Below are 455,103 nucleotides of genomic sequence, written 5' to 3' on the forward strand. Positions count from 1 at the left end.
AGGGCCGGGGGTCTGCGGCGTCCGCCGTTTCGCCGTCCCCTGTTATATGCAGTACTGCAGTACGTCGGAAAGCAAACCGCTTTTGCTGGGAAAACACAAACCCTTGGGAGAGACCGACAGGGCTCTCCTCGTCCGGAAACGTGCGCGTTTCGGACATAGGGAACCTGGGCAGGGCGGAGCGCCAGAATCCTGGCGATCACAGATGCAGAAGCATCCGGCTGTTGCCCAAGGTGTTCGGTTTCACTCGTTCGAGACCGAGGAACTCCGCCACGCCTTCGTCATAGGAACGCAGTAGCTCCGCGTAGACATCGGTGTCAACGGGTGTCTCACCGATCTCGACGAAGCCGTGCTTGCCGAAGAAGTCCACTTCGAAGGTGAGACAGAAAACGCGACGGACACCGAGCCAGCGGGCCGTCTGCAACAACTTCTCCAGCAACTGATGGCCGACCCCGGCACCCTTCAGTCCGGGCTTCACGGCGAGAGTGCGCACTTCCGCGAGGTCTTCCCACATCACATGCAGGGCGCCGAAGCCGACCAGCTCGGCGTTGTCGTCGCGCTCGGCGACCCAGAACTCCTGGATGTCCTCGTAAAGCGTCACGGTCGCTTTGTCGAGCAGGATGCGGTCGTGGACGTAGGAGTCGAGGAGCCGACGGATGCCGGCGACATCGCTGGTACGGGCCCGCCGGACGGTGATGGCTTTTGCGGTGACTTCGGGGTTCTCGGCGGAGGGACTCTTCGCGGACATGAGCGGACGCTATCGCCCACCGCCCCGCGATGCCGAGTCGGGGTTCTCCGCGGGCGGACCCTGGACCATCCGTACGGCGTCCTGGAGTGCCAGTCGCTGTTCCTCGCTCATCATGCCGAAGAAGGCGACGAGAGCGGCGGCGGGGTTGTCACTCTGGGACCAGGCGTCGTTCATCAGTGCGGCGGCGTAGGCGGCCCGTGTGGAGACCGCCTCATATCGATAGGCCCGGCCTTCCGCCTCACGGCGCACCCAGCCCTTCTGATGGAGATTGTCCAAAACGGTCATCACCGTGGTGTAGGCGATGGACCGTTCCTGCTGAAGGTCTTCCAGGACTTCCCGAACGGTGACCGGGCGGTTCCACTTCCACACCCGCGTCATGACCGCGTCTTCGAGTTCTCCCAATGGGCGAGGCACAGCTCAGCACAATAGTGGGAGATCCGGCTATCGGCGTGACGGACGGACCTTTCAACACCAAACAGCAACAAAAAGGGCGTACGACTCGGAAAGCGCGGTGGCTCGGAGAGTCGTACGCCGACGAGGGCGCCGCGGATCGCTCAGGCGTCGCCCGCGGCCCCGGAGGCCTGCTTGGCCCCCTCCGCGCGCGCGAGCGCCGCGTCGACGGCCGCGTCCTCCTTGGCCTTGTTGGCCCCGCCCTGGGTCTTCACGATCACCCGGATCAGGCCGATGAAGAACGCGGCCATGACGACCGGGGGTACGAGCGCGGAGACGTAGTCCATGGGTCCAGAGTAGCCAGGCGCACGGGGACAACTCGGGCGGGGTGGGGTCCGTCGCGTCAGCCCGCGGCCAGGTGCTGTGGCGGGTTCGCCGGGGGCGGGGTCGGTTTGCGGCGGGGGAAGACCTCGCCCGGGGTGGGGATGGGCCGCCGGGAGGGCTGGGGGGCGGGGGCGGGCTTCTCCGCGGGTTTCGCCGGCGGCCGGGCCGGACGCTTCGCCGGCTCCTTGGCGTCCTGGTCCGCCGGGCCGCCCCGGGCGGTCTCGGAAGGCCCCCCGCAAACGCCTCCGGAAAGGCCCCCGGGCAGCGCCAGGAGGCGGGTGCGGGACGCGGGGACCACTGGGGCGACCCGGGCACGCCGGGCGGCCGTGGAGCCCGCCAGACGGGCCCGTACGTCCCGTTCCGCCAGCACCTGGCAGCGGCTCAGCAGTGCCGCCGCGACAGGGTTGCCGCGCAGCGCCCTCAGCGCGGCGAGATCGTCGGGCTCCGGCCGGTACCCGGCACCCAGCGCCTCCTCCAGCAGGGTGAGGTAACCGGCGGCGGTGCCGGGCAGCGCGGCGCGGTACCGGGCGAGGTCGGCCACCAGGAAGGCGCGCAGCCGGGCGCCTTCACGCACCGCCTCGTCGAGTGACTCGGCGAGGCGGTGGCAGTCCTTGATGTCCTCGGCCGAGGCGGGGGCGGGGTGAAGGGCGAGGGCGAGAGCGCGGCGGAGCACACGCAGCTCCTCCACGCCGAACGCCATGCCGCCGCGGGATCCGTATGGCGTGGGCATGCGGCGACAGTACGCGCTAATCAGACAAATTCGTCATAGGGGGCGGGTGTGGCGTGAGCAGGCCACCCGCCCGGACGCGCGGCCGAGTGCCGGGGCGGGGAGGCCGACGGCGACGTCACATCCGCGACACGTTCCGCTCGTACACCAGCCGCAACCCCACCAACGTCAACCATGGCTCGTGCTCGTCGATCACCGACGACTCCCCCAGCACCATCGGCGCCAGTCCACCCGTGGCGATCACCGTCACCTCGTCGGGATCGTCCGCGAGCTCCCGGGCCATCCGGCTCACGACCCCGTCGACCTGCCCGGCGAAGCCGTACACGATGCCGGACTGCATCGCCTCGACCGTGTTCTTGCCGATCACACTCCGAGGCCGGGCCACCTCGATCTTCCGCAGCTGCGCGCCCTTCACGCCGAGCGCCTCCACGGAGATCTCGATACCGGGTGCGATGACCCCGCCGACGTACTCCCCGCGCGCGGACACCGCGTCGAACGTCGTCGCCGTACCGAAGTCCACGACGATCGCCGGTCCGCCGAACAGCTCGACGGCGGCCACCGCGTTGATGATCCGGTCAGCCCCGACCTCCTTGGGGTTGTCGGTGAGGATCGGCACCCCCGTCTTCACCCCGGGCTCGACCAGCACGGCCGGCACGTCGCCGTAGTACCGCCGCGTCACCTCACGCAGCTCGTGCAGCACGGACGGGACGGTCGCGCAGATCGCGATGCCGTCGATCCCGTCACCCAGTTCGTCGCCGAGGAGCGGATGCATGCCCATCAGGCCCTGCAGCAGTACGGCCAGCTCGTCCGCCGTCCGGCGCGCGTCCGTGGAGATCCGCCAGTGCTCGACGATGTCCTCGCCGTCGAACAGCCCGAGGACGGTGTGCGTGTTGCCTACGTCGATGGTGAGGAGCATCGCGACTACTCCGCCTCGCGCAGATCGAGGCCGATGTCGAGGATCGGCGACGAGTGGGTGAGCGCCCCGACGGCGAGGTAGTCGACCCCGGTGTCGGCGTACGCGCGCGCGTTGGCCAGCGTCAGCCGCCCGGAGGCCTCCAGCGCGGCCCGCCCGTGCACGACCGCGACCGCCTCTTCGCACTCCCCGGGCGTGAAGTTGTCCAGCAGGATCAGATCGGCGCCCGCGTCCACGACCTCCCGCAGTTGGTGCAGGGTGTCGACCTCGACCTCGATCGGCACGTCCGGGAAGGCCTCCCGTACGGCCTTGAACGCCGACGCGACGCCACCGGCGGCGACCACGTGGTTGTCCTTCACCAGCGCCGCGTCGGACAGCGACATCCGGTGGTTGACACCGCCCCCGGACCGCACGGCGAACTTCTCCAAGGACCTGAGCCCCGGAGTCGTCTTCCGGGTGTCACGCACGCGTGCCTTGGTGCCCTCCAGTGCGTCCGCCCACGCGCGTGTGGCGGTCGCGATGCCCGAGAGCCGGCACAGCAGGTTGAGCGCGCTGCGCTCGGCGGTGAGGAGGTCACGCGTGCGGGTGGTGACCGACAGGAGCTTCTGCCCGGCCTCCACCCGGTCGCCGTCCTCCACGTGCCGTTCGACCTCGAACTCGTCCTCGCAGACCACCGAGACGACCGCCTCGGCGACCCGCAGGCCGGCCACGACGCCCGCCTCCCGCGCGACGAAGTCGGCGGTGGCGACGGCGTCCTCGGGGATGGTCGCGACGGTCGTCACGTCCACGCCGTGGTCGAGGTCCTCCTGGATGGCGACGTTGGCGATGTCCTCGACCTCCACGGGGTCGAGTCCGGCGTCGGCCAGAAGCTGCGCGAGAGCGGGGTCGAGCCCGCACTCCAGATATTCCTCGTCGGGACCGTCGGAGGCGGCGCCACAGGCGCAGCCGTCGCCGCAGCCGCCGGAGGAGGCGAGGGGAAGGTCGTCGGTGCTCACTACTGTCACTGCTCCTGAAGGGGCTGCCGGGTCGGGGGGAAGTCTGCGGTATCGGTGGTGTGTACGGCGAGGGTCCGGTCGGGATTGAGCCGTACGACGATGTGGCGGCGCCATGCCGTGTCGTCCCGGTCCGGCTCGTCCTCGCGCCAGTGGCAGCCGCGTGTCTCCTCGCGCTGCAGGGCGGCGGCGACCAGGACGCGGGCCACGCACAGGAGGTTGGTGGCCTCCCAGGTGTCGACGCCGGGCTCGGCCGTCTTGCCGTTCTCGGCGAGCGCTTCGCGGGCGTCGGAATGCAGCTGCTGCAGGAGGCCGGCGGCCTTGGACAGGGACTCGCCCGAGCGCAGCACTCCCGCGCCCTGGGTCATGATCCGCTGGATCGCGAACCGCGCCTCGGGCGCGAGCAAGGGGTGCGCGGGCCTCTCGGGCCGCTCGACGGGTGCGGGCACGCGCGCGTGGAGCCCGGCGCGGCTGGCCACGATGTCGACGGCGATGCGCTCGGCGTAGACCAGTCCCTCCAGAAGGGAGTTGGAGGCGAGCCGGTTCGCGCCGTGCACGCCGGTGCAGGCGACCTCGCCGCACGCGTACAGGCCCGGGACGGTCGTACGCCCCTGGGAGTCGGTGCGCACGCCGCCGGAGGCGTAGTGGGCGGCCGGCGCGATCGGGATGGGCTCGGCGACCGGGTCGATGCCGTGGGCGCGGCAGGCGGCGAGAATCGTCGGGAAGCGGTGCTCCCACATGTCGGCGCCGAAGTGCCGGGCGTCGAGGAACATGTGCTCGGCGTCCTGCTCCTGCATGCGCCGCGTGATGCCCTTGGCGACGATGTCGCGGGGCGCGAGTTCGGCGAGTTCGTGCTGGCCGACCATGAAGCGCACACCGTCCGCGTCGACCAGGTGGGCGCCCTCGCCGCGCACGGCCTCGGAGACGAGCGGCTGCTGGCCCTCGGCGTCCGGGCCGAGGAACAGCACGGTGGGGTGGAACTGCACGAATTCCAGGTCGCTGACCTCGGCGCCCGCGCGCAGGGCGAGCGCCACGCCGTCGCCCGTGGACACGGACGGGTTGGTCGTCGCGGAGAACACCTGGCCCATGCCGCCGGTCGCGAGGACGACCGCGGGGGCGTGCACGGCACCCACGCCGTCGTGCTGACCCTCGCCCATGACGTGCAGGGTGACGCCCGCGGTCCGGCCGTGCGCGTCCGTCAGCAGGTCGAGCACGAGCGCGTTCTCGATCGTGCGCAGTCCGCGCGCGCGTACCGCCTCGACGAGCGCCCGGGAGATCTCCGCGCCGGTTGCGTCGCCGCCCGCATGCGCGATCCGGCGGCGGTGGTGGCCGCCCTCCCGGGTGAGCGCCAGGTCGCCCTCTTCGGACTCGTCGAAGTGCGCGCCGGTCGCGATCAGGCGGCGTACGGCGTCGGGTCCCTCGGTGACGAGGATCCGTACGGCCTCCTCGTCGCACAGGCCCGCGCCCGCCACCAGCGTGTCGTCCAGGTGCTGTTCGGGGGTGTCGCCCTCGCCGAGGGCCGCGGCGATGCCGCCCTGCGCCCAGCGGGTGGAGCCGTCGTCGAGGCGGGCCTTGGTGACGACGACGGTCCTGAGGCCCTCGGCCTGGCAGCGCAGAGCCGCGGTCAGGCCGGCGACCCCGGAGCCGACGACCACGACGTCCGCGTCGATGGACCACCCGGGCTCGGGTGCGTGCAGTCGTATGCCTGTGCTGGTCACGAGGCGGCTCCGAGGGTCAGGGGGATGTTGTCGATCAGCCGGGTCGTCCCCACCCGGGCGGCGACGGCGAGGACGGCCTCGCCGGTGAAGTCGTCCTCGATCTCGCTGAAGTCGGACGGGTCGACGAGCGCGAGGTAGTCCAGGGCGAGCGGCGGATCCTGGCGCGCGGCGTCGTCCAGGATCAGGCGGGCCGCCGCGCGGACGGTCGAGGGCGCACCGGGAAGGGCTTTGGCGACGGCGTGCGCGTCGGCGGCCGCGCGGGACTCGCCGAGGGCGCTCAGTGCCTCGGCACGCGCCTGCGTGGCGGGCACTTCGCGGGCCCGCGCGCGCAGCGCCTCCTGTGCCGCGTGCCGGTCGCGGCCCGCGAACAGCGCGCGGGACAGGGCGAGCGCCGTGCGCCGCTCCTGCGGCTTGAGGTAGCGGTTGCGGCTGGACAGGGCCAGGCCGTCCTCCTCGCGCACGGTGGGCACGCCGACGATCTCGACGCCGAAGTTCAGGTCGCGCACCATCCGGCGGATCAGAGCGAGCTGCTGGGCGTCCTTCTGGCCGTAGAGGGCGATGTCGGGGCGGGTGAGGTGCAGCAGCTTGGCGACGACGGTGAGCATGCCGTCGAAGTGGCCGGGACGCGAGGCGCCCTCCAGGCGCTCTCCCATCGGGCCCGCGCTGATGCGCACCTGGGGCTCGCCGCCGGGGTAGACCTCGTCGACGGAGGGCGCGAAGACGGCGTCCGCGCCGGAGTCCTCGGCGATCTTGAGGTCGGCGTCCAGAGTGCGCGGGTAGCGGTCGAGGTCCTCGCCCGCGCCGAACTGGAGGGGGTTCACGAAAACGGTGACGACGACCTCGCCGTCGGGTCCGGCGATCTCGCGCGCAGTGCGGATGAGGGTGGCGTGGCCCTCGTGCAGGGCGCCCATGGTCATCACGACGGCGCGACGGCCCACGCGCGCGCGTGCGTGCAGTTCACCGGCGGTGCGCAGCAGGGTCGTGGTCATCGGGCGTCTCCCTCGGCGCCGTTGGTACCCGTGGCGAGTACCCCGAGGAGGTCCTCGGCGAGCTCCGGCTTCAGCAGTCCGTGGGCGAGCGCCCGGTCGGCGGTCGCGCGGGCCATCGCGAGATAGCCCGCGACGGTCTGCGGGGCGTGCCTGCGCAGCTCCATGACGTGCGCGGCGACCGTGCCGGCGTCCCCGCGCGCGACGGGTCCGGTGAGGGCCGCGTCGCCGGAGCGCAGGGCGTTGTCGAGGGCCGCGCCGAGCAGTGGGCCGAGCATCCGGTCCGGGGCCCCGACACCGGCCGAGCGCAGCAGCTCCATGGCCTGGGCGACCAGCGTGACCAGGTGGTTGGCGCCGAGGGCGAGGGCCGCGTGGTACAGCGGCCGCTTCTCCTCGTCGATCCACTCGGGCTCGCCGCCCATCTCGATGACGAGGGCCTCGGCGGCCAGCCGCAGCTCCTCGGGGGCGGTGACGCCGAAGGAGCAGCCGGCCAGGCGCTGGACGTCCACGGGGGTGCCGGTGAAGGTCATCGCCGGGTGCAGGGCCAGCGGCAGCGCGCCCGCGCGCAGGGCGGGGTCCAGGACCTTCGCGCCGTACCGCCCGGAGGTGTGCACGAGCAGCTGCCCCGGCCGCACGGCACCGGTCTCGGCGAGTCCCTCGACGAGACCGGGCAGGGTGTCGTCGGGGACGGTCAGCAGCACCAGGTCGGCGCGCTGCAGGACGTCCTCGGGGGTGACGACCGGGACGTCCGGGAGCATCAGCGCGGCCCGCCGCCGGGAGGCGTCGGAGACCCCGGAGACGGCCACCGGACGGTGCCCGGCGAGTTGGAGGGACGCGGCGAGCGTCGGCCCCACCCGGCCGGCGCCGACGACGCCGACGGTGAGCCGCGCGGGGCGGTCCTTGTTGTCTGGCTGTTGGGCTGTACTCACGCGACGGCGGCCTTCCCGTTCCAGTCCGCATCTGGGTACCGGACGATTTCTCGTCATGTTAACGCGATCGGTTCGAGGGGCGTCCGGTTGTCCACAGGCTGTGGGTTTCCGTGTGGGTCGTCGAGTGCGGAAATCCGGGTGCCCGCGCCGGGGGCGCACGAGATGATCCGGGCATGAGTGACACAGCGGAGCAGAGCGCGGGGCAGGCGGCGGACGAGGCAGGGCCGGAGCGGCTCACGGAGGCGGAGCGGCTTCTGCGCCGCCGCGCACGGCGCATCAGCGCGTATCAGAGAGCGAAGCGCACCCTGGCGCGCCCGGGGTTGCTCGCACCCCTCCGCGAACGCCTGTCGCTGCTCGACGGGGCGGACACGCTCTACGACCTGGACGAACCGTCCGACCTCTACGGGAACGGCATCGTCGAGGCCCTGGAGGAGAAGGTCGCAGGACTCCTCGGCAAGGAGGCCGCCGCCTTCTTCCCGACCGGCACGATGGCCCAGCAGGTCGCGCTGCGCTGCTGGGCGGGCCGCACCGGCAATCCCACCGTCGCCCTGCACGCCCTGGCCCATCCCGAGGTCCATGAGCGCGACGCCTTCCGGGAGGTCTCCGGTCTGCGCCCGGTCCATGTGACGAGCGAGCCGCGGCAGCCCACGGCCGACGAGATACGCGGCTTCGAGGAGCCCTTCGGGGCGCTGATGCTGGAACTGCCCCTCCGGGACGCCGGTTTCGTGCTGCCCACCTGGGAGGAGCTCACCGAGGTCGTGGAGGCGGCTCGCGAGCGCGACGCCGTAGTGCACTTCGACGGGGCACGCCTGTGGGAGACCACCGTCCACTTCGGTCGCCCCCTGGCCGAGATCGCGGACCTCGCGGACAGCGTGTACGTGTCGTTCTACAAGTCCCTCCAAGCCTTCGGCGGGGCCGCACTCGCCGGCCCGAAGACCCTGATCGACGAGGCGAAGACCTGGCGGCACCGGTACGGCGGCGCGGTCTTCCAGCAGTTCCCTACCGTCCTGTCGGCCCTGGCCGGACTGGAGCGGGAACTGCCCAGGCTGCCCGACTACGTCACCCACGCGCGCGTGGTGGCCGCCGCGCTGCGCGAGGGGCTCGCGGAGGCCGGAGTGCCGTGGGCGCGGGTCCATCCCGACGTGCCGCACACCTTCGACTTCCAGGTCTGGCTGCCGTACGGCGTCGACGAGCTCTCCGAGGCGGCGATCCGGCAGTCGGAGGAGACGGGGACGGCCCTGTTCATCCATCCCTGGGACGAGAAGGGCCCCGGCCTGTCCATGACCGAGGTCTACGTCCGTGGCGCGGCCCTGGAGTGGACGGCGGCGGACGTGAGGACGGCGGCCGCGGACTTCGTCGCCCGGCTGAGGGAGGTCAGCGGCCAGCGGGTCGGCGGCTGAGGCCGGGCCGCCGGTGCAGCCACCGGCGCAGCGCGTGCCGTATCCGCCCCCGGGCCGGCCGCCCCGCCAGGACCGCCAGGAACCGCCGGTGTTCGCGCAGTTCGTGCGCGACCCGCACGTCCTGGGTGCCGGGCGCCGGCGCGACGGGGCTGCCGAGGTGCCGGGCACGGTGGATGTCGAGGAGGTGCTGCTGGGTGACGCTCATGACCCCAGGCTGCGCCGCAAGCGACAGCCACGTCGCGTCGATTGACGGCCGCCGTCAATCGAGGAGGGCGCTGTCAGTGGCGGGATGCACCATGAGGTCATGAGCGTGCGCATCGACATCACGGGACTGCGGCCGGAGAGGATCGCCGTCGTGCCCTCGCCGCTGGCCGAGCTCGGCATGGCCCTGCACGCGCTGGCCGAGCCGGGGCACCATCCGGGGCTGCAGGCCTGGGTGACCGGCGTGACCGCCCGGCTCGACCCGCATCTGGCCGACCGGATGTGCGAGGCGGACTTCCTGTGGCGGACGACGTTCTCGGACCTGTTCATGCCCTTCGCCGGCATCGCGGGCCGGACCACGCTCCCCGGCGCCTGCATCGCCGAGGATCTGGACCTGCTCGACAAACTGACGGACGAGCAGTTCGTGGACGCGGCCCTGGAGTTCACCTGCGCGCTGACGTATTCCTCGCAGGGCCCGAGTGTGCTCTCCGACCGCGCCTTGCACCGGCGTGCCCTGGAGCTGGCCGCGTCGCGCGGACCGCAACAGGTGCGCTTCGCCGAGCGGCTGCTGGCCGACCCGCCGCGGATCCGGGCCTGGTTCCGGCAGTTCGTGGAGGACTGCGACGAGGCGTTCTTCGCGGACACCTGGGCGCGCCTGCGCCATCAGCTCGCGGCGGACGCCCGTCACAAGACGGACCTGCTGCGCCACAAGGGCCTCGCCGAGGCGCTCACCGCGGTGTCGGCGGCGGTCACGCTCGACGAGGCGGAGGGCCGCATCACGGTCGACAAGCTGGGCATCGGACACAGCACGACCGCGGAGGGCGGTCTGCTGCTGATCCCCACGAGCCTGGGCTGGCCGCACCTGAGCGTCCTGCACCGGTACGGCTGGCAGCCCGCCCTGCACTACCCCGTCGGCTCCCCCGAGCTCGCCTCTCCGCCCTCGGTCGAGCAGCTGACCCTGCGGCTGACCGCGCTCTCCCACCCCGTCCGGATGCGACTGTGCCGCCATCTGGCCCGCAGCGCCTACACCACGAGCGAGCTCGCCCAGGTGCACGGCATGACCGCCCCGGAGATATCGCGGCACCTGAGCGTCCTGAAGAAGGCGGGCCTGATCACCACCCGCCGCCGCGGCCGGTACGTCCTGCACCAGCTGGACGTCACCGTGGTGGCGCGGCTCGGCAGCGACTTCCTGGAAGGGATCTTGAGGTAGCGCCCGACCGGGCCGTGGCTCAGCCGTGCCCGCCCGCGCGCACCAGCCCCGTCTCGTAGGCGAGGACCACCACCTGCACCCGGTCCCTGAGGCCCAGCTTGGTCAGGATGCGGCCGACGTGGGTCTTCACCGTCGCCTCGGACAGCACCAGCCGGGCCGCGATCTCGCCGTTGGAGAGCCCCTGCGCGACCAGCACCATGACCTCGCGCTCGCGGCCGGTGAGCCGCTCCAGCTCCTTGTGCTGGGGCTCCTTGCCGGTGGCGGGCAGCATGGGCGCGAACCGGTCGAGCAGGCGCCGGGTCGTCGAGGGGGCGACCACGGCGTCGCCGCTGTGCACGGAGCGGATCGCGGTGAGCAGTTCGCCGGGCGGCACGTCCTTGAGCATGAAGCCGGAGGCTCCCGCCTTCAGCCCGGAGAAGGCGTACTCGTCCAGGTCGAAGGTGGTCAGGATCAGCACCTTCGGCGGTTCGGGCTCCGAGCAGATGCGGCGGGTGGCCTCCACACCGTCGAGCTTCGGCATGCGGACGTCCATCAGGACGACGTCCACCGCGGTCGAGCGCAGCACCTGGAGTGCCTCCACGCCGTCCCCCGCCTCCGCGACGACCTCCATGTCCGGCTGGGCTGCGAGCACCATCCGGAACCCGGTGCGCAGCAGCACCTGGTCATCGACGAGCATCACGCGGATCGTCATCGGGCCTCTTCCGTTTCCTCGGGGTCGTACGGCAGGTCGCCAGGGGGCGTGACAGGTGTCAACAGGGGGCGTGCGTCGGCGTCAATGCGCTGGTTTGAGCGGCAGCAGCGCACTGATGCGGAATCCTCCGCCGGGGCGGGGGCCCGCGTCCAGGGTGCCGCCGACCATGCCGACACGCTCGCGCATGCCGATCAGTCCGTGGCCCGCGCCGTCGGCGCCGCCCTCCTCGTACAGCTCGTGCGGAGCGCCCTTGCCGTCGTCCTCGACGAGCAGGCCGAGGCCGTCGTCGAAGTAGACCAGGCGCACGCTCGCGCCCGCGTTCGGGCCGCCGTGCTTGCGCGTGTTGGTGAGCGCCTCCTGCACGATGCGGTACGCCGTGAGCTCGACGCCGCTGGGCAGCGGGCGCGGGGTGCCCTCGATCTTGAAGTCGACGGGGAGGCCGGAGCCGCGGCACTGCTCGACGAGGTCCTCGATCTGCTCGACGTCGGGCTGCGGGACGTACTCACCGCCCTCCTGGTGCTCTCCGGTGCGCAGCACGCCCAGCAGGCGCCGCATCTCGGCGAGGGCCTGGCGGCCGGTGGAGGAGATGGTCTCCAGTGCCTTCTTGGCCTGGTCGGGCGCGGCGTCGAGGACATAGGCGGCGCCGTCGGCCTGGACGACCATGACGGACACGTTGTGGGCGACGACATCGTGCAGTTCGCGGGCGATCCGGGCGCGCTCGGCGGCGACGGCGACCTTCGCCTGCGCCTCGCGCTCCTTCTCCAGGCGCGCGTTGCGCTCCTCCAGCTGCGCGAAGTAGGCGCGCCGGGTCCGGATCGAGTCGCCGAGCACCCAGGCCAGGGCGAACGGCACGGCCTGGAAGATCATGATGGCGACATTGCCGAGCGCACCTGAGTGCTCGTTCGGCCAGCGCAGCTGCGCGACGGGAGCCGCGCACAGGCCGATCGTCAGCGCCAGCCGGGAGGCCCAGCGGGCACCCGTGGCGGCCACCGTGTAGACGATCACCAGGAAGGCGAAGTCGGCGCTCGTGGTCTCCACGTCCAGCACGAGCTGCGCTACGCCGAGCCCGATGGCCAGCAGCAGCATGCGCTCCGGCATCCGCCTGCGCAGCGCTACCACCAGGCACAACAGCAGGACGATCGGAACGATCGCCAAGGGGGACTCGGTCCCCTGGGACTCCCCACGGGCGATTTCGCTCGCGAGCGAGATCCCGAACAGGAAGACCGCCCAGAAGACGTCGACCCCTGTCGGGTGCCTGCGGAGGAAGTCATAGAGGCGCTGCACGTAACCCAGCGTAGGGAAGCGTGATGTGTGCATGGGTCAACCGGAGGACCGATCCGTACCGCCCGCGCGTACTCCCCAAGGTGGAGGCCCCCTTCCCCCGGGCGCCTAGCCTGACGGCGTGACCGATGACACGACGGCCGGGCCGACGGGCGACTGGAGCGGCTGGCGGGCCGCCGCCGAGGCCGCCCTCTACGGCCCTGAGGGCTTCTACCGCAGGCCGGAGGGCCCGGCCGGGCACTTCCGTACGTCCGTGCACGCCTCGCCGTTGTTCGCCGAGGCCGTGGCCCGGCTGCTGTGCCGCATCGACGAGGCACTCGGGCGGCCCGCACGGCTCGACTTCGTCGACATGGCCGCGGGCCGGGGTGAGTTGGCCACCGGCGTCCTCGCCGCCCTGCCCGCCGACCTGGCCGCCCGCACGCGCGCGTACGCCGTCGAGATCGCCGACCACCCCGAGGGCCTCGATCAGCGGATCGAGTGGCTGACCGGGCCCCCGAAGAACATCACCGGGCTGCTGTTCGCCAACGAATGGCTGGACAACGTACCCGTGGAGATCGCCGAGACGGACTCATCGGGCGTCCCACGCCAGGTGCTCGTGCGGCGGGACGGTCGCGAGCGTCTCGGGGAACCGGTCGCAGGGGCGGAGGCCGAGTGGCTGGACCGGTGGTGGCCGCTGCCGCCCGAGGAGGGGCTGCGGGCCGAGATCGGCCTGCCCCGGGACGAGGCGTGGGCGTCGGCGGTCGCCGCGGTGGAGCGGGGGCTCGCGGTCGCCGTCGACTACACGCACACGGCAACCTCACGCCCCCTGTTCGGGACCCTCACCGGATTCCGCGAAGGGCGCGAGACGGCACCCGTACCGGACGGGTCGTGCGACCTCACGGCCCATGTGGCGCTGGACGCGTGCGCGCTCCCCGGAGGGCGCGTGCTGACCCAACGCGACGCGCTGCGCGCCCTGGGCCTCGCGGGTGCACGCCCCCCGCTCACGCTCGCGTCCACGCGGCCCGCGGAATACGTCCGCGCCCTCACGCGTGCCGGAGAGGCCGCCGAACTCACCGCGGTGGGCGGCCTCGGAGACTTCGGCTGGCTGCTCCAGCCCGTGGGCCTGTCCGCAGGACTTCCGGACGCACCCCTCGACGGGCCGCCCGCCGACCTACTTGTCGATGTCCCCGACCACGAAGAACAGTGATCCCAGGATCGCCACCATGTCCGCGACCAGCGTGCCCGGCAACAGCTCGACGAGGGCCTGGATGTTGTTGTACGAGGCCGAGCGCAGCTTCAGCCGGTACGGGGTCTTCTCGCCCTTGCTGACGAGGTAGTAGCCGTTGATGCCGAGCGGGTTCTCGGTCCACGCGTACGTGTGCCCCTCGGGCGCCTTCAGGACCTTGGGGAGCCGCTGGTTGATCGGTCCGGGCGGCAGCTCGGCGAGCCGGTCCAGGCAGGCGTCGGCGAGGTCGAGGGCGTTGTGGGTCTGCTCCAGGAGGACCTCGAAGCGGGCGAGGCAGTCGCCCTCCTCGCGCGTGACCACCTTCAGCGTGTCCTGGAGCTCTCCGTAGCCGAGGTACGGCTCGTCGCGGCGCAGGTCGAAGTCGACGCCCGACGCACGCGCGATGGGCCCGCTGACGCCGTACGCGTGGACGGCCCGGGGCGCGAGGACGCCCACGTCCCGGGTGCGGCCCCGGAAGATCTCGTTGCCGAGGACCAGGTCGTCGAAGCGGTCCATGCGCGAGCGCACGGCGGAGACGGCGGCACGCGCGCGCGTGGACCAGCCGGCCGGCAGGTCCTCCTTGAGGCCGCCGACGCGGTTGAACATGTAGTGCATCCGGCCGCCGGAGACCTCCTCCATGACGTTCTGGAGGACCTCCCGCTCCCGGAACGCGTAGAAGACCGGGGTGATGCCGCCGAGCTCCAGCGGATACGAGCCCAGGAACATCAGGTGGTTCAGCACCCGGTTGAGCTCGGCGAGCAGCGTGCGCGTCCACACCGCGCGCGTGGGGACCTCCATGCCGAGCATCCGCTCCACGGCGAGGACCACGCCCAGCTCGTTGGAGAAGGCCGACAGCCAGTCGTGGCGGTTGGCGAGCATGATGATCTGGCGGTAGTCGCGCGCCTCGAAGAGCTTCTCCGCACCGCGGTGCATATAGCCGATCACCGGCTCCGCGCTCATGATGCGCTCGCCGTCCAGGACGAGCCTCAGGCGCAGCACACCATGGGTGGACGGGTGCTGCGGCCCGATGTTGAGCACCATGTCGGTGCTCTCCGCGGCGCCGCCGATGCCGACCGTGGTCTCCGTCGTAGGAGTCATGGACACAGTCTCCCCTACGTACGCTGGCCCCATGGAGACGGGGAGCGGGACGAACACTGAGGTCGCCGGCGACGAACCGGTGTGGACCGGGCTGCCGCCGGGGCTGCTGCGGATGCGACGGTTGTTGCTGGTGCTGTGGCTGGGACTGCTCGCCCTGGCCCTGGGGCTGCTGCTCGGGCTGCTGTGCGGGCCGGCGTGGGCGGCCTTCGCGCTGCTGCCGCTCGCCCTCATCGGCTGGGGCTGGGTGATGATCGGCCGCAACTGGCGCTCCTGGCGCTACGCCGAGCGCGCCGACGACCTGCTGATCAGCCGGGGCGTGCTGTGGCGCGAGGAGACCGTCGTGCCGTACGGCCGCATGCAGCTGGTCGAGGTCACCTCCGGGCCCGTGGAACGCCACTTCGGGCTGGCCAGCGTCCAGCTGCACACGGCGGCCGCGGCGACCGACGCGACCATCCCCGGCCTCGACCCGGCCGAGGCGGAGCGGCTGCGCGACCGGCTCACCGAACTCGGCGAGGCCCGATCGGCGGGCCTGTGACCACGCCGGGCGTCGACGACGCCGTACAGGACAAGCCGGAGAAGGAACCCGTCACCGAGCGGCGGTTGCATCCCATAACACCCCTCAGGCGGGCGTGGGCGCCGGTCGCCGTCGTCATCGGGTGGGCCGTGCACGACCCCGACCAGACGCAGCGCCAGCTGACCCGGCTGACGACCACCACGCTGCTGATCGCCCTCGCCGTCATCGTCCCGGCCGCCGCCCTGTACGGCTTTCTCACCTGGTGGTTCACCCACTTCGCGGTGACCGACACGGAACTGCGCATCCGGACCGGGCTGTTGTTCCGGCGTACCGCGCACATCCGGCTCGAGCGGATCCAGGCGATCGACGTCACCCAGCCCCTCCTCGCGCGCGTGGCGGGCGTCGCGAAGCTCAGGCTCGATGTCGTGGGCACCGACAAGAAGGACGAACTGGCCTTCCTCGGGGAGCGCGAGGCGCGGGCCCTGCGCGCGGAACTCCTCGCGCGCGCCGCCGGGTTCGCTCCCGAGACCGCGCACGAGGTGGGCGAGGCACCGGCCCGCGAGCTGCTGCACACGCCCCCGCGCGATCTCGCGCTCTCCCTCGTGCTGACGGGCGCCACCTGGGGCAGTCTGGTCGCCGCCCTCGTCGTACCGCCGCTGCTGTGGATGGCCACCCACAGCGTCTGGACGGTCCTCGCGACCGCCCTGCCGCTGCTCGGCGCGGCGGGCGCGAGCAGCGTGGGGCGGTTCGTCACCGAGTACGACTGGACGGTCGGCGAGTCCCCGGACGGGCTGCGCATCGACCACGGGCTCCTGGACCGCACCCACGAGACGGTGCCGCCGGGGCGGGTGCAGACCGTACGGATCGTGGAGCCGCTGCTGTGGCGGCGGCGCGGCTGGGTCCGGGTCGAGCTGGACGTGGCCGGTTCGTCCAACTCCGTGCTGGTGCCGGTCGCTCCCCGCGAGGTCGCCGAGGCGGTCGTCGCGCGCGTGCTGCCGGGCGTGACCGTGCCGCCGCTGTCGGCGCTGTCGCGGCCCCCGCGGCGGGCCGGGCGGTGCGTGCCCGTGTGGTGGCGCGGCTACGGACTCGCCGTCACCGACTCGGTGTTCGCGGCGCGGCAGGGGCTGCTGCGAAGGAGCCTGGCGCTCGTCCCGCACGCGAAGGTCCAGAGCGTACGACTCGCGCAGGGGCCCTGGAAGCGGCTGTGGCGGGTCGCCGACGTCCATGTGGACACGGGGGCGAACAAGACCGTCACGGCCCGCCTGAGGGACGCCCAGGAGGCCGCGGAGCTGCTCAAGTCGCAGGCCGAGAGGTCGCGGACGGGACGGAAAGGGGCACGGCCCGACCGCTGGATGGTCTGACCGCGCCCCTGGTGAGCCCCTGTGCGTCCGTCAGGAGACCGCGCTGCGCAGTCCCTGAAGGTCGATCTGTTCCGTCTCGTCGTGGGCGGTCAGGTCGATGACCTGGCCGACGCCACGCGACTCCTCGTCGGCCGGCTTGAACTCCGCCTCCGACTCGGCCTTGTGCAGGGCGAGGGCCTCCTGGCCGACGACGTCGGCGAGGTCCTCGTTCTGCACGGCCTCCAGGGCGTCCCGCGAGGTCCCGGCCTTCGTGCCGAAGAAGTCGAACCCGCCCTCGATCCGCGGGCGCCGCGTGGGAGCCGCGGGCACGACCGCGACCGCGGTCGGCGCGATGAAGTGCCCGGCGGGCTGCTGCTGCGGCTGAGCGGCTCTGCCCGTGGTGGTGGCGGCCGCGCGCTCATGCCCGTCGACCGCCTCGGGCTTCCCCCGCGCCTCGTCCTCCTGCGCGGCCTCCGCCTCGGTACCGACGGCGTCCGCCGCGCCGGGAACCGCGTTCACCGGCTGGACCTCGGAGCCGGCCTTGTCCTTGGCTGCACCTTTGGGATCGCTCTTCGGGGCACCCTTGGGCCCAGCCTTGGCCTCCGGCTCGTCCTCGGGTTCGGCCTTCGTCCTCGTGGCCCCGTCGCCGTCCTCGTCGAGCCGCTTCAGCGCCGCGTTCGCCCGCAGGAACAGCCGGGACCCCTCCGGGGAGAAGATCGCGGGCCGCTCCGACGTCTCCTCCGAGACCTCCGAAGCCTCGGCGATCTCGGTCTCCACCTCGACCGCGACCTCGGACCCGTCCTCGGCAGCCACCGCCACGGCCTCCGCGTCGGCCTGCGCCGCCGGCAGCTCGCGCGGCGGGGCGGCCTCTATCTCCAGCAGCCGGCGGCCCTCCAGGGCGCTCGCCCGCTCGGTCTCCGCCGTGGCGTACCGCCGCAGCAGTGCCGCGTGTTCGTTGCGCAGCCCCGCCAGCTCCGCGCGCTTCGCCCGCAGCCGCTGCTCCAGCTTGACGCGCAGCTCGCGCGACTCCTCGAGATCGGTCTCGAGTTCGGCGACCCGCTCCTCGTGCCGCCACTCGTCGCCGGCACGCGCGCGCGTGAGGTCCGCGACCTGCTTGCCCGCCTGCGCGTCCCAACGGCGCATGACGGCCGCCCCCACGACGGCGACCGCCGCGGCGACCGCGGCTATCACGCGCAGCACGGCCTCTTGCGAGAACACCCAGGGGCCGAAGGCACAGACGAGGGAGACGCCAGCGATCGCCGACGGAGGCAGCAGCCTGTGCAAGGGCGGGGAATGGCGGTGACGTCCACGTGGCATGGCCAGAAACTTACCGCGCGTAGGCGAATCATGGTGCCCCGCCCCGTAAAAACACAGCCACCCCGTTGCCTTCACACGACATCAGGAATCGGAGCGGTCGCCGAATTCGGCGTATTGATCACTCATCGATCACTCAGCCGCTCGCTGACCCACTGCAAGGTCGCCGGGATCTCCCGTCGCCAGGTGTTGAAGTTGTGGCCGCCGCTTTCCAGGATGATCGACGAGATCCGCGTCGTTTCCGTCGCCTTCACCCGCTCTATGAACTTCAGCGTGTCCTTGTAGTTCGTCTCGCCCACCTTGCTGCTGCTGACGAGCAGTGAGGTGTCGGGCGCGGGCAGGTGTTTGAGGCACCACCAGAGGTTCGCGCGGTCGCGCAGCCCCTTGTCGCCCTGGAAGAGATCGCCCGTGGTGGGGTCGACGGGAGCGTTGTAGTACGGGGAGAGGCCCGCCCCCGCGGCGTACGTCTTGGGGTGGTGCATGGCGAGCTTCAGCGCGCAGTAGCCGCCCGTGGAGTCGCCGATGATCCCCCAACTCCCCGGTTCCCTGCCCACCCGGTAGTGCGCCGTCACCGCTTCCGGCAGGTCCTTCGCGAAGAACGACTCGGTCTGCGGACCATCCGGAACGTCCGCGCACTCGGTGTCCCGCGGCGGTGCCACCGTCGGCCGCAGCATCACGAGGATCATCGGCCGCATACGGCCGTCCTTGGTCAGTTCCAGAGCGGTGCGCGGATAGTGGAGTTTGTCCACCAGCGCTCGCGCGGTGCCCGGATAACCGGTGAGCACGACGGCCGCGGGGAAGGTACGCGCGCGATAGCGCTCCTGGAAATACTCCGGCGGCAGATAGACGTACGCGGGGCTGGCGATGTGTGACGTGGGGCCGACGATGTCGACCTTCTGAACCTGCCCGACCGATGACGGCCGAAAGCCTCCCCTGCCGGGCACGTTCCCGATCTCGGTCACCTTCAGCGGCCCGCGCGAACGGTTGCCCGGGGTGTGGTCGACCACCACGCCCTGGTCGGTCTCCCGGCCGAACAGGTCGGCCCAGGAGGCGTAGAACCCGTAGGCGTGGTTGGCGGCGAGTCCCAGCGACACGAAGAGCGAGAGCTGCGTCGCGAACAGCAGCCCGATGCGGCCGCTGACGGGCCGCCAGCCACGCCGCGCCAGACGCGGCCAGAGCCACACCGTGCCGGCGAACAGCGCCACGGCGACCAGCACCGTCAGCACCAGCGTGTTGTTGCTCGTGAGACCCATTGCTTGCTTTCGCTTTCCTCGGCCTTTGAAACGGCTTTGAGGAGATGAGTGAACCTCTCCTCACGAGACACCGTCCTAGAGGGCGCAATGTCGCCGGATGCCCGAATCAGGGCTCCGGATCCAGAGTCACTCGCAGAACCATGGGATGCGATGTCTGTCAGGACAGATGAGGAAATGTCGGGCGGGGTTCCGATCCGATCAACACGGCTGCGGCGTGCACTGCACGGACCGCGCCCCGAGGCCGTCCCCGTCCTCGTCGCCAGAGCCTGCGCTCTCGTAGGCCTTCTGGACATCGCCGCCGGCGTCTTTCCGCGCTTCCGGCACAGTCGTATGCACACCATGGCCGAGGTACTGCCCGGCGCGCTCGGCCCGTTCGCGGCCGCGCTCTCGCTCAGCACCGGTGTGCTGTTGCTGCTGCTCGCCCACGGACTCAGGCGCCGCAAGCGCCGGGCCTGGCGGGCGGCCGTGGCACTGCTGCCGGCGGGCGCGCTGGCGCAGTTCACGTACCGTCACTCACTCGTCGGGGCGGCCATCTCGCTCGCCCTGCTCGCGCCGCTGCTGCGCCACCGCGACCAGTTCAGGGCGTTGCCCGACCCGCGCAGCCGCTGGCGCGCGCTCGCCAACTTCGTGCTCATGGGCGCCGGTTCCGTCGCGCTCGGGCTGATCATCGTCAGCGCCCACCCGAACCGCATGGTCGGAAACCCGAGCCTGGCCGATCGCATCACGCACGTCCTGTACGGCCTCTTCGGCTTCGAGGGCCCCGTCGACTACCAGGGCGACACCTCCTGGACCGTCGGCGCCTCCCTGGGCGCCCTGGGCCTGCTCACGGCGATCACCACGATCTATCTCGCCTTCCGCCCCGAGCACCCGGCCGCCCAGCTCACGGAAGAGGACGAGAGCCGCCTGCGAGCCCTGCTGGCCAAGCACGGCGGCCGTGACTCCCTCGGTCACTTCGCGCTGCGCCGCGACAAGGCCGTCGTCTTCTCCCCCAGCGGCAAGGCGGCCGTGACCTACCGCGTCGTCTCCGGCGTGATGCTCGCCAGCGGCGACCCGATCGGCGACGTCGAGGCCTGGCCGGGCGCGATCGAGCGCTTCATGGACGAGGCCCAGGCGCACTCCTGGACACCCGCCGTCATGGGCTGTTCGGAGACCGGCGGCGAGGTGTGGACCCGCGAGACCGGCCTGGACGCCCTCGAACTGGGCGACGAGGCGGTGGTGGACGTCGCGGATTTCTCGCTCGCCGGCCGCGCGATGCGCAATGTGCGCCAGATGGTCAAGCGCATCGAGCGGGCCGGTTACGAGACCCGGGTGCGGCGCGTCCGTGACCTCGGGGAGACCGAGCTGGAGCGGATCCGGCAGGCCGCCGAGGACTGGCGCGGCACCGACACCGAGCGTGGCTTCTCCATGGCCCTGGGTCGCATCGGCGATCTGGCCGACGGCGACTGCCTCATCGCCACCGCCCACAAGGCGGACGGCCGGCCCGGTCCCTACGGCGATCTGAAGGCGATCCTGCACTTCGTACCGTGGGGCACGGACGGCGTCTCCCTGGACCTGATGCGGCGGGACCGCTCGGCGGACCCCGGCATGAACGAACTGCTGATCGTGGCGGCCCTCCAGGCGGCCCCGAAACTCGACATCACGCGCGTGTCCCTCAACTTCGCGATGTTCCGCGCGGCGCTGGCACGCGGCGAGAAGATCGGCGCGGGTCCCGTGCTGCGCGCCTGGCGGGGTCTGCTGGTCTTCCTGTCCCGCTGGTTCCAGATCGAATCCCTGTACAAGTTCAACGCCAAGTTCCAGCCCCGCTGGGAACCCCGTTTCGTCGTCTACCGGGCTTCCGGCGACCTCCCGCGCATCGGCTTCGCCGCCATGCAGGCGGAGGGCTTCGTCAACCTGGCCCTGCCGTTGCCGCGCTTCCTGCGCCGCCGCTCGCACACCGCACGCGCGTGTGCCCACGCGGTCGCGGAGCGGGACGTCAGAGCGGCCTGAGCCACAGGCCGCGCGGTCCCGGCGCCCCACGCTGGGCCTAGGCTGAACGCATGAGCAAGCAGAGCGGACGCGGGCGCGTCGCCGGGCTTCCGGAATGGGACCGCTGCGCGGTCATGGGGGTCGTGAACGTCACCCCCGACTCCTTCTCCGACGGCGGCCGCTGGTTCGACACCACGGCCGCCGTCAAGCACGGCCTCGCCCTCGTCGAGGAGGGCGCCGACCTCGTCGACGTCGGCGGCGAGTCCACCCGCCCCGGAGCCACCCGGGTCGATGAGGACGAGGAGCTCCGGCGCGTCATCCCCGTCGTCCGCGGCCTCGCCTCCGAAGGCGTCACCGTCTCGGTCGACACCATGCGCGCCTCCGTCGCCGAACAGGCCCTCGCCGCCGGCGCGGCCCTCGTCAACGACGTCAGCGGCGGTCTCGCCGACCCCGCGATGATCCCGGTCGTCGCCGACGCGGGCGCCCCCTTCGTCGTCATGCACTGGCGCGGCTTCCTGGAGGGCGGCAACGTCAAGGGCGTCTACGCCGACGTCGTCGCCGAGGTCGTCGACGAGCTCCACACGCGTGTGGACGCCGTCCTCGCGGGCGGCATCCCTGCCGACCGTGTCGTCGTCGACCCGGGCCTCGGCTTCTCCAAGGACGCCGAGCACGACCTGGTCCTCCTCTCCCACCTCGACCGCCTCCTCTGCCTCGGCCACCCCGTCCTCGTCGCCGCCTCCCGCAAGCGGTTCCTCGGCCGTGTCCTCGCCGGTCCGGAAGGCGCCCCGCCGCCCGCGCGGGAGCGCGACGCCGCCACGGCCGCCGTCTCCGCCCTCGCGGCGCACGCCGGCGCGTGGGCGGTGCGCGTGCACGAGGTGCGCGCGACGGCGGACGCGGTACGGGTCGCCCGCGCCGTGGAAGGAGCCCGGTGAGCGCCCCCCACACCGACGTGGAACAGGTGGAAGCCGCCAACACCGCCTTCTACGAGGCGCTGGAGCACGGTGACTTCGAGGAGCTGTCCTCGTTCTGGCTCACCCCTGCCGACCTGGGTGTCGACGAGGAGTACCACGACCCGGCCGACGTCGGCGTGGTCTCCTGTGTGCACCCCGGCTGGCCCGTGCTGACCGGCCGCGGCGAGGTCCTCAGGTCGTACGCGCTGATCATGGCGAACACGGACTACATCCAGTTCTTCCTCACGGACGTGCACGTCTCCGTGACGGGCGACACCGCCCTGGTGACATGCACCGAGAACATCCTCAGCGGCGGCCCGGCACCCGAGGGCGGCGAGGAGCTCGGACCACTCGTCGGCCAGCTGGTGGTCGCCACGAACGTGTTCCGCCGCACCCCCGAGGGCTGGAAGATGTGGTCCCACCACGCCTCTCCGGTGCTGGCCGAGAACGACGAGGACGAGGACGGGGAAGCCCCTTCCTGAACCCGTCGGGACCAACAAGTGGTTGGAATCACGAACCCCTGGGTATGGGCGGCTACCAACCCGTGAGCCGCCGGGTTCCCCAGGGGAAACACACCGTGAAACCTCCGGGGCCCGGCATCGGCCCGCGCCCCTGTGGCCCGGCCCTGTCGGTGCTCGCAGGTAGATTCGTTCGAGGCCGGTGTACCGCCCGCACGCGGTACGGACCGGCCGTCACCGACGATTGCAGGAGTGATTCGCGTGGATCGTGTCGCGCTGCGCGGCCTGAAGGCCCGCGGGCACCACGGTGTGTTCCCCAAGGAGCGCGAGGAGGGCCAGACCTTCATCGTGGACATCGTCCTGGGACTGGACACCCGGCCGGCCGCCGCCGACGACGACCTGACGAAGACCGTGCACTACGGCATCGTGGCGGAGGAGGTCGTGGCCGTCGTCGAGGGCGAACCCGTCAACCTCATCGAAACGCTCGCCGAGCGCATCGCCCAGGCCTGTCTGAAGCACGAAGGGGTAGAGGAGGTCGAGGTCAGGGTCCACAAACCCGACGCACCGATCACCGTGCCCTTCGACGACGTGACCGTCACCATCACCCGGAGCCGAGTATGACCGCGTCCTTCGCCGCGGGTCACAGCGACCCGACCGTACAGCCGGTGCCCGCCTCCGTCGTGCAGCAGGTGGACGCCGCCGACACCACCCTCCACAACCCGAAGCGGGCCGTGCTCTCCCTCGGTTCCAACCTCGGCAACCGCCTGGAGACCCTCCAGGGGGCCATCGACGCCCTGGAGGACACGCCCGGGGTCCGCATCAAGGCCGTCTCCCCCGTCTACGAGACGCAGCCGTGGGGCGTGGCGGCCGACAGCCAGCCGTCGTACTTCAACGCGGTCGTCGTGCTGAAGACCACGCTCCCCCCGTCCTCCCTGCTGGAGCGGGCGCACGCGGTCGAGGAGGCCTTCAACCGGGTGCGGGACGAGCGCTGGGGCCCGCGCACCCTCGACGTCGACATCGTCGCGTACGCCGAGGTGGTCTCCGACGATCCGGTCCTCACCCTGCCTCACCCCCGCGCCCATGAGCGCGCGTTCGTGCTCGTCCCCTGGCACGACGTGGAACCCGAGGCCCAGTTGCCCGGCCGCGGCCCGGTCGCCGAACTCCTCGACACCGTCACGCGAAACGGCGTGGAACCCCGCAAGGACCTGGAACTCCAGCTGCCCGAATAGCCGTTAAGGTCAAGACGACCACAGTCCGTGGGACAGCCCAAGGACCTCGGGGGAGCTGAAGGGGCACCGTGAGAGAGCTGCGCATCAGGTTGCTGGCCGGCGTCTTCGCCGTGGCCGGGATCCTGTCCTGGGCGGGCGCCCGCCTGTGGAACTCGGTCGGGACCCTGCCCAGCGTCCCGCTGGCCGCCCCCATCGTTCTCGCCCTGATCGCCGTGGTCCTCATGGCCACGGCGCTCTCCATCCGCGCCCGTCTGAAGGCCCAGCGCGAGCGCGTCCCCGAGGCGAAGGGCGTCGACCCGCTGATGGCCGCCCGCGCGGTCGTCTTCGGACAGGCCAGCGCCCTGGTCGCCGCCCTCGTCTCCGGAATGTACGGCGGCACCGGCGTCTTCCTCCTGGAATCCCTCGACATCCCCGCCCGCCGGGACCAGGCCATCTACGCGGGCTTCTCGGTCCTGGCAGGGATCGCGGTGATAGCGGCGGCCATCTTCCTGGAGCGTGTGTGCAAGCTTCCGGAGGACGACGACCGGAACACGGGCGCCGCGTCGACGGCGTGAGGCCCGAAGTCGACTGAAGGTCCGAAACAGCCCGGCCGGTCAGCGCGCCATGATGAGGCTCATCGCCTCGTTGCGCGTCGCCGCGTCCCGCAGCTGACCGCGCACGGCCGACGTGAGCGTCTTCGCACCGGGCTTGCGGATGCCCCGCATCGACATGCACATGTGCTCGCACTCCACGACGACGATCACGCCACGCGGCTCCAGGATCTCCATCAGGGAATCCGCTATCTGCGTGGTGAGTCGTTCCTGCACCTGCGGCCGGCGCGCATAGACGTCCACGAGCCGGGCCAGCTTCGACAACCCCGTGATCTTGCCCGTGGTGGCCGGGATGTATCCGACATGGGCGACGCCCCGGAACGGCACCAGGTGATGCTCGCAGGTCGAGTACACCTCGATGTCCTTCACGAGCACCATCTCGTCGTGCCCCAGGTCGAACGTCGTGGTCAGCACGTCCTCGGGCTTCTGCCACAACCCCGCGAATATCTCCTTGTACGACCGGGCCACCCGCGCCGGAGTCTCCCGCAGGCCCTCTCGGTCCGGGTCCTCACCGACCGCGATCAGCAGCTCGCGGATGGCGTTCTCGGCGCGCTTCTCGTCGAAATCGCCGATGGAGCCCTCGCCGTCCAGCGTCACGGGGTCGGTCATCTGGTGCCTCGTTCCTAGAGTCCCTCACGGCCGAAAAACGCCGCGCCCCCCAGGCTAAAACCTGGGGGGCGCGGCATCCATTCCGGGTCCGGTGAGCTCACCGGGGCGGACGGGTGAGCGTCAGCTCTCGGGACGCTCCTCGGGAACCGCGTCCGTGACCGGCTCCGACGAGGTGGCCTTGGCGGTGGTGATCGCCGGGGCCGCGCCGTTGGCGCCGTTCGTCAGTGCGAGCTCCCTCGGGGAGAGCACCGGCGGACGGGTGGACGGCGTGCGGCGGGAGGAGCCGGTCCAGGCCGGCCGCGGGGGACGCTTGACGATGGGAGCGAAGACCTCGGCGATCTGCTCCTTGTTCAGCGTCTCCTTCTCCAGCAGCTGAAGCACCAGCGCGTCGAGGACGTCGCGGTTCTCGACCAGGATCTCCCAGGCCTCGTTGTGCGCCGTCTCGATGAGCTTCTTGACCTCTTCGTCGACCAGCGCGGCGACCTCTTCCGAGTAGTCACGCGGGTGCGACATCTCACGACCGAGGAACGGCTCGGTGTTGTCGCCACCGAACTTGATGGCTCCGAGACGCTCGGTCATGCCGTACTGCGTGACCATCGCGCGGGCCGTTGCGGTGGCCTTCTCGATGTCGTTCGCAGCACCGGTGGTCGGGTCGTGGAAGACGAGTTCCTCGGCCGCGCGGCCGCCCAGCATGTAGGCCAGCTGGTCCAGCATCTCGTTGCGCGTGGTCGAGTACTTGTCCTCGTCCGGCAGGACCATGGTGTAGCCCAGAGCACGGCCTCTCGAGAGGATCGTGATCTTGTGGACCGGGTCGGAGTTCGGGGAAGCCGCCGCGACCAGGGCGTGTCCGCCCTCGTGGTACGCGGTGATCTTCTTTTCCTTGTCCGACATGATCCGGGTCCGCTTCTGCGGGCCCGCCACGACACGGTCGATGGCCTCGTCCAGCGAGTGGTTGTCGATGAGCTTCTTGTCGCTGCGCGCCGTGAGGAGCGCCGCTTCGTTCAGCACGTTCGACAGGTCCGCGCCGGTGAAGCCCGGGGTGCGGCGGGCGACGGCCGAGAGGTCGACGTCCGGAGCGACCGGCTTGCCCTTCTGGTGGACCTTGAGGATCTCCAGACGGCCCTGCATGTCCGGGCGGTCGACCGCGATCTGGCGGTCGAAGCGGCCGGGGCGCAGGAGGGCCGGGTCGAGGATGTCGGGCCGGTTCGTCGCGGCGATGAGAATCACACCGCCCTTGACGTCGAAGCCGTCCATCTCGACGAGCAGCTGGTTCAGCGTCTGCTCGCGCTCGTCGTGACCGCCGCCGAGGCCGGCGCCGCGATGGCGGCCGACCGCGTCGATCTCGTCGACGAAGACGATCGCCGGGGCGTTCGCCTTGGCCTGCTCGAAGAGGTCACGCACTCGGGAGGCACCGACACCGACGAACATCTCGACGAAGTCGGAACCCGAGATCGAGTAGAAGGGGACACCGGCCTCGCCCGCGACGGCGCGCGCGAGCAGGGTCTTGCCGGTGCCGGGAGGGCCGTACAGCAGTACGCCCTTGGGGATCTTGGCCCCGACCGCCTGGAACTTCGCCGGTTCCTGGAGGAACTCCTTGATCTCCTGGAGCTCCTCGACCGCCTCGTCCGAGCCCGCGACGTCCGAGAACGTCGTCTTCGGGGTGTCCTTGGTGATGAGCTTCGCCTTGGACTTCCCGAAGTTCATGACCCGGGAGCCGCCGCCCTGCATCTGATTCATCAGGAACAGGAAGACGACCACGATGAGGACGAAGGGGAGCAGGGAGAGCAGGATCCCGACGAAGGCGTTCTGCTTCGTCGGCGAGACGGTGTACCCGTCGGGGATCTGCTTGTCCTGGTACTTGGTCTGCAGCGTGTTGGCGATGGTCACGCCCTGGTCGCCGATGTAGCTCGCCTGGATCTTCGAGCTGCCCTCGACCTTTTCGCCGTCCTTGAGCTGCACCTTGATGGTGTTCTCGTCGCCGGTGGTGAGCTTGGCTGATTCGACCTTGTTGTCATTGATCGCCTGGACGACCTGGCCGGTGTCCACCGTCTTGTAGCCGCCGGACGAGCCGACGACCTGCATCAACACGACCACGGCAAGGACGGCCAGCACGATCCACATGACCGGCCCACGGAAGTATCGCTTCACGTCCATCCATACGGAGCGGTGCCGCCCCGTCCCTCCTGCCATAGTGAGTTTGATAAGACAGTTCTTCTGACGGTACCCCAGCATTGTGGGCCGAAGCCGCACGGGAGGGCTTCACGAACCCGTCTGATGCTCCAACGGCGCGAAACCCGCTGGGGTTCCCGATCGTCTTACAGGGCTTGAGCCGTCTGGCTCAGCCGCCGTAGACGTGGGGCGCGAGCGTACCGACGAACGGGAGGTTGCGGTACTTCTCGGCGTAGTCGAGACCGTAGCCGACGACGAACTCGTTGGGGATGTCGAAGCCGACCCACTCGACGTCGATGGCGACCTTGGCGGCGTCCGGCTTGCGCAGCAGGGTGCACACCTTGAGCGACTCCGGCTCGCGGGAGCCCAGGTTGGACAGCAGCCAGGACAGCGTCAGGCCGGAGTCGATGATGTCCTCGACGATCAGGACGTGCTTGCCCTTGATGTCGGTGTCGAGGTCCTTGAGGATCCGCACCACGCCGGAGGACTGGGTGCCCGCGCCGTACGACGACACGGCCATCCAGTCCATGGTGACAGGGGTGGACAGCGCCCGCGCGAGGTCGGCCATGACCATCACCGCGCCCTTGAGGACGCCGACGATCAGCAGGTCCTTGCCCGCGTACTCCGCGTCGATCTTCGCGGCGAGCTCCACGAGCTTCGCGTCGATCTCTTCCTTGGTGATGAGTACCTCTTTGAGGTCGGCACCCATGTCTTTCGCGTCCACCGCATCACTTTCGGTCGTCCCACCAGCCGTCCGTCACCCCCCGAGGGGAGCAAAGGGTTCAGCCTTGCCGAATCACCAGTCTGCCACCCTGCCGCTGGGCGACGACCTTGCCCGGGAGATTGATGGCTCCCTGGCCGCGCCAGCCGGTGATCAGACGGTCGACTTCCTCGATGTGACGGGCGAAGAGGGAACCGGCCGGGGCGCCTGCCTCGATGGCCGCCTGGCGCAGGATGCGGCGGCGCACGGCGGGCGGCAGGGCGTAGAGCTTGGCGCACTCCAGGAGGCCCGCGGCGTCGCGTACGGAGGCTTCGGCCCGGCGGGCCCAGGCGTCGAGGGCGTCGGCGTCGTCGCGGGAGAGCTGGGCCGTACGGGCGAGGGCCTCGACGACTCCTTTGCCGAGCGCCTTCTCCAGGGCGGGCAGGCCTTCGTGGCGCAGCCGGGAGCGCGTGTAGGCGGGGTCGGTGTTGTGCGGGTCGTCCCAGACGGGCAGGGACTGGACCATGCAGGCCTTGCGGGCGATCTGCCGGTCGAGTTCGAGGAAGGGCCGGCGATAACGGCCGTCGGCCCCCGAGACCGCGGCCATGCCGGACAGGGAGCGGGTGCCGGAGCCGCGGGCGAGGCCGAGCAGGACGGTTTCGGCCTGGTCGTCGCGGGTGTGGCCGAGCAGGACGGCGGCGGCGCCGTGGCGTTCGGCCGCGGCGTCGAGGGCGGCGTAGCGGGCGTCGCGCGCGGCGGCCTCGGGACCGCCTTCGCGGCCGACGGTCACGGCGGTGGACTCGACGGGATCCAGGCCGAGTTCGCGCAGCCTGAGGGCGACTTCCTCGGCGCGCAGGTCGGAGCCGGGCTGGAGGCCGTGGTCGACGGTGACGCCGCCGGCGCGGATGCCGAGCTTGGGAGCCTCGAAGGCGAGGGCGGAGGCGAGGGCCATGGAGTCGGCACCGCCGGAGCAGGCCACGAGTACGAGCGGCGACGGCGGGCGCTCGTGGGGGCTCTGCTCGCCAGGAGCGGGACGGTCAGCGGAGGCGTGATGGTCGTTGATGATGTCGTGGAGGACGCGGCGGACCGCCAGGCGTATCGCCGCGACCGCAGGATGGGGACCCATGTCCGGTTCCCTTCATGAAGTTTTCGGGGGGTGAGCCCGAGGTTCGGTCACTCAGAGTGTGTAGATGGTGACAGAACTGGGGCGTTCCCCGAGCATTGCACGCCTACCCCTCGCTCACGGTCCCTCGGACGGGTGATTGAAGGGGCGTTCGCCTGCCGTCGGCCGGATTCCTCTCACGACGTCCGTACACGGTTCACGACTCGGCCTTGCGGTGCACCCGCGCGACCCAGTCCGCCGGTTTGGCGATCTCCGTCTTGGTGGGGAGCGTGTTGGGCGAGGTCCACACGCGGTTGAAGCCGTCCATGCCGACCTGGTCGACGACGGCCCGCACGAAGCGTTCGCCGTCGCGGTACTGCCGGAGTTTGGCGTCCAGGCCGAGCAGCTTGCGCAGGGCCATGTCCAGACGGGAGGCGCCCTTGGCCCGCCGCTGCTGGAACTTCTCGCGGATCTCGGCGACGCTCGGCACGACGGCCGGACCCACGCCGTCCATGACGAAGTCGGCGTGGCCTTCCAGGAGGGACATCACGGCGGTGAGGCGGCCGAGGATCTCCCGCTGGGCCGGCGTCTGCACGATCTCCACGAGGGAGCGTCCGCCGTCGTCCTCCTCGCCCTCGGGACGCCCGCCGGCCAGCGACTGGGCGGCCTCCCGGATGCGCTCCAGGACGGTCATGGGATCGACCTCGGTCTCCGCGAGGAACGACTGGATTTCGCCCTCCAGATGGTCACGCAGCCAGGGCACACCCGTGAACTGCGTGCGGTGCGTCTCCTCGTGCAGACACACCCAGAGGCGGAAGTCGTGGGGCTGGACGTCGAGTTCGCGCTCCACGTGGACGATGTTCGGGGCGACCAGGAGGAGTCGGCCGCCGCCGTTCTCCCCCGCCGGGAGTTCGCGGGTGGCCGGGGCGAAGGTCTCGTACTGACCGAGGACGCGGGAGGACAGGAACGACAGCAGCATCCCGAGCTCGACGCCCGTCACCTTGCCGCCGACGGCCCCGAGGACCGCGCCGCCGGGGGTGTTGCCGCGCCGTTCCTGCATCTTCTCCAGGAGCGGTTTGAGGATTTCCCTGAACCCGGCGACGTTCGCCCGGACCCAGCCGGGGCGGTCGACGACGAGTACGGGAGTGTCGTGGACGCCGTCCGTCCCCATCCGGGTGAAGCCGCGGACGTGTTCCTCCGAGGCCTTGGCGTGCCGGCGCAGTTCCGCTACGACGGCCCGGGCCTCGTCGCGGCTCACGTCGGGGCCCGGCCGCACGAGCCGGGTCGCGGTCGCCACCGCGAGATTCCAGTCGACCATCTCGGCACCACCGATGCTCGTCATGCGTCAACCGTACGTGAGCGTTCCCACTTGGGGCAGGCCGCGCGGGAGGGCAAGGCGGGTGCCGGGTCAGCCACAGCCGCAGGCCGCCAGCGCCGAAGCGGTGCGATCCAGCGCGCTCTGCGCCGCTCCCGGATCCGTCGTGTCCGAGGTCAGGAACGCGAAGGCCAGCAGTCGGCCGTCCTGGTCCACGACCGTCCCGGCCAGGGTGTTCACCCCGGTCAGGGTGCCCGTCTTCGCCCGTACGACACCTGCCGCGCCGTCCGTGTAACGGCTGGTCAGGGTGCCGGTGAAGCCGGCCACCGGGAGGCCGGTGAGGGCGGGTCTCAGGTCGGGGTGGTCCGGGTCGCCCGCCTTCACCAGCAGGGACGTCAGCAGGTCCGCGGTGAGCCGGTCGGCGCGGTCGAGTCCGCTGCCGTCGTGGAAGTCGGCGCCGGAGAGCGGGAGTCCGAGCTTCTTCAGCTGGGCACGGATCGCCTTGCCGCCGCCCGCGAAGTCGGCGCGCTGCCTGTCCGCCACGGCCGTCTGGCGGGCGAGGGCCTCGGCGATGTCGTTGTCGCTGTTGGTCAGCATGCGTTCGACCAGGGCGGACAGGGGCGGCGAGAGGACCTCGGCGAGGTTCTCGGCGCGGCCGGTCGCCTTGGAGGGTCCGGGTGAGGTCGTCCTGATGCCGTTGTCCGACAGGAACCGGGCGAACGTGCGGGTCGCGTCCGCCGCCGGGTCCGTCGTACGCGGCGCCGGTCCACTGGCCGTGTTGTCGGTGCGGGCCTCGTCCACCATCAGGGCGCTGACGGGGGCGAGGTTGTCGTTGACCCCGATCGGGTGGATCTCGGAGCCCGCGTAGAGGGTCTTGTCGTAGGACAGCGTGACCGTCGTGATGTCCCGCTTCTTCAGGGCCGTGGCGGTCTCCTCGGCCAGTTCGCGCAGGCTCGCCCAGCCCTCGGCGTCCGCGCGGGCGGTGAGCGTGGGGTCGCCGCCGCCGACGAGGACCAGCTCCTTGGTGTCGGCTTCCAGGGCCGCGCGCGTGATGAGGCGGTGGTCCGCGCCGAGGGCGGACAGGGCGGCGACGGCGGTGGCGATCTTCGTGGTGGAGGCGGGGGTCAGTGCCGTGCCGGCGCCCGCGCCGTAGAGCCGCTTGCCGGTGGCGACGTCCACGACGGCCGCCGTGTGGCGCGTGCCGAGCGCGGTGTTGCCGAGGAGCGGGCCGAGGACAGCGGCGAGCGCTTGGCCGGTCGGGGCGGACTTCACCGTGTTGGCCCCGCCGCCCAGTGCGGTGAGCACGGACGGGGCGCTCGGAGCGGGACGCGGCCCGGCGGCCGTCGTACCGGAATCATCTCCGTGATCTGTGCCACCCGTCCGCTCGAGGGCGACCGCCCGGTCCCGCTCGGCCGTACGCTGACCCGAGGAGTCCCACGGACCGGCGGCGGTCGCCACGGTGGCGGCCAGCGCCAGACCGGCGCCGGCGGCGCCCGCGGTGTACTGCCAGGTCTTGACGGCCTCCGGGCGAGGAATCCGTGCAAGCCGTGTGACCTGCGGTTTTACGGCGGCGACGGTCCGTGCGAGATACGGCTGCACGGCGCCCGTGACCCGGGTCAGTCCTGGACGTACGGCGCCCGCGGCGCGTGCCAGACGCGGTCGTACGGCGTTCGCGACCCGCGTCGCATGCGGTCTCGCGGCCCGCCAAGGCCTCAGTTCAGGCACGACCAACAGCCCCTTTCGCGATCACACACCAGCGTGAGGGACACTTAACCACCAGAACTATGTGTTGATCATGGAGGAGCCACCGGTGGAGTTCGACGTCACGATCGAGATCCCGAAGGGTTCGCGGAACAAGTACGAGGTGGACCACGAGACCGGTCGGATCCGCCTGGACCGTCGACTCTTCACCTCGACCGCCTACCCGACCGACTACGGCTTCGTCGAGAACACTCTCGGCGAGGACGGCGACCCGTTGGACGCGCTGGTCATTCTTGACGAGCCGACGTTCCCGGGCTGCCTCATCAAGTGCCGTGCGATCGGCATGTTCCGCATGACCGACGAGGCCGGCGGCGACGACAAGCTGCTGTGCGTCCCGGCGACGGACCCGCGCCAGGAGCACCTGCGCGACATCCACCACGTCTCCGAGTTCGACCGCCTGGAGATCCAGCACTTCTTCGAGGTCTACAAGGACCTGGAGCCCGGCAAGTCCGTCGAGGGCGCCGACTGGGTCGGCCGCGTCGACGCCGAGGCCGAGATCGAGCGGTCCTACAAGCGCTTCAAGGACCAGGGCGGCCACTGAGCCCTGTGCCTCTGACGGGCCGCACGCGCACGCGTGCGGCCTATCAGTGTGCCCGCGCATACTGAGGCCCCACGGAATGTGTCGTTCAGGGAGCGTTACGGAGTGACGGAGGCGGAGCACCGCAAGCCGCAGTCGGACGAGGCGAGGAGTTTCTACGACTCCGAGATCACGTCCGAGTTCGCCGTTCCCGACGGGCTCGCCATGCCCAGAACCGTCGGCGGCGAGCCGGAGACCACGTCCGAGTTCGCGCTCCCGAAGGGGCTGGACGTCCCGCAGCCGCCGGCCGCGGAGTCGGAGGGGTCGGCGTTCACCGCGCCCCGCACCTACAGCGCGAAGGACGCGCCGCCCGCGTTCACCCCGCCGACCGGCATACCGGTGGTCAGCCTCACCAAGGACGTGCCCTGGCAGGACCGGATGCGCACGATGCTGCGGATGCCGGTGGCCGAGCGGCCCGCGCCGGAGCCGGTGCACAAGTCCGAGGACGATGCCGGTCCGGCCGTCCCGCGCGTGCTCGACCTGACCCTGCGTATCGGCGAGTTGCTGCTCGCGGGCGGTGAGGGCGCGGAGGACGTGGAGGCGGCGATGTTCGCCGTCTGCCGGTCCTACGGCCTGGACCGCTGCGAGCCGAACGTCACCTTCACCCTGCTGTCGGTCACCTACCAGCCGTCGCTCGTGGACGATCCCGTGACGGCCTCCAGGACCGTACGGCGGCGCGGCACCGACTACACGCGCCTCGCGGCCGTGTTCCAGCTCGTGGACGACCTCAGCGACCCCGAGGCGGCCATCTCCCTGGAGGAGGCCTACCGGCGGCTCGCGGAGATCCGCCGCAACCGGCACCCCTATCCGACCTGGGTGCTCACCTTGGCGAGCGGGCTGCTCGCGGGGGCGGCCTCCGTGCTGGTCGGCGGTGACCTGCTCGTGTTCGTCGCGGCCATGCTGGGCGCGATGCTCGGCGACCGGCTGGCGTGGCTGTGCGCGGGGCGCGGGCTGCCGGAGTTCTACCAGTTCACGGTCGCCGCGATGCCGCCCGCCGCGATCGGCATCGCGCTGACGCTGGCCGACGTGGACGTGAAGGCGTCCGCGGTCATCACCGGTGGGCTGTTCGCGCTGCTGCCGGGGCGGGCGCTGGTGGCGGGCGTGCAGGACGGGCTGACCGGCTTCTACATCACCGCCTCGGCCCGGCTCCTGGAGGTCATGTACTTCTTCGTGGGCATCGTGGTCGGCGTGCTGGTGATGCTCTACGTCGGCGTGCAGCTGGGGGCGTATCTCAACCCCGACGAGGCGCTGTCGACGGATTCGCGGCCGCTGTGGCAGATCGCGGCGTCGATGCTGCTGTCGCTGACCTTCGCCGTGCTGCTGCAGCAGGAACGATCCACCGTGCTGGCCGTCACGTTGAACGGCGGCGTCGCCTGGTGTGTCTACGGCGCGATGCGCTACACGGGCGAGTTCTCACCGGTCGCCTCCACGGCCGTCGCGGCGGGGCTCGTCGGTCTGTTCGGGCAGTTGCTGTCCCGGTACCGGTTCGCGTCCGCGCTGCCGTACACGACCGCGGCGATCGGGCCGCTGCTGCCGGGGTCCGCCACGTACTTCGGGTTGCTGTCGATCGCTCAGAGCCAGGTCGACGAGGGGCTGGTGTCGCTGTCGAAGGCGGCGGCGCTTGCCATGGCCATCGCCATCGGGGTCAACCTGGGGTCCGAGATCTCCCGGCTGTTCCTGAGGGTCGGTTCCGCGGGGAAGCGGCGGGCCGCCAAGAGGACGCGGGGGTTCTGACCCGCGCCCCCGGCAGCTCTCAGTACCCCTGGTTGTAGGGGTCCTGCTGATTCTGCTGGTTCTGCCGGCCGTATTGCTGGTTGCCGTAGCTCTGCGGGTACTGCTGGGCGTACGGCTGCTGCGGCTGCTGTTGCTGCGGCTGCTGGCCGTAGTACTGGTCGTAGCCGTTCTGCTGCTGAGGGGGCTGCTGCGGGTCGTCCGACGGGATGCGGCGGAGCTGGGTCGTCGCGTCGTCCATGGGCTGGTACGGCTGCTGGGGCGGGGTCTGGGCCGCCGCCCGCTTCTTCTTTCCGCGCTCCCGGAGGTACTCGATGATGATCGGGACCACCGAGACCAGGACGATCAGGACGAGGATCGCCTCGACGTTCTTCTTAATGGCGTCGATCTGGCCGAGCCAGTAGCCGGCGAGGGTGACGCCCGTGCCCCAGGCCACGCCGCCGATCACGTTGTACGTCAGGAAGGTGCGGTACTTCATCCGGCCGGCGCCGGCCACGATGGGGGCGAAGGTGCGCACGATCGGGACGAAGCGGGCCAGGACGATGGCCTTGGGGCCGAACTTCTCCATGAACTCGTGGGCCTTCTCCAGGTTCTCCTGCTTGAAGAGCTTGGAGTTGGGGCGGCTGAAGAGCCTCGGCCCGAAGAACTTTCCGATCATGAAGCCGACCTGGTCGCCGAGGACGGCGGCCAGCACGATGAGCGCGCAGACCAGCCACAGGGGCTGGCTGATGAAGGTCCCCTCGGCCACGAACAGACCCGCCGTGAACAGCAGGGAGTCGCCCGGCAGGAACGCGAAGAGGCCCGACTCCGCGAAGACGATCAGCAGGATGCCTGGCAGGCTGAAGGTCTCGATCAGATAGTCGGGGCTGAGCCACTCGGGGCCGAGCGCGAGCGTGGTCACGGGATTGCGGCTCCTGCGTGTGGGGACGGGCTGGGACTGGCTGCCCAAAAGTATCAACGCAGCCGTGGTGGCCCAGGTTCCATGCGGCTCCCCAGGATGCACTGTGCTCGGTCTGGGACAAAGCTGTGAGCCATGGGTATTGACGAATTCGGCGGTGGCCAGGGGCCCCAGCCAGACGTGCTCGTGGTGACGACGAACGACGTACCCGGCCACCGGGTCCAGGAAGTCCTGGGCGAGGTCTTCGGGTTGACCGTGCGCTCCCGGCACCTCGGCAGCCAGATCGGTGCCGGGCTGAAGTCCATGGTCGGCGGTGAGCTCAAGGGGCTCACGAAGACGCTGGTGCAGACCCGCAACCAGGCCATGGAGCGGCTCGTCGCGCAGGCACGCGCGCGTGGGGCGAACGCCGTGCTGATGTTCCGCTTCGACGTGACGGAGGCGGCGGACGTCGGCACGGAGGTGTGCGCCTACGGCACGGCGGTGGTCCTGACCCGGGAGTAGCTCCCGGGTCAGGGGTGAGGCGTGGCCTAGGCGCTGTGCCGGGCCGCGTTCGCCCCGATCGCGTCCCTGAGGTGCTCGGCGAGACCGGGGCGCATGGAGTCGTAGAACGCCTTGAAGCGCTCGTCCGACACGTACATCTCGGCCAGGCCCCGATGCATCTCGTACGGGCAGTCGTAGAACCAGGCGCAGATGTGCTGCCGGTGTTCCTCCGCCATGTCCATGGCCGCCGGGGAGGTCGGTGCGTCACCGGCGGCCATCAGGGCGTCGTAGCGCTCGCCCCAGTCGGCGACCTCGGCCTGCATGCGTTTCCAGTCGTCCTTGGTGTAGCGGGCCGCGCGGCGCTGCGACTCGGCGTACGCCTCCGTGCCGCCCCAGCGCTGTTCCGCCTCCTGCGCGTACTGCTCCGGGTCCTTGTCCCCGAACACCTCGAACTTCTCCTCCGGCGAGAGATTGATCCCCATCGTGCGTGCCTCCATGGCGTGCTCCACGGCCGCCGCCATCTTCTGCAGCTTCTCGATCCGGACGGTCAGCAGCTCGTGCTGGCGGCGCAGATGCGCGCGCGGGTCCGCGGCCGGGTCGTCGAGCAGGGCGGCGACCTCGTCGAGCGGGAAGCCGAGCTCGCGGTAGAACAGGATCTGCTGCAGCCGGTCGAGGTCGCCGTCGCTGTAGCGCCGGTGGCCCGCGTGGCTGCGCTCGCTGGGCACGAGCAGGCCGATGTCGTCGTAGTGGTGCAGCGTGCGCACGGTGACGCCGGCGAAGCCCGCGACCTGTCCCACGGAGTAGCTCACTTCGTCCGCTCCCTTCTCGGTACGCGCTCCACCGTGGCTCCTCACGCCGCGTGAGGTGCAAGCACGGCATGGATATCTCCGGACGCGGCGACCGGCTTCCACCACTGAGGTCCCCGCATCCCCTATTCAGGACGTAGCAACTGCTGAGAAGCCCGCTTCTCAGCAGTTGCTGGACTTGCGACTAGAAACGCCGTAGAGTGTGGCTCACGTTGAAAGTGGTGTTGCGGTCAGGTCATCACGGCAACTGGTTCCCGGCGTGCCCTCGGGTCGCGACCCGGGGCCGGAAAAAGCTGTGCCCCGGGCTGTGTGCAAAGCAGTGACAGTACTCCGGGGCTCACGTCTCCGAAGGTAACACGGAATCTTTCATTCAGGGGGCGGCTGTGGTGACGGAGGAAGAGGCCAAGCGGATCGTCGACGCGATCTCGGCCGAGAGGTTCCAGCCTTTTCTCGACGAGTGCGGGGGTGACCCTCTGATCGCACTGCGCCTGTACTACTGGGACGGCGAGGCGTCCCGTGCGTTCCTGAGCGCGCTGCGCGACTTCGAGGTCTCGATGCGCAACTCGTTCCACTCCAGGCTGGCCGGCCGTTACGGCCGTGCCGACTGGTGGGACTCCCCCCGTGTTCGGCTGACCACCAAGGGTCTCCAGCAGGTAAGCGGCGCCAAGTTGGCCCTCCGGCAGGAACTGGGGCCGAATGTCGCCCCGGGTGACATGGTCGCCAAGCTCACGCTCGGTTTCTGGGTGGGTCTGACGGGCCGCGGCCAGAACTACGAGATGCAGTTCTGGAACCCCGCCCTGCGCCACGCCTTTCGGGGGTACCAGGGCAGGCGCGGCGCCCTCCAGCAGCAGTTGGACCATGTCCGGCGCTTCCGGAACCGCATCGGGCATCACGAGCGCATCTGCCACCGCCACCTGCGGAAGGACTACGAGACGTTGCTCCAGCTCATGGAGTACGTGTCACCCGAGAAGGCCCAGCTGCACCGGCAGTTCAGCCAGATCCCCGAGGTGCTCGACCGCAAGCCTCTCGTACTGACCGGCGCAGCGCCGGTCAGGCTGTGAGGCCGTGATGCCCCGCTCGAAGCCCACGTTCATGTCCTGGGAGAGGCCTACACCTTCTCAGGCGAAACCGACGGCACCGGCACCGCGGTCGTACGCCCCCGTCTCGCTCGGCGAGATCAAGGAACTCGCCGGAGTGGGACGCCCCACGGTCAGCAACTGGCGACGGCGGCACTCCCGGCAGGTCCTGCAGGGCGCCAACGACTCCCGCCGTCCCTTCCCCGACCCGATTCCGGGCGCGGGCAGCGAGAGCAAACCACTCTTCGACGCGGCGGAGATCGCGGACTGGCTCGATCTGCGCGCCGTTTCGGACGCCGAACCCGACGAGAACGGCCGACTGCCCACCTACGGCGACCGGTTCCGCCGCGCCCTACGCCTGCGCGGTCTGGTCGCGCTCAAGCACCGTCTGGGTTCGGCGGACACCGTCATCTCGCAGGCGCTGGCCGTCATCGCCATGTCCTCCGAGGGCAAGGGCTGGATCCCCGAGTACCTCCCGGAGGGGCTGCTCGCAGAGTACGAAGGGGCTGACCCCGATGTCGTACGGGCCGCCCACGAACTCATGGACGAGATCGGCGCGCCCGGCTGGGCCGCCGACGCACTGCTCGGCCTGGACGACGAGGGCCTGGAGATCGCCAGACGGCTCGAATCCGACCTCGTCATGGATGTCACACCGCGAGGAGTCGCCGCGCTGGTCGCCGCGCTGATCGGACCGAACGAGGGCGGTCCGGGCCAGCGTTCCACGATCAGCCTGTGCGCGGGACTCGGGGAACTGTTGCTCGCCATGGGCGGTGGTCCGTACGAGGACCTCCGGGGACACGGTGAGCTCGTGGCTGTCGAACCGGACCCGCTGCTGCGCAAGCTGCTGCGGTACCGGCTGATGAGTTACGAGGCGGGCACCGTCGACGTCTGCGCGTCCCCCTCCGACCTCGACACCCCACGCGACTGGGGCGGGGCTCCGGGCAAGCCGTACGCCTTCTCACACGCCGACATCGTCCTGGCCGACCCTCCCTACGTCTCCGGCGAGCGCGAACGGGACACCGAGGGCCCGCTGTGGTGGGCCGCGGAGGCCGTCCGCCGGCTCGAACCCGGAGGCCGCGCGTACGTCGTCGTACCCACGTGGACTCTGACCCGCACGAGCGGGACCGGTCCGACGTCCGTGCGGACGCCCACGATCGGCATGCGGCAGGCACTCCTCGAACGCGGCTGTGTGGAGGCGATCGTCCAACTTCCGCGCCGTATCAATCCGTTCCGTACGGGCGCCGAGTACGCGCTCCTCGTCCTGCGTCCACCGTCGGCCGGCCCCGGTTCGGTCCTCCTCGTCGATGCCGACCGGATCGCGCAGCGGACGGCTGGAGACGGTGACGCGTGGATCGGGCGGACGGTCGCCCTGACACGCCCCGGCGTGGTTCCTGAGCCCGGGGAGGAGGGACCCGAGGAAAAGAGCTCGAAAGAGGTCGCCTACGACCACCGGGACGCGCGGCGCGTCAGCGTGCGGCCCTCCGTACGAGGCAGCGAGCACCTGCTGGACAACCGCTCCGTTCTGCCCGCCCACCGACTGGCCGCGCCCGAACCGCGGGTCGACCACTTCGAGGAGACGCTCAGCGCGCGCCGGGCCGCCGCAGCGGCTATGCCTCACCTCCGGGAGTGGCTCGGCGACATGGGAATCGCCAAGCGCGATGTGCCGGTACGCCACCGGAAGCTCGACGAACACCTCCGGGCGGGGCAGCTGACACTGCTCAACGGACATCGCATCAAGGAGGCCGACATCAGGGACGCTGGTCTGCCGGTCGTCGGACGTGAGGAAATGCTCGGGGAACTGCCGGTCGGGACGCGGCGCATCGCCCCGGAGAATCTGGCGGCGTACCCGTCGGCGAAGATCACCGAGAAGGGCGATGTCGTCCTGCTCGCCGAGCACGGGGTGCGCTGCCAGGTCGACGCGGTCGGCGGGTGCGTGCTGCTGGCCCCGGTGCAGGGGCTGCGGATCGTGGCCTACCGCGATCACGTGCGGAACGTCGCCCTGAGTGAGCCGGTGCGTCCCGACGCCCTGTGGATGCGCCCCCACTCCCTGGCCCGGCTGCTCCAGGCACCGCGCAACCAGCATCGGGGCAGTGGGTCGCTCGTACGGCGTGTCAGCGTGCGGGACATGGATCTTCCGCAGCTCTCCGCCGACGAGATCGCCGAGCTGGAGGAGATCCTTACGGAGGCTGAGAGGTTGCGCGCCGATGTGCGCAGGCAGTTGGAGGCGCTGGACCGTCTCGCCGAGCGGGTTTCGGCGGGGGTCGCCGACGGTGACCTGGCGTTGCGGCGACGGTAAGGGGCGTCTGACGGAGGAGAGTTTCGCAACCGGCGCAAGTTCGGCGCCCATGAAGGTCAGTACAGGTCCGTGTTCGCAGTACGTGTCCCATCGCATGGAAAGAAGTGAGAGCCCCCGTGCCACCGCGCAAGAAGAAGGAAGCCCAGCCGGAGGACATGAAGTCCATCCTCTGGAAGTCCGCGGACAAGCTGCGCGGAAGCCTGGACGCCGCTGAGTACAAGCACTTCGTGCTCGGGCTCGTGTTCCTGAAGTACGTGTCGGCCGCGATGGAGGAGAAACGGGCCCAGCTTGAGGAAGGGCTGCGTCCCGGCGGCTGGCTGCTGACCGACCTCGGCTTCGAGGGCGAGCCCCCGGCGACGGCGGTCCCCCAGATCCTGGAGGACCGCGAGCTGTACACGGGCGCCGGAATCTTCTACGTGCCGCCGACCGCCCGTTGGGAGGTCGTCCTGGAGCGCGCCAAGGGCACGCTGGACGACCCGACCCTCGGCAAGGTCATCGACACGGCCATGGAGACGATCGAGAAGTTCAACACCTCGCTGAAGAAGGGCACGCTCCCCCAGCAGTACAACAGCGGCCGGGTCGACGAGACGACCCTCGCCGGGCTGGTGAAGCTCCTCGACCGGCTCACCTTCCAGGCCCAGGTGGGCGAGGACGGGCAACGCGTCGGCGCGCGGGACCTGATGGGTGAAGTGTACGAGTACTTCCTCGCGCAGTTCGCCCTCCAGGAGGGCCGCAAGGGCGGCGAGTACTTCACTCCGCCGAGCGTCGTCCGGCTGCTCGTCGAGATGCTGGAGCCGAAGGAGGGCGAACGGGTCCTCGACCCCGCGTGCGGCTCCGGCGGCATGTTCGTGCAGGCCGAGAAGTTCGTGGAGACCCACGGCGGCGACCGCATGAACGTCGCCGTCTACGGCCAGGAGCGCAACCTCACGACCTGGCGCCTGGCCCACATGAACCTCGCGATCCACGGCATCGAGGCCGACCTGGGCGAGGGCCCGGCCGACTCCTTCCGCGACGACCAGCATGGCGACCTGAAGGCGGACGTGGTCCTGGCCAACCCGCCGTTCAACATCTCCGATTGGGGCGGGGAGCTGCTGGGCCTCGACGACCGCTGGACGTACGGCACACCCCCGGTCGGCAACGCCAACTTCGCCTGGATCCAGCACATGGCGAGCAAGTTCGCACCGGGCGGCCGGGCGGGCATCGTCCTGGCGAACGGCTCGATGAGCAGCAAGTTGGGTGGGGAAGGCGACATCCGGCGCGCGATGGTCGAGGACGACCTGGTGGCCTGCATGGTGGCGCTGCCCGGGCAGTTGTTCCGGTCCACGCAGATTCCGGCGTGCCTGTGGTTCCTCGGGGAGGGTAAGGGGCGGCACTCGAAGTGGGTGCCGGAGCGTAAAGGGGAGGTCCTCTTCATCGACGCCCGGGAGCTGGGCGTCATGGCCTCGCGTACGGAGCGGGTACTGACGGAGGAGGAACTGGGGCGGATCGCGGGGGCGTTCCGGGCATGGCGGGGGGTTGAGGGCGAGGGCGTCGGACCGTACGAGGACGTGCCCGGGTTCTGCCGGAGCGTGCCGCTGGATGAGCTGCGGGAGCACGACTTCGTGCTGACGCCGGGGCGGTATGTGGGGGTTGCTGAGGCGGATGTGGATCCGGACGCGGAGCTGGCGGAGGAGCGGGTGGCCCGGCTGACGAAGGAGTTGTTCGGGCTGTTCGAGGAGTCGGGGCGGATGGAGGCTGTGGTGCGTGAGCAGTTGGGGAGGTTGTGATGGCCGGGGAATCGTGGAAAGTGATGCCGTTGAGTTCCGTGGTTCGTCTGAAGCGCGGGTATGACCTTCCAACAGACACGCGGCAAGCAGGCAGCTACCCCGTGGTGGGATCCGCCGGAATCAGCGGTTGGCACAACCAGGGCCCGGTTGAAGGACCGGGAGTCGTTGTCGGTCGAAGCGGGTCTTCAATGGGGAACGTCACGTACGTCGAGGGTCCCTTCTGGCCACTCAACACAGCGATGTTCGTCGAAGACTTCCTCTCAAATGATCCTCAGTACGTATACCATCTACTTTCCCACTTGGACTTCTCCGCGTTCAACTCTGGCAGCGCTCAGCAATCGTTGAATCGAAATTACATCGCGGGCATCCCTGTCACGATTCCGTCATTTCCAGAGCAACAGGCCATCTCTGAAGTACTCGGCGCACTGGACGACAAAATCGCGGTCAACGAGCGGATTGCCGAGACTGCGCTCCATCTCGCCGAGGCTCTGTACGCTTATAAGTCCTCCTACAACGAGGGCTGGCACAGCGTTCGGCTGGGCAAAACCGCACGTTGGTTGTCCGGGGGCACCCCCAAGACCAGCGAGCCAAGCTACTGGGACGGTGACATTCCTTGGATCTCGGCCGCTAGCCTCAAGTCGCCCTGGATCGATGACTCCGAGCGTAGAGTCACGCCGCTTGGCGCCGAAAACGGGACTCGACTCACTCCCGAGGGCAGCATCATCTTCGTCGTGCGAGGAATGAGCCTGACTTCAGAGTTCCGAGTCGGACTCACACAACGAGAAGTCGCCTTCGGCCAGGACTGCAAGGCGTTGATCCCTCACACGGGAATCGATGCGGCCACGCTCTTCTTGGCCATCAAGACCAGCACGCCAGAGATCCTCGGTTTCGTGGACCTGGCCGGCCATGGCACGGGCCGTCTAGCGACAGACCGCATCGCGGAACTCAGCGTGAGGCTTCCCGAAAACGGCGCCTCAGCCGATGACTTCCGTCGATCCGTTGTACCCCTCGTCGAGCGAGCCAGCGCGACCAAGCGGGAGAACCGCACCCTCACCGCCCTCCGCGACACCCTCCTCCCTCAACTGGTGACCGGAAAGCTCCGCATCAAAGACGCCGAACGTGTCGTGGAGGACGCCGTATGACCGCCGATGGGGAACAGTCGTTCGGAGGGCTCCTCCCCGAAGCCGCTGTCTCCCACGCCGAGGCGCTCACCTTCTCCGAGAAGGACTGGGAGCACATCGCGACGGAGCAGCTCGGGGAGTTCGGGTGGGTGCCTGTGGACGGGAAGGACCTGGGGCCCGCCCACGGGCAGCGCAAGTCCTTCGACGATCTCGTCCTCTACCCCCGTCTGCGTACCGCCATCGCCACCCGCTACCCCCACCTGCCCGAGACCGCCGTCACGGAGGCCATGGACGAGTTGCTCAAGCAGCCGCCCGGTTCCGACATTCGGCAGAACTGGGAGTTCTACCAGCGGCTCACCGTCAAGGCGGTCAAGGTCGGCTACCGGGACCCTCTCACCGACACCGAGAAGCACGAGACCGTCCGTGTCGTCGACTTCGCCAACCCGCACGGCAACGACTTGGTCGCCGCCTCCCAGGTGCGCATACGTAGTGGGGCCCGTGAGCGGGAGTTCGTGTTCGACGTCGTCCTGTATGTCAACGGACTCCCCCTCGCCGTCATTGAGTTGAAGAAGGCCAGCGGCCCGGACGACTCCCGCAAGGCCTACGACCAGATCCAGAACTACCGGCGTGAGCTGAAGTCCGACGGTGTCTTCCGGACGCTTCTCCTCGCTGTGGCCTCCGACGGGATAACCGCCCGGATCGGTACCCCGTTCACGCCCTGGCAGCACATGGCCCCCTGGCACGCGGATGAGGAAGGAACCCTCCTCCGCAAGCGCGAGTGGCAGGACGGGCGGGCCCTGGAACGGATGATCCAAGGACCTCTCGAACCCGGCCGGTTCCTGGACCTGGTCGGCTCCTACCTCTCTTACTCGGCCGAAGGCACCGGCGGTGACGTCGACACCGTCAAACTCGCCAAGGCTCATCAGTACTTCGCCGTGCAAAAGGCCGTCGCCGCGACCGGGTCGGCCGTCGCCACCGACGGGCGGGCGGGCGTCGTCTGGCACACGCAGGGCGCGGGCAAGAGCGAGGAGATGCTCTTCTACACCGGCAAGGTGGCCCGCACCCCCGAGCTGTCAAACCCCACGATCGTGCTGCTGACCGACCGTATCGACCTCGACAGCCAGCTCTTCAGCACCTTCGCCCGGAGCCACAGCCTGCACCGGATCATCGGCGGCCAGCCGGAAAAGGCGGCGGACGCCAAGCAGCTAAAGGAACTCCTCACCCGGAACCCGAACGGCGGCGGTCTCGTCTTCAGCACGCTCCAGAAGTTCCGTATCAGCAAGGCTGAGAGGGAGGCCGGCGCCCGCCACCCCGTCCTGTCCCCGCGTCGCGACATCATCGTCATCGTCGACGAGGCACACCGCAGCCACTACGACTTCGAGGACGGCTTCGCCCGCAACCTCCGGGACGCCCTCCCGAACGCCACCTTCCTCGCCTTCACCGGTACGCCCATCGACAACACCACCGGCAGCACCGAGGGCGTCTTCGGGCCGACCATCCACACCTACGACCTGACACAGGCTGTGGACGACGGGGCAACCGTGCCCGTCTACTACGAGGCGATCCTCCACAAGGTCAAGCTGAAGGGCCGGCTCCCCGACGACGTCGACCTCGACGATCTCGACGCCCAGGCCGAAGGACTGGTCGAGGGGCTGTCCGAGGCCGAACAGAAGCGCGCCCGACGCAAGTTCGCCGCGTTCGAGGACCTCATCGGCGCGCCCGAGCGGATAGAGGCGCTGGCCGCCACCGTCCTGGAGCACTGGGACGTACGCCGACGCGAGATGACCAAGCTCACCGGCACAACCGGCAAGGGCATGATCGTCTGCTCCTCCCGTGCCATCGCCGCCCGGCTCTTCGACGCCATCGCACGCCGCCGCCCGGAGTGGACCGGAGAGCGCGACAAGACGAGCGGCCTGTATCCCGACACCACCGGCAAGGTGCGGGTCGTCTTCACCGGCAACCCAGGCCACGATGATCCCGAGGTCGCCGACTACGTCCGCACCCCCGTCCAGCTCAAGAGGATTCAGCGGCGTGTCGTCGATCCGGACGACGAACTCGAACTCGTCATCGTCCAGTCCCTCTGGCTGACCGGTTTTGACGCCCCGCCCCTACACACCCTCTATCTCGACCGCCGAATGCGCGGCGCGGCCCTCATGCAGGCCATCGCCCGCGTCAACCGCACCTGGGGCGAGAAGCCCTCCGGCCTGGTCGTCGACTTTCTCGGCGTCGCCCAGGACATCACCGCGGCCCTCGCCGAGTACTCCGCCCCCGACCAGGAGAACCGGACCATCGGTGCTCCCGTCGAGGAGGCGTGCGCCTCCGTACGGCGCACGCATCAGAGGATCGGGGACGTGCTGCGCCCCTGCCCCTGGCGCGCGACCCTGGACGCCCACGGCTACAAGGAAGCCCTGTACGACGTCCTCGAATTCCTGAAGGAAGCCGAACCGGATCTGGAGCCCGGCAAGCCCACCCGGCAGCAGTTGTTCATGCACCACGCCCGTCTGCTGTCCCGGTCGTTCTCGCTGTGCGCCACCCATCCGGACGTGCAGGACCTCTTGCCGGACATCCGCTTCTACTCGTCCGTCCGCACCTCTCGCGAAAAGCTCACTACGGACGACCGGTACTACGACGGCCTCGCCACCGAAGCCGACGTGAACCGGCTGATCGAGCAGCTCAACGCCGAGGCCGTCGTCGCGGACGGTGTCGTCGACATCTACGACGCCAGCGGCCTCACCAAGCCCGACCTGTCCCACCTGGACGAGAACGTCCTCCGCACGATGAAGGCCGGCCGTCATCCCAACCTCGCCATCGAGGCCCTGCGCCGAGCCATCAAGCAGGAGATCCGGGACGCCCACCCGGGCAACGTCGTACGCCAGAAGGCCTTCACGGAGAAGATGCAGGAGGTCATGAACAAGTACCACAACGGCCTCATCGACTCCGCCGAGGTCATGGACATGCTTGTCGAGCTGGCCCGTACGATCTCCGCGGACCGAGACCGCGCCGAGGAACTCGGTCTGACCGAGGACGAGTTGGCCTTCTACGACGCTGTCGCCGCCAACCCCTCCGCCCTGGAGATGGGACAGGGCGTCCTCGCCGAGATCGCCCACAAGCTGTGCGATCTCGTCCGCAAGGACGTCACCGTCGACTGGCGCGTCAAGGGCCAGGCCCGCGACCGCATCCGCGGCAAGGTCAAGCTCCTGCTCCGCCTCTACGGCTACCCGCCGGACACAGCGCCGGACGCTATCGACCGCGTACTGAAGCAGACCGAGGTCAAGGCGGAGGAGTGGGCGTGACCGGCCCGGCGGTCAGGAGCCGAGGTCGCCACTCCTGACCGCCGCGACGAACGACGCCCACGCGGAGGCAGGGACGATCACCGCAGGGCCGTGGGGGTTCTTGGAGTCGTGTACGGGAACGGCCGAGCAGTAGTTGTCGAGGACTTCGAGGCAACTGCCGCCTTGATCGTTACTGTAGGAGGACTTACGCCAGCCCCTCAGCTCCGCCGCGTTCGGTATGACTCGGTCGGTCATGGCGTTCGCAGTCCCTAACTGTCGCCCTGAGCAGAGCCAGGGATTCCTTCAGAGGCAGAGCGTTGCCCAGCGCGAAATCGTAACGGTGCTGAATTTCCTGGACGATGGACGGGGAGTCATGGATCTTCCCCATCCACAGGCCCTCACCGTAGGCCACTGGCGGCTGATCCTCGAACCACAGCAACGTGAGCATGTTGCTCAACAGTGGGTGGACGCCCAACGCGAACGGCAAAACGTGCACTTGGATCCGGCCACTCTCGGCAAGACGTACAAGGTGGCCGAGCTGTTCCGCCATGACGCCCGGCCCTCCCATCCAGCGCCGCAACACCGCCTCGTCGAGCAGCGCCCACACTACGGGCGTCACCGGATCGTCGAGGATCTTCGACCGCTCCAGGCGTGTGACAACGAGCCTGTCACACTCCTTTTCACCCACCGGAGGGAAGGACGTGCCCAGAACCGCACGCGCGTACCTTTCCGTCTGGAGGATTCCCGGCACGAACGACAGGGCGAACTCCCGGATCATCACCGCTTGTTGTTCGAGCTGTCGGGCCGCCTCGAAGTAGTCGGCGACCGCCACGTCCTGTTGCGGCAGGAACCGGCTCAGCACGTTTCCCGTGTTCAGGGCCTTGTCCAGCCGCCTCGCGTCCTCCTCGGAGGGCACCCTGCGCCCCGCCTCGATGTGGGCGATGTGCGTGCGGGTCATGACCGCCACCTCGGCCAGTTGCTGTTGTGTCAGCCCGGCCGCCTCGCGCTGCTCCTTGAGCCAGTCGCCGTAGTTGTTGCTCAAAGGTTCGACTCCCGTGTGACAAATGCTCCGTCACGTCCTACCCCCTGGCGAGCCTAGCCCGGACGACTCCAGGCTGTGAGTGCATCGCTACACAAAGCGATACCCCCGCGACCGTGCGACCGGTCCGGGGGCGTGGCCATCAACGGCACTGACACACGGAGTTGATGACGTGATCGACCATATCGCCCGTTTCCTCGAACCTTTGCTGCGTCTCGTGGTTCCTGGTACAGGCCGACGCCGCCGAGGAGCCGTCGCCCCCGCGGAAGACAACTGCCGCACCGAGGAGCCGGCCCCGCGCCAGTTCGGCGCACCCCTTCTGCGCGGCGAGGACCATGCCCTCGTCCGCCCCTATCTCGTCGCGCACGAGCGCCGGGAGCAGGCACGGCGTCAGCGGGCCCGGCGGCGCGCGCTGTGGCTCGCCGTCCACGGCATCGACGTAGGGCCGCGTGTCATCCACGGAGTGGAGGTGACCGCGTGACGGGCCACGACCTCACACCGGCACGTCTGCTGCCCTGGGCGAGTCCCGAAGGCAAACCCTGCTACCTCCTGAGCGACGGGACCGGCCGTCTCTCCCGGGCCGCCGACACGATCGAGAGCGTGCAACTCGGCATGGCCGGTGACCTGCTCGACCACGCGGCAGACATGCTCGCGGACGAGAAGGTGACAGCCGGGCAACTGCGCTTCCTGCTGGCCCGGATGAGCGAGGCCCTCACCGCCGTGAGCCGCATCGCGGAGAGCAGAGGCGCCCGTCTTCCTGCCCCTGCCTACGAAGCCGTCACAGAAGGCACTGACGGTGGCGGCTGACCTCGCTCATACCTGCGGAAACCCCGCCCCTCCCCCATGTCGGTCGGCCGTGAGAGGCTGGCCACGCCCAGCGCGAAAGGGCGAGGGGAGGACAGATGTACGTATCCGGAATCGGCTTCTCGAACGTCAGGGGCTTTGCCGGTGAGCGTGCCGTCAAGGACGAACTCCCGCTGACCGCGCCCCGGGACGGCGGGGGCTGGAACGTGATCGCCGGGCGCAACGGCTCGGGAAAGTCCACGTTCCTGCGCGCTCTGGCACTGTCCCTGGCGGGACCCCAGGTCGCACGATCCCTCGTCCAGGACTTCAGCGGCTGGATCAGCACCGGTGAGCGGTCGGCGTGGACGCGGGTGTCCGTGCACCCCGACCGCTCGGTCGACCGGTTCACGGGGCGGGACGAACTGCCTGACGGCCCACTCACTCTCGGGCTCGGCTGGACGGCGCCCGAGGGTGTCCCAGACCGACCGCGCTTCGGGTCCCCGGCACAACCACAGATGAAGTCCTTTGGCATCGGGCGGGGAGAGGAGGAGCGGATCCCCGCCCGCGGTCCCTGGGGACACAGTCCTCAGGGCTGGCTCTGCGCCGCGTACGGGCCCTTCCGTCGGATGACGGGCGGGAGCGGTCAGGCCCAGCAGCTGATGCTCGCGTCCGGGCCGACGAGCCGTATGGCCTCCCTCTTCCACGAGGACGTCTCACTCGTCGAAGGGGTGGCCTGGCTCAAGGAGTTGCGGCTGCGCAGCCTCGAAGAGCAGCGGGACGCGGGGGAGCTGCTGGACACTGTTCTGGAGCTGCTGTCCGACGGACTGCTCCCGGACGGCTACCAGGCCCTGCGGGTGAACGCCGACGGGCTGTGGGTTGCCCCCGCCGGAGACGCAGAACGGGCCTATCCCCTGCGGGAGATGAGCGACGGCTTCCGTGTCGTCGGCGCCCTCGTCCTGGACATCGTGCGGCAGTTGCAGAGCGCCTACGGGACACTGAATGCGGGTCGGGACGACGAGGGGCGCCCCGTGGTCCGGATGCCCGGCGTGGTGATCATCGACGAGGTGGACGCGCACCTCCACGTGACGTGGCAGCGGCGGATCGGCGACTGGCTGCGCGCTCACTTCCCGCGGATCCAGTTCATCGTCACCAGCCACAGCCCGTACATCTGCCAGGCGGCCGATCCCGGCGGGCTGATCCGGCTGCCCGGCCCGGAGGAGCAGGGCGGGCCGGAGGTCGTGGACGACGCGCTGTACCGCAGGATCGTGTACGGCAGCGGCGAGGACGCCGTGCTGTCCGAGCTGTTCGGTCTGGAGACTCCGTACTCCAGCCGTGCGGAGGAAGAGCGCCGCAGGCTCGTACATCTGGAGAAGAAGGTCTTCTCCGGGTCGGCGAGTGAGCAGGAGGCGCTGGAGTACCGCGATCTGGCCGCACGGCTCAGCAGCAGCCGTTCAGCCCGGGTGCACGAGGTGGCGGCCCGGCTGGGGAGCGGCCAGTGATTCCGTTACACCGTCCGACCGCCGACGAGGAACTGCTGAGACTGTGCGCGGAGCGCTCGGAAAGCATCCGGAGGCTCGGGGCGACGAGCAAGGCAGCACAGGACCAGTGGAGGGCCGCGAAGGCGGCCAAGAACGGCATCCGCGCGCTTCTGCTGCGCATGGCACCGGGCGTGGAGCGGTGCATGTACTGCCTGGACAGTGTCGGCACGGACATCGACCACTTCGAGCCCAAGTCGCGCAGACCGCTGCGCACCTTCTGCTGGCACAACCATCTGCTCGCATGCTCGCGCTGCAACAGCAATTACAAGCGCACGGAGTACCCCTGCGACACCTTCGGGCAGTGCCTGCTGATCGACCCGAGCGTGGACGATCCCGCCGATCACCTCACCCTTCTGGCCGCCAGTGGCGAGTTCGAGGCTCGGACACGGAAAGGCGAGGAGACCCTGCGGGTCTTCGGCCTCAACCGTCCCGAACTGCTGATGGGCCGCCAAGACGCCTACATCAAGTGCCGGGACGTGATGACCGCCTGGCACAGGTACGTACGGGAGGGCGATCACGCGGAAGCGGAGTTGCGGGCCCGCGCCCTCCACCGCGAGCCCTTCGCCGATGTCCTGCGCGCCTTGGAGGAACTGGCTCGTCTGCCTCACGCGAGGTTGGTCCTCGGCGACGAGCTCAGCGAGGCCGCAGCGGCCTGGCTCGCCGCCTCCGTGCTCGCCGTCGCCGCGGAGGACACCCCGCGCGCTGTTCCGCGGTCACGATCCGAGACCCCGGCCCCCGCCTCGTCCTCGACGCCCCCCTAAGACGGCCCGGACTCACCTGCTCAACGCCCCGAACCGCCGTAGGGCCAGCGGGAAGAACACCGCAAGGAGGGCCAGCGACCAGAGGACGGCGGCCCCTGCATGACCCGGTTCGCCGCCGGGGCCGCCCACCAGGTCCCGTACCGCCGTCGCCGTCTGGGACATCGGGTTCCAGTCGACGACCGTGCCCAGCCAGCCGGGCATGGAGTCCGGGGTCGCGAAGGCGTTGGACAGGAAGCCGACCGGCCAGACCAGGATCTGCACGGCCTGCACCATCTCCGGCTTCCCGGCGACCATCGCCAGATGGATGCCGATCCAGAGCATCGCGAACCGGAAGAGCAGCAACAGGCCCACCGCGGCCAGGAGTCCGCCGACGCCTGCGTGGACCCGCCAGCCGATCGCGTGGCCGACGCCGATCATGGCGGCCAGGCTCAGCACGGACTGGAGCATGTCGGCGGCCGAACGGCCCACCAGGACGGCCCCGTCGGCCATCGGCATGGACCGGAAGCGGTCGATCACGCCCTTGTTGAGGTCCTGGGTGACGGCGATCATGGTCGCCTCCAGCCCGAACGCCATGGTCAGCGCGAGCATCCCGGGGATCAGGTAGTCGACGTACTCCCCCTCGACGCCCCGGCCGCCGCCGACGAGATAGCCGAACATCAGCAGCAGCATCACGGGGAAGACCAGCCCGACGAGGACCCGCACCGGCTGCCGCGCCCAGTGGGCGAGTTCACGCCGGGTCATGGTCCAGGAATCGGTCAGCGCGTACGTGCTCACACGGCCTCCTTCACTCGATGGCCGTCACCGGTGAGGTGCAGGAACACCTCGTCCAGCGTGGGCCGGCGCAGGACCACGTCCTCCGCCTCGACTCCGGCCGCCTCCAGAGCCCGTACGACACCGGAGAGCGCCGCCATCCGGTCGGTGACCGGGGCACTGAGCAGCCGGCGGTCGGGGTCGACCGAGACCCCGGACGCGTCGAGAGGCAACAGGGCGACGGCCGCGCCCAGTTGGCCCCCGTCCCGCAGGACCACGTCGATGCGGTCACCGCCGGTTCGGGCCTTCAGCTCGTCCGCCGTGCCGTCGGCGACGACCCGGCCCCGGTCGACGAGGGAGATGCGGTCGGCGAGCTGGTCGGCCTCCTCCAGGTACTGCGTGGTCAGCAGGACCGTCGTACCGCCGCCGACCAGGGAGCGGACCGCGGCCCAGACTTCGGCGCGGCCGCGGGGGTCGAGGCCGGTTGTGGGTTCGTCCAGGAACAGCACCTCCGGGTTACGGATGAGGGAAGCGGCCAGGTCGAGGCGGCGCCGCATGCCGCCGCTGTAGGCGCGGACCGGTTTGCGGCCGGTGTCGGCCAGGCCGAAGCGCTCCAGGAGTTCGTCGGCGCGCACGCGCGCGTGGCGGGCGCCCAGGTGGTGGAGGCGGCCGAACATCTCCAGGTTCTGGCGGCCGCCGAGCTCCTCGTCGAGGGCCGCGTGCTGGCCGAGCAGGCCGATACGCAGCCGTACGTCATAGGCCTCGCGCTCCACGTCGTGGCCCGCCACCTCGGCGCGGCCCTCGTCCGGTCGCAACAGGGTGGACAGGACGCGGACCAGGGTGGTCTTTCCCGCGCCGTTGGGGCCGAGCACACCATGGACGCTGCCGGGCGCGACCCTCAGGTCGAGCCCGTCCAGGGCGGCCTTGTCTCCGTACCGCTTCCGCAGGTCTTCCGCGACGATCACGTCGGTCATCGAGGCACCCTCCAGGATCAGTATGTAATCAAACTTGACTACTCATTCAAGGTAACGCCCACGAGCGCACTCGTCAAACTTGATTAGCCAGCGTCCCCAGGGTGCCGCTCCCCCGTCGCGTACGGGTTCTCCTCGCCCTCGGCGAGGACGCCGACGAACGGCTCTCCCTCTCCCGCGAAGGTGTACGCCCCGCCCTCGATACGGGCGATGAGCCCCTGGGTCCACTCGGCCTCGGCGTCGGCCGTATGGATCCAGAGGTTCATGATCTCGCCGATGTGGCCGAGCTGTTCCGGGCCCTCCTCGGGCACGTAGTGCTCGGTGACGGAGGAACGCCACGCCTCGATCCCGCGGATCCGCTCCTTCAGCAGCGCCACGGCCTCGGCGCGCGGCAGTTCGACGATGAAGCCGATCGCCGCCGACTTGACGTCCATCTTCTGGTCGTACGAGGTCAGCGCCTCGCGCACCAGCCGGAAGCACTCCTCGGTGCCGGCCTCGGTGATCTCGTACTCCGTGCGCGGCGGGCCGCCCGCGGTGGACGGCGCCGTCTCGTGCTCGATCAGCAGCCCTTGCTTGGCCATCTGCTTCAGGGCGTGGTAGATCGAACCGGGCTTGGCGTTGGACCACTCGTGCGCGCCCCAGTACTCCAGGTCGTTGCGCACCTGATAGCCGTGGGCCCGCCCGTGCTGGCGCACCGCGCCGAGCACGAGAAGACGGATCGCTGACATGCGGTCCAGGTTAGGACGTCACTTTCCGGCGAGCGCAACCAGCTCGAACGCCGTCTTGCCGTCGAGGGACTCGCGGATGATGTCGGCGTGCCCGGCATGGCGGGACGTCTCCCGGATCAGGTGCAGAAGCACCCAGCGCACGGAGACCCGGCCCTCCGGCGGGAACCAGGGCTGGTCCGGGAGCGGGAAGGTGTCGTCGAGGCTCGGCGCCGAGCGGGCGAACGCCTCCGTCTCGGCGGCGACCTTCTCCCAGTACGCCAGCTGCGACGCGACGGTCTCGTCGTCGACCAGGGCGAAACACTCGTGCCAGTTCGACGGGTCCCGGTGTACGGCCGGCTCCTCACCCTTGGCGCGGGCGATCCAGCCCTGCTCGGTCTCGGCGACGTGCTTGACCAGCCCGGCCAGGGAGAGCTCGCTGGCGCTGGGCCGGCTCATGGCCTGCTCGTCCGTCAGCCCGAGTACGGCCCGCCGGATGCCGCCGCGCTGCTCCTCCAGGAAGGACAGGAGCGCTCCGCGCTCGTCGCCGTACTCCTCCGCCGGAACGTGAGTGACCATGACCGCCGCCTTTCGTCGGGCTCGAGGGGCCTTCCCCCCGACACCCACGAAGCTACGGGCCCTTGAGGACAGATTCGGTCCTCAAGGGCCCGCGCGGCAGCGGTCGTACGCAAGAAATCAGAACGGGAAGCCGCTCCGGCCGTGCTGGACCGAGATCCACTTGGTGGTGGTGAAGGAATCCAGCATGGTGTCGCCGTTCAGGCGGCCGATGCCGGACTGCTTCTCACCACCGAAGGGGACGATCGGCTCGTCGTGGACGGTGCCGTCGTTGACGTGGAACATGCCGGTGTCGATCCGCTTGGCGAAGGCGACACCGCGCTCGACGTCCGCGGTGTGGACGGCGCCGCTGAGGCCGTAGGGGGTGTCGTTGACCAGACGGACGGCCTCCTCCTCGCCGTCGAAGGTGACGAGGAGCGCGACCGGGCCGAAGAGCTCCTGCTTGAGGAGGGGCGAGTTCGCGGGCAGGTCCGTCAGGACGGAGGGCTCGACCAGGTTGTCCGTGCGGGTGCCGCGCACCAGGGCCGTCGCGCCGTCGGCGAGCGCCTGCTCGATGGCACCCGAAATGGCGTCCGCCTGCGAGGAGTTGATGACCGGACCGATGACCGTCTCGGGGTCGCGCGGGTCGCCGGCCTTCAGCGTCCGCACCTTGGCGACGAACTTCTCGGTGAACTCCTCGGCGACCGACCGGTCCACCAGGACGCGGTTGGCGGCCATGCAGACCTGGCCCTGGTGGACGTAGCGGCTGAAGACGGCGGCGTCGACGGCGTAGTCGAGGTCGGCGTCATCGAGGACCACCAGCGCGCTGTTGCCGCCCAGTTCGAGGACCGAGCGCTTGAAGTGCGAGGCGCAGACGGTGGCCACGTGACGGCCGACCGTGTCGGAGCCGGTGAAGGAGATGACCTTCGGGATCGGGTGCTCGAGGAAGGCGTCGCCGATCTCGGCGATGTCGGTGATGACGACGTTGAGCAGACCGGCGGGCAGCCCCGCGTCCTCGAAGATCTTCGCGACCAGGGAGCCGCCGACGACCGGGGTGTTCTGGTGCGGCTTGAGGACGACGGCGTTGCCGAGCGCGAGCGCGGGGGCGACCGACTTGATCGACAGCAGGAAGGGGAAGTTGAAGGGGCTGACCACGCCCACGACGCCGACCGGGACGCGGTAGACGCGGTTCTCTTTGCCGTCCACCGGCGAGGGGATGATCCGGCCTTCGGGGCGCAGCGAGAGGTGGATCGCCTCGCGCAGGAACTCCTTGGCGAGGTGGAGTTCGAAGCCGGCCTTCAGGCGGGTGCCGCCGAGCTCCGCGATGATCGCCTCGGCGATCTCCCCCTCGCGCTCCTCGATCAGCCGGAGCGCCTTCTCGAACACCGCGCGGCGGGCGTAGGGGTTGGTCTCGGCCCACTTCTTCTGCGCGCGGGCGGCGGCCTGGTACGCCTCGTCGACCTCGTCGACCGTGGCTATCGTGATCGACGCCAGCTTCTCGTCGTCGTACGGGTTGAAGTCGATGATGTCCCAGGAACCCGTGCCCGGGCGCCACTCACCGTCGATGTACTGCTGGGCCAGGTCGGTGAAGTACGACGACATGTGATCCCCAAATCACTAGCAGACACACGATCAACGTCACGGTCTGATCACACGTCATCGTACGTGCGCGGCACGCCAGTTGGGCACGCTGAGCAATCTTCTGGGGAGAACCCTGGGAGTGTTGGCGGAGATCCTGCGCGCTCAGGAGAGTTGGAGGAGGCCGCGCAGCAGGTCCCGGCTCTCGTCCGGGCCCGGGCTGTCCTGCTGGAGTTCCTTCAGCGCCTTCTCGTACTGCGTGACGTCCTCGCGCTTGTCCAGGTAGAGCGCGCTGGTGAGCTGCTCCAGGTAGACGACGTCCGTCAGATCGGACTCCGTGAAGCTGAGGATCGTGAAGGCACCGCTCTCACCGGAGTGGCCGCCGAAGCCGAACGGCATGATCTGCAACCGTATGTTGGGGCGTTCGGAGATCTCGATGAGGTGCTGGAGCTGTCCGCGCATCACCTGGCGGTCGCCGTACGGCCGGCGCAGGGAGGCCTCGTCGAGCACCACATGGAACTCGGGACCGCCGTCGTCGGCGAGGTACTTCTGCCGCTCCAGGCGCAGCGCCACGCGCTTCTCGACGTCCGCCTCGCTCGCGCCCTTCATACCGCGCCGCACCACTGCACGTGCATACGCCTCGGTCTGCAACAGGCCGTGGATGAACTGGACTTCGTAGGCGCGGATGAGGGAGGCGGCGCCCTCCAGGCCCACATAGGTGGGGAACCAGCTCGGCAGCACGTCGGAGTAACTGTGCCACCAGCCCGCGACGTTGGCCTCGCGGGCGAGGGAGAGAAGCGAGTTCCGCTCCTGCTCGTCCGTGATGCCGTAGAGCGTCAGCAGGTCCTCCACGTCACGCGTCTTGAAGCTCACCCGGCCCAACTCCATCCGGCTGATCTTCGACTCGGATGCGCGGATCGAGTAGCCCGCCGCCTCGCGCGTGATGCCCCGCGCTTCCCGCAGTCGCCTGAGTTGCGAGCCGAGCAGCATCCGCCGCACCACCGATCCGGGCTCTCCCGCGCTCACGTTCGCCAGCCTCCCCAACGTCTTCAGGGGTCGAAGTCTGCCACTAAAACACTCCGAGCAGTACTCGTCCGATTACAGATATGGAAAGAAGCCAAAGATTCTGCACAGGGCCGAGACGCGTAGAGGGGAGGAAGAGGAAAGAAGTAGTGGAGAAGATGGCGGAAAAAATGGCCAACAAGCGGTACGGGTGGGTCCAATTCGGTCAGCTGCACGTGCATCTGCACCTTGCATCTGCATCGCTCATCCGAAACCATGGTCCCGCGCAACCGCTGCATCGCAACGACCGCGAGTTCCCGGGAGTGCCTCGCATGGGGATGAATGGATCGACCATGCTCGAGCCGTTACGGCAGGGCCTTCCGCCGCTGGATCCCGCGGCCGTGTCCGACGCCGCCTCCTGTTCGCTGCCCGCCCGCTACGAAGCGGTGGGCGACGCACGGAGGTTCACCCGCAGAACGCTCGACCAGTGGGAGCTGGGCGACCACTTCGACGACATCTGTCTCGTGGTCTCCGAGCTGGTCACCAACGCGCTGCGACACGCGGTGCCGGTGACCGGCGTGCACACGGGGGAGCACAAGCCGCCCGTACGGCTGCACTTGATGCGATGGACCGGGCGACTGGTGTGCGCGGTGCGCGATCCCAGCCAGGACAGCCCGGTCGCGCGTGATTCCGACGACTTCTCGGCGGAGTCCGGGCGCGGGCTGTTCCTCGTCGACTCCTTCAGCGACAGCTGGGGCTGGCATCCGATGAACGGGACGCTGGGCGGCAAGCTGGTCTGGGCACTGTTCCGGCTCCAGCCGCACGCCGGTCCGGCCGCGGCTTCCTCCGAGTGATACGTCACGGCCTTTTACGACGCCACGGTTCTACGCGCGTCACACGGTGCGCTGTCGCTGTTACCCCCGGTCACCTACAGGCGACCGGGGCTCAACCCGCTATCAGGTGGTCGAACTCGCCGTCCTTGATACCGAGGAGCATCGCCTCGATCTCGGCGCGCGTGTAGACGAGCGCGGGACCGTCCGGGAAACGGGAGTTGCGCACCGCGACTCCCCCGTCGGGCAGGCGCGCGAACTCCACGCAGGAACCCTGCGAGTTGCTGTGCCGACTCTTCTGCCAGGCCACCCCACGCAGAGCCGTGGCCGTCATGCCGTTGTACACGTCGAGGTCCACAGGTCGCTCCCCGGTGGTGCGGTGGCCTTGTGGCCAGTGATTCAGCGGTCAACTGGTCCGGATCATAGCTCTGTTCACGTGCAGATGCATGAGCAGATGCACGTGCACGAGGGGTGTTCCTGTGGTTACAGATGTGACGTGTGGGGCGCTAGATACGTTCCATCGTGTGCCCCAGAGCTCGCATCACATGCGTCCGCCAGCCCCCGTCCATGATCGTCCGGGCCATCAGCTGAGCGGGATCGTCGGGATCGAAACCCTCGTGCACTAGAAAGAGACGCGTACCGCGCCCTTCCTGTTCCACCTTCCACGTGACGGTCCAGTCCGCGGAGTTGGCCGGATCGGCGTCGGTCCACCGGAGGCTCAGCATCCGCTGCGGCTCGAACGCGAGAACCTCCACGTCGACGGTGCCGGAGAAGTTCGACTGGGGCCGCGGGACGGAGGTCATGGTGTACCGGTGTCCGACCTCGAGCCGGAACGCCTCCGCCCCCTGCATCTGCCACTGCACGAGCAGTTCGGGCTCGGTGAGGGCGCGCCAGACCTTGGCGGGCGGGTGCGGGAAGTACTGGTCGACGCGGATGACCGTGAGGTCCTCGCCGGGTGCGTTGCTCATGTCACGTCATCGTCGGGCATACGGTCCAGCAGCGCGCCCAGGTCCTTCAGCCGGCCGCGCCAGAACCGCTCGTACGGATGGAGCCAGTCCTGCACCTCGGCGAGCGGGGTCGCCTCCAGCCGGTAGATGCGCTGCCGGCCGGAGCGCTGCTCGGAGACGAGGCCCGCCTCCCGCAGCACCCTCAGATGCTCGGACAGGCTCGGGCGCCGCATGTCGAAGTGGTCGGCCAGGGCCTGGACGGGCTGCGGCCCCCCGTCACGCAGCAGCCGCAGCACCTCGCGGCGCACGGCGCTCGCGAGCGCGGCGAAGACGCGGTCGGCGTCGGCCTCGGTGGTCCCGGCCTCGACGGCCCCGGATGCGGTCATGCCGGCCTTCCTACTGGTGTGCCTCCGTCAGCAGCATCAGACCGTTGCCGTCGGGGTCCGTGAAGGAGGCCATGCGGCCCCACGGGAGTTCGTCGGGTCCCTGTACGGGGGTCCCGGCCTCCGTGAGCCGCGCACAGTCCGCGTCGACGTCGGTCGTGACCAACATGATCCCCCGGGCCGAGCCGGGCTCGAAGCCGCCCATGCCCGGACCGGAGAGCGTGAAGACGGTCTGCGCGCCCTCGGGGGCGACCTGGAGCCAGCGCCCCTGGGGCAGATCCCGGTCGGCGGTGACGGTCAGACCGAGGACGTCGGTGTAGAAGCGCAGCGCGCGGTCCTGGTCGGCGACAGGGAGGGTCACGAAAGAGGCGTGGGTGATGGTCATACCGAGGAGAATAGGTAGGTCTTTCCCTACGAGTCAACGGTAGGGAAAGACCTACCTATAGGTCCTCACCTGCTGGAGTAGGGCAGCAGTGCCATCTCACGGGCGTTCTTGATCGCACGGGCGAGCAGTCGCTGCTGCTGGGCCGACACGCGGGTGACGCGGCGGCTGCGGATCTTGCCCCGGTCGGAGACGAACTTCCGCAGCAGGTCGGTGTCCTTGTAGTCGATGTAGGTGATCTTGGCCGCGTCCAGCGGGTTGGGCCGGTTCTTGACGGGCTTGCGCTCGGGCTTGCGAGGCATCAGACCTCCAGGAGGGTGTCGAAGGCGGGCGGGAGTCGTTTCCAGGCGTCGCGCCCCGCGGCGTACTCGGCATCGGTCAGCAGACAGGACTCCAGGAGCCGTTCGAGTCCGTCGCGGTCGAGACCGGGCGAGGTGAAGACGAGGTGCTGGCAGCAGTCGCCGTGCTCGGGGTGCCAGTCCATCGCCGCTGCCGCCCGGCGCACCGGCGGGACCATGTCCCACGCCGCGTCCGGGAGCGAGGCCAGCCACGGACCGGCGCTCTCCACGCACAGGGCACCGCCGGCGGCGTCCCAGTGCAGCAGCACGTCCGGCTTGTCGGCGAGCCAGAACCGGCCCCGGCTGCGGGCCGCCGCGCAGGCGATGTCCTCCAGGGCCTCGTACAGCCGCTCCGGGTGGAAGGGCCGGCGACGGTGCCAGACGAGGGTGGCCACACCGTGCGCGTCGGCCTCGGCGGGCAGCAGGGCACAGGCGGGGTGCTGGGCCGCCGCGGCGGCCTCCACGTCGAATCCGGCGAGGGCGGCCCGGGCCAGCGGAGCGTGCGCGGAGTGCCGTACCGGATAGCGGGTGCCCGCCGGGTCCGTCCGCCGGCCGCTGCCGATCGGGACCTGGCGGGCCGTCGGATGGAGCTGGGCGAGCAGCTCACGGTCCTCCTCGTCGGCCTCCGGGGAGTCGAGGACGGCGAGGACGGGGGCGTACTCCAGCTGGCGGGCGAAGGTGTCGGCGACCGTGCGCCGGTCGGTGGCCGCGGCGGCGAGGCCGCGCTCGGCAAGGTCGTCGCCGTTGCCGAGGAAGGGCAGGACGAGTGCCGGGTCGACCGCGGTGATCACGCCGGTGACCGTGAGACCGTCTGCCGCGACCACCTCGGCCATCGCCTTGGGCTCGACGGAGTCCCACAGCTCGACGACCGCGAGGCGCAGCGTTCCGGCCGCGTCCAGGCGGCGCAGCTTCGGGACCAGGTCCTCCCGGAGCGCGCAGCACGCACAGTCGTTGACCAGGGGTGTCTCACCCGCGGACAGGATGCCGGAGGCGTCGCGGATCGTCCGTACGACGGTGCCGGCCGCGGCCGTCGCCAGGTCGTGGTGGAGGACGACGCTGCCCGGCACGTCGGCGAGCAGCTGCTCGACGGCCGCCTTGCGGGCGTCGGCGTGCAGCCCGCCGACGATCACGACGGAGAGCATCAGCCCCTCTTTCCGAACCGGCGCTCGAAGCGCTCCACGCGGCCGGCGGTGTCCAGGACGCGGGCCGTGCCGGTGTAGAAGGGGTGGCTGACGTTCGAGATCTCGATGTCGACGACCGGGTAGGTGGTGCCGTCCTCCCACTCGACCGTCTTCTCGCTCGTCATCGTCGAGCGGGTCAGGAAGGCGTAGTTCGCGGCACGGTCGCGGAAGACGACGGGGCCGTAGGCGGGGTGGATTCCCTGGCGCATGGGGATCAGCGCTCCTCTCGGAAGTCGACGTGACGGCCGACGACGGGGTCGTACTTCCGCAGGCTCATACGGTCCGGGTCGCTGCGGCGGTTCTTGCGGGTCACATAGGTGAAGCCGGTCCCGGCGGTGGACCGGAGCCTGATGACCGGGCGGAGTTCGGTGCGTGCCATGCTGGTATCTTACTGAAAATGAATTCCATTTACACATCCGCTCCGAGAGAGGTGCGTCACCCGTGTCCGCCCACTGCATGCTGACCGGGGCCCAGCCGGGCTTCGGCAACCGCATCTCCCACTCCCACCGGCGCACTTCGCGCCGCTTCGACCCCAACATCCAGTCCAAGCGCTACTGGCTGCCCATCGAGGGGCGGCATGTGCGGCTGCGGCTGAGCACGAAGGGCATCAGGACCGTCGACTCGATCGGCGTCGAGGCGGCCGTGGCGCGGATCCGCGCGCGCGGTGTGCGGATCTGAGGGGAGAACCGGCATGGCGAAGAAGAGCAAGATCGCGAAGAACGAGAAGCGCCAGGAGATCGTCGCGCGGTACGCCGAGCGGCGGGCCGAGCTGACGGAGATCATCCGCCGGCCCTCCGCCACGGACGCCGAACGGCTGGCCGCGCAGGAGGAGTTGCGACGGCAGCCGCGGGACGCGAGCGCCACGCGCGTGCGCAACCGCGACCAGGTCGACGGGCGGCCGCGCGGCTACTTCCGGGCCTTCGGGCTGTCCCGGGTGGGGCTGCGGGAGCAGGCGCACGCGGGACATCTGCCAGGTGTTCGCAAATCCTCCTGGTAGCTCTCACGGGTGGTGCTGGTAGCTTGCTGCGGTCCGTCCGGCCGACCGCTACAGCTTGGAGCCTCCAGTGACTACGGCGATCATCTCGCGCACCGCGTCGCGTCGGCGGGCCGGGCTCGCGGCCGCGGGGCTGGTGGGCGCGCTCGTCCTGACCGCGTGCAGCGGCGGGGGCTCGGACGACGAGCCGTCGCCGAACTCCAGTACGGCCGGCTCGTCGTCCGCGTCCGCCTCGGCCTCCGCTTCCGGGGGGACCGGCGGTACGTCCTCCTCGTCCGCGTCCGGCGAGGTGGCGGGTAACTGGCTGGCGACCACGGGCGGCAAGGCCGTGGCACTGCTGGTCAACGGCGACCGGGCCGGGCTCTTCGTCACCGGTGGCACGGTGTGCAGCGGCTCGGCGAGTACCGACGCGATCCGCCTGAAGTGCACGGACGGCAGCAAGGACCGGGCGGACGGGACGGTCGAGTCGGTCGGCAAGGACACCCTCAAGGTGAACTGGGAGGGCGGCATCGGCGCCGAGACCTACACCCGGGCCACGGGCGGCACGCTGCCGAGCGGGTTCCCGTCGGTGGGCTCGGGGTCGTAGCGGAAGGCGTCGGTGGGGGCGGGCAACCGTGGCGTCCCGTCATGCGTGATGATCCATGCACCGGATCGCTCACATCAGAGGACATCACATGCGCGCCGCCCCCCTCGCCGTCACCGCCCTCGCCGCGGCCCTGCTCCTGACCGGCTGCTCCAGTGACAGCTCCGGCTCCGGTGGTGACGACAGCGCCGCCGCGAGCCCGAGCAACGGCACCACGTGCCGGATCGGTGCCATGGACGTGGAGGTCGGACCCGCCAACGTGGCCCCCGCCGCCGGTGACACCGGCAACATCCCCGTCACGCTCACCAACCAGAGCGCCGAGTGCACGCTGGACGGCTTTCCGGGCATCGACCTGAACGCCACGGACTCGTCGGCGAGCGTGTCGCCCGGCGAAGGCACCAAGTCCACGAAGCTCACCCTTGCCAAGGGCACGGCCGCCACCTTCACCCTCACGTACACGCGCGGCGAGGCCGGCGCCAAGGCGAGCCTCGACGTCAAGACGCTGAACATCGCCCTGCCGGGATCCGGGACCGCGAAGAGCTACAAGTGGTCGTACGGCCCGGTCCAGGGCCAGAGCGACAACGCCGGTGACCCGAACGCCTCGGTCAGCGCCTTCTCCCCGGTCGGGGACTGAGCCGGGGCCGGTTTCCGACCTGCGCCCGGTCGGCCGCCCGGGCGCCCTCGGTCCAGCCCGCCTCGTCGCTGACACCGCGCAGGCGGGTCGTGGTGGTCTGCGGGAACATCCGGTCCATGCGGTCGGTGACGGCGACCTCGCGGGAGGCGAGGACCGGCAGCAGGTCGTCGGTCACCGGGGCCTCGGCGGCGGTGCGCAGGCGGTCGCCGACGCGGTGGGCGTAGGCCGCGAGGAAGGACTGCCGGAAGGTCTTGGTGCGCCCCCGGCCGCCCGCGCGCTGGGCCGCCTCCGCCTTCGCCATCGCGGACTGCGCCTGCACGAGCAGCGAGGTGTACAGGAGTTCGACCGCCGCCAGGCCGCCCTCGAAGCCGACGACCGTGGAGAAGGCGAACGGTTCGTTCCACACGGCCCGGCAGTGGTTGGCGGTGGCGACCGCGTCGAGCAGCACCGCCTTCGCCTGCTCGTACGGCGGCTCGACCCCGATCCGGCAGGCGCCGGGGGCGTCCTTCGCGGGCGCCCCGGCGTCGAGCAGCGCCTCGTCGACACTGTGCCGGGCCATCAGCTCCTGCGCCTTGGCGGTGAGGGCCTCCGCCTCCTCGGGGTAGCCGGTCGCCTCCGCCTTGGCGAGCAGGGCCCGGATACGGCCGAGCATGCGGGCGTCGCCCACGTGCTCCCGCCGGGGCTCCTCCAGCGGTTCCAGCGCGGGCAGGCGCAGCAGCAGGCGGTACAGCTCGAGTACGGCGGTGGCGTGCGTGAACCGGTCGGGGCCGGGGGTGTTCTCGCCGGGCTCCTCCAGCTGGGCCAGCTGAGCGGCCCAGCGGTGACCGCGCGGGCGGTCGTCCGGGGCCTGCGCCCTGATCAGGGCCGTGGCGAGGCGTACGTGCGGGTCGCCCAGTTCGCGTCGCACGATCCGTACGACATCGGCGGGCTGCCAGCCGCGCCGCCAGGCCTGCGCCACGAACTCGGTGCCGCGCCGGGCCAGTTCGGCATCCGCCTCGGAGTCGGCGGCGAGGACGGAGGCACCGGCGTCCAGGGCGGTGTCGTCGTCGGCGTAGAGGGCGGCCCGGAAGGCGCGGTCGACGGTGCCGCTCGGGCCGTCGCTCGCGCTGTTGCTCTTACTGCTGCTCACGGGGCGATCGTCTCACTCCCCGAAAATCGGTCGCCCACGCGCGCGTGCCGCTTCGAGCATGGCGGCATGGTGGACATGTCTTTCTACGCGGCCTTTCTCGTCGCCGCCTTCGCGCTCTGTGTCACTCCCGGTCCCGACATGATGTTCATCGTGGCGGTGGGCGGCCGGGGCGGTCCCGCCGCGGGGGTGATGGCGGCGCTCGGGGTGGCCTCGGCGATGTTCGTGCACACGGTCGCGGCGGCGCTCGGTCTTTCGGCACTGTTCCAGGCCCTGCCGACGCTGTACCACGTGCTGCGCTGGGCGGGCGCGGCCTATCTGCTGTACCTCGCGGTGAAGGCGTTCCGGGACCGTTCGGTGCCGGGTGAGGACGGGGCTCCGAGCGGTCCCGGGATGCGGCGGGCCTTCTGGCAGGGGGCCGTCACCAATCTGCTCAACCCCAAGGTGATCCTGTTCAACGTGGCGTTCCTGCCCCAGTTCGTGGCGCCGGAGATGGGCCACATTTGGGCTCAGTTCCTGGTGCTCGGGCTCACGATCACCGTGATGGGCGTCGTGGTGGACGGCCTGACCGGGCTGCTCTCCGGGAAGCTCTCGGCGCTGCTGCGGCGCAGTCGGCGGGTGGCGCGCGGGCTCAACATCTTCAGCGGGTCGGTGTTCACGGGGCTGGCGGTGCGGCTGGTGGTGTCCTCGCCGAAGTAGCGGCGGCGGCACGCGCGCGTACACCTCATGATGTCAACCAAGGGTTGACACTCCCGGTGCGTCAACCTACGGTTGACACATGACGACCAACCCCAACATCACGTCATCCGTACGGCTCGACGACCTCATCACGGCCATCAAGAAGGTCCACGTCGAGCCCCTCGACCAGCTCCAGGACGCGGTGATCGCCGCCGATCACCTCGGGGAGGTGGCCGACCATCTGATCGGCCATTTCGTGGACCAGGCCCGGCGTTCGGGGGCCTCCTGGACGGACATCGGACGGAGCATGGGAGTCACCCGGCAGGCGGCGCAGAAGCGGTTCGTGCCGAAGGAGTCGACGGACCTGGCGGCCGACCAGGGCTTCAGCCGGTACACCCCGCGAGCCCGCAACGTGGTGATGTCGGCCCACAACGCCGCCATCACCGCCCGCAACCCCGAGGGCCGCCCCGAGCACCTCGTCCTCGGACTACTGGCCGAACCGGAGGGCCTCGCCGCCAAGGCGCTCGTCGCACAGGGCGTCACCCTCGACGCCGTCCGCCAGGCCGCGACCGAGGCGCTCCCGCCGGCCGCCGACGAGGTCCCCGAGCTCATCCCCTACGGCTCCGACGCCAAGAAGGTCCTGGAACTCACCTTCCGCGAGGCCCTCCGGCTGGGCCACAACTACATCGGCACCGAACACATCCTGCTGGCCCTGCTGGAGTTCGAACACGGCACGGGGGTCCTGTCCGGCCTCGGCATCGGGAAAGGGCCGGTCGAGGCCGCCGTCGCCAAGGAGCTGGAGGGGTACCTGAGGCTGCCGGGCGAGCAGGGCTGAGGGGGCCCGGTTCGGTGAGCCCGGGGCGGCGAGGCGCCGCCGCTGATGTCCGGAAGGTCCGTTGTCAGACCCTGGTGTCACACTCGCAACCATGACCGACCGCTGGGCTCTCGCCCCGGCCGAGGACGGTGGTGTGGAGGTCGCCGCCCTCGGTCCCGACGGGCTGCCTGCCGGGCCGGTGCGGTGGGAGGCGGATCTGGGGGCGGCCGTGCGGGGGCGGCCGGAAGTGGCGCGGTGGGTGTGGCGGTCCACCGCCGAGGTCTACCCCCGTCTGCTCGCCGCGGGAGTACGGGTGGAGCGGTGCTACGACATCGAGGACGCCGAGACCCTCCTGCTCGGCCACGCGGGGCGATACGGCGAGCCCCACTCGGCCGCAGCCGCCCTGGCCCGGCTGCGCGGCGGCCCCGTACCACCCGACCCGCCCCAGCGCGCCGCCGAACCGGGCTCGCAGTCGCCCCTGTTCGAGCCGCAGAGCGTCCATGTGCCGCTGACCGACCTCGTCGAGGTCTACGCCGACCAGCAGAGGCGCCACGACACCACCGCGCACCCCGACCGGATGCGCCTGCTGACCGCGGCCGAGTCGGCGGGGATGCTGGTGGCCGCCGAGATGAACCGCGCCGGGCTGCCGTGGAGCGCCGAGACCCACCGCCGGGTGCTGCACGAACTGCTCGGTGAGCGGTATGCCGGCGGCGGCGAGCCCCGGCGTCTCGCCGAGCTGGCCGACCAGGTGTCCGAGGCCTTCGGGCGCCGGGTGCGACCCGATCTGCCCGCCGACGTCATCAAGGCGTTCGCACAGGCCGGCATCAAGGTGAAGTCGACCCGGCGCTGGGAGATCGAGTCCGTCGACCATCCGGCCGTGAAGCCGCTGGTCGAGTACAAGAAGCTGTACCGCATCTGGGTCGCCCACGGCTGGTCCTGGCTCCAGGACTGGGTACGGGACGGACGGTTCCGGCCCGAGTTCCTGGCCGGCGGGACCGTCACGGGCAGGTGGGTCACCAACGGCGGCGGTGCCCTTCAGATCCCCAAGGTCATTCGGCGCGCGGTGGTCGCCGACCCCGGCTGGCGGCTCGTCGTCGCCGACGCCGACCAGATGGAGCCGCGGGTGCTGGCGGCCATCTCCCGCGACCCCGGGCTCATGGAGGTGGCAGGACGCGAGACCGACCTCTACCAGGCCGTCTCCGACCGGGCCTTCTCCGGCGACCGCGGCCAGGCCAAGCTCGCCGTACTCGGCGCGGTCTACGGCCAGACCTCCGGCGACGGCCTCAAGAACCTCGCCGCACTCAGACGCCGCTTCCCGAAGGCGGTGGCGTACGTCGACGACGCGGCCCGCGCGGGCGAGGAGGGCCGGCTGGTGCGGACCTGGCTCGGGCGGACGTGCCCGCCTGCGGTCGGCGCAGGCGACGCGGAGGAGGCGGGCATCCCCCAGGACGACCCGGTCGAGCGACCCGTGGAAGACGGCTGGGGGCCCGGGTACGCCTCCACCAACACCCGCGCCCGCGGCCGGTTCGCCAGGAACTTCGTGGTGCAGGGCAGCGCCGCCGACTGGGCCCTGCTGCTGCTCGCGGCGCTGCGGCAGGCCTGTGCCCGGATGGCGGCCGAGCTGGTCTTCTTCCAGCATGACGAGGTGATCGTGCACTGTCCCGAGGAGGAGACCGAGGCGGTCGTGGCGGCGATCAGGGAGGCGTCGGACCTGGCCGGGCGGCTGACGTTCGGCGAGACACCCGTGCGGTTTCCGTTCACGACGGCGGTGGTGGAGTGCTATGCGGACGCGAAGTGATCACCGTAGGCAGGAGTCGTCGAGCAGCGCGATGAGCTCCTGGAGCACCGTCTTCTCGTCCGTCCCGTCCAGCGCGTCGAGAGCGGCCCGCCACTGCTCGTGGGCCTCCTCCGCTCTGCCCCGTTCACGCAGCAGGAGTCCGTGCTGGTGGCGGGCGAGGGCGCCGGTGTAGCGGTCGGCGCGGGCGTCCGCGCGGCGCAGCAGTTCCGCGCACTCGGCGGCGGCGCGTTCGCCGTGGCCGATCAGGCGCAGGGCACGGACCAGCCCGAGGCGGCTCTGCGACTCGCCGTGCCAGTCGCCGGGGCTGCCGAGGATGCGCAGGCTCTCCTCGAAGTGCGCCATCGCGGCGGCCGGTTCGCCGAGGGTGAGGTGGGCGTAGCCGATGTTGCAGTGTGCCGAGTGCCGGACGACCACGCTGCCGGTCTCCTCGCCGATGGCGAGCGAACGCCGGTGCTGCTCGATGGCGGCGCGCGGGTCGGTGTGCTCGTACAGGTTGCCCAGGTTGCTGTGGGCCACGGCCTCGCCGAAGGGGTCGTTCAACTGCCGTGAGTAGGCGAGGCTCTGCCGCAGTGCCTCGCCCGACTCGGCGTACCGGCCCAGGCCTTCGAGCAGGAGCCCCCGGTTGTTGAGGCAGCGGCGGGTCCAGGAGTCCTCACCGAGCCGCCGCCAGATCGCGAGGGCGTGGTCGTTGAGGGCCAGAGCCTCGCTGTGCCGGCCGGTCAGGAAGTGCAGTCCGGCGAGGTCGCCCAGGGCACACGCCTCGGCCGCCTCGTCACCGAGGCGCCGCGCCACCGTGAGCGCGGCCCGGCCGAGGACCTCCGTCTCGGCCACCCGGCCGCTGCGCTGGAGGAAGGGCGAGAGCAGGCGCAGCAGGGTCGAGACATGGGCGGCGGTGCGCTCGTCGGGGGTGTCCGTGTGCCGTTCGGCCAGGACGATGATGTTCTCCAGCTCCGACTCGCCCCAGGCGAAGGCACTCTCGGAGGACGGGAACGGCGGGATGGCCAGCACATGTGCCGCGTGCTCCGGCGGCTGCGCGGCGGTCGGACGGCGGCGGTCCTCCAGATCGAGGCCGGGTTCGACGATCGCGGTGAGGGCGCGTTCGGCGACGGCCGCGTACCAGCGCAGGGCGGTGCGGGCGATGTCGGGGGCGTGCCCGGTGCCCGCGAGTTCCCGCGCGAAGTCGCGGACCAGGCCGTGCGGGGCGTAGCGGCCGTACGCCGTCTCCTCCAGGAGGGCCACGTCGACGAGGCGGTCGAGCGCGTCCTCGGCACGGGTCTCGTCGGTGCCGTCGGCGCCGAGGAGGCGGGCGACGAGGGGGATGCCGTAGGTGGGGAGGTCGAGGGCGCCGATGCGGCACAGAGCGAGGGCGGCATCGCGGTCGGACCGGCGACCGGAGGCGGCGAGGGCGTCGTGGGCGACGGCCAGGGAGCGGCGGACGGAGAGGTCGTCGTACTCCAGGTGCCGCAACCGGTCCTCGGTGGCGGCCAGTTGGTCGGCGAGGACGTCGGGGGTGAGTGCCTGACGTGCGGCCAGGCGCGCGGCTACGACGCGGAGGGCCAGGGGGAGGCGGCCGGTGAGTTCTATGAGGGGGTGGGTGGCGTCAATGGCGGTGGCGGAAGTGCCGGCATCGACATCGGCATCGGGGGTGACGAGGGTGGTGCGATCGGCGCCGGGGCCGTCCCGGCTGTCCCGGCCCGACACCGCGCGCAGCAACTCCGCGCTCTCCTCGGCCGAGAGCGGGGTGAGCGGGAAGCGGTGGGCGTCGTCGAGGGCGGTCAGGGGCGAACGGCTGGTGACGATCACCGCGCAGCCGGCGCCGGCCGGCAGCAGCGGCCGTACCTGCGCGGCGCTCGCGGCGTCGTCCAGCACCATGAGCGTGCGGGTGGGCGCGAGCAGTGAGCGCAGCAACGCGGCTGCCGCGTCCGGGTGTTCGGGAATACTGCGCGGCTCGGCGCCGAGGTCGCGGAGCAGGGCGGTCAGGGCCTGGGCCGGGGTGAGGGGGGTCATTCCCGGGGTGGCGCCCTGGAGATTGACGTAGAGCTGGCCGTCAGGGAAACGTCCCCGCAGCCCATGGGCGACGTGCAGGGCGAGCGCACTCTTGCCGACGCCTGCCATGCCGCTGATGACACCGACTGCCGGTCCGCCGCCGAGGGTGAGGGCGCCGCGGAGGGCGTCGCGGGCGGTGGTGCGGCCGGTGAAGTGGCCTGGGGGTGGGGGCAGTTGGGCGGGGCGGGGCAGGGGGAGGGGGGTTTCGTCCTCGGGGGCGGGGGCGGGCGCCGACGGATCGACGGCAGGGTGCGACGGATGGGGGGCGGGGCGCGAGGGATGGGGGCCGGGGCGCGAGGGATGGGGGCCGGGCGGGGCATCTTCGCGCGTAGCGCCTGCGGGAAGCGCACCGGGAGGGCGCGACCGGCGCTCCTCGCGTAGCTCGCCGAAGTCAACGGCCCTTCCCGAACGGCCTGCTGCGCCCTCCCCTCCGGTCTGGTCGGCCCCGTCGTCCCGAACAGCACCCGCACCCCGGGTCCCGGCCTGGGCCCTCCCTCCGCCGTCTCCCCCGCGCAGCACCTCCACATGGGCCTCGCGGACCGCCGGGCCCGGCTCCACACCGAGTTCCTCGACCAGGCGGGTCCGCAGGTCGCGGTGGACGGCGAGGGCCTCGGCCTGGCGGCCGGTGCGGTGGAGGGCGAGCATCAGCTGGCGGTGGTAGGACTCGCGCAGCGGGTGCTCGGCGGCGAGCGCGGAGAGTTCGGGGACGAGGGCGCCCGGCCGGGTGTCGGCGAGGGCGAGCTCGGCGTCGTAGTGCCACTCCAGGAGCAGCAGTCGAGCCTCCTCCAGGCGCTGGACCAGGACGTATCCGACGAGTTCGGACGGGACCCCGCTGAGCGGCGCGCCCCGCCACAGCGCGAGCGCCGCCGCGCACGCCTGGACGGTCTCGGTCCAGTTCCCGTCGGCGTGCGCACCGCGGGCCCGGGCTGCGTGGCTCTCGAAGACCTGGACGTCGAGTTCGCCCGGCGCGACGCGCAGCAGATAACCGGGGGCCATCGCCTGCAGCCGCTCGGGGTCGTCGAGCAGCCGCCGCAGCCGGGAGACGTGGTTGTGCAGGGAGGCCTTCGCCGAGGCCGGCGGGGTGCTGCCCCACAGGGCGTCCCTGAGGGCCTCGGCGGAGACGACCCGGCCGGCTTCGAGGAGCAGCGCGGCCAACAGGATCCGCTGCTTGCGGCTGCCGACGACACGCACCCCGGCCCCACCCTGGCCGTCGTACAGAACCGGCGGCCCGAGCAGTCCGAACCGCAGCCCCGACTGCGATCCGCGCCCCATCACGCCGCCCACTTCTGGCGGATTTCCGCCCTCTCCACGGCGGTTTCCCGCCAGCCGTCCGACGCGGGCCGCTGCTGGAATCCGCTACCGCTCCCGGCCCTGCACACAGTCAGTTCCCCATCGCTGCCGTCGACTTCACGCCAACCGGCGAACACCAAAAGTTAGATGCGTTGGCCAATGTTAGCGATTTGTTGGCGCAACCTGATGTGATCACAACATCGGATCTGGCCCGAGGGCGCGCGCGTACGACGCGCAACTCGGGGGAGTGTCGCCGTCGCGGCCGGATCCGTGGGACGCGAGAGGGTTCCGGTCGGCGGAGGTGAACGACCGGGACCCTCGTCCTGTCCTCGGGACCATGAGCCCTCAGATCACGGGCGGGCGTCCCAGCCGGGTGAGGTGCCACACCGTTCGCCACCGCATGGGCCGCCGTTCGCCGGCCGGTTCCCGCAGGCCCTCGACGAACCCGCCGAACCAGGCGCGCAGTCCACTCACCGACCGGGTCCGCAGCAGGGTGAGCGCCGTCCACACGCCGAGGTGCACCGGGATGAGCGGCAGGGGCAGCCGGCGGCGCACCAGCCAGACGCGGTTGCGGGCGTTGACCCGGTAGTAGATGGCGTGCCGGGCCGGTGAGGTCTTCGGGTGCTGCAGCAGCAGTTCGGGCGCGTACAGGATGTGCCAGCCGTGGTCGGCGGCCCGCCAGGCCAGGTCGGTCTCCTCATGGGCGAAGAAGAACTCGGCGGGCCAGTCCCCGGTCTCGGCGAGCATGGCCATGCGGAAGGCGTGCCCGCCGCCCAGGAACCCGGTGACATGGCCGCCGCGCATCGGATCGGAGGCGCCGACGCGGGGCACGTGCCGCTGCTGGGTCTCGCCGCTCTCGTCGGCGATACGGAAGCCGACGATGCCGAGACGCTCGTCGGCCGCGAACAACTCCTGTACGCGGCGCAGCACATCGGCGTCCACGAGCAGGCCGTCGTCGTCGAGTTCCACTACGACGTCCACGTCGCCGAAGTCGCGCAGCCGGGCGAGCGCCACGTTCCGGCCGCCGGGACAGCCGAGGTTCTCCTCGACGTCGAGGGTGGTGACCTCGCCGGGCAGGGAGAGCCGCTCGGCGAACTCGGGCAACCGGCAGCCGTTGCCCACGATCACGACCCGGGCCGGGGCGATGTCCTGCTTGGCCACGGACCGCAGCAGGGCGTCGACCTCGTCGGGCCGGTTCCCCATGGTCACCACGGCGACGGCGATCCTCGGCGCGCCCATGTCCCCACCTCGTCCCCTCGTCCGACGGGCATCAACCGGCGCGATGCTAGCCGTTCACGGTAAGGACGTCTCAGGTATGGGGGCCTCACCCCCGCCGGTTCTCCCTCCGCCGCACGAACTTCAGCCCCGACCAGTCCTCCCCCAGCGCCGCGACCTTCACGTCGACGACACCGAGCGGAAGGAAGACCTCCCGCAGGGCGTTCTCGGTGATGTCACTGACGTGCCCGGCGGCTCTGCGCGGCCAGGCGACCCACAGTGCGGCATCGTCCGCGAGGCCGGCGACCAGTCCGTCCGCCTCGGCCGCGAGCCGCGCGTACTCGCGATGGAAGGTGAGGACGACATCCGCGCCGTGTGAACCGCCGGCGGCGACATCGCAGTCGTCGGGCAGCCCGGGGATGTCCCACCCGTCGGGCGCGCCGTCGAGCCGTACCCGGTGCCCCGCCTTGATGCCGAGCTTCTTGGCGAGCGGCGTGGCGGAGTAGCCGCCCGCCGGCCCGGTTCCTGACATACGGCTCCTCCGCACACTGGTCCAGCCCCGTCCACCCCATGGTGACGGCCGGGGCGGAGGATGTCCGTGCGGACACGGCGTCCCGAACCAGGCGTTCCCGAACCGGCTACCGGACCACCCGCGCGAGCAGCGTGGCGAGATCCGCGAAGAACTGGAGCCAGGGCCGTGCCTGCTCGGCCCGTCGCCCGAACCGTCTGTGCCAGCCGCCGGGCCGGACGTCCTCCCGGCGCTGGATCGACCTGTCCCGTACGCGTCGTAAGGACACGGCACGGCTCGTTCCGATGCGCTTGCGTCGCCTCATGCCGGGACGTTAGCCGGGTCCCGATCGGTGGCGCAGGGCAGCAGACCGCCAAAGCGGGCGGGCGGTTATTGGCGGTAACGCCTAAACAACGGCAGGCGTCATCCCTCTAGTTGGCCACGACCCCGCCTACCCGCTCCGGGGCAGGCCTTCGACGCGGTCCTCCACAAAGGCCGAGTACTGCGTGGACATCTTGTCGACGTAGGTGTCGAGGTTGAACTGACGCTCCACATGCCTGCGCCCCTGCTGTCCCAGCCGGTTGGAGAGCTCCGGGTCGAGGATCAGACTCCGCACCCGCTCACCCAGTTGATCGAGATCCCCCGGCGTCACGACGTACCCCGTCCCGCCGTGGATGACGGCCTCCGGCAGACCACCCGTCGCGGTGACGACGACGGGCCGTCCGGCGGACATCGCCTCCAGCGGTGCCAGCCCGAGCGGCTCGGGGTAGTCGGACGGGTACACGACCACGTGGGACTGTGCGTAGAGCCGTGGCATGAGCTCCTTGGGGGTAGGCACCAGATCCACATGGGAACGCAGGTTCAGATCGTCGATCAGTTTGTTGAGCCGCAGCAGGAACCCCTGTTGTTCCTCGTGCCAGTCCACGACCTCGTGCGGGCTGGTCAGCACGAGGCGGACGGACAGGCCGGTCTGCCGGAGCCGGCCCACCATGCGGACGGCCAGCTCCGCGCCCTTGTCCGGAATGAGACGAGCGGGCAGCAGCACGGTGCTGGAGCCGTTGTCGCGGGCCGGCGGCAGATCGCGGAAGCGGCTGGTGGCGATCCCCAGGTAGGTGCGCCGGGCGCGGATGCCCAGATGCGTACGGCAGGCGAACGCGAGATAGTCCGACACCACGTAGTGGCCGTCCCACGACCGGCAGAACCGAGCCGTCCAGGGATCCTCGGGCCAGATGCTGTGGTACGTGTGCAGCAAGGGCGTGCCGGTACGCTCCCGCAGCCGGCTCAGCGCCAGCGCAGGTACGGGCGAGAAGTGGTGCAGGTTGTGTCCGTGCACGATCTGTATGCCACGGCTGTCCACGGTCCGCGTGAGCCAGTCCAGCAGTTCCGCGGCCTGACGCTGTTCGAGCGGCGTCAACCGCTTACTCCCCCGATCCCGGGCGGTGCGGTGGTACTCCGCCAGCCGCAGCAGGGGGTGGGTGAGGATGTCGACCTGGTCGACCGGCTGTGGGCGGGGCTCGCCGGTGAGCAGGGTCACTCGGTAGCCCCTGCGCGCCAACAGGGCGGCGTAGTCGGCCAGATGTGACTCGACGCCTCCGACCGTAGGCGGAAAGGCCCAGTGCACGAGGGCTATGGAGCACCGCGTTTCTGTTGGCCCACCGCCTATCACGTATCTCCCTCTCGTCGGGGACCGTTCTGCGTCAGGTCGTGCGGAACCCGGATACGTCGATACGCCACTCCTCGTCGTCGACACCCAGCACCTCCGTGCCGCCGTGGATGTCCACGCGCACGTCGACCGAGCGTTCGCCGAGCCTCAATCCCCGAACAGAGTAGGGGGAATTCAGTGCCATGAGTGAGGGCGCGATCGGCCGTAGCGTCAGTCGCCGGCCGGGCACGTCGGCGTCCACCCGAAGCATGGCGGAACAGAGCAGTGCCGCGGACGCCGCCGCCCAGGCCTGAGGCCGGCAGGAGGGGGGATACGGCGCCGGCTGTCCGAACCGGGACGACGGGTAGGCCGCGTACAGCTCGGGCAAGCGGTAGTCGAAGTGTGCGGCCGCGTCGAGCATGCCGCCCAGCAGAGTCGCGGCCTCCTCGACGAAACCCGTGGTGGCGAGCCCGTGCACGGCGATGGCGGAGTCGTGCGCCCAGACCGATCCGCCGTGGTAACTGAACGGATTGAATCCGGCCAGCCGCGCGGAACGGGTGCGGATTCCCCAGGGAGTCCGCAGTTCGTCCGACATGAGCGCCTCAGCCACCCACCGGTGTTCCTTGTCGTCCTGGAGGATGCCGGAGTTCAGCAGGTGCCCCATGTTGGAGGCCGGGCCGGTGACGGGCTGCCCGCTCCCGTCGACGGCGATGGCCGGATAACGTCGGCCGTCCGGACCGTCGACCCAGAAGTACCGGTGGAAGGCCGTGCGCAGCCGCTCCGCCCGTTCCCGCCACCGTTCGGCCTCCTTCTCCTCGCCCGCGAGCACGGTGAGGAGTTCGGCGTATCCCATGGCGGCCTGGTAGGCGTATCCCTGTACCTCGCACAGGGCGATGGGCGGGTCTACGCGCCGTCCCTCCGCGTCACGGATCGCGTCGGGCGAGTCCTTCCACCCCTGGTGGAGCAGCCCGTCCGCCCGGCCTTTGCCGTAGCTGATCAGGTCGTTGCCGCCCATCGCCTGCTCGACCCAGCCCATGGCGGCCCGGGCGTACGGCAGCAACGAGCTGACGTCCTCCTCGGCAAGGCCCCATTTCCATGCCTCGTGCAGGAGCACGACGAACAGCGGCGTCGCGTCCACCGACGCGTAGTAGCGGGCGGGCAGCACCATGCCGTCTCCGTGGCGCGTCTCCGCGGGCCGCAACTCGTGCAGGATCCTGCCGGGAGCCTCGTCCGTGAACGAGTCGTGGCGCGTGCCCTGGCGCCTGGCCAGGGCCCAGAGCGTGCCGCGGGCCAGCCCGGCCCCGAACGGGAGCATCATGCGGGCCGCCCAGATGCTGTCACGGCCGAACAGGCCCAGGAACCAGGGGCAGCCGGCGGCCACGAACTGATCCTCGCGCTCTTCGGCGGAGCTGTTCCGGTCGGCGAGCCGCAACGCCTCCAGATCGGCCAGGGCCCGTTCCAGCAGCGCGGCCATGCGCGCGTGCCCGTCCACCTCGGCCCGCTGCCAGGGGGTGCCCTGCCGGGGCGGCACCGGATAGCCCGCCACGGTCGTGGTCTTGCCGTGCACCAGCAGGTGTACGGACCACTCCTCGTCCGGCCGCAGCAGCAGCTCCCAGCGGAACTCCACCTGCCCGGGCCGGCCCTCGACCGGCGTGATCCGCGGCAGCGGCCCGCCCGCGTCCGGCCGTACGGGCTCGATCCGCAGCACAACCTCGCTGTTGTCGTGCGGGCTGTGCCACCGCACCGTGGGGACGACACCCTCCACCTGCTCGCAGGGAACGTCGTCGACCGGCAGGCCCGCCTTGATCGTGGCGACGTCGGCGAGATCGGTGGCGGCCACCACCGAGACGGTGCACCGGGCCGCCCGGCCGCTGACGTTCTGGAGCAGAACGGCATCGCCCGACTCGCCCCGGTCCGGACGCCGTACGGCGCGCTCCCGCGCGACCAGCAGCCAGGGAGCCGACGTCGGGTCCTCCGAGGACCGGCACACCGCCCTGAACAGCGCTTCCCGGGAACCCTCCGGACGATGGGCGACGGGTTCCGGCTCCTGGCCGTCGACGAGCAGCCTGAGCGTGTGCAGCAGCCTTCGGTCCTGGTCGTAGAAGCCGTCGACCCCGGTTCCCCGCAGCTGTCCGTCCTCGGACGACATCGCGAACGACGGCGCGGACAGGCAGATCACCGTATCGTCCAGAAACGGCTGACGGCCCGTCTGAGGGGAGGCGGAGTCGTTCACTGAAGTACCTTTCCAAAGCGCCGCGAGGCCCACTGCGACCATGCCGGTCCGGCCCGTCGGGCAGTCGTCGCATCCTCGCAAGTGGCGAGGGCGGTCGTCGGAGAACACACCCGCGCAGCCGCTTGATGGGGAGCCACGATAACGGCTGGCCGCCGCCGCAGCCATCATGCGAGGTCGGGCGAGCCACCGGCGGATGAGTTGTGCAACGGGGGCGCCAAAAGCCGTTCTTCGCCCCATAATTGTTGCCTCACATGGGGGAACGGTGTCGGGCGGGGGGATCCCATGCGCCGTAACAGTCGGGGCAAGCGACGTCTGGACCAGGTGCTGGCCGTCACGGGCACGGCCGTGGCCGCGGGCGCCCTCGCCGGGGTCAAGTTCGTCGGCGGATGGGCGCAGTTCCTGGTGATCTGCCTGCTGGCCGCGGGCACCGGTCTCGGCGCCTACTCGGGGAACTCCTTACGGGCACGTGCCGCGGGTACTCCGCCGCAGGTGCTGATCAGCCATCCGCACGGCGACGAACCCTGGGCACACTGGCTGGCCTGGCGGCTCCGGCGGATCGGGTATCTCACCTCCACCCGGCCGTGGGCTCCGGCGGAGCAACTGGTGCCGCCTCCCCCGGAGGTCGCCCCTGATCATGAACTCATCATCGTGTCCCGGGCGTTGGACGACACGCCTCACCCGACCGAGCACACGCGGGTGGCCCGCGCTCGCGGCAAGTCCGTACTCGCCCTGGTGACCACGCACCACGATCCCCCGTTGACGCGATGGGCCGGTTGTGAGCTGCTGACGCTGGCCGGCCGTACCGCCGACGACGCGGCGGCCACCATCGACGCGCGGCTGCACCAGGCCGGCGCGGTCCCCCTGCCGGAGTACACGGCCTCCCACGTGGTCGGCGAGGTCGAACCGCGCTATCCGGCCCTCGGCCCCCTCGTCACCAACTTCGACCGACGGGCGGTGTCGCACTTCGCGGCGCGGCGCGAGGAACTCGCCCTGCTGCGCGCGGTCCTCGGCACGGTGGACGTCTCGGGCGGCGGGCGCACCTGCGCGATCCACGGCCTCAGCGGAATCGGCAAGACGCGGCTGGCCCTGGAGTACGCCCGCCGGTACGAGGATCTGTTCGACGTCATCTGGCGGGTCGAGGCCGCCCATGCCCCGACCGCCCGGGCGAGTCTCCTCGCCCTGGCGCACAAGCTCCAGGACCTGCGCGATCAGCAGACGGGTACGCGGGCACAGCACGAGGACCGCGATCCCGAACAGACGCTCCAGCACCTGCTGTCCAACGAGTTACCCAGGACCAGGGCGCTGTTGATCTACGACGGGGCGGAGGACGACTCCACCATCCGGCAGTTGCTGCCCGACACCGGAAACGGCGGCCAGGTTCTGATCACCTCCGTCAACCCCGTCTGGCAGCGCAGCGCTCCCCACCACCGCATCGCCCTGGAGGCGTTCACCGCGGAGGAGGCCGTGTCCTTTCTCCGCAACGAGAGCGGGGTCGACGACGAGGCCGGACTGGCGAAGATCGTCGACCGGCTGGGACGGCTGCCCCTGGCACTGGAACCCGCGGCGGCCTCCCTGCGCGACGAGCCCGACATAGACGCGTACCTCCAGGCCCTGGACCTGCCCTCGCAGATTGATCCGTCCGCCCGTGCGGAGACGAGCCCGAGCGGTGCCCCGGCCTGGATCCACTCCTTCAACCAGGCCGAGACGAAGGACGCGCTCGCGGGGCTGCTGCTGCGTCTGTGCGCCTTCCTCGCGCCGCAGGGCATACCCAGCTACTTCTTCGAAGCCGACGGACAGCGCACCGACCTCCTGCCGAGACCGCTCGCCGAGGGGGTGGCACAGCCATTGCGCGACCGCCGTATCAAGGACACGGCCAGGAACTCCTCGCTGCTCACGGGGGAGGGCAAGCTCGTGATGCACACCCAGGTGCAGGCCGTGATCCGCGAGGAGATGCCGCCGGAGGAGCAGATCTTCCACGCGGCCGCCGCGGTGTGCCTGGTCAACGGCTGGTTCCCGGAGGATCCGGAGCAGGAGAGCACCTGGCCCCAGTGCGTCGAACTGCTCCCGCACGCCCGGGTGGTGCTCGACCACTGCGGAAGGCTCGGGGTCGTCGACGAGAACACCTCGACCCTGCTGCAGAGCATGGGCGAGTACTTCCGTGTGCAGGGCGACCGCACCGAGGCGGAGCGGCTCCTGATGGACGCCCTGCGCCAGCGGGAGAATCTCTGGGGCCGCCAGAACTCGCTCGTCGCCAACACCCTGGTGTCCCTCAGCCGGCTCAAGGTGCTGAGTGCCGAGCTGCCCGAGGCGCGCAGTTTCGCCGAGGACGCGCTCAAGATACGGCTGCGTCTCGACGGTGACCGCGACCCACGCACGCTGGAGAGCCGCATGCAACTGGGGCGGGTCCTTCGCGAGCTCGGTGACTTCGACGGGGCGTCCGAGGCCGCGGCCCAGACCCTGCTGCGTCTGCGGAGACTCTCCGAGACCGACCCGGTGAAGATCGCCGACGGCCTGTGCGACCTCGGCCTCGTCCGCTGGCGGCAGGGGCGGCTCGGTGAAGCGCTGGACCTGCACCGGGAGGCGCTGCACCTGCTGGAGCGGGCGCCGGGAGACGGCGAGCCCGCGCGACGCAACCGTACGGCGTTCGTCCACCAGGCTCTGGGGCTGGCCCTGTTGGACTCCCATGACCTGGAGGGAGCCGAGGAGCATCTGCGGAGCGCGCTGGACGTCCTGGAGTGTGCCGGCTACGCGGTGGGCCATCCGGTCGTTCTCTCCTCGTCCGTTCATCTGGGCGAGACGCTCAGGCAGCGGGCGGCGAGGTACCGGGGGCGGGACGACCGGCGCTCCCCCGCGCGCGAGCGTTCCTCACCGGGGGAACGGGAAGCCGAGCGTCTCCTCGCCGAGGCGAAACGGATCTTCGACCAAGTGCTGTCCGCGCCCCACATGGACGGGGACCGGGACCACCCCGACCGGGCCTGCGCCCTGGTCCGCTACTCGCATCTCCTCCACGACCAGGGCAACAGCGAGGCGGCGTTGACGGAGGTCAAGAACGCCATCCGGATCTACACCGAGAAGTACGGCTCCCAGCACCCCTATGTGGCCGAGGCCCGCCACCGCCGGGCCCTGATCCGCAAGGGGAGCGGTGGCCAGCCGCTCCGCTGGCGCGAGGACCTGACCACGGCACGGGACATCTACCTGCGGGTGCATCCCACGGACCACCCGCTCATCCAGCAGATCGAGGAGGAGCTGCGGGACGCTCCCGCCCCGTCCCCGGGCGACATCGCGGACGACCGTCATCCCTGAGCGCCCGGGCGACGAGACGACTCTCGGAGGCCGGGCTCGGATGACACGCTCACCGCGAGGTCGTACGTCCCCGCGCCCGTGTCGAGTTCGTACCGCTCGAACTCCGGCGCGGGCCGGAGCGGCGGCTCACCCGCGGTGAGCCGAAGATGGCCCTGCCTCAGCCTCGCGATCCGCCTGGTCCTGCCGGGCGAGCCCCTGACCGCCCCGCCGATGCTCTGGGTGACCCCGACGACCCGCAGCGGCCGCCCGTCCTCGCGGGCGACGGCACCGGATCCGTGTCCAGCGCAGCGGCACGCCCAGGAAGGTCTCGTTGCCGGCCGAACGGCGTTCCGCACGCGAACCCGTCACCTCGCCGTCCCCACCCACATCAGTCGACCTGCCAGGCGGTCTGCAACGCCAGGCGCGCCACCGACGCTTCGACGGTGTGGACAGGTGGCTCCCAGCCGAACTCTCGTATCCGTTCGACGAATTCCGACGGCAGCATCACGCCATGGCGTCCCACGTCATGCTGAAGGTCGCGGCGCCAGACCCAGGAGCCGTCGGTGAACAGTGACGAGCAGCCCACGAGATGCTCGCCACAGCCCAGCAGGCACTGCTCGGTCTCGGTGAATTCGGCGACCATCGGGGAGCCGGTGAGATACGCGACGGCGAAAGCCGCGATCTCCTGCCATGCCCCGGAGTCCCTCATTTGGACAACGGCCCACACGCTGAAACCCCAGGTCATGGACTCGACCTGGGGTTCAAAGAGAGCCGCCTTCGGGATTCGAACCCGAGACCTACGCATTACGAGTGCGTTGCTCTGGCCATCTGAGCTAAGGCGGCGCGCCGTCCGCACCATGGTGCGATCAGCAACGTCGGTAAGTCTACACAGTTTCCAGGAGTGCTCCGCACCAGCCCTCGGGCCACCCCGGGCCGTCCCGCGACCAGGGCTAGGAGCAGCGTTTTCCGTCCACGGGAGGGGTCCCGCGGACCAGATACGCGTCGATCGCGGAGTCGATGCAGGTGCTGCCGCGGCCGTAGGCGGTGTGACCGTCGCCGTCGTAGGTGAGCAGGCGGGCCGACGAGAGCTGGGCGGCCAGGGATCGGGCCCAGCGGTAGGGGGTGGCCGGGTCGCGGGTGGTGCCGACCACAACGATCGGGGCGGCGCCCTGCGCCTTGATGCGGTGCGGCTCACCCGTAGGGCCGACCGGCCAGTACGCGCAGTTGAGGGAGGCCCAGGCGAGGCCCTCGCCGAAGACGGGGGACGCCTTCTCGAAGGTCGGGACGGCCTTCTCCACCTCCTCCGGACTGTTGTAGGCGGGCGGGAGGTCGAGGCAGTTCACGGCCGCGTTGGCGGACATCAGGTTGCTGTAGCGGCCGTCGGCGTCCCGCGCGTAGTAGCTGTCGGCGAGGACCAGCAGCCCGGCGCCGTCGTTCTCCTTCATCGCCGAGCCGAGCGCCTCCCGCAGCTGGGCCCAGGAGCTCTCGTCGTACATCGCCGCGATCACGCCGGTCGTGGCGAGGGCCTCGCCGAGGCTGCGGCGGTCCGCGTCACCGGTGGGGACCGGGTGCGCGTCCAGCTTGGCGAAGAAGGTCCTGAGCTTCCGGCCGGCCTGCGCGGTCGTCGTGGTCTTCGTGCCGAGCGGGCAGTCCGACTGCTGCACACAGTCCTTCGCGAACGACTGGAACGCCGTCTCGAAACCCACCGTCTGGTCGAGGTTCAGCCGGCTCGCGGGCAGCGAGGGGTCCATCGCGCCGTCCAGCACCAGCCGCCCGGAGCGGCCGGGGAACAGTCCCGTGTAGGTCGCCCCGAGGAACGTCCCGTACGACGCCCCCACGTAGTTCAGCTTCGCGTCGCCGAGTGCCGCCCGCACGATGTCCATGTCCCGGGCCGTCTCGACCGTCGACACATGCCGCAGCAGCTTCGCCGAGTGCGCGCCGCACCCTTCCGCGAACTTCTTGTAGGCGTCGACGAGTTCGGTGGTCTCGCGCGCGTCGTCGGGGGTGATGTCCGTCTGGGCATACGTGTCCATGTCCCGCCCGTCGAGACACTCGACGGGCTCGCTGCGGGCGACGCCGCGCGGATCCACCGCGACCATGTCGTAGCGGGCCCGCACCTCGGCCGGGTAGCCGATCCCGGCGTACGCCTGGAGGTAGCCGACCGCCGAGGCGCCCGGCCCGCCCGGGTTCACGAACAGCGACCCGAGGCGCTTGCCCGGCCCGGTGGCCTTCTTGCGGGCGACGGCGAGCCGGACGTCCCCGTCGGCCGTCCTGTCGTAGTCGAGCGGCACCTTCAGCGTGGCGCACTCGAAACCGGGGTCCCCGCAGCCGTGCCAGCGCGCCTTCTGTCCGTAGTACGGCGTGAGGGCGGCCGGTGTCGACCTCGGCAGCGCGGCCAGCGCCACGTCGGCGGCCGAGGTGGCCGCATTCGTCGACGCACCCGCGGAGCAGGCGGAGGTGAGCAGCGCGGCAGCCAGAAGAGTGCCGCCGGTGCGGAAGGAGCGGGAGCTGCGCCTGGTGTACATCAGGCGAGAGTAACTCTGTGCAGTTTACTGATTGCAATCCGTGTAAACAAAGCCTCGTACGAGTGACGTGGTCAACCCGCTCTGAGCGCCATCGTCATCGCCTCCACCGCGAGCAGCGGGGCCACATTGCGGTCGAGAGCCTCCCGGCAGGCGCCGATCGCCTCGATCCGGCGGAGCGTGGCCTCCGGGGAGCTGCCGCGGGCGAGCCGCTCCAGGGCGTCCTCGGCGTCCGCGTTGGCGATCGCCACCCGTGAGCCGAGCTGGAGGGCGAGCACATCGCGGTAGAAGGCGGTGAGGTCGGTCAGAGCCAGGTCGAGGCTGTCGCGCTGGGTACGGGTGCGGCGGCGCTTCTGTCTGTCCTCCAGGTCCTTCATCACGCCCGCCGTGCCGCGGGGCATCCGGCCGCCCTGGGAGGCGCCCATCGCCGCCTTCAGCTCCTCGGTCTCCTTGCCGTCCACCTCCTCCGCGAGCTGCTTGGCGTCGTCGGCCGCCGCGTCGACGAGTTCCTGAGCCGCCCTGAGGCAGCCGCCGACGTCCTCGACGCGCAGGGGCAGCTTCAGTACAGCGGCGCGGCGCTCACGGGCGGCCGGGTCGGTGGCGAGTCGGCGGGCCCGGTCGACATGGCCCTGGGTGGCACGCGCTGCGGCCATCGCGGCGGCAGGCTCGACGCCCTCCCGGCGCACGAGCATGTCGGCGACGGCTTCCACGGACGGGGTGCTCAGGTTCAGGTGGCGGCAGCGGGAACGGATCGTCGGCAGGACGTCCTCGATGGACGGCGCGCACAGCAGCCAGACGGTTCGGGGGGCGGGCTCCTCCACGGCCTTGAGGACCGCGTTGGCCGACTTCTCGTTCAGCCGCTCGGCGTCCTCGACCAGGATGATCTGCCAGCGGCCGGTGGCCGGCGAGGTGAACGACTTCCTGACGGTGTCCCGCATGTCGTCGGCGAGGATCTGGCTGCCGACGGCGGCCACGGAGGTGACGTCGGCGTGGGTGCCGATGAGTGCCGTATGACACCCGTCGCAGAACCCGCAGCCGGGGATTCCCCCGAGAGCCCGGTCCGGACTGACGCACTGCAGCGCGGCCGCGAAGGCCCTCGCCGCCTGGTTCCGGCCCGCTCCGGGCGGTCCCGTGAACAGCCAGGCATGCGTCATCTTCGACGCCTCGGGCGGCGGGGTGCCGGTGCTGGTGGCGGTGACCTGGGCGTCGGCGTCCCGAGCGGCGGCCGCGAGCTGCTCGCTCACCCTCTCCTGGCCTACCAGGTCGTCCCATACGGTCATGGGTCACGCCGCCCTTTCGTCATGTTTCGCACTACGGGATCCATTGTGGGGGCGACCACTGACAACGGGGCCGACAGTCGGTTGTCGGCCCCGTTGTCCGGTGCGGGCCGGCCACAACGCACCGTGACCGCAGAACGACCGCTACCGCCCCCGACGTCGGCCGCGCTCGTCTCCGTACTCGTCGTCATGCGGTCCGAGCAACTCATCGGCGAGCGTGGGCAGGTCGTCCAACGGCGTCTCCTCGGCCCAGTCCGACCGCGCCCTCCGCCTAGGCGTCCCCGTCTCGTCGACCTGCGGCAGCTCCCGCGTCCGCTCCTCGTCGCGGAAGTACCCCGGCGGCACCCGATCCGAGGGCCCGTCCCCCGGCACAGGAGGCAGCACGGCCGTCTCGTCGGCGGAACCCTGAGGCACCGGCGGCAGCACCGCGGTCTCATCGGCGGCCCCCGGCGGGACGGGAGGCAGCACCGCGGTCTCGTCCGCCGCACCCGGAGGCACCGGCGGCTGCGGCAGCTCGGCCGTCACGTCGGCGTCGGAGGCGGACCCACCGGACGTCCCGTCTGCGGACGCGTCCTCGTCGTCCTTCTCCATGGACACCCGGGGCAGCACAGCCGTCTCGTCCACCGGCCCGCCCGACGCGTTCGTCGGCGTCACCACAGGCGTGGGCACGGTCGCGGCGTCCATCCCCGCCGCGGGAGCGGCAGCCTTCTTGGGCCCCGCCTCCGCCGCCGCGGCCGCGGACTCGGCGAGCCGCCGGGCCTCCTCCGCCCGCAGCAACGCCGCCTCGGCCTTGCGCTGCTTCTCCAGCCGCCGCTCCTCGGCCTCGGCACGCAGTCGCGCCTCCTCCTCGGCCCGCTTGCGATCGGCCTCTTCCTGGGCCTTGCGCCGTGCCTCCTCCTCGGCGCGCGCCTTCTCCTCGGCGAGGAGACGCACCCGCTCCTCCTCGGCCCGCCTGCGTGCTTCCTCGGCCCGCAACCGGGCCTCCTCCGCCTGCCGCTCGGCCTCGCGGCGCTGGGCCTCCTCCAGCTCGCGCCGCTTGCGCTCCTCCTCCTCGGCCTTCAGCCGGGCCAGCTGCTCCTGGCGCTCCCGCTCCAGGCGCTCCTCCTCGGCCTTGCGCGCGGCCTCTTCCTCGGCCTTGCGGCGCGCTTCCTCCTCGGCCTTGCGCCGGGCCTCCTCCTGCTCCCGGATCTCCTGCTCGGACAGCGGCAGCATCTGGTCGAGCCGATGGCGTACGACGGTGCTGACGGCCTCGGGTTCCTGTCCCGCGTCCACGACCAGGTACCGCCCGGGGTCGGCGGCGGCCAGCGTGAGGAATCCGGAGCGCACGCGCGCGTGGAACTCCGCCGGCTCCGACTCCAGCCGGTCCGGCGCCTCGGTGAACCGCTCGCGGGCGATCTCCGGGGACACGTCCAGCAGGACGGTCAGATGGGGCACCAGACCGTCCGTCGCCCAGCGGTTGATGCGGGCGATCTCCGTCGGGGACAGGTCGCGCCCGGCACCCTGGTAGGCCACGGAGGAGTCGATGTAGCGGTCGGAGATCACGACCGCACCGCGCTCCAGCGCGGGCCTGACCACGGTGTCCACGTGCTCCGCGCGGTCCGCCGCGTACAGCAGCGCCTCCGCCCGGTGCGAGAGCCCGGCGCTCGACACGTCCAGCAGGATCGACCGCAGCCGCTTGCCCACCGGGGTCGCCCCCGGCTCGCGCGTCACCACGACCTCGTGGCCCTTGGCCCGGATCCACTCGGCGAGCGCCTCGGCCTGGGTGGACTTCCCCGCCCCGTCGCCGCCCTCCAGCGCGATGAAGAAGCCATTGTCGGCGGGCACGGTCACCGGGTCGTCGCCGCCGAGCAGCGCGTCCCGCAGGTCGTGCCGCAGGGGGACGCCGGACCGGTCGTCGACCTTGGCCAGCACCAGCGCGGCGACCGGCAGCAGCAGCGCGCCGACCAGCATGAGGGTGAACGCGGCGCCGCCGTGCGCGAACACGAACTTGCCGTTCACCAGCCGGTGCGGACCGATCGCCGCGGCCACCACGGGGGCGACGAGCGCGCCGAGCGCCACGCCGACCCGCACGACCGCGTGCAGATGCTCGGTGGTCCGCACCCGCCGGTATTCCTCGGTCTCCTGGTCGAGCAGGGTGTGCCCGGTGTTGGCGGCCACGCCCGCGCCGACACCGGCCAACGCGTCGATCAGCAGCACGGTGGTGACGTCCGGGACGAGCCCGGCGGCCAGCAGGGCGATGCCGGTGAAGGCGATCGCCAGCGCGAGCAGCCGCCGCCGCGACAGGGTGACCAGCACCTTGGGTGCCGTACGGACACCGACCACGACACCGCCGGTCAGCGCGGCCACCATCAGGCCGTACATCACCGGGCCGCCGCCCAGGTCCTTGGCGTGCAGCACGGCGACGGCCACGGCGGCCGCGATCGCTCCGGCGACGGCCGCGCAGGCCGCCACCAGCAGTGGAATCGCGCCGGTACGGCCCTTGTCGACGCCGGTGCCCGTCTTGGGCCGACGCAGCCCCTCCAGCGGCGAACGCGCGCGCGGGGTGCGCGTGCCCGGCAGTTCCAGGAAGGTCAGCACGGACAGGGACGCGGCGAACAGACCGGCGGCGACGTACGACGCGAGGGCCGCCTGGTGCTGACCGAACCAGTCGAGACCGGAGCCCAGCAGGTTGTTGAGCAGACCGGCGACGACGAGCGCGGCACCGGCCAGCGGGATCGCCACGAAGGTCGTCCGCAGCGACAGACGGCGCAGTGCGTCCAGGTGGTCCGGCAGCGGTCGTACCGTCGCCCCCTCCGGGGGAGGTTCCGGCAGCAGGGCGGGCGCCGCGCTCTCGCGGCACACGGTCCAGAAGCGCTCGGCGACCCCGATCACGAAGGCGGTCACCAGGAGCATCGCGAGGGCGTTGTCCGGCGTCCAGTCGATCCACAGCGGCGCGACGATGAGCAGGGCGAGCCTGACTCCGTCCGCGCCGACCATGGTCCACCGGCGGTCGAGCGGGCCCTCGTGCGAAGTGAGCGAGGTCAGCGGGCCGAGCAGGACGGCGCCGAAGAGCAGCGTCGCCAGGATGCGCGTACCGAAGACGGTCGCCACTGCGAACGCCACGCCCCGGTAGCCACCGCCGAACGAGCCCTGGGCGATGGCCGCCTGAAGGACCAGCAGCACCAGCACCAGGAGTGCGAGGGTGTCGCCGATCCCGCCGACGAGCTGGGCGCTCCACAGGCGTTTGAGCTGGGGCCTGCGCAGCAGGGCGCGGACAGCGCGCTCGCGGGAGTCCGCGACCAGGGCGTCGTCGGGGGCCGGGTCAAGGGCCGTTGGCTGCTGGGCACGGGTCATGCATTCAGCCTATCGGGAGCCACCGACAGCCTGGGGAGCGCGTCCGCAGGTGCGCACGCCCCGACACCAAAGTGATGCCGGGGCGTTCGCATTGCGAAGCCTCAGTGGAGGAATCCGACCCGCAACAGGGCCGGACTCAGTCCTCGGACGCCGTCTTGGAAGCCGTCGCCTTCTTCGCGGTGGTCGTCTTCGCCGTCGTCTTCTTCGCGGCCGTGGTCGTCTTCTTCGCCGCGGTCTTCTTGGCGGCCGTCGCCTTCTTGGCCGGGGCCTTCTTGGCGGGCGCCTTCTTCGCCGTCTTCTTGGCGGGCGCCTTCGCCCGCTTCTCGGCGAGCAGTTCGAAACCGCGCTCCGGGGTGATCTCCTCGACGCTGTCGCCGGAGCGCAGGGTCGCGTTGGTCTCCCCGTCGGTCACGTACGGTCCGAAGCGTCCGTCCTTGACCACGACCGGCTTCTCGCTGACCGGGTCGGTGCCCAGCTCCTTCAGCGGCGGCTTGGCGGCGGCCCGGCCGCGCTGCTTGGGCTGGGCGTAGATCGCCAGCGCCTCTTCGAGGGTGATCGTGAAGAGCTGGTCCTCGGTCTGCAGCGAGCGCGAGTCCGTGCCCTTCTTCAGATACGGCCCATAGCGGCCGTTCTGCGCGGTGATCTCCTGGCCCTCGGCGTCGGCGCCCACGACACGCGGCAGCGACATCAGCTTGAGCGCGTCCGCGAGGGTCACCGTGTCCAGGGACATCGACTTGAACAGCGAGGCCGTACGCGGCTTCACGGCGTTCTTGCCGGTCTTCGGGGTGCCCTCGGGGAGCACCTCGGTGACGTACGGGCCGTAGCGGCCGTCGCGGGCGATGATCTGGTGACCCGTCACCGGGTCGGCGCCGAGTTCGAAGTCACCGCTCGGCTTGGCGAGCAGCTCCTCCGCGAGTTCCACGGACAGCTCGTCGGGCGCCAGGTCCTCGGGGACGTCCGCCCGCTGGTGGTTCTCGGAGTCCTTCTCGCCGCGCTCGATGTACGGGCCGTAGCGGCCGACCCTGAGCACGATGTCGTTGCCCACCGGGAAGGACGAGACCTCGCGCGCGTCGATCGCGCCCAGGTCGGTCACCAGCTCCTTGAGACCGCCGAGGTGGTCCCCGTCGCCGTTGCCGGCGTCGGCCGCGCCGCCCGCGGCTGCGCCCTCACCGAAGTAGAAGCGCCTCAGCCACGGCACGGACTGGGCCTGACCGGCCGCGATGCGGTCGAGGTCGTCCTCCATCCTGGCGGTGAAGTCGTAGTCGACGAGCCGGCCGAAGTGCTTCTCCAGGAGGTTGACCACGGCGAAGGACAGGAAGGACGGCACCAGTGCCGTGCCCTTCTTGAAGACATAGCCGCGGTCGAGGATCGTGCCGATGATCGACGCGTACGTCGACGGGCGGCCGATCTCGCGCTCCTCGAGTTCCTTGACCAGGCTGGCCTCGGTGTAGCGGGCCGGGGGCTTGGTGGCGTGCCCGTCGACCGTGATCTCCTCGGCGCTCAGGGCATCGCCCTCGGCGACCTGAGGCAGCCGGCGCTCGCGGTCGTCCAGCTCGGCGTTCGGGTCGTCGGCGCCTTCGACGTAGGCCTTGAGGAAGCCGTGGAAGGTGATCGTCTTGCCGGAGGCGCTGAACTCGACGTCCCGCCCGTCGGCGGCGGTGCCACCGATCTTCACGGTCACGCTGTTGCCGGTCGCGTCCTTCATCTGCGAGGCGACGGTGCGCTTCCAGATCAGCTCGTAGAGCTTGAACTGGTCGCCGGTCAGGCCGGTCTCGGCGGGCGTACGGAAACGATCACCCGAGGGGCGGATCGCCTCGTGCGCCTCCTGCGCGTTCTTGACCTTCCCGGCGTAGGTGCGCGGGGACGACGGCAGGTAGTCGGCGCCGTACAACTGCGTGACCTGGGCGCGGGCCGCGGTGATGGCGGTGTCGCTCAGGGTCGTGGAGTCCGTACGCATATAGGTGATGAAGCCGTTCTCGTACAGCTTCTGGGCCACCTGCATGGTCGCCTTCGCGCCGAAGCCGAGCTTGCGCGAGGCCTCCTGCTGGAGGGTCGTCGTACGGAACGGGGCGTACGGCGAGCGGCGGTACGGCTTGGACTCGACCGAGCGGACCGCGAACCGCGTCTGCTCCAGGGCCGCGGCCAGGGCGCGGGCGTTCGCCTCGTCGAGATGGAGGGTGTTCGCGCTCTTCAGTTGTCCGACGGAGTCGAAGTCGCGGCCCTGCGCGACCCGCCTGCCGTCGACGGTCTGGAGGCGGGCGACCAGCGACGACGGGTCCGAGGAGTCCCCCGCGCGGCCGGTCGCGAAGGTGCCCGTCAGGTCCCAGTACTCGGCGGAACGAAACGCGATGCGCTCGCGTTCCCGCTCCACGACGAGCCGGGTCGCGACCGACTGGACACGGCCGGCCGACAGGCGCGGCATGACCTTCTTCCACAGGACCGGCGAGACCTCGTAGCCGTAGAGGCGGTCGAGGATGCGGCGGGTCTCCTGGGCGTCGACCAGCTTCTGGTTCAGCTCGCGCGGGTTGGCGACGGCGGCCTGGATCGCGGCCTTGGTGATCTCGTGGAAGACCATCCGCTTGACCGGGACCTTGGGCTTGAGCACCTCCTGGAGGTGCCAGGCGATGGCCTCGCCCTCGCGGTCCTCATCGGTGGCGAGGAAGAGCTCGTCGGAGTCCTTCAGCAGATCCTTGAGCTTCTTGACCTGGGCCCGCTTGTCGGCGTTGACGACATAGATCGGCTCGAAGTCGTGCTCGACGTCCACGCCGAGGCGGCGGACCTCGCCGGTGTACTTCTCGGGCACCTCCGCGGCGCCGTTGGGGAGGTCGCGGATGTGCCCGACGCTCGCCTCGACGACGTATCCGGGGCCGAGATAGCCCTTGATCGTCTTCGCCTTGGCAGGCGACTCGACGATGACGAGTCGGCGGCCGCCCTTTGCGGTCTCGCTGGTCGGGGACAACTTCGCTCTTCTCTCCGGTCGACACTGGGGTCTCCCCAGGCCTTGGTTCCCGGGGTCGGGTCATGCTGACGCTGCGGAGTGTGACGGTACATCCCGCCCCCGTGTCAAACGGGAAAAGCCCGCAACGGCCACTCGAACGGTAACCCGACTACCGCCATTCCTGCCGCCTCGAGCGCCCACCGGCCTTTTCGAGCTCATCCGGAGCGTGATCTCCCCATTACCCCACGCCCCGCTCGCGCAGACGTTCCGGGAGCCGTCCTAGAGGCGGGTGAAGCACCATGCGGCGAGGGCCAGCGTGATGAGCGCGGCGAGGGTCGCGACGGTCGCGGATGCGACGGGACTCACACCGTGGGCGACGGGTTCGCGATGGCGTACCCGGGCCGCGGTCCACACCAGCAGCCCCCCTCCGAACAGGGCGAACACCATTCCCGCGAAGATCGCCGGTCCGCTCTCCATGGCTCCCTGTGCCCCATTTCTCCTGCCCGCGCGTGCACCTTCGATGGAGACTGGCACGCGCGGGCGGCGGACAGACGAACCCCGGGTGAACGCCGCACCGACACGACCGCGGACTCCCCCGGACCGGTCACCGGCCGACCGCAGGATCGCCACCCGGGCTCTCCCGGCCCGTCACGGATCCGGTCCGGTTCTCACCCGGATTTCGCGCCACTCCGAGGGGGCGCGACCGGATTCGGCGCGGAAACCGACCGGATTCAGACCGCGCCGGGCGGGGGTATCTTCCCGCTCGACTTCTTGTTGTCGGTCAGGCTGACCGTGCACACGATCTTGTTGAATCCCTTCTTCCAGTCGTCCTCGTCGGCCACCCAGCCGTACACGAGACGCTCCCGGTCAGGCGCCCAGGTCGACTCGAATGTGTTGCCGCACAACTTGGTCGCGTTGTCGGTGCCCTTCTTGTAGCTCATTTCGGCCGGGGCCTGAACAGTGCCGATCACCTGGTCGGTATGGGCTTTCGAGCAGTCGGTGAGCGGAGCCTTGTAGCCGTCGTCGAGCTGCTGGTAGACCCAGCAGTCGCCGACGCTCATCTGACCCACCCACAGGTCGGTGCCCGGGTCCCGGAAGCGGCCCACCTCACCGCCTATCGCGGCATGGCGGCCGAGTACGAGACATGCCGTACCGCTGCCCGCCGCACCGAATCCCTCCTCGGTCGGAACGACGGCGTACCCGGCCGCGTCCGGCAGCGCTCCCACGACGGGCCGGCTCAGATCGGCGCAGCGTTTCGCGCCCCGGGCCTTGGCGTCGGCGAAGTCGGCGGCCGTGTCGACGGCCACCACCTGGCCGTCCGGCCAGTCGTCCGCGCAGTCCACGACCCCCAGGTTCGGCGCCGACCTGAACGGCGTCCCCGACCAGACCGCCTGCACGCAGTCCCCGGTCTCCAGGGGCTCGTCGAGCCCGACCACCTCGCCGTACGGCAGTACGGGCCCGGTGGGCGACGCCCCCTGTGACGAACGCGCGCTCGGGTTCGGCGAGGACTTGGTCGCCGTGTCCTTCTTGCCATCGCCACCGGTCAGCGCCATGACTCCCCACGCACCGCCCGCGACCACGAGGAGCACACCGATGACGAGCGCGACGATCGCGAGGCGCTTCTTGGCGGCGGGGCGCGGCGGCGAGGGCGGGGGCAGGGCCGACGAGAACGGCGCCCGGCCTCCGGGTCCGCCAGGACCGACGGGTCCGCCGAAGGCGGTGGGTGCGCCGAAGGGGGCGGGGCTGCCGAAGGGGGCGAGGCTGCCGGGCGCACCCGAGCCGCCGTATCCGGCGGGCGTCTCGCTCCCGTACGGCGGCGAGGAACCACCGCCCGAGTACGGCGCCGAAGCCCCATCGCCGTAGGGGGCGCCGGGGCCAGCGCCGCCGTACGGTGAGCTCGGGCCGCCGTACGGTGACGAGGAGCCCTCGTTCGCATACGGCGAACCCATCCCCTGCGCATAGGGGTTGCCTGGTTCCAGCACCTGCCCTGGCGCGGGCGGCCACGCGTTGTACGGCGGTGCCGAGCCGGGTGTCGTCCCTGGGGTGGCCGGATCCCCGGGGCCGGGGCGCGCGTCGGCCGGACCCCCGTCTCCGGCCGCGCCCACCGGAGCGTGCGGCGTTTGCGGAGTCCCCGGTGTCTGTGGAGTCCCCGGCGCCGGCCCCCAGCCACCGACCGGCGGCCCGAATCCTCCCACCGAGGAGCCGTACCCCGGCCCCGCCGCACCCCCGGCGCCCCAGACCCCCTGCACGACCCGCTCCAGCCCCCGCTTCACCGTCTCCGGTGAGAACCTGCGCACGGGATCCTTGACCAGCAACCCCAGCAGCACCGGCGTGAGCTCACCGGCCCGGACGGGCGGGGTGGGATCCTCGCCCAGCAGGGCCGTCAGCGTGGCGAACTCGCCGTGGCGGTCGAAGGGGCCGCGGCCCTCGACAGCGGCATAAAGCGTGGCGCCCAGGGAGAACAGGTCGGCGGCCGGGGTGGGCGGTTCGCCCCGGGCGCGCTCCGGCGCGAGATAGCCGGGGGTGCCGAGGATGCCGGCGGTCGCGGTGAGGCGGGGCTCGCGGGACTCGGGCTGGAGGGCGATGCCGTAGTCGGTGAGCAGCACGCGCGCGTAGGGGTCGCCCGAAGTGTCCGGCGCCAGAAGGATGTTGGCCGGTTTCACATCCCTGTGGAGGATGCCGACGCGGTGCCCCGCGGTGAGGGCGTCGAGGACGGCGAGGCCGATGCGGGCCGCCTGCTCGGGCGACAGCGGCCCCGAACGCCGTACGACCGCCTGGAGGTCGACCGCGTCCGGCACGTGCTCCATGACGATCCACGGCAGCCCCTCGTGGACCACCACATCGTGCACCGTCGCCACATGGGGATGGCCGCGCAGCCGGGCCGCGTGCCGGGCCTCGCTGCGGGCCCGGGCCATGCGCTGGGCCGTTTCGCCCACGTCCATCGGCGTGTCCGGAAGCGCGATCTCCTTCATCGCGACGTCGCAGGCCAGCTCCTCGTCGTAGGCCAGCCAGACACGGCCCATGCCGCCCGCGCCGAGCGTCCGCAGCAGCCGGTACCGGCCGTTGATGGTCCTGCCTTCACCCTGATCCGGCGTCTCCCCCGCCATCACGCCTCCCCCCGAGACCCGAGCACCGGGTCCGAGACAGCGCGCCTCCCCCGAGAACGCGTCAGCTCTGTCTCTCGAAGGTAGCTTCGCACCTGCCACTGACAGGAGCCCTTTTCCGGGGCAATCCCGTCAGAGCGGACACAGGGGCCTCAGGAGGTCGAGTCCGCCTCAGCAGCGGCCGACCGGCGTCAGATCACGCGGGCTCCAGGAACCCCTGCTCCACCAGCAGCCGGATCTGCGCGGGCGTACGGTCGCGCAGCATGACCGGGTCCTCGCCCATGAGTTGGGCGATCGCGTCGAGAATGCGGCCCGCGCTCAGCGAGCCGTCACACACACCGGCGAAGCCCGCGCCGACGGTGTCCACCTTGGTGGCCCGGCGCATCCCGCGGTGCTGGCGCAGCACCACGTGCTCCGGGTCCTCCGCGCCGGGCAGCCCGACCTGCTCCTGAATGATCTCTGGGGCGAGCCTGAAGTGGGCCTCCAGCAGGGCCGCGTCGTCGTTGGCGCGCAGGTAGTCGAGGCGTTCGAAGTGCGCCCTGACGGTGTCCCCGAGGGGCTGCTCGACCGGGTGCGGCCACTCCTCCACGGTGACCGAGGGCACGGCGGAGCCCGTCCTGCGCAGGGCGATCCAGCCGAAGCCGACGGCCCTCACCTTGCGCGCCTCGAACTCGTCCAGCCAGGCGTCGTAGAGCGCCTGGTACTCGGCCGGGTCGCCCCGGTGGTCACCGGCGTCCCTGAGCCACAGCTCGGCGTACTGCGTGACGTCCTGCACCTCGCGCTGCACGACCCAGGCGTCGCACCCGCGCGGCACCCACGACCTGAGCCTGTCCTGCCAGTCCTCCCCCTCGACGTGCTGCCAGTTGGCGAGGAACTGCGCGAAACCGCCCTCGTTCAGCAACTCCCCCGCCCCCTGAACGACCGAGCGGCACAGCTCGTCCCCGCCCATCCCGCCGTCGCGATACGTCAGCCGCGCACCCGGGGAGATCACGAAGGGCGGGTTCGACACGATCAGGTCGTACGTCTCACCCTGCTTGAGCGGCTCGAACAGCGAGCCCTCCCGCAGATCGGCCGCCGGGGCTCCGGACAGCGCCAGCGTGAGCGCGGTGATGTGCAGCGCGCGCGGGTTGAGATCGGTCGCCGTCACGCGCGTGGCGTGCTGTACGGCGTGCAGGGCCTGGATCCCGGAGCCGGTACCGAGGTCGAGGGCGGAGGCGACGGGGGTGCGGACGGTGAGGCCGGCCAGGGTCGTGGAGGCACCGCCGACCCCGAGCACGACACCCTCGTCACGGCTGCCGATGCCGCCCGCGCCGCCGACCGCACAGCCGAGGTCCGAGACGATGAACCAGTCCTCGCCGCCGGGTCCGCCGTACGGCCGTACGTCCACCGTCGCGGCCACCTCATCGCTGCCGACACGGACCAGCCAGCCGCTCTCCAGACACGCGTCGACGGGCACCACGTCCGCCACGCGCGCGTGGGGCACTGGCTGCTGAAGGAGGAACAGGCGTACGAGCACCGCCAGCGGGGCGTCCCCGCGAGTCGCCCGGAGCGCGGGCACGGTCTCACTGCGCGCGAGCGCCGCGTACGCGGGCGCGCCGAGCAGCTCTAGCAGCCCGTCGGCGGTGAAGGAGGCCCCGATCAGGGCGTCCCGCAACTGGGCGGTGACGTCGGGACGGTCGGAGGCGGGGGCGGCGGGCAGCGTGGGCAGGCTGGAGGTACTCACGCCCCCATTGTGGCCCGAGCCCGCCACGCCGCACGCCTCACCGAGCCACTCGCCGCGCCGCTCAGCCACCGCGGCCGACGCGGATGGCGAGCCGTCGGTGAAGGGCGAAGGCGACGCGGGCACACGTGCGGTGCGGCCGCTCGGTCGTCGGCAGACCGGAGGGCGCTCAGCTGTCCGTCGCCGGCGCGGACGCCTCCGGCGACGTCGAGGCCTGCTTGCAGCCCGACTGCTCGGACAGTGCCTGCTTGGTGTCGCCCGACTCCAGGTCCTTCAGCGCGCCGAGCGCGGTCTGGCGCTGCGTCTCCACCTTCTTCATCTCGGCCGAGACATCCTTGAGACCGGTCGCGAACTTCGCCTGGTCCTTGGTGTTGAGCCCGTCCACCTGCGTCTTCATGTCGGCGTAGGCGGCCGACAGGGCCGTGAGCTGCTTGACGGCGGTCTGGAGCTTCTTCTCACCGTCCTCGGCACCGGGAGGCGCCCCGGCGTTACTGATGACCGTGGCGCGCGCCTTGTAACCGTCGGACAGGTCCTGGAAGGCCTGGGAGTCGGCCTTCTGGAGCTCCGCCGGGGTGCTCTCGGTGTCCTCGGCCGCCTTGGTGATCGCGTCGTAGGCCGCCGTGATCTTCTTGTTCTGGGCCGGCACCAGGTCACAGACCTTCTTGGCCCAGGCGTCGAGTTCCTTGTTGTCCTCGCTGCCAGAGCATCCCGTCAGCGCCAGTACCAGTACCGCACCGCCGGACAGTGCGGCCGCGAGCTTCTTGTTCACCGGATCGGTCCCTTCCGTGGCCTCTCAGCCCCCGGACCTTACACAGCACAGGCACCACACCCGCGCACCGGATACCACATATGCGTCTCTTTGTGGGTGTTTGCACCAGGAGAGAGAAGCCTCACGGCCGCGAAGCGCGCATGCACAGGGCGGGCGTGCGGCGCATGAACACGCGCCGCCCGCCCGCCCCTTGAGCTGGGCCTCGTGCCAGGACCTACGAAACCACCGCGGGATCCACCGACTTGGCCACCTTCTTCTCGTTGTCTTCGTCACCCACGGCGATGCCGCGCCGCTTGGAGACGTAGACCGCGCCGGCGATCACGAGGAACGCGAGGACGGCGATGAAGATCCGTACGCCGATGCTCTTGTCCTCGCCATAGCTGAACTTGATCACCGCCGGGGCGATCAGCAGCGCCACCAGGTTCATCACCTTCAGCAGCGGGTTGATCGCGGGCCCCGCGGTGTCCTTGAAGGGGTCGCCGACGGTGTCGCCGATCACCGTGGCGGCATGGGCCTCGCTGCCCTTGCCGCCGTGGTGACCGTCCTCGACGAGCTTCTTGGCGTTGTCCCAGGCACCGCCGGAGTTGGCCAGGAAGACCGCCATCAGGGTGCCCGCGCCGATCGCACCCGCGAGGAACGCGCCGAGCGCGCCGACGCCGAGGGTGAACCCGATGAAGATCGGCGCCAGCACGGCGAGCAGACCGGGTGTGGTGAGTTCGCGCAGGGCGTCCTTGGTGCAGATGTCGACGACCTTGCCGTATTCCGGCTCCTCGCTGTAGTCCATGATCCCGGGATGGTCGCGGAACTGCCGCCGCACCTCGTACACCACGGAACCCGCCGACCTCGACACCGCGTTGATCGCCAGCCCCGAGAAGAGGAAGACGACCGCCGCGCCGGCGATCAGGCCGACGAGGTTGTTGGGCTGCGAGATGTCCATCATCAGGCTCATCGGCGCACCGTCCCCGCTGAGCTTCTCGCCGACGTCCTGCGCGCCGGTCGTGATCGCGTCACGGTACGACCCGAAGAGCGCCGATGCCGCGAGGACCGCGGTGGCGATGGCGATGCCCTTGGTGATGGCCTTGGTGGTGTTGCCGACGGCGTCCAGGTTGGTGAGGACCTGCGCGCCCGCGCCCTCCACGTCGCCGGACATCTCGGCGATGCCCTGCGCGTTGTCGGAGACCGGCCCGAAGGTGTCCATGGCGACGATCACACCGACCGTGGTGAGCAGGCCGGTGCCGGCCAGCGCCACCGCGAACAGCGCCAGCATGATCGAGGTGCCGCCGAGCAGGAACGCCCCGTAGACGCCGAGGCCGATCAGCAGGGCGGTGTAGACGGCTGATTCGAGACCGATCGAGATGCCGGCGAGGACGACGGTGGCGGGCCCCGTGAGAGAGCTCTTGCCGATGTCCTGGACCGGGCGGCGGTTGGTCTCGGTGAAGTAGCCGGTCAGCTGCTGGATGACGGCGGCGAGCAGGATGCCGATCGCCACGGCGACGAGCGCGAGGATCCGCGGGTCGCCGTCCCTTCCGCTGATCGCCGCGTCGGTGACGCCGTCGAGGTCGGCGTACTTCCCCGGCAGGTAGACGAAGACGGCGATCGCCACCAGCACGAGCGAGATCACCGCGGAGATGAAGAACCCGCGGTTGATCGCGGACATGCCGCTGCGGTCGGAGCGACGCGGCGCGACCGCGAAGATGCCGATCATCGCGGTGATCACGCCGATCGCCGGGACGAGCAGCGGGAAGGCGAGTCCGGCGTCGCCGAAGGCCGCCTTGCCGAGGATCAGCGCGGCGACCAGGGTCACGGCGTACGACTCGAAGAGGTCGGCCGCCATGCCCGCGCAGTCGCCGACGTTGTCGCCCACGTTGTCGGCGATGGTCGCGGCGTTACGCGGGTCGTCCTCCGGGATGCCCTGCTCGACCTTGCCGACCAGGTCGGCGCCGACGTCGGCGGCCTTGGTGAAGATGCCTCCGCCGACCCTCATGAACATCGCGATGAGCGCCGCGCCGAGACCGAAACCCTCCAGGACCTTCGGCGCGTCGGCCGCGTAGACCAGCACCACACAGGAGGCGCCCAGCAGACCGAGCCCCACCGTGAACATGCCGACGACGCCGCCCGTACGGAAAGCGATCTTCATGGCTTTGTGGGAGACGGCGGTGAGATCCTTTTCCGGTTCGCCTTCCGCCGGAGTGGCTTCTCGCGCCGCCGCCGCCACCCGCACATTGCTGCGCACGGCGAGCCACATGCCGATATAGCCGGTGGCCGCCGAGAACGTGGCGCCGATCAAGAAGAACACGGATCGGCCTGCGCGCTGATTCCAGTCGTCTGCGGGAAGCAGCATGAGCAGGAAGAACACGACGACGGCGAATACGCCGAGCGTGCGCAACTGGCGTGCCAGATAGGCGTTCGCGCCTTCCTGGATGGCCTTCGCGATCTTTTTCATGCTGTCGGTGCCCTCGCCGGCCGCGAGCACCTGGCGTACCAGGACCCCCGCCACCACGAGCGCCGCTAGGGCGACGACCGCGATGACCGCGATCAGCACCCGGTTGTCGTCGGTGAGCACCGCGGCCGCGAGGGTTGTTGTGGGCTGGTCCAACTGATCAGGGGTAGAAAGCCCCGCCATTCGTCCTCCTTGACGCTTGGGCTGAGCTCAAGATGTGGACGGATTGTAGGTACCCCGTCCTGATCAAAACAGGGCGCGGTAAACGGAATTCGCCTTTACAGAACCTGAAAGCAGTAATGCCCCGGGGGCATTCATGACCGATATCTAGATCGTGAACAAATTCACGATATGCATCGCACCAGACCACTGTAGGCACAGAAAGCTCACGCCGACATGCGGAAGGGCCCCACCGGTGTGGTGGGGCCCTTCCGCATGTCGAACAGAAATCTGATTCGAACGGGTGAAAATCAGGGGAGCACTGCGGCCGGCGGCGTAGTCGGCCAGGTCATACGGATCTGTCCGCCATGCTCCCCCGCGGTGACCTCGACATCGTCGACGAGGCCGCTGATGACCGCGAGGCCCATCTCGTCCTCCTCGGTCTCGACGTCGTGGTCCTCACCCAGGGCGCCCGGAGCCCGGTCGCCCGGGGCCGAACGCGGCGCCTCGTCGCCGACCTCGATGGAGAACTGCTTCTCCTCCTCGATCAGCAGCACCTTGACCGGCGCGGTGATGCCGCCGCTCTGGTGCAGTCCGACGGCACGAGTACAGGCCTCGCCGACAGCGAGTCTGACCTCGTCGAGGACGGCCTCGTCCACTCCGGACCTGCGCGCCACCGCTGCCGCCACCAGTCGGGCGGTCCTGACGTGCTCGGGCAGCGCGCTGAAACGGAGTTCAACGGTGGCCATGCGTCCCCCTCGGAACTACGGGCGTGCTGTCGGGGGACCGGGCCGCCGAAAGCCCGGACCCCTTCTTTTTGCTTCTGCCGACGTCCTGCTGCCGCCCCGGGCACGGGCCCGGGAACGAGTCAGTCGGTCGCCGCCACCGCTTCCTCGACCGAGGTGTGGATCGGGAACACCTTGGTGAGGCCGGTGATACGAAAGATCTTGAGAATGCGCTCCTGGTTGCAGACGAGGCGCAGCGAGCCCTCATGGGCACGCACCCGCTTCAGTCCGCCGACCAGTACGCCGAGCCCGGTGGAGTCGAGGAAGTCCACGCCCTCCATGTCGACGACAAGGTGGAAACTGCCGTCGTTCACCAGCTCGACCAGCTGCTCGCGCAGCTTGGGCGCGGTATATACGTCGATTTCGCCACCGACCCTGACGATCGTGCGATCGCCGATGGTTTCGGTCGACAGAGACAGGTCCACGGATCCTCCAGCACCTTGCTATCGAGCGGTCGCCCCTCGGGACACCTCGGCTTGAAGCCCCCGGACGGTTCGCCAGCCGCGATGGCATTCAATCACTTACCGGCAGGCGTGCACGACGCCTTGGTCCCATTGTCCGTCACGCCAGTGACACACTCGGTGCCGATGGCCAAGAATCTCCGATCCGATCGACCCTCGGCGGACGCCGGTCCCCGCCCCACGCCGAGCACGGTCCTGGACCGGCTCGCCGCCGGGCCGAGCCGGGCTGCGCGCATCACTCATACGGAGCACTTGCCCCCACGTGAGGGTCGCCATGCCGTCTGGCCCGACCGGATCCGCTCGGAGGTCATCGCAGCCGTCCAGGCCTGCGGCATCGAGCACCCCTGGGCCCACCAGGCACGCGCGGCCGAACACGCCCTGGACGGCGAGTCGGTCGTGGTCGCCACCGGCACCGCCTCCGGCAAGTCCCTGGCGTACCTCGTGCCGGTCCTCTCCACCCTCCTGGACGGCTCAGAGGCCCCGAACGGCCGAGGCGCCACCACGCTCTACCTGTCCCCGACAAAGGCTCTGGCGGCGGACCAGTGCCGCTCGGTGAAGGAACTTTCACAACCGCTGGGCAATTCCGTCCGCCCCGCGGTCTACGACGGCGACACGCCGTTCGAGGAACGCGAATGGATCCGCCAGTACGCCAACTACGTGCTGACCAATCCGGACATGCTGCACCGCGGGATACTCCCGTCCCACTCCCGCTGGTCCTCCTTCCTGAAGGCGCTCAAGTACGTCGTCATCGACGAGTGCCACACCTACCGCGGCGTGTTCGGCTCCCACGTCGCCCAGGTGCTGCGCCGTCTGCGCCGCCTCTGTGCCCGCTACGGCGCCTCCCCCGTCTTCCTGCTGGCCTCCGCGACCGCCGCCGAGCCGTCCGTGGCCGCCCGCCGCCTCACCGGCCTCCCCGTGGTCGAGGTCGCCGACGACGCCTCACCGCGCGGCGAACTGGTGTTTGCCCTCTGGGAGCCCCCGCTCACCGAGATGCAGGGCGAGAAGGGGGCCCCGGTCCGCCGTACGGCCACCGCCGAGACGGCCGATCTCCTCACCGATCTCGCCGTGCAGGGCGTGCGCTCGGTCGCCTTCGTCCGCTCCCGGCGCGGCGCCGAGCTGATCTCCGTGATCGCCCAGGAGCGGCTGGCGGAGGTCGACCGCTCCCTGGCCCGTCGTGTCGCGGCGTACCGCGGCGGCTACCTCCCGGAGGAACGCCGCGCCCTGGAGCAGGCCCTGCACTCAGGAGAGCTGTTGGGCCTGGCCGCCACGACCGCCCTGGAACTCGGCATCGACGTCTCGGGGCTGGACGCCGTACTGATCTCCGGCTACCCCGGCACCCGCGCGTCCCTGTGGCAGCAGGCGGGCCGGGCGGGTCGAGCCGGCCAGGGGGCATTGGCGATCCTGGTGGCCCGCGACGACCCCCTGGACACCTTTCTCGTCCATCACCCCGAGGCCCTCTTCGACCAGCCGGTGGAGTCCACGGTCCTGGACCCCGACAACCCGTACGTCCTCGCTCCGCACCTGTGCGCGGCCGCGGCGGAACTGCCGTTGACGGACGAGGACATGGAGTTGTTCGGGCCGGAGACCGAGAGCTTGTTGGGGCAGCTGGAGTCCGCGAAGCTCCTGCGCCGCCGTACCAAGGCCTGGCACTGGACCCGCCGGGAGCGGGCCGCCGACCTCACCGACATCCGCGGGGAGGGCGGCCGCCCCATCCAGATCGTCGAGTCGGGCACGGGCCGCCTCCTCGGCACGGTCGACGCGGGCTCCGCCCACACCGCCGTCCACGAGGGCGCGGTCCACCTCCATCAGGGCCGTACGTACCTGGTCCGGTCGCTGGACCTGGAGGACTCGGTGGCACTGGTCGAGGAGGCGAGCCCGTCGTATTCGACGGTCGCCCGCGACACGACGTCCATCGCCGTTCTGGAGACGGACGTCGAAGTTCCCTGGGGCGAGGGCAGGTTGTGCTACGGCTCCGTCGAGGTCACCAATCAGGTGGTCTCCTTCCTTCGCAGACGTCTGATCACAGGTGAAGTGCTCGGCGAGACGAAACTCGACCTGCCTCCCCGTACGCTCCGGACGCGCGCAGTGTGGTGGACGGTCACCGAGGACCAGCTCGACGAGGCCCGGATCAACCCGGAGATCCTCGGCGGCGCCCTGCACGCCGCCGAGCACGCCTCGATCGGCCTGCTGCCCCTCTTCGCGACCTGCGACCGCTGGGACATCGGCGGCGTGTCGATCCCTCTCCACCCCGACACGCTGCTCCCCACGGTCTTCGTCTACGACGGTCACCCGGGCGGCGCGGGCTTCGCGGAGCGCGCCTTCCACACCGCCCGCGCCTGGCTCACCGCCACCCGCCAGGCCATCGCCTCCTGCGAGTGCGACGCCGGCTGTCCGTCCTGCATCCAGTCCCCCAAGTGCGGCAACGGCAACGAACCGCTGCACAAGAGGGGGGCGGTACGGCTGCTCACGGTGCTGTTGCGGGGGGCGCCGGAGGAGGGGGCGGAGACGGAGCTTCCCGGACTGCCGAAGCAGAGCCCCTAGCCTGGCCGCACCGGCGTGCCGATGGAGCGAACGGCACCGGAGAGGCCTTACGGTGCCGCCAGAACGCCCGGACCCGGACCACACCGGAGCGCCCAGGGAGCAAACGGCGCCAGCGAGGCCTTGGGGTGCCGACGGAGGACCGGGCCCGGGCTGCACCGGGATGCCGACGGAGAACCCCGGACCCTGGCCTCACCTCGGCACCGACGGAGCCGACGGCGTCTCACCCCCCAGGGACCCCGGGACCGGGGCTCCAGGAGCCGCCGGACCGCCAGGACCCGGCGCCTCCTGGGATTCCGGCGGAAGCGGAGCCTGTGAGGTAACCGGCCCCGCAGGCCCCGCCCGTGCCCTGACCTCCGCCGTGAACGGCCCCCGCCCCGAGGCGGCCGTCACGTCCGAGATCTCGCCGACCATCGCGCACCGCACGAGCCGCGCGCCCTGGTCCCGCGCCACCCCCTCCGCCCGGGCGCAGGCCACCACGGACCCGTCGGCCCAGTGGTCCGCCGCCGCGAGCGCCGCGAGATCCGCGCTCCCGGCCGCCCGATGCCGTACGACGACGGCCTGCCCGAGGGCCAGTACGACTCCGAACACCACGCACAGCACCGCGATGGCACCGACACTCCAGACAGTGGCGGAGCCACGGTCCGAACGGGCGGCGGCGAGGTGGACGCCGGCGAAGCGGGCGACGGCGCGGCGCGCGCCAGTGAGGCCGGCTTCCGCGACCCGGACTTTCGCCGACCGCGCGGCGGGGGGCCGCGCAACCGCAACCCCGCGCTCCGCTGATCCGCTCGTCGTCGGACCGCCGCTCATCCTCCTTCCCCCACCGTCTCCTCCGCCCATGCCACGGCCTCCTCCCGCACCTCGAAGGGCAGGCCGTGCAACGCGGGCGGCTTCGCCACGACGACCACGCGGACCCGGTCACCCTCCCGGGCAACCGTCACCTTCGCGTCGCGCGGTGCCGTGTCCCGGGCCACCCGGACGACCGCCTCGGCGGGGTCCTGGCGGGCCGCCGCGCGGGCGCCGGTCCTGGCGGCATCCACGCACTGGATCTGCGCGGCCACCACGAGCAGCCCCCACACCAGCGCCATCGCGAACATCACCAGCACCGGCAGCACCATGGCCGACTCCGCCGTCACGAACCCCTGGTCTCCCGCCCGTTCACGCCTTCGCATCGAGCGCCCGTTTCACGATGGCCTGGAGCTCCGCGCTGACGGTCCCGCTCGTCACCACCTTGTAGAGCACCACCGCGAACGCCACCGCCGCGACGATCCCCATCGCGTACTCGGACGTCACCATCCCCCGGTCCTCGCGCATCGACCGCGCTCCGCTCATCGTCCCGCACACCAGGGCACGCACCCGCGCCCATACCGCCTTGTACATCTCAACCCCCGTAAGGATCAGTTCCGTTGAACAACCACCTGACTTGCTCGTCCGCCGGATCACCGGCCACCGACCGTCATCGCCCACCCCCTCCCAGCACTCCACCCGCGAGCCCGATCACGATCGGCAGCACGCCGACGGCGATGAACGCGGGCAGGAAACACAGCCCCACCGGCGCGGTGACCAGCACGGCCGCCCGCCGGGCCCGTGCCGTCGCGGTGCGCCCCCAATCGGCGCGGGCGTCCGCCGCGAGCGCGGCAGCCGGTCCGGCCGCGGGCAGCCCCGTCACATCGGCGCGTTCCAGCAGCCGCGCCAGCGTCCCGGCGCCCGGTGTCGAGGCGAGCTTCCGCCAGGCCTCGCCCGGTTCGCCGCCGAGCCGTACCTCCGCCGCCCCGCGCGCGAGTCCCTCACCCACGGGACCGCCCAGCGCCTCACCCACGGCCTGGGCCGCGATGACCGGACCGGCGCCCGCCGCGATGCAGGCGGCCAGCAGGTCCGCGGCGAGCGGCAGTTGCCGGGCCGCCTCGCGCGCGTCGGCCTCCTCGGCACCCGCGCCGGCCGTCTGCCGTAGCCGCCACCTCCACGAGCCCGCCGCGACGACCAGTCCGACCACGACACCGGCGACTCCGCCGACCAGCACCCACCCGGCACACCCGACGCCGACCACGGGCAGCCACCGCCGCACGAGATCCCGAGCCTCGAACCGCGGGCCCTCGGCCGTGGTCTGCGCAGCGGCCAGCAACTCTCCGAGCCGCCGCCGCACTCTGCGCTCATGCCGCGCCGCCGCGGCCCACCGGGTGAGCCAGGCGATCACCAGTGCCGCCCCCGCAACTGCCCCCAGCCTGTGGACAACTTCCGCGCTCATACCGCCTCGGCTCCCCGCACGATCCGCGTCGCCCACCACATCCCGACGCCCTCCAGCAGGCCGCCGACCAGCAGGCAGCCCAGCCCGGAGCCGGTGTGCAGAAGGACGTGCAGGGGATCGGCACCGAGGGCGGCACCGAGGCCCAGACCCAGTACCGGCAACGCGGCGAGCATCCACGCCGTGGATCGAGCTCCGGCCAACTGGGCGCGCAGATCGGCTCGTTGGTCCCGATCGGCCCGTAGCGCACCTTCGAGCCGATCGAGCCCGGCCGCGAGCCCCGCGCCCTGGTCCACGGCCACCCGCCAGCACGCGGCAAGCCCCAACAACCCCTCGGCCCCAGGTCGCCGAGCCGCCGCCGCGAGCGCCTCGGGAACATCCCCGCCGAACCGGGCCGCCGCCAACACAGCGGCCTGCGTCTCCCCGAGCCCACCGAACTCCGGCGCTCCAGGACCGAACCCACCCGGTCCGGCCCCACCGACCCCCGCGCGCTCGAAGTCCCGCACAGCCCGCACCAGCGCCTCCCCCGGCTGCCGCCCCGCCCGCACCTCCCCGGCGACCATCGCGCACAGCGCGATCACCTCGTCCGCCCGCCGCTCACGCACCCGGCGCTCCGCCCTGGCCAGCCGCACCCGCCGCAGCAACGGCACCCCGGCGGCCCCCGCCACGACCGGCAGCACCGAGGACCCCAGCACGGCGATCACCAGCCCTGCGACCGCCGCCCACCACTCGAACCCGAATCGCCCACGAAGCTGCCGCAGCTCCCCCACCAACCGCCGCCACAGCGGAGGCCCGGCCCCCACCACCCCGCCACCCGCCAGCAGCACCCGCGCCCGCCGCGCCCCGGAACGCCCGCCCCACAGCCACACGGCAACCCCCAGGCACCCCACGGCCACACCCGTCGACCCCACCGACATCTCCCCCATCCCGATCACCACGTCCTCCCGCCGTCCGAGCCATCTCGTCGTCGTCACCTCGCTCCGAGCGCGCCCCAGTCACCCGCCCTCCCCCGACGGCCCCCGCATCCCAGCCCCGAGCAGCCCTCGCAGCCGCTCCCACCCCCGCTCGTACGCGAACGCCTCCGCTCCCCAGCGCAACGCCGGCACGGTCCGCACCAGCCCCGAGGAGTCCCGCTCCAACACCCGCACCTCGGCGATCCGCCGCCGCCCGGCCCGGTCACGCACGAGATGCAGGACGACCGACAGCGCAGCCGCCAACTGGCTGTGCAGCGCGGCCCTGTCGAGCCCGGCCGCCGTGCCCAGCGCCTCGAGGCGGGCCGGTACGTCGGCCGCCGCGTTGGCATGCACGGTCCCGCAGCCGCCCTCATGGCCCGTGTTCAACGCAGCCAGCAGATGCACCACTTCCGGCCCGCGCACCTCACCCACGACCAGCCGGTCGGGCCGCATGCGCAGCGCCTGTCGCACCAGGTCCTCGAGCGTGACGAGTCCTGCGCCCTCCTGGTTGGCGGGTCTCGTCTCCAGCCGTACGACGTGCGGATGGTCCGGCCTGAGCTCCGCCGAATCCTCCGCGAGCACGATCCGCTCGCCCGGCCCCACGAGCCCCAGCAGCGCGCTCAGCAGCGTCGTCTTTCCGGTGCCGGTTCCGCCGCTGATGAGGAAGGACAGCCGTGCGTCGAGCAGCGCCCGCAGCACCCGGTCTCCGCCCGGCGGCACCGTGCCGGCCGCGACCAGCTCGTCCAGCGTGAAGGCACGCGGGCGTACGACCCGCAGCGACAGGCAGGCAGAGCCGACGGCGACCGGAGGAAGCACCGCGTGCAGCCGGGTTCCGTCCGGCAGCCGCGCGTCCACCCAGGGCCGCGCGTCGTCGAGGCGCCGCCCCGCCACCGCGGCGAGCCGCTGCGCGAGTCGTCGTACGGCGGCCGCGTCCGGGAAGGAGACCGCGGTCAGTTCGAGTCCGCCGCCCCGGTCCACCCAGACCCGGTCCGGCGCCGACACCAGGACATCCGTCACCGACGGGTCGGCGAGCAACGGCTCCAGGGGCCCGCTGCCCACCAGCTCGGACCGCAACCGCTCGGCCGCGCCCAGCACTTCGGCGTCCCCGAGCACCCGTCCCTGCTCGCGCAGCGCCTGCGCCACACGGGCGGGCGTCGGTTCGGCCCCGCTCTCGGCCAGCCACTGCCGTACGCCGTTCAGCAGCCCGGGAGCCATGTCCGCGCCGGCCGTGGAAGAAGCCGTACGACCACCCACCGGGGCGTCCCGCAGCCCGACGGCACCGACCGGCACCTCACCCGACCGCCGCCGCTCAACGGAACCCGCTACCGGGTCGTCCGACCGCCGCCGCTCAACGGATCCGGCTACAGGATCACCCGAACGCCACACCTCGGCAGAACCGTCCCCCGCGCCGTCCGCCCGCTCGAATCCCGAGAACACGCTCATGCCGCTCCCGCCTCCGCCAGCGCCCGCTCCCAGAACTCCTTGCAGAAGCGCGCGAGCGGCCCCCGTACGGCCGCCCCCGGAGGTGATTCGCTTCCCCGGGGCCGCTGGAGGGCCGACTCGACCGGCACCTCGCCCACCAGGGGCAGTCCCAGCAAGCGGGCCACCTCACGGTCGTCGAGGCCGGGTGGGTACGGTCCCCGTACCGCCACCCGCAGGTCGCGCAGGACCATGCCGACGGCGGAGGCCACGCGGCCGGCCGCGGCGACGGCGCGCAGTTCGGCGGGGACCACGAGGATCCCGAGGTCGAGCTGGGAAAGGACCTCGGCGACGCCGTCGTCGAGGCGGCGGGGCAGGTCGACGACGACCGTGCCGCCTCGGCGCCGGGCCGCGGCGAGCACCGCTCGCACGGCCTGGGGCGGGACGGCGATGCGGTCGCCGCGGTCCCAGCTCAGCACCCGCAGTGAGTGCAGCCGTGGCAGCGACTCCTCCAGGGCACCGCCGCCGACCCGCCCGCGCGAGGCGGCGAACGCGGGCCAGCGCAGCCCCTCGGTGCTCTCGCCGCCGAGGAGCACGTCGAGTCCGCCGCCGAGGGGATCGGCGTCCACGAGAAGGGTGCGCAGGCCCTCACGCGCGGAGGTGACGGCGAGGGCACACGCGAGGGTGGAGGCTCCGGCCCCGCCGCGACCGCCGATGACGCCGACGGTGAGGGCGGGCCGGCCGACGCCCTCGGTGACGTCGGCGATGCGGTCGACCAGCCACTGCTCGCCGTCGGGCAGCATCAGGACGTGGTCGGCGCCGATCTCGACGGCCCGCTTCCACACCCCGGAGTCGTCCTGGTCCCGGCCCACGAGGACCACTCCGCGTCGGCGGGCGGCTCCGCGCACGCGCCGTGCGGCGTCGTCACCGACCAGGACGAGCGGGGCGGCCTCCCAGCTTCCTCTGGGCTCCGGCACTCCGTGATGCACCTCCGCCTTCGCCCCGGCCGCCGCGCACAGTCGCAGCAGGTCGTCGAGCAGGTCCTCGTCCTCCGTGACGATCAACGGTCGGCCCGGTCGCCCTCCGGCGGCGGGCTGTCCCTCATGTGTGACGGCTGCGGTCACGGTCTCCATCCCCCTTCGCCGCGCCGCGCGAGGGCCTCCACGAGGGCCCGCGCGGCGCCTCTCTCACGCGGCCCCTTCGACCCCGCGATTCCCAAACATGTGAAGAACCGGCAACCGGCCTCCATATGAACAGCCGATACGAACCGGCCAAACACGCCCGACTAACCAGGACCGGCCATGAAGTCGGCTGGAGCGGGACGTGTGGGAATCACGGTGCAGCGATCCCGGAAATCGTGTGGATCTTGGTCGATAACTGTGGACAACTCGGCGGTTGTGAATATCGCCGTCACCCATACCGGTGAGTCCCGCAGCGCCTGTGCAAAACTTCCGCAGAGCAGCGTGACGACTACCCACAGTGACGGATCATGGGCGGACGGAAGAGGCGGCCGGAGCCGCCTGGAAGCAGTCGCGGGACCGCGAACGGAAGAGAAAAAACCCACCCGGACATGCGACGACCCCCACCGGGGGGGAGAGTGGGGGTCGTCTCCACGGCCGACTCGGGGGGGGAGGAGCCGGACCGGGTTAGCACGGTCGCGAACGATCCGTGACTTCCATGGTGTACCCGAGAGCCCTCTCAGGCAAACCCACGCGCCTCACCTTACGCCGAATGGGCTGCACCTATGCTCGGGGTCGTGGAAAACCACTCCTTGCCTCGCACAGCAGCCTTCTTTGACCTGGACAAGACGGTCATTGCGAAGTCGAGCACACTCACGTTCAGCAAGTCGTTCTACCAAGGCGGGCTGATCAACCGCAGGGCCGCCTTGCGGACCGCATATGCCCAGTTCGTCTTCCTCGTCGGTGGTATGGACCACGACCAGATGGAACGCACCCGCGAGTACCTCTCCGCGCTCGTGCGGGGCTGGAACGTCCAGCAGGTCAAGGAGATCGTGGCCGAGACGCTCCACGACCTGATCGACCCGATCATCTACGACGAGGCCGCCTCCCTGATCGAGGAGCACCACACCGCCGGCCGCGACGTCGTCATCGTCTCCACGTCCGGCGCCGAGGTCGTCGAGCCGATCGGCGAACTCCTGGGCGCCGACCGGGTGGTGGCGACCCGGATGGTCGTGGGCGAGGACGGCTGCTTCACCGGGGAGGTGGAGTACTACGCGTACGGCCCGACCAAGGCCGAGGCGATCAAGGAGCTGGCGGAGTCCGAGGGTTACGACCTGGAGCGCTGCTACGCCTACAGCGACTCGGCGACCGACCTGCCGATGCTCGAGGCCGTGGGCCATGCGCACGCCGTCAATCCGGACCGGACACTGCGCCGCGAGGCACTCGCGCGCGGGTGGCCGATTCTCGTTTTCCACCGGCCGGTGCGGCTCAAGCAACGGCTCCCCGGTTTCGCCGTACCGCATCGTCCGGCGCTCGTCGCGGTCGCCGCGATAGGAGCGGCGGCGGCGACGGCAGGCCTCGTCTGGTACGCGAATCGGCGAAGGGCGACAGTGGCCTGAGGTGATTCCACCTACTTGACCCCTGTTCGAGGGCAAAAGTAAAGAACGGCGAGCAGGGGTTCCGCTTACTCCGGTCCAGGAGTACAAAGGGGTTAACGGCCCGCGAGACCAAGGACATCCGAGAGGATCACCTTAGAAACGCATTTGGCCCCACGGACCGAGCATGGACACCGAGCACCCACGCGACGTCGACCCGTCGATTACGGGCCAGCCACACCAGGTGACGGGCAAAGTTCCCGACCTGATGGGCAATACATCGAGGACGCTTGGTAACCCGGTGAACATGCCAGCGGCGGTACGAGTCCTCGTACCGCCGCAACTCTGTTCCAGGGGGCCTTACGCCGCCCCGCGCTGGAGCGCCTCGCACACGGCCGTCGACTCGCGCGCACCCAGTTCGATCGCTCTGCCGCAGTGGGCGATCCAGGCGGCCATGCCCTCGGGGGTGCCGGAGACGTATCCGTCGAGCGCCGCCAGATAGGCCGCCCGGCCCAGTTCGGCGTGACCGACCTCCGCCGGGCAGACCGACTTCGGGTCGAGACCGCTGCCGACCAGGACGATCCGCGCGGCCGCGCGCGCGACCAGGCCGTTGTGGGACACGAAGGGCCTGAGGGCGAGGAGTTCTCCCTGCACGACGGCGGCCGAGACCAGAGCGGGGGCCGAGCTGCCCGCGATGATCAACTCGGACAGGCCCTCCAGTCGGCCCGAGACCTCGGCCGCGCCCGGCAGGGGCAGCTCGATGAGCGGCTCGTCGACGGTCTCGCCGGCCTGCCGGGGACGCCCGATCTCGTCCTCGTCGGTCGCCGCGGCGACCAGGTGCAGCCGGGCCAGCACCCGCAGGGGCGACTGCCGCCAGATGGACAGCAGTTGGCCGGCCTCGGCGGTCAGCCGCAGCGCCGCACCCAGGATCCGCGCCTCGCGGTCGACGCCGAAGTCGGAGCGTCGGCGCACCTCCTCGAGGGCCCAGTCCGCGCCGGACAGCGCGGCCGAGCCGCGGGCGCCGCGCAGGGCCGCCTCGGAGGTGATCTCATTGCTGCGGCGCCGCATGACACGGTGTCCGTAGACCCGGTCCACGGACTTGCGCACGGACTCCACGGACTCGGCCACACCGGGCAGCGAGCCCAGGGCCGCGAGCGGATCGGCGTTCGCGCCTGTCGTACTCATGAGTACGACCCTACGCAACCCAGCCGCGCGCCCCTCGATGGAGTGGTCTTCTTCACGCCCGCCTGCCACGTACAGCTATCGGCCGACTACTCTTCGTGAACATGAAAATTGCTTTCGTCGGGAAGGGCGGCAGCGGCAAGACCACCCTGTCCTCCCTGTTCATCCGCCATCTCGCGGCCACCGGAGCACCGGTGATCGCGGTCGACGCCGACATCAACCAGCACCTGGGGCCGGCGCTCGGCCTGGACGAGAGCCAGGCGGCCTCACTGCCCGCCCTGGGCGAGCGGCTGCCGCTGGTCAAGGAGTATCTGCGCGGCACGAACCCGCGGATCGCCTCGGTCGCGGAGATGATCAAGACCACGCCGCCCGGCGAGGGTTCGCGGCTGCTTCGGGTGCGCGAGGACAACCCGGTCTACGAGGCCTGCGCACGGGCGGTGGAACTCGACGGCGACATCGTCCGTTTGATGGTCACCGGCCCCTTCACGGACGCCGACCTGGGGGTCGCCTGCTACCACTCCAAGACGGGAGCGGTGGAGCTGTGCCTGAACCACCTCGTGGACGGGCAGGGCGAGTACGTCGTGGTGGACATGACGGCGGGCTCCGACTCCTTCGCCTCCGGCATGTTCACCCGCTTCGACATGACGTTCCTCGTCGCCGAGCCGACCCGGAAGGGGGTCTCCGTCTATCGCCAGTACAAGGAATACGCCCGCGACTTCGGCGTCGTCCTGAAGGTCGTCGGCAACAAGGTGCAGGGCCGGGACGATCTCGACTTCCTCCGCGCCGAAGTCGGGGACGACCTGCTGGTGACGGTCGGGCACTCCGACTGGGTGCGCGCCCTGGAGAAGGGCCGGCCGCCCCGGTTCGCACTTCTGGAGGACGTCAACCGCCGCGCCCTGCACCGGCTGCGGGCGGCGGTCGACGCGACGTACGAGCTGCGTGACGCGGAGCGCTACACCCGGCAGATGGTGCACTTCCATCTGAAGAACGCCCAGTCCTGGGGCAATGAGCGCACGGGGGCCGACCTGGCGGCGCAGATCGACCCCTCGTTCGTGCTCGGCGAGAGTGCGGTGGCGGCCACGACCGTCTGAAGCAGCGGCAACCGACCGACGGCTACTGCCGCTTGGCGGCCGGCGCCCCCGGCACACCCTTCGGCGCCGGGGCCGGCCGGCCCGACATGAAGGCCTGCCAGCCCTGCTTCGGTGCCTCGCCGACGCCCAGGGCGCCCAGCTTCTCCAGGGTCTTCGGGTCCTGGGCGTCCAGCCAGTCGGCCAGTTGCCGGAAGGAGACGCAGCGCACGTCGGGCTTGTTGCAGACCTGCTCGACGGTCTCCTTGACGGCGCGCATGTAGGTGCCGCCGTTCCAGGACTCGAAGTGGTTGCCGATGATCAGAGGCGCGCGGTTGCCGTCGTAGGCCCGGTGGAAGCCCTTGAGCAGGCCGTCGCGCATCTGGTCGCCCCAGAACTCGTACTTGTTCGGGTCGCCCTGGGTCGCGGTGCCGGACTGGTTGACCATGAAGTTGTAGTCCATCGTGAGCTGCTCGTAGGAGTGCCCGGGGAAGGGCACGAGCTGCATCGACAGGTCCCACAGACCTTGCTTCTTCTTCGGCCAGACCTGGTCGTTGACACCGCTGGTGTCATAGCGGAAGCCCAGTTCGCGGGCGGCCTGCATGAAGTTCTTCTGGCCCTCCAGACAAGGGGTGCGGGCGCCGACGAGCTCCTTGTCGTAGTCGAAGGGCAGCGGGGAGGCCTTCGTCATCCCGGTGTTGGTCTTCCAGGACTTGACGAACTTCTTCGCCTGGGCGATCTCGTCCTTCCACTCCGCGACCGACCACTGGCCGACCCCACCGCCGCTGCCGCAGAAGTGGCCGTTGAAGTGGGTGCCGATCTCGTTGCCCTCCAGCCACGCGAGGCGCAGCTGCTTGACGGTGTCGGCGATGCCCTGCTCGTCGTTGAAGCCGATGTCGGAGCGGCCCGGGGAGTGCTGCGGCGGCTTGTACTCGTCGCGCTTGTCCTCCGGCAGCATGTACACGCCGCTCAGGAAGTACGTCATCGTCGCGTGGTTCGCCTTGGCGACCTCACGGAAGTGGGAGAACAGCTTCTGGCTGTCCTCGCCGGCGCCGTCCCAGGAGAACACCACGAACTGCGGGGGTTTTTCGCCGGGCTTGAGGCGTTCGGCTCTGGGCAGGTGCGGCTGCGCTCCGGTGTACGCGGTGGAGCCGTCGCCGATCAGGCGGAACGCCCGCTTGGGTGGGGCCTGTCCGGGCTTCACCTTCTGCGGGCCGGCGGCTCCTCCCTCGATGTCGGTGCCAGTCGCGCAACCGGCGAGCGAGGCGGCGCAGACCGCGGCGACCACGGCTCCCGCGGCAATCCTGTGGGTGGCGGCCATGTTCCGCCCACCTTCTTCCTTCTCTCGGGGCCAACGACAGCGCCGCCAAGTTCGCATGGGCGCGAGAAGGAATTAGTACGACAAGCCGATGAAATTGCCACTTCACCCGTCCAGGTGAGTTGTTCACCCATTTGCCCGGAAAGTCTATGCCTGTCCTTTACTCTGCATTACGGTCCATTTACAAAGCGTTGAATCATCCCGCCGCTGCACGCCGTGACCCACGGCCGCGACCCGACCCCCGCCCTCGACGGGGGACCACCTGTTCCGCGACCGCGCTGCCCCGGAGGAGACGGGAAAATGTCAGCCTGTGTTCCCACCCGCGCCACCGACCCGAGCGACTCGAACCCCACGAGGCGCGTCCACCCACCTCACAGCCCCCCGCCGGCCCCGCCCCGCCGCTTCCGCATCGCGGGCGCCGACGTGTCGGCCTCGATCGCGGTCTTCCTGATCGCCCTGCCCCTGTCCCTCGGCATCGCCCTCGCCACCGGCGCGCCCCTCCAGGCGGGCCTCGTGGCCGCAGCCGTCGGAGGGATCGTCGCCGGCCGGCTCGGCGGATCCCCGCTCCAGGTCAGTGGCCCCGCCGCCGGACTCACCGTGGTCACCGCCGACCTGATCCACCGCTACGGCTGGCGTACCACCTGTGCCATCACCGTCCTTGCCGGAGTGGTCCAACTCGGCCTCGGCTGCCTGCGCGTGGCCCGCACCGCGCTCGCCGTCAGCCCAGCGATCGTGCACGGCATGCTCGCGGGCATCGGCGTGACCATCGCCGTCGCCCAGCTGCACATCGTCCTCGGCGGCACCCCGCAGAGCTCCGTCCTCGACAACCTCCGGGGCCTACCCGCGCAGTTGGCGCGGCTGCAGCCCGCAGCCGTGTCGGTGAGCGTGCTGACCCTGGCGCTGCTCTTCCTCTGGCCACGCATCCCCGGCCGGGCAGGACAACTGTTGTGCAGGATCCCGACCGCGCTCGTGGCCGTCGCCGGAGCCACGGCGGCCGCCTCGTTCGCCGGGCTGACCCTGCCCAGGGTCGATCTGCCGTCCTGGAGCAGCCACGCCCTGGCCGGGCTGCCCGAGGGGCCCCTGCTCGGCCTCGCCGCCGCCGTGCTCACCACCACGCTGGTGTGCAGTGTGCAGTCCCTGCTCGGCGCGGTCGCCGTCGACAAGCTGGTGGCCGGACGCCCCGACCTGATCTCCGGCGTCCCCGGATCCGGCCGCAGTGCCCGCGTCGGCCGCTCCGACCTGAACCGCGAACTGCTCGGGCAGGGCGCCGCCAACATCGTCTCCGGCACGCTCGGCGGACTGCCCGTCGCCGGTGTGGCGGTGCGGAGTTCGGCCAATGTCCAAGCCGGTGCCGTCAGCCGGAACTCCACCGTGCTGCACGGCGTTCTCGTAGTGATCGCCGCACTGCTGATGGTCCCGGTCCTGGAGTTCATCCCGCTCGCCTCGCTCGCCGCCCTGGTGATGGCCGTCGGCATCCAGATGGTGTCCCTGCACCACATCCGCACCGTGACCCGACACCGAGAGGTCCCGGTCTACGCCGTCACCACCCTCGGCGTGGTCCTGTTCGGCGTCCTGGAGGGTGTGACGCTGGGCGTCGCCGTCGCCGTCGGGGTCGCCCTGCACCGCCTCACCCGCACCCGGATCACGCACCACGAGAGGGAAGGAGTCCATCACGTACATGTGCGGGGGCAGTTGACGTTCCTCGCGGTACCCCGGCTGAGCCGGGCCCTGCATCTCATCCCCCACGGAGCGAACGCCGTCGTGGAGTTGGACGGGTCGTTCATGGACCATGCGGCCTACGAATCGCTGCAGGACTGGCAGAAGACACACACCGCACAGGGCGGTTCCGTCGAGCTGACCGGGCGCAGACCGGGCACCCGCATCGCCGAGCCGTCCGATTCCGCCCACTGCCGCTGCCGTCCCTGGACGCCCTGGCGCAACCACCAGTGCGAGCGCCCGTACACCGCGTCGTCCGCCGGACATCCCGGCGCGTCCGGCGAGCCCGGTGCGGCCCGGGGGCCGAGCGCGGGTCGCGGGTCCAGCGGGCACGAACTGGCCCGTGGCATCAGCGCGTTCCAGCGCAACACCGCACCGATCGTGCGGGGCGAGCTGGCCCGACTGGCGCGCGAGGGCCAGCAGCCGGACCAGCTCTTCCTCACCTGCGCCGACTCGCGGCTGGTCACCTCGATGATCACTTCCAGTGGTCCGGGCGACCTCTTCGTGGTGCGCAACGTGGGCAACCTCGTTCCGCTGCCCGGCGAGGAGAGCGGGGACGACTCGGTGGCGGCCGCGATCGAGTACGCGGTGGATGTGCTGAAGGTGCGCTCCATCACGGTGTGCGGGCACTCCGGTTGCGGGGCCATGCAGGCGCTGCTCAACTCCGAGCCGGGTGGGACGCGGACTCCGCTGCAGCGGTGGCTGCGGCACGGACTGCCCAGCCTGGAGCGGATGGCCGACGAGACTCGGGCGCGGGCGAGACTCGCCGGGCGGGCACCCGCCGACGCGGTCGAGCAGCTCTGTCTGACCAACGTGGTGCAGCAGTTGGAGCATCTGAGCGCCCATGAATCGGTCGCCCGGGCCCGGCGGGAGGGGGAGCTGGAGCTGCACGGGATGTACTTCCACGTGGGTGAGGCGCAGGCGTATCTGCTCACCGGGGCGGCCGGGGGCGGGCTGTTCGGCCATGTGGAGGCGGCGGCGGACCTGCCGGCGTGAGCCTCGGGGGTGTGCGGCCCGTCCTGGAGGGGCCGCACACCCGCGGAGAGGCACCACGAACGCCGGGACCGGTCCGGCGTCGGCTCCGCCGGGCGGGACACCGGGCTCGACACGCCTCGGTCGGGTAGACGCAGGCCCAGTGTGAGGTGCCGCGCGGCTCCTCACCAGGTGATTCCGGCCGCTCCCACAGGAACTCGCGTGCCCTGCGCTGCCGTACGCGCGCCGCCTGGCTGATCCCCAACACCATCACGGCCTCACCGACCGTCGGTTCGTCGACCACAACCCGTCCCAGAACGCCCCACTCCCCGGCGAGGCGCCATTCCAGCGCAGCCCCGGCTCGTCCCCCACACGGAACACGTCGTCAAGCTCCAGCAGCCACCACCCCGACACACCCCGGCCACAGGCAGCCTCACGGACGACCCGACGCCGCTCCCCCGCAACACCATCACGGCCTCACCCGCCGTCGGTTCGTCGACCACAACCCGTCCCAGAACGCCCCTCTCCCCGGCGGGCAGCCGCACCAATACGCGGGGAACGCAACGGCGCTCCCCGGCGGCGGCGTTGCGCGCGATGCCGTACATCCATGCGCGGTCGCTGCACCGGGGCGGTCGGTAGGCGTGGGGACGGGTCCAGGACCGCCAGGAAGATGTCGGCCGTCAGGTCGGCCATCGTGTGCGGTCCGCGACACGCCGGGAACGAATGGCGAGGGGGCCGCAGGCCGAGGCGGGAGTGTGAAAGGCGTTACAGACACTGAACTCCTCCTGGTCGGCGTCCGTGGGTACGGATGACCCCGGCCGCCGGACTCGACGTCCAACAGGTCTAAACCAATTCCAGGTCGACCCTTGTCATCACGCCCCCCGGGGTGATGAGCTGTGGCCTGGGACACAACGGACACCCTGGGAAAGGCAGATGCCGTGAGCAACGAAAGCCTGGCCAACCTGCTCAAGGAAGAGCGCAGGTTCGCACCCCCCGCCGACCTGGCCGCAAACGCCAACGTCACGGCGGAGGCGTATGAGCAGGCCAAGGCTGACCGACTCGGTTTCTGGGCCGAGCAGGCCCGCCGACTGAGCTGGGCCAAGGAGCCGACCGAGACCCTGGACTGGTCGAACCCGCCGTTCGCCAAGTGGTTCAAGGACGGCGAGCTCAATGTGGCGTACAACTGCGTCGACCGGCATGTCGAAGCGGGGAACGGCGACCGGGTCGCCATCCACTTCGAGGGCGAGCCCGGCGACAGCCGCGCGATCACCTACGCCGAGCTCAAGGACGAGGTCTCCAGGGCCGCGAACGCCCTGCTGGAGTTGGGAGTGCGGAAGGGCGACCGGGTCGCCGTCTACATGCCGATGATCCCCGAGACCGCCGTCGCGATGCTCGCGTGCGCCCGGATCGGCGCCGCGCACTCCGTGGTCTTCGGCGGCTTCTCGGCGGACGCGCTCGCCACCCGCATTCAGGACGCCGACGCCAAGGTGGTCATCACCACCGACGGCGGCTACCGGCGCGGCAAGCCGTCCGCCCTCAAGCCCGCCGTCGACGAGGCGGTCGGCAAGGTCGACAACGTGGAGCACGTGCTGGTCGTACGCCGTACCAGCCAGGAGGTCGCCTGGGACGACAGCCGTGACGTGTGGTGGCACGAGATCGTCGATCGGCAGCCGGCCGAGCACACCCCCGAGCCCTTCAACGCCGAGCAGCCGCTGTTCATCCTCTACACGTCCGGCACGACGGGTAAGCCCAAGGGCATCCTGCACACCTCCGGCGGCTACCTCACCCAGACCGCGTACACCCACCACGCCGTCTTCGACCTCAAGCCGGAGACCGACGTCTACTGGTGCACGGCCGACGTCGGCTGGGTCACCGGGCACTCGTACATCGTCTACGGCCCGCTCGCCAACGGCGCCACCCAGGTCATGTACGAGGGCACCCCGGACACCCCGCACCAGGGCCGCTTCTGGGAGATCGTGCAGAAGTACGGGGTGACGATCCTCTACACGGCGCCCACCGCCATTCGTACGTTCATGAAGTGGGGCGACGACATCCCCGCGAAGTTCGACCTGAGCAGCCTGCGGGTGCTGGGGTCCGTGGGTGAGCCGATCAACCCCGAGGCGTGGATCTGGTACCGGAAGAACATCGGTGGCGACAAGACGCCGATCGTCGACACCTGGTGGCAGACCGAGACCGGCGCGATGATGATCTCCCCGCTGCCGGGTGTGACCGCGGCCAAGCCCGGTTCCGCGCAGACGCCACTGCCCGGCATCTCCGCGACGGTCGTCGACGACGAGGCGAACGAGGTCCCGAACGGCGGGGGCGGCTATCTCGTCCTGACCGAGCCGTGGCCGTCGATGCTGCGCACCATCTGGGGCGACGACCAGCGCTTCCTCGACACGTACTGGTCGCGCTTCGAGGGCAAGTACTTCGCCGGTGACGGTGCGAAGAAGGATGACGACGGCGACATCTGGCTGCTCGGCCGCGTCGACGACGTCATGCTGGTCTCCGGCCACAACATCTCGACCACCGAGGTCGAGTCCGCGCTCGTCTCCCACCCGTCGGTCGCCGAGGCGGCCGTCGTCGGCGCCGCGGACGAGACGACCGGTCAGGCCATCGTCGCGTTCGTGATCCTGCGCGGCACGGCGAACGCCGAGGACGAGAACCTCATCGCCGACCTGCGCAACCACGTCGGCGCCACCCTCGGCCCGATCGCCAAGCCCAAGCGGGTCCTGCCGGTGGCCGAGCTGCCCAAGACCCGTTCCGGCAAGATCATGCGCCGCCTGCTGCGGGACGTGGCCGAGAACCGCCAGCTCGGTGACGTGACCACGCTGACCGACTCGACGGTCATGGACCTCATCCAGGCCAAGCTGCCGGCAGCGCCCAGCGAGGACTGAGCGACTCCTTCAACCGACTCCTTCAAAAATGGGGGCGCCCGGCGCGAGAACGCACCGGGCGCCCCTTTTAGCTAAACTAAACAAAACAGCGTGACCCTCATGGTGTGCCGGGAAGTCTGGTCGGCGAACAGCTAGCCCTGCCCACCGACCGGAGGTCTCCCCCATGTCCGCGCCCCCTCGCAAGGTCCTCGGACGCCTCTCCCTCCCCGAGCGGACCTTCGTCGCGGACGCACTGCGCACCGAGACGGTCGGCGGTGTGTTGCTGCTCGTCGCCGCGGTCGCCGCTCTCATCTGGGCGAACGTCCCCGCGCTGCACAGCAGTTACGAGAGCGTCAGCCACTACCATCTGGGCCCCGCGGCCCTCGGACTCGACCTGTCGGTCGAACACTGGGCCGCCGACGGCCTCCTCGCGATCTTCTTCTTCGTGGCCGGCATCGAGCTCAAGCGCGAACTGGTGGCCGGTGACCTGAAGGACCCCAAGGCGGCCGCGCTGCCCGTGGTCGCCGCGCTGTGCGGCATGGCCGTACCGGCGCTCGTCTACACGCTCACCAACCTCACCGGCGGCGGCTCCCTGGCCGGCTGGGCCGTGCCCACCGCCACCGACATCGCCTTCGCGCTCGCCGTGCTCGCCGTCATCGGCACCTGGCTGCCGAGCGCGCTGCGCGCCTTCCTGCTGACCCTCGCCGTCGTCGACGACCTCTTCGCGATCCTGATCATCGCGGTCTTCTTCACCGCCGACATCGACTTCGCCGCGCTCGGCGGGGCGGCGGTCGGCCTCGCGGTCTTCTGGTTCCTGCTGCGCAAGGGCGTGCGCGGGTGGTACGTCTACGTCCCGCTCGCGCTGGTGATCTGGGCGCTGATGTACAACAGCGGGGTCCATGCCACCATCGCGGGCGTCGCGATGGGCCTGATGCTGCGCTGCACCACCCGGGAGAACGAGGAGCACTCCCCGGGCGAGCACATCGAGCATCTCGTACGGCCGCTCTCGGCGGGCCTGGCCGTCCCCCTGTTCGCCCTCTTCAGCGCGGGTGTCTCCGTCTCCGGCGGCGCGCTCGGCGACGTCTTCACCCAGCCGGAGACGCTCGGCGTGGTGCTCGGGCTGGTCGTCGGCAAGGCGCTCGGCATCTTCGGCGGGACGTGGCTCACGGCTCGTTTCACCCGGGCCTCGCTCAGCGACGACCTCGCATGGGCCGACGTGTTCGCGGTGGCGACCCTGGCCGGCATCGGCTTCACCGTGTCGCTGCTCATCGGGGAGCTCGCCTTCGTCGGCGACGCCACACTGACCGACGAGGTCAAGACCTCCGTACTCCTCGGCTCGCTCATCGCGGCCACCCTCGCGACCGTGCTGCTGAAGCTGCGCAACGCCGAGTACCGCAGGCTGTACGAGGCCGAGGAGCGCGACGACGACCTGGACGGCATCCCGGACGTGTACGAGGAGGACGACCCGGCGTACCACCTGCGGATGGCGGCCATTTACGAGCGCAAGGCGGCCGAGCACCGCCGGATCGCCGAGCTCAAGAACGCCGAGCGGCTTGCCGAAGTGACGGGCGGGGCAGGCGAGGAGGACGACCGTCGGGCATGATCTGACGGGACGGTACAAAAGTCACGCCACACAAAAGAGTCCCAGTGAATAGGGAGACCGCGATGAGCGCACCCGACGGCAGCCCGGTCGGCGCCGAACGCAGCATCGGCCAGCTGTTCGCCTCGGCGACGACCGAGATGTCTGCGCTGGTGCACGACGAGATCGCGCTGGCGAAGGCGCAGCTCAAGCAGGACGTCAAACGGGGCGCGGCGAGCGGCGGCGCGTTCAGCGTGGCCGGCGCGGTCCTGCTGTTCTCCTTGCCGATGCTGAACTTCGCGCTGGCGTACGGCATCCGGACCTGGAGCGACTGGAACCTCGCGGTCTGCTTCCTGCTGTCCTTCGCGGCCAACGTCCTCGTCGCGCTCGTCCTCGCTCTGATCGGTGTCGTCTTCGCGAAGAAGGCGCAGAAGAGCAAGGGCCCGCAGAAGGTCGCCGCGTCGATGAAGGAGACGGCGGGCGTGCTCCAGAATGCCAAGCCCCATCCGCGGCCCGACGACACCAAGGTCCTGGAGGAGCGGGTCCGAAACACGAAGGCCATCGAGGCTGTGGCACGCTCGTCGTCATGACCGATCCCGCCACCCCTTCGGCGCAGCAGCCCGCCTCTCTCGTACGGCCCGACGGTCCCTGGACGCACCGGGACGTGGCCGCCAACGGCGCGCGCTTCCACATCGCCGAACTGGGCGACGGACCGCTCGTGATGTTCCTGCACGGCTTCCCGCAGTTCTGGTGGACCTGGCGCCACCAGCTGGAGGCGCTCGCCGACGCCGGCTTCCGGGCCGTGGCCATGGATCTGCGCGGCGTCGGCGGCAGCGACCGCACCCCGCGCGGCTACGACCCCGCCAACCTGGCCCTCGACGTCACCGGCGTGATCCGCTCGCTCGGCGAGCCGGACGCCGCCCTGGTCGGCCATGACCTGGGCGGCTATCTGGCGTGGACGGCGGCCGCGATGCGTCCCAAGCTCGTACGACGGCTCGCGGTCGCCTCGATGCCGCATCCCCGGCGCTGGCGCTCGGCGATGCTGTCGGACGTGAAGCAGACGCGCGCCGGCTCCTACATCTGGGGGTTCCAGCGGCCCTGGGTCCCGGAGCGGCAGCTGACCGCCGACGACGGCGCGCTGGTCGCCGAGCTGATCCGGGACTGGTCCGGTCCGCGCCAGCCGGACGACAAGGCGGTGGAGACGTACCGCAGGGCGATCTGCATCCCCTCGACAGCGCACTGTGCGATCGAGCCGTACCGCTGGATGGTGCGTTCGATGGCCCGTCCCGACGGGATCCAGTTCAACCGGCGCATGAAGCGGCCCGTCCGCGTGCCGACTCTTCACCTGCACGGCTCGCTCGACCCGGTGATGCGCACGCGCAGCGCCGCCGGATCCGGGGAGTACGTCGAAGCGCCGTACCGCTGGCGCCTGTTCGACGGGCTGGGGCACTTCCCGCACGAAGAGGACCCGGTCGCCTTCTCGACAGAACTGATCAACTGGCTGAAGGATCCCGAACCCGATCGGTGACCGTTTCGTCGCGTCCGGTACCCGGACCTGAACACCTGTCCTACGAACGGCCACTTGCCCGGCGCATAGGCCAATTGGGGGGCGTGGGGGCGGTTATGGACCTTGGGGCGGGGGCACACGTCCGGGTATGGGCTGGACGCACGACTACAGTGACGCAGCACGCAATCGACGCTCCGGCGGTGGCCTGAGCTCCCACCATCAGGGCGGTGCCCCGCAACTGCAGGGCGGCACGGACCTGAGGGTGGGCATCCCGCGCATCCTGCGCCGCCGGGCCCGCTGGGTCTCGGTACGCCTGCGTCATCCCCGAGGCTGACGCGCCCTCGTCCTGACACCCCTCACAGCGCGCAGCTGTCGCTGTCCACCTGCTGGTTCGCGGTGCGCCCCTTGGCGATGTCCTCCTGGATCTCGTCCGCGGTGAGCGCGTACCCGGTGTCGGCGTCGTCGAGCGACTTGGCGAAGACCACGCCGTACACCCTGCCCTCCGGGGTCAGCAGCGGGCCGCCGGAGTTGCCCTGGCGGACGGTCGCGTAGAGGGAGTAGACATCGCGGCTGACGGTGCCGCGGTGGTAGATGTCCGGTCCGTGGGCGTCGATGCGCCCGCGCACCCGCGCGGAGCGGACGTCGTACGCGCCGTTCTCCGGGAAGCCCGCGACGATCGCGCCGTCCCCGCTGGCGGCGTCCTCGGTCGTGAACTGCAGCGCGGGCGCGTCCAGATCGGGGACGTCCAGTACGGCGATGTCGCGCTTCCAGTCGTAGAGGACGACCGTGGCGTCGTACTTGCGCCCCTCGCCGCCTATCTGGACCGTGGGCTCGTCGACGCCGCCGACGACATGGGCGTTGGTCATGACGCGGCGGTCACCGAACACGAAGCCGGAGCCCTCCAGGACCTTGCCGCAGCTCTGCGCGGTGCCCATGACCTTGACGATGGAGCGCTGGGCGCGGGTGGCGACGGCGCTGTGGGCGAGCTTGGGGTCGGGCGGCTGGACCTCCTTGATCGGCTCGTTGGAGAACGGGCTGAAGACCTGCGGGAAGCCGTTCTGCGCGAGGACCGAGGTGAAGTCCTGGAACCAGGTGTCGGCGGCGCCCGGCAGCGCCTCCTGCACGCCCAGGAGCACCTTGGAGCTACGGACCTCCTTGCCGACCGTCGGCATGGTGGTCTGGGCGAGGGCGGAGCCGATGAGCCAGGCGACCAGGAGCATCGCGAGGACGTTGACGAGGGCGCCGCCGGTCGCGTCCAGGGCGCGGGCCGGGGACCACGTGATGTACCGGCGCAGCTTGTTGCCGAGGTGGGTGGTCAGAGCCTGGCCGACGGAGGCGCAGACGATGACGACGACCACGGCGACGACGGCGGCGACCGTGCCGACCTCCGCGTGGTCGGTCAGCGCGTCCCAGATGACCGGGAGGGTGTAGACGGCGACGAGACCGCCGCCCAGGAATCCGATCACCGACAGGATGCCGACGACGAAGCCCTGGCGATAGCCGACGATCGCGAACCACACGGCGGCGACCAGCAACAGGATGTCCAGCACGTTCACCGGTTCGAGCCTCGCCTCATCACTTCGCGTTCACCACAGGTCGGCCGGGGGTCCGGCCCGCCGCGAAGCGGCAATCCGATACAGCGCCCCCGAAAAGACACAACACGGGGTTCACCCTGTCATGCGCGCCAGTCGAGCGGGACCTGCTTCTCGCGGTCCCAGGGGCGCTCCCAGCCCGCGTAGTGCAGGAGTCGGTCGATGATTCCGGCGGTGAAGCCCCAGACAAGGGCCGATTCGACCAGGAATGCCGGACCTCGGTGGCCGCGGGGGTGGACGGTCGTCGCACGGTTGTCGGGGTCCGTGAGATCCGCCACGGGAACGGTGAAGACGCGGGCGGTTTCATTCGGATCGACGACCCCGACCGGGGTCGGTTCGCGCCACCAGCCCAGCACCGGGGTCACCACGAAGCCGCTGACCGGGATGTACAGCTTGGGCAGCACGCCGAACAGCTGGACGCCTGAGGGGTCGAGGCCGGTCTCCTCCTCGGCCTCGCGCAGGGCGGCCCGCAGCGGTCCGTCGCCATGGGGATCGCCGTCCTCCGGATCGAGCGCGCCGCCGGGGAACGACGGCTGCCCGGCGTGCGACCTGAGCGAGCTCGCCCGCTCCATGAGCAGCAGCTCGGGGCCGCGCTCGCCCTCGCCGAACAGGATCAGCACGGCCGACTGCCGGCCCGCGCCGTTCGCCGGCGGCAGGAAGCGGCTCAGCTGCCGCGGCTCGACCGTCTCCACGGCGTGCACCACCGGGTCCAGCCAGCTCGGCAGGCCGTCCTTGCTGAGCGTCACGCCCTTCGTATGGCTCGCCCGTGTCATCGCCACCCCCGTCGTCCTGCATCGCTCAACGCCCGACGGGCCCTAGATCGTTCCGGTCGCACCGCACGGTGGTGCCGGGGTTGCCCGACCGGCCGTACCCCACGGGCAGCTCCGGCCTCACGATTCGGCCCGCCGACCCGCGCCGGTCCTCCCGGCCGCGCCGTCCGCCTCCTCATTCGGTGGCCCCCAGCGGCGGTGCGGCCTTGCCGCCGGCGTCCAGATAGGCCTGCGGCGGATTCAGCCGCTGTCCCGGGAAGCCGCCCTTCTCGTACTTGAGGAGCTTCTTCGCCTTCTCCGGATCCGTCTCGCCCTCGCCGTAGGCCGGGCAGAGCGGGGTGATGGGGCAGGCGCCGCAGGCGGGCTTGCGGGCGTGGCAGATACGGCGGCCGTGCCAGATGACGTGATGCGACAGGTCCGTCCAGTCGCTCTTCGGGAAGAGCGCGGTGACGGCGGCCTCGATCTTGTCGGGGTCGGTCTCGTCGGTCCACTGCCAGCGCCTGACCAGTCGCATGAAGTGCGTGTCGACGGTGACACCGGGCCGCCCGAAGGCGTTGCCGAGGACGACGAAGGCGGTCTTGCGGCCCACACCGGGGAGCGTGACGAGGTCTTCGAGCCGCCCCGGGACCTCACCACCGAAGTTCTCCACGAGGGCCTTGGACAGCCCTATCACCGACTTGGTCTTGGCCCGGAAGAAGCCGGTCGGCCGGAGGATCTCCTCGACCTCCTCGGGGTTGGCCGCGGCCAGATCCTCGGGCGTCGGGTACGTGGCGAACAGCGCGGGGGTCGTCTGATTGACCCTCAGGTCGGTGGTCTGCGCGGACAGGACCGTCGCCACGATCAGCTGGAAGGGGTTCTCGAAGTCCAACTCGGGGTGGGCGTACGGAAACACCTCCGCGAGTTCGCGGTTGATGCGCCGGGCGCGGCGGACGAGGGCGGTCCGCGACTCGTTCCGCGGGGACTTCCCGGCGACCGTCTTCGTGGCCGAGGCCTTCTTCACCGGGGCCGCCGCCTTCTTGGGAGCGACGGTCGCCTTCTTCACGGCGGCGGTCTTCCTCACGGGAGCCGCTTTCTTCGCCGAAGCCCTCTTCTCCACCGGAGCCTTCCCTGCCGCTTTTGCCGTTTTCTTTCCGCCCACTGCGCCCTGTTCGCCCACAGCGGAATCTCGACGTACAACCACCCGCCCAGCCCCCTTGGCCTGTGCTCTCACCGGCGTTTTGGACACCCGGCCAGCCTAGGGCCCGGCACTGACATCCGCCCCGGACCCCGACGACCGGCCCCCAATTGGACCCCTGCCGCTTACCCCGGGACATGTGTGCGGCATCCTTGTGACAGATCACACTGTTTGGACCGTCCGGCAAAATGGGCACCGGGTTCCCCTGGTACCAAGGGGGAACAAGATCCCCTGAGCAGGTCGACAAGGAGAGAACTCGTGGACGACGTTCTGCGGCGCAACCCGCTCTTCGCGGCACTCGACGACGAGCAGTCCGCGGAACTGCGCGCCTCCATGAGTGAGGTGACCCTCGCGCGAGGCGACTCGCTGTTCCACGAGGGCGACCCGGGAGACCGGCTCTACGTCGTCACCGAGGGCAAGGTCAAGCTTCACCGCACCTCCCCCGACGGCCGCGAGAACATGCTCGCCGTGGTCGGCCCCGGCGAACTCATCGGCGAACTGTCCCTGTTCGACCCGGGCCCGCGCACGGCGACCGCCACCGCGCTGACCGAGGTCAAGCTGCTGGGCCTCGGCCACGGCGACCTCCAGCCCTGGCTGAACGCCCGCCCCGAGGTGGCCACCGCGCTGCTGCGCGCCGTCGCCCGCCGTCTGCGCCGCACCAACGACGCGATGTCCGACCTGGTCTTCTCGGACGTCCCCGGCCGCGTGGCCCGCGCCCTGCTCGACCTCTCCCGCCGCTTCGGCGTGCAGTCCGAGGAGGGCATCCACGTCGTCCACGACCTCACGCAGGAGGAACTCGCCCAACTGGTCGGCGCCTCCCGCGAGACGGTCAACAAGGCCCTCGCGGACTTCGCCCAGCGCGGCTGGCTGCGCCTGGAGGCCCGCGCGGTGATCCTCCTGGACGTCGAGAGGCTCGCCAAGCGCTCGCGCTGAGCTCGGATCGTCGTACGACGTCGAAGGGCCCTGCCGCACGGCAGGGCCCTTCGCGTGTCGACAGGGGCGGGCACCTGCAAGGACAGGGCGCCGGGGCCGGTCCGACGGCACGGGCGGTGGACATCGCAGGGGGAGGGCGACCTCGGCGACAAGTCGCCCTCCCTGTGGGCGACGGACGTCGCCGTCGTGGCTGCCGACGTACGGGGCGGCCAGGGCGGTACGCACCACGACGACGGCGCCGCCCACCCCGGGCACGTCGGCGTCACCGCCCTCGGCCTGGCCACGGGCACGGTCGCCGGCGGGTTCCTGTTCGTGCATCGCCGGGGCGCCCCTCTCGCCGTGTCGGACCGCCGACGGGCCGGGTCGTGGCTCACCGACGGCCGGGCGGTGTCGGATCCGGCCTGCCTGTCGCCGTGTCCGGCGACGTGATCGCCCCCCCTTGCCGCCTCCACGGCGTCTCACGCCGCCTGCGCGTCTTGCATCGGCATCCATCGGCGCTGGCCACGTTCGGCCCCACACGGTCCGTCCAGGGCCGTAAATGAGCTGTCCCCGGGCCCGCCCCCGGGCACAGTGATCGCATGGCCGCCGAAACCGTTCCTTCCCCCATCGCCCGCAAGGGGCTCGACGCCCAGGGCTACATCGAGCGCGAGGGCTCCCTCGTGCGGATCCCGCAGCCCTTTCGTCCCGCCGTCGCCGCAGCCCGCGCCCGGGTGCTGGACCTGTTCGGGCCGAGGCTGCACAGCGCGTACCTCTACGGCTCGATTCCGCGCGGCACCGCGCGTGTGGGCCGCAGCGACCTCGACCTCCTGCTCGCCCTGCGGGACGAACCGACCGACGCGGACCGGGCGGGCGTACAGGAGCTCGGGGCGGCACTCGACAAGGAGTTCCCGCAGATCGACGGCGTCGGAACGCTGCTGTACGGCCGGGATCTCCTGCTGAGCGACCTGGAGCGGCACGACATGGGCTGGTTCGTGGCCTGCCTGTGCACCCCACTGCTCGGCGACGACCTGGCGGAGTACCTCCCCCGCTACCGCCCCGACGCCCTCCTGGCCCGCGAGACGAACGGCGACCTCGCCCTCCTGCTCCCCCGCTGGCGCGAACGGATCGAGGCGGCCGACTCCGACGAGACCCGGACCCGCCTCGTCCGCTTCATGTCCCGCCACCTGGTCCGCACCGCGTTCACCCTGGTCATGCCCCGCTGGAACGGCTGGACGAGCGACCTGGGAGAGATGGCGGAGGTCTTCGGCGCGTACTACCCGGAGCGCGCCGAGCAGCTACGGACGGCAGCCGCCCTGGGACACTCCCCGACCGCGGACACGGCCGTACTGCGGACGTATGTCGACGATCTGGGCCCCTGGCTGGCGGACGAGTACACGCGCGTGCACGGCACGAAGACCCCTAGATGAGCCCGTGCTCCTCCTGGATGAGCCCGTGCTCCTCCAGATATTCCAGCTGGGCCCGCACCGACAGCTCGGCGGCGGGCCAGAGCGCCCGGTTCACATCCGCGTACACATGTTCTACGACGGCACCGGGCGTGCGGTATCCGTTCTCCACGGCCGTCTCGACCTGGGCGAGCCGATGGGCCCGGTGGGCGAGATAGAACTCGACGACACCCTGGGCGTCCTCCAGGACGGGCCCGTGGCCCGGCAGGACGGTGTGGACGCCGTCGTCGACCGTCAGGGACCTCAGCCGCCGCAGCGAGTCCAGATAGTCGCCCAGACGGCCGTCGGGATGGGCCACGACGGTCGTGCCGCGCCCCAGGACGGTGTCACCGGTCAGGACCGCCTGATCGGCCGGGAGATGGAAGCACAGCGAGTCGGCGGTGTGCCCGGGAGTGGACACGACCCTGAGCTCCAGCCCTCCGACGCGCACCACGTTCCCGGCGCCGAGCCCTTCGTCCCCCAGCCGCAGCGCCGGGTCGAGGGCCCGCACCTTGGTGCCGGTCAGCTCGGCGAAGCGGGCGGCACCTTCGGCGTGGTCGGGGTGGCCGTGGGTGAGCAGGGTGAGGGCGACGCGCCTGCCTGCGGCCGCGGCCGTGTCGACGACCGCGCGGAGATGGCCCTCGTCGAGCGGACCGGGGTCGACGACGACCGCCAGCTCCGAATCCGGCTCCGACAGGATCCAGGTGTTGGTCCCGTCCAGGGTCATCGCGGAGGCGTTGGGCGCGAGGACGTTGACGGCCCGCGGGGTGGCGGGGCCCGAGAGGACCCCGCCCCGCGGCTGGCCCGGGAGGGCTGCGGCGTCGGTCATGCGGAGGCTCCACCGGTCGGGATGTGTTTGGTGAACTCGTCGTGTCCCGGCCAGGAGAGCACGATCTCGCCGTCCACCAGCCGGGCCTGCGCGAGCACAGGGGTGAGGTCACGGTCGGGTGCGGCGGCGAGCGCGTCGGCGGCGGTGCCGTACCCGGTGAGCTGCCGCAGCGTGGCGATGGTGGGCGGCATCATGAGCAGCTCGCCCTTGTCGTAGCCGTCCGCCGCGTCCTGGGGCCGGATCCACACCGTGCGGTCGGCCTCCGTGGAGGCGTTGCGTGTGCGCTGTCCCTCGGGGAGGGCGGCGACGAAGAACCAGGTGTCGTAACGACGGGGTTCGAACTCGGGGGTGATCCAGCGGGTCCAGGCCCCGAGCAGATCCGACCGCAGGACCAGCCCCCGGCGCTCCAGGAACTCGGCGAAGGAGAGATCCCGGGCCACGAGAGCGGCACGGTCCGCCTCCCACTCGGCGCCCGTGGTGTCACCGACCACCGACTCGGGCGTCGGCCCGGCGAGCAGGACACCCGCCTCCTCGTACGTCTCCCGCACGGCCGCGCAGACGATCGCCTGGGCCGTCGTCTCGTCCACCCCGAGCCGAGCCGCCCACCACGCGCGCGTGGGGCCCGCCCAGTGGATGTGGTGCTCGTCGTCACGGGGGTCGACTCCGCCGCCGGGATAGGCGTAGGCGCCTCCCGCGAAGGCCATGGAGGCCCGCCTGCGCAACATGTGCACAACGGTTCCGCTCGGCCCGTCCTTCAGCAGCATCACCGTGGCGGCGCGTCTGGGTGCGGCCGGCTGAAGCGAGCCGTCCGCGAGCGCGCGGATGCGGTCCGGCCATTCCGCTGGGTACCACTGCCCGTTTGCCATGGGCGGAGGCTAACTCTTGGGGAGCGGATGTTCGAGGGCCGGGCGCCTGGCGGGGTGCCAGGTCAGGTGGTCGGACCAGCCGCACATGACCCACGAACGGAACCGCAGGCGCTACGCGCACCCCCACCGAACCCGCAGCGCCCCCGCAGGCACCCGCAGCACCCCCACAGGCACCCACAGGCACCCACAGGCACCCACATCAAGCAGAAACCAGCTCCACCTGCACCTCGACCTCGACCGGAGCGTCCAGCGGCAGCACAGCGACACCCACCGCACTGCGCGCGTGCACGCCCTTGTCGCCCAGCACCTCGCCCAGCAGCTCACTCGCGCCGTTGATCACACCCGGCTGACCCGTGAAGTCCGAGGCCGACGCCACGAACCCCACGACCTTCACCACGCGCGCGATCCGGTCAAGGTCACCCGCGACCGACTTCACCGCCGCCAGCGCGTTCAGCGCGCAGGTCCGGGCCAGCGCCTTCGCCTCCTCGGCCGTGACCTCCGCGCCCACCTTTCCGGTGACCGGAAGCTTGCCCTCGACCATGGGCAGCTGCCCCGAGGTGTACACGTACACACCGGACTGCACGGCCGGCTGATACGCGGCCAGCGGCGGCACGACCGACGGCAGCGTCAGCCCCAGTTCCGCGAGCCGCGCCTCGACCGCGCCGCTCACGCCGTCTTCTCCCGCTTCAGGTACGCCACCAGCTGCTCGGGGTTGTTCGGCCCGGGCACGACCTGCACGAGCTCCCACCCGTCCTCGCCCCAGGTGTCCAGAATCTGCTTCGTGGCGTGGACGAGCAGCGGCACGGTCGCGTATTCCCACTTCTTGGTCATGCGGCCGACTTTAGCCGCTGCTCACCGCCGGCTTTCAGCCGCTGCTCGCCCACAGCCCGTGCCGCGTTATCCACAGCCTCCTGCTTAGCTTCGCCGCGGACTGGTTACGCTCGAATACGTGAGCAGGCTCCAGGTCGTCAGCGGCAAGGGCGGGACCGGAAAGACCACGGTCGCCGCAACCCTCGCGCTGGCCCTCGCCACCGAGGGGAAGCGGACGCTTCTCGTCGAGGTAGAGGGCCGCCAGGGAATCGCGCAGCTCTTCGAAACCGAGGCGCTGCCCTACGAGGAGCGGAAGATCGCCGTCGCTCCGGGGGGCGGGGAGGTGTACGCACTGGCCATCGACCCCGAACTGGCCCTTCTGGACTACCTCCAGATGTTCTACAAACTCGGCGGGGCGGGGCGCGCCCTGAAGAAGCTCGGCGCCATCGACTTCGCGACCACCATCGCGCCCGGCCTCAGAGACGTGCTCCTGACGGGCAAGGCGTGCGAGGCGGTCCGCCGCAAGGACAAGTCCGGCCGCTTCGCCTACGACTACGTCGTGATGGACGCGCCCCCCACCGGCCGTATCACCCGCTTCCTGAACGTCAACGACGAGGTCGCGGGGCTCGCCAAGATCGGCCCGATACACAATCAGGCGCAGGCCGTGATGCGGGTGCTGAAGTCCAAGGAGACGGCCGTCCATCTGGTGACGCTCCTGGAGGAGATGCCGGTGCAGGAGACCGCGGACGGCATCGCCGAGTTGAGGGCCGCAAACCTCCCCGTGGGCCGGATCGTCGTGAACATGGTGCGCCCGGAGGTGTTGGACGGCACCGACCTGGAACTCGTACGGAGCGCACAGCGTTCAGCCGTGGCGAAGGCGCTGTCCTCGGCCGGACTCGGCGGCGCCCGTCGCGGGGGCAACGCCGAGAAGCTGGTCGATCCGCTGATCCAGCAGGCCGAGGAGTACGCCGAGCGGTACGACCTGGAGCACGAACAGCGCTCGGCCCTCGGCGAACTGGGGCTGCCGCTGCACGAACTGCCCTTGCTGACCGAGGGCATGGACCTGGCGGGTCTGTACGAACTGGCCACAGAGCTGCGGAAGCAGGGGATGTCATGAGCCCGGACGCCGACGCGCACGACCGGCACCGCCGTCTTTCTCCCGCCCCCGTGCTCGATCTCGATCCGCTGATCGACGATCCGGGCACCCGCATCGTGGTCTGCTGCGGCTCGGGAGGCGTCGGAAAGACCACGACCGCGGCGGCTCTCGGCCTGCGAGCCGCCGAGCGGGGCCGCAAGGTCGTCGTGCTCACCATCGACCCGGCCCGTCGGCTCGCCCAGTCGATGGGCATCGACTCGCTGGACAACGTCCCACGCCGGGTGAAGGGGCTCGACGACTCCGCGAGCGGCGAGTTGCACGCGATGATGCTCGACATGAAGCGCACCTTCGACGAGATCGTCGAGGCGCACGCGGACGCCGAGCGGGCGGCCACGATCCTGAACAACCCCTTCTACCAGTCGCTCTCGGCCGGCTTCGCGGGCACGCAGGAGTACATGGCGATGGAGAAGCTCGGGCAGTTGCGGGCCCGCGACGAGTGGGACCTGATCGTCGTCGACACACCCCCCTCCCGCTCCGCCCTCGACTTCCTGGACGCGCCCAAGCGGCTCGGTTCCTTCCTCGACGGAAGGCTCATCCGGCTGCTCACCGCCCCGGCCAAGCTCGGCGGACGGGCGGGGATGAAGTTCCTGAACGTCGGGATGTCGATGATGACCGGCACTCTCGGCAAACTTCTGGGCGGTCAACTCCTCAAGGACGTCCAGACGTTCGTGGCCGCGATGGACACGACCTTCGGCGGGTTCCGCACGCGCGCGGACGCGACGTACAAACTGCTCCAGGCCCCCGGGACGGCGTTCCTGGTGGTCGCGGCCCCGGAGCGGGACGCGCTGCGCGAGGCCGCGTACTTCGTGGAGCGGCTGGCCGCGGAGGACATGCCGCTCGCCGGTCTGGTGCTCAACCGGGTCCACGGCAGCGGCGCCGACCGGCTCTCGGCCCAGCGGGCGCTCGCCGCCGCGGAAAATCTCGAGGCCGCGGAAAATCTTGAAGAGCCCCGCATTGTCGATCAGGAGGGCGGGAAAGCTGGACTTCGTAACTCTCCCGACACGTACGGCAGTTCAGAATCTCCCGCTTCCGAGGCACCGGCTCCTGACGAAGGCTCCCCCGCCGACCCGAAGAACCCGAGCTCGGAGCGCACGGAGAAGGGGCGGTCCGCCGACCCCGCTGACCGGTCCGTCGACCAGCTCACCGCAGGCCTGCTGAGACTGCATGCCGACCGTATGCAACTGCTCTCCCGCGAGCAGCGCACGCGTGACCGCTTCACCGCGCTCCACCCCGAGGTGGCGGTGGCCGAAGTGGCCGCGCTGCCCGGCGATGTGCACGACCTCGCGGGGCTGCGGAACATCGGAAACCGGCTCGCGGCCGGACGGCCGGAGCTGCCCGAGGCTGCCGTGGACTGATCCGAGGACCGACCCGAGGGGTGTCCTCCTCAGCTCACCGCCGCGTAGGTCTCGTAGAGTTCGTCGTCCTCGAGGGGCAGGATGCCGACGCCCCTCTCGTACTCCGTGCGCGCGGTCTCCAGCAGCCTGCGCCACGAAGTGACGGTCGGCCGCCGGCGCAGCAGTGCGCGGCGCTCGCGCTCCGTCATGCCTCCCCACACGCCGAACTCGACGCGGTTGTCCAGCGCATCGGCGAGGCACTCCGTGCGCACCGGACATCCGGTGCACACTGCCTTCGCCCGGTTCTGCGCTGCTCCTTGAACGAACAGTTCATCCGGATCGGTAGTGCGGCAGGCCGCCTGCGCACTCCAGTCGACTACCCAGCCCATACCGGCGCCGTCCTCTCCCGAATCGAGGCTCCCCCACGGCGGCAGCGGCATATTCACCGCCGCCAGTTGAGGACGTTACGGAAGGGAGGCACAGCGCAACACCCCCTTCGGGCCCAATCTTGAATGGCCCGAACGGACTATGCGTAAGCGGCAGATCACCCGGGGGAGTGAGCCCGCGACATACATGACTATCCCGGCAAACCAGGACACTTGTCTTGCGTCACAACGGGCACCTGATGACACACGAGGCGGATTCGGACACGCCCCCACCAAAAAAGTTGGGGAACCTCCGGAACGATTCGGGGTCGCCGGACGTATTGATACGTGGCCCTACTGCTGTGACAGTTGAGAGCAGCTTAGGCCAAGGCCTGTGCGCGTGTCCGGCGAATGAGAAGGTAGGCGCTCCTGTCGCCATGCCCGCTCCGACGCGGTCGTGCCCGCTTCCGTCGCCATGCCGTGACACGGGCTCCCTCTGAACGCTCATGAGTACGGATTAGGCTGCCCTCTATGTCGAAGAAGCGCTCGGGCGGCGGTCTGTCGCCCACGCAGCAGGCCGCCAAGTTCCTCGGTGTCAGTGTTCTCGCGGGAGCGGTGATGGCCGGCATCGCGCTGCCCGCGGCCGGCGCGCTGGGGCTCGCGGCCAAGGGGTCGGTGGAGAGTTTCGACGAACTCCCGACGAACCTGAAGTCCCCGCCGCTGAGCCAGCGCACCACGATCCTCGACAGCCAGGGCGGCACCATCGCCACGGTGTACTCGCGCGACCGCACGGTGGTCGACCTCAAGAACATCTCGCCGTACATGCAGAAGGCGATCGTCGCGATCGAGGACTCGCGCTTCTACCAGCACGGCGCGGTCGACCTGAAGGGCGTCCTGCGCGCGCTCAACAAGAACGCCCAGAGCGGCGGCGTCTCCCAGGGCGCCTCCACGCTGACGCAGCAGCTCGTGAAGAACGTCGCGGTGGAGGAAGCCGGTGACGACCCGACGAAGGTCGCCCAGGCCACCCAGCAGACCATCGGCCGCAAGATCCGCGAGCTGAAGTACGCGATCCAGCTCGAAGAGGAACTCGGCAAGAAGAAGATCCTCGAGAACTACCTCAACATCACCTTCTTCGGCCAGCAGGCCTACGGCGTCGAGGCCGCCTCCCAGCGCTACTTCTCCACGCACGCCAAGGACCTCAACCTCGAGCAGTCGGCCCTGCTCGCGGGCATTGTCCAGTCCCCGAGCCGCTACGACCCCGTCAACGACGAGGCCGAGGCGACCAAGCGGCGCAACACCGTGCTCCAGCGCATGGCCGAGGTCGGTGACGTCCCCCAGGCGGAGGCGGACAAGGCCAAGGAGCAGCCGCTGGGCCTCAAGGTCAGCAAGCCCAAGAACGGCTGCATCACGGCGGTCAAGGGCGCGGGCTTCTTCTGCGACTACGTCCGTGAGGTCTTCCTGACCGATCCGGTCTTCGGCAAGACCAAGGAGGCCCGGGCCAAGGTCTGGAACCAGGGCGGTCTGACGATCAAGACCACGATGGACCCGCAGGCCCAGAAGTCGGCCCAGAACTCCATCAAGGAGCACGTCTACCAGAGCGACGACGTGGCCACCGCCGCGACCATCGTCCAGCCCGGCACCGGCAAGATCCTGGCGATGGGCCAGTCGCGGCCGTACGGCATCAACAACAAGAAGAACGAGACGACGCTCAACCTCTCGGTCAACGCGTCCATGGGCGGCGGGGCCGGATACCAGCCCGGTTCGACGTTCAAGCCGATCGTGGCCGCGGCCGCCATCGAGGGCGGTATGCCGGCGACGAAGATGTACCCCTCGCCGTACAAGATGGACTACCCGGCCCCGGTCCAGGAGTGCAACGGCAAGACCTGGAACGAGAAGGGCGTCCCGGTCACCAACGAGAACACCTCCGAGGTCGGCCCGTACGACATGAAGACCGCGACCGCCAAGTCGGTCAACACCTACTACGTGTCGTTGATCAGCGACATCGGTATCTGCCCGGTGACGGAGATGGCCGCGAAGATGGGCGTGGCGCGCGCCGACGGCGGCAAGATGCAGCAGGCCCCGTCGATCGCCCTGGGCACCCAGGAGATGTCGCCGCTGACCATGGCGAACGCGTACGCGACCTTCGCCTCGCGCGGCATGTACTGCACCCCGGTCGCCATCGAGTCGATCACCCAGCGGGTCGGCGAGCAGTCGAAGTCCCTCCAGGTGCCGAAGTCGACCTGCTCGCGGGCGATGTCGGAGAACACCGCGGACACGATCAACACGCTCCTCAAGGGCGTGGTCGAGGACGGCACGGGCTCGGAGGCGGGCCTCGGCGGCGGCCGTGCCAGCGCCGGCAAGACCGGTACGACCGACGAGCGCTACGCGGCCTGGTTCGTGGGCTACACGCCGAACATGGCCGGCGCGGTGTGGGTCGGCGACCCCGCGCACAAGCGCAAGATGCAGAACATCACCATCGGCGGCGTGTACAACGAAAAGGTGTTCGGTGGCAAGGTCCCCGGCCCGATCTGGCGCGACATGATGAGCGGCGCGCTGGAGGGCAAGGACGCCCCCAACTTCAACCTCGTCTACATCCCGGACCCGCCGAAGGAAAAGGGCGACGGCAACGACAACGGTGACAACCGCGGGAACGACAACGGCGGCAACGACAACGGTGGGAACGACGGCGGCGACGGCAACACCACCTTCCCGACGCCGACCTTCTCCATCCCGGAGAACTTCATCCAGGGCACGAGCAACGGGAACGGCAACGGGGGCGGGGGCGGGGGCGGGGGCGGGCGCGGCTGACGCCCGGAGGCGTACAGATTGAGGCGTACAGATTGATGAGAGCCCGGTCCCGCTGCATACGCGGGACCGGGCTCTCGTACGACTGCCAGGTGCTGGTCTCAGCCGACCAGGAACTCGCCTCAGCCGGCCAGGAGCTTCTTCACGACCGCGGCGACCCGGCCGCCCTCGGCCAGACCGGCCACCTTCGGGTTCACGATCTTCATGACGGCGCCCATGGCCCGGGGCCCCTCGGCGCCCGCCGCCCTGGCCTCCTCGACCGCCTGGGCGACGATGTCGTTCAGCTCGTCGTCGCTGAGCTGCTTGGGCAGGTACCCGGCGAGGACCTCGCCCTCCGCCTTCTCCCGCTCGGCGGACTCGGCGCGACCACCCTGGGCGAAGGCATCCGCGGCCTCACGACGCTTCTTCGCCTCCTTGGTGATCACCTTCAGGACCTCGTCGTCGGAGAGCTCGCGCTTCGTCTTGCCCGCGACCTCCTCCTTGGTGATCGCGGCGAGCGTCAGCCGGAGCGTCGAGGAGCGGAGCTCGTCGCGCTCCTTCACGGCGGCGGTGAGGTCTTCCTGCAGCTTCGACTTGAGCGTGGTCATGCGTGTGATTGTCGCAGGTGCGAGGTGGGGGGTGCCCGCGCATTTCCGGGACGACGGGCGTCCCGGGCTCTATGGGAAGGCGGGCGGCGGCTTTGTGTGGGGGGGGCGGGGGCTCTCCGGGATGGCGAGCACCCGGCCCCAAGGGAGGGCGGGCGTACGGTCAAGGATGCCTTCGTGATCTGACACGATGGAGACATGCGCGCGCGATACGGAGTTCCCTTGGGCATCGCGGCGGTTGGCGCCGCCGGTCTCGTCTACTCGGCTGGTTTCGAAGCCCGTTCCTTCCGCCTGCGACGAGTGACGGTCCCCGTCCTGCCGTCCGGCATGCGCCCCTTGCGGGTGCTCCAGGTCTCCGACATCCACATGGTGAGCGGCCAGCGCAAGAAGCAGCGCTGGCTGCGCTCGCTGGCGGGCCTGCGCCCGGACTTCGTGATCAACACGGGCGACAACCTGTCGGACCCGGAGGGCGTGCCCGAGGTCCTGGACGCGCTGGGCCCGCTGATGGAGTTCCCGGGCGCGTACGTCTTCGGCTCCAACGACTACTACGGCCCCAAATTCCGTAACCCCGCCCGCTACCTGTACGAGAAGGCCCAGGGCCGCCACGGCCTGAACGGCAACGCGCCCGCCGTGGGGGTCGTCCACAACCCGTGGGAGGACCTGCGCGACGGTTTCGAGGCGGCGGGCTGGCAGAACCTCACGAACACGCGCGGCATGCTGAAGGTCGAGGGCGTGTCGGTGGAGCTGACGGGACTGGACGACCCGCACATCAAGCGGGACCGCTACGCGGAGGTGGCCGGCGGCCCGTCGGGCGCGGCCGACTTCTCCATGGGCGTCGTACACGCCCCGTATCTCCGCGCCCTGGACGCCTTCACGGCCGACGCCTACCCGCTGATCCTCGCCGGCCACACGCACGGCGGCCAGCTCTGCCTCCCCTTCTACGGCGCCTTCGTCACCAACTGCGACCTGGACACGGACCGCGTGAAGGGCCTGTCCACGCACGAGGCGGAGGGCCGCAGGTCGTACCTGCACGTGTCGGCGGGATGCGGGACGAACCGCTATACGCCGGTGCGGTTCGCGTGCCCGCCCGAGGTGACGCTGCTGACGCTGGTGGGCCGCGAGTAGGAGCCGGGCGCCGTACGACTGAGGCCGTGCCGGGGAGATTAACCCGCACGGCCCGCCCGTATCGCCCCTTTTGCCGGTTCTGCCTAACGTGAGGGCATGACCGCGCCGATACCGAGGGACATCCCGGACCTCCCCGCTGTCCCGGGCATGCCCGCATTCCTGCGCTCCCCCGTCCCCGCCAGGGCGGTGGTGGCTCCCGTACGCCACCCCGTGGCCGCCGTCTACCGCGTACTGGTGGCCCTGACGGCCGCAGCGGCCGTGACCATCGAACTGCTCCTGAGCAGCCCGATCCGCACGCTGAGCCACTTCTCGATCCAGAGCACGATCCTGCTGGGGATGGTGCTCCTGCTGTCGGCCCGCAGGGCGTGGACCGCCCGCCACCCCCTGCCGTCATCCGTGACAGGCGCGGCCCTCCTCTACACCACGATCACGGCCCTGGTGTACCACCTGCTGCTGGCGAACGCCGCGAGCCCCTTCTCCCTCACGGGCGCGGCGGCGAACCCGACGGGCTGGCACGCGGTGTCCACCCACCTCCTGAACACGGTGATCCCCGTAGCGGCACTGGCGGACTGGCTCCTGCTGACGGCCCCCGGCCGCCTGCACCTGCGCCAGGCGGCGTCGTGGCTGCTGTACCCCCTGGCGTACCTGCTGTTCTCCTTCACCCGAGGCGAACTCATCCCTCCGGGCACGGGCGGCCGCTACCTCTACCCCTTCCTGGACGTGGACCTCCACGGCTACAAGAACGTCCTCGGCAACGCCCTCCTCCTCGGCCTCTCCTTCTACGCCCTCGCGATCCTCCTGATCGCCCTCGACCACGCCCGCCCGAACCCCATCCGCCACCGCGGCAAAACCGGATTTCGTCTCAAGCCACCGGTGGGCTAAAGTAAACGACGTCGCCGCGACGAGCAGCGACGATCGGGGTGTAGCGCAGCTTGGCAGCGCGCTTCGTTCGGGACGAAGAGGTCGTGGGTTCAAATCCCGCCACCCCGACGCTGGTCAGAGGCCCATTCGCTTGGTCGCGAATGGGCCTCTGACATACCCGGGGCCAAACGAATCCGGTCAGGCCACCGCATCGTTCCCTCCTTCCTCCTTTTCCTGATCTTCCTGATCTTCCTCCTCTTCCTGATCTTCGGCGAAGATGCCATCCATCGCTCCCGCGTCCTCCGTGATGACCGGCCGGAGCTGCTTGCGGTAGACCGCCTCTGGGGTTGCCTGACCGCTGTGACCCACCAAGAGCGCGATGCGCCTTCAGCGGGATGCCGTGGTCGAGGGTGAGGATCGCGTCGGTTTTCGCGGTGGCGAGGGTCACGTCACCGCATCGCCGAGGGACAGGTCGAGCGCGCCGTGGCGGACACGGACGGAGTGTGCGGCGCCCAGGTGGTCCTCCGTGATCTCCGGCATGACGACGGCCCCGGCCCATCCAGCGCCGGAGCTCGACGCCGACCGTGCCGAGGGCGGCCTCCCGCCCCAGCTCGCGCGTGGCGACGTAAGGCTGCCGACAGAAGGGGTGACATGACGGCAGCCTCACGCCGCTCGCGCGCCTTGCGCTGGAGATCTCCAACGAACCGGGGCGGTTCTTTCGCCGCAGGCCCGCTCGTCGACGACGAGGAGCCGGCCGTCCAGAACGCGCCGACACGGGCCAGCTCCGCATGTTTCCGCGCGCGGCACCTCTCGCCGGGGGCAGGATCCCGCCGAGAAACAGCGCACCCCGTGGTTCGGGGGCCTGTCACGCGGATTCTCCCGTGGGTTACCGGCGTGCTGAATTCCCGGTGAGCCGGGTTGGCAGCATGCTGTCAGTACGCGGTCGGACCCTTAGTACGGCCGCCGTCGTCGTGTTTGGCTGCTGAAAGCGCCACGGAAACCGACGATTTCGGGAGACGCGCAATGGAGAAGTACGGCGAGACCCTGTTCACTCTCGATCGGGACGAGGAAATTCGGCTGCGTCTGCTCGCCGAGGTCTTCGATCCGCTGTGCACCCGCACGATGGACGCGCTGGGCGTGGCCCGGGATGCCCGCTGTCTGGAGGTGGGTGCCGGTTCCGGGTCCGTCGCCCAGTGGCTGTGCGGCAAGGCGACGGACGGCGAGGTGGTCGCCACCGACCTCGATCTGACGCTGCTCGAACGGGTGCCGGAGCCGCGGCTGCGTCGGCTGGTGCACGACATCACCACCGACCCGTTCCCGGACGGCTCGTTCGACGTCATCCACGCCCGGCTGGTGCTCAGCCATCTTCCGCAGCGGGAGGACGTCATGGGCCGGATGCTGCGGTGGCTGCGGCCCGGCGGGTTCGTGCTGATCGAGTCGTTCTGCTGGTTCCCTGTCGAGAGTTCGCCGCACGACACATATCGCAAGGTGATGCAGCGCTGGAGCAACCTCATCTGCGGGACGCTCGGCACGGACAGTTGGTGGGCCCGGTCCCAGCCGGGCTCGTTCCTCGATTACGGCTATCGCGATGTGGGAGCGAACACGGTCACGCAGAACCTTCGGGGCGGAACGCCGCTCGCGGACTTCTGGCGGCTGACCGTGGACATGTCGAGGGAGCAGTTGATCGCGGGCGGATACGTGACGCCGTACGAACTCGACGAGTTCTACGGTCTGCTGCGCGACGACACCTTCTGGGATCTGGCGCCCGCGCTGGTCCAGGCATGGGGCCACAAGCAACCGGATGCGCTCGGGTGACCACCGGCACCGCCCGCAGTCCTTCGTCCGCACCGACACCCTCTGGGAGCGTCGTGTCCATGCCGTCCACGCGGCTCACCACCGCACGCCCGGGCACCGCCGTCGAACGGCGGCCACCACGCATCGGGCTGATCTCTTTCCTCAACTGCCGACCGCTCCTGTGGGGGCTGGAGCGCTCGGGGCTCCTCGCCGGGCTGGACCTCGTCTCGGACTCGCCGGAGTCGGTCGGCGCTGACCTGGTCGCCGGGCGGCTGGACCTCGGCCCGATCAGCCTCGCCGACTACCTGCGGCACACCGAGGACTTGCTGCTGCTCCCGGGGCTCGCCATCGCGGCCGACGGTCCCGTCATGTCCTGCAACATCGTCAGCCGTCGCCCGCTCGAGGAACTCGCCGCGCCGCGGGTCGGACTGGCGTCCACGAGTCGTACGACAGTGCTGTTGGCGCGTTTCCTGCTCGAGGAGCGGTTCGGGCTGGCGCCGCGCTACTTCACCGGGCCGCCCGACCCGTCGGCTCTGCTGCGCGGGGCAGCGGCGGCCGTCGTCATCGGTGACCCCGCGTTGCGGGTCCACTTCGAGGGTCTCCCGGACGGTGAGCCTTCGGTCGTGCACGACACCGCGGCGTTGTGGACCGAGTGGACCGGGCTGCCCATGGTCTTCGCCGTGTGGGCCGTCCGCCGGGAGTATGCCGAGCGGCAGCCGCAGAGGGTCGCCGCCGTGCACCGGGCCCTGCTGTCGGCCCGCGACCGGGGGCTGGCGGAGCTGGAGCAGGTGTCCGCCGAAGCCGCGGGCGCGTTCACCGCCGCCCAACTGCTGTCGTACTACCGGACGCTGCGCTTCGGCCTGGACCCGGACGGGCTGCGCGCGATAAGCCGCTTCGGTGACCTGGCCGCGCGGCGCGGGCTGGTCCCGGGGGACTGGGCAGTGCGGCGGTTCGAGGGGGAACGGTGAACCGCGTCTCAGGAGCGGCGGGGACGCGAGGCGGTGACGAGTGGGTGCTGCGGCGGATCCTTGACTCGGAGGTGCGGGCCGATCCGTATCCGCTGTACGAGGAGGTCCGGGCCGCGGAGCCCGTATGGGTACGGGGGCGGCCCGTGGTCGTGTTCGCGTCGTACGCGGCCTGCGGGGAGGTCCTGCGGGATCCGCGGGCGAGCAACGACCGCCGGCACTCCCTGCTCTTCCGGCAGACCGGGCCGGCCGACGGCAACAGGACGCCGAGTCCTCCGGCGGAGCTGCCGTCCTTCCTGTTCATGGACCCGCCCCGGCACACCGCGCTGCGCCGGCTCGCCGCTCCCGACTTCACGCCTCGGGCCGTACGGCGACTGACCCCGATGATCCGGGAGTTGATCGACGACCTGCTGGACGAGGCGGCGGCCAGCGGTCGGCTGGACGGCGTCGCGGACCTCGCGTCCCCGCTGCCCGTGACGGTGATCTGTCGGGTCCTGGGCATCGGCACCGGTGAACGCGACTGGTATCGCACCCGCTCCTCGCTGCTCGGCCAGGCGGTCGACCCCTATCTCGCGTTTCTCGGGGTGCCCGCGCCCGGCCTGGCCCGGCGACGGCAGGCCGAGGCCGAACTCACCGAGTTCTTCAGCAGGTTGGCGGCCGAGCGTCGGGCCCGGCCGCGCGACGACATGATGTCCCGGCTGCTGGCGGCGGAGACGGACGGTGAACGTCTCACCGACGAGGAGGTCGTCACCACCTGCCGGCTGCTGCTGAACGCAGGGCACGAGACGACGGTCAGCCTCATCGCGAACGGTCTGCTGACCCTGTTGGACCGGCCCGAGACCCTGGCCGCGTTGCGCGACGACCCCGGCACGGCGGCACCCGCCGTGGTCGAGGAGATGCTGCGGCTCCAGCCGCCTCTCCAGCTCGTGCATCGGCACGCCCGCGAGGACATGGAGGTGCGGGGCACACCCGTCCCCCGCGGCACGACCATGGTGCTGCTCCTGGCCGGGGCGAACCGGGACGGTGCCGTGTTCGGCGGCTGCCCGCACGCCTTCGACGCGGCGCGGGCCGAGGGGTCGCAGCATCTGTCCTTCGGACTGGGCCCGCACTACTGCCTCGGTGCGCCGCTGGGCCGGCTGGAGGCCGAACTGGCCGTCACCCGGTTCGCCCAGCGGGTCGTGGCGCCCCGGCTCGCCGCCGGGCCGCCGGGCTACCGGCCCCATGTCGTCCTGCGCGGCCCCGCCTCGCTGCCGCTGTCCACCGAGGGGATCCGCGACCGCCGTATGCCGTGGGAGGCCGCGGCACCGGACACGTGAGACACCCTGGAGCGGGGGCATGACCGCGCTGACGGTGGCGGCCGCCCGCACGATCGAGAGCGGACGTCCCGAGAGGGCGACTCGTTGATGGGCCGCAACTGCTCGCGTGACGGCGGATGCCGGAGGGCCTCCTCGCCGTGGACGCGCGGGGGACAGGGTGCTTCCTGCCCGCCCGCCGTCCACACGGTGTGAAACCGGCCTCAGTGCCAGGATGCGGAATCGGAGCTCAGCGGCGGCGCAGCGCCAACACCGCGTTGTGGCCACCGAAGCCGAAGGAGTTGCTCAGGGCCAGGTCGCCGTGTTCGGGCAGGGGGCGGGCGACGTTCCTGACCACATCGAGCGGGATCGCGTCGTCGAGGTCGTCGCAGCTGATGGTCGGCGGAATCACCGCGTGATGCAGGGTGAGGACCGTCGCCACCGCCTCCACTCCGCCCGCCGCTCCCTGCAGGTGCCCCAGGTTCCCCTTGAGTGCCGTGACCGGAACCGGTACGACGCCGTCCTCGATGCCGAAGACGGTGCGCAGCGCGGCCGCCTCCGCCAGGTCGCCCTCCACGGTCGCCGTGGCGTGCGCGTTGATGTGCGCCACGTCGGTGACTTCGGCGCCCGCGTTGGTGACCGCCCGCCGCACCGCGGCCGCGATTCCGCGGCCGGTCGGATCCGGCGCGGCCAGGTGGTACGCGTCGGCCGACAGACCCCAGCCCGCGGCCTCGCAGTAGATCCGGGCGCCCCGGGCCAGCGCGTGCTCCTCCGACTCCAGCACCAGCACGCCCGCCCCCTCACCGTTGACGAAGCCCTCCCGGTCCTTGGCGAACGGGCGGGACGCGGCCCCGGGTTCGTCGTTGCGGGCCGACAGGGCGCGCATCGCGCTGAACGCGGCCATGACCTCGGGCGTCACGGCGGCCTCCGCTCCGCCGGCGAGCGCGAGGTCCACATGGCCGTACCGGATGCGGTCGATGGCCTGCCCGATGGCCTCGGTGCCGGACGCACAGGCACTGACCACGGTGCGGGCCTCCCCGGTGACATGCAGGTCGAGCGAGACCTGTGAGGCCGCCTGGGAGGGGACCGTCATGGGCGCGGTGAGCGGTGGGACGCACCGCACGCCCTTGTCCCGCAGCCGCCTGTCCCCGTCGACGAGCACCGAGGCGCCGCCGATGATGGTGCCGAGGCTGACCCCGACCCGGTCGGGGTCCAGACCGCTGTCCTGGGTGCCGCTCGGGGCGAACCCGGCATCCTGCCAGGCTTCGCGGGCCGCCAGCAGGGCGAACTGGGCGGCCCGGTTCATGCGCCGCGCCTGCGGCTTGGGCAGGAGCTTCGCGGGGTCGTCGGGAACGGTGCCCCCGATGCGGATCGGATGGTCGGCGAAGGCAGGTGCGTCCAGCGGACGGATACCGCACCGGCCCGCGGTCAGCCCCTCCCAGAGGGTGTCGGTGCCGCGTCCCAGCGGGGTGATCGCGCCGAGACCGGTAACGACCACACGTCGGCCACTCGGTATTCGCGCGCAGGTGATGTTCCCCATGGCAAGAGACTTCCCTTCACTTGGTTGTCTTCTCTGTCGTGTTCTCGAGGACGGTTGAACGCCCGTGCAGGGGCGAGACTTCAAGCGCGCTCACGTCGCTCGGAGCCGATGACGCTCCGCCTGACGTTGGCTCCGACTTGAGCAACATGAACGGGGGCATACATGACGGAATCTGGCGTACCGGACATACCTGGACCCGTGAATTCCGAACCGACGGAATTCCAACTGGAATTCGCCGATCTTCCGGCGCTACTGCGCGCCTGGCGCGCGGAGGCCGGCGCGAAGCTCGGCCGCGCGAAGACCCTGCCGCAGAAGGAAGTCGCCTATCGCATGGGCGTCAGTGAGCGCTGGTACCGCGCTCTGGAGAGCGGGGCTCAGGTCCCGCTCACCCTGGACACCCTCACGCGTCTCGCCGATGCCCTCGCCCTCGGCCCGGACGAACGTACGGCTCTGTACTGGTACCGGTTGACCGAAGTCACGGACGAGGACCAGACGCAGCACGACGACGGCAGACTCGCCCGCTTGAAGGAGTTCGTCGATGCGCAAACGGTTTTCCCCGCCTACCTCATCGACCACGCGTGGAACGTGATGGCGTACAACACGCTCATGGCCGAGTGGTTTCCCTGGGTACGGGAGCCGAGAGCCAATCTCCTGCGCTGGGTGCTGGAGAATCCGCAATCACGTGAACAAATAGTGGATTGGAAGCAACAGGCTTCGCTGTACCTCGCCCAATTGAGGTTCGCACTGGTCCGGCGTCCGGACGATCCGACGCTCAAACAATCGCTGACCAGCGTATTACGCGATCCTGCGTGCCAGGAGCTGTGGGATACCGGACCACGCATCATCGCGTTTCGGCAGGGCGGCCGGTTCCGCCTCACACTCCCCCATGTTTCGCAGACCGAGTTGGTTGTCACCGCCCAAGTCCTCCTCCCCGCTTACCGCCCAGGGGCCCGCTTGGTGGCACTGATGCCGACGTAATGGCGAGCTCCCCGAGGTCACTCTACACAGAAAGCCTTTGCTGAGAAGCGGCAAGTTTTTACCGCTTGACAAGCCTTCAGCACGCCTGCAATCTCGGCCCGAGACCAGCACAAGCAGCCGGGCACGGCGGTCTTCGTCGGCGATGCCCTTAAGTACGGGGGAGGATACATTCGTGTTACATGCGGCCAAGACTTGCGCGAGATCCGAATATCGGTCACGCGACGGGAGTGGCGCCATGGAAAACCACGTGCTGCGCGGCACGGACACCGCCCGGACGACACTGCAGCCGCTGACCGACTCCGACGCGTTGGCGGATCTGCTGGGCACCCTGCGCGGCCACAGGGTGCGGGAGTTACGCCTCGCACTGCCCCGCCGGCCCTACGACCGCCATGTCAGGGAGCAGGCGGTGCGGCTGAGCGCCGAACTCGCGGGCCGCGGAGCGCAGGTGCGCGTCCTGCACCTCAGGGACGACAGCCGGGATCCCGCCTACGCCGACGACACCCGGCGGATCGCCGCGGCAGGTGCGCGGATGCGGGCGCTGCCGCACCTGCCGGTGTGGATGGCCGTCGCCGACCGGGACCTCGCGATCGTGCCGCCGGATCCCGGGCTGGGCGATTCCTCGGCGACGCTGCTGCGGGGGCGCGTGCTGGTGGGGGCGTACCAGGCACTCTTCGACCAGGTCTGGGCGCGCTCCGCCCCGCCACCCGGGGCGCCGGCCGGGGCGGAGCGGGACGTGCTGAACGAGCGGGAGCGGGAGGCGCTGGTGCTCCTCACCGCGGGGCTGACCGACGAGGGCATCTCCCGGCGGACCGGCCTTTCGGTACGTACGATCCGCCGGACCGTCGCGGGAGTGATGGCCAAGTTGGGCGCCCAGAGCCGCTTCCAGGCGGGAGCCGAGGCGGTCCGTCGGCAGTGGATCTGACACCGGCCGATCGGAGGCGGCCCGCCGGCACGGGACCGCTTCGGACCGGCGGGAAGCGCCTGCCGCCGAGGACAGGCTCGGGCCGAGCCGGAGGCATCCGCCGGCAGCGGACCGACCCGTCGGCAACGGACCGACTTGGACTGGACGGAGCAACCCGCCGCCCGACCGACTGCTGCCTCAGCGCCGTGACCGAGCCGCGGAGTCCCGCGCCTACAGTCCCGTCCGCGCCAAGTCCCCGTCCGCGTACCGTTCTCCGGTCGGCGGGGTCAGGGCGTCGAGTTGGGCGAGCTGGTCCGGGGTCAGGGTGACGGCGTCCGCGGCGGCGTTCTCCTCGACGCGGGTCACCCGCTTGGTACCGGGAATCGGGACGATGTCGTCTCCCTGCGCCAACAGCCAGGCCAGCGCCACCTGGGCGGGCGTGGCACCCGCCACCGCCGCGACGGCCTCCACCTCGTCGACCATCCGCAGGTTCCGCTCGAAGTTCCCCTCGGCGAACCGGGGTGTGGTCAGCCGGAAGTCACCCGGGTCGAGCTCCCTGGTGGAGCGGATCGCCCCGGTGAGGAACCCGCGGCCGAGCGGAGAGTAGGCGACCAGCCCGATGCCCAGTTCACGGAAGACCGGCAGAAGCGATTCGGCGGGCTCCCGGGACCACAGCGAGTACTCGGTCTGCACGGCGGACACCGGGTGGACCGCGTGCGCGCGCCTGATCGTGTCCACGCCGGCCTCGGAGAGCCCGATGTGCCGTACCTTCCCCTCCCGCACCAGCTCTGCCAGCGCGCCCACCGTGTCCTCGATCGGCGTGTTCGGGTCGACGCGGTGCTGGTAGCAGAGGTCGATGCGGTCCGTACCCAGCCGCCTGAGGGAACCCTCGACCGCCTTGCGCACATTGGCCGGTGAGCTGTCGATCACGTTGGGCCCCGCACCGTCGTGCGAGACGAGACCGAACTTCGTGGCGATGACGACCTCGTCACGCCGCCCGGCGACCGCCCGGCCGAGGAGCTCCTCATTCACGAACGGACCGTAGATCTCGGCGGTGTCGAGGAAGTCGACGCCGAGGTCGAGCGCCCGCCGCACGGTGCGTACCGCCTCCTCCTCGTCGCTGCCCGCTCCCGTGTAGTAGTCGGACATCGTCATGGCACCCAGGCCTATGCGTGACACGTCGAGCCCGCCGAGCGAAACGCGCTGCACTGCGACCACGCTCCCTTCCTGTTCCGTCAACTTCACTTACACCCAAGCACAGTCGGGCGTGCGCACCGAATCATTCTCAGGTTTCTGGCAGGTTACTGCCGATGAACAAGGTTTCCGAATTCGGGGAAGGGTGTGGCCGTCATGGCAGCAACAGGCCATGAGCCTTTCGGTCATCGGGTCCCCGTGTTTGACTCGTATCGGCCCGCCGGTGCGGTGCCGCGAAAACAGACGGAGACTGTAATGCCGAACATGATGCTCGGGCCCATGCAGGTCGACGGATCATTCGAGAAAGAGCAATTAACCCGGTGCATGGGTATTGAAATCGTCACCTGTGAACCGGGACTTGTGGTGGGCACCATGCCCGTTTCTGGAAACCGTCAGCCGGTGGGAATTCTGCACGGCGGCGCCAACGCGGTGCTCGCCGAGACCCTCGGTTCCGTCGCCGCCTTCCTGTACGCGGGCCCCGGCGGCAACGCGGTGGGCGTCGACCTGTCCTGCACCCACCACCGCTGGGTCTCCTCGGGGACCGTCACCGGAGTGTGCCGGCCCCTCAACGAGCGGCTGTCCGTGGCCTCGTACGAGATCGTCGTCACCGACGACTCGGGACACCGGACCTGCACGGCCCGGCTCACGTGCGCCATCCGGCGCGGTGGTGGCCGCGGGCGCCCCGGCACGCGTACGGCATCCGCCCGGCAGACCTCACCGGCAGACACCCGACGATCGGAGCACCGATGACCACGAGTTCAGCGCGGACCGTGCTGGCGTCCGTCGACGACCACCTGGGCCCCGCCGAGCAGCGCTTCTTCGGCCGCGGCTTCCGCCGGGTCGGCTACGACATCGGCGCCACCCACCTCGCCCGCACCGCGGCCGGCACCCTCCTGGTGCGTTCCTCGGTGGGCGTCCACTACTCGGCCGACTGGTCGAAGAAGGCGGCGGGCACCGATCTGCGCCCGCACTTCAGCACCGTCGACGGGATCGTCATCGCCGCCCAACTGGCCGAGGCATGCCTGAGCGATACCGGAGCGGACCTACGGGACGCCTGGCTGCGCAAGGTGCGGATAACGGCCGGCGCCAACCCGCAGGAGGATCTCGGCCGGCTTCCGGCCGAGGCGACGCTGCGCCGCACCGACCCGGTGCCCCAGGACTCCTCCAGGGCGGTGTCCGTGGTGGACTGCGCCGTCGGCACCATGCGCCTGCGCTGTGAAGTCGAGCACGCGCACGCCCCCGCGCCCGCCCGCCCCGTGCCCGAGGAGCGCACGCACCCCGGCCTGGACGCACTTCTCGGTCCCGCGGCGAACCGTTACTTCGGCGTCGGCTTCACCTCCCGGCGGCAGTACGTCCGTGACGTGGAGGTGGACCACCGGACCCTGAGCGCCGTCGCCACCCTGACCGTCGCCCAGGAGGACGGGGCACCCGTGCCCACCGCCGGGCTGGAGGGCGCGCACCAGCCGTCGGCGTCGGTGATCGACGCCTTCGTGACGGCCCTTCAGCTGGCCCAGATCATGCTGTACGACCTCGACGGCATGCGCCGCCAGGACAGCGACACCCTTTGGATGCGACAGACCACGCTCACCGCCTCCCGCCCGGACCGGCCCGCCGAAGGAATCCCGGTGAGCACCCGGCTGGACGATCCCGGTCTGCTGCGCATGGGCGGCGACACCTGGCGCACACTGGACGTCGTCGCCGAACTCGCCGGCCTCCATGTGCGGTCCGCGCTGGCGCACCGGCTCCCGGAAGGGACGGCGGTGGCATGAGCCGGGCAGCGGTACTCGCCGGCGTGGGCGGTTACGTGCCTCCGCGCGTGGTGACCAACGACGAACTCGCCCAGCGTCTCGACACCTCCGACAACTGGATCCGCACCCGGACCGGAATCGCGCGGCGTCATGTCGTCGACGCGGGCACGACCACCGGCGACCTGGCCGTCGAGGCCGGTCTGCGGGCGTTGAAGAACGCGGATGCGGACGGCGCCGACCTGGTGATCGTCGCCACCACCACACCCGACCGCCCCTGCCCGGCGACCGCCCCGGCCGTCGCCGCCCGCATGGGTCTGACCGACGTACCGGCGTACGACGTGGCAGCCGTGTGCTCCGGTTTCGTCTACGGTCTCCAGGCCGGCTCGGCCGCCGTGACCGCGGGATTCGCCGAGCGGGTCCTGGTCATCGGCGCCGAGTCCTTCAGCACGATCCTGGACCCCGCCGACCGCACCACCTCCGTCATCTTCGGCGACGGCGCGGGCGCGGTGCTGCTGCGGGCCGGCGAGCGCGGCGAGCCCGGTGCGGTGCTGGACGTGCACCTCGGCAGCGACGGCTCGATGGCCGACCTGATCACGGTGCGCGGTGGCGGCAGCGAGGAGCGGTCCCGGGGCGGGCAGCCGCGACCCGAGGACCGGTACTTCCGGATGGACGGGAAGTCCGTGTTCTTCGCGGCCGTGCGCCGCATGGCGGAGTCCTCGCGCACGGTGCTGGCCCGCACGGGCTGGGAGCTCGCCGACGTGGACCGGCTGGTGGGCCATCAGGCGAACACGCGCATCCTCCACGCCGTCGCCGACCAGCTCGGCCTGCCGCCCGAGCGGGCGGTGCTGAACATCGAGCGCGTCGGCAACACCTCCGCCGCCTCCATCCCGCTCGCCCTCGCCGACGCCATGACCGACGGCACGCTGACGGCGGGCGACCGAGTGCTGCTGACCGCCTTCGGCGGCGGCGCGACCTGGGGCTCGGCCACGCTGACCTGGCCGGATCTGCCGGTCGGCTGAACCAGCCCCTTCCACCATCAAAGCCCTTCTCTCCATGAACAGTTGAGGTGACCCATGACCGGTTCCGTGACCACGATGATCATCGACATTCTCACCGGCAAGTTCGAGATACCGGCGGAGGACGTGTCCCAGGGCACCGTCTTCGAGGACCTGGCGGTGGACTCCCTGGCCCTGCTGGAGATGTCGCTGATCCTGGAGAAGCGGCTCGGCGTCTCCATCGAGGAGGGCGTACTGACCGCTCAGCAGACCGTCGACGAGGCCGCCCGTGTGGTCGAGTCCCTCGGCGCTCCGGCGGTCGCCGGGCCGACCGCGGCCTGAGCGCACGGCACTGGCCACCGTCATGCGTCTCGTGCTGCTCCGCCACGGAGAGACAGACCGCAACACCGCGGACCGGTTCCAGGCACAGGCCGACATCCCGCTGAACGAGACGGGCGTACGGCAGGCGCAGCAGGTCGCCCGCTCGCTGCGTCCGGGCGCCTGGGCCGCGGTGTACTCTTCGCCGCTGTCCCGGGCCGCCCGGACCGCCGCGTACTGCGCGGGCCGGCTCGGTGTGCCCCACCTGCGCCTCGACGGACTGCGCGAGCGGCATCTGGGTGCCCTCGACGGCCAGGACCGCGCGGAGTTCGCCCGGCAGCACCCGCGCACCATGCGGCGGCTGCTCACCGACCCCGCCTACGCCCCAGCCGGCGGCGAGACCGGCCACGCGGCGCTCTCCCGCTTCGCCACGGCCCTGCGCACCATCGTGGAAGCCGACCAGGGGGTTTCACCCCGGCTGCCCGTCCTCGTCGTCACCCACGGCGGAGTGCTGAACCTGCTCACCCGGGCCCTGGCCTCCGCCGTGGAGGCGCCCAGGGTCCTGGTCGGCACCTGCGCCGCCGTCTGTCTCGACACCGGGCGCATGCCCGAGGGGCACCCGGCTGCCGCACTGCGCCGGTGGAACGTCGCGCCGCACGAGTGCGAGAGCGCCTCCGCCCCCGTGCACGCCCTTCCCTTCGTCGGCCTCGACGAACTCATCACCAAGGAAGAGACCCGTACATGAGCATCGAGATCACCGTCCTCTTCGACGTCGTACCGGACCGGATGGAGCAGGTCACCGCCGCTTTCCGGGAGTTGTGTGCCGCGACCCGGCAGGAGGAGGGAGCCCTGCGGTTCGACGCCTGCCTGTCCGAGGAGCACGAGAACGTGGTCGTGCTGGTCGAGGACTGGGCCGACCAGACGGCCATCGACCTGCACATGAAGCAGGAGTACGTCGCCGACTTCCTCACAAAGGTCGACGGCGCGTATCTCCGGGCGCCGTACGTCCACCGCCTGCGTCCCCTCGACGCCTGAGCGATGACACACGACACGCAGCGGCCGCGCGTCCTCGTCGTCGGCGCCGGTCCCGTCGGGATGGTCCTCGCCAGTGAACTGCTGGCGCACGGGGTCCGGGCCGACGTCATCTCCAAGCTCCGCAGGCAGAGCCCGCACTCCCGCGCCACGATCCTGTGGCCCCGCGTCCTGGAACTGCTCGACCGCGTGGGCGTGGGCCGGAAACTGGTCGACAGCGGTCACTACTTCGACCAGATGAACTACTACTCGAACAAGAAAATGATCGGCCTGATCCGGTTCGACCGACTGCGGGGCGTCGGCTATCCCTTCGCGATCACCATCCCGCAGTGGCGCACCGAGGCGATCCTCGAAGAGCACCTGACCGCCCTCGGCGGCACCATCGACTACGACACCACGTTCGTCGACGGCAGCCGGCACCCGGACGGCGTGGAGTGCACGCTCCGGCTGCCCGACGGCACGGCGCAGACCCGTACGTACGACTACGTCGTCGGCGCCGACGGCTACAACAGCGTCGTCCGCGAGGTGTTCGGTTTCCGGTTCACGGGCCGGACCCTGCGCACCCGGCTGGCCATCACGGACGCCGAGATCCTGGGCGAGACCACCAGCAGCGAGGCGGCGTACTACCTGACCCGCACCGGGAACATGGTCCTGGCTCCGCTGGGCGACGGGATCTTCCGGGTCGGCGCGAGCGTGCCCGACGACTACACGGGCGACACCCCCGACCGGGCCTTCTTCGAGAAACTGCTCGCCGAACGCGTCCCCGGGGCCCGCCGGCTCGGCGAGATGAAGTTCAGCGGTGTCTTCACCGCGCACGTCCGCTCGGCGACCACCTACAGCAGCGGCCGGGTCTTCCTCACCGGCGACGCGGCGCACGCGATGAGCCCGTCCGGAGCCCAGGGCCTGAACACCGGAATCCAGGACGCGGTCAACCTGGGCTGGAAACTGGCCGGCGTGGTGGGCGGCGCCTACCGCCCCGAACTGCTGGACAGTTACGACGTCGAGCGCAGGCCCGCCGTCGACCAGGTCTCCGCGCTCTCCACCCGCCTGGCCAGGATCGGGCTCTACCCCACCCGGCGGCAGACCGTCGCCCGGGACGCCGTCTACCGGCTGGGCACCCGCACCCAGGCACTGGAGAAGCTGCTCGCGCCCCGGCTCGCCCAGCTCGACACCCACTACGGTCCCCGCCCGAAGCGGCGTTCCTTGGTGCCGGGCGAGCGGCTGCCGCTCGGCTGGCGGGAGTCGAGCACCGCCCCCGTCCTCGCCGTGGACCGATACACCGTGCTGCTCTGGCCCGGTGTGCAGTACCGGTACGAGCGCTGGGCCGCGCTCGTCGAGGAGCTGGGCGCAGAGGTGCCCGCGGCGGCCGTCACCGATCTGGGCGGCCGCCCGCCCGGCCCCCTGCTGACCAAGCTGCCTCGCGAGGCGCACGCCCTGGTCGTACGGCCCGACGGTCACCTCGACGCCCTGGTGCCGCTCGACGACCGCGCCCACGCGACCGCCGTACAGGCCGTCGGACAGGCCCTGGCCCGGAATGTGCGGCCCGAGCCCGCGAAGGCGCCGGAACTCGCCGTACTGCCCTCCTGACGCCCCCTTCCTCTCCGACTCCTGTCCTTTCCGAAGCACCCCGTTTCCGCAACAGAAGGAGCCCTGCCATGACCACCACCGCCCGCGTCGCCCTCACCGACGTCGCCGACATGACGCCCGAACAGCTCGCCGTGTACGAGAAGTTCCAGTCCAACCTGACCCGCTCGCTGCTGCTGACCAAGAACTCTGCCGCCGCCCATCTCGCGCTCGGCGGCACCTTCACCGTCGGCCTGCTGAGCCTGCTGGACCGCGAGGTGGTCGTGCTGCGCGTGGCCAAGCTGCGCGACAGCGAGTTCGAGCGCCTGCTGCACTACCCGCTCGCGAAGAAGGCCGGCCTGGAGGACACCGAGATCAAGGCGATCGAGGACGCCCTGTACGACGAACTGCCGCCCGCCCGTGCCGCCCTGGTCCGCTATGTCACCGACTGCATGGTCGATCACAAGGCGAGCGACGAGGCGTTCTGGGCGCTGCGCGAGCATTACTCGCAGAACGAGATCGCCGAGATCACCCACCTCGCCGGTCACAGCGCCATGACCGCCATGTACCTGGCCAGCCTGGACATCCCGCTCGACGAGGGCATCGCCTCCTGGGGCCGGCTGACCGAGGTCCAGGACGAGGTCAAGAGCTGACCCGCGCCCACCGCCCGACCCGAGAGGAAGAACCTTGCAGTACGTGCGGCTGGGCTCGTCCGGCCTGAAGGTGTCCCGGCTGGCGCTGGGCTGCATGAGCTACGGCGAGCCCGGGCTCGGCACCCACCCCTGGTCGCTGCCGGAGGAGGAGAGCCTCCCGTTCCTCGCCCAGGCTCTCGACCTCGGCGTGACCTTCTTCGACACCGCGAACATCTATTCCCTCGGCACCAGCGAGGAGTTCCTGGGCCGCGCGGTGCGCAAGCTGACCCGGCGCGAGAACGTCGTCATCGCCACCAAGGTGTACGAGAAGCTCACCGACAACCCGCTGTCCGGGGGCCTGTCCAGGGCGGCGATCCTGCGCGAGGTCGACGCAAGCCTGCGTCGGCTGGACACCGACTACATCGACCTCTACATCGTCCACCGCTGGGACTACGAGACACCTGTCGAGGAGACGATGGAGGCACTGCATGACGTGGTGCGCGCGGGCAAGATCCGCTATATCGGTGCCTCGTCCATGCACACGTGGCAGTTCGTGAAGGCGCAGTACGTCGCCGACCTGCACGGGTGGACACGGTTCGTCAGCATGCAGAACCACTACAACCTGATCAACCGCGAGGAAGAGCGGGAGATGTTGCCGTACTGCCTCGCGGAGGGCATCGGCGTCACCCCGTGGAGCCCGCTGGCCCGCGGCAGGCTCGCCCGCGACTGGGACACGGAGTCGACGCGCACCGCGGGCGACCCGATCCAGGAGCGCTTCTACGGCCCGACCGAGCGGGCCGACCGAGCGGTCGCCCGGGTGGTCGCCGAGATCGCCGCAGCCCGGGGCATCCCCATGGCCCAGGTGGCCCTCGCCTGGCTGCTGCGGCAGCCGGCCGTCACCGCGCCCGTCGTCGGCGCGACCAGGAACCACCACCTCGAGGACGCGGTGGCGGCCCTGGACGTGGTGCTCGACGACGACGAAATGGCCCGGCTTGAGGCGCCCTATGTGCCGCACGCCGTCGTGGAATACGTCTGACCGACAGGCAGGTGGAGGAACAGTGGGAATAGCCGACTTCGCTCTGGCGATGCCGAGCGGGAAGAAGAGCGTCACCGAGGTCAGCCAGGAGTCCGGGTACAGCGCCGAGAAGCTCGGACAGATCCTGCCGTCGGGGAAGTTCTCGGTGCTCGCGGAGGGAGAGACCTCCTGGGGCCTGGGCCGCGACGCCGCGGCCCGGCTCCTGCTCAGGAACCCGGTACCGCTCGACGACATCGGACTCGTTCTCTACGCGGGCTCCAGCGAGTGGGGTACGCCCTTCTGGTCGCCCGCCGCCAAGATCGCGCTGGAGCTGGGGATCGGGCAGGCACACTGCTACGAGGTCTCCAACTTCTGCAACGCGGGCATGGTGGCCGTGAAGCTCGCGGACGACCAGGTGCGCGCGGGCACGCACAAGTACGCCCTGGTGATCATCGCGGACCGGCTGAGCGAGCTGGTCGAGTACGGCACCGGGTACATCGAGCTGTTCAACTTCGCCGACGGCGCGGCCGCGGTGCTGGTCTCGGCCGACGCCAAGTACGAGGTGCTCGGCTCGGCCCACCACACCGACCCGCAGTGGGTGGACTCGTACTACGGCGAGATCAAGGACGGCGAGATCAAGGTCGAGCGGGGCGAGAAGCTCGACGGGCTCGGCACCGCCTTCATCGACAACTTCACCACGCTGACCCACCGGGTTCTGGCCCAGGCCGGCCGGGAGGTGGCCGACGTGGCGTACTTCCTGGTCACTCACGGCAACCAGGACACCCACCGCACGTACCTGACGGAACTGGGCGTGGATCCCTCCCGCAGCGTCTTCCAGTACGAACTCGACGGACACCTGGGCGGCGCTGACCCGTTCCTCGCCCTGGAGGAGCTGGAGCGGGACGGCCGGATCTCCTCCGGCGACCTCGTGGTCGTGGCGACGGCCGGGTCGGGCTTCACGTGGGGAGTGACGGCGATCCGGCGGACGTAGCTCGCGTGCGGCCACGAGAACGCCCCCGGTCTTCGAGGACCGGGGGCGTTCATCGTGTCCGTGCCGCTCAGCGATGGTGCACGGAGTCCAGATCCACCGTGAGGAGCTGCAGTGCGGCCTCGTGCGGGGAGTCGGGTTCCGCGTGGTAGAACTTCAGGATGTTGCCGTCCTGAAGATCAGCGGACTGGTACATCAACTCCAGCTCACCGACGACCGGATGGTCGAAGAGCTTCGTCCCCTCGATGCAGTTGGACACCCGCTGACGGCACCAGAGTGCCGCGAACTCCTCGCTCTGGATGGTCAGTTCACCGATCAGTTCGGCCAGCCGAGGATCGTGACGGTGGTTCCCGGAGATGAACCGCAGATACGTCACGTTCGACTCGGACTCCGCCGCCCAGTCCGCGTACAGCGACTGGACGTTGTCGTCGAGGAAGTTCATCTTGATGATGTTGGGCCGCCGTTCGGCGTCGTCGGGGACGTCGACATCGAGGTGCGGGGCGAACAGCCGGTGGTACAGCGAGTTCCAGGCCAGGATGTCGCAGCGGTAGTTCAACACGGCCGCCGCCACGTTGCCGAGCGAGGCCATCAGCATCTTCGTGCTGGCGCTGAGCTGGTCGTCCTGGGGCGCCGACTGGTGCGGATCCTGCACCGGTGTACCGATCTTGAGCAGGTAGTCCCGCTCGTCGGCGCCCAGATCCAGGGCGCGGGCGATGGAGAGCAGAACCTGCGGGGATGCGTGCGCGGTCTGGGACTGCTCGAGACGCGTGTAGTACGTCTGACTCACCCCGGCGAGCGCGGCCACCTCCTCGCGGCGCAGCCCCGGGACCCGGCGTGAGCCGCTGGTCCGCAGGCCCATCTGCTCGGGCCGGACGCGCTCGCGCATCTGTCGCAGGTAGCTGCCCAGGTCCGTGTTCACTATCTGGTCCACCCTTCTCATTATGAAGTCCCGTACGGCAGGGGCAATGGCGCCTCGGCCCGCGGTGACCGGTGCCACAACGGCCGGGAGGGCGACGTCGCGCCGCCCTCCCGGCCGTACCGGCCCTTGGTGCTGGTGCTGCGTGCCGTCGGGGCCTACTTCTGTGCCACCTTGCGGCGCAGCACCAGCCACAGCAGGAGACCGACCGCGACCTGGGAGAAGCCGGCCACACCGATCGCCGTGTGGATGCCGGTGAGTTCCTCGGCCGCGGTCACGGTGCCCTGGCCGATGACGGCGGCGAAGACCGCGCTGATCAACGGAATGCCGATGGCGATACCGACCTGCTGGCTCTGGGTGGCCATACCGGTCGCCATGCCCTGGGCATCGGCGTCGACGGACGAGGTGGCGATGACCATGAAGCACAGGGCTGCCAGCATGGAGAAGAAGGCGTTCACGAACTGGGTGACGATCAGCGGGACCAGCCAGTACGAGTCCGAGGTCGCCCACAGCGCCGGCAGCATGAACGCGCCCTGGAGGAAGAGGGAGACCCCGAGCATCGTGCGCGGCGAGACCCGCTGGAGGATGCGCGGACCGACGGTGCCGGCGATGATCTGGCCCACACCGATGCCGAGCAGCACCAGACCGGCGACCAGGGACGACAGGCCGAGCACGTTCTGGACGTACAGGCCGGTGAAGAAGATCAGCGCGGTCTCGCCGCCGAAGATGAACAGGGCGGCGACGTTGCCGAAGGCGATGTCGGGCTTCTTCAGGATCTTCACCGGGACCAGGGCGTCGGCGGTACGGCTCTCCACCGCCCAGAAGGCGGCGAGCAGGGCGGCGGAGGCGACGAGGGTGACGCCCGCCACCAGGTCGAGACCGTCCTCGCCGACGCGGGTGACGCCGTAGATCCCGGCGAACAGGCCCAGGGTGATCAGCACCGCGCCGGGCAGATCGATCCGGCTGCGCTGTTCGGCGCGGCTCTCGTCGACGACGATCGGCACGACGACGATGGCCGCGATGGCCACGGGGATGTTGATGAAGAAGGCCCAGCGCCAGGAGAACACGTCCGTGAGGACACCGCCGAGGATCGCACCGACGCTGAAGCCGGAGCTCATCATCACGCTGTTGAGGCCGAGCGCGCGGGTGCGCAGGCCGGGCTCGGTGAAGGTGGTGGTGAGCAGGGCGAGCGCGGCGGGCGTGACGGCGGCGGTGGCCAGGCCCTGGAGGGTACGGGCGATCAGCAGCATCGCGGCCGAGTCCGCGACGCCGCCGATCAGCGAAGAGACTGCCAGGACGACCATCCCGGCGGTGAAGATGCGCCGCCGTCCCACGTAGTCACCGACACGTCCGAACACCAGCGTGCATCCGGCGGCGCACAGTGCGAACGTCGTGGTGATCCACTGCAGGCTCCCCGTGGAGAACCCGAGGGACGTGCCGACCTCCGGCAGCGCCACGTTCAACACGGAGAAGTCGGCGGCCATCATGAACTGCGACGCCAGCAGCACGACCAGAGCGGCGACCTGGCGTCCGTTCATGTGTACGGCGGTTGGCTGCGCGGCGGTAGCCGTCGCGGTGGTATCAGCGGTAGTCATGCTCCCAGACTCCGGTGCACGGCCCACACCAGCCAGATCCCCCTTGACAGCACTCCTGGGGAGACTGTCACTGGCAGTGTCACCCTCACCCGCGGCGCCGGAAGCCTGGCCAGGGGGCGTCCACGCCGGTGGGAGGTGCCGAGTTGGGTGCCGCGGCCTTCCGGTTAGACCCTGACCGAACGCCTCCGTCCCAGTCAGCTGCCACCCGGCCAAGCCACCGACGCCTCGGTGACGTCGGATCGCTACGCTCGGTTTCGTGAGTGAAGAGGCCCGCGTCATGGCGAATGCGTGAGTGGGGTGTCGCGCTCAACGCCGCTGGAGCCGAGGCGCCTGGCGGTACCGACGCGGAGTATTCACAGGCACTCTCCTGGCAGGACGTGGTCGCCGTCGCAGGGCGCCTCGCCCAGGTCATGATCGCGAACGATCTGAAAGAACTCTCCGCTCTGAACGCCCCCCCCATGAGGGAGACCATGGGCCGGAGCCGAGACCAAAGACAGCCCCACGGGCCCTCATTCCTGGGGCTCGTGGCGTTCCTCGCCCGTCCGAGGGGCCTTCGCGGGAATCGGGTGTGTCTGATGGGTGCCGGTGTCGATGAGGATCTGCGCGGCAGGGGAGACGTTGTCGGCTCGCACGGCTCTGGCCATGGCTGCATGGGCGGCATCGGGTGTCGTGTGCGGTGGGACCAGGAGGAGGGAGAAGTGGTCCTGGTCTCCCCGAGTGATCAGGACGGTGTTGTCACCGACCGGGAAGGAGTCGATATGGACCACCCGGTCGTCGATGACCAGGCGCGTGGGAAGACCGTCCCATGCCGTGGCGTCCAGGCCGACGCGCGTGATGGGGCCGAGGTGTCCGGTCAGCACGTGGATGAGGTCCGGCAGCTCCGCGCCGATGTCGCGGGAACGCGGCCACCACGCGCCGTCGAGATTGCCTTCCCGGGATGGCGTCGTCTCCAGCCGCAGAAGAACCGTCCCGGGTTTCGCGGCCCGGTGGATCGCGTCCGGCAGGTGCCCGGGCGCGCGCGAGTGGTCGGATTCGGTCATGGTGTGTCCGCCTGTCTGCGGGATTCGGTGTCGCCACCGAACGCGGGACCTCGTCCTCTCGGTCGTCCTCTCACGGTAAGTCGTGCGGCACGCACCGGCCAGGCTGCCGACGGCGCCGGGCTCCCGGTCGCTCGGTAAAAGGCCTGCTCACGAGCACGGCCCGGCTCCCGGGGCCGCCGAGCGGCTAGAGTGAAACGAACCGGGAGCACTCCGCATACCGGCCGACACGTCGGTGTCCTTCCCGGCGAGCGACAACACCGGTTCCAGGTCTCCTGGACGGATCATCCACGTCACCGCGAACCCGGCCCACAGCGCTGCAAGGGGTCCCCATGAAGTCACCGGAACTGCCGTCGGCCGGGCACGCAGACGTTCGTATCGTCGCCGCGGATCCTGAGGCGGCTCGTCAGGTCGCGGAGATTCTCCGCGGGTGTTTCGCCACCACCGAAGCGCGCAGCTACCCCGCGGGCGCTGACGGCGGAACACGTCTCCAGCTCACCGTGGACACCACGCGCATGGCGGAGCCGGTGCGCTCCTGGCTGCTGACGAGCCAGTCCTCCCGGGACGATCACCCACAGACGGACGACATGTGAGGAGATGCCCCTGACGCTGCACGAGCAGCGGCACTACCGTGAGGCGAACTCCGACAGTGAGGCCTGCCATGACCGTTTCACGGACCATCAGAGACCAGGCGCAGACGACGAGCGGGATCACGGAAGTCTCCGGAAGCCTGGAACAGGCTGTCCGGAGGACCAAGGACACCTTCAGGCGGAACGGAAGCGGCCCCCGATGATGTACGACCAGACACGCGCCCAGCAGCCCGCGGGCCAACCCCGGGGCCGCGCCGAAGGCCGCGCCGCGGGGCCGGAGCCACTGCTCCCGTCGGCCGAACGGGACACGATCGCCGTACGCCTCGGGCACGCCCTCAACACATTCGCCGACACCCCGCTCGAGGCGCTGGAAGAGGCCGAGAGTGCCTTCGACGAAGCCACCGCCCAGCTGGTGAACGCCCTCGCGGAACGGCGGCGCGTCCTGCGCGCCGGCTGGCACGAGCAGGACCCCGACACGCAGTCCGACGAACTCCGGCACGCGCTGAGGCAGTATCGGGAGATCACCCAGCGACTGCTCCACCTCTAGGCGGCCGCTGCTCCGCGTCGCGGCGGGGCGCGGAGTAGTGTGGAGGGTACCGAGGGCATGCCGCACACCGGCTTTCACGCCGGGTCGTTCTCGGCGAGAGATGAAACCCGGGCCGCCGCAGAGGCGGCCCGGAGACGGGTCCGCATCATGTCGGCGACCTTGCACTCCACCCTGCCGCACCCCGAGCCGGTCGCAGCCCCGGCCGCGCGTCTCGCCCTGAAGACCGACGGCGCATCGCGAGGGCTCCTGGACGGTGCCTGGTGGCCCCGCTCCCGGGATCTGCTGAGTGAACTACCCGCTCTGACCGACGCGTTGGATCCCTCTTGGGGGCGCATCACGCGTGTCGCCGTCAACCCGAAGTACTGGCCGGTCATCCCCCGCCGGGTTCCCGTGGACGGGCATGTCGTCCGGGTCGGCTGGTTCACCCCGGAAATCGACCCGCACAAGCTGCTGCTGCTCTCCTACGGCACCGGCCGCTGGGACCTGTTGATCATCCCGCCGGAGACCGGGGCGGAGTCGGCGGCCCGGCTGATGGCTGCCGCGTCGGACCACGACGGCCCGCCCCTGACGGCAAGCGCGCTCATCGCCGCGGACGAGGGCCGGCACGGCGTCGCCGCGACCGAGGAGCCACTGGCCCCGGACGAGGCATGGGAGTACGAAGGCGGCGCCCCCGCCGTGTTCCCGGCCGTCCCGCGACAGCCCGGTCGAAACGGTCAGGCCGGTCAGGCCGTTCAGCCCAGCCCCTTGATCGTCGGTCTGTGAGGCGGCCGCCATGAACGCCTTCCTGACGGTCACCGCCTTCATCGTCCTCATCGCGGCTGCGGCCTACGTGATCCACCGGCTCAACATCGAGCACGCGGACAGAATCGCCGTGCACCGGTACAGCAGCCCGCTGCCCCGCCGCAGCGGACGCGGCACGCCGCGGCCCCCGGTGGAACCTGGGTCCGGGTCGCCGAGCGCCGGCGAACGGCGGGACCACCGCGACGGGGGGCGTGGCCGCTTCCCGCCGCGTCGCCACCGCGGCCGTACTGCTCACGACAAGTGACCGGCTGCGCTAGCCGAACACCGACTTCGACGGAGACGTCCAGAACGTCACCGTCGGCCCGTAGGCGCCGTCCTCCTCGTCGCTCACCTCGACCGTGATCTCGCGGTCGGGATAGCGCGTGGAGAGGACACCCTGCCAGGACTCCCCCAGGGCCAGGGCGAGTTGCGGGAGTTCTTCGCCGAGGTGGTCGTCGTCCGTGAGGGGGGTGTTGCCGAACAGGGCCCAGAGTTCGATGTGGTTGGCCACCGCCTCGATGCGTTCCCGGTCGCCGTCCAGCGTCGTGAACCAGTTGTCGATGTTGTCCTGGCCGAAGCGGTCCTTGAGGAACACGCAGCCCCGGTACTCGACCGTCTCGGGGCAGAACAGCCAGGCCGCGGCCAGGACGAAGCGCAGGCCGCCCTCGAAGTCGAGGTAGTTGGCCGGGGTGAGTTCCTCGTCCTTCCAGTCCGCGCGCCACCGGGTGAAGAACACCGGCAGCTTCCGGTCGGACCACGACGGCCTGCTGCTGCTCACGGGATCTCCCAGGGGAACGCGGCGCGCACGTCGTTCGATGGGCGCACGAAGACCTCGCCGGTCTTCGGGTTGGTGTTACGCACGTACTCTACGACGTGCGGTGTGTCCACCCCGCCGTGCGGACGGCCCTCCAGGTCCACGCGCTTGACCGCGCGGCCCTCGGAGTCGTACGTCGTGTAGTTGGTGACTTTTCCGGTCTGCGGGTCGGTCTTGTAGAGGGTTCCGTCCTTGGGACCGTTCTCCACCGGCAGGTTGTTCCCGGCGCGACCGCCGGTGCCCTTGTACTGCTGGCCGTTCTTGATCAGGTCGGAGGCCGGCTGCTGGGTGGAACCACCGGTTCCCGATCCCTCGCTGTTCATCCGGAGGGGTTCGACCTTGGAGTCGTTCGTGGCGTGCTGCGCCAGGTCCACCGCGCCGGCGCCCGCCAGGCCGACGCCCGTGGCGATCCCGGCGGCGGAGACGACGTTGAGCGGTACGCCGGCGACCGCCCCGACGCCCGTGGCGTCCAGGGCCACGCCGAGCCCTTCACCGCCGGCGCTGACCCCGGCCAGGAGCATGCCGCCGAGCATCGCCGCGCTGTCGCCCGGATGCTGGACCATGGCGTTTCCGAAGGAGGCGAGGTCGTTGACGACGGTCTTGCCGCCGTCCAGCAGGTCCTCCCCCACATCGCCGAAGAAGTCGCCGACCTTGGACCAGAATCCCGGGCGCTCGGGGGCGGCCTCCGTGGCCTTCTTCACCAGCGCGGCCGCGGTGTGCCCGGCGCTGTCCACATTTCCGCGAGCTGTGTCGAGAGTCCCGCGGGCGGCGGCACGGTCGGCCTCGCCGGGATCGTCGAAGGGGATCTCGGTGGTGTCCCCCTTGCCGCGCGCCTCGTTGACCTGTTGGTCGTGGGCGTTCTTGGCGGTCGCGGTGGCCGACTGCCCGCGCGCGTACTGCGTGATGGCCTCGCCCGCACGCTGCTGGCCCGCGCGCAGGGCGGCGATGTAGTCGTAGAGGGCGTTCGCGGCGGCGTGGAAGTTGTTGCCGGCCTCGACCCATCGGGTCGGCTGACCGTGGAAACGGTCACGGAAGGCGTCGCCGGCGTCGCCGCTCCAGCCGTTCTCGGTGTCGATCTTCGCGAGTCCTTCGCCGGCCTCGATGAGGACGTCACCGTAGGCGAGCAGGGACTGTGCGGTCGGGGTCAGGGCGTCCGGTGCGCCGGGGACGAGCGCGCGGGGGTCCGAGGTCTCTCCGAGCCCGGCCGCCATCAGGACGCCCCCGGGTCGGTTCCGGAGGAGGATTTCAGAATGCCCTCGGCCGAGAGCTGGATGTGCTTCTCGGCCGCCTCGTAGCTCTGGACGCAGTGGTTCAGCCGGTCGGAGACCTCTGCGCCGTCGGTGGCCAGGTGGGAGACGCCGATGTTCCACCGGTCGCAGAAGTCGACGACCGCCGAGGCCAGCGCGTCGTGTCCGAAGGCCTCCCTGGGAGCGTCGATGTCGCTCACCTTCTTGGTGGCCATGGCGTCCAGGGTGGTGCTGATCCCGGATGCGGCCTTGCGGAGCGCGTCGAGGTCCACGGAGAACCCGTCCGTCATGCTCAACACCCTCTCCCTGCTCAGTGCTTGGAGGGTAGCAACGGGCACCGTGGCGCAAAGAGGGCACGGATCGGATGATTGCGCAAGCTTTAAACTGTCGGCGTGGACGCAACGGAGACAGTGGAGACGGCCGACGTGACCGGGTGGGAAGTCGCCGTTCTCGATGGCGGTCCGGCGGACGGCATGCGGGTCAAGGTTGCCGATCGGCCGCGGGTGGTGCAGGTGACGTATCCCTGCCGGGCCGACGGCGCGCCGCCCGGAGTGCGGGTGGAGGGGGTCTACGTCTACCGGCTCGACCACGGGGTGACGGACGAACCTCTGCGGTACGGGTTCGACATCGCCTGCCCCTGACCCGGTCAGTTCTCGGGTCGCGCAACTGCGGAGCGGCGCTCGTGGCGTGTCCGCGCCGCCAGAAGGCCTGCCCCGTACAGGGCGAGGACGGCGGCGAGGAGGCCGTAGTACACGCCGGGCAGTGCGCTCAGCCCCAGGGCCGCGCCCAGGGGGGACGCGGGCAGGATCAGGCCGATTCCGGCCAGTCCGGCGGCGGACCAGGTCACCGGGCCGGGCCGCCGACGGCGCCTGCCGAGTGCACCGATCGAACCGAGTGACAGCAGGACCATCACCACGGCCTGCGTCAGCAGGTTCTCCGTGAACCAGCCCGAGTGGAACAGCGCCTCGTCGTCGCCCGGGCCCCGCAGCGCGAACGCCAGGACACCGAAGGTCGCCAGGTCCGCCACCGCGTTCAGCGCGCCGAATCCGACGATGAACCGGAGCAGCGCCCGGGGGTCCAGGACGCTCGGCCGGAGCAGGGCGGACGGGGCGGGACGGTCGTGGGCGAAGGCCAGTTGGGCCGCGTCGAAGCAGAGGTTCTGGACGAGGACCTGGGCCGGGAGCATCGGCAGGAAGGGCAGGAGGAGGCCCGCGGAGAGCATCGCGATCACGTTGCCGAGGTTGGAGGAGAGCGTGATGCGCAGATACGTGGCGATGTTGCCGCCCGCGTGACGGCCGGCGGCGACCGCGTGGCCGATCGCGGTGAGGTCCTTCTCGGCGAGGACCAGGTCCGCGTCTTCCCTGCTCACCCCGGCCGCGTCGCGTGGGGCGATGCCGACGTCGGCAGTGCGCAGGGCGGGCAGGTCGTTGACGCCGTCGCCGAGGAAGCCGACCGTGTGGCCGCCGGCCTGGAGGGCTCGGGTGATCCGGGTCTTGTGCTCGGGGGTGCAGCGGGCGAAGACGGTCGTACGGCGGGCCAGTTCGGTCAGTTCGGGGTCGGTGAGGGTGTCGAGGCGGTCGGCGGTGAGGACACCGGCCACCGGGACCCCCAGATCACGGCAGGCCCGGACCGCGGTGCCCGGGTGGTCCCCGGTGAGGACCTTGACGGTGACGCCCCGTGCGGCGAGCCCGGCGAGGGCCTCGGCGGCGGTGGGGGCGAGGTCGTCCCGGAGGGTGACCAGGCCGCGGAAGGTGAGGCCGCGTTCATGGGGGCGGGCTCCGGCGGGGAGTGCGGTGGTGGCGACCGCGAGGACGCGCAGCCCGTCCGCGGCGTGCGTGTCGGCGAGGTCGCGCAGGCGGGAGCGCTCGTCGTCGGACAGGGCACAGCGTTGCAGTACGGCTTCCACGGCGCCCTTGGTGATCTGGGTGTGCGTGCCGAGCCGGCCGGGGGTGCGGACGATCACGGTGGCCACGCGGCGGGCCGGGTCGAAGGGGAGGGCCATGACGCCGTCGTACGACATGAGGGCGTCCTCGTCGGCGGCCGCGAGCAGGGCCTCGTCCAGGCCGTCGGGGGCCGGGAGGTCGGCGAGCTGGAGCGACCACCAGGCGGCGGCCACCGCCCGGCGCAGCACCTCGGGGTCGTCGTGGCCCTCGGCGTCCAGCGCGCGGTGGACGACCGGGTGGTCCTGGGTGAGGGTGCCGGTCTTGTCCACGCACAGGACGTCCATGGCGCCGATGTCGTGCAGGGCGGGGAGCCGTCGCACGATGACGCCGTGGGTACGGGCGAGGAGCGCGGCGCCACGGGCCAGGCAGGCGGTGACCAGGACCGGCAGCATCTCCGGGGTCAGACCGACCGCCACGGCGACGGCGAAGGGGAGCGTCTCCAGGCCGCGGCCGCGGAGGGCGGCGTTGGCCATGAGCACCAGGGGCGGGGTCAGCAGGGCGAAGCGGATCAGGATCCAGGAGACGCCCTGGACGGAGCGCTCGAAGGCGGTCGCCGGGGGTTTTCCGGTACGGCGGTGAGCGGCGGCGAAACGGGTGTCGCCGCCGGTCGCGGTGACCACGGCGGTGGCGCTGCCGGACGCGACGCTGCCGCCTTGGAAGCAGAGCCGGGGGTCCTGGAAGACGCCGTCGTCCTCCGGGTCCTCGATCGCGGACTTCTCCACCGGCGCGGACTCTCCGGTGAGGGCGGCCTGGTGGACCGTGAGCCCGGTCGACCGCAGCAGTCGTACGTCCGCGGGGATCAGGTCGCCGGGGCCGAGCCGCACGACGTCGCCGGGGACGAGTTCCTCGACCGGGATCTCGCGGGTGACCGGGATCTCGCGGGTGACCGGGATCTCGCGGGTGACCGGGGCCGTGCCGTCGTGCACCCGACGCTGGACCGTGACGGTGGTCGCCACCAGGCGGCGGAGTCCTGCCGTGGAGCGGGCGGCCCGGTGTTCGCCCGAGGCGCGCAGGACGCAGCTCACGCCGACCAGCAAGAGGATCACCGCGGCTGTGCCCCAGGCGAAGACGGCGGCCGACACCAGTCCCAGACAGAGCAGCACCGCGGTGAACGGGTCACGCACACTGCGGGCGAACAGGCGGGGCCAGGAGGGGTCCCGGGCGTCCGGAATCGTGTTCTCCCCGAACCGCGTCAACCGCTCCTCCGCCTGCGCCTCGGTCAGCCCTCGCGGGCCGGTGTCGAGCCGCCGGAAGACTTCGAGCAGGCCGGCTGCGGGAGCGGCGGGGCCGGAACGGGGGTTGGCCGGGCCGCCGCCGTCCCCGTCCGCGCCGACCAGGGAAGGGAGAGCGCGCAGGAGAACACCCGCCCGCCCAGTAGAACCAGCAGTCCCAGGCGACGACCGGCCACCGCCAGCAGGCGCCGGCCCAGCGTGACCAACAGAGCCGGACGGCGGCCCAGAGGCCGCCCCAGCACGCTCGGACAGCGCAGCGGAATCAACAGACCCAGACCTCGAGCTCCCCGGAACAACAGACGCGGACGCAGAAGAACCGTCGGCCTCGGATATCGGCCCATCCGGAGCGGCACCCCCGGCCACCGTCCCGTCCGACGCAGCAGGCGCGGCAGACGGTGCTCCGTCCCCTCCTCGCGCCTCCGGCTCCTCAGACACCGGCCTCGCGCAGTCGGTCCGAGGTTGCGGAGGAGGTTTCCCGGGCCGTGAGCTGGCCGACCATGACGCGGACCACGGTCACGATGTCGGGGTCGTCGACGTAGTAGACCTGCCGGCGGCCCTCACGGCGGGAGCGGACGAGCCCGGCGAGTTTCAGCTTGGCCAGGTGCTGGCTGACCGCGGGCAGCGCGCCGCCGACCCGGTCGGCGAGGTGGGTGACGTCGCTCTCGCCCTGGGACAGCGCCCACATGATGTGCAGCCGGGCGGCGGAGGCGAGGAGTCCGAAGGCGGCGGCCGCCTCGGCGAGCACCTCCGACGACGGGTCCTGGAAACCGCCGACGATCTTCGCCACAGCCCTCTCGTCCTCCCGGGTCGAACCGCATCGATCACACCGAACCGCCCGACCAAGTGTAGGGGCGGCGCAGTGATCGTCCCGCTTCGTCCGGTACCGGTCCCTCCCCTCGTGGGGACCGGTACCGGAGGAAGCGGGTGACCGTGGACGGAAATTGACCGAGAACGTGCGGCGCGCTGGGTGGAAAGCGGGGCGCCGGGCTGGTGGCCTGTCCTGGCGTCGCCCGCCGGCTGAGCCGCAGGTCATGATCCTGCCAGCCAAGGGGCCCGCGGAGGAGGTTCCGGTGCCAGGAGCGCTGCGTTACCGCAGGTCAGCCGTATAAAGTGACTTTTCCGGTCCGGATTCAACCGCGAGGGAAGTAAGGGGTGGAACCTTGAGTTCCGACTCAGGGGCACGCACGGCCTTCGCGGAACGTCTCGCCCTGTTGTACAGAGAGGCTGGAAATCCGCCCCTCAAGCGGGTGTCCGAAGGCGTCGGCCGACTCCAGCGTGTCGACGAGCGGGGCCGCCCCGTCCGGGTGTCCGCGCAGCGGATCAGCGACTGGCGGCGGGCCCGGAACGTGCCCGCTCAGTTCACCGCCCTCGCGGCCGTGCTGCACATCCTCATTCCCGAAGCACGGCGCATCAGTCCCACCCCCGTCTCGGCCGGACTGTACGACCTCGGCCAGTGGCAGCGGCTGTGGGAGCGCGCGCTGGCTCCGGACGAGGACGAGGGACCCCAGCCGGAGACCCCCGCCGGGGTCTGCCCGTACCGGGGCCTGGCCTCCTACCGGCAGGAGGACGCCCGCTGGTTCTTCGGCCGGGAGCGGAGCACGGAGGCACTCGTCAAGCTGCTGCGCTCGGCGGCCGAGACCGGCACGGGCGGTCTGGTGATGCTCGTGGGTGCCTCGGGTGCGGGCAAGTCCTCGCTGCTCAACGCCGGTCTGGTGACGGCCCTGGAGGAGGGCGCGCTCGACGGTGACGGCGAGGCCCGCGGCCGCCCGATCCTTCAGCTCGTGCCGGGTGCCGATCCGCTCGCGGAACTGACCCGTCGTATACCCGGGCTGGAAGCCGTCGCGGCCGGCACGGAAGCGCATGAACCGGACCATCCTCCTGAATTCGCGCCTGCCGTCCGGGAAGCGGTCGCCTCGTGGGCTCAGCACGAGGCCGCCCATGCCCGGCCGGTGGTGATCGTGGATCAGTTCGAGGAGGCGTTCACGCTCTGCTCGGACGAGACGGCCAGGCGTACGTTCGTCCAGGTGCTGCACGCCGCCTGCACGCCCGCCGGCCCGGACACGGCCGCGCCCGCCCTCGTTCTCCTCGGCATCCGCGCCGACTTCTACGAGCGCTGCCTCGACCACCCCGAGCTGGCCGACGCGCTCCAGCACCGGCACATGGTGCTCGGGCCGCTGACCAGCGGGGAGCTGCGCGAGGCCGTGACCGGTCCGGCCCGGGCCGTGGGCCTGGAGCTGGAACCGGGGCTCGCGGAGCTGATCATCCGCGAGGTGAGCGCCGACGGCCCGCGCGGTGGGGGCACCTCCCACGCGTTTCGGGCCGTGGGGGAGCACGGCGCGGGCGTGCTGCCGCTGCTGTCGCACGCCCTGCTCGCGACCTGGCAGCGCCGCAAGGCGGGCCGGCTGACGCTGGCCGGCTATCGCGCGGCCGGTGGTATCCAGGGCGCGGTCGCGGCGACCGCCGAGCGGGCCTGGTCGGCTCTGGACCCGGCGGCGCGTACGGCCGCCCGGCTGCTGCTGCTGCGCCTGGTACGTCTGGGCGAGGACACCCAGGCCACCCGCAGGCGCGGCACCCGGCGCCAGCTGACCGCGGAGTCGACGGACCCCGGCAAGACGGAGGAGTCCCTCGAAGCGCTGGTACGCGCCCGGCTGGTGACGCTGGACGCGGACACCGTGGAGATCACCCACGAAGCCCTGCTGACGGCCTGGCCGCGGCTGCGCGAGTGGATCGACGAGGACCGCAGCGACCATCTGCTGCGCCAGCGCATCGAGGAGGACGGCCGCTCCTGGGAGGGCTCGAACCGCGATGCGTCGCTGCTGTACCGGGGGTCGCGGCTCGAACAGGCGCGCACGTGGGCGAAGTCCGCCGGGGACACCTACCTGACCCGCAGTGCGGTGGCGTTCCTGGCCGCCTCGGTCCGGCTGCGCCGGCGGACGGTCCTGATCGCCCGGGGCGCGGTGTCGGCCCTGGTGGTCCTCGCGATGGTGGCCGTCGGTTCGGCGGTGGTCGCCTGGCAGCAGCGCAACGACGCCCTGTTCGAGCAGGTCGTCGCGGAGGCGGACCGCGTCCAGTCCACGGATCCGTCGCTGTCCGCCCGGATCGACCTGGTCGCCCACGGCCTCAGGCCCGACGACGAGGGCACCAACACCCGGCTGATCTCCATCGTCAACGCGCCGCTGGCCACCCCGCTCACCGGCCACACCGGCGCGGTCTACCTCACCTCGTTCAGCCCGGACGGAAAGCTCCTGGCCACCGCCGGCTACGACCGGACCGTATGCCTGTGGGACGTCGGCGACCGCACCCACCCCAAGGCGCTGGGCAAGCCCCTCGCCGGTGGCACGAGCTGGGTCAGCAGCGCGGTGTTCAGCCCCGACGGCAGAACGCTCGCCAGTGCCGGGGACGACGGGAAGATCCGTCTGTGGGACGTCAGCGACCCGCGCTCGCCGACATCGCTCGGCGCTCCCCTGACCGGGCACCGCGGCACGATCTACCTGATCGCCTTCAGCCCGGACGGGCGCACCCTGGCCTCCGCCAGTGAGGACAGGACCGTACGGCTGTGGAACACGCGTGACAGGAAGCAGCCTCCCGCCGAGCTCACCGGGGCCGGGGCCGCCGTACGGTCCGTGGCGTGGAGCCCCGACGGGCACATGCTGGCGGCCGGGGGCGACGACCAGACGATCCGGCTGTGGAACACCACCGATCCGCGCAGGTCACGGCCGTACGACCGAGCCCTGGCCGGGCACACGGGCCTGGTGCACTCGGTCGCCTTCAGCCCGGACGGGACCGTGCTCGCGAGTGGCAGCGCGGACGACAGCGTCCGGCTGTGGGACGTGCGCGACCCGCTCGATCCACAGCCCGTGGGCTCGCCGCTGACCGGCCACACCGGTCCCATCTGGTCCGTGGCCTTCAGCCCGGACGGGAGCAAGCTCGCCGCCGCCAGCGCGGACAGCACGGCGAGCCTGTGGAACGTCACCGATCCGGCGTACCCCTCGCAGATCGGCGAGCCCCTCGCCGGCAGCAGCGGTGAGATGTACGCGCTGGGCTTCAGCCCCGACGGCCGGACCCTCGCCACCGGCAGCGGCGACAGCAAGGTGCGCCTGTGGTCGATCCCGGCGGGAGACCTGGTGGGCAGCAGCGGGGCGTTCCGGCGGGACGGCGAGGTGCTCGCCACGGCCGGGCGGGACGGGCGGATCCGGCTGTGGAACGTGACGGACCCGGCCCGGCCGGTGGCCCTGGGCAAGCCGTTCACACCCGTGGCGCGCGACCCGGATTCCCAGGTGCTCTTCTCCCCCGACGGCCGCACCCTCGCGGTGCTCACCACCGGCCGGGTCCACCTGTGGAACGTCACCGACCCGGCGCACCCCGTCCCCTACGGTCCGGCGCTCGTCCTGCGCTCCCGGTTCATGGGTCCGGACGCACTGGCGTTCAGCCCGGACGGACGCACCCTGGCCACCGCTTACGACAGCCGCAGATTCCAGCTGTGGGACGTCACCGACCCGGCCCACCCGGTCTCCCACGGGCCGATCGCCGGCCACAAGGGGTACATCGACGGCCTTGCCTTCAGCCCGGACGGCCGGACCCTGGCCAGTGGCAGCGCGGACGGCACGATCCGGCTGTGGAAGGTGACGGACCCGGCCCGTCCGACCCTGCTCCGCAAGCCGCTCACCGGGCACACCGGGCCCGTCAACGTGCTCGCCTTCAGCCCGGACGGGCACACGCTGGCCAGCGGCGGCAACGACGACACGGTCCGGCTGTGGGACGTGACCGACCCCACGCACGCCGAGCAGACGGGCGAGGCGCTCACCGGGCACACCGAGGCGGTCGTGTCGCTGACGTACAGCCGTGACGGCTCGACGCTGGCCAGCGGCGGCAACGACAACACGGTCCGGCTCTGGGACGTGACCGACCCGTCCGCGGCCGGACCCATCGGGCAGTCGATGAGCCCCAGCGCCAAGACCGGCAGCTTCCTGTCCTTCAGCCCCGACAGCCGCATGCTCGGGGTCTCCAGCGGCGCGGACACCATCCGGCTGTGGGACCTGGACGTCGACGACGCGATCAGCCGCATCTGCGCCACGACCCGGAACGTCCTGACCCGCCAGGAGTGGGAGGAATACCTGCCGCGGCTCTCGTTCGATCCTCCCTGCGACTGAAGCGCATTACGTGATCCCGATCACAACTTCTCCCCCCGGCTGAGCAGTCCGCTCCCGCTGTTCCATTTGCCTTGTTAGTCTTGGCCACAGCCCGACCGCTGGTGCATCCCCCGTCGCCAGCGGTCGGGTCTTTTCCTGTCTGATCACGCTTTGGTCTGCCAGGGCCGTACGTGAAGGTCCCGGACGCCGTGAGCCGCGGCTGGTTCTCCGCCGAGCCCGACCCCCTCCACCGCACGTGAGGGGCCGGGTGACCGGGCCGTCGGGCTACCGGTCGAAGCCGAGCTCCAGCATCCGGATGGCGTTGCCCCGCAGCAGCTTGTAGGTCACCTCCTCGGACAGCCCGGCCACGTGCTCCCACGCGACCTTCTTGGTGTGCGGCCAGGTCGAGTCGACGTGCGGGTAGTCGGTCTCGAAGGTCGCGTTGTCCACGCCGACGGTCTCGATGGCCTCGATGCCGTGCTTGTCGCGGAAGAAGCAGCAGAAGATCTGCCGGTAGTAGTACGTCGACGGCGGCTCCGGGATCAGGTCCTTGACGCCGCCCCAGGCCCGGTGCTCCTCCCAGACGTCGTCGGCGCGTTCCAGGGCGTACGGGATCCAGCCCATCTGGCCCTCGCTGTACGCCAGTTTGAGCCGCGGGAACTTCACCAGGACTCCCGAGAAGAGGAAGTCCATCATCGAGGCCATGGCGTTGTTGAAGGAGAGGGAGGCCTGCACGGCCGGCGGGGCGTCGGGGGACGCGGCCGGCATCTGGGAACTGCTGCCGATGTGCATGTTGACGACCGTCCCGGTCTCCTCGCAGGCCGCGAAGAACGGGTCCCAGTAGCCGGAGTGGATCGACGGCAGCCCCAGGTGGGTCGGGATCTCGCTGAAGGTGACGGCCCGTACGCCCCGTGCGGCGTTGCGGCGGATCTCCGCGACCGCGAGTTGGATGTCCCACAGCGGGATGAGGCACAGCGGGATCAGCCGGCCCCCGCTGTCCCCGCACCACTCCTCGACCATCCAGTCGTTGTAGGCGCGCACACAGGCGAGCCCGACCTCCTTGTCCTTGGCCTCGGCGAAGGTCTGCCCGCAGAACCGCGGGAAGGTCGGGAAGCACAGGGACGCCTCGACATGGTTGATGTCCATGTCCTCCAGGCGGGCCTTGGGATCCCAGCAGCCCCGCCGCATCTGCTCGCGGGTGATCCCGTCGAGGGTCATCTCGTCCCGCGAGAAGCCGACGGCGGCGATGATCCGCTTGTACGGGAAGAGGTCGCCCTCGTACTCCCACCAGTCCGTGAGCTGGCCTTCCGGATCGGTGGAGAACCGGTACTTCCCGCCGACGTACGCGAGGTCCCCGATGCCGGCGGTGAGCGGCTTCGGCCCCCTGTCCCGGTACTTCGCCGGAAGCCACGTCTCGAAGAGGTGCGCGGGCTCGATCACGTGATCGTCCACGCTGATGACTTTGGGGATGTCCCGGGTTCCGCTCTCGGTGGTGACGGCCATTGCCTGCCCCCTAGCCGGTATCTGATGGGTCGTCAGATTGCAGGCTAGGGGGAGGTTCCCGCCGGGGCAAGGGCACGTGCGGGCGCCGCGCTGAACTGCCTGAACAGCGCCCTGGAGTACTGGACGGCTCCCGACGGGCGCCTCGACCTCGTCGCCCTGCTGGACGAGGCGTTCGCCTCGCTGGAGGGCTGAGCGTCAGTTGTTCCAGGTCTCGTCGTACGGGTCGTGCGGCGTCGGCACCGGCCTGGCCTGCGTGATCTCCAGGTAGGGGATCGGGCCGCCGTTCACCGTGTCCTTGGTGCGCTTGGCCGTGTAGGTGCCGGTGACCTGGAGCCAGCCGTCCGGCTTGAGGACCGGCGGGATCTGTCCGGTGAGGCCGATCTTGACCGGCTGGGCGTCCGCCGCACAGCAGTTGAGGGCCATGCGGACCAGATAGGGCGAGCCGGCGTGGTCCAGGGCGACGAACCCGGTGATGACGATCTGGCGTCCGTCGAGGCCCCGGCCGTGCTCGTAGACGGCGCGGCCCGCGTAGTCGGCGAGGTTGAGCCGCACAGGTCCGCTCTTCGGGAGCTTCGTGTAGCCGTACGACTGCTGCAGGGCCGTGCCCGTGCGCATCGCGCTGTAGGAGCCGAGGGCGGGCGGGGCGACGAGGATCAGGGCGAAGAGGGGGAGGACCAGCAGCCAGGAGACCCGGGGTTCCCGGTGGGCGTGTTCCTGCTCCTTGGCTTTGGCCCGCCACTCGTACCAGGCCGTCGTCAGCGCCGTAGCGATGAGGACGACACCGGCCGCGAGGACCAGCGGGCGCAGGCCCGCCTTGACGTAGCGGAGGTAGAGGTCGGTGAGGCCCGCGTGCAGGAGGGCCGCGCCGAGGACGAACAGGACCGCCGACTGTGCCTGCCGGTTCACAGCATCACCAGCCCGGTCAGGACGGAGACCACGATCGCCAGCGCGAGGGTGGCGGGGGCGAAGCGCAGGGCGAAGGCGCGGCCGAAGGTGCCCGTCTGCATGGCGAACAGCTTGAGGTCGATCATCGGGCCGACGACCAGGAAGGTCAGTCGCGCGGTGAGCGAGAACTGGGTGAGTGAGGCCGCCACGAACGCGTCCGCCTCCGAGCAGATCGACAGCACCACGGCGAGGGCCGCGAGGGCCAGCACGGCGATCACCGGGTTCTCCGCCGCCGTACGCAGCCACGTCTGCGGGACCACGGCCTTCAGCGTCGCCGCCGCCATCGCGCCGACGACCAGGAAGCCGCCCGCGTGCATCACGTCGTGCCGCACCGAGCCCCAGAAGGCGGCGCCCTTGCCCTGACCCTCGTATGCGTGACGGGCCGGCGTCTTCAGCAGGTCGGTGCGGCCGAGGCGCAGCCAGAGCCAGCCCATCACGCATGCCACCAGCAGGCTCGCGACGAGGCGGCCCACGACCATCTCCGGGTTGCGCGGGAAGGCGACGGCGGTGGCCGTCAGCACGATCGGGTTGATCGCCGGGGCGGAGAGCAGGAAGGCGAGCGCCGCGGCCGGGGTGACGCCCCTGCGCACCAGCGCTCCGGCCACCGGCACGGACGCGCACTCGCAGCCCGGCAGCACCACGCCCGCCACCCCGGCCACCGGCACCGCGAGGGTGGGGTTCTTCGGCAGGGCGCGGGCGAAGAAGGACGGCGGCACGAACACCGCGATCGCCGCCGACAGCAGCACCCCGAGCACCAGGAAGGGCAGCGCCTGGACGAGCACGGCGACGAACACCGTCATCCAGCTCTGCATGACCGGCGCGCCCAGCGCCTCCCGGATCGGGCCCTGGCACAGCACCACCAGGAGCATCAGCAGGGTCAGCGTGAGAGGGGAGTTGAGGCGCCGCGCTTGCGGGTCCGGTGCCGGGTGCCGGTCCTCGCCTGTGTCCCGCGTGCGCGGAGGTGCTTTGGTGACGGCCACGGCCGGGATCCCTCCGGTGGTGAGGTGCTGGTTTCCCCGCTGGTGCGTACGGCGGTGCAGGTCCGTTTGTTCAGTGTGCGCGGGGGTTTGGGGAACTCTTGGGGAAGGTCGACCACCGCAGGGAAGGTTGGCCACCACTCCACATGACATCACCCGGGACCCCGGCCGTGGCACCACCCGTCACGGTGAGGCACTCTTCTCCCTTGTGGGGAGCGTTCCGAACCAGAGTCCAGGGCTGCCGGGTGACGCGGCCGCGCACATGGTGGTGTGCGGGGACGACGGGCTCGCGCACCGGCTGGCGGCCGAGCTCAGAGGGGTCTACGGCGAGCAGGTCACGCTCGTCGTGCCGGCCTCCGAACGGTCCGTGCGGCCACCGGTGGTCGTACGGGCCCGAGCCGCGTCCGCGCTGCTCGACCGGGTGGTGACGGCGGCAGCCGGCCTGACCGGCAACGGGGGCGGCGGCAACAGCGGTACCGCCCCCGCCACCGAACCCCCGGGCGGCATACGGCTGATGGAGGCCGCCGAACCGAACGAGGCCGCGCTCGCCGAGGCGGGCGTGGAGCGGGCGCACGCGCTCGCGCTCGTGTACGACGACGACGAGACCAACATCCGTGCCGCCCTCACCGCCCGCCGCCTCAACCCCCGGCTGCGGCTGGTGCTGCGGCTCTACAACCGGCGCCTCGGCCAGCACATCGAGGAACTCCTCGACCAGGCCGCCGCGTTGGCCTCCGGCGAGGGGGCGGGCGACCTGGCCGACGGTTCCGGGTTCGACGCCTCCACGACCGTGCTCTCCGACGCCGACACGGCCGCGCCCGCGCTGGCCGCCACCGCCCTGACCGGCACCAGCAAGGTGCTCCAGACCGGCGGCCTGCTGCTGCGGGCGGTCGAACGGCCGCCGTCCGGGGCCGGGGCGAGCGCCGACCCGGGTCTTGCCACGCTCGCCCTGCTGTCACCGACCGACAGTGCCGGGCCCGGCGGTGACCAGGGGCCGACGCTGCTGCCGGACGCGGCGGCGGTACGGGACGGCGGCGGGCGTGCGACTGTCGTACTGGAACAGGTGTCGTACGCCGGGCCCTCCTTGCCCGACGGGCGGGGTGTGATGCCGTGGTTCGCCTCGCTGTTCTCGCGGCGGCTGCGGTGGTCGCTGGCGGGGATGGTGGGATGCGTGGTCGCGCTCGCCGTCGCGCTCTGGCTGGTGACCGGTATCCATCCCCTGCGCGCCTTCTATCTGACGCTGCTCGATCTGTTCGCGATCGACGACCCCGCGATCGGGGAGTCCGTCGGGCGGCAGATCCTCCAACTGCTGTCCGGGCTTGCCGGGTTGCTGCTCCTTCCGGTGCTCCTCGCGGCGGTCCTGGAAGCGCTCGGCACCTTCCGCACCGCGTCCTCCCTGCGCAAACCGCCCCGTGGTCTCGGCGGACATGTCGTGCTGCTCGGGCTCGGCAAGATCGGCACCCGGGTGCTGACGCGGCTGCGGGAGCTGAACATCCCCGTGGTCTGCGTCGAGTCCGACCCCGAGGCCCGCGGACTCGCCACCGCCCGACGGCTGCGGGTGCCGGTGGTGCTCGGTGACGTCACCCAGGAAGGGGTCCTGGAGGCCGCCAAGATCCACCGTGCCCATGCGCTGCTCGCGGTGACCAGCGCGGACACGACGAATCTCGAGGCGGTGCTGTACGCGCGGGCCGTGCGGCCCGATCTGCGGGTGGTGCTGCGGCTGTACGACGACGACTTCGCGACGGCGGTGTACCGGACCCTGCGGGCCGCCCACCCCCGGGCTTCCACCCGGAGCCGGAGTGTCTCCCATCTGGCGGCTCCCGCCTTCGCCGGGGCGATGATGGGGAGGCAGATCCTGGGGGCGTTCCCGGTCGAGCGGCGGGTGCTGCTGTTCGCGGCGGTGGATGTGGGCGGGCATCCCCAACTGGAGGGGCGGACGGTCGGCGAGGCGTTCCGGGCGGGGTCCTGGCGGGTGCTGGCGCGGGAGGAGTCCGGGGACTCTCCGGGACTGGCGTGGGACCTGCCGGACACGTATGTGCTGCAGGCGGCGGATCGGGTGGTGCTGGCGGCGACTCGGCGGGGGCTCGCGGAGTTGCTGGGGCGCAGGGGACGGGAGCGGGCGGGGGCATAGCCGTTCGTTGCGGGCTGCGGGGCGGTGGGGGGCTGGTCGCGCAGTTCCCCGCCCCCCTTGAGTGGGTACAGCTCGGCCGACTTCAAGTGCACCCACCCAGCGGCGCGGGGAACTGTGCGACCAGCCACAACGAACCCGCAGACGAAATTCCCGCCGTCGCTACCCCAAATACCTCGCCGCGAAGTCCAGTTCCAGCCTCACCTGCTTGATCCGCTCGTCCACCACCAGCGACCCGTGACCCGCGTCGTACCGGTACACCTCGTGCACCGCCCCCCTCGACTCCAGCCGCTTCACGTAGTTGTCGACCTGGCGGATCGGGCACCGCGGGTCGTTGACGCCCGCCGAGATGTACACCGGAGCCTTGACCTGGTCCACGTACGTCAAGGGGGACGACGCCTCGAAGCGCTCCGGCACCTCCTCCGGCGTACCGCCCAGCAATGTACGGTCCATCGCCTTCAGCGCTTCCATCTCGTCGTGGAACGCCGTGACATAGTCCGCGACCGGCACCGCCGCGATCCCCAGGGCCCATGCCTCCGGCTGGGTGCCCAGGCCGAGGAGCGTGAGGTAGCCGCCCCAGGAACCCCCGGTGAGGATCAGCCGCTCGGGGTCGGCGAGGCCGGAGCCGATCGCCCACTCCCTGACCGCCGCGATGTCCTCCAGCTCGATCAGACCGACCCGGTGCTTGAGCGCGTCGGTCCACGCACGTCCGTACCCCGTGGAGCCGCGGTAGTTGACCCGGACGACCGCGTACCCGTGGTCCACCCACGCCGCCGGGCCCGCCGCGAACGAGTCGCTGTCGTGCCAGGTCGGACCGCCGTGGATGTCGAAGACCGTCGGCAGCGGCCCCGTCGCGCCGGCGGGCTTCTGGACCAGGGCGTGGATCCGGCCGCCCGGGCCGTCCACCCACACGTCCTCCACCGGTACCGAACCGGGGGACTTCAGACCCGGCGGGTCCAGCACCACCTCACCCGTCGTCGAGCGCACCGCCGACGGCTCGGCGGCCGAGGACCACAGATACTCCACGCTGCCGTCGGGGCGGGCCGTCGCCCCGGAGACGGAACCGGGCGGGGTCGGGACCTTCTCGAGTTTGCCGCTCGCCAGGTCGTACCGGAAGAGCTCGCTGCGGGCCTCGAAGCTGTGCGCGATGAGCAGGCCGGTGCCGTCCGGATACCACTCGGCGCCGACGTCACCGGGCAGGTCCAGGTCGAGGTCGGTCTCCTCGCACGTGGCCACGTCCCACACCAGCGGCTCCCAACGGCCGCGCCGCTGATGGCCGATGAGCAGCCGGGTGTCGCCGTCGACCGGGGCGAAGCCCAGGACCTCCAGGCCCAGTTCCTCGGTGCCGCCCTTGGTGTCGTCGAGCTCGGCGACCGCCGTGCCGTCGGGGCGCAGCACGCGCAGCGCCGAGTGCATCGCGTCGCCGTGCTCGGTGTGTTCGACCGCGATCAGCGAGCCGTCGTGGGAGAGGTCGCCGACGCCCGCCGACTCGCGGTGCCGGTAGATCTCCACCGGGTCCTGGCCGGTGCGCACGAGGTGGATGGAGGTGCCCTCGTCGTCGGTCGAACAGCCCACGACGGCCGTACGGCCGTCCCGGCCCAGGGCCACGCCCGCCGGGTAGGAGGCCTCGAGACCGGGCGCGGCGAGCTCGTCCGCGCCGCCTTCGAAGGGCTGGCGGCGCCAGACGCCGAACTCGTCGCCGTCCTTGTCGTCGAACCACCAGATCCAGGCGCCGTCCGGGGAGAGCACGCCGTCCGTCGTGCCGTTCGGCCGGTCCGTCACCTGGCGCTGTCCGCCCGTCGCCCGGTCCCAGGCGTACAGCTCGTACGTCCCCGTGGCGTTGGAGACGAACAAGGACCGGTCGGGGGCGTCCTCCGCCCAGTCGGGCAGGGAGACCCGGGGCGCCCGGAAGCGCTTCTCCCAGTCCGGCATGTCGTTCTTCCGCTCGGCCGCGGCGGACCCGTTGCTCTCAGTCATGACCCCATACTGCCTGCCTTCACAGACAATGCGCAGACGAGGTCCCCAGCCTGTGGAAAACTTCTACCAGCCGCTTACCCGAACCCGTCCGACCAGGTCGAAAAGGCCGGCCGGGGGCCCGTTGTCAGTGGCCGGGTGCACACTCGTCCCCATGACCGATCTGCGCAAGACCGTCGAGAGTTTCTGGGCCTTCGCCGAGGCCCGCGACTGGACTGCGTTCGCGGACATCCTGGCCGAGGACGTCGTCTACACCCTGCCGCAGACCCGCGAGCGCATCAGCGGACGGGAGCGGTACGTCGAGTTCAACCGTGAGTACCCGGGCGACTGGCATCTGCGGGTCGAGCGGATCGTCGCCGAACCCGGCCAGGTCGTGACCTGGGTCCACTTCACGGTGGGTCTGGAGGAGATGTACGCCATCTCCTTCTTCACCGGGGACGAGAGCGGCCGTATATCCACCATCACGGACTTCTGGCCGGAGCCGTACGAGCCCCCGGCGGGCCGGGACCACCTGACGGAGAGGTACTGACCGTTCCTAAAGACTGAGCGAGAGTGGAGTCCTGTTGCCAGGCCTCATGCTCAGCCGAACGCCCCGAACGGTGTTGGGCGTTCTGGTTGCCCGCGTTCGCTCCGCATCCGGCGCCGACGGATCGTGTCCGTGGTCCGGGAACGGGAGGGCGGGGTCCCTCACGCCCAAGGACACACCGGTCGGCCTGGACGGTCCGATGCCCCACACGATCACTCCGGTCGTGTGGGGGCGGTGTCGTCCGTCGCCGGATCGGGTGCCCTTGGGCGCGCCTGCCGATCGCCACGGCGGCAGCGTCGTGGCGAGTGGTCTTCCTGTTGTCGTGGGTGAGTGCCTTCTGCCAGTGCTGGGCGCCCCAGCGGCTGGTGTAGGCCGGGTCCACGGCGATGATCGTGATGCCGGTCTGGTCGGCCCTCGAGGTCAGCCGGGCGCGGAGCTTGCCGGTGGGCATGCCGGAGATGAGCTGCCTGAACCGTTTGCGCCTGCCGTGTTTCTCGCGGGTCTTCTCTGTCGTGAAGTCCAGGTCTTCAACCGCGATGGCCTTCACGCCGCAGGTCCTGGCCCAGTGCAGCAGCCGGGTGAGGGCGTGGCGAACCTGGGCATCACGGTGATCGGCGGTGCCCGTGAGGTCATAGAAGAACCGGCGGGGGCTGCCGGTCGGGTTGCCGTGGACATCGAGGCGCCAGGCGGCGAGGTGGTCGGCGTTCATGTCGACGCCGATCACACCGTGCGCGAGGGCGGCGGCGATCGGTACGGCTTGGGAGATCCGGATCTGCCAGGCGGCGGTCACATACCAGTCACACCCCAGCAGTTCCCAACCCCGCGCCCCGCCGCCCCGGGGCGGCCCCGTACCGTGGGAGTGTGTACCGGTTTCTGCTGACACCCCGCTGGTTTGGCATCAACGTCTTCGTGCTGCTCGCCATCCCGTTCTGCATCTTCATGGGGTCGTGGCAGCTGAGCCGGTTCGAGGACCGGATGACGGCGAGCCGGGACGCCGAGCAGCAGGTCAGCATGGACGCGCGGGAGGCCGCGCGGCCGCTGGCCGAGCTGCTGCCGGTGGACAAGGCGACCTCCGGCAAGCAGGTCACCGCGACCGGGCGCTACGACAAGCAGCTGCTCGTCCCCGACCGGCAACTGGACGACCGCGAGGGCTATTACATCCTGACCCTGCTGCGCACGGACAACGGCAAGGCCCTGCCCGTGGTCCGGGGCTGGCTGCCGGGCACCCCCGATGCGGCCAAGGCCCCGGCCCCGCCGAAGGGCGAGGTCACCGTCACCGGTGCGCTCCAGGCGTCGGAGACCCCCGGGGACAACGGCGTCAGTGCCCAGGGCGGTCTTCCGGCCGGGCAGACCGCGGCGATCAGCGCGGCCTCACTGATCAACCTCGTGCCGTACGGCGTGTACGACGCGTGGGTCACCCTCAACACCGGTGACTCCGGGATGAACGCCGTACCGGCGACCGCGCCCGCCGACAGCGGGCTGGACCTCAAGGCCTTCCAGAACCTCGGCTACACCGGTGAGTGGTTCGTCTTCGCCGGCTTCGTGGTCTTCATGTGGTTCCGCCTGGTGCGCCGCGAGGTGGAGTTCATCCGGGACGCGGAACTGGGCATCCTCCCGGACGACGAGCAGCAGGAGCGGGACCAGGAGCAGCCGCAGGAGAAGGCGAGCGCCTGAACCCGGGCGTCCCCCGACGCCCGTTCACCCCAGTCGAAGCCCGTTCAGGCCGTCACGAGGACGTGAGCAGGCCGGTCCAGTACACGACTCCCGCGCACGCGTTGGACACCGTCGTCGACACCGACGGTCCGCCGCCCTCCGCCGTGTTCGTCACCAGGACGCTCCCGTCGGCCGTGCCGTCCTCCGTGAGGAGCTGGGTGGAGGTGCCGGTGTCGCCGCCGGTGGAGGAGCCTTCGCTGGTGGAGGTGTCCGGGGAGGTCGTGGGGTCGGGGCTGGGGTCGGTCGAGGGTTCCGTGGTGGGGCACGTCTCGGACGGCACCCAGGCGAACTTCACGTCGTAGGAGGAACCCGGCTGCAGCAGCAGCTGGGAGACCTCCTGGGACGGGTCGGGCAGCCCGGCCGACGCCGCGTCTCCGGAGACGTGCCGCGCTGCGCTGATCTTGTTCGCGTCGGCCGCGCCCTGAGCGGCGGGGGTCACGATGCCGGGACCGGTGACCGAGCAGGCGGCGGTGGAGCCGTTGGTGATGTGGAACGTGCCGTAGACCGTCCCGGAGGCGTCGGGCACCGCGGTGCTCGCCGTCGGTGTGCCGAGCTGTGCGGCCGTACAGACCGGGGCGCTCGCGGCAGCCGTGGTGGAGGGGTCGGTGCCGCTGCTCGCTCCGGTGCTCGCGCCCGCGGACTTGCCCTTGTCGGCGTCCTTGGACTCGCCCTTGCCCTTGTCCTCGGTCTTGCCCGCGGAACCGCCGGAGGTGGACTCGCCGCCCGCCTCCTGCTTGCCCTGGCCGGCGCCGCCCTGCATCTGGGAGGCGTGCCCGGCGTTGGAGGTGTTGGCACTGGTGCCGGTGGAGGAGACGTGCACGACGGCGGGGATCGCGGTGCCGATGAAGAGGGCAGCGGCCGCCATGCCGACGACGGCCTGTCGCTTGCGTGCCCGCCGGGCGGGTACCGCCTTGCGCAGATGGTCCAGGGTGCCGTCACTCGGCTCCATCTCCTGGACCGCCTGGTGCAGCAGCCGCCGCAGTGCCAGCTCGTCCGAGTCGAACTCCCCCGTGGAGATCGGATCGTCGGGGCCGTGATTCACAGTTCCGTTCCCAGCGTGCGATTGCTTGTGCTCTTGCTGCGCCGACCAGGTCGGCTCGTGCCGGCCGTCCTGCGTCGGCTCATGGCGCCGCTCCTCAGGATCCGTGCTCACACCGGCTCCTCCATCGCGATCCGAAGCGCGGCGATCCCGCGGGAGCCGTACGCCTTCACGGAGCCCAGGGAGATGCCGAGGGTGTCGGCGACCTGGGCCTCGGTCATGTCCGCGAAGTAGCGCAGGACCAGGACCTCGCGCTGGCGGCGCTGCAGGCCCTTCATCGCCTTGATGAGCGAGTCGCGCTCCAGCTGGTCGTACGCCCCCTCCTCGGCGCTCGCCATGTCGGGCATCGGCTTGGACAGCAACTTGAGTCCGAGGATGCGCCGGCGCAGGGCCGAGCGGGAGAGATTGACGACCGTCTGCCGCAGGTACGCGAGGGTCTTCTCCGGGTCGCGGACGCGTTTGCGTGCCGAGTGGACGCGGATGAAGGCCTCCTGGACGACGTCCTCGCAGGAGGCGGTGTCGTCGAGCAGGAGAGCGGCGAGACCCAGCAGCGAGCGGTAGTGCGCCCGGTAGGTCTCGGTGAGGTGGTCGACGGTGGTACCGGCTGCCGCCGCCTCCTCGGCGCCGTCACGCTGACTGGGTATGCGGGCGGGCCGCGCTGCGGGCATGGGCGCGATCACCGGCATGCCACCGGGCGCCCCGGGCCTGCGGGGCCGGAGGACAGCCGCGCCGCTCGGCGCGGCAGGGAAGTCGAGTACCTGAGCCACGACAGTTGGACACGCTCACCCCGGTGAGGGTTGTACGCAACCGTCCATCTTCTCTCAGGCAGCACAACTGACCGTGCGTCGAACGCGCTCATGCCCTACCCGCTCTTCCCCTGTGTCCTGAATGGCCGAGGCGTCCCCACGCCCCGTATGCATCCCCGCGCCCCTGAAAGGGCGTTCGCAAAGACGCTCCCCGCCCTTCGCACGGTTGCGAGGAGCGGGGAGGAAAATCTTCGGACGCCAAGGCGCCAGGATCAAGTGGTACGGACCATTAGTCCCACCACATGTCGCACACAGATCCTACAAAGCGTTCCGGCCATGGCCAGGACTTTTCCGGTAGGCACACCTGCGTACGACAGATCCGCCACCGGACGAAGGGTCACACCAGCTCGGCAGCCACGAGCTCCGCGATCTGCGCGGTGTTGAGCGCGGCGCCCTTGCGTAGATTGTCTCCGCACACGAAGAGCTCGAGGGCGGTGGGGTCGTCGAGCGCCCGCCGCACCCGCCCCACCCAGGTGGGATCGGTGCCGACGACATCGGCGGGGGTGGGGAACTCCCCGGCCGCCGGATCGTCGAAGAGGACGACCCCAGGGGCGGTCGCGAGGATCTCGCGCGCCTTGCGGACGGTGACCTGGCCCTCGAAGCGGGCGTGGACGGTGAGGGAGTGCACGGTGACCACCGGGACCCGCACACAGGTCACGGCGACCGGCAGCGCCGGCAGGCCCAGGATCTTGCGGGACTCGTCCCGCACCTTCATCTCCTCCGAGGACCAGCCGTCCTCGCGCAGCGAACCGGCCCACGGTACGACGTTGAGGGCGACCGGCTCCGGGAACGGCCCGGTGTGGTCGCCGACGGCCCGCCGTACGTCACCGGGGTGCGTCCCGAGCTCGGTGCCCGCGACCATGGACAGCTGCCGCCTCAGGGTCTCGACACCCGCCCGGCCCGCACCGCTCACCGCCTGGTACGAGGACACCACAAGCTCCCGCAGCCCGAACTCGGCGTGCAGTGCGCCCAGGGCCACGATCATGGAGAGGGTCGTGCAGTTGGGGTTGGCGATGATCCCGCGCGGCCGCATCCGGGCCGCGTGCGGATTGACCTCGGGGACGACGAGGGGCACGTCCGGGTCCATCCGGAAGGCGCCGGAGTTGTCCACGACGACGGCACCGCGGGCGGCGGCGACGGGCGCCCACTGCGCGGCCACCTCGTCCGGTACGTCGAACATCGCGACGTCGACCCCGTCGAAGGCCTCCTCCGACAGGGCCACCACCTCGACCTGCTCCCCGCGCACGGCCAGCTTGCGGCCGGCCGAGCGCGGGGAGGCGATCAGTCGGATCTCGCCCCAGATGTCCGCGTGCTGGGACAGGATCTGGAGCATGACCGTGCCGACGGCTCCGGTCGCGCCCACGACCGCGAGCGTCGGACGAAGGGTCATCGCCCGGTGCCTCCGTAGACCACGGCCTCGTCGCTGTCGGAGTCGAGCCCGAAGGCGCTGTGCACGGCACGGACCGCCTCGGGCACGTCGTCGGCGCGCGTGACGACCGAGATACGGATCTCGGAGGTCGAGATCAGCTCGATGTTCACGCCGGCGTCGGACAGGGCGGTGAAGAAGTCGGCCGTGACACCCGGGTTGGTCTTCATGCCCGCGCCCACGAGCGAGATCTTGCCGATCTGGTCGTCGTAGCGCAGCGAGTCGAAGCCGATGCCGGCCTTGTTCTTCTCCAGGGCGTCGATGGCCTTGCGGCCCTCGGCCTTGGGGAGCGTGAAGGAGATGTCCGTCAGCCCGGTGGAGGCGGCGGAGACGTTCTGCACGATCATGTCGATGTTGATCTCGGCGTCCGAGATCGTGCGGAAGATCACGGCGGCCTCGCCCGGCTTGTCGGGCACGCCGACGACCGTGACCTTGGCCTCGGAGGTGTCGTGCGCGACACCGGAGATGATGGCCTGCTCCACCTTCTTGTCCCCTTGCTCGATCGGCTCACTGCTGACCCACGTGCCCTGAAGTCCGCTGAAGGACGACCGCACATGGATCGGGATGTTGTAGCGACGGGCGTACTCCACACAGCGGTGGAGCAGCACCTTCGAGCCGGAGGCGGCGAGCTCCAGCATGTCCTCGAAGGAGATCCAGTCGATCTTCTTCGCCTTCTTCACCACCCGCGGGTCGGCGGTGAACACGCCGTCGACGTCGGTGTAGATCTCGCACACCTCGGCGTCGAGCGCGGCGGCGAGGGCGACGGCCGTGGTGTCGGAGCCACCGCGCCCGAGCGTGGTGATGTCCTTCTTGTCCTGGCTGACGCCCTGGAAGCCGGCGACGATGGCGATGTTGCCCTCGTCGAGGGCCGTGCGGATCCGGCCCGGCGTGACGTCGATGATCCGGGCTTTGTTGTGGACCGAGTCGGTGATGACGCCGGCCTGGCTGCCGGTGAAGGACTGGGCCTCGTGGCCCAGGTTTTTGATCGCCATGGCCAGCAACGCCATGGAGATCCGCTCTCCGGCGGTCAGCAGCATGTCGAACTCACGCCCGGCAGGCATGGGAGATACCTGCTCGGCGAGATCGATCAGCTCGTCCGTCGTGTCGCCCATCGCGGAAACGACGACGACCACCTGGTGGCCGTTCTTCTTCGCTTCGACGATTCGCTTGGCGACGCGCTTGATGCCTTCGGCATCGGCTACGGAGGAGCCTCCGTACTTCTGCACGACAAGGCCCACGTGCGCTCCTCGCTCAGTCCGTGTGTGTCGGCTCAGTTTAACGAGCGCCCGATTTTCACCTCTGCGGTATCGCATCGTGAGATATCGCGGAGTTCGGACGCCCAGGTCAGCGCATGCCCATCGAAGGACCTCGGGAAAAGTGCACCGCGTCACATGGCGATGTGGGGCTCATGTGGCAGCTGTGAATTAAGTTTCAAGCATTAGGGTGCGACTGTGCGCGTACTCCTGGTGGAAGACGATGAACCGGTCGCCCAGTCGCTGAGACGTGGCCTGATCCGGTACGGCTTCGAAGTGGAGTGGGTCTCCACCGGCGGTGCCGCGCTGAGCCACGAGGGCCCCTACGACGTCGTACTCCTCGATCTCGGTCTGCCCGACACCGACGGCCTCGACGTGTGCAGGGCACTGCGCGAGCGCGGTGACGTGCCGATCATCGTGATCAGCGCGCGCAGCGACGAGACGGACCGGGTGGTCGGCCTGGAGCTCGGCGCCGACGACTACGTGTCCAAGCCGTTCGGGGTCCGTGAGGTCATCGCGCGGATACGAGCGGTGATGCGGCGCGCCCAGCCCCGCGGCGAGGTCGCCGCGGCGGGCCCCGACACCTACGGCTCACGCCTCACCATCGACCGCAAGTCCGCCCGGGTCCGCCTCGACGGCGAGGAGGTGTCCCTGGCGCCCAAGGAGTACGGCCTGCTGTCCTTCCTCACCGAGGAGCCGGGTGCGCTGATGTCGCGCGAGCAGATCATGGAGGCGGTCTGGGACGCGAACTGGTTCGGGCCGACCAAGACGCTGGACGTGCATGTGGCGGCGCTGCGGCGCAAGCTCGCCGGGGCGGTCGTCATCGAGGCGGTCCGGGGCGTGGGCTTCCGGCTGGAGATCGCCGAGGACGACGGGGTGTCATGAACCGGCAGCTCATCCGGAGCTACATCCTGCTGGTCGCGGTGGCCATCTTCCTGTTCACCGTCCCGGTCGCCTTCACGCTCACCAAGCAGCTGCGGGACGACACCAGACAGTCGGTCCTGCGCGAGGCGAACACCATGGCGCTGCTGCTGAGCAACGGCACCAGTACGTCGTGCGAGGCCCTGACCGAGGTGGCCACGGCGTACGGCGACGTCCAGGCGACCCCCACCGCGCACTGCGACCCCAAGTTGCCGGTTCCCGCCGCGGACGCGGCGCTGAAGCGGGCCGTGGAGAAGAACGAGTCGACGACCGACTGGGGTTCCGACGTCGTCTGGGGAAGGCACCTGACGGTCACCGTCCCCGCGGAGGACGACGCGGCCGTACGGATCGTCTACTCGACCTCGGACATGACCAGGCGCCTGTGGCAGATCTGGGGCTTCCGGGCCGCTCTCGCCGTGCTGGTGCTGACCGCGGCCGCCGCGATCGGGGCGTACGCCGCCCGCCGTATCACCGCGCCCCTGCGCGAACTCAACGCGATGGCCAGCAAGTTCAGCGACGGCGACCTGACCGCGCGGTCCCCGGTCACGGGCCCGCCGGAGACGCAGACGCTCGCCCGCACCCTCAACCAGGGCGCGGAACGCCTGGACACCCTGGTGGCCTCGCAGCGGATCTTCGTGGCGGACGCGTCGCATCAACTGCGGACGCCCTTGACCGCGTTGCGGCTGTCGCTGGACAACATCGCGGACGGTGTGGACGACGAGTTCGTACGGGAGGACGTGGAGCAGGCGACGGCGGAAGTGGTCCGTATGAGCCGCCTGGTCAACGGCCTTCTCGTCCTCGCCCGTGCGGAGGCGAAGGTGACGGCCGCGGAGCCGTTGCCGCTCAGGGAGATCGTGGAGGAACGGCTGACGGTGTGGAGGCCGGCCGCCGACGAGCGCGGAGTCACCATCGCGCTCAGGGGGAGTGTTGTCGACGACCGGCCGTCTGTGCTGGCCAGCCCCGGTCATCTCGACCAGGTGCTGGACAACGTGCTCTCGAACGCCCTGGAGGTCTCGCCGGACGGCGGGCGGATCACCGTCGAGGTCGAGTCCCGGGCGGACACGGTGGTGCTGTCGGTGCTCGACGAGGGACCCGGCATGCCCGACGCCGACAAGTCCCGCGCCTTCGACCGCTTCTGGCGCGGTCAGGGCCTGACCGGACGCTCCGGCTCGGGGCTCGGCCTCGCCGTCGTCAAACAGCTGGTGACCGACGACGGCGGAACCGTGGCGCTGGCGGACGCGCCGGGGGGCGGGCTGACGGTGGAGATCAGCCTTCGGGCATCGCCGAGGAGTGGTGGTTGACGATCTTCCACTGGCCGCCCCGCTTCTCGTACTCGTACGTGTAGCGGGCCTCGACGACACGCTTGGCACCCGTGTCCGGGTCGGTGAGCGTGAACTCGTAGACGCCGGTGTCGATCGCGGAATCGCTGTCGAGGACGTTGATGACCGTCTGGACCTTCTTGCCGACCGGCTTCTTCTCCAGGAAGTGCTGGAAGTAGTCGACGATGCCGGCGCGGTCGGTGCGGACCTTGTTGGAGACGGTGGGCAGGAGGACCGCGTCCTTGGCGTACCGGTCGGCGACCGCGTCGGCGTCGCCGGTCCTCAGGGTCGCGTTCCAGCCGTTGAAGAGGCCCGCGATCTCCTTCTTGCTCGGCTTCCTGGGAGCGTCCGTCCCAGCGGTGGCGGCGACGGCACCGACGGTTCCCACAGCGACGATCGCGGTCGCGGTGACTATGGCTGCGCGCTTGGTCATGGAACGACGGGTCATCGCTGTCTCCAGTGCGGTGAGAGGCTGTGCCGTGAACTGACTCCAGACTCTCTTTGCGCTGGTTAGGGCCTGTGCAGCCGAGATACAGGGGAGGGACAGGGGATCCCCAATTCACGCACCGCGCCTGCTCGGTCGCTGTCCGCGCAGGAGGCCGACCCCGGCGCCGAGCGACACCACGCCCATGCCGACGGCGGTCATGATTCCCTGCGCTCCGTCCACGACGAACGGCGCGGCCGCGGCGACGACCAGGTTGAACAGGAAGAGGAACCAGAGGACGGGGGTGGAGGAGAGCAGGGTCTTCATGGCCGTTTTCCTTCGGTACGGGGGTGGTTGACCTGGCGAGATCAACGATCCCGTTTCGCGGTGGCCGTCACGAGGGAGTGCTCTCCCGAACCCGGGGTGGAGTGCGGTACACCATGCCTGTGACAGGTGACGTGCTGCTGACGGCGATCGTGCTGCTGGGTTCCTCCGTGCAGTGGCTCACCGGCATGGGCTTCGCGCTGGTCTGCGTACCGGCACTGGTCCTGCTCCTCGGCCCGGCGGAAGGCGTGATCCTCGCCAACTGCGCGGCCGGGGTGATCTGTCTGATCGGCTTGGCGGGTGGATGGCGCCTGGTACGCCCCCGCGCGATGCTCCCCTTCTGCCTGGCAGCGGCATGCACGGTCCCCGCGGGCACCTGGACGACCCGCCGACTCCCCGAATCCTGGCTCTTGTTGACCATGGGCGGACTGGTGACGGTGGCGGTTCTGCTCGTCATGCGGGGCGCGAGTGCGGCCGCTCTTCGCGGCACCCGAGGGGCGCTGTTCGCGGGCGCGGCGGGCGGTTTCATGAACTCGGCGGCGGGAGTCGGCGGCCCGCCGTTCTCGCTCTACGCCGTCAACGCGGGCTGGACGGTACGGGAGTTCGTCCCGAACGCCATGTTCTACGGCGTGATCGTGAACGCGTTCTCGGTGGCGTCGAACGGGGTGCCGAGGCTCAGCGGAGTGCAATGGGTTCTGGTGAGCGTGGCGATGGCCGCGGGCGGGCTGGTCGGCAGGGGGCTCGCGTCCCGGACACCGGAGGGACGGGCCCGCCTGCTGGTGCTGCTCCTGGCCCTGACAGGCGGCATCACGGCCATGGGAAAGGGACTGTGGGGCCTGTGAAGCCTCTCCTGGCCCCGCGAGCGGGCCTCCCGCAGCCGACGCCGATCACACCCGACCGCCGTGCAGCGCCACCAGCCCGTGGTCCGGTTCCGTGCTCGCGGTCTCCTCGTCCGCGGCGCAGATCGTGTACGTGCGGGCCAGGAAGCGTGTCAGGTCCGATGTGGCGAATCTGAGGACGGCCATGCCCTGCGAGGCGTGGAACTCGACGTACGTGTGGGACGGACCGGCCGGGCGGACACGGACGTTGCCGGGGCCCGCCGGGGCCCGCAGTCCCTCGCCCAGCAGCACTCTCGCGAAGGTCCACGTGGCGGCCTCGCCGTCGACCGTGACGTGCGCCGGGAAGTCGATGTGCGCGGCCGCCGGGTCGGCGGAGGTGTAGCGCAGGGTCGCGGGGATCGCGAGTTCCTGGTCCGTGGCCGTGATCAGGCGGGCGCCTGTGGGTTGCTGAAGGGTGACGGGCACGAGGGGCTCCAAGTGGGCGGGGGCACGGGCCGGGGGTGGCCGTTGTGCAGTGAGACCACCCCGGGTGCCCGCTCATTACGCCGTTTCAGAAGCCTTCTCGTATGACCCGCGTCACAGAGACGCTACTTCGGGGATCGCAGCCCCAGCGGACCCGCGATCTCCTCCACCATCACCTTGCCCGCCTCGAACTCCAGCGTCTCGTCGCCGATCGCCTGGTCGGTGTCGAGGCCGTCCAGTTCCTCCAGGGGCTGGTTCAGGCGGACATGGGCCACGACGGACTGGAGCGCGCGCAGCGTCGCCGACGCCGTGGAGCCCCAGTTGGAGAAGTACGAGAACTGCCACCACCACAGCGCCTCCGAGGTGCGGCCCGCGCGGTAGTGGGCCATGCCGTGGCGCAGGTCGGTGATGACGTCGGTCAGGTCGTCGGAGATCCGGGCCGGGACCGGGGCCTTGCGGGGCTCGTAGGGGTCGAAGACCTCGGAGTAGACGTCGATCGGCTCCAGCAACCGGGCCAGGTTCTCGCGGAGTTCGTCCACGTCGGCGTCCGGACCCGTGTCGGGCTCGTAGCGCTCGTCGGGGACGATGTCCTCGTGGGCGCCCAGGCGGCCGCCGGCCAGCATGAGCTGGGAGACCTCCAGGAGCAGGAAGGGGACGGCCGAGTCGGGTTCGTCGCCCTTGGCCACCTCCCTGACGGCCACCAGGAAGCTCTCGACCTGGTCGGCGATCTGGACCGCGAAGTCGTCGGGGTCCTGGGCAGTCTCGTGCAGTGTGGCGTCAGACATCTAGGAGTCGTCTCCCCTCGAAGGCGCGGCCGAGGGTCACCTCGTCCGCGTATTCCAGGTCGCCACCCACCGGGAGGCCGCTGGCCAGGCGGGTGACCTTGAGGCCCATGGGCTTGATCATGCGGGCGAGGTACGTCGCCGTGGCCTCGCCCTCCAGGTTCGGGTCGGTGGCCAGGATCAGCTCCGTGACCGTCCCGTCGGCCAACCGCGCGAGAAGTTCTCGTATCCGCAGGTCGTCCGGACCGACACCCTCGATCGGGCTGATCGCGCCGCCCAGGACGTGGTACTTGCCACGGAACTCACGGGTGCGCTCGATGGCGACCACGTCCTTCGGCTCCTCCACCACACAGATGACGGAGAGGTCGCGGCGGGTGTCGCGGCAGATGTTGCACAGCTCCTCCTGGGCCACATTGCCGCAGGTCGCGCAGAAGCGGACCTTGGCCTTGACCTCCATCAGGCACTGCGCGAGGCGCCGTACGTCCGTCGGCTCCGCCTGGAGGATGTGGAAGGCGATCCGCTGGGCGCTCTTGGGACCGACGCCGGGCAGCCGCCCCAGTTCGTCGATGAGGTCCTGAACCACGCCTTCGTACAACGGACTGCCGTCCTTCCTGGGGTTCCTTGCAGTACGTACGCTAGTTGGCCGATGCCCGCCAAAGAAAGACGGGCACGGTGAAAGACGGGCCTCTCGCCTAGAAAGGCAGCCCGGGGATACCGCTGCCGCCGCCGAGGCCCTGGGCGAGCGGGCCGAGCTTCTGCTGCTGGAGGGTCTGGGCGTTCTCGTTGGCCGCCTGGACCGCCGCCACGATCAGGTCGGCGAGGGTCTCGGTGTCCTCGGGGTCCACCGCCTTCGGGTCGATCTTCAGCGCGCGCAGTTCTCCGGCGCCGGTGACGGTGGCTTTCACCAGACCACCGCCCGCCTGGCCGTCGACCTCGGTCCTGCCGAGTTCCTCCTGCGCGTTCGCCAGGTCCTGCTGCATCTTCTGGGCCTGCTGGAGCAGCTGCTGCATGTTGGGCTGGCCACCACCGGGGATCACGATCAGCTCCTGTGCTTTTCGCCTTGGTCTTCCGTCTGTGACGAGCCTACGTGTTCCACGTGGCCGTCGCCCCAGCACTCTTTCGAGTGAGTTTGCGTAGAGGCCTATACCTGATCAAGGCCCTCTTCCGAGCGGAAAAGCCACCAAAGAACCCCCTTCGCCACCCATTGGGCGGTAGGAAGGGTCCGGCACATCAGCATCAGGCGTCACGCAGGGTGACCGATCAGTAGGGAGCGCCGGGTGGGTCAGCCGGAGATGCAGCCCGAGGGCCTGCCCCAGGAGGGGCGGGCCGATCTGGCCGGGCGGACGTTTCCGCTCGGGGACTGGGGCGAGCCCGCCGTGCGGCTGGACGAGCTGTACCGGTGGGTGGAGCACGGGGCGCTGGAGACGGCGGCCTGGTATCTCGCGGACCGGGTGTGGAAGCGACGGGGCGCGCGGACCCTGCGGGGCGGGGCCGCGGCGGGGGCGGTGACCGGGGCCGTGCTGCCGCTGCTGGATCTGACGGGGGTGGCGGGGGCCGGGGTCGCGGCCTGGGGTTATCTCGGACTGCTGTTCGCGGTGGCCTGCGTAGCCGTCGACCGGTACTTCGGGGTGACCTCCGGCTGGATAAGGGACGTGGCCACCGCCCAGGCCGTCCAGCGCCGTCTCCTGGCGTTGCAGTTCGACTGGGCCTCGGAGAGTGTGCGGGAGGTGCTCGGGCCGACGGAGGGCACGGCGGCTGAGGCGACCGAGCGCTGCCTGGGGGTTCTGCGCCGCTTCTCGGAGGACGTGACGGAGCTGATCCGGGTGGAGACCGCCGACTGGATCGTGGAGTTCCGGAACGGGTCGACTCCTATGGGGATCCAGGGGGCGGTGACGTCCGGGGGCCGGCAGGACCCGTGTGCCGCCCAGGGCCGGTTTCCCCTGCCCCCGGGTCCGCCCGCCCGCCCGAACATGCCCCGGCAGCGCCCTCCGGAGCCCAGGTGAGTCAGCCCGGCCGGGCTGTTCACGGAAGGGTGTTTCAGGGCGAGGCAGGCGTCGAGGGGGCGGTCGTCGGTGCCTCGCGGGGGCCGTCGCCCAGGACGGCGTAGACCGTGCCGCCGGCACCCACGGCGACCACCAGCGCGACGGCGACGAGGGCGGCCGTGACGGAACGACTGCGGTGCCCCGCTTCCTCCTCCGGCTCCGGCGCGTAGGGGGGCAGGTACGTGCGGGGCGCATGGCGTTCCCGCGAGTGGTGGTGTTCCGGTTCGGCCGAGGCGTGTTCCTCCGGCTCCTCCATCGCAGGCCCTCCCCCGAGACCGCACACCTGCCCGACAGAACCAGTGTCTACGTCCGTCCGTCCCCCGTCGAGATCTGTTCGAGCACCTTGGACAGCCGCTCCACCATCCCTACGGCCTCGGCGAGTTCGGACTCCCCGAAGGCCTCCGCGAGCCGGTCGGCGAAGGCCGCGTGGCCCGGCCCGATCCGCCGCACGGCGGCCAGCCCCTCCTCCGTCGGAGCGAGAAGCTTGGCGCGCCGGTGGGCGGGGTTGGGCCGGTACTCGGCCAGCCCCCGCTCCACCAGCAGATCGGCGATCCGCTGCACGCTCTGCCGGGTGATGCCCATCTCCCGGGCGATCCCGGCGACCGGCAGCGGCTGACCGAGCACCGCGCCGAGCACCTGCCACCAGGCGGCGGTGAGACCGGACGGCCCGGCCAACTCCTCGGCGACGGTGAGGAATTGACCGTTGAGCCGGAACACCCCGAGCGCGCTGCGGCTGAGCAGGTCCTGCCGCTCCCGGCTCACCCGGACGCCTGCGCCTTCTCCAGCACGGCGTACGCCTCGGCGTCGGAGTCGTGGAACAGCCGGTACCAGGCGTCCAGCACCTCGCCGTCGTAGACCCCGAGCAACCGGAAGATCTCCCGGGCGAACGCCACCGGCTCGGTGGGCCCGGCGGTGATCAGCCCGCGGTCGGTCACGGCGTCCGCGTCGACGTACCGCTCGCCGCCGCCGTACCCCGTGGCCGCCAGATAGAAGGACACGGCACTGGTGTGCTCCCGGTCGTCCAGCAGCCCCTCGCGCGCGAGCCCCACGGTGGCCCCGCAGATCGCGGCGACGGGAACCCCGGCGTCGAGGAACTCCCGCGCCTTGCGGGCGAAGGGGGCCAGGTCGTCGCCGGCGTCCCAGAGATCGGCGCCCGGCAGGATCAGCAGGGAGCTCTCGGACGGCCGTACGTCGTCCAGGGCGCACGCGGGCTGCACCCGCAGGCCCCCGATGGAGGTCACCGGCTCGCGCGAGGGTCCGGCGGTCCGGATCTCGTGCCCGGCGCGGGCGAGATAGGCCGTGGCGTGCCCCGTCTCCCAGTCGGCGTAGGCGTCGTACACGGCGAGATGCACGGGCTTGCGGCTCATGACTGCCTCCTCGGCTCCGGGGGCTTGCGTTCCGCCCAGATGACAACATGCTGTCACTTCGACAGCAAACTGTCAATAATCGGGCTGGACAACCTGTCGTGGAAAGCCGCCGTCCACAGACAGGACGCCCATACCGCTTCCGCATCGCGGACATTTACGCTCACTCGCATGACCCCTCAGCCACACCCCGAGGTCGGCGCCGCCGTGAAGGCCGCGGACCGCGCTCATGTGTTCCACTCCTGGTCCGCGCAGGAGCTCATCGACCCGCTCGCCGTCGCCGGTGCGGAGGGGTCGTACTTCTGGGACTACGACGGGAACCGCTATCTCGACTTCACCAGCGGGCTCGTCTACACCAACATCGGCTACCAGCATCCGAAGGTCGTCGCCGCGATACAGGAGCAGGCGGCCACGCTGACGACGTTCGCGCCCGCCTTCGCGATCGAGGCGCGGTCGGAGGCGGCCCGGCTGATCGCCGAGCGGACGCCCGGGGACCTGGACAAGATCTTCTTCACCAACGGCGGTGCCGACGCCGTCGAGCACGCCGTCCGGATGGCGCGGCTGCACACCGGGCGGGCCAAGGTCCTGTCCGCCTACCGGTCGTACCACGGCGGCACCCAGCAGGCCGTCAACCTCACCGGGGATCCGCGGCGCTGGGCCTCCGACAGCGCCTCCGCCGGGGTCGTGCACTTCTGGGCGCCCTTCCTCTACCGGTCCCGCTTCTACGCCGAGACGGAGGAGCAGGAGACCGCGCGGGCACTGGAGCACCTGGAGACGACCATCGCCTTCGAGGGTCCGGCCACCGTCGCCGCGATCATCCTGGAGACCATCCCCGGCACCGCGGGGATCATGGTCCCGCCGCCCGGCTACCTGGCCGGTGTCCGCGAGATCTGCGACACGTACGGGATCGTCTTCATCCTGGACGAGGTCATGGCCGGGTTCGGACGCACCGGTGAGTGGTTCGCCGCCGACCTGTTCGACGTCACCCCCGACCTGATGACCTTCGCCAAGGGCGTCAACAGCGGATACGTGCCGCTCGGCGGGGTCGCCATCTCCGGCGCCGTCGCGGAGACCTTCGGCAAGCGGCCCTACCCCGGCGGCCTCACCTACTCCGGGCACCCCCTCGCCTGCGCCGCCGCCGTCGCGACGATCAACGTCATGGCGGAGGAGGGCGTCGTCGACAACGCCAAGCACCTCGGTACGGCCGTCCTGGAGCCCGCGCTCCGGGAACTCGCCGAGCGGCACCCGAGCGTCGGCGAGGTGCGCGGTGTCGGCATGTTCTGGGCGCTGGAGCTCGTGAAGAACAAGGAGACCCGCGAGCCGCTCGTGCCCTACAACGCGGCGGGCGAGGCGAACGCCCCGATGGCCGCGTTCGGGGCCGCCGCGAAGAAGCAGGGCATCTGGCCCTTCGTGAACATGAACCGGACGCATGTGGTGCCGCCCTGCAACGTCAGCGAGGCGGAGCTGAAGGAGGGACTGGCCGCGCTGGACAGCGCGCTCTCCGTGGCGGACGAGTACACGGAGTAAGCACTCCCCGCCTTCGAACGCGTAAGGTGGCGTGCTCGTAGACATATGTACGAGCACGCCATCTGCACCTGCGCGAGGGAGGCGCCCGACGATGCCCGGCAGCAGCAGCAACGGTGCCGTCACCCGCAGTACGCTGCGGCAGCAGATCGCGGACGCGCTGCGGGACGAGGTACTGGCCGGGCGGCTCCAGCCGGGGCAGGAGTTCACGGTGAAGGAGATCGCCGAGCAGTACGGCGTCTCCGCCACCCCGGTGCGCGAGGCCCTCGTCGATCTGTCGGCGCAGGGGCTCCTGGAGGCCGACCAGCACCGCGGCTTCCATGTCCACGAGTACTCCCTCGACGACTTCCGCGGCATGATCGAGGCCCGCAGCCTGGTCACGGACGGCATGTTCCAGGCGCTCGACGCCGGCCACCGCATCTTCCAGGAGCTCGACGAGCCCCGCACCGCCGCGGCCGTGGCGGGCGTACGGCGGCGCGGCGAGGAGGCCCAGCGGGCCGCCGTCGCGGGCGACCTGACCGTACTGATCGGCTACGACCTGCGCTTCTGGCGCGAGCTGAGCGTCCTGTTCGGCAACCCCTATCTCGCCGACTTCCTGCACCGGCTGCGCGTCCAGACCTGGGTGTGCACGGTCCAGCACCTGCGCCGGCTCACCGATCTGCGCGGCAGCCTGTGGTCCGGGCACCCCGAGGTGGCCGACGCCCTGTACCAGCGGGACACCGCGACCGCCCGCAAGCTCCTCACCGCCTACAACGGCCACTATCTGACCCTCATCGAGGGCCTCACCGCCGACTGAGCGCTTCCGGCACGGGTAAGGGACCAGCACAACCTGCACGAGGGGCCCCGACCCGACCCTTCAGCGACTACCCTTCCCTGACCACCGTGTGAAGACATCCGCGCACCGCGAGTATCCGAGGAGCTGTCTTTTGGCCTGTGACCTGTGGCTGGTCCCGCTCGTCGACGTGTTGTGCCACACCCCGGACAACCCGTTCGCCGAGGAACTCGCGCAATACAACAAGGTGCTCGCCGAGGCCGGGTTGCCGCCGGTGCCGGTGTACCAGTACATGCCGGGCCTGTCCGGCGAGGTCGCCCCGGTGGCCGGGTTCGACTACGACGCCCTGCACTTCCTGCGCCGCGCCTATCTGCTCCAGGTCTGCGGGCTCCCGGTCACTCCGGTCGACGAACTCGGCGGTGACTACGAGCAGTTGCTGGAGATGTTCGAGGCGACGGCCCAGCAGTCCCATCTGGTCTGGCACTACGACCACGCGGGCGCGTACGTCCCCGTCGACTTCCCGCACCCGCTGGCGAGCGAGGAACTCCTCGCGGGCGGCGGCCCGTTGGGCTCCTCGCAGACCCTGCTGCGGGAGCTGGACTTCGTGGCCCCGGTGATCGGCATCGACCCGGCCAACCCCCCGGCACCCCCCGAGCCGCCGCGCGCCCCCACGGAGCTGGAGGAGCCGGCCGTCCCCGCGCCGTACGACCCCAGCCCCTTCGCCCGTGAACGTCATGTCTGGCTGGGGCTGCACGCGGCGGCGACCCGGAGTCTCGCCCAGGGCTCGATGATCATCTTCAGCTGAGGGTCAGCGCCCCAGCTGGGACAGCCCCTTCTGCACATCCTCGTAGTTCATCACCGGGGTGTACGTGACCTTGGCACCCAGGTTCTGGAAGAACGGCTCACTGATCACCGGCATCAGTGAGCTGTCCTGCATGTCGAAGACCATGTAGGCGGTGCGCTGACCGTTCTCGGCGGTGAAGTACGTCGCCTCGGGCTTGATCTGTTCCATCGACGCCTCGATCAGCTTCGACAGGGTTCCGTGGCTGATGGCCTCGTTCGCCTTCTCCGTGTCCATGGACACCTTGAGCAGTACGCGCATCGCACTCACCTTCTCCAGATCGACACGCAGAAATGCACAATCCAAGAATATGCCTGTATGCGGCATTTCTGCCTGGCTACTCCCACGGGAGCAGCCAGCGGCCCTCCCCCGGTGCGACGACGGCCGCCGCCTCCGCGCGCAGGCTGGGGTCGTCCACGAGTCATCCATGAGGGGAGACGGCGATGATCCTGGTGACCGGAGCGACGGGCCATGTGGGAAGCGAGTTGGTACGGCGGCTCGCAGCGGCCGGGGAGCCGGTGCGCGCGATGACCCGGCGGCCGGCGAAGGCCCGGTTCCCCGCCGGCGTCGAGGCGGTGTACGGCGACGCGGCGGACCCCAAGAGCCTTGCCGCGGCCTTCGCGGGGGTGGACGGGGCCTTCCTGATGTCGGCACAGGCGGTGGGTACGGCTCCTGAGCCCACCCATGACCTCGCGCTCGCCACGGCGGCCGAACGGGCGGGAGTACGGCGGGTCGTGAAGCTGTCCACGCTGGACGGCGGGACGGGCGACGACCCGATCGCCCGCTGGCAGCGCACGGCGGAGGCGGCGGTGACCGACCCGGCCCGCGGTTTCGCCTGGACCCTGCTGCGCCCGGGCCGTTTCATGTCCAACGCCCTTCAGTGGGCCGGGCAGCTGGGGACCGGTGGCGAGGTGGCGATCCCTTTCGCGGACCGCCCGGCGGCGAGCATCGACCCGGCGGACCTGGCGGAGATCGCGGCACAGGCCCTCAGCACCGGCGAACACGCAGGTGCCGTGCATGAGTTGAGCGGCCCGCAGTCCCTCACCCCTACGGAGGAGCTGGCCCTCCTCGGTGAGGTCCTGGGCCGCGATCTGCGCGTCCGCCCCGTCCCCACCGACGCCGCCCGCGCCGGCATGGCCGGCTACGGCTTCCCTCCCGAGGTCGTCGACGCCATCATGCGGCGCACCCTGGACGGCGACCGGGGCTCGGGGGTGCTGCCGACGGTCGAGAAGGTGCTGGGCCGCCCGGCGCGGACGTTCGCCCAGTGGGCGCGGGCGCACGCGGAGGAGTTCCCGAGGCCCTAGGTACATCCCGCGAGGAGGTTGAGTACCGCGACTCAGGCGGTGGTCGCGGGGGACGGGCATCGTGGGGATCACCGACGCACCGACCGATTACCTGGGGGTCCACATGAACGGCTCGCGCTACTTCCTCAACCCGCTCGCTCTCGGCTACCTGCTCGTCGTGGCCGCAGTCGTCGGCTGGGTCGGTGTGGACGCGCTGTTCGTCGAGCACGCCGACGCGAGCCTCGCCGGGGTCTGGGCGTTCCTGGTCACGGCACCGGCCTCACTGCTGTTCGTGATGCTGCCGGGCGCACTGGCGTGGGCCGGGATCGCCGTCGGGGCCGTGGTGAACGCGGCGGTGCTCGGGGCGGCGTACCAGAGCTTCACCAGCCGCCGCCTGCGCCCCACCGCCTGAACTACCCTTCCGTGACCGCCACTTGGGCCTTCCGCAGCTGCTCCTGCTCCGCCACGACGTCGATCTCCCGGATGAGGTCGCCGTCGAAGGCGAACCGGAGCAGCACGCGCAGCCGGCCCTCCTCCAGCATCGCCATCCCGACCTCGCCGTCGACGAGGACGAGGGCGGCGGACCGGGCCCGGCCCAGGGAGGCCATCGCGCCCTCGGCGACCGGGCGGGCACCCCGGACGAGAACGGGCTCGGGGGTCGGCACCACGGCCCGGTCGGCATGCAGCACCACGTCCGGGTGGAGCAGGGCGAGCAGGGCGTCGAAGTCGCCGCCGCGGGTGGCGGCGAGGTAGGCGTGCACGACCCGGTGCCGCCGTGAGGCGTCCGCGGTGGGCGCGGGGGCGCCCTTGACCCGGCGACGGGCCCGGCTGGCCAACTGCCGGGTGGTCGCCGGGGTCTTGTCGATCATCGGGGCGATCTCGTCGAACGGCACCTGGAACATGTCGTGCAGCACGAACGCGAGCCGTTCGGCGGGCGCGAGCGTGTCGAGGACGATCAGCAGGGCGAGGCCCACCGAGTCGGCGAGGAGCACCTCCTCCTCGGGGTCGACGGCACGCGCCGCCGCGGCCGGGATCCGGTCGGCCGCCAGTTCCTCCTCGCGGCGGGCCTCCCGCGCCCGCAGCAGGTTGAGGCAGACCCGGGCGACGACCGTGGTCAGCCACCCGCCCGGGTTCTCCACGCCGGAGGTGTCCGCGCGGTCGATACGCAGCCAGGCATCCTGGAGGGCGTCGTCGGCCTCGCCGAGCGAGCCCAGCATGCGGTGCGCGACGGCCCGCAGCCGGGGCCGGTGCTCCTCGAACTGCGCGGCCATCCAGTCCCGTTCGGGCATGACGCCGACCCCTCCCCCGGTTCCCCCTGAACACCCTGGACGCACCCTAGAGCACTGGGTCGACCGACCGGCCGCTGAACAGACCGGTGGGACAGGGGACTCCGGCCCGCCGGCCGGAGTCCCGTCAGAACACGGGCGTGCCGCCCTGCGTCAGCTTCCAGTTGGTGACCGCGAAGTCCTTCGGGTCCAGCGTGGCCTTCGAGGTCACGTAGTCGATCATCAGCTGGCGGATCTCGTTGGTGGAGCTGTAGGCGATGTCCGCGGCGGCGATGTGCGGGTAACCGGAGCCGCCGTTGGCGCGGTAGTTGTTGACGGCGACGACGAAGACCTGGTCGTCGGTGACCGGAGTCCCGTTGTAGGCCAGGTTCTTGATCCGCGAGCCCTCCGCCTGCGCGATGTCGATGTCGTACGAGACACCCGCGGCGGTGTCGTACATGTAGTCCCAGAAGCTGTTGGCGTTGGTCAGCGTCGAGGTGTCCACGGCCGTGCCCGCCGGCACCTGGTGGTAGTACTTCGCCGCGTACTCCAGGTAGTCCTTGAGCTGGGCGCCGGTGAGCTTCTTGCCGTAGAGGGTGTTGTCGTAGATGTAGAGCCCGGCGATGTCCTTGATGGTGACGCTACCCGCGGGGATGTCGGCGGTGCGGGAGAAGGGCGCGGCGACCGAGATCAGCGGGAGGGCCGCGTCGGAGGCCGACAGGCCCGCCTTGACGGTGTCCATCTGGACCTGGTGGATGAAGTCCATGATCGGGACGTCCTTCCAGCAGGAGTCCGCCGCGGAGAGGTCCTCGGTGCAGGTGCCGACGGGCGTGTTGACGTACTTCACGACCAGCTCGTGGTCGGCCTCCAGGAGCTTCTTGATCTCCGGGTCCTCGTCGACCGTGTGGGGGTTCAGGGTCTGGGCGGTCTTCTTGGTCACCTTCCACTGCCTGCGCACGAGCTCCAGCTCGAAGTCGAAGACGCTGAGCCGGTAGCCCCAGCAGTACGGCTCGGACAGCAGCACGTCCTCGCCGGTCTCCTCGTTCTTCACGGTGTACGACGGCACCTCGACGTGGGTGTGGCCGACGAGGATCGCGTCGATGCCGGGGACCTGCTGGGCGACGAGGTTCGAGGCGTTCTCGACGTACGGCAGCTCGTCGCCGTACGACGAGGAACCGTCGAGCCCCGAGTGGTCGGTCAGGAAGACGACGTCACAGCCGAGCGCGCGCAGCCGGGGCACGTACTTCTTCGCCTGCTCGACCAGGCCCGGGAAGACCATCTTCCCGCTGACGTTGTCCTTGTCCCACAGGGCGATTCCGGGGTTGGTGAGGCCGAGGATGCCGACCTTGATGTCGGGGGCGCCCGGCACACAGATCCGCTTCACGGTGTACGGCTGGAAGGCGGGCTTCAGCGTCTTCGCGTCCAGGGCGTTGGCGGCAAGGAGCGGGAAGCGGCACTGGCTCTCGAACTTCCTGAGCACCTCGATGCCGTAGTTGAACTCGTGGTTGCCGAGGGCGGCGGCGTCGTAGCGCATGTAATTCATGGCGACGGCCATCGGGTGCTTCGGCGCACCCTTGTCGGTGATGGGCTGCACGCGCGCGAAGTAGTACGCCAGGGAGGTGCCCTGGATGATGTCGCCGGCGTCGACGAGCAGGACGTGCTCCTCGCCCTTGGCGGCGCGCTGCTGCTTGATGAGGGTGGCGACCCGGGCGACACCGACGGAGTTGCCCTTGGTGTCGGAGTAGGCCTTGTCCAGGTAGTAGTCCCAGTCGAAGACGTGGCTGTGCAGGTCGGTGGTGCCGAGGACGGAGAAGGACCAGGTGCGGTTCTTCTTCGCCGGCTTCTGCTCGGCGGCCTGGGCGGCGGGAGCTCCCGCCGTCCCCGCGACGGCCACGGCCGCACCGGTGACGGCCGACTTCTTCACGAACGCTCGACGGTTCAGGGGACTGACGGGCATGGAAGGGCTCCTGGAAAGGGGGAGGGAGGAGAGACGGAACTACCCGCGTAGATAGTCCCGTCCCGCCGGTTGCCCACGGAACCAGGAGCAAGCCATGGGCCGGTCAAGGAAGTCCATGACCGGCCCAACAGCCTTCGAGCAAAAGGGATTTACAGGAACGAGTTGACCTCGATCGTCTCGTCCCGGCCCGGGCCCACGCCGATCGCGGAGATCGGGGCGCCGGACATCTCCTCCAGCGCCTTCACGTAGTCCTGGGCGTTCTTCGGCAGGTCGGAGAAGGACTTCGCCTTGGTGATGTCCTCGCTCCAGCCCGGGAGGTACTCGTAGACCGGCTTCGCGTGGTGGAAGTCGGTCTGGGAGTACGGGAGCTCCTCGACGCGGCGGCCGTCGATCTCGTACGCGACACAGACCGGGATCTGCTCCCAGCCGGTGAGGACGTCGAGCTTGGTGAGGAAGAAGTCGGTGAGGCCGTTGACGCGGGTCGCGTACCGGGCGATCACCGCGTCGAACCAACCGCAGCGACGGTCACGGCCGGTGGTGACACCCCGCTCACCGCCGATGCGGCGCAGCGCGTCGCCGTCCTCGTCGAACAGCTCGGTCGGGAACGGGCCCGAGCCGACCCGGGTCGTGTACGCCTTGAGGATGCCGATGACCCGGCTGATCTTCGTGGGGCCGACGCCCGCACCCGTGCAGGCACCGCCCGCGGTGGGGTTGCTGGAGGTGACGAAGGGGTACGTGCCGTGGTCGATGTCCAGGAGCGTGCCCTGGCCACCCTCGAACAGGACGACCTTGTCCTGCTCCAGGGCCTGGTTGAGCACCAGGACCGTGTCGGCGACGTAGGGCTTGAGCCGGTCCGCGTAGCCCAGCAGCTCCTCGACGACCTGCCCGACCTCTATGGCGCGGCGGTTGAAGACCTTGGTCAGGAGCTGGTTCTTGCCGTCGAGGGCCGCCTCGACCTTCTGGGTCAGGATCGACTCGTCGTACAGGTCCTGGATGCGGATGCCCACGCGATTGATCTTGTCGGCGTAGGTCGGTCCGATGCCGCGCCCCGTCGTGCCGATCTTGCGCTTTCCGAGGAAGCGTTCCGTCACCTTGTCGACGGTGACGTTGTAGGGCGTGATGATGTGGGCGTTGCCGCTGATCAGGAGCTTGGAGGTGTCGACGCCGCGGTCGTTCAGTCCGTTCAGCTCGGAGAACAGGACCGACGGATCGACGACGACACCGTTGCCGATGACCGGGGTGCACCCCGGAGACAGGATTCCGGAAGGGAGGAGGTGGAGGGCGTACTTCTGATCGCCCACGACTACCGTGTGGCCGGCGTTGTTGCCGCCCTGGTAGCGCACCACATAGTCCACCGAGCCACCGAGCAGGTCGGTTGCCTTTCCCTTGCCTTCGTCACCCCACTGAGCACCGAGCAGCACAAGTGCGGGCACGCGCGTACACCCCTTCCGGGCGGGGCATGTCCAAGGTCGGGGGCGTACGCGTACGGTTCCTCCGTCGCGTGCACCACGGCCGTCGTCGGCCGCTGCCCGTCGAACCCGGATGCCCCGGAATAGACGAAGCCCCTGGCGCAATAGCGCAAGGGGCTCTTGCACAAAGATGCTACCCGAGGAAGCGAGGCATGGCCGAGGTGGCGACTTCCGCGACTTTTGATCACCTGCTGGTGGTGATCGACCCGGTCGCCCGGCAGACGGACGGCGAGTCCGTACGGATCGTGAAAGACGTGCTCAGCGCGGGTGCGGCGACGAAGGTGTGTCTGCCGGACGGGCCCGAGGAGTTCGCCCGGGCGCTGGCGCGGCGCGGCTCGCGGCGGCCGGTGGTCGTCGGCGACGACCGTGCGCTGATGCGGGCGGTGGTGCTGCTGCACCGGCAGCGGGAGCTGGCCGAATGTGCGCTGTCGGTGGTGCCGGTGGGGTCGGTCCTGGGCGTCGCCCATGCCCTCGGGGTGCCGACGGGGGCAGTGGCGGCCGCACGGGCGGTCCTGGACGGGGCCGAGCGGCGGCTGGACATGCTGGTGGACGACAGCGACGGGGTGGTCCTCGGCGCGCTGCGGATACCCGCGCTGGTCGCCCGGGAGGAGCCCGTGGAGGGCGCGCGGCCCTGGCTGCGGACCTGTCAGTCGCTCGTACGGACCCTGGTGCCGGCCCGTCCCGCCCGGGAGACCGCGCCTGCCCTTCCGGGGCCCTCGCGGCTGCGGGTGGAGGTCGACGGGGTCACGCTGGTGGACCTGGACCAGCCCCTGGAGGCGGTCTCGGTGACCCCCGGCTCCGGCAACGGCCTGGCCTCCGTGGAGGTACGCCCGCTGTCGGTGGGCGCGGAGGCGTCCCCACTGCTGGCCACCGGCAGGACGGTGACCGTCACCGGGGCGGATTTCCGCTACCGGGCGGACGCGGGGGTGGCGGGACCGGTACGGAGACGGACATGGACGGTGCGGGAGGGGGCGTTGGGGCTGGTGTTGCCGGGGCGGTGAGGGGGAGCCAGGGGAAGCCACCATGTGCCCCCCGTCCTGGTCGGGGCTACCCCGGCAGTGCGTCCGTCTCGTCCTTCAGGGCCACCCCGGTCAGGCCCAGCTCCCTGGCCCTGGTCATCAGGCCCGCCAGCTTTTCCGCCGCCCCCGTGTACGACAGGCCCAGCGGTGGGCGGATGTTGGACAGGCAGTTGCGGTCGGCGTCCGTCGTCACTCCCGGGGTCGGCCGGTACGTCAGATACGCGCCCAGGGAGTCCGCCGCCGACATACCGGGCCGTTCACCGACCAGGACGACGACCATCGCGGCGCCCATCGCCTGCGCGACGTCGTCGCCGAGGGCCACGCGGGCCTGTTCGGCCAGGACGACGGGAGCGAGGCGCCAGTCCTCGAGGCGGGCCGCCGTCTCCCGCACCACCGCCGCCGCGTGCTCGTGCACCGCCCGGCTGGACAGCCCGTCGGCGACCACGAAGACCGCGTCCCACTCCCCCGCGGGCAGATGGGCCCGGTCCAGGGGGTCGAGGCGGCGGCCCAGGTCCGGTCGCTGGAGGTAGGTGAGCCGGTCCGGAGCCGAGCTGCGCACCCGTACCGTCGGCGTCCCGGCCAGCCCCGCCGCGATCACGTCGGGCTCGAACGGCGAGTGCACGGCGTCCCGGGCGGCCGCGTGCGCCGCCTGCAGTTCCAGGCGGTGCCGGGTGGGGAGCGCGGAGCCGGCGCGGCCGAGGCCGATGCGGGCCTGGGTGCGCTGCCGCAGCGACGACCACAACTCGCTCGTCTGTACGGCCACTTCACTCACGCCGCCAGCTCCTTCCCGATGGCAGTCAGCGGGTGGGCCGCTCCGGTCGTCTCGCGGATCCCGCCCTTCTCGTCCAGCAGCCCGATCGAGTCGAGCCAGCTCTCGAACTCCGGTGCCGGGCGCAGCCCCAGGACCTCCCGGAGGTACAACGCGTCGTGGTACGAGGCGGACTGGTAGTTGAGCATGATGTCGTCGCCGCCCGGGGTGCAGATCACGAAGGACGCGCCGGCCACGCCGAGCATCGTGAGCATCGTGGCGATGTCGTCGTCGTCCGCGTCGGCGTGGTTGGTGTAGCAGATGTCCAGCCCCATGGGCAGGCCGAGGAGTTTGCCGCAGAAGTGGTCCTCCAGGGCGGCGCGCAGGATCTGCCGGCCGTCGTAGAGGTACTCCGGGCCGATGAAGCCGACGACGGTGTTCACGAGCAGCGGGTCGTAGCGCCGCGCCACCGCGTACGCCCGGGCCTCCACCGTCTGCTGGTCCACCCCGTGGTGCGCGCCCGCCGACAGAGCGCTGCCCTGCCCGGTCTCGAAGTACATGACGTTGTGGCCGACCGTGCCCCGCTCCAGGGCCAGGGCGGCCTCGTACGCGTCGTCGAGCAGCCCCAGCGTCACCCCGAAGGACGCGTTCGCCGTCTGCGTCCCCGCGATCGACTGGAAGACCAGGTCCACCGGGGCGCCCCGGGACATCAGGTCCACGCTCGTCGTGACATGGCACAGCACACAGGACTGGGTGGGGATCGCGTACCTCTGGATCACCCCGTCGAGCAGTTCCAGCAGGTCCCGTACCGCCTTGGGGCTGTCGGTCGCCGGGTTGATGCCGATCACCGCGTCGCCGGAGCCCAGCAGCAGTCCGTCGAGGAGGGCCGCCGCCACGCCCGCCGGATCGTCGGTGGGATGGTTGGGCTGGAGCCGGGTCGCCAGCCGTCCCGGCAGCCCGATCGTCGAGCGGAACGCGGTGACCACGCGCACCTTGCGGGCCACCGCGACCAGGTCCGCGTTGCCCATCAGCTTGGAGACCGCGGCGACCATCTCGGGCGTGAGGCCGGGCGCGAGGGCGGCCAGCGCCCCCGCGTCGGCTCCGGGAGACAGCAGCCACTCCCGGAACTCGCCCACCGTCAGCCCCGCCACCGGCGCGAAGGCGGCCGTGTCGTGCGTGTCGAGGATCAGCCGTGTCACGTCGTCCGTCTCGTACGGGATCAGCGGCTCGGCCAGGAACTCCGCGAGCGGCACGTCCGCCAGCGCCCAGCGCGCGGCCACCCGCTCCTGTTCGGACGCGGCAGCGAGTCCCGCGAGCCGGTCGCCGGAACGTTCGGGACTCGCGGCGGCGAGCAGACGGGCGAGGGTGTCGAAGCGGTGGTGTCGACCGCCGAGAACGGACGTGTAGCTCATGCCGACGACGCTACGAGCCGCGTGTTGCCGCCAGATTTCTAAAGGTCTGGTTGACAAACATTTAACGCCCCGAGACCCTTGCTCGACTTATTCGGGCTACAGAGTTCCGGTTCGGCACGTAGTGGACGGACAAGGAGAGGGGCCACCCGATGGCAGTGGACGAGGGAGTCGCCCCGGCGGCCGGGACGGACGAGGAAGGCACGGTTCACCGGCTGAAGCCCAACGCCATCGGCCTGCTCGGCGTGGTCTTCATGGCCGTGGCGACCGCCGCGCCGATCACCGCGATGACGGGCAACGTGCCCTTCATGGTGTCGGCGGGCAACGGCATCGGCGCGCCCGCGAGCTATCTCGTCGCAATGGTCGTCCTGGCAATCTTTTCGGTCGGCTTCACCTCGATGGCGAAGCACATCACCTCGACCGGCGCCTTCTACGGCTTCATCTCCTACGGCCTGGGCCGCACGGCGGGCCTCGCCTCGGGACTGCTCGCCACCTTCGCGTACGTCGTCTTCGAACCGGCGCTCATCGGCATCTTCTCGACGTTCGCGACGGGGACGCTGAAGGACCAGACCGGGGTGCACATCCCCTGGTGGGCGTTCGCGGTCCTGATGCTCGCGGTCAACGCGATGGGCACCTGGTTCGGTGTCTCGGTCGCCGAGAAGCTCCTCGTCGTCCTCCTGGCCACCGAGGTGACGATCCTCGCCGCGATGGCGGTCTCGGTCGCCATCCACGGCGGCGGCCCGAACGGCTTCAGCCTCGACCCCGTCAACCCGGTCAACGCCTTCAAGGGCACGTCCGCCGGTCTCGGCCTCTTCTTCGCCTTCTGGTCGTGGGTCGGTTTCGAGTCGACGGCGATGTACGGCGAGGAGTCCCGCAACCCGAAGAAGATCATCCCCAAGGCGACGATGATCTCCGTCCTGGGCGTCGGCGTCTTCTACGTCTTCGTCTCCTGGATGGCCATCTCGGGCACCGGCGAGTCCAAGGCCGTCGAGGTCGCCACCGCCAACCCGCTGCAGCTCTTCTTCGGCCCGACCGAGCAGTACGTCGGCCACTGGGCGGTCGACGTCATGCAGTGGCTGATGATCACCGGCTCGCTGGCCTGCGGCATGGCCTTCCACAACTGCGCCGCACGCTACATGTACGCGCTGGGCCGCGAGGGCGTCCTGCCCTCGCTGAAGCACACGGTCGGCCGCACCCACCCCCGGCACGGCTCTCCGCACGTCGCGGGCCTGGTGCAGACGGTCGTGACCGCCGTACTCCTGCTGGCGTTCTGGGCGGCCGGCAAGGACCCGTACAGCGGCACGTACGTCCTGCTCGCCATCCTCGGCACCATGGCGATCCTGATCGTGCAGGCCGTGTGCTCCTTCGCGGTGCTGGCGTACTTCCGCACGCACCACCCGGAGAGCCGGCACTGGTTCCGGACCCTCACGGCCCCGCTGGTCGGCGGCATCGCCATGCTCGCCGTGGTCGTCCTGCTGGTCTCCAACATGGGCGCGGCGGCCGGCACGGAGTCCGGTTCGCTGGTGCTGAAGGCCACGCCGTGGCTGGTGGCGGCCGTCGCGGCGCTCGGCATCGGGTACGCGCAGTACCTGAAGCGGCGGTCGCCCGAGCGGTATCTGCTGCTGGGGCGGACGGTGCTGGAGGAGACCAAGGAACGCTAGGTGCCGAAGAGCTTGGCGCGGTGGGCCGTCCACCGCTCCATCATCTGGGCGACGTCCTTCTCGATGAACTCGAAGAACGCGAGGGTCTCGGCCAGCCTGTGTCCCGCCGGAGTCTCGGCGCCCAGGCTGGCCACCCCCTCGCGCAGGGCGTCCTCCCAGCGTTTGATGATCGCCTCGCGGTTGGTGAGCGCCTGGTACCACTGGTCGGAGTGGACCCGGTACCGCTCCCGCCGCGAGCCGGGCTCCCGCTCGCGCGACAGCATGTGCACCTGCGCCAGGTAGCGCACCGCCCCGGACACGGCCGCTGGGCTGACCTGGAGTCGCTGGCCCAGTTCGGCGGAGGTCAGGGCTCCGCTGTCGGACGCGAGCAGCGCCGAGAAGACCCGGGCCGGCATACGCGACAGCCCCGCCTCGACGAGCTGCGCCGCGAAGCGCTCCACGAACCGTGAGACCGCCTCCGGGTCCCGCTCCACCGCATCCGTCATGGTCACCACCCTAACGGGGCTTCATACGCTTCCTTAACTTCACAAAATTCTGAAGGAAGCGTACGTTCTGAAGCATGACGAAGGCAATCACGGTCTCCGGGCTCCACAAGTCGTTCGGGAAGACCCACGCCCTCGACGGCCTCGACCTGGACGTCGAGACCGGCGAGGTGCACGGCTTCCTCGGCCCCAACGGCTCCGGCAAGTCCACCACCATCCGCATCCTGCTCGGCCTGCTGCGCGCCGACTCCGGCGCCGCGCAGGTGCTCGGCCGCGACCCGTGGGCCGACGCGGTCGAGGTGCACCGCCGGATCGCCTACGTCCCGGGGGACGTGACGCTGTGGCGCAACCTCTCCGGCGGTGAGGTCATCGACCTCTACGGCCGTCTGCGCGGAGGTCTCGACGCCAAGAGGCGAGCCGACCTGATCGAACGCTTCGAGCTGGACCCCACCAAGAAGGGCCGCACCTACTCGAAAGGCAACCGCCAGAAGGTCGCCCTGGTCGCCGCGTTCGCCTCGGACGTGGACCTGCTGATACTGGACGAGCCGACCTCGGGCCTGGATCCGCTGATGGAGGAGGTCTTCCAGCGCTGTGTCGAGGAGGAGCGGGACCGCGGCCGCACGGTCCTGCTGTCGTCCCACATCCTCAGCGAGGTAGAGGAGTTGTGCGACCGGGTGAGCATCATCCGGCGCGGCCGCACGGTCGAGACGGGCTCCCTCGCCGACCTGCGCCACCTGACCCGCACCAGCGTCACGGCCGAACTCGCGGGCGCCCCCAACGGGTTGGCACAGCTGCCGGGCGTCCACGACCTCGACGTCCAGGGCCATCGGGTCCGGCTGCAGGTGGACACGGAGCAACTCGACGCGGTGCTGAGGCAGTTGAGCGAGTCCGGAGTGCGCTCGCTGACCTCGACGCCGCCGACGCTGGAGGAACTGTTCCTGCGGCACTACCAGGACGAGGAGGCCACGTCATGACCTCCCTGGTGGGCACGGGCGTCCTGCTCCGCTTCAACCTGCGCCGCGACCGGCTGATGATCCCGGCGTGGGTGGCGGTGAACACCCTGATGGTCCTGTCGATGCCGAACACCCTCAGGGGCCTGTACGGCACCGAGGCCGAGCGCGCCGACCTGCTGCACCAGGTGGCCACCAACTCCTCCTTCCGCGCGCTGATCGGCCCCGTCTTCGACGACTCCCTCGGCGCCCTCACCGCCTGGCGCGTCGGCGTCTACGCGGGGGCGCTCGCCGCCGTCACCGGTCTCCTGGTCGTCGTACGCCACACCCGTGACGAGGAGGAGTCCGGCCGGCAGGAGTTGATCGCCTCCGGTGTGGTGGGCCGCCGCGCCTCACTGACGGCCGCGCTGCTGGCGGCGGCGGTGGCGAGCGGTGTGCCGGCCCTGCTGGTGACGGCGGGTCTGGCGGGCCAGGGAGTGGTGGGCGCGCTGGCGTTCGGCCTGGGGCTCGCCGCCGTGGGCATGCTCTTCGCCACGACGGCGGCGATCGTCGCGCAACTGACGGAGAGCGCCCGGCTGGCGCGGGGCCTGACGGCGGCAGTACTGGGCCTGGCCTTCGTGCTCAGGGCGTCGGGGGACTCGGCGTCCACCGACGGGTCGTCCGTCCTGACCTGGCTGTCGCCGCTCGGGTGGCTGTCGCAGTTGCGCCCCTTCGCGGGTGAACGCTGGTGGGTGCTGCTGCTGTTCGCGGCGGCGATCGCGGCCCAGGGTGCGCTGGCCTACGTCCTCGCGGGACGCAGGGACGTGGGCATGAGCTTCGTGCCGACGCGCCCGGGACCTCCTGTCGGCCGCCTGGGCACGTCGGGCGGGCTGGCCTGGCGGCTGCAGCGGGGCGCCGTGCTCGGCTGGTCGGTCGGCTTCTTCCTGGCCGGGGTGGTCTACGGCGGTCTGACGGACGGCGTGGCCGACCTGGTGGGCGACAACGAGAAGGCCCGCGAGATCTTCGAGCGGATGGGCGGACAGTCCGGGATCACGGATGCCTTCCTCGCCTCGATGACCGGGATGCTGGGGCTGGTGGCCACGCTGTACGTCGTCGCGTCGGTGCTGCGGCTGCACGGCGAGGAGACGTCGATGCGGGCGGAACCGGTGCTGGCGAACGCGGTGGGCCGCCTGCGGTGGGCCTCGGGCCACCTGGTGATCGCCTTCGGAGGCTCCGCGCTCATCATGCTGCTCGCGGGTCTCGGCTTCGCCGTGGGCTACGGCAAGGAGGTCGGCCCCGTCCTGGGCGCGTGCCTGGTGCAGGTGGCCGCGGTGTGGGTGGTCGGCGGCCTGACGGTCCTGCTGTACGGCCTGGCCCCGCGCGTCGCTCCCCTGGCCTGGGGAGTCGCCGGGGCGGTGCTCCTGATCGGCTGGGTCGGCCCGGCGTTGGACGTCCCGCAGACCGTCCTGGACCTCTCCCCCTTCGGCCACCTGCCGAAGCTGCCGGGAGGAGAGATGGAGTGGGGGCCGGTGCTGGTGCTGCTCGTTGTTGCGGCGGTCCTGGTAACGGGGGGCTTGGCGGGGTTGCGGCGCCGGGACATGACGACCTGAACCACGGGCCGGGAACGCTCGTCCCTTCAGACATGAAACGGCATGGGGACGGATTGACCTGCGGGGGCTGTGCGCTGTCGGCGGCGGGGGCGACAGCGGCCCCGCTGCTGTGGCTGTCGATGCCCCGCACCCAGCGCCACCTGGGCGGCGGCTTCGAGAACGAGGGCATGGACCTCACGGTCCTGCTGACGGAGCTGCCCCTCGTGATCCTCGGGGGAGCGTTCCTGCCCCTACTCGCCCTCACTGTGTCGGCCCGGCTGCGGGAACGGCGACGGAATGCGCGCTGAGCGACTGGGGGTCAATCGACGTACTGCTTGAGTTTCTCGGTGTCGAGTTCGATGTCGAGGGGCTGGGGGAGCAGGAGCTGCACGCCGAAAGGCACAGTGCGGCTGTCGCGGTAGCCGACACCCGGATCCGGGTCGCTGTACAGCTTTACCGTGCAGGCGTTGCGGTCGATCAACAGGTAGAACGGGATACCCGCCGCCCCGTACGCGACGGGCTTCTCCTGGCGGTGACGCCGGTCGGTGTCGGAGTCGTACGACGTGACCTCGAGCACCAGGAGCACACCGCTCGGGTCGGCCCACTCACCGTGTCCGGCGAAGTGATCCTCGGGCACCAGCACCGCGTCGGGACGGGCCCGGCCCTCGCGGTACTTCTCGACCCTCAGACCCTGCCCCTGGTACAGGTCCAGATCGGGCCTCGCACGCATGCAGCGCTTGCCCAGCCACACGATGACGCTGTTGTGGTCACCATCGGCCACCTTCTTGACCCCGATCCGCCCGTTGATGAACTCCAACCTGACGGCGTCGTCGGTCTCCTTGGCCGCGAAAGCGGCAATCCTCTCGAACTCCTCCACCGACATCTGGGGCGTCTGCACTGTGCGCTCTGCCATAACGGTGATGGTGCACCCCCTCTCAGGCTGTGGCCAGTGTGGCGAGCCTCAGACGAAGGGCGTGCCTGATCACCCGGTGATCAGCCGATCGAGTGATCACATCACCTCGACGCTCAGCCCCTCCAACCCCCGGATCACGAAGTTCGGCTTCCTCTGCGGCTCCGCCGTCAGGGTCAGCGTCGGGGCCTTCTCCAGTACGGCCGTCATGGAGGCGGCCAGTTCGATACGGGCCAGGGGTGCGCCGATGCAGTAGTGGATACCGGCGCTGAAGGAGATGTGCGGGTTGTCGGTGCGGGTGAGGTCGAGGCGCTCGGGGGTCGGAAAAGTGGCCGGGTCGTGGTTGGCGGAGCCGAAGAGCAGGGCGATCTCGGCGCCGCGCGGGATGGTGGTCCCGTCGACCTCGATCTCGTCCAGGACCCAGCGTTCGAAGAGCTGGAGCGGGGTGTCGTAGCGCATGAGCTCCTCGACGGCCCGGGGGACGAGGGAGTGGTCCGCGCGCAGTTCGGCGAGCTGGTCAGGGTTGCGGAACAGCGCCCACCAGCCGTTGACCGTGGCGTTCACGGTGGCCTCGTGGCCCGCGTTGAGGAGCAGGACGCAGGTGGAGATCATCTCCTGCTCGGTGAGCCGGTCGCCCTCGTCGTGGGCGGCGATGAGCCCCGAGATCAGGTCGTCCCCTGGCTCCTTGCGGCGCTCGGCGATCAGGTCGCGGAGGTAGTCGGAGAACTCGACCGACGCCCGTACCGCCCGCGCCGCCACATCCTCCGGCGGGTTCAGCTCGTACATTCCGCAGATGTCCGCCGACCAGGGCCGCAGCGGAGCCCGGTCCGACTCGGGGATCCCCAGCATCTCGGCGATCACGGCGACGGGCAGCGGCTCGGCGACATCGGTGAGCAGATCACCGCCGCCCTCCGCGACGAGCCGGTCCACCAGCTCACCGGCCAGCTTGGTCACATACGGCCTCAGCTGCTCGACCGTGCGCGGGGTGAACGCCTTCGACACCAGGCGCCGGATCCGGGTGTGGTCCGGCGGCTCCAGGTCGAGCATCCCGTGGTCGTTGAGCGTGTGGAACGGCTCGTGCGCGGCGGGCGGCGCGGTTCGCCCGAAGTCCTCGTGCGTGAACCGGTGCTGATACGTCCGCCCGAGCCTGCGGTCCCTGAGCAGCGCGGAGACGTCCGCGTGGTGCGGGACGAGCCACTGGTTCGTGGGCTCGTAGTACTGCACACGGCCGTGGGCGCGGAGCTCGGCGTAGGCGGGGTAGGGGTCGGCGAGAAACGCCGGGTCCCAGGGATCGAAGGCTGCCATGCGGGGACGCTAGCCCGGGAGGCGGCCTTCTGACCAGGGGTGACGCTGTCCGCTCCGGTGGCGGGCCGACACCCTCCCGGGGACCGGCGGCGCGGGGAGCAGGGCCGGCCGCTGGGTAGGGTCCGGTTGTGAGTCGGGATACGGCGTGGCCGGGCGAGGTGTCCGAGGGCGAGACGAGGGGTGTCCCGTCGGCGCGGACGGCTCGGGCGCTCTGGGGCGGGTCGGCCGTCCTGGTACTCGGAGTGCTGGGCACGTCGCTGATCGCCGTCGGCGCCGGAACGGGCGGGCGCCTGGCCGTGGCTCTGGTTCTGGTGGTCGTGCAGGTCTGCGCCCTGCGGTGGGTGCTGCGCCACCCGGTGGCCGTGCTGGGCACGGGCGTGGTCACGGGTGTGGTGGTGTGGGCGCTGTTTCCCGCGGTGACGTTGACAGGGGCACTGCTGGCGGCGCAGGTCGCCCTGTGCGTGCTGTCGGCCGCACGGCCGAGGCGGGTGTCGGTGACGGCGCTGGCGGGGATGTGCGTTCTGGCTCCGCTCGCATTCGTCGTCGGCGGACCGGGCGTCGTGTCGGCGTTCCTGCCCGCCGTGCTCCTGGCGTGGACCGCGGGACAGTGGCGCAGGGCGCAGCGGGCCCGGGCCGCGGCGGAGACGCGGCGGGCGGTGGCGGAGGAACGCGCGCGGATCGCACGGGAGGTGCACGACGTGGTGGCCCACACGCTGTCGGTGATGGTGATTCAGGCGGGCGCCGCCGACGACGTCTTCACCGCTCGCCCCGAGCAGGCCCGTCAGTCCCTGCGGGCGATCGAGAGCGCCGGGCGGTCGGCACTGGACGAACTGCGGCTGCTGCTGCGGGCGTTCCGGCCCGAGGCCGGGGATCCGGACGCGGAGGAGCGGACCCCGCGGCCGGGTCTGGCCCGGCTGGACGAACTGGCCGAGGCCGTGCGCGCGGCGGGCGTGACGGTGTGCCTCCACCGGGAGGGCGTTCCGGACGGCCTGCCGGCGGCGGTCGACCTGGCCGCGTACCGGATCGTCCAGGAGTCCCTGACCAACACCTTGCGGCACGCCGGCGGCGCCGACGAGGTGCGCCTGACGGTGACGGCCGACGGGGAGCGGATCCGGATCACCGTGGCCGACAACGGCCGTATGCCGTCGGGTCGATCCGCCGGGGCGGGCGCGGGGCGCGGTCTGGTGGGCATGCGGGAACGGGTCCGGATGCTCGGCGGGAGCCTGCGCGCCGGGCCCGCGCCCGGGGGCGGGTTCGTGGTGGAGGCGGAGCTGCCGACGGAGTACGCGTCATGACCCTTCGCGTGGTGGTGGCCGACGACCAGGCCCTGGTGCGTACCGGCTTCCGGATGATCATCGACGCCCGGGACGACCTGGAGGTGGTCGGCGAGGCGTCCGACGGCCGGGAGGCCGTGCGGCTGACGCGGGAAGCCCGGCCGGACGTGGTGCTGATGGACGTACGGATGCCCGTCCTGGACGGCATCGAGGCGACCCGTCGGATCGTCGCCGACGGCAGTGCGGCCCGCGTGCTCGTGCTGACCACCTGGGACCTGGACGCGCACGTGGTGGCGGCCCTGCGTGCCGGGGCCAGCGGGTTCCTGCTGAAGGACATCCGGCCCGCCGAACTCGTGGACGCGATCCGCCTCACGGCCCGCGGGGACGCGCTGCTGGCCCCCTCGGTGACCCGCCGGGTCCTGGACCGGTTCCTGCGCACCGCGCCCGACCTGGAGCCGCCGCCGGGCCTGGAGAGTCTGTCCGGCCGGGAGCGGGAGGTGCTCACCCTGATCGGGCAGGCGCTGTCGAACGCCGAGATCGCCGCCCGGCTGGGCCTGTCGGAGGCCACCGTCAAGAACCACCTCACCGCGGTGCTGCGCAAGCTGGGCCTGCGGGACCGGGTGCAGGCGGTGGTCGCCGCGTACGATCACGGCCTCGTCCGGCCGCGAGGCACCTGATGTCCTCTTCGAAGTCCTCTTCGAAGTCCTCTTCGAGGTCGTCCTTAGGGAGGAGAGGCCGCGTCGCTCCTCCTGCGCTCCCAGAGCGGATCCGTTCCTGAGGCCGATCAGCGGCGGGACGCCCGGCCGTAGCGTCGACGGTATGACCGAGGCGCTCCACCACCGCATGTACCTGCTCGCCTACGACGAGGCGGCCATGGGTCCGTACGACCGCTCCCGGGCCGGGCTGCTCGTCCGGGCGGCCGTCCTGACCGAGCTCGCGCTGCGCGGGCGTCTGGTGGAGTCCGGTGATGGCGGCGTCACGGTGACCGGGACGGGATCGACGGGGGATCCCGTGCTGGACGGCGTGCTGCGCGAGGCCCGCGGGCAGGGCTGGAAGCGGCTGGTCCGGCGGCGTCGCCGGCGGACCCTGACAGCCGTAGAGGACCGGCTGGCCGCGCTGGGCCTCGTCAGCCTCCAGGCGTCCCGGACCGGCCGGGGCGGCCGGCGCGTGACCGTGTCGGACCCGGCCGCGCTCCGGGCGGTGCACGACCGCGTGTCGGCCGTGCTGCACGGCGACGCACCCGTCCAGGAGATCCCCGCCGCCGACACCGCCCTGTCGGCGCTGGCCACGGCCGGCAAGATCCGTTCGGTCCTCTCGCGGCGGGAGGCCCGAGCGCTGCGGGAGCGCGTCGACGCCTGCACGAGCCGCCTCGGCGTCCTCGCGCCCGGCCTGGAGAAGGCCGTTCGAGGTCTGAACACGACCATGATCGCAGCCCAGGGCGGGATGGGCGGCGGCTGACCGCGTCCGCGCGAACGGGGAGTCCCATGAGCATGCACCGTGTCCTGACCACCCTGGCCTGCACACTGGCCACCCTGACCGCCGTGCTCGCCACGGGCCGGCCCGCGCTGCCGACGCCGACGTCCACGCCGGCGTCGGCACAGCGGACGGACCGCGCGACGCCCGCTGTCGGCACGACGGTACGCACGCACGACGGCGTGCTGCGAGGCACCGCCCACGACGGCTACGACACCTTCGAGGGCATCCCCTACGCGGCACCCCCGGTCGGCCGGCTTCGCTGGGCACCACCCCGCCCCGCGCGGCCCTGGGCGGGGACACGGGACGCCACCCGGCCCGCGAGCGCCTGCCCGCAGCCGGCGGGCGAGGTACCCGGCGGCAGCACCGACGAGGACTGCCTGTACCTGAACGTCACCACGCCGGCCGGCACCGCCCCGCGGCACCCACGGCCGGTGATCGTCTGGCTGCACGGCGGCGGCTTCACCACCGGCGCGGGCAGCTCCTACGACGCACACCGCATGGCCACCCGTGGCGATGTCGTGGTCGTCACGGTCAACTACCGCCTCGGCGCCCTGGGTTTCCTCGCCCGGGCCGGCCTCCCGGGTTCCGGCACCTTCGGCCTGGCCGACCAGCAGGCGGCGCTTCGCTGGGTCAGGGCCGGCATCGGTGCCTTCGGCGGCGACCCGCGCCACGTGACGCTGGCCGGCGAGTCGGCCGGCGGCTACAGCGTCTGCGCCCAGCTCGCCTCGCCCGCCGCCGCGGGGCTCTTCGAACGCGCGATCATCCAGAGCGGTCCGTGCACCGGACGGCCCGACCGGCCGTTCGCCCCCTTCGCCGCCGCGCTGCCCGCGGCGCGTGAGACCGGCGCGCGGTTCGCGGCCGAGGTCGGCTGCTCCTCCGCCCGGGACACCATGGCCTGTCTGCGCGAGGTGAAGGTCTCCCGCCTGCTGGCCGCCCAGGAACTCGACCAACAGCCCGCCTACGCCACTCCGTTGCTGCCCCGCGACCCAGCGGCCGCCCTCGCCACCGGCCGCGTCCACCACGTGCCCGTACTCATCGGCAGCAACCACGACGAGGGCAACGGCTGGGCCGCCGGCATCGTGCAGGCCGGCAACCCGGTCACCCCCGAGACCTGGCCCGATGTCGTGGCCGCCTTCTTCCCCGACCCGGCCCGCGCAAGGGCGATCGTCCACGAGTACCCGGTGACGGGGCCGGACGGCGGCCCGGTGTTCGGCGCGGTCATCGGCGACGCCGACTTCGCCTGCCCCACCCTGCGCACCGGCGACCTGCTCAGCACCCGCGTACCCGTCTGGCGCTACGAGTTCGCGGACGAACACGCCCCGCCGCTCACCCCCGGCACCCCGCCGTTCCCCCTGGGAGCACCCCACGCCGCCGAACTCCCCTACCTGTACGACCTCGGCGGCCGCCCCCGCACGTTGACCCCGGCCCAGCGGCGCCTGGCCACCACCATGATCGACTACTGGACCCACTTCGCCCGCACCGGCACCCCCGACGCCCCCGCCGCCCCACCCTGGCAGCGTCGGAGCGTGCAGTCCCTGACCCCGGACCGCACCGGCCCGACCCGCACCACCGCCACCCGCCACCACTGCGCCTTCTGGAACGCCCTGCCCTGAACGGCGAGCGCGGCCGGCCGGTGAAGCCGGTGCGGAGCGCGGGGAGCCTGGTTGACCCTCGACCTTGTGCAGGGCCCAGAGTTCAGGGCGTGGAGAACGACATGCGCAGTATTGGCGAGATGGCTCGCGACAGCGGACTGGGCGTGAGCGCCCTGCGGTTCTACGACCGTGCCGGTGTGCTCGTGCCGGCCTGGGTGGATCCGGTGAGCGGTTATCGCTGGTACGCGCCCGGGCAACTCGAAGAGGCCCGGCTGCTGGCCCGCGTGCGCCGGGCCGGGATGCCGCTGGCGGACATCCGGCTGGTGCTGGCCAGTTGGTCCGGCACGGACACCGATCTGGTCCGGAAACTGCTCACGGCGCACCTGCGCCGCCTGGAACTGGGACTGTCCGACGCCCGCAGCGAGTTCTCCGCACTCCGAGCCCTACTCGATCAACGGGAGAACCTCATGACTTCGCTCCGTGTCGCCGCCGTCCGACTGACCATCGCGGCGCCCGAGCTGGCGGCCGCGCTGGACACCGTCCGTTTCGCGGCGAGCACCGACCCGGAACTGCCGATGCTCGGCGGGATCCTGTTCGACATCGAGGGCGAGAACCTCCATGTCGTGGCCACCGACCGGTACCGCCTGGCCGTCGCGAGGACTGCCGTCGACGGGCACGACGAGAGCCGGGTGCAGGTCATCGTCCCCACCCCGCTCGCCGACGCGATGCGCGCGCTGGCGCACGGCGAGGGATCCGTGCGGCTCTCCCTCGACGGGGACCGCGTGACACTGGAGGCCGGGGACAGGCAGGCTGCCGGCCAGTGCCTCGACCACGACTTCCCCGACTACCGTCGTCTCCTCCCCCAGGCCGGTGACCGCCGCGCCCTCGTCGAGGTCGCGGACTTCCGGGAGGCCCTGGAAACGGGTCCTGTCCGCCGCGACGAGACCGGAACGCATGACCTCAGCGTGCTCAGGGTGACGGATGACGGCACGGTGGTCCTCTGCGCCGACGGTGACGCCGACGACCCGGACCGCGTCGCAGTCAACCGTGAGTTCCTGCTGGACGCGCTGGCCGCCGGAGCCCGGGACCGGCTGGTCCTGGAGCTCACCGCCCCCACGGCGCCGATCGCGATCCGCCGCCCGGACGACGAGGGCAGCTTCTCGATCCTGATGCCGGTCCGCCTGGAGGACTGACGCCACGCCTCGTCGCCAAGAGGACCGCACACCCCCTATCCCGGCGTCACCAGCCGCGCCTCGTACGCGAACACCGCCGCCTGGGTACGGTCCCGCAGTCCCAGCTTCACCAGGATGCGGCTGACATGGGTCTTGATCGTCGACTCGGCCACCAACAGACGCTCGGCCATCTCCTGGTTGGACAGGCCGTGGGCGATGAGGATCAGTACCTCCGTCTCGCGGTCGGTGAGGTCGCCGTAGGCCGTGTGGGCCGAGGCCATGAGTCTCGGGGACTCGGAGAGTTTGGAGAACTCCGTGATCAGCCGCCTGGTGACCGAGGGGGCCAGAAGCGCCTCGCCAGAGGCCACCACCCTCACTCCCTCCGCGAGTTGACGGGCCGACGCGTCCTTGAGGAGGAAGCCCGAGGCTCCCGCGCGCAGGGCCTGGTACACGTACTCGTCGAGGTCGAAGGTCGTCAGGACCAGGACCTTCGCGGTGCCGTCGGCCGCGACGATCTCCCTGGTCGCCTCGATGCCGTTGAGCTCCGGCATCCGGATGTCCATCAGGACCACGTCGGGGGTGAGTTCACGGACCCGGTCCACCGCCTCGCGGCCGTTGACGGCCTCACCGACCACCTCGATGTCCGGCATCGCGTTCAGCAGCACCGAGAATCCCTCGCGGACCATCATCTGGTCGTCCGCGACCAGGACCCTGATCGTCATGCCTCACCCTCGTCCCTGAGCGGCACCGGCAGCGGCACCGGGAGGAACACCGCCACCTCGTACCCTCCCTCGTCCGTGGCACCCGCCGTCATCTCGCCGTTCAGCATGGAGACTCGCTCCCGCATGCCGGTGATGCCGTGGCCCGCTCCGGGCGAGGGATTCAGCAGTGACAGCTCGGGCCGCGGGCCGTTGACTATGCGCAGGCCCAGGCCGCCCAGAACGTATCCGATCTCGACCCGTGCGCTCGCCCCCGGGGCGTGCCGCAGGGTGTTGCTCAGTGCCTCCTGCACGATCCGGTACGCCGACAGCTCGACGCCCTGCGGGAGTTCGCGCACCGCCCCGGTGACCGCCTTGTCGACGCTCAGACCCGCTCCTCGCACATTGTCGAGGAGGCCGTCCAGGTCGGCGAGGGTGGGCTGCGGGGCGTCCGGTGCCTCGTAGTCCTCGGCGCGGACCACGCCCAGGACCCGGCGCAGTTCGGTGAGGGCCGCCACCGCGTTCTCCCGGATGGTGGCGAACGCCTTCTCCAGCTCCGGGGGCGGGTTCTCCACCCGGTAGGGCGCGGCCTCCGCCTGGATGGCGACGACCGACATGTGGTGGGCGACCACGTCGTGCAGCTCGCGGGCGATCGTCGTGCGCTCCTCCAGGAGCGTGCGGCGGGAGCGCTCGTGCGCGGTCACCGTCTGCTGGGCGGTCACCGTCTCCTGGGCGTCACGGCGTATGTGCCAGACGCTGACGGCGAGCAGGGACAGGGCGGAGACGAACAGCAGCTGCACCGTGTCGGAGCTGTTGTAGTGTCCGCCGCTGAAGGCTCCCTCCCACATCAGGCCGTAGACCCCGGTCAGCAGCCACATCCACGCCGCTGTGCGCGGCCTGGTGCGTATGGCCACCAGCGTGAGCACCACGAGGTGGCAGGCGAAGCTGCCCTCCAGCCAGGGCCACTCGTCCCAGGCGGTGAAAGCCACCGCGTAGGTGGCCGCGGTCGCGCCCATCGAGACCCAGAAGGCCAGGACCGGCCGCACCATGGTCAGCAGGACCGGAGCCAGGGCGAGCACGCCGACGAAGAGACTGGTGACCTCGCCGGTGTCACTGTTGGCCGAGCCGATGAGCATCGCGAGCAGGCCGGCCGCGGTGATCAGCACGTGCGGTGTCCAGGCCGCGTACTCCCGCGCTCGGCCGGGCAACCTGCGGGAGAGCCCCCTGTCGACGCGCATCGGGGGCAGCGGGCGATAGGCGAAGGCATCGCTGATCAAGTCGTGCCGCAGGCCACGCAGGGCGTCCACGGCGGCCCTGAACTCCGGGCTGCGGGGCTGGTACGCGTCGAACTCGCCGCTGTCGCCGTGCGGGGGTGTCATGTATGTCTCGGTCGTCTCGGTCACAGTCAAAAAGGTAGGCGCGGGCGGCGGTCACCGTCGTCACCAACGAGACGGGTCCTTCGGCATCCCTCTCAGGTACTACGGGTACCGGAGGGCCGCTGATCAGTAGCCCGACGGTCGCACCAGCCCCGACTCGTACGCGAACACCGCCGCCTGCGTACGGTCCCTGAGGCCCAGCTTCACCAGGATGCGGCCCACGTGGGTCTTCACCGTCTGCTCGGCCACGACCAGCCGCTCGGCGATCTCCGCGTTCGACAGGCCCTGCGCGATCAGGGCGAGGACCTCCGTCTCCCGCTCGGTCAGCTCGCCGACCCGGCTCTTGAGCGGGGAGCGGGGCCGGTTGTCGAGGCGGGAGAACTCGGCGAGCAGCCGCCGGGTGATGCCGGGCGCGAGCAGCGCGTCCCCGGCCGCCACCACCCGCACGGCCTCGGCAAGCTGCTCCGCGGAGGCGTCCTTCAGCAGGAACCCGGACGCGCCGGCCCGCAGCGCCTCGTAGACGTACTCGTCGAGGTCGAAGGTGGTCAGCACCAGGACCCTGATCTCCGGGCGCTCGCCCGTGATGCGGCGGGTGGCCTCGATGCCGCCCAGCTCGGGCATCCGGATGTCCATCAGGACGACGTCCGGGACGAGTTCGGCGACCTTGGCGACGGCGTCCAGCCCGTCGACGGCCTGCCCGATCACCTCGATGCCGGGCTGGGCGCCCAGCAGCACGCTGAAGCCCTGCCGGACCATCTGCTGGTCGTCGGCGATGAGTACGCGGATGCTGCCGCTCGTGCCGCTCGTCATGCGGTGTCGTCCTTCGGGTCGGTGAGCTGGTCGGGCGCGCCCGGGGGTGCCGTCGGAAGATACGCGGCCACCTCGTACCCGCCGTCGGGTCGGGGGCCGGCACGCAGGGTGCCGCCGAGCATCGCGGCCCGCTCCCGCATGCCGAGCAGGCCGTGCCCCGCGCCCGGGGAGGACGGCACGCTGCGGGTGGGCCGTGAGTTGACGATCCGCACGTCCACCCCGTGCACGTAGTGGACGAGGGCTACGGAGGCGGTCGCGCCGGGCGCGTGGCGCAGGACGTTGCTCAGCGCCTCCTGCACGATCCGGTACGCCGACAGGTCCACGCCGGGCGGCAGCGGCCGCCGGGCACCTCGCACGTCGACCTCGACGGCCGTTCCGGCCGCCCGGGTGTTCTCCACCAGCGCGTCGAGCCGGTCGAGGGTGGGTTGCGGGGCGTGCGGCGCGGTGCCGGTGGCGGGGTCGGCGGGCCGCTCCGGCGTCTCGGGGTGCTCGGCCCGCAGCACGCCCAGGACCCGGCGCAGCTCGGTCAGCGCCTCCAGCGCGTTCTGCCGGATGCCGTCGAGATTCTCCCGGAGCTCTACGGACGGGTTCTCGACGAGGTGCGGGGCGACCTGGGCCTGGATCGAGATGACGGACATGTGGTGGGCGACGACGTCGTGCAGTTCGCGCGCGATACGGCTGCGCTCCTCCAGGAGGGTGCGGCGGGCCCGCTCCTCCGCGGTGAGGGTGGTCTGCTCGACGAGCGCCTTGCTGGCCTCTCGGCGGCCGCGCAGGGCGGTACCCAGCACCACCACCACGGTGAACAGGATGACTGCGAGCACCCCGGTGGGCTGGAAGTCGGCAGCACCCAGCACACCCTCGATGAGATACGTGAGAAGCAGGGTCACCGCCAGCGCCTCGACGGCCACGCGCATAGGCACCCGCAGGGCGAGGAGCAACAGCACGGCCATGTGCCCGATGAGTCCTGCGGAGCTCCAGGGCCAGGTGAAGTCGTGCGCGCCGCCGGCCAGCAGCTGGCGGCGGACCTCAATGGCACCGACCACCATGGCCACGGTCGAGAGCCACCACGCCGGGACCGGCCGCCACAGCGCGAACACGACGGCGGCACCCTGTGCGAGACCGATCGCGAAGGCAAGGGAACTGCCCACCCCGCCGTTGTCCATGAGCTGCGCCACTGCGCCGACCGTGACTCCGACGGCAACCATGCACAGCACACCGTGCGGCAGCCACCGCAGCCACACCGACGGGGGCAGCGGCTCGACCCGCAGCGTGCACAGGTCCTCGCGCAGCACATGCAGCCAGCGCCGTACGCTGCCGACCACCAGCTGCCGGCTCCCCGTCTCCGTCACGCCGACCACCCTAGGCACGACGCGCCTCCTTCACTGCAACAGGCTCCGTACGGCGGTGGACACGGATCACCCGTGACGGACGGCCGCCGACCCTGCGCGGCCCCTGCTCGAAGGACCGGAAGGCCGACCAACACACCGCCAGGGCGAGGACGAAGACCGGGAGCCAGGCCAGCCGGGCCGCCACCCAGCCCAGTCCGTCGGGGACGGTGTGCAGGCCGGGCAGCCGGCCCGCGGCGAGGCCGGTGGCCGTGGTGGCCATCAGCGCCGTCTGATGCCACAGGAAGATCGTCATCGCGGAGAGGTTGACGAGCGCCACCGCCGCCCAGACCGGAGGACGTCGCATACCCCGGCGCAGCCGGTCGCGCAGCAGCAGGGCGAGGCCGCACTGGGCCAGTCCGAAGGTGACGGCGGCCAGCGTCGGCGGGTTCAGGTTGGAGAGGGAGGCGCCCGGCACCCCGACCATCGACGCCGGATACCCGGCCCACCTGACGAGCACCGCGGTCACCACCGCACCACCCCCGAGCAGGAACCATCCCGCGCGCCGTCCCTCCAGCTCGCCCCGCGTCCAGGCCGCGCCCAGGGTGTACGGCACCAGCCAGCCGGCCGCCAGGTTCACCCAGCCGAGCCAGTCCGGGCCGCCGAGCCCGAAGCGCACGATGTCCACGTGCAGGACGACGGCCAGCGGCCACAGCGGGTGGAGCCGCAGCAGCAGCGGGGTCGCCGCCGTCAGAGCGCTGAAGACCAGGAGGAACCACATCGGGGACAGGGCGAGCTTGACCAGCGTGCGGACCGTCTCGAACTCAGCTCCCGTCAGCAGCAGGGCCGTCGCCGCCACCGTCCACAGGGCGAGGACGACGGCCACCGGCTTGAAGAGCCGCGACAGACGGCTCGTCAGCCACTGTCCGTACGTCGTCCCGCGGGCGCGTGCCGAGGTGTAGCCGCGTGTCGCCACATGGCCGCCCACCAGGAAGAACACGGCCAGGGTCTGGAAGGCCCAGGAGATCGGGGCCAGCCAGGGCATGTGCTGCAACGGGCTCGCGGTGTGCAGGGCGCCGCCGTCGGCGACCAGGGCCGTCACCAGCCAGTGGCCGAGGACGACACCGAGGATCGCGAAGGCGCGCAGGGCGTCGACGGCACGGTCCCGCTCGGAGGGTGTCGCCGCGTCGATCCGGTCGGCCGCCCGGCGTATGCCGTCCGCGCCGTGGCGTATGCCGTCGCGTACGCCGCCCCGGGTGCGGTGGGTCTCAGGCACGGGTCACCTCCGTGGTGTCTCCGAGGACGATCCGGGCGAGGTTGGTCAGGGAGACCGAGCCCGGGCTGAAGTAGTCGCTGTGGCCGCCCTCGCCGGCCGCGAAGACGTGGGCGCCGAAGGCCGGGGAGACCGGGTCGGTGCCGAAGCCGACGGTGACGCCGAAGAGGTCGGTCCTCACATGGGGGACCTCGCCGACCCAGTCGTCCGTGCCCCTGGCAGCCCAGATCCGGGCGGGGGTGTGCAGGGCCGCGGCGGTGTCCGCGCCGGTGCCGGGGCTGCCGACCAGGGCCAGGTCGTCGATGTCCAGGTGACTCGCGGCCCTGGCGCAGACGACCGTGCCGTAGGAGTGGCAGACGAGGGAGACGGTGGTGGGGCGGCCGACGACGCCTTGGAGTCGGCGTATGAACGCGCTCAGGTGGGGGGCCGCTTCGTCGGCCCAGTCCGTGGTCAGGACCGTGGTGCTGATCGTGCCCGGGGTGCGGTAGCCGAGCCAGGCGACCACGGCGGTCCGGGTGCCGTGGGGGGCGCGGCCGGTGAGTTGCCGCTGCAGGGCCGCCGCCGTCGCCCGGAAGCGGCCGTAGGTGTCCAGGGAGGTGTCGGAGCCGGGCACCAGGACGGCCACGTGGTCGGCGCGGGCGAGGTCGCCGAAGACCTCTGTCGCCCTTCCCGGGCCCCGGCCGTCGAAGGTGAGCAGGTGGCGGGTGGGGGCGGCCAACTCCCTGTCCATCGCGGCGCGATGGTGGTCGCCGTGGGCTGCGGCCATGCGGGCGGCCTCGGTGGCGTTGGCGCTGTTGGCGGCGTAGATCTCGACGAGGTTGGTGGCGGTGGGCTTCGGGAGGGTGGCGGGGGGCGGGGACGGGATCTCGGGGCGGGCCGCTGCGGAGAGAGGGACCACCACCGCCGCGGTGATGAGGGTGGCGAGGAGGGCTCGGCGCCACCTGTGGAAGCGCCGGTCGTCCCCCCTGTGCCGCCGTGCGTCACCGCGTCCCTCGCGCCCACCCCTCCAGCTGCTCCCCACAGTCCTCGCCCCTCCCCGTCCGCCCGGCCATCGGGCTTGTCTGGAAGGGAAGTTACGGAGCGGAGGCTGTCGTCCGCGTCACGCCAGGGAGCTCTTTGAGGTCGTAGCTCTCAGGTATTACGGGTATCACCGGGAGGGGGTGGACACGCACCGGAAGGGGCCGAACAGGCGCCGGAAGGTGGCGGACAGGCGCCGGAAGGTGGCGGACAGGCGCCGGAAGGGGGCGGACAGGCGCCGGAAACCGACGTCACCACGCCAACTGCGCGATCTCCTCCGCCACCACCGCGCACGCGTCCGCCGCCGGGTCGATCAGGGGGAAGTGGCCGACGTCCTCCAGCAGTGTCAGACCCACCACCTCGCCCGCCTTGGCCGCCGCGTCCGCGTACGCCTCGGCGACCGCCTCCGGCACGACCGTGTCGGCGCGGCCCTGGACGAGCGTGGTCGCGATACCCGTGGGGAGCAGCAGGGCGGGGTCTGCGTACGGCAGGCGCACGGTGAACTCTTCTTCTCCGCCCAGGAGTTGACGGCTGGCCCCGCCGCACACGTCCAGCTTCTCGGCGACCGTGAAGTCGGCGATCGGGGCAAGGGCGACCACCCCGCGCAGGGGAGCCGGGCGGTCGATGCGCCACACGGCGTCGGCCGGCAGGAGGTGCCGGGCCGCGGCCCACAGCGCGAGGTGACCGCCCGCGGAGTGACCGGTGACCACCATCCGGCGCGGGTCGGCCTGCGGCAGGAACTCCCGTGCGAGCGCGGGGAGCGCGTCCATCGCGGCGGCCACGTCGTCGAAGGTCTCGGGCCAACGCCCGGCGACGGGGCCGACGTCACCGGCCCCGGCGGCAGCGCCCTGGCCCGGAACGGACACCCCACCCCGCCGGTACTCCACGTTGGCCACCGCGAACCCCCGCCGCGCCAGGAAGTCCGCGAACGGTGTCACATGGCGCCGGTCGTACGGCGCCCGCCACGCCCCGCCGTGCAGGAGGACGATCAGCGGCGCGAGGCCGGCCCCGGGAGACGGCGCCTCGCGCGGGGCGTAGAAGTCGATCACCTGGTCGGGATCGTCGCCGTAGGCCGCGGTGGCGTCGGGGTCGACCGCCGCGTGCGAGAAGGCCGACTCCTCCTCGGCCGCGGCACGGGCTTCTGCGGCGGCACGGGCTGCGGCGTCGTCCGGCATGCTCCAACCTCTCACAGGTGAAACGAATCTGACGGACCGTGAAAGCATCCTGGAGGAGAATCCGGCCGTTGGCCGGGACGCTATCAGGCCGATGACGTGCGCGGACACGCGTGCCGAACCGGGCACCGTCCGTCCCGGAGGGCGTACCGCGCGTATACGGCCGGGGAGGTAGCGGCGGCGAAGGCCGGGGAGTACGTCACCCCGGCCCGACGCCACCACGAGCGATCAGCGGACGAGCGTCTCCCCCAGCACCCGCGCCGCCCGCTCCACGTCCGCGAACCCGACGTACAACGGCGTGAACCCGAACCGCAGCACGTCCGGGTGCCGGAAGTCGCCCACCACACCCCGCTCGATGAGCCGCTTCATCACCTCGCCCGCGTCCTCGCAGCGCAGCGCGACCTGGCTGCCCCGCTCCCCGTGGGCCAGGGGCGTCACACACGCGACGCGGCCCTCACCGACGTACGACGCGACGCACTCCAGGAAGAAGTCCGTCAGGGCGAGGGACTTGGCGCGCACCGCATCGACCGAGACGCCGTCCCAGACCTCGAGGGCGGCCTCCAGGGCGAGCATGGAGAGGATGTCCGGTGTGCCCACGCGGCCCCGCAGCGCGCCCTCGGCAGGGGCGTAGGACGGGCTCATGCCGAAGGGATCGGCGTGCGAGGTCCAGCCCGGCAGCGGGGAGTCGAAGCGGTCCTGGAGCTCGCGGCGCACATAGAGGTACGCCGGTGACCCCGGGCCGCCGTTCAGGTACTTGTAGGTGCAGCCGACCGCGAGGTCGACGCCGTGCGCGTCGAGACCGACCGGCAGGGCGCCCGCGCTGTGGCACAGGTCCCAGACGGCGATCGCGCCCACCGCGTGCACGGCGGCCGTGAGCCCGGGCAGGTCGTGCAGGCGCCCGGTGCGGTAGTCGACGTGGTTGAGCAGGACGGCGGCCGTGCGGTCGCTCAGCACGCCCGGCACCTCCGCCGGGGTCACCGCCCGCAGGGTGCAGCCCGCCATCCGGGCCGCGGACTCGGCGATGTAGCCGTCCGTGGGGAAGGTGGTCGCGTCCACGATCACCTCGTCACGGCCGGACTCCGGGCCGCCCGCGAGCCGCACCGCCCCCACAAGTGCCTTGAAAACGTTGACACTTGTCGAGTCGCCGACCACGATCTGCCCGGCCGCCGCCCCGACCAGCGGGGCGATCCGGTCACCGATCCGCTCGGGCGCGGTCCACCAGCCGCTCTCGTCCCAGGACCGGATCCTGAGCGACCCCCACTGACGGCGTACGACGTCCTCGACGCGCCCCGGGACGGCGGCCGGGAGCGCGCCCAGTGAGTTCCCGTCGAGGTACACCACGTCATCGAGCACGAACCGGGAGCGCACGCACGCCAGTTCGTCACCCGCGTCCAGCTCCTGGGCCTTGAAGGTGAGGTCAGACATGGGACCGGGCCGTCCACAGCTCCGGGAACACGTTCTTCAGCGCGCGCTTCTCCAGCCAGGCCACCCCGGCGGAGCCGCCCGTGCCGGCCTTGGAGCCCATCGCGCGCCGGGTGGCGACGAGATGGTCGTTGCGCCAGCGCCACACCAGCTCGGCGACATCGGTCAGCGCCTCGCCCAGGCGGGCGAGTTCGTCGTTCTCGGGGCCGGAGTAGAGGGCCGTCCAGGCGGCCTCGACCTCCTCCGACGGCTCGTACCGGCGCGAGACGTCCCGGTCCAGGACGGCGGAAGGGATCGCGTGCCCGCGCCGCGCGAGCAGCCGCAGCACCTCGTCGTACAGGCTCGGCTCGTGCAGCGCCTTCTCCAGCTCGGCGTGCACACGCGGTGCGCCACGGTGCGGGACGAGCATGGACGCGGACTTGTCGCCGAGCAGGAACTCCATGCGGCGGTACATCGCCGACTGGAAGCCGGAGCCCTCGCCGAGCGCCGAGCGGTAGGAGTTGAACTGCGCGGGCGTCAGCTGGCCGAGCGGCTTCCAGGAGGCGGTCAGCGCCTCCAGCTCCCGTACGGAACGCTTCAGCGCGGCAACGGCCGTGGGCACGTCGTCGGAGCGCAGCGCACCCGCCGCGGTCTCCCACTCGTGCACGATGACGGTGAACCACAGCTCCATGACCTGGGTCGTGACCAGGAAGACCATCTCTCCGGGATCGTCGGAGAGGGTGTGCTGGAGGTGGGTGAGCACGTCCGCCTTGACGTAGTCCTCGTACGGCGTCGTGCCTTGGAAGTCGAGATGCGGGGTCTCCGGCTCCTGCGTTTCCTGAGCCTCATGGGACGACATCGCTGTCTCCTGTTGTGTACTCCGGGTAGCGGTCCGCCCTGCCGTTACCGACACGGGGCCCCGGTCCCCGCCGGGCATCCTCTTCCATGGTCCGTGGAAAAGGCAAGGCCCGCCTGGTCACACAGGCGGGCCCGGAAAGCGGTGACGGATCAGCCCAGCGTCTCGGCCGCCGTGAGCGAGGAGTCCTTCAGGAACTGCGCGCAGCGCTCGTACTCCGCCTGCTCGCCGATGGCTCCGGCGGCGCGGGCGAGGCCGTGCAGGGCGCGCAGGAAGCCGCGGTTCGGCTCGTGCTCCCACGGGACCGGCCCGTGGCCCTTCCAGCCGTTGCGGCGCAGCGAGTCCAGGCCGCGGTGGTAGCCCGTACGGGCATAGGCGTACGACTCCACGACGCTGCCCCGCTCGAACGCCTCGTCGGCCAGCTGGGCCCAGGCCAGCGAGGAGGTCGGGTACTTCGCGGCGACATCCGCGGGGGCGGTCCCCTGAGCGAGCAGTTCACGGGGCTCGGGGTCATCAGGGAGGTGGGTCGGGGGCGGGCCCCCGAGAAGGTTCTCGTGAATCGACATGAGTCCAGTCTCCCTCGCCGGGGGCAGGTTTTCGTCTGCGGGTCCGTGGGGGCCGGCCCGCGGGCGGCCTACGACAGTCGCCCCCGTGTCCTCTCCCCCTCCAGCGGCGGCGACAGCACGGCCCCGTACGTACGGCACTCAGGCCGACGACAGCCCGGCGGCAGCGACCGTACTGTCGCGAAGGCCACCACGGACCCCACCACCAGCACCCCCGCGCACACCGTCATCGCCCGCCCGAACGCACTGTCGAACGCCGTAGGCGACCGGTACGCCTCCTCCCCCATCCCGGTGACCAGCGGCAGCGCGGCCACCGCGATCAGGCCCGCCGCCCGCGCGGCCGCGTTGTTGATGCCGCTGGCCAGCCCGGCCCGCGAGGCGTCCACCGAGCCCAGCACGGTCGCCGTCAGCGGGGCGACCAGCGTGACCATGCCGGTGCCCAGGACCAGCAGCGCCGGCAGGATGTCGGCCAGGTACGAGGCGCCCGGGCCGACCCGCAGCATCAGCAGCATCCCGGCGGCGCACAGCAGCGGGCCGACGGTGAGCGGGATGCGCGGCCCGATGCGGTCGGCCAGGGCGCCCGAGCGGGCGGAGAACAGCAGCATCAGGACGGTCGTCGGCAGCAGCGCCGTACCGGCCTGGAGGGCCGAGTAGCCGACCACCACCTGGAGCTGGACGGCGCCCAGGAAGAAGAACCCGCCGAAGGCCGCGTACACGCACAGGGTCACCAGGTTGACCGCGGTGAACTGCCGGGACGCGAAGATCCCGAGCGGCATCATCGGGTCGGGACGGCGCTTCTCGACGGCGACGAAGGCCACCCCGGCCGCGACCCCGCCCACCGCCGCCAGTGCCACGGCCCAGGAACCGCCCCGCGCCTCGATCAGCGCGTACGTCACCAGCGCGAGCGCCAGCGCGCCCAGGACCGCTCCGAGCACGTCGAACCGGCCGTGGTCGGACCGTCCGTCCGCCGACTCCGGCACATGCCGTACGGCGATCGGCGCGCACACCAGGGCCAGCGGGACGTTGAGCAGGAACACCCAGCGCCAGCCCGGGCCGTCCACCAGCCAGCCGCCCACGAAGGGGCCGACGGCCGCCCCGACACCGCCGAACCCGGACCACAGCCCCACGGCCCGGCCCCGGTCGTCGGGATGGAAGGAGGCCTGGATCAACGCCAGCGACCCCGGTGTGAGCAGGGCGCCGCCCACCCCCTGGAGGGCCCGGGCGGCGACGAGGACGGGCGCGTTCGGAGCGAGGCCGCACAGCAGGGAGGCCGCCGCGAACCACACGACACCCACCACGAAGACCTTGCGGCGGCCGTACCGGTCCCCGAGGGAGCCGCCGAGCAGGATCAGCCCGGCCAGCGTCAACATGTACGCGTTGACCGTCCACTGGAGGGCGGCGAGGTCGGCGTCCAGGTCGCGGCCGATGGCCGGCAGGGCGACGTTGACGACGGTCGAGTCCAGCAGCGCCATGCTGGAGCCGAGGACGGTGGTGAGCAGGATCCACTTGCCTTGCGGCGAGGCCAGCCGGACGTCGGGCATGACCCCAGGTATACAGCGAGCCCGGCGCCGTAGCACCGGGCTCACCGTAGACAGCCGTGAAGAGCCTTACTTGATCTTCGTGCCCGCCGAGCGCAGGTTCTGCGTCGCCTCGACGACACGGGCGGCCATCGAAGCCTCGGCCAGCTTGCCCCAGGTGCGCGGGTCGTAGGTCTTCTTGGAGCCGACCTCGCCGTCGACCTTCAGGACGCCGTCGTAGTTGCGGAACATGTGGTCGGCGACCGGACGCGTGAAGGCGTACTGGGTGTCGGTGTCGATGTTCATCTTGACGACGCCGTTCTCCAGCGCGGTGCGGATCTCCTCCTCCGTGGAGCCGGAGCCGCCGTGGAAGACGAAGTCGAACGGCTGGGACCCGGCCGGCTTGCCGAACTTGGCGGCCACGCCGTCGTTCAGCTCCTTCAGCAGGTCGGGGCGGAGGACGACGTTGCCCGGCTTGTACACACCGTGGACGTTGCCGAAGGAGGCGGCCAGCAGGTAGCGCCCCTTCTCACCGAGCCCGAGCGCCTCGGCCGTACGGATCGCGTCGTCGACGGTCGTGTACAGGGAGTCGTTGATCTCGTGCGAGACGCCGTCCTCCTCGCCGCCGGTCGGGGTGATCTCGACCTCGAGGATGATCTTGGCGGCGCGGGCGCGCTCCAGGAGCTCCTGGGCGATGGAGAGGTTGTCGGCGAGGGTCTCCGCCGAGCCGTCCCACATGTGCGACTGGAACAGCGGGTTGCCGCCGGCCTTCACGCGCTCCTCGGACACGGCGATCAGCGGGCGTACGTACCCGTCGAGCTTGTCCTTGGGGCAGTGGTCGGTGTGCAGCGCGACGGTGACCGGGTACTTCTCGGCGACGATGTGCGCGAACTCGGCGAGGGCCACGGAACCCGTGACCATCTCCTTGCTGTACTGGCCGCCCAGGAACTCGGCACCACCGGTCGAGATCTGGATGATGCCGTCGCTCTCGGCCTCCGCGAAGCCGCGCAGCGCAGCGTGCAGGGTCTGGGTCGAGGTCACATTGATGGCCGGGTAGGCGAACCTGCCTGCCTTCGCCCGGTCGAGCATCTCGTTGTAGACCTCGGGGGTTGCGATGGGCATCTGTCCGCTCCTTGTATCTGCGGGTTGGCGTACTGCGTGCTTACGGCCCTGACCTAGACCTTGTGTGGGGGTTCGACGTCATCGTCGGCCCCATCTTTCCAGACTTGGCCGGAAGGTCCATCCCGCGGTCAGTCCAGGCCCAGCTCGTCCTTCGAGTACGCGAAGCGGTACGGCACTCCCGCACCCTGCTCGATCTTCTCTGCGGCGCCGGTGGCCCGGTCGACGATCGTGGCGACGGCGACGACCTCGGCGCCCGCCTCACGCACGGCCGCGACCGCTTCGAGCGGGGAGTTCCCGGTGGTGGAGGTGTCCTCGACGACCAGGACCCGGCGCCCCGCGATGTCCGGCCCCTCCACCCGCTTCTGCATGCCGTGCGCCTTCGCCGCCTTCCGTACGACGAAGGCGTCGAGCCTGCGCCCGCGCGCGGCGGCGGCGTGCAGCATGGCCGTGCCGACCGGGTCCGCGCCCATCGTCAGACCGCCGACCGCGTCGAACTCCAGGTCGGCGGTCAGGTCGAGCAGCACCTGCCCGACCAGGGGAGCGGCCTCGCCGTCGAGGGTCACCAGGCGAAGGTCGACGTAGTAGTCGGCCTCCAGGCCGGACGACAGGGTCACCTTGCCGTGCACCACGGCCTTGTCGAGGATCTGCTGCTTCAGGGCGGCGTGTGCGTCAGTCATGCCTGTCAGCTTAGAGGCGGCGCCAGCTCCAGGTCGTCGAGGCCTCCAGCGGCTCCAGGGGCGTGACCAGGCGCGGGAGCGTGTTGAGGCCGTTGGGCGGCCCTGTCTGCGGCTCCACGCAGACGGCGGCCTCCTGCTCGTCGTACACCACGACCCACTCCTCGCGGCTGGCGACCTTCAGCTCCAGCTGCCCGGGCCAGGTGAGCCTGACGTCGACGCCGCCGGGCATGCCGAAGCAGTCGTCCCAGGGGCTCGGCTTGGGCTCGACGCGGTTGCCGGTGGGCAGGTGGTCGTCGCCGCGCTCCTCCTGCCAGGCGGCGGTGAAGTCGAGCCGGACCGGCTCGCCGCCTTCGAGGGTGCGGTGGAACCAGGGGTGCCAGCCGATCTGGGCCGGGAAGGAGGAGTCGTACGTCTCCACGGACATCGTGAGCGTCAGGGCGTCCGGGGTGAGCGCCGCGATCTGGGTGATGCGGCCCGAGTAGGGCCAGGGCTTGACGAGGTCGTACGTGAGGACGGCCTCGTCGGCGGTCGTGCGGGCGATGCTCCAGGCGCCGTCGCGGGCCGTGCCGTGGATGGCGTGCGGTGGGGAGTTGAGCGGCATCTGGTGGACGTCGGCGCCGTCACGGAACCGTCCGTCCCGGATGCGGCCGCACCAGGGGATCATCGGGAAGCACCCGAAGCGCTCTCCCTGCCGCAGCAGTTCGACGCCTCCGACCCGAAGTCCCCCGACCCGTCCACCGTTTCCCGGCTGCAAGGTCACTTCCGCGTCGCCCGCGGTCAGTGTGATGTCTTCATGGCTCACGGGATGACACTACTCAACGGCGTTTTCTCAGTACTCGGGTCACCACGATCGCCGATGCCAGGACCACTGCCGCCGCCGGGGCCGCCCAGCGGAGGGTCGCTCCCGAGGCCACGGACTGGGGGGCCGGGACAGGGGCGTAGCGGCCCCTGGGCGGAGCGTGGTCGACCTCCTCGGCGCTGCGGCCGATCATCGTGCGACGGGCGTGGGCCGCTTCGGCCGGGGGGTTGGCGGGTTCCGTGAAGTCGTCGACGGGGGGCGCCGGGGGCTCCACGGGCTCGGGAGTCTCCACGGCCTCCGGTGTCTCCGGCCGCTGCTCCAGTTGCTCCGGCTGCTCCTCCGGCTGCTCCGGTGCCTCCTCCGTCTCGCCCAGGGCCTCCGCGAAACGGTTCAGCAGCCGTACGACCGCGGAATGCACCGCGTCCTGCGGGAGTTCCGTGACGCGGCCGTCCGCCGTGGCCGTGCCGTCGAAGGTCAGGGTCGTGCCACCCTCCGTGTCGCGCAGGCGGAGGGTGAGGGCGAGGGTGACCGAGCCGGTGCCGCGGGTCTCGGTGGCATCGCCCTCGACGGCGTAGGAGCCGTCGTCCCGGCGGGTGACGCGCACCGCGCCGCGGTAGGTGATGGAGTGGCTGCCGACCCGCACCTTCAGGCGCCCGGCGACGGGGTCCGCGCCGGCGTCCTGCTGGAGCCCGGGAACCGCCCGGGCGACCCTGACGGGATCCCCCAGGGCCTCCGTCAGCCGCTCGACCGTAACCGGAACGAACACCTCATGCTCCATGGTTGCCGAGCCTACCCAGGGGGGACGGTCATGCGCCCCCGTTGGTGGAAAGTGACCGCGCCCTTCGGTCTCAGTAGCGCGGATGCACCAATGTCGACGCCGGCAGCCCTACGATCCTGGTCGCCTCCGCCGCCCTCCGCGCAGCCCCCAGGGACTCCCGCGACAGGGTCGCCGGCCTCGGCCCCCGGGCCCCCGGGCCCAGTGCCGGGCGGGCTTCCGGTGAGGCGAGCACGAAGCCCCAGTCGCGCGGTGCGCGGGAGGCGCCGACCGTGCGGTCGGGGCCCGCGGCGAAGCCGGAGTCGCGGCCGCCGACGCGGTAGGGGGTGGTGTACAGACCCGCCGCACGCATCGTCGACTCCACCGTCCAGAAGTCCCGGGGACGGGAGGAGACCGGCCCCGCGTGCACGACGAGACGGCCCCCGGGGGCCAGGACACGGCGGACCAGGCCGTAGAACTCCTCCGAGTACAGCTTGGTGCTCGCGGTGATGCCGGGATCGGGCAGATCGGCGATCACCACGTCGTACGACGGCACGGGCGGCTCCGTCCGCAGCCGGCGGAACGCGTCCGCGGTGGTCACCCGCACGCGCGCGTCGCCGTACACATGGCCGTTGAGCCGGGACAGCGCCGGGTCGCGGCGGGCCAGGTCCACCACCGCGGGGTCGATCTCGACGATGTCGACCCGCCGTACGTCCGGGTACCTCAGCACCTCGCGGGCGGCGAGGCCGTCGCCGCCGCCGAGGACGAGCACGCGCGTGTGGGGGCCGTCCATCGCGGGGGTGACGAGGGCCTCGTGGTAGCGGCGCTCGTCACGACCGCCGACCCTCAGGCGACCGTCCAGGTAGAGGCCGAGGGGGCGGCCGTCGGTGCCGCCGGTGAGGACGACCTCCTGGACGCCGGTCCGGAGGGCGACGCGCACGTCCTCGCCGTAGACCGCCTCGCGCGCGGCCCGCTCGAAGTCGTCGACGAGGACGGCGGCGGTGGCGAGGACACCGAGCACGGCGAGGTTGGCGGCCAGCAGCAGCCAGCGGGCCCGGCGGGTCAGGTCGCGGCGGAACAGGCCGAGGACCAGGGCGCCGCCCGCGACCGCGTTGACCGCGCCGGTGAGCATCGCGCCGGTCAACTGGCCCAGCAGCGGCAGCAGGAGGAAGGGGAAGGCCAGGCCGCCGACCAGCGCGCCGACGTAGTCCGCCGCGAACAGGTCGGCCACCGCGCCGCCCGCGTCCTGGCGGCGGATGCGCTGGATCAGTTCCATCAGCAAGGGGACTTCGGCGCCGATGAGCAGACCGATGGCGAGGGAGAACGCGACCAGGAGCCAGCGCGGGCCGCTCGCCCACAGTCCGCCCCAGTCGCCGGTCCACGCGAAGACGGCGTACAGCGCCATCGCGCTGCATCCGCCGACCAGCGCGAGCAGCGCCTCGAGCGCGCCGAAGGCCGCCGCCGCGTGCCGGCGCAGCCGCTTGGCGACGAGCGAGCCGATGCCCATCGCGAAGACCATGACGGACAGCACCACGGAGGCCTGGGTGACCGAGTCGCCGATCAAGTACGAGGCGAGAGCGACCAGTTCGAGTTCGTACACCAGTCCGCAGGCCGCGCAGACGAAGACACAGGCGAGGACGAGGAAGCGGCCCGTGCCGGGGCGGACGGGCAGCCGCGCAGGCCCGGCCCAGGACGGCGGAGCGCCGGGCGGGGCGGGGGCGTGCGGCTCGATCACGTTGCGACGGTACGTCACTGATGTGGCACGCTTCGTCACCCACACGTGTGGAACTGAGGAGCAACCGGGAAACAGGTGTTTGCGTCGCTCAACCCGATGTCCCGACCGGGACCCGGACCCCGACCCGCGTCCGCGTGGCCACCAACTGCCCGTCCTGCGGATACGCGTGCCAGGTCCGCCAGTGCACCTGCCCGTCGTACCGCTGGGCCAGTAGCGCCGTGAACGCGTGCGGACTGCCCGGAAAAACCCCCGCGAGCCCGTTCGGATGGTCGGACACCAGAGCCAGCAACTCCTGTGCTCTTCCGGCGAACTGACCCGGCGACAGCACCTCGACGCGTGCGGCGAACTCGTACTCCCAGTCGCCCACCCGCTTGGCCACGCCCAGGGGCAGCGGCGTACTGCTGCCGGCGATGCACGCGACCGTCTCCGAACAGGTGCCCCGGTCCTCCTCAAGGAGCACTTGGTGGGACGCGCCGAGGAGTCTCAACTGAAGCTGCGCCTGGCCGATTTCGAGGTCGAGCGTGGCGAGGGCGGGCAACGGCTCGCGCCCCAGGGCCCAGGCGAGGTCGGCCGCGCGCGTGTCGGTGTACGAGGTGTTCAGGGTCGTGAGCATGGGTCGGCTCCGCTAGCACGCAAAGAAAGGGTGGTGTGGGGTTCCGGCACGCCCGGGCGACTGTGGGGGGATCGGCCCGGTCAGCCCAGTCGGGAGGTCAGGAGGTGTCCGCAGGACGTCCGAGGGGCTGCGTTGGTGATTGAGAGGGAATCATGAACAGTGGCGCCACCACAGCGTTTTTACCCAACTTCGTGGGGTTTCCATCCCTGCGTGGGCTCTCCAGCTCATCTGTTCAACTACGGCGTGCGCCACGGCGGCCGGAGCGTGCGCCGGAGCACCGGAGTGAAAAAGCGATAAGCGGGGGCGTGCGTCCCGACCCAGGTCCGGACCCACGCCCCCGCGCTCCCCCGCTCCCCCCGTTTACGGATGCGGTTCCCCCTGCCGGAGCTCAGCTGCCCCGTGTCAGCTGCCTCCCCCGCATCCGCCCCCGCCGCAGGACGACCCGCCACCACAGGACGACCCACCGCCGCAGGAGTGCCCGCCGCCGCAGGAGTGACCACCGGAGTGGCCGCCGGAGTGCCCACCGGAGTCACCGCTCGACGAACCGCAGGACGAGCCCGCGCCCGTCGCGCCGCCGGCCCACCAGCTGTCCCGGTGCGCCCGGGACCGCCCACCGCGGGACTGCCTGACCGGCTTGACCAGCTGGACGCTCTTCTTCCTGTTCGCGGCGGACACCAGGGCCCCGACGAACAGGACCGCGAACACCGCCAGGATGATGCCGATGACCATGGCTCACCCTCCTTCCGTTACCCCCCGAAGCGACCCCCCGTGGGCGCCTCGCCGGTTGCGTGAGCTGGAGATGCCCTTCTGCCTCACGGGCCAAAGCAGAGTTGAGGAACTCCAGAGCTTGGGCGCAGGATGACCGGCATGACCTCCAGTGCGCGCCCCCTGCTCAACCGCCGTCTCGCCGAGTTCGGGACGACGATCTTCGCCGAGATGTCCGCCCTGGCCCTGCGGACCGGATCGATCAATCTGGGTCAGGGCTTTCCCGACACGGACGGTCCCGAGGAGGTCAGGGAGGCGGCCGTACGGGCGCTGCGGGACGGGCGGGGCAACCAGTACCCCCCGGGCCCGGGCGTCCCGGAGCTGCGCACGGCGGTCTCCGCGCACCAGGAGCGCCGCTACGGCCTGGCCTACGACCCCGACACCGAGGTCCTGGTCACCGCCGGCGCCACGGAGGCCATCGCCGCCGCGCTGCTCGCCCTGGTCGAGCCCGGTGACGAGGTCGTCGCCCTGGAGCCGTACTACGACTCCTACGCGGCCTGCATCGCGATGGCGGGCGGGACCAGGGTCCCGGTCACCCTGCGGCCGCACTTCGACGGGGGCGCAGGTTTCCGTCTCGACCTCGACGAGCTGCGCGCCGCGGTGACCGACCGGACCCGGCTCCTGCTCATCAACACCCCGCACAACCCCACCGGCACCGTCCTCACCCGCGAGGAGCTGACGGCGATCGCCGAACTGGCCGTGGAGCGGGATCTGCTGGTCGTCACGGACGAGGTGTACGAGCACCTGGTCTTCGACGAGGCCGCACACCTGCCCCTCGCGACCTTCCCGGGGATGCGGGAGCGCACGGTCTCCATCGGTTCCGCCGGCAAGACCTTCTCCTTCACCGGCTGGAAGGTCGGCTGGGTGACCGCGCCGCCGGCCCTCGTGACCGCCGTACGGTCGGCGAAGCAGTTCCTGACGTACGTGGCGTCCGGACCCTTCCAGTACGCCGTCGCCGAGGCGCTCGCGCTGCCGGACAGCTACTTTGACGGATTCCGCGCGGACATGCTGCGCAAGCGGGATCTGCTCGCCACCGGGCTCACGGAGGCGGGCTTCGAGGTGTTCCGGCCGGCGGGCACGTACTTCATCACCACCGACATCCGCCCCCTCCGGGAGAGCGACGGTTTCGCCTTCTGCCGTTCGCTGCCGGAGCGCGCGGGCGTCGTCGCCATCCCGAACGCGGTCTTCTACGACCACCGCGAGGCCGGCGCCCCGTTCGTGCGGTTCGCGTTCTGCAAGCGCACCGAGGTGCTGACAGACGCGGCGGAACGGCTCCGCAAGGCATTCGCGGGCTGACCTCCACCCTGCGGGACTGGTCGACGCGCCCCCGCCGCCTGCCACACCTCGCCTGCCCGGCCCTTCCGCGCCGGAGGCCGTCATTTCGGCGCTTGCCGCACCGACGGGGGCAGACGTACAATTTTCTGTACGTGGAAGAAGGGCCGATTGTGAAGACCATGACGTATTCCGAGTCGCGCGCGCGGTACGCCGAGGTGCTCAACTCCGTCACCGACGACCGCGAAGAGGTCGTCATCACCCGGGCCGGACATGAGCCGGTCGTCATCGTCTCCCTTGAGGACTACGAGTCCCTGAAGGAGACGGCGTACCTGCTGCGCAGTCCGGCCAATGCCCGGCGTCTGCTCGCGTCCATCGACGAACTGGAAAACGGCGGCGGCACCGTGCGCGAGCTGGCGACCGACGAGTAAGGGTCGCGAGTTGAAGATCACCTTCTCTTCCCGCGCCTGGGAGGACTACCTGTGGTGGCAGCTTCAGGACCGGAAAATCCTCAAGCGCATCAACACGCTCATCGCGGACATCACCCGGAACGGCAACGAGGGCATCGGCAAACCGGAACCGCTCAAGCACGGATTCCAGGGCTACTGGTCGCGCCGCATCAACGACGAGCACCGACTGATCTACAAGGCAACCGAGGATGGCGTCCTGATCGCTCAGTGCCGCTATCACTACGAAAGCTGACGGGACTCGGGAGTCGGGCACAGCATCCTTCTCGCAAGTGACCCGCGCCGCACACCAACAGGTGTGCGAACACGGAGTGGCCTGGATCACGGCGGCGCCCGGTCTGGTCTCGGCGGTCCGCTCGGCGAAGCAGTTCCTGACGTACGTCTCCTCCGGCCCCTTCCAGTACGCGGTCGCCGAGGCGCTCGCCCTCCCGGACAGCTACTTCACCGCCTTCCGCGACGACATGCTCGCCAAGCGGGACCTGCTGGCGGGCGGCCTGGCGGAGGCCGGTTTCGAGGTCTTCAAGCCGGCCGGCACCTACTTCATCACCACCGACATCCGCCCCCTGGGCGAGAGCGACGGCTTCGCCTTCTGCCGCGCGCTGCCCGAGCGCGCGGGCGTCGTCGCCATCCCGAACGCGGTCTTCTACGACCACCGGGAGGCGGGCGCACCGTTCGTGCGGTTCGCGTTCTGCAAGCGCACGGAGGTCCTGGCGGACGCGGCGGAACGGCTCCGCAAGGCATTCGCGCATTGACGCCCTGTGGGCTCCAGCCGCGAAGTAGCAACGCGTGCGGGAGGACGCCACCGGGGCACCGGCCCGTCATGGCCAGGTGCGCTCAACACGGTCGTGCCGTACGGCGTAGGCCGCAGGGCCGCCCTTCTCGACGGCCCGATGGATCACGTCACGGCGTGTGACGAGACGCTCGACCATCTCGACGCTGCGGAGCTGCTGGTTGTCCAGGTAGAACAGCACGGCCTCACGCTCCAGGACGGGCTGGATCTCCAGGTCCCGGGTCTTGATCCGCCCGTCCTTCGACAGCGGGACCCAGGATCGGTCGAGACCGTAGGTGATCCACTCCTCGTCCGGAACATCTTGCCCGTCGTCGGGAAAGACCTCCCCGATGCGGTGAACCGTCCACCCGCAGGCTCTCAGTCCTTCCGCGACACGGCGACCGAGGTTCCGGTCGAGGAAGAACTCAGGCGGCAAGGTGCACCACGGCCCGGCAGAGCGCGTCCACCTGCTCGGGTGTCATGTCGTAGTCGTAAGCGATGTCCTCGACGGTCTCCCCGGCCTCCCACAAGTCGGTGATGGCCTGGACCGTGACGCGGTTGGCGGCTACCACGGGGAGACCGTGTCCGAACCTCGGATCGATCACGACGGGGACGGAGTCCGGATACTGCCTCAGCCGCAGACTGGAGGGGAAGTCCTCGCCCGGCTCCCAGGTGAGGTAGCGGAGATAGTCGGAGACCACTTCGTCGATGGGGACCTGGCCGTCGCGTGCTCTGCGGAGATCTCCCCAACCGTGCTCGATGAAGATGTCCACGCCGTCCGTGGCGATCCGCTTCGACACGAGGCCGTAGGGGGTGTCGAAGGCGTCCCGTACGGCCGCTGCCGCCTCCCTGATCTCACTCATGCGGAGTCCCAGGGAACGGAGAGAGCGAAGGACGTGCGCCTCGGCCACCGCGATGAACGGCACCGACGGCTGCCCCCTCCGTGCCGGCTCGACCTGGTGGACCAGTGGCGCTCCCGCGGCCCTGCCCTTCAGCCACGACGTGAGAGTCGACTGCGGAATCTCAAGGTAGGAGGCGGTCTCTGTGGGCGTCAGAAGCCCGTCCTTGAACCTGTCGACCATGCCCCACCTCCTCTTGGCGCCGGATTTCGCATCGTGCCACATCAAGCCTCCCACCTGGGGGTGGACCGCACACTCAGTCATTGGCTCAGCCGGCCGCACGGAGTTGGTCCCTGGCTCGGCAGTCCCCGCAACGGCCGGGCTCCGCCGAGCGGAATCCCCGGTCGCAGCCGTCGCAGTTCCGCATGGGCACGATCGCCGGACGTACGGAGGATTCCGCGCTTCTTGCCGGTGAGGGCAGAGAAAGCGGAGTCTCCTTGAGCCGGTAGGCGAGGATGCCGGCCGGGCGGGTCAGGAAGTGGTCGGGGAGCCGTGCGGTGAGGTGGTCCGTGATCTGCGTGGGCAGGAGTCCTGCCGCGAGCCACCGGGTGACGGCGGGGGCGAGGCGGGCGGCTTCCTGCGCGGACAGGATGAGGCGGGGGTCTACCCGGCGCAGGGCGGTGAGTACGGCGACGGCTCGGGGGTCGGCGTCGGCGAGCGGGATCGGTGTCTCCGCCTCGGCCTGAACGGGCTCCGCCACCGTTTCCTCCGCGGGCGCGAGCGCGGGTGCCACCGCAACGGCGGCTTGCTTGCGGGGCCGACGCGGCTTCGGCGGCTCGGGAGGTCCGTCCGGATCCGGATCCAGGTCCGGATCGCCGCCGGGGACGTCGTAAAAGTACGTCCGGGTACGGACCTGTCCGGCGGGCGTTCGCTCGCGGCGGCGCTCCAGGTATCCGGCTGCTTCAAGCTCCCTGAGCGCGCGGGAGATCAGGATTTCGCCCTCGTCGAAGTGCCGGCACAGGGCGGTGATGGTCACGGACGAGCCATCAGGCAGTGAGGAGATGTACGCCGCGACGCCGACCGTGACCGCACTGCCGCGTCGCTGGGCGAGGGCGTTGGAGATCACCGTGAAGTCGGCCGTCAGCCGGGTGCGGACGTGGATCACGCCGGAGGTCGGAGCTCCGGCGTCGGCGCGCAGGGGCGCGTTAGACTTCGGGTCAGCCATCGGGAAGGGTCTCTTCTTCCTGATCGGTCAGGCCCTCGTTCGGGATTGCCGTCCCGGCCGGGGGCCGTATCTGTTTGCGGTTGTCGCGGCGAACGTAGCCGTCCATATCCCGCGCCTGCAAGCCGATCACTCGGACGGGTGACGCGGGCCGTGCGGCTGGGGAGGGTGGGCGGGCGGGTAGTTCTTTCCCCCGGTTCTTTGGGGAGGTCAGTGGCCTGCCGGGCCCTCGCGGACAGGGGGCCGGTGGGCCGCGGGCGTGGACGATGACCGGAGCCCGGCGGACTCAGCGACGGTGGCGCCCGGCCTTCAACTCGCCTATAAAGGCGGCCCAGGCGGCGGCTTCGAAGCACAGCGCCGGACCGTGCGGGACCTTGCTGTCACGGACGGGGACGACGGCCTGCTGGATTCTGTCGGCCACCTCCACGCAGTCGCCCCCCGCCTGATTGCTGTAGCTGCTCCTGCGCCAGGCGGCGCCGTTCGGTTCGGGACGGGAGATTCGCGCCACGGTAGTTGCCCTCCATGGTGGACCGGATCATGTCGAACGACATGAGCGGGGGCAGCGCTGCCGCCCGCAGCCGATCGTAAATCACCTTGTAGCGACTGACGTTGGCTGGTTCTTCGATGAGTTGGCCGTAATCCGAGCCTTCTGTGTACGCCAGTTCCGAGCCATCTGGACGGGTCAAAATCGTCAGCGATCCACCCATGGCCTCGTGTCCGCCTTGGTCGAACGACAGCACCTGCACGGTGATGTGACGTTCCGCTGCCACATCGAGCAGTCGCACCAGCTGCTGCCGCATCACGCCATTGCCGCCGATGGGGCGCCTCAACACCGCCTCGTCCAGGATCACCAAAAGCTCCGGCCGGTCGGGCGAACTCAGTCGTTCCTGCCGTCCCATACGGGCTGCGACGCGCTCCTCCAACTGCGCTTCGCTGTCGAGCATCGCATCCAGAGCGAGAACCGCCCGCGCGTAGTCCTCCGTCTGCAACAGACCCGGCACCACATGCGCCGCGTACTGCCGAATGACCACGGCCCGCTCCGAGTGCTCCATGAACTTCCGCGACCAGTCCGGAAACGCCTCCCGGTACACGTACGGCCACAGCTCCACCAGCAGGTCATCCGCACTGAGCGCCACATCCAGCGCCCGCGCCAGCTCCCGTGTCGGTTTCGCCCCGGACGCCCGCTCGATCTGAGTGATCCGGGTGCTCACCACGTGGACCTTGTCACCGAGTTCGGCCTGGGTCAGTCCAGCCGCCACACGGAGCCTCCGCACCCGCGCGCCGAACAGCGCCGCCATCGACACGCTGGGGTCAATTCCGTTGGCCAAAGCGTCACTTCCGTTCCTTACGGACTGAAAAGTAAGGCTGCGTCACCTGTTGAGCGTAGGGCGGCCGGACGAACCTTGAGTGCGGAACGTGACGACTCGCGCACATCGTGCGACATCTCCGTGCTCGACGGACAAGGACGGAACACGCCGTGCCGACAGAAACGACCGTCCCGGCGGACGAACCGGGGCGTGGTACCGCGGCCTTCGCGGCGGAGGGGCCTGCCCTCACCGACGTACAGACCGAACCGCCGCCTCTTGTCGCGCAGTTCGCCTCCTCGCCTCGGGGTGCGCGACTGGCACGGCAACTCGCCGTGCGATGTCTGGAGGAGTGGGGGTATCCGTCGGCGTCGGACGCATCGTGCGCGGTCGCCCTCGTCGTCGCGGAACTCGCCGCGAACGCCGTGCGGCACGGCCGCGTACCCGGACGCGACTTCGGCCTCCGGCTCGCCCTTGATGCGGCGGCGGGCCTGGTTCGCGTCGAGGTCGCGGACGCGGCCTCCGCGAAACGGCCCCCAGCGGTCCCGCCTCCGTCGGCCCCTGATGGTGAGTCGGGTCGAGGGCTGTTCCTGGTGGACGCCCTGGCCGTGCGCTGGGGTTCGGCGCCACGTCACCCGCTGGGCAAGACGGTTTGGGCGGAAATTCCTGTCGCCGCTTGAACTGGCCCTCGATAGGCAAGGGCCTGGGAATCCCGTAGGGAGAGGCCACCTCACGAAGGCAGCCCCGGACTGTGTGTCCGGGGCTGCCTTCTCTGGTCTGGCTACTACGCAGGCGGCAGATTACCGATCTGGTCCTGCAGCCGCACGATGTCCCCTTCGGCCTTCGTCAGGCGGGTACGGATCTTCTCGACCACGTTGTCCGGGGCCTTCGCCAGGAACGCCTCATTACCGAGCTTGGCCTTCGCCTGGGCCTTCTCCTTCTCGGCCGCAGCGAGGTCCTTGGCCAGCCGCTTGCGCTCGGCCGCGACGTCGATCGTGCCGGACAGGTCGAGCGCGACCGTGGCGCCGGCAACCGGGAGGGTCGCCGTGGAGCTGAAGCCGTCACCCTCAGGCTGGAGCCGGAGCAGCTGGCGGATGGCGGCCTCATGGGCAGCGAGCTGCGTACCCGCCAGGTCCAGGCGGGCGGGGACCTTCTGACCGGGCTGCAGGCCCTGGTCCGAGCGGAAGCGGCGAACCTCGGTGATCACCTGCTGGAGACTCTCGATTTCCGCCTCGGCCGCGGTATCGCGGAAGCCGCTGTCCGCCGGCCAGTCGGCGATCACGACGGACTCTCGGCCGGTGAGCGTGGTCCACAGCGTCTCCGTCACGAACGGAACGATGGGATGCAGCAGGCGCAGCGTCACGTCCAGGACCTCGCCCAGGACGCGTGCCGAGACCTTGGCCGCCTCGCCGCCGGCCATGAACGTCGTCTTGGACAGCTCGACGTACCAGTCGAAGACCTCGTCCCACGCGAAGTGGTACAGGGCATCGGCGAGCTTCGCGAACTGGTAGTCGTCGTAGTACGCGTCCGCCTCGGCGACGACGGTGTTCAGCCGGGACAGGATCCAGCGGTCCGTGGCCGACAGCTGCTCGGCCGGGGGCAGCTCGCCCTCGATCGTGGCGCCGTTCATCATCGCGAACCGCGTCGCGTTCCAGATCTTGTTGGCGAAGTTCCGGGACGCCTGGACCCAGTCCTCGCCGATCGGCACGTCGGTACCGGGGTTGGCGCCCCGCGCGAGTGTGAATCGCAGAGCGTCGGAGCCGTACTTGTCCATCCAGTCCAGCGGATTGACCGTGTTGCCGAACGACTTCGACATCTTCTTGCCGTGCTCGTCACGGACCATGCCGTGGAACGCGATGGTGTGGAAGGGGATCTCGCCGTCCATCGCGTACAAGCCGAACATCATCATCCGCGCGACCCAGAAGAACATCAGGTCGTACCCGGTGACCATGGCCGAGTTCGGATAGAACTTGGCCAGGTCCGCGGTCTTCTCGGGCCAGCCGAGTGTCGAGAAGGGCCACAGGCCGGACGAGAACCAGGTGTCGAGGACGTCGGTGTCCTGCTCCCAGCCCTCGCCGGTCGGCGGCTGTTCGTCGGGGCCGACGCACACGGTTTCGCCGTTGGGGCCGTGCCAGACGGGGATGCGGTGGCCCCACCACAACTGCCGTGAGATGCACCAGTCGTTGAGGTTGTCGACCCAGTCGAAGTAGCGCTGCGACAGGTCGGCGGGGTGGATGTTCACCCGGCCGTCGCGGACCGCGTCTCCCGCGGCCTTGGCGAGCGTCTCGACCTTCACCCACCACTGCAGGGACAGCCGCGGTTCAAGGGTCGTCTTGCAGCGCGAGCAGTGGCCCACCGAGTGGACGTACGGCCGCTTCTCCGCGACGATCCGGCCGTCGGCGCGCAGCGCGGCGACGATCGCGGAACGCGCCTCGAAGCGGTCCAGCCCTTCGAAAGGCCCGTGGGCCGTGATGACACCGCGCTCGTCCATGACGGTCAGCGACTCCAGGCCGTGCCGCTGGCCGATGGCGAAGTCGTTGGGATCATGGGCGGGCGTGACCTTGACGGCACCGGTGCCGAACTCCGGGTCGACGTGCGTGTCGGCGACGACGGGGATCGTCCGGCCGGTCAGGGGCAGCTTGATGCGCTTGCCGACGAGGTGCTTGTAGCGCTCGTCGTCCGGGTGAACGGCCACCGCGGTGTCACCGAGCATGGTCTCCGCACGCGTGGTGGCGACGACGACCGTGTCGTCCCCCTCGCCGTACTTGATAGAGACGAGCTCGCCGTCGTCGTCCTGGTAGTCGACCTCGATGTCCGAGATCGCCGTCAGGCAGCGCGGGCACCAGTTGATGATGCGCTCGGCACGGTAGATCAGGCCGTCGTCGTACATCTTCTTGAAGACGGTCTGGACGGCACGGGACAGACCCTCGTCCATGGTGAAGCGGTCACGGCTCCACGCGACGCCGTTGCCCAGGCGCCGCATCTGACCGGCGATCTGCCCACCGGACTCGGCCTTCCACTGCCAGACCCGCTCCACGAACGCCTCGCGGCCCAGGTCGTGGCGGGACTTGCCCTCCTTGGCGAGCTCTCGCTCGACGACGTTCTGGGTGGCGATACCGGCGTGGTCCATGCCGGGCTGCCACAGCGTCTCGTAGCCCTGCATCCGCTTACGGCGAGTGAGGGCATCGATCAGCGTGTGCTCGAAGGCGTGGCCCAGGTGCAGGGAGCCGGTGACGTTGGGCGGCGGGATGACGATGGTGTACGCGGGCTTGTCGCTCTTCGCGTCAGCCTCGAAGTAACCGCGCTCTACCCAGCGCTCGTACAGCGTCCCCTCTACCTCGGCCGGCGTGTACTGGGTCGGCAGTTCGGGGGCGCTGTTAGGCCCGCTGTCGGGGCGCTGAGAGTTGTCGGTCACGACGGCCATTCTATGGGCCCGACGTGCCTGCACTTGCCTGGCCTTTCGCCTCAAGATCAGCAGGAGGCAAGGCATGCGAAAGGCCGCACGGATACGATTCAAGTGTGACCAAGAACGCTCCCGTGCGGCCTCTCTGAGTTTACCTCTTTCCGGGCTGCCGTTCTGCCGCACGGCGACGAATCATGGGTGGACCAGGTGCTGATGTGATCCACGCCAGCACCCTCGTGCCGTCCGCCGTCACACAAGCCCGCGCCGAAGAGCGCGCCGCCTGGCGGCGACCCTCGGGCTCTTCGACGCCGTCCGGCTCGCCGTGCTCGCGGCGACCGCCTGGGCCACCGGTCACGGCCGCTCACGCTGCTCGGGCGGTCCTGGGACTCCCGGTGGTACCTGGGGATCGCCGAGCACTGTTACGTCCGCACACTGCACGTCGTCACCGCGGCTGACCCGCTGAGCAGGGGCGCGGCAGGCCTGCTGGTGTCGTTGACCACGGCCGCGATCGCCGCCGCCGGGATCCACGCCGTGGACCTACGCCTGCACGGACGTGCCGTGGCCGCCGTCCCGCCCCTCCTCTGGGGTCTGCTGCCGCGTTCAGTCGTGCTGTCGCCGACGTACACCCAGCTGACCGCATTCGCCCCGTCGTCGTTGTACGCCGTGCCGACCGGATAGTGGGTGTGGACGGCCACGCGGTCGCGGCGGCTGCGCACGAGAGGGGGCGGCGGCTTCGAGAAAACCGAAAAGTTACCCACAGGCTGTGGACGGCCGCCGCACTCGCCTCGGCGTCGGCGCGACGGCGACAGCCCGGCCCCGGCACGCCGCCGTGATGGCCGCGTGCCCTGGCCGGGCTGTCGTTCGCCTGCGGCGCGTATCCGGTCGTGATCGCCGATACGCCCCGGTGGCGGGAGGACGCCTACTCGTCGTCCTCGGGCTTCTCCGCGTCGTTGACGTCCTCCTCGAGGCCGAGCTGTTCGACGAGCCACTTGTCGAACTCGATGGCGGCGCGCACCCAGCTGACGGTCGAGGAGACGAAGTGCTCCAGGCTGACGCCGGTGCCGATGAGCATCTGCGCCTCGCCGATCAGACGGACGGTGCCGTCGTCATGGGTGTGGCTGTAGACCTTGGGCCACAGGGTGCGCCGGTTCCAGTCGTCGATGGACTCCAGCAGCGTGGGCTTCTCGTCGATCTGGTGGGGCCGGTCGTAGAACGTCCGCACCGAGAAGACCTGCTGGTCATCCTCGCCGCGGAACATGAAATACGTACGGAACTGCTCCCACGGCGCCGCGAGGTCACCCTCGTCGTCGACGACATATTTCAGCTCCATCTGGTCGAGGAGCTGCTTCACAAGATCCTGATCCGGGACGACGGGGCCCGCCGGTCCTTGCTGCGGCTCGGGCTGGCCCCCGAAGTTCGGAATCGAGGACGGGTCGATGGTCACCGTGAATTTCCCTTCGTACGGATTCTGCCATCCTCCCCCATCCGGGGAGGGGGGTGGCAAGCCCGGACGGAGCCTGTCCTCCCAGGGCTGACATGATCCGGTCAGCCACAGAAAACAGAGGTCGAGGAAACGGGGAACACATGACACAGGCGGAGACCGAAACGGTGCCGGAACCGGTCCGGCCGGGCAGGACCAGATGGGGCATGTTCACGGCGATCCTGGCCGTGCCGACCCTGGTGGTGGCGGCCCTGATCGCGCTGCTGATCGCCTGGCTGTTCACGGACGACTCGGTCGACACGGGCGTCCGGAAGGTCTCGTGCGCCGAGGCGTTCGCCTACGGCGGGGCCAAGCCGCCGACCGGGGCGCGCGACCTCGCCTGTGTGCTGGAGGCCGCGCAGGACCCCCGGTACGAGGCCCGCTTCCTCCTGCGGCGCGCCGAGGTGAGCGCCTGGGTGGCGGCGAACTACCCGGACGGGCCGGGGCTGCGGAACGTGCAGTGCGACGGCGCCGACACCTACGCGTGCATGAACCGGGGCCCGGTCGCCGGACAGAGCGCTTCCGTACAGCTGGAGATCAGCTCCGACAGCCCGAACTGGTCCGTGGTGCAGTTCGTGGCGTTCACGCAGTGACGAGGGGGCGGCGGCGCCCCCTCGTCACCACGGCGCTCAGAGCGTCTTGCCGGTCGCCGGTCCCACGATCAGGCCGTCGCCGAAGGCGTCCACCCGGACCGTGTCGCCGTCCTTGACCTCGCCGGACAGGATCTCCTTGGCGAGGCGGTCGCCGATGGCGGTCTGGACGAGGCGGCGCAGCGGGCGGGCGCCGTAGGCCGGGTCCAGGCCCTCGACGGCGAGCCAGTCCAGGGCCGCGTCGGTGACCTCCAGAGTGAGCCGGCGCTCGGCGAGGCGCTTGGCGAGCCCGTCGATCTGGAGCCGCGCGATCCGGCCGAGCTCGTCCTTGGTGAGGGCCGAGAAGACGACCAGGTCGTCGAGCCGGTTGAGGAACTCCGGCTTGAAGGAGGCCCGGACCACCTCCAGGACCTGTTCCTTCTTCTCCGTCTCGCTGGTGATCGGGTCGACCAGGAACTGGCTGCCCAGGTTGGACGTCAGCACCAGGATCGCGTTGCGGAAGTCGACCGTACGGCCCTGACCGTCCGTCAGACGCCCGTCGTCCAGCACCTGGAGCAGGATGTCGAAGACCTCCGGGTGCGCCTTCTCCACCTCGTCGAGGAGCACCACGCTGTACGGCCGCCTGCGCACCGCCTCGGTCAGCTGGCCGCCCTCCTCGTAGCCGACGTACCCGGGGGGCGCGCCGACGAGCCGGGAGACGGTGTGCTTCTCGCCGTACTCGCTCATGTCGATGCGGACCATCGCCCGCTCGTCGTCGAAGAGGAAGTCGGCGAGGGCCTTGGCGAGTTCGGTCTTGCCGACACCGGTCGGGCCGAGGAAGAGGAAGGAGCCGGTCGGCCGGTCCGGGTCGGAGATCCCGGCCCGGGTGCGCCGTACGGCGTCGGACACGGCCCGCACGGCCTCGCTCTGGCCGATGAGCCGCTTGCCCAGCTCCTCCTCCATGCGCAGCAGTTTCTGCGTCTCGCCCTCCAGCAGGCGGCCCGCCGGGATGCCGGTCCAGGCGGCGACGGTGTCCGCGATGTCGTCGGCACCGACCTCCTCCTTGACCATGGTGTCCTTGGAGACCTCCTCCTCGGCCTCGGACGCGGCCTCCAAGTCCCGTTCCAGCGTGGGGATCTCGCCGTAGAGCAGCTTGCTGGCGGTGTCGAAGTCGCCGTCACGCTGGGCGCGTTCGGCCTGGCCGCGCAACTCGTCCAGCTTTTCCTTCAGTTCACCGACCCGGTTGAGGGACTGCTTCTCCTTCTCCCAGCGGGCGGTCAGGCCCCGCAGCTCCTCCTCCTTGTCGGCGAGGTCGCGGCGCAGCCGCTCCAGGCGTTCGCGGGAGGCCGGGTCGGTCTCCTTGACCAGGGCGAGCTCCTCCATCTTCAACCGGTCGACACCGCGCTGGAGTTCGTCGATCTCCAGAGGCGAGGAGTCGATCTCCATACGGAGGCGTGAGGCCGCCTCGTCGACGAGGTCGATGGCCTTGTCGGGCAGGAAACGGGAGGTGATGTACCGGTCGGAGAGGGCCGCGGCGGCCACCAGCGCGCTGTCGGCGATCTGGACCTTGTGGTGGGCCTCGTAACGCCCCTTGAGCCCGCGCAGGATGGCGATGGTGTCCTCGACCGTCGGCTCGGCCACCAGCACCTGCTGGAAGCGCCGCTCCAGGGCGGGGTCCTTCTCGATCCGCTCGCGGTACTCGTCGAGGGTCGTCGCACCCACCATCCGCAGCTCACCGCGGGCCAGCATGGGCTTGAGCATGTTGCCGGCGTCCATGGAGGAGTCCCCGCCGGCGCCGGCGCCCACGACCGTGTGCAGCTCGTCGATGAAGGTGATGATCTGCCCGTCGGAGTCCTTGATCTCCGCGAGGACGGTCTTCAGCCGCTCCTCGAACTCACCGCGGTACTTGGCGCCGGCCACCATGGCGCTCAGGTCGAGCGAGACGAGCCGCTTGTCCTTGAGCGACTCGGGCACGTCCCCCTTGACGATCCGCTGGGCGAGCCCCTCGACGACGGCGGTCTTGCCGACGCCGGGCTCACCGATGAGGACGGGATTGTTCTTCGTACGGCGGCTGAGCACCTGCACGACCCGGCGGATCTCCTGGTCGCGGCCGATGACGGGGTCGAGCTTGCCCTCCCGCGCGGCGGCGGTGAAGTCGGTCCCGAACTTCTCCAGGGCCTTGTACTGCCCCTCGGGGTCGGCGGTGGTCACCCTGCGCCCTCCTCTGGCCTTCTGGAAGGCGTCGACCAGCTTCTTCGGGGTGGCCCCCTGCTGGGTGAGCACGTCGGCGGCCGGTCCGCCCTTGGCGGCGATGCCGACGAGCAGGTGTTCGGTGGAGAGGTACTCGTCACCGAGGTCGTTGGCGCGGGCCTGCGCGTCGGCGATGACGGAGAGCAGGTCGCGGTTGGGCTGCGGCGGCGCGACGGTGGACCCGGCCACGCTGGGCAGCGAGCCGAGCACCTTCTCGGCTCCGGCCCGTACGGCGGCCTGGTCGGCGTCGACGGCGGCGAGCAGATCGACGATGTTCGCATTGTCCTGCCGCTGGCCTGGCCCCTGGAGCAGAGCGAGGAGCAGGTGGGCGGGGGTGAGGTCCGGGTGTCCCTCGGTCACGGCCCGGTTGCTGGCGGCGTTGATCGCGTCCCGGCTCCGGTTGGTCAGCTCGGCATCCACGTGTCCGTACTCCTCCTCGGTGTCAGCTCCTGTACCGACTCCTGTTACTGACTCAGTCAGCGTACATAAAGTTGAGTCTATTCCACTCAAGGCAGTCTGCGGGAGGAATGGGGGGACTAGCGTCCCGGCATGACCTCCTACACCCAGGATCCGGGTGCCCCGGACCCGTCGTTCCTCAGCTTCTGGCGCGAACGGCATCTGTGCACACTGACGACACCGCGCCCGGACGGGAGCCCGCACGTGGTGCCCGTCGGGGTGACATACGACCCCGAGGCCCGTCTGGCTCGGGTGATCGCGAGCCGGACGAGCGCGAAGGTACGGCACGTGCTGGCGGCCGGCGAGGGCGGGGCGGCGGTGGCGGTGTGCCAGGTGGCGGGGCCGAGGTGGGCGACGCTGGAGGGGCGGGCGCAGGTCCGCACGGAGCCGGAACGGGTCGCGGAGGCGGTGCGGCGCTACGCCGAGCGGTACGAGCGGACCCCGGCGCCGAACCCGCTGCGGGTGGTCATCGAGATTTCACTGACGGGCGCGATGGGCCGTTTTTGAGCCACGGGCCGATCACCCGATACCCGGAAATGTCCCCCAAAACTGCAGCGGCGTCACCGTGTTCAGGTCACGGTGACGCCGCTGCGGGGGGAAGCACCTGCGCGATCTGTTACGACGGGGGAATCGCGTCAGGCACTGCGGGGGGTGGCTGAGATGGTCCGCGGGGTGGGGGTTTCCGGTTCCACCAGCCGATGGTCTCGTTGGTCAAGATTCACAAAGATCATTCCGTACCGAATGGCACACCGAACGGGCTGCGGCGCCCCCCGAGGCCGCCGCAGACACCGGTACGCCCGCACGTCCTCGTCCTCGTCCCGGGTGACGACCACCGGTTCGCCGAAGACGGTCACCATCAACGAGTCACCGGGGTGGGGGATCGCGGTGACGAGGTCGATGAAGTGCCAGCCGGAGCGGTAGGCGGTGGCCATTTCCCTGCGGAAGGAGCGGTCGTCGGGTGGAGTAGTCATGTCAAGACCAGATGCTGTCGGCGGGGAAGAGCGGAGCACTCTCGTCGGCAGGCGCAGTCGACGCCACCGCCACTGATCCGGCATCCCCGGTTTGCGCGTCACCCTTCACAGCAGAGAGGCCACTCAGTGTTCCGAAGGCCACAACGGCGGAGAAGGCGGCGACAAGCACCGAGCGAAGCATTCTCTTCCTCATAGTCGGCTTCGTCCTCACTTGAAGGTCCCCTCTTCCCCCGTCGGATAAGACGATGGCTCATTCAGGCACGTCATGGCCACACAATCAGTGCATCATGTTCCTGCATGTTCAGGACCCTGGGGGGTGGAGATTTGACAGCAAATCGGACCAACGCGACACATCCCCATGCGATTACTGAACTATGTGCAGAGGGGGAGCGCTTGTATGCGCATGCCCTGCGCACCGGACGCATCGCGCGCGCGGAGGTGGAACCCGCGCCCTGCCTGATGGAATATGCCCTTCTGCACCCCGATCCCGACGACGTGAACTGGCTGCGCCCCGTGCCGCCCTCCGTCGCACTGGCCCAGCGTCTCAATCCGATCGAACGCGAGATCTCGGAACGCCGCCGGACGTCGATCGAGCTGGCCGAGGTGTTCGAACCGTTCATGGCCCTCAGCGCGCAGGGAGAGGCACCGACGCACGCGATCACGGTGCTGGAGGGCCTGGACCGGATAAACGCGGCTCTCGACCTGGCCACGGAGCAGTGCCGGAACGAGATGCTCACGATCCAGCCCAGCGCCAACCACCCCGAGCGCAGGGTCATCGAAGGCCTGGAACGCGACAGGACCCTCACCGAGCGAGGCGTCCGGATCCGGACCCTGTACCAGCACACGGCGCGCTACAGCCCCGCCCGGATCGCCTACATGGAACGGTTCGCCGACGGCAAGGTGGAGTACCGGACCATCGACGAGCTGGTGGAACGGCTCATCATCTGCGACGAGTCCGTTGCTTTCCTCCCCGTCCGTGACGACCGCCAGGTCGCCCTGGAACTTCGGCACCCGGGCCTCGTCGGCTACCTCATCAAGGTCTTCGAGTTCATGTGGAGTCGCGCGGTACCGCTGAGCGCCGGCGCTCCCTACGAGACCGCTTCCGACGGGATCACCGACATCCAGCACTCCATCGCCAAGCTCCTCGTCGAGGGCCACGTCGACGAAGCGATAGCCCGCCGGCTGGGCATGAACGTACGCACCTGCCGTGCCCACATCGCCAAGCTCGCGACCGCCCTCGGAAGTGGCAGCCGCGCCCAGCTCGGCTTCCTCATAGCGCAGTCGGGCATCCTGAAGCCCGACCAGCCGGCTTCCGGGGGAGACGACCGCCCGTGACCGGGTCTCACACGCACGGAACGGAGGAACTGTGCGAGGCGGGCCTGAACCTGTACACCCGCGCGCTGCGTGAAGGACGGGTACGGGCCGCGGAAGCGGACGGGGCGCCGTGTCTGGTCGACCTCGGTCTGCTGCAGCCGGACCTCGGGGACCTGCGGTGGCTGCGCCCCGTCACCCCGGCATTCGCCCTTCATCGCCTGCTGCGCGGCGTCGAGGACCGCATCGCGGACGAGCGGCGCCGTGAAGAGCGGCTGACGGCGATGTTCGAATCGCTGGTGGAGATCGACGGTCCGCACACCGCGGCCGCGGGCGCTCCGGTGATCAGCGTCCTCAGCGGTCTCGACCGCATCGGGCAGGCCATCGACCGGACGGTGGCGGACGCGTCGGGTGAGGTGCTCACCATCCAGCCGCACACCACTCACACCCACTCCCCTGCCGAGATCCATGCCGAGGCCCTGGTCCGCGATCAGGCCCTGCTCGACCGCGGCGGCCGTATCCGCGTCCTCTACCAGCACACGCTCCGCCACGCCCCCAGCATCCTGGCCCGCTACGAGCGCCTCCGTGGCGACGTGGAAGCCCGCACGCTGGACGAGGTCACCCAGCGCCTGATCGTCGTCGAGCGCGAGGTCGCGTTCATCCCCGCCAACAAGGAGCGCACCCTGGCCCTGGAGATCCGCCACCCGGCCATCGTCGGGTTCCTCGCCACCGCCTTCGACCGCCTGTGGCGCCTGGCCACGCCGATGTATCCCCGAGCCGTCCAGCAGCCCACCCTCAACGGCATCACCCCTCGCCAACGAGCCATCGCCGCCCTCCTCGTCGAGGGCCACACCGACGCCGTCATCGCCGACCGCCTCGGCATGAACATCCGCACCGCCCGCGTCCACATCGCCAAACTCGCCGCCACCCTCGGCAGCGAGAGCCGCGCCCAACTCGGCTACCTCATCGGGCAGTCCGGGATTCTCGGCCAGGAGGACACGGGCGAGTGAGCACGGCGGCGGTCCATCCGGAGCACGGCCCGGAAGACCCGTGCCCGGAAGGCATCGAGGTCTACGCCCGCGCCCTGCGCGAGGGGGGCATCGACGGTCAGGACGCCTCGTCCGTCCCCTGCCTCCTCGACACCGGGCTGCTGCGGCCCGACGATCGCGACCCCGCCCGGCTGGAAGCCGTACCGCCCGCCCTCGCCCTGCACCGCATGCTCCGCGCCACCACGGACCGCGTGGCGCGCGAGCGGCGGCGGGAGCAACGGCTCGCCGAGGCGTTCGCGCCGCTCCTGCGGATCGACGGGCCCGGTGCGGCGGTCGCGGAGAACCCGGCGATCAGAGTCGTCAGCGGTACCGGCCCCATCAACAAGGCCATCAGCAAGGCCATGGCCGGCACCGTGCGCGAACTCCTGTGTGTGCAGCCCAACGTCCACTACAGCGACAGCCGGGGCGCCGCCGCCCAGGTCGTGGCGATGGACCGGGACCAGGCGCTGCTCGACCGCGGCGCCCGTATCCGCACCCTGTACCAGCACACCCAGCGCCACATGCCGCTGGTCCTCGCCCGCTACGAGCAGCTCCGCGGCGACGTCGAGGCCCGCTCCCTGGACGAGGTCACCGACCGGCTCATCGTCGCCGACCGGACCGTCGCGTTCATCCCCGCGGGCAGGGACGGCAGGGTCGCGCTGGAGGTCCGGCACCCCGCGCTGGTGGAGTTCCTGGCCGCCACCTTCGACCGGCTGTGGTGGCAGGCCACGCCCATGTATCCGCAGACCGTCCACCGGCCGAGCCTCAACGGCATCACACCCCGTCAACGGGCCATCGCCGGACTGCTCGTCGAGGGTCACACCGACGCCGTCATTGCCGACCGCCTCGGCATGAACATCCGCACCGCCCGCGTCCACATCGCCAAACTCGCCGCCACCCTCGGCAGCGAGAGCCGCGCCCAACTCGGCTACCTCATCGGACGGTCCGGGATTCTTGACCGGGAAGCGTGATCGAGGGCACGGCCGTCGGGCCGTCCAGGCCCACCTGCGCTATCCGGACACCCAGTTGCGTACGACTGGCCGCCCCGAGCGTCTCCGACAGCCGCGCGATATGGGCCCGGCAGGTGCGCACGCTGATCCCCAGCCGTTCGGCGATCACCGCGTCCTGGTGGCCCTCGGCCAGCAGTGCGGCGATGGACTGCTCGCGATGGGAGATGCCCTCGATGCCGGTGTCCGGGAGCGGGGCCGTGAGGGGGATCGCCAGGCGCCACAGGCGCTCGAAGACCGTCAGCAGGTACTCCACCAGCGCCGGGTGCCGCAGCTCCAGGGCGAGGGTGCGGTCGGCGTTCGCGGGGATGAAGGCCACCGTGCGGTCGAAGAGGATCAGCCGGTCGATGACCTCGTCCAGCGTCCGCGCCTGGACCGAACCGCCCATCAACTCCAGGTAGTTCAGGAGCCCTTGGCCGTGCCGGGCCACATGGGTGTACAGGTCCCGCATCCGCACGCCCCGGCCGCGCAGCGCCAGCGCCCGGTGCAGGCCCTCCGTCAGCTCGTGCTCGGGGCGGATGCCGCCGGGCTGGACCGTGAGGACCTCCGTCGTGCACGCCTCGGTGGCCTCGTCCATCGCGGCCTGGATCCGTGAGAGGCCGTCGAGAACCCGGATCGCGGTCCCCTCACCGGCGCCCGGCACGACACTGGGCCCCAGACCCGCGTACCGCTCCACCGCCGCGACCGCCGCCCCCACCCGCTGCTGGCTCGTGCTGACCTCGTCGTAGACGCCACGCAGCAGCCGCGTCATGACCTCCTGCGGTGCCGTCGGCACCAGCCAGTCCATGTCGTCGGGGTCCGGGTGCAGCAGGGCCAGTTCCAGCAGACAGGGCACCGGCTCGGCGTCGGCGCGCGGCACGCGACCGCGCCGTACGGCCCGGGAGTACACCCGGTCGCCGGCCTCGCACAGCCGGTCGGCACCGTGTGGATGGTCGTCCGCCCTGAGCCCGGCCATTGCCCATCCCACCCCCGGTTCCTGCGTCTACCGCCCTCTTGTGCTGTTTCCTCATCGGGGCGCAGAAGCCCCCAGGCTCCGCAACTATGCGCGGCCCCGACCCGCTCCGCAACACGGCTCCTCGGCCCGACGCCGGAAAAAACAGCCGGTATACGCCGTTACCTCCGGGCCTCCGTCGGTCCGTCTGCAACAAGCTGCTCCCCCGCCCGGCCAGGACCGTCCCCGTGCGGAACAACCCGCTCCGCGCGTCAACTCCCGGAAATCACGCAGTGATCATCCCGTTACGTGCCGCACTTAACGTCAGGCCATGGCGGACATATTTGACGCATACGCGTTGGCCGACGCGTGGGACGAGATGTTCGAGCGGCCGGGTGAGGTCAGGACCGCCTACGAGCCGGTGCTGGCCGCACTCCAGCCGATCGAACCGAGTGAACTCAGGTTCCGCGCCGATCAGATGGCCCGGGCGTTCACCGACCGGGGCGTGACCTACGCCTTCGCGGGCGAGGAGCGGCCCTGGCCGCTGGACCTCGTGCCCAGGATCCTCGACGCCCTCGAATGGGATCTCGTGCAACGCGGGGTGAGCCAGAGAGTCAGAGCCCTGGAGGCCTATCTCGCCGACGCCTACGGACCGGCCCGTGCCTTCGAGGACGGTGTCGTGCCCTGGCGGCTGCTGCTGAACTCCCCGCACTTCCACCGCGCCGCACACGGGCTCGAGCCCACGGGCGGCGTACGCATCCATGTCGCCGGCATCGACCTGGTCCGGGACGAACAGGGGGACTTCCGGGTCCTGGAGGACAACGTCCGGGTTCCCAGCGGCGTGTCGTACGTCATCGAGAACCGGCGCGCCATGACCCGCGTCTTCCCGTCCCTCTTCGCCGAGCAGCATGTGCTTCCCGTCGACGGCTACGCGCAGAAGCTGCTCGCCGCGCTGCGCGCCGCCGCGCCCGACGGCGTCCAGGACCCCCGGGTCGTGGTCCTGACCCCCGGTCCCAGCAACGCCGCCTACTTCGAACACGCCCTGCTCGCCCGGCTGATGGGCGTGCAGCTGGTCGAGGGGCACGACCTGGTGTGCCGGAGCAACCGGGTGTGGATGCGCACGACCCGCGGAGAAGTGCCCGTCCACGTCGTATACCGGCGCCTGGACGACGACTTCCTCGATCCGCTCCACTTCCGCCCCGACTCGGTGATCGGCTGCCCGGGCATCCTCGGCGCGGCCACGGCGGGCCATGTCACCCTCGCCAACGCGGTCGGCAACGGCATCGCGGACGACAAGCTGCTCTACACCTACGTCCCGGACCTGATCCGTTACTACCTCTCAGAGGAACCGATTCTTCCCAATGTGGAGTCCTTCCGGCCCGACGAACCAGGCCAGCTCGAGGCCGTCCTCGACCAGATCGACCGGCTCGTCGTGAAGCCCGTCGACGGGGCCGGCGGCCAGGGCATCGTCATCGGGCCGAAGGCCGACCGCGAAACCCTGGAGAGGACCCGCGAGGCCGTCCGCAAGGACCCCCGCGGTTTCATCGCCCAGCGCCCCGTCGCCCTGTCCACCTCCCCCACCCTCGCGGGCGAGCGCATGGCGCCCCGCCACATCGACCTGCGGCCCTTCGCCGTCAACGACGGCAACGACATCTGGGTCCTGCCCGGCGGCCTGACCCGGGTCGCCCTCCAGGAGGGCAACCTGATCGTCAACTCCAGCCAGGGCGGCGGCTCCAAGGACACCTGGGTGCTCGCCGAGGGCCCCGCGGAGCCGCCCACGCCCGCGAACGGGACCGCCCTCCTGGACATCGCCCCACGTCAGCACGGTCCCGACGGCAACCCCACCGTCGTACAGGAAGGGGCCCAGCAGTGAACGACGTGATCCTCTCCCGGATAGCCGAGGCACTGACCTGGACCGGCCGTTACGTCGAGCGGGCGGACAACACCGGCCGCATTCTCGACGCCTACCTCCACCGGCTGCTGGAGGACCCGTGGCGCGACGAGGACGTGGCCTGCCGGTCGCTGTACGCGATCCTCGGCGTCGACGCGGGCGGCACCCGGGTCGACATGCAGCAGGTCCTCGACCAGCTCGCCTTCGACGCCCGCTCGACCTGCTCCATCGAGGGCGCCCTCGGCGCGGCCCGGCTGAACGCCCGCAGCGCCCGTGAGGCCGTCTCCTCGGAGATGTGGGAGTGCCTGAACTCCACCTGGCACGCGCTGGCCGACCAGCGGCTCGCGGCCCGCCGTACGGGCCCCTACGCCTATCTGGAACTCGTACGGCGGCGCGCGGCGCTGTTCTTCGGGCTCGCCGACTCCACCATGAGCCGCGACGACAGCTGGCGCTTCGTCGTGCTGGGCCGCAGCCTGGAGCGGGTGGACATGACCGTACGGCTGCTGTCGGTCCGGGTCCTGGACGCGGCCCACGCGCCCGACTGGCCGACCCTGCTGAGCGCCTCGGGCGCCGACGAGGCGTACGCGCGCGTGTACGGCGGTTTCGGCGACACCCCGCGCGTCGCCGAGTTCCTGCTCCTGGACCGCGACTTCCCGCGCTCCGCGCTGCACGCGCTGACGACGGCCGAGGAGTGTCTGACCGCGCTCGGCCGGCCCCGCCAGGACCCCGCGCGCCGCCCCATCGGCCGGATGCGCACCCGTCTCGAGTACCTCGACCTGCACGCCCTGGAGGAGCAACTCCCTTTGCTGCTCAGGGATCTGCAAACCGCCTGCATGGCCTCCGCGGAGGCGGTGGCGGAGCGGTTCTTCCCGTACCAGGGGCCCGTCGAGTGGGCCCAGGAAGGAGCGTGAGCATGACCGCCACCCCCGCGTCCCGCCGCCTCCGGATCAAGCACACCACGAAGGTCTCGTACGCCCAGCCCGTGGCCTCGTCCCACAACGAGGTCCGCATGACCCCGCTGACCCTGCCCGCCCAGACCACCCTGGACGCCCGGGTCACCGTCAACCCGACCACGCCCACCTGGTCGTACTGGGACTACTGGGGCACCCAGGTCACCGGCTTCGACCTGATGGACCCGCACGGCCATCTCACCATCACGGCCTCCAGCCTGGTCGAGACGTCCCGGCCGGAGCCGCTGCCGGCCCCGCCCACCTGGGACGAGGTGGCCGAACGCATCGCGGGGTCCCGCCTGTTGGAGTTCGCGAGCCCCACGGGCCGTACGACGGTCCCGCCCAAGCTGATCAAGAAGGCCCGGAAGGCGGCGGCCGGCCTCGACCCGCACGAGACGGCGGTCGCGGTGTCGGCGCTGGTCGCCGACCGGGTGTCGTACCTCCCCGGCGCGACCAGCGTGAACACCTCCCCCGCGGAGGCCTGGGAGCAGGGCGCCGGCGTCTGCCAGGACATCACCCATCTCACCGTCGCCCTGCTGCGGGGCGCCGGCCTCCCGGCCCGCTATGTCTCCGGCTACCTCCACCCGGAACGCGACGCCGAACTCCACCGGCCGGTCGCCGGGGAGAGCCACGCCTGGATCGAGTACTGGGCGGGCGACTGGTGCGGCTACGACCCCACCAACCGCGTCCGCGCCGACGAGTCCCACGTGGTGGTGGCACGGGGGCGCGACTACGACGACGTGACGCCCCACAAGGGCATCTACCGGGGCGTGCCCGGCGGATCGCCGGAGGTCACGGTGGAGTTCACGCGGGTGGCGTGAGCGGGCGGGCGGGCGGAGGGGGGTTCCCTCCGCCCCGGCACGGCTACTTCAGGCCCGCCGCCGCGCAGTCGCTCTTGAACTGCGCGGTGCAGATGTCCTTGATCGTGTAGATGCCGTCCTTGACGACCGTGCTCTTGATGTTGTCCTTCGTCAGGGCGACGACCTGGACGAGCTGGGCCGGGATGTTCTTGTTCGTGGGGCTGTCGACGCTGTCCGTGGCGAGGGCGTCGAACTGGATGCCCTTGCCCTGGACCTTCATGACGGCCATCTCTGCGGCGGCCTCGGCCTCACCCGGGTACGGCTTGTAGACGCTCATGTACTGCTCGCCCGAGACGATCCGCTGCACCGCGGCCAGCTCCGCGTCCTGGCCGGTGATCGGCGGGATCTTCGTCATGCCCGCGTCCTCCATCGCCTGGATGGCGGCGCCGGCCATGGCGTCGTTGGCGGAGTAGACGGCCTTGATGTTGCCCTTGCCGATCGCGCTGATCGCCTCGGCCATGTTCTTCTGGGCGGTTTCCGGCTTCCAGCCGTCGACGTCGTAGGTCTCGGCGATCGTCACCTTGCCGTTGAGCTCGGACATCGCGCCCGCCTTGAACTGTCCGGCGTTCGGGTCGGAGGGCGAGCCGTTGATCATGACGATCTTGTCGGACGTGTCGATGCCCGAGCCGAGCGCCTCGATGAGGGAGCGGCCCTGCACCTCGCCGACGAGTTCGTTGTCGAAGGAGACGTACGCGTCGATCGGGCCCTCGGCGAGACGGTCGTAGGCGATGACCGGAATGCCCGCGTCCTTGGCCTTCGTCACCATGCCCGCGATGGCGTGCGAGTCCACGGCGTCCAGCAGGATGACGTCGACCTTCTCGTCGATCATCTGCTGCATCTGGGTGGCCTGCTTCTTGGCGTCCGCCTCGCCGTTGGCGTAGAGGGTCTTGCCCTTTTTGTCCGTGAGTTCGGCGACCTTCCGCTGGATGATCGGGTAGTCGAACTCCTCGTAGCGGGTGTTCGTCTTCTCCGGCATCAGCACACCCACGGTGATGTCGTCACCCTTGGTCGGGCTCGCCTCGCTCCCGCTCGCGGCGCCGAGCGCCCCGCAGGCGGCCAGCGAGAGGGTCATCGTGGACGCGGCCACGGCTATGGCGATACGACGCATGGGGTTGCTCACTTCTGGTGCTTTCCGGACGCGGGCGCGGCATTGCGGCCCATGTGACTGAAAAGCCAACGCGGGGCCGCCCATCGACGTCAAGCGGAATCACTTAACGAGTGCGCAACGCCACTCTCCGCCAATGGTGTGAAGACTTGGCGCGAACACTAGTACAACCAACTTCACACCTGGCGAGTCGTGATCACAGCAGCCGCACAACTGCTGTTCCCCGTTCGACCAGAGGACCGAATGAAGTCAGCCAGACGGACGACCGCCTCCGCCGTCGTCCTCGCCACCGCCGGCACCCTCGTCACCCTGACGGCGGCCCCCGCCTCGGCGGCCGTGGCGTGCGCGTCGCCCGTGTTCAAGCGGCAGTTCTACGCGAACACGAGCCTGTCCGGCACCCCGAAGAAGACGGACTGCGACAGCGCGATCGACCAGAGCTGGAGCGGCGCCCCCGTCTCCGGCCTGCCGAAGGACAACTTCGGCGTCCGCTGGACCCTGACCCGCGACTTCGGCTCCGGCGGGCCCTTCGCGCTCGGCGCCACCGGCCTGGACGGCATCCGCGTGTACGTCGATGGCGTCCGCAGGATCGACCTCTGGAAGAACGTCTCCACCACGGTCAACAAGACCGCCGACGTGACGATCCCGTCCGGCACGCACACCCTGCGGATCGACTACGCCAACTGGACCGGCGCCGCCAAGGTCAAGGTCACCTACGCGCCCCGCACCTCCGCCGACGTCGACAAGGTCAAGCCGCTGGTCCCCACGGGCACGTCCGCCTCGTACGACAAGGCCACCGTCAAGGCCAAGGTCACCTGGGCGAAGAACAAGGAGATGGACCTCGCCGGCTACCGGCTCTACCGGCGCCTGAAGGGCACCCCCTTCGGCACCAAGCCGCTCACCACGACGACCGGCACCTCGTACACGGACACCCCGCCGCCCACCGGCGCCACGTATTACTACGAGGTCCGCGCCTACGACAAGGCCGGCAACGCCTCGGGCGGCACCGCCGACCAGCCCGTCACCACCGTGGACACGACTCCGCCCGCGGCGCCGTTCCTGGAGATGGACGCGTGCCCCGACGACCAGCCCTACGCGGCTCCCGAACTCGTCACCACTGCGGAGAACCGGGCCGACATCGCCTGGTACGAGCTCCAGCGGCTCGACCCGGCCACGACCACCTGGTCCACCGTGTACTCGGGCGCCAAGGGGGCGACCTGCGACACGGGGCAGCCCGCCGACGGCAGCAAGGTCACCTATCGGGGCCGGGCCCGGGACGCCGCCGGGAACTGGTCCGTGTACTCGGCGGCGACCCCGTTCACCACCTTCGACATGACCCCGCCGGCGACCGCCGCGGACTTCCGGGTCGAGTACCGGTCGGGCGTGCCGCACGTGGTGTGGTCGGCCGTCGACGGGGCCGCGAGGTACGAGGTACTCCAGTACGACCCGACGACCGGCGGCTGGCTCGACGCGCTGCCCGGTGCGGCCGGCACCACCACGGAGACCGACGTCGTACCGCGCCGGCTCCTCGCCGTCGCCGACTCCTACCGGTACGCGGTACGCGCCCAGGACACGAAGGGCAACGCCTCCTCGCCGACGGAGGTCACCCTCGCGATGGCCGACCGCCCGGAGGCGATCGCGCCGTACGAGACCACCGCGACCCGCTCCGGCGCGGGCGTGTACGTCTCCTGGGCCAGTGCCGACCCGTGGACCCATGACAGCGCCCCGCTGCTCACGTACCGAATCGAGCGGACCGACCCCGCGACCGGTGAGACCGTCGTCGTGGACAAGTGCGGGCCGGACGGCGCGGATCCGTCGGTGGACTGGTGGTGGGCGGGCGACGACGCTCCCTCCTACGCCGGGCGCCAGGTCCTGCGCGGCACCTGCCAGGACGTCTCCGGAGCCTCCGAGACGACGTACGAGTACCGGGTCGTCACCGTCGACCCGTACGGACACACCTCACAGCCCGGTCCGGCGGCCACCGAGACCACCCCGGACACCAAGCGTCCGGACCCGGTGCAGAACCTGACCGCCGAGCAGGTCCCGCTCGGTGTACGCCTGACCTGGACCCCGCCCGCCGACGACGACGTCTTCACGTACTACGTGTGGCAGGGCGTCACCGACCCGGAGTCCGGCGAGACGGTCTGGAAGCGGAACTGCTGGAGGGGGGAGTCCCTTGCCGAGACCGAGATCCTCTGCCCGACCGTCGCGGACGGCGCGACCCACGTCTACCGGGTGGCCGCCGTCGACGCCCTCTGGGACGAGGGGCCGGACTTCTTCCACACGGCCGACGTCTCCGTGACCCTGCCCGACACCCGGCCGCCCGGCTGGACCGGCACCGAGATCGTCGAGGACAGCTACCCGGACCTGTACCTCGGCTGCTCCGAGAGCTCCGGCCTCGGGGACTGCGCCCGGTTCACGGGCTACCGCGTGGAGCGCTGGGACCCGGCGACGAGCGCCTACGTCACGCTGACCGAGGGGGCGACGGGCGACGCCCACTCCTTCATGGACAAGACCGTCCACGAGGACCTGCTGGCCCTGTACTACTACCGCGTCGTCCTCCTGGACTCCGCGGGCGCCGAGACCGTGGCCCGGTCGGCGGCGTACGGCATGTGGGAGTACTGGTACTGAGCCCACGGTCGCGAACCCGCGCATGAGAAGGGGCCCGGAGAGATCTCCGGGCCCCTTCTCCGTGGCTGTGCCTAGTCCTTGGCCCGCTTGGGCCGCCACACCACCAGCGCGCTGGTCTGCTGGACCTCCTGGTAGGGCACCAGGTCACGGCGGTACGACGCGTGCACCGCCGCCTCGCGCTGCTGCATGGCCACCGCGGCCCCCTCGACGGCGGCCTGGAGTTCGGCCACCCTCGACTGGAGCGCGGCGACCTGGTTCTCCAGTTCGATGATGCGCTTGATACCGGCGAGGTTGATGCCCTCGTCCTGCGACAACTGCTGGACGGTGCGCAGCAGTTCGATGTCGCGGGCCGAGTAGCGCCGGCCCCGGCCCGGGGTGCGGTCCGGGGACACCAGGCCCAGACGGTCGTACTGGCGCAGTGTCTGCGGGTGCAGGCCGGAGAGCTGGGCCGCCACCGAGATGACGTAGACCGGGGTCTCCTCGGTCAGTTCATACGGGTTGCGTCGACGGCCGTCCATCTCGATCAAGCTCCCTTCGCGGCCTGGAACAGCTCCGCCCGTGGATCCTCACCCACGGTCGCCTCGCGATACGCCTCGAGCGCGTCACGAGCCTTCCCCGACAGCTCGGTCGGGACACTCACCTCGACGGTGACCAGCAGATCGCCCCGGGTGCCGTCCTTGCGGACCGCGCCCTTGCCCCGCGCCCGCATGGTGCGGCCGTTGGGCGTGCCCGGGGGCAGTTTCAGCGTGACGGCGGGGCCGCCCAGCGTCGGCACCCTGACCTCGCCGCCGAGCGCCGCCTCCGAGAAGGTCACCGGGACCGTCACCGTGAGGTTGTCGCCCTTGCGGCCGAAAACGGGGTGCGTGTCGACGTGCACGGTGACGTACAAGTCGCCCGCGGGGCCGCCGCGTTCACCGGGCGCCCCCTTTCCGCGCAGCCGGATCCGCTGGCTGTCCGACACCCCGGCCGGGATGCGGACCTGCATGGTGCGGGAGGACTTCGCCCGCCCGGAGCCCTTGCAGATCTCGCAGGGGTTCTCCGCGATCAGGCCGCGGCCCTTGCAGTCCGGGCAGGGGTCCGTGAGGGAGAACCCTCCGCCGGAGCCCCTCGCCACCTGGCCGGTGCCCACGCACGTCGGACACACGCGCGGGTTGCCGTTGGCGTCGCCGGTGCCCGAGCAGGCCTTGCAGGGGGCCTGCGAGGACATCCTGAGCGGGACCGTCGCGCCCTCGATCGCCTCGGTGAAGCTGAGGGTGACCTCGGTGTCGATGTCCTGGCCGCGCCTGGGCTGGACGCGCGTAGTTCCGGAGCTGCCCCGGTTGAACAGGCCCCCGAAGACGTCTCCGAGTCCGCCGCCGAAGCCGCCGGCTCCCTGGCCCCCGCCCTGGGCGCCGCCTCCGAAGAGGTCGCCCAGGTCGAAGTTGAAGGAGCCGCCCGCGCCGCCCGGCCCCGGGCGGAAGCCGCCGTTGCCGAACAGGGCGCGGGCCTCGTCGTACTCCTTGCGCTTCTTGGGGTCACCGAGGATGTCGTTCGCCTCGGAGATCTCCTTGAAGCGCTCCTCGGCCTTGGTGTTGCCCTTGTTGGCGTCCGGGTGGAACTCGCGGGCGAGCTTCCGGTACGCCTTCTTGATCTCGGCCTCGGTGGCGTCCTTGGGGACGCCGAGGACCTTGTAGTAGTCCTTCTCGATGAAGTCCTTGGTGCTCATCCTCGACGCGCCCCCTTTCCGGTGTCCCGATGGTTCTCTTCGACCTCAGCCCTCCTCAGGGCCGTTGTCCTTGTCGTCGCCGGCCTCGGAGCCGTCCTCGGCCTTGACCGTCTGCGCGCCCGGCTGCGGTTCGGCCACGGCCACCCGCGCGGGGCGGATGGTGCGCTCGCCGAAGCGATACCCAGGCTGCAGAATCGCCACGCACGTCGTCTCCGTGACGTCGGGCGCATACGAGTGCATCAGGGCCTCGTGGATCGTCGGGTCGAAGGGCTCGCCCTCCTTGCCGAACTGCTGCAGGCCCATCTTCGCCGCGACGGTCTCCAGGGACTCCGCGACGGACTTGAACCCGCCGAGAAGTTCACCGTGTTCCCGCGCGCGGCCGATGTCGTCGAGCACGGGAAGAAGCTCGGTCAGGAGGTTCGCGATGGCGATCTCCTTGACCGTGATCCGGTCCCGCTCCACACGGCGGCGGTAGTTCTGGAACTCGGCCTGGAGCCGCTGAAGGTCCGCGGTGCGCTCTTCGAGCGCCTTGCGCACCTGGTCCAACTGGGCCGTCAGGCCGGCGATCTGGGCACTTGCGTCCCCGGCCGGGGCCGCCCCTTCCTGGGGGGCGGCCTTCGGCTCGGCGTCGTCGGGGGTGGCGCCGGAGGGGACGTCGGGCTTCTCGTCGAAGCCCGGGGTCTCCTCCGTCACGCGGCACCGTCCTTGCGCTCGTCGTCCACGATCTCGGCGTCCACGACGTCGTCGTCCGCCTTGGCCTGCGAGGCCCCGGCGTCGTCGGCGTCACCCGCGCCCTGCGCGGCCTGGGCGTCGGCGTACATGGCCTGGCCGACCTTCTGGGAGACCGCGGCGACCTTCTCGGTGGCGGTGCGGATCTCCGCGGTGTCCTCGCCCTTGAGCGCGGCCTTCAGCTCCTCGACGGCGGCCTCGACCTCGGTCTTGACCTCGCCGGGGACCTTGTCCTCGTTGTCCTTGAGGAACTTCTCCGTCTGGTAGACGAGCTGCTCGCCCTGGTTGCGGGACTCGGCGGCCTCGCGGCGGCGGTGGTCCTCCTCCGCGTACTGCTCGGCCTCCTGGCGCATCCGGTCGACCTCGTCCTTCGGCAGCGAGGAGCCGCCGGTGACGGTCATCTTCTGCTCCTTGCCCGTGCCCAGGTCCTTCGCGGTCACGTGCATGATGCCGTTGGCGTCGATGTCGAAGGCGACCTCGATCTGCGGGACACCGCGCGGGGCCGGCGGCAGACCGGTCAGCTCGAACATCCCGAGCTTCTTGTTGTACGCCGCGATCTCGCGCTCGCCCTGGTAGACCTGGATCTGCACGGAGGGCTGGTTGTCCTCGGCGGTGGTGAAGATCTCGGACCGCTTGGTCGGGATCGTCGTGTTCCGCTCGATGAGCTTGGTCATGATGCCGCCCTTGGTCTCGATGCCGAGGGACAGCGGGGTCACGTCGAGGAGCAGGACGTCCTTGACCTCACCCTTGAGGACACCGGCCTGGAGGGCGGCGCCGATGGCGACGACCTCGTCCGGGTTGACGCCCTTGTTGGCGTCCTTGCCGCCGGTGAGCTCCTTGACGAGCTCGGCGACGGCGGGCATACGGGTGGAGCCACCGACGAGGACGACGTGGTCGATCTCGTTGATGGAGACGCCGGCGTCCTTCATGACGTTGAAGAACGGGGTCTTGCAGCGCTCCAGGAGGTCCGCGGTCAGCTGCTGGAACTGAGCCCGGGTGAGCTTCTCGTCCAGGTGCAGCGGGCCCTCGGCGGAGGCCGTGATGTAGGGCAGGTTGATCGAGGTCTCGGTGGAGCTGGACAGCTCGATCTTGGCCTTCTCGGCGGCCTCGCGGAGGCGCTGGAGGGCCATCTTGTCCTTGGCCAGGTCCACGCCGTGACCGGATTTGAACTGCTGCACCAGGTAGTCGACGACGCGCTGGTCCCAGTCGTCGCCACCGAGGTGGTTGTCACCGTTGGTGGCCTTCACCTCGACGACGCCGTCGCCGATCTCGAGAAGGGACACGTCGAAGGTGCCGCCACCGAGGTCGAAGACGAGGATCGTCTGGTCGTCCTTGTCGAGGCCGTACGCGAGCGCGGCCGCGGTGGGCTCGTTGACGATACGCAGGACGTTGAGACCCGCGATCTCGCCGGCCTCCTTGGTCGCCTGACGCTCGGAGTCGTTGAAGTACGCCGGGACGGTGATGACCGCGTCGGTCACCTTCTCGCCCAGGTAGGACTCGGCGTCCCGCTTCAGCTTCTGCAGGATGAAGGCGGACATCTGCTGCGGGTTGAAGGGCTTCCCGTCCAGCTCCGTCTTCCAGTCGGTGCCCATGTGACGCTTCACCGAACGGATGGTCCGGTCCACGTTGGTGACCGCCTGGCGCTTGGCCACCTCGCCGACCAGCACTTCGCCGTTCTTCGCGAAGGCGACGACGGACGGCGTGGTCCTGGCACCCTCGGCGTTGGTGATGACGGTGGGCTCGCCGCCTTCGAGAACGCTGACGACGGAGTTAGTCGTGCCCAGGTCGATGCCGACCGCACGTGCCATGGTTGATTCCTCCAGCTGACTTGAGTGGAACGGACTCAAGTGTGCACGACCGCCCCGCCTCGGTCAACAGACCTGAGTCGTGCGGGCTCAACTCTTATCCGTTCCTTACACGCAACTGGGTCGTGACCTGCGGCGATACCCGGCGCGGCACCGCGTTGGACTTCACGTTCGGCTTGACGCGAAGCAGGACGAGCACGACCACCAGGGCGACCCCGGCCACCCACAGGGCCCCGGTCGCGGCCATCCACCCGAGGTGCACGAGAGCCCCGACGAGTACCCCACCGAAGGCCGCGACACCCAGGACGACGGACGCCCCCTGCGGAGTGAGCCCCAGCCGCCGCAGCCGGTGGGCGAGATGGTCGGGGGCGGCACGCAGCAGCGGCCGCCCGGACAGCCCCCGGGCGAGAACGACGAGTACGACGTCGGCGGCCACCACCGCGTTCAGTGCGAACAACACCCCCGCACCGGAGCCGAGTTCCTGCCCCGCGCGGGTCACCACGGCCGCGGACGCCAGCACGAACCCGGTGAACAGGGCCCCGCACGCGCCGAACCCCACCCGCGCGGGATGCCAGTTGTGCATCAGGAACCCGGTCAGCGCGGCGGCCAGCACGCTCAGCAGGACGGCCACTCCGTCCATCACCTCGGCCGCCGCACAGGCCCCCGCCCCGAAGGCGGTGACGACCCCGACGGTCCCGGCGAGCCCGTCGGCGTGGTCCAGCGCCTTGAACCCGAGGGCGACGAAGACGATCCAGCCGGCCGCGAGGAGCCCGGCGGCCACCCCTGTCTCCTCGTACGGCACGACACACACCGCCGCCACCGCCGTACCGCCCATGAGGAACCGCGCCTTGACCCGCCGTACGTCGGCGACGAGCCCGAGGAGGGCGACGGCGGCCCCGGCGACGAGCAGCCGCTCGACCTCGGGCCCCAGGGGTGTGACCCCCTTCCAGTCCCCGACCGCCGCGACCAGGCAGGTGGCGGCGACCACCGCCACACCGCCGGACAGCGGCATGGGTCGCCGCCATCGCCGGTCGACGATCCCGAGACGCAGAGCGGGCACCCGCAGCACGGCGGCGAGCACGGCTGCGAGGAGCAGGGCGGAGGTGGCGGCGAGGATCCCATAGAGCACAAGCCCAAATTAGCGGCGTATGCACCAATTCATCACGAATAACACGATCGGGTTTTAAGGTAACCCTCAGCGATTCAGATCACCCCGTGCCCGGCTACAGTGCGGCAGAAGATGGGGGTAGTCTCAGACGGACTGCATAAGTTACCGCTTAGTAATCTCGCTCGTAGAACCCTCGCAGGCCCGAGGAGCCCCGAAATGCAACTCGCCGCGATCATCGTGTCGCTGGTCCTGACCGTGGTCGGCGTGGCCCTGCTCGCACGCGCCATCGGCCAGTTCGTCCGGTACTTCAAGCTGGGCCAGCCCGTGCCCGCCGGAAGCAGGACCGACAACCCCTACGCCCGCAGTGTGACGCTGGTGAAGGAGTTCCTCGGCCACACCCGGATGAACCGGTGGGGCATCGTCGGCTTCGCCCACTGGTTCGTGGCGATCGGCTTCCTGACGCTGCCGCCGACCCTCGCGCAGGCGTTCGGCCAGCTCTTCAAGGCCGACTGGGTGCTGCCGGTGATCGGCGAGTTCCTGCCGTTCGAGATGTACATCGAGTTCATCGGTGTCATGACCGTGCTCGGCATCGCCGCGCTCATCGTGATCCGCCTGCTGAGCCTGCCCTCCCGCCCCGGCCGCAAGTCCCGCTTCGCGGGCTCCAAGGCAGGTCAGGCGTACTTCGTCGAGTACGTCATCCTCACCATCGGCCTCGCCATCTACGTGCTGCGCGGCCTCGAGGGCGCGCTGCACCACGTGGAGGGCTACGAGGCCGGGTACTTCGCCTCGTATCCGCTGGTGCTGGCCTTCAAGGGCCTGAGCGTCTCCGCGCTGCAGAACCTCGTCTACCTCGTCGCGACGATCAAGATCGGCACGTCCTTCGTGTGGATGATCGTCGTCTCGCTCAACACCAACATGGGTGTGGCCTGGCACCGCTTCCTGGCCTTCCCGAACATCTGGTTCAAGCGCAACGCGACCGGCGAGACGGCCCTCGGCGGCCTCCAGCCGATGACGAGTGGCGGCAAGCCGATCGACTTCACCGACCCCGGTGACGACGACGTCTTCGGCGTCTCCCAGGTCGAGCAGTTCTCCTGGAAGGGCCTGCTGGACTTCTCCACCTGCACCGAGTGCGGCCGCTGCCAGTCGCAGTGCCCCGCGTGGAACACCGGCAAGCCGCTCTCCCCCAAGCTCCTGATCATGTCCCTGCGCGACCACGCGCACGCCAAGGCCCCGTACCTGCTGGCCGGCGGCGGCAAGTCCATGGAGGGCGAGGAGAAGGCCTCCGAGGAGCAGCTGGCCGGTGTGCCCGCGTCCGCTCTCGCGGAGGCCGAGCGCCCGCTGATCGGCACGGCCGAGGAGAACGGCGTCATCGACCCGGACGTCCTGTGGTCCTGCACCACCTGCGGCGCCTGTGTGGAGCAGTGCCCGGTCGACATCGAGCACGTCGACCACATCGTCGACATGCGCCGCTACCAGGTGATGATCGAGAGCGCGTTCCCGTCCGAGGCGGGCACCATGCTCAAGAACCTGGAGAAGAAGGGCAACCCCTGGGGCCTGGCGAAGAAGCAGCGCCTGGAGTGGCTCAAGGAGGTCGAGTTCGAGGTCCCGGTCGTCGGCCAGGACATCGAGGACCTCACCGAGGTCGAGTACCTGTACTGGGTCGGCTGCGCCGGTGCCCTGGAGGACCGCGCCAAGAAGACCACGAAGGCCTTCGCCGAGCTCCTGCACATCGCGGGCGTCAAGTTCGCGATCATGGGCGGCGACGAGAAGTGCACCGGTGACTCCGCCCGCCGCCTCGGCAACGAGCCCCTGTTCCAGGAGCTCGGCATGGAGAACGTCATGGCACTGAACATGGCGTTCGGCGAGGAGCTCGACGACGACGGCAAGGTGGTCCCGGAGTCCGCCAAGCCCAAGTCGGCCAAGAAGATCGTCGCGACCTGCCCGCACTGCCTCAACACGATCGGCAACGAGTACCCGCAGCTCGGCGGCGACTACGAGGTCATCCACCACACCCAGCTGCTCCAGCACCTGGTGGACGAGGGCAAGCTGGTCCCGGTCACGCCGGTCGAGGGCATCATCACCTACCACGACCCCTGCTACCTGGGCCGCCACAACAAGATCTACACACCGCCGCGCGAGATCATCGCCAACGTCCCGGGCCTGCGGAACGAGGAGATGCACCGCCACAAGGAGCGCGGCTTCTGCTGTGGCGCCGGTGGCGCGCGGATGTGGATGGAGGAGCGGATCGGCAAGCGCATCAACAACGAGCGTGTCGACGAAGCCCTGTCGCTGAACCCGGACATCGTCTCGACCGCTTGCCCGTTCTGCCTGGTCATGCTGACCGACTCGGTCAACGGCAAGAAGAACGACGGCAAGGCGAAGGAGTCGATCCAGGTCGTCGACGTCGCCCAGCTGCTGCTGGAGTCCGTCAAGACCCCGGGCGACCCGCAGGACTCGGCGGAGCCGGAGAGCGCTCCGGAGCCGGAGCCGGTGAAGTAGCGGTCACCACGGTGCTGTTCGGCGCCCTCGGGTCCCTCGGGCCCGGGGGCGCCGCGTCTTTCCCCGCTCCGCTCAGAAGTGGGTGGCGATCCCGAAGGTGCGACGCAGCAGGGCCATGTCGTGCCGGTCGCGCTCCGTCGGCTCGTACCCCTGGTGGAAGGAGACCTGCTGCTCGGCGGACAGACACGGGACGGCCGTCCCGGCGACGGTCCCGGTCACGAAGCAGGAGGCCGGGTACACGAAGGGCCGCTCCGGCTCCCCGGACGCCTGCACGGCGGAGCCGTCCTCGGCGAAGACCAGCGGATGCAGATCGATCTCCCGCCCGTCGGGGGCGGTGACCACGAACCGGACCGGCCGCCGGTCCAGGCTCTCCACGAACCCCGCGGCGGCCAGCGCCGCCACGACGGCATGCTCCTGCTCCTGCCGGTGCATCAGATCCAGGTCGCGGTGGGCCCTGGACTGCCTGCCGACCAGCGCGTCGATCCCCCAGCCGCCACCGACCCAGACCTCCGTGCCGGCCCGCCGCAACAGGTCCAGGACATACAACACGGCCTCCGCGTCCACCACTTGCCTTCCCACCCGCACCACCTCGCAGCACCGCACGATGGCGCACCCAGGGCTGTCGCCGTATGTCGAACAAGTGCATCATTGCCGGGGTCGTTGTCAATGATGCTGACGAGGTGAACGGTGCGCGTGCGGAGAGACGTGATGGGTACGACGCCCCCCGGCGGCACTTTGATCACCGCGCTCGCCGCCCTCGCCGCCGCCCTTCTCCTCGCCGCCTGCGGCCCCACCCAGCACACCGGCTCGGCGGACCGCACCCCCGTACGGATCGCCGACGCCCCGGCCCGGCTCCCGGTGCCGAAGGGGAAGGGCAGCAGGACCCCGGACGACTTCAACGGCGACGGCCACCGCGACCTCGTCCTGGGCGACCTGGTCAAGGCACAAGCCCACGCCGACGACGCCGGCATCGGCATCGTCTACGGCAGCGAGCGCGGACTGGTCCCGGGCGCACGGCAGTTGATCACCCCGAGCAGACAGGGCGCGGCCACCGACGGCCAACTCCCCGCCCTGTTCGACGCGGAGGCCACCTGCGACCTGGACAAGGACGGCTTCACGGACCTCGTCGTCTCCACCGACCCGCCCTACGACGGCCAGGGCCGGCCCCCGGTCCCGCTCCAGATCCTCTTCGGCTCCCCGACCGGCCTGGCGGGCAAGGCCGTTCACCTCACCGTCCCGCCCGCCGCCCGCGTCGGCAACGACTGGCCCGACCAGCCGGTCTGCGGCGACTTCGACGGTGACGGCGCGAAGGACCTGGTCCTGCACGCCACCGGCGGCCATCTCACCTACCTGCGCGGCCCGTTCACCCGCACGGGCAAGCCGAGCAGGGCGGGCGCCCCGATCAGGTCGCCCGGCGAGGTCCCCACGGGCCCGGCCGCCGACGTCGACCGCGACGGCTACGACGACCTGATCGTCCGTACGACACAGGGCACCGGCCCCTCCGCCGTGGTCCTCGGCGGTCCGGCGGGCCCGACCCGCACCGGAGCCGTGCTGCCGTCCGGCATCGACGTGGCCCTCGGCTCCTTCGGCCGCGGCAAGGCCCTCGACGCGGCGATCGGCGCCATGGGCGGAACGTCACTGCGCTACGACCTCCCGACCGCGGCGAACGGCTCCCTGGCCTCCCCCGGCTCGGTCCTGGACGCCGCCGACTTCGACGGCGACGGCCTGAGCGAACTGGTCTCCAGCGGCTCGCGCCTGCGCATCTTCCAGGGCCGTGCGACAGGGCTGTCCCCCCGGACGACGACCACCGTCGAACCTCCCGCCACCGGCACCAGCCGGGTCCTCGCGGTCGGCGACTTCGACGGCGACGGCCGGGCGGACCTGGCGGTACGGACGTACCGGAGCGAGACGAAGGACACCGTCGCCGTCTTCCCCGGCGCGAAGAAGGGGCTCGTGAGCGCGGAGCCGGCCGTCACCTTCTCCACGTCCGCGTTCCTCAGCCGCTGACCTCACCCGGGGGCGACACCGCGCCGGGTGCGGGATCCCCGTAGGGGACGGATGAGAACTCCCTTAAGGGATGTCACAGCTCGGCAGCAAAGCCGTCCCCGAAACGCCGGGCCGCGCACGCCGCTCCCCGGGACCAGGTACGTTCGAAGACGTGGCTGGATTCAGGATCGGACGCGGCCGGGACAACGGCGCTCCTCACGCGCGACCGCAACAACCTCCGTACGGGCAGCAGGCGCCCCAGGGACAGCCGTACGGCTATCCCCCCGCGCCGCAGCCCCACCCGGGTCAGTGGACCCAGGGCGGCGGGGGTTACGACGAGCCGGAGTACTTCGGCGACGGCGCCGGTGCCGGTGGTGCCCCGCGCCCGCAGGGCGGCCATGACCCGTACGCGGCCAACAACCCGGGCCACACCCAGGCGTTCTCGGTCGACGAGGACCCCTACAACCAGGGTGGCACCTACCGCGCGGGCTCGGCCCCGGCGGCCCCGGCGGGCCCCCGCCTGCACTGGAAGGAGCTCCTGAAGGGGATCCTGCTCTCCCCCAGGCAGACCTTCCTCCAGATGCGGGACTACACGATGTGGGGCCCGGCCCTCGTCGTGACCTTCCTCTACGGCCTGCTCGCGGTGTTCGGCTTCGAGGGCGCCCGAGAGGACGCGATCAACGCCACCCTGTCGAACGCGATCCCGATCGTCCTGACCACGGCCGTCGCCATGGTCCTGTTGGCCTTCGTCCTGGGCGTCGTCACCCACGCCCTGGCCCGCCAGCTGGGCGGCGACGGCGCGTGGCAGCCCACGGTCGGCCTCTCCATGCTGATCATGTCCCTGACCGACGCTCCCCGCCTGATCGTGGCCATGTTCTTCGGCGGCGACGCGTCCTTCGTCCAGCTCCTGGGCTGGGCGACCTGGGTGGCGGCCGGCGCCCTGCTCACCCTGATGGTGTCCAGGTCCCACGACCTGCCCTGGTCGAAGGCGCTCGGCGCCTCCGCGATCCAGCTGGTCGCGCTGCTGTCGATCGTGAAGCTGGGCACGCTCTAGGTTTGACCGCCTCCGCGACGACGAAGGGCTTCCGCTTCTCGCGGAAGCCCTTCGCTCTGCCCTACGACCACTCGGGCGTCGAGGATGGCCTGGCGAGGGATGTCCGGGGCGGCGGTCTCTGAAGATCGCCCGGACACGGCTTTCCTGCACCGTCAGCCGCCCTGGAGCGGGCCGCTCCCCGTCACGTCACCACCCCCGACACTCATGTCAGGGTGCCGCGCGGCGTCTGACACAAGCGGCTGACACAACGAGCGCGAACAGCAGCGATTACCGGCGGTGGCGCCGCGTGCCCTGTCGCGGTGGCAGAGTCAGCGTGATTTGCCGGACGAGTTGCTGGAAGCAGGCGAGGGAGGCCAGGGCCGGCAGGCATGCTCCGGCGATACCGGTGACGGTTCTGTCCGCCTGAGCCACGCACAGCATTATCGCGACGGAGGAGAACAGCAGAACGATGAACCACGAGTGCACAGCCCGGCGCTGATGCAGAGCAGTCCGGAGAATGGAGAGAGAGGCCACCATCCAGGGGCCATAGACGAGAAGAGGCCACGACGGAGCCATGACGCCTCCCGTCCCGGTGGTGATGTTCTGCAGAGGCCTGTAGGCCACCATGCCGCCGAAGACGCTGACCATCGCCACGATGACGGCAACGAGCGCGACGATGAAGAAACTGCCGGTCTGCAACCACTTGAGCCGGGTTTTGCGGACGTTGAGCTTCCGGTGCCCGGAAGAGGAGCGTCGGATGGGCGGCAGTTGAGCGGTGATCTGCGCCAGGTTCTCCAGCGGATCGGTGAAGGCGTCGCCGGATGCGGGCTCGCTGCGAGGTTGCGGGATCCTGGGCGTCTGCTCCGCCGGAACAGCCTCCTGCAGGAGATAGGCAAGTTCCTCGACCGGGTCCCAGCCTCCGGCGGGTGCGGTCAGGGGAACTCCTGAGTGGACGCTCTCGGCATGTCCGCCGTTCCAGCCAGTATCCGGCCCGTAGGAGTACGCGTCGGAGTAGTAGTCACGCTGCGCAAAGGCAGGATCGGCATAGTCATGATTCACGAAAATGCGACCCGTCAAGCTGTCCGCGACGGCCGGAGTTCTCCTGACCGTTCCATCGTGAATTGAGTTCCTCCTGGACTTCCTCCAGCAGGGCGAGGAACTCGCGAAGCAATGGCTCGGTCACCTGACGCTCGAACTGCACGTCATCCCCGGCCACCGCGCCCTGCACCTTCAGCGCCGCGTACTCCGCACCAGGCTGGAAAGTGTACTTCCCCACTGTCAGATCGCGGACCACAGAAATATTATCCGTCCTCGTGGTGCGCCGAGGCAGGCCTTGGGTCCTTGATGTCGTCATAGCTTGATAACGCGGCTCCCCTCCCCCAGGGCGCGCGGCAAAAGAGTGAGCTCGAAGGCAGAAAACCTGAGAAACGGGTTCTCAATCAATTATGCTACACATCTAACTCTGCAGCCTATTGGTCGATTAATTATTCTTCTCGACGCCATTCAGGAGTAAATAGGATTCGCCGCCGGTGTAACTGGATGAGTAGTCCTGGCTGCGAGCGGTGGTACCTGAGGACTCACCGGGTCAGAGCGCTTCCTTCGAGGGCGTGAGCGGCTCGCCCGACCTACGCACCACAGGCAAGACGCTCCACGGAAAGTTGATCCAGTCGTCCGTGCGCTTCCAGACGTACTCGCACTTCACCAAGGACTGGGACTTCTCGTAGATGACCGCCGAGCGGACCTCGGCGACGGCGTCGAGGCAGAAGTCGCGCACCAGTTTCAGCGTCTTGCCGGTGTCGGCGACGTCGTCGGTGATGAGGACCTTCTTGTCGGAGAAGTCGATGGTGTTGGGGACGGGGGCCAGCATGACCGGCATCTCCAGGGTGGTCCCCACGCCGGTGTAGAACTCGACGTTCACCAGGTGGATGTTCTTGCAGTCGAGGGCGTACGCGAGGCCGCCGGCGACGAAGACTCCGCCGCGGGCGATCGAGAGTACGACGTCGGGCTCGTAGCCGTCGTCGGCGATGGTCTGCGCGAGCTCACGGACGGCGGTGCCGAACGCCTCGTAGGTCAGGTTCTCCCGTATGGCGCTCATACCTGGGTCCGGTGGAAGTTGAGGAAGGAGCGGGAGGCGGTGGGGCCGCGCTGGCCCTGGTAGCGGGAGCCGTAGCGCTCACTGCCGTAGGGGAACTCGGCCGGCGAGGAGAGCCGGAACATGCACAGCTGGCCGATCTTCATGCCCGGCCAGAGCTTGATGGGGAGCGTGGCCAGATTGGAGAGTTCGAGGGTCACGTGTCCGCTGAAGCCGGGGTCGATGAAGCCGGCCGTGGAGTGGGTGACGAGTCCGAGCCGGCCGAGGGAGGACTTGCCCTCGAGCCGGGACGCGAGATCGTCGGGAAGCGTGATGACCTCGTAGGTGGAGGCGAGGACGAACTCGCCGGGGTGCAGGATGAACGGCTCGTCGCCCTCCGGCTCCACGAGCCGCGTCAGGTCCGCCTGCTCGACGGAGGGGTCGATGTGGGGGTAGCGGTGGTTCTCGAACACCCGGAAGAAGCGATCGAGGCGCACGTCGACGCTGGACGGCTGCACCATGGATTCGTCGTAGGGATCGATCCGTACCCGCCCGGCGTCGATCTCGGCCCGGATGTCCTTGTCTGAGAGAAGCACGCCCCGAGGATACGCAAGGCGCGCGGACCGACCACCATCGGACGGACCGCGCGCCTGGTACCGATCTTTCAGTGCTTCTCCAAGGTCACCGGAATGACGCTCCGAAGCCGCGCACAGCGAGGACAGCGGACGAGCCGTCCGGGACCGAGTCGCTCGGCCTGCTGCATCGGGAACGAAGCGGTGCTGAACACGTGCCCATCGGCACAACGGACGACGGTGCGCTCCATCAAGTCCAAGAGTCCCTTCCCCAAGAGCCGCGTCGGGCTACTGCTCACCTGACGACAAATGCCACATTACGGGATGAATGGAAAGGCCCTCCAGGCGGCACTCCGGTCCCGCCCGGACCCTCTTCCACCTCTCCACCGTACGCCCCAACTCCCGCTGCCCGCAGCCCTGTCCCACCCCACCGACGCACGCGGGCCCCACGGCTTCAGCACCGGGGGCCAGGGATGAGGTAAAGTGGCGATGCGTTCCGACACCGGTCCGTTCGGCGTCACGCGCGGGTGTAGTTTAGTGGTAGAACATCAGCTTCCCAAGCTGAGAGTGCGAGTTCGATTCTCGTCACCCGCTCCATGATGAAACCCCAGGTCAATGGCCTGGGGTTTGTTTGTTGTCCAGACCAATTTGAGGCGCCGGCGGAGGTGCGACAGACGGCCCACCGCCGCTTCACCGGCTGGTCCACCGCTCGGGTGTGGGCCACGCTGCACCGCATGGTTCTCGACCAACTCGGCGCCGACGGCGCGCTGGACTGGTCGCGCTGTGCGATCGACTCGGCCAGTGTCCGTGCGGTCAAAGGGGGCCCTTGACCAACCTGCACGACAGTCAGGGGCTGATCCCGCTGATGCAGGGCGCCCCGCCGATCCACGCCCGCCATGGGCCCCGGCGCCGCCGCCCGGCCAAGCTGCACAAGGACAAGGGCTACGCCTTCGACCATCTGCGCAACTGGCTGCGGCGACGGCAAATCGTGCCTCGCATTGCCCGCCGCGGTATCGAGCCCTCCGGGCGTCCGGGCCGATACCGCTGGTGGTAGAGCGCACGATGTCCTGGCACCTTCGTCGGCATCGCCAGCAGTCTCATCTGCCACCGCAGGGTTCGCGCCGGCGAGAGTCGTCGGCGTCAGGTGGTGGCAGCCCCGTAGCGCAGGACCCCGCCACGCGGCAGCAGGTATCCCCTACCGCGTTCCTTGGGCAACTCCTCCGCCGGCACTGAGGCGTCGGTACATCCGGAGACCATCCAGCCGACGACACCCAAGCTGAACGGCGCCTGAAAAGAACTGTGGGCCCTGGCCGCACTCCCGGCCCGGCAGGGGTCCCAGTGATCCACCGGTGTTTGACATCGCCATCGGACATCCATCATGCTTCCATTAATTCATTAATACAAGCATGGTGGGACCGAGGAAGGCGACGTGATCGAGTACCGGATCGACCGTGGCAACGGCGTACCGGCCTATGTGCAGATCGTCGAGCAGACCGAACGGGCGCTCCGGATGGGCCTGTTGAAGGTCGGTGACAAGCTGCCGACGGCCAAGGAGGTGGTGGCGGCGACCGCCATCAACCCCAACACCGTGCTGCGGGCCTACCGCGACATGGAGCAGGCCGGGCTGGTCGAACTGCGCCGCGGCCTCGGGACGTTCGTGACACGGTCGCTCGCCAGGCCCGGAGCGGAGGACGATTCGCCGCTGCGCGGGGAGGTCGCCGACTGGGTGGCACGTGCGCGGGCCGCAGGCCTGGAGCGAGCCGATGTCCTCGCTCTCGTCACAACCGTCCTGGACACCTACGACAACGAGCACGACAGCCTCACCCCGGGCGACCGGGAACGGAAGAAGGAGGACGCATGACCGGGCCTCAAGCGCCGGCCGCACTGCGCGCCACGGGACTCGGATTCCGGTACCGGGAGCGGGGCGGCTGGGCCCTGCGGGACTGCGAGTTCACCCTGCCCGGCGGTCGTGTGGCCGCCCTCGTCGGCCGCAACGGCGCCGGCAAGAGCACCTTGCTGCACCTGGCCGGCGGCCTCTTGCGGGCCGGCTCCGGGGAGCTGCGGGTGCTGGGCGCCGTACCCGGCACGGCCGAGGCCCGCGCCCGGGTCGCCCTGCTCACCCAGGACAAGCCGCTCTACCCCCGTTTCACCGTGGCGGACACCCTGCTGATGGGCGAGAAGCTGAACTCCTCGTGGGACCGGACGGCCGCCGAGCGGATCGTCCGCGAGGGCGACATCCCGCTCCACGCCCGCGTCGGCGACCTGTCCCCCGGGCGGCGCACTCGCGTCGCACTCGCCCTGGCACTGGGCAAACGGCCCGAACTCCTGCTTCTCGACGAGCCGTTGGCCGACCTCGACCCCGTGGCACGAGGCGAGATCATGGCGGAACTCATGGCCGCGGCCGCCGAGCACGGTATGAGCATCGTGCTGTCCTCGCACGTCCTGCCCGAACTGGAGGAGACCTGCGACTGGGTGCTGGTGCTGCGCGACGGCGGCGTCGAGCTGAGCGAGGAAGCCGAGTCACTGCGCGAGAGCCACGCGGTACTGACCGGACCCGCCGACCGAGCCGACGCCCTGACCGGACAGCACACCGTCATACAGCGCCGTACCGCGGGCAGACAGCTCACCGCCCTGATACGTCAGCGCGGGCCGCTGCGCGGCGACTGGCACGTCGAGCGGCCCAGGCTGGAGGACATCCTGATCGGCTACCTCCAACCCGGTGAGGCGGGGCACCCCACCCCGGGCGAGCGGACGGAGGCGGCGGCGTGAAGGGCTCTCTCTGGCTCGCCTGGCGCCAGCAGCGCGTGCCGGCCGGCATCGGCGCGGCCGCCCTGGTCGTCACCGCGGCGATCGCCGCGTACTACCGCTCTGGCATGCTGGACGCCCTGCACAGCGGGCTGTTCGACCACTGCGCCACCGGCCCGCTGTACTGCACCCGGTCCGACACCGGCCTGCCCCTGCTGCTGGACGTCGAACCGCTGAAGTACCTCGGCGCGCTGAACATCGCCCTCCCCGTCGCCATCGGCGTCTTCTGGGGCGCCCCGCTGCTGGGCCGCGACCGGGAACTGGGCACGCACCGCGTGGTCCTCGCCCAGGGCGTGAGCCGCAGCCAGTGGTTCGCCTCCCGGTTCGCCCTGGCCGCGGCAATCACGACCGCACTCTCCGGCCTGCTGGCGGGCGTGTTCGCATGGTGGTGGCGACCGGCAGCCGACCGTAGCTACGGCCTCTTCTGGTACGACATCACGGCCCTCAGCGGCTCTGGCCCCCGCGTCGTCGCGGCCGCCCTGTTCGGCCTGGCGGCCGGCACCCTGCTCGGCCTGCTGACCCGCAGAGTCCTCGAGGCGATGGGTCTCACCCTTCTGGTGACCGGGGTGACGACGCTGCTGCTGGAGTGGACGCACCGGACCCGCCTGCTGGTCCCGCCACACACCTACGTCAGCGCCGGCACCACCCCCAAACCGCCGATGGGCGAGAAATGGTCGACCGGCGACTACGGCCTCATCACCGCCTCCGGCCGCCATGACGACGTAATGAACTGTCCCTTCCCGTCAGGCTCCCAGCTCAAGGAGTGCATGACGGCGCACGGGTACGTCGCCCGCTTCTACGAGGCCAGCCCAACCGGTGACTACTGGACCTTCCAGTGGACCGACACCGCCGTCTTCGGCGGCCTCGCCGTCCTGCTCACGGTCGTCACCATGCTGCTCCTGCGTCGCCGCGTCTGACCGCGGCGACCGCATCGCGCCGTAGCCGCCTCGCCACTTCATCTCCTTCGCCTTCACCCCTCACCGGAATTCCGCCTTTCACAAGGATTTCCCCCTTTCTGCACGGAGGTCGCTTCGCCATGCCCGCCGACGCCAAGTCGCCGAAGAAACTGCGCAACAACCGCGCCGCCCTCGCCCACAAGACCGGCTACGCCCTGCGCCACCCCGGCCGCGTCGTCCCGTATCTCCGGCGGGCCGGCCGGGACGCGTGGCTGCGGCTCAAGCACCCCGACCACGTCGGCTACTACCGCGCCGTGATGGCCTCGGACACCCGCCGCAACCCGGAGTCCGCGGTCGGCAGTCAGACCCACGACCGCTGGCTGGCGCTCGGACAGATGCAATTCGACTACCTCGTCGAACACGGGCTCCGCCCCGAACACGACATGCTCGACATCGGCTGCGGCAACCTGCGCGGCGGCTGGCGCTTCATCAGCCATCTCGACACCGGCAACTACTACGGCATCGACATCTCGCCCGACATCCTGATCGCCGCCAAAGAGACCCTCGCCGAGCGCGATCTCCAGGACAAGTTGCCGCACCTCACCCTCACCGGCGACCTCACCCTGGACTTCCTGCCGGACGACCACTTCGACGTCATCCACGCGCACAGCGTCTTCTCCCACTCCCCACTGCACGTCATCGACGAATGTCTTGCGCACGTCGGCCGCGTGCTCACCGACACAGGGTTCTTCGACTTCACCTTCGACCGGACCGAGGGCACCGAACACCAGGTGCTGCGCGAGGACTTCTACTACCGCACCGAGACCCTCCTGGCCCTGGCACAGCGGCACGGTCTGCACGCGCGGTTCATGGAGGACTGGGAGAAGCGCCCGCACGGCCAGTCGAAGATTCGTGTCAGCCGCTCGCCCCTGCCGACCGCGTGAGACGGCCCCGCTTCCGACATGCCGTCCTCTGAACCTCGCAGCGGGCAGAAGCGCCTGGCCGCGATAGACGGACTCCGCCTGGTGGCAGCGGTGATGGTGGCCGCGTACCACTTCCTCGGGACCCCCACCCCGCGCTTCTGGGGAAAGACCGAGCTCCGGGACGTCGCCCCGTTCCTGCACGAGATCAGCCGCTACGGCTGGCTCGGCGTCGAGTTCTTCTTCCTCATCAGCGGATTCGTCATCTGCATGAGCTGCTGGGGGCGGACTCCCGCACAGTTCACGGTCTCCCGGATCTCACGGCTCTTCCCGGCCTACTGGTGCGCGGTGCTCCTGGTCGTCCTGCTCGTCCTGGTCTCGCGACTGGGCCATCGGCCCGCCGCCACGCGCGTCGACCCCCGTACCGTCCTGGGGAACCTGACGATGGCTCCGGGGCCGCTGGGGCTCGATCTGGTCGACGGAGTCAGCTGGACCCTCTGGGTGGAGGCGCGCTTCTACCTGCTGATGGCCGCGCTGCTCGTCTTCGGACTGTCCTACCGGCGCGTGGTGGCCTTCTGCGGAGCCTGGCTCCTGGCCGCCGTCATCGCCCTTGAACTCCACTCACCACTGCTCGACGAGTTCGTACTGCCCCGCTACACCGGCCTGTTCGTCGCCGGGATCGTGCTCTACGTCATGCACAGGTTCGAACAGAACCTCCTGCTCTGGCTGCTGCTCGGTTTCGCCTGGTGCTACCAACTCACCGTGCTCCACCTGCGGGTGGCCGACCACGCCGCCGTTCCCCCTGGCGAGCGCCCGCCCTCCTGGGCCGTCTGCGCGACCGTACTCACCCTCTGCCTCGGGCTGCTGGCCCTTGCCGGGATCGGCCCGCTCGCCGGGCTGCGACGGCGTTGGCTGGTCACCGCCGGGGCGCTCACCTACCCCTTCTACCTCGTCCACCAGAGCCTCGGAATTCCCCTGGCCAAGGGCTTGGTCCGCGCATTCCCGGGGCTGGGGCCACTGCCCTCGATGGCGGTGTCCGTCATCTGCATGCTGGGGCTGTCGCTGCTTGTCCACACCCTGGTGGAGCGTCCGCTCGGACGCCTTCTGAGGCATCGGCTGACGCTGGACGTGCACATGCGGGACCTCGCCGCGAAGCCGGCTCTCACCCGCGCGCGATAGCGCGAGGCGAACCCACTCGGAATCACCACGAACCCTGTCCAGGGATGGATCCAGCATGCCCTTCAGCACAAGAATCACCACGCGAATACGACGCTCTCGCATCCTCATGGCCGTCATCACGGCTGTAGCCGCCGTCCTGGCCGTCGCACTGACGCTGGCCCTGACGGTCACGACCTACGATCGCACCTCGCCGCGCGCCGCCCGCGCCAAGGCATCAGGATCCGTGGCCGGAAACGTCGACTGCCGCACAGCGAAGTGCGTCGCCCTCACCTTCGACGGCGGCCCCAGCCCGACGACCCCCGGGCTGCTGGACATCCTGAAACAGGAGGGTCTGCACGTCACTTTCTTCGTGCAGGGCAAAGGCCATATCGAGAAGTACCCCGAGATCCTGCGCCGGATGGCGGACGAAGGGCACGAGATCGGCAATCACACCTGGACCCACGAACGGTTGACGGATCTCGGCACCGAGGACGCCCGCCGGGAGTTGGCCCGGACGCAGGACGCCATCGAGAGGAACACCGGCAGCAAGCCCGTGCTGATGCGTCCGCCGGAGGGCCGCACCAACCGCAAAGTGGCCGGGATCTGCCGGGACTTGGGGCTGGCGCAGGTGCTGTGGAGCGTCACGGCCAAGGACTACGAGACGACCGACTCGGCCCTGATCACCAAGCGGGTGCTCGACCAGACCCACCGCGACGGCATCATCCTGCTGCACGACCTGCACAAGGGAACCGTGCCCGCCGTCCCGGGGATCCTCAAGGCGCTCGAAAAGCGCGGTTACACCATCGTCACGGTGTCCCAGCTGCTCGCCCCTGCCACGCCGCGGCCGGGGATGGTGTACCGGCCCTGAGGGAGTGCCGCGAGCGCGTCTCCGAGCGCCGCTTCCACCGGATCCATGCAGGCCCATTTCGCGTGGGGACCATGGGACGCGAGACGGCCGGCGGGACTGATCGCCACGGCGTGGTGATGGGCGGTCCAGACCGGTGGCCAAGTCGCTTGTGCCATGGGGGAGCGGGTGCCGCTGACCGCCGGTACCTGATCGCAGGGGTGCTGCCCGCTGTGTCTCGGACGGCCTCCCTGCTCGGAGTGCGATGAACTCCGCCACAGCGCACGCTGGCGACGCGCGGCGAGGAAGACGAAAATATGACTGACGGAGGTGACCGCTCATGTGCCGGTGGCTCGCTTACTCGGGAACACCCCTACTGCTCGACACCATCCTCTACCGACCGACCCACTCCCTGATCGATCAGAGCCTCCACTCCAGAATGGGAGTCGAGACGACGAACGGCGACGGTTTCGGCGTCGGGTGGTACTCGCAGGAAGCCATCGACACCCCTGCCCTGCTCAAGGACATCGGCCCCGCCTGGAACAACCGCAACCTGAGGGAGATCGCGGATCATGTCCGCTCTCCGTTGTTCTTCGCCCACATACGGGCGTCGACCGGTACGGCGGTGCAGCAGACGAATTGCCACCCGTTCCGGCACGGCCGCTGGATGTGGATGCACAACGGTGCCATCAACGATTTCCACCTCATGCGCCGCGACCTGTCCCTGCTCGTCGACCCCGGGCTGTACTCCGACATCGAGGGCACGACGGACTCCGAGATGATGTTCTATCTGGCGGTCACCTTCGGCCTGGACGAGGATCCGCCGGGCGCCGTGGCCCGGATGGTGGGAGTGGTGGAGCGCAGCGGCCGTGACCACGGTGTGGAGTTCCCGGTCCAGATGACCATCGCCGTGACCGACGGCGAACGCCTGTGGGCCTTCCGCTACTCGAGCCAGGGTGCTTCCCGGTCGTTGTTCTACAGCACCCGCGTGGACACGCTGAGAGAGCTGCACCCCGACCTGGCGTTTCTGCGGGAAGTGTCCGACGAGACCCGTCTCATCGTGTCCGAGCCCCTCGGTGATCTGCCGGGTGCCTGGAACGAGGTGCCGGAGAGCAGCTACGGCGTCGTCCATGCCGGAGCCGACGAGTTGCATCGCTTCACCCCGGTAGCGGCGTGACGCGTCAGCGGATCACGTGCTCTTCGCGGCTTTGCTTCTTCTGTTGGTGCTCGTACCGCTGCGCCCTGTCTTTGCCGGCACGCTCTTGCGCCCTGCCGTCGGCCACTTGAACTCGATCTCCAGCTCGATCTCCCCCTCACCGATCTCGACCTCCATCTCGCTGCGAAGGTCGTCGGGTATCCGCAGGCTCAGCGTTCCGGCGCCGAGTTCCAGTTCGGCGTCCCCACCTTCCCTCAGCGCGGATGCGAGTGCCGTGAGCTGGTCAGCCGCCTCGAGGCGGGACAGGGAGCGCTTCTGTTCGAACTTGAGGTCCTTCATGGGTGTCTCCGATCCGGATACGGCACGTTCGGCCGGTCGGGCCACCTCCAATCTCGCCCTCCTGGGTTCGCCGCGCATGTCGGGGTGGCCCGGTGCGACGCGCGTCATGGCGGAGAGGCTGGGATGCTGGTGGAGGAAGCGCCGCCCGTGACGTGACCCCGGCAGACAGGGGTAGTGAGCGACCGTGGCCGAGACCTACGAGAACGCCCGAGGAACGACCGTTCCGATCGTTCCGGCCGTACCGTACGCCGATCCCCAGGGAGACCCGTTCCTGCGCACCCGGTTCGCGCTCCCCGCGCGGCCCGCCACGTTCCTGCGGCGGCAGCGGCTCGTCCAGCACCTCCATCAGGCTCTCGTGACACCGTTGACCCTGGTCAACGGCCCGGCCGGGGCCGGGAAAACCCTGCTGACCGCCGACTGGGCCGCCGGACTGCGGCAGCCGGTCGCCTGGCTCGCGGTCGAAGCGGGGGACCGGCGTCCCGGGGTGTTCTGGGCGTACGTCCTTCAGGCACTGCGCGCCTGCGGTGCGTCGGCATCCGACGCGGTCGAGGCCCCCGCGGACGCGTCCCGGGTGGACCGCAAGCTGCTGGCGGCGCTCGCCGCCGAACTGAACGACAGCGACCGGCCCGTGGTCCTCGTGCTCGACGAGTACGACCGCGTGACCGATCCGGAGGTCACGGAGCAGCTGGAGTTCGTCCTGCACCACGCCGGGCGCGGACTGCACCTCGTCCTCGTCACCCGCACCGAACCACTGCTGCCGCTGCACCGTTACCGGGCGGCCGGCGAGCTGACGGAGATCCGCGCCGCCGAACTGGCGTTCACCCCCGAGGAGGCCGTCGCACTGCTGGAGCAGCACGGTCTGAGCCTTCCGTTTCCTGCCGCGCGCGCCCTGGTGGACCGCACCCGGGGCTGGGCCGCCGGTCTGCGCCTGTCCGCCCTGGCCGCCCGGGAGAGCGCCGACCCGGAGCTCTACCTGAAGGAGTTCGACGCGGACCGCAGTACGGTCGCGGACTTCCTGCTGGCCGAGGTCCTCAGGGGACAGCCGGAGGAGACCCAGGGCCTCCTGCTGCGGGTCAGCGTCCTGGAGCGGTTCTCCCCCGATCTGGCCAACGCGCTGACCCTGCGGACCGATGCCGAGACCATTCTCGCCGGGCTGCACAGCGACAACGCGTTCGTCGAGTATCTCGGGCACTCCTCGTACCAGCTCCACCCGCTGTTCCGGGAGATACTCCGGGCCCATCTGCGCGTACGTCTGCCCGGCCTGGAGCCGGAGCTCCACCGGCGGGCCGCGCGGTGGCTTCGTCGTTCCGGATTCCTGCCGGAGACACTCGCCCACGGCGCCGCCGCGGGCGACTGGGATTTCGCCGCCGGCGCCCTCGTCGACGACCTGGCGATCGGGCAGCTCTGCACCGGCCTGCGCTCGGACGACCTGACCCAGTTGTTCTCCCACATGGGTCCCGAGGCCCGAAGCCCCGCGGCGGACGTCGTACGCGCCACCCGTGAACTGTCCCGGCACGACCTCGATCATGGTCTGGCCCATCTGCGCCTCGCCGAGGAGCGTCTGACCGACGACGCGCCCGACCTGGCAGCCGCCCAGTTGAGCTGTGCACTGCTGGAGGCTCTGGCCGCCCGGCTGACCGGATGTCCCCCACGGGCCGAAAGGGCCGCCGTGGCGGCCGATGGCCTACGGCAGGAGGTCCCGGCACATCTCCTGGACAAGCATCCCGAACTCACCGCTCTCCTGCTGACCCATCTGGGCTCGGCCCGCCTGTGGGCCGGGCGTTTCGAGGACGCACGCGCCGTCCTGACCACGGCGGCCGCCGCTCCGGGCGGAGCCTCCACCGTGCTGCCCCGAGAGGACGCCCTGGAGCACCTGGCCCTGCTCGACTATCTGGACGGCTGGCTCGGCCGAGCGGAGCGCAAGGCCTTGGCGGCGGTGTCCGAGATGGAACGGGTCGGCCTTCCCCAGCCGTCCGGATCCGGCATCGGGCAGCTGGTCCTCGCCGCTGTGGCCGTCGACCGCCATGAGCTGGACCGGGCCCAGGCCCTCCTCGACGAGACGGCCCAGCTCCCGGCAGGAACGCATGACCCGGTTCCGTCGGCGGGGCGAGCCCTGGCCACAGCGCGCCTGCTGTTGGTCAGGGGCAAGACGCGCGACGCCGTGGACGCGGCTGCCCCGGACGTCTCCGCCGCCATGGCCTCACCCTGGGCGACGAGCCAGGAAGCCCTCGTCACCTCTGCCGCCCACCTGGCCGAAGGGCGGCCGGACGCGGCGGCCGAGGCGCTCCAGGACGTGTCCGCCGACCAGCCGACGTGTGCCGTGGAGGCCGCGGCGATCCAGCTCGCCACAGGCCGTACGGCGGCGGCCATCGACCTGCTCGACGGCATCCGGGCCGGGAGCCGCGCCGGGCCGGCGGTGACCGTGCGGGCAGCGCTGGTGAGGGCTCAGGCGGCGGAGGGGGCGGGAGACACCGCCATGGCTCGCAGGCTCGTGGCACACGCGCTCCTCGACGCCCGGCGGGAGCGGTTGCGGCGTCCGTTCCTCGATGCGGGAGCGTGGCTCGGGCCGCTCCTGGCCACGGCTCCGCTCCACGAGCTGGCGGCGGACTGGCTCACGCCCGGGCCGCCGCGACACGGTGCGCACCCCCGGCCGGAGGAACTGCCCGCGCCGCTCGTCGCGGTGGAGCTGAGCGGACGCGAGCATGACGTCCTGGAGCGGCTGGCCCGGATTATGTCGACGGAGGAGATCGCCACCGACCTCTACGTGTCGGTGAACACGGTGAAGACCCACCTCAAGAGCGTCTACCGGAAGCTGGCGGTGAACCGGCGAGGCGACGCGGTGCGCCGCGCGCGCGATCTCCGGCTGCTGTGAACGGGCGTCGGTGAGAGCGTCCGGCGCCGTGGAGGACGGCCGAAGGCGCCGTTGCCGGAGCGCGCCGAGCGCGGCGGACGCCGTGTCGGATCGGCGCCCTGAGTGCGAAGGGAGTCGCCGGTGTCCAGAACCAGGACCGGCCCGGCCACGGCCCGCGGGGAGCGTCGTGTCGAGCGCCGCGCCCACGCGGACTACACGGGCGGTGTCTACGGATCCATGCTCGCGGCCTCCGTGGTGATCGGCGCCGGCTCACTGGGCTCCTTCCCGCGCACCGAGATGGTGCTGCTGCTGTTGCTCACCGGCCTGGTGTTCTGGATCGCGCATGTGCATGCCCAGCTGTTCGGGGCACGGCTGGCGCAACAGGCTCTGGACCGCCGTGTCGTCCTGCACGTGTGCCGCGACGAGTGGCCGATCGTCAATGCCGCCGTCCCGCCGGCCGTCGCGGTGGCCGTCAGCCCGCTCCTGGGCCTCGACGTGCGAGGTGCCCTGTGGCTGGCTCTGTCCGTCGCCGTGGCCGGGCAGGTGGGCTGGTCCGTGGCCGCGGCACTCCGCGCCGGTGCTTCGCGGCGGCTGCTGGCCGTCACCGCATCGGTCAATCTGCTGCTGGGTCTGCTGATCGTCTCCTTCAAGATCGTTCTGACGCATTGAGAAGAGGACGGTCACCTGTACCGGGTGAGGCTGGAAGGGGCGCGGAGGCGCACGATCGCAGGGAAGGGCACCGTCCGCCTGTCCCAGGCAGTCCATGGGAGGACAGCTCGTGCGCTATGAGATCCGCGTCGAGGGCCATCTGTCGGAAACGCTGGCCAAAGCGTTTCCGGAGCTGGGCCACGTCGTGATGTCCGGCCAGACCGTCCTGTTCGGTCCCGTCGTGGACGAAGCGCACCTGTACGGGCTGCTGGCACGCTGCCAGTCACTGGGACTGCGTGTCCTGGAGATGAGGCAGCTGCCGGAGTGAGGGGACGGGGGGGTGTGCGGTGCCCCGGCAATCTCACTGGTCGTCCGCATCTGGCGACCTCGACGGCCCGCGGTGCTGCCGGCGCAGCCCCGTCTGGACAGCTCCCGCCAGCACCCGTGCGGCGACGCCCACGAGCAGCAGTCCACCGGCCATCTGCACCATCGTCAGCACTCGCCCGGCCTGGGAGCGCGCCGTGATGTCCCCGAAGCCGACGGTGCTGAACGTGGTCAGCGCGAAGTACAGGGCGTCCGTCCTCGTCAGCGGCTCGCTGAAGGAGCCCGGGGTGAAGTGTTCCAGCAGGTAGTAGCCGCAGGCGAAGAGCACCAGGAACAGCGGCAGTGTGGCGGCCAGGGCCTCGACGGCCCGCAGACGCGGGTGGGGCGAGCGCATGATGGCCCGCACCTCCCACCAGAACATCAGCAGCACCGCCGCCGAGCCGCACGCGAGGAGCGCCGAGAGGCCGGCCGTACCTCGCTCGTTCAGCGGCAGCAGGTAGTAGGCGGTGACGAGGCCGGCGGCGATGAGCACGGCGCGGACGAGGGCGATGATCGCCGCCCGGCGGCGGGTGCGGTCCGGTTCGGTCCGGACCGTGCTCGGGTCGCTCATCTCGTGTCCGTTCGTCGCGTCCGGCCGCGAGGCCGAGGGGACAGGCCGCCTGGAGATTCCACCTCACGGTCACGGCCGCGCCGGCGGATCACCCGTGGTGGGTGAGCCCGGCACCCGGCGACAGGCGTGAGCCTGGAGCGGTCCGGCACACCGTTCCCTCGGACACCGCCCCGTCGGCGGTCCGGGAGCGACGCGCTCGGTCGCACGAGGAGGAGCCATGACCATGTCGCGTGATCCGGCGCCGCCCACCGGGCCGGAACCCCCTGCCGGCGGGGCGGACCCCTTCGCGGCGAGTGATCCCGCGGACGTGCTGGCGCGACTGGGCCGCTCATGGACCTGGATCCTGTGCTCGGCGGTCGCGACGCTGGTGCCGGGCGTCCTGGTACTGGTCTGGCCGGAGGAAACCCTGCATGTCCTGGCCGTCCTCATCGGGCTGTACCTGCTGGTGACCGGGGCGTTCCGGTTCGTGGCCGTCTTCGGCCGGGAGGAGCACGGCGAACGGATCCCGGGGCTGCTCCTGGCCGTGCTGTACGTCCTGGCCGGGGTTCTGAGCCTGCGGAACCCGCTGCAGACCATCACCGCCCTCTCGCTGGTCGTCGGCGTCGTCTGGCTCGTTTCCGGCATCCTCACCCTCTATACGGCCCTCGCCGCCAGGGACCTGCCGCACCGCGGAGTCGTCCTGGGCGCCGCGGTGCTCGCCATCGTCGCGGGAATCGTGGTGCTCGCCCTGCCGACGGAGTCGGCCCGCGCCCTGACCCGGCTGCTCGGCCTGTGGCTCGTCCTGCTCGGCCTGGCCGAGGCGGCGGTCGCCCTCGCGTGGCGGGCCGCGCTGCGAAAGACGCACACCACGGGGCCGCACGCCCCCTCCGGGACGGTCTGACACCGCATCCGCCACTCCGGCGCGCGCCGCCGGGGACCGTGCGGCCACCTCCGCGACGGGTACGGGACAGCCGCCGGCCCCCGCCGTACGCGGGCCGAACCCCCGCAAGGTCACCCGCGTCGGGTGAGGCACCCGACCACGGTCGTGTCCACGCTGAGACTGCACGCAACGGCAGCCGGGCCGGCGCCCGGGACGGAGGAAAGACATGAGCACGCAGACGTACCTCGCGTACGACTATCCCCTGCTGAGCGTCTTCTGGAGCATGCTCTGGTTCTTCCTGTGGATCATGTGGTTCGTCCTGCTCTTCCGCGTCGTCGTCGACATCTTCCGTGACGACGACATGAGCGGCTGGGGGAAGGCCGGCTGGCTGGCGTTCACCATCCTGCTGCCCTTCCTGGGCGTCTTCGTCTACGTGATCGCACGCGGCAAGAACATGGGCCGCCGGGAGATGTCCCAGGCCCGAGCACAGCAGGAAGCCTTCGACGCCCGCATCAGGGAGGCCGCGGGCACCACGGAACGGCCCAGCAGCATCGACGAGCTCGCCAAGTTGTCCGACATCCGCGCCCGCGGCGACATCACGGACGAGGAGTTCCGCAGGGCCAAGGAACTGGTCCTGGCCGGCCACGGGCCGGCGGAGCCCTCCGGCTCCACCACCACCGGTCGCTGAGCGTACGTACACCACGAATCGAGGCACAAGATGACTGCGACACACACTCAGCAGGCACACACGGCGAAGCAGGAATGGGCAACGGGCCTGACCGCCTTCGGTGCCGTGATGCTCTTCCTCGTCGGTCTGCTCGGCATCTTCCGGGGCATCATGGCCATCGCCGAGGACGACATCTTCGTCACGACGCGCAACTACGCGTTCCAGTTCGACCTGACCGGCTGGGGCTGGGTCCACCTCGCGCTGGGCGCGGTGGCCGTGCTCGTCAGCATCGGGCTGCTCCGGACGTCGACGTGGGCGCGCGTCCTCGGCGTGGCCATCGCCGGGCTCGTCATCGTCGCCAACTTCCTCTCGCTGCCGTACTACCCGGTGTGGTCGGTCGTGATGATCGCGATCTCGGGCTTCATCATCTGGGCCCTGTGCGTGGTCCAGCGCGACAACCTCTTCACCGTGTCCGACGAGCGTCCGATGTCCGATGACCGTCAGTCGCACCGGATGTCTCCTCCGCCGCACGGACCCGCGTGAGCACAGCGGTCTCAGGGAGCCGCGGTGGTCCGGGACCCGGTGGCGGCCGGGGCGGAGCCGGTGTCCAGGAACTCACGGATCGCGAAGCCCACCAGCACGATGATCGTGGTCCACACCACGACCATCGTGGTCGGGTAGCTCCAGGTGAGCAGGACGACCGCGGCGACCACCAGGATCGCGACCCCGATCCAGCGCTTGAAGCGGTGCACGAACCGCCCGACCGCCCCCAGCCGAAGTCCTTCGGAGACCGCCACGTCGCGCAGGGCGCCGATGCTCCTGCGGCAGCCGTTGCGGACGAGGACGGCGATCCGGGACGGGCCGCTGAGGAAAGCGCCGACGGCGACGATGAGGGCGACGGCACCGAGCGCTCGTACACCGGCGCGCAGGAACTTGATCAGCGCGTCGTACACCGCTCCGGCGGCGGCCGGGGACGCGCCGGAGGGCAGATGGTCGAGGTAGACGTCGCGGAAGACGGTGAGGGTGATCCCGAGGACCAGCATGGCCACGAACACCGCCAACCCGGCCCCGATCAGCGCGTGCCGGCGGTTGAACGCGGTGTACACCCCCGCCGCGGCCACCAGCAGGGCGATGAGGGGCAGCCAGCTGCCCATGATCTCCAGGACCCTCATATAGGTCTTGATCTTGCCGATGTCCTTCGACTGGACCACCACGAAGTCCGTGTGGACGTCCGGGATCTTCGCGGCGACTCCGATACCGGCGGCGACCAACCGGTCCTTGACCTGGGCCACGATCGGTGCCACGTCGATGGCCACCTCGTCGTCCTTCAGCGAGACCGCGCCACCGCCCTCGCCCGTCAGGGCCTTGTCGACGGACGAGTGCACCCTGCGGTTGGCCTCCACCCAGACCTTCTCGAAGGCACTGCTGCTGACCACCCGCTCCACGGTGCCGCTGACCAGCTGCGTGAGACCGCTCGTGATCGGCCCGTCCAGGTTTCCGACCAGCTGGGCCGCCTTCGGCGGCACGCCCTTCTCCGACACGGCGTCCTGCAACTGTTTGACCAGCGCGTCCACGTCGATCTTGGCCAGCACCACGTCGGTGACCCGGTTGGTGACGGCCTTCTGCACATCCGGATTCGAGGCCAGCGGTCCCACCGTGGCGACGTAGCGGTCGGTGTCCCGCACGATGCTGTTGGCCCAGACCGCGATGACGGACAGCAGCGACAGCAGGGCCGCGAAGAGGATCAGCAGGACGGAGCCCGTGGACCGGAAGTAGTGATGCCGTGCCGCCTGCGGGTGGGCGCCACTCTCCAGGGCACCTACGCGGTGCCGCAGTTCATCCAGTTCGCTGCGTTCCCGATTCGAGAGCGGCTCGTCGCCTGTGTGCGCCATGGCACCAGAAGATCCGTGCGGTGCCGAACGCGCGACCCGTGTGCGCCCGACGGGTGAACCGCGCACGACGTGCGGCCGCCCCGGTGCGGTGATGCAATGGCAGGGGGGAGCGGACACGAGCCCAGAAGGTGACGCCGTGAGCGACACATTCGATGAAGTCGACACATCCGGAGCGATGGGACCGATCGACTATCTGGTCGTCGAGTTCCCCGGCAACCGCATGACCGGCGAGGGCTTCCCCCTCCTGGTCGATCTGGTGGACCGCGGCCTGATCCGGATCCTCGACCTGACGTTCATCAGGAAGGACGCCGACGGATCCGTGACCGGCCTGGAGATCGGCGATCTCACCGGCGACGGCGAACTCGACCTGGCCGTCTTCGAGGGAGCGTCCTCCGGCCTGCTGGGTCAGGACGACCTCGTGGAGGCGGCCGCCGCACTGGAACCCGGCAACTCCGCCGGCGTCCTGATCTACGAGAACCTCTGGGCCGCGCCCTTCGCCGCCGCCCTGCGACGCGGCGGTGCCGAGCTGGTCGCCTCCGGGAGGATCCCGGTGCCCGCCGTCCTGGCCGCGCTCGACGCGGCGGAAACCGCGCCCTGAAGAGCGGGGGCACGGGGAAACGAGAAGGGAGATCACCATGCCTGGACTCCTCCGAGGGGTTGCCCGTACGGCCGTTGTCGCCGGCACGGCGACCGCCGTGTCGAACCGCGTGTCCCGTCGGCAGCAGGGACGATGGGCGGCCCAGCAGGGACCCCAGGAGCCGGCACCACAGCCGGCACCGGCGCCTCCTGCCGAACCGGCCGCTCCGGCACCCCCCGACATGACCGACAAGATCGAACAGCTGAAGCAGCTGGGCGACCTCAAGAGCCAGGGCCTTCTCACGGAAGCGGAGTTCGAGGACCAGAAGCGCAAGCTCCTCGCTTCCTGACCCGCGACGCCGATCAACGCCGACCGCTCCTCGGCCAGGACCTTCTGCTCGCCGGCCAACGGCACGCTCTGCGCCGGCACCGACGGCGGCCGGACCTTCACCGCGCTCACCACGATGCGATCCGCCTCCGCTCTCGGCTTCGGCAAGGGCGCGCCGGGCGCCTCCTGCAAGGGCGCCACCTGGCTCCGCCTCAACGACGACGCCCGGTCGGACCCGACGCACGGGCGGGGCCGACCGGTTCTGCGTGGAGTGCGTCCGAGGCATCGCTCGGCCATTTCGGAGCCGAACACTCCGCAGTAGGATTGACCGCGGGTTGGTTCACTCTCACGTGCAACCACCCGGAAGGGCGACTCCGGCGTGTTTGCGCCGGAGTCGTTGTCACCGCCGTCGGCGATTTCGACGTAGGGCCCCCATCGGTGCCGGAGCCACAAGATCGGTGTGCTCGAAGCGGTCTACGTGGACACCACCGCCGACGAACCGGCCGTGGCCACCGTCCGCACCGGAGCTCTCGCCCGCCGGCGCCTGGTCTTCGTCCCCCTCGACGACACCACCGGACGCGGTGGTCGCCGCGCTGCTCGCCACGGTCGGCGAGGTGACGGTGGCGGCGGGGACCGTCCGGCGCAGGGTCACCTTGCCGGTGATGTCCGCCGCCGCTCGGCCGGTGACCGTGTCACGCGCGGTCAGCGTCCAGGTGTAGTTGCCCTCGGCGGCCGCGCTGCCCGTCGGGGTCGTGCCGTTCCACACCGGGGCGACCTTGCCCGTGGTGGAGGTGCCGGTCAGCGAACGCACGTGCGTGGTGCCGGACTTGAGGGTGAGCGTCCAGCTCACCGGACGGTCGTAGGCAATACCGGCTGTTGCGTGAGCTGTCCGCTCAGCGGACCACTAGCGGCGAGCGGGACGCTTGATGCCTGCGCGCCCTGCCTTCTCGGTTCGCTCGGGTCCGGCGTTGGCGCGGTCCTCGTCCCTCGCGGCCCAGTCCCTGGGCTGGAGGAAGAGCAGCTCACCGCTGCCCGGCACGATCATCGCGCCGCCGAAGGGCTCGTCGCCGGCGAACCAGACGCCGTCCGTGATGCCGACAGGCCACCGGCCACGCCCCAAGGCGTCCTTCGCACACAGCGTGAAGGGGGTGCCGTCCTGATCTCCGAAGCGCAGGTAGAGCGTGTGGGTCGACTCCATGCCGATCTTCTCGACCGGGGTGCGGAATGCGAGCGGGTAGGTCCGGAACACCTTCGAGCACTTCCGGGTCAGACTCAGGCGGCCCGCGAGAAGGAACAGCGTCCACAGCATGCCGAGCATTCCGACAATGGCCACCGGCAGCAAATAGTCGATGTGGAACACGAAGAGTTGGACCCACAGCAGCAGGAACACCGGGAAGAACTTGAGGAATTTCTTCAGTGCGACACCGTAGTGGTAGCGGACCGCGCCCCCGAAGTCCGTTCCGTCGGTCGCGTACGGCGCGGGCGGGGTGTCCGACTCCAGACCGTCTTTCCATCGTTCTGGCACTGTCATCCGAACGGGCTCCCTTCGTCTGCCCCTGAGCCGGAATCCGAGAACGGGACCTCGGCAGGGTCCGGCGCCGCCGGGTCGTCGAACGTCACCGTACGCGCGACGCCGAGCAGCACGCCGCGGTAGTCGTCGGCGAGCTCCACCGCCGGGGTGACCAGCTGCACGGTGATGATCGACGAGGTGCGGGCAACCGGGATCGCCACCGTGCCCTGCCAGACGGTCTCCTGCACGGGGTCGTCCTGCCCCTCGGGGGGAGCGGTCGGCGCGAGCGTGGTCCGTTCCGTCTCCAGCAGGTACCCGGTGCCCACGGGCAGCTCCACGGGCACGATGCCGTTGTCCGGACCGGTGCTCATCATCTGGAGGAGGACGGCGTCTGGATTGGCCCCCGAGGTGGGGACCGTGGAGACCGTGAGGACGGACAGGTTGGCCCCGCCGTGTTCGTCCGGGTGCATGCCGAGCGCGCACCCCATGACCTCCTGGCTCCGCAGCATCGTCACGACGCCGGCGTACAGCCGGAACACCTGGTCGGCGCGGTCCCGCAGGCTTTCGGGAAGTGCGCTGAGCTGCCGGGCCACCTCCTGGATGCCCTCGGGTGACGGATGGAGATCCAGCTGGAGGTACCCGTAGGGCAGCCCGTACCAGAACACCGGCTTCGGTTCGGTCTCCACTGTGTCAAGGAACCCCTTCACAGCCTGATCCCCGCCATCAGTTGTCCGACGTCCCTCGCGATGTCCGTCGCACCGTCGACCAGACCGGTCGAGGCGGCCACGCCCTTCGTGATCTCGGACGCATCATGTCCGGGGCCGTCCTTCGGGAGCACACCCAGGCTCTCCAGGGACGACGCCATGTTCGCCGCCACGTTGACACCGTTGACGGCGTAGTCGAGCGCTCCTGTCATGGGGTCGGTGGCCACATCAAGAGCCTTGTAGCTGAACGCGGGCACGATCTCCCTGCCGAACGCGCCCAGCTTCGAGCCCACCGACAGGGCCTCGCCGCCCTCTCGTGCGACCGCCGCCGCGAGACCCGCCTCGCTGCCGGCCTTGGCGAGGGCACCGACGCCGGGCACCATGCCGAGGCTGTCACCGGCCAGCGAGGCCCAGGCGAACACGCCTTCCTTCAAGCCGTACTCGCCCATCAGCGAGTCTCTGAAGTCCTCGCTCGCAAGGTTCTTGGCCATGGAGACCGCGCTCGCCGCGACCGCGATACCGGCGAAGACCGGCGCCAGCGGGGTGGGGAGCAGGGCCAGCAGTCCCGCGATGGCGCCGATGGTTCCGGCGTGCTCCACGAGGAATTCGCCGACCGCCTTGAGGCCCTCACCGATGGCGCTGAGGGCCTTGCTGAACCACCCCGGCTCCTTGGGGGCCAGCTTGTCGTCCGCCTCGTCGAGGCTGCGGGCGACGGCCTCGGCCGCGTCGGTGTGGGTGCCCTCCAGCTCCTTCGCCTTCGCGATGACGTCGTTGTAGGCGGTGTTGGCGTTGTTGAGGTGGGTGGTGGCCGCGTTCAGTTCGCGCTCGGCGGTCCGCAGCCGCTCCGTCGCGGCATCCGCCTCCGCCTGGCTGGGGTATTCCTTGCCCGCGAGCTTGAGGTCCGGGTTCCCCTTGGCCTGGTCGTAGCGGGTCCGGGCCTTGTCGACGTCACTCTTGTTCTCGCGCGCGGCATCGTCGTACTTCTTGGCCAGGTCGCGGTGGGAGGTCAGATCGCCTTCCCATGTGCCCAGCGCCGCAGCGGCTTTGCCGAGCGAGTTCCCGGCGTTCATCATGGCGGTCTTGAGGTCGCCGTCCAGCGTGTCCCGGAACGCGCTCGCCGCGTCTCCCTGCCAGCTGGAGCTCGCCCCGAGCAGATATTCGATCTGCCGGTGGCAGTTGTCGAGCGTGTCGGCCGCGGACTTCACCTTGCGGTAGAGAGAGGTGACCTGCTCGGGAATTCCGGGTACCGGGTTCCAACCGAGGCTCGGATACGGATTGTTGCCCACCGACTACTTCCCCCCGGTATTCGCGGCGTTGGTCTCCTCCATCTTTTTGAGGGCCTGCGAGAGGTTCTCCTCAAACTGCTTGTAGCTCAGCGCGGTCTTCTCCACGCCTTCGTCGACCGCTTTGATCATGTCCTTCAACTGGCCCGTTCCGTACTTCCATCTGTTCTGGAAGGTCTCACACGCCTCGTCCAGCCGTGGAGTTCCGATCTGCTCGGCTCCGACAGCGGAGAGCGCGGTGCGCGCTTCCTCCAGATCCGTAACGGACTGTTTCAACACCTGGCCAAAGGAGTTCAACTGGCCCAGGTCGACCTTGAATTCATCCGCCATGCGGCGACCCCCTTCTTCGACGGCGAGCCGGTCCCGTGCCGCCGGCGCGCGTCATCGGACTAAAGTACTGGCAAAGTCCGGGACGATGGCATCGAGTCGAACAAGGCACATCTGCTTCTTCAGGTCCTTACAACTCGTCCACGCAGGGGGAGCGACGCAGACGTGCGGTCGGCCGGATGTCCGGCCGACCGCACGTCGGGGATCCGCAGCCGTCAGGATGCGGGTGATGGTTGGGAACGGATCACACCGGTATCAGCTGCCATTGCTGGTTGGCGCCTCCGCCGGCCGTGTACTGCACGACCTTTGCGCCGTCGGTGGCGTCCCAGTTGTAGTCGTCCGCCACCAGCCCGCTGTCGTGGCTGACGATCGTGAAGTACCCGTCGCCGTTGGGGCGCAGGTACCACTGCTGGTTGGTGCCGCCGCCGGCCGTCCACTGCTGAAGCTGGAGCCCGACGGTCGAGGAGTAGCCGTCGACATCCAGTGCCTTGCCGCTACTGACGTACTTCAGTGTGTACGCGCCCCCGGGGGCGGTGTTGATGGTCCAGGCGCCGCCGTCCGATTTCTGGACGACCTTCGCGCCGTTCTGGGTCACGTCACCGGTGACGGAGAGTGCCTTGCCGCTGTTCCGGTTGACGAGGCGGTAATTCGTGCCCGCCACCGGTTGGTTGACGATCTCGAAGCGGTCGACGGTGGCCCAGTCGTGCGTCGCGGCGGCCCGTTGGGTGCCGGTGACGCGCACCTTGATCGTGTGCTTGCCGGAGGCGAGGCGGGGGCTGGTCCACACCGATACGTCGCCGGTGCGCGCCGTCGAGTACAGGTCGACCAGTGCCTCGTTCCCGCCGTCGACCGAGACGCCCACGATGCCGTGGCTGGGCGCGGTCACGGCGTGCAGCGTGACGCCGGTGCCGACGAAGTTCAGCGTCGCCGTGTCGCCCGTGGTGTCACTGTAGGAGTTCGTGCCGGCGTACGGGCCGCTCTCGTTGTTCGCGTGACTCCAACCGCCGCTGTAGTTCACCTCGGTGGCGGCGTCGTCCACATTGGTCGCCGCGTTGCCCAGGTTGAGGTACTCGACCGAGTCGGTGAACGTGGTGCTGCCCGACTTCGTGGTCGACAGCTCCAGGTAGACGCGGCTGCCGTTGGCCGGTGCGGTGAACGAGATCGGTCGGGTGACCCGGTCGCCGAGCGGGATGGTGAGGGGCTCGCTTCCGGACGCGATGACCGTACCGTCGGGCCGGTCGAGTCGCGCCGTCCAGTTCAGGCCGACGGAGGTACCGCTGAAGTCGTCGTTGAAGACGGTGATGTTCCGGGTGACGGTGCTGTTGAAGTCGTAGGTGTCCACCTTCTCCGGGAGCGGGAAGGTGCCGTCCGCGTCCGACTGGCCGGATGCCGACCAGTAGGGCAGGTCGATCGCGGCGACCGGGTTGAACGCGGCCTGGATCCGCTGGATCTGCGGGTTGCTCCACGGGGCGGACAGGTTGTCCTCGCCGTAGACGGGGTGACCGCCCTCCTCGGGGACGAAGTCGGTGCTCCTCACACCGGGCACGAAGCTCGCCCATCCGGACAGCAGGGTGTAGGGGCGCAGGTCACTGGCGTCCTTGGCGCGCTTGGCGATCGTCGCGGTGGCGAACCACTCGAAGCCCTGCTTGGTGTTGGACGCGTTCCAGACGTACTCGCCCTCACCGTCTGGCCGGCCGGCCAGGTCGGCACGCGCCTCGCCGTACTTGCCGATGCCATCGATGTAGTGGGAGTAGACGGCGAAGTTGCCGTTCAGCATGGTGGGCCACGGGTTGGTGTTCCAGGCGGTGTCGGCGCTGACCGGCCGGGTGCCGTCGTTGCCGTTCATCGCCGCGTACAGGTCCTTCTCGAAGGACTCGGAGTCGAAGCTGCTGATGTCCGACTCGTTGCTCTGGCTCCAGCGGATGATCGCGGGGTGGTTGCGGTCACGCAGGGTCAGCGCCTTGGCGTGGTCGACCATGTTGTCGTGTCCGGCGACGAAGTCCTGGCAGCTGCAGGTGCCGCGGATCGCGGTCTCGTCGATGACCATCAGGCCCATCTCGTCGGCCACGTCGAGCATGTACGGGCTGCCCGGCTCCTGGTGGATGCGGACCACGTTGTAGTTGAGCCGCTGATAGTTGTCGACCGCCTTCGGCCAGCCGCCGTTGCCCGAGGAGGGCGGGAGGAAGCCGGGCAGCGTGTCGTAGGCGTCGCCCTTGCCGCCGTTGTCGATCCGGTCGTAGTCCGCGCCCTGAAGGCTGTCACCGCGCAGGTTCACGCGTACGCCGTTGAGGTAGTAGTACTCGCCGTTCTGGGTGGTCTCGCGGAACCCGAACCGGTACGTGGCGTCGCTGGTGCGGCCGTCGTCGGTGGCCGCGTGCACCGACAGCTTGTGCAACTGGGCGCGGTACCCGGAGCGGTAGGGCACGTTCGGCCACCAGTACGAGGAGGAGCCGAGGTTCCACGCCACCGGGCCGACCGTCACCTTGGCGGTCGAGTGGGCGGCCACGGTGACCGTCTTGCTGGGCAGCGACGGGTAGGTGAAGGATCCGCCGCTGTCCGAGGCCAGCGAGCCGGTCAGCGTCACCGACCGCGAGCTGCCGGAGGTGTTGGTCACGGACACGTCGTAGGTGAGGGTCTTGTCGGTCACGGAGGTACGGACGAACGTGTCGCTGACGTACACCGCCGGGTACACGCGCAGGAACGCCGAGCGGTAGATGCCCTGCGGGATCGCCTCGGACCAGTTGGCGGCGTCGGGAACCAGGACCTGATTCCCGCTCGCGTTCTTCAGGGCGTAGCGGCCCTTGACGTTCACGCTGATCGTGTGGGTGGTGCCGGGGGCGGCGAAGGCGGATATGTCGAAGTTCGACTGCGTGAAGGAGGTGGTCTGGGTGGCGACCACCTGCCCGTCCACCGACAGCGTCGCCTGATGGTTCACCGCGCCGAACTCGATCCACACCGACTGCGGCTGCCCCGTGTCCGGCACCGTCACGGTGCGCGAGTACGTCGCCTCGTTCACGTCGGTGAAGCCCTGCTTGTACCAGCCGCCGCCGGGCACCGTGATCGACGTCGCCGCGCGGCCCTTCGGCGTGAAGCTCCACGTCCCGGCCAGGTCGACCGACCTGATCGCGGCGTTGCCCGCGGTGAACCCGTTGATGTCCGACACGGTCGTGGCGGACGCCGATTGCGGCACCGCCAGGATCGCGGCGAGCAGCGCCACGACGGTCACGAGCAGTGGTGCGAAACGTCGCCGGTGTGGCGGCGGTCTGTGCTGGGACATGATCACCTCTCGGTGTGCGGCTTCCAGAAATGTGAGCGCTAACATCCGCAGCCCGGGCAGCGGTCGGTCAGGCCCGTCGGCCTGTAAGAAACGGAGACATGGGGTGTATGTATAGGGCGCGTCGGAAGCGTTGTCCATGCTCAGGACAAAAAAGATCGCCTAGTACGGCGCTTACCTGTGGTTACACTGAAATCGCCGTGAACCTGCGGTGACCTGGCCGCTCCTCTCGCCCCTCTTTCATAGGATGTATCGCACGGCGATTCTGGGAGCCGTCGGCCCCGCGACGGCCAGCGCCGCCAGACAGCCGTCCGGCACCGGTAGATCGCACACCGACCAGGTGCCCGGGATCTGCCCGGACGGATCGCGGACGACGCGGGGATCGGCGTCAGTGTCGGTGTCGGCATCGGTGAGCACCGTCAGGCCCAGGCCCTGGGCGAGGCGCGCGCCGGCCGCCTTGACCACGGCCTCCTTGCGGGTCCACAGCCGCAGGAAACGTTCGGCGCGTTCCGTGGGCCCGGCTGCCGCGGCCACGAAACGGGCGTCGGACGCGGGGAAGAAACGCTCGGCGAACGGCTCGACCTCCAGGCCCGGCCGCAGCCGGTCCACATCGACCCCGACCTCCTGGTGCCGGGTCACCGCCACCAGAGCGAGCTCACCGGAGTGGGAGAGGCTGAACCGCAGATCGGTGCTGCCCGCGAGCCGTGGTTTGCCATGACGTCCCCGCCGCAGGCGCAGTTCCTCGGGAGGAACATCGAGACAGCCGGCCAGAATCAGCCGTAGTGCTCCATGGGCGATGACGAAACGCCTGCGGTCGTTCTCGAAACGACAGCGGTCGGCGCGCTCGGCCTCCCCCTCCGACAGGATCCGCGACAGCCTCGCCACCGTTGCCGGCGGGCCGTCCAGCGGCACCGTCCAGACATCCACCCCGGGGGCGTCGATGCCGTCAGTCACGGCGGAGATGTCCCTGGACCAGGCCGGTGAACAGGTTGAGCTTCTGGATGTTGCCGGTCCCCTCCATGAACTCCACACCACGGGCGTCCCGGGCGAGCTTGTCCAGCAGGGGATGGTCCAGGCGGGCGCCGGGACCGAAGCAGCCGAGCGCTTCGAGTGTCGCCTCCTCGGCTAGGCGCGAGGCGCGTGCCTTCGCCGCCGACGCCAGGGAGCCGGCGGCCGGATCGTTGTCGTCCACGGCGATCGCCGACCGCCAGATGAGCTGCCGGAGCTCCGTCAGGCGGAGGCCCAGCCGGTCGAGCCGGTGCCGTTCGGCCGTGTTCAGGGTGCGCCGATTGTCCAGGACGTACTCGTACGCGGCCCGCGCGATGCCCAGACCGAACGCGGCGACGCCGGGACGCAGGCGGTTCAGCCCCTGTACCGCGCTCCACATGCCCCGCTGGGTGGCCCGCAGATGCCTGCCGAGGACCTGGCCGGCGGGCACGCGTACGTCGTCGAGGGTGACGGCGGTGATGCGCAGGCCGCGCAGTCCGATGGTCTCCAGGGGCTCGGCGGTGAACCCGGCGGCCGAGGTCTCGGTGAGGACCGCGGTCACGCCGAGCGGCCCCGGACGGGTCCGGGCGAAGACGATGCCCAGGTCGGCGCGGGCCGCGTTGCCGATGTAGCGCTTGGCGCCCCGGAGCACGAAGTGGTCGTCGCCGTCCGGGGTCAGGGTGGTGTTCATCGCCCCCGCGTCCGAGCCGCGGTCCGGCTCGGTCAGCGCGAAGAAGGTCCAGGTGGGCTTCTCCATGATCCGGCTGTAGAACCACTTCTTCTGCTGCTCGTCGCCCATGGCGTCGACCAGCACACCCGACATCACCGGCCCGGGCGCCGCGAGCAGCATGCCGGCGTCGCCGACCGCCACCTCCTCGGCGAAGACGACCCGCTCCAGGGTCCCGGTGCCGTAGAAGGGACGCCCGTCGATGACCACCGGGTCGGGATTGAACTCGGGCGGCACCGTCATCCTCGTCAGGTACGACACGATGGCCACGTCCAGATGGCGGTGGATCGCGTCCGGGTCCTGGTCGAGTTCCAGGGCGAGGGGCTTGAGCTCCTGCGCCCACGCGCGGGCCTGGCGCCGGATCGCCAGCGTCCTGTCGTCCAGCTCGATCATGCCGCTCCCCCGTGCTCCCCCGCGCGGGCCGACCCGAAGTGGACGTCGGCGATCAGCTCGGACACCCGGGCGACCTGACCCGGGCCGTCCGCCAGGAAGCTCACGGCGCCGAGCAGCCGCAGCAGCATCCGGTCGGTCTCGGTGATCTGGGCGTTCAGGTCGGCCAGGACGCCGTCGTCGAGGTCGCCCGGCGTGGCGCCGGCCAGCATGGTCTCGATCTCCAACTGCTCGATCACCGCCTCCGCGACGCCGCCCTTGACCATCTGCTGGTGGAGCAGTTTCGCGTCGCCGACGGTACGGCCGCCGAGATGGGCGAGCACCGCGTCGAGCAGCCGCTCCGAGAGGCCGAAGCGCAGACAGGTCAGCCCCAGCGCCCATGCCGCCCGTTCCTGTCGAGGAGTCCTGGACACGCGTGGTTCTGCCCGGCTCCGCAACGCGACGACGGTGCCGCCCTCCACCGTCAAGGTCGTCACGACGTCCCCGGTGCCGGCACCGGCGACGCCCGCGGGCACCACCACGTGCCCACCCGGCCCGCGCGGCGGCCCGCCGTCGCCGACGGTCTCGCACAGCAGGGTCAACGCCCGGACGAGGCCGTCCTGGCGGGCGGTCCGCCGGTACCGGATCCACGCGTCGGCGGCGGCCGTACGGCCGGTCATGTCCCCTCCTCGAGATCCAGGGTGCTCGTGCACAGGTACCGCAGCGTGCTGTCGTATTCGGCGACGACCAGGCGGCGGGGCCCGGCTCCCTCGCACTCGGGGAGCACGTCGGCCAGGGCCGACCAGGGGCCGGTGCACGGGCGGCCCGGCGGCGCGGAACGCACGTCGAACGCCGCCCCGAACTGTTCGGCATCGAGGCCCTGGCCGGTGACGAGCGTGACGGGCCGGCCGGCACCGGCGCCGTCGGGCTCGTTCAGTACGGCCTCGAGCGTCGAGCGGACCGCGTCCGGCGCGACACCGGCGAGTTGCCGCGTCACCGGTTCGCCCGCTCGGCCCTCGGGGCCGAGGAGCAGCGCCACCGCGCAGTCCTGCAGGGGCACGTCCCGCGCCCCCGTGGTGTCGTACAGGAAGGTCCGCTGATCGAGGAGGACGACCAGGGCGCGCCGGAAGGCGTCGGCGGTGGCGTACTCCGAGACCAGGCGCAGGGCCGTGAACCCGGCGGCGGTCCCCTGGTCCGAGAGGGTGAAGGCCAGCGGGTCGCCGGGCAGTACGTCGGCCAGATGGCAGGACGGGGAGCGGCGCGGATCGGCGTCCGGGACGGTGTGGGCCACGAGCACCAGATCCAAGGGCTCCTGAAGGGGCGGCAGGTCCGCGATCAGGTCCTGGGTCATCTCGAGGAAGGTGTTGCGCTCGCCCCGCTCCAGGAGCTCCGGGCGGAACTCCACCGGGTACGGGCGCACGAGGTCGGCCTGCATCCGGGCCAGGCTCGGCTCCACCGGATCGGGCAGGAAGGGCCTGCCACCGGAGAAGGTCCGGACGACAGGCCGCGACAGGCGCAGCGGTGCGCGCCGGGCGGGAGCCGGTGCGTCGGCCGGGCCGGGAGACGTGGTGAGGTACATCGGCGGTCAGGCCCCGGCCTGCTCGCCGGCCTGTTCGGCGGCCTGCTCCTGGACGAACGTGGCCAGCGTCCCCACCGTCTTGAAGTGGTGCTGCTCGAGGATGTCGGTGTCGAACTCCATCTCGAGCTCCTCCTCTATCGTCATGAGCAGCTCCAGCACGGTCGTGGAGTCCAGGCCGAGTTCGTCGAACAACCGGCTGTCCTCGGCGATGGTGTCGGGATCGACCTTCATCGCCTTGGCGAGCGAGCCGGTGATCGTGGCGACGGCCCGGCCGTACAGGTCGGCGGTGTCGGCGTCCGGTGTGGTGTGCTGCATCGTTCACCTCTCGTGTGTCGTGTTGTCCTGGGGGTCAGTGGGGGACATCGGCCGCGTCGTGCGCGGTCGGGTCGTAGAGTCTCTGCCGCTGCAGGAGGTCGTCGGGACTGTCCCGTTCCCGGACCAGATGGCACCGCCCCTCGTGGACCAGCACCTCGGCCGGGTAGCCGTGGCTGAGGAACAGCCCGGGTGAGGCGGTCGGGCCGTAGGCCCCGGAACGGTGCACGCCGATCAGGTCGCCGGGCCGCACCGGCGGCAGCGGGACCTTCTTCCCGATCGTGTCGCCCGGGGTGCAGAGCGGCCCGGTGATGTTCCACTCCTCGGTCGGGAGTTCGTCGAGCCGGTTGAGCACCGCCATCGGGAAGTTGCGCTTGACGAACGAGCCGATGCCCACGGCCGCCATGTGGTGGTGGGTGCCGCCGTCGGCGACCGCGAACCGCTCCCCCATCGAGGTCTTGGTGTAGCGGACGCCCATGACGTAGGTGCCGGCCTCGGCGGTGAGGTAGCGGCCGAGCTCCATGATCAACCTGGTGCCGGGGTGCCGGGCCGTGAAGTCCTCGATGACGGGGTTGAGCCCGTCGGTCAGCACCTGGGCGTCCAGGTCGCTCTCGCCGTCGAAATAGGAGACGCCCAGGCCGCCGCCCACGTCGACCATCCGCAACTCGAGGTGCAGCGCGGCCGCCAGCCGCTCGGCCAGGTCGAGGATGCGGGTGGTGTTCTCGACGATGACGGCCTCATGGAGGATCCGGGTGCCCATGTACACCTGCACCCCCATCACGTCGACGTCGGGGAACCGTTTCACCAGGTCGGTCTGTCCGAACAACTCCTCCTCGTCGATGCCGAACTGGCGGGGCTTGCCGCCCATCGCCAGCCCGGAGCGCTTGACCGCGAAGCGCGGGTTGACGCGCAGTGCGACCTGCGCTCTCACGCCCCGCTCCCGGGCCAGCTCGTCCACCAGGGCCACCTCGGGAATCGACTCGCATACGACGGCGTGGATCCCGGTGTCCAGGCAGGCGGCCAGCTCCTGGCGGCTCTTGCCCGGGCCGAGGAAGATCACCTGCTGCGGTGGCACGCCGGCCCGGAGCGCGGTCGTCAGTTCCACCAGTGACGAGACCTCGGCCCGCGCGCCGAACGAGTGCAGCAGCGCGCAGATCGAGATGTTCGGGTTGGCCTTGAGCGAGTAGAAGATCTCCATGGCCGGGTGCAGCCGGTCGCGCAGCCCGTGGAACCGGTCCCGCAGCACGGTCCCGTCGTAGACGAACAACGGGGTGCCGTACCGCCGGGCCAGCTCGGACACCCGCACGCCCTGCACCTGGAACTCGACGGTCATCCTCGTTCCTCTCCCCGGAGCGGGTCCGGCGAAGTCCGCTCCGGTTCGCCGGCGCCCTGAAGGGGCGCGGGGCTGTGGTCACATGCGGCTCCGCCGCGGGGCGCGACCGGCCACGACGGCGCCGCGGACGGCTGACGGCCCCTCGCGGCACTCCCGGCGGAGCGCCTGGTGCTCTCCGCGAGAGCGGCCAGCCTGCGGCCGACCTCGTCGTCCAGTGCCGCCGTCCGGTCCGCCGAGTCGGCGACGACGACCCCGTGGAGACGCCCGGTGAAGTCCGTCTCAGGGGCCCGCTCGCCGGGCGGCGCGGCCGCGTTGACGGTGGCGTGGTTGTTGATCAGCAGCCCGGTGCCCCGGGCGGGGTCGAACAGCAGGTCCGCCAGGGCGCGGCGGAGCGACCCGAACGGCAGCGGCGCGCCGAGCCGCAGGGGGTATCCGCGCACCAGCGCCGTGCTCCCGGACCCGATGAAGGCCTCCTGGATCGAGGCCTGGTACGTGGACATGTTGTGGCGCGCGTTGATCTCGACGATCGGGTAGAGGCCGCCGTCGGGATCGACCATCGCGTCGACGCCGACGACCCCGAAGTAGCCGTCCTCGGCCAGCCGTCCGCCCAGCAGCCGGGAGACCTCCGTCAGCTCGGCCGTCTGCCGTTCGGTGAGCCGCGCCGGGATCCGGTGGCCCAGGTGCACGCCTCCCTCGGTCAGGGCCTCCTTGACGAAGTCGACGTGCACGCGGCCGTCCCGGCCCACGGTGAACTGGTAGTTGAGGTCGGCGCGCTTGGCCACCCACTCCTCCACCACCAGGCCGGCCCGGTCGTCCCCGGCCTTCCGCGCCCGGCCGCGGATCATGCGGTGCAGCCGGTCCAGGCGGCGTTCTTCCTCGACCACCTCGATGCCCTTGCCGGAGACACCGAAGGCGTCCTTGAACACGACCCGGCGGCCGTCGGCGAGCAGCGCGCGGGCGGCCTCGACCGCCGCGTCGAGCTCGGCCAGGCTCGCGCAGGTCCAGCCGCGGGTCTGCCGGATGCCCAGCTCGCCGGCCAGCCGCCGGCTGTAGATCTTGCTGTTGACCGCCTTGCAGATCGCCGCCGGCGGGGCGGCCAGCGCGATCCCGGCCCGTTCGGCCAGCCGCTCCTCCAGCTCGCTGACCCCGTGCGCGCAGACCACGCCGGCGCGCGCACCGATCCTGCCCAGCTCGCGCAGCACCGGCCGGTCCTCCAGCGCGTCCTGGGTGACGGTGCTGCCCGGGTCCTGGTGCTCCACCACGAGCAACCCCGGCAGGTCGAAGCCGAGTTCCTCCAGATGGCTCAGGTAGTCGGGGTCGGGTTCGCCCTTCAGTACGACGTGGTCGCCCTTGCCCGCGAGCAGGAGGGCGAACTCGTCCATCCGGTTGACGATGACGCTGCCGGAGCCGAACGTCAGCCTCGGCAGCCCGGGTTCGCCGCGGGCCCACTGGTCCTCGACCTCGAAGTTGCCGAGGAACACCAGCTCCGCGTCAGGGTTCCCGGTCAGGGCCGCCTTCAGGCGGCCGGTGAAATGCCCGGTCATCTCGCCCGTGCCCCTTTCAGTGCTCGAAGACCATGGCCGAGAAGGTCGAGCCGAGACCGACCGTGGCGAGCAGATAGCGGTCCCCCGGGCGCAGTCGGCCGAGGTCGAGGGCGGTCCGGTAGTTGATGAAGGGGTCCGCGCAGAAGCAGTGCCCGGTGACCGGCACGTTGTCCAGGAAGATGCGCTCCAGCGGGAGCCCGAGATGTCGGGCGAGCCGCGCCCATGACAGCCGGTTGACGTTGTGCGGGAAGACCACGGCGACGTCGTCCAGTCCCAGGCCCGCCTTCGCGACGGCCGCCAGCATGACCTCGGCCAGCGCCTCGGTGTAGATCTGCTGGTATTCGCCGGCCAGTTCGTCGTCGAGCGACAGGCACTCGTAGAAGCGGCCGTGGGTGCGGGCGGCGTAGCTCAGCATCCGGTCCCGGTCGTCGCGGATGCCGACGAGCACCGCGGCCGCGCCCTCGCTGTTGGCGGCCGTACCCGGCACCGTCTGTGCGGCCAGGGTGAAGGTCTTCTCGCCCGTGAGGACCAGGGCCAGGGCGTCCGGATCACCGTCGCTCGCCAGCAGCTTGCCGACCAGGTCCACCGCCAGCAGCCCCGAGGCGCAGGCGTGGTGGGTCACCGCGAACGCCGTGGCGTGCCCGAGCCCGAGCGCGTCACGCACCTCGTGCACGGGGTTGACCGGATGGGGGACAACCACCGGCATGGTCCGCGCCTGGACCACGTACCGCACCCGCTCCTCCCTGCCGCGCAGTCCGTCGAGCTTGCCCGCGGCGGCCAGCAGCAGATCGGTGAGCGTGCCACCGGGCTCGCGGCAGACCTCCGCCAGGCCGTAGAAGCGCCGGTACACCTTCATCTCCGCGGCGCTGAGGCCCAGTTCGTCGCTCAGCTCACCGATGGGTATGCGTGCCGACGGCAGGTGGGCCGCCACCTCCTCCAGCGACGTCATCGGCTCTCCCCCGACGGGGACGCCTGGGCGAGCGTCTCCTCCAGGTGCCCCGCCAGGGCGTCGATCGTCGGGTGGTCCCAGGCCACGGTCGGCTCCAGGGCCAGTCCGAGGTGGTCCTCGATGTCGCCGCAGAGGATCAGCGCGTAGACCGAGTCGAGACCGTACGTCGTCAGCGTGGCGGTGGTGTCGATGGCGGCGGCGTCGAGTTGTGCGTAGTGGGCGACCCGCGCGCGCAGCCAGCTCCGCAGTTCGGTGTCCGGCGGGGCCGGTTCGGGGGTGTTCATCGCCTTCTCCTTGTCATTGCAGGCGCCGGTTCGACAGGCCGAACCCGCGGCGGTCGCGGTGCCGGGCGAGGACCTCCGACGACAGCCGTTCGGTGATGTGCGGGGACCGCTGCCCGGGGTCGCGGCCCACCCGTTCGGCGATCCGGCCCAGCGCCGCGACGGCCCAGTGCGGATCGCCGAGGAACGCGTCGTGCCGCCCCCGGTTGTGGAGCCAGACGTTCACGCAGGCGGTCGCCGCGAGCACCGCGGCGTACCGCGCCGCCAGCCGCAGCGCCTCGGGCCGGGCGGCGACGCTGAGGTCGGCGGGGGTCAATGCGGCGCATTCGCGTCGTACGTCCGCCTGCTCGGCCGCGATGACGAGGACCAAGCGGCGCAGCTCCCCGTCCAGTTCGGGGAAGCCGAGGGCCGCCGACAGCGCGGCGCTGAGGCTGTCACGCCCGCCCGAGCCGACCGACAGCCGCTCGAAGGGCAGCGGCGGCAGGTCAGCGCCGAGGTGGAACACCCCGGCGGGCGGCTGGGTGTCGTCCCGCCACCCCTTGCGGGCCAGCCGCGGCAGCTGCGGCAGCACCGTGCTGAGACAGGCCACGCGCGCGGTGTGGCCGAAGCCCGCCGGCGCCAGGTCACGCAGGTGCTTCTGGAAGATCCCGTAGCCGCCGTCGCGGAGATAGAACTGAGCGCCCAGCACCCGCGACAGGGCGTCCATGGCCTCCATCAGGAGCGTGGCCACGAAGTACTTGGCGGCCGAGGCGTACAGGCTGGTCTCGCCGGGGAGCAGATGCACCGAGCGCGCGGTCACGGTGGCCAGGCAGTCGCAGATCAGCAGGTCGGTGAAGGCGTCGGCGAGGATCGAGCGGATGTACGGCATCTCGGCCAGCGACCGCCCGTACAGGACCCGCTCGTCCGCGAACCGGGCGGTGACCTCCAGACCGGTCTCCAGGATGCCCGCGGTCATCGCCGGCAGCGCGGTGCGGGTGACCTGGAAGGAGCGCAGCGCCGTCTCCACGCCGAGCCCGGGCGCCCCCAGCACCGCGTCCGCCGGGACCGGGCAGTCCCGGAACTCCAGCCCGCCGAGCGGGACCCCGCGCATCCCCGCGCTGTGGAAGCGCGGCAGGTGGCGCGGCACGCCCGCGGGCAGGTCCGCCGTCTCCACGAACAGCTGCGAGTGGCTGCGGCTGCCCGGAGCGGGCGACGTGCGCGCGAAGAGGACCATGGCCTCGGCGCGCCGGGCGTTGGCGATCACTTCCTTGCGCCCGTTGAGCCGTAACCGCCCGTCGTCGCCCGGCAGTGCCGAGAACTCGGCCCGCGCGAAGTCGTTGCCGTGTGCCAGCTCGTGGTAGCCGGAGACGGCCCGGCCACCCGCCAGCAGCACGTCGGCCATCCGGCGGCGCTGCCGTTCGTCGCCCGCGGTCCAGACGTTGACCGCGGGGATGAGGCTGCTCGCTCCATATCCGAGGCCCAGACAGGGGTCGTGCCGGAAGACCGCCCGCATCACCTCGATGAGGTGGTCGAGCCGGGTCAGGCGCCCGCCCAGTTCGGGCGGGACGAACTCGGCGTTCAACCCGTAGTCGTCCAGCAACCGTTCGCCCGCGGCGAGCATCTCGCCCGCTTCGTCGGCCGCGAGCACTGCGGCGTGGCCGGTCGGATTGCCCGGGTCCCAGGGGTCGCCGAACTGGCGTTCGAGGTCGGCGATGGCGCCGGCCGCGGGGGCGTCGCGCGACCCGGTTCCGTCGATCACGAGGTGACCACCGAGGTCGGAGGAGCGCTGGGGCGGCCGGCCGTACGTGCGTCGAAGAGCCGGTCGAACACCTCGCCGTCGGTCGGCCGTCCCGGCGGGCGCAGCGATCGCAGCACGTAGGTCAGGACGGCCTCCAGCCACAGCGGGTCCTCGCCGGGCGTGCGGTGGTGGAGCCACACCCTCAGGGCGGCCGCGCCCGCGAAGCAGTCCTCGTAGCGGCGCGCCAGCGCGAAGGCCTCCGGCGGTGCGTACTGGGAGGCGGGCGGGCTCAGCGCCAGCTCGTGGTGGAGCCGGTCGCAGCCGGCGGTGAGCTCCTCGGCGAGCTCGGCCACGCGCGCGGGCGCCTGACCCGCGGACGCCAGCGCGCGCAGTTCGCCGCTCGCGGTGTGCAGGCTCTGCGTGAGGCTGCACCCGCCGCGCGCCAGCAGGCTCAGCCGGTCGAGCCGGGCCGGGGGCGGCGGGGCCGACAGGTCGGCGGTACGGCGTACGGCCTCCTCGTCGGCGATGCCCTGCCGATGGCCGCGGACCAGCACCGGAAAGTGGTTGATCAGAAGGTGCTGGTTGACGAAGGTGCTCCCGTCGAAGATGCCGACCACCCGGTGGTCGCGTTCCAGCTTCTGGAACGCGCCGTGCTCGTGGACCTCGGTGAGGAACGCGCGAGCGCCCAGCAGTTCGCCGCAGGCGGCGATCAGCTCGTCGGCGCGGGTCGGGACGTACGACTTGGCCACCGCGGAGATGACGGTCATCTCCTGCGGCAGGGTGTGCACGCTGCGGGCCGCCACCACGCTCACGATCTCGGCGGCGTGGAGCGCGGCGTACGCCTCTCCGAGCACGCGGCGTACGTGCGGCAGGTCGATCAGCCGACGGCCGTAGAGCTCGCGCCCGGCGGCGAACTCCTCGGCCAGCCGCACCGCCTGGTCGGCGGCGCCCAGCGACAGGGCCGTGCAGGCGGTCCGGGTGAGCTGCAAGGCCTTGAGCACGATCTCCAGCCCTGCGCCCTGCTCGCCGATCAGCGCGTCGGCCGGGAACGGGCAGTCCTCCAGCGCGATCCCGCTGATGTCGGCGCCCCGGATGCCGTGCGTGGGCACCTTGGGCAGCGGGCGCCAGCGGTCCGCCGGGAGGCGCCGTTTGTCGGCCAGCAGCAGGCTGAAGCCGCGCGGGCCGCCCTCCGGCCGGGTGCGCACGAGAAGGCAGAGCAGCGTGCCCCGGGTGGCGTTGTTGATCAGCCACTTCTCGCCGTTCACGCGGAAGCCGCCGGGCTCCGGCGTGGCGGTCGTCTCACCGGCGAGCAGGTCACTGCCGTGGCCGCGCTCGGTCAGTCCCCATGACACCGGTGCCCCGGCGATGATGTCGGCGCCGAGCTCGCGCGCCTGCTCCGCGCGGCCCGCCAGCCACATGCAGGCACCGCCGAGAAACGTTTTGCCGTGCCCGATCGCGACCGTCAGATCGCGGCGCGCCACCGCCCGCAGCGCCGCGACGAGTTCGTCGTAGCGGGTCAGGGCCCCGCCGAACTCGGCCGGCACGTACAGCCGCGGCAGCCCCATCCGGTCGAGTTCCCGGCAGATGTCGGCGGGGAACGACTCATCGCGGTCCAGCGCGGCACTGCGGGCGTAGGAGAGGGGCGCCGCGGGGTCGGCGGGATCGCCGAGCGCCCGGTCGAAGCCGTCGAGGTCGACGCGGTCGGTGTCGATCAGCGGGTCGGTCACCTTCACGAGCCATCACCGCCCGCATCGAAACCGCCGAGGCGGACACAGCCCATGGCGATCAGCCGCTCGGTCACCGCCACGAGGCATCACCGCCCCCGCCGAACCCGCCAAGGCGAACACGACCCATGGCGATCAGCCCCTCAATGACCTTCACCAGACATCACCGCCCCCGCCAAAGCCACCAAGGCGAATACGACCCATGGCGATCAGCCCCTCAGTGACCTTCACCAGACATCACCGCCCCCGCCAAAGCCGCCAAGGCGAACACGACCCATGGCGATCAGCCCCTCAGTGACCTTCACCAGACATCACCGCCCCTGCCGAAGCCGCCGAGGCGGACACGGCCGGTAGTGAGCAGCAGGTCGGGCATCGTCACCAGGCGTCACCGCCCGCCGCCTCGCCCAGCCGGGCGCGGACGGCCGGTGACAGTTCCGCGTGGAGGATCGGAAGCTCGCCGCCGAGGAACCGTCGGCGCAGCAGCCGCCGCTGGATCTTGCCGCTGGTGGTGCGTGCGACGGTGCCGGGAGGCACGAGGACGACGTTGTGGGCGGGCACCCCGACGTCCCGGGTGAGGCGGTCGCGGACGCGCGCGGCGACGTGGGCCAGCTCGTCCGGCGCGATCCGGTCGGCCCGGCACTCGCGGACGACCACGACCTCCTCCTCGGGCACGGGGACGGAGAAGGCCGCCCCGACCCCGCGTTCCAGGGCCGGGTGGGCCTCCCGCGTCGCCGCCTCCAGGTCCTGCGGGTAGAGGTTGCGGCCGCGGATGATGATCAGCTCCTTGGTGCGGCCCGTGACGTACAGCTCGCCCTCGTGCAGGATCCCCAGATCCCCGGTGCGCAGGAAGCCGCTCTCCCCGTCGGGTGTGACGGCGTCGAAGACGCGCCGCGTCTCGGCGGGCCGCCCCCAGTAGCCCCGGGCGACGTTCGGGCCCCGCACCCAGATCTCGCCGACCCGGCCGTCCGGCAGCGTCCGGCCCGCGTCGGCGTCGACGATCCGGATGTCGAGGTGCTCGGCGGGACCGCTGCTGACGATGCGGTGCACGGGCGCGCCGGGGGCCGGGGCCAGCAGCTCACCGCGCTCGAACGCGGCGGCGTCCACCTCGGTGATCACGGCGCGGCGGGCAGGCCGGTCGCCGGAGACGACCAGGGTCGTCTCGGCCATGCCGTAGCCGGGGAGCATCGCCTCGGGGCGCAGCCCGGCGGCGGCGAACCGCCGGGTGAACGCCTCGACGGTGGCTGCCTGGACGGGCTCGGCGCCGTTCACCGCGCACCGCCAGCGCGAGAGGTCCAGCCGGGCCAGCTGCTCGTCGGTGATCCGCGTCAGACACAGGTCGTAGGCGAAATTCGGCGCGGGAGAGAAGTCGATGCCGTGCCGGTCGATCAGCGTCAGCCATGTGTGCGGGCGCTTGAGGAAGGCCGTCGGCGGCATCAGCACGCTGCGACCGCCCAGGACGAGCGGCGTGAGCAGCAGCCCGATCAGACCGAAGTCGTGGTAGAGCGGCAGCCAGCCGCCCACCGGGCGGTCGGCGCTCATGCCGGCGATCGCCGCGAGGATCCCGGCGTTGGCCAGCAGGTTGGCGTGGTCGACCACGACGCCCTTGGGGTCGCCGGTGGACCCTGACGTGTACTGGAGGAAGGCCGGCGCGTGCGGGTCGGCCGGAGGCGGCCGCCACCGGTTCGCCGCGGACAGCTCGTCCACGGCTTCGGCGCAGTCGGGTGCGAGCACGGTCACGCCCCCGAGGTCCTGCTCCCTGGTCCAGGACACGAGCGCTTCCAGATCCGTGCCGTCGGTCAGGGCACCGGTCGCTCCCGCGTCCCGGGCGATCGCGGCGAGCCGGTCGGCCTGCCGCCGCTGACGGCCGTCGGGCGGCGGCGCGGGCACCGGGACCATGCCCGCGTACATGCAGCCCAGGAGGGATCGTGCGAACCCCGGCCCGGAGGGATGCAGGACGAGCAGCCGGTCACCGGCGGAGAACCGATCCTGCAACAGCGCGGCGACCTGGCGGGCGGACCGGTCGAGTTCCCCGTACGTCACGGTCTCGTCGGCCTCGGCGCGGAGCGGATCCGCGCTGAAGATCAGGGCGGTCCGGTCACCGTGCTCCGCAGCCCTCGCACACATGAGTGCGACGAAGCTTCCGTGCTCGTGCTCCATCGCCCCACCCTAAACGGCACTCTGGCGCCGCCGGATGAGTAATTGGCAAGAGGTGTAGGTGAGTTGAGGCTCGCGCCACTCACCTGCGGGTCGTGGCGGTGGGCGTGGGCTCCGGGCCGTCGGCGCGCAGCGGGTCGGGACCGGGCCTCGGGGGGTCGGCGACCACGGCCCCCTTCTTGTGGTGACGGGGCACGACGTCCTGAGGGAACGTCAGCTGCTGGTTCATCCACTTCAGGGCGGGGGGCATCTCCTGAACCCAGGTCGGGAAGTTGTGACTGCCGTGCTCGGGCAGGATCGACGCGACACGCATGGGTGCCTTCACCGCCCTGATGAAGGCCTGCGTCTGCGGATAACCGCGCTCCCCGTGCTTGCTCTCGGCCACCAGGACGGAGACCTGGGGGACGGGCAGGTGCTTGAGCCGCCACATCAGATCGTGGCCGTTCATCCGCTCGGTGCGGTCCGGTCCGCTGCCGAAGAGACTGCCGGTCGTCGGATCGTCCTTGACCCGGTAGTCGGGCGACAGGGCGGCGGCCGTCGTGTACACGTGCGGATCGCGCATCGTCAGCTGGAGGGCGCAGCTGCCGCCGGAGGAGTAGCCCATGACACCCCAGGCACTGGCGTCGTGGCCCACCCGGTAGGCGGACTTCAGGGCGTCGGGGAGATCCCTGGCCAGGAAGGTCTCGGTCTGCGGGCCGCCCGGTACGTTCACGCACTCGGTGTCGCGCGGCGGGGCGATCGTCGGCCGGATCATCACCATGACGGTCGGCTGCATCCGACCGCTCTTCTGCAGTTCACCGGCGGTCTGCGACACCCGCAGATGCTGCGCGAGGTTGAAGACGCTGCCCGGGTAGCCGCTGAGCGCGACGATCACCGGGAAGCGCTGACGCTGGTACGCCTTCTGGAAGTACTGCGGCGGCAGGTAGACGAACGCCGGATCCACCACGCCCGTGCGGCGGCCGATGACCTTCACGGACTCCACTCGCCCGTTCACCGCGGCGGGGCCGGTGGGCAGTCCGCTGACCCGGCTCAGCTGCTCGTCGCCGGCGGGCTGCACCAGCGCCCCCTTCACGGCGACGCCGCTCACCGCGCCCGGGCCGCCGTCGTCCCCCGCCTGCGTCACTCCGACGGGGGCCGTCTCGACACGGCCGAAGAGCTCGCCCCACGATCCGAAGAACTGGTACGAGGAGTTCAGCCAGCACGCGAACGCCGCGATCATCACCACCTGCGTCGTCCCGATGGCCAGCAGGCGTCCGAGCACCTGCCACAGTCCCTGCCGGGAGAACCGTGGCCACGACCAGACCAGCAGTCCCACACACACGGCGGCGAGGGCCGCCATCACATACACGGTCGTCTCGCTGGTCAGACCCATCCGGTTGATCCCCGATTTCCCTACCTGTGCGGTTTCCTTCACACAGAAGGAGGGGTGGGGAACCCTCCGCGTTCCCCAATTAGTGCAAAAGGGGTGGTGAAACCGCTCACTCGGCGGCGTCCCTTCGCCATGCCGGGGACAGGAGTTGAACTGCCCGGAGCTGCCCACGCGGCGGTACGCCGGTGCGGGCCGGGCGTCCGAGAGGCACTCTGCCGAGTCGGCGAACCGAGCGGGTTGAGCGGGTGAAGCTTGGGCCCGCGTTCGCGCCACGGGGCATGGATAAGGCTCCCCGCCGTATCCGGACGAGTCGGCGGACACGACGCGCTGGAGGCGAGTGATGAACCAGAAACAGGTCCAGACCGGCCACACCACCCACCGGGTCCCGGTCCTCATCGTCGGCGGTTCCCTCGTCGGCCTGTCGACCTCGCTGTTCCTGGGCCGGTTGGGCGTACGGCACACCCTGGTGGAGCGGCACGCCGGCACCTCCATCCACCCCCGCGGACGGGGCAACAACGTCCGCACGATGGAGCTGTTCCGGACGGCCGGCGTGGAAGCGGGGATCCGGGACGCCGCCGCCACGCTGGCCGGCAACCACGGGATCCTGCAGACACCCACCCTGGTCGGCGACGCGGGCGAGTGGCTCTTCCGGGAGATCGACCCGGGTGGCGGGCTGGCCCGCTTCAGCCCCAGCTCATGGTGCCTGTGCAGCCAGAACGACCTGGAGCCGGTGCTCCTCGAACACGCCGGGCGGCTCGGCGGCGACCTGCGGTACGCCACCGAACTGCTGTCGTTCGAGACCGGGCCCTCCGGCGTCACCGCGGTGGTCAAGAGCCGGGAGACCGGCGAGCACACCACCTTCCTCGCGGACTACCTCGTCGCCGCCGACGGCCCCCGCAGCCCCGTCCGCGAGCAGCTCGGCATCGGCCAGAGCGGTCCCGGCGACCTGTTCAGCAACGTCAGCATCACCTTCCGCTCCCGTCGCCTCGCCGGGGTCGTGGGCGAACGCCGTTTCATCGTCTGCTATCTGACCGATCCGGCGGCCGACGGTGCGCTGCTTCCCGTGGACAACCGGGAGAACTGGGTCTTCCACGCTCCCTGGCACCCCGAACGGGGCGAAACGCTCGAGGAGTTCACCGACGAGCGGTGTGCCGAACACATCCGCCGCGCGGTCGGTGTCGCCGACCTCGACGTGGAGATCACCGGCAGGGCTCCCTGGCACGCCGCCCAACGGGTCGCCCGGAGCTACCGTTCGGGACGCGTCTTCCTGGCCGGCGACTCGGCCCACGAGATGTCCCCCACCGGGGCGTTCGGCTCCAACACCGGTATCCAGGACGCGCACAACCTCGCCTGGAAGCTCGCCGCGGTGCTCGGCGGCTGGGCCGGGGAGGCGCTGCTGGACACGTACGACGCCGAGCGCCGCCCGGTCGCGGAGGCGACCAGCGCCCGCGCCGCCGCACGGTCGGTCGAGCACAGCCATCCCGGTTTCGCCCCGTCGCCCGGCGCGGGCGGCGGCGGTGGCCCGCAGCGCGGCATCCTCAACGTGGCCCTCGGTTACCGCTATCCGCAGGGCGCCGTCATCGGCGCCGACCCCGCGACCGCGGTCGTCCCGGAACGCCTCGACCTGTCGGGCGAACCCGGCAGCAGGGCCCCCCACCTGGCGGTACGGCACCGGGGTGAACGGATCTCCACCCTGGACCTCTACGAGACGTCGTTCGTCCTGCTCAGTGCTGCCGATGACCCAAGTGGCTGGCACGAGGCCGCCGTCCGCCTCGCCGAAGAGACAGCCGTCCCGCTGACCTCGTACCGGGTGGGCGACGGCTCCGGTGCCGAACTGACACCCGAGGGCGACGCGGACTGGTCGGCCGCCCACGGCACGACGCCCGGAGGCGCCGTACTCGTCAGGCCCGACGGGTTCGTGGCCTGGCGATCGCCCGGGCCGGTCCCGGATGCCGAGTCGGCGCTGCGCCAGGTCCTGACGACGCTGCTGGGGGCGGTCTGACTCCCGCTCGATCCGGGCGCGTTCACCCGGGTGACCGCCCCGAGTGGTGGCGGACGCGGGGCTGACTGACGGTGGATCACGTCGGGGGAGGGCCACTTCAGCTGACGAAGCACCAGCTGCCCGGCCGCCGACGGAAGGAACGTCTTATGCGCTCTGCTCGCATCCTCCTGACCACCGCGGCGGCCTCGGCCGTCCTTGCTCTCGGCGCCCCCGGCGCTTACGCGGCCGGGGACGACTGGGATTCGTCGGACTCCTCCTACAGCAAGGAGAACAGGGACCCCAAGTACGACCCGGAGACCTACAAGGACAAGGAGCACGGCCAGGACTCCGGCAGCAAGCACGACGGCGGCGGCTGGAGCGGCAGCCACGAGAAGCCCAGCGGCGGAATGCACACCGGGGGCGGCGGGTTGGCCTCCCCGGCGATGACCGCGGGCGGGCTCGCCGTGCTGGCGGTCGCCGGAACCGGCCTGTACGCGACACGCCGTAGGAAGGTCGCCGGAAGCATGGCCTGAGCCATGCCCGACGCGATAGCCGCTGTGGCCGCCGCGCGCGTGCCGCGTGGCGGCCCGGCCGGCCCTCCCCGTGCCCCGTACGTCCGATCTGCTGCCGTCCCCTGGTGAGGTGGTGTCCGATGGCAGTCCCTCCCCCCACCCCCGCAGACAATCCCGGCCACGACGAGCCCGCCCCGACCGGCCAGGGATCCCACACCAAGATGATGCTGAGCGCCGTGGCGATCCTGGTGCTGGGCCTGGGCCTGTTCGGCGGTCACGACAAGTCGTCGCCGGACGCCTCCGCGCCGCCGCGGGCCGCACCCGTCTCCGCGTCGTCGGCTCCGCCGCCCCGGCAGGCGGCCGGGCAGCCGTCCGGTCGGCATCTGCCGCGATCGAGGCCGGTACGTCTGCTCATTCCGAAGATCTCGGTCGACGCCCCCTTCACGGACCTCGCCATCGGTCCCACGGGCCGTCTCGAGCCGCCTCCCGCCCACGACGTCAACCTCGTCGGCTGGCACGCCAAGGGCGCTTCCCCCGGGGAGACCGGCACGGCGATCATCGCCGGGCATGTGGACACGGCGACCTCGGCGGCCGTCTTCGTGGACCTCGGAGAACTCGAGAAGGGGGACGTCTTCCACGTCGACCGGGCCGACGGGCGCAGAGCGTCCTTCGTGGTCGACAGCGTGGAGACGTTCGACAAGGGCCACTTCCCCAGTCGGCGGGTGTACGAGGACACGGCCACGGCCCAGGTCAGGCTCATCACCTGTGCGGGTGACTACGACCATACGGCCAGGGACTACAAGGACAACCTCGTGGTCTTCGCCCACCTCCTCTGAGCCCGCCCCGCCCGGCCGCCGGGCCGGCCGGTCACCCCCACGGTGCATACGAGTCGCGCGCTTGCGGGGGCGGGCTGACGATCGAGGAACGCCGACGTCATCCCCCGCGACCGACGTTCGTCCGCCTCTGCCCCCGAAGGAGATGTACACAGGATGACCACCACGTCCGACCGTGTTTCGAAAGCGCCTGAGCAACAGGCTTCGCAGCGGGTCTCCCAGTCCGTGTTCGACGGCTCCAGGCTCCGTGTCGTCCTGTTGGTGGACGTCTACGACGGGGCCCAGCAGCAGTTCCTCGAGGCGTACGAGAGTCTGTGCAGCCAGGTCGCCTCGGTTCCCGGACATGTCAGCGACCAGCTGTGCCAGTCCATCGAGAACCCCTCCCAGTGGCTCATCACCAGTGAGTGGGAGAGCGCACCGCCCTTCCTCACCTGGGTGAACAGCGAGGAACACGTGCGGATGGTGGAGCCGCTGCACAGTTGCGTCCGGGACACCAGGTCGCTGCGCTTCCACATCGTCCGCGAGACCGGCGGGCCGGCCGTGCCGACCGGGCCCGGCAAACGCCGGCTCCAGGCGTCCCCCAGGATCGGTGACGGGCTGATCCGTCACGCGCTCACCTTCACGGTCAAGCCGGGCAGTGAGGACACCGTCGCCAAGATCCTCGCCGGCTACACCTCACCGGAGCCGCGGGTCGACGACGCCACCCGGCTGTGCCGCACCTCCCTCTTCATGCACGGCAACCGGGTGGTCCGGGCCATCGAGGTGCGGGGCGACCTGCTCGCCGCGCTGCGCCACGTCGCCCGGCAGCCCGAGGTGCGGGCCGTCGAGGAAGCCATCAACCCCTATCTGGAGCAGGACCGGGACCTGGACGACCCCGAGTCCGCCCGGCTCTTCTTCACCCGCGCGGCGCTGCCCGCCGTACACCATGTGACCGCCGGTCAGGAGAGCCCGGAGGCCGTCCGGCACGCGCTGTACTACCCGGCCCGCGAAGGGTGCGGTATGCGGCTGGCCGAGCTGCTCGCCCGGCAGGACGAGGCGGCGGCGGACGATCCGCGGGGACCGGTGCTGCGCAGCACGATCTTCCAGCGCGACGACGTCGTGATGCGGCTGGTCGACGTGCGCGGCGCCCTCGACAGCGACCCCGGACCCGTGCTCGGTCTCACCGACCACGGCCGGGCGGCCGAACTGACGGCCCTGCTCGACGGCGAGGCCCTCGGACTGGACGGCCGGGCGCTGAAGGACAGCGCCCCCGCCCACCTCCTCGCGGTCTCCCGCATGGACCTCGTCACCGACCGCCGCGCGCCCGGCGCCTGATTCACCGGCCACCGGGCCGTGACCGGCCACGCCCTCATGTCGAAGCAGCACATGTTCGGAGGAACGTCGTGATCAAACGTCATCCCGGAGTGGTGGATCTCAGCGAGGTCGAGCCCAACACCCGGCGCGGAGGCGATCTGCGCGCCATGCTCACCCCCACCACGGTCGGCTCCACCAGCGGTTTCATGGGCGTGGCCATCGTGCAGCCCGGCGACCGCATCGCCGAGCACTACCACCCGTACTCCGAGGAGTTCATCTACGTCGTCTGCGGACAGCTCGAAGTGGACCTCGACGGCGAGCCGCACCCGCTCCAACCCGAGCAGGGGCTCCTGATCCCGTCCCACATGCGGCACCGCTTCCGCAACGTCGGCAAGGTGGAGGCCCGCATGGTCTTCCACCTCGGCCCGCTGGCGCCGAGCCCGCCGCTCGGGCACGTCGACACCGAGGACGCCGACGGCGTGCCGATCCCGGCGGAGGCGGCCCACGCGGGTGCGGGCGGGCCCGCCGAACGAACCCGGATGCGCTCATGAGGAGGCGCGTGGCGGTCACCGGCATAGGAATCGTCGCCCCGGGCGGCATCGGTGTCCCGGCGTTCTGGGATCTGCTGACCAGCGGTCGTACGGCGACCCGCGGCATCACGTTCTTCGACCCGTCCGGGCTGCGTTCGCAGATCGCCGCCGAGTGCGACTTCGACCCGGCGGCCCACGGGCTGGACGCGGAGCAGATCGCTCGGAGCGACCGCTACCTCCAGTTCGCCCTGGTCGCCGGGGACGAGGCGATACGGGACTCCGGTCTCGACCTCGCCGGGGAGAACCCGTGGCGGGTCGGCGTCTCGCTGGGCACCGCGGTCGGCGGAACCACCCGGCTGGAGAACGACTACGTGCTGGTCAGCGACCGCGGGCAGCACTGGGACGTGGACCACCGCAAGGCCGGCCCGCACCTGCACCGGGCGTTCACGCCCAGCACCCTCGCCTCGGCGGTGGCGGAGCGGTTCGAGGCACGCGGGCCGGTGCAGACGGTCTCCACGGGCTGCACCTCGGGGCTCGACGCGGTCGGGTACGCCTTCCACACGATCGAGGAGGGCAGGGCCGACGTGTGCATCACGGGCGCCTCGGACTCCCCGATCTCGCCCATCACCATGGCCTGCTTCGACGCGATCAAGGCCACCTCCCCGAGCAACGACGACCCCGCCCACGCCTCACGGCCCTTCGACGCCCGCCGCAACGGGTTCGTCATGGGCGAGGGCGGCGCGGTGCTCGTCCTGGAGGAGCTGGAGCACGCCCGGGCCCGTGACGCGCACGTGTACTGCGAGATAGGCGGCTACGCCACCTTCGGCAACGCCTACCACATGACCGGTCTGACCCGTGAGGGCCTGGAAATGGCCCGGGCCATCGAGGACGCCCTCGGCCAGGCCCGGCTCGACGCCACGGCGATCGACTACGTCAACGCACACGGGTCGGGCACCCAGCAGAACGACCGGCACGAGACGGCCGCGGTCAAACGGGCTCTGGGCGCGCACGCCTATGACACACCCATGAGTTCCATCAAATCCATGGTGGGCCATTCCCTCGGCGCGATCGGGGCGATCGAGGTCGTCGCCTGCGCGCTGGCCCTGGCCCACCAGGTCGTCCCGCCCACCGCGAACTACGAGACCCCGGACCCCGAGTGCGACCTGGACTACGTCCCGCGCGTCGCCCGCGAGCGCAGACTGCGCAGCGTGCTCTCCGTGGGCAGTGGGTTCGGCGGCTTCCAGTCCGCGGTGATCATGACCCTGCCGAGGGAGAGGACCGAATGAGCGCACCGCATCCCCGGCGCGCGGCCGTCACCGGAATCGGCGTGGTCGCGCCCAACGGAAACAGCACCGAGGCCTTCTGGAAGGCCACCAGCGAGGGTGTCGTCGTCCTGGACCGGATCACCCGTGAGGGGTGCGAGCACCTGCCGCTGCGGGTGGCCGGCCAGATCCGGGACTTCGACCCGCCGGCGGCGGTCGAGGAGCGCTACCTCGTCCAGACCGACCGGTTCACGCACTTCGCGATGGCCGCGGCCGACCTGGCACTGGACGACGCCGGGCTCAGCCGGTCCGAAACCGACGCCGCGCCCTTCTCCGTGGGCGTGGTCACCGCCGCCGGATCCGGTGGCGGTGAGTTCGGGCAGCGCGAACTGCAGCAACTGTGGAGCAAGGGAAGCCGCTTCGTCGGGCCGTACCAGTCCATCGCCTGGTTCTACGCCGCGAGCACCGGCCAGATCTCCATCCGGCGCGGCCTCAAGGGCCCCTGCGGGGTGGTCGCCTCCGACGAGGCCGGCGGCCTGGACGCCCTGGCGCATGCGGCGCGGGCCGTGCGGCGCGGCACCGACGTGATGGTGGCCGGCGCGACCGAGGCGCCGCTGGCCCCCTACTCGATGGTCTGCCAGCTCGGCTACGAGGAGCTGAGCACCGTCGCCGAACCGGACCGTGCCTACCGCCCGTTCACCACCGCGGCCTGCGGATTCGTGCCCGCCGAGGGCGGTGCCATGGTCGTCGTGGAGGCCGAGACCTCGGCCCGGGAACGGGGCGTGCTGGTGCGGGCCACGCTGGCGGGACACGCGGCGACCTTCACCGGCGCGTCCCGCTGGGAGCAGTCCCGGGAGGGGCTGGCCCAGGCGATCCGGGGCGCCCTGGACGAGGCCGGGTGCGCTCCCGAGGAGATCGACGTGGTCTTCGCCGACGCCCTCGGTGTCCCGGAGGCCGACCGTGCCGAGGCGCTGGCGATCGCGGACGCACTGGGCCCGCACGGCACCCGCGTCCCCGTCACGGCGCCGAAGACCGCCGTCGGCCGGGCCTGCGGCGCGGCGCCCCTGCTGGACGTCGCCGCCGCGGTGCTCGCGATGGAGCACGGTCTGATCCCCCCCACCCCCAACGTCTTCGACGTCTGCCACGACCTCGACCTCGTCACCGCCCGCGCGCGAGCCACCGAGTTGCGCACGGCGCTGGTCCTCAGCCGAGGACTCATGGGGTCGAACGCGGCGCTGGTGCTACGGCGCGGTGCCGCCGATGCCTCCTAGCGAGGCGTCGCACACCCATCACCCAGCAAGGAGAGGAACCGCATGAGTGACCGAATCACCGTGGAAGAGCTGGCCGAGCTCATGAAGAAGGCCGCCGGGATCACCGTCGCCCCGGAGGAGCTCCAGCAGCGGCAGGAGTCCGGCTTCGACGCCTTCGGCCTCGACTCGCTCGGTCTGCTCGGCATCGTGGGCGAGCTGGAGAACCGGTACGGCACGCCGATGCCTGCCGACGCGGAGAAGAGCAAGAGCCCTCGGCAGTTCCTCGAACTCGTCAACAGCGCGCTTCTGGCAGGAGCCTGAGATGCCCGGACACACGCAGAACGACGTCACCATCGCGGCCCCGTTGGACCTGGTCTGGGACATGACCAACGACGTCGAGAGCTGGCCGCAGCTGTTCAGCGAGTACGCCTCCGCCGAGATCATCTCCCGGGAGGGGAACCGGACCACCTTCCGGCTGACCATGCACCCCGACCAGGACGGCAAGGTGTGGAGCTGGGTCTCGGAACGGGAGCCGGACCGCGACACGCTCACCGTGCGGGCTCGCCGTGTCGAGACCGGGCCCTTCGCCTACATGAACATCGTGTGGCAGTACGAGAAGGTGCCCGAGGGCACCCGGATGGTGTGGACGCAGGACTTCGCGATGCGGCCGGACGCACCGGTCGACGACGCCTGGATGACGGACAACATCAACCGGAACTCCAAGGTCCAGATGGCGCTGATCCGGGACCGCATCGAGCAGGCCGCCGGAGAGCGCCGGCCCGTGTCGATGATGTCCGACTGAGCGGGACGGAGGACATGACGATGCATCAGTCCCTGATCGTCGCCCGGATGGCCCCGGAGTCGGCCCTGGACATCGCCAAGGTGTTCGAGGAGTCGGACCGGGGAGAACTGCCGCACCTCGTCGGGGTCGCCCGGCGCAGTCTCTTCCAGTTCGACGACGTGTACCTGCACCTCATCGAGTCCGAGCGGGACCCCGGGCCGGCCATCGCGAAGGCGGCCGGGCACCCCGAGTTCCGGGACATCAGCGAACGGCTGTCGGCGTACGTCACCGCGTACGACCCGGCGACCTGGCGCTCGCCCAAGGACGCGATGGCGCGGTGCTTCTACCGCTGGGAGCGGGACGCCGGCTCCTGAACCGCCGCGGACCGACGCTCGCCGGGCACGCACTGTTCGCGTGCCCGGCGAGCGTCGGTCCGCGGGTTCCGCCGGGTCCGCCGGTTCCGTCCGGGGACGGGGTCAGGCGGGGATCGTGCAGTCGAACGCGTGCAGATAGGGGTTGACCGGGCGGACGTCGTCGATGACCAGGCCCGCCTCCGTCAGCCTGCCGGTCAGGCTCCCGGTGGTGTGCTTGGCCCCTCCGACGTTCAGGAGCAGCAGCAGGTCCATGGCGGTGCTGAACCGCATCGACGGCGAGTCGTCGACGAGGTTCTCGATGACCACGACCCGCGCTCCCGGCCCGCCCGCCGCGATGACGTTGCGCAGGACGCGGGTCGTGCTGTCGTCGTCCCACTCCAGGATGTTCTTGATGATGTAGACGTCGGCCCGGACCGGGACGGCCTCGCGGCAGTCGCCGGGCACCAGGCGTGTCCGGTCCGCGAGCGCCCCTCCCGCGCGCAGCCGTGGGTCGACGTTGTCGACCACGCGCGGCAGGTCGAGCAGGGTGCCGTGGAGCGCCGGATACTTCTCCAGCAGGCTCGCCACCACATGCCCCTGACCACCCCCGATGTCGGCGACCGACGTGCTCCCCGACAGGTCGAGGAACTGGGCCACGTCCCGCGCCGACTGCACGCTGGAGGTCGTCATGGCGCGGTTGAAGACGTCGGCCGATTCCGGGGCGTCCTCGTTGAGGTACTGGAAGAACTCCTTGCCGTACAGGTCCTCCACGACGTTGCGGCCGGTGCGCACCGCCTCGTCCAGCAGCGGCCACGCGTCCCAGGTCCACGGCTCGGTGCACCACAGTGCGATGGCGCGCAGGCTGTGCGGATCGTCCTCGCGCAGCAGCCGGGACATGTCGGTGTGCGCGAACGTCCCGTCCGGCTGCTCGGCGAAGAGGCCGTAGCAGGACAGGGCGCGCAGCAGCCGGCGCAGGGTCTTCGGCTCGGTCTTCACCGCGGCCGCGAGGTCCTCCACGGCCAGTGGGCTGTCGTCGAGGGCGTCGGCGACCCCCAGTCGGGCGGCCGCGCGGACGGCGGCCGCACAAGCCGCCCCGAACACGAGCTCCCTGAGCCGCATGGACGGCGGTGGGGCGGTCTGTGCGGTTGTCATGTGCCCTCTTCCTTCTTGGAGTTCATGAGCGGCCACGGCCGGTCAGCACAGTCCCGCGGGCCTGGACGCCCCGCAGGTGTTGCCTTCGAAGGTGTTGCCCTTGCCGGTGGTGTCCGTGTTGACGAGGTCCGCCGGGGCGTTGCCCTCGAGCACGTTGTCGGCGATCCGGTTCCGCTCGCTGGTGGTGCCCACGAAGCTCTTGAACAGGACGATGCCGCCCGACAGCGGGGAGGCACCGACGTTGCCGGTGATGCGGTTGCCCGTCACCAGCGTGTCCTCGGCACCGGTCAGCACGATGCCGGAGCCCTGGAGCGCGTCCAGCCGTGCCGTCTTCGGGCAGGACTTGTTGTTCTTCGCGATGGTGTTGTCGCGCACGGTCAGCGCGCCGGCCTTCGGCTTGTTCTCGTCGCCCACGACGAAGACGCCCGCGCAGTTGCCGGTGAGGTGGTTGCCCGCGACGGTGAGGTTCCTCAGGCGCCGGACGGTGATGCCGATCCGGTTGCCCTCCAGGCGGTTGTGTTCGACCACGGTTCCCCCGGTGTCCGCGGCGCCCGCCTCCTCTTTGATCGTGTTCGCGAGGAACAGGCCGGCGTCACCGTTGTCCCGGGCGGTGTTCCTCCGGAACTCACTGTGGACCGAACGCTCCTGGGCGATCCCCCACACCCCGTTCTTCACCGCGGTCACGTTCCGCACGGTCAGCCCGTCGGTCGCCATGGCGAACACGCCGCTCCCGGTGAAGCCGGTCACGGCGAGGGAGGCGATGGTGACGCCCTCGACGTCGTGGGCCTTCGTCCCGATCACGCAGATGCCGTTGCCGGCCTCGGCACACTTGCCTGCCTGCTTCGTGTCCGGCTCGATGACGGTGCTTCGGCCCATGCCGGTCAGGGTGATCCCGGGGGTGCTCACCAGGACGCTCTCGCGATAGGTGCCGGGGGCCAGGAGAACGGTGTCTCCCGGCTCGGCGGCGTCCACCGCCCGCTGGATCGACTGTCCGGGAAAGACCACGTGGGTCATCTGGTCGGCGGCGACGGGCGGGGCGGCCCCGAACACGGCCCCGATGATCGCCGCGGCGCATGCCAGGCGGGAGATATGAAATCTCATCATATCCGGTACGTTATGACCCGAAAGGTCGGGAACGGGCTGGATGAGCCATCCGACGGCGTGTCACGGCCGGCTCGTGAGCCCGGCCTCCGCGGTGGACTTCAGGTCCCGCAGCCAGGCCTCGAGGCCCGCGCCGAGGGCCGCGGTCGCGGTGGGGACGTCCGCTTCGACCTGAGCGCCGGTCCAGGTCTCCTCGGTGTGGACGTGCACTCCGCCCCTGACCTTCCTGAAGGTCCACAGGTGCACCCCCTCGTCGATGCGCAGCCCCTCCCCGATCGCGGGTCCGCTCCACAGGACGCAGTCGTGGTGCCGGAGTTCCCGGACCGTGGAGGTGATGGCGAGTGTGGTGGCGGGGGTCGTGGGGGTGGCGGGCGCGGGGGTCGTCCACCGGAACCGCGACCCCTTCTCGAGCCGGCCCGGGTCGAGACGCTCGGCCGTGATGACCGGGGGCTGCCAGGACGGCCAGCGTTCGACGTCCGTCTGGAGTTTCCATACGGTGCTCAGCGGGGCCTTGATCACGACGTCGGACCGGTAGCGGACGGTGGCGCCGGCGTCGACGCCGCGTCCGCCACACCGGGGAGGTCCGCCGTGGTGGGCCGCTTGCGCGACCGGGACGGTGCTCGCCAGGACGCCGAGGACGGCGAGCGAGACCGCGAGCGTGCGGGACCTTGTGGACATGGTGTTCCTCTCGTGGCGATGGCGGGTTCGGGTACGTGCCCGCTCGCTAGGGGTTGAGGACGACCTTTCCGGCGACGGTGCCGGACTCGGCCAGCCGCAGAGCGTCCGCGGCTTCGGCGAGCGGCAGCCGGGCCGCGATCTGGGCGGTGACCTCGCCGCGCTGGAGGGCGGCGAAGACCTGGGTGAGGTCGGCGCGGAGGCGGGACCGGAACCGGTTCCTGGCCAGGGCCCGGCCGGCCCACACGTTGAAGAAGTAGGCGCGGCGGCGGTTGGGCAGCGCGTTCCACAGCCACACCCGGCCGAGGAGTTTCAGTACGGGCCACTGCTTGGAGCCCTCGGCGTCACGGGTGGCGGCGCTGCCGTACGAGACGAGCGTGCCGCCGGGGGCGAGGAGCCGCCAGGAGTCCACGATGCCGCGGCCGCCGACGTGGTCGAAGACGGCGTGCACGCCGTCGCGCGGGGCGAGTTCGCGGATCCGTGCGGCGAGGTCGTGGGCGCGGTAGTCGACCGGGACGACTCCCCTTGCCCGCAGGGCGTCGTGGTGGCGCGGGGACGCCGTACCGATCACGTGGGCGCCCGCGGCCCGGGCGAGCTGGACCAGGACCGATCCGACGCCGCCGTTGGCGCCGTGCACGACGACGGTCTGTCCGGCGCGGACGCGGGCCTTGCGGTGCAGCATCTGCCAGGCGGTGATGCCGTTGACGACGAGGGTCTCCGCCTCCGCCGCATCGATCCCCTCGGGCACCGGCACCACGTCCGCCGCGTCGACGAGCACATGGCTGGCCCAGCCGCCGACCTTCACCAGCGCGGCGACCCGGGTGCCGGCCAGGTCCGACCGCACGCCCTCGCCGGTCGTCATGACGGTGCCGACGAGGTCGTAGCCGGGCACGAACGGGAACGGCGGCTGGTCGTAGTAGCGGCCGCGCCGCATCTGCTGCTCGGCGAAGGAGACGCCGGTCGCCTCCATCCGGATCACGACCTGGCCCGGCCCCGGTGCGGGAACGGCTCCGTGCCGGATCTGCAGTCCTTCGGGCTCGACCTTGCCCGGCAGGACGACCTCGACGAGTTCTTCGGTGTTCATGACGACCTCCACAGAGACGCTGGGTTACTCGGCTTCGCGTTCGTTAGAAGTTATAACTGCACAGGCTCGGGAGTGTCAATAACTTCAGTGATACCCTCTAACCATGGTGAATCCGGAAGCGAAGACCCCGCGCGAGCGCTACCGCGCCCAGGTGCGTACGGAGATCAAGGACCGTGCGTGGGAGCAGATCGCCACGGCGGGCGCGTCCGCGCTCTCCCTCAACGCGATCGCCAAACAGCTGGGCATGAGCGGGCCCGCGCTGTACCGGTACTACGCCGGCCGTGACGAGCTGATCACCGAGCTCGTCAGGGACGCGTACCGAAGCCTCGCCGACGCCTTCCGCGCGACCTCACGGTCCGGCGCCGACGTGTCCGCGCTGGCGCACGCCCTGCGGGCATGGGCCCTGGAGGACCCGCAGCGCTACTTCCTCATCTACGGCACGCCCGTCCCCGGCTATCACGCGCCCGACGACATCACCGCGATCGCGTCCGAGATCATGGCGACGCTCCTGGACGCCTGCGCAGGGCTGCCCTCGAACGGCCCGGCGACGCCGTTCGACGCCCACCTCGAGGACCACCGGGAATGGGCGGACGGCCACCCCGCCCCGGCCGTCGGCCTTCACCGGGCCCTGACCTTCTGGACCCGGCTGCACGGCACCCTGTCCCTGGAACTCGCCGGCCACTTCAACGGGATGGGATTCGACCCGGCACTGCTCTACGCCGCCGAGCTGGACGCCCTGACCGGCTCCGGCAAGATGTGACTTTCATCGTGGCGGGCACACCGGCCACTGACGCCGGTGACGGCGGCGCATCTCCCGTCGTCCGAGGTCACAGGGCTGTGGACACCGGCGCACGGCAGGAACGCTCGTGCACGCAGAGCAATATCTGTGCCCGTGGTGTGAGAAATAGACTCGGGGTCCGGCGAGTATTCCCCGGACCAGGGCCGGGGGGCAAAATTGGCGAACCCACAGGTCCGACCCCCCGTGCTACTGTCGATCTCAGTTGCAGGTGTGGTTGCCAGAAGGTTTTTTCCGACGGGTTAATCAGCACGGCGACACGGAGATTCACACAGGGTGAATTTCCGAAACCGCCTCCGAAGGAGAAATAACATGGCTACTGGCACCGTGAAGTGGTTCAACGCGGAAAAGGGCTTCGGCTTCATCGAGCAGGACGGCGGCGGCCCCGACGTCTTCGCCCACTACTCGAACATCGCCGCCCAGGGCTTCCGCGAGCTGCAGGAAGGCCAGAAGGTGTCGTTCGACATCGCTCAGGGCCAGAAGGGCCCGACGGCCGAGAACATCGTCACCGCCTGACACCGGCACCGCCGATACTTCGCAGCTGGGGCCCGCACCGTGCGGTGCGGGCCCCGGCTCGCGGCATTTTCAGGGCGCATCACACATCGCCTTCGGCTCGTTCTCGCGATTCTCTGCGCTGCTCATCTGCTGCGGGAATTCCTTGATACGCGCCGTATCGAGGAAGGTTTCGCATGAATCGCACACGTACAAATCCCACCCGTGGCCGCTCCGCCGGCCCGCGCCGTTCCAAGCCCCACGGGAATCGACAGGCAGTGTCGGGCGAGTTCGCGCCGCCCAGGACGATCACGCCCGCTCTGCCCCCTGTCGAGGCGTTCGCCGATCTCGCCATGCCCGCACGGCTGTTGGCCACGCTGGCCCAGGAAGGCGTGACCCAACCGTTCCCGATCCAGGCGGCGACCCTGCCGAACTCCCTGGCCGGCCGTGACGTCCTCGGCCGCGGCCGCACCGGCTCGGGCAAGACCCTCGCCTTCGGCCTCGCCGCACTGGCCCGTACCGCGGGACGCCGTGCCGAGCCGCGGCAGCCGCTCGCCCTCGTCCTCGTCCCCACCCGCGAGCTCGCCCAGCAGGTCACCGACGCGCTCGCGCCCTATGCCCGCTCCTTGAGCCTGCGGCTGGCCACCGTCGTCGGCGGGATGTCCATCGGCAGGCAGGCCGGCGCGCTGCGCGCCGGGGCCGAGATGGTCGTCGCGACACCCGGGCGCCTCAAGGACCTGATCGACCGGGGCGACTGCCGGCTGGACGAGGTGGCCATCACCGTCCTGGACGAGGCCGATCAGATGGCCGACATGGGCTTCATGCCGCAGGTCACCGCGCTGCTCGACCAGGTGCGTCCCGGGGGACAGCGCATGCTCTTCTCGGCCACCCTGGACCGCAACGTCGACCGGCTGGTGCGCAGCTACCTCAGCGACCCCGTCGTGCACTCCGTCGACCCCTCCGCCGGCGCGGTCACCACGATGGAGCACCACGTCCTGCATGTGCACGACGCGGACAAGCACCGGACGACCACCGAGATCGCGGCACGAGACGGCCGCGTGATCATGTTCCTCGACACCAAGCACGCGGTGGACCGGCTGACCAAGCACCTGCTCAGCAGCGGCGTCCGCGCCGCGGCCCTGCACGGCGGCAAGTCCCAGCCGCAGCGCACCCGCACGCTGACGCAGTTCAAGACCGGACACGTCAACGTGCTGGTGGCGACCAACGTCGCGGCGCGCGGCATCCACGTCGACAACCTCGACCTGGTCGTCAATGTGGATCCGCCCACGGACCACAAGGACTACCTGCACCGCGGCGGCCGTACGGCCCGCGCCGGCGAGTCCGGCAGCGTCGTCACCCTGGTCACCCCGAACCAGCGCCGCGAGATGAGCCGGCTGATGGCTTCGGCGGGGATCACCCCGCAGATCGCCCAGGTGCGTTCGGGCGAGGCGGAGCTGAGCCGCATCACCGGGGCCCAGGCCCCGTCCGGCATCCCGGTCGTCATCACGGCGCCGCAGCCCGAACGCCCCCGCGGCACGTCCTCCTCGTCCTCTTCCCGGGGCCGTCGGGGCCGCCGGGGCCAGTCCGGCCAGGGCCGTCCCGCGGGCGAGGCGGCACGCCGTGGCGGACCGCGACGGACCGGCTTCGGCTCCGCCGCCTAGGACGACATCCCTCTCAGCTCCCCGTGGGGCCCTGCCGACGTGCGTCGGCAGGGCCCCACTGTCGTATCGCCACGCAGTCCGGCTCGCGTGCCGGCTGCCTCAGGATCTCTGCGTCACTCGAACGCCAAAATCTCCTCTTGCCAGAGTAGACATTGGCCGTCGGCACGGTTACTGTTTTTCTCGTAGACACGGTCAAGCGAGACCCGCCAGACACGAACTGGCGGGGTTCGGAGCAAGGACGGAGGAGCAGACGCCATCAGGATCGCCCGGTCCGCATGCATTCGGTCCGGGTACCGCAAGACCCCGGATTGGATGGTGGTCCCCGGTCACGCAGCCGCGATCCCCGCACCCCTCCCGTCACCGGGCCGGGTAGCGGAAACCGAAGGTCGGCGCAGCATGAGGGCCGACAGATGGTGTTGAATTCCCTTCGGGGCCCTGGTGCCGTACGGCATCAGGGCCCCTCGACGCGTTGTACAACGAGGTGACATGGCAGCAGATATTCCCCTGGGCGACCGCCTGGACGACGACGACTACCCGGCGTACACCATGGGCCGGGCCGCCGAGATGCTCGGCACCACCCCGGGCTTCCTCCGAGCCATCGGCGAGGCCCGTCTGATCACTCCGCTGCGCTCGGAGGGCGGACATCGCCGGTACTCCCGCTACCAGCTGCGGATCGCCGCCCGCGCCCGCGAGCTGGTCGACAGGGGAACCCCGATCGACGCCGCGTGCCGCATCGTCATCCTCGAGGACCAGCTCGAGGAAGCTCAGCGCATCAACGCCGAGTACCGCCGCGCCGCGAACGCGGCGGCCGACAGCTCCGGGCCGGGTTCGGGCTGACCACGCGGACGCGGTACGGCCCACGGCGCACCGCGGTTCAGACCGCGGCGATCCCCTCCATCCCCGACTCACCGAAGGCGGGCAGGCCCGTGGCCGTCGTCACCTTGGTGAGGGCGCCGTCGGTCTCGACGCGGAAGCCGTCGACGGTGCCGGAAGTGGCGTTCTGGACGTAGACGAACCTCTCGTCCTTCGTGACGGCGAGGTCGATCACCCCCTGCGACTTGCTGGACGGCGGGGTGGCGAGGCCCACCTTGTCGGTCAGGGAGAGCTTGCCGTGTCCGTCCATGCGGTAGCCGGTGACGGTGGAGTTGCCGGTGTTGCCCCCGTAGAAGAAGTCGCCCGCCCGCTCCAGCCAGCACAGCACCTCCTGACCACTGGCCAGGGGCCGCTGCAGGACCTTCAGCCTGCCGTCCCGCCGCACCTGGTAGGTGGTGACCGTGGACTTCTCGGCCTCGGCGACCAGCATCCGCTTCCCGCTCCGGTCGAAGCTGATCGCGAACGGGACGCCGCCGGCCGACTTGTTGACCACCGGTGCGGCGACGGCCGGGAGTCCGTTCCGCTTCATCGGGAACACCTCCACGGTGTTGTTGCCCTTGGTCGTGACCACCAGGTTCCGCCCGTCGGGGGTGAACTCGACCTCGCCCGGAGAGGTGTCGAAGCGCGGTATGTCCTTGTTGTTCAAGCCCAGGGAGCGGTGGGAGCCGGGAAGCGGCTGAAGTCCGCCGCCGGTGATCCTGAAGCCCTGGACGCTGCCCGCGCCGCCCGCGTTCATGACGTACGCGATGCTGCCGTGCACCGCGATGCTCGACGGGAACCGCCCGCCGGAACTCACGACCTTCCGCTCCCCGAGCCGCTGTCCCTCGACGCGGAACGAGGTCACCGTGCCGCTGCCGGCGTTGACCGCCAGCAGCATGCCCGAGCGGTCGTCGTAGACGAGCGAGCCCTGGGAGGCGAGCGAGTCGGTGGGGGCGTCGACCTGGTCGCCGCCCTTGCCGCCGGTCGCGTAGTCCGCCGCGCGTGCGAGCTTGCCGTCGTCGCCCCGCTTGAACACGTGGATGGTGTTGCCGTCCAGCTCGTTGCCCTGGACGAAGACGGCGTGATCGGCCCCGGCGGCCTTCCCGGAGTACTGACTGGCCGAGGCCAGGGACACGGCCACGGTCGCCGCCCCGGCGAGGGCGAGGGCGCCACCGCCGATCACGATGCGCCGTGTCCTGGACTGCGCCCGGTGCCCCCTGCGCGTGCGGCGGTGCTCGATGTGGCCGTTGTCCCTGTCGCCGTGCCTGCCGGAGTCCATGCCCATGTCCGTTCCTCGGTGTCCGTGCGGTGTCGTCCGCGGCTGCGAACGACACCAGAGTGGCCAGCGGGAACGGTGTGCCGGTACGGAACGCGGTCCGCGTCAGACTCTCGTAAGAGATCGCGGGCGGCCGGGCGCCTGGTCACATGTCACCAGCTCACGGCGTCGTCCATCGACTGCTGCCAGTAGGTGACCTTGAGCGAGTCGTCGACGTAGACGCCCTTCGCCGGCATCGACGGGTGGGCGCCCGTGCCGACGCTCTCGTTGCCGGAGCGGCCCTGGAAGTAGACGGTCAGGGACTTCGCGGTGTAGCCGTTCGCGCCGCTGCCGTCGGTCGCGGACAGGTTCACGGAGGCGTAGCCGGACTCGCCGGGCCCCAGCGTGACGACCGCCTGCGGCTGCGAGTCCTCGATGACCGGGGGCACGGCCTGGGCCTCGCCGAAGCGGACGGCCGGGTAGCCGTACAGGTAGCAGCTCTTGCTGCCGGTGTTGGTCACCGTGAGCAGCATGTGGTTCACGGGACGGGTCAGCGGGGCCGCGACCGTCTTCGTGGTGGAGCCCTCACAGGTGACCGGCTTGCCGGAGGAGGCGGGCGCCTTCGGGGCGGGGGTGCGTGCGGCGGTCGTCGCGGCGCCGCCCGCGGACCCGGCGCCGGAGGAGCCCGTGGCGGCCGAGGGAGCCTTGCCGGACGAGGAGCCCAAAGAACCCGAGGGGGCCGGGGAGTTGGAGGCCGTGGTCGGAGAGGGCGCCGCGGACAAGGGGCTCGTGCTCGACCCGCTGCCCTCGTCCTGGGTGCCCGTCCCGTTGTTGCACGCGCTCAGTGAGAGCGTCGCGAGGACGGCGGTGGCGGCGGCAGCGACGAGACGGGTGCGGGAGGTGCGGAGGCTGGACATGGTGTGGTGCCCCTTCGGTGTTCGGGTGGCCGTGGTGATTGGATGACCGAAGCTTGTGAGGTGATCCGTCCCGACCGCCACGTTCAGCGGGCAGTTGGGGATGCTGGAACGCCGAAATGGGCGCTGACCAGGGGGAATTCAGTGACCCTGGAATGCGTGACTGGGACGCGGGGGGTTGAGGGGAACGGGTGTCGGAGGAAACGGGGACCGAACGGACCGAGGAGTTCGCGCAGTTGCTGCGGGAGCTCAAGGACCGTTCGGGGCTGAGTTACGGGACGCTCGCCAAGCGTCTGCACATGAGTACGTCGACGCTGCACCGCTACTGCAACGGCACCGCGGTGCCGGTCGAGTACGCCCCGGTGGAGCGCCTCGCGAGGGTCTGCCGGGCCACACCGCAGGAGTTGGTGGAGCTGCACCGGCGCTGGATCCTGGCGGACGCGGCACGTGGACGCAAAGCGGATCAGGGCGCGACGCGGGAGCCCGCCCAGGAAGCCGGTTCGGACGGTACGGCGGAACCCGGACAGGGCGAGGCCGGGGGCGAGAACGGTGAGCCGGTCGTCATCCATACGGCGGCCGCCGCCGCGCCGCCCCGTCGTCCCCCGTGGCTCCGTCGTCGCCGTACCGCGCTGATCGCCGCCGTCGCGGTGGTCGCCGCGCTGGGTGCCGTCACGTATGCCCTGCGCCCGACGACCGTCCGCGCCGGGGACACCACGACGCCGACGGTCACCGGCACCCTGGACGTCGGCGAGCCCGCGAAGCCCTCCACCACCCCGTCCCCGAGCGGAAGCGGACACAAGCCGTCCGCATCGGCCTCGGCCTCCCCCACCGGGACGGCCGCTTCGGGGGACTCCGGATCCGGCGCCTCGACGGGCGACGGCAAGCAGGGCGCGAACCGGCCCGCCACCGCCGTCCCCCTCGCCGTCGCCATCCGCCCCTACGTCTACGAGGACCCGTGCAGCCAGCACTTCCTCGTCGACAGCGACCCCGAGCAGGTCGGCCCGCCGGCGACCGAGGAGAACGCGCCGCGCTGGTCCGCCGCCTACGGGGCGGTCGCCTCCGGCGAGCAGCGGGTCGCGCTCACCGTCCAGGGCACCGGCGAGGACACCGTCGTGCTGAACTCCCTGCACGTCCGCGTCCTCACCAAGGGCGCGCCGCTCGCCTGGAACGACTACTCGATGGGTGTCGGCTGCGGCGGCGGTGTCGGCACCAAGTCGTTCGACGTCGACCTGGACGACGGCAGTCCCACCGTCACCGTCAAGAACGGCCAGCGCGACTTCCCGTACAAGGTCAGCGAGTCCGACCCGGAGGTCTTCTACGTCAGCGCCCACACCAAGGCGCACGACGTCCGCTGGGACCTCAGCCTGGACTGGTCCAGCGGCGACCGCAGCGGCACCGTCCATCTCGACAACGCCGGCAGGCCGTTCCGCACCAGCGCCGATGCGGGCCGCCCGGGCTACGACTATCCGCTGGGCAGCAGCGAGTGGATCGAGCGGGTGGGCGGCTGATCCGGGCGTACGCGGCGGTTCAGAGCAGTTCGGGCTGCGGCTGCGGCTGTCGCACCGGCGCGGTCGCCGGTTCCCACCGGGCGACGGTGCGGACATAGCCGTAGATCACCGAGGCCATCGCCAGCAGGACAAGGGGTCCGGCCAGCCAGGGGTATTCGGCCATGCGCACCGGCAGGAAGCGATACGACACCAGGAGCGCGACGAAGACCGTCGCGCCGTAGGCGGTCAGCCGGAGCCCGGACCGGTCCCAGCCGCGGTCGAACGAGCGCAGTCCCGCCTCGATGGTGAGGGTGAACACCACGCCGGCGACGAGGTCCACGCCGTAGTGGTAGCCGAAGCCCAGCGTGGCGCTGAGGGTGGCGATCAGCCAGAAGGTGCCCGCGTAGCGCAGGAGGCGTGGGCCCGTGCGGGAATGGATGAAGATCGCGGTGGCCCAGGCCGTGTGCAGGCTGGGCATGCAGTTGCGGGGGGTGATCTCGTCGAAGGGTATGGAGTGAGGGGCGGATATCGGCGGCGCTGTCCGCGGCCACAGGTTCGCCACCGCCCAGTGCCCGTCGCTCGGTATCTGCGGCGACCACAGTGCGATCGACGCCCAGTGGTCGGTGCCGGTGCCGTAGGCGAAGACCGGGCCGACCACCGGGAAGATCATGTAGATGGCCGGTCCGAGCAGGCCGATCAGCAGGAAGGTGCGCACCAGGTGGTGGCGTGGGAAGCGGCGCTCCGCCGCCACGTTGCGCAGTTGGTACAGCGCGACGACCACGGCGGCCACCGCGAGCTGGCCGTAGATGGTGTCGAGGAAGTTGAAGCCGATCGCTCCGGTGGCCGTGACGATCCGGCCCATGATCCACGACGGGTTGCCCAGGGCGTGGTCGGCCATCGCCAGATACGGGTCCAGCACCTGCGGCCGGCTCTTCGCGGTGATGAGGAGCCAGGTGTCACCGGTCTTGCGGCCGGCCACCAGCAGCAGGCCCAGCCCGACGCCCTTCAGCAGCAGGACGCGCTCCGGGCCGGTGCGGCGGGTGACGGCGACGACCGCGCAGCCCAGGAGCACCCACAGCGCACCGTTGCCGAAGGGGTGGCCGTGGGTCACCTTGACGTCGAAGATCCACCGGACCACCGCGAAGGCGAGGTCGATGCCGACCGCGGCACCGGTCACGATGAACCGTTGCCGCCAGGTGAGCACCACCATCATCAACGCCAGGCCGGCGTACAGCATCGGGCCTGATTTGGGCGGGCCCAACAGCTCTCGCGCCTGGGTGGTGAGCGGTCCCGGCACCCCGTAGTGACGCGCGGTGAGCTCCAGCGCGATGAAGAACCCGAGGGCCACGACAGCCGCCACGGCCCAGAGTCTCGCCCGCGCATCAATCCGCGGTGGCATATGTATCAATTTCGGCCAATTTCACTAGATGCTCGTCAGAAAACCGCCCGCCCGACTGAGGAAGAGGCAAGGATCGCGGTCCGGGTTCCTGTGTCCCCCCTGAGAAGCCCGGCTCACCGAAGATGCAGGGTATGGCATGACGCCAACAATCGAACAGCAGGCGGCAGCGGTCCGATCGGTCGCCCTGCTCGCGCGGGATCTGCGGACCGGCCGCAGTACGGGGCGACCGGCGGAGGGGTGGCGTCGGGACGAGTGGCGCCGAGCCCTCGCCAGGATGCGAGCCGGCCTCGAGGGCGGTGGAGTCGGTCTCCTGTCGGGGCTGCGCTCACCCGGGGCGCCGCATCAGGTGCCCGGCCTCCGGGTGGCGTTCTCGTCAGGAGATGGCACGGAGTCCGCCGTGGGCCGGACGGCGTAGGTCGTCGACGCTCTGGGCCGTCGCCTCGTCCGCGGGGAGGAGCACGACCAACTGCTGTGCGTCCGCGGCGAGTTCGAGCGTCTCGCGGACCAGCCGGAGTTCGCGTCCGGAGGGATGGTGGAGCCGGAGATCCCCGCGCTGCGGAACGACGTGCTGGTTCAGGCGCCGGGTGAGGTCGGGGCCGGCGAGGGGTGCGAGTTCCGCCGTGAACCATTCGTAGGTGTCCAGGGACGGGCCGAGCCACAGGTCGAAGGCCCGCTCGTCCGCGACGTCGTCCCAGTCGGGGAAGAACGACCGGGCACGGGGGTCGGTGAAGACGTACCGGGTGAGGTTCGGGGTGTCGGAGTCGAACAGTCCGGTCCCGTTCGTCACCGCCTCGAACGCGCTGGTGTGGGCGAGGACGTCGCCCATCCGGTTGGTCACCAGCGCGATACCCGGCTCCAGGAGGCGCAGCGTCCGCCGGACGGAGGGCCGTACCTGGCGCGGCGGCGGGGCGGGCCGGGTGTGGGCGACGCACTCACCGCCGCTGATCTTCGTGAGATAGCGCAGGTGGTTGCGCTCGGCGGGGCCGAGGCTGAGCGCGTCGGCCAGCGCGTTGACCACCGCGATCGAGGGGTTGCGGTCGCGGCCCTGCTCGATCCGGGTCAGGTATTCGACGCTGATGCCGGCCCGGGCGGCGAGGTCTACTCGCCGCAGCCCCGGTGACCGGCGGCGGCCGCGGTCGGGCAGGCCCAGATCCGCCGGCTGGGTGCTGTCCCGCTTGGCACGGATGAAATCCCCCAGAGGTGTCCCCATGGCCCGAGCATAGGACGGCCCCCGCCGCCCGCCGAGAGCTCAGGGTGGCCCTCCGGGGGCCAGCCTGAACCCGGTCTGGCTGCGGCCTCGGCGGGATCCGATCGTGGTGGGCATGGAAAACGACAAGCACAAGCTGGTGGTCATCGTCGGAAGCGTCCGGGAGGGACGGTTCGGACCGGTCGTGGCCTCATGGGTGGCCGAACAGGCCGCGGCGCACGGTGGTTTCGAGGTGGAGGTCGTCGATCTGGCCGGGATCGACGTTCCGTTGTCACTGCCCGCGGTGTCGCCGAAGTACGCCGGGGACGACTACCCGCGGCCGACCGGGATGGAGTCGCTGACGTCGGCTCTGGCGGACGCCGACGCGTTCATCGTGGTCACGCCGGAGTACAACCACAGTTACCCCGCGTCCCTGAAGGCCGCGATCGACTGGCACTTCACCCAGTGGACGGCCAAGCCCGTCGCCTTCGTCAGCTACGGCGGCGCGGCGGGCGGGCGGCACGCCGTGCTGCACCTGGAGAACGTCCTGACCGAACTGCACGCGGTGACCATCCGCGACGGTCTCGCCTTCCCCAACTACTTCACCGCCTGGCAGGACGGCCGCCCCCTCGACCCCGAGGCCGCGGGTTACGCCAAGACCCTCCTGGAGCAACTGTCCTGGTGGGCAGGCGCCCTGCGCACAGCACGCGAGACCACTCCCTACCCGGCCTGAGCAAGCCGTCGAGGACGCACGTCCGGCTCGACGACCCCGGCACGCCGACCAGCCGGAGGCCCCGGGGCGGCGGCCCGGGCAGCCGCCCCCCGCTCAGCGCGCAAGGCCACTCCCTACTCGACGCGAGCAGGCGGCAAGGGCGCACGTCCCGCTCGACGGCCCCGGACCGGCCCGCCACCGCATCCCCCCTCCCGGTGCGCCCCCGGCGGGCACGCACCGGCGGGCACGGAGGACGCGGAGGACGCGGAGGACACAGGGAGGCACCCGGGAGCACCCCCGCGAAAGATGCGTTGTGGATCACCCCACGTGTCGCGGCCGCTCCCCGGGATCTTCAGCGGACCGCAAAAGTCTGCCGCGGCCGCGTCACATTTGCGGGCACGCCGCCGTTAGGGTTGTGACCACCTGGGGACCGTTTCGGTGCCGAGCCCGCCGGGGCCCCTGGAAGCGCCCCCGAAACGAAGGTGCCATGCCCGCCGAGACCTCTCCCGTCGGCCATCTCGATGACGACGACTACCCCGCCTACACGATGGGGCGGGCCGCCGAGATCCTCGGCATCACGCCCGCCTTCCTCCGGGCCGTCGGCGAAGCGGAGCTGATCACGCCACTGCGCTCGGAGGGCGGTCACCGCCGGTACTCCAAGGGCCAGTTGCGTATCGCCGCCCGGGCCCGTGAACTCGTCGACCAGGGCACCCCCGTCGAGGCGGCCTGCCGCATCATCACCCTGGAGGACCGGCTCGCCGAGGCCCTCCGCCTGAACGAGGCGATGAGTCGGCGACCGGACAAATAACTGTCGCGGCCGTAACAGATTCACGTGCGGGGCGCGGCGAAGTTTTCAGCCCGGTCGCCACCAGAATTCGGGGCGACGTAGATCCGCCCACCTACCGTGTGTTACCGTGATAAAAGTTGCAGTTTTGGTTTCCGGAGAATTTCTATGAAGTTCCCCGGCGTCTTTCCGGTCTTCCGGAGGGGAGTCCATCGCGGCGACTCGGGGTCCGTACAGTGCGGGTCCCGGCACTGCCCCCTAGGGAGATTCAATATGGCATCTGGCACCGTGAAGTGGTTCAACGCGGAAAAGGGCTTCGGCTTCATCGAGCAGGACGGCGGCGGCGCCGACGTGTTCGCGCACTACTCGAACATCGCCACCTCCGGCTTCCGCGAGCTTCAGGAAGGCCAGAAGGTTACCTTCGACGTCACGCAGGGCCAGAAGGGCCCGCAGGCCGAGAACATCGTTCCCGCCTGACGCTGACGCGTATCTTCACGGCTGGGGCCCGCACTCTTGGGGTGCGGGCCCTGTCCCATTGTCCCGAAGAATCTGATTTTCTTCGTTTCTCCCCGGCTCTTTCTTGCGAATTCTCGTGCGGTTTCGCCGCGCCCCGGAGGAATTCCTCGACACGTGCCGCACGCATCGAGGAAGGTTCCCCTCCCATGAACCGCACCCGCCGCACCGGGAACAACGGGAACAACACGTCCCGTTTCCGCTCCTCCCGTGGAGCGAGCCACCAGCGCTCGCGCCCGGCCGCCGCACCCGGCGGTGAGTTCACCCTCCCCACCACCGTCACCGAGGCGCTGCCCGCGGTGGAGGCGTTCGCCGATCTCGACCTGCCCGAGCGTCTGCAGGCCGCGCTTCGCGCCGAGGGCGTGACCACTCCCTTCCCGATCCAGGCGGCGACCCTGCCGAACTCCCTGGCCGGCCGTGACGTCCTGGGCCGTGGCCGCACCGGCTCGGGCAAGACGCTCGCCTTCGGTCTGCCCCTGCTCGCCCGCCTGGACGGCCGGCGCGCCGAGCCCCGGCATCCGCTCGCCCTGGTCCTCGTACCGACCCGCGAACTGGCCCAGCAGGTCACCGACGCGCTCACGCCCTACGCGCGGGCGCTGCGCCTGCGCGCGGCGACCGTCGTCGGCGGCATGTCGATCGGCCGGCAGGCGTCCGCGCTGCGGGCCGGCGCCGAGGTCCTCGTGGCGACCCCCGGCCGGCTCAAGGACCTCATCGAGCGCGGCGACTGCAGCCTGAGCCAGGTGACGATGACCGTCCTGGACGAGGCCGACCAGATGACCGACATGGGGTTCATGCCTCAGGTCACCTACCTGCTCGACCAGGTCCGTCCCGACGGCCAGCGGATGCTGTTCTCGGCCACGCTCGACCGCAACATCGACCTGCTGGTGCGCCGCTATCTGCACGACCCGGTGGTCCACTCGGTCGACCCCTCCTCGGGCACCGTCACCACCATGGAGCACCATCTCCTGCACGTCCGCGACGACGACAAGCACGCCACCGCCACCGAGATCGCCGCCCGCGACGGCCGCGTGATCATGTTCCTGGACACCAAGCACGCGGCGGAGCGGCTGGCCAAGCACCTGCTGTCGGTGGGTGTGCGGGCCTCGGCGCTGCACGGCGGCAAGTCCCAGCCGCAGCGCACCCGGACCCTCGGCCAGTTCAAGGACGGCCAGGTGACGGTCCTGGTGGCCACCAACGTCGCGGCCCGCGGGATCCACGTCGACGACGTCGACCTCGTCGTCAACTTCGACCCGCCCGGCGACCACAAGGACTACCTGCACCGCGGCGGCCGTACGGCCCGTGCCGGCGAGTCCGGCACGGTCGTCACCCTGGTCCTGCCGCACCAGCGGCGCGCGGTGGACCGTCTGATGTCCGACGCCGGCGTCTCCGCGCAGACCACCCGGGTCCGCCCGGGCGAGGCCGAGCTGAACCGCATCACCGGTGCCCGCACTCCCTCCGGCGTGCCCGTCACCCTCCCCGTCCCGGCCGCCGCCGAGCAGCCCAAGCGGTCCGGGGCCGCCGGGCGGAGCCGGAGCGGGCGGCCCTCGCGGGGCAGCCGCCGCCGCTCCACCCCCACCAGCCGCTAGCCGTACGACCCACGGACGGGGTCCGGTGGCCGCGCCACCGGCGTCCCCGTCGAGAAGGAGACGAACAGGGCCGCACCCTGGCCGTTCTCACCGTCACGTCCCGACCGCTCCCCGTGGAGGCACCATGCGCATCGTCATCGCACGTTTTCCCTTCGACCTGACCATGAGCGAGGTCGAGAGGTCGATGGAGGGCGTCCAGCCCGAACCCGCCACCGGCACGTGTGTGACCGTCGGCCGCCACGTCTACCCGGTCAAGCAGGTCGGCCAGGTGATCACCCGTCAGGACCGCCGCGACTTCACCGCCAACGAGGTGAGCAGGGCCCTGACCCGGCTCGGCTTCACCTGCCACGAGGTCCAGCCGCCCCGCCCGGAGGCCTTCAACGACCCGTCGGCGTCCCTCCCCTGGGCCGACACCCCGCTGGGCTGACCCGCCGGTCACCACGGCCGTAGCCGCGGAGTCTGCCGGAGCAGGAGTACGACCCGGCCCCGGCGCACGATCAACGGGGCTCGCCGGCAGGCCTGGACCAGCGCACTCCTTGTGCCGAGATCACTCCGTTCCGTATCCCGGCCCCGCCACCCCGTGCAAGACTGCGGCACCGCACGGCAGAGCCGCCGTGCGCCTCCTGCCCTCGCGTGCCTTCTGTCATCGCTTGAGCCGGGAGCTGCGCGGCGGGACGCTGGGGGCATGGACAGCAGGGGCAGCACACCCGGAGGCACCGTGGACGGACGCGTACCCGAGGACCTGGCGGTCGTCGTCGACGCGGGCGGGACGGTCACGGTGTGGAGCGCCGGGGCGCGCCAACTGCTCGGATACGAGGCCGAAGAGGTCGTAGGACGTCCTGCGGCCGGACTGCTCGCGGCCGACCTGCCCGAGTCCGGGCGGCGCCATGTGGCCGTGGGCCGGCGCTGGGCCACCGAGGTGGCACTGCGGCACCGCGACGGCGGCCGTGTCGTCGTACGGCTGATGGGGACACCGCTCGCGGACGGCGACGGCGGGCGGCCGTGGCTGGTGACCCCCGCGGCCCCGGAGCATGTGGCCGGGCCCGTCGAAGCGGACGCGGAGACCCTGTGGGACCTCACGCTCGCGCAGCTGCCCGTGCCGGTGGCGGTGTACGACCGTGAGGCCCGGCTGGTGTCGGCCAACGAGGTCATGACCCAGGTGATGGGCCGCAGCGTGGCCGAGATGCGCGGTCTGACCCTGTGGGAGATGGAGCCGAACCCGCCCTTCGACGAGTACGACCGCCTCCAGCGGCAGGTCCTGCGCACCGGCGAGCCGGTCTTCCACGAGAACTTCGGACAGGCCCCCGGCGAGGTCCGCAACCACGCCTGGTCGATGTTCCTCTCTCCGCTGAAGGACGAGAGCGGGGCGGTGCGGGGCGTGTCCGCGGCCGTCTTCGACACCACGGAGCAGTACTGGGCCCGCCGTCGCCTCGCCATCCTCAACGACGCCAGCCTCCGCATCGGCAGCACCCTCGACGTGGCCCGGACCGCCGACGAGCTGGCCGAGGTGGCGGTGACGGGCTTCGCGGACTTCGTCACGGTGGACCTGCTGGAGTCGGTGGCACTCGGTGAGGAACCGGAACCGGTGCCGCCGAACCAGCCGGTCACCCTGCGCCGTACGGCCCAGCGGTCGGTCCTCGCCGGCTGCCCCGAGTCGGTGGTCCCGACCGGCGCGACGACGTTCTACCCGGTGGACACACCCCCGATGCGGGCCCTGATCGCCGGCCGCGGCACCCTGACGGCGGCCGGGGACCCCGGGATGCAGCAGTGGATCGAGTCCTCCCGGGGCCGCGCCGAGTCCGTGACCAGGTACATGATCCACTCGGTGATGATGGTGCCGCTGCGCGCCCGTGGGGTCACCCTGGGCCTGGTGCACTTCCTGCGGCACCGTACGGCGGAGTCCTTCAGCGAGGACGACCTGCTGCTCGCGGAGGAGATCGTCGCGAGGGCGGCGGTGAGCGTGGACAACGCCCGCCGCTACACCCACGAACGCCGCACCGCGCTCACCCTCCAGCGCAGCCTCCTCCCCGACCGCCCGCCGGACCTGGCGGCCATGCAGGTGGCGTACCGCTATCTCCCGGCGGGCTCCGGCGCGGACGTCGGCGGGGACTGGTTCGACGTCATCCCGCTGTCCGGCGCCCGGGTCGCCCTGGTCGTGGGCGACGTGGTGGGCCACGGCATCCACGCCTCGGCGACGATGGGCCGTCTGCGGACGGCCGTACGGACACTCGCGGACGTGGACCTCGCCCCCGACGAGCTCCTCACCCAGCTCGACGACCTGGTCGTCAGGCTCGACCGGGAGGAAGGGCCGCAGGCCGGCGGGCGGGCTGAGGCCCCGACGCCGGGCGAGGTGGGGGCCACCTGCCTGTACGCGGTCTACGATCCGGTTTCCCGACGCTGCACGATGGCCCGCGCCGGCCATCCGCCACCGGCCGTGGTCACCCCCGACGGCGAGGTCCGCTTCCTGGACCTCCCCACCGGCCCCCCGCTCGGCCTGGGCGGCCTGCCGTTCGAGTCCGTCGAGGTGGAGCTGGCGGAGGGCAGCCTGCTCGCCCTCTACACCGACGGCCTGGTCGAGGCGGCCGACCGTGACATCGAGGTCGGCCTGAACCTGCTGCGCGGGGCGCTCGCCGACAAGGCGGGCCCCCTGGAGGAGACCTGCGACCGGGTCCTGCGGACGGTCCTGCCGGCCCGTCCCGCCGACGACATCGTGCTGATGCTGGCCCGCACATCGGCCCTGGACACCGGGAAGGTCCGCACCTGGGAGCTCCCGCGCGACCCGGCGGCGGTGGCGCGGGCACGGAAGTCGGCGAGCGAGCAGGTGACGGCGTGGGGGCTGGACGACGCGGCCTTCGCGACGGAACTGATCGTCAGCGAGCTGGTCACCAACGCCGTCCGCTACGGCGACGACCCGGTCGTCCTCCGGCTGATCCGGGACTCGGCGCTGATCTGCGAGGTGTCCGACGGCAGCAGTACGGCTCCGCATCTGCGGCGGGCGCGGGTGTTCGACGAGGGTGGGCGGGGGCTGCTGCTGGTCGCGCAGATGGCGGAGCGGTGGGGGAGCCGTCAGACGGCCACGGGGAAGACGATCTGGGCGGAGCTGGGGTTACCGGTCGATTAGGTTCCCCGGGTTGCCCGATGTGCACGGGACGGCAAATGGAACGGTGAATTCACCCGCCTGTGCGACGATGCGCCCGTGAACGCACCCTCCAGCCCTTCCTCAGGCAGACCCCCCACGGCGTCGGCCCCCAAGTTCCCTGGTTTCGCGGCGGAGTTCAAGGACGCCGTGACGCTCAGGGCCTTCGGTCTGGTCCTCGGCGGCCTGCTGGTCCAACTGGCCTTCGTCGTCTCGTACGTAGGCGCCTTCCACTCCCCCACCCCCCAGCGGATCCCCGTGGCCGTGGTGGCCCCCGAACAGGCGTCCGCGAAGATCGTCGCCCAGCTGAACGCCCTGGACGGCGACCCGGTGAAGGCGACGGCGGCTTCCAGTACGGCTGTTGCCCGCGAGTGGGTCCTGACCCGCCGGACGGACGCGGCCTTCCTCTTCAACGCGACGGGCACCAACGACACCCTGCTCGTCGCGTCGGCGGGTGGCCCGTCGGTCTCCCAGACGGCGACCCAGATCGCCCAGAAGATCGAGGCGTCGGAGAAACGCCGGATCACCGTGACGGACATCCGCTCCCCCAACTCCGGTGACGGCCGCGGCATGACGTCCTTCTACCTGGTTCTGGGCTGGGTGATCGGCGGCTACCTCACCGCGACGATCATGGGCATGGCGTCCGGCTCCCGCCCGGCGAACCGCCACCGCACCCTGATCCGCCTGGCGGCCCTGATCCCGTACGCGGTCGTGTCGGGCGTGGCCGGAGCGGTGATCGTGGGCCCGGTGTTCGACGCCCTGGGCGGCCACTTCTGGGCCCTGAGCGCGATCGGAGCCCTCACGGTCATGGCCGCGGCGGCGACGGCGCTGGGGTTGCAGACCCTGCTGGGCCTGCTGGGCACGGGCCTGGTCATCCTGCTGTTCGTGGTCCTCGGCAACCCGAGCTCGGGCGGCGTCTACCCGGCCCCGCTGCTCCCCGCCTTCTGGAGCGCGATCGGCCAGGCACTGCCGCCGGGGGCGGGGACGACGCTGGTCCGCAACACGGTGTACTTCTCCGGGCATGCGACGAGTTCGGCGCTGTGGGTGCTGGGGGCGTACGCGGTGGGCGGAGCGGTGTTGGCGTGGGGTGCGTCCTGGTGGCGGGAAGGCCGAGCGACCGACTCGGCGACGGAGGCGTCGGTGGCTGTCTGACGGGGCGGCAGGACACCTGCCTACGCCGGGTTGAACACCTCACGAAGTCTGGCTACACCTCGTCCGTGGCGAACAGTTCGAGGTGTCCGCACTTGGGGCAGCGGAAGGCCGCTATCTGCCGTCGGGGGCGCCCCATCCGCTTGGCGCCCCCGAAGATCCCCCGCTCCAACGCGCCCTCGATCCAACGCGCGTACCCGCGCGAGTGCTCGCCGGCGTCCTCGATGAAACCGTCCGTCAGACCGACGGTGCCGCAGTGGGTGCACGTGTAGTTGTTCATCCCGCGAGTGTAGGAAACGGTGCCCTACGTCACCGCCAGTGCCGGGGCCGGCGCCGGCGCCCTCCCCACCCGCGCCCTCCGCAGGAACGGCCTCTCGATGGCGTAGTACGACAGCAGCGCCATCAGCAGCGTCAGCACCACCGTCGCCGCCAGCCGTCCCTCCTGCACGCCGAGAGAGGCCAGCAGCCGTACGACCGGGTAGTGCCAGAGATAGATGCCGTAACTCAGGTTGCGGCCCACCCAGGCCAGCGGGGTCAGCGCCAGCAGGCGGGACATACGGGCCTCGGGGCGCAGTTCGAGCGCCGTGACCAGGGTGGCGGACAGGGCCGCCACGGCGAGGAAGCCGACCGTGTACCACGCGGCCGTCCAGGCGCCGAGGTCCTCCGTCACCGGTACCTGCCAGGCGACCAGCCCCAGCAGGGCGAGCGCCGGCCACGCGAGGCGGCCGGACCAGGTGCGCAGGAGGGCCAGGCGGGGGTCGTCGGACCGCAGGCGTGCCAGGGCCACGGCGACCAGGGCGCCGGCCAGCAGCTGGTCGGCGCGGGTGTCGGTGCCGTTGTAGATGCGGTGGGCCGCTTCCGGGTTCCACAGGACGCACCGCCACAGCAGCGGCAGCACGCACAGGGCCGCCGTGCACAGGAGGACCGTACGGGCGCGAAACCGTCGTAGGACAAAGAGCAGGACGAGCGGCCACAGCAGGTAGAACTGCTCCTCCACGCCCAGCGACCAGGTGTGCGCGAGCGGGCTGGTGAGGTCGGAGTACGGCCCGGACTCCATGGCCCGTACGACGTTGGTGAGGAAGGCGGCCGACAGGCCCGCGGCCTGGAGCGAGCCGTCGAATCCCCACAGCGAGGTCGTCGACGCCAGCAGCGCGCAGACCGCGCACAGGGCCAGCAGCGCGGGGACGAGCCGCAGCCACCGGCGCCGGTAGAAGGACATGAGGGAGATGCGGCCGCGGCGGACGTACTCGGCGAGCAGCAGGCGGGTGATGACGAAGCCGCTGATGGTGAAGAAGACGTCCACGGCGACCGCGCCGCCCGGCAGCACATCGGGCTCCACGTGGTGGACGATGACCAGCGCGACGGCGAGGGTACGCAGTCCGTCCAGTCCGCTCACCCGGCCGGTGCGGGACACCGCGGACGGAAAACCCCGGCTCGCACGGGGTGCGACCGGGGCTGGGGGTCTGCGGACGCCGACCGCCGTATCCGCTCCTTCCTGCTCCGTTTCCGCCGCGGCCGTCGAGTCCGGTGCCTTCGCCATGAAAGAGATCTCTTCTCACCTGCCCGCTGAATCGAGTAATCCCGGTGCGCCTAACCGGAAATCGCGCTCGCATGCCTCTCTGGGCGTGGACTGTGAGGAAAGGTGACGTGTTCATGACAAGAGCGGTCGATCGCCGACAAGGCCCATGCCCCCTAGCCAGCGCGTACGGCGCGGGCCAGGGAGGCGGCCCGACCCAGAAGCGCTTCCAAACGAGCTAGGCCGCCTCGGGTCGCGGGAAGTCCTCGTCCTCGTCCTCCCCGAAGTCCGGGGCCTGGAACGGGTTCGTGGTGGGAGGCGGCAGAGCCACGGGGGTGCGCTGGGGCTGCCCTTCCGGAGCGGAGAACAGCGAGGTCAGATCGATGAGAGGGGGTCCTTTCTCCTACAGCTTGGTCATCTTGGAGTACGGACTCAGGATCCGCATCTGCGACGAGCCGAAATCCACGAGCACGGCGATTCCGTCCTCGACGCCGATCACCCGGCCGAGGCCGTACATGTCGTGGGTGACCTGGTCGCCGACGGCGAAGTGCTTGGGCGCGGGGGCGACCGGGGCTTTGAAGGGACTGGTGGGCAAATGACGCTTCGGTGCAGCAGGCTTTGTCATCCTCCTCAGTATGCGCCTACGGCGGCCCCGCCCGCTCCGTCTGTCCAGGTCCCGATTCGAACACGGACGGGCTACGGACCGTGTAGCGCGTCGCAACCCCCGCTCCGGCCGATCAAGAAATCGGTAAGAACCCCCTGCCCACCTACAACTTTCGCTCCGGCCGCGTCGTCCAACTCGCGCCCGGTACCGGAGCACCGCGCCGGGGTCCTTTTGTCCCATGTGGGGTATGTCATGAGTTTTGTTCGTGCCGGGGTCGTGGGGGCGCTGGTCGTCGCCGGGCTCGGGAGTGGGGTCGCGTTCGCCGACGACGCGGCGCAGAGCGACGGGCTGGAGATCCAGGCGCCGTACGAGCAGGCGGTCGTCGTCGCGCCCGGTGACGGCGGTGCGGCGCAGTACCGGTCGATGGCGCTCGGGCTTCAGCACTACAACAGCGCCTTCACCGTGACCGACGGGCGGCTGACCGTCGACGCCTCCGGGCTCGCCGGGGTCGCCGAGATCGCCTGGCCCGGCAACTGCGTGCCGGACGACGCCGGTACCGTCGCCGTGTGCGACACCGGTGACGTGCCGATCCGCTACAGCCCGCAGCTGCAGCTGAAGGTGCGGGCCGTGGCCGGCGCCGCCGTGGGCGCGCAGGGCGCGATCGAGTACTCCGCCACGGCCACCGGCGGCCCCGACGGCACCCTGACCGCCCCGGAGTACTCCGCTGAGACCTTCGTCACTGTCGGCTCCGGACCCGACCTCGGCGTCACCGCCCCGCAGGACGTCACCGGCGTCGCGCCCGGCACCGACCTCACCGTGCCGTTCTCCGTCACCAACACCGGCAACGAGACCGCCCACGGCTTCACAGTGAAGCTGTGGGCGACGTACGGACTCGACGTCAGCACCCGCTACCCGCAGTGCACCTCCACCGGCCCGGACGACGCCGACAACCAGTACCCGGCCATGACGTACGTGACCTGCTCCTTCGACACCGACGTCGCGCCCGGCGCCGGCGTGGAGCTGCCCGAGCCGCTGCGGCTCGCCGTCACCGACCACGCGCTGTACGAGCGGTTCGACTACGAGGTCGAGCCCGGCGGTGACGTCTCCGACCTCGACACCTCGGACAACGGCCGCGCCTGGCACATCGACGCCGACAACACCGCCGACTTCGCCGTGCACGGCACCGAGGTGAGCGGCGCGCAGGGCGACACCGTCGACGCCGGTTTCCGCTTCGTCAACCGGGGCCCGGCCTGGGTCGCCGACGTCGCCTCGGGAGACCCGGTCCCCGCGATCGACTACTACCTCCCGCCGGGCACCACCGCCACGTCCGTGCCCAGCACCTGCCGGACCGCCCGGTCCTCCGCCGACGACCCGGCCGTCCCCCACTACGTGTGCACCCTGCCGACCTGGACCAAGCCCGACCTGAAGGTCGGCTTCCCGTTCCGGCTGCGCGTCGACCAGGTCGTCCCCGACGCCACGGGCCGGGTCGTCGTCCGTCCCTACGACGGCAGCGCGTCCTTCGCCTTCGACCCGAGGACCAGGAACAACTCGGCGAAGGTGGTCGTCAACCCGTCCGCCTGACGGCGGTGAGGGGGCGGGTCCGCGGCCGCCCCCTCATCCCCGTACGTTCCCCATCTCCGCCATGAATCCCGTCGGGTTGCTGTCGAACCCCCGGATCAGCTCCTGGAGACGCCACGCGCCGGACGCGTCCCTGGTGAACTCCGCGATGGTCGCGGCCGTGGCGTCCGCGACGCCCGCGAAGTCGTCGGCCAGCAGCCGGCGGTAGTTCTCGACGACGAGCACCCCGGCGTGGGAGAGGTCGCCGAAGGTGCGGGGGCCGCCGGTCTGGTGGATGGCGACGCCGACCACCACCCGCCCGTAGGCGGACGACAGGCGCTCGAACTCCAGCTCCATCACCTCGACGAACCCGAGGCCGAGGCCGGTCTCGCTGTGCCGGGTCATGGTGATGGTGCCGTCCGGCGAGCGGCTCTCGGTGTGCACGACGTACTCCGGCCGCCCGTACGGGTCGTCCACCGCGTAGGTCGCGGCGACGATGTCGAGATGCCGGGCCGGTTCCCCGTAGGGGCTCGGGTCCCACTTGAGCCGCACCTGGACCTTGCCAAGACCCACACCGTCGGCATGCATCAAGCCGCTCCCCGTCAGAGTTCCCCCGGGACCCTCCCGCTTGCTGAAGTATGTGCTCCGAGCAGCCTCTTGATACCTCCTTGACGGTTATCTCCTGGTCAGATCTCCTCCAGGAGGCCGTCAGCCGGCCGCCGCCCCCGACCTGCGCCAGAGGTCGGTCGTCTCCTCGGCGGCGCCGGGCGCCACGAGCAGCAACGGCTGGTTGTGGGCGGGAAGTTCGGGCAGTGCCACCGCTCCCGCCTCCTGGGCGATCAGCAGCGCGGGGAGTCCGTCGACCGCGTGGAAGGAGCCGATCGCGGCCGCGGTCGCCCGGCCCGCAGCGACCTGCGCGAGGGAGAGGGCCGTGGAGCCCATCACGCGCACCGTGCAGTGCCGGTCGGCGAGTTCGGCGAGCAGGACGTCCATGCCGGGCCAATGGGCGTGCGCCGCCCACTCGGTGAGGAAGACATGACCGGTGAGGGTGGTGTGGGCGGCCGCGTGGACCCGGGTGCCGTTCAGATACGCCCCCCTGCCGCGGACCCCGGTGAACGTCTCGCCGCGCCACGGGTCCGCCACCACGCCGAGCAGCGGGGTCCCGTCGGCTGCGGCCAGGCCCAGCGAGAAGGAGCACCAGCCCAGTCCGTGGGCGTAGTTGGTGGTGCCGTCGACCGGGTCGATGACCCAGTGCGGGGCACCGGCGGCGCCCTCCGACGTGCCGTACTCCTCGCCGACGATCCCGTGGTCCGGGAAGGCCCGCCCGAGTACCTCTCGGGTGTGCCTCTCCACCGCCTCGTCGGTGGCGGTCACGATGTCCGCGGGGCCGTCCTTCTCCCGCACCTCGGCACCCGGGTCGCGCGGGCGCCGGATCGCCTGCGACGCCCATGCGGCGAGTTCCGTCGCGACCTCCAGGGCCCTGTCGAGATCCACGTCAGCCATGCCGGCCACCCTACGGGGACGGGGCCCGGCGACCGGCGACCTTCCGGTGAACCCCGGACGGCCACTGCCCCACCGTCCTGTCCCGCCGCGATGTCCCGCCCCTCACCCCGCCTCCTCCCCGCTCACCGACGGCTGCAACGGCAATGCGGTGCTCACCTCGAAGCCGCCCTCGGGCCGCGGCCCCGCCCGGAGTTCGCCGCCGATGGAGTGGGCGCGTTCGCGCATGCCCATGACGCCGAAGCCCTTCACGGGCTCGGGTGCGGCCGCGGTGGGCGGGCCCTCGTCGGTGACCGTGATGAGCAGGCGGGTGCCGGAGTAGACGAAGCGGACGTGCGCGGTCTGGGTGGCCGCGTGCTTGGTGACATTGGTGAGCGCCTCCTGGACGATCCGGAAGGCCGTCAGGTCCACGCCCGGCGACAGGGGCTGCGGCTCCCCCTCGGTGGCGACGGTGACGGTGATGCCCGCGGAGGCGCACGAGGAGACCAGTTCGGGCAGCCGGGCGAGGCCGGGGGCCGGTTCCGGCGGTGCGGAGCCCTCGTCGTCGGTCTGCCGCAGCAGGCCCAGCGTGGCCTTGAGCTCACGCAGCGCGGAGGAGGTCGTGCCGGTGAGGTCGTGGAGGATCTGCTGGGTCTGCGGCGGGTTGACCAGCGCGAGGTGCTCGGCGGTACCGGCCTGGGCGTTGGCGAGGGCCAGGTGGTGGGCGACGACGTCGTGCAACTCCCGGGCGATCCGCATGCGTTCCTCGGTGACCCGGAGCCGCGCCTCCTCCTCCCGGGTGCGTTCGGCGTGCTCGGCGCGGGCCTGCGTGGCCTCGAGATAGGCCCGCCGCAGCCGGGTCATGGTGCCGGCCGCCAGCGGCAGCAGCAGCCAGAAGAACGGGCCGATCGTGCGGAGCAGCAGCGACAGGTGGTCCATGGAGTCGGACACGGCCGCCGCGATCGTCAGCGCCGCCATGGTGGCGATGCCGTAGGAGCGGATGGTCTCCCGTTCGGTGCGGGTGGCCAGCCAGTACAGGGACGCCATGACCGGGGCGAGGAGGAGGGGGGTGAGCAGATAGCCCTGTGCGATCACGATGGCGGCGCAGACCGCGTTCACCACGACGGTGACGCGCGGGTGGCTGCGGTGCAGGAACAGGGCGAGGCAGGAGACCCCCAGGAGGAGGACGGCGGTCTTGTCGTCGCCCGGCGTCTCGGCGTTGGGCAGGGTGAGCGAGGCTCCGAGGGTCGCGGAGCCCATCAGTACCGCGATCAGCGCCAGGTCGACGAGGAACGGATGGCGGTCCGCGAACTCCTCCAGGCGGTCCGTGTAGCGCCGCTCCGGGCTGGTGGTCATCGGGTTCTCCGGTGGGTGGTCTCAGGGACCCATCGTGAGGGAACGGGGCCGCCCGTGCCGCACGACACGGGCGGCCCCTGGTGAGGGGTGGGAGTCAGACGCGTGCGGCCTCCTGGTCGGCGGGGGCGGGCTCGGGGTGGGCGGCGCCCCTGGTGAGCGCCTCGCCCTCCACGTCCACCCTGGGCAGGATCCGGTCCAGCCACGTCGGCAGCCACCAGGCCTTGTCGCCGAGCAGGGCGAGCACGGCCGGCACGATGGCCATCCGGACCACGAAGGCGTCGAGCAGGACGGCGGAGGCGAGGCCGAAGCCGATCATCTTGATCATGGAGTCGCTCTCGCCGACGAACCCGGCGAAGACCGCGATCATGATCAGCGCGGCGGCCACGACCACCCGGGCGCTGTGCCGGAATCCGGAGGTGACGGCCTGGTGGGACGTCTCTCCGTGGACGTACGCCTCACGCATCCGCGAGAGGAGGAACACCTCGTAGTCCATGGCGAGGCCGAAGACGATACCCACCAGGAAGATCGGCATCAGGCTCATGATCGGGCCCGTGGTCTCCACGCCCAGCAGTCCGGCGCCGTGCCCCTCCTGGAAGACCACGACGACCGCGCCGAGGGAGGCCAGGACGGAGAGCAGGAAGCCGAGAGCCGCCTTCAGCGGGACGAGCAGGGACCGGAAGACCACCAGCAGCAGCACGATCGCGAGGCCCACCACGACGATCAGATACGGCACCAGCGCGGACTGCACCTTCTCGGAGATGTCGATGTTCAGCGCGGTGGTGCCGGTGACCTCGTAGGTCGCGCCGGTCTCGGACTCGATGTCGGGGCGCTCGCCGCGGATGGCCGTGACGAGGTCCTTGGTCTTCTCGTCGGTCGGCGCGGTGGACGGCACGACCGAGAAGACGGCGGTGTCGCCGGCCTCGTTGAAGCGTGCCGGGGAGACGGACACGACCCCCTTCGTCGCGCCGATGTCCTTCGAGATCGCCGCCGCGGCCGCCTGCGCGTCGTCGTCGCCCCGCGCGTCCACCACGACGGTCAGCGGACCGTTGAAGCCCGGCCCGAAGCCCTCGGCGAGCGCGTCGTAGGCCCGGCGCTCGGTGGTGGAGGTCGGCTTGGCCTCGTCGCCGGGCATGCCCAGCTGGAGGGAGGTCATCGGGAGGGCGAGGGCGCCGAGGCCGACCACGCCGAGGATCAGCACGGGCAGCGGGCGGCGCAGGACGAACCGGGCCCAGCGGGTGCCACCGTTGTCCTTGGCCTCTTCCCCGGTACGGGCCCGCCCGCGGTCCCTGCGGCGCAGCACCGCGTTCGGCCAGAAGCCGAGGAACGCCGGGACCAGGGTCAGCGCGATCAGTACGGCGACGACGACCGCGCCCGCCGCGGCCAGGCCCATCTTGGTGAGCATCGGGATGCCGACCACCGCGAGCCCGGCGAGGGCGATGACGACGGTGAGACCCGCGAAGACGACCGCGGAACCGGCCGTACCGACCGCGAGGGCCGTCGCCTCCTGGGGTGCCCTGCCGTTGGCGCGTTCCTCCCGGTACCGGGAGACGACGAACAGGGCGTAGTCGATGCCGACGGCGAGCCCCAGCATCATCGCCAGGGTGCCGGTGGTGGTGGACAGGCCGAGGGCGTCGGAGAGGGCGAGGATCGCGGCCATGCTGACGCCGACGCCGATGAGCGCGGTCAGCAGCGGCAGTCCGGCGGCGGCCAGTGAGCCGAAGGTGACGAGGAGGACGACCGCGGCGATCGCGACACCGATCACCTCGGCCGTACCGCCCGCGCCACCGCCGTCGGCCATGGCGGAGCCGCCCGCGTCAACGGTCAGCCCGGTGTCCCGGGCCTCCTCGAGGGCGTGCTCCAGCTGTTCCTTGCTCGCGTCGGTGAGGTCGTCGGCGGCGACCTTGTAGGTGACGGTCGCGTACGCCGTCGTGCCGTCCTTGCTCACGGCCTTCGCCACGAACGGGTTCACGGCGCTCGCGACCTGGGAGCCGTCGGCCAGGTCGGCGACGGTGTCCTCGACGGCCTTCTTGTGGTCGGCGGCGGTGACCTTCTGACCGTTCGGCGCGACGAAGACGACCCGCGCGGTCGCGCCGTCGGCGGTGGCCCCCGGGAAGCGCTCTTCCATCAGGTCGAACGCCTTCTGGGACTCGATGCCGGGCATCGAGAACCCCTCGTCGGCGGCGCCGGGCGCCTTCACTGCTCCCAGCCCGACGGCCGCCAGGACGGCCGCCCAGACCAGGGCGACGTACCAGCGTCGCCGGAAGGCCAGGCGGCCCACGCGATAAAGGAAAGTAGCCACGGCGGGGGATCTCCACATCTGGTGCCGAACGGTCCACCCAGACTGGCCGGACGAGACCCGCCGAGTCGTCGTGCGCCTGCCGACAATCCCCGCTACTGAGAACGCAGTACGCGGCCGCCCCCGCGTCCACCTCCGGGACTACCGCCTTTTCCGTTCCCTCACGGCCCGGCGGGAACCGGAACGCGTGTTCCTCTGTGTGTTCTCTGTGAGACCACCAGTTCTTTGAGGCTTGACCAGCCCAAGGGGGAACAGAACCAGTGAAGTTCAGACGACTCAGACTCGCCGGAGCCGCGGCGAGCGCGCTCGCCGTGGCCTGCACCGGGCCGCAGGTGTGGGCCTCCGAACAGCACGAGACCGCCCCGGTACCGACCCTGACCTGGTCGGACTGCCAGGGCGGTTTCGAGTGCGCCGACGCCCGTGTGCCCCTGGACTACCGGGAACCGCAGGGCAGGACCATCACCCTGGCCGTCATACGCAAGAAGGCCGCCGACCCCTCGAAGCGCAAGGGCACGCTGTTCCTGCAGCCCGGCGGCCCCGGCAACTCCGGCGTGGACTTCGTGCGCGGCAACTACGACGACCTGCCGGCCGCACTGCGCGAGGACTTCGACGTCTTCGGGTACGACGTGCGCGGGGTGGGCCGCAGCTCCCAGGTGGTGTGCTGGGACGACGCGACGTACACGAAGGCCGTCACCGCCGCCAAGGGCGTCCCGGGCCCCGCCGCCTACAAGCCCGCCGTCCAGCAGGCCGCCGACTTCGACCAGGCCTGCCAGGACAACGCGGGCGACCTGCTGCCGTACGTCGGCACCCAGTACGTCGCCCGGGACATCGACCTCCTGCGGCAGGCGCTCGGCGAGGACCAACTCACGTACTACGGACGCTCGTTCGGCTCCTACATCGGTACGGTCTACGCCGCGATGTTCCCGGACCGGGTCCGCGCGCTCGCCCTCGACGGGGCCTACGACCCGGAGCACTACACCAACCGGCCCTACGCCTACGACCGGCCGCAATACCTCGCCCTGGACGGCGCGATGGGCCGCTTCCTGGACTGGTGCAAGGCCGACCAGGCGACCTGCGGTTTCGGCGACGGCGATCCGTGGGCCGCGTTCCAGAAGCTCAAGGCGGACCTGGACGCCAACCCGGTGCCCACCGCCAACGGGGGCCAGGCCAACGGCTACACCCTCGTCTACCGGCTGATGTTCAACATCAACGAGGGCAAGGTCATCTGGCCCTCCTTCGGCGAGGCCCTGCGCAAGGCGCAGCAGCGCGACAACACGTCGTTCCTGCTGCGGCCGCCGTCCCCGGCGAGCTACGACTTCCTCAACCCGAACGTCGTCGTCGAGTGCGTCGACAAGAAGTACCCGACCGACCGGGCCCTCCTGAGGAACCAGGTCACCACCAACGCCAAGCTGGCCCCGCTGCTGGGCCCGGCCATGGCCTACGGCCCGCCGACCTACGACCACCAGCACGCCACGGCCTGCGTGCAGTGGAAGGGCGAGCACGTCAGCCGCTACGGCGGTTCCTTCCGCGCGAAGGGCTCCGCACCGATCCTCGTCATCGGCAACACCGGTGACCCGGACACCCCGTACCAGGACGCGGTGGCCCTCTCCCGTGAGCTCGACAACGGCCGTCTGCTCACCTTCAGGGCCGAGGGGCACACCGCCTTCGGCCGCAGCGCCTGCGCGTCGGACGCGATCACCGGCTACCTGGTGGACCTGAAGGTCCCGGCCCGCGGCGCGAGTTGCGCGGACGAGACCCAACCGCCGTCGTCCACCCCGACGGTGGCTCCGCCCGGTACGACGCTCACGGAACTCCGCAACGGCGTGAGCGACCGGGTCGACCACATCGGCTCGCTGCGATAACAGCGTGAGGGCCCGGGCCTCGGGGGGAGGCCCCGGGCCCTCACCCGTCACGGCAAGCGGGTTAGTACAGCGCGATCCTCGGCTGCACGGTGCCCCGGGCGTCGGGGTCGACGACCGTGATCCGGTAGACCTGGGTGAGGGTCTCGCCGGCGTGGAGCGTGCGCTGAGCGGTCGTCAGGTCGGTGAAGAGCGTGCCGGTCTGGCTCGCGGTCTCCACCGGCCGCCAGCAGCCGTGCGCGGTGCGCTGCTCGACCAGGACGTCCGACGGGGTGAGGAAGGGGCCCGCGTCCGGCGACTCCACCAGGAGCTGGGGGGCGACGGTCCGGTCCGCCGAGGAGTCGTTGCGGTAGGTGACGGTGACCTCGTGCCGCTCGCCGTCGGCCCCGAGGGCCGTGGTGGGCAGGTCCACGAAGTCGACGGGTACGGCGGACTGCTGGGCCGGGGCGGCCGCGGCAGGCTTGGCCGGGGCGGCCGCGGCGGCGGGACCGGCGGCTGCCAGACCCGCGAGGGCCACGGCGACGGAAACGAATGCGATCTTGAGACGCCTGGTGCTCTTCGACACGTTCACTGTTCCTCGTGTTGCGTGGGGGGTTTCAGGAGTTACCCGTAGAGGAGACCTCAACGAGGAGTAATACGTTGCCTGGATCTCGTGGACATTCCGTGGATACCGCCCGGTAGCCCACCTCGAACTCCCGTTGCCGTCATGGCGGACTGATAACTTCCGCGTCACCGGCCTGGGGGAACGTCGTTGCCGGTACCTGACCTTCACAAATGAATCCAGGCGGAATTCCTTGCGCACCACTCGTGAATATCCAGGAGGAAGGCACCGCTGGGTGCCGAAAAGCCGACGCGGGAGAATACTCGCGGCTTCGGGCATGTCCGTACTGGCATTGGCCCTCGTCGCCCCTCTCGCCTCCGCGGCCCTGACCAGCCCCTCCGACCCGACCACCCCGACACCGGGGGACCGTGTCACCGACACCTCCCAACTGCCGTCCGGCTGGCAGAAGTCCGGCGACCGGATCGTCACCTACGACGGTGACGGCACCGGACTGCACGTCCTGGTCGCCGACGCGGCCGACGCCTACACGTGGCACACCGCGGCCACCCTGTCCGAGCCGGGCATCGACACCGACCAGTGGATCGGCCAGACCTGTGTGACCGGGTCCGGCGACCGTGCCGTCGTGGTCTACGCGCCCCGGCAGGCCGTCAACGACCAACAGGGCTTCCAGCAGGGAGCGTTCGCGGCCGTGGTCGATCTGGCCGACGGCACCGTGACCAAGCTGCCCGAGCTGGTCTCCCTCGCCTACTTCAACCCCGGCTGCGGCGACGGCGAACAGGCCGTCCTCACCCGCCCCGAGGGCGACGGCACGCAACTGCTCACCGTCGACGCCCGGAAGGGAGAGCTGGTCCGGCAGCAGACCGTCGCCGGTCAGCTCACCTCCGCCGTGCCCTTCGGGAACAAGATCGCGGCCGCCCGGGGCGACTCCGTGGTCTCGGTGGACGCCAAGGGTGCGACCAGCACCCTGGCCAGGACGGACGGCACGCCGTTCCGGCTGGTGCCGGACGCACACAGCGGGCTCGCCTACCAGGTCCCGGCCGGGAAGAAGGTGCAGGTCCGCCGGGTCACCTCGGCGGGCTCCGACAGGCTCCTCGGCTCCGGCGCGCTCGGCGCCCTCGCGGTGCACGGCAACGGCGGCCGGGTCTTCGTGACCGGCAAGGACGCCGAGGACGCCGTGTCGGCCCTGCCGAAGAGCTGGCAGACGCTGGACGTGCCGGCCTCCGCCGAGGTCTCCACCACCGGCGACCTCGCGCTGACCTCCGTCGGCAACGGCACCGAGGCGGCCGGCGGCAGGAAGGCCGCCGCGGACATCGCCCAGGCGGTCGGCATCGACGCGGTGCTGCCCGGCTCCGACACCAGCGTCGGCTTCCGTGTGAAGCCCAGGGTGCCGAAGGGGACTCAGGGCGACGAGCAGTCCCCGGCGCTGACGGACGGGATCCACACCAACAGCATCACCCCCGGCGACGACGACCCGTCGACCTCCACCACCGACCCCGACCGCGCCTGCGCCGTCACCCGCAACGACCCGAAGCTCCAGTCGCTCCAGCCCTCGACCGCGCAGGCCGAGTGGGCGACGGACCTCGCCGTGCAGGGCAAGCTCGACGTGCGGCGCCGCAGCGGCTGGAACGGCAGCGAACTCCCCTCGTACACCCCGCAGGGCCTGTTCCCGTCCACCGCGCTCAAGGGCGGCGGCCGGGTGCCCGCGCAGATCATGCTCGGGGTGCTCTCCCAGGAGTCCAACCTGCTCCAGGCCAGTTCCCGGGCGGCCGCGGGTGAGAGCAGCAACTTCATCCAGGGCGGCTACTACGGCAACGCCGGCAGCGTCCACACCGTCAACTGGGCTGCCGCCGACTGCGGTTACGGCATCTCCCAGGTGACCAGCGGCATGGCCACGGCGGACACCACCTACACCGCCGAGCAGCAGCAGGCGATCACCGTGGACTACGCGGCCAACATCGCCGCGGGGCTCCAGATCCTCCAGGACAAGTGGAACCAGCTGTACGACAAGGGTCTGCTCGTCAACGGCGGCGACCCGCAGTACCTGGAGAACTGGTGGCTCGCGCTGTGGGCCTACAACAGCGGCTTCAACCTGCCCAGTTCGACCGACGCCACCGCCCCCTGGGGCCTGGGCTGGTTCAACAACCCGGCCAACGGCCTCTACCCGGCCGACCGGAAGATGTTCCTGTCGTCCGGCTACGACGACGCCCGCAACCCCAACCTGTGGTCGTACCCGGAGCGGGTGCTCGGCTGGGCGGCCTACTCCCAGCAGAAGACCGACCCGGCGACCGGGGCGACCGTCAGGGCGTTCACCGTCGGCGACTGGCCCACCGGCAACGCGCCCGACGCCCAGCCGCCGCACGACACGTTCTGCAAGCCCACGCTCAACGACTGCGACATCACCAAGCCGCGCAAGGTCGAGGGGTCGACCCAGCCCGAGGGGCCCTGCCAGCGGGACGACTTCAAGTGCTGGTGGAACCAGCCGGTGAGCTGGACGGACTGCACGGCCACCTGCGGCACCGAGGTGCTGAAGTACCAGGCGACCGACCCCGAGCCGACGGTCGCGGCCCCGCACCCGGCGGCCTGCGCGTCCACGCTCCCGGCGAACGCGCTGATCGTGGACGACGTGCCGAACACGGTGAAGTTCCGGGTAGGTGGCGCCAACCCCTGTGCGGGCGAGAAGAACTGGACCAGCCGGGGGACGCTGAAGTTCACCTTCGGGTCGGCGCAGCAGAACGGCGCGACCGTCTATCCCTCGAAGATCGACTTCCATCAGCTGGGCGCGGGCTTCGGCGGGCACTTCTGGCTCACCCACACCCGGGTGCCGAGCTATACCGACTCGGTCGTCACCGGCACCTGGACGCCGGACCGGAAGATCGGCGGCTGGGCGGAGGTCATGGTGCACCTGCCCGACCACGAGGCCAACACCCCGTCGGCGACGTATCGCATCGACGTCGGTGACGGCACGGTCGTGGAGAAGACGATCTCCCAGGACACCGGCGGCAAGAACACCTGGGTCTCCCTGGGCTCCTACGAGTTCAAGGGCACCCCGAGCGTGTCACTGACCTCGGCCACGGCGGACGGCACCGGCGACGCCTCGATCGCCTGGGACGCGCTGGCATTCGTCCCGACGGACACGCCGTCCCCGTCCCCGTCCGCACAGAAGTAACCCCGCGGGAGCGGACTCCGCAGCGCCCGCCGTCGGTCGACCTGACCGGTGGCGGGCGCTGCGGCGTGTACGGCGGATCGGTCGGGGGCCGACGGGCGACACCGGCCACCTCACGAAGGGGCCGAGGCGGCACCGGCCGACGGCAGCTCCACGGCCACAGACCGACGGACGACACCGGTCAACGGTCGATCCGCGAACACGCGCTGCCGACGGCACCAGCCAGCCGACGAAGGGGCCGAGGCGGCACCGGACAGCGGCCAACCCGCGGACACGGGTCAGCCGACGACACCGGCCAACCCACGAACGAGCCGGGGCAGCACCAGCCGGTGGCCGACCCACGGACACACATCGACAGACGACACCGGCCGGCCGACGAACAGGCCATCCGACCTCACCGGTCAACGGCCGACTCACGAACCAAGGCCGGCCGACGGCACCGGTCAACCCACGAACGGGCCGAGGCGGCACCCGCCAGCGGCCGACCCGCGAGCACGCACCGGCCAGGTCACCCCACGTCACCGCTCGACCGATGAGGTCGCGGCCGTACCCGACCTGGCTGATCGCACGGCAGGCCCCCGCGGCTTCAGGGTGTCACCCCGTGGTGTGGGCCCCGGCCCGGGCGGCCTCGACGAAGGCGGTGATCAGGGTCGGGTCCTTGACGCCCCGGCTTGCCTCCACGCCGCTGGAGACGTCGACGCCCCAGGGGCGGGTGACGTCGACGGCCTCCCGGACGTTCTCCGGCGTGAGGCCCCCGGCCAGGAGCCACTTCTCCCCGGCCCCGGCCCCCTGCTTGCGCGACCAGTCCCAGGCGATGCCGGACCCCGGCACCGGGGCGTCGAGCAGCAGCATGTCCTCGCCCAGTTCCCCGCAGCGCGGCACCGAGTCGCCGAAGGCGGCCGCGCGGATCAGGGTCCAGCCGCCGGACGCGAGTTCGGCGTAGTAGTCGCGGTCCTCGGGTCCGTGCAGCTGGACGGCCCCGATGCCCGACTCCGCGGCCACGGACCGTACGTACTCGAGAGGTTCGCGGCGGAACACCCCCACCGTCACAACGCTCTCAGGGACCCTGGCGGCCAGCCGCGCCGCCGTCGCGGGGTCGATGCGGCGCGGGCTGTCGGAGAAGACGAACCCGATGGCGTCGGCGCCGGCCTCGACTGCCGTGTCGACGTCCTGCTCGGTCCTCAGGCCGCAGATCTTCACGAAGAGCGTCATGCCGCCACCGTATCCAATTCGCGTCCATGAACAACGATCACATACGTAACCGTTGACGCGACCATGGCAAGCGCTTACCTTCCGAACGGTACGTGCCCCCGTCGCCGCACACCAGGGAGACGAACGATGCACCTGAGACCAGTCATCACATCCGTCGGCCTCATCGCCGGCACGCTCGTCGCACTGTCCGGCACCACAGCCCAGGCCGCCACCACCCGCTACGAGGCCGAGACGGCGCCCGCCACCTGCACCGGAGCCGTCGAGACCGAGTACGCCGGCTACTCCGGCAGCGGATTCTGCAACGGCACCAACGCCACCGGCGCCTACGCCCAGTTCACCGTGTCCGCACCCGCATCGGGCACGGCGACCCTGAGCGTCCGCTTCGCCAACGGCACCACCACCGCCCGCCCCGCGGACATCATCGTGAACGGCTCGACGGTCTCGTCGGCGTCCTTCGAGTCCACCGGCACCTGGACCGGCTGGACCACGAAGACACTCTCCGTCCCGGTGAACGCGGGCAGCAACACCGTCCGGCTGAACCCGACCAGCGCGAACGGCCTGCCCAACGTCGACTACCTGGACGCCGAGACGTCCGGCACGACGACCCCGCCGTCGAGCAGCGCCCTGTACGTGTCACCGAGCGGCACCGACGGCGCGGCCGGCACGGTGACCGCCCCGACCACCCTCACCTCGGCGATCAGCCGCATCTCCGCCGGCGGCACGATCTACATGCGCGGCGGGACGTACGCCTACTCCTCGACGGTGACCATCCCGGCCGGCAGCAACGGCACCTCGTCCGCACGCACCACGCTCTCCGCCTACCCTGGCGAGACTCCGGTGCTCAACTTCTCCGCGCAGAGCGAGAGTTCGACCAACCGCGGGATCCAGCTCAACGCGAACTACTGGAAGATCTACGGCCTCGTCGTCGAACGCGCCGGGGACAACGGCATCTACGTCGGCGGCAGCAACAACGTCGTCGAGCGCACGGTGACCCGCTTCAACCGTGACACCGGGCTCCAGCTGGGCCGGATCGCCTCCTCCACCCCGGCGAGCCAGTGGCCCGCCAACAACCTGATCCTGAGCGCCGAGTCCCACGACAACGCCGACTCCGACGGCGAGGACGCCGACGGCTTCGCCGCGAAGCTCACCACCGGCACCGGGAACGTGTTCCGGTACGCCGTCTCGCACAACAACATCGACGACGGCTGGGACCTCTACACCAAGACCGACACCGGTGCGATCGGCCCGGTGACCATCGAGTACTCGCTGTCCTACGGCAACGGCACGCTCAGCGACGGCTCCCAGGCCGGCAACGGCGACCGCAACGGCTACAAACTGGGCGGCGACGACATCGCGGTCAACCACGTGGTGCAGCACAGCGTCGCCTACGGCAACGGCCATCACGGGTTCACCTACAACAGCAACCCCGGCTCGATGACCATCACGAGCAACGTCTCCGTCGCCAACACCGAGCGCAACTTCAACTTCGAGACCGGCACCTCGGTCTTCCGCGGCAACACCTCGTGCAACAGCGGCGGCAACGACCGGTACGCCGGTGACGCCGACGGCTCCAACCAGTTCTGGTCCGGCACCAACGGCTCCCGCTGCTCCACCTACGCGGGCGCCCTGGGCTGGTCCTTCGCCTCCAACGGCAGCCTGGTCGTGACCTTCGGCGGCAAGCAGGTCACGCTGTAGGACACCGAGGGGACCCCGGGATCCGTGCCCGGGGTCCCCTCGCCGTCACTGCTTGGGCGCCGCCTGCTGGACGACCTCGAAGGTCCACAGCGTCGAGCCGGAGGCGGCGGGCCTGGGGCGGCCCTGCTCGCCGCCGCCCCCGTGCGAGGCCTGCGCCATCCCGGACATCCACTTCTGGAAGTCCTCCTCGCCACGCCAGCGCGTGTAGACGAGGTAGGTGTCGGTGCCCTCGACGGGCCGCAGCAGCTCGAACCACTCGAATCCGTCGGAGTTCTCGACGGTCCCCGCGCGGGAGGCGAACCGCTTCTCCAGCGTCTCGCGCTGCTCCTCGGGGACCGTGAGTACGTTGATCTTGACGATGCTCATGGCGCCCATTGTGCGCCAAAGGGCATCGGAGGGACGTCAGCGTGCCGCGGCCCGGGCGGGCACCTCGCCCTTCCCGCCGACGACGGCCGTCTGCATCACGGCGGTGGTGCCGAACAGGGTCTCGGTCGTGATGCCCCGGTCCGGGTCGGTGACGTAGAAGCGGGAGCCGAGCAGGGCGAGGGTCTCCTTGTCGAAGATCCACTCGTCGCGGGTGGCGAAGCCGGTGTCGTCGAGGGTGATGGCGATCCCGTGCCGGCCGGCCGCGTCGACGGCGTCGGGGATCTCCCGCACACCGGGCAGTTTCGCGGCCGCCTTGTAGAAGGCCGCGGCGTTCGCGGGCGGCATGATGGTGCCGCCGATCAGATCGCCGATCAGGGAGAACACCGCCTGGTCCCGTGACTCGCCCTCGGCCGGCCTGGCCTCCTTGCGGAGCCTGGCGAGCAGGGCGTCGGGGTCGGTGGGCAGCGAGGCCAGCCAGCGGTAGGTGGGGTGGTCGACACCCGCCGGACGGGGATCGGGGGACTCGATGGGGAGCATCTGGTCCGGCATGATCGCGTCCTTGCCGCTGGCCTTGATCCACCCGGTGACCCGGAGCGGGCCGGGCTCCTGGGAGGTCCACCGCTCCTCGGTGTGCAGGGCGCCGAGCCGCACGGGGCCGCTGAAGTCGCCCATGTTCTCGCGCACCAGCGTCCTGACGTACACGAACTGGTAGTCCCGCACCCGGACCGTGTCGCTGGCCATGGCGGCCGTGGCGATCCGGTTGAGGGTGACGGAGGCGCCGGCCGTGGTCGCGGAGGGGGCGGGCCCGGTCGCCGGGCCACGGCCGTCCACGGAGAGGGTCACGAGCAGGGCGCCGGCCAGGGCCGCGGAGGCCAGCGGCACCAGTACGGCGGGCCGCAGGAACCGGCTCCGCCGAGGCGTGACCGCTGTGTCGTGATCGATCTGCTGCATCAGTACGTCCTTGAAGTGACGGTGGCGCTCCGGCGGGAGGTCCCACTCCGCCGGGGTCGACAACAGCTCCTCGGCCTCGCTCATCGGGTCTCCTCCCGCAGGAACAGGGCCGCGAGCGCGGCCTCACTCTCCATCTCTCCGTGGACCGCGGGCGGTTCCGTCCCGGTTCGCCCCTGTTCCTCCCCGCTCAGTCGCGCGAGCCGGGCCCGGGCGCGGGACAGCCGGGAGCGCACCGTGCCGACCGGGACGCCGAGCGCCTCGGCGGCCTGCCGGTAGTCGAGCCCGGCGGACACGCACAGCGCGAGCACCTCACGGTCCTGCCGTCCGAGCCGGCCCAACGCCCGGTGCACGACGGCCAGTCGGCGGGCGTCGTCGATCCTGCCCGCCGTCTCCTCGGCGAAGTCCTCGACCGGGCGCGGCTCGGGGCTGCGGGCCAGGAAGGCGAGCCTGCGCCGCAGACCCCGGTTGGCGTTGTACGCCTTGTGCGTGGCGATGCCGAGCAGCCAGGGCTTGAGCGAGCCGCCCTCCGGCTCCACCGTCTCCCTCGTCCGCCAGGCGGCGAGGAAGGTCTCGGACATCGCCTCCTCGGCCTCCGCCCAGTTCCCCGTCAGCCGCAGGGCGTGGTTGTGGACCGCCCGCGCGTACCGGTCGTACAACTCCCCGAACGCCGCCCGGTCCCCGGCCCGAATCCGCGCCCGGTCCGGTTCCGCCACTTCTGTTTCCCTCACACCCGTAACGCTCCGCACCGCGACCCGGAGTTCCTGTGCTCTGCGCCACACACCTGCCCTGCGACACACGCCGCCGGCATCGCCCCGCACAAGCCTCCCCGCGGAGCGCTTACGCTGCGTCCATGGAGCAGCGAGAGGTCATGCAGAACGTCGTCGGCATCCTCACCGAGGCACTGGAGATGCGACGGCAGGTCCGCGAACACCCCGACCGGCAGGCCTCGCTGACCGGCGCGATCTCCGCGCTTCTCGTGGAGACCCTCCCACGGATCCACCTGCCCGCGGACGCCAGTGGCCTCGCGGCGGCGGACGCCGTGGCCGAGGAGCTGGGGCCCGCCATCGCGAGCATCGCCAACTGCTTCGCGTTCGCCTTCGTGCAACTGGCCGAGGTCCACGACGCGGGCCGCACCGACACCTCCGCGGAGGTGCTGCGGCACATCTCCCTCCAGTTCGCGGGCGGCGCGCCGAAGTAGCCGCGAGCCCCGTCGACATTTCTGCGGCGCGACGACATCCGATCCGGCACGAGCGACGAACAGCATCAAGGGAAGCACCGGAACGGGCTCCCGGGGCGACGAGGGAGGCGCCGGGAGCCCGTTCGTGTGCGGTGGGTGCGCGTCACCGTGCGGGCAGGCCCAGCCGGCCCCGGGTCGCGGCCAGCAGGATCAGCGCCGCCGCCGTCGTGCTGAGGAGCAGCGCGTGGGCGAGGTCACCGTCGGACAGCGAGGGGAACATGTCCGACGAGGCGATCGAGAAGAAGTTGTTGACGCCGGTGTGCAGCAGCATGACCAGCGGCATGCTCTCGCCGGACTTGTTGAACACCCAGGTCATCACGCAGCTGAACGTGATCGTCATCGCGATGAACTCCACCGGCACGGTCCACGCCACATGCGGCCCGCCGCCCCACTCCGTGAGGAACAGCGGCAGGTGCCAGCAGCCCCACAGCGCGCCGACGAGGAGGGTCGCCTTCAGAGGGCCGTAGCGGCGCTGCATCCGCGGTATCGCGAACTCCCGCCAGCCGGGCTCCTCCGCGAGACCGGTGGTGATCATCTGGATGAGCAGTCCGGGGAGAAAGGCGGCGAGGACCATCGCGGGCGGCAGTGCGGGACCGCGGCCGGCCAGCGCGGCCGAGGCGAGGATCAGCGTGGCCGGCACCGCGAGCAGGACGACCAGGTACCAGCGCCAACCGACCTTGAACTTGGTCATCCTGGCCCGCCAGGTCCGCAGCCCCGCGCGTCCCTCCGTGATCCCGGTGACCAGCAGGGCCGAGGCGATCGGGCCGAGGTAGGCGCCGGGCAGGACGCCCGTGAGCTGGGTGGCGCCGCCGGAGCCGGGGAAGGCGAAGTGCCAGACGCCGAGGCCGTTCTCGGAGAGGACGTACGGCGTCCAGGCGGCCCAGCTCAGTGCGAAGGCCAGTGTGAAGAACCAGGTCAGGGGGTTGCGGCGGATGCTGCCGCGCAGGCCGCCGGCCGCCTGCGGAGCGGGTCGGTTTTCGGTGCCGGTGTCGGTGCTCACGGGGACTTGGACGCTCACCGCGGATCCCTTCGGAGGGGGCTGATGTGATGGCTCCAGCACACCAGCGCGGCGCCCTCGGATCATTGCCGCGCACGCCCCGACTCCCGGTACAGCAGGCTGTACTTCAGCGGGCCCGGCGCGCGTCCTCCAGGTAGCGCAGCACCGCCGCCACCCGCCGGTCCACGTGGTCCGTGGGCGCCAGGTCCAGCTTCGCGAAGATGCTCCGGATGTGCTTGTGCACGGCCCCGTCGGTCACGAACAGCTTCTCCGCGATGGCGCTGTTGCCCAGCCCCTCGGCCATCAGGGCGAGTACGTCCTTCTCGCGCGGGCTGAGCCGCTCCAGTCGCGCGTCCTGACGGGACCGCGTGAACAACTGCGCGACGACCTCGGGGTCGATGGCGGTGCCGCCGGACGCCACCCGGCGCAGCGCGTCGAGGAACTCCTCGACCCGGCCGACCCGTTCCTTGAGCAGATAGCCCAGCCCGCCGACCCCGCCGGTCAGCAGCTCGGTCGCGAAGCTCTGCTCGACGTAGGCGGACAGCACGAGGACGGCGAGTTCCGGCCTGCGCCGCCGGGCCTCGACGGCCGCGCGGATCCCCTCGTCGGTGTGCGTGGGCGGCATCCGTACGTCGAGGATGGCCACGTCGGGCTTGTGCGCGTCGATGGCGTCCAGCGCCCCCTCGGCGGTGTCGGCGGTGCCGACCACGTCCAGCCCCTCGGCACGCAGCAGGAGGGCGAGCCCCTCCCGCAGCAGAGGGTCGTCCTCGGCGATCACGATCCGCATGGCAGGTCCTTCTCCAGGGTCATCGGGCCACCCGACACATTCGCCGGGCGAACAACGTCCTCACAGGGCCGCGCCACACCGCGCACGGCGGTGCGCACAGTCACAAACAGCCGCTCGGAGCCCCTACCGGCAGCCCCGAACCCCGTCACACACCGCACGCCGGATCCACCTCCCCAGCCGACGGAGCCCCCAGGCGGGCCAGCCGAGCGAACAGCGTCCTCGCACCCGTCCCGCCACGCCCCGCCGCTCACACACCGCACGGCACACCCACCTCCCAGCCGACGGACCCCCAGGCGGGCCCGCCAAGCCCAGGGCGTCACCACACGCGACCGCGCCGCCGGTCACACACCGCACGGCAGATCCGCCTCCAGTACCGTCGGGCCGCCCGGTGGGCTCGTCAGGTGGAGGGTGCCGTCGTGGGCGGCGATGCGGTGGCGGATGCCGGTGAGGCCGGAGCCGGCGTGCTCGTCGGCGCCGCCCCGGCCGTCGTCCGTGATCCGCAGCAGGAGCCGTGAGCCGGGGGCGCGGACCGTGATCGTGGCCCGGGACGCCCCGCTGTGCTTGGCGATGTTGGTCAGTGCCTCGGCCACGACGAAGTAGGCGGTCGCCTCGACGGAGGCCGCACACCGCCGCGGCACCTCGACATCGACCGTGCAGGGCACCGCGCTCTCCGCCGCGAGCCCGGTGAGCGCCCCGGCCAGCCCCCGGTCCGCGAGCACCGGCGGCAGGATGCTGCGGGAGACGGTCCGCAGCTCGGCCAGCGCCTGTTCGGCCGCGGACTGGGCCCGTTCCAGGAGTTCGTCGGCCCCGGCCGGATCGCGGGCGACCATGCGGCGGGCGGCCCCGAGCAGCACGGTCACCGTGACGATCCGGTTCTGGGTGCCGTCGTGCAACGAGCGCTCGATGCGCCGCAGTTCGGTGGCGTGGGCGTCCAGCGCGGCGGCGCGGGTGGCGGTCAGCTCGGCGACGCGCAGGGAGAGATCCGCGTCCGGACCGGCCGACAGGAGCCGGCGCCCCGGGTTCGCCTGGAGCCGTGCCATGCCGGGCGTGAGCCCCAGCATGATGGCGATCCAGCCCACGCCGAGCAGGCACACGGCCAGGGCGTCCGGCCAGGAGTGCGCGACGCCGACCCCGATGGACGTGGCGGTCGCGTCCTTCGGGGTGAGCCGCCAGTACAGCGGAAACGCGGCGTCCCGTACGGCGAGCACCGGCAGGACGAAGCCCAGCAGCCCCAGCGGCAGGCCCAGGGCCAGATGCCGGACCAGCCACAGCAGTTCACGCCGGGTCGTGGGGTCGGCGAGGGCGGCCCACAGCCGCGTCGGCGGGGGCGCGGGGGCAATGACCTCGGGGCCCCACCGCGCGAGCCGGACGCGTTCCATGCCGGCCAGGGCGTGCAGCACGCGTACCCCGCCGGGCGCCAGCACCAGCCACAGCAGCACGAACGGCGCCAGGACGGCCGTACCGAGTCCGGAGACCAGCTGGCCGAGCGCGGCGGCCGCGGTCGTGGCGGTCCCCACGGCAAGGCGCTTGACGTCGGCGGTGGCCATCCGAACCCCCTCTGGCTGGAGGACAACGACCCTAGGCGGAAAAGGAGTTCGGATCACGGCCGGGAGCCGGAAAGTACAGCCTGCTGTACCCCGGACCGGGCGGACCGCTGGATCGGCCGGACCGGGCTCCGCCTCGTAGCGTCGTCACCACCGAGAACACCCGAGCCACTTGGAGTACCCCGTGAACCTTCTTCTCTGGCCCCTGCTCGTCCTCAGCGTGCTCGGCAACGCGGTGGCGTCCTTCACCCCCGCCGACACCGCGGTGCACCTGGCCTTCGGCACGGTCACCGCGCTGACGGCCACCGCCCTTGTCGTACGACGACTGCGCACCGGCCCCTGAGCAACGCCTACTTGAGGCCGATCGCCGCACAGTCCGCCGCGTACTCGGCGGTGCAGATCTGCTTCACGGTGTACACGCCGTCCTTGATCACCGTCTGCTGGATGTTGTCCCTGGTCAGCGCGACCACCGGCACCAGCAGGGACGGGATGTCCTTCTGGGTGGGGCTGTCGACCTTGTCGCGGATGAGCGCGTCGAACTGGAGGCCGCGGCCCTGGATCTTGTACACCGCGATCTGTGCCGCGTTGGTCGCCTCCAGCAGGAAGGACTTGTACACGGTCATGTACTGCTCACCCGACACGACCCGCTGCACCGCGGCGAGGCTCGCGTCCTGCCCGGTCACCGGCGGGATCTTCGTGGCCCCCGCCTCCTTGAGTTCGTCGATGACCGCGCCCGCCATGTCGTCGTTGGCCGAGTAGACGGCGGCGATGTTGTTCAGTCCGAACGAGGAGATCGCCGCCTTCATGTTGGCCTTGGCGACCGACGGCAGCCAGTCCTTGGTGTCGTACTGCTTGGCGATGACGACCTTGCCGTTGAGCTCGTCCAGCGCGCCCTTCTTGAACAGGGCGGTGTTGGGGTCGGCGAGGGAGCCGTTCATCATGACGATCTTGCTGGTCTCGGCCTTGTCACCGAGCGCCTCGACGACGGCCCGGCCCTGCACCTCGCCGACGAGCTCGTTGTCGTGCGAGACATACGCGTCGATGGGGCCCTGGGCGAGCCGGTCGTAGGCGATGACGGGTATGCCCGCGTCCTTCGCCTTCTGGACATCCGGCTCGATCGCCTTGGCGTCCACCGCGTCCACCAGGATCACGTCCACCTTGTCGGCGACCATCTGCTGGAACTGCCGGCTCTGCCGCTTCTCGCTCGCCCCGGCGTTGGCGTAACTGACCTTGCCCTTGCCGCGGGTGAGGGTCGCGACCTCCTTCTTGATGAGCGGGTAGTCGAACCGGTCGAAGCGGCTGGTGTCCCGGTCGGGGAGCAGCAGACCCAGCGTGATGTCGTTGCCCTTCTTGGGGCTCACCGCGGTGTCGCTGCTGCCCACCCCGCAGGAGGTGAGCAGAAGGGCCGACACACAGACGGCCATGACGGAGGGGATGGGGCGCATGGCGATCCTGTGGGTGGGGGGCTGTCACGTAGGCGCAACAGTAAGTGCCCTCTATCCCGATCAAACACCCTGACGATTTCCTTCAAGGGATCGCCACTCGACGTACGCAACTAATCTTCGATGTGCACAAGTTGTACGGCGGTCAGCGCGCGCACCATGAGGATCCCGGCGACGGCCGCGCCGACGACGGCGAGGTCGGCGACCAGCAGCGTGGTCACGCCGTGGTAGGCGCGGGCGATGAGGTCGTCGGTGTCGCCGTCGTACATCAGGCCGACGCCGGTGACCATGCCGACCAGCCACAGCGCCCACCACACGTTCACGACGACGGGCAGCTTCCGGTCCGGGGCGCTCTTGTGGTGGATGTCGGCGACGATGCCGCGCGGGATCCACAGGTTGGCGATCGGCACGATCCAGGCGGCGTAGACCCAGATGCCGGAGTAGCGCGGGCGCTCGCCGGACAGGGCCCGCGCGTTGTCCCGCATCCGCCCCAGCCAGCCGATGAACAGGGCCGCGCACACCAGCGTGAGGAGGCCTCCGGCCGTACTGACCAGGTGGTACGAGTCCTCCAGGGCGTTCAGCGGCCGGTGCCGGCCCTCGCCCTGGTTCGGCGGACCGGAGGCGGGTTCCCCCGCGACGGCGAGCCGGATGTCCCACACGGCCCGCAGCGCATAGGCGGCACCGGCGAGCCCGAGCCCGGCGACGGCGAGGCGGGCGGAGCCACGCGCCGAGTGCACGGCGGGCCGGACGGTGTTCTCACTCACGAAGTCCCCCTTCGGAACGATCGGTTCACCCCCTCATCGTCCCGAACCCGGTGATCGGTTCACGCGGACGTTCTCGGGTGGTCCGGCGGAGAAACGGGGTGCTTGGCGGGCCCGGGTGGGGAAACAGCGCGCCCCGGCGGGCCCTGGCGGCGCAAAGGCGGTGGAACGCGCAGCCCGGCGGGCCGGGTGGCACGGCAAGGAGCGGCAAGCCCCGCGGAAAGGCGGGAAGCGAGCCCGGTGGGTCCCGCGGAAGGGCAGGAAGCGAGCCCGGTCGGCCCCGCGGAGAAGCAGGATGCCCCGTCGGGCCGAAGGCGGGAAGCCGAGAAGAAAACCCGCGGGGCGAGGATCGTGGGAGCCATGGACGGACAGCGATACGACGTGTGGGCGTCCGGCGCCGCCTACGACCGTTACATGGGCCGCTGGAGCCGGGCGGTCGCGCGCGAGTTCACGGCCTGGCTCGGCCGTCCGGGCGGACTGCGGTGGCTGGACGTGGGATGCGGCACCGGGGTGCTGTCGGCGGTGGTCCGGGAACGCTGCCGGCCCGACCTGGTCGTGGGCTGCGACCGCTCCGAGGGCTTCGTCCGCGCGGGCCGGTCCGGGGTCGTGGCGGACGCCATGGCGCTGCCCGTCCGGGACGGCGCCTTCGACGTGGCGATCAGCGGTCTGACCCTGAACTTCCTGCCGGACCCCGTGGCGGCGGTCACCGCGATGGCCCGCGCGGTCCGGCCGGGCGGCGCTCTGGTGGCCGGGTACGTCTGGGACTACGCCGACGGGATGCGCCTGTTGCGCCTCTTCTGGGACACCGCCGCCGAACTCGACCCGGCCGCAGCCGAGTTGGACGAGGGCCTGCGGTTCCCCGGCTGTCGCCCCCAGCCGCTGCACGACCTGTGGACGACCGCGGGACTCGCCGAGGTGATCGTGCGTGCGATCGAAGTCCCCACCGTCTTCGCCGACTTCGCCGACCTGTGGGGCCCCTTCCTGGCCGGCCAGGGCCCCGCGCCGGGCTATGTCACCACCCTCCCCCCGGCCGCCCGGGACGACCTGCGCGAAGCCCTGCGCGCGGCCGCCCCCACCGCCCCCGACGGTTCGATCCCCCTCTCGGCACGCGCCTGGGCCGTACGCGGACGAACCCCGTGAACCACACCCCGAGCGAGGCCCATGCGACACCTCACGCCCCGGTTACGTTTCGCTCAACCTCTGGTTGCGAGGCGGTGAGCGGGCGACGATGGGCGCATGACTCTGGCCGAGCGCGCCCTGGAGCGCCTGGAGGCGTGGTCCGACCTCAGCACGGGCCTGCCCAGCTGCGGAGCCGGGCTGGCGCTGCGCTCCGGGCACAGCGAGATCGTGCACTTCCACCCGGGGCGGGACGTGGATCTGCACCTCACCGAACCGGCCATCCGCAGATTCCACGACGACCTCCAGGAATCGACGGCGGTCCGGCTACTGCCGGGCTCCCGCTGGGTCACCGTCCACCTCGACTGCGAGACCGACGTCGACCTGCTGATGAGCCTGGTCAGCATGGCCCTGAAGGCCCACCAGGCGGGGCCCCGGCCCGTCGGCCCGGCCGCATGCAACTTCCACCGGGTCACCGTGGTCCCCCGGGACTCCCCTTTCGTCCCGATTAGGCGATAATCGGAGTATGAGTACCGCGACGTTTGTCCTGGCGGCCTCGTCGAGCGAAGTACTCAACGTGATCGCCGCCTTTGCCGGTGGGCTGTTCATCGCCGGCGCGCTGGTGTGGGCCGTGGTGTTCGGCATGCGGGTCCAGGACCGGGAGCTTCCACGGCCGCTCGACAAGGAGCAGCCGCACCTTCCGGAGAATGGGCCGATCCGTGAGATGCGGGAGATGCGCGAGCCGGACGAGCTGCCGGTCACCGTGGACGAGCAGGAACGGCTGATGCCGTACCAGCTCCATCACTCGGGAAGCAGACGAGGAAAGGACCAGCACCGCAAACGCTGGCTGCCCGGATCCAGCGGCGGCTTCGGCAGCGGCGGCCTCGGCCACGTGTGACCGCGCCCCCCGTTCGGGATCAGGCCCGCTTCTCCGGCTTGTACGACTCGGGGTCGTCACCGGCGCGTTCGTCCTCAAGGGTGCCGCCTGGGCCCGGATGACCGGGCTCGCGAAGGACGGCGTCTGGACCCGCGTCGGCGACTACGTCTACAAGATCAACCTCACCGGCTGGGGTGTGATCCTCCTCTGTCTGGGCGCCAGCAGGGAGATGCCCTGGAAGATCGCCAGGACGCCGTTCATCAGCATCAGCACACCGGCGAAGACGACGCCGCCGGTGGCCCACGCCATCCCGGTGGGCGTCGGGCCGAGGCCCGGCGCGGGGGCCGGGCCGGGGGTGTGCCCGCGGACGGCTGTGTGGCGTGTGGTCACTGCGTCATGACCGTGTCCCGCCTTTCGGGGTCGATGTGCTTCGACCATCGGGCGCAGCGGGGGCGGCCACCACGGGAGTGGGCCGTTCGGGTGACGCCGGGCGTGCGGCCGCAGGGACGGGGCCCTTCACTGGAGGGACACCCGCTGGAGGCGAGATGACACGCTGGACGACTGCCGCGCTGCTGACGACTCTGGCCGTCGTGGGCCTGACCGCTTGCTCCGACGACGACAGCCCGTCATCGGTGGCGAGCAAGGTCGCGTCGGCCGCCTCCCGCGCCGGGGAGGCGGTGTCGTCGGCCACGGCGGAGGCGGGCAGGCGGTTCGACGACATCAGCAACGGCGTCGACGCCAGGGACGACGTACGGCTCGGCACCCCCGCCACCGCTTCGGACGGCCGTACGACGGTGGAGGTCACCGCCACCAACTCCGCGGACTCGGCGAAGTCCTTCACCGTCGAGGTCGACTTCACCGACCGGAGCGGCAAGCTGCTGGACGTGGTGGTGCTGACCGTGTCGGACGTCCCCGCGGGTGGTTCGGGGAAGGGAACCGCCCGCAGCACGCACGACCTGTCGGGGGAGGTGCGGGCGAAGGTGCCGAGAGCGGTCCGCCACTAGGGCCTGCCCCAGGGCGTGGTCACGCCATCCAGAAGAAGACGGCCGTCATCCGCTTCTCCTCCAGTGTGCTGCCGGAGTAACCGGTCGCGCTGTGCACGAGGTTGGCGTTGTAGAGGAGCAGCCGGTTGTACCGGTGCGGCACGCGCACGTCCTCCTCGAAGGCGTCCGGCGCGACGAACCGGGTGCCGAGGGCCTCGACGAGGTTGTTGTGCGGGGCCTGCACCACGTTGCCGCCGAGCCGGCCGCCGGGCATGGCCTGCCGGTAGAAGCTGGTGCCGCAGTCCTTGGGGACGCCGGGGTTGAGATACAGCACGGCGGCGTATCGGCACAGCGCACGCGAGTCGGTGTGCGGCCGGGGCTCGCTCTCGCCCTCCCCCACGACCTGCACGCAGTTGTGGTTGAGGGTGCCCCCGCCGGGCGCCCGCTGCACCCACAGCTCCTTGACTCCGGTCGCCCGCTTCACCAGCCGCTCGACCCTCCCGAGTTCGGCGGGTTCGAGCCCCGGCATGGTCCGCAGTCCCGGCCAGGTCTCCGAGGTGTACGGATATCCCTTCACCCAGTCGTCCTTGGCGAGACAGCGTTCCCGTACGGCGTCGACGTCCGGGAGCACGTCGTCGATCACCCAGTAGTCGCGGCCCTTGGTGGGCTTGCGGTAGGGGAGGACGGGAAGCGGCCGCTGCGACCGCTGTGGCATGGACATGCGGCGAATCTAGGTCCGGGGCCCGTCAGGTCTCTCCCGCGATTTGCCCCGGACTTCCCCGTGAACCGGTCAACGGACGGTCAACCGGCGTCCGGGGTCTGTCCTGACGGTGCGTCTGTGAGCCCGGTCATCCTGCGAAGAGGTGATGAACAACTACGCCCCGGCGTGCGTACTCCTGTGCGTCCGACCCGCTTCTCGGCGGGCAACCCCTACCGGGCAGGAGGCACGGTGCCACTCTCGCGCAACGCGATGGGAACGCTGTTCGTGGGCGGAGCCCTCACTCTCACTTTGGGCGCTCTCGCGTACCCGTCCATGCTGGGTGTCAGCCAGGCTGCGACCGCACAGGACAGAATCATCGCCCAGACGCAGTGGGGCCCGCTGACCGAGCAGGACCGCGACTTCGTCGTCAAGGTGCGGGCGGCGGGCCTGTGGGAGTACCCGCTGGGACAGGTTGCCCTGCAGAAGGGCACCACCCCGGAGGTGAAGGAAGCCGGAAAGCATCTGATCGACGGACACGCGGCCCTGGACGCCGCCTGCCGCAAGATCGCCCCGATGCTCAACGTCACCATCCCGAACGTGGCGAGCCCGCAGCAGGTCGGCTTCGTGAACACGATCGAGTCGAGCAGCGGCCAGCAGTTCGACACGAACTTCGCCAACATCCTGCGCGTGACGCACGGTTCGATCTTCAACGCGATCTCGAAGATCCGCTCCACCACCAAGAACTCGCTGGTGCGGTCGCTGGCCGACATGGCCAACGACACGGTGCTCGACCACATGACGGTCATGGAGAAGACCGGCTTCGTCAACTTCGACCAGGCCCTCTTCATGCAGACCACTCCGCCGAAGCTGCCCAGCAGCGACCTCACTCCGCCGGCCCCGCAGCCCGGCGCGCCGATGGTCGTGCTCACCCCGCCGCCGAATCCGACGTCGACGCCGCTCGCGGTTCCCGGCGAGAACGCGAACGGCGCCACCCCGGCCGCGGGCGCGGGCGCGACCCCGACACCGACCGTGGGTTAGACCTAGCCGAGCCAGGCGGTCGTGTCGGGCCCCAGCAGCCCGTCCTCCAGCGGGCTGCTGCTGAGCAGTACCGCCCCCGCCGGGAGCGGGACGGCCCGGTCCGACAGATTGGTGACGCATCGCCAGCCCTCGTGCCGGACGAAGTCCAGCACGCCGGCCGGGGAGGCGTCCGCCCAGGTGAGGTCCTCCCCCTGAAGGAGCTTGCGGCGCAGGCGCAGGGCGGTGCGGTACAGCTCCAGCGTGGAGCCCTCGACACCGTCCTGGGCCTCCACGGCGTACCCGGCGAACCACTCCGGCTGCGGCAGCCAGGCACCGCCGGCTCCGAAGCCGTACGACGGACCGCTCGTCGTCCACGGCAGCGGCACCCGGCATCCGTCGCGCCCCTTGCGGACCCGGCCCGTCTGCTCCCAGATCGGGTCCTGGAGCACCTCGAAGGGCAGGTCGGCGACCTCGGGCAGACCGAGTTCCTCGCCTTGGTAGACGTACGACGATCCCGGCAGCGCGAGCATGAGCAGCGTGGCCGCGCGAGCGCGTCGCAGGCCCCGGTGTCCGTCGACGGCGGGCGCGTGGCCGCCGGACAGCAGCCAGGCGTTCTCGTCGGTGCCGGGCGGGAGGACGAGGCGGGAGGCGTGCCGTACGACGTCGTGGTTGGAGAGCACCCAGGTGGCCGAGGCGTGGGCCGCGCGGGCGGTGGTGAGGGAGTCGGTGATGACCTGGCGCAGCTCGCCGGCGTCCCAGGCGGTCTGGAGGTACTCGAAGTTGAAGGCCTGGCCGAGTTCGTCCGCGCGGGCGTACAGCGCGCGGCGCGGGCCCGGGACCCAGGCCTCGGCGACGGCCATGCGGGGCGGGGTGTAGGAGTCGAGGATCGCGCGCCAGTCGCGGTAGATCTCGTGGACCTCGTCGCGGTCCCAGTAGGGATGGCCGCCCGGCGGCAGGTGCCCCAGGGCCTCCTCCGCGACGCCGGGCAGGTCACCGAGGTCGCGCAACGGCTCGGTCAGGTCCTTGGCCAGCGCGTGCGCCACGTCCACGCGGAAGCCGTCGACCCCGCGGTCGGACCAGAAGCGCAGGGTGGTGCGGAAGTCCTCGCGGACCTCGTCGTGCGACCAGTTGAGGTCGGGCTGTTCGGGGGCGAACAGATGCAGGTACCACTGCCCGTCCGGCACCCGCCGCCAGGCGCTGCCGCCGAAGACGGACTGCCAGTCGGTGGGCGGGAGTTCGCCGTGCGCGCCGCGCCCGTCCCGGAACACGTACCGCTCGCGCGCCGCGGATCCGGGGCCGGCGGCGAGGGCCTCCTGGAACCAGACGTGCTGGTGGGAGGTGTGGTTGGGGACGAGGTCGACGATCACCTTCAGCCCGAGCCGGTGTGCTTCGGTGACCATCGCGTCGAAGTCGTCGAGCGTCCCGAGGCGCGGGTCGACGTCCCGGTAGTCGGCGACGTCATAGCCTCCGTCGGCGAGCTCGGAGGGGTAGAAGGGGCTCAGCCACAGGGCGTCGGCGCCGAGGGCGGCCAGGTGCGTGAGGCGCTCGGTGACGCCCCTGATGTCCCCGAGGCCGTCACCGTCGGCGTCGGCGAAACTGCGCGGATAGACCTGGTAGACGACGGCCTGCCGCCACCAGTCGGGATCCTTGCCGGAGAGGTCGGGCGTGGTGGTGCGGGCGGTCACGCGGGCTCCTCTGCAATGCGTCCGTGCGGGAAATAAAGGGGATATCTGCCCGCTCGCCGGAAACGTGAACCCGAGGTTATGCGGAGCGGATCATTCCCTGTGTGTCGAAATTGTGATGGCTCATGAACTGACCTTGCATCACCGCAGGTTGACAGCGTTCCACAAGGAGATCCACCATGTGCGGACAGTGTGGCGCATGTGACCAATGGGCCCAGTGTTTTCTGAGACCACTTACTCTCATCCTGACGGGATACGTATGTCCATAGCGAGACGTGTCACCCTGCGGCGGCTGCTGGGGACGGGCGCCGCGACGCTCGCCTTCTCCGCTGCTCTCGCCTCCGTCGCCTCGGCATCCGACTGCCCCGGCGGCAAGGGCTGGGAGGACGGCGGAAGCTACAAGCCGGGTACGGGCGCCGGCTCGAAGACCGAGACCGACCGCTGCGAGTTCTCCCTCGACGGCAAGAACTTCTTCGCCTCGGTCAAGGTCGACGACCTGAACCTGAAGCCGACCGACGACGGCAAGGTCCACGTCAAGGTCCGCGCGGCGGGCGACGCGTCCACCTGCACGGCCTCTCTCGCGTCCTACCGCGCGCACGGCCCGACGTTCGCCACCTCCGGCGAGCAGGTCTTCCACGACTTCGACACCGTGACCGTCAAGGCCGGCGCCGTCGACTCCCTCGACATCTCGATCCCGGACGTCGGCTGCTACGCGCAGATCGACCTCTACCGGGGCAACACGAAGTTCGACGGCAAGCTGGACGCCAAGGACGGCCTTCCGCACGGCGACCTCCCCAAGGGCCCGGACCACCCGGTCATCAAGGACAAGCTGATCGCGGCCTGGAACGGCGGCACGAAGGACTGCACGACCACGCAGACGACGCCTCCGGCGACCCCGCCTGCCTCGGAGAGCACTCCGCCGGCCTCGGAGTCGACCCCGCCTGCCTCGGAGTCCACCCCGCCGGCCTCCGAGAGCACGCCTCCCGCCTCGGAGACCCCGTCGACGTCCACCCCGACCCCGTCGGCCTCGGAGTCCACGACGACTCCGGGTGCGCCCACCCCCAACGGTGGCGGCGGCGACAACCTCGCCGAGACGGGCGCCAGCAGCAACACCCCGCTGATCGCGGGCGGTGCGGCGGTGCTGCTCGCGGGTGGCGCGGGCATCGTGCTCGCCACGCGTCGCCGTAAGGCCTCGCGCGCCTGACCCCTTTCCCACTGACCGGGCCGTCCCACCGTTCGCGGTGTGGGCGGCCCTTTCGGTTGTCCGCCGCGCTCAGTGAAGGGTGGGCCGGTAGACGAGCTCCTGGGTGTGACCGTCGAGCGTCCGGCTCTCCAGCAGCTCCAGATCGAAGTCGGCGGCACCCTGGAAGACCGGGTCGAGCCCGGTCCGGCCGGTGATGACGGGGAAGAGCGTGACCTGCACGCGGTCGACCAGACCGGCGGCCATCAGCGCCCGGTTCATCGCCAGGCTGCCGTGTGAACGCAACGGCACGTCGGACTCCTTCTTGAGCCGCGCCACGACATCGACGGCGTCGCCGCTCACGACGGTCGCGTCCGGCCAGTCGAGGGGGCCTTCCAGCGTCGTCGACACCACGGTCGTCGGCAGGTTCCTCATCCGGGTGACCCAGGGGTCACGCACGTCGGAATCCTCGGTGCTCTCGGCCAGCATCTGCGCGAACGCCCGGTAGGTGGTGGCCCCGAAGACCATCCGCTGCTCCTCGCAGTAGAGGGCGAGCCGGTGGTCGAGCAACTCGGGCCCCTGCTTGCCCCAGTAGCCGGTCCAGTCGCCGCCGGCGGCGGCGTAGCCGTCGAGGCTGGAAAAGACGTCGAAGGTGTAGGTGGCGCTCATGTCGTTCTCCGGCTTCTCGATGGGCTTGCGTCGTCCTGGTGGACCCGGCACCTCTCCGGAACTCATCGCCGTGGCCGCCATGGCCCAATAAATCGAACACATGATTGAATTCGGGCATGCGATCGTTCCCCGACGACCTCGCCCGGGCACAGCGGGAGTGGAGTGCCATCTACCACGAGCTCGCCGAGCGCCCCGGCCACACCGAGCTGCGCCGACGCCTGCACCAGCTGTCGGCCCAGGTCTTCTTCCATCCCCACTGGCAGCGAGGGCGCCCGCGCCCCGCCGAGTGGCGGGAACTGCGCGACCTGGGACGGTCGGGCATCGGGAACGCGAGCGAACGGTTCGAGCGATGACGGACCGACGTGCGGGACCGTACGCCCCGGACGATCCTGAGGACATGTCCGGACCGATCCGCGTGATCGTGCACCCCCCGTCCCCCACCGGCGGCCGCCGCGTACGCGTCGACGGCGAGATCCTCGGCCTGGCACACAACCTGACCGACGTCGCGGAGTTCCTCCGGCGGGCGGGCCTGGAGATCGACGCGGCGGAGGTGGCGCAGTCGCCGTGGATCGAGTGGAAGGGGGGCGGGCCCGAGCACTGGGGCCCGGAAACGGGCGGCTGACGGCTCAGAGAAAGCTGAGAGGTTGCTGTGCCAGGCTGGCGCGCCCGAGCCACGTACCTCGTGGCGGATCCGCTGGAGGATTTCCGATGGGCCTGGTCAACGGCCTCCCCGCGCACGTCCTGTTGGTGCACTTCGTCGTCGTACTCGTCCCCCTGACCGCGCTCGCTCTGACGGCCGGCGCGATCCTGCCGAGGGTGGCGCAGCGCATGGGTGTCGTGCTGCCGCTGCTCGCCCTGATCACGCTCGTGAGCGTGCCGCTCACCACGGGGGCCGGGGAGTGGCTGGAGGAACACGTCGGCGACGACGCGCTGGTGCGCCGCCACGCGGAACTGGGCGACGGCCTGCTGCCCTGGGCGCTGGGCCTGTTCGTGCTCTCGGCCGTCATCTGGTGGGCGGCCCGCCGTACGGCCGCGGCCGGACCGGCCGCCTCGGGCGGTACGCGCTGGTCGACCCTGCCGGTGCGGGCCGCGGCCGTGGTGCTGTCGCTCGTGGTGTCCGCGGGAGCCGTCGTGGACGTCTACCGCATAGGCGACTCGGGGGCCAAGGCCGCGTGGCACGGCGGCTTCTCCAAGACGGCGACCGGCACCGACGGCGACAGCCGCTGAACGGCCCCGCACGGGACCGTCGGCGGGGCTGCTCGCTCCGCCGCGGGGGGCTGCGCGGCGCGAGGTGACGCGCGCACGCTCCTGACGCCGGCCTCCGCCCGGTCGCGCCCCGCACGGCGACCGGGTCCGTGTCACCTCGCCCGCCGACACGGCCGACTGCGGGCGCCGGGCACGTGGACGGCGCACGGGCGGCCTGGCCGTGGTCGGCGCGGGCGACCACGCGATGCCGCGCCGGCACCGCCTCCGGCGACGACGGCCACGGCCGTCGTCGCCCGCCTGCTCGACCCCGATGGCACCCCCCGACCCGTTGCCCGGGGACAGCTACGGCGCCGGGGACTTCCCCGTGCTCCGACCACGGGCCCCCGCGAGTTCCGCCGCGAACTGCGCTCCCGTGAGCAGGGCCAGGTTCGACAGCCACAGCCAGATCAGGAAGACGACGACGCCGGCGAGCGAGCCGTAGAGCCGGCTGTAGGCGCCGAGCGTCGAGGCGTACGCCGAGAAGCAGGCGGAGACCGTCAGCCACAGGGCCGCGGCGAGCGCCCCGCCCGGCAGGCTGTGGCCGCGCCGGCGCGCCGGTGCCGGGCCGGTGCGGAACACGACCACGACCAGGAGCGCCACCAGGCACAGCAGCACGGGCCAGCGCAGCAGGCTCCACGCCCAGGAGGCGGTGCCGTCCACGCCCAGGGTGCGGCCCGCGGCCTGCGCGAGCGGGCCGGTCAGCAGCAGGGTGAGCGAGCCGACCAGGAGCAGCCCGAGCAGCAGGAGCGCGGTGAGCGCGATGCGGGGAGCCGTGCGCCAGGGCGAACGCCGGTCCTCGACGCGGTGCATGCGGTGCAGGGAGCGGCGGAAGACGGCGAGGTAGCTGGACGCCGACCACAGGGCACTGGCCGCACCGGCCGCCGGCAGGGGCCAGGCCGTGCGGCCGTTGCCGAGCGCGTGGGTCAGGACGGAGTGCAGGTCGGTACCGGACTCGGCGGGGGCGTACGCGGTGACGTGCCGGACGAACTCCTCCGCCGTGTCCGGGCTGATCATGCCGAACGCCAGGACGGTGGCGAGCATCGCCGGCAGCACCGCGAGGATCGCGTAGTACGTCAGCGCCGCCGCGTCGTCCGAGAGATCGTCGTTCCACAGCGACACCGGGGTGCGGCGCAGCGCGGGCCACCAGGCGGCGGGCGGCCGGGGCCACCGGCGTCGGGGCCGGCGGGCGGCGCCGGAGCAGGGTTCAGCGGACATACGGCACGCGGTGCGACACGGCACTCGGGCGGACCCGGGCGCGCACTTCGCAGGGCACCGCCGCCTGTTCGGCCTCCTCGGTCACCGCGCGCGGGCCGGGCAGGACGGCATCCGGGGGTGTGTCCGGTTCCCGCCGGACGCGCAGGCCGCCCTCCGGCCGCTGTCCCGGCCGGGTCAGCACGCGGACCCGGTTGCGGGCGACGCCGGGAAGGACGGACAAACGCGCCGTCAGTGCCTCGGCCGGCGCCCGCGGACGGACCCTGCGCACCGCCCGTTCCGAAACGGTGGTGGTGCCCCGCTGAGCGGCGGCGGTCATCGGCGGCTCCGTTCGAAGACGTCCCGTACGTCCTGGACGCCACCGCCGCGCTCGACCCACCGGCCCAGCGCCCAGCCCAGGCCGCCGAGCGCGGCCACCAGCAGGAAGGCGCCGAAGCCGCCGAAGAACCCCGCGAACGCCAGGGCCATGCCCGCGACCATCCCCGTGAACGGTGTGCTCATTCCCCTCCGCCTCTCACCCGGATCCACTCCTGTCTGCTTCCGCGCCGGGCCGCGTTCACTCCACCCGGGTCCCGGTCTGCTGCGAGGTGTCCTCCTTGTCCTCCTTGTCCTCCTCGTCCTCCGGCAGCCGGACGTCGTTGACCGTGACGTTGGCCTCGACGACCTCCAGGCCGGTGATGCGCTCCACCGCGGCGATGACGTTCTCCCGGACGTCCTGTGCCACGTCCATGACGGGTGCCCCGTACTCGACGACGAGGTCGAGATCGATGGCGGTCTGCCGCTCGCCGACCTCGACCTTCACGCCCCGTCCCACGTTGGGACGGCCACCGGGCACCCGGTCGCGTACGGCGCCGACGGTGCGGGACAGGCCACCGCCCATGTCGTACACACCCGGGATCTCCCGGGCGGCGATGCCGGCCACCTTCAGGACGACGATGTCGGCGATGGAGGTGCGGCCACGGTTCGCGGCCGGCTGGTCGATCCCGGCCCTGCCGTCGGACACGGACGTGGTGGCCCGGGACGTCTCACCGTTACGAGGGGTGGACATGTCCTTGGCGACGGGTGCGGTCTGTGTGGTCATGTCGTGCTTCCCTTCTGCCGTGCTGCTCGGTTGCTCTCTCCTTCCTTGGACCCGCCCCGGCCGGCTCTGTGACGCGCTGGTCCGCGACCGCTTCGGCTGCGGATATCCGGTTCACCGCTTTTTCCACGCGCCCGCTGCGTCCATGGGACGCCCTGGTTGCGAAGTCCTCCGTAACGGGGAGGACGCAGCCGTGTCCAACCCTCGGAAGACCGGACGAGAGGAGCCGCCCAGTGGCGGGGGCCCGCACACAGAGCGCACCACCGGACACCCGGGCCGACACCGACGACGCCCTCCTGGCGGTCCGGGCCGCGGAGGGGGACGAGGCCGCCTTCGCCGTGCTCGTGCAGCGGCACGCCCCGGCGCTGCTCCGGCTCGCCACGAGTCTGCTCGGGACCGCGGCCGAGGCGGAGGACGCCGTACAGGACGCCTTCCTCAGCGCCTGGCGCAGGCTTCCCGAGTTCCAGGGGCGCGCCGCCTTCGGCACCTGGATGTACCGGATCGTCACCAACCGCTGCCTGAACGTCCTGCGGGCCCGCAGACCCGTGGCCCCGCTGGAGGCGGCGGGCGAGGTTCCCGCGGCCGAACACACCGTCTCCCCGGCCCGTATCACCGAGGGCCGCGACGCGGTGCGCGAACTGCGGGACGCGCTGGACCTGTTGTCGGCGGAACAGCGCGCCTGCTGGGTCCTGCGGGAACTGGACGGCCGGTCCTACGAGTTCGTCGCGGACGCGGTCGGCATCAGCCAGGAGGCCGTCCGCGCCCGTGTCTTCCGCGCACGCCGTTGTCTGACACAAGCACTGGGGGCCTGGCGATGACCGTCCACACCGACCCGCCGAACCGGGCGTCCGGCCACGGCGCCGACGACGAAGTCCTGCCGTGTGGACGGCTGTTGTCGAGAACCTGGGAGGACTGGGAGCAACGGCCCGACGACGCGCACCTGCGGTCCTGCCCGTACTGCCGGGACGCCGTGCGCGAACTCGACCGGCTGGAGTCCGCCGTGCGCGACCTGCGCACGGAGGGGGTGGGCGGCTCCTTGTACGACGCCGAGCCGCTGACCCGGCGGATCATGGACGTGGTCCGTATGGAACTGCGTCCCGGCCGTCCCCTGCCCCTCGGCGAGCCCGCCGAGGACCTGTGGATCATGGAGGCGGTCGCGGCCCGCACCCTGCGTGCGGCGGCCGAGACGGTCGCCGGCGTCCGGGCCGGATCCTGCCGTCTCCTCGATGCCGGTACGGACGACGCCGGTACGGACGGCGTCGTCGAAGGGGTCGGCGTCCGCCTCGACATCCACGCCCCGGACGGCGCCCCGCTGCCGGAACTCGCCGCACAGGTGCGGGAACGGGTGTGGGAGGCCGCCGACCGTGAGCTGGGTCTGGTCGTCGCGGTGGTGGACATCCGTGTCACCGACCTGGTCCCCGCGGGAACCGAGCACGGTCAGGAGGGCCGTACACGATGACCTTCGACACTGCGGACACCGCGGATCCCGCGCACGCGGCCCTCGTGGAGCAGGCCGCCGCGGCCGCGGCGGGCGTGAGCGGCGTGGCCTTCCTCCGGCCGGGCCTGGCCGACCGGCTGCGCTCCGTCCGGCACCGGGCCACGAACGGCAACAACAGCAACAGCGGAAGGCCCGCCGGGGTGCGGATGACCCGCCCGGACGCCGACAGCCCCTGGCACGTGGAGATCCATGTCGTCGCCCTCCGGGAGGCCAGGACGGTGGACGTGGCCCGCGCCGTGCGGGTCACCGTCGCACGCCGGCTGGGGGCCCTGTCGCCCCCGCAGCCCGCGCCGCGGATCACCGTGACGGTCACGGGCCTCGTCTGAGCACCCGGTGGCGGTTTCGACGGTGACGCCCCTGCCCGCCGCGCCGTCGACACCCCTGCCACTGCTGTGACCCAGGTCTCACCAGGCGGCCCTGCTGTCTCCGTACCTCCACCGGCTCAGGACACCTGCGCCAACAGCACCCGCACCGCCTCGTCCACCACCCGGTACCGCACCACGCGCCCCTCCTTCTCCCCCGCCACCACCCCGGCCGCCCGCAGCAGCCGTAGCGCCTGCGACACGGCGGGGTCGTTCATTCCCGTCGCGATCGCGAGGTCGGAGACCGCCAGCGGGCCGGTCCGGTGCAGGGCGAGCAGGAGGGAGAGGCGGTTCGGGTCGGCCAGGAGGGCGAAGCGGTCGGACCAGGTGCGGACGTGTCCCGGGTCGCCGATCGCGGCGATGGCGTCGCACACCCGGTGTCCGTCGATGGTGCGGCGGTCGGCTCGGTCGGCCGGGACGAGGTGCATGGGCCACATCCTCGCAGGCAGCCTTGTGTGATCTTCCATACCTGCGCAGGTGTGCAGCTATGCAGGAGACCCCGCCCCCGCCTACGGTGGGCGGGCCGTGGTGCTCGGGAAGCCGGTGACGACCCCTCAAAGGTCCATGCCGGTGCGGCCCTCGCCACTGTGATCGGGGAGTTTCCCTCCCACGTCCCTCGCGGGACAGCCACTGGCCGTCACCATCGGGCCGGGAAGGCGGGCAGGGAAACGCACGACCCGTAAGCCAGGAGACCGGCCACGGCAGCTCACGCGTTCATCCACGAGGTGCTGGAGTGACCACCGTATGACCGATCCTGCGCTGCCCGAGACCGCCGCCGCCTCCTTCCGCTGGCGACGCGAGGACACCGTCAAGACGGTCGGTCTGATGGCCGCGATAGCCGCTCTGCACGTCGTCGCCTTCGGCATCCTCTTTCTGCTGGTCGTCCCGGAGCACTACGAGGTGGGCGACAAGGCCTTCGGCATCGGACTCGGCATCACCGCCTACACCCTCGGTATGCGGCACGCCTTCGACGCCGACCACATCGCCGCGATCGACAACACCACGCGCAAGCTGATGGCGGACGGCAAGCGGCCGGTGTCCGGGGGGTTCTGGTTCGCGCTCGGGCACTCCAGTGTCGTGGTCGTGCTCGCCGCGCTGATCGCCGGCGGCACCCAGCTGGCCGGCAAGGTCATGAACGAGGGGTCACGCACCCACCAGGTGCTCGGATTTCTCGGTACGACGGTCTCCGGGTCGTTCCTCTATCTCATCGCCGCTCTCAACCTGGTCGCCCTGATGGGCATCCTGAAGGTCTTCCGGGCGATGCGGGAGGGGACGTACGACGAGAAGCAGCTGGAGCAGCATCTCGACTCGCGCGGCTTCATGAACCGGATTCTCGGGCGGCTCACCAAGTCCATCACCCGGCCGGGGCAGATGTATCCGCTGGGCTTCCTGTTCGGGCTCGGCTTCGACACGGCCACGGAAGTGACCCTGATGGTGATGGCCGGGTCGGGCGCGGCCGCGGGTCTTCCCTGGTACGCCATCCTCTGTCTGCCGCTGCTCTTCGCCGCCGGCATGAGCCTGTTCGACACCCTCGACGGCACGTTCATGAACTTCGCCTACCAGTGGGCCTTCTCCAACCCCGTCCGCAAGGTCTTCTACAACCTCGCCATCACCGGGCTGTCCATCGCGGTCGCCTTCTTCATCGGCACGATCGAGCTCGTCGGCGTCCTGCACGACAAGTTCGACCTCACCGACGCCCTCACCACCTGGATCGCCGACATCGATCTCGACAACGTCGGTTACGTCATCGTCGGCCTGTTCGTGGTGGTGTGGGCGGCGGCGATCGCCTACTGGCGGCTCGCGAAGGTGGAGCAGCGGTGGGGCGTCAGCAGTTCTTGAGGGACCCGGGTGGTCAGGCCCCCTCCACCGCCGTCAGCCACAGCTTCACGTACCGCTCCACGTCGACGCCCAACCCCACGTCCACGAGGGTCACTTCACGTTCGCCCTCGTGGATCTCGGACTCGCCGGGACGGCGGCGGCGGTCGACGACGGTCTGGCCGCGGGTCGGGCCCGGGGCCAGGCTCACCTCCACCGGCAGGAGTTCGGTGGTCAGGCCGTCCGGGTCGACGACCGCGCAGACCGCGCCCGCGTCGCCGAGGCCGCCGGTGGGGGTGGGATCGCCGGTAGCGGCCGGGTCGCGGTGGGCGAGGAGTTCCCCGGCCATGCGAAGGGACGGCTCCGAACTAGCCCGCAGCCGCTCGACGTCGGCGGCGGGGACGACGACCCGCTCGAACACGTCCAAGCCGTACATCGTGATCGGCACCCCAGCGGTGAGCAGCACGGCGGCCGCCTCGGGATCGTGCCAGACGTTGAACTCCGCGACGGGCGTGGCGTTCCCGGTCGCCACCGCGCCGCCCATGAACACGATCCGCTCGATGTTCCGCACCACGTCCGGGTGCGTACGAAGGAGCAGCGCGATGTTGGTGAGCGGCGCGGTCGGGATCAGCGTGACCGGGCGGGGCGAGGCGAGGATCTCCCGCCTGAGCAGGGTCACCGCGTCCACGTCCACCGCCACCCGGGTCGGCGCGGGCAGCCCCAGGTCACCCATGCCGTCGAGGCCGTGCACGTGCTGCGCGGTGCGCACGGGCTCGATCAGCGGCCGTGCGGCACCCCGGGCGACGGGGATGTCCCCGGCCCCGGCCTGCTCCAGGACGGTCAGCGTGTTGCGGACGACGCCGTCGACGTCGGTGTTCCCGGCGACACAGGTGACCGCGCGCAGGTCGATGCCCGGATGCCGTACGGCGAACAACAGGGCCAGGGCGTCGTCGACGCCGGTGTCGCAGTCGATGATCACCGGGATGGGCTGACCGGTCACGGCGGGGGTCCTTTCGTCACTGGCGTACGTCACTGGCGTACGGAACCGACCTTACGCAGCCGCCCAGAGTTCGGTCCCGCGATCACCGGCCCGGGCACCGATCCGCCCCAGCAGCTCGTCGACCGGCACGGCTCCTGGTCTACGGCCGTCCCGCAGTCGTACGGCCGCACAGCCGGCGCCGGCCTCCCGCTCCCCGATCACCGCCTGGTACGGCACGAGGCGCGCGGCGCGGACGCGGGCACCGAGGGTGCCGTGGCCGGGGCCCGAGAGTTCGGCCCGGATACCGCGCGCTTCGGCCCGCCGTACGACGTCATGAGCCCGTTCCTCCTGGGCGTCGCCCACCGGCAGAACCACCAGCTGTACGGGGGCGAGCCACACGGGGAAGGCGCCACCGTGCGCCTCGATGAGATGCGCGACCAGCCGCTCCACACTCCCGATGATGCTGCGGTGGACCATCACCGGGCGGTGTTTGCCGCCGTCGGGGCCGATGTAGTGGAGGTCGAAGCGTTCGGGCTGGTGGAAGTCGATCTGGACGGTGGAGAGGGTGGACTCCCGTCCGGCCGGGTCGGTGATCTGCACGTCGATCTTGGGGCCGTAGAAGGCGGCCTCGCCTTCGGCGGACTCGTACTCGACGCCGTCCAGGACCTCTTCGAGGAGGTCGGTGGCGCGGCGCCAGAGCGCGGGGTCCGCGACGTACTTGCCGGAGTCTCCCGGGAGGGACAGACGGAACCTGGACGCTCGGATGCCGAGGTCGTCGTAGGCGCGCCGGATGAGTTCGAGGGCGGCGCGGGCCTCCTCGACCGCCTGTTCCAGGGTGCAGAAGATGTGGGCGTCGTTGAGCTGGATGGAGCGGACGCGGGTGAGACCGCCGAGGACGCCCGACAGTTCGGAGCGGTACATGCCACCCAACTCGGCGATCCTGAGGGGCAGTTCACGGTAACTGTGGGACCGTGACCGATAGATGAGCGCGTGGTGCGGGCAGAGGCTGGGCCGCAGCACCACCTCCTCGCCGCCCAGCCGCATCGGCGGGAACATGTCGTCGCCGTAGTGCGACCAGTGCCCGGAGATCTCGTACAGCTCCCGCTTCCCGAGCACCGGCGAGTACACATGCCGGTACCCGGCGGCCCGCTCCGCCTCCCTGACGTACTCCTCCAGGACATGCCGTACGACGGCCCCGTCGGGCAGCCAGTACGGCAGCCCCGCGCCCATCAGCGGATCGGTGTCGAACAGCTCGAGCTCACGACCGAGTCGGCGGTGGTCGTGCATGGGGTTCATGGGGTTCATGGGGTTCTCCCTCGCGGTGGGGGGCGAGGAACCGACGGGAACGACAAAGCCCCGGGGCACTCGCCCCGGGGCTTCGGACTGCGTCAGCTGTCAGCGCACCGGGACCTGCTCCGGCGTCGTCGTGATCGACGGGATGGCGATGGCTTGAGCACGCTGCATGGGGTGAGGGTAGGGGAGGGGTGGGGGTGGGGCGAAGGGTTTTTTTGGTGCGGTGGGGTGGGGTGACCTGTGCGGAGCTGCCCGCGTCTGCTGCGGTTGTCCGGAGTGGGTCAGGTCAGTGCCCGGTACTCGGGGGACGGATCGGCCAGTTCGGGATGCTCGACGGGGTAACGCTCCCCGTGGATCCGACTCATCGCCCAGTGCCAGGCCTCGTCGTGGAAGACGAGCCCGCGGTGCGGGTGGCCGGCGGGTTCATAGGGGTAGCAGCGCAGTGCCGCCGCCCGGGACGCGGGCAGGGACATGCCGCCGTGGTGACGCATGACCCAGGCGTAGGCGCGGCGCTCGGCCTGGAGGAGGTCGAGGTATTCGGCTTCGGTCCAGGTCATGGGGGGGGGCTGGTCAGGCGTGGGCGTGGTGCAGGGAGCGTATGAAGGTGGTCCAGGTGTCGGGGACGACCTGGAGTATCGGTCCGTGGGGGGTCTTGGAGTCGCGGACGGCGATGGTGCCGGGGCGGTTGCGGGCGACTTCGACGCACTCGCCGTTGCCGCTGCTGTGGCTGGACTTGGCGAACTCGAAGGGCGGCACGGTCACAGCTCCTTGCGGATGCGTTCGATCAACTCGACGGAATCGTGAAGAGCGAGTCCGTTCCTTGCGATCCGCTCGAACTTGGTGTTGTGCCGTGCGGCGTCCGCCTCGCTCTCCAGCCACAGCGTAGACGAGGTCGTATCCATGTAGACCACGTCCATCGCGCCGGGTTCGGCGAAGGAGACGACGCTGAAGGCGCTGGTCATGCCGGGGTGCGAGCCCGCGAGGAACGGGACCACCTGAAGCTTGACGTTGGGGAGCCGGGACGCCTCGACCAAGTGCTCCAGTTGGGTCCGCATGACCTCGCGGCCGCCGACCAGTTGACGCAGCGCCCCCTCACCGACAACGGTCCACAGGCCGAGCGGGCTGCTGTCCGTCAGCCGCCCCTGCCGGGCGACCTTCGCCTCCACGAACCGCTCGATCTCACTTGGCTCGTCCCAGTCGGCGTTGCCGATCGCCAGCGCCCTGGCGTAGTCCGGCGTCTGCAGCAAGCCCGGTACGAAGGCCCCTTGCCAGGTGCGGATGCTGGTCGCGATGTCCTCCAGGGCGACGTACTCCACCAGGGAACGCAGCTCGGGGTACTGGTTCCACCACCCCTTGGCCTTGCGGCGCTCCCGGTCGGTCCTGGCGAGGCTCAACAACCGCTCCACGGCCTTCGGGTCGGTCACCCCGTACAGCTCGCAAAGGATCTTGATGTCGGGATCGCGGAACGGCACCCACCCGCGCTCCATCTTGGCCACCTTGGCGGCCGTCGCCGACAGTGCCTCAGCAGCCTGCGGCTGGGTCAGGCCGGCCCGGTCCCGCAGCCTCAGCAGTTCACCGCCCAACTTGCGCGCGAGGACGGTGGATACGCGGGTTCCGCGCGTGAACTGGCCTGTGGACACCTCGGGTCACCTCCTGATCGTGGCAAGTGTGCGGTTCACCGGAACCACAGCACAAGCGAAACTGGAGACATATTTCCCCGAGACCGCTTGCGCAAGCGGCGAGCACATCACTACCGTCAGTACTCGATCGCCCACACAGTGAAACCAGTTGGCGGAAGAGCACCGTGCTGCCCGCACGGCGGAGCCACCCCAACTCCCCCCACTCCCCGGAGGCTCCTGTGACCGACTCCTGCCCTCCCGGCCCGCCCAAGTCGTACGACCGCCACGACGAGGTCAGCTACACCCCGTACCCGCGCAGCATCCCCCTCGCCCGCAGACGCGTGGCCGGGCTCGCGGTCGACTGGGGCCATCCGGCCCTCGCCGGCGACGCAGCCCTGTTGGCGAGCGAGTTGTGCACGAACGCCCTGCTGCACGGCTGCCTACGAGACCGCCTCTTCCGCGTCGAAACGACCCTCACCGACACCGCCCTCCGCATCGCGGTGACCGACCCGAGGGGCGAACGCCTCCCCGGGGCCCGGCCACCCCAGCCTGACGACCAGTTCGGACGGGGGCTGCTCATCGTCCGCGTGCTGGCGGGTCGTTGGGCGGTGGAGAGGCTCACGGTCGGCAAGACGGTGTGGGCGGAACTGGATCTCCCCGAAGACGCGCGATGCGCAGCCACAGGGATCCGCAGGTGATCGCGTTGCCGGTGACGGACCACCGCGGCATGGGGCACCGCGGCCAGGAGGCGGAGAACGTCAGGGACGTGCTCAGCGCGATCGCGCACCGAGTCGTGGTCCACGACAAGCGCGCCGTCGGGCAGAGCATTACCGAATATCCGCCGAGGGGAACACCGCTGCTGACGCGGACGACCACGATGCGCTTGGCTCCCCTCCGTCGTAGCCGCCAGCGGCTCGATCAGTTGAAGGGACTGCTTCGCCGGGCTTAGCCCTGTGGGCGGTTGGGCACCTCACCCCCATGCGACCGCACTGGAAGCGCGCAGGACTAGCTATCGGTCTCGTTCTGCTGTTGTCCGGTTACGTCATCCTGCTATGGCAGGGTCCCTGGTGGTTGGACGGTCGACACCTGAGAACAGACAACTTGCAGCCAGCAGACGGCGTTGTAGTTACAGGCGTCCGCACAGCTTTGGTGGCCCTCGGGGCAGGAGCAGTCGCAGCAGCAGGTCTCTACTACACCGATCGCAGCTTGCGGCACACCCGAGATCGGGACCGCGAGCAAGCCGAGTTATCGCGAGAAGCGCAGGTGACTGACCGCTATGTGGAGGCCATCAAGCTCTTGGCTTCGGATCGGACTGTCGAGCGCCTGGGCGGCATTTACGCTCTAGAACGCATCATGCGTGACTCGCCCAAGGACCACCTGACGGTCGTCGAGGTTCTCGCCTCGTTCATCAGGGAGCACACACTGATGGCTACAGACGAAGAAGAGCCGCTCCAAACAGACCACCATCCGACCGAGCCCGTTCAGGCAGCATTGACCGTGCTGGGGCGTCGACCCATAGCGCACGAGCCTTTCCGCATCGACTTGCGTGGGACGGACCTAAGAGGCGCTGACCTTAAGCAGGCTCGATTGGACCGCGTTCGTCTGGGCAGCGCGAGACTGGACGGCTCGGATTTGACTGAAGCCCGACTAGAGGTTGTCCCGTATGGGGCGTGAGCTATCCGGTGAGGGCCAGGTTGTGGAGCCGGGCGATGCCGAGCATGGCCTGGTGAACGCCGTTGCCCTTGAGGCGGCAGTCCCGAAGGATCTTCCAGTTCTTCAGCCGGGACAGGGCGTGTTCGACTCGTGCCCGTGCCCGGCGGTGGACGGCGTTCTCTGCTTCCTGTTGCGGGCTGAGGTGTCTCTGGCCTCGTCGCCTGCGGTGCGGGATGAGAAGGCCAGTGCCCTGGTAGCCACCGTCGGCGATGGTCGGGGCACCGCGGCAGACCCGGTCCACACCGGACTCGGTGAACGCCCGGCAGTCGTTGCGACTGCCGGGCAGCGGCAAGCCGATCGCCACCACCAGGCGGCTGTTGGCGTCGATGACGACCTGCAGATTCGTCGAGTACCGATAGTTCTTGCTGGACGCGGCGACGCTGCGGTCCCGGGTAGGCACCAAGGTGCCGTCGACGATGTAGACAGTGTCCCTGCGCGGACGTCGGGCCGGCGCGATGGCCAACAGCGGTGCCAGGTGATCGAGGATACGGTCGGCCGCGGACTTCGAGACCCCGAACAACGGTGCCACCTGCCGCAACGTCAGGTTCGTGCGCCAGTACGTCGCCACCAGCAACACCCGGTCCTCCAGCGGCAACCGCCAGGGACGGCCCCGCTGAACGTCACCCCCGCGACGCCGCACCGACGCCACCAGCCTGGCGAACTGCACCTCGCTCAACCCGGAGAACGGCTCGATCCACTTCGGATCATCAGCTGAAATCACCCCACCCATACCCAGCCAACGCACCAACCACCCCACCGGTTACGGGACAACCTCTAGAAGACGCATGGTTGCAAGAGACCCGGCTGGAAGGTGTCTGGCTGGACCGTGCATACCTGAGCGCGGCGAATCTGCGCGCTGCCAACCTGCGGGGAGCAAGTCTCGTAGATGCCAATCTGGCGCAAGCCAAGCTGATAGGGACAGATCTCTCGACAGCGCACGGTTGTACAGCTGAGCAAATCCAAGCAGCTGCGGTACTGGAGGGTCTGGTGCAGCTTTGGGTGACAGGTTCGGTCACGCGGCCTGGAGAGCCGGTGTGGTCATGACGCTCTCGAATTCGACGGGGGTCAGCCGGCCGAGCGAGGCTTGTCTGCGGCGCCGGTGGTAGGTCCTCTCGATCCAGGTCACGATCGCAATCCGCAGTTCCTCGCGGGTGGCCCACGATCGACGGTCGAGGACGTTCTTCTGCAGCAGGCTGAAGAAGGACTCCATGGCCGCGTTGTCGCCTGCCGCCCCGACCCTCCCTATCGAACCGACGATCCGGTGACGATCGAGCGCCCGGACGAACTTCCGTGACCGGAACTGCGACCCGCGATCGCTGTGCAGAATGCACCCGTCGACGTGTCCACGCCGGGCGACAGCGTTGTTGAGGGCTGTGACGGCCAGGCGGGACTTCATCCGCGTGTCCATCGAGTAGCCGACGATCCTTTTGCTGAAGACATCCTTGATCGCACAGAGATACAACTTGCCTTCGCCGGTGGCGTGTTCGGTGATGTCGGCGAGCCACAGCCGGTTCGGGCCAACCGCGGTGAAGTCACGGCGGACCAGGTCGTCGTGCACCGGCGGGCCGGCCTTCTTGGCCTTGCCGCGCTTCTTGCCGAACACGCTCCACCAGCGGTTGTCCCGGCAGATTCGCCACGCGGTCCGGTCCGCCATCACGGCCCCGGCACCGCGCGCTTCGTCTGCCAGGAAGCGGTAGCCGAACTCCGGGTCGTCACGGTGCGCGTCGAACAGCGCGTTCGCGCGGTACGCCTCCTCCAGCATGGCATCGGTCACCGGCTGGTCCAGCCAGCGGTAGTAGGGCTGCCTGGCGAGCTTCAGCACCCGGCACGCAACCGTGACGGGCACCCCGTCCCCGGCCAGCTCCTTCACGAGCGGGTAGATCCTTTTCCCGGCAGATGCGCCTGTGACAGATAGGCCGCGGCCCGCCGCAGAACCTCGTTCTCCTGCTCCAGCAGCTTGATCCGCCGACGAGCTTCCCGAAGCTCTGCGCTCTCCTGGCCGGTCGTTCCGGGCTTGGTTCCGTCGTCGATGTCCGCGCGACGCATCCACTTCCACAACGTCATCGGATGGACTCCGAAGTCGGTGGCCACCTGCTCGACCGTCACACCCGGACCGCGGTTCCTCGCGACCCGCACAACGTCCTGGCGGAACTCCTCCGGATAAGGCTTGGGCACAGCGACATCCTTCCCACCCGCCCCACAGGGCAAGCCAGTTCAGATGTCACCCGATCGTGCGGCAGACCCCACCTCACCTCCGAGAGAAGCAACATGAGCGCGAGCCATCTCAGAAGCTGTTGTCTTTTCGGGCGTGATCGGTGCGTTTCCGCTGGTCGGGGATAGCAGTGGTGATTCCGTGGGAGTCGTGGCCTGTCGGGTCGTCGCTCCCCGGGAGGTCACGAATGCCGTCCGTCGTCGGACTGCTGGAACAGCACGAGGTCGCCGCTCGCCGTCGAGTCGACGGGCTGCGGGAGGAGGCCGACCGCATCCAGGCCGAACTGGCCGCGGCCGAGCAGGAATGGCAGGAGTGGGCGATTGCCCGCAGGCGGGTCGACACGGTGCTGGCTCCGGACGGCGGCAACACCGCCGGCACAGAGGTCACTGAGGAAGCGCGGGATGCGGACGCGCCGCCGGAACCCCGGGACGCGGCGAAGCCGAAGTCGCAGGTTCCGGTGTGGCGCCAGGGGCTGGCCTGGTCGGTGCTGTCGGTCGACTACCAGCGCATCCTCACGACGCTCGCAGACCGGGACCGGCTCCATCAAGGGCCGCTGACCTGCCAGGAGATGGCCCAAGCGTTCGGCATGGACGTGGTGCCGGCACGAGTGGAGGCACTGCGGTCGAAGGCGAAACGCCTGGTCGCGCGGGGCTGGCTGGCCGAGCGGCAGCCGGGCCGGTTCACCCTCGCGGCAGGCGTGACCGGGCCAGGCGGCGCGTCATGAGCAGGGTCATCGACCAGTAGACCATCGCCTCGGCGCTGGCCGTGCGCCGCTCGAAGTCGCGCACCAGACGGCGGCTTCGCATCAGGTGGGCGAAGAACCGCTCGACGATCCACCGCTTGGGCAGCACCACGAAGCCGCGCATGTCGTCGCTGCGTTTCACGATCGCCAGGACCAGCGCGAGCGTGGCCAGGCAGTGCTCGACCAGGCTGCCGGTGTAGCCGCCGTCGGCCCAGACCAGTTCCAGCCGGTGGTGCACGTCGGCGACCTGCCCAAGCAGGCCCTGGGCGGCGATGCGGTCACCGGTGTCCGCGGCGGTGACCATCACACCCAACAGCAGGCCGAGCGTGTCGACCACGACATGCCGCTTGCGCCCGTTGACCAGCTTGCCGCCGTCGAAGCCCCGGCTGTCCGCGCCGACCACCGCGTCCGCTTTGACGGACTGCGAGTCGATCACCGCGGCCGTCGGCTCCGCATCCCGCCCCAGTTCCTCGCGGGCCCTCGCGCGCAACCGGTCGTGGAACTCCTTGACCAGAGCGTTGTCCCGCCAGCGGCGGAAGAATGCGTAGACGCGGTCCCACGGAGGGAAGTCGGCGGGCATCGCCCGCCACTTGATCCCGTTGTCCACGAGATACCGGATCGCATCGAGCATCGCCCGGTGGCAGTACCCCTCCGGCCGGCCTCCCCGGCCGCGCATCCAGCCCGGCACCGGCAGCAGCGGGCAGACCGCGGCCCACTCTCCGTCCGTCATGTCGGTCGGGTAGCGAGGCTGCCGCTTCCCGTTGTCGGCGGCGTTTCCGAACCGGTGAGCCAGGCAGTCACACTCCCAGGTGACCGCGCTGGACTGCCCGGCCATCGGCACGCAAGACTGCTGCACCAGGGCCTCCTGCTGCTCGGTGATTCGACACCAACGAGCTGTTCAGGAGGCCCTGTTCGTATGCGCCCAGCGTCCCGCGACCACCCGATCGGGACTCCCGTTCGACGCGCATCCCTCAAGATCGAAAAGACAACAGTTTCTCAGGCATGCTCATGCCTAGGGACATAAGGAAACGTCAGATGTTCGTGCGAAGAAGCATGGCCACACGTCGCCGCTTGCTACCGGCGGCAGCAATGGCGGTTACGGTCGGGGCGACCGGGCTGGCCGGAGCAGCGCCTGCGGCGGCGGCCTTGGAGACCCAGGTCAACTGCACTGCCAACCCCGGTGCCCTGCAGCCGGCGATCGACGCTGCATCGCCGGGCGACACCCTTCGAGTGAGGGGGACCTGCACCGGCCCCTTCACCATCGACAAGGTCCTGACCCTGCGGGGGAACGGTCAGGCGGTGCTCGACGGCAACTCCGCCGGACTTCCCGCCGTGACGATCGGCGACCTGGGCGGGAGTCAAGCCCATGTCACCCTGGACCACCTGACCATCACCCACGGCAACGCCGGCGTCGGTGGCGGCATCCGCAACAATCCCTCCGCCACAGTGACACTGATCAACTCCACAGTGGAAGGCAACACCGCCCAATACGGCGGTGGGATCTACACCTACGGCACGGTGCACCTGATCCGCTCCACGGTGAGGAACAACACGGGCGGTGCCGGCGGCGGCATCATGAGCGACACCACCGTCGTGGTGACACTGGACAACTCCACTGTGGAGCGCAACAGCGCGGGCGGCGGCGGCGGCCTCTACATCCGAGCCGGCAGCACGGCGACGCTGACCCACTCCACAGTGAGGGACAACACCGCCCAGGTCGGCGGCGGCATCACCAGCGAAGGCACCGTCACACTGAACCTTGTCCATTCCACGGTGAGAGGCAACACCGCGTCGGACCGAGGCGGCGGCATCGACAACGGCGGCACGGCGACGCTGACTCACTCCACGGTCGAGCGCAACACCTCACAGGGCGGCCCCGGCAGCGGCGGCGGCATCAACCAACAAAGTCCCAGCGCCACGGTGACGCTGAGCCAGTCCCAGGTCCGTAACAACACCCCGGACAACTGCGCACCATCCGGCAGCGTCCCAGGCTGCGTCGGCTGAACGCGCCGGGTCGGCACCACGGTGCTGCCCGGGGGCGTACCCCGGTCAGCACCGTCGATCCGTAGGGAGGAACCACGGTTCAGCTTCACATCGCCCTACGAACGCCCGTGGCCCCGTATGAGCTGTAGGTCAAGAACGCCAGCCGGGCAGCAGAGCGGCGGCTGCTGTGAGTGCTTCACTGCGTGACAGCACCGACGCACAGTCGCAGACGAGTACGGACGTCTGCGGACCATCAGCACAGGTGGAAGGCACACCACCCCAAGGCCCAGCCACCACCCAAGTTGCTTCGGGACGAAGCAGTCGCTCGGTCGAGGCATGAGTGCTCGCGATGGGGACCCAGCTCGTCCAAAACCCACTCACACCGAGGCTTCTGGCGCTGGCATGCTGGCAAGTCCGAGTATCGGACCGCAGCCCCAGGGGGACAGCTTGATCGTGAACCGGCGTATCGGCAGCGAACAGCCTGATGAGTACGACGAGCTAGAACGGCACCTCACCCAGAAGCTCAACGTCCCGCTCGACTGGCCCGAAGATAGCGGCCTCACTGTCAGCCACGTTGCCAAAATCGCCGCTGCTGCAACCTGTGACACCGCGTACAGCCAAGCTGCCAACGGTCACTTGATCGACCTGTTCGCGGCGCTTCCGTTGCCGGGAACCACAGAAGGGAAGGACTTCTGGGAGCGCATCCGCGACACCGGAGGCAGCGCAGCCTGGAACATCCATCCTGCCAACATGGGCGGGCCCTTCTTCGACCGTATCCATGACGGCAACGAGAGCGGCATCGCCTCCCGCGTCCTGAGCTTCCTGGAGGAGCTGACGCCAGCTCAGCGCACGGCTGTGGCAGAAGCCATCGGCTCAGTCCTCGACAACGGCACCATTGGCGTCAGTGGTCGCTACGGGGGCGAGATGTGGCTACGGGACGCAGAGATGAGCGCATGGCGCGTCGCGCTGGCCAGTCGGCGGGAGCTCGAAACGGCACAGGACCGTGAGCGATTCTTCGAAGCATGGCGCCGCGCCTGACCGCCTGGCGCACCTCAAGTCTCGTACAGCAGAGAAGTACCGCAACCACAGCAACCAACCCCGTCTAACAGGATCCGCCCATGGCTCCTCAACGACCGGTCTGCCCCTCACTGACCGATCCACATAGAGCTACGGATCAGAAGGTTCCGGCATCAACGACGGCCGGACGGGGGGATACGCCGACAACCCTGTGATGTGTGCACTGCGCCGCGAGAACCGCGAAACATCGGATGCCCGAAATGTGCACCAGGCATAGCATGAAAGCGGGTCGGCACACTCTCACGTGCGACCGGCCCGGAAGGGCGACCCCGGTGTGTATACGCCGGGGTCGTTGAAGCACGGCGGACGCGGCCGGCCCAGCACGGCGTGATCGTTCCGCCGAAGTCCGGAGTGGCGCGGCCACGGCGTCGTGGACCCGACATGGCGCAGGATCGGCATTCTGGAAGCGGTCTGCGCGAACACCGCGACCGACCAGTCGCCAACGGCCACCATCGGCCCCCCTGTGATCAGGTCCGAGGGCCCGGACCCGGCCCGCTGACCGGTCGGCCTCCCCCTGTCTCCGTCGGCCCAAGCCTTTGTGGTGAACGGAATTCGGGGGCGACATGCTGCCCATGGCGCAATCGGCGCGTTGGACCGGTCGGCGATGCGAGCCTGTGCCGGTCGACGGCGTCGTCCCGCGCTGATCGCGTGCCTGCTGGTGGATCCGAGAGGGGCAGGGTGTGCGTTGCTACGGGCACCGCGTCGGGATACGTCGTCGGGGTGCCGGCGGCGCTGTTCCGGCCGCCACCGCCCCGCATCGGCTGTGGTGGGACGAGGCCGGGGCACCGGGCCTCCCGGCGAACACCGCGTGGACGCAGCCACCCCGCTGAGTTCCTCATGTCAGAGGACGAAGGGAAGCAGAAGCCATGACGGACCGTGGGCGAAGGCCGGACAGGGTCGGGGTGGACCGGTCCGAGGGGTTCGGCGAACGGCTGCTCGGGGTGCTGCTGGACCGCGCACACGAGATGCCGCCGGAGTTGATCGCCCCGCTCGTCGCGGAAGAGGTGGCCAGGGTCGGGGGGCGAGAGGTCTCCATCCTCCTGCAGGACTACGAACAGGTGCTGCTGGTGCCGCTGCCGGGCCGGCGGCTGAAGGTCGGCGGCCCCGAGCCGGTCGAGGACTCCCCCGCCGGCGAGGCGTTCCTGGGCCGCAGAACGGTGGAGGTGCCGAAGGACGGCAGTGTGCGGATGTACCTGCCGCTGCTGGACGGAAGCGACCAGATCGGGGTGATGGCCGTCACCCTGGACCACGTCGATGACGACGACCGGCGCCTGCTGCGCAGACTCGCCGGTCTGGTCGCGGACATGATCGTCACCAAGGACGCCTATACCGACCAGTTCTTCCAGGCCCGCCGCAGCGCCCCGATGAGCGTGGCCGCGGAGATCCAGTGGTCGTTGCTGCCCCCACTGTCGATGACGATTCCGCAGGTCGAGGTGGCCGGGATCCTGGAGCCCGCCTACGACGTGGCCGGCGACAGCTTCGACTACGCCCTCAACGGCGACGTCCTGCACGTGGCCATGATCGACGCGATGGGTCACGGGCTGGACGCGGCGACCATGGCGACGGTGGCCATCGGCGCCTATCGCCACACGCGGCGGGCCCACACCGATCTGTCCCAGGTGTACGCGTTCATGGACAGAGCCATCAACGAGCAGTTCGGCCCCGACCACTTCGTCACCGCGCAGATGATGATTCTGGACATCACCACCGGCCGACTGCAGTGGGTCAACGCAGGCCACCCGGCTCCACTTCTGATCCGGGACCGCGCCGTGGTGGACCGGCTGGAGAGCCCGACCACGTTGCCGGTCGGCTTCGGCGGTGAGGAGCCGGTGGTCAGCGAGCGGATGCTGCGACCCGGCGACCGGCTGCTGTGCTTCACCGACGGCCTCATCGAGGAGCACCACGCCAGCGGGGAACAGTTCGGAGAGGAACAGCTCGTCGAATGGACCAACCGGATCCTCCGCGACCGCACGGAGGTACGGGCGGTGGTGCGAGCGCTCTCCCACGCCCTCAAACACGAACGCGGCGGCACCACGACCGACGACGCGACCATCTTCCTCGTCGAGTGGCGAGGCGGCGACGCCGATCACCTCGCCACCCTCGACTGAGCGCGACGATGCACCGGCTCCCTCGCTGAGGCCTGCCGCCGACCTGGGGTTTCGCGCCCAAGGTCGCAGATACCTTGGGCGACAGCCCTCGCCCGGTCCAGCGGGCCGCCCCGCCAGCCCGGGAAGCGCTCCCTCGGGGCGCCGGGCCGATGGCGGAATCGGGGGCGGGACCGTCACGACGCACCGAACCGAAAGGGCGCGAACCCGATGTGATGGCGGTCAAGCGAACGGGCGCGCGGCGATCTCCTGCGTACGGAAAAGGCTGTGGCGGCGGATGCGACGCGCCCTGGCCTGGCCGTCAGGCCGCGGTGGGTAGGCGTGGCCGGGCAGGGCTTCATGGTCGCCGACCCGTTCGAGGTCCGCTAGTGACGTGAGGAACGGGTCAGGCCCGAAGCATCTGTGAGAGAGACGTGGACCTGCCTCCGCACGCGGTCATATGACTGCCAGGAGGATGGCCGTGTAGTGCGCGATGAAGGCCGCGATGGTCAGGGCGTGGAAGACCTCGTGGAAGCCGAACCAGGCCGGTGAGGGGTCGGGGCGCTTGAGTCCGTAGACGACGGCGCCCGCGGTGTAGAGCAGACCGCCGGCGATGACGAGTACGACGACCGCGGTGCCGCCGGTGCGTGCGAAGTCGGGCAGGTTGAAGACGGCGACCCAGCCCAGCGCGATGTAGCACGGGGTGTACAGCCAGCGGGGAGCCCCGATCCACAGGATGCGGAAGGCGATGCCGGCCAGGGCACCCGCCCACACCACGGCCAGCAGCACCCGTTGCCGACCCGCGGGCAACAGCAGTACCGCCAGCGGGGTGTAGGTGCCGGCGATGATCAGGAAGATGTTCGCGTGGTCCAGCCGCCGCAGGAGGGCCTCCCCGCGCGGACCCCACGTTCCGCGGTGGTATACCCCGCTGGTGCCGAACAGCAGACAGGCCGACAGCGCGTACACCGAGCAGGCCGCCACTGCCGCCGCCGAGCGCGAGACGGCGATCAGGACGATGCCGCCGACCAGAGACAGGGGGAACACGCCGGCGTGCAGCCAGCCGCGCATCCTCGGCTTCAGCGCAGCCGCCGTCCGCTCCACCCCGCCTTCCAGGCCGACGGCGGCAGCCGGCCGGCCGGTTGGGCCGGCAGGCGCATCGACCACGGGGGTGCGCAGGGCGTCGGGAGTGGTGCCGGGGCGGGGCTGGGGATCGCGCCCGAGTGCCGGCGGCTGAGTGTCTTCGGCGGTCATGCGCTCGTCTTCTGAAATCGGCGGATCAGTGCGGCCTGCCACTCGCTGCGGGCTGCGGGTCAGATGCCGGCCGTGTGCCGGGAGGCGGCGCGGCGGTACTCGGCGTTGATGCGCTGGGCTTCTTCGAGCTGGTCTTCGAGGATGATGATGCGGCAGGCAGCCTCGATGGGGGTGCCGTGGTCGACGAGTTCCCGGGCGCGGGCGGCGATCCGCAGCTGGTAGCGGGAGTAGCGGCGATGTCCGCCCTCGGAGCGGAGCGGGGTGATGAGGCGGGCTTCGCCGAGGGCGCGGAGGAAGCTGGGGGTGGTGCCGAGCATCTCGGCAGCTCGCCCCATGGTGAAGGCGGGGTAATCGTCGTCGTCGAGACGGCCGAAGGAATCGCCTGCTGTCATCTCACCTCTCTGCGGAAACACGTGGAGGGGTCCTGGTGCCGTACGGCACCAGGACCCCGAAGGAACTTGCTACACCATCTGCCGGCCCTGGTACTGCGCCGGCCTTCTGTGTCCGCCGACCCGACCGAGACGCTGTCGGGGGCGCGGGGATCGCTGTTGCTCGACCGGAGACCACCTCACTGTCGATGTCCTGCGGTACCCGGACTCAAGACGTCCGCCCGGGCGATCCTGATGGCGCTCGGCTCCTCCGTTCTTCCCTCTGAACCAATCACTTGCCAAACGGGAACTGCGTACTGCTTGCACTGCTGATACTGCTTCCCGATGCGCGCGCCCGCAGCCGACGCCTTCACCGAGGTACCGCTCACTGACTTCACTGCTGGGTACTGCGAATGGCGGCCCCTGATCACTGCGGGCCACCCGGTCCGGTCGTCAGCCCCGTCGCCGTCCTGCAACAACCCTGGCTTCGGAACTCCACCACCGCACCGTCCTGCGCACTGCAACTACGTACTGCTGCCCGGCAGTTCGTGTCTGCCGGGCCCTTCTGTCTCTCTGGGCTACGAGAGAAACCATAACTATGGCGCCACCCAATGTCTACTCCAGCCACTATAGATTTTTGCGCGTTCGACGGTGAGGTAATCCGCCTCGAACGGCGATGGAGGACTGGCCGCCGACGATGAGAGACCAGGGTGGCCTGATGGACGCGATGAGCGGCAACGTCGCAACCGTCCGCTCCGCTCCATCCCTCGCCGGCGTGCGCGGAGCGCCCGGCACTTCCTCGAAGATGTCGACAGCGGTTCCACCAGACCCCCACCACAGCAACGGCACAACGGATCTGCGCATTTCAGAAGGCATGAGGCCACACCCCCCAGCCCGCGAGGGTGCTGGCGTGCCTGCGGCGTTGCCGCCAGACGAACCACATGCCAAGAGCCAGGCAGGTGGCACCACCAGCGCCGAGAGCCACTGCATGAACGAGGGCACAGAGGCTGACGCGCCCGAGCGTCAGCGATCAGCCCAGAGGCGGCCGGAGCTGCTCGCCGACTACGGATGTCGCAGGCGGTCGACGAGTACAGCCCTCGCCGCCGCCCCCGCGGTGAGCGAGGCGATCAAGTGGGGCCGTCCCGCGTCGGGCGACCCGCTGCGCCGGGTGACGCGTTCCGGATGCGCGAGCGCGAGGGTCGCAGCGGGCTGTGGGGGTCACGGCGGCGGCCCCGCCGAGCAGCGGTGTTGTCCAGGCCCCGTCAGCGGGTCCGGGCCGCCCCGGCCTCCCCCGTCCGGAAGCTCACCCCGCGCACCACAGCCACCGCCGTCAGCGCGACCGCCAGGCCCACCGCGGTCTGGGTCGTGAAGGGCTCGTCGAACATCACGGCTCCCCAGACCGCCGTGACCGGGGCCATGAGGAACATGAGGGTGTTGACCTCGGTGACTCCGGAGCGTTGGAGGACGAGCCAGTACAGGCCGTAGCCGCCGAAGGTGGAGAGGGTCACGAGCCAGAGCGTCGCCAGCCAGAAGGAGCCGGTGGTGGGCGGGGTCGCGGTGCCGGTCGCCACCGCGGCGGTCGTGAAGACGAGGGCGCTCGTGGCGCAGTGGACGGTCATCGACACGGCCGGGGTCACCGAGGTGCGGGAGCGGCGGTCGAGGAAGGTGGCCGCGACCAGCGAGAGCATCCCCGCGAACGGGACGAGGTAGGTCCACCAGGCCACACCCGTGGTCGCCGCCGCGTCGGCCGTGGTGACCAGGGCGACCCCGGCGAGGCCCAGGCACAGTCCGAGCCACTGCCGGGCCGAGACGTACTCGCGCAGCAGCGGGCCGGCGAGCGCTCCCGCGACCAGCGGCTGGGTGCCGTCGATCAGGGCCGTCGTACCGCTGGAGACGCCGAGCTGGATGGCGTAGTAGACGGTGAGCAGGTAGCCGCTCTGGGAGAGCAGTCCGATCAGGGCCTGGCGGGCGAGGTCGCGGGGCGCCAGGGCACGCCAGGGAGCGCGGCTCCGGTGGACGGCCACCGCGGTGAGGACGGCCGCCAGCGGCAGGAAGCGCCACATCAGGAGCGTCATCGCACCGGCCTCCTGCGTGCCGAGCTTGGCGCCGACGAATCCCGAGCTCCAGCACACGACGAAGGCGGCGGAGAGCAGGACGTTCATGGGAGTCACCACCCGTGACTAGACAGATCTGTATACCTCCTTGCCTCGACCACTATACAGATCGGTATAGTCGGGAGGGTGGGAGACAACGGTGGTGCACAGCAGGTACGGCGGATCGGCATGACCCCGGGTGCGCGGCGCGCCCTCGCGGCGGCGTCCCGGCTGTTCTACGAGCGGGGCATCCACGCGGTCGGCGTGGACCTGATCGCCGCCGAGGCCGGGGTGACGAAGAAGACGCTCTACGACCGGTTCGGCTCCAAGGAGCAGATCGTCGTGGAGTACCTCGCCGACCGGGACGAACGCTGGCGGACGTATGTGATGGAGCGGCTGGAGGCGGCCGGGCCGGGGGCCGTCGACCGGGTCCGCGCGGTCTTCGACGCCTCCCGGGAGTGGATGGACGACAACAGCCCCAAAGGGTGCGCCATGGTCAACGCCCACGCCGAGATCAGTGACCCCGCCCATCCGGCGTACGCGATCATCACCGGTCAGAAGGCGTGGATGCTCCGGCTCTTCACCGATCTGGCCCCCGAGCAGGCCCGTACGCTCATGCTGCTGCACGAGGGTGCGCTGGTCGCCCACGGGCTGCACGTCTTCGCCGACCCGATCGCGGTCGCCCGCGAGGAGGCGACCGCGCTGGTCGGCGGGCGGGGTGCGTAGACGCGGCTCGGCGGCGGGTACTGCTTAACCCATACGGCCCGGACCACTGGTGACCTCCGTGAACCCGGTGATCACTGGAGGCATGACCCCGCCCCGCGCCGCCGCCTGCGCTCTCGCCCTCTGTGGGCTCCTCGCCGCCACCGCCTGTTCCGCTCTGTCCACCCCGCCCACCGCTCCCAGGCCGCCGATCACGCGGCCCACGAGCGCGCCGCCGTCCCCGAAGACGTCCGCCGCCCCCTCCTCCGCCCTCACCGAGGCCATGGCGCAGGCCGCGCTCGTCACCGACGCGGACCTCGGTGAGCCCTGGACGCCGACCCAGGGGGTGGCCACCTGGCACGACGGGGTGCTGAAGGCGAAGGCCGACAAGCGGGAGTGTCAGCGGCTGCTCGACGCGCTGTACGCGGACGAGTTGTTCGGGGCCGACGCCCAGCCCCGTGCGGTCGTCGGCATGGACGACGAGTGGAACAAGGCGCAGATGCGGTACCAGGTGCTCGAGCGTCCGTCGGCGGAGATCGACAAGACCTTGGCCTGGCTGAAGGGCCTTCCGCGGACGTGCGCGCAGTTCGGGGCCACCACGACCACGGGGGCCGTCTTCGGGGTGCAGGTCACCGAGGCGCCGTTGCCGGAGGCGGGGGACGCCCGGCAGGGGCTGCGGGTGTGGCTGACCGGCCAGTCCCCGGACGGTCAACCGACGACGCTCACGCTGGACGTCGCCGCCGTCCGCGTCGGGGAGGACGCGATCAGTGTGACGAACGGCGGCTTCGGCGACGTACAGACGCAGGCCACGCAGACCGCCGTACAGCTGGGAGCCCAGCGGCTGACGCAGATCAGGAAGCAGGGGCGGGTGGAGATCTGAGCGGTCAGTCCGGGTCGAACCGCTTCAGGTGCCAGACCACGTCGTGCGCCACCTCGAGCGCGGTGCGGCTGTCCGCGAAGGCGTCCGCGCGCAGCCGGGCCAGTGCCTCGTCCGAGTCGACGCCCAGCTGCACCATGATCATGCCGACGGCCTGGTACACCTCGTCGTGCGCTTTGGCCAGGCCGCTGAGCCAGAGGTCGTCGCCCTCGGGGCCGTTCTCCTGCCCCCGGGGCAGTGCCGTCAGGGCCACGGTCATGACGCTGGCCACAAGCTCGGCGATGCGTACCTCCCGCCGGGTGAGTTCGCCGGGGACGTCCCGGTAGAGGTCGAGGGTGCCGACGCACACGGTGTCGTTGCCGAGCGGCATCGCGTACACCGCCCGAATACCGGCGGCGGTGGCCTGCTGGGCGAAGACCGGCCAGCGGGCGGCGTCCCGGCCGGACGTCAGATCGGTGGCGAGCACGGCGGCGCGGGTCTCCGCGGCGGACGTGCAGGGCCCGTCTCCCAGGGTGGCCTGGAGTTCCGACAGGTGCTCGGCCCGGGGGCTGCTGGCGCTGAGCTGGACGGGCATGCCGTCGCTGCGCAGCGACACGCTCGCGTCGGCCACCGGCAACAGCCTGACGGCGGCCACGCACAGCTTGCCCGGAATATCGGCCGGGTCGGCACCCAGCACCCCCTCCGCGATCACATCGGAGATCCGCACGTGATCCGACTCCCGCCCGCGTCCGGCTTCGCGGCCCGGGTGGTGGGTCTCGTGGGAGTGACCGGCTTCACGGCCGCGTCCGGCTTGGCGGGGGCGACTGGCTTCACCGTCGGGGCCGGCCTCACGGTCGCGTCCGGCCTGGCGGGGGCGTCCGGCTTGGCGGGGGCGACTGGCTTCACCGTCGGGGCCGGCCTCACGGTCGGGGCCGGCCTCACGGTCGGGGCCGGCCTGGCGGGGGCGTCCGGCTTGGCGGGGGCGACTGGCTTCACCGTCGGGGCCGGCCTCACGGTCGGGGCCGGCCTGGCGGGGACGACCGGCTTCACGGTTCCGCCCGATCTCCCACTCCCGCTCGCGCCCCACTCCGCGATCGGAGCCGGCCTCGCCAGGGCGACCGACCTCGCGGGGGCCTCCCGCCTCGCGGCCACGTCCGACCTCACGGCGATCCCGCCCGAGCTCACGGTCCCGGCCGACCTCCCGCTCGCGCCCCACGCCACGTTCGTAGTCGGCCTCGCGGTTCCGTTCCCGCTCCCGCCCGAGGTCACGGTCCCGTTCGTCCTGACGTTTTCGACCGCCGCGGCCTTCCCGTTCCGCCGCCCGTCGTGGTTCGTCGCCCGGCGTCCCGAACGCGCCGGAAACGTTGTCCGGTCCGGCGAACGCTTCGGCTTCGCCGCCCGATCCGGGGAACGAACCCGGCTCGTCGCCGTGGGTGTCGCCGCGGTCGTCCGTGGGCCGCACGACCACCGCCTCCTTCGGTCGGTGCGGGTCCTGTCCGTCATCGGCCCCCAAGCGGGCTCACCGGGGCGGGGGGCGCCGCTCGTGGCGTACCCACCCAGGGGCACCGCCCGGCTACCCCTGGTCCACCGGGCGAAACGCCCAGGACGGGCACGGCGGATCGGCACTCCCCGCTGTCCCGACGGCGTACAGAAACACCGGCGGTCCGGCCCTCGGAGCACCCCCACGCACTCTTCACAGACCGCGCGCCCATTCACTACGGTTTTCGGTGACGGTCAGGGAGCGGCCGCACAGCGTCGAACTGTGCCGGAGCCCCCCCCATGCCCCTCTCGCGCCGCCCTGAGCGGTGCCGTACTTCCGTCCCCGTCCCGCGACGCCGACCGGGGCGCCTCCCGCCGTCCCGAGCGGGGCCGGGGACCTTCCCGGAGGACCGTGCGAGAGAAGCCGCGCGTCCTCACCGGGGCGGCCGCCGCCGTACGACGGCGGCGGCCGCCCCGAACCGGTCCAGCGGTGATACGGATCGGCAGACGCCCGTCGGCCCCGGTCCAGCGTCGGGCGCCGTCTCCGTCCCGGTTCAGTCGCCCCGCGCGGGCTGACCGGACATATCTGTGCGCAGGCGCGGAATCCTCACAGAGGGGGCTGTGCGGGTGCGGGGCCGAGGGTGGTGGTGCCGGGGGCCGTGCGGTGTCCGAGGCCCGTCCGGTACGCGTCCAGTGCCGCCTCGACTCGTCCCGTACGGCGCAGCAGATCGCCCAGCATCCGGCACAGGTCGGCCAGGTCACCGGCGGCGCCGGCCCGCTCCAGGAGGCTCAGGGCGCGGACGTAGTGCTCCTCCGCGGCCTCGGTGTCCCGGGCGTCCTCGGCGATGATCCCGAGGAGGCGGTGGGCGGCGGCGGAGTGCAGGGCGCCGCGCTCGGAGCTGAGGTCGCTGAGCACGTCGTGGAGCAGGGCGGCGGCCTCGTCGGACTTGCCGCGCCGGTGCAGCACATCGGCGAGCTCGACGGCCGCCTGGCTGGAGTAGAGGGCGGCCCGCTTGGCGGAGAGCATGTCGAGGGCCTGCCTCAACTCGGCCTCGGCGCGCTCCAGTTCGCCGTTCTGGGCGTAGACGTATCCGCGCATCCAGTGGCAGTTGGCGAGTTCGGTACGGATCTGGAGCCGGCGGTAGAGCTCGGCGGCCTTGGCGAGGGAGGCGTCGGCCTCGGCGAGGCGGCCCTCGGCGAGCAGGGTGCGGGCGACGGACCGGTGCATCCGGGCGACGAGGGCGGGGTCGCCGGCCTGCGGGGCGAGCGCCAGGGCGAGTTCGGCGGCCTGGGCGGCGCGGGCGTGGGCCCCCATGTCCATGTAGGGGCCGATGACGCTCGCGTAGAGGAGGAGCAGGGCGTCGGGGTCGTGGAGGCCACCGCGGTTGAGCTCGTCGATGGTGGATTCCAACAGGTAGACGGAGTAGCGCAGTTCACCGGTGAGGTAGTGGGCGAGGGCGCGTCCGCGCAGGGCGGGAACGCGGGCGGGCAGGGGCACGTCGTCGCCGAGGGCCTTCTCGGCCCGCTCGAAGTACTGGCGTGCGGCGCGGAGTTCGCCGGTCTCCACGGCGCACTCCCCGAGTCCGAGCAGGGCGGCGGCGCGCACCTCGGCGAGGTCGAGCGCGTCGGCCTCGGCGAGCAGCCGGGCGTACTGCGCGGCGGACTCCTCGGCCTCCCCGGTGGCGAGGGTGCGCTGGGCCTCGGTGAGGCGCAGGCGCAGATCGGTGACGAGACGGGCCGGGCGGCCGGTCGCCAGTTCCTCGAACCCGACGCCGAGGCGGTCGGCGAGATGCCGGAGCGCGTCGTCGGAGGGGCGCACCCGCCCGGACTCCAGAGTGGAGATGTAGGCCGGTGTGTACGCCGGTTCGGCCAGCTGTTTCTGCGTCAGTCCGCGTGCGACCCGCAGCTGCTGCACCCGTCGCCCGATGACGCCCGGGTCGTCCCGCTCCGACATGGCCAACTCCCCAAGCCCCTCTTGCCGTTCGGCTCTCGCAGCCCCTAGGTTAAACGGCGTATTAACCCTGCTTAATACGCCGTCACCGCCATGGGTACTCACCGCCACCGCTGCGAGGTCGCCGTGCTCGAACGCACCAGTACCACCGCGCGCTATGCCAGGGGTTTCGCCGCCGCGGTCGTGGCCGTGGCCACACTGGTCCTGGCTGCCAACGCGGGGCCGGCGAAGGCGTCGGGGGAGCGACCGGCCGAGCAGGCGGATCAGGTCCAGCAGGTCACCCGGCCCTCGTCGGAATGAGCCCGGCTGCGGAAGCGGCCCTCAGAGCTGGAACTCCGCGGGCTGCAGGCCCAGGGTCGCGCAGGCCTCCCTCAGGATCGACTGCTCCGCCTGGGAGAAGTGACCGTCGGCACCGGCGATGACGATGCCGGTCTGGATCACCGCGCGCGCCTCGGTGGGCTTCTTGGCGGCCTTGGCGATGTCCTGGAGCGCCTCCGCCTTGCCCTGCGGGAAGTTGCGGGTGAGCTGGTCCACATGCTTGTGGAAGCGGGTGCGCAGCTGCTCCGGCGGGAAGTTCTGCAACACCTCGTTGCTGAGGATCAGCGACTCCATCTGCTGCATCTCGGCCGCGTCCACATGGCCGTCCGCCGCCGCGACCAGGGCGCACATCGCCATGCTGGCGTCGCGGTAGGCGCCACTCTTCAGCTCGGTCTTGAGGGAGCCGAGCTGCGTCTTCAGCACACCGACGAGCTGGGCGCGCGAACCGCCGCGAGAGCCGCCGTGCGAACCGCCGTGTCCGGCCCCACCGGTCGTGGTGCCGCGCCCGCCCTGCGCCTGCTGCTGAAGATTCTTGGCCTGGTCCTTGAGCCGGTCGAACAGTGCCATTGACGTCACCTCGGTACTCGTCTGAGTGATCTCACCCCGGCAACGGCCGAGCCCGGGTAAAGGTTCCCCCAAGCCGATCGAGCCGACCGGGTCAGCCGGGTCACCCGCACACCCTCCGGTACGGCACCTCCGGAACGTAGGTCCGCCACTGCGCCCGGCTCAGACCCGCGCCGCCCGCCCGCGCGCACACCTTCTCCAGCACCCGCGCCGGATCGACGGGGTACTTCTGGAGCGGGACGTGCGCGCTCCCCGCGTACAGGGTCGAACCGTCGGCGCCGAAGGCGAGCGTGTCGATCTTCTCGCCCGGCGTGGTCAGCGGGCTGCCCAGCGGCTGCTGGGTGGCGACGTCCCACAGCTGGAGGCCGCCCGCGGTGCCCGCGACGGCCAGCGTGCCGCCGTCCGCGCTGAAGGCGAGCGCGCTCACCCCCTCGGGGTCGGCGCCGAGCGGGGCGGGGAAGACGTTGCGCAGGACGCCCTCGCGACGGGTGAGGTGCTGCGCCCACAGGGCGACCCGCCCGGTGCCGTCGCCCGCCGCCAGCAGCGCACCGTCGGCGGTGAAGGCGAGCGCGCCGATCTGGTCGCCCTGGACCAGGTCGAGCCGGGTGACACGGCCCGCGGGCAGGTCGGCGGTGCGGCCGTCGGCGACCAGGAGTCCGCCGTCGGGGCGGACGGCCAGATGGTCGGCGGTCACGTCGGCGACCAGCTTCGTACGGCGTCGGCGGACGACGTCCCACACCTCGTCGGCGACCGTGCCGACGGCGGTGAAACGGGCGGCGACCAGCGTGCGGCCGCCCGTGCCGAGGGCGAGGCCGACCACCGCCCCGCCCGGCAGATCCAGCGTGGCCGCCGCGCGCTCGTGCCGTACGTCCCACACGGCGATCGGCTGGGTCACCGCCTCCCGGCCGGGTGCCGAGACGCCGTAGGCGAACCGGGTGCCGTCGGTGCCGAAGGCCGCCACGGGCAGGGTGTCGGCGGGGACGGTGGGCAGCGCCGGGTCGGCGGAGGCGGGGACCCGCACCGGCGGGAAGGTGTGCAGGACGCGGCCGTCGGAGGTCGCGTGGAGCCGGAAGACGTAGTGGTCGCGGGTGCGGCTCGCGGTGGCGTAGCGGCGGCCGTCCGGGCTCAGCCGGACCTCGTCCACCGGGGCGGCCCGCCAGCCGTGGGTGACGGACGCGCCGAGGTCGAGGGTGTGGACGGTGCCGCCCTCGACGTAACGCAGGGTGCGGCCGTCGCGATCCCACCGGAGGCCGCCGTGGAGGTGCTGGTTGCTGAGGCTGTGCCGGAGGACGGGCGCGCCCGGGTCGGTGAGCCGCCACACGCGCACCTCCTCGTGGTCGGCGGTGGCCATGAAGGCGCCGTCGGGGCTGACGGACATGTAGTGCACGCCGGTGTCGTCGAGGTCGGCGGTCCTGCGGCCCGTGCCGGTGTCCCAGACGCGCACTCCGCTGCCGGTGGCGGCGGCCAGCCGGCCGGCCCCGAGGGCGAGGAGGGAGGTGTCCTCGCCGCAGACGTGGTCCTTCTGCCAGGCGCCGGGCAGGGCGCGGCCGGTGGAGGTGTCCCACAACTGCGGGGTCCGCCCCGAGGGGCAGACGGCCACGCGCCCGCCGTCGGCGCTCACCTCGGGGCCCGCGGTCTCCGGGGCCCGGGTCTCGAACAGCACCCGGCCGTCGGCGACCGAGCGCAGCCGTACCGAGGCACCCTCGGTGGTGAGGACGGCGCGGCCGTCGGCGGTGAAGTCGACGTCGTAGGTGTCCCGCAGGGCCACGGAGCCGCCGGTCCGGCGGCCGGAGGCGGTGTCCCACAGGCGTACCGCGTCGTCGCTTCCGGTGACGGCGAGCACCCGCGCGTCCGGGCCGGCCCCGGTCACCGTGCCCCGCGGCACCTTTCCTGAGCCGGTGCGCCGGTGGGTGGTCACGTCCCAGGTGCGCCAGTCGCCGCCGTCGGCACTGAGCAGGACGCGGCCGTCGGCGCTGAGCATGCGCCGGACTCCGTCGCCGGGCGTGGGGTCGGTGAAGGTGTCCGTCTCCGTCTGGGCGAGGGAGCCGAGCAGGGCGCGGCGGGTCTCGGGGAGTTCGGCCACCCGCCAGGCGGCGGCGCCGAGCAGCAGCGCGGTGCGCGGGTCGGTGGTGCGCAGGGCGTCGGCGATGTCGGCGACCCGGCGGGCCGCGTTCTGGGTGCGCCCGCGCCGGTTGTCGTCGACTTCGCGGTAGACCGCGAAGGCCGTCAGCAGGGCGACCGCGAGGACGGCGGACAGGGACACGGTCAGGGCGCGGTGTCTGCGGCTGATCCGGGCGGCGGCCCGGCGTTCGCTCTCGCGGGCCGCGACGGCGGCGGCGAGGAAGGTCCGCTCGGTCACGGTCAGCGCGGGATCGGCTCCGTGGTCCGGGAAGAGCTCCTCGGCGCGGGCCAGCCGGGTGCCCCGGTACAGGTCGGCGGGGTCGCGGTCGTGCTCCAGCCAGGTGCGGGCCGCGTCCGCGAGCATCCGGTGATGGCGCAGGCGGGCGCGGTCCTCCTCCAGCCAGCCGTGCAGCCGGGGCCAGCAGGTGATGAGCGCCTCGTGGGCTAGCTGGACGCCGTCCTCGTCGGCGGTCAGCAGCCGGGCCGCGGTCAGGCGCTCCACCACGGCCGGCACGTCCGCGTCCGCCCACTCGGCCAGTTCGGCCCGGGTGAGGGGGCGGCGGGTGTCGGGGGTGCCCTGGCCGGGGACGACCATGCGCAGCAGCAGACGGCGGGCGGCGCGCGCCTCGGCCGGGGTCAGGGCGCCGTACGCCTCCTCGGCGGTCGCCGCGATCGCGCCGCGCACCCCGCCGGCGGACTCGTATCCGGCGAGGGTGAGCATGCGGCCCTTGCGGCGGCGCCAGGTCTCCAGGAGGGCGTGCGCGAGCATCGGCAGCCCGCCGGGCTCACCCTGGACCTCCTCCACCAGGCGGGCGGTCAGCGTCCGTTCGACCAGAAACCCGGCCGCCCGGGCCGGTCCGACCACCGCCTCGCGCAGTTCCTCGGCGGTCATCGGGCCGAGCAGCAGCCCGGCGCCGCGCAGGGCGTCCGCGAGGTCGCGGTGCTCGGCGCAGCGGGCGTAGAAGTCGGCGCGCACGGCGACCAGGACCCGCAGACGGTTCTCCGGGTCGCGGGCGGCGAGCAGCAGGTCGATGAAGCGGGAGCGCTCCCGGGGGTCGTGGCAGAGGCTGAAGACCTCCTCGAACTGGTCCACGACCACCCAGCTCTCCGGCTCCCCCCGGGCCGGGGTGAGGAGGTGGCCGTAGCTGGTGGCGGGCGTCGGGCCCGGGGTGAGGATCCGCAGCGCCGCCGGGTGGTCGCGGTCCGCGAGCTCCTGCTGGAGGCGGGGGATCAGGCCGGCCCGCAGCAGGGACGACTTTCCGCTGCCGGAGGGGCCGAACAGCACCGCGAACCGGTGGTCGCAGACCAGTTCGCCGACCTCGGCGACCACCCGGTCCCGGCCGAAGAAGAGGTGCCGGTGGTCCGGTTCGAACCGGACGAGGCCGCGGTACGGCGCGGGTCCCTCCGGTTCCTCCCCGGGCGGGGACCCGGCGCGTTCCGCCTCCGCCTCCTCCCAGCGCGGCGCCCACTGCCCGGGATCGCCCCCGCAGGCCCGCACATACCCCTCGACGACGGCCAGGGAGGGCAACCGTTCGCCCGCGGCGGCCTGGGACAGGGTCGTCGCCGAGAAACCCGCCGTCTCGGCCATCGCCCGGTACGACGGACCGCCCGCCGTCCTCCTGAGCTCGCGCAGTTCACACGCGAGCCGCTGGACGGGCCCGGACTCCGGGTCCAGCGGTCTTTCGGGACGCCCCATGCGCTCGCACCTCCGTACACCCGACGAAAGCGACATCAGGCGCGACGACCATACGGGTCGTCAGGAAACGGAAAGGTGGCCCATAGGTGACCGACGGGTGTCGCCGAATCGGCGGAACGTCTCGCCGCTCACGTTTCCCCAGGTCGGAAAGGCCCGATTGATTGATCTGGCAAAACAGGCTGCCGATCAACTCCCCGCCGACCACGCTCGGTTCCGCACCGCCCTCACCTCGCCGGATCCCCCGGCGGAGCACGTGACTGGAGAGCACCCCGCATGTTCAAGGCACTCAAGAGCGGCCGGAAGTCCCGCCTCGGCCAGGCCGCCCTCGTCGCCGGCAGCGTCGCCGCCCTCACCGTCGGCCTGACGGGCAGCGCGAACGCCGCCGTCCTGAACCCGCTGCCGTGGACCGGCAGCACGTTCCAGAACAAGTACATGCCGTACTTCGACTACGACTCGGACAGCTGCTTCCCGGCGGCGGCGGTCGACGCGAACGGCAACGTCAACGGCGGCCTCAACAACAGCGGATCGATCACCGGCGGCTGCCGGTCCGAACACCTCGGCAAGGCCAACACGTACGCGCAGTCGCTGTGCGAGAACGGCTGGTGCGCCTACGCCTACACGCTGTACTTCGAGAAGGACCAGACGCTGAACGGCGCCGACGCCTTCGGGCACCGCAACGACTGGGAGTCCGTCGTGGTGTTCCAGAAGCAGGGCGAGGAGAAGCCGCGCTACCTGGCCGCCTCCCGGCACGGTGGCTACAGCACCCACCCGATCAACGAGGTGCCGATGAACGGCAACCACGTCGAGATCGTCTACCACAAGGACGGCGCGAGCACCCACGCGTTCCGCTTCGCGAAGTGGGGCGAGGTGCCCGAGGCCTGGGGCAACGGCAACTGGGACACCCCCGCCCTGGTCAATTTCGCCGCGCTGAACAGCGACCTCCAGGGCAAGCTGAACGGCGACTGGGGTCACGCCAACTTCCAGATCGGCAAGAACTTCCTCAGCAACGTGAACAAGGCCCGCCCCTCCGAGGTCCCCGCGTTCTGACGCCTGGCCTCCCTGAGCGCGGCCGCCGACGCACACTCCCCCCTCGCGTCGGCGGCCGCTTTCCGACACCCGGGCAGCCCGGGACGTGGTGGGACCTGCACGCGAGTGACACCCTGGTCGCCATGACCTCTGCCTCGGCCCGCACCGCCCTGGAGCTCACCGCGGACCTCCCGGTCCCCGACCTCGAGGACTTCTACCGGGACCTGCACCGCCACCCCGAGCTGTCGTTCGAGGAGCACCGCACGGCGGCCCGGCTCTCCGAGCGGCTGAAGGCGGCCGGTTTCGAGACGGCCGAGGGCGTCGCTGGCACCGGCGTCGTGGGCCTGCTGCGCAACGGCGACGGGCCGACCGTTCTGCTGCGCGCCGACATGGACGCGCTGCCCGTCGAGGAGCGGACCGGGCTGCCGTACGCCTCGAAGACGCCCGGGGTGATGCACGCCTGCGGGCACGACCTGCACGTGACCTGGCTGGCGGGGGCGGCGAAGGCGCTCGCGGACGGCCGGGACGCCTGGTCCGGGACGCTGCTCCTGGTGGGCCAGCCCGCCGAGGAGGCCGGCGGCGGGGCGGCCGCGATGGTCGCCGCCGGGCTCTACGACCGTGTCCCGCGCCCGGACGTCCTGCTCGGCCAGCACGCGGTACCGGGCCCGGCGGGCCTGTACGCGCACGTGCCGGGCCTGATCATGTCGGCGACGACGGACGTGGAGATCGTGGTGCACGGCCGGGGCGGCCACGGCTCGCGCCCCGAGACGACGGTCGACCCGGTCGTGACGGCCGCCTACATCGTCACGCGGCTCCAGACGATCGTCAGCCGGGAGATCAAACCGCGTGAGTCGGCCGTGCTGACCGTCGGCCGGATCGAGGCGGGCACGGCCCCGAACATCATCCCCGCCACCGCCCGTATCTCCCTCAACCTGCGCACCCAGTCCGAGGCGGTCCGGGACCGGATGCTCACCGCGATCCGCCGCATCGCGGAGGGCGAGTGCCATGCCGCGGGCTGCCCGCGCGAACCCGAGGTGACCCTGGGCGGCTCGTTCCCGGCCACGGTCAACGACCCGGAGACCGACCACCGGATCGCCGCCGTGCACCGCGAGGTCTTCGGCGCCGACACCGTCTTCGACTCCGGCCCGGCGATGGCCAGCGAGGACTTCTCGAAGCTCGCGCTCGGCGAACTCCCCTACTCCTACTGGTTCGTGACCTGCACGCCGGCCGCCACCTGGGACGCGGCGCCGGGCGCGGACCTGATGGAGAAGTTCGACGCCGTCCCCAGCAACCACAGCCCGCACTTCGCCCCGGACCTGTCGACGGTGGCGCCGGGGGTACGGACGCTGGTGTCGGGGGCGCTGGCGTACCTCGTCTGATCGGTGTCGCCCGCTAGAACGGTGTGGCCTGCAGCTCCCGCAACTGCTTCTGTACGTTCTCCAGGGCGCCCGGGCGACGGCCGGGAACGCGGGCGCGCAACTGCGCGAGCAGGGCGCCGAGTTCCTGGGCCCGGGTCTTGTCACGGACCTGCCCCCACTGGTGGTGGGCGCGGTCCACGGCCTTCTCCACGGTCGGCGCATCCGGGCTCTGGCCTGCGGTCAGCCGCGTCTCCGCCACGGTCAGCCAGATCCGGCAGCTGCGCGCCGAGTCCCGCGCGAACATCGCCAGGTCCGCCCGCACCTCCGACCAGTGCAGGGCCTGCTCGGACGCCACCCCGTGCGCATGCGCGGCGGCCTGCTCGTGCGCCAGGGCGAGCGCGTCGGCGTCCTGGTGCCGGCCGGCCTGGACTGCGGCGGTGATCTGGACGTGGGGGTCTTCTTGAGGACGGTCGGGTGTCTTCGGCCGGTCCGGCGTTTGAGGACGAGGCCGTTCAGGCCGATAGGGGGGTCTGGGGGCGAAGCCCCCAGGGACGGCCACCGGGGCAGGCGGCACCGTCAACACGATGTCCCCGTAGGCGTCAGGGCCCAGCCGCCCGAACGCCTGCTGGTGCAACTGCTCCACCGGCGGACGCCACCCGCTGCGCAGAATCGTCGCGATCGTCTTCATGTACGCCGGCACGGCCACCGTGCGCCGGGAGGGCGGCGGCGCGATCCGCCCGAACACCGCGTTGTTGCGCCCGGAGTCGAGTGCGTGCGTCCGCAGCCAGCCCCACGCCTCCGCGTCGGCGTGCAGGTCGACCAGGAGCGTCGTCGACCCCGGGGAACGCAGCCGGAACTCCTCACGGATCCACTGCCAGGGCAGCGCGGTGTAGCGCACGGTGGCCGGAGTGGTGCGGGCCAGCGCGAGGTGGGGGAGGTGCTGGCGGCGGTCCAGGGCGAGCTGGCCCGCGATGAAGACGGTGAGCGGCCCCGGCGTGGCCGCGACGGCGCGCAGCCGGGTCAGGACGGCCTGCGGTTCCAGGGGGTCGGCGAGCTCCACGACATTGGCCGTGTCGGTACCGGAGAGCACGGCGGGCGGCACGGCCGCGAGGACGGGAAGCACGGACGCCGCGTCCACCAGACGACTCTTGCCCACCGGTGAGGCGGCGAGCAGCAGCACGGTTCCGGGCATCGGTCCCTCCCCATCCCCCGTCGATCACTTACGGCAGCACGGTAACCGCTGCGGCTGCGAAGGGGAGTTCCCAGGGCGTCAAACGTCCCTTTCCTGCCCGCTCGTCGGCCCACGGTCGCGGTGATCGCTGTGAGACTCTCGTCGCCATTCGACTTGCCAGGGCCCCTTCCCAGGTGTGCTCTGGTAGTCGGGGGTGTATCGGGGGTGGAGAGAGGAGTGCTCTCATGGCTCATGCGGCACCCGCGGGCGGATTCGCCCGGACACCCGATGTCTTCGGCGCCAAGGTGCACACGGCCGCCAGGTACGGCGTCCCGGTCGTGCTCGGGCTGGTCTACGGCTTCTGGGCCGCGGCGAACCGCCGTGACGGCGGGCCGATCACCGGCTGGAACGTGCTGTTCGGCTGTGTCACGGCGATCGTCTTCATCGTCCTGTGCATCGCCGTGGCGACGTTCGCCCCGCTGCTGAAGCGGGAGCTCCACTCGGCCGTGAAGTCCGGTTTCGCCGGGGCGGCCGTCGGGTTCCTGTACAGCCAGACGGGAGAGAGCGTGCTGCGCTCGACGGCGCTGGGGCTGGCGGTCGCGGCGGGGATCTTCGTCGTGTTCTTCTACCGCTACTACACGCGCGAGGACGCCGAGGGGAACCGGATCCGTTAGCGGACGCGCGTGGACCCCGGCCAGGAAATGGCCGGGGTCCACGGCTTCCCTCATCCCACGTTCTTCCACTGCGGACACGGATCCGCACAGGCCGGCACGGAGCGCCGACCGGTGTCGACGAACGCGGCGCTGACCCAGCCCCGGGCACCGGTGAACCAGTACCAGTACGGGTTGCCGTTGACGCTCTGTCCGCGGACCATGCACTTCACGCGGTCGTGGCTGCCCGGCGAGAGCCGGGCGACGACGGCGGAGTGCGTGGTGGGCGCAGACCGCGCGTCGATCGGGGTACGGGAGACGACGGTGCCCCGGATGGGACCGCCGCCGCGATGGCCTTCGGCGTACGTGGGCGGGGCTGCCGCCGCGAAGGTGCCGGCCGCCGTGACGGTGAGCGTGGTGCCGGTGAGCATGGCCACGGCCAGGGTCCGCAGGCCCGTGGTGGTGCGCATGGGTCGGCCTCCTTCTCCCCTGAGCTCCCCCCGGTCTCCCCTGATCCATGAGACACCCGTACGGGTGAACCCTCCACCGGAGGGCGGATTCCCCAGCTCCACGGCTCGCGCGGCCGCCCGTCGTCGTTTTGCATTGAAGGGTGACCTCTCGTGTCCGCGGCGCCCTGTCGGCCGCCCTGATCGCCCTGGCCTGTCTGCTCGTGCCCTTCGGCGCGGTGGCGGCCTGGGCGGCGTACGGCCTCGCCGACACGGGTCGGTACGTCACGACGATGGCACCGCTCGCCGCCGACCCCGCCGTGCGGGACAGCGTCGCGGACGCGGTGGAGAGCGAAGTCGGCGAGCCGGTAAGGCCGTTGGTGCGCTCCTTCACCCGGACCCCGGCCTTCGGCACCGCGTGGGACGAGGGCAACAGAGCCGTCCACCAGGCCGTGTTGAGGGCCGTGCGGGACGGCGGCCACCACGAGGTGACCGTCGACATCGCCCCGATCGCCGCCCGGGTGGAGCACCGGGTCGCCCTGCCCCGCACCGAGATCGCCGTGCTCCCGGCCTCCCAACTCGACCGCCTCCGGAAGGGCTACGACGTGCTCGAAGTCGCCGGTTTCTGGCTGCCCGTCACGGCCGCCGTCCTCGCCGCCGTAGGGATCGCGGTCGCCGCCTGCCGCCGCCGCGCCCTCACCGCGACCGCCCTCGGCACCGCACTCGGCGGCGCGCTGCTGGGCTTCGCCGTCGCCGTGGGCCGCCGGCTCACCCTCACCGATCTGCCCGACCCGGTGCACCGCCCGGCCGTGGGCGCCGTCTACGACGCCCTGACCGCCACCCTGCGCACGGTCTCCTGGCTGCTCGTGGCCGTCGGTCTCGCGGTGGCTCTGACCTGCTGGCTCACCGGTCGGTACGGCCCGCTGCGAGCCCGGCGAGGGCCCGCAGGGCCCGTTCCAGATCCGGCACAGCAGCCGACGCGAGCCCAAGCCTGACCGCGTCCGGGGTGCGGTTGGGGTCGACGGCGAAGGAGGGCCCGGGCGCGAGAGCGATACCGAGCGCCGCGGCGGCGGCCGTGAAGGTGTCGGCCCGCCAGGGGGCCGGGAGGTGCCACCAGGCGTAGTACGCGCGCGGATCGGACCGTACGGCGAACCCCGCGAGGCACTCGGCCAGCACCCGCTGTCTGCGCGCCGCATCGGCCCGCTTCGCCTCGACCAGCCGCGCCACGGTCCCGTCCACCGTCCACCGCACCCCCGCCTCCAGCGCGAACCGCCCCGCACTCCACCCACCGGAACGGACGGCGTCCGCCACCGCGTCCACCCGCTTTTCCGGTACGACGAGAAAGCCGACGGTGAGCCCGGGCGCGACCCGCTTGGAGAGACCGTCGACGACGTGGGTGAGGGCGGGGGCGAGGGCGGCGAGCGGGTCGTCGTTCTCCGCGAGGAACGACCAGATGCGGTCCTCCACGACCGGAAGGTCCAAGTCGCTCACAGCCAGGGCGAGTTGGCGTCTGCGCTCGCCACTGGTCGTCACGGACGTCGGATTGTGCAGGGTCGGCTGCACATAGAGGGCCGACAGGGGCGCCGTGCGATGGGCGGCGGCCACCGACTCGGGGCGCAGGCCCTCCTCGTCCGTGGCCAGCGGCACCAGCGTGATGCCGAGCCGGACCGCGATCTCCTTGACCACGGGATACGTCAGCTCCTCGACCCCGACCCGGCCGCCCGGCCGCACCAGGGAGGCGAGGGCGGCGGCGACGGACTGGCGGGCGTTGCCCGTGAAGAGGATCCGGGACGGGTCGGGGCGCCAGCCCCGCGTGGCGAGGAGGGCGGCGACGGCCTCGCGGGCGGCCGGTGTGCCGGTGGCGGCGGCCGGGCGGAGGGCCTCGGTCAGGACGTCGGGGCGCAGCAGGGGCGCGAGAGCGTCGGCGAGAAGCTCGGACTGCCCTTCGGCGGACGGGTAGGTGAGCTCCAGGTTGACGGGGGTCCCCGCGTCCTCGATGAGCCCCCGGCCGGGCCGCACCGGCGCGGTGGCCCTCACGAAGGTGCCGCGGCCCACCTCCCCGACGACCAGTCCGCGCCGTACGAGTTCGCCGTACGCCCGCTCCGCCGTCGACGCGGCGATCCCGTGCCGGCGGGCGAACTTCCGCTGCGGGGGCAGGCGTTCGCCCGGCCGGAGCCGTCCGGTGGCGATGTCGGCGGCTATGCGGTCGGCGATACGGCGGTAGTCGTGCACCAGAACCCCCTGTGATTGCACTGAGGGCAAAGATTTTATTGCACCGAGAAGTCGGGCCGACCTAGGGTCGGCGTCATGACGGCGATCCCCCTGGTCCTGGTCCACGGCCACCCCTTCGACCACACCATGTGGCGTCCGCAGATCGAGGCGTTCTCCGCCTCCCGCCGCGTGGTCGCCCCCGACCTGCGCGGCTACGGCGCCGCGGTACCGCCCGCGCCGGTCGAGCGCTTCGAGCGGTTCGCCCAGGACATCGAGGCGCTGCTCGACGAACTGGACGTCACGGCGTGCGTGCTGGCCGGCCTGTCCATGGGCGGCCAGATCGCCATGGACTGCTACCGGCTCTTTCCCGAGCGGATCCGGGGGCTGGTCCTCGCCGACACCTTCCCGGCGGCGGAGACCCCTGAGGGCGTGCGGGTCCGGCACGCGACGGCGGACCGGTTGCTGCGCGAGGGCATGCGCGGGTACGCCGACGAGGTGCTGGAGAAGATGGTCGCGCCGTACGCCTCCCCCGAGGTCAAGGCCCACGTCCACCGCATGATGACGGCCACCCGGCCGGAGTCCGCCGCGGCGGCCCTGCGCGCCCGCGCCGCCCGCCCCGACTACCGCGAGCTGCTGACCCGCGTCACCGTCCCGGCGCTGGTGGCCGTGGGCGCCGACGACACCTACACACCGGTCGCCGACGCGCGGGCCATGCACGCGGCGCTCCCGGAGTCGCAACTGCACGTCTTCGAGGGGGCGGCGCACCTGCCCAACCTGGAACGGGCGGGGGAGTTCAACACCGTGCTCGGGGAGTTCCTGGCGAAGGTCGACGCCCGCTCGTAGGCTCGGGACGGTGACCCGCCGAAGGCTCGGTATCTCGACCGCCGCCCTGCTCTTCGCCGCCGTGAGCGTGATCCTGGGGTGCCGGCTCGCCGACACGGACGGCATCACCCCCGTCCCGCAGCTCCTCGCCTTCCTCCCGTGGCTGCTCGCGCCCGCAGGAGCGGGCCTGGCCCTCACCCTGCTCACCCGGTGGTGGCCCGGGACGATCTGGGCGGGCGTGATCCTCGGACTGCTGGCGTGGTTCCTCGCCCCGTACGGGCAGGGTGGCGAGCCGGACGGGCGGGTGCTCGCCTCCTTCCGCGTCCTGACCTCGAACGTCGAGTTCGGACGGGCCACCGACGCCCTCACCGCCGCGGTCCACGAGGAGAGACCGGACGTCGTGTTCGTGGAGGAGTGCGACTACGGCTGCTCGGCGGCACTGCGGCGGTCCCTGTCCGTGGACTACCCGTACCGGCAGTCCGTGGAGGGCGCCGGCTCGACGGGGTCCGTCGTCCTCAGCCGCTTCCCCCTGAAGCCCGCCGCCGGGATCCCGGGGAGCACCATGGGCATGCCCGGGGCCGTCGCCGACGTGCGCGGTCACGCCGTACGGCTGCAACTAGCGCACCCGATGCCCCCACTGCCGGGCCAACTCGACCTGTGGCGGCAGGAGTTGGACAGGCTGCGCGACTTCGCCGCCTCCCTGGGCGGCACCCCGACCGTCCTGGCCGGCGACTTCAACGCCTCCCAGGACCATGCGGCCTTCCGCGCGATCCTCGACACCGGGCTGCGCGACGCGGCCCGCCTCGCCGGCTCCGGCCGCACGCCCACCTGGCCGGCCCGCACCGCCCCGGCGATCGGCGCGCAGATCGACCACGTGCTGGTGTCGGAGGACTTCTCGGCGAGCGACGCCCACTTCCTGGACCTGGCGGACACCGACCACCGTGCCCTGCTGGTGGACATCGCACTCCACGGGCACGGTTGACCTGGGTGTTCATAATGGCCGCATGTCCCGCATCGGCCTCACCCCACCCGACTGGCTGATCCGGAACCTCCAACCGCAGCAGTCACCCGTCAACTGGCCCGCCGTGGCCCGCGCGTCGATCGCGATGACCCTCCCCCTGGCGATCGGCCTCTCGGTCGATCAGCCGGAGTACGGCGCCCTCGCCTCCATGGGCGCCCTGTCCGGGGTCATCGGCGACACCGCCGACGCGTACCGCATGCGGATCCTCAACATCGCGATCCCCCAGTTGTTCGGCGCGGTCGGCGTCACGCTCGGTTCGCTGGTGTACGGCCACGGGTGGACCGCGGTCGTCGCGGTCACCTGCGTCGCCCTCGTCTCCGGGATGATCTCGACGATCGGCGCGGTGGCCTCGGTCTCGGGCCTGCTCCTGCTGCTGAACTCCGTGGTGGGCGCGGGCCTGCCGATGCCGGGCGACTGGTGGCTGGCCCCGCTGCTGATGACCGGCGGCGGCCTCCTCGTCCTGCTGCTGGCCCTGCTGGCCTGGCCGCTCAGGTCCGGGGTGCCGGAGCGGACGGCGGTCGCGGCCACGTACCGGACGGTGGCCGACCTGATGGCCGCCTGCGGTCGCGCGGAGTACGACGAGGCACGGCACGCCGTCACCCAGTCCCTGAACCAGTCGTACGACCTCGTCCTCGCCCGGCGTGCCCGCCACCACGGTCGAAGCCCCGAACTGACCCGCCTGCTGGCCCAGTTGAACGCGATCACCCCGGTGGTGGAGGCGGCTCCCGCGGCCCAGCTGTCCGGTGAGCCGCTGGCACCGGAGATACCGGAGACGGTCCGCCATCTCGCCCGGGCGGTGGAGACCGGCTACACGGGCCCGATCGGCCTCGGCCTCCCCGTGCCGGTGTCGGAGACCGCCCGGGCCGTCGACCACGCCCTGCGCCACGCGGCCGAGGTCGTCGCCGTACCGGATGTGGACCCGCGCGGCATCGACGACCGCCTGGGCCGCCCGGCCGCGCTCGGCGTCCGGGCCGCCCGCGCCGCGCGGAACGTCGCCCTGTCGGCGGCGTCCTGGCGTTACGGGCTGAGGCTGGCGCTGTGCATCGGGACGGCCCAGGTACTGGTCTCGATCATCCCCGTCCCGCGCTCCTACTGGGTGGCCCTGACGATCACCTTCGTGCTGAAGCCGGACTTCGGCTCGGTGTTCTCGCGGGCCCTGCTGCGGGCACTGGGCACGGTGGCGGGGCTGGTGGTCGCGGCGGCGGTGCTCTCGCAGGTGCCGCGCGGCGGGTGGGACGTCCTGGTGATGCTCCTGCTGGCCCCGCTGATCCCGGCGCTCACCCCTCGCGGCTACGGCTACCAGACGGCGGCGATCACTCCCGTGATCCTCCTGCTGTCGGACGTCCTCAACCACCAGGGCACGGCCCTGCTGATGCCCCGCCTGCTGGACTCCCTGATGGGCTGCGGAATCGCCCTGGTCGCGGGTTACCTGCTGTGGCCGGAGAGCTGGCACACGCGGGTCGGCGACCGGCTCGCCGACGCGGTCGCCGACACGGCCCGCTATGTGGAGTCGGCGTTCGGGACCGCCCCCGACCCCGCCGCCCGCGCCCGCATGCGCCGCCGCCTCTACCGCGACCTCTCGGTGATCCGCACGGAGTTCCAGCGCGCGCTGACCGAACCGCCGCCCACCGGCCGCCGGGCGGCGGCCTGGTGGCCGCTGGTCGTCGCGGTCGAGCGGATCGTGGACGCGACGACGGCGGCGAGGGTGCGGGTCCGGCACGGGGCGGCCCGGCCGTCCGCCGCCGAGGTGGAGCAGGTGGTGCTCCAACTCCGCGAACTGGCGGACGGCTTGCGCAAGGTGGACGTGCTGTACGCGGTCAGGACGGACCTGACAGGACCGGCGGGCAGCGTATTGGAGCCCCTGCGGCAGGAGGTCGCAGCTGCAAGGGCGGTCACGCAACCCACCTAGGGGCACGGGGCTGCCCGCCTATACGCCGATGTCACTCCCGTCTATACGCCGATGTCACCCCCGTCCTTGCGCCACACCGCCACGACCGCCGGGCGCACGATCTTCCCCGGGCCGTCGGGCCACGTGCTCGCCGGCTTCTCCACCGTCGCCCCGCTGATCTCCCCCGGGTGCTGCACCGCCACCAGCACCCGCCGGTCCTGCACCAGCGGGCCACAGGTCTCGGCCCCCGTCGGCACGGTCAGGAACTGCTTGAGCTCACCCCGCCGCTCCCCCTTCGTGGCGACACCGAACAGCCCGTCGTGCGAGCCCAGCTGGTTCCCGTCCGTGGAGATCCACAGGTTCCCGTGCGGGTCGAAGGCCACGTTGTCCGGGCAGGAGACGGGGCTCACCGCGTCCTTCGGGAAGCCCGCGAGGTAGTGGCGGGGTCCTCACGAAGCCCGCGGGCGGCCTTGCCCTTGGGGTTGGGCTTTGTGGTGACCTGCTGGGGGCGGCTTCGGCCGACGGGGCCGTGACGACGGTGCTCGCGGTGCCGGCCGCGGCGGCGACCGTCACGACGGCGGCACGCATCATCGAGCGGCGGCTGAGCGCGGTGGCGATGACGTCGCCGACGTACGGGTTGGAGGAGATGTTGGGCGCCGGGTGGAAACAGGCGTCACCACACCGGAAACGGCAGGTCAGGCCGGACCGTCCGTGGACGGCGTTGATCAACGGTAGCTGTACAGGCACTTTTGCTCTCCCCTTGCTTCCCCTTGAAGCTCGCTTGACGGACGGTAGGTGCGCGTCCGTGCGAGAGCGGGGCGGGGCGGGGCGGTGAACGGTGCATGAACCCGGGGTGGACGTAGCGGAGTTGACGTCTCGCGCGGGTGAAGTCCGGAAGTAGGTCTTGACGCCCGGAGCCCCGGGCACCTGCCCCTGCCGAAGATCGCCATCCGGGGCCGCTAACCTTACGTGTCCGTCCTGGCCAGGGATTGACGGGCTACAACTCATGCGAAGGGTTGCGCACATGGGCATTCTCACTCTCCTGCGGAACGCGTTCGGCGGCCGATCACGCAAGGGCGCTGCCACCGAGGCAGAGGGTGCGGAGACGACTCCTTCGCAGGAGGCGGCACCGAAGCTTCCCTCTCCGGCACCCGAGCCGACGCCTGCGAAGGCGGCCACGGTCCCCGAACCTCGTACCTCCACCCTCTCCACCTCCTCCGAGCACGAACTGGTCGCAGCGGCCTTCGACAAGGCGGCGGCCTCCACGCCGACGCCTTCGACGGAGGACGCGGGGACCCCGAAGAACGCGGAGATCCCGACCCAGCCGGTCCCGGCCGAGGCGGCGACTGAGACGCCGGTGGCAGAGGAGGCGGTGACCAAGAAGCCGACGGCAGAATCCGGAGCATCCGCGAAGGAGCCGGAGGCGGAGGAAGCGGCCGCCGAGAAGCCGGTGGCGAAGGAAGCGGCCGTACAGGAGACCGCTGCCGACGAGCCGGCGACCGAAGAACCCGCCGCTGAAGAGCCGGTGGCGGAGGACGCACCCGCCGAGGAACCGTCGACCGAAGAAGCGCCCGCCGAAGAACCGGTGGCGAAGGAAGCCGCCGTACAGAAGGCCGCCGCCGAAGAGCCGGCGACCGAGGAAGCGGCCGTCGAAGAGCCGGCCCCGGTCGCGGAGGTCGCACCGGAACCGGAGCCGGCCGCCGAGCCCGAGCCGGCAGCCGCCCCGGAACCCGAGGCGACGCCCACCGCAGAGGCCGACCCCGAGCCGAAGCCCGAACCGGCGGCCGAGGTCACCTCCGACTCCGCCGTCGAGGCCGAGCCGGCTTCCGACCCGGAGTCCGAGACCGTCGTGGAACCGGAGCCGCAGCCGACCGCCGAGGTCACCCCTGAGCCGGAGCCGGAACCGGCCGTCGCCCCCGAAACCCCGGCCCCCGCGGCAGCGGACGACGCACTCGCGGCCGCCGACGGCGAGGACAAGGCCGTCACGGATGGTGCCGGTGGGAACAACCCCGCCGCCGTACCCCCCATCCTCCGCACCGCCTACACCGCCGCCGCCACCGCCCTGACCACTCACGGCCTCACCGGCACCACCGCCACGACCTACCTCGTCCTGGACCGCTCCGCGAGCATGCGCCCGTACTACAAGGACGGCTCCGCCCAGGCGCTCGGCGAGCAGACCCTCGCCCTCGCCGCCCACCTGGACCCCGAGTCCAAGGTCCACGTGGTCTTCTTCTCCACCGAACTCGACGGCACCGGCGAGCTCACCCTCACCGACCACGAGAACAAGATCGACGACCTCCACGCCGGCCTCGGCCGCATGGGCCGTACCAGCTACCACGCGGCCGTCGAGGAAGTCCTGGCGCACCACACCAAGAACTCCCCCGACACCCCCGCCCTGGTCGTCTTCCAGACCGACGGCGCCCCGGACGCGAAGACCCCCGCCACCCAGGCCCTCACGGAGGCGGCGAAGACCCACCCCGGCGTCTTCTTCTCCTTCGTCGCCTTCGGTGACCCGGAGAACAAGGCCTTCGACTACCTCCGCAAGCTCAAGCTCGCCAACACGTCCCACTTCCTCGCGGGCGAGACCCCGAAGGAACTCACGGACGCGGAGATCTACGAGGGCATCCTGGCGAACTGGCGCCCGTAACCCCCGAAGATCACCACAGCTCACCACCGGGCCGCCCGCTTCCCACCCCGTAAAACGGGAAGCGGGCGGCCCACCCATGTCGGATACGATTTCAAGACTCGCGAAGCGACTCACCCGCACGACCAACCTGGGAGCAGCCCCCGATGGCTCGACACCTCATCACCAGCGCCCTTCCGTACATCAACGGGATCAAGCACCTGGGCAACATGGTGGGGTCCATGCTCCCGGCGGACGTCTACTCCCGTTACCTGCGCCAGCGCGGCCACGAGGTCCTCTACATCTGCGCGACGGACGAGCACGGCACCCCGGCCGAGCTGGCCGCGAAGGAGCAGGGCCTCCCGGTCGCCGAGTTCTGCGCGCAGGCGCACGACGCCCAGAAGGCGGTCTACGACGGCTTCGCGCTGGCCTTCGACTACTTCGGCCGCAGCTCCAGCGAGCAGAACGTCGAGATCACCCAGCACTTCGCCCGCCGCCTGAACGAGAACGGCTTCATCGAAGAGCGCGCCATCCGCCAGGTCTACAGCCCCACCGACGGCCGTTTCCTCCCGGACCGCTATGTCGAGGGCACCTGCCCCCACTGCGGCTACGACAAGGCCCGCGGCGACCAGTGCGAGAACTGCACGCGCGTCCTGGACCCGACCGACCTGATCAACCCGCGCTCGGCGATCTCCGGCTCCACGGACCTGGAGGTCAGGGAGACCAAGCACCTCTTCCTCCTCCAGTCCAAGCTCCAGCACGAGGTCGAGGAGTGGGTCGCGCGGCACGAGGACGACTGGCCGCAGCTGGCCTCCTCCATCGCCCGCAAGTGGCTGAACGAAGGTCTGCACGACCGCGCGATCACCCGTGACCTGGACTGGGGCGTCCCCGTCCCGTCCGACACATGGCCGGAGCTGGCGGCGGAGGGCAAGGTCTTCTACGTCTGGTTCGACGCCCCGATCGAGTACATCGGCGCGACGAAGGAGTGGGCGGACCTGGACCCGTCGAACCGGGACTGGAAGTCCTGGTGGTACGACGTGGACACCACCGTCCGCTACACCGAGTTCATGGCGAAGGACAACGTCCCCTTCCACACGGTGATGTTCCCGGCCACCGAGCTCGGTGTGCGCGAGCCATGGAAGAAGGTCGACTACGTCAAGGCCTTCAACTGGCTGACGTACTACGGCGGAAAGTTCTCCACATCCCAGAAGCGGGGCGTCTTCACCGACCAGGCCCTGGACATCCTCCCGGCGGACTACTGGCGCTACTTCCTGATCGCCAACGCCCCCGAGTCGGACGACTCGTCCTTCACCTGGGAGCACTTCACGGCGACGGTGAACAAGGACCTGGCCGACACCCTCGGCAACTTCGTCAACCGCGTCCTGTCCTTCTCGAAGAAGCGCTTCGGCGAGGAGGTCCCGGCGGGCGGCGAGCCGGGCGAGGCGGAGGCGAAGCTGGGCGAGGAGATCGCCCGCCTCCTCGCTGAGTACGAGTCCCAGATGGAGGCGCTGCAGTTCCGCAAGGCCGCGGCGGCGCTGCGCGCCCTGTGGTCGGCGGGCAACTCCTACCTGGAGGAGAAGGCCCCCTGGCTGGAGATCAAGACGGACAAGGACGGCGCGGCCCTGACCCTGCGCACGGCGATGAACCTGATCCACCTGTACGCGGTGGTCTCGGAACCGTTCATCCCCGCGACCTCGGCCGCCATGCGCCAGGCCTTCGCCCTCGAGGACGACACGGCCACCTGGATCACCCCCGACGAGGCCCGCGCCCTCACCGCCCTCACCGCCGGCATCCCCTTCACCGTCCCCCCGGTCCTCTTCGCGAAGCTGACGGACGAGGACCTGGAGACGTACAAGGAGCGCTTCGGCGGTTCCCCCGAGTAGTCCCGGAGCAGTCCGGATACCGACCCGGGCATCGCCGTGTCCGCGCCAAGCCGTATGGTTTGCGCCATGGCAGTGCCCGGGGTCATTCCTGTCGCGTACGAGCCGAAGCACCGCACCGAGACGATCGGGCGGTATGCGGAGGGTCAGTTCCTGGCGTCGATCACATATGCCTTCCCTGAGGGGTTCCGCCTCGAGGAGGGCTGGGAAGAGCAGAAACGCCTGTACGCGGTCCTGCACACCTTCGACACCGAGGGCAATTACCGCGACTCGGACATCTGGTGCGCCGGCACCTGGGCGGAACAACAACGCGACCCGAGCGGTGACGCCTCCCCGCTGACCCGCGCCCAGGTCCACCGCGGGACCCTGCTGCGCAGCCTTCCCCGCCGCTCCTACACGGACATCGCGATCCGTCCCTTCAGCATCACCCACGAGGGCGTCCGCTTCGGTCTGGTGATCCGCGAGGACGAGGGCGAGCAATGGGCGGAGCTCTACCCGGACCGCCTCGCCTTCGCGGAACCGTGGGACGGGACCTACGACACCTGAGCTAGGAGAGCACCCCGGCCCCCGTCGTCGTGGCCAGCGACATCGGCAGGTTCTTCACCGCGGCTGCCGACCACTCCAGGCCGGACGTCAGGGTCGGGGTCCAGTTCACGCTCGTCTTCAGGTCCTTCGAGGACGTGGCGTTGTAGGCCGCGACCAGGTCCGTCGTCGTGCCGTTGACCAGGTTGCCGGAGCCCGCGATCGCGCCCGTGCGGCCGCTCAGGAGCTTCGAGACCTTCACCGTGGACGGGACCTTCCAGACGTTGTGGTGGAGGGAGACGCGCAGCTTGCCCGCGGGCTCGCTGTCGCTGCTGCCGATCAGCATCGTCTTGTCGTGGAGGGTGAACTGGTTGCGGGAGACGGTCACCAGGTCCGAGCTCTTGGTGATGTCCAGCGCCCCGTCGGATCAAGGGGGTTGGCGCGACCGGGAAGAAATTTCCGAGCCCCGGCCCCGACCGACGTGTCAGGCCTTGACGCTGATAGCGTCCGATCACTTGTGCGAGGGCAGGGGGCCCTCGCGGGGGAGGGAAACCCACATGGGCAGATACGCCCTGCCGCGCCGCCGCCTGGCGGTCGCGATGTCCTCGGTGGCACTGGCCCTGTCGGGCGGCGCCGTGCTTCCGACGACGACGGCCGTGGCGGCCCCGGCCGTCCCGTGGACCTCGGCCACCGCCGTCACAGGCGCCGATACCGACACCTACGTCAAGGACCTCGTGACCACCGCCGACGGGTCCGCCGTCGCGGTGTGGAACCAGTTCGCGGACACGGACAGCACCGAGCGCAAGCTGTACGCCGCCGTCCGCCCCGCCGGCAGTGACACCTGGGGTACACCGGCCCTGCTCACCACCACCCCGGACGAGGCAGGCGGCGTCAAGCTGCACGCCTCCTCCGACGGCACGGTCACCGCGCTGTGGACGGAGTACCCGGACGAGACCTCGCCCGGCGCCGGGCCCTACGACAGCCGGGTCGTCAGCTCCGTGCTCACCGCCGACCACTCGGCCTGGTCCACGCCCGTCGAGCTCGTCGGCACCGACACGGCCTGGGGCGACGGCGGCATCGACCTCGCGGAGGCCCCCGACGGCACGCTCACCGCGGTCTGGAGCGTGCGCACCGAATCCGGCGGCACTCCGTGGGAGGTGTACGCCGCCACCCGCGCCACCGACGGCGCCTGGTCGGCGCCCGACCGGCTCAGCGACACGGTCGCGGACGGCGCCGACAGCGCCCACGCCCCGAGCGTCGCCGTCACCTCCGACGGCACCGTCGTCGTCGTGTGGAAGCAGACCGACGGGCCATCCGCCTCGGTGCGCATGGTCTCCCGCGCGCCCGGCGCCACCACGTGGACCGCGCCCGCCGCCGCGACTCCGAGCTACCAGTCGATCAGCGATCCCGAGGTCGGCGCGGCCGACGACGGCACCCTGACCCTGGCCTGGGACGGCAGCGACGAGTCCGAGCAGCAGACCATCCTCACCGCCGCCCGCTCCGCCGACGGCACCTGGGCCGCGCCCGAGGCCGTGACCGGCACCGAGGACCTCTCGGGCACCCCGCAGCCGCTCATCGCACCCGACGGCGATGTCACCCTCGTCTGGGTCGACTACACCACGACCTTCGGCACCCGCACGGCCACCCGTGATGCCGCCACCGGCACCTGGTCGGCCGTGCAGACGCTGTCCACGTCGTATGTCTCGGAGGCCTGGGACACCGCCATCGCCGACGACGGCACCGTGCACGCCCTATGGCCCCAGACCGTCGGCGGCAAGGTCGCACTGGTGGAGTCCGTGCGCAGCGACGGTCGGTGGAGCAGCCCGGCCGCGCTGCCGGGCTCGTCGTTCGCCAACGTCCTCGGCCAGGTCAGCGTCGGTGAGGACGGCAGCGCCAGTGCCGTCTGGTCAGGCTCCACGAGCGACTCCTCGAACTGGCACCTGTTCGGCAGCCGTACCGCCTGGCCCGCGCTCGCCGTCAGCGGTTCGAGCGTCCCGGCGACCGCCCCGCTCAAGGGCACCACCACCGCGAGCAACGCCTGGGCGCCCACCTGGACACTGAGCCGACCCACCTCGTCCTGGTCCGTGACCCTCACCGACCCGGCCGGCCGGACCGTCCGCACCCTCACCGGCTCGACGACCGGCCTGTCCGTCACCGCGAGCTGGAACGGCCGTACGGCATCGGGGAGTTACGCCGCCAACGGCCCCCTGACCTGGACGCTGCGGGCCACCCAGGACGGCGCGGCCTCGGCCGTGAAGCTTGCCTCCGGCACGGTCGCCGTCACCGGCGGCGCGGCCGTCGCCCGTGACTTCGGCGGCGCCTCGGCCACCCCGGACGGCACGGGCGACCTCCTCACCCTCGACTCCTCGGGCGCGCTCACCTTCCAGCTGGGCAAGGCGTCCACGGGATCCTTCTCGGCCAAGGCCAGCGGCAGCGGCTGGCCCACCACCATCAAGGCGATCCCCTTCGGCGACCTGAGCGGCGACCGCTGCAACGACGTCCTGGTACGGCTGAGCAGCGGCGCCCTGCGCCTGTACAAGCCCGGCTGCGGGGCCCCGGTCAAGCCGTCGACGTCGTACACCTCACTCGGCACCAGCGGCTGGAACCAGTACGACGTCCTGACCTCGCCCGGTGACATCAGCGGCGACGGCCGCCCCGACCTGATCGCGCGAGGGGCGTCCACCGGCACGGTCTACCTCTACAAGGGGACCAGCACCGGCAAGCTCTCCGCGCGCGCGAAGCTCTACGACAACTGGAAGGGCTACAAGAAGATCGTCGGCGCCGGCGACCTCAACGGCGACGGCATCGGCGACCTGCTGGCCCAGGACACGTCCCACACCCTCTACCGCTACGACGGCACCGGCCAGGGCACCTTCAAGCCCCGCGCGAAGCTGTTCACCAACTGGGGCGGCTCCTACAACGTGATCGTCGGCGTCGGTGACATCACCGGAGACGGCAAGGCCGACCTCGTCTCCCGCGACACCGGCGGCACGCTGTGGCGCAACAGCGGTGACGGCAAGGGATCGTTCGGGGCGAGGGCGAAGATCGCGACCGGCTTCAGCGGCTACAAGTTCCTGTCGTAGAGGGGGAGTTCACGTGCGCAGATGGAGTGCGGCCGCACTGGTGGCCGCGAGCGTGACGGTGGGCGCGTTGCTGCCCGCCACACCGGCGGCCGCGGTACACGGGGGCGTACCGGGCGACTTCAACGGCGACGGCTACAAGGACGCCGTTCTGCCCGCGCCGGGGGCGGACGTGTCCGGCAAGCAGGGGGCCGGGGCGGTGGTCGTGCTGTACGGCTCCAAGTCCGGTCTGTCGGCCGGCAACCGTAAGACGATCACTCAGAACACCGCCGGGGTGCCGGGCACGGCCGAGAGGGGCGACGGTTTCGGCGCCACCACCGCGACGGCCGACCTCAACCGGGACGGGTATGCCGACCTGGTGGTGGGATCGCCGTACGAGGACTCGTCGAAGGGGACCAACGCCGGTGCGGTGACGGTGCTTTGGGGCAGCAAGGGCGGCCTGACGAGCGGGACGGATCTGCCGTCGCCGTCGGGGTCCACGCAGAACTACGGGCTGGACCTCGCCGCGCTCAGCCTCGGCGCGGGCACGAAGACCCGGGTGGCGGTGGGCGGCTACGACGCCTCCGTGCACATCACGGGTCCGTTCACCCGCGCCGGCGGTTACGGCTCCCGCACGCTGAACATGGACACCGCCTCCGTGGAGTCCGTCGCGCTCGGTGACTTCGACGGGGACGCCGTGCCCGACCCGGCCGTGGCCACCACCCGGCTGAGTGACCTGAGCGGTGGCGAGATCTACACGAAGTTCGCCTACGGTGAGCAGCTGAACGGCAACGGCCTCATCACCGCCGCCGGCGACATCAACGGCGACGGCTACGCCGACCTCGTGGCAGGCGACCCCGACGAGCCGGAAACGGCGGGCGTGGACGGCGAGTCGGGCGGCCGCGTCCTCGTCTGGTACGGCTCGGCGGCCGGCATCACGAAGGACACCGCGCCCGCGCAGATCACACAGAACACCGCGGGAGTGCCCGGCGCGAGCGAGAAGGACGACGCCTTCGGCGGTGCCCTGGCGGTGGCCGACCTCAACCGGGACGGCCTCGCCGACATCGTGGTCGGCTCCCCGTACGAGGACCTCGCCAAGAACCGCGCCGGCCAGGTGACCGTGATCCCGGGCCGCGCCTCGGGCGCCCTCGGCACCGGCTCCTACTCCTTCTCCCAGGACACGGCGGGCGTGCCGGGCGCCGCCGAGATCGACGACTTCTTCGGTACGACGGTGTTGGTCGGCGACGTCAACAAGGACGGCAGGCCGGAGCTGTTCGTCGGTGCGGTCGGTGAGAACAACTTCACCGGAGCGGTCTGGGTCTTCCCCGGCGGTTCCACCCGGCCGACGGCCACCGGCAGCAAGCTGTTCACGGCCGCGTCCGTGGGCCTCGCCCAGGGCAACGGCACGCTCCTGGGCGGCAACGGACTGCTCTGGGTGATCTGAACCCGCCCCGCACGACGAAGGCGCCCGGGACTTCACCGTCCCGGGCGCCTTCGTACGTGATCGCGGAGTTGCATCAATTGTTGTCGTTCGTCGCCTCCGGGTCCACGCCGACCGTGATCGACGCGCGGACGCCCTTCCCGATGTCGTCCTTGCGGTACTTCAGCCGGAGCAGACCGCCCGTGACGCCGCCGCCGTCGTAGATCGTGTCCTCGTCGAGCGTGGTGCGCTCGGCGGTGTTGGACGCGTACGGCTCCAGTTCGGCCGAGGCCAGGACCGACTCCTCATCGAAGAAGAACTGGCCGGTGTGGCAGGTGTGCCCGCCCTCGTAACCGGCGTCCGTCCACTCGCCGTCCACATGCACCTTGGTGTGGATGTGCACACAACGGCCCCGGTACCAGCCCGGGAAGACCGTCCTGAAGGTGACCTGGCCGTGCCTGTCGGTGCGCCAGGTGCCGCGCAGATAGCGGGTGTCGTCGGTGGGTTCCTGATGGCCGCCGCCCGGGGGAGGGCCGGTGGGAAGGTCGGTGGGCGTGCCCGTCGGGGTCCCCGTGGGTGCGTCGGTGGGCGTTCCGGTGGGAGCCGGGCCGCCCCCGCCGCCATTGCCCATGTCCTCGTACCCGGAGTAGACGCCCACCGCGTCGCACTGCCAGATGTCCACGGCCGCGTTCCGGATCGGTCTGCACGTCTCGGAGTCGATCACCCTGACATCGAGGAGGAGCGGGATCCCCTCCTTGTCCTCGGTGACATCCCGGCGGATCTTGTCGGCGTCGATGTAATAGGGACCCTCGACGGTCTCCGAGGTGAGCTTGTAGCAGGCCTCGGCCTCGCTCTCCGCGCTCTTCTCCTCCGCGAAGGCGTTCACCGCACCCGCGGCTCCCAGGCCCACCACCGCGACCGTGCCGGCGCCCACCGCGACGACCTTGCGGCGGGTCAACTTCCCTGTGCTGTCGGTTTCTTGAGTGTCCGTCATGACCACGGACCGTAGAACCCGGACTCCTGGCAGGAACATCGGAAGGAGCTGTGAAAAGCGAAGTGGCTCGGAACCGACGCCGGTTCCGAGCCACTTACGGCTGCAAAGCCCTACTTCGGCTGCGGCTTGCGCACCGACAGGTGCAGCTCCCGCAGCCGGGCCTCCTCCAGCTCCGTCGGCGCGCCCATCATCAGGTCCTGGGCGTTGCCGTTGAGCGGGAAGGAGATGGTCTCGCGGATGTTCGGCTCGTCCGCGAGGAGCATCACGATGCGGTCGACACCCGGGGCGATGCCGCCGTGCGGCGGGGCGCCGAAGCGGAACGCGCGCAGCATGCCGGCGAACTTCTCCTCGACGGTCTCGCGGTCGTAGCCCGCGATCTCGAACGCCTTGAGCATGATCTCGGGCTCGTGGTTCCGGATCGCGCCGGAGGACAGCTCGACACCGTTGCAGACGATGTCGTACTGCCAGCCCAGGATGTCCAGCGGGTCCTGGGTCTCCAGCGCCTCAAGACCACCCTGCGGCATGGAGAACGGGTTGTGCGAGAAGTCGATCGCGCCGCTCTCCTCGTCCTTCTCGTACATCGGGAAGTCGACGATCCAGCAGAACCGGAACACGCCCTCCTCGAAGTGCCCGGCACGCTTGGCGGCCTCGACCCGCACCGCGCCCATGATCTTCGAGACCTCGTCGAACTCGCCCGCACCGAAGAACACGGCGTGACCGGCGGCCAGCGACAGGCGCTTGGTCAGCTCGGCGACGTTCTCCTCGGTGAGGAACTTCGCGATCGGACCGGTCAGCGAGCCGTCCTCGGCGACGCGGACCCAGGCCAGGCCCTTGGCGCCCTGGGAGACGGCGTAGTCACCGAGCTGGTCGAAGAACTTCCGCGGCTGCGCGGCGACGTCCGGCACCGCCAGCGCCCGCACGTGCTTCCCGGCGAACGCCTTGAACTCCGAACCCTCGAAGACATCGGTGATGTCGACGAGCTCCAGCTGGGCCCGCAGATCCGGCTTGTCCGAGCCGTACTTCAGCATCGCCTCGCGGAACGGGATCCGCGGGAAGGGAGACGTGACGTGACGGCCGTTGCCGAACTCCTCGAACAGCTCGGTCATGAGCTTCTCGATCGGCTGGAAGACGTCCTCCTGCTCGACGAAGCTCATCTCGACGTCGAGCTGGTAGAACTCGCCCGGCGAGCGGTCCGCGCGCGCGTCCTCGTCACGGAAGCAGGGCGCGATCTGGAAGTAGCGGTCGAAGCCGGAGATCATCAGCAGCTGCTTGAACTGCTGCGGCGCCTGCGGGAGCGCGTAGAACTTGCCCGGGTTCAGCCGGGAGGGGACCACGAAGTCGCGGGCGCCCTCGGGGGAGGTCGCCGACAGGATCGGGGTCGCCATCTCGTTGAAACCCAGCGCCGTCATCTTGTGACGGATCGCGGAGATCACCGCCGTGCGCAGCATGATGTTCTTGTGCATGCGCTCGCGGCGCAGGTCGAGGAAGCGGTACTCCAGGCGCCGCTCCTCGTTGACCCCGTCCTCGGTGTTGATCGTGAACGGCAGCGGGGCGGCCGCGCCGAGCAGCTCCACCTCGCCGACCTCGACCTCGATCTCACCGGTGGGCAGGTCCGCGTTGATGTTCTCGGTACCGCGGGAGACGACCTTGCCGTCGACGCGGACCGTGGACTCCTTGGTCAGCCTGTCGAGGGCCTCGTACGCGGGCGTGCCCGGCCGGGCGACCAGCTGCGTGATGCCGTAGTGATCGCGCAGATCGATGAAGAGGATGCCGCCCAGGTCGCGCCGATTGTGCAGCCAGCCACTCAGTCGGACGTCGGTACCGACGTCAGAGGAGCGGAGCTCGCCGCAGGTGTGGGACCTGTACCGATGCATCGTCGTTCATCCAGCCTTCGCGGATCGGGGTCTGTTTCACGTGAAACTCCCCCAAGCCTACCGGGGCCCCCGGGACCGCTTCCCACCATTACAACTCGGCCAACAGTGGCACTCCGGGAACTCCTGTTCTTAAAGTGGGGCAATGCGCACTGGTGAGCCCCTGCCCGCCGTGGGGGACGTCCTCACCGCCCTCGCGACCGGCCTGTGGCACTGGGACACCGCCACCGAGCTGGTCACGGTCGATGCCGAGGCAGCTCGGCTGCTCGGCCTGCCCGCCCGACGGACCACCCTCACCGAGGCCCAGGCACGGGCCCGTCTCCACCCGGTCGACTGGAACGAGATCATCAGCGTCGTCGGTCTCGCCGTCGCCGAGGACACCCTCGCCGAGGTCCGGATCAGGATCATGGACGAGCGGGGCCGGGTGACCCGTACCGTGCGCAGCCGCTCCAAGCCGTCGTACGACGCGGACAAGAAGTCGTTCCAGCTGATCGGCACGCTCCAGGAGGTCACCGAGCCGACCCCCGGCACCCCCGCCGGACGCACCGCGGTCACCGGCGACTGGCGGCGCTCACGCGAGGCCTTCCTGCTGGACGCGGGCCGCGCCCTGGCCGAGGCCCGCTCCACCGCCGAAGTGCTACGGGTGGCCGCGGGCCTGTCCATGCCCGGGTTCAGCCCCGACGGCCTGGCCGTCTTCGGCGTCGAGGGCGACCGTCTGACGATCATCGGCCACCACGGACAGCAGCCCGGAGACGAGAGCCCCTTCTCCCACATGTCCCTGGAGACGGACTACCCGGCCGCCGAGGTCGTGCGCACCGGCCGTGCCGTCTATCTCTCCAGCCCCGAGGCCTACCGCTCCCGCTATCCGGTCACCTGGCCGCTCGCCCAGCGCTTCGACCGCCAGTCCTGGGCGTTCCTGCCGCTGACGGTGGCCGGCCGCACCATGGGCGCGTGGATGGCGGGCTTCGCCTACCCGGTCGCGTTCACACCGGACGAGCGCTCGGTCCTCACGACGGTGGCACGGATGCTGGCCCAGGCCCTGTCCCGCGCAGGCCTCGCCGAGTCGGAGCGCGAGCTGACCGACGGCCTCCAGCGCTCGATGCTCCCCACCCTCGGACCCGAGATACCCGGCATGACCGTCGCCGCCCGCTATGTCCCCACCGGCGGCGGCCTCCAGGTCGGCGGCGACTGGTACGACATGATCCCGCTTCCCAACGGCAGGTTCGCCCTGGTCATCGGGGACGTCCAGGGCCATGACGTGCGCGCGGCGGGCCTCATGGGCCAGCTCCGGATCGCCCTGCGCGCCTACGCCGCCGAGGGCCACCGCCCCGACGCGGTCCTCTCCCGCGCCTCACGCTTCCTGAACGGCATGACGTACGGCGTCGACGCCCCCTCCGACACACGCTTCGCCACCTGCCTGTACGTCGAGGCCGATCCGGTGACCGGCGTCCTGGAGGTGGCGCGGGCCGGGCATCCCGACCCGGCGATCCGCATGGCCGACGGCACGGTCCTGGCCCGCCACACCGAAGGCGGCCTCCCGCTGGGCATCGACCCGGACGCCGACTACCCCACGACCCGGATCGTCCTGGAGCCCGGCGAGACGCTCATGCTCTGCACGGACGGGCTGATCGAGACCGGCGGCCACGACTTCGAGACCGGCTGGAAGCGCATCCGCACCATCCTGGAGGCCCACGACGGAGGCCTCGAGGAACTCGCCGACGCCCTGGTCCAGGCCGTCCACGGCCCCTCCTCCCACCACACCACCGGCCCCTTCGCCGACCGCCGCGAGGACGACATCGCGGTCCTACTGCTGTGCCGGCAGGGGGAGGGCTGCGGCTGCGGGGACACAGCCGTCACGGCGCCGCCGGTCCGCCGCACGATGCTCTCGGTGGCCCAGGCGGAACCGGAACGGGTCGGCGTGGCCCGCCGGCAACTGCGCGAACTGCTGCACGACTGGCCCTCGGCCGACCAGGTCGACTCGGCAGTCCTGCTGCTGTCCGAGATGCTCACCAACGTCCTCGTCCACACCGACGCGGACGCGCTACTGCTCGCCGAGGTCCGCGGCGAGGCGGGCGACCGGCGGATGCGCGTCGAGGTCACCGACACCAGCGACGACCTCCCGCACAAACGCCGCCCCGGCGAACTGGCCTCCTCGGGCCGCGGCCTGATGCTGATCGAACTCCTCGCGGACCTGTGGGGGGTGGACCCCCAGGGGGAGGGCAAGAGCATCTGGTTCGAGCTGTACGAGTCCTCGGGGGAGGCCTCGGAGTAGCGCTCCCGCGAATCCCGGTTCGGGGCTGGAGCCGCGGCTCCACGAAAGCGACTGAATCGATACTTCTTTCGCCATATCGGGTGAACGACCGTCCTTCGGACATCAGTTGCAAGCGCCGGTGCCTAGTTTCCGGAGCGGAGGTGATGCTCGATGGACGAGCAGAACAACACGGAACAGCGCCAGGACGCGATCGACATCAACGACTTCGTGTTCGCGGCGACGGGGGCGCGGGTGCGGAGATTGACGATGCCGGACGGGACGCACTGGTTCCCGGCGGTGGACGTGTGCAAAGAGCTGGGGTACATCACTACCCGAAAGGCACTGCTGGACCACGTTCCCGAAGAACACCGAGACTTTCTCGAGAGTGTGACTGGAAGGCACACTCTCAGCATTCCCGCAGGTCGGGAGTGGCGACGAGACATGAACCTGGTGGATCTCCAGGGTCTGATCCGGTTGGTCAACGGCTGCACAAAGCCCGCCTCCCGGCACTTCAAGGAGTGGGTCTCGGAGGTCATCGCCACCATCCAGCGCGACGGCTCCTACGCCCTGGAACCGGCGGCCGTCCAGCCCGCCCCCGCCGGCTGCACGGCCTACGTCATGCCGCAGCAGATCACCGATGCCCTCGTCGCACTCGAACAGCGGAGCATCCGGACGGACGAGCTACTGCGGCAGATCAACAACAGCCAGACCGCGATCGTCGAGGTGTTGCGGGACATCGCCCAGACCCTCCGACGTCCCACCGACCGAGCCCGCCCCGTCCAGGCACCGGAGTTGACGCCCGATCAACTCCTGATCAACTGGAAGACCAGGAACCTCGTGGTCACCGAGGACATCCACAAGGTGGCTGCCCACTTGGCCCCGGCCCTCCTGCACGGCGGAGCCGACTACAGCATGGAGGAGATCGCCGTCTGCACAGGGCTCACACCCGACCGCGTCCGCGATTGCCTGGAGTTGCTGTCCGAGCATGGGTGCGTGCGGCAGGTGGGCCGGGCTCCTGACGGCGCACCGTTCTACGTGCTGCCGTAGCCCCTGGGCACCCACACAGAACAGGCCCGAAGCCGCAATCCAAGCTTGCGGCTTCGGGCCTTGTCGTACCGTACTCGTCCTCGCAGCCCCTACAGGCCACCCTCGGACATCCCGTGCACGGCGGGGATCGTCCCCAGCCGTCCCTTCTGGAAGTCGTCGAACGCCTGCTGCAACTCCTCGCGGGTGTTCATCACGAACGGACCGTAGTGCTCCATCGGTTCGCGGATCGGCTGTCCGCCCAGGAGCACGACCTCCAGGTCCGGCGCGTTGGAGTCCTGCTTCTCGTCGGCGCGGACGGTGAGAGAGGAACCGGAGCCGAAGACGGCGGTCTGGCCCAGGTGGATCGGGCGGCGCTCGGCACCGACGCTGCCGCGTCCCGCCAGGACATACGCGAGAGCGTTGTACTCCTCGCTCCACGGCAGCGTGATCTCCGCGCCCGGCGCCAGCGTCGCGTGGATCATCGTGATCGGGGTGTGTGTGATGCCAGGGCCCTGGTGGCCGTCCAGCCCGCCCGCGATCACCCGAAGCAGTGCGCCGCCGTCCGGCGAGGTCAGCAGCTGGACCTGGCCGCCGCGGATGTCCTGGTAGCGCGGGTCCTTCATCTTGTCCTTGGCCGGGAGGTTGACCCAGAGCTGAAGCCCATGGAACAGCCCGCCGGACTTCACCAGCGACTCGGGCGGAGTCTCGATGTGCAGGAGGCCCGAGCCGGCAGTCATCCACTGAGTGTCGCCGTTGGTGATGGTGCCTCCACCACCGTTGGAGTCCTGGTGGATGAAGGTGCCGTCAATGATGTACGTGACGGTCTCGAAGCCACGGTGTGGATGCCAGGGGGTCCCCTTCGGGGCGCCGGCAGGGTAGTCCACCTCACCCATCTGATCCATCATGATGAACGGGTCGAGGTGCCGGTAATGGATTCCGGCGAACGCTCGTCGCACCGGGAAGCCCTCGCCCTCGAAGCCACTCGGCGCCGTCGTCACGCCGAGGACGGGACGGGCCACCGCGTCCGCCGTCGCGGCCACGCGAGGCAGGGTCAGCGGGTTGTCGACAGTCACTGCAGGCATGTCGGTACCTCCTTGTGGTTCGAGTTTAGTTGAGCGTTGAACTTTCTGCCACCTCTAACGGCAGAAGCCCGAAGGACATTCCCTCCAGGCTTCTCCGAGACCCCGCACCCCCTGAAGAGGTCAGGCGGCGAGCTCCGGTTCCCGATCAGCCGCGTTCTTCGATGTCCGCCGGTCGTCCCGCATCACGAGCGTCGCCAGCAGCGCCGCCGCCAGGACCCCGATCGCACTGACCGTGAAGGTCATGGACATGGAGGCGGTGAAGGCCTCGCGGGCCGCCGCGACCAGCCCCGGATCCTTCAGAGCCACCGCCCCGGCTATCGAGTGCCTCGCCCGCTCCGGCGTCCCCTCGGGCATCCGGCCCGCGAAGCCGCTCGACAGGAGCGAACCCAGGATCGCGATGCCCAGCGCGGTGCCGGCCTGCTGGACGGTGTCGTTCAAGGCCGAGCCGACGCCCGCTTTGTCCTCGGGGATGGTACCCATCAGGGCGGCCACCGCGGCCGGCATCGCCAGACCCGCGCCGAGCCCGAGCAGCCCGAGCGCGACGGCCGGGACGGTGAAGCCGGAGTCCGCCGTGACCGTGGTCAGCAGGGCGAAGCAGGCCACCATCACCAGCATGCCCGCGAGGATCACCCACCGGTTGCCGTACTTCGCGGCGAGCTTCACCCCCACGCCGTTGCCCAGCAGGGCCGTGACCGCCAGGGGCAGGAAGGCCAGGCCGGCCTTGACCGGTGAGTAGCCGAGCACGAACTGGAGGTACTGGGTGAGCACCAGCAGCAGGCCGCCGTTGCCTGTCTGGACCAGGGCCAGCGAGAGCGAACCGCCGCTGAAGTCGCGGTGTTTGAAGAGGACCAGCGGGACCATGGGGGACTTCGTGACGTTCTCCCAGATGACGAAGCCGGTCAGGGACACGAGGGCCACGGGCAGGGCGGCCGTCCACACTCCGTGCTGCGGGAGCTCGATGATCCACCAGACGAGGGCGGTCATCCCGGCCGCCGACAGCACGGCGCCCAGCGGGTCGGCCTTCTGCCAGGGCGCCTTCGACTCCGGCATGAGCGTCAGACCGGCGACGATCGCCAGGGCCACGACCGGCACGTTCAGGTAGAAGATGGACTGCCAGGAGAAGTGGTCGATCAGGACGCCGCCGAGTACCGGGCTGCCGACCAGACCGAGCATCGCCACCGAACTCCAGGCCGCCATCGCCTTGCCGCGCTCGTCCTCGTCGAAGACGGTGATGAGGATCGAGAGCGTGGACGGCATGATCAGGGCGCCGCCGATGCCCATCGCGACGCGTACGGCTATCACTTCGCCGGGAGTGGTGCACCAGGTCGCGGCCAGTGAGGCGGCCCCGAAGAGCAGGAGCCCGATCAGCATCACCTTCCGGCGGCCGAACCGGTCGCCCAGGCTTCCGGAGGTGAGCAGGAGCCCGGCGAAGACCAGGATGTAGGAGTCCAGGATCCATTGGGTGTCCTGGGCGCTCGCGCCGATCTCCTCGGTCATGACCGGTACCGCCACGGTCAGCGCCATGCTGTCGACGACCAGTACCAGGCTGCTGAGGCAGAGCACGACCAGGATCCACCAGCGGCGTGGGTTGCGGGCTTCCAAGGCGTCGTCCATGACAGTTCCCCTCCGGCTTCGTGAACACCGTTCCTTCGTTGCGAACACTGTACGCATGACGGAACACCGTACGCAAGACTCGATTGATGTACGCTCTGAGCGAACGGCGTACGCAGCAGGTCGGGTCGCGGAAGAAGGAGTACCGATGACGACGAAGCCGAGCCCCATCCCCTCCGTCTGGGCCCGCCCTCAGCGCGAGTCCGACCAGCCGGCGCTCAGCCGTGCCGCGATCGTGCGCGAGGCGATCGTCATGCTGGACGCGGAGGGCGTCGAGGCGCTGAGCATGCGCAAGCTCGCCACCCGGCTGAACGCCGGGGCGGCCTCCCTCTACCGGCACGTGGCCACGAAGGACGAGCTGATGGAGCTGGCGGTGGACGAGGTCGCCGCGGAGATCCACGTCCCGTCGGCGGACGGCTCCGAGTGGCGCGCGGCCGTCACGGAGGCGGCTCGGTCCTTCCGTACGACGGCGCTGCGGCACCCGTGGCTGCCCCCGGTGCTCGGCCAGGCGGGCCTCGCCTATCTCGGCCCCAACCTCATGTCCTACTCGGAGCGGCTGGCGGCCCTGTTCACGGCCGCCGGATTCCCCGATCCCGGCACGGCGATCGACGCGGTGCTGTCGTACGTGATCGGCATGAGCACCACGGAGGCCGCGTGGCTCACCACGGTCGCCCGCTCCGGCGACTCCGAGTCGGGCCTGATCGCCCGCCTCCTGCCCGCGGTGCAACAGGCCACGGCCCCCCACAGCCATCTGTCCCAGGGCTACGCCGAGACGGAGGAGGCGGCGACCACGGACCCGGCGGCGCTGAGGGAGGCGAAATTCGAGGCCGCCCTGGACATCGTCCTGGACGGCCTGTCACTGCGCCTTGAAACACCGGGCTCCTGAACCCCCGGGCACCGGCATACGCGGGGCAGGGCGCGCTATCCGTACATCCTCCGCATGGCGAACTCGACCATCTGCTCCACCGCCTTCGCGTCGAAGACGATCCGGTGCTCACCCTCCATGTCGAGGACGAACCCGTACCCGGTCGGCAGCAGGTCGAGGACCTCGGCGCCGGTGATCACGAAGTACTTGGACTCCTTGCCCGCGTACCGCCGCAGCTCCTTGAGGGTGGTGAACATGGGGATCACCGGCTGCTGGGTGTTGTGCAGGGCGAGGAATCCGGGGTTGTCGCCGCGCGGGCAGTAGACCTTGGACGTGGCGAAGACCTGCTGGAAGTCCTCGGCCGACATCTGTCCGGTGGTGAAGGCGCGGACCGCGTCCGCGAGGGAGGGCGGGGACGGCTCGGGGTACAGCGGCGGCTGCTGGCCGTACCCGCCCGCACCGCCGGCCATGGGCTGCTGCGGCGGGACGCCGTACTGCTGCTGGGCACCAGCGCTCTGGTCGTAGCCGTACATGGGCGTAAGAGTACCGAGGGGGTGGGGGTGGCGGGCGGCTACCGGCGCCCGGAAACCGACAGCGACCCGACAGCCGCCGGCCCTGGGCTTCCGGGGACCGCCGCTCGTAGCGTCGATCCATGCGCCGACATCACGACAACGAGGTCCATGAGGACGAGATCCACGAGCACGACCGAGGGCTCTCCTACGACCTTCCCGTGCTCGCCCGCCGACGGATGATCCGGCTCATGGCGGGCGTGGGGGCGGGTCTGGTGCCCCTGGTGGGCTGCACCGCCGACGACACCTCTTCGGCCGCCGCATCACCCTCCGCGCCCTCGGCGGGCGCCGCGAGTTCCGCCGAGTGCGCCACCGTCCCCGAGGAGACCGCCGGGCCCTACCCCGGCGACGGCTCGAACGGCGTGAACGTGCTGAAGGAGAGCGGGGTCGTCCGCGCCGACATCACCAGGAGTTTCGGCGACTCTGCGGGCGGCACCGCCGAGGGCGTCCCCCTGACCTTCACGCTCACGGTCGTGGACGCCGCCTCCGGCTGCGGAACCCCGAAGCGGGGTGCGGCCGTCTATGTGTGGCACTGCGACCGCGAGGGCGGCTATTCGCTGTACACCGAGGGCGTCGCCGACGAGAACTACCTGCGCGGTGTCCAGGAGACCGACGACCGGGGACGGGTCACCTTCACCAGCGTCTTCCCCGGCTGCTACACCGGCCGCTGGCCGCACATCCACTTCGAGGTCTACGGCAGCCTCGCGGACGCCACCACGGCCACCGCGATCACCAGCACCTCGCAGCTCGCGCTCCCGAAGGACGTCTGCGACGCGGTGTACGCCACCGAGGGCTACGAGAGCAGCGTGGACAACCTCGGCCGGCTCTCGCTGGAGTCGGACAGCGTCTTCAGGGACGGCCACGACCAGCAGCTCGCGGTGGTGAAGGGGAGCGTGGTGGAGGGGTACACCGCCACGCTGACCATCGCGGTGTGAACCGTCACAGATGGCCGGATCGGGGTTGCGACTTATTACCGACGGGTAGCATCATCGGAGCTACTTGTTGGTATGTGAACTAGCGCGAGGAACGACGTGCCTCGCCGAACTCTTAACGGAGCCGTCGCCATGGGGCACTACAAGTCGAATCTGCGCGACATCGAGTTCAACCTCTTCGAAGTACTCGGGCGGGACAAGCTGTACGGCACCGGTCCGTTCGCGGAGATGGACGTCGAGACCGCCAAGAGCATCCTCGAGGAACTGACCCGACTCTCCGAGAACGAGCTCGCGGAGTCCTTCGCGGACGCCGACCGCAACCCGCCGGTCTTCGACCCGGAGACGAACACCGCGCCGGTCCCGGCGTCCTTCAAGAAGAGCTACAAGGCCTTCATGGACTCCGAGTACTGGCGGCTCGGCCTGCCCGAGGAGATCGGCGGCACCACCTCCCCGCGCTCCCTGATCTGGGCGTACGCGGAGCTGCTGCTCGGCTCGAACCCGGCCGTGTGGATGTACTGCTCCGGCCCGGCGTTCGCCGGCATCCTCTTCGAAGAGGGCAACGAGGTCCAGAAGCGGATCGCCCGGATCGCCGTGGAGAAGACCTGGGGCTCCACCATGGTCCTCACCGAGCCGGACGCCGGTTCGGACGTCGGCGCCGGCCGCACCAAGGCGGTCCAGCAGGAGGACGGCTCCTGGCACATCGAGGGCGTGAAGAGGTTCATCACCTCCGGTGAGCACGACATGGAGGAGAACATCCTCCACTACGTCCTCGCGCGCCCCGAGGGCGCCGGCCCCGGCACCAAGGGGCTGTCCCTCTTCCTCGTCCCGAAGTACCTGTTCGACTTCGAGACCGGCGAGCTGGGCGAGCGCAACGGCGTGTACGCGACGAACGTCGAGCACAAGATGGGCCTGAAGGCCTCCAACACCTGCGAGATGACGTTCGGCGACCGGCACCCCGCCAAGGGCTGGCTGATCGGCGACAAGCACGACGGCATCCGCCAGATGTTCCGCATCATCGAGTTCGCGCGGATGATGGTCGGCACGAAGGCGATCTCCACGCTGTCGACGGGCTACCTCAACGCCCTGGAATACGCCAAGGAGCGCGTCCAGGGTCCGGACCTGGCGAACTTCATGGACAAGACCGCGCCGAAGGTCACCATCACCCACCACCCCGACGTGCGCCGCTCGCTGATGACGCAGAAGGCGTACGCGGAGGGCATGCGCGCGATGGTGCTCTACACGGCCTCCATCCAGGACGAGATCCAGATCAAGGAGGCCGCCGGCGAGGACGTCTCCGCGCTGGAGGCGCTGAACGACCTGCTCCTCCCGATCGTCAAGGGCTACGGCTCCGAGAAGGGTTACGAGCAGCTCGCCCAGTCGCTGCAGACCTTCGGCGGCTCCGGGTTCCTCCAGGAGTACCCGATCGAGCAGTACATCCGCGACGCCAAGATCGACACCCTGTACGAGGGCACCACCGCGATCCAGGGCCAGGACTTCTTCTTCCGGAAGATCGTCCGCAACCAGGGCGCGGCCCTCAACTCCCTCGCCGAGGACATCAAGAAGTTCCTGGCGCTGGGCACCGGCGGCGAGGACCTCGCGGGTGCCCGTGAGCACCTGGCCAAAGCGGCCGTCGAGCTGGAGGCCATCGTCGGTCTGATGCTGACCGACCTCGCGGCCACCGAGCAGGACGTCAAGAACATCTACAAGGTGGGCCTCAACACCAGCCGCCTGCTGATGGCCTCCGGTGACGTCGTGGTCGGCTATCTGCTCCTCAAGGGCGCCGCGATCGCCGCCGAGAAGCTGGAGACCGCCTCCGCCAAGGACAAAGCCTTCTACACCGGCAAGATCGCGGCGGCGAAGTTCTTCGCGGCCAACGTCCTGCCCGGCGTGACGCTGGCCCGCAAGATCGCCGAGGGCGTCGAGCTGGACCTGATGGAGTTGGACGAGGCCGCGTTCTAGGACACACCTGTACAGCTGCACACGTCCTCACAAGGGCCCGCTCCGCATCGCCGGGAGCGGGCTCTCGTACGTCGTTAAGGTGAACCCATGAGCGCACCCCACCGCCTCGACCGCGGCCACACCGACGACCTCATGACCTTCCTGGCGGCGAGCCCCACGCCGTACCACGCGGTGGCGAACGCCGCCGAGCGGCTGGAGAAGGCCGGCTTCCGCCAGGTCTCGGAGACGGACGCCTGGGACGCGGAGACCGCGGGGGCTTCCGCCTCGGGGAGCGGCGGCAAGTATGTGCTGCGCGGCGGCGCGATCATCGCCTGGTACGTCCCCGAGGGTGCGGCGCCCCACACGCCGTACCGCATCGTCGGCGCGCACACCGACTCCCCGAACCTGCGGGTCAAGCCGCTGCCGGACACCGGGGCGCACGGCTGGCGCCAGGTCGCCGTGGAGATCTACGGCGGGCCGCTGATGAACTCCTGGCTCGACCGTGACCTGGGGCTGGCCGGCCGGCTGACCCTGCGGGACGGTTCGACGCGGCTGGTGAACGTGGACCGGCCGCTGCTCAGAGTGCCGCAGCTGGCGATCCACCTGGACCGCGCGGTGTCGGCGGAGGGGCTCAAGCTCGACAAGCAGCGGCATCTGCAGCCCATCTGGGGTCTCGGTGACGACGTGCGCGACGGTGACCTGATCGCCTTCCTGGAGGAGGAGTCGGGGCTCGGCGCGGGCCAGGTGACGGGCTGGGACCTGATGACGCACTCCGTGGAGGCGCCCGCCTACCTGGGCCGGGACAAGGAGCTGGTGGCCGGCCCGCGCATGGACAACCTGCTGTCCGTGCACGCCGGGGTGGCCGCCCTGACCGCGGTGGCCGGCGGCTCGGAGCTGCCGTACATCCCCGTCCTCGCCGCCTTCGACCACGAGGAGAACGGTTCGCAGTCGGACACGGGCGCCGACGGGCCGCTGCTCGGCGGGATCCTGGAGCGCTCGGTGTTCGCGCGCGGCGGGTCGTACGAGGACCGGGCGCGGGCCTTCGCGGGGACGGTCTGTCTGTCCTCCGACACCGGGCACGCCGTGCACCCCAACTACGCGGAGCGGCACGACCCGACGCACCACCCGCGCGTCAACGGCGGCCCGATCCTCAAGGTCAACGTCAACAACCGGTACGCCACGGACGGTTCGGGCCGGGCCGTGTGGGCCGCCGCCTGCGAGAAGGCCGGCGTGCCGTTCCAGTCCTTCGTCTCCAACAACTCCATGCCCTGCGGCACGACCATCGGCCCGATCACCGCGGCCCGGCACGGCATCAAGACCGTCGACATCGGTGTGGCGATCCTGTCGATGCACAGCGTCCGGGAGTTGTGCGGCGCGGACGACCCGCATCTGCTGGCGAATGCTCTGGTGGCGTTCCTGGAGGGGTAGTTCGCGGGAAGTGGGGGTACCCGCAGGTTCGGGCCGGAACGACCGGACCGGACAGGGAGGCGACACTCATGGGCCTCGGCGGGTGCATCATCCTCATCGCCGTGGGAGCAATCCTCACGTTCGCCACCGACTGGCACATGCAGGGGGTCAACCTCGACCTGGTCGGTGTGATCCTGATGATCGTGGGACTGATCGGCGTGACGACGTTCAGCAGCATCGCCCGGCGGCGGCGCGTGGTGGTACCGCCCACCACGCCGACGGTCGTCGAGGAGGAGCGGCATGTACGCCGGGACGGATACTCCGACGGATACGGCGTTTAAGTCGGATTCATAGACAACCGTGAGCAATCTGTGATCCAGGTTGACTTGTCTGCTTGTGTGAAAGTCGTGAAGACTCGGGATCCTTGAGAGCCCGGGGGGTCAGCAGTGCCGGGCGTGAACCACCAGCACACCCGGGGGCTCCCCGTGCTCCACCCCACGACGACCGTCGCGGCGCCCGGTCCGGGATCTCCGCGCCCCCACCGGCACGCCGCTCGTCGCGCGCACGCCGCACCCGACGAATTCGACGGCCCGCAGCGCCTGCTGGCGCTGATACCGGCCCACAACGAGCAGGACCGCATCGCCGACGCGATCCAGGGCCTGTGGCGGCAGACCCGGCGTCCCGACCTGATCGTCGTGGTGGCCGACAACTGCACCGACGCCACCGCCGAGATCGCCGTCGCGCACGGCGCCCGCGTCTTCTTCACCCAGGGCAACGCGTACAAGAAGGCCGGCGCCCTCAACCAGGCCATCGCCTGGGTGCTGCCCCATCTCGAGGACCGCGACCTGCTGTTGGTCCAGGATGCCGACACCGTGCTCAGCCCGTGGTTCAGCGAGACCGCGCTCGGCACCTTCAACCGCAAGGTCGGCGCCGTCGGCGGGATCTTCTACGGCGAGGACGGCGGCGGTCTGCTCGGACTGCTCCAGCGCATGGAGTTCCACCGCTACGCCTGGGAACTGGAGCGCACCGGCGGCAAGGCCCAGGTGCTCACCGGCACCGGCACCATGTTCCGCGCCCGCGTCCTGCGCGAGGTGCGCGCCGCCCGCCGCGACGGAGTGATCGGCGGCGGCCACGCCTACTACAGTCTCGCCTCGCTCACCGAGGACGACGAGATGACCAAGGCGGTCAAGACCCTCGGCTACCGGACTATGTCCCCGGCCGGCTGCGCGGTCACCACCGAGGTCATGCCCACCCTGGGCAAGCTGTGGCACCAACGGCTGCGGTGGCAGCGCGGGGCGCTGGAGAACCTGCGCGACTACGGCTGGACCCGTGTCACCGCCCGCTACTTCCTGCAGCAGCTCCTCATGGGGTTCGGCGCGCTGTCCTTCCTGGTCTATCTGACCTACATGGTCACGTACAGCGCGCTGTACGGCTGGCCCGGCTTCTCGCCCTTCTGGACCGCGATCGGGCTCGTCTTCGTGGTCGAGAAGACGGTATCCGTGCGCCGGGCCGGTCCGCGTGCCGTGCTGGTGGCGGCGCTGATGATCCCGGAGATGCTCTACGACCTTTTTCAGCACGCCGTCTACTTCTCCTCGCTGTGGGGCCTGTTGCGCCGCAGCGAGGAGAAGTGGGTGGCCACCTGAGCCTCACATCCCTCGAAGGAGAAGCATCATGTACGGAAGAGTCATCGGCGCGGGAACGACCGGTGCCGGGGGCGCCACGCTCGCGGCGACCGGCCTGTGGGTGAACAGCATGGCGATGGTCGTGGCTGCCACGACGCTGGTGGCGGCCGGGGTCGCGCTGTTCAAGCTGGTTCCGCGGAGGCGGTGACCGCACTCCTGAAGGCAGACCGGGTGGCCCGTCGTACGCGACGGGCCTCGTCTCGGTGGCGCGCCGGCATCACGTACAACCCTTGGGCCCCGCCAGAGGTCTCTTGACCGCGAACTGGCCGTGTCCCAGAGGACAACACGTGGCGAACACGGACGGCGCGCACCCCATTGACGCGGATGCCCGCCAGGCATCCCCCGCATGCCGCAGGAGAACCCGCATGCACCAGTACCGCCATCCGTACCTGCGACTCGCCCTCGCGACGGCCGCCGCTGCCGCGCTGACGGGCGGTCTGCTCACGGTCTCGGCGACGACGGCCACCGCCGCCGACTCGTTCAAGGTCGCGAAGGCCGACTTCAACGGCGACGGCATCGGCGACGTCCTCGCCACGGCCGCCGGCGCCTCCGTCAGCGGCCACGCCAACGCCGGCCAGGTCGTCGCCCTCTACGGCAGCGCCTCCACCGGCGTGACCTCGGCCAAGCGCACGGTCCTCAGCCAGAACTCCGGCACCGTGCCCGGCAGCGCCGAGACCGGCGACTGGTTCGGCGGCGCGACGGCTTACGCCGACTTCAACGGCGACGGCTACGACGACCTCGCCGTGGCCTCGCCGTACGAGAAGGTCGGAACCGACACCGACGGCGGCGCCCTGGCGATCCTGTGGGGCTCGGCGAGCGGCCTGACCGGCAAGGCCAGCGACGTCCCGGACCCGGCCGTCTCCTCGCACGACAACTGGGGCCTGTCCCTGGCCGCCGGCGACTTCGACGGCGACGGCAAGGCCGACCTGGCCGTCGGCAGCTCGGCCGCCACCCTCTACGTCTACAAGGGCGGCTTCAGCAGCTCCACCGGCCGGCCCGGCGGCCGCTACACCGTCAAACCCCCGATCCAGCCCGGCTCGGCCGACTTCCCGTACGGCCCCGAGCAGCTCACCGCCGGCGACGTGAACGGCGACGGCCGCACCGACCTGGTGGTCGACGGCTTCGAGACGCAGACCCAGAACGGCTGGAACACCAACTACTTCGTCCCCGGCACCGCGAGCGGCCTGAGCGTCGCGAGCGTCAAGACCCTCAAGCCGGGCATCGTCACCGGCATCGGGGACATCAACGGCGACGGCTACGGCGACATCGTCACCGGCGCCGACTGGGACGCCACCACCAGCGACGGCCAGACCATCCCGGACGCCGCGAACGGCGGCAAGGTCAGCATCACCTACGGTTCCGCGTCGGGCCCCGCCTCGACCACCGGCATCACCCAGAACACCGGGAACGTCCCCGGCAGTTCGGAGAAGGGCGACGGCTTCGGCTGGGACCTGGACCTGGGCGACGTCAACGGCGACGGCTACCAGGACCTCGTGGTCTCCACCCCGGCGGAGGACCTCGGCAGTGTCACCGACGCCGGCATGGTCACCGTCATGTACGGCTCCGCGAGCGGCATCAACACCTCCACCGGCCTCCAGTCCTTCGCCCAGAACACGACGGGCGTCCCCGGCACCGACGAGAAGGGCGACCTGTTCGGCGCCGACGTCAAGCTCGACGACGTCAACGGCGACGGCCGGGCCGACCTGGTCGTCGGGTCGTACGAGGACGGCGGCGACGGGGCGGTGACCTACCTGCCCTCCACCGGCACGAAGATCGGTACGACCGGTTCCCGCGCCCTCTCCGTGACCGCGGTGGGCGTCTCCACCTCCGGCACGGCACAGTTCGGCGCGCTCTTCGCCGACTAGCCCGCGGGCGGGCCCGGGAAGCGGGCCCGCCCTCCCTTACGGATGGGGTGGATCAGCGCAGGCCGGCGAAGAGGTCGTTCTCGGGTACGGCCGCGCCGGTGGTGTCCCGGACACGTACGAACGTCTCCATGCCCATCAACTCGCCGAACCGCTCCTTGCCCATCCCGAGGAAGAAGATGTTCTCGCCCTGACTGGCGTGCGCGGCCAACGAGTCGAACTTCTGACCGCTGAACGCGGTGGTGTCCACCCACGTGGTGATCTCGTCGTCGGGCAGGCCGATCTCGGCCAGCGCGGCGGCCTCGGCGGGGTCCGGCTCGGGCCTGTCCTCGTGAAACTCGCGCATGATCTCGCCGAACCGCTGCATCATCGAGCGGGGCATCGTGGTCCAGTACACCTTCGGCGTCAACGCGGTCATCTCCAGCGCCGCCATCGTGATGCGGTGGGCCTGGATGTGGTCGGGGTGACCGTAGAAGCCGTTCTCGTCGTAGGTGACGACCACATCAGGCCGGTAGTGGCGCATGAGGTCCGCGAGCCGGGCCGCGCCTTCCTGCACGGGGGTCTGCCAGAAGGATCCGGGGGCGTCGTTGCTCGGCCAGCCCATCATCCCGGAGTCGGCATAGTCCAGCATCTCCAGATCGCTGATCTTCAGGACGTCACAGCTCGCCTCGAGTTCTTGGCGGCGCAGCAGGGCGACCGCCGCCGGATCGTGCCCGGGATCACCTGGCTTGACACCCCCCGGCCCGTCACCGCAACCGCCGTCGGTACAGGTCACGAGAACCGTGCGGATGCCTTCCGCCGCGTACCGCGCGAGGACTCCTCCGGTTCCGGTGGCCTCGTCGTCGGGGTGGGCGTGTACTGCCATGAGCGTCAAGGGCCGGTCAGTCATGAAGAAGTCCTCCTGCGGACATACGTCTTGGTCCGGGTGCGCGGCGGGCGTACCGCGATCCTGGAGACCGGATCCCACCGGTCCCTCGTCGATGCAACTCCATCGGCCGGACCGACTGTTCCCGGCGCGGCCGCCTCGCCGGTAGAGGTCGCGGATCGTCGTGCAGATCAGCGCATGGGCGGCCGGGTCGACGTCGTGGCCACGGGGGACATCGAGGACGTCGGCGACCGTGCCCTGGGACTGCGGCAGGTGGCCCCGCAGGATCCCGGGGGCGCCTCCGCGGGTCATCCCGTCGACCGGGGGCGCGGACACAATCTCCCGCGGGCTCGTCTTCGCCGCCCGCCGCGGCGAGGGGCAGCAGCCATGCGTGGAGCAGCCCGTACCCCACGTACGGGACGAGTCGCCGCACCCGCTGACCGCGTGGGCACGGGAACAGCCGGGGAGCCGCTGACCTTCGCCGGCCGCGAGGCCGCGAGGCGCTGGCCGGGGACGTCCGCGCACCTCCACGCGCGCGTGCGGCGCGAGACGGACTCAGCCCGTCGGCCTATCGGCGGCGTTGCGGAGCGGGCGCCGGGGAAGCGGTAACGACATGAGATTCCTCGTGCGCGACCGGCTCCTCGGCTTCGGTGACGACTACTGGATCGAGGACGACCAGGGCAACAAGGTGTTCCTCGTCGACGGCAAGGCGATGCGCCTCAGGGACACCTTCGAGCTGAAGGACACCAGTGGGCGGGTCCTGATCGACATCCGCCAGAAGATGCTCGCCCTGCGCGACACCATGCTGATCGAACGGGACGGCGAGCCGCTGGCGACGATCAAGCGGAAACGCCTGTCGCTGCTGCGCAACCACTACCGGGTGGCCCTCGCCGACGGCAGTACCGAACTCGACGTCAGCGGCAAGATCCTCGACCGGGAGTTCGCCGTCGAGTACGACGGTGAGCTGCTCGCGGTGGTCTCACGACGTTGGCTGCGCGTGCGGGAGACCTACGGCGTCGACATCGTCCGGGACGACGCGGATCCGGCGCTGCTCATCGCGGTGGCGGTGTGCGTGATCCACCTCGCCGACAAGGAGCGGGAGGACGACTGACCCATCGGGACGTCACGGGACCCGGACGTCACAGGACCCGGTCCTTCAGGGCCGGGAACTGCTCCCTGGTCACGGACACCTTCCCGGGGTCGAACTCCACCGTGAGGATCTCCTCGCCGGCGCCCGCCTCCCCGAGGACCTCGCCCCACGGATCCACCACGATCGAGTGACCGGCCTGTGGAACTCGCGCGTGCGTCCCGGCCGTTCCACAAGCGAGCACGAACGCCTGGTTCTCGACCGCCCGCGCCCGGGCCAGCAGCGTCCAGTGCGCCCGGCGGCGCTCCGGCCAGCCCGCCGGGATCACCAGGGTCTCGGCGCCCGCGTCGACAAGACCGCGGAAGAGTTCGGGGAAACGGAGGTCGTAACAGGTGGCGACGCCGACGATCGTCTCCGGCAGACGGACCGTCACCAGGTCCTCGCCGCGGCCCATCAGCACGGCCTCGCCCTTGTCGAAGCCGAAGCGGTGGATCTTGCGGTAGGAGGCGGCCAGTTCACCGGAGGGCGAGAAGAAGAGGGAGGTGTTGTAGAGGGTGCCGTCAGGGGCCCGCTCGGGGACCGAGCCCGCGTGCAGCCACACGCCCGCGTCGCTCGCGGCCTTCGCCATGACCTCGTAGGTCGGGCCTTCCAGCGGCTCGGCCTCGTTCCCGAACTCCTCGAAGGCAAACGCCCCGGTGGTCCACAGCTCCGGCAGCACGACGAGGTCGGCACCGGCCTGATCCCGTACCAGCGACGCCACGCGACGCCGACGCGATTCGACCGATTCGTCCTCATCCACGGCGATCTGGATCAGAGAGGCGCGCACACTACCACCGTCCTGGCATTCGAGCCGTCCATTACGGGCCTACGATCGTCACACGAAAGCACTGCCGGGGTGCCTCACAGCAGCGTAACTTAGCGTTCCAAGACACCCGCCGACAGCCACCACCTCCATTGGCAACGCCGCCATCACCAGCCCGTGCTCCGACCGCCGAGGGGTCCCGTTCCGTGAGTCTGCATCCCACCCTCCAGCCCTACGCCGACGCCTGGACCCACTCCATCGAAGCGATATCCGAGCTGGTGACGCCCCTCGTGGAGGGAGAGTGGAACCGCCGCACCCCCTGCCCGGGCTGGTCGGTCCGGGACGTGGTGTCCCATGTCATCGGTCTGGACTGCGAGATGCTGGGCGACCCGCGCCCCATCCACACCCTCCCCCGCGACCTCTTCCACGTCACCAACGACCACCAGCGGTACATGGAGATGCAGGTCGACGTCCGCCGCCACCACACGGCACCGGAGATGACCTCCGAGCTGGAGTACGTCGTCATCCGCCGCAACCGCCAGCTGCGCAACGACTCCCGCGACCCCGGCACGAAGGTGCGCGGCCCGCTGGGCACCGAAGTGACGCTCGCGGATTCCATGCGCCAGCACGCCTTCGACGTCTGGGTGCACGAGCAGGACCTGCGCACCGCGCTCGGCCGGCCCGGCAACCTCGACTCCCCCGGCGCGCACATCGCCCGGGACGTCCTGCTCGAAGCGCTCCCCGACATAGTGGCCGTCAAGGCCGACGCCCCCCGC

Annotated in this window: 430 protein-coding genes, 3 tRNA genes, 9 pseudogenes and 1 riboswitch (1 of these 443 cut by a window edge); of the genes and pseudogenes, 207 read left to right on the plus strand and 235 right to left on the minus strand. The window is 70.7% G+C overall.

Annotation, left to right across the window (positions count from 1 at the left end; all coding sequences use genetic code 11):
* Positions 1-196: 196 nt before the first annotated feature.
* From OG841_RS20875 to OG841_RS20915, 9 genes are all read right to left on the minus strand, one after another.
* Positions 197-745, minus strand: coding sequence for an amino-acid N-acetyltransferase (locus OG841_RS20875; RefSeq protein WP_057612446.1), 549 nt, complete (start codon positions 743-745; stop codon positions 197-199).
* 9 nt (positions 746-754) lie between these two features.
* The gene (locus OG841_RS20880; RefSeq protein ID WP_328640124.1) at positions 755-1,147 is read right to left on the minus strand and encodes a BlaI/MecI/CopY family transcriptional regulator; all 393 of its coding nucleotides are present in this window, start codon (positions 1,145-1,147) and stop codon (positions 755-757) included.
* A gap of 152 nt (positions 1,148-1,299) precedes the next feature.
* Complete coding sequence (locus OG841_RS20885) at positions 1,300-1,482, minus strand: hypothetical protein (protein WP_371566476.1); 183 nt, start codon at positions 1,480-1,482, stop codon at positions 1,300-1,302.
* A gap of 56 nt (positions 1,483-1,538) precedes the next feature.
* The gene (locus OG841_RS20890; RefSeq protein WP_328643615.1) at positions 1,539-2,219 is read right to left on the minus strand and encodes a hypothetical protein; all 681 of its coding nucleotides are present in this window, start codon (positions 2,217-2,219) and stop codon (positions 1,539-1,541) included.
* Positions 2,220-2,364: 145 nt separating this feature from the next.
* Positions 2,365-3,162, minus strand: a complete 798-nt coding sequence (locus OG841_RS20895) for a type III pantothenate kinase (protein ID WP_307077806.1) — start codon at positions 3,160-3,162, stop codon at positions 2,365-2,367.
* A gap of 5 nt (positions 3,163-3,167) precedes the next feature.
* Entirely contained in the window at positions 3,168-4,154 is a 987-nt protein-coding gene (gene nadC, locus OG841_RS20900; RefSeq protein ID WP_371566479.1) for a carboxylating nicotinate-nucleotide diphosphorylase, read from the minus strand.
* A 5-nt stretch (positions 4,155-4,159) separates the two neighbouring features.
* Complete coding sequence (locus tag OG841_RS20905; protein ID WP_328640121.1) at positions 4,160-5,869, minus strand: L-aspartate oxidase; 1,710 nt, start codon at positions 5,867-5,869, stop codon at positions 4,160-4,162.
* Positions 5,866-6,858, minus strand: a complete 993-nt coding sequence (panC, locus tag OG841_RS20910) for a pantoate--beta-alanine ligase (RefSeq protein ID WP_371566480.1) — start codon at positions 6,856-6,858, stop codon at positions 5,866-5,868. Before panC ends, OG841_RS20905 begins: the two co-directional genes overlap by 4 nt.
* Positions 6,855-7,784 (minus strand): Rossmann-like and DUF2520 domain-containing protein, encoded by a 930-nt coding sequence (locus OG841_RS20915; RefSeq protein ID WP_328640119.1) that lies wholly within the window; start codon positions 7,782-7,784, stop codon positions 6,855-6,857. The genes panC and OG841_RS20915 overlap by 4 nt, the downstream gene beginning before the upstream one ends.
* Before the next feature lie 173 nt (positions 7,785-7,957).
* Between OG841_RS20915 and OG841_RS20920 the strand changes: the two genes are divergently transcribed.
* Positions 7,958-9,184: a threonine aldolase family protein gene (locus OG841_RS20920; protein WP_328640118.1), complete on the plus strand. Its 1,227-nt coding sequence runs from the start codon at positions 7,958-7,960 to the stop codon at positions 9,182-9,184.
* On the opposite strand, the gene OG841_RS20925 is transcribed toward OG841_RS20920, so the two are convergent.
* The gene (locus tag OG841_RS20925; protein WP_371566481.1) at positions 9,159-9,389 is read right to left on the minus strand and encodes a hypothetical protein; all 231 of its coding nucleotides are present in this window, start codon (positions 9,387-9,389) and stop codon (positions 9,159-9,161) included. The genes OG841_RS20920 and OG841_RS20925 overlap by 26 nt on opposite strands.
* A gap of 99 nt (positions 9,390-9,488) precedes the next feature.
* Here OG841_RS20925 and OG841_RS20930 point away from each other — a divergent pair, with 99 nt between their 5' ends.
* Positions 9,489-10,595, plus strand: coding sequence for a DUF5937 family protein (locus OG841_RS20930; RefSeq protein ID WP_328640116.1), 1,107 nt, complete (start codon positions 9,489-9,491; stop codon positions 10,593-10,595).
* Positions 10,596-10,614: 19 nt separating this feature from the next.
* On the opposite strand, the gene OG841_RS20935 is transcribed toward OG841_RS20930, so the two are convergent.
* Together OG841_RS20935 and OG841_RS20940 are read right to left on the minus strand one after the other, a co-directional pair.
* Complete coding sequence (locus OG841_RS20935; RefSeq protein ID WP_057612434.1) at positions 10,615-11,286, minus strand: response regulator transcription factor; 672 nt, start codon at positions 11,284-11,286, stop codon at positions 10,615-10,617.
* Positions 11,287-11,367: 81 nt separating this feature from the next.
* Positions 11,368-12,570 (minus strand): sensor histidine kinase, encoded by a 1,203-nt coding sequence (locus OG841_RS20940; protein WP_365123193.1) that lies wholly within the window; start codon positions 12,568-12,570, stop codon positions 11,368-11,370.
* Between the two features lie 118 nt (positions 12,571-12,688).
* Between OG841_RS20940 and OG841_RS20945 the strand changes: the two genes are divergently transcribed.
* Positions 12,689-13,753, plus strand: coding sequence for an SAM-dependent methyltransferase (locus tag OG841_RS20945; protein WP_328640114.1), 1,065 nt, complete (start codon positions 12,689-12,691; stop codon positions 13,751-13,753).
* Here OG841_RS20945 and OG841_RS20950 read toward each other — a convergent pair.
* On the minus strand, positions 13,718-14,869 hold the full coding sequence (locus OG841_RS20950) for an NADH-quinone oxidoreductase subunit D (RefSeq protein ID WP_328640113.1): 1,152 nt from the start codon (positions 14,867-14,869) through the stop codon (positions 13,718-13,720). The two genes, OG841_RS20945 and OG841_RS20950, sit on opposite strands and share 36 nt — an antisense overlap.
* A 31-nt stretch (positions 14,870-14,900) precedes the next feature.
* On the opposite strand from OG841_RS20950, the gene OG841_RS20955 reads away from it, so the two are divergent.
* Both OG841_RS20955 and OG841_RS20960 read left to right on the plus strand, forming a co-directional pair.
* On the plus strand, positions 14,901-15,404 hold the full coding sequence (locus tag OG841_RS20955) for a PH domain-containing protein (protein ID WP_328640112.1): 504 nt from the start codon (positions 14,901-14,903) through the stop codon (positions 15,402-15,404).
* Positions 15,401-16,744, plus strand: coding sequence for a PH domain-containing protein (locus tag OG841_RS20960; protein WP_328640111.1), 1,344 nt, complete (start codon positions 15,401-15,403; stop codon positions 16,742-16,744). The genes OG841_RS20955 and OG841_RS20960 overlap by 4 nt, the downstream gene beginning before the upstream one ends.
* Positions 16,745-16,774: 30 nt before the next feature.
* Here OG841_RS20960 and OG841_RS20965 read toward each other — a convergent pair whose 3' ends face one another.
* A complete protein-coding gene (locus tag OG841_RS20965; protein WP_328640110.1) occupies positions 16,775-18,040 on the minus strand; it encodes a hypothetical protein in 1,266 nt (421 codons plus the stop codon).
* Between the two features lie 122 nt (positions 18,041-18,162).
* A complete protein-coding gene (locus OG841_RS20970) occupies positions 18,163-19,290 on the minus strand; it encodes an alpha/beta hydrolase (RefSeq protein ID WP_328640109.1) in 1,128 nt (375 codons plus the stop codon).
* Positions 19,291-19,464: 174 nt separating this feature from the next.
* Here OG841_RS20970 and OG841_RS20975 point away from each other — a divergent pair, with 174 nt between their 5' ends.
* The 6 genes from OG841_RS20975 to OG841_RS21000 all read left to right on the plus strand — a co-directional run bounded on the left by OG841_RS20975 (position 19,465) and on the right by OG841_RS21000 (position 24,446).
* On the plus strand, positions 19,465-21,276 hold the full coding sequence (locus tag OG841_RS20975; RefSeq protein WP_371566487.1) for a phosphatidylglycerol lysyltransferase domain-containing protein: 1,812 nt from the start codon (positions 19,465-19,467) through the stop codon (positions 21,274-21,276).
* Between the two features lie 50 nt (positions 21,277-21,326).
* Positions 21,327-22,187 (plus strand): dihydropteroate synthase, encoded by an 861-nt coding sequence (gene folP, locus OG841_RS20980; RefSeq protein ID WP_328640107.1) that lies wholly within the window; start codon positions 21,327-21,329, stop codon positions 22,185-22,187.
* Positions 22,184-22,687: a nuclear transport factor 2 family protein gene (locus OG841_RS20985; RefSeq protein ID WP_328640106.1), complete on the plus strand. Its 504-nt coding sequence runs from the start codon at positions 22,184-22,186 to the stop codon at positions 22,685-22,687. Before folP ends, OG841_RS20985 begins: the two co-directional genes overlap by 4 nt.
* Positions 22,688-22,924: 237 nt before the next feature.
* On the plus strand, positions 22,925-23,284 hold the full coding sequence (gene folB / locus OG841_RS20990; protein WP_057612423.1) for a dihydroneopterin aldolase: 360 nt from the start codon (positions 22,925-22,927) through the stop codon (positions 23,282-23,284).
* Positions 23,281-23,892 carry a 2-amino-4-hydroxy-6-hydroxymethyldihydropteridine diphosphokinase gene (gene folK, locus OG841_RS20995; protein WP_266561212.1) on the plus strand — a complete coding sequence of 204 codons (612 nt, stop codon included), beginning with the start codon at positions 23,281-23,283 and terminating at the stop codon, positions 23,890-23,892. The genes folB and folK overlap by 4 nt, the downstream gene beginning before the upstream one ends.
* Positions 23,893-23,960: 68 nt before the next feature.
* A complete protein-coding gene (locus OG841_RS21000; RefSeq protein WP_266561214.1) occupies positions 23,961-24,446 on the plus strand; it encodes a DUF3180 domain-containing protein in 486 nt (161 codons plus the stop codon).
* Positions 24,447-24,485: 39 nt separating this feature from the next.
* Here the strand turns inward: OG841_RS21000 and folE are convergent, their stop codons facing one another.
* The 6 genes from folE to dacB form a co-directional block, all read right to left on the minus strand.
* Positions 24,486-25,091, minus strand: a complete 606-nt coding sequence (folE, locus tag OG841_RS21005; RefSeq protein ID WP_328640104.1) for a GTP cyclohydrolase I FolE — start codon at positions 25,089-25,091, stop codon at positions 24,486-24,488.
* 120 nt (positions 25,092-25,211) lie between these two features.
* Positions 25,212-27,245, minus strand: coding sequence for an ATP-dependent zinc metalloprotease FtsH (ftsH, locus tag OG841_RS21010; protein WP_328643614.1), 2,034 nt, complete (start codon positions 27,243-27,245; stop codon positions 25,212-25,214).
* A 184-nt stretch (positions 27,246-27,429) separates the two neighbouring features.
* Positions 27,430-27,969, minus strand: a complete 540-nt coding sequence (hpt, locus tag OG841_RS21015; RefSeq protein ID WP_266518604.1) for a hypoxanthine phosphoribosyltransferase — start codon at positions 27,967-27,969, stop codon at positions 27,430-27,432.
* A gap of 73 nt (positions 27,970-28,042) precedes the next feature.
* Positions 28,043-29,086: a tRNA lysidine(34) synthetase TilS gene (gene tilS / locus OG841_RS21020; RefSeq protein ID WP_328640103.1), complete on the minus strand. Its 1,044-nt coding sequence runs from the start codon at positions 29,084-29,086 to the stop codon at positions 28,043-28,045.
* A gap of 193 nt (positions 29,087-29,279) precedes the next feature.
* The gene (locus OG841_RS21025) at positions 29,280-30,404 is read right to left on the minus strand and encodes a zinc-dependent metalloprotease (protein WP_328640102.1); all 1,125 of its coding nucleotides are present in this window, start codon (positions 30,402-30,404) and stop codon (positions 29,280-29,282) included.
* Positions 30,405-30,470: 66 nt separating this feature from the next.
* The gene (gene dacB, locus OG841_RS21030) at positions 30,471-32,108 is read right to left on the minus strand and encodes a D-alanyl-D-alanine carboxypeptidase/D-alanyl-D-alanine endopeptidase (protein WP_328640101.1); all 1,638 of its coding nucleotides are present in this window, start codon (positions 32,106-32,108) and stop codon (positions 30,471-30,473) included.
* 79 nt (positions 32,109-32,187) lie between these two features.
* On the opposite strand from dacB, the gene OG841_RS21035 reads away from it, so the two are divergent.
* Both OG841_RS21035 and OG841_RS21040 read left to right on the plus strand, forming a co-directional pair.
* Positions 32,188-32,679 (plus strand): inorganic diphosphatase, encoded by a 492-nt coding sequence (locus tag OG841_RS21035; RefSeq protein WP_328640100.1) that lies wholly within the window; start codon positions 32,188-32,190, stop codon positions 32,677-32,679.
* Positions 32,680-32,781: 102 nt separating this feature from the next.
* A complete protein-coding gene (locus OG841_RS21040; protein WP_328640099.1) occupies positions 32,782-34,449 on the plus strand; it encodes a threonine/serine ThrE exporter family protein in 1,668 nt (555 codons plus the stop codon).
* 19 nt (positions 34,450-34,468) lie between these two features.
* On the opposite strand, the gene OG841_RS21045 is transcribed toward OG841_RS21040, so the two are convergent.
* A complete protein-coding gene (locus tag OG841_RS21045) occupies positions 34,469-35,347 on the minus strand; it encodes a DedA family protein (protein ID WP_371566490.1) in 879 nt (292 codons plus the stop codon).
* Between the two features lie 132 nt (positions 35,348-35,479).
* Here OG841_RS21045 and OG841_RS21050 point away from each other — a divergent pair, with 132 nt between their 5' ends.
* Positions 35,480-35,845: a YbjQ family protein gene (locus OG841_RS21050; protein ID WP_057612411.1), complete on the plus strand. Its 366-nt coding sequence runs from the start codon at positions 35,480-35,482 to the stop codon at positions 35,843-35,845.
* 26 nt (positions 35,846-35,871) lie between these two features.
* Here OG841_RS21050 and OG841_RS21055 read toward each other — a convergent pair whose 3' ends face one another.
* Complete coding sequence (locus OG841_RS21055) at positions 35,872-36,633, minus strand: MerR family transcriptional regulator (protein ID WP_371566491.1); 762 nt, start codon at positions 36,631-36,633, stop codon at positions 35,872-35,874.
* 383 nt (positions 36,634-37,016) lie between these two features.
* Between OG841_RS21055 and OG841_RS21060 the strand changes: the two genes are divergently transcribed.
* From OG841_RS21060 to OG841_RS21080, 5 genes are all read left to right on the plus strand, one after another.
* On the plus strand, positions 37,017-37,691 hold the full coding sequence (locus OG841_RS21060; RefSeq protein WP_371566492.1) for a hypothetical protein: 675 nt from the start codon (positions 37,017-37,019) through the stop codon (positions 37,689-37,691).
* Positions 37,692-37,698: 7 nt separating this feature from the next.
* Positions 37,699-40,002 carry a hypothetical protein gene (locus OG841_RS21065; protein WP_371566495.1) on the plus strand — a complete coding sequence of 768 codons (2,304 nt, stop codon included), beginning with the start codon at positions 37,699-37,701 and terminating at the stop codon, positions 40,000-40,002.
* Between the two features lie 116 nt (positions 40,003-40,118).
* Positions 40,119-41,768 (plus strand): class I SAM-dependent DNA methyltransferase, encoded by a 1,650-nt coding sequence (locus tag OG841_RS21070; protein ID WP_371566497.1) that lies wholly within the window; start codon positions 40,119-40,121, stop codon positions 41,766-41,768.
* A complete protein-coding gene (locus OG841_RS21075) occupies positions 41,768-42,910 on the plus strand; it encodes a restriction endonuclease subunit S (RefSeq protein WP_371566499.1) in 1,143 nt (380 codons plus the stop codon). Before OG841_RS21070 ends, OG841_RS21075 begins: the two co-directional genes overlap by 1 nt.
* Positions 42,907-46,182, plus strand: a complete 3,276-nt coding sequence (locus tag OG841_RS21080) for a type I restriction endonuclease subunit R (protein ID WP_371566500.1) — start codon at positions 42,907-42,909, stop codon at positions 46,180-46,182. Before OG841_RS21075 ends, OG841_RS21080 begins: the two co-directional genes overlap by 4 nt.
* A 12-nt stretch (positions 46,183-46,194) precedes the next feature.
* Here OG841_RS21080 and OG841_RS21085 read toward each other — a convergent pair whose 3' ends face one another.
* Complete coding sequence (locus OG841_RS21085) at positions 46,195-46,416, minus strand: DUF397 domain-containing protein (RefSeq protein ID WP_371566502.1); 222 nt, start codon at positions 46,414-46,416, stop codon at positions 46,195-46,197.
* Positions 46,367-47,203 carry a helix-turn-helix domain-containing protein gene (locus tag OG841_RS21090; RefSeq protein ID WP_371566503.1) on the minus strand — a complete coding sequence of 279 codons (837 nt, stop codon included), beginning with the start codon at positions 47,201-47,203 and terminating at the stop codon, positions 46,367-46,369. Before OG841_RS21090 ends, OG841_RS21085 begins: the two co-directional genes overlap by 50 nt.
* 169 nt (positions 47,204-47,372) lie before the next feature.
* Here OG841_RS21090 and OG841_RS21095 point away from each other — a divergent pair, with 169 nt between their 5' ends.
* The 4 genes from OG841_RS21095 to OG841_RS21110 all read left to right on the plus strand — a co-directional run bounded on the left by OG841_RS21095 (position 47,373) and on the right by OG841_RS21110 (position 50,282).
* Positions 47,373-47,681, plus strand: coding sequence for a hypothetical protein (locus OG841_RS21095; protein ID WP_371566505.1), 309 nt, complete (start codon positions 47,373-47,375; stop codon positions 47,679-47,681).
* Positions 47,678-48,007: a hypothetical protein gene (locus OG841_RS21100; RefSeq protein WP_371566506.1), complete on the plus strand. Its 330-nt coding sequence runs from the start codon at positions 47,678-47,680 to the stop codon at positions 48,005-48,007. Before OG841_RS21095 ends, OG841_RS21100 begins: the two co-directional genes overlap by 4 nt.
* Positions 48,008-48,102: 95 nt before the next feature.
* Positions 48,103-49,482, plus strand: coding sequence for an AAA family ATPase (locus tag OG841_RS21105; protein WP_371566508.1), 1,380 nt, complete (start codon positions 48,103-48,105; stop codon positions 49,480-49,482).
* Complete coding sequence (locus OG841_RS21110) at positions 49,479-50,282, plus strand: hypothetical protein (RefSeq protein WP_371566510.1); 804 nt, start codon at positions 49,479-49,481, stop codon at positions 50,280-50,282. The genes OG841_RS21105 and OG841_RS21110 overlap by 4 nt, the downstream gene beginning before the upstream one ends.
* Before the next feature lie 12 nt (positions 50,283-50,294).
* Here the strand turns inward: OG841_RS21110 and OG841_RS21115 are convergent, their stop codons facing one another.
* The 6 genes from OG841_RS21115 to OG841_RS21140 form a co-directional block, all read right to left on the minus strand.
* Positions 50,295-51,056 (minus strand): ABC transporter permease, encoded by a 762-nt coding sequence (locus OG841_RS21115; protein WP_371566512.1) that lies wholly within the window; start codon positions 51,054-51,056, stop codon positions 50,295-50,297.
* Entirely contained in the window at positions 51,053-52,006 is a 954-nt protein-coding gene (locus OG841_RS21120) for an ATP-binding cassette domain-containing protein (protein WP_328640093.1), read from the minus strand. The genes OG841_RS21115 and OG841_RS21120 overlap by 4 nt, the downstream gene beginning before the upstream one ends.
* 83 nt (positions 52,007-52,089) lie before the next feature.
* A complete protein-coding gene (locus tag OG841_RS21125; protein ID WP_328640092.1) occupies positions 52,090-52,731 on the minus strand; it encodes a PadR family transcriptional regulator in 642 nt (213 codons plus the stop codon).
* A gap of 18 nt (positions 52,732-52,749) precedes the next feature.
* Positions 52,750-53,286 carry a DinB family protein gene (locus OG841_RS21130; protein ID WP_328640091.1) on the minus strand — a complete coding sequence of 179 codons (537 nt, stop codon included), beginning with the start codon at positions 53,284-53,286 and terminating at the stop codon, positions 52,750-52,752.
* 117 nt (positions 53,287-53,403) lie between these two features.
* Entirely contained in the window at positions 53,404-54,864 is a 1,461-nt protein-coding gene (locus tag OG841_RS21135) for an aldehyde dehydrogenase family protein (RefSeq protein WP_328640090.1), read from the minus strand.
* Between the two features lie 141 nt (positions 54,865-55,005).
* Positions 55,006-55,830, minus strand: coding sequence for a helix-turn-helix domain-containing protein (locus OG841_RS21140; protein ID WP_328643613.1), 825 nt, complete (start codon positions 55,828-55,830; stop codon positions 55,006-55,008).
* Between the two features lie 365 nt (positions 55,831-56,195).
* Here OG841_RS21140 and OG841_RS21145 point away from each other — a divergent pair, with 365 nt between their 5' ends.
* Positions 56,196-56,696 carry an ATP-binding protein gene (locus tag OG841_RS21145; RefSeq protein WP_328640089.1) on the plus strand — a complete coding sequence of 167 codons (501 nt, stop codon included), beginning with the start codon at positions 56,196-56,198 and terminating at the stop codon, positions 56,694-56,696.
* Positions 56,697-56,787: 91 nt separating this feature from the next.
* Here OG841_RS21145 and OG841_RS21150 read toward each other — a convergent pair whose 3' ends face one another.
* The 8 genes from OG841_RS21150 to rpmG form a co-directional block, all read right to left on the minus strand.
* Positions 56,788-57,030 (minus strand): DUF397 domain-containing protein, encoded by a 243-nt coding sequence (locus OG841_RS21150; protein ID WP_176742548.1) that lies wholly within the window; start codon positions 57,028-57,030, stop codon positions 56,788-56,790.
* Positions 57,031-57,178: 148 nt separating this feature from the next.
* Positions 57,179-57,640, minus strand: a complete 462-nt coding sequence (locus OG841_RS21155) for an SRPBCC family protein (protein ID WP_328640088.1) — start codon at positions 57,638-57,640, stop codon at positions 57,179-57,181.
* Complete coding sequence (locus tag OG841_RS21160; RefSeq protein ID WP_328640087.1) at positions 57,637-58,005, minus strand: ArsR/SmtB family transcription factor; 369 nt, start codon at positions 58,003-58,005, stop codon at positions 57,637-57,639. Before OG841_RS21160 ends, OG841_RS21155 begins: the two co-directional genes overlap by 4 nt.
* Positions 58,006-58,015: 10 nt before the next feature.
* Positions 58,016-58,387, minus strand: coding sequence for a VOC family protein (locus tag OG841_RS21165; protein ID WP_328640086.1), 372 nt, complete (start codon positions 58,385-58,387; stop codon positions 58,016-58,018).
* 65 nt (positions 58,388-58,452) lie between these two features.
* Entirely contained in the window at positions 58,453-58,686 is a 234-nt protein-coding gene (rpsR, locus tag OG841_RS21170; protein WP_328640085.1) for a 30S ribosomal protein S18, read from the minus strand.
* Positions 58,686-59,864: a CobW family GTP-binding protein gene (locus OG841_RS21175; protein WP_371566516.1), complete on the minus strand. Its 1,179-nt coding sequence runs from the start codon at positions 59,862-59,864 to the stop codon at positions 58,686-58,688. Before OG841_RS21175 ends, rpsR begins: the two co-directional genes overlap by 1 nt.
* Positions 59,864-60,112: a type B 50S ribosomal protein L31 gene (locus OG841_RS21180; RefSeq protein WP_371566518.1), complete on the minus strand. Its 249-nt coding sequence runs from the start codon at positions 60,110-60,112 to the stop codon at positions 59,864-59,866. The genes OG841_RS21175 and OG841_RS21180 overlap by 1 nt, the downstream gene beginning before the upstream one ends.
* Before the next feature lie 5 nt (positions 60,113-60,117).
* Positions 60,118-60,282 carry a 50S ribosomal protein L33 gene (rpmG, locus tag OG841_RS21185; protein ID WP_365121100.1) on the minus strand — a complete coding sequence of 55 codons (165 nt, stop codon included), beginning with the start codon at positions 60,280-60,282 and terminating at the stop codon, positions 60,118-60,120.
* A gap of 62 nt (positions 60,283-60,344) precedes the next feature.
* Between rpmG and rpmB the strand changes: the two genes are divergently transcribed.
* The 4 genes from rpmB (at position 60,345) to OG841_RS21205 (ending at position 62,114) form a co-directional block, all read left to right on the plus strand.
* Entirely contained in the window at positions 60,345-60,581 is a 237-nt protein-coding gene (rpmB, locus tag OG841_RS21190) for a 50S ribosomal protein L28 (protein WP_371566520.1), read from the plus strand.
* A 13-nt stretch (positions 60,582-60,594) separates the two neighbouring features.
* Entirely contained in the window at positions 60,595-60,900 is a 306-nt protein-coding gene (gene rpsN, locus OG841_RS21195) for a 30S ribosomal protein S14 (RefSeq protein ID WP_328640080.1), read from the plus strand.
* A 67-nt stretch (positions 60,901-60,967) separates the two neighbouring features.
* Positions 60,968-61,483 (plus strand): hypothetical protein, encoded by a 516-nt coding sequence (locus OG841_RS21200; RefSeq protein WP_328640079.1) that lies wholly within the window; start codon positions 60,968-60,970, stop codon positions 61,481-61,483.
* Positions 61,484-61,571: 88 nt separating this feature from the next.
* Complete coding sequence (locus OG841_RS21205; protein ID WP_328640078.1) at positions 61,572-62,114, plus strand: DUF4232 domain-containing protein; 543 nt, start codon at positions 61,572-61,574, stop codon at positions 62,112-62,114.
* Here OG841_RS21205 and OG841_RS21210 read toward each other — a convergent pair.
* Entirely contained in the window at positions 62,086-63,243 is a 1,158-nt protein-coding gene (locus OG841_RS21210; protein ID WP_371566523.1) for a DUF2786 domain-containing protein, read from the minus strand. The genes OG841_RS21205 and OG841_RS21210 overlap by 29 nt on opposite strands.
* Positions 63,244-63,309: 66 nt before the next feature.
* On the opposite strand from OG841_RS21210, the gene OG841_RS21215 reads away from it, so the two are divergent.
* From OG841_RS21215 to OG841_RS21225, 3 genes are all read left to right on the plus strand, one after another.
* Positions 63,310-63,939, plus strand: a complete 630-nt coding sequence (locus OG841_RS21215) for a LysE family translocator (RefSeq protein ID WP_328640076.1) — start codon at positions 63,310-63,312, stop codon at positions 63,937-63,939.
* 79 nt (positions 63,940-64,018) lie between these two features.
* A complete protein-coding gene (locus tag OG841_RS21220) occupies positions 64,019-64,753 on the plus strand; it encodes a Clp protease N-terminal domain-containing protein (protein ID WP_328640075.1) in 735 nt (244 codons plus the stop codon).
* A 91-nt stretch (positions 64,754-64,844) separates the two neighbouring features.
* A complete protein-coding gene (locus tag OG841_RS21225; protein WP_328640074.1) occupies positions 64,845-66,530 on the plus strand; it encodes a bifunctional 3'-5' exonuclease/DNA polymerase in 1,686 nt (561 codons plus the stop codon).
* Here the strand turns inward: OG841_RS21225 and OG841_RS21230 are convergent, their stop codons facing one another.
* From OG841_RS21230 to OG841_RS21255, 6 genes are all read right to left on the minus strand, one after another.
* Entirely contained in the window at positions 66,531-69,848 is a 3,318-nt protein-coding gene (locus OG841_RS21230; RefSeq protein WP_328643612.1) for an AfsR/SARP family transcriptional regulator, read from the minus strand.
* A 363-nt stretch (positions 69,849-70,211) separates the two neighbouring features.
* The gene (locus OG841_RS21235) at positions 70,212-71,105 is read right to left on the minus strand and encodes a glycosyltransferase family 2 protein (protein WP_328640073.1); all 894 of its coding nucleotides are present in this window, start codon (positions 71,103-71,105) and stop codon (positions 70,212-70,214) included.
* An 85-nt stretch (positions 71,106-71,190) separates the two neighbouring features.
* A complete protein-coding gene (locus tag OG841_RS21240) occupies positions 71,191-71,613 on the minus strand; it encodes a DUF3052 domain-containing protein (protein WP_328640072.1) in 423 nt (140 codons plus the stop codon).
* A 106-nt stretch (positions 71,614-71,719) separates the two neighbouring features.
* The gene (locus tag OG841_RS21245) at positions 71,720-71,914 is read right to left on the minus strand and encodes a hypothetical protein (RefSeq protein WP_328640071.1); all 195 of its coding nucleotides are present in this window, start codon (positions 71,912-71,914) and stop codon (positions 71,720-71,722) included.
* Between the two features lie 126 nt (positions 71,915-72,040).
* Positions 72,041-73,210 carry a glycosyltransferase family 4 protein gene (locus OG841_RS21250; protein WP_328640070.1) on the minus strand — a complete coding sequence of 390 codons (1,170 nt, stop codon included), beginning with the start codon at positions 73,208-73,210 and terminating at the stop codon, positions 72,041-72,043.
* 76 nt (positions 73,211-73,286) lie between these two features.
* On the minus strand, positions 73,287-75,464 hold the full coding sequence (locus tag OG841_RS21255) for a glycogen debranching N-terminal domain-containing protein (RefSeq protein ID WP_328640069.1): 2,178 nt from the start codon (positions 75,462-75,464) through the stop codon (positions 73,287-73,289).
* Positions 75,465-75,746: 282 nt separating this feature from the next.
* Between OG841_RS21255 and fxsT the strand changes: the two genes are divergently transcribed.
* Positions 75,747-78,767: an FxSxx-COOH system tetratricopeptide repeat protein gene (gene fxsT, locus OG841_RS21260; RefSeq protein ID WP_328640068.1), complete on the plus strand. Its 3,021-nt coding sequence runs from the start codon at positions 75,747-75,749 to the stop codon at positions 78,765-78,767.
* Between the two features lie 367 nt (positions 78,768-79,134).
* Here the strand turns inward: fxsT and OG841_RS21265 are convergent, their stop codons facing one another.
* The 13 genes from OG841_RS21265 to bldG all read right to left on the minus strand — a co-directional run bounded on the left by OG841_RS21265 (position 79,135) and on the right by bldG (position 98,218).
* Positions 79,135-79,455 carry a hypothetical protein gene (locus OG841_RS21265; protein WP_371566537.1) on the minus strand — a complete coding sequence of 107 codons (321 nt, stop codon included), beginning with the start codon at positions 79,453-79,455 and terminating at the stop codon, positions 79,135-79,137.
* Positions 79,456-79,515: 60 nt separating this feature from the next.
* Positions 79,516-79,589: transfer RNA gene (locus OG841_RS21270), tRNA-Thr, on the minus strand.
* 107 nt (positions 79,590-79,696) lie between these two features.
* Positions 79,697-81,271, minus strand: a complete 1,575-nt coding sequence (locus OG841_RS21275; protein ID WP_371566539.1) for an alpha/beta hydrolase — start codon at positions 81,269-81,271, stop codon at positions 79,697-79,699.
* A gap of 71 nt (positions 81,272-81,342) precedes the next feature.
* Positions 81,343-82,548, minus strand: coding sequence for a DNA polymerase III subunit delta' (locus OG841_RS21280; protein ID WP_371566540.1), 1,206 nt, complete (start codon positions 82,546-82,548; stop codon positions 81,343-81,345).
* 141 nt (positions 82,549-82,689) lie between these two features.
* Positions 82,690-85,878 (minus strand): dTMP kinase, encoded by a 3,189-nt coding sequence (gene tmk / locus OG841_RS21285; protein WP_328640045.1) that lies wholly within the window; start codon positions 85,876-85,878, stop codon positions 82,690-82,692.
* 136 nt (positions 85,879-86,014) lie between these two features.
* Positions 86,015-88,837 (minus strand): type I DNA topoisomerase, encoded by a 2,823-nt coding sequence (topA, locus tag OG841_RS21290; protein ID WP_365121073.1) that lies wholly within the window; start codon positions 88,835-88,837, stop codon positions 86,015-86,017.
* Positions 88,838-89,095: 258 nt separating this feature from the next.
* A complete protein-coding gene (locus OG841_RS21295; RefSeq protein ID WP_059209128.1) occupies positions 89,096-89,293 on the minus strand; it encodes a hypothetical protein in 198 nt (65 codons plus the stop codon).
* Positions 89,294-89,547: 254 nt separating this feature from the next.
* On the minus strand, positions 89,548-91,923 hold the full coding sequence (locus OG841_RS21300; RefSeq protein WP_365121072.1) for a serine/threonine-protein kinase: 2,376 nt from the start codon (positions 91,921-91,923) through the stop codon (positions 89,548-89,550).
* Between the two features lie 193 nt (positions 91,924-92,116).
* On the minus strand, positions 92,117-93,643 hold the full coding sequence (locus tag OG841_RS21305; protein WP_371566543.1) for a DUF7059 domain-containing protein: 1,527 nt from the start codon (positions 93,641-93,643) through the stop codon (positions 92,117-92,119).
* 166 nt (positions 93,644-93,809) lie between these two features.
* Entirely contained in the window at positions 93,810-94,409 is a 600-nt protein-coding gene (locus OG841_RS21310) for a small secreted protein (RefSeq protein WP_328640041.1), read from the minus strand.
* A gap of 214 nt (positions 94,410-94,623) precedes the next feature.
* Positions 94,624-97,032: a sodium-translocating pyrophosphatase gene (locus OG841_RS21315; RefSeq protein WP_328640040.1), complete on the minus strand. Its 2,409-nt coding sequence runs from the start codon at positions 97,030-97,032 to the stop codon at positions 94,624-94,626.
* Between the two features lie 287 nt (positions 97,033-97,319).
* Positions 97,320-97,757: an ATP-binding protein gene (locus OG841_RS21320; protein ID WP_328640039.1), complete on the minus strand. Its 438-nt coding sequence runs from the start codon at positions 97,755-97,757 to the stop codon at positions 97,320-97,322.
* 119 nt (positions 97,758-97,876) lie between these two features.
* A complete protein-coding gene (bldG, locus tag OG841_RS21325; RefSeq protein WP_024885807.1) occupies positions 97,877-98,218 on the minus strand; it encodes an anti-sigma factor antagonist BldG in 342 nt (113 codons plus the stop codon).
* An 81-nt stretch (positions 98,219-98,299) separates the two neighbouring features.
* Here bldG and OG841_RS21330 point away from each other — a divergent pair, with 81 nt between their 5' ends.
* Positions 98,300-100,795, plus strand: coding sequence for a DEAD/DEAH box helicase (locus OG841_RS21330; protein WP_328640038.1), 2,496 nt, complete (start codon positions 98,300-98,302; stop codon positions 100,793-100,795).
* Between the two features lie 189 nt (positions 100,796-100,984).
* Here the strand turns inward: OG841_RS21330 and OG841_RS21335 are convergent.
* The 7 genes and pseudogenes from OG841_RS21335 to ssd all read right to left on the minus strand — a co-directional run.
* A pseudogene (locus OG841_RS21335) lies at positions 100,985-101,443 on the minus strand (Rv3654c family TadE-like protein); the annotation flags it as partial.
* Positions 101,444-101,598: 155 nt separating this feature from the next.
* A complete protein-coding gene (locus tag OG841_RS21340; protein WP_326666163.1) occupies positions 101,599-101,964 on the minus strand; it encodes a TadE family type IV pilus minor pilin in 366 nt (121 codons plus the stop codon).
* Positions 101,951-102,172, minus strand: coding sequence for a DUF4244 domain-containing protein (locus tag OG841_RS21345; protein WP_328640037.1), 222 nt, complete (start codon positions 102,170-102,172; stop codon positions 101,951-101,953). The genes OG841_RS21340 and OG841_RS21345 overlap by 14 nt, the downstream gene beginning before the upstream one ends.
* A gap of 76 nt (positions 102,173-102,248) precedes the next feature.
* Positions 102,249-103,037, minus strand: coding sequence for a type II secretion system F family protein (locus tag OG841_RS21350; protein WP_328640036.1), 789 nt, complete (start codon positions 103,035-103,037; stop codon positions 102,249-102,251).
* Complete coding sequence (locus OG841_RS21355) at positions 103,034-103,960, minus strand: type II secretion system F family protein (protein ID WP_365121124.1); 927 nt, start codon at positions 103,958-103,960, stop codon at positions 103,034-103,036. Before OG841_RS21355 ends, OG841_RS21350 begins: the two co-directional genes overlap by 4 nt.
* A 69-nt stretch (positions 103,961-104,029) precedes the next feature.
* The gene (locus tag OG841_RS21360; protein ID WP_365121123.1) at positions 104,030-105,202 is read right to left on the minus strand and encodes a TadA family conjugal transfer-associated ATPase; all 1,173 of its coding nucleotides are present in this window, start codon (positions 105,200-105,202) and stop codon (positions 104,030-104,032) included.
* 224 nt (positions 105,203-105,426) lie between these two features.
* The gene (ssd, locus tag OG841_RS21365) at positions 105,427-106,539 is read right to left on the minus strand and encodes a septum site-determining protein Ssd (protein WP_365121061.1); all 1,113 of its coding nucleotides are present in this window, start codon (positions 106,537-106,539) and stop codon (positions 105,427-105,429) included.
* A 611-nt stretch (positions 106,540-107,150) separates the two neighbouring features.
* Between ssd and OG841_RS21370 the strand changes: the two genes are divergently transcribed.
* Positions 107,151-107,984 (plus strand): HAD family hydrolase, encoded by an 834-nt coding sequence (locus OG841_RS21370; protein WP_328640034.1) that lies wholly within the window; start codon positions 107,151-107,153, stop codon positions 107,982-107,984.
* Between the two features lie 336 nt (positions 107,985-108,320).
* Here OG841_RS21370 and OG841_RS21375 read toward each other — a convergent pair whose 3' ends face one another.
* The gene (locus OG841_RS21375) at positions 108,321-109,145 is read right to left on the minus strand and encodes an oxidoreductase (protein WP_328640033.1); all 825 of its coding nucleotides are present in this window, start codon (positions 109,143-109,145) and stop codon (positions 108,321-108,323) included.
* A 101-nt stretch (positions 109,146-109,246) separates the two neighbouring features.
* On the opposite strand from OG841_RS21375, the gene OG841_RS21380 reads away from it, so the two are divergent.
* On the plus strand, positions 109,247-110,233 hold the full coding sequence (locus OG841_RS21380; protein WP_365121057.1) for a nucleotide-binding protein: 987 nt from the start codon (positions 109,247-109,249) through the stop codon (positions 110,231-110,233).
* A 22-nt stretch (positions 110,234-110,255) separates the two neighbouring features.
* Here OG841_RS21380 and OG841_RS21385 read toward each other — a convergent pair whose 3' ends face one another.
* The gene (locus tag OG841_RS21385) at positions 110,256-111,530 is read right to left on the minus strand and encodes a hypothetical protein (protein ID WP_328640032.1); all 1,275 of its coding nucleotides are present in this window, start codon (positions 111,528-111,530) and stop codon (positions 110,256-110,258) included.
* A 297-nt stretch (positions 111,531-111,827) separates the two neighbouring features.
* On the opposite strand from OG841_RS21385, the gene OG841_RS21390 reads away from it, so the two are divergent.
* From OG841_RS21390 to OG841_RS21415, 6 genes are all read left to right on the plus strand, one after another.
* Positions 111,828-114,239 carry a SulP family inorganic anion transporter gene (locus OG841_RS21390; protein WP_371566547.1) on the plus strand — a complete coding sequence of 804 codons (2,412 nt, stop codon included), beginning with the start codon at positions 111,828-111,830 and terminating at the stop codon, positions 114,237-114,239.
* A 914-nt stretch (positions 114,240-115,153) separates the two neighbouring features.
* Entirely contained in the window at positions 115,154-117,112 is a 1,959-nt protein-coding gene (gene acs / locus OG841_RS21395; RefSeq protein ID WP_328640030.1) for an acetate--CoA ligase, read from the plus strand.
* Between the two features lie 163 nt (positions 117,113-117,275).
* Positions 117,276-118,694 (plus strand): Na+/H+ antiporter NhaA, encoded by a 1,419-nt coding sequence (gene nhaA / locus OG841_RS21400; protein WP_328640029.1) that lies wholly within the window; start codon positions 117,276-117,278, stop codon positions 118,692-118,694.
* 62 nt (positions 118,695-118,756) lie between these two features.
* A complete protein-coding gene (locus OG841_RS21405) occupies positions 118,757-119,260 on the plus strand; it encodes a phage holin family protein (protein ID WP_059209112.1) in 504 nt (167 codons plus the stop codon).
* Entirely contained in the window at positions 119,257-120,198 is a 942-nt protein-coding gene (locus OG841_RS21410) for an alpha/beta fold hydrolase (protein WP_328640028.1), read from the plus strand. Before OG841_RS21405 ends, OG841_RS21410 begins: the two co-directional genes overlap by 4 nt.
* Positions 120,199-120,325: 127 nt before the next feature.
* Positions 120,326-120,511 carry a hypothetical protein gene (locus tag OG841_RS21415; RefSeq protein ID WP_328640027.1) on the plus strand — a complete coding sequence of 62 codons (186 nt, stop codon included), beginning with the start codon at positions 120,326-120,328 and terminating at the stop codon, positions 120,509-120,511.
* A 22-nt stretch (positions 120,512-120,533) separates the two neighbouring features.
* On the opposite strand, the gene OG841_RS21420 is transcribed toward OG841_RS21415, so the two are convergent.
* From OG841_RS21420 to nth, 3 genes are all read right to left on the minus strand, one after another.
* Positions 120,534-121,733 carry a MarP family serine protease gene (locus OG841_RS21420; RefSeq protein WP_371566550.1) on the minus strand — a complete coding sequence of 400 codons (1,200 nt, stop codon included), beginning with the start codon at positions 121,731-121,733 and terminating at the stop codon, positions 120,534-120,536.
* Positions 121,734-121,852: 119 nt separating this feature from the next.
* On the minus strand, positions 121,853-122,542 hold the full coding sequence (locus tag OG841_RS21425) for an NUDIX hydrolase (RefSeq protein WP_328643608.1): 690 nt from the start codon (positions 122,540-122,542) through the stop codon (positions 121,853-121,855).
* Between the two features lie 172 nt (positions 122,543-122,714).
* The gene (gene nth, locus OG841_RS21430; protein ID WP_328640025.1) at positions 122,715-123,677 is read right to left on the minus strand and encodes an endonuclease III; all 963 of its coding nucleotides are present in this window, start codon (positions 123,675-123,677) and stop codon (positions 122,715-122,717) included.
* A gap of 294 nt (positions 123,678-123,971) precedes the next feature.
* On the opposite strand from nth, the gene OG841_RS21435 reads away from it, so the two are divergent.
* The 3 genes from OG841_RS21435 (at position 123,972) to OG841_RS21445 (ending at position 126,052) form a co-directional block, all read left to right on the plus strand.
* Entirely contained in the window at positions 123,972-124,646 is a 675-nt protein-coding gene (locus OG841_RS21435) for a Crp/Fnr family transcriptional regulator (RefSeq protein WP_015658871.1), read from the plus strand.
* Positions 124,647-124,700: 54 nt separating this feature from the next.
* Complete coding sequence (locus tag OG841_RS21440) at positions 124,701-125,075, plus strand: hypothetical protein (RefSeq protein WP_371566552.1); 375 nt, start codon at positions 124,701-124,703, stop codon at positions 125,073-125,075.
* A gap of 149 nt (positions 125,076-125,224) precedes the next feature.
* On the plus strand, positions 125,225-126,052 hold the full coding sequence (locus OG841_RS21445) for a nucleotidyltransferase (protein WP_371566554.1): 828 nt from the start codon (positions 125,225-125,227) through the stop codon (positions 126,050-126,052).
* On the opposite strand, the gene OG841_RS21450 is transcribed toward OG841_RS21445, so the two are convergent.
* The 4 genes from OG841_RS21450 to OG841_RS21465 all read right to left on the minus strand — a co-directional run bounded on the left by OG841_RS21450 (position 126,045) and on the right by OG841_RS21465 (position 128,593).
* On the minus strand, positions 126,045-126,896 hold the full coding sequence (locus OG841_RS21450; RefSeq protein ID WP_365121041.1) for an MBL fold metallo-hydrolase: 852 nt from the start codon (positions 126,894-126,896) through the stop codon (positions 126,045-126,047). The genes OG841_RS21445 and OG841_RS21450 overlap by 8 nt on opposite strands.
* Positions 126,893-127,762: an NUDIX hydrolase gene (locus tag OG841_RS21455; protein WP_371566556.1), complete on the minus strand. Its 870-nt coding sequence runs from the start codon at positions 127,760-127,762 to the stop codon at positions 126,893-126,895. Before OG841_RS21455 ends, OG841_RS21450 begins: the two co-directional genes overlap by 4 nt.
* A 199-nt stretch (positions 127,763-127,961) precedes the next feature.
* Positions 127,962-128,432 carry a RidA family protein gene (locus OG841_RS21460; protein ID WP_266515770.1) on the minus strand — a complete coding sequence of 157 codons (471 nt, stop codon included), beginning with the start codon at positions 128,430-128,432 and terminating at the stop codon, positions 127,962-127,964.
* Positions 128,429-128,593: a DUF4177 domain-containing protein gene (locus OG841_RS21465; protein ID WP_086724107.1), complete on the minus strand. Its 165-nt coding sequence runs from the start codon at positions 128,591-128,593 to the stop codon at positions 128,429-128,431. Before OG841_RS21465 ends, OG841_RS21460 begins: the two co-directional genes overlap by 4 nt.
* A 118-nt stretch (positions 128,594-128,711) precedes the next feature.
* Between OG841_RS21465 and OG841_RS21470 the strand changes: the two genes are divergently transcribed.
* Together OG841_RS21470 and OG841_RS21475 are read left to right on the plus strand one after the other, a co-directional pair.
* Positions 128,712-129,689: an ArsA-related P-loop ATPase gene (locus OG841_RS21470; RefSeq protein ID WP_328640021.1), complete on the plus strand. Its 978-nt coding sequence runs from the start codon at positions 128,712-128,714 to the stop codon at positions 129,687-129,689.
* On the plus strand, positions 129,686-131,083 hold the full coding sequence (locus OG841_RS21475; RefSeq protein WP_328640020.1) for an ArsA family ATPase: 1,398 nt from the start codon (positions 129,686-129,688) through the stop codon (positions 131,081-131,083). The genes OG841_RS21470 and OG841_RS21475 overlap by 4 nt, the downstream gene beginning before the upstream one ends.
* 29 nt (positions 131,084-131,112) lie before the next feature.
* Here the strand turns inward: OG841_RS21475 and wblA are convergent, their stop codons facing one another.
* Positions 131,113-131,451: a transcriptional regulator WblA gene (wblA, locus tag OG841_RS21480; RefSeq protein WP_328643607.1), complete on the minus strand. Its 339-nt coding sequence runs from the start codon at positions 131,449-131,451 to the stop codon at positions 131,113-131,115.
* A gap of 507 nt (positions 131,452-131,958) precedes the next feature.
* Here wblA and OG841_RS21485 point away from each other — a divergent pair.
* A complete protein-coding gene (locus OG841_RS21485; protein ID WP_371566560.1) occupies positions 131,959-134,235 on the plus strand; it encodes a transglycosylase domain-containing protein in 2,277 nt (758 codons plus the stop codon).
* A 119-nt stretch (positions 134,236-134,354) separates the two neighbouring features.
* Here OG841_RS21485 and OG841_RS21490 read toward each other — a convergent pair whose 3' ends face one another.
* Positions 134,355-134,819, minus strand: coding sequence for a GatB/YqeY domain-containing protein (locus OG841_RS21490; RefSeq protein WP_266561752.1), 465 nt, complete (start codon positions 134,817-134,819; stop codon positions 134,355-134,357).
* A 195-nt stretch (positions 134,820-135,014) separates the two neighbouring features.
* On the opposite strand from OG841_RS21490, the gene OG841_RS21495 reads away from it, so the two are divergent.
* The 3 genes from OG841_RS21495 to OG841_RS21505 all read left to right on the plus strand — a co-directional run bounded on the left by OG841_RS21495 (position 135,015) and on the right by OG841_RS21505 (position 136,931).
* Entirely contained in the window at positions 135,015-135,941 is a 927-nt protein-coding gene (locus OG841_RS21495) for a metallophosphoesterase (protein WP_328640017.1), read from the plus strand.
* 96 nt (positions 135,942-136,037) lie between these two features.
* Positions 136,038-136,823, plus strand: coding sequence for a Pr6Pr family membrane protein (locus tag OG841_RS21500; RefSeq protein WP_365121030.1), 786 nt, complete (start codon positions 136,038-136,040; stop codon positions 136,821-136,823).
* 34 nt (positions 136,824-136,857) lie between these two features.
* Positions 136,858-136,931: transfer RNA gene (locus OG841_RS21505), tRNA-Pro, on the plus strand.
* A 69-nt stretch (positions 136,932-137,000) separates the two neighbouring features.
* Here the strand turns inward: OG841_RS21505 and OG841_RS21510 are convergent.
* A complete protein-coding gene (locus OG841_RS21510) occupies positions 137,001-137,174 on the minus strand; it encodes a hypothetical protein (protein WP_371566562.1) in 174 nt (57 codons plus the stop codon).
* Between the two features lie 651 nt (positions 137,175-137,825).
* Between OG841_RS21510 and OG841_RS21515 the strand changes: the two genes are divergently transcribed.
* The 3 genes from OG841_RS21515 to OG841_RS21525 are packed head-to-tail and all read left to right on the plus strand — an operon-like array spanning position 137,826 to position 140,877.
* Entirely contained in the window at positions 137,826-138,617 is a 792-nt protein-coding gene (locus OG841_RS21515; protein ID WP_371566564.1) for a class I SAM-dependent methyltransferase, read from the plus strand.
* A gap of 59 nt (positions 138,618-138,676) precedes the next feature.
* On the plus strand, positions 138,677-139,564 hold the full coding sequence (locus tag OG841_RS21520) for a menaquinone biosynthetic enzyme MqnA/MqnD family protein (RefSeq protein ID WP_328640014.1): 888 nt from the start codon (positions 138,677-138,679) through the stop codon (positions 139,562-139,564).
* Positions 139,561-140,877, plus strand: coding sequence for a cytochrome P450 (locus OG841_RS21525; RefSeq protein WP_328640013.1), 1,317 nt, complete (start codon positions 139,561-139,563; stop codon positions 140,875-140,877). The genes OG841_RS21520 and OG841_RS21525 overlap by 4 nt, the downstream gene beginning before the upstream one ends.
* Positions 140,878-141,103: 226 nt before the next feature.
* Here OG841_RS21525 and OG841_RS21530 read toward each other — a convergent pair whose 3' ends face one another.
* Positions 141,104-142,393, minus strand: coding sequence for a beta-ketoacyl-[acyl-carrier-protein] synthase family protein (locus tag OG841_RS21530; protein ID WP_328640012.1), 1,290 nt, complete (start codon positions 142,391-142,393; stop codon positions 141,104-141,106).
* Between the two features lie 198 nt (positions 142,394-142,591).
* Between OG841_RS21530 and OG841_RS21535 the strand changes: the two genes are divergently transcribed.
* Together OG841_RS21535 and OG841_RS21540 are read left to right on the plus strand one after the other, a co-directional pair.
* Entirely contained in the window at positions 142,592-143,371 is a 780-nt protein-coding gene (locus OG841_RS21535; protein ID WP_328640011.1) for a helix-turn-helix domain-containing protein, read from the plus strand.
* Between the two features lie 235 nt (positions 143,372-143,606).
* Positions 143,607-144,293 (plus strand): helix-turn-helix transcriptional regulator, encoded by a 687-nt coding sequence (locus OG841_RS21540; protein ID WP_371566565.1) that lies wholly within the window; start codon positions 143,607-143,609, stop codon positions 144,291-144,293.
* A 210-nt stretch (positions 144,294-144,503) separates the two neighbouring features.
* Here OG841_RS21540 and OG841_RS21545 read toward each other — a convergent pair whose 3' ends face one another.
* Positions 144,504-145,481 (minus strand): aldo/keto reductase, encoded by a 978-nt coding sequence (locus OG841_RS21545; RefSeq protein WP_365121118.1) that lies wholly within the window; start codon positions 145,479-145,481, stop codon positions 144,504-144,506.
* Positions 145,482-145,730: 249 nt separating this feature from the next.
* On the opposite strand from OG841_RS21545, the gene OG841_RS21550 reads away from it, so the two are divergent.
* The 10 genes from OG841_RS21550 to OG841_RS21595 all read left to right on the plus strand — a co-directional run bounded on the left by OG841_RS21550 (position 145,731) and on the right by OG841_RS21595 (position 153,760).
* Positions 145,731-146,216 carry a hotdog fold thioesterase gene (locus OG841_RS21550; protein ID WP_328643605.1) on the plus strand — a complete coding sequence of 162 codons (486 nt, stop codon included), beginning with the start codon at positions 145,731-145,733 and terminating at the stop codon, positions 146,214-146,216.
* Positions 146,213-147,235 (plus strand): AvrD family protein, encoded by a 1,023-nt coding sequence (locus OG841_RS21555; RefSeq protein ID WP_371566567.1) that lies wholly within the window; start codon positions 146,213-146,215, stop codon positions 147,233-147,235. Before OG841_RS21550 ends, OG841_RS21555 begins: the two co-directional genes overlap by 4 nt.
* The gene (locus OG841_RS21560; protein WP_328640008.1) at positions 147,232-148,233 is read left to right on the plus strand and encodes a beta-ketoacyl-ACP synthase III; all 1,002 of its coding nucleotides are present in this window, start codon (positions 147,232-147,234) and stop codon (positions 148,231-148,233) included. The genes OG841_RS21555 and OG841_RS21560 overlap by 4 nt, the downstream gene beginning before the upstream one ends.
* Positions 148,234-148,287: 54 nt before the next feature.
* On the plus strand, positions 148,288-148,551 hold the full coding sequence (locus OG841_RS21565) for an acyl carrier protein (protein WP_266515861.1): 264 nt from the start codon (positions 148,288-148,290) through the stop codon (positions 148,549-148,551).
* 22 nt (positions 148,552-148,573) lie between these two features.
* The gene (locus OG841_RS21570) at positions 148,574-149,272 is read left to right on the plus strand and encodes a histidine phosphatase family protein (RefSeq protein WP_328640007.1); all 699 of its coding nucleotides are present in this window, start codon (positions 148,574-148,576) and stop codon (positions 149,270-149,272) included.
* Complete coding sequence (locus OG841_RS21575; RefSeq protein ID WP_266515866.1) at positions 149,269-149,562, plus strand: putative quinol monooxygenase; 294 nt, start codon at positions 149,269-149,271, stop codon at positions 149,560-149,562. Before OG841_RS21570 ends, OG841_RS21575 begins: the two co-directional genes overlap by 4 nt.
* A gap of 3 nt (positions 149,563-149,565) precedes the next feature.
* The gene (locus OG841_RS21580; RefSeq protein WP_328640006.1) at positions 149,566-151,146 is read left to right on the plus strand and encodes an FAD-dependent oxidoreductase; all 1,581 of its coding nucleotides are present in this window, start codon (positions 149,566-149,568) and stop codon (positions 151,144-151,146) included.
* A gap of 68 nt (positions 151,147-151,214) precedes the next feature.
* A complete protein-coding gene (locus tag OG841_RS21585; RefSeq protein WP_328640005.1) occupies positions 151,215-151,775 on the plus strand; it encodes a carboxymuconolactone decarboxylase family protein in 561 nt (186 codons plus the stop codon).
* Positions 151,776-151,809: 34 nt separating this feature from the next.
* A complete protein-coding gene (locus tag OG841_RS21590) occupies positions 151,810-152,790 on the plus strand; it encodes an aldo/keto reductase (protein WP_328640004.1) in 981 nt (326 codons plus the stop codon).
* A gap of 22 nt (positions 152,791-152,812) precedes the next feature.
* Entirely contained in the window at positions 152,813-153,760 is a 948-nt protein-coding gene (locus tag OG841_RS21595) for a 3-oxoacyl-ACP synthase III family protein (RefSeq protein WP_328640003.1), read from the plus strand.
* Positions 153,761-153,827: 67 nt separating this feature from the next.
* On the opposite strand, the gene OG841_RS21600 is transcribed toward OG841_RS21595, so the two are convergent.
* The 3 genes from OG841_RS21600 to OG841_RS21610 all read right to left on the minus strand — a co-directional run bounded on the left by OG841_RS21600 (position 153,828) and on the right by OG841_RS21610 (position 157,308).
* The gene (locus OG841_RS21600) at positions 153,828-154,688 is read right to left on the minus strand and encodes a helix-turn-helix transcriptional regulator (RefSeq protein WP_442759700.1); all 861 of its coding nucleotides are present in this window, start codon (positions 154,686-154,688) and stop codon (positions 153,828-153,830) included.
* A 143-nt stretch (positions 154,689-154,831) separates the two neighbouring features.
* On the minus strand, positions 154,832-156,268 hold the full coding sequence (locus OG841_RS21605) for an MFS transporter (RefSeq protein WP_328640001.1): 1,437 nt from the start codon (positions 156,266-156,268) through the stop codon (positions 154,832-154,834).
* A gap of 509 nt (positions 156,269-156,777) precedes the next feature.
* Positions 156,778-157,308, minus strand: coding sequence for a DUF5994 family protein (locus tag OG841_RS21610; RefSeq protein WP_328640000.1), 531 nt, complete (start codon positions 157,306-157,308; stop codon positions 156,778-156,780).
* Positions 157,309-157,637: 329 nt separating this feature from the next.
* Between OG841_RS21610 and OG841_RS21615 the strand changes: the two genes are divergently transcribed.
* The 4 genes from OG841_RS21615 to OG841_RS21630 all read left to right on the plus strand — a co-directional run bounded on the left by OG841_RS21615 (position 157,638) and on the right by OG841_RS21630 (position 159,487).
* Positions 157,638-157,898 carry a hypothetical protein gene (locus tag OG841_RS21615; RefSeq protein ID WP_328639999.1) on the plus strand — a complete coding sequence of 87 codons (261 nt, stop codon included), beginning with the start codon at positions 157,638-157,640 and terminating at the stop codon, positions 157,896-157,898.
* 196 nt (positions 157,899-158,094) lie between these two features.
* Complete coding sequence (locus OG841_RS21620) at positions 158,095-158,442, plus strand: hypothetical protein (protein WP_371566573.1); 348 nt, start codon at positions 158,095-158,097, stop codon at positions 158,440-158,442.
* 39 nt (positions 158,443-158,481) lie between these two features.
* Positions 158,482-159,204 carry a DUF5994 family protein gene (locus tag OG841_RS21625; protein ID WP_328639997.1) on the plus strand — a complete coding sequence of 241 codons (723 nt, stop codon included), beginning with the start codon at positions 158,482-158,484 and terminating at the stop codon, positions 159,202-159,204.
* 10 nt (positions 159,205-159,214) lie between these two features.
* Positions 159,215-159,487, plus strand: coding sequence for a hypothetical protein (locus OG841_RS21630; protein ID WP_328639996.1), 273 nt, complete (start codon positions 159,215-159,217; stop codon positions 159,485-159,487).
* A gap of 9 nt (positions 159,488-159,496) precedes the next feature.
* Here OG841_RS21630 and OG841_RS21635 read toward each other — a convergent pair whose 3' ends face one another.
* The 3 genes from OG841_RS21635 to OG841_RS21645 are packed head-to-tail and all read right to left on the minus strand — an operon-like array spanning position 159,497 to position 161,573.
* The gene (locus tag OG841_RS21635; RefSeq protein ID WP_328639995.1) at positions 159,497-160,000 is read right to left on the minus strand and encodes a hypothetical protein; all 504 of its coding nucleotides are present in this window, start codon (positions 159,998-160,000) and stop codon (positions 159,497-159,499) included.
* A complete protein-coding gene (locus OG841_RS21640; RefSeq protein ID WP_328639994.1) occupies positions 159,997-161,247 on the minus strand; it encodes a putative T7SS-secreted protein in 1,251 nt (416 codons plus the stop codon). The genes OG841_RS21635 and OG841_RS21640 overlap by 4 nt, the downstream gene beginning before the upstream one ends.
* The gene (locus OG841_RS21645; protein WP_371566574.1) at positions 161,247-161,573 is read right to left on the minus strand and encodes a hypothetical protein; all 327 of its coding nucleotides are present in this window, start codon (positions 161,571-161,573) and stop codon (positions 161,247-161,249) included. Before OG841_RS21645 ends, OG841_RS21640 begins: the two co-directional genes overlap by 1 nt.
* 120 nt (positions 161,574-161,693) lie before the next feature.
* Between OG841_RS21645 and OG841_RS21650 the strand changes: the two genes are divergently transcribed.
* Positions 161,694-161,924 (plus strand): hypothetical protein, encoded by a 231-nt coding sequence (locus tag OG841_RS21650; RefSeq protein WP_266568723.1) that lies wholly within the window; start codon positions 161,694-161,696, stop codon positions 161,922-161,924.
* 5 nt (positions 161,925-161,929) lie between these two features.
* On the opposite strand, the gene mgtA is transcribed toward OG841_RS21650, so the two are convergent.
* Both mgtA and OG841_RS21660 read right to left on the minus strand, forming a co-directional pair.
* Complete coding sequence (gene mgtA / locus OG841_RS21655) at positions 161,930-164,581, minus strand: magnesium-translocating P-type ATPase (RefSeq protein ID WP_371570778.1); 2,652 nt, start codon at positions 164,579-164,581, stop codon at positions 161,930-161,932.
* A 304-nt stretch (positions 164,582-164,885) separates the two neighbouring features.
* Positions 164,886-165,245 carry an ArsR/SmtB family transcription factor gene (locus OG841_RS21660; RefSeq protein ID WP_328639992.1) on the minus strand — a complete coding sequence of 120 codons (360 nt, stop codon included), beginning with the start codon at positions 165,243-165,245 and terminating at the stop codon, positions 164,886-164,888.
* A gap of 373 nt (positions 165,246-165,618) precedes the next feature.
* On the opposite strand from OG841_RS21660, the gene OG841_RS21665 reads away from it, so the two are divergent.
* A complete protein-coding gene (locus OG841_RS21665; protein ID WP_371566576.1) occupies positions 165,619-169,608 on the plus strand; it encodes an nSTAND1 domain-containing NTPase in 3,990 nt (1,329 codons plus the stop codon).
* A 264-nt stretch (positions 169,609-169,872) separates the two neighbouring features.
* On the opposite strand, the gene OG841_RS21670 is transcribed toward OG841_RS21665, so the two are convergent.
* The 3 genes from OG841_RS21670 to OG841_RS21680 all read right to left on the minus strand — a co-directional run bounded on the left by OG841_RS21670 (position 169,873) and on the right by OG841_RS21680 (position 173,015).
* Positions 169,873-171,090 (minus strand): amidohydrolase family protein, encoded by a 1,218-nt coding sequence (locus OG841_RS21670; protein ID WP_328639990.1) that lies wholly within the window; start codon positions 171,088-171,090, stop codon positions 169,873-169,875.
* Between the two features lie 195 nt (positions 171,091-171,285).
* Entirely contained in the window at positions 171,286-171,996 is a 711-nt protein-coding gene (locus tag OG841_RS21675; RefSeq protein ID WP_328639989.1) for a TIGR03943 family putative permease subunit, read from the minus strand.
* Complete coding sequence (locus OG841_RS21680) at positions 171,993-173,015, minus strand: permease (protein ID WP_328639988.1); 1,023 nt, start codon at positions 173,013-173,015, stop codon at positions 171,993-171,995. Before OG841_RS21680 ends, OG841_RS21675 begins: the two co-directional genes overlap by 4 nt.
* Positions 173,016-173,274: 259 nt before the next feature.
* Between OG841_RS21680 and OG841_RS21685 the strand changes: the two genes are divergently transcribed.
* A complete protein-coding gene (locus tag OG841_RS21685) occupies positions 173,275-175,140 on the plus strand; it encodes an NAD-binding protein (protein ID WP_328643603.1) in 1,866 nt (621 codons plus the stop codon).
* A 159-nt stretch (positions 175,141-175,299) separates the two neighbouring features.
* Here the strand turns inward: OG841_RS21685 and OG841_RS21690 are convergent, their stop codons facing one another.
* Positions 175,300-177,114 carry a S9 family peptidase gene (locus OG841_RS21690; protein ID WP_328639987.1) on the minus strand — a complete coding sequence of 605 codons (1,815 nt, stop codon included), beginning with the start codon at positions 177,112-177,114 and terminating at the stop codon, positions 175,300-175,302.
* A gap of 151 nt (positions 177,115-177,265) precedes the next feature.
* Here OG841_RS21690 and OG841_RS21695 point away from each other — a divergent pair, with 151 nt between their 5' ends.
* The gene (locus tag OG841_RS21695) at positions 177,266-177,640 is read left to right on the plus strand and encodes a nuclear transport factor 2 family protein (protein ID WP_328639986.1); all 375 of its coding nucleotides are present in this window, start codon (positions 177,266-177,268) and stop codon (positions 177,638-177,640) included.
* Between the two features lie 54 nt (positions 177,641-177,694).
* Here OG841_RS21695 and OG841_RS21700 read toward each other — a convergent pair.
* Positions 177,695-178,433: pseudogene (locus OG841_RS21700) on the minus strand (IS200/IS605 family accessory protein TnpB-related protein); the annotation flags it as partial.
* Between the two features lie 65 nt (positions 178,434-178,498).
* Between OG841_RS21700 and OG841_RS21705 the strand changes: the two are divergent.
* Positions 178,499-179,311 carry an SURF1 family protein gene (locus OG841_RS21705; RefSeq protein ID WP_328639984.1) on the plus strand — a complete coding sequence of 271 codons (813 nt, stop codon included), beginning with the start codon at positions 178,499-178,501 and terminating at the stop codon, positions 179,309-179,311.
* A gap of 52 nt (positions 179,312-179,363) precedes the next feature.
* Here OG841_RS21705 and OG841_RS21710 read toward each other — a convergent pair whose 3' ends face one another.
* The 4 genes from OG841_RS21710 to OG841_RS21725 form a co-directional block, all read right to left on the minus strand.
* On the minus strand, positions 179,364-180,392 hold the full coding sequence (locus tag OG841_RS21710; protein ID WP_328643602.1) for a hypothetical protein: 1,029 nt from the start codon (positions 180,390-180,392) through the stop codon (positions 179,364-179,366).
* Between the two features lie 107 nt (positions 180,393-180,499).
* Positions 180,500-181,075 (minus strand): SigE family RNA polymerase sigma factor, encoded by a 576-nt coding sequence (locus OG841_RS21715; RefSeq protein WP_057612332.1) that lies wholly within the window; start codon positions 181,073-181,075, stop codon positions 180,500-180,502.
* Positions 181,076-181,532: 457 nt separating this feature from the next.
* Positions 181,533-182,585: an aspartate-semialdehyde dehydrogenase gene (locus OG841_RS21720; protein WP_328639983.1), complete on the minus strand. Its 1,053-nt coding sequence runs from the start codon at positions 182,583-182,585 to the stop codon at positions 181,533-181,535.
* Complete coding sequence (locus OG841_RS21725; RefSeq protein WP_266515947.1) at positions 182,582-183,859, minus strand: aspartate kinase; 1,278 nt, start codon at positions 183,857-183,859, stop codon at positions 182,582-182,584. Before OG841_RS21725 ends, OG841_RS21720 begins: the two co-directional genes overlap by 4 nt.
* A gap of 213 nt (positions 183,860-184,072) precedes the next feature.
* On the opposite strand from OG841_RS21725, the gene OG841_RS21730 reads away from it, so the two are divergent.
* A complete protein-coding gene (locus OG841_RS21730) occupies positions 184,073-184,759 on the plus strand; it encodes a response regulator transcription factor (protein ID WP_328639982.1) in 687 nt (228 codons plus the stop codon).
* Positions 184,756-186,096, plus strand: a complete 1,341-nt coding sequence (locus OG841_RS21735) for a sensor histidine kinase (protein ID WP_371566578.1) — start codon at positions 184,756-184,758, stop codon at positions 186,094-186,096. Before OG841_RS21730 ends, OG841_RS21735 begins: the two co-directional genes overlap by 4 nt.
* Here OG841_RS21735 and OG841_RS21740 read toward each other — a convergent pair.
* The gene (locus OG841_RS21740; RefSeq protein ID WP_328639980.1) at positions 186,062-186,562 is read right to left on the minus strand and encodes an SgcJ/EcaC family oxidoreductase; all 501 of its coding nucleotides are present in this window, start codon (positions 186,560-186,562) and stop codon (positions 186,062-186,064) included. The genes OG841_RS21735 and OG841_RS21740 overlap by 35 nt on opposite strands.
* A gap of 111 nt (positions 186,563-186,673) precedes the next feature.
* Entirely contained in the window at positions 186,674-186,865 is a 192-nt protein-coding gene (locus OG841_RS21745) for a hypothetical protein (RefSeq protein WP_328639979.1), read from the minus strand.
* A 113-nt stretch (positions 186,866-186,978) separates the two neighbouring features.
* Between OG841_RS21745 and OG841_RS21750 the strand changes: the two genes are divergently transcribed.
* A complete protein-coding gene (locus tag OG841_RS21750; protein ID WP_328639978.1) occupies positions 186,979-187,704 on the plus strand; it encodes a sulfite exporter TauE/SafE family protein in 726 nt (241 codons plus the stop codon).
* Positions 187,705-187,749: 45 nt separating this feature from the next.
* Here OG841_RS21750 and OG841_RS21755 read toward each other — a convergent pair whose 3' ends face one another.
* The 4 genes from OG841_RS21755 to OG841_RS21770 form a co-directional block, all read right to left on the minus strand.
* On the minus strand, positions 187,750-188,166 hold the full coding sequence (locus tag OG841_RS21755; RefSeq protein ID WP_371566580.1) for an SsgA family sporulation/cell division regulator: 417 nt from the start codon (positions 188,164-188,166) through the stop codon (positions 187,750-187,752).
* A 122-nt stretch (positions 188,167-188,288) separates the two neighbouring features.
* Complete coding sequence (locus OG841_RS21760) at positions 188,289-188,948, minus strand: DUF5063 domain-containing protein (protein WP_328639976.1); 660 nt, start codon at positions 188,946-188,948, stop codon at positions 188,289-188,291.
* Positions 188,941-189,540 (minus strand): recombination mediator RecR, encoded by a 600-nt coding sequence (gene recR / locus OG841_RS21765; protein ID WP_020124031.1) that lies wholly within the window; start codon positions 189,538-189,540, stop codon positions 188,941-188,943. Before recR ends, OG841_RS21760 begins: the two co-directional genes overlap by 8 nt.
* A gap of 97 nt (positions 189,541-189,637) precedes the next feature.
* The gene (locus OG841_RS21770) at positions 189,638-189,982 is read right to left on the minus strand and encodes a YbaB/EbfC family nucleoid-associated protein (RefSeq protein WP_069764530.1); all 345 of its coding nucleotides are present in this window, start codon (positions 189,980-189,982) and stop codon (positions 189,638-189,640) included.
* 240 nt (positions 189,983-190,222) lie between these two features.
* On the opposite strand from OG841_RS21770, the gene OG841_RS21775 reads away from it, so the two are divergent.
* The gene (locus OG841_RS21775) at positions 190,223-190,948 is read left to right on the plus strand and encodes an SLATT domain-containing protein (protein ID WP_328639975.1); all 726 of its coding nucleotides are present in this window, start codon (positions 190,223-190,225) and stop codon (positions 190,946-190,948) included.
* A gap of 34 nt (positions 190,949-190,982) precedes the next feature.
* Here the strand turns inward: OG841_RS21775 and OG841_RS21780 are convergent, their stop codons facing one another.
* Genes OG841_RS21780 through OG841_RS21790 form a run of 3 tightly spaced genes read right to left on the minus strand, consistent with a single transcriptional unit; the run spans position 190,983 to position 192,354 of the window.
* The gene (locus OG841_RS21780) at positions 190,983-191,243 is read right to left on the minus strand and encodes a hypothetical protein (RefSeq protein ID WP_371566582.1); all 261 of its coding nucleotides are present in this window, start codon (positions 191,241-191,243) and stop codon (positions 190,983-190,985) included.
* Positions 191,244-191,290: 47 nt separating this feature from the next.
* Positions 191,291-191,749 carry a MarR family winged helix-turn-helix transcriptional regulator gene (locus OG841_RS21785; protein ID WP_365121655.1) on the minus strand — a complete coding sequence of 153 codons (459 nt, stop codon included), beginning with the start codon at positions 191,747-191,749 and terminating at the stop codon, positions 191,291-191,293.
* Positions 191,746-192,354, minus strand: a complete 609-nt coding sequence (locus tag OG841_RS21790; RefSeq protein WP_365121652.1) for a type 1 glutamine amidotransferase family protein — start codon at positions 192,352-192,354, stop codon at positions 191,746-191,748. Before OG841_RS21790 ends, OG841_RS21785 begins: the two co-directional genes overlap by 4 nt.
* A gap of 168 nt (positions 192,355-192,522) precedes the next feature.
* On the opposite strand from OG841_RS21790, the gene OG841_RS21795 reads away from it, so the two are divergent.
* The 3 genes from OG841_RS21795 to OG841_RS21805 all read left to right on the plus strand — a co-directional run bounded on the left by OG841_RS21795 (position 192,523) and on the right by OG841_RS21805 (position 195,452).
* Positions 192,523-193,878 (plus strand): aspartate aminotransferase family protein, encoded by a 1,356-nt coding sequence (locus OG841_RS21795; protein WP_328639971.1) that lies wholly within the window; start codon positions 192,523-192,525, stop codon positions 193,876-193,878.
* 91 nt (positions 193,879-193,969) lie between these two features.
* Complete coding sequence (locus tag OG841_RS21800; protein ID WP_328639970.1) at positions 193,970-194,671, plus strand: GntR family transcriptional regulator; 702 nt, start codon at positions 193,970-193,972, stop codon at positions 194,669-194,671.
* A 130-nt stretch (positions 194,672-194,801) separates the two neighbouring features.
* Positions 194,802-195,452: a hypothetical protein gene (locus OG841_RS21805; protein WP_328639969.1), complete on the plus strand. Its 651-nt coding sequence runs from the start codon at positions 194,802-194,804 to the stop codon at positions 195,450-195,452.
* A gap of 3 nt (positions 195,453-195,455) precedes the next feature.
* Here OG841_RS21805 and OG841_RS21810 read toward each other — a convergent pair whose 3' ends face one another.
* A complete protein-coding gene (locus OG841_RS21810; RefSeq protein WP_069764521.1) occupies positions 195,456-195,749 on the minus strand; it encodes a DUF3303 family protein in 294 nt (97 codons plus the stop codon).
* 182 nt (positions 195,750-195,931) lie between these two features.
* On the opposite strand from OG841_RS21810, the gene OG841_RS21815 reads away from it, so the two are divergent.
* Both OG841_RS21815 and OG841_RS21820 read left to right on the plus strand, forming a co-directional pair.
* On the plus strand, positions 195,932-196,792 hold the full coding sequence (locus OG841_RS21815; protein ID WP_328639968.1) for an NAD(P)H-binding protein: 861 nt from the start codon (positions 195,932-195,934) through the stop codon (positions 196,790-196,792).
* 103 nt (positions 196,793-196,895) lie between these two features.
* The gene (locus OG841_RS21820; RefSeq protein ID WP_328643601.1) at positions 196,896-197,183 is read left to right on the plus strand and encodes an SCO4225 family membrane protein; all 288 of its coding nucleotides are present in this window, start codon (positions 196,896-196,898) and stop codon (positions 197,181-197,183) included.
* A 1-nt stretch (position 197,184) separates the two neighbouring features.
* Here OG841_RS21820 and OG841_RS21825 read toward each other — a convergent pair whose 3' ends face one another.
* The 3 genes from OG841_RS21825 to OG841_RS21835 all read right to left on the minus strand — a co-directional run bounded on the left by OG841_RS21825 (position 197,185) and on the right by OG841_RS21835 (position 201,426).
* A complete protein-coding gene (locus OG841_RS21825) occupies positions 197,185-198,060 on the minus strand; it encodes a sigma-70 family RNA polymerase sigma factor (protein WP_328639967.1) in 876 nt (291 codons plus the stop codon).
* A 124-nt stretch (positions 198,061-198,184) separates the two neighbouring features.
* On the minus strand, positions 198,185-199,993 hold the full coding sequence (locus tag OG841_RS21830) for a bifunctional metallophosphatase/5'-nucleotidase (protein WP_328639966.1): 1,809 nt from the start codon (positions 199,991-199,993) through the stop codon (positions 198,185-198,187).
* Between the two features lie 149 nt (positions 199,994-200,142).
* Positions 200,143-201,426: an adenylosuccinate synthase gene (locus OG841_RS21835; protein ID WP_328639965.1), complete on the minus strand. Its 1,284-nt coding sequence runs from the start codon at positions 201,424-201,426 to the stop codon at positions 200,143-200,145.
* Positions 201,427-201,614: 188 nt separating this feature from the next.
* Between OG841_RS21835 and OG841_RS21840 the strand changes: the two genes are divergently transcribed.
* A complete protein-coding gene (locus tag OG841_RS21840; protein WP_328639964.1) occupies positions 201,615-202,463 on the plus strand; it encodes a diacylglycerol kinase family protein in 849 nt (282 codons plus the stop codon).
* A 46-nt stretch (positions 202,464-202,509) separates the two neighbouring features.
* Here the strand turns inward: OG841_RS21840 and eutC are convergent, their stop codons facing one another.
* Together eutC and OG841_RS21850 are read right to left on the minus strand one after the other, a co-directional pair.
* Positions 202,510-203,253: an ethanolamine ammonia-lyase subunit EutC gene (gene eutC, locus OG841_RS21845; RefSeq protein ID WP_328639963.1), complete on the minus strand. Its 744-nt coding sequence runs from the start codon at positions 203,251-203,253 to the stop codon at positions 202,510-202,512.
* Positions 203,250-204,641 (minus strand): ethanolamine ammonia-lyase subunit EutB, encoded by a 1,392-nt coding sequence (locus tag OG841_RS21850; protein WP_328639962.1) that lies wholly within the window; start codon positions 204,639-204,641, stop codon positions 203,250-203,252. Before OG841_RS21850 ends, eutC begins: the two co-directional genes overlap by 4 nt.
* 149 nt (positions 204,642-204,790) lie before the next feature.
* On the opposite strand from OG841_RS21850, the gene OG841_RS21855 reads away from it, so the two are divergent.
* Positions 204,791-206,299 (plus strand): APC family permease, encoded by a 1,509-nt coding sequence (locus tag OG841_RS21855; protein ID WP_371566586.1) that lies wholly within the window; start codon positions 204,791-204,793, stop codon positions 206,297-206,299.
* On the opposite strand, the gene OG841_RS21860 is transcribed toward OG841_RS21855, so the two are convergent.
* Entirely contained in the window at positions 206,296-206,784 is a 489-nt protein-coding gene (locus OG841_RS21860) for a GbsR/MarR family transcriptional regulator (protein WP_328639960.1), read from the minus strand. The genes OG841_RS21855 and OG841_RS21860 overlap by 4 nt on opposite strands.
* Before the next feature lie 74 nt (positions 206,785-206,858).
* Between OG841_RS21860 and OG841_RS21865 the strand changes: the two genes are divergently transcribed.
* From OG841_RS21865 to OG841_RS21875, 3 genes are read left to right on the plus strand one after another with little or no spacing between them, the layout of a single operon-like run.
* Positions 206,859-207,755 carry an ABC transporter ATP-binding protein gene (locus OG841_RS21865; RefSeq protein ID WP_328639959.1) on the plus strand — a complete coding sequence of 299 codons (897 nt, stop codon included), beginning with the start codon at positions 206,859-206,861 and terminating at the stop codon, positions 207,753-207,755.
* Positions 207,752-209,320: an ABC transporter permease gene (locus OG841_RS21870; protein WP_328639958.1), complete on the plus strand. Its 1,569-nt coding sequence runs from the start codon at positions 207,752-207,754 to the stop codon at positions 209,318-209,320. Before OG841_RS21865 ends, OG841_RS21870 begins: the two co-directional genes overlap by 4 nt.
* A gap of 32 nt (positions 209,321-209,352) precedes the next feature.
* On the plus strand, positions 209,353-209,607 hold the full coding sequence (locus OG841_RS21875; protein ID WP_328639957.1) for a hypothetical protein: 255 nt from the start codon (positions 209,353-209,355) through the stop codon (positions 209,605-209,607).
* An 11-nt stretch (positions 209,608-209,618) separates the two neighbouring features.
* Here OG841_RS21875 and OG841_RS21880 read toward each other — a convergent pair whose 3' ends face one another.
* Together OG841_RS21880 and OG841_RS21885 are read right to left on the minus strand one after the other, a co-directional pair.
* Positions 209,619-210,221, minus strand: coding sequence for a Uma2 family endonuclease (locus tag OG841_RS21880; protein ID WP_328643600.1), 603 nt, complete (start codon positions 210,219-210,221; stop codon positions 209,619-209,621).
* Positions 210,222-210,308: 87 nt separating this feature from the next.
* Positions 210,309-211,514 (minus strand): cytochrome P450, encoded by a 1,206-nt coding sequence (locus OG841_RS21885; RefSeq protein WP_328639956.1) that lies wholly within the window; start codon positions 211,512-211,514, stop codon positions 210,309-210,311.
* 128 nt (positions 211,515-211,642) lie between these two features.
* Here OG841_RS21885 and OG841_RS21890 point away from each other — a divergent pair, with 128 nt between their 5' ends.
* The 5 genes from OG841_RS21890 to OG841_RS21910 all read left to right on the plus strand — a co-directional run bounded on the left by OG841_RS21890 (position 211,643) and on the right by OG841_RS21910 (position 217,049).
* Positions 211,643-212,809 (plus strand): sensor histidine kinase, encoded by a 1,167-nt coding sequence (locus OG841_RS21890; RefSeq protein WP_371566589.1) that lies wholly within the window; start codon positions 211,643-211,645, stop codon positions 212,807-212,809.
* Positions 212,806-213,465, plus strand: coding sequence for a response regulator (locus tag OG841_RS21895; RefSeq protein ID WP_371566592.1), 660 nt, complete (start codon positions 212,806-212,808; stop codon positions 213,463-213,465). Before OG841_RS21890 ends, OG841_RS21895 begins: the two co-directional genes overlap by 4 nt.
* Positions 213,466-213,607: 142 nt before the next feature.
* Positions 213,608-214,246: a GOLPH3/VPS74 family protein gene (locus tag OG841_RS21900; protein ID WP_371566596.1), complete on the plus strand. Its 639-nt coding sequence runs from the start codon at positions 213,608-213,610 to the stop codon at positions 214,244-214,246.
* Positions 214,247-214,272: 26 nt separating this feature from the next.
* A complete protein-coding gene (locus tag OG841_RS21905; RefSeq protein ID WP_371566599.1) occupies positions 214,273-215,877 on the plus strand; it encodes a carboxylesterase/lipase family protein in 1,605 nt (534 codons plus the stop codon).
* 101 nt (positions 215,878-215,978) lie between these two features.
* Positions 215,979-217,049: a MerR family transcriptional regulator gene (locus OG841_RS21910; RefSeq protein ID WP_371566602.1), complete on the plus strand. Its 1,071-nt coding sequence runs from the start codon at positions 215,979-215,981 to the stop codon at positions 217,047-217,049.
* Positions 217,050-217,084: 35 nt separating this feature from the next.
* On the opposite strand, the gene OG841_RS21915 is transcribed toward OG841_RS21910, so the two are convergent.
* The 18 genes from OG841_RS21915 to OG841_RS22000 all read right to left on the minus strand — a co-directional run bounded on the left by OG841_RS21915 (position 217,085) and on the right by OG841_RS22000 (position 235,465).
* Positions 217,085-217,750, minus strand: coding sequence for a response regulator transcription factor (locus tag OG841_RS21915; protein WP_328639951.1), 666 nt, complete (start codon positions 217,748-217,750; stop codon positions 217,085-217,087).
* On the minus strand, positions 217,747-219,129 hold the full coding sequence (locus OG841_RS21920; protein WP_371566605.1) for a sensor histidine kinase: 1,383 nt from the start codon (positions 219,127-219,129) through the stop codon (positions 217,747-217,749). Before OG841_RS21920 ends, OG841_RS21915 begins: the two co-directional genes overlap by 4 nt.
* A 99-nt stretch (positions 219,130-219,228) precedes the next feature.
* Positions 219,229-219,912, minus strand: a complete 684-nt coding sequence (locus OG841_RS21925; RefSeq protein ID WP_371566607.1) for a response regulator — start codon at positions 219,910-219,912, stop codon at positions 219,229-219,231.
* Positions 219,909-221,261 (minus strand): sensor histidine kinase, encoded by a 1,353-nt coding sequence (locus OG841_RS21930; RefSeq protein WP_371566609.1) that lies wholly within the window; start codon positions 221,259-221,261, stop codon positions 219,909-219,911. Before OG841_RS21930 ends, OG841_RS21925 begins: the two co-directional genes overlap by 4 nt.
* Positions 221,262-221,271: 10 nt before the next feature.
* A complete protein-coding gene (locus tag OG841_RS21935; RefSeq protein ID WP_371566611.1) occupies positions 221,272-222,513 on the minus strand; it encodes an acyltransferase family protein in 1,242 nt (413 codons plus the stop codon).
* Positions 222,506-223,411 (minus strand): alpha/beta hydrolase, encoded by a 906-nt coding sequence (locus tag OG841_RS21940; RefSeq protein ID WP_365121604.1) that lies wholly within the window; start codon positions 223,409-223,411, stop codon positions 222,506-222,508. Before OG841_RS21940 ends, OG841_RS21935 begins: the two co-directional genes overlap by 8 nt.
* A 367-nt stretch (positions 223,412-223,778) precedes the next feature.
* Entirely contained in the window at positions 223,779-224,702 is a 924-nt protein-coding gene (locus OG841_RS21945; RefSeq protein ID WP_328639947.1) for an alpha/beta hydrolase, read from the minus strand.
* 225 nt (positions 224,703-224,927) lie between these two features.
* The gene (gene kynU / locus OG841_RS21950; protein WP_365121602.1) at positions 224,928-226,124 is read right to left on the minus strand and encodes a kynureninase; all 1,197 of its coding nucleotides are present in this window, start codon (positions 226,122-226,124) and stop codon (positions 224,928-224,930) included.
* On the minus strand, positions 226,117-226,959 hold the full coding sequence (locus OG841_RS21955; RefSeq protein WP_365121599.1) for a tryptophan 2,3-dioxygenase family protein: 843 nt from the start codon (positions 226,957-226,959) through the stop codon (positions 226,117-226,119). Before OG841_RS21955 ends, kynU begins: the two co-directional genes overlap by 8 nt.
* 149 nt (positions 226,960-227,108) lie before the next feature.
* A complete protein-coding gene (locus OG841_RS21960; protein ID WP_328639944.1) occupies positions 227,109-227,522 on the minus strand; it encodes a DUF3151 domain-containing protein in 414 nt (137 codons plus the stop codon).
* 68 nt (positions 227,523-227,590) lie between these two features.
* Entirely contained in the window at positions 227,591-229,060 is a 1,470-nt protein-coding gene (locus OG841_RS21965; RefSeq protein ID WP_328639943.1) for an MFS transporter, read from the minus strand.
* A gap of 66 nt (positions 229,061-229,126) precedes the next feature.
* Positions 229,127-230,158: a class II fructose-bisphosphate aldolase gene (fbaA, locus tag OG841_RS21970; RefSeq protein ID WP_328639942.1), complete on the minus strand. Its 1,032-nt coding sequence runs from the start codon at positions 230,156-230,158 to the stop codon at positions 229,127-229,129.
* A 128-nt stretch (positions 230,159-230,286) separates the two neighbouring features.
* The gene (gene pyrE, locus OG841_RS21975; RefSeq protein ID WP_328639941.1) at positions 230,287-230,835 is read right to left on the minus strand and encodes an orotate phosphoribosyltransferase; all 549 of its coding nucleotides are present in this window, start codon (positions 230,833-230,835) and stop codon (positions 230,287-230,289) included.
* 10 nt (positions 230,836-230,845) lie between these two features.
* Positions 230,846-231,637 carry an aldose epimerase family protein gene (locus OG841_RS21980; RefSeq protein ID WP_328639940.1) on the minus strand — a complete coding sequence of 264 codons (792 nt, stop codon included), beginning with the start codon at positions 231,635-231,637 and terminating at the stop codon, positions 230,846-230,848.
* A gap of 13 nt (positions 231,638-231,650) precedes the next feature.
* Positions 231,651-232,412, minus strand: a complete 762-nt coding sequence (locus tag OG841_RS21985; RefSeq protein ID WP_371566617.1) for an SRPBCC domain-containing protein — start codon at positions 232,410-232,412, stop codon at positions 231,651-231,653.
* Positions 232,413-232,482: 70 nt separating this feature from the next.
* A complete protein-coding gene (locus tag OG841_RS21990; protein WP_365121596.1) occupies positions 232,483-234,123 on the minus strand; it encodes a polyamine aminopropyltransferase in 1,641 nt (546 codons plus the stop codon).
* Between the two features lie 88 nt (positions 234,124-234,211).
* A complete protein-coding gene (locus tag OG841_RS21995) occupies positions 234,212-234,736 on the minus strand; it encodes a DUF2617 family protein (RefSeq protein ID WP_365121593.1) in 525 nt (174 codons plus the stop codon).
* 402 nt (positions 234,737-235,138) lie between these two features.
* Positions 235,139-235,465, minus strand: coding sequence for a hypothetical protein (locus tag OG841_RS22000; RefSeq protein ID WP_328639937.1), 327 nt, complete (start codon positions 235,463-235,465; stop codon positions 235,139-235,141).
* Positions 235,466-235,594: 129 nt separating this feature from the next.
* On the opposite strand from OG841_RS22000, the gene OG841_RS22005 reads away from it, so the two are divergent.
* The 4 genes and pseudogenes from OG841_RS22005 to OG841_RS22020 form a co-directional block, all read left to right on the plus strand.
* Positions 235,595-236,797, plus strand: a complete 1,203-nt coding sequence (locus tag OG841_RS22005; protein ID WP_365121590.1) for a pyridoxal phosphate-dependent aminotransferase — start codon at positions 235,595-235,597, stop codon at positions 236,795-236,797.
* 149 nt (positions 236,798-236,946) lie between these two features.
* Positions 236,947-237,204 (plus strand): type II toxin-antitoxin system Phd/YefM family antitoxin, encoded by a 258-nt coding sequence (locus OG841_RS22010; protein WP_037676836.1) that lies wholly within the window; start codon positions 236,947-236,949, stop codon positions 237,202-237,204.
* 10 nt (positions 237,205-237,214) lie between these two features.
* Positions 237,215-237,475 (plus strand): Txe/YoeB family addiction module toxin, encoded by a 261-nt coding sequence (locus tag OG841_RS22015; RefSeq protein WP_103544660.1) that lies wholly within the window; start codon positions 237,215-237,217, stop codon positions 237,473-237,475.
* A 76-nt stretch (positions 237,476-237,551) separates the two neighbouring features.
* Positions 237,552-237,992: pseudogene (locus OG841_RS22020) on the plus strand (aminotransferase class I/II-fold pyridoxal phosphate-dependent enzyme); the annotation flags it as partial.
* A gap of 66 nt (positions 237,993-238,058) precedes the next feature.
* Here the strand turns inward: OG841_RS22020 and OG841_RS22025 are convergent.
* From OG841_RS22025 to OG841_RS22045, 5 genes are all read right to left on the minus strand, one after another.
* Positions 238,059-238,445: a toxin-antitoxin system, toxin component, PIN family protein gene (locus tag OG841_RS22025; protein WP_328639935.1), complete on the minus strand. Its 387-nt coding sequence runs from the start codon at positions 238,443-238,445 to the stop codon at positions 238,059-238,061.
* Positions 238,435-239,091, minus strand: coding sequence for a DUF433 domain-containing protein (locus OG841_RS22030; RefSeq protein ID WP_328639934.1), 657 nt, complete (start codon positions 239,089-239,091; stop codon positions 238,435-238,437). Before OG841_RS22030 ends, OG841_RS22025 begins: the two co-directional genes overlap by 11 nt.
* 85 nt (positions 239,092-239,176) lie before the next feature.
* On the minus strand, positions 239,177-240,073 hold the full coding sequence (locus tag OG841_RS22035) for a hypothetical protein (protein ID WP_365121586.1): 897 nt from the start codon (positions 240,071-240,073) through the stop codon (positions 239,177-239,179).
* A gap of 283 nt (positions 240,074-240,356) precedes the next feature.
* On the minus strand, positions 240,357-240,497 hold the full coding sequence (locus OG841_RS22040) for a DUF397 domain-containing protein (RefSeq protein WP_371566622.1): 141 nt from the start codon (positions 240,495-240,497) through the stop codon (positions 240,357-240,359).
* Positions 240,451-241,368: a helix-turn-helix domain-containing protein gene (locus tag OG841_RS22045; protein ID WP_328643598.1), complete on the minus strand. Its 918-nt coding sequence runs from the start codon at positions 241,366-241,368 to the stop codon at positions 240,451-240,453. Before OG841_RS22045 ends, OG841_RS22040 begins: the two co-directional genes overlap by 47 nt.
* Before the next feature lie 179 nt (positions 241,369-241,547).
* On the opposite strand from OG841_RS22045, the gene OG841_RS22050 reads away from it, so the two are divergent.
* Positions 241,548-242,054 carry an ATP-binding protein gene (locus tag OG841_RS22050; RefSeq protein ID WP_371566624.1) on the plus strand — a complete coding sequence of 169 codons (507 nt, stop codon included), beginning with the start codon at positions 241,548-241,550 and terminating at the stop codon, positions 242,052-242,054.
* 104 nt (positions 242,055-242,158) lie between these two features.
* On the opposite strand, the gene OG841_RS22055 is transcribed toward OG841_RS22050, so the two are convergent.
* Positions 242,159-244,789 (minus strand): valine--tRNA ligase, encoded by a 2,631-nt coding sequence (locus OG841_RS22055; RefSeq protein WP_371566626.1) that lies wholly within the window; start codon positions 244,787-244,789, stop codon positions 242,159-242,161.
* Positions 244,790-245,263: 474 nt separating this feature from the next.
* Here OG841_RS22055 and OG841_RS22060 point away from each other — a divergent pair, with 474 nt between their 5' ends.
* A complete protein-coding gene (locus OG841_RS22060; protein ID WP_371566628.1) occupies positions 245,264-245,455 on the plus strand; it encodes a hypothetical protein in 192 nt (63 codons plus the stop codon).
* 241 nt (positions 245,456-245,696) lie between these two features.
* Here OG841_RS22060 and OG841_RS22065 read toward each other — a convergent pair whose 3' ends face one another.
* Positions 245,697-246,221, minus strand: a complete 525-nt coding sequence (locus OG841_RS22065; RefSeq protein WP_328639929.1) for a YbjN domain-containing protein — start codon at positions 246,219-246,221, stop codon at positions 245,697-245,699.
* A gap of 140 nt (positions 246,222-246,361) precedes the next feature.
* On the opposite strand from OG841_RS22065, the gene OG841_RS22070 reads away from it, so the two are divergent.
* Positions 246,362-246,850, plus strand: a complete 489-nt coding sequence (locus OG841_RS22070; RefSeq protein WP_328639928.1) for a hypothetical protein — start codon at positions 246,362-246,364, stop codon at positions 246,848-246,850.
* 36 nt (positions 246,851-246,886) lie between these two features.
* On the opposite strand, the gene clpB is transcribed toward OG841_RS22070, so the two are convergent.
* Positions 246,887-249,496: an ATP-dependent chaperone ClpB gene (gene clpB, locus OG841_RS22075; RefSeq protein WP_328639927.1), complete on the minus strand. Its 2,610-nt coding sequence runs from the start codon at positions 249,494-249,496 to the stop codon at positions 246,887-246,889.
* Positions 249,497-249,625: 129 nt separating this feature from the next.
* Between clpB and OG841_RS22080 the strand changes: the two genes are divergently transcribed.
* On the plus strand, positions 249,626-250,039 hold the full coding sequence (locus tag OG841_RS22080) for a pyridoxamine 5'-phosphate oxidase family protein (RefSeq protein WP_057614690.1): 414 nt from the start codon (positions 249,626-249,628) through the stop codon (positions 250,037-250,039).
* 128 nt (positions 250,040-250,167) lie between these two features.
* On the opposite strand, the gene OG841_RS22085 is transcribed toward OG841_RS22080, so the two are convergent.
* Entirely contained in the window at positions 250,168-250,503 is a 336-nt protein-coding gene (locus OG841_RS22085; protein WP_028809089.1) for a hypothetical protein, read from the minus strand.
* Positions 250,504-250,800: 297 nt separating this feature from the next.
* On the opposite strand from OG841_RS22085, the gene OG841_RS22090 reads away from it, so the two are divergent.
* From OG841_RS22090 to OG841_RS22100, 3 genes are read left to right on the plus strand one after another with little or no spacing between them, the layout of a single operon-like run.
* Positions 250,801-251,838 (plus strand): helix-turn-helix transcriptional regulator, encoded by a 1,038-nt coding sequence (locus OG841_RS22090; RefSeq protein ID WP_328639926.1) that lies wholly within the window; start codon positions 250,801-250,803, stop codon positions 251,836-251,838.
* Positions 251,835-252,824, plus strand: a complete 990-nt coding sequence (locus tag OG841_RS22095; RefSeq protein WP_328639925.1) for a helix-turn-helix transcriptional regulator — start codon at positions 251,835-251,837, stop codon at positions 252,822-252,824. Before OG841_RS22090 ends, OG841_RS22095 begins: the two co-directional genes overlap by 4 nt.
* On the plus strand, positions 252,821-253,813 hold the full coding sequence (locus tag OG841_RS22100) for a helix-turn-helix transcriptional regulator (protein WP_371566634.1): 993 nt from the start codon (positions 252,821-252,823) through the stop codon (positions 253,811-253,813). Before OG841_RS22095 ends, OG841_RS22100 begins: the two co-directional genes overlap by 4 nt.
* On the opposite strand, the gene OG841_RS22105 is transcribed toward OG841_RS22100, so the two are convergent.
* On the minus strand, positions 253,776-254,804 hold the full coding sequence (locus OG841_RS22105) for a helix-turn-helix transcriptional regulator (protein WP_280863479.1): 1,029 nt from the start codon (positions 254,802-254,804) through the stop codon (positions 253,776-253,778). The genes OG841_RS22100 and OG841_RS22105 overlap by 38 nt on opposite strands.
* Before the next feature lie 307 nt (positions 254,805-255,111).
* On the opposite strand from OG841_RS22105, the gene OG841_RS22110 reads away from it, so the two are divergent.
* From OG841_RS22110 to OG841_RS22120, 3 genes are read left to right on the plus strand one after another with little or no spacing between them, the layout of a single operon-like run.
* Complete coding sequence (locus tag OG841_RS22110; protein ID WP_306978575.1) at positions 255,112-256,653, plus strand: circularly permuted type 2 ATP-grasp protein; 1,542 nt, start codon at positions 255,112-255,114, stop codon at positions 256,651-256,653.
* Positions 256,650-257,582, plus strand: a complete 933-nt coding sequence (locus tag OG841_RS22115) for an alpha-E domain-containing protein (protein WP_059209019.1) — start codon at positions 256,650-256,652, stop codon at positions 257,580-257,582. The genes OG841_RS22110 and OG841_RS22115 overlap by 4 nt, the downstream gene beginning before the upstream one ends.
* A 2-nt stretch (positions 257,583-257,584) precedes the next feature.
* Positions 257,585-258,442 carry a transglutaminase family protein gene (locus OG841_RS22120; protein ID WP_328639923.1) on the plus strand — a complete coding sequence of 286 codons (858 nt, stop codon included), beginning with the start codon at positions 257,585-257,587 and terminating at the stop codon, positions 258,440-258,442.
* A gap of 43 nt (positions 258,443-258,485) precedes the next feature.
* Here the strand turns inward: OG841_RS22120 and OG841_RS22125 are convergent, their stop codons facing one another.
* Positions 258,486-259,589: a sugar ABC transporter substrate-binding protein gene (locus OG841_RS22125; protein WP_328639922.1), complete on the minus strand. Its 1,104-nt coding sequence runs from the start codon at positions 259,587-259,589 to the stop codon at positions 258,486-258,488.
* Between the two features lie 240 nt (positions 259,590-259,829).
* Here OG841_RS22125 and OG841_RS22130 point away from each other — a divergent pair, with 240 nt between their 5' ends.
* A complete protein-coding gene (locus OG841_RS22130; protein ID WP_371566637.1) occupies positions 259,830-262,214 on the plus strand; it encodes a PA14 domain-containing protein in 2,385 nt (794 codons plus the stop codon).
* 71 nt (positions 262,215-262,285) lie between these two features.
* Here the strand turns inward: OG841_RS22130 and OG841_RS22135 are convergent, their stop codons facing one another.
* The 5 genes from OG841_RS22135 to OG841_RS22155 all read right to left on the minus strand — a co-directional run bounded on the left by OG841_RS22135 (position 262,286) and on the right by OG841_RS22155 (position 267,582).
* Positions 262,286-262,732: a heat shock protein transcriptional repressor HspR gene (locus OG841_RS22135; protein WP_328639920.1), complete on the minus strand. Its 447-nt coding sequence runs from the start codon at positions 262,730-262,732 to the stop codon at positions 262,286-262,288.
* A 5-nt stretch (positions 262,733-262,737) separates the two neighbouring features.
* A complete protein-coding gene (gene dnaJ / locus OG841_RS22140) occupies positions 262,738-263,919 on the minus strand; it encodes a molecular chaperone DnaJ (RefSeq protein ID WP_328639919.1) in 1,182 nt (393 codons plus the stop codon).
* Between the two features lie 45 nt (positions 263,920-263,964).
* Positions 263,965-264,612, minus strand: coding sequence for a nucleotide exchange factor GrpE (gene grpE / locus OG841_RS22145; RefSeq protein ID WP_059209014.1), 648 nt, complete (start codon positions 264,610-264,612; stop codon positions 263,965-263,967).
* Positions 264,609-266,456 (minus strand): molecular chaperone DnaK, encoded by a 1,848-nt coding sequence (gene dnaK / locus OG841_RS22150; RefSeq protein WP_057608851.1) that lies wholly within the window; start codon positions 266,454-266,456, stop codon positions 264,609-264,611. The genes grpE and dnaK overlap by 4 nt, the downstream gene beginning before the upstream one ends.
* Positions 266,457-266,550: 94 nt before the next feature.
* Complete coding sequence (locus OG841_RS22155; RefSeq protein ID WP_328639917.1) at positions 266,551-267,582, minus strand: MraY family glycosyltransferase; 1,032 nt, start codon at positions 267,580-267,582, stop codon at positions 266,551-266,553.
* Between the two features lie 195 nt (positions 267,583-267,777).
* On the opposite strand from OG841_RS22155, the gene OG841_RS22160 reads away from it, so the two are divergent.
* Positions 267,778-270,060 carry a (Fe-S)-binding protein gene (locus OG841_RS22160; RefSeq protein WP_328639916.1) on the plus strand — a complete coding sequence of 761 codons (2,283 nt, stop codon included), beginning with the start codon at positions 267,778-267,780 and terminating at the stop codon, positions 270,058-270,060.
* Positions 270,061-270,132: 72 nt separating this feature from the next.
* On the opposite strand, the gene OG841_RS22165 is transcribed toward OG841_RS22160, so the two are convergent.
* On the minus strand, positions 270,133-270,624 hold the full coding sequence (locus OG841_RS22165; RefSeq protein ID WP_371570785.1) for a nucleotidyltransferase domain-containing protein: 492 nt from the start codon (positions 270,622-270,624) through the stop codon (positions 270,133-270,135).
* Between the two features lie 144 nt (positions 270,625-270,768).
* Here OG841_RS22165 and OG841_RS22170 point away from each other — a divergent pair, with 144 nt between their 5' ends.
* Together OG841_RS22170 and OG841_RS22175 are read left to right on the plus strand one after the other, a co-directional pair.
* Positions 270,769-272,067 (plus strand): FG-GAP repeat domain-containing protein, encoded by a 1,299-nt coding sequence (locus OG841_RS22170; protein ID WP_371566640.1) that lies wholly within the window; start codon positions 270,769-270,771, stop codon positions 272,065-272,067.
* A 70-nt stretch (positions 272,068-272,137) separates the two neighbouring features.
* Positions 272,138-273,100: a Yip1 family protein gene (locus OG841_RS22175; RefSeq protein WP_371566642.1), complete on the plus strand. Its 963-nt coding sequence runs from the start codon at positions 272,138-272,140 to the stop codon at positions 273,098-273,100.
* A gap of 267 nt (positions 273,101-273,367) precedes the next feature.
* Here the strand turns inward: OG841_RS22175 and OG841_RS22180 are convergent, their stop codons facing one another.
* The 4 genes from OG841_RS22180 to dcd all read right to left on the minus strand — a co-directional run bounded on the left by OG841_RS22180 (position 273,368) and on the right by dcd (position 275,746).
* On the minus strand, positions 273,368-274,138 hold the full coding sequence (locus OG841_RS22180; protein WP_328639913.1) for a DUF2637 domain-containing protein: 771 nt from the start codon (positions 274,136-274,138) through the stop codon (positions 273,368-273,370).
* Positions 274,128-274,373: a hypothetical protein gene (locus tag OG841_RS22185; protein WP_328639912.1), complete on the minus strand. Its 246-nt coding sequence runs from the start codon at positions 274,371-274,373 to the stop codon at positions 274,128-274,130. The genes OG841_RS22180 and OG841_RS22185 overlap by 11 nt, the downstream gene beginning before the upstream one ends.
* A 291-nt stretch (positions 274,374-274,664) precedes the next feature.
* Positions 274,665-275,174, minus strand: a complete 510-nt coding sequence (locus tag OG841_RS22190; protein WP_328639911.1) for a phosphoribosyltransferase — start codon at positions 275,172-275,174, stop codon at positions 274,665-274,667.
* Positions 275,171-275,746 carry a dCTP deaminase gene (gene dcd / locus OG841_RS22195; RefSeq protein WP_037735257.1) on the minus strand — a complete coding sequence of 192 codons (576 nt, stop codon included), beginning with the start codon at positions 275,744-275,746 and terminating at the stop codon, positions 275,171-275,173. Before dcd ends, OG841_RS22190 begins: the two co-directional genes overlap by 4 nt.
* A 499-nt stretch (positions 275,747-276,245) precedes the next feature.
* Here dcd and OG841_RS22200 point away from each other — a divergent pair.
* The 9 genes and pseudogenes from OG841_RS22200 to OG841_RS22240 all read left to right on the plus strand — a co-directional run bounded on the left by OG841_RS22200 (position 276,246) and on the right by OG841_RS22240 (position 283,522).
* Positions 276,246-276,319 (plus strand) — tRNA-Gly (locus OG841_RS22200).
* 77 nt (positions 276,320-276,396) lie between these two features.
* Positions 276,397-276,823 (plus strand): annotated as a pseudogene (locus tag OG841_RS22205) (IS5/IS1182 family transposase); the annotation flags it as partial.
* 328 nt (positions 276,824-277,151) lie between these two features.
* On the plus strand, positions 277,152-277,583 hold the full coding sequence (locus tag OG841_RS22210; protein ID WP_328639910.1) for a GntR family transcriptional regulator: 432 nt from the start codon (positions 277,152-277,154) through the stop codon (positions 277,581-277,583).
* Positions 277,580-278,491, plus strand: a complete 912-nt coding sequence (locus OG841_RS22215; protein ID WP_328639909.1) for an ATP-binding cassette domain-containing protein — start codon at positions 277,580-277,582, stop codon at positions 278,489-278,491. The genes OG841_RS22210 and OG841_RS22215 overlap by 4 nt, the downstream gene beginning before the upstream one ends.
* Positions 278,488-279,444, plus strand: a complete 957-nt coding sequence (locus tag OG841_RS22220) for a transporter (protein ID WP_328639908.1) — start codon at positions 278,488-278,490, stop codon at positions 279,442-279,444. The genes OG841_RS22215 and OG841_RS22220 overlap by 4 nt, the downstream gene beginning before the upstream one ends.
* A gap of 119 nt (positions 279,445-279,563) precedes the next feature.
* Positions 279,564-280,367: a class I SAM-dependent methyltransferase gene (locus tag OG841_RS22225; protein WP_365121552.1), complete on the plus strand. Its 804-nt coding sequence runs from the start codon at positions 279,564-279,566 to the stop codon at positions 280,365-280,367.
* A gap of 18 nt (positions 280,368-280,385) precedes the next feature.
* Positions 280,386-281,522 (plus strand): acyltransferase family protein, encoded by a 1,137-nt coding sequence (locus tag OG841_RS22230; RefSeq protein ID WP_328639906.1) that lies wholly within the window; start codon positions 280,386-280,388, stop codon positions 281,520-281,522.
* 106 nt (positions 281,523-281,628) lie between these two features.
* The gene (locus OG841_RS22235; RefSeq protein ID WP_328639905.1) at positions 281,629-282,369 is read left to right on the plus strand and encodes a polysaccharide deacetylase family protein; all 741 of its coding nucleotides are present in this window, start codon (positions 281,629-281,631) and stop codon (positions 282,367-282,369) included.
* Positions 282,370-282,685: 316 nt separating this feature from the next.
* A complete protein-coding gene (locus OG841_RS22240) occupies positions 282,686-283,522 on the plus strand; it encodes a class II glutamine amidotransferase (RefSeq protein WP_328639904.1) in 837 nt (278 codons plus the stop codon).
* 12 nt (positions 283,523-283,534) lie between these two features.
* Here the strand turns inward: OG841_RS22240 and OG841_RS22245 are convergent, their stop codons facing one another.
* Positions 283,535-283,840, minus strand: a complete 306-nt coding sequence (locus tag OG841_RS22245; protein WP_328639903.1) for an amphi-Trp domain-containing protein — start codon at positions 283,838-283,840, stop codon at positions 283,535-283,537.
* 184 nt (positions 283,841-284,024) lie between these two features.
* Between OG841_RS22245 and OG841_RS22250 the strand changes: the two genes are divergently transcribed.
* The 3 genes from OG841_RS22250 (at position 284,025) to OG841_RS22260 (ending at position 287,667) form a co-directional block, all read left to right on the plus strand.
* On the plus strand, positions 284,025-286,712 hold the full coding sequence (locus OG841_RS22250) for a LuxR C-terminal-related transcriptional regulator (RefSeq protein WP_371566646.1): 2,688 nt from the start codon (positions 284,025-284,027) through the stop codon (positions 286,710-286,712).
* A 120-nt stretch (positions 286,713-286,832) separates the two neighbouring features.
* Positions 286,833-287,360 (plus strand): hypothetical protein, encoded by a 528-nt coding sequence (locus OG841_RS22255; protein ID WP_328639902.1) that lies wholly within the window; start codon positions 286,833-286,835, stop codon positions 287,358-287,360.
* Positions 287,361-287,469: 109 nt separating this feature from the next.
* The gene (locus OG841_RS22260; protein WP_020276994.1) at positions 287,470-287,667 is read left to right on the plus strand and encodes a hypothetical protein; all 198 of its coding nucleotides are present in this window, start codon (positions 287,470-287,472) and stop codon (positions 287,665-287,667) included.
* Between the two features lie 33 nt (positions 287,668-287,700).
* Here the strand turns inward: OG841_RS22260 and OG841_RS22265 are convergent, their stop codons facing one another.
* Positions 287,701-288,273, minus strand: coding sequence for a potassium channel family protein (locus OG841_RS22265; protein ID WP_328639901.1), 573 nt, complete (start codon positions 288,271-288,273; stop codon positions 287,701-287,703).
* Positions 288,274-288,490: 217 nt separating this feature from the next.
* Here OG841_RS22265 and OG841_RS22270 point away from each other — a divergent pair, with 217 nt between their 5' ends.
* The 3 genes from OG841_RS22270 (at position 288,491) to OG841_RS22280 (ending at position 290,342) form a co-directional block, all read left to right on the plus strand.
* Complete coding sequence (locus OG841_RS22270) at positions 288,491-289,153, plus strand: HdeD family acid-resistance protein (RefSeq protein WP_328639900.1); 663 nt, start codon at positions 288,491-288,493, stop codon at positions 289,151-289,153.
* 205 nt (positions 289,154-289,358) lie between these two features.
* Positions 289,359-289,820 (plus strand): SHOCT domain-containing protein, encoded by a 462-nt coding sequence (locus OG841_RS22275; protein ID WP_328639899.1) that lies wholly within the window; start codon positions 289,359-289,361, stop codon positions 289,818-289,820.
* A gap of 30 nt (positions 289,821-289,850) precedes the next feature.
* Complete coding sequence (locus tag OG841_RS22280) at positions 289,851-290,342, plus strand: DUF7144 family membrane protein (protein WP_328639898.1); 492 nt, start codon at positions 289,851-289,853, stop codon at positions 290,340-290,342.
* 11 nt (positions 290,343-290,353) lie between these two features.
* On the opposite strand, the gene OG841_RS22285 is transcribed toward OG841_RS22280, so the two are convergent.
* Entirely contained in the window at positions 290,354-291,691 is a 1,338-nt protein-coding gene (locus tag OG841_RS22285) for a hypothetical protein (RefSeq protein ID WP_328639897.1), read from the minus strand.
* Positions 291,692-291,866: 175 nt separating this feature from the next.
* Here OG841_RS22285 and OG841_RS22290 point away from each other — a divergent pair, with 175 nt between their 5' ends.
* The 4 genes and pseudogenes from OG841_RS22290 to OG841_RS22305 all read left to right on the plus strand — a co-directional run.
* Positions 291,867-292,289, plus strand: coding sequence for a DUF6325 family protein (locus OG841_RS22290; protein ID WP_069764702.1), 423 nt, complete (start codon positions 291,867-291,869; stop codon positions 292,287-292,289).
* A gap of 37 nt (positions 292,290-292,326) precedes the next feature.
* Positions 292,327-292,617, plus strand: coding sequence for an SHOCT domain-containing protein (locus tag OG841_RS22295; protein ID WP_328639896.1), 291 nt, complete (start codon positions 292,327-292,329; stop codon positions 292,615-292,617).
* An 18-nt stretch (positions 292,618-292,635) separates the two neighbouring features.
* Positions 292,636-292,821, plus strand: a pseudogene (locus OG841_RS22300) (hypothetical protein); the annotation flags it as partial.
* Positions 292,822-293,040: 219 nt separating this feature from the next.
* Positions 293,041-293,169, plus strand: a pseudogene (locus tag OG841_RS22305) (PRC-barrel domain containing protein); the annotation flags it as partial.
* A gap of 330 nt (positions 293,170-293,499) precedes the next feature.
* Here the strand turns inward: OG841_RS22305 and OG841_RS22310 are convergent.
* From OG841_RS22310 to OG841_RS22395, 18 genes are all read right to left on the minus strand, one after another.
* On the minus strand, positions 293,500-294,126 hold the full coding sequence (locus OG841_RS22310; protein ID WP_328639895.1) for a hypothetical protein: 627 nt from the start codon (positions 294,124-294,126) through the stop codon (positions 293,500-293,502).
* Positions 294,123-294,791 (minus strand): hypothetical protein, encoded by a 669-nt coding sequence (locus tag OG841_RS22315; RefSeq protein WP_328639894.1) that lies wholly within the window; start codon positions 294,789-294,791, stop codon positions 294,123-294,125. The genes OG841_RS22310 and OG841_RS22315 overlap by 4 nt, the downstream gene beginning before the upstream one ends.
* A 17-nt stretch (positions 294,792-294,808) precedes the next feature.
* Positions 294,809-296,095 (minus strand): WXG100 family type VII secretion target, encoded by a 1,287-nt coding sequence (locus tag OG841_RS22320; RefSeq protein ID WP_365123552.1) that lies wholly within the window; start codon positions 296,093-296,095, stop codon positions 294,809-294,811.
* A 3-nt stretch (positions 296,096-296,098) separates the two neighbouring features.
* Positions 296,099-296,422: a hypothetical protein gene (locus OG841_RS22325; RefSeq protein WP_328639892.1), complete on the minus strand. Its 324-nt coding sequence runs from the start codon at positions 296,420-296,422 to the stop codon at positions 296,099-296,101.
* Positions 296,423-296,663: 241 nt separating this feature from the next.
* Positions 296,664-299,696 carry an RICIN domain-containing protein gene (locus OG841_RS22330; protein WP_365123549.1) on the minus strand — a complete coding sequence of 1,011 codons (3,033 nt, stop codon included), beginning with the start codon at positions 299,694-299,696 and terminating at the stop codon, positions 296,664-296,666.
* 237 nt (positions 299,697-299,933) lie between these two features.
* The gene (locus OG841_RS22335; protein ID WP_328639890.1) at positions 299,934-300,647 is read right to left on the minus strand and encodes a 4'-phosphopantetheinyl transferase family protein; all 714 of its coding nucleotides are present in this window, start codon (positions 300,645-300,647) and stop codon (positions 299,934-299,936) included.
* Positions 300,640-301,800, minus strand: coding sequence for an acyl-CoA dehydrogenase family protein (locus tag OG841_RS22340; protein WP_365123545.1), 1,161 nt, complete (start codon positions 301,798-301,800; stop codon positions 300,640-300,642). Before OG841_RS22340 ends, OG841_RS22335 begins: the two co-directional genes overlap by 8 nt.
* Positions 301,797-302,456, minus strand: a complete 660-nt coding sequence (locus tag OG841_RS22345) for a hypothetical protein (RefSeq protein WP_365123542.1) — start codon at positions 302,454-302,456, stop codon at positions 301,797-301,799. The genes OG841_RS22340 and OG841_RS22345 overlap by 4 nt, the downstream gene beginning before the upstream one ends.
* Positions 302,453-303,355 carry a hypothetical protein gene (locus OG841_RS22350; protein ID WP_365123539.1) on the minus strand — a complete coding sequence of 301 codons (903 nt, stop codon included), beginning with the start codon at positions 303,353-303,355 and terminating at the stop codon, positions 302,453-302,455. The genes OG841_RS22345 and OG841_RS22350 overlap by 4 nt, the downstream gene beginning before the upstream one ends.
* Positions 303,356-303,361: 6 nt before the next feature.
* Positions 303,362-303,670 carry an acyl carrier protein gene (locus OG841_RS22355; RefSeq protein WP_328639886.1) on the minus strand — a complete coding sequence of 103 codons (309 nt, stop codon included), beginning with the start codon at positions 303,668-303,670 and terminating at the stop codon, positions 303,362-303,364.
* Positions 303,671-303,704: 34 nt separating this feature from the next.
* On the minus strand, positions 303,705-305,000 hold the full coding sequence (locus OG841_RS22360) for a type III PLP-dependent enzyme (protein ID WP_328639885.1): 1,296 nt from the start codon (positions 304,998-305,000) through the stop codon (positions 303,705-303,707).
* Positions 304,997-306,544 carry an ATP-binding protein gene (locus OG841_RS22365; RefSeq protein ID WP_328639884.1) on the minus strand — a complete coding sequence of 516 codons (1,548 nt, stop codon included), beginning with the start codon at positions 306,542-306,544 and terminating at the stop codon, positions 304,997-304,999. Before OG841_RS22365 ends, OG841_RS22360 begins: the two co-directional genes overlap by 4 nt.
* Before the next feature lie 16 nt (positions 306,545-306,560).
* Entirely contained in the window at positions 306,561-307,493 is a 933-nt protein-coding gene (locus tag OG841_RS22370) for a 3-oxoacyl-[acyl-carrier-protein] synthase III C-terminal domain-containing protein (protein ID WP_328639883.1), read from the minus strand.
* A complete protein-coding gene (locus OG841_RS22375; protein ID WP_328639882.1) occupies positions 307,490-307,777 on the minus strand; it encodes an acyl carrier protein in 288 nt (95 codons plus the stop codon). The genes OG841_RS22370 and OG841_RS22375 overlap by 4 nt, the downstream gene beginning before the upstream one ends.
* Before the next feature lie 13 nt (positions 307,778-307,790).
* A complete protein-coding gene (locus OG841_RS22380) occupies positions 307,791-309,512 on the minus strand; it encodes an acyl-CoA dehydrogenase (RefSeq protein ID WP_371566651.1) in 1,722 nt (573 codons plus the stop codon).
* Positions 309,509-311,224 (minus strand): acyl-CoA dehydrogenase family protein, encoded by a 1,716-nt coding sequence (locus tag OG841_RS22385; RefSeq protein ID WP_371566653.1) that lies wholly within the window; start codon positions 311,222-311,224, stop codon positions 309,509-309,511. The genes OG841_RS22380 and OG841_RS22385 overlap by 4 nt, the downstream gene beginning before the upstream one ends.
* Before the next feature lie 366 nt (positions 311,225-311,590).
* Positions 311,591-313,372 (minus strand): fatty acyl-AMP ligase, encoded by a 1,782-nt coding sequence (locus OG841_RS22390; protein WP_371566655.1) that lies wholly within the window; start codon positions 313,370-313,372, stop codon positions 311,591-311,593.
* 79 nt (positions 313,373-313,451) lie between these two features.
* Positions 313,452-314,741 (minus strand): alpha/beta hydrolase, encoded by a 1,290-nt coding sequence (locus OG841_RS22395; RefSeq protein WP_328639878.1) that lies wholly within the window; start codon positions 314,739-314,741, stop codon positions 313,452-313,454.
* A gap of 337 nt (positions 314,742-315,078) precedes the next feature.
* Here OG841_RS22395 and OG841_RS22400 point away from each other — a divergent pair, with 337 nt between their 5' ends.
* The 10 genes from OG841_RS22400 to OG841_RS22445 all read left to right on the plus strand — a co-directional run bounded on the left by OG841_RS22400 (position 315,079) and on the right by OG841_RS22445 (position 323,554).
* Positions 315,079-316,740 (plus strand): FAD-dependent oxidoreductase, encoded by a 1,662-nt coding sequence (locus OG841_RS22400; RefSeq protein ID WP_371566657.1) that lies wholly within the window; start codon positions 315,079-315,081, stop codon positions 316,738-316,740.
* Between the two features lie 146 nt (positions 316,741-316,886).
* Positions 316,887-317,252: a hypothetical protein gene (locus OG841_RS22405; protein ID WP_328639876.1), complete on the plus strand. Its 366-nt coding sequence runs from the start codon at positions 316,887-316,889 to the stop codon at positions 317,250-317,252.
* 119 nt (positions 317,253-317,371) lie between these two features.
* Positions 317,372-318,067, plus strand: coding sequence for a class F sortase (locus tag OG841_RS22410; RefSeq protein WP_328639875.1), 696 nt, complete (start codon positions 317,372-317,374; stop codon positions 318,065-318,067).
* A 153-nt stretch (positions 318,068-318,220) separates the two neighbouring features.
* On the plus strand, positions 318,221-319,378 hold the full coding sequence (locus OG841_RS22415) for a SchA/CurD-like domain-containing protein (RefSeq protein ID WP_371566659.1): 1,158 nt from the start codon (positions 318,221-318,223) through the stop codon (positions 319,376-319,378).
* 68 nt (positions 319,379-319,446) lie between these two features.
* Positions 319,447-319,908, plus strand: a complete 462-nt coding sequence (locus OG841_RS22420; RefSeq protein ID WP_328639873.1) for a cupin domain-containing protein — start codon at positions 319,447-319,449, stop codon at positions 319,906-319,908.
* Positions 319,905-321,173, plus strand: a complete 1,269-nt coding sequence (locus tag OG841_RS22425; protein ID WP_328639872.1) for a beta-ketoacyl-[acyl-carrier-protein] synthase family protein — start codon at positions 319,905-319,907, stop codon at positions 321,171-321,173. The genes OG841_RS22420 and OG841_RS22425 overlap by 4 nt, the downstream gene beginning before the upstream one ends.
* Positions 321,170-322,420: a ketosynthase chain-length factor gene (locus OG841_RS22430; protein ID WP_371566665.1), complete on the plus strand. Its 1,251-nt coding sequence runs from the start codon at positions 321,170-321,172 to the stop codon at positions 322,418-322,420. The genes OG841_RS22425 and OG841_RS22430 overlap by 4 nt, the downstream gene beginning before the upstream one ends.
* A 42-nt stretch (positions 322,421-322,462) precedes the next feature.
* Positions 322,463-322,720 (plus strand): acyl carrier protein, encoded by a 258-nt coding sequence (locus OG841_RS22435; protein ID WP_371566668.1) that lies wholly within the window; start codon positions 322,463-322,465, stop codon positions 322,718-322,720.
* 1 nt (position 322,721) lies between these two features.
* Positions 322,722-323,201: an SRPBCC family protein gene (locus OG841_RS22440; RefSeq protein ID WP_062040616.1), complete on the plus strand. Its 480-nt coding sequence runs from the start codon at positions 322,722-322,724 to the stop codon at positions 323,199-323,201.
* 20 nt (positions 323,202-323,221) lie between these two features.
* Positions 323,222-323,554 (plus strand): TcmI family type II polyketide cyclase, encoded by a 333-nt coding sequence (locus OG841_RS22445; RefSeq protein ID WP_057609423.1) that lies wholly within the window; start codon positions 323,222-323,224, stop codon positions 323,552-323,554.
* A 102-nt stretch (positions 323,555-323,656) separates the two neighbouring features.
* On the opposite strand, the gene OG841_RS22450 is transcribed toward OG841_RS22445, so the two are convergent.
* The 4 genes from OG841_RS22450 to OG841_RS22465 are packed head-to-tail and all read right to left on the minus strand — an operon-like array spanning position 323,657 to position 327,545.
* Entirely contained in the window at positions 323,657-324,685 is a 1,029-nt protein-coding gene (locus OG841_RS22450; RefSeq protein WP_328639870.1) for a methyltransferase, read from the minus strand.
* Between the two features lie 42 nt (positions 324,686-324,727).
* Positions 324,728-325,789 carry a right-handed parallel beta-helix repeat-containing protein gene (locus tag OG841_RS22455; protein WP_328639869.1) on the minus strand — a complete coding sequence of 354 codons (1,062 nt, stop codon included), beginning with the start codon at positions 325,787-325,789 and terminating at the stop codon, positions 324,728-324,730.
* 60 nt (positions 325,790-325,849) lie between these two features.
* Complete coding sequence (locus OG841_RS22460) at positions 325,850-326,464, minus strand: SRPBCC family protein (RefSeq protein ID WP_365116705.1); 615 nt, start codon at positions 326,462-326,464, stop codon at positions 325,850-325,852.
* 46 nt (positions 326,465-326,510) lie between these two features.
* Positions 326,511-327,545, minus strand: a complete 1,035-nt coding sequence (locus OG841_RS22465) for a medium chain dehydrogenase/reductase family protein (RefSeq protein ID WP_328639867.1) — start codon at positions 327,543-327,545, stop codon at positions 326,511-326,513.
* 103 nt (positions 327,546-327,648) lie between these two features.
* Between OG841_RS22465 and OG841_RS22470 the strand changes: the two genes are divergently transcribed.
* The 4 genes from OG841_RS22470 to OG841_RS22485 all read left to right on the plus strand — a co-directional run bounded on the left by OG841_RS22470 (position 327,649) and on the right by OG841_RS22485 (position 331,331).
* Positions 327,649-328,305: a TetR/AcrR family transcriptional regulator gene (locus tag OG841_RS22470; RefSeq protein WP_365116699.1), complete on the plus strand. Its 657-nt coding sequence runs from the start codon at positions 327,649-327,651 to the stop codon at positions 328,303-328,305.
* Between the two features lie 348 nt (positions 328,306-328,653).
* Positions 328,654-328,857 (plus strand): cold-shock protein, encoded by a 204-nt coding sequence (locus tag OG841_RS22475; protein ID WP_020113641.1) that lies wholly within the window; start codon positions 328,654-328,656, stop codon positions 328,855-328,857.
* Positions 328,858-329,030: 173 nt separating this feature from the next.
* Positions 329,031-330,494 carry a DEAD/DEAH box helicase gene (locus OG841_RS22480; protein ID WP_371566674.1) on the plus strand — a complete coding sequence of 488 codons (1,464 nt, stop codon included), beginning with the start codon at positions 329,031-329,033 and terminating at the stop codon, positions 330,492-330,494.
* Positions 330,495-330,980: 486 nt separating this feature from the next.
* Positions 330,981-331,331, plus strand: a complete 351-nt coding sequence (locus tag OG841_RS22485) for a helix-turn-helix domain-containing protein (RefSeq protein WP_328639864.1) — start codon at positions 330,981-330,983, stop codon at positions 331,329-331,331.
* A gap of 37 nt (positions 331,332-331,368) precedes the next feature.
* On the opposite strand, the gene OG841_RS22490 is transcribed toward OG841_RS22485, so the two are convergent.
* On the minus strand, positions 331,369-332,631 hold the full coding sequence (locus OG841_RS22490; RefSeq protein WP_371566677.1) for a lactonase family protein: 1,263 nt from the start codon (positions 332,629-332,631) through the stop codon (positions 331,369-331,371).
* 143 nt (positions 332,632-332,774) lie between these two features.
* Entirely contained in the window at positions 332,775-333,518 is a 744-nt protein-coding gene (locus tag OG841_RS22495) for a DUF4232 domain-containing protein (protein ID WP_365116687.1), read from the minus strand.
* A gap of 188 nt (positions 333,519-333,706) precedes the next feature.
* On the opposite strand from OG841_RS22495, the gene OG841_RS22500 reads away from it, so the two are divergent.
* The gene (locus tag OG841_RS22500; protein ID WP_371566679.1) at positions 333,707-335,023 is read left to right on the plus strand and encodes a helix-turn-helix domain-containing protein; all 1,317 of its coding nucleotides are present in this window, start codon (positions 333,707-333,709) and stop codon (positions 335,021-335,023) included.
* A gap of 19 nt (positions 335,024-335,042) precedes the next feature.
* Here the strand turns inward: OG841_RS22500 and OG841_RS22505 are convergent, their stop codons facing one another.
* Positions 335,043-336,362, minus strand: coding sequence for a phosphatase PAP2 family protein (locus tag OG841_RS22505; RefSeq protein WP_365116684.1), 1,320 nt, complete (start codon positions 336,360-336,362; stop codon positions 335,043-335,045).
* A gap of 412 nt (positions 336,363-336,774) precedes the next feature.
* Positions 336,775-337,611: a helix-turn-helix domain-containing protein gene (locus OG841_RS22510; protein WP_371566681.1), complete on the minus strand. Its 837-nt coding sequence runs from the start codon at positions 337,609-337,611 to the stop codon at positions 336,775-336,777.
* A gap of 112 nt (positions 337,612-337,723) precedes the next feature.
* Between OG841_RS22510 and OG841_RS22515 the strand changes: the two genes are divergently transcribed.
* The 7 genes from OG841_RS22515 to OG841_RS22545 all read left to right on the plus strand — a co-directional run bounded on the left by OG841_RS22515 (position 337,724) and on the right by OG841_RS22545 (position 345,470).
* A complete protein-coding gene (locus tag OG841_RS22515; protein WP_328639858.1) occupies positions 337,724-338,320 on the plus strand; it encodes an NADPH-dependent FMN reductase in 597 nt (198 codons plus the stop codon).
* 466 nt (positions 338,321-338,786) lie between these two features.
* On the plus strand, positions 338,787-339,107 hold the full coding sequence (locus OG841_RS22520) for a MerR family transcriptional regulator (RefSeq protein ID WP_328639857.1): 321 nt from the start codon (positions 338,787-338,789) through the stop codon (positions 339,105-339,107).
* A gap of 249 nt (positions 339,108-339,356) precedes the next feature.
* On the plus strand, positions 339,357-339,560 hold the full coding sequence (locus OG841_RS22525; RefSeq protein WP_007383480.1) for a cold-shock protein: 204 nt from the start codon (positions 339,357-339,359) through the stop codon (positions 339,558-339,560).
* Positions 339,561-339,745: 185 nt separating this feature from the next.
* Entirely contained in the window at positions 339,746-341,182 is a 1,437-nt protein-coding gene (locus OG841_RS22530) for a DEAD/DEAH box helicase (RefSeq protein WP_328639856.1), read from the plus strand.
* Positions 341,183-341,306: 124 nt separating this feature from the next.
* Positions 341,307-341,609, plus strand: coding sequence for an SCO5918 family protein (locus OG841_RS22535; protein WP_069759392.1), 303 nt, complete (start codon positions 341,307-341,309; stop codon positions 341,607-341,609).
* A 258-nt stretch (positions 341,610-341,867) separates the two neighbouring features.
* The gene (locus OG841_RS22540; protein ID WP_365116673.1) at positions 341,868-344,303 is read left to right on the plus strand and encodes a SpoIIE family protein phosphatase; all 2,436 of its coding nucleotides are present in this window, start codon (positions 341,868-341,870) and stop codon (positions 344,301-344,303) included.
* 75 nt (positions 344,304-344,378) lie between these two features.
* Complete coding sequence (locus OG841_RS22545; RefSeq protein ID WP_328639854.1) at positions 344,379-345,470, plus strand: DUF3533 domain-containing protein; 1,092 nt, start codon at positions 344,379-344,381, stop codon at positions 345,468-345,470.
* A gap of 52 nt (positions 345,471-345,522) precedes the next feature.
* Here OG841_RS22545 and OG841_RS22550 read toward each other — a convergent pair whose 3' ends face one another.
* The 3 genes from OG841_RS22550 to OG841_RS22560 form a co-directional block, all read right to left on the minus strand.
* Complete coding sequence (locus OG841_RS22550; RefSeq protein WP_328639853.1) at positions 345,523-345,747, minus strand: hypothetical protein; 225 nt, start codon at positions 345,745-345,747, stop codon at positions 345,523-345,525.
* 24 nt (positions 345,748-345,771) lie between these two features.
* On the minus strand, positions 345,772-347,007 hold the full coding sequence (locus tag OG841_RS22555; RefSeq protein WP_371566687.1) for an acyltransferase family protein: 1,236 nt from the start codon (positions 347,005-347,007) through the stop codon (positions 345,772-345,774).
* A 379-nt stretch (positions 347,008-347,386) separates the two neighbouring features.
* Positions 347,387-347,608 (minus strand): hypothetical protein, encoded by a 222-nt coding sequence (locus tag OG841_RS22560; RefSeq protein ID WP_037706913.1) that lies wholly within the window; start codon positions 347,606-347,608, stop codon positions 347,387-347,389.
* A 231-nt stretch (positions 347,609-347,839) separates the two neighbouring features.
* Between OG841_RS22560 and OG841_RS22565 the strand changes: the two genes are divergently transcribed.
* The gene (locus OG841_RS22565) at positions 347,840-349,168 is read left to right on the plus strand and encodes a hypothetical protein (protein WP_328639851.1); all 1,329 of its coding nucleotides are present in this window, start codon (positions 347,840-347,842) and stop codon (positions 349,166-349,168) included.
* 33 nt (positions 349,169-349,201) lie between these two features.
* On the opposite strand, the gene OG841_RS22570 is transcribed toward OG841_RS22565, so the two are convergent.
* The 4 genes from OG841_RS22570 to OG841_RS22585 form a co-directional block, all read right to left on the minus strand.
* The gene (locus tag OG841_RS22570) at positions 349,202-349,732 is read right to left on the minus strand and encodes a TerD family protein (RefSeq protein ID WP_328639850.1); all 531 of its coding nucleotides are present in this window, start codon (positions 349,730-349,732) and stop codon (positions 349,202-349,204) included.
* A 120-nt stretch (positions 349,733-349,852) separates the two neighbouring features.
* The gene (locus OG841_RS22575) at positions 349,853-350,656 is read right to left on the minus strand and encodes an inositol monophosphatase family protein (protein WP_371566690.1); all 804 of its coding nucleotides are present in this window, start codon (positions 350,654-350,656) and stop codon (positions 349,853-349,855) included.
* Positions 350,657-350,749: 93 nt separating this feature from the next.
* Positions 350,750-351,979, minus strand: a complete 1,230-nt coding sequence (locus tag OG841_RS22580; protein WP_328639848.1) for a sensor histidine kinase — start codon at positions 351,977-351,979, stop codon at positions 350,750-350,752.
* 94 nt (positions 351,980-352,073) lie between these two features.
* Positions 352,074-354,278: an MMPL family transporter gene (locus OG841_RS22585; RefSeq protein WP_371566692.1), complete on the minus strand. Its 2,205-nt coding sequence runs from the start codon at positions 354,276-354,278 to the stop codon at positions 352,074-352,076.
* A 257-nt stretch (positions 354,279-354,535) separates the two neighbouring features.
* Here OG841_RS22585 and OG841_RS22590 point away from each other — a divergent pair, with 257 nt between their 5' ends.
* Positions 354,536-356,137 carry an alpha/beta hydrolase gene (locus tag OG841_RS22590; protein WP_371566693.1) on the plus strand — a complete coding sequence of 534 codons (1,602 nt, stop codon included), beginning with the start codon at positions 354,536-354,538 and terminating at the stop codon, positions 356,135-356,137.
* 61 nt (positions 356,138-356,198) lie between these two features.
* On the opposite strand, the gene OG841_RS22595 is transcribed toward OG841_RS22590, so the two are convergent.
* Entirely contained in the window at positions 356,199-356,699 is a 501-nt protein-coding gene (locus tag OG841_RS22595) for a signal peptide protein (protein WP_328639845.1), read from the minus strand.
* 313 nt (positions 356,700-357,012) lie between these two features.
* Here OG841_RS22595 and OG841_RS22600 point away from each other — a divergent pair, with 313 nt between their 5' ends.
* Positions 357,013-359,862, plus strand: a complete 2,850-nt coding sequence (locus OG841_RS22600) for a golvesin C-terminal-like domain-containing protein (protein ID WP_371566695.1) — start codon at positions 357,013-357,015, stop codon at positions 359,860-359,862.
* Between the two features lie 591 nt (positions 359,863-360,453).
* On the opposite strand, the gene OG841_RS22605 is transcribed toward OG841_RS22600, so the two are convergent.
* Complete coding sequence (locus OG841_RS22605; protein WP_371566698.1) at positions 360,454-361,071, minus strand: phosphoribosylanthranilate isomerase; 618 nt, start codon at positions 361,069-361,071, stop codon at positions 360,454-360,456.
* A gap of 126 nt (positions 361,072-361,197) precedes the next feature.
* Here OG841_RS22605 and OG841_RS22610 point away from each other — a divergent pair, with 126 nt between their 5' ends.
* Positions 361,198-362,766: a carbohydrate-binding protein gene (locus tag OG841_RS22610; RefSeq protein WP_328639842.1), complete on the plus strand. Its 1,569-nt coding sequence runs from the start codon at positions 361,198-361,200 to the stop codon at positions 362,764-362,766.
* 45 nt (positions 362,767-362,811) lie between these two features.
* On the opposite strand, the gene OG841_RS22615 is transcribed toward OG841_RS22610, so the two are convergent.
* Genes OG841_RS22615 through OG841_RS22625 form a run of 3 tightly spaced genes read right to left on the minus strand, consistent with a single transcriptional unit; the run spans position 362,812 to position 364,811 of the window.
* The gene (locus OG841_RS22615; protein WP_059208317.1) at positions 362,812-363,132 is read right to left on the minus strand and encodes an antibiotic biosynthesis monooxygenase family protein; all 321 of its coding nucleotides are present in this window, start codon (positions 363,130-363,132) and stop codon (positions 362,812-362,814) included.
* A 36-nt stretch (positions 363,133-363,168) separates the two neighbouring features.
* Positions 363,169-364,167 carry a CU044_5270 family protein gene (locus OG841_RS22620; protein ID WP_371566701.1) on the minus strand — a complete coding sequence of 333 codons (999 nt, stop codon included), beginning with the start codon at positions 364,165-364,167 and terminating at the stop codon, positions 363,169-363,171.
* Entirely contained in the window at positions 364,164-364,811 is a 648-nt protein-coding gene (locus OG841_RS22625; protein WP_371566703.1) for an RNA polymerase sigma factor, read from the minus strand. Before OG841_RS22625 ends, OG841_RS22620 begins: the two co-directional genes overlap by 4 nt.
* A gap of 122 nt (positions 364,812-364,933) precedes the next feature.
* Between OG841_RS22625 and OG841_RS22630 the strand changes: the two genes are divergently transcribed.
* Complete coding sequence (locus OG841_RS22630; protein ID WP_328639839.1) at positions 364,934-365,281, plus strand: hypothetical protein; 348 nt, start codon at positions 364,934-364,936, stop codon at positions 365,279-365,281.
* Positions 365,282-365,423: 142 nt separating this feature from the next.
* On the opposite strand, the gene OG841_RS22635 is transcribed toward OG841_RS22630, so the two are convergent.
* The 3 genes from OG841_RS22635 to OG841_RS22645 all read right to left on the minus strand — a co-directional run bounded on the left by OG841_RS22635 (position 365,424) and on the right by OG841_RS22645 (position 368,651).
* Positions 365,424-366,320 (minus strand): CPBP family intramembrane glutamic endopeptidase, encoded by an 897-nt coding sequence (locus tag OG841_RS22635; protein WP_328639838.1) that lies wholly within the window; start codon positions 366,318-366,320, stop codon positions 365,424-365,426.
* Positions 366,321-366,444: 124 nt separating this feature from the next.
* Positions 366,445-367,104: a response regulator transcription factor gene (locus OG841_RS22640; protein WP_328639837.1), complete on the minus strand. Its 660-nt coding sequence runs from the start codon at positions 367,102-367,104 to the stop codon at positions 366,445-366,447.
* A gap of 341 nt (positions 367,105-367,445) precedes the next feature.
* A complete protein-coding gene (locus OG841_RS22645; RefSeq protein ID WP_371566706.1) occupies positions 367,446-368,651 on the minus strand; it encodes a sensor histidine kinase in 1,206 nt (401 codons plus the stop codon).
* Positions 368,652-368,832: 181 nt separating this feature from the next.
* Here OG841_RS22645 and OG841_RS22650 point away from each other — a divergent pair, with 181 nt between their 5' ends.
* Positions 368,833-368,991 carry a hypothetical protein gene (locus OG841_RS22650; RefSeq protein WP_167347980.1) on the plus strand — a complete coding sequence of 53 codons (159 nt, stop codon included), beginning with the start codon at positions 368,833-368,835 and terminating at the stop codon, positions 368,989-368,991.
* 7 nt (positions 368,992-368,998) lie between these two features.
* Here OG841_RS22650 and OG841_RS22655 read toward each other — a convergent pair whose 3' ends face one another.
* The gene (locus OG841_RS22655) at positions 368,999-370,093 is read right to left on the minus strand and encodes a sugar ABC transporter substrate-binding protein (protein ID WP_328639835.1); all 1,095 of its coding nucleotides are present in this window, start codon (positions 370,091-370,093) and stop codon (positions 368,999-369,001) included.
* A gap of 110 nt (positions 370,094-370,203) precedes the next feature.
* Positions 370,204-370,854 carry a DUF4328 domain-containing protein gene (locus OG841_RS22660; RefSeq protein WP_371566716.1) on the minus strand — a complete coding sequence of 217 codons (651 nt, stop codon included), beginning with the start codon at positions 370,852-370,854 and terminating at the stop codon, positions 370,204-370,206.
* A gap of 357 nt (positions 370,855-371,211) precedes the next feature.
* Between OG841_RS22660 and OG841_RS22665 the strand changes: the two genes are divergently transcribed.
* From OG841_RS22665 to OG841_RS22685, 5 genes are all read left to right on the plus strand, one after another.
* Positions 371,212-371,991, plus strand: a complete 780-nt coding sequence (locus OG841_RS22665; protein WP_328639833.1) for a class I SAM-dependent methyltransferase — start codon at positions 371,212-371,214, stop codon at positions 371,989-371,991.
* Positions 371,992-372,087: 96 nt separating this feature from the next.
* Entirely contained in the window at positions 372,088-372,486 is a 399-nt protein-coding gene (locus OG841_RS22670) for a luciferase domain-containing protein (RefSeq protein WP_328639832.1), read from the plus strand.
* 7 nt (positions 372,487-372,493) lie between these two features.
* Positions 372,494-372,865 carry a DUF6479 family protein gene (locus tag OG841_RS22675; RefSeq protein WP_328639831.1) on the plus strand — a complete coding sequence of 124 codons (372 nt, stop codon included), beginning with the start codon at positions 372,494-372,496 and terminating at the stop codon, positions 372,863-372,865.
* Between the two features lie 97 nt (positions 372,866-372,962).
* A complete protein-coding gene (locus OG841_RS22680) occupies positions 372,963-373,244 on the plus strand; it encodes a hypothetical protein (RefSeq protein WP_371566719.1) in 282 nt (93 codons plus the stop codon).
* Positions 373,245-373,389: 145 nt separating this feature from the next.
* Positions 373,390-373,848 (plus strand): hypothetical protein, encoded by a 459-nt coding sequence (locus OG841_RS22685; protein WP_371566722.1) that lies wholly within the window; start codon positions 373,390-373,392, stop codon positions 373,846-373,848.
* A 19-nt stretch (positions 373,849-373,867) separates the two neighbouring features.
* Here OG841_RS22685 and OG841_RS22690 read toward each other — a convergent pair whose 3' ends face one another.
* Positions 373,868-374,548: a DUF6445 family protein gene (locus OG841_RS22690; RefSeq protein ID WP_371566724.1), complete on the minus strand. Its 681-nt coding sequence runs from the start codon at positions 374,546-374,548 to the stop codon at positions 373,868-373,870.
* A gap of 249 nt (positions 374,549-374,797) precedes the next feature.
* Here OG841_RS22690 and OG841_RS22695 point away from each other — a divergent pair, with 249 nt between their 5' ends.
* Positions 374,798-375,565, plus strand: coding sequence for a DUF4142 domain-containing protein (locus OG841_RS22695; protein ID WP_328643595.1), 768 nt, complete (start codon positions 374,798-374,800; stop codon positions 375,563-375,565).
* Positions 375,566-375,567: 2 nt separating this feature from the next.
* On the opposite strand, the gene OG841_RS22700 is transcribed toward OG841_RS22695, so the two are convergent.
* Positions 375,568-377,229, minus strand: coding sequence for a glycoside hydrolase family 13 protein (locus tag OG841_RS22700; RefSeq protein WP_371566726.1), 1,662 nt, complete (start codon positions 377,227-377,229; stop codon positions 375,568-375,570).
* Between the two features lie 256 nt (positions 377,230-377,485).
* Between OG841_RS22700 and OG841_RS22705 the strand changes: the two genes are divergently transcribed.
* Positions 377,486-378,430, plus strand: a complete 945-nt coding sequence (locus tag OG841_RS22705) for an LAETG motif-containing sortase-dependent surface protein (protein ID WP_328639827.1) — start codon at positions 377,486-377,488, stop codon at positions 378,428-378,430.
* Positions 378,431-378,499: 69 nt separating this feature from the next.
* Here the strand turns inward: OG841_RS22705 and OG841_RS22710 are convergent, their stop codons facing one another.
* Positions 378,500-379,075 (minus strand): dihydrofolate reductase family protein, encoded by a 576-nt coding sequence (locus OG841_RS22710; protein WP_365116634.1) that lies wholly within the window; start codon positions 379,073-379,075, stop codon positions 378,500-378,502.
* Between the two features lie 116 nt (positions 379,076-379,191).
* Here OG841_RS22710 and OG841_RS22715 point away from each other — a divergent pair, with 116 nt between their 5' ends.
* The 3 genes from OG841_RS22715 (at position 379,192) to OG841_RS22725 (ending at position 380,302) form a co-directional block, all read left to right on the plus strand.
* Positions 379,192-379,428, plus strand: coding sequence for a hypothetical protein (locus OG841_RS22715; protein ID WP_365116632.1), 237 nt, complete (start codon positions 379,192-379,194; stop codon positions 379,426-379,428).
* A 44-nt stretch (positions 379,429-379,472) separates the two neighbouring features.
* The gene (locus tag OG841_RS22720; protein WP_328639824.1) at positions 379,473-379,697 is read left to right on the plus strand and encodes a hypothetical protein; all 225 of its coding nucleotides are present in this window, start codon (positions 379,473-379,475) and stop codon (positions 379,695-379,697) included.
* A gap of 86 nt (positions 379,698-379,783) precedes the next feature.
* Positions 379,784-380,302, plus strand: a complete 519-nt coding sequence (locus OG841_RS22725) for a DUF2231 domain-containing protein (RefSeq protein WP_365116629.1) — start codon at positions 379,784-379,786, stop codon at positions 380,300-380,302.
* A gap of 321 nt (positions 380,303-380,623) precedes the next feature.
* Here OG841_RS22725 and OG841_RS22730 read toward each other — a convergent pair whose 3' ends face one another.
* Genes OG841_RS22730 through OG841_RS22745 form a run of 4 tightly spaced genes read right to left on the minus strand, consistent with a single transcriptional unit; the run spans position 380,624 to position 382,613 of the window.
* Positions 380,624-381,535 (minus strand): YihY/virulence factor BrkB family protein, encoded by a 912-nt coding sequence (locus tag OG841_RS22730; RefSeq protein ID WP_328639822.1) that lies wholly within the window; start codon positions 381,533-381,535, stop codon positions 380,624-380,626.
* Positions 381,525-381,851, minus strand: a complete 327-nt coding sequence (locus OG841_RS22735; protein ID WP_371566731.1) for a hypothetical protein — start codon at positions 381,849-381,851, stop codon at positions 381,525-381,527. The genes OG841_RS22730 and OG841_RS22735 overlap by 11 nt, the downstream gene beginning before the upstream one ends.
* Complete coding sequence (locus OG841_RS22740; protein WP_328639820.1) at positions 381,848-382,033, minus strand: hypothetical protein; 186 nt, start codon at positions 382,031-382,033, stop codon at positions 381,848-381,850. The genes OG841_RS22735 and OG841_RS22740 overlap by 4 nt, the downstream gene beginning before the upstream one ends.
* A 55-nt stretch (positions 382,034-382,088) precedes the next feature.
* Positions 382,089-382,613, minus strand: a complete 525-nt coding sequence (locus OG841_RS22745; RefSeq protein WP_371566733.1) for an Asp23/Gls24 family envelope stress response protein — start codon at positions 382,611-382,613, stop codon at positions 382,089-382,091.
* 230 nt (positions 382,614-382,843) lie between these two features.
* On the opposite strand from OG841_RS22745, the gene OG841_RS22750 reads away from it, so the two are divergent.
* The 3 genes from OG841_RS22750 to OG841_RS22760 are packed head-to-tail and all read left to right on the plus strand — an operon-like array spanning position 382,844 to position 384,434.
* The gene (locus OG841_RS22750) at positions 382,844-383,428 is read left to right on the plus strand and encodes an RNA polymerase sigma factor (protein ID WP_328639818.1); all 585 of its coding nucleotides are present in this window, start codon (positions 382,844-382,846) and stop codon (positions 383,426-383,428) included.
* Positions 383,425-384,069 (plus strand): Asp23/Gls24 family envelope stress response protein, encoded by a 645-nt coding sequence (locus tag OG841_RS22755; RefSeq protein ID WP_365116621.1) that lies wholly within the window; start codon positions 383,425-383,427, stop codon positions 384,067-384,069. The genes OG841_RS22750 and OG841_RS22755 overlap by 4 nt, the downstream gene beginning before the upstream one ends.
* A complete protein-coding gene (locus tag OG841_RS22760) occupies positions 384,066-384,434 on the plus strand; it encodes a hypothetical protein (protein ID WP_365116618.1) in 369 nt (122 codons plus the stop codon). The genes OG841_RS22755 and OG841_RS22760 overlap by 4 nt, the downstream gene beginning before the upstream one ends.
* A 116-nt stretch (positions 384,435-384,550) precedes the next feature.
* On the opposite strand, the gene OG841_RS22765 is transcribed toward OG841_RS22760, so the two are convergent.
* The gene (locus OG841_RS22765) at positions 384,551-384,898 is read right to left on the minus strand and encodes an ArsR/SmtB family transcription factor (protein WP_328639815.1); all 348 of its coding nucleotides are present in this window, start codon (positions 384,896-384,898) and stop codon (positions 384,551-384,553) included.
* A gap of 81 nt (positions 384,899-384,979) precedes the next feature.
* Positions 384,980-385,185: riboswitch (cobalamin riboswitch) on the plus strand.
* A gap of 29 nt (positions 385,186-385,214) precedes the next feature.
* Between OG841_RS22765 and OG841_RS22770 the strand changes: the two genes are divergently transcribed.
* Complete coding sequence (locus OG841_RS22770; protein WP_328639814.1) at positions 385,215-386,309, plus strand: HoxN/HupN/NixA family nickel/cobalt transporter; 1,095 nt, start codon at positions 385,215-385,217, stop codon at positions 386,307-386,309.
* A 13-nt stretch (positions 386,310-386,322) separates the two neighbouring features.
* Here the strand turns inward: OG841_RS22770 and OG841_RS22775 are convergent, their stop codons facing one another.
* The 5 genes from OG841_RS22775 to OG841_RS22795 form a co-directional block, all read right to left on the minus strand.
* Positions 386,323-387,285 carry a nucleoside hydrolase gene (locus tag OG841_RS22775; protein ID WP_326666617.1) on the minus strand — a complete coding sequence of 321 codons (963 nt, stop codon included), beginning with the start codon at positions 387,283-387,285 and terminating at the stop codon, positions 386,323-386,325.
* Positions 387,286-387,336: 51 nt separating this feature from the next.
* Positions 387,337-388,551 (minus strand): threonine--tRNA ligase, encoded by a 1,215-nt coding sequence (gene thrS, locus OG841_RS22780; RefSeq protein ID WP_328643594.1) that lies wholly within the window; start codon positions 388,549-388,551, stop codon positions 387,337-387,339.
* Positions 388,552-388,838: 287 nt separating this feature from the next.
* Positions 388,839-389,114: a hypothetical protein gene (locus OG841_RS22785; protein ID WP_328639813.1), complete on the minus strand. Its 276-nt coding sequence runs from the start codon at positions 389,112-389,114 to the stop codon at positions 388,839-388,841.
* A gap of 13 nt (positions 389,115-389,127) precedes the next feature.
* On the minus strand, positions 389,128-389,313 hold the full coding sequence (locus OG841_RS22790) for a DUF397 domain-containing protein (RefSeq protein ID WP_328643593.1): 186 nt from the start codon (positions 389,311-389,313) through the stop codon (positions 389,128-389,130).
* Positions 389,314-389,315: 2 nt separating this feature from the next.
* On the minus strand, positions 389,316-390,197 hold the full coding sequence (locus tag OG841_RS22795; protein ID WP_328639812.1) for a helix-turn-helix domain-containing protein: 882 nt from the start codon (positions 390,195-390,197) through the stop codon (positions 389,316-389,318).
* A 218-nt stretch (positions 390,198-390,415) separates the two neighbouring features.
* Here OG841_RS22795 and OG841_RS22800 point away from each other — a divergent pair, with 218 nt between their 5' ends.
* Together OG841_RS22800 and OG841_RS22805 are read left to right on the plus strand one after the other, a co-directional pair.
* Positions 390,416-390,874: an ATP-binding protein gene (locus OG841_RS22800; protein ID WP_328639811.1), complete on the plus strand. Its 459-nt coding sequence runs from the start codon at positions 390,416-390,418 to the stop codon at positions 390,872-390,874.
* A gap of 565 nt (positions 390,875-391,439) precedes the next feature.
* The gene (locus OG841_RS22805) at positions 391,440-391,850 is read left to right on the plus strand and encodes a pentapeptide repeat-containing protein (protein WP_328639810.1); all 411 of its coding nucleotides are present in this window, start codon (positions 391,440-391,442) and stop codon (positions 391,848-391,850) included.
* A gap of 1 nt (position 391,851) precedes the next feature.
* On the opposite strand, the gene OG841_RS22810 is transcribed toward OG841_RS22805, so the two are convergent.
* Complete coding sequence (locus OG841_RS22810) at positions 391,852-392,619, minus strand: transposase (protein WP_328639809.1); 768 nt, start codon at positions 392,617-392,619, stop codon at positions 391,852-391,854.
* A gap of 59 nt (positions 392,620-392,678) precedes the next feature.
* Here OG841_RS22810 and OG841_RS22815 point away from each other — a divergent pair, with 59 nt between their 5' ends.
* Positions 392,679-392,933, plus strand: coding sequence for a pentapeptide repeat-containing protein (locus tag OG841_RS22815; RefSeq protein ID WP_371566739.1), 255 nt, complete (start codon positions 392,679-392,681; stop codon positions 392,931-392,933).
* Here the strand turns inward: OG841_RS22815 and OG841_RS22820 are convergent.
* Positions 392,902-394,064, minus strand: a protein-coding gene (locus OG841_RS22820) for an IS3 family transposase (RefSeq protein WP_328637499.1) whose coding sequence is annotated in 2 segments (ribosomal slippage) — positions 392,902-393,777 and positions 393,780-394,064 — 1,161 coding nt in all. Because the reading frame shifts where the segments join, the coding sequence is not laid out codon by codon here. The genes OG841_RS22815 and OG841_RS22820 overlap by 32 nt on opposite strands.
* 224 nt (positions 394,065-394,288) lie before the next feature.
* Here OG841_RS22820 and OG841_RS22825 point away from each other — a divergent pair.
* Positions 394,289-394,825, plus strand: coding sequence for a hypothetical protein (locus OG841_RS22825; protein WP_328635796.1), 537 nt, complete (start codon positions 394,289-394,291; stop codon positions 394,823-394,825).
* Here the strand turns inward: OG841_RS22825 and OG841_RS22830 are convergent.
* Positions 394,782-395,699, minus strand: coding sequence for an IS5 family transposase (locus tag OG841_RS22830; protein WP_328635795.1), 918 nt, complete (start codon positions 395,697-395,699; stop codon positions 394,782-394,784). The two genes, OG841_RS22825 and OG841_RS22830, sit on opposite strands and share 44 nt — an antisense overlap.
* A 233-nt stretch (positions 395,700-395,932) precedes the next feature.
* On the opposite strand from OG841_RS22830, the gene OG841_RS22835 reads away from it, so the two are divergent.
* From OG841_RS22835 to OG841_RS22845, 3 genes are all read left to right on the plus strand, one after another.
* Positions 395,933-396,847, plus strand: a complete 915-nt coding sequence (locus tag OG841_RS22835; protein ID WP_328639803.1) for a hypothetical protein — start codon at positions 395,933-395,935, stop codon at positions 396,845-396,847.
* 432 nt (positions 396,848-397,279) lie between these two features.
* A complete protein-coding gene (locus tag OG841_RS22840; protein ID WP_328639802.1) occupies positions 397,280-397,864 on the plus strand; it encodes a hypothetical protein in 585 nt (194 codons plus the stop codon).
* A 905-nt stretch (positions 397,865-398,769) separates the two neighbouring features.
* Positions 398,770-400,011, plus strand: a complete 1,242-nt coding sequence (locus OG841_RS22845) for a PP2C family protein-serine/threonine phosphatase (protein WP_371566743.1) — start codon at positions 398,770-398,772, stop codon at positions 400,009-400,011.
* Between the two features lie 432 nt (positions 400,012-400,443).
* Here OG841_RS22845 and trhA read toward each other — a convergent pair whose 3' ends face one another.
* The 3 genes from trhA to OG841_RS22860 all read right to left on the minus strand — a co-directional run bounded on the left by trhA (position 400,444) and on the right by OG841_RS22860 (position 403,768).
* Positions 400,444-401,238: a PAQR family membrane homeostasis protein TrhA gene (gene trhA / locus OG841_RS22850; RefSeq protein WP_371566746.1), complete on the minus strand. Its 795-nt coding sequence runs from the start codon at positions 401,236-401,238 to the stop codon at positions 400,444-400,446.
* Positions 401,239-401,297: 59 nt separating this feature from the next.
* Positions 401,298-401,630 carry a helix-turn-helix domain-containing protein gene (locus OG841_RS22855; protein WP_328639799.1) on the minus strand — a complete coding sequence of 111 codons (333 nt, stop codon included), beginning with the start codon at positions 401,628-401,630 and terminating at the stop codon, positions 401,298-401,300.
* Between the two features lie 1,238 nt (positions 401,631-402,868).
* Positions 402,869-403,768: a DMT family transporter gene (locus OG841_RS22860; protein ID WP_371566748.1), complete on the minus strand. Its 900-nt coding sequence runs from the start codon at positions 403,766-403,768 to the stop codon at positions 402,869-402,871.
* 120 nt (positions 403,769-403,888) lie between these two features.
* Here OG841_RS22860 and OG841_RS22865 point away from each other — a divergent pair, with 120 nt between their 5' ends.
* Together OG841_RS22865 and OG841_RS22870 are read left to right on the plus strand one after the other, a co-directional pair.
* Positions 403,889-404,425, plus strand: coding sequence for a TetR/AcrR family transcriptional regulator (locus OG841_RS22865; RefSeq protein WP_371570791.1), 537 nt, complete (start codon positions 403,889-403,891; stop codon positions 404,423-404,425).
* Positions 404,426-404,507: 82 nt separating this feature from the next.
* A complete protein-coding gene (locus OG841_RS22870; RefSeq protein ID WP_365116591.1) occupies positions 404,508-405,281 on the plus strand; it encodes a hypothetical protein in 774 nt (257 codons plus the stop codon).
* A gap of 4 nt (positions 405,282-405,285) precedes the next feature.
* Here OG841_RS22870 and OG841_RS22875 read toward each other — a convergent pair whose 3' ends face one another.
* Together OG841_RS22875 and OG841_RS22880 are read right to left on the minus strand one after the other, a co-directional pair.
* On the minus strand, positions 405,286-406,719 hold the full coding sequence (locus OG841_RS22875) for a GAF domain-containing protein (RefSeq protein ID WP_371566751.1): 1,434 nt from the start codon (positions 406,717-406,719) through the stop codon (positions 405,286-405,288).
* Between the two features lie 624 nt (positions 406,720-407,343).
* Positions 407,344-408,690 carry a helix-turn-helix domain-containing protein gene (locus OG841_RS22880; RefSeq protein ID WP_328639795.1) on the minus strand — a complete coding sequence of 449 codons (1,347 nt, stop codon included), beginning with the start codon at positions 408,688-408,690 and terminating at the stop codon, positions 407,344-407,346.
* Positions 408,691-408,780: 90 nt separating this feature from the next.
* On the opposite strand from OG841_RS22880, the gene OG841_RS22885 reads away from it, so the two are divergent.
* Positions 408,781-408,987 (plus strand): hypothetical protein, encoded by a 207-nt coding sequence (locus OG841_RS22885; RefSeq protein ID WP_328643783.1) that lies wholly within the window; start codon positions 408,781-408,783, stop codon positions 408,985-408,987.
* A 21-nt stretch (positions 408,988-409,008) separates the two neighbouring features.
* On the opposite strand, the gene OG841_RS22890 is transcribed toward OG841_RS22885, so the two are convergent.
* Together OG841_RS22890 and OG841_RS22895 are read right to left on the minus strand one after the other, a co-directional pair.
* Positions 409,009-409,572, minus strand: coding sequence for a tellurite resistance TerB family protein (locus tag OG841_RS22890; RefSeq protein ID WP_328639794.1), 564 nt, complete (start codon positions 409,570-409,572; stop codon positions 409,009-409,011).
* Positions 409,573-409,672: 100 nt separating this feature from the next.
* The gene (locus OG841_RS22895; protein WP_328639793.1) at positions 409,673-413,386 is read right to left on the minus strand and encodes an nSTAND1 domain-containing NTPase; all 3,714 of its coding nucleotides are present in this window, start codon (positions 413,384-413,386) and stop codon (positions 409,673-409,675) included.
* A gap of 273 nt (positions 413,387-413,659) precedes the next feature.
* Between OG841_RS22895 and OG841_RS22900 the strand changes: the two genes are divergently transcribed.
* Together OG841_RS22900 and OG841_RS22905 are read left to right on the plus strand one after the other, a co-directional pair.
* Positions 413,660-414,433: an NPP1 family protein gene (locus tag OG841_RS22900; RefSeq protein WP_328639792.1), complete on the plus strand. Its 774-nt coding sequence runs from the start codon at positions 413,660-413,662 to the stop codon at positions 414,431-414,433.
* Between the two features lie 122 nt (positions 414,434-414,555).
* Positions 414,556-415,791, plus strand: coding sequence for an amidohydrolase (locus OG841_RS22905; RefSeq protein ID WP_365116584.1), 1,236 nt, complete (start codon positions 414,556-414,558; stop codon positions 415,789-415,791).
* 13 nt (positions 415,792-415,804) lie between these two features.
* Here the strand turns inward: OG841_RS22905 and OG841_RS22910 are convergent, their stop codons facing one another.
* Entirely contained in the window at positions 415,805-416,962 is a 1,158-nt protein-coding gene (locus OG841_RS22910; protein WP_328639790.1) for a hypothetical protein, read from the minus strand.
* Between the two features lie 224 nt (positions 416,963-417,186).
* On the opposite strand from OG841_RS22910, the gene OG841_RS22915 reads away from it, so the two are divergent.
* Positions 417,187-417,615, plus strand: a complete 429-nt coding sequence (locus tag OG841_RS22915; RefSeq protein WP_371566755.1) for a hypothetical protein — start codon at positions 417,187-417,189, stop codon at positions 417,613-417,615.
* Between the two features lie 50 nt (positions 417,616-417,665).
* Here the strand turns inward: OG841_RS22915 and OG841_RS22920 are convergent, their stop codons facing one another.
* Positions 417,666-418,061: an SH3 domain-containing protein gene (locus OG841_RS22920; protein ID WP_328639788.1), complete on the minus strand. Its 396-nt coding sequence runs from the start codon at positions 418,059-418,061 to the stop codon at positions 417,666-417,668.
* 140 nt (positions 418,062-418,201) lie between these two features.
* Here OG841_RS22920 and OG841_RS22925 point away from each other — a divergent pair, with 140 nt between their 5' ends.
* Entirely contained in the window at positions 418,202-419,032 is an 831-nt protein-coding gene (locus OG841_RS22925) for a hypothetical protein (RefSeq protein ID WP_328639787.1), read from the plus strand.
* On the opposite strand, the gene OG841_RS22930 is transcribed toward OG841_RS22925, so the two are convergent.
* Positions 418,941-420,269, minus strand: a complete 1,329-nt coding sequence (locus tag OG841_RS22930) for an aminotransferase-like domain-containing protein (RefSeq protein WP_371566758.1) — start codon at positions 420,267-420,269, stop codon at positions 418,941-418,943. The genes OG841_RS22925 and OG841_RS22930 overlap by 92 nt on opposite strands.
* A 75-nt stretch (positions 420,270-420,344) precedes the next feature.
* Here OG841_RS22930 and OG841_RS22935 point away from each other — a divergent pair, with 75 nt between their 5' ends.
* The 3 genes from OG841_RS22935 to OG841_RS22945 are packed head-to-tail and all read left to right on the plus strand — an operon-like array spanning position 420,345 to position 424,000.
* Complete coding sequence (locus OG841_RS22935; protein ID WP_371566761.1) at positions 420,345-421,091, plus strand: alpha/beta fold hydrolase; 747 nt, start codon at positions 420,345-420,347, stop codon at positions 421,089-421,091.
* Positions 421,092-421,101: 10 nt separating this feature from the next.
* Positions 421,102-422,052 carry an endonuclease/exonuclease/phosphatase family protein gene (locus tag OG841_RS22940; protein WP_328639784.1) on the plus strand — a complete coding sequence of 317 codons (951 nt, stop codon included), beginning with the start codon at positions 421,102-421,104 and terminating at the stop codon, positions 422,050-422,052.
* Between the two features lie 22 nt (positions 422,053-422,074).
* Positions 422,075-424,000, plus strand: coding sequence for an FUSC family protein (locus tag OG841_RS22945; RefSeq protein ID WP_328639783.1), 1,926 nt, complete (start codon positions 422,075-422,077; stop codon positions 423,998-424,000).
* 41 nt (positions 424,001-424,041) lie between these two features.
* Here OG841_RS22945 and OG841_RS22950 read toward each other — a convergent pair.
* A pseudogene (locus tag OG841_RS22950) lies at positions 424,042-424,425 on the minus strand (alkaline phosphatase PhoX); the annotation flags it as partial.
* Positions 424,426-425,003: 578 nt separating this feature from the next.
* On the opposite strand from OG841_RS22950, the gene OG841_RS22955 reads away from it, so the two are divergent.
* The 3 genes from OG841_RS22955 (at position 425,004) to OG841_RS22965 (ending at position 429,028) form a co-directional block, all read left to right on the plus strand.
* A complete protein-coding gene (locus tag OG841_RS22955; protein ID WP_328639782.1) occupies positions 425,004-426,626 on the plus strand; it encodes a VWA domain-containing protein in 1,623 nt (540 codons plus the stop codon).
* A gap of 143 nt (positions 426,627-426,769) precedes the next feature.
* Entirely contained in the window at positions 426,770-428,485 is a 1,716-nt protein-coding gene (gene metG, locus OG841_RS22960) for a methionine--tRNA ligase (protein ID WP_365116563.1), read from the plus strand.
* Positions 428,486-428,551: 66 nt separating this feature from the next.
* Positions 428,552-429,028 carry a hypothetical protein gene (locus OG841_RS22965; protein ID WP_371566769.1) on the plus strand — a complete coding sequence of 159 codons (477 nt, stop codon included), beginning with the start codon at positions 428,552-428,554 and terminating at the stop codon, positions 429,026-429,028.
* A 1-nt stretch (position 429,029) separates the two neighbouring features.
* On the opposite strand, the pseudogene OG841_RS22970 reads toward OG841_RS22965, so the two are convergent.
* Positions 429,030-429,428: pseudogene (locus tag OG841_RS22970) on the minus strand (pectate lyase family protein); the annotation flags it as partial.
* A gap of 133 nt (positions 429,429-429,561) precedes the next feature.
* Here OG841_RS22970 and OG841_RS22975 point away from each other — a divergent pair.
* Together OG841_RS22975 and OG841_RS22980 are read left to right on the plus strand one after the other, a co-directional pair.
* Complete coding sequence (locus OG841_RS22975) at positions 429,562-432,087, plus strand: FG-GAP-like repeat-containing protein (protein WP_371566770.1); 2,526 nt, start codon at positions 429,562-429,564, stop codon at positions 432,085-432,087.
* A 13-nt stretch (positions 432,088-432,100) separates the two neighbouring features.
* The gene (locus OG841_RS22980) at positions 432,101-433,507 is read left to right on the plus strand and encodes a VCBS repeat-containing protein (RefSeq protein WP_371566771.1); all 1,407 of its coding nucleotides are present in this window, start codon (positions 432,101-432,103) and stop codon (positions 433,505-433,507) included.
* A gap of 73 nt (positions 433,508-433,580) precedes the next feature.
* Here OG841_RS22980 and OG841_RS22985 read toward each other — a convergent pair whose 3' ends face one another.
* Positions 433,581-434,477 (minus strand): intradiol ring-cleavage dioxygenase, encoded by an 897-nt coding sequence (locus tag OG841_RS22985; protein ID WP_371566772.1) that lies wholly within the window; start codon positions 434,475-434,477, stop codon positions 433,581-433,583.
* Positions 434,478-434,587: 110 nt separating this feature from the next.
* Positions 434,588-436,351: an aspartate--tRNA ligase gene (gene aspS, locus OG841_RS22990; RefSeq protein WP_371566773.1), complete on the minus strand. Its 1,764-nt coding sequence runs from the start codon at positions 436,349-436,351 to the stop codon at positions 434,588-434,590.
* Between the two features lie 142 nt (positions 436,352-436,493).
* Here aspS and OG841_RS22995 point away from each other — a divergent pair, with 142 nt between their 5' ends.
* Positions 436,494-438,620: a SpoIIE family protein phosphatase gene (locus OG841_RS22995; protein ID WP_371566774.1), complete on the plus strand. Its 2,127-nt coding sequence runs from the start codon at positions 436,494-436,496 to the stop codon at positions 438,618-438,620.
* 150 nt (positions 438,621-438,770) lie between these two features.
* Positions 438,771-439,646, plus strand: coding sequence for a BRO-N domain-containing protein (locus OG841_RS23000; RefSeq protein ID WP_371566775.1), 876 nt, complete (start codon positions 438,771-438,773; stop codon positions 439,644-439,646).
* A gap of 89 nt (positions 439,647-439,735) precedes the next feature.
* On the opposite strand, the gene OG841_RS23005 is transcribed toward OG841_RS23000, so the two are convergent.
* Together OG841_RS23005 and OG841_RS23010 are read right to left on the minus strand one after the other, a co-directional pair.
* Complete coding sequence (locus OG841_RS23005) at positions 439,736-440,707, minus strand: pirin family protein (RefSeq protein WP_371566776.1); 972 nt, start codon at positions 440,705-440,707, stop codon at positions 439,736-439,738.
* 120 nt (positions 440,708-440,827) lie between these two features.
* The gene (locus OG841_RS23010; RefSeq protein ID WP_371566777.1) at positions 440,828-442,321 is read right to left on the minus strand and encodes an MFS transporter; all 1,494 of its coding nucleotides are present in this window, start codon (positions 442,319-442,321) and stop codon (positions 440,828-440,830) included.
* Positions 442,322-442,466: 145 nt separating this feature from the next.
* Between OG841_RS23010 and OG841_RS23015 the strand changes: the two genes are divergently transcribed.
* Complete coding sequence (locus OG841_RS23015) at positions 442,467-443,204, plus strand: TetR/AcrR family transcriptional regulator C-terminal domain-containing protein (RefSeq protein ID WP_371566778.1); 738 nt, start codon at positions 442,467-442,469, stop codon at positions 443,202-443,204.
* Positions 443,205-443,239: 35 nt separating this feature from the next.
* On the opposite strand, the gene OG841_RS23020 is transcribed toward OG841_RS23015, so the two are convergent.
* Complete coding sequence (locus OG841_RS23020) at positions 443,240-443,716, minus strand: SseB family protein (RefSeq protein WP_326666706.1); 477 nt, start codon at positions 443,714-443,716, stop codon at positions 443,240-443,242.
* A gap of 119 nt (positions 443,717-443,835) precedes the next feature.
* Here OG841_RS23020 and OG841_RS23025 point away from each other — a divergent pair, with 119 nt between their 5' ends.
* From OG841_RS23025 to OG841_RS23055, 7 genes are all read left to right on the plus strand, one after another.
* Complete coding sequence (locus tag OG841_RS23025) at positions 443,836-444,687, plus strand: dioxygenase family protein (RefSeq protein WP_328639770.1); 852 nt, start codon at positions 443,836-443,838, stop codon at positions 444,685-444,687.
* A gap of 129 nt (positions 444,688-444,816) precedes the next feature.
* Entirely contained in the window at positions 444,817-446,643 is a 1,827-nt protein-coding gene (locus tag OG841_RS23030; protein ID WP_328639769.1) for an acyl-CoA dehydrogenase, read from the plus strand.
* A gap of 87 nt (positions 446,644-446,730) precedes the next feature.
* The gene (locus tag OG841_RS23035; protein ID WP_306978759.1) at positions 446,731-448,050 is read left to right on the plus strand and encodes a M18 family aminopeptidase; all 1,320 of its coding nucleotides are present in this window, start codon (positions 446,731-446,733) and stop codon (positions 448,048-448,050) included.
* Between the two features lie 68 nt (positions 448,051-448,118).
* Complete coding sequence (locus OG841_RS23040; RefSeq protein ID WP_062040842.1) at positions 448,119-448,370, plus strand: DUF6458 family protein; 252 nt, start codon at positions 448,119-448,121, stop codon at positions 448,368-448,370.
* 261 nt (positions 448,371-448,631) lie between these two features.
* Positions 448,632-449,672, plus strand: coding sequence for a glycosyltransferase (locus tag OG841_RS23045; RefSeq protein WP_371570794.1), 1,041 nt, complete (start codon positions 448,632-448,634; stop codon positions 449,670-449,672).
* 28 nt (positions 449,673-449,700) lie between these two features.
* The gene (locus tag OG841_RS23050; RefSeq protein WP_328639767.1) at positions 449,701-449,859 is read left to right on the plus strand and encodes a hypothetical protein; all 159 of its coding nucleotides are present in this window, start codon (positions 449,701-449,703) and stop codon (positions 449,857-449,859) included.
* Positions 449,860-450,076: 217 nt separating this feature from the next.
* Complete coding sequence (locus OG841_RS23055) at positions 450,077-451,576, plus strand: FG-GAP and VCBS repeat-containing protein (RefSeq protein WP_328639766.1); 1,500 nt, start codon at positions 450,077-450,079, stop codon at positions 451,574-451,576.
* 52 nt (positions 451,577-451,628) lie between these two features.
* On the opposite strand, the gene OG841_RS23060 is transcribed toward OG841_RS23055, so the two are convergent.
* Complete coding sequence (locus tag OG841_RS23060; protein ID WP_328639765.1) at positions 451,629-452,462, minus strand: PIG-L family deacetylase; 834 nt, start codon at positions 452,460-452,462, stop codon at positions 451,629-451,631.
* A 304-nt stretch (positions 452,463-452,766) separates the two neighbouring features.
* On the opposite strand from OG841_RS23060, the pseudogene OG841_RS23065 reads away from it, so the two are divergent.
* Positions 452,767-453,055: pseudogene (locus OG841_RS23065) on the plus strand (AraC family transcriptional regulator); the annotation flags it as partial.
* Positions 453,052-453,549, plus strand: a complete 498-nt coding sequence (locus OG841_RS23070; RefSeq protein WP_328639764.1) for an LURP-one-related/scramblase family protein — start codon at positions 453,052-453,054, stop codon at positions 453,547-453,549. The pseudogene OG841_RS23065 and the gene OG841_RS23070, both read left to right, overlap by 4 nt.
* 28 nt (positions 453,550-453,577) lie before the next feature.
* Here the strand turns inward: OG841_RS23070 and OG841_RS23075 are convergent, their stop codons facing one another.
* On the minus strand, positions 453,578-454,351 hold the full coding sequence (locus OG841_RS23075) for a carbon-nitrogen family hydrolase (RefSeq protein ID WP_328639763.1): 774 nt from the start codon (positions 454,349-454,351) through the stop codon (positions 453,578-453,580).
* 182 nt (positions 454,352-454,533) lie between these two features.
* On the opposite strand from OG841_RS23075, the gene OG841_RS23080 reads away from it, so the two are divergent.
* Positions 454,534-455,103: the 5' portion of a maleylpyruvate isomerase family mycothiol-dependent enzyme gene (locus tag OG841_RS23080; RefSeq protein ID WP_328639762.1), read on the plus strand. 255 nt of this gene lie beyond the right edge of the window; only the first 570 of its 825 coding nucleotides appear in the window; the start codon lies at positions 454,534-454,536; its stop codon lies off the right edge, out of view.

Source organism: Streptomyces canus (genome assembly GCF_041435015.1).
GTDB classification, from domain to species: domain Bacteria; phylum Actinomycetota; class Actinomycetes; order Streptomycetales; family Streptomycetaceae; genus Streptomyces; species Streptomyces canus_G.

Bases quoted from the DNA above. Each gene is read 5' to 3' on its own strand.
- OG841_RS20875 (WP_057612446.1), bottom strand. From the start codon at position 745: ATGTCCGCGAAGAGTCCCTCCGCCGAGAACCCCGAAGTCACCGCAAAA.
- OG841_RS20885 (WP_371566476.1), bottom strand. From the start codon at position 1,482: ATGGACTACGTCTCCGCGCTCGTACCCCCGGTCGTCATGGCCGCGTTC.
- OG841_RS20890 (WP_328643615.1), bottom strand. From the start codon at position 2,219: ATGGCGTTCGGCGTGGAGGAGCTGCGTGTGCTCCGCCGCGCTCTCGCC.
- OG841_RS20895 (WP_307077806.1), bottom strand. From the start codon at position 3,162: ATGCTCCTCACCATCGACGTAGGCAACACGCACACCGTCCTCGGGCTG.
- panC (WP_371566480.1), bottom strand. From the start codon at position 6,858: ATGACCACGACCCTGCTGCGCACCGCCGGTGAACTGCACGCACGCGCG.
- OG841_RS20920 (WP_328640118.1), top strand. From the start codon at position 7,958: ATGAGTGACACAGCGGAGCAGAGCGCGGGGCAGGCGGCGGACGAGGCA.
- OG841_RS20925 (WP_371566481.1), bottom strand. From the start codon at position 9,389: ATGAGCGTCACCCAGCAGCACCTCCTCGACATCCACCGTGCCCGGCAC.
- OG841_RS20930 (WP_328640116.1), top strand. From the start codon at position 9,489: ATGAGCGTGCGCATCGACATCACGGGACTGCGGCCGGAGAGGATCGCC.
- OG841_RS20935 (WP_057612434.1), bottom strand. From the start codon at position 11,286: ATGACGATCCGCGTGATGCTCGTCGATGACCAGGTGCTGCTGCGCACC.
- OG841_RS20950 (WP_328640113.1), bottom strand. From the start codon at position 14,869: ATGACTCCTACGACGGAGACCACGGTCGGCATCGGCGGCGCCGCGGAG.
- OG841_RS20955 (WP_328640112.1), top strand. From the start codon at position 14,901: ATGGAGACGGGGAGCGGGACGAACACTGAGGTCGCCGGCGACGAACCG.
- OG841_RS20965 (WP_328640110.1), bottom strand. From the start codon at position 18,040: ATGCCACGTGGACGTCACCGCCATTCCCCGCCCTTGCACAGGCTGCTG.
- OG841_RS20970 (WP_328640109.1), bottom strand. From the start codon at position 19,290: ATGGGTCTCACGAGCAACAACACGCTGGTGCTGACGGTGCTGGTCGCC.
- OG841_RS20975 (WP_371566487.1), top strand. From the start codon at position 19,465: ATGTCGGGCGGGGTTCCGATCCGATCAACACGGCTGCGGCGTGCACTG.
- folP (WP_328640107.1), top strand. From the start codon at position 21,327: ATGAGCAAGCAGAGCGGACGCGGGCGCGTCGCCGGGCTTCCGGAATGG.
- folK (WP_266561212.1), top strand. From the start codon at position 23,281: ATGACCGCGTCCTTCGCCGCGGGTCACAGCGACCCGACCGTACAGCCG.
- folE (WP_328640104.1), bottom strand. From the start codon at position 25,091: ATGACCGACCCCGTGACGCTGGACGGCGAGGGCTCCATCGGCGATTTC.
- ftsH (WP_328643614.1), bottom strand. From the start codon at position 27,245: ATGGACGTGAAGCGATACTTCCGTGGGCCGGTCATGTGGATCGTGCTG.
- hpt (WP_266518604.1), bottom strand. From the start codon at position 27,969: ATGGGTGCCGACCTCAAAGAGGTACTCATCACCAAGGAAGAGATCGAC.
- tilS (WP_328640103.1), bottom strand. From the start codon at position 29,086: ATGGGTCCCCATCCTGCGGTCGCGGCGATACGCCTGGCGGTCCGCCGC.
- OG841_RS21025 (WP_328640102.1), bottom strand. From the start codon at position 30,404: ATGACGAGCATCGGTGGTGCCGAGATGGTCGACTGGAATCTCGCGGTG.
- OG841_RS21050 (WP_057612411.1), top strand. From the start codon at position 35,480: ATGGGTATTGACGAATTCGGCGGTGGCCAGGGGCCCCAGCCAGACGTG.
- OG841_RS21065 (WP_371566495.1), top strand. From the start codon at position 37,699: ATGCCCCGCTCGAAGCCCACGTTCATGTCCTGGGAGAGGCCTACACCT.
- OG841_RS21075 (WP_371566499.1), top strand. From the start codon at position 41,768: ATGGCCGGGGAATCGTGGAAAGTGATGCCGTTGAGTTCCGTGGTTCGT.
- OG841_RS21080 (WP_371566500.1), top strand. From the start codon at position 42,907: ATGACCGCCGATGGGGAACAGTCGTTCGGAGGGCTCCTCCCCGAAGCC.
- OG841_RS21085 (WP_371566502.1), bottom strand. From the start codon at position 46,416: ATGACCGACCGAGTCATACCGAACGCGGCGGAGCTGAGGGGCTGGCGT.
- OG841_RS21105 (WP_371566508.1), top strand. From the start codon at position 48,103: ATGTACGTATCCGGAATCGGCTTCTCGAACGTCAGGGGCTTTGCCGGT.
- OG841_RS21120 (WP_328640093.1), bottom strand. From the start codon at position 52,006: ATGACCGACGTGATCGTCGCGGAAGACCTGCGGAAGCGGTACGGAGAC.
- OG841_RS21125 (WP_328640092.1), bottom strand. From the start codon at position 52,731: ATGTCAGCGATCCGTCTTCTCGTGCTCGGCGCGGTGCGCCAGCACGGG.
- OG841_RS21130 (WP_328640091.1), bottom strand. From the start codon at position 53,286: ATGGTCACTCACGTTCCGGCGGAGGAGTACGGCGACGAGCGCGGAGCG.
- OG841_RS21135 (WP_328640090.1), bottom strand. From the start codon at position 54,864: ATGTCGTCGTACTTCACCGACCTGGCCCAGCAGTACATCGACGGTGAG.
- OG841_RS21140 (WP_328643613.1), bottom strand. From the start codon at position 55,830: ATGCTGCTCGGCTCGCAACTCAGGCGACTGCGGGAAGCGCGGGGCATC.
- OG841_RS21145 (WP_328640089.1), top strand. From the start codon at position 56,196: ATGCTCGAGCCGTTACGGCAGGGCCTTCCGCCGCTGGATCCCGCGGCC.
- OG841_RS21155 (WP_328640088.1), bottom strand. From the start codon at position 57,640: ATGAGCAACGCACCCGGCGAGGACCTCACGGTCATCCGCGTCGACCAG.
- OG841_RS21160 (WP_328640087.1), bottom strand. From the start codon at position 58,005: ATGACCGCATCCGGGGCCGTCGAGGCCGGGACCACCGAGGCCGACGCC.
- OG841_RS21165 (WP_328640086.1), bottom strand. From the start codon at position 58,387: ATGACCATCACCCACGCCTCTTTCGTGACCCTCCCTGTCGCCGACCAG.
- rpsR (WP_328640085.1), bottom strand. From the start codon at position 58,686: ATGCCTCGCAAGCCCGAGCGCAAGCCCGTCAAGAACCGGCCCAACCCG.
- OG841_RS21175 (WP_371566516.1), bottom strand. From the start codon at position 59,864: ATGCTCTCCGTCGTGATCGTCGGCGGGCTGCACGCCGACGCCCGCAAG.
- OG841_RS21180 (WP_371566518.1), bottom strand. From the start codon at position 60,112: ATGCGCCAGGGAATCCACCCCGCCTACGGCCCCGTCGTCTTCCGCGAC.
- rpmG (WP_365121100.1), bottom strand. From the start codon at position 60,282: ATGGCACGCACCGAACTCCGCCCGGTCATCAGGCTCCGGTCCACCGCC.
- rpsN (WP_328640080.1), top strand. From the start codon at position 60,595: ATGGCGAAGAAGAGCAAGATCGCGAAGAACGAGAAGCGCCAGGAGATC.
- OG841_RS21205 (WP_328640078.1), top strand. From the start codon at position 61,572: ATGCGCGCCGCCCCCCTCGCCGTCACCGCCCTCGCCGCGGCCCTGCTC.
- OG841_RS21215 (WP_328640076.1), top strand. From the start codon at position 63,310: ATGGTGGACATGTCTTTCTACGCGGCCTTTCTCGTCGCCGCCTTCGCG.
- OG841_RS21220 (WP_328640075.1), top strand. From the start codon at position 64,019: ATGACGACCAACCCCAACATCACGTCATCCGTACGGCTCGACGACCTC.
- OG841_RS21225 (WP_328640074.1), top strand. From the start codon at position 64,845: ATGACCGACCGCTGGGCTCTCGCCCCGGCCGAGGACGGTGGTGTGGAG.
- OG841_RS21230 (WP_328643612.1), bottom strand. From the start codon at position 69,848: ATGGGGCGCGGATCGCAGTCGGGGCTGCGGTTCGGACTGCTCGGGCCG.
- OG841_RS21235 (WP_328640073.1), bottom strand. From the start codon at position 71,105: ATGGGCGCGCCGAGGATCGCCGTCGCCGTGGTGACCATGGGGAACCGG.
- OG841_RS21240 (WP_328640072.1), bottom strand. From the start codon at position 71,613: ATGTCAGGAACCGGGCCGGCGGGCGGCTACTCCGCCACGCCGCTCGCC.
- OG841_RS21245 (WP_328640071.1), bottom strand. From the start codon at position 71,914: ATGAGGCGACGCAAGCGCATCGGAACGAGCCGTGCCGTGTCCTTACGA.
- fxsT (WP_328640068.1), top strand. From the start codon at position 75,747: ATGCGCCGTAACAGTCGGGGCAAGCGACGTCTGGACCAGGTGCTGGCC.
- OG841_RS21265 (WP_371566537.1), bottom strand. From the start codon at position 79,455: ATGAGGGACTCCGGGGCATGGCAGGAGATCGCGGCTTTCGCCGTCGCG.
- OG841_RS21275 (WP_371566539.1), bottom strand. From the start codon at position 81,271: ATGTACACCAGGCGCAGCTCCCGCTCCTTCCGCACCGGCGGCACTCTT.
- OG841_RS21280 (WP_371566540.1), bottom strand. From the start codon at position 82,548: ATGACCGTATGGGACGACCTGGTAGGCCAGGAGAGGGTGAGCGAGCAG.
- tmk (WP_328640045.1), bottom strand. From the start codon at position 85,878: ATGACCCGTGCCCAGCAGCCAACGGCCCTTGACCCGGCCCCCGACGAC.
- OG841_RS21295 (WP_059209128.1), bottom strand. From the start codon at position 89,293: ATGGAGAGCGGACCGGCGATCTTCGCGGGAATGGTGTTCGCCCTGTTC.
- OG841_RS21300 (WP_365121072.1), bottom strand. From the start codon at position 91,923: ATGGCGGGGGAGACGCCGGATCAGGGTGAAGGCAGGACCATCAACGGC.
- OG841_RS21315 (WP_328640040.1), bottom strand. From the start codon at position 97,032: ATGGCGGGGCTTTCTACCCCTGATCAGTTGGACCAGCCCACAACAACC.
- OG841_RS21320 (WP_328640039.1), bottom strand. From the start codon at position 97,757: ATGGCCACCGTTGAACTCCGTTTCAGCGCGCTGCCCGAGCACGTCAGG.
- OG841_RS21330 (WP_328640038.1), top strand. From the start codon at position 98,300: ATGGCATTCAATCACTTACCGGCAGGCGTGCACGACGCCTTGGTCCCA.
- OG841_RS21340 (WP_326666163.1), bottom strand. From the start codon at position 101,964: ATGCGAAGGCGTGAACGGGCGGGAGACCAGGGGTTCGTGACGGCGGAG.
- OG841_RS21345 (WP_328640037.1), bottom strand. From the start codon at position 102,172: ATGTACAAGGCGGTATGGGCGCGGGTGCGTGCCCTGGTGTGCGGGACG.
- OG841_RS21350 (WP_328640036.1), bottom strand. From the start codon at position 103,037: ATGAGCGCGGAAGTTGTCCACAGGCTGGGGGCAGTTGCGGGGGCGGCA.
- OG841_RS21355 (WP_365121124.1), bottom strand. From the start codon at position 103,960: ATGGGGGAGATGTCGGTGGGGTCGACGGGTGTGGCCGTGGGGTGCCTG.
- OG841_RS21360 (WP_365121123.1), bottom strand. From the start codon at position 105,202: ATGGCTCCCGGGCTGCTGAACGGCGTACGGCAGTGGCTGGCCGAGAGC.
- ssd (WP_365121061.1), bottom strand. From the start codon at position 106,539: ATGGAGACCGTGACCGCAGCCGTCACACATGAGGGACAGCCCGCCGCC.
- OG841_RS21370 (WP_328640034.1), top strand. From the start codon at position 107,151: ATGCTCGGGGTCGTGGAAAACCACTCCTTGCCTCGCACAGCAGCCTTC.
- OG841_RS21375 (WP_328640033.1), bottom strand. From the start codon at position 109,145: ATGAGTACGACAGGCGCGAACGCCGATCCGCTCGCGGCCCTGGGCTCG.
- OG841_RS21380 (WP_365121057.1), top strand. From the start codon at position 109,247: ATGAAAATTGCTTTCGTCGGGAAGGGCGGCAGCGGCAAGACCACCCTG.
- OG841_RS21385 (WP_328640032.1), bottom strand. From the start codon at position 111,530: ATGGCCGCCACCCACAGGATTGCCGCGGGAGCCGTGGTCGCCGCGGTC.
- OG841_RS21390 (WP_371566547.1), top strand. From the start codon at position 111,828: ATGTCAGCCTGTGTTCCCACCCGCGCCACCGACCCGAGCGACTCGAAC.
- nhaA (WP_328640029.1), top strand. From the start codon at position 117,276: ATGTCCGCGCCCCCTCGCAAGGTCCTCGGACGCCTCTCCCTCCCCGAG.
- OG841_RS21405 (WP_059209112.1), top strand. From the start codon at position 118,757: ATGAGCGCACCCGACGGCAGCCCGGTCGGCGCCGAACGCAGCATCGGC.
- OG841_RS21410 (WP_328640028.1), top strand. From the start codon at position 119,257: ATGACCGATCCCGCCACCCCTTCGGCGCAGCAGCCCGCCTCTCTCGTA.
- OG841_RS21415 (WP_328640027.1), top strand. From the start codon at position 120,326: ATGGGCTGGACGCACGACTACAGTGACGCAGCACGCAATCGACGCTCC.
- OG841_RS21425 (WP_328643608.1), bottom strand. From the start codon at position 122,542: ATGACACGGGCGAGCCATACGAAGGGCGTGACGCTCAGCAAGGACGGC.
- OG841_RS21445 (WP_371566554.1), top strand. From the start codon at position 125,225: ATGGCCGCCGAAACCGTTCCTTCCCCCATCGCCCGCAAGGGGCTCGAC.
- OG841_RS21450 (WP_365121041.1), bottom strand. From the start codon at position 126,896: ATGACCGACGCCGCAGCCCTCCCGGGCCAGCCGCGGGGCGGGGTCCTC.
- OG841_RS21455 (WP_371566556.1), bottom strand. From the start codon at position 127,762: ATGGCAAACGGGCAGTGGTACCCAGCGGAATGGCCGGACCGCATCCGC.
- OG841_RS21465 (WP_086724107.1), bottom strand. From the start codon at position 128,593: ATGACCAAGAAGTGGGAATACGCGACCGTGCCGCTGCTCGTCCACGCC.
- OG841_RS21475 (WP_328640020.1), top strand. From the start codon at position 129,686: ATGAGCCCGGACGCCGACGCGCACGACCGGCACCGCCGTCTTTCTCCC.
- wblA (WP_328643607.1), bottom strand. From the start codon at position 131,451: ATGGGCTGGGTAGTCGACTGGAGTGCGCAGGCGGCCTGCCGCACTACC.
- OG841_RS21485 (WP_371566560.1), top strand. From the start codon at position 131,959: ATGTCGAAGAAGCGCTCGGGCGGCGGTCTGTCGCCCACGCAGCAGGCC.
- OG841_RS21490 (WP_266561752.1), bottom strand. From the start codon at position 134,819: ATGACCACGCTCAAGTCGAAGCTGCAGGAAGACCTCACCGCCGCCGTG.
- OG841_RS21495 (WP_328640017.1), top strand. From the start codon at position 135,015: ATGCGCGCGCGATACGGAGTTCCCTTGGGCATCGCGGCGGTTGGCGCC.
- OG841_RS21500 (WP_365121030.1), top strand. From the start codon at position 136,038: ATGACCGCGCCGATACCGAGGGACATCCCGGACCTCCCCGCTGTCCCG.
- OG841_RS21515 (WP_371566564.1), top strand. From the start codon at position 137,826: ATGGAGAAGTACGGCGAGACCCTGTTCACTCTCGATCGGGACGAGGAA.
- OG841_RS21520 (WP_328640014.1), top strand. From the start codon at position 138,677: ATGCCGTCCACGCGGCTCACCACCGCACGCCCGGGCACCGCCGTCGAA.
- OG841_RS21530 (WP_328640012.1), bottom strand. From the start codon at position 142,393: ATGGGGAACATCACCTGCGCGCGAATACCGAGTGGCCGACGTGTGGTC.
- OG841_RS21540 (WP_371566565.1), top strand. From the start codon at position 143,607: ATGGAAAACCACGTGCTGCGCGGCACGGACACCGCCCGGACGACACTG.
- OG841_RS21550 (WP_328643605.1), top strand. From the start codon at position 145,731: ATGATGCTCGGGCCCATGCAGGTCGACGGATCATTCGAGAAAGAGCAA.
- OG841_RS21555 (WP_371566567.1), top strand. From the start codon at position 146,213: ATGACCACGAGTTCAGCGCGGACCGTGCTGGCGTCCGTCGACGACCAC.
- OG841_RS21560 (WP_328640008.1), top strand. From the start codon at position 147,232: ATGAGCCGGGCAGCGGTACTCGCCGGCGTGGGCGGTTACGTGCCTCCG.
- OG841_RS21565 (WP_266515861.1), top strand. From the start codon at position 148,288: ATGACCGGTTCCGTGACCACGATGATCATCGACATTCTCACCGGCAAG.
- OG841_RS21570 (WP_328640007.1), top strand. From the start codon at position 148,574: ATGCGTCTCGTGCTGCTCCGCCACGGAGAGACAGACCGCAACACCGCG.
- OG841_RS21575 (WP_266515866.1), top strand. From the start codon at position 149,269: ATGAGCATCGAGATCACCGTCCTCTTCGACGTCGTACCGGACCGGATG.
- OG841_RS21580 (WP_328640006.1), top strand. From the start codon at position 149,566: ATGACACACGACACGCAGCGGCCGCGCGTCCTCGTCGTCGGCGCCGGT.
- OG841_RS21585 (WP_328640005.1), top strand. From the start codon at position 151,215: ATGACCACCACCGCCCGCGTCGCCCTCACCGACGTCGCCGACATGACG.
- OG841_RS21605 (WP_328640001.1), bottom strand. From the start codon at position 156,268: ATGACTACCGCTGATACCACCGCGACGGCTACCGCCGCGCAGCCAACC.
- OG841_RS21610 (WP_328640000.1), bottom strand. From the start codon at position 157,308: ATGACCGAATCCGACCACTCGCGCGCGCCCGGGCACCTGCCGGACGCG.
- OG841_RS21615 (WP_328639999.1), top strand. From the start codon at position 157,638: ATGAAGTCACCGGAACTGCCGTCGGCCGGGCACGCAGACGTTCGTATC.
- OG841_RS21620 (WP_371566573.1), top strand. From the start codon at position 158,095: ATGATGTACGACCAGACACGCGCCCAGCAGCCCGCGGGCCAACCCCGG.
- OG841_RS21630 (WP_328639996.1), top strand. From the start codon at position 159,215: ATGAACGCCTTCCTGACGGTCACCGCCTTCATCGTCCTCATCGCGGCT.
- OG841_RS21640 (WP_328639994.1), bottom strand. From the start codon at position 161,247: ATGGCGGCCGGGCTCGGAGAGACCTCGGACCCCCGCGCGCTCGTCCCC.
- OG841_RS21645 (WP_371566574.1), bottom strand. From the start codon at position 161,573: ATGACGGACGGGTTCTCCGTGGACCTCGACGCGCTCCGCAAGGCCGCA.
- OG841_RS21670 (WP_328639990.1), bottom strand. From the start codon at position 171,090: ATGGCCGTCACCACCGAGAGCGGAACCCGGGACATCCCCAAAGTCATC.
- OG841_RS21685 (WP_328643603.1), top strand. From the start codon at position 173,275: ATGGTGGTGTGCGGGGACGACGGGCTCGCGCACCGGCTGGCGGCCGAG.
- OG841_RS21690 (WP_328639987.1), bottom strand. From the start codon at position 177,114: ATGACTGAGAGCAACGGGTCCGCCGCGGCCGAGCGGAAGAACGACATG.
- OG841_RS21695 (WP_328639986.1), top strand. From the start codon at position 177,266: ATGACCGATCTGCGCAAGACCGTCGAGAGTTTCTGGGCCTTCGCCGAG.
- OG841_RS21715 (WP_057612332.1), bottom strand. From the start codon at position 181,075: ATGCCGGTGATCGCGCCCATGCCCGCAGCGCGGCCCGCCCGCATACCC.
- OG841_RS21720 (WP_328639983.1), bottom strand. From the start codon at position 182,585: ATGACCCTTCGTCCGACGCTCGCGGTCGTGGGCGCGACCGGAGCCGTC.
- OG841_RS21735 (WP_371566578.1), top strand. From the start codon at position 184,756: ATGAACCGGCAGCTCATCCGGAGCTACATCCTGCTGGTCGCGGTGGCC.
- OG841_RS21740 (WP_328639980.1), bottom strand. From the start codon at position 186,562: ATGACCCGTCGTTCCATGACCAAGCGCGCAGCCATAGTCACCGCGACC.
- OG841_RS21745 (WP_328639979.1), bottom strand. From the start codon at position 186,865: ATGAAGACCCTGCTCTCCTCCACCCCCGTCCTCTGGTTCCTCTTCCTG.
- OG841_RS21750 (WP_328639978.1), top strand. From the start codon at position 186,979: ATGCCTGTGACAGGTGACGTGCTGCTGACGGCGATCGTGCTGCTGGGT.
- OG841_RS21760 (WP_328639976.1), bottom strand. From the start codon at position 188,948: ATGTCTGACGCCACACTGCACGAGACTGCCCAGGACCCCGACGACTTC.
- OG841_RS21780 (WP_371566582.1), bottom strand. From the start codon at position 191,243: ATGGAGGAGCCGGAGGAACACGCCTCGGCCGAACCGGAACACCACCAC.
- OG841_RS21790 (WP_365121652.1), bottom strand. From the start codon at position 192,354: ATGAGCCGCAAGCCCGTGCATCTCGCCGTGTACGACGCCTACGCCGAC.
- OG841_RS21795 (WP_328639971.1), top strand. From the start codon at position 192,523: ATGACCCCTCAGCCACACCCCGAGGTCGGCGCCGCCGTGAAGGCCGCG.
- OG841_RS21800 (WP_328639970.1), top strand. From the start codon at position 193,970: ATGCCCGGCAGCAGCAGCAACGGTGCCGTCACCCGCAGTACGCTGCGG.
- OG841_RS21810 (WP_069764521.1), bottom strand. From the start codon at position 195,749: ATGCGCGTACTGCTCAAGGTGTCCATGGACACGGAGAAGGCGAACGAG.
- OG841_RS21815 (WP_328639968.1), top strand. From the start codon at position 195,932: ATGATCCTGGTGACCGGAGCGACGGGCCATGTGGGAAGCGAGTTGGTA.
- OG841_RS21820 (WP_328643601.1), top strand. From the start codon at position 196,896: ATGAACGGCTCGCGCTACTTCCTCAACCCGCTCGCTCTCGGCTACCTG.
- OG841_RS21825 (WP_328639967.1), bottom strand. From the start codon at position 198,060: ATGCCCGAACGGGACTGGATGGCCGCGCAGTTCGAGGAGCACCGGCCC.
- OG841_RS21830 (WP_328639966.1), bottom strand. From the start codon at position 199,993: ATGCCCGTCAGTCCCCTGAACCGTCGAGCGTTCGTGAAGAAGTCGGCC.
- OG841_RS21840 (WP_328639964.1), top strand. From the start codon at position 201,615: ATGGCCGAGGTGGCGACTTCCGCGACTTTTGATCACCTGCTGGTGGTG.
- OG841_RS21850 (WP_328639962.1), bottom strand. From the start codon at position 204,641: ATGAGCTACACGTCCGTTCTCGGCGGTCGACACCACCGCTTCGACACC.
- OG841_RS21855 (WP_371566586.1), top strand. From the start codon at position 204,791: ATGGCAGTGGACGAGGGAGTCGCCCCGGCGGCCGGGACGGACGAGGAA.
- OG841_RS21860 (WP_328639960.1), bottom strand. From the start codon at position 206,784: ATGACGGATGCGGTGGAGCGGGACCCGGAGGCGGTCTCACGGTTCGTG.
- OG841_RS21865 (WP_328639959.1), top strand. From the start codon at position 206,859: ATGACGAAGGCAATCACGGTCTCCGGGCTCCACAAGTCGTTCGGGAAG.
- OG841_RS21870 (WP_328639958.1), top strand. From the start codon at position 207,752: ATGACCTCCCTGGTGGGCACGGGCGTCCTGCTCCGCTTCAACCTGCGC.
- OG841_RS21875 (WP_328639957.1), top strand. From the start codon at position 209,353: ATGAAACGGCATGGGGACGGATTGACCTGCGGGGGCTGTGCGCTGTCG.
- OG841_RS21885 (WP_328639956.1), bottom strand. From the start codon at position 211,514: ATGGCAGCCTTCGATCCCTGGGACCCGGCGTTTCTCGCCGACCCCTAC.
- OG841_RS21895 (WP_371566592.1), top strand. From the start codon at position 212,806: ATGACCCTTCGCGTGGTGGTGGCCGACGACCAGGCCCTGGTGCGTACC.
- OG841_RS21900 (WP_371566596.1), top strand. From the start codon at position 213,608: ATGACCGAGGCGCTCCACCACCGCATGTACCTGCTCGCCTACGACGAG.
- OG841_RS21905 (WP_371566599.1), top strand. From the start codon at position 214,273: ATGAGCATGCACCGTGTCCTGACCACCCTGGCCTGCACACTGGCCACC.
- OG841_RS21910 (WP_371566602.1), top strand. From the start codon at position 215,979: ATGCGCAGTATTGGCGAGATGGCTCGCGACAGCGGACTGGGCGTGAGC.
- OG841_RS21915 (WP_328639951.1), bottom strand. From the start codon at position 217,750: ATGACGATCAGGGTCCTGGTCGCGGACGACCAGATGATGGTCCGCGAG.
- OG841_RS21925 (WP_371566607.1), bottom strand. From the start codon at position 219,912: ATGACGAGCGGCACGAGCGGCAGCATCCGCGTACTCATCGCCGACGAC.
- OG841_RS21945 (WP_328639947.1), bottom strand. From the start codon at position 224,702: ATGCCGGACGACGCCGCAGCCCGTGCCGCCGCAGAAGCCCGTGCCGCG.
- kynU (WP_365121602.1), bottom strand. From the start codon at position 226,124: ATGTCTGACCTCACCTTCAAGGCCCAGGAGCTGGACGCGGGTGACGAA.
- OG841_RS21955 (WP_365121599.1), bottom strand. From the start codon at position 226,959: ATGTCGTCCCATGAGGCTCAGGAAACGCAGGAGCCGGAGACCCCGCAT.
- OG841_RS21960 (WP_328639944.1), bottom strand. From the start codon at position 227,522: ATGTCGATTCACGAGAACCTTCTCGGGGGCCCGCCCCCGACCCACCTC.
- OG841_RS21965 (WP_328639943.1), bottom strand. From the start codon at position 229,060: ATGCCCGACGTCCGGCTGGCCTCGCCGCAAGGCAAGTGGATCCTGCTC.
- fbaA (WP_328639942.1), bottom strand. From the start codon at position 230,158: ATGCCCATCGCAACCCCCGAGGTCTACAACGAGATGCTCGACCGGGCG.
- pyrE (WP_328639941.1), bottom strand. From the start codon at position 230,835: ATGACTGACGCACACGCCGCCCTGAAGCAGCAGATCCTCGACAAGGCC.
- OG841_RS21985 (WP_371566617.1), bottom strand. From the start codon at position 232,412: ATGGAGCATGAGGTGTTCGTTCCGGTTACGGTCGAGCGGCTGACGGAG.
- OG841_RS21995 (WP_365121593.1), bottom strand. From the start codon at position 234,736: ATGCTCACGACCCTGAACACCTCGTACACCGACACGCGCGCGGCCGAC.
- OG841_RS22000 (WP_328639937.1), bottom strand. From the start codon at position 235,465: ATGGTCATCGGCATCATCCTGGCGGTGTTCGCGGTCCTGTTCGTCGGG.
- OG841_RS22005 (WP_365121590.1), top strand. From the start codon at position 235,595: ATGACCGGCATGACCTCCAGTGCGCGCCCCCTGCTCAACCGCCGTCTC.
- OG841_RS22030 (WP_328639934.1), bottom strand. From the start codon at position 239,091: ATGGTCGACAGGTTCAAGGACGGGCTTCTGACGCCCACAGAGACCGCC.
- OG841_RS22035 (WP_365121586.1), bottom strand. From the start codon at position 240,073: ATGGCTGACCCGAAGTCTAACGCGCCCCTGCGCGCCGACGCCGGAGCT.
- OG841_RS22045 (WP_328643598.1), bottom strand. From the start codon at position 241,368: ATGGCGGCGCTGTTCGGCGCGCGGGTGCGGAGGCTCCGTGTGGCGGCT.
- OG841_RS22070 (WP_328639928.1), top strand. From the start codon at position 246,362: ATGACACAGGCGGAGACCGAAACGGTGCCGGAACCGGTCCGGCCGGGC.
- OG841_RS22080 (WP_057614690.1), top strand. From the start codon at position 249,626: ATGACCTCCTACACCCAGGATCCGGGTGCCCCGGACCCGTCGTTCCTC.
- OG841_RS22085 (WP_028809089.1), bottom strand. From the start codon at position 250,503: ATGACTACTCCACCCGACGACCGCTCCTTCCGCAGGGAAATGGCCACC.
- OG841_RS22090 (WP_328639926.1), top strand. From the start codon at position 250,801: ATGTTCAGGACCCTGGGGGGTGGAGATTTGACAGCAAATCGGACCAAC.
- OG841_RS22105 (WP_280863479.1), bottom strand. From the start codon at position 254,804: ATGGCCGGGCTCAGGGCGGACGACCATCCACACGGTGCCGACCGGCTG.
- OG841_RS22110 (WP_306978575.1), top strand. From the start codon at position 255,112: ATGGCGGACATATTTGACGCATACGCGTTGGCCGACGCGTGGGACGAG.
- OG841_RS22120 (WP_328639923.1), top strand. From the start codon at position 257,585: ATGACCGCCACCCCCGCGTCCCGCCGCCTCCGGATCAAGCACACCACG.
- OG841_RS22125 (WP_328639922.1), bottom strand. From the start codon at position 259,589: ATGCGTCGTATCGCCATAGCCGTGGCCGCGTCCACGATGACCCTCTCG.
- OG841_RS22130 (WP_371566637.1), top strand. From the start codon at position 259,830: ATGAAGTCAGCCAGACGGACGACCGCCTCCGCCGTCGTCCTCGCCACC.
- OG841_RS22135 (WP_328639920.1), bottom strand. From the start codon at position 262,732: ATGGACGGCCGTCGACGCAACCCGTATGAACTGACCGAGGAGACCCCG.
- dnaJ (WP_328639919.1), bottom strand. From the start codon at position 263,919: ATGAGCACCAAGGACTTCATCGAGAAGGACTACTACAAGGTCCTCGGC.
- dnaK (WP_057608851.1), bottom strand. From the start codon at position 266,456: ATGGCACGTGCGGTCGGCATCGACCTGGGCACGACTAACTCCGTCGTC.
- OG841_RS22160 (WP_328639916.1), top strand. From the start codon at position 267,778: ATGCAACTCGCCGCGATCATCGTGTCGCTGGTCCTGACCGTGGTCGGC.
- OG841_RS22170 (WP_371566640.1), top strand. From the start codon at position 270,769: ATGGGTACGACGCCCCCCGGCGGCACTTTGATCACCGCGCTCGCCGCC.
- OG841_RS22175 (WP_371566642.1), top strand. From the start codon at position 272,138: ATGTCACAGCTCGGCAGCAAAGCCGTCCCCGAAACGCCGGGCCGCGCA.
- OG841_RS22190 (WP_328639911.1), bottom strand. From the start codon at position 275,174: ATGAGCGCCATACGGGAGAACCTGACCTACGAGGCGTTCGGCACCGCC.
- OG841_RS22215 (WP_328639909.1), top strand. From the start codon at position 277,580: ATGACCGGGCCTCAAGCGCCGGCCGCACTGCGCGCCACGGGACTCGGA.
- OG841_RS22225 (WP_365121552.1), top strand. From the start codon at position 279,564: ATGCCCGCCGACGCCAAGTCGCCGAAGAAACTGCGCAACAACCGCGCC.
- OG841_RS22230 (WP_328639906.1), top strand. From the start codon at position 280,386: ATGCCGTCCTCTGAACCTCGCAGCGGGCAGAAGCGCCTGGCCGCGATA.
- OG841_RS22235 (WP_328639905.1), top strand. From the start codon at position 281,629: ATGGCCGTCATCACGGCTGTAGCCGCCGTCCTGGCCGTCGCACTGACG.
- OG841_RS22240 (WP_328639904.1), top strand. From the start codon at position 282,686: ATGTGCCGGTGGCTCGCTTACTCGGGAACACCCCTACTGCTCGACACC.
- OG841_RS22245 (WP_328639903.1), bottom strand. From the start codon at position 283,840: ATGAAGGACCTCAAGTTCGAACAGAAGCGCTCCCTGTCCCGCCTCGAG.
- OG841_RS22265 (WP_328639901.1), bottom strand. From the start codon at position 288,273: ATGAGCGACCCGAGCACGGTCCGGACCGAACCGGACCGCACCCGCCGC.
- OG841_RS22270 (WP_328639900.1), top strand. From the start codon at position 288,491: ATGACCATGTCGCGTGATCCGGCGCCGCCCACCGGGCCGGAACCCCCT.
- OG841_RS22275 (WP_328639899.1), top strand. From the start codon at position 289,359: ATGAGCACGCAGACGTACCTCGCGTACGACTATCCCCTGCTGAGCGTC.
- OG841_RS22280 (WP_328639898.1), top strand. From the start codon at position 289,851: ATGACTGCGACACACACTCAGCAGGCACACACGGCGAAGCAGGAATGG.
- OG841_RS22285 (WP_328639897.1), bottom strand. From the start codon at position 291,691: ATGGCGCACACAGGCGACGAGCCGCTCTCGAATCGGGAACGCAGCGAA.
- OG841_RS22290 (WP_069764702.1), top strand. From the start codon at position 291,867: ATGGGACCGATCGACTATCTGGTCGTCGAGTTCCCCGGCAACCGCATG.
- OG841_RS22295 (WP_328639896.1), top strand. From the start codon at position 292,327: ATGCCTGGACTCCTCCGAGGGGTTGCCCGTACGGCCGTTGTCGCCGGC.
- OG841_RS22310 (WP_328639895.1), bottom strand. From the start codon at position 294,126: ATGACAGTGCCAGAACGATGGAAAGACGGTCTGGAGTCGGACACCCCG.
- OG841_RS22325 (WP_328639892.1), bottom strand. From the start codon at position 296,422: ATGGCGGATGAATTCAAGGTCGACCTGGGCCAGTTGAACTCCTTTGGC.
- OG841_RS22330 (WP_365123549.1), bottom strand. From the start codon at position 299,696: ATGTCCCAGCACAGACCGCCGCCACACCGGCGACGTTTCGCACCACTG.
- OG841_RS22340 (WP_365123545.1), bottom strand. From the start codon at position 301,800: ATGATCGAGCTGGACGACAGGACGCTGGCGATCCGGCGCCAGGCCCGC.
- OG841_RS22345 (WP_365123542.1), bottom strand. From the start codon at position 302,456: ATGACCGGCCGTACGGCCGCCGCCGACGCGTGGATCCGGTACCGGCGG.
- OG841_RS22350 (WP_365123539.1), bottom strand. From the start codon at position 303,355: ATGTACCTCACCACGTCTCCCGGCCCGGCCGACGCACCGGCTCCCGCC.
- OG841_RS22355 (WP_328639886.1), bottom strand. From the start codon at position 303,670: ATGCAGCACACCACACCGGACGCCGACACCGCCGACCTGTACGGCCGG.
- OG841_RS22360 (WP_328639885.1), bottom strand. From the start codon at position 305,000: ATGACCGTCGAGTTCCAGGTGCAGGGCGTGCGGGTGTCCGAGCTGGCC.
- OG841_RS22365 (WP_328639884.1), bottom strand. From the start codon at position 306,544: ATGACCGGGCATTTCACCGGCCGCCTGAAGGCGGCCCTGACCGGGAAC.
- OG841_RS22370 (WP_328639883.1), bottom strand. From the start codon at position 307,493: ATGACGTCGCTGGAGGAGGTGGCGGCCCACCTGCCGTCGGCACGCATA.
- OG841_RS22375 (WP_328639882.1), bottom strand. From the start codon at position 307,777: ATGAACACCCCCGAACCGGCCCCGCCGGACACCGAACTGCGGAGCTGG.
- OG841_RS22390 (WP_371566655.1), bottom strand. From the start codon at position 313,372: ATGGAGCACGAGCACGGAAGCTTCGTCGCACTCATGTGTGCGAGGGCT.
- OG841_RS22395 (WP_328639878.1), bottom strand. From the start codon at position 314,741: ATGGGTCTGACCAGCGAGACGACCGTGTATGTGATGGCGGCCCTCGCC.
- OG841_RS22400 (WP_371566657.1), top strand. From the start codon at position 315,079: ATGAACCAGAAACAGGTCCAGACCGGCCACACCACCCACCGGGTCCCG.
- OG841_RS22405 (WP_328639876.1), top strand. From the start codon at position 316,887: ATGCGCTCTGCTCGCATCCTCCTGACCACCGCGGCGGCCTCGGCCGTC.
- OG841_RS22410 (WP_328639875.1), top strand. From the start codon at position 317,372: ATGGCAGTCCCTCCCCCCACCCCCGCAGACAATCCCGGCCACGACGAG.
- OG841_RS22415 (WP_371566659.1), top strand. From the start codon at position 318,221: ATGACCACCACGTCCGACCGTGTTTCGAAAGCGCCTGAGCAACAGGCT.
- OG841_RS22425 (WP_328639872.1), top strand. From the start codon at position 319,905: ATGAGGAGGCGCGTGGCGGTCACCGGCATAGGAATCGTCGCCCCGGGC.
- OG841_RS22430 (WP_371566665.1), top strand. From the start codon at position 321,170: ATGAGCGCACCGCATCCCCGGCGCGCGGCCGTCACCGGAATCGGCGTG.
- OG841_RS22435 (WP_371566668.1), top strand. From the start codon at position 322,463: ATGAGTGACCGAATCACCGTGGAAGAGCTGGCCGAGCTCATGAAGAAG.
- OG841_RS22440 (WP_062040616.1), top strand. From the start codon at position 322,722: ATGCCCGGACACACGCAGAACGACGTCACCATCGCGGCCCCGTTGGAC.
- OG841_RS22445 (WP_057609423.1), top strand. From the start codon at position 323,222: ATGCATCAGTCCCTGATCGTCGCCCGGATGGCCCCGGAGTCGGCCCTG.
- OG841_RS22450 (WP_328639870.1), bottom strand. From the start codon at position 324,685: ATGACAACCGCACAGACCGCCCCACCGCCGTCCATGCGGCTCAGGGAG.
- OG841_RS22455 (WP_328639869.1), bottom strand. From the start codon at position 325,789: ATGATGAGATTTCATATCTCCCGCCTGGCATGCGCCGCGGCGATCATC.
- OG841_RS22460 (WP_365116705.1), bottom strand. From the start codon at position 326,464: ATGTCCACAAGGTCCCGCACGCTCGCGGTCTCGCTCGCCGTCCTCGGC.
- OG841_RS22465 (WP_328639867.1), bottom strand. From the start codon at position 327,545: ATGAACACCGAAGAACTCGTCGAGGTCGTCCTGCCGGGCAAGGTCGAG.
- OG841_RS22470 (WP_365116699.1), top strand. From the start codon at position 327,649: ATGGTGAATCCGGAAGCGAAGACCCCGCGCGAGCGCTACCGCGCCCAG.
- OG841_RS22475 (WP_020113641.1), top strand. From the start codon at position 328,654: ATGGCTACTGGCACCGTGAAGTGGTTCAACGCGGAAAAGGGCTTCGGC.
- OG841_RS22480 (WP_371566674.1), top strand. From the start codon at position 329,031: ATGAATCGCACACGTACAAATCCCACCCGTGGCCGCTCCGCCGGCCCG.
- OG841_RS22485 (WP_328639864.1), top strand. From the start codon at position 330,981: ATGGCAGCAGATATTCCCCTGGGCGACCGCCTGGACGACGACGACTAC.
- OG841_RS22490 (WP_371566677.1), bottom strand. From the start codon at position 332,631: ATGGGCATGGACTCCGGCAGGCACGGCGACAGGGACAACGGCCACATC.
- OG841_RS22495 (WP_365116687.1), bottom strand. From the start codon at position 333,518: ATGTCCAGCCTCCGCACCTCCCGCACCCGTCTCGTCGCTGCCGCCGCC.
- OG841_RS22510 (WP_371566681.1), bottom strand. From the start codon at position 337,611: ATGGGGACACCTCTGGGGGATTTCATCCGTGCCAAGCGGGACAGCACC.
- OG841_RS22515 (WP_328639858.1), top strand. From the start codon at position 337,724: ATGGAAAACGACAAGCACAAGCTGGTGGTCATCGTCGGAAGCGTCCGG.
- OG841_RS22520 (WP_328639857.1), top strand. From the start codon at position 338,787: ATGCCCGCCGAGACCTCTCCCGTCGGCCATCTCGATGACGACGACTAC.
- OG841_RS22525 (WP_007383480.1), top strand. From the start codon at position 339,357: ATGGCATCTGGCACCGTGAAGTGGTTCAACGCGGAAAAGGGCTTCGGC.
- OG841_RS22530 (WP_328639856.1), top strand. From the start codon at position 339,746: ATGAACCGCACCCGCCGCACCGGGAACAACGGGAACAACACGTCCCGT.
- OG841_RS22535 (WP_069759392.1), top strand. From the start codon at position 341,307: ATGCGCATCGTCATCGCACGTTTTCCCTTCGACCTGACCATGAGCGAG.
- OG841_RS22540 (WP_365116673.1), top strand. From the start codon at position 341,868: ATGGACAGCAGGGGCAGCACACCCGGAGGCACCGTGGACGGACGCGTA.
- OG841_RS22550 (WP_328639853.1), bottom strand. From the start codon at position 345,747: ATGAACAACTACACGTGCACCCACTGCGGCACCGTCGGTCTGACGGAC.
- OG841_RS22555 (WP_371566687.1), bottom strand. From the start codon at position 347,007: ATGGCGAAGGCACCGGACTCGACGGCCGCGGCGGAAACGGAGCAGGAA.
- OG841_RS22560 (WP_037706913.1), bottom strand. From the start codon at position 347,608: ATGACAAAGCCTGCTGCACCGAAGCGTCATTTGCCCACCAGTCCCTTC.
- OG841_RS22565 (WP_328639851.1), top strand. From the start codon at position 347,840: ATGAGTTTTGTTCGTGCCGGGGTCGTGGGGGCGCTGGTCGTCGCCGGG.
- OG841_RS22570 (WP_328639850.1), bottom strand. From the start codon at position 349,732: ATGCATGCCGACGGTGTGGGTCTTGGCAAGGTCCAGGTGCGGCTCAAG.
- OG841_RS22580 (WP_328639848.1), bottom strand. From the start codon at position 351,979: ATGACCACCAGCCCGGAGCGGCGCTACACGGACCGCCTGGAGGAGTTC.
- OG841_RS22600 (WP_371566695.1), top strand. From the start codon at position 357,013: ATGTCCGTACTGGCATTGGCCCTCGTCGCCCCTCTCGCCTCCGCGGCC.
- OG841_RS22605 (WP_371566698.1), bottom strand. From the start codon at position 361,071: ATGACGCTCTTCGTGAAGATCTGCGGCCTGAGGACCGAGCAGGACGTC.
- OG841_RS22610 (WP_328639842.1), top strand. From the start codon at position 361,198: ATGCACCTGAGACCAGTCATCACATCCGTCGGCCTCATCGCCGGCACG.
- OG841_RS22615 (WP_059208317.1), bottom strand. From the start codon at position 363,132: ATGAGCATCGTCAAGATCAACGTACTCACGGTCCCCGAGGAGCAGCGC.
- OG841_RS22620 (WP_371566701.1), bottom strand. From the start codon at position 364,167: ATGAGCGAGGCCGAGGAGCTGTTGTCGACCCCGGCGGAGTGGGACCTC.
- OG841_RS22630 (WP_328639839.1), top strand. From the start codon at position 364,934: ATGGAGCAGCGAGAGGTCATGCAGAACGTCGTCGGCATCCTCACCGAG.
- OG841_RS22640 (WP_328639837.1), bottom strand. From the start codon at position 367,104: ATGCGGATCGTGATCGCCGAGGACGACCCTCTGCTGCGGGAGGGGCTC.
- OG841_RS22645 (WP_371566706.1), bottom strand. From the start codon at position 368,651: ATGGCCACCGCCGACGTCAAGCGCCTTGCCGTGGGGACCGCCACGACC.
- OG841_RS22655 (WP_328639835.1), bottom strand. From the start codon at position 370,093: ATGCGCCCCATCCCCTCCGTCATGGCCGTCTGTGTGTCGGCCCTTCTG.
- OG841_RS22665 (WP_328639833.1), top strand. From the start codon at position 371,212: ATGGACGGACAGCGATACGACGTGTGGGCGTCCGGCGCCGCCTACGAC.
- OG841_RS22670 (WP_328639832.1), top strand. From the start codon at position 372,088: ATGACTCTGGCCGAGCGCGCCCTGGAGCGCCTGGAGGCGTGGTCCGAC.
- OG841_RS22675 (WP_328639831.1), top strand. From the start codon at position 372,494: ATGAGTACCGCGACGTTTGTCCTGGCGGCCTCGTCGAGCGAAGTACTC.
- OG841_RS22680 (WP_371566719.1), top strand. From the start codon at position 372,963: ATGACCGGGCTCGCGAAGGACGGCGTCTGGACCCGCGTCGGCGACTAC.
- OG841_RS22685 (WP_371566722.1), top strand. From the start codon at position 373,390: ATGACACGCTGGACGACTGCCGCGCTGCTGACGACTCTGGCCGTCGTG.
- OG841_RS22690 (WP_371566724.1), bottom strand. From the start codon at position 374,548: ATGTCCATGCCACAGCGGTCGCAGCGGCCGCTTCCCGTCCTCCCCTAC.
- OG841_RS22695 (WP_328643595.1), top strand. From the start codon at position 374,798: ATGGGAACGCTGTTCGTGGGCGGAGCCCTCACTCTCACTTTGGGCGCT.
- OG841_RS22705 (WP_328639827.1), top strand. From the start codon at position 377,486: ATGTCCATAGCGAGACGTGTCACCCTGCGGCGGCTGCTGGGGACGGGC.
- OG841_RS22710 (WP_365116634.1), bottom strand. From the start codon at position 379,075: ATGAGCGCCACCTACACCTTCGACGTCTTTTCCAGCCTCGACGGCTAC.
- OG841_RS22715 (WP_365116632.1), top strand. From the start codon at position 379,192: ATGCGATCGTTCCCCGACGACCTCGCCCGGGCACAGCGGGAGTGGAGT.
- OG841_RS22720 (WP_328639824.1), top strand. From the start codon at position 379,473: ATGTCCGGACCGATCCGCGTGATCGTGCACCCCCCGTCCCCCACCGGC.
- OG841_RS22725 (WP_365116629.1), top strand. From the start codon at position 379,784: ATGGGCCTGGTCAACGGCCTCCCCGCGCACGTCCTGTTGGTGCACTTC.
- OG841_RS22730 (WP_328639822.1), bottom strand. From the start codon at position 381,535: ATGTCCGCTGAACCCTGCTCCGGCGCCGCCCGCCGGCCCCGACGCCGG.
- OG841_RS22735 (WP_371566731.1), bottom strand. From the start codon at position 381,851: ATGACCGCCGCCGCTCAGCGGGGCACCACCACCGTTTCGGAACGGGCG.
- OG841_RS22740 (WP_328639820.1), bottom strand. From the start codon at position 382,033: ATGAGCACACCGTTCACGGGGATGGTCGCGGGCATGGCCCTGGCGTTC.
- OG841_RS22745 (WP_371566733.1), bottom strand. From the start codon at position 382,613: ATGACCACACAGACCGCACCCGTCGCCAAGGACATGTCCACCCCTCGT.
- OG841_RS22755 (WP_365116621.1), top strand. From the start codon at position 383,425: ATGACCGTCCACACCGACCCGCCGAACCGGGCGTCCGGCCACGGCGCC.
- OG841_RS22760 (WP_365116618.1), top strand. From the start codon at position 384,066: ATGACCTTCGACACTGCGGACACCGCGGATCCCGCGCACGCGGCCCTC.
- OG841_RS22765 (WP_328639815.1), bottom strand. From the start codon at position 384,898: ATGCACCTCGTCCCGGCCGACCGAGCCGACCGCCGCACCATCGACGGA.
- OG841_RS22770 (WP_328639814.1), top strand. From the start codon at position 385,215: ATGACCGATCCTGCGCTGCCCGAGACCGCCGCCGCCTCCTTCCGCTGG.
- thrS (WP_328643594.1), bottom strand. From the start codon at position 388,551: ATGCACGACCACCGCCGACTCGGTCGTGAGCTCGAGCTGTTCGACACC.
- OG841_RS22785 (WP_328639813.1), bottom strand. From the start codon at position 389,114: ATGACCTGGACCGAAGCCGAATACCTCGACCTCCTCCAGGCCGAGCGC.
- OG841_RS22810 (WP_328639809.1), bottom strand. From the start codon at position 392,619: ATGGGTGGGGTGATTTCAGCTGATGATCCGAAGTGGATCGAGCCGTTC.
- OG841_RS22825 (WP_328635796.1), top strand. From the start codon at position 394,289: ATGCCGTCCGTCGTCGGACTGCTGGAACAGCACGAGGTCGCCGCTCGC.
- OG841_RS22835 (WP_328639803.1), top strand. From the start codon at position 395,933: ATGGCGGTTACGGTCGGGGCGACCGGGCTGGCCGGAGCAGCGCCTGCG.
- OG841_RS22845 (WP_371566743.1), top strand. From the start codon at position 398,770: ATGACGGACCGTGGGCGAAGGCCGGACAGGGTCGGGGTGGACCGGTCC.
- trhA (WP_371566746.1), bottom strand. From the start codon at position 401,238: ATGACCGCCGAAGACACTCAGCCGCCGGCACTCGGGCGCGATCCCCAG.
- OG841_RS22855 (WP_328639799.1), bottom strand. From the start codon at position 401,630: ATGACAGCAGGCGATTCCTTCGGCCGTCTCGACGACGACGATTACCCC.
- OG841_RS22860 (WP_371566748.1), bottom strand. From the start codon at position 403,768: ATGAACGTCCTGCTCTCCGCCGCCTTCGTCGTGTGCTGGAGCTCGGGA.
- OG841_RS22865 (WP_371570791.1), top strand. From the start codon at position 403,889: ATGACCCCGGGTGCGCGGCGCGCCCTCGCGGCGGCGTCCCGGCTGTTC.
- OG841_RS22870 (WP_365116591.1), top strand. From the start codon at position 404,508: ATGACCCCGCCCCGCGCCGCCGCCTGCGCTCTCGCCCTCTGTGGGCTC.
- OG841_RS22880 (WP_328639795.1), bottom strand. From the start codon at position 408,690: ATGTCGGAGCGGGACGACCCGGGCGTCATCGGGCGACGGGTGCAGCAG.
- OG841_RS22885 (WP_328643783.1), top strand. From the start codon at position 408,781: ATGGGTACTCACCGCCACCGCTGCGAGGTCGCCGTGCTCGAACGCACC.
- OG841_RS22890 (WP_328639794.1), bottom strand. From the start codon at position 409,572: ATGGCACTGTTCGACCGGCTCAAGGACCAGGCCAAGAATCTTCAGCAG.
- OG841_RS22895 (WP_328639793.1), bottom strand. From the start codon at position 413,386: ATGGGGCGTCCCGAAAGACCGCTGGACCCGGAGTCCGGGCCCGTCCAG.
- OG841_RS22900 (WP_328639792.1), top strand. From the start codon at position 413,660: ATGTTCAAGGCACTCAAGAGCGGCCGGAAGTCCCGCCTCGGCCAGGCC.
- OG841_RS22905 (WP_365116584.1), top strand. From the start codon at position 414,556: ATGACCTCTGCCTCGGCCCGCACCGCCCTGGAGCTCACCGCGGACCTC.
- OG841_RS22910 (WP_328639790.1), bottom strand. From the start codon at position 416,962: ATGCCCGGAACCGTGCTGCTGCTCGCCGCCTCACCGGTGGGCAAGAGT.
- OG841_RS22915 (WP_371566755.1), top strand. From the start codon at position 417,187: ATGGCTCATGCGGCACCCGCGGGCGGATTCGCCCGGACACCCGATGTC.
- OG841_RS22920 (WP_328639788.1), bottom strand. From the start codon at position 418,061: ATGCGCACCACCACGGGCCTGCGGACCCTGGCCGTGGCCATGCTCACC.
- OG841_RS22935 (WP_371566761.1), top strand. From the start codon at position 420,345: ATGACGGCGATCCCCCTGGTCCTGGTCCACGGCCACCCCTTCGACCAC.
- OG841_RS22945 (WP_328639783.1), top strand. From the start codon at position 422,075: ATGTCCCGCATCGGCCTCACCCCACCCGACTGGCTGATCCGGAACCTC.
- OG841_RS22955 (WP_328639782.1), top strand. From the start codon at position 425,004: ATGGGCATTCTCACTCTCCTGCGGAACGCGTTCGGCGGCCGATCACGC.
- metG (WP_365116563.1), top strand. From the start codon at position 426,770: ATGGCTCGACACCTCATCACCAGCGCCCTTCCGTACATCAACGGGATC.
- OG841_RS22965 (WP_371566769.1), top strand. From the start codon at position 428,552: ATGGCAGTGCCCGGGGTCATTCCTGTCGCGTACGAGCCGAAGCACCGC.
- OG841_RS22975 (WP_371566770.1), top strand. From the start codon at position 429,562: ATGGGCAGATACGCCCTGCCGCGCCGCCGCCTGGCGGTCGCGATGTCC.
- OG841_RS22985 (WP_371566772.1), bottom strand. From the start codon at position 434,477: ATGACGGACACTCAAGAAACCGACAGCACAGGGAAGTTGACCCGCCGC.
- aspS (WP_371566773.1), bottom strand. From the start codon at position 436,351: ATGCATCGGTACAGGTCCCACACCTGCGGCGAGCTCCGCTCCTCTGAC.
- OG841_RS22995 (WP_371566774.1), top strand. From the start codon at position 436,494: ATGCGCACTGGTGAGCCCCTGCCCGCCGTGGGGGACGTCCTCACCGCC.
- OG841_RS23000 (WP_371566775.1), top strand. From the start codon at position 438,771: ATGGACGAGCAGAACAACACGGAACAGCGCCAGGACGCGATCGACATC.
- OG841_RS23005 (WP_371566776.1), bottom strand. From the start codon at position 440,707: ATGCCTGCAGTGACTGTCGACAACCCGCTGACCCTGCCTCGCGTGGCC.
- OG841_RS23010 (WP_371566777.1), bottom strand. From the start codon at position 442,321: ATGGACGACGCCTTGGAAGCCCGCAACCCACGCCGCTGGTGGATCCTG.
- OG841_RS23015 (WP_371566778.1), top strand. From the start codon at position 442,467: ATGACGACGAAGCCGAGCCCCATCCCCTCCGTCTGGGCCCGCCCTCAG.
- OG841_RS23020 (WP_326666706.1), bottom strand. From the start codon at position 443,716: ATGTACGGCTACGACCAGAGCGCTGGTGCCCAGCAGCAGTACGGCGTC.
- OG841_RS23025 (WP_328639770.1), top strand. From the start codon at position 443,836: ATGCGCCGACATCACGACAACGAGGTCCATGAGGACGAGATCCACGAG.
- OG841_RS23030 (WP_328639769.1), top strand. From the start codon at position 444,817: ATGGGGCACTACAAGTCGAATCTGCGCGACATCGAGTTCAACCTCTTC.
- OG841_RS23035 (WP_306978759.1), top strand. From the start codon at position 446,731: ATGAGCGCACCCCACCGCCTCGACCGCGGCCACACCGACGACCTCATG.
- OG841_RS23040 (WP_062040842.1), top strand. From the start codon at position 448,119: ATGGGCCTCGGCGGGTGCATCATCCTCATCGCCGTGGGAGCAATCCTC.
- OG841_RS23050 (WP_328639767.1), top strand. From the start codon at position 449,701: ATGTACGGAAGAGTCATCGGCGCGGGAACGACCGGTGCCGGGGGCGCC.
- OG841_RS23055 (WP_328639766.1), top strand. From the start codon at position 450,077: ATGCACCAGTACCGCCATCCGTACCTGCGACTCGCCCTCGCGACGGCC.
- OG841_RS23060 (WP_328639765.1), bottom strand. From the start codon at position 452,462: ATGACTGACCGGCCCTTGACGCTCATGGCAGTACACGCCCACCCCGAC.
- OG841_RS23070 (WP_328639764.1), top strand. From the start codon at position 453,052: ATGAGATTCCTCGTGCGCGACCGGCTCCTCGGCTTCGGTGACGACTAC.